This is a genomic window from Colwellia sp. PAMC 21821, from assembly GCF_002077175.1.
Taxonomy (GTDB): domain Bacteria; phylum Pseudomonadota; class Gammaproteobacteria; order Enterobacterales; family Alteromonadaceae; genus Cognaticolwellia.
Map to the genome: position 1 here is coordinate 1787812 of NZ_CP014943.1, position 461373 is coordinate 2249184.

A 461373-nucleotide genomic window follows, 5' to 3' on the forward strand; every position below is an offset into this window, starting at 1 on the left:
AACATCTTCAAAAAAACCCATGGTGGTATGTTTATAAGTATGGGTATCAAAGGCTTCTTTGCGCACTGCTGCGAGTAATTTTCGTGTTGGGCTGGCATTATTTTTTAAGTATTCACCCTTTACCGTCAAGGCTTCAGTTTTAAACTGAGCTTCGGTGTAAGTCAGGTTTTTAAAGTGATCGGCTTGAATCTCTAATACTTTATCTAAGTGGCCTTTAGAAAAGTCTAAATGGTAGTTGGTGTAATCGTTGGTGGTATATGCGCCGTTATCAACACCGGCATTTTTAAATAAGTCAGCATAAACGGCTTGAGGATATTTCTCAGAGCCTTTGAACATCATGTGCTCAAAAAAATGAGCGAAACCTGTTTTACCCACTTCATTTTCATCACGAGCACCCACTGACACAGGAATTTGCACAGAAACTAGATCGGGGTAATCGGTTTTCACAATCAATACACGCAAGCCATTTGCTAACTCTTTAAAAACGTAGTTTTGGCTGAATACCTTGTTATTATTAGTTTCAACCGCTGCATTTTGAGCTGTTGAACTTTGATTAGTTTGAGTAACCATGCAAGCGGAGAGTGTGAAGCTGGCGACAATGACTGCCGCTAAATATTTTATTTTCATTATCGAGCCTTTTGTTGTTATGCTGCTATATTATGAAATTGTTAATGTTTTTTCACTACTTTAACATATTATTTACAAAAAACTCTGTAATAAAATCCATACTTCCTCAGACCCAACAAGCGCTACATCGAAGCAAAGATAAGAGAAAATACGATGAATAATGATTTTAAAAATAAAACGGTCATCATTACGGGCGCCTCTGCTGGTGTTGGTGCGGCAACAGCAAGAACTTTTGCGCATTTAGGTGCAAATTTAGTCTTAGTGGCTCGCGGGCAAGCAGCGTTAGATATAATTACCGAAGAACTTGCCTCATTAACATCGGTCATCAATATTGCCATGGATATTAATGATGCAACTGCCAATGAGAATTTATTAATTAAAGCCGCCCAGACATTCGGCTCAGTGGATGTTTTGGTTAACAATGCAGGCTTTCATCAACGTGGAGAAGTAGAGAGAAACCAAGCGAATGACTTAGCGAAAATGGTTGATGTTAACTTACGTGCACCAATCCAATTATCGTGTTTAATGCTGCCATATTTACGCAAAGCCGGTGGTGGTGCCATTGTTAATGTCGGTTCACTCGCGGGTAGAACGCCGTTACAAGGCGCCGCAACTTACGCGGCGACAAAAGCCGGTTTGCGAGCATTTACTTACTCTTTAGCTGATGAATTACAAGGCACTGGGATTTATGTTGGCGTAGTTTCACCAGGGCCTATTGATACCGGCTTTATTATGTCAGAAATAGATAAAGTAGAAGATATTGTATTTTCACAACCCATGAGCAGTGCCCAACAAGTTGCCGATGCTATTGTGAGTGTGGCGCGCGGCGAAGCAATTGAAATATCATTACCAAGAGCCATTGGTTGGCTAACCACCGTTTCTTACTTATTTCCAAAACTTAGAAGAGCATTACGGCCAGCACTTTATCGCAAAGGCCGCAAAGCAAAAGAACAATACAAACAACGCAATGCTAAGCCTTAATCATTATTCAAGCCTAGTCAGTTTTATAGCTTTTACAGTTTGAGCTTACTTAGTAAAGTTATTAGCTTCCTTATTAGCTAGCAAGCGTGTCAACACTGGCGTCTGGCAGACATCAAGCACAGGTGGTGGTTGCTTAAAAAAGAAGGCATTATCGCGTTTTATACGCTCAGCTAATTTAGTGGCAAATAATTTGCTTTCGGTATTTGTCACTTGTAGATGAATCTGCTCATCCTCGGGAACGTCGACCATCATTTGCATCGACAGTATTGCGGTATGAGCAGTACTAGGAACTTCGGCATCTCCCTCGATAGTTGCCGTTCGAGTTATCGCTTGCACATGATTCATACCATAAATAACCCGACCAAATATGCTCATAATACGATCTAGATACCTAGGCGCTTGGCCATTAGTAATATAAAAATGGCTAGAGCCTGAATCTGCATCGTTGCCACGCGCCATAGCAATAATGCCAGGACAATGTGTTAACCATGCTCGGTTTTCACTTGGGTTGTGCGCGACAGCGAAGCCATCTTTAAAACCTGTTTGTTCGGCAAATAAGTCCTTATTTTGGACTAAAGTAAACGACCAGTCTTTATCTGTAGGCCATTCTCCTTCAAGCGCTAATAAAGCGACTGAACTATCGGCAACGCTGTCTTCTTCGGGCCCCGCCTGTGCGACAAAGCCATCAATAACCCGATAAAATTTATTGCCATCGTAATGGCCACTTTTGGTTAAGCGCAAGAACTGTTCAACATGCTTTGGAGAAAATTGTGGTGCTAATTCAATAACAACTTTACCGTGGAGTAAGGTTAATAACACTAGGTTCTCAATGGCAACCGTTCGCCATTCATTTTCTTTATTAACGCTTTGAGCTGCTATTTTTGTTGTGATTTTCTTTTCAACATTTTGCTCGGCATTTACCGAAGTGCTTAACGATATGATTAAGCAGCCACAAACTATTATCTGGCTTAAAAAATTATTCCGATGCTTCATGAGATCCCTACATTATTATTTTTATATAGCTAGGTTACCAATTGTTCAATATTCCATCAAAAATAGCAAACGAGAAGATTTTTTTTCTGCTCTCACTGCATGTAACATAATATCTGACAAATGAAATATTGGCGCAATCGCAGGCAATTGATACCATAAGTAAAATTAAACTAAAATCACTACCCTTAACATTGACGGAGTTTTTGTGAATAAGAGTTTTATCACCAATTTTTTGGCCCTAATTGCTATTGTTATTGGCTATATTGTTGCGAATAATATTATTTTCACCATAGGTTTATTTGCCTTATCTGGCGCGATAACCAATTGGCTTGCCATACACATGCTGTTCGAGCGCGTGCCTTTTTTATATGGCTCAGGCGTTATTCCCGCACGCTTTGAAGATTTTAAAATTGCCATTCGTGCGTTAATGATGGAGCAATTTTTTACCGAAGAAAACATTGACCGATTCTTAGCTGGCAGCGATAACCCCGCTACGGTCATTGATCTTGCACCTGTTATTAATAAAGTCGACTTATCGCCGGCCTTTGACAATTTAGTCAGCGTAGTTGAGCAGTCTTCTTTCGGTGGCATGCTAGCCATGGTGGGCGGCACTGAAGCCTTACAACCTATGCGTGAACCCTTTATAGAGAAAATGCGCGCTTCGGTTATTGAAATCAGTCAAAGTGAAGAGTTCAATGCCATTCTTCGTGAAGAATTAGAACAGCCGAGCATCATGGCAGGCATGCGCGATAAAGTCAGCGATATTATTGAAAAGCGGCTAAATGAATTAACCCCACAACTGGTGAAAGAAATTGTGCAAAAAATGATTCACGAGCACCTAGGCTGGTTAGTAGTTTGGGGCGGTGTTTTCGGTGGTGTTATCGGCTTTATCGCAGCAATTACCACTAAATTTTAATTACTGTTATCCAAAGGTCGTTAGTCATAAGTTACTGACGACCTTGTACAAACCTCCTGATTAAAGCGCTAACTCTTCTGCAACGTTGACGAATTACGCGAAGTAAATACCCACTTTGTCGATGAGTCGGCCTAATTGTAGAATACAAAAATGACTAAAACTTCCATTATGTGAAATTCAACTGACGTTCAACTTAAGTATGGCAAGGTAAACATAGAAGTCTAAAATTTAGTAATTTCAACTTATTCAATATCCTAACTGCATTTGCTTATTCATTAAGCGACTATAACTAGGAGTTATCATCTAGATTTTTTTAGGCTATTTACTATGGAATATTTTGATTTTTGTGCTTTAATTTTAGCCTGATAGCCGTTATGCTTATGCTTTAATAACAGGGTTTAATGCAGCGACTCCAAGCTCGGAGTTTATTCGCTCAACTCCCTCTCTTCGTCAATAAGGTATACCCAAAATGTTTGGTAGTTTATCAGCGTTGCCTGCGGATCCTATTTTAGGCTTGTCGGCTAAATATCGTGCAAATACAAATCCTAAAAAAATCGACTTAGGTGTCGGTGTCTATAAAAATGAAGCTGGGCACACCGCTGTGCTCAATTGTGTTAAAGCCGCTGAAAAACATCGACTTGATACCGAAGATACTAAAGTTTATATCGGCCCAACAGGTTCATCACTTTTTAACGAAGAAATGGCTAAGTTAATTTTCGGTCATCATAAAGTGTTGCTTGAAAACCGTGCTCGTACTGTTTCGACTCCAGGTGGCACAGGCGCATTACGTGTCGCTGCTGAATTTATTAATTCTTGTAAAGCAGGCGCTACTATTTGGATAAGCAATCCAACATGGACAAATCATATTGGTGTATTTGAAGCCGCAGGATTAAATGTTAAAACTTATCCTTATTATGACTATGAAAACAAAAGCCTTGATTTTGACGGTATGCTTGCGGCTTTAAAAGAAGTTAAAGCCGATGATGCTGTGCTACTTCACGCTTGTTGTCATAACCCTAGTGGTATGGATTTAACAAAAGAACAATGGCAGCAAATTGCCGAAGTAGCTAAAAATGTTGGTTTCTTACCTCTAATTGATATGGCATATCAAGGTTTTGGTGAAGGTCTAGAAGAAGACGCTTACGGTTTACGCTTAATGGCTGATTCCGTTAAAGAGATGATCGTTTGTAGTTCTTGCTCAAAAAACTTTGGCTTGTATCGTGAGCGTATTGGCGCATGTTCAATTATCGCACAAAACACGCACAGTGCTGACATTGCAAATTCAGTGATGCTCAAAGTTGTTCGTTGTATTTATTCAATGCCGCCAGCCCATGGTGCAGCGATAGTAGAAACCATTTTGCTTTCAGACGAGTTACGTGCGCAATGGTACACTGAGCTGCAAGAAATGCGCGATCGCATTAACAGTAATCGTACACTATTAGTTGATAAGATTGCGGCGGCTGGTGTCACTCGTGACTTTAGCTTTATTGCTCGTCAAAAAGGCATGTTCTCTTTCTTAGGACTAACGCCTGAGCAAGTACAACAATTACAAGATGAATACAGCATTTATATGGTAGGTTCAAGCCGTATGAGCATTGCTGGCATTGCACAAAGTAATGTCGATTACTTAGCGCAATCAATCGCGAAAGTACTCTAAAATCACTACAATATATTGTAAATAGTGCTATGTATTAACCTAATACATAGCACATTCAGCAATATGCACTAATGACTTATATCCCTATTTATACAAGGTATTACTATTGTGGTGTAAGTCATTAAATTAACTTATCAATAGAAATCACCAGAAACACCGTTATTCTACGTACTTAAGTATTCACTAAAAGAGTGTCAATATGCTCTGACCTACGTTGCTTGACCACAAAAAATAACTTCATCTTTAAAAACACTTGCCTAAATATTTATAAAAATTTGCCGCGATACTGCTAGCTAAAAGTTGACTCAGTTTCAATTATCAGAATATGTGCTACACATTAATGAATGAAATGGGTATGAGTTACTTTAGTCAAACAACGAGTCAGGTTGGTGTTATATCACTCAAGTGTTATTTTTAAGTTATTGGTTATACTTGTTAAAAGTGTATTATTAACTTATTAACTGGTTACCTGTATTACAACGGAGAGGTCGATGTCAGAGAATAAGTTTGAACAAGAATTTACTGAAAATAGCTTTTGGGATAAAACTAAAAATTTTGCTAAAGTTGCGGGGGAAATTGTTTTAGAGCCGGCATTAAAGCTTTATTATTCTGCTCAAGATGCTGATACGCCAAAGTGGGCGAAAAGGACTGTTTACGGCTCTCTTGGTTACTTTATTTCACCAATAGATGCTATTCCAGATATTACCCCTATTGTTGGATATTCTGATGATCTAGGTGTACTAGTCGCCGCGACAGCAGCTGTAGCCGTGTATATTAAGAAAGAGCATGGAGACAAAGCAAAGGAAACCCTGAAGCAATGGTTTGGTTGAACAGAACATATGCTTTAAATCCGAACGCTATTATCTTGTCGAAATAAGTCCAAGGAATATATTGATGATAAAACCCAAAGCAATCGATCATATCGTATTACGCACAGCACAATATCAAGCGCTTATAAATTTCTACTGTGATGTTTTAGGCTGTGTAGTTGAACGCCAATTACCCGATGATATTGGCTTAACTCAGCTCAGAGCAGGATCCTCACTTATCGATATTGTCGATGTAATAAATGGTGAACTTGGTAAAGTTGGTGGTCCTGCACCTAAAAACACTGGCAATAACGTTGATCATTTCTGCCTACAAATAGAAGCATTTGACGAAACAGAGTTAAAGTCCTACCTGAAAGGCAAAGGGGTCGAAGTGGGTGAATTTGAAGAAAGATATGGTGCTCAAGGTATGGGACGCTCACTCTATTTAAAAGATATTGCCGGCAATAACATCGAGCTACGTGCCACTGTTTAACAGACCTATCGCTTAATGCGCTAAGCAATCATCTTATAAGGGGTTGATATAGTTGCTTTTTCGTTAATTGCGCTATCAATTTCAACGACAGTACTTATCGCTACAATGTTGTATTGCCTCTAAAGATCAAAGATCTACGCTCTGTATAAATACACACAAAACCCAAATGGTACGAATAAAGCTTAAGTTTAAATTTGTGCTTTACTTAAAGTAATATAAACATATATGCTAATTAACAAGCGCAACTGAGAATCCACTCACAGATGATTTGACGTGGTCTAATTGATTCGACTACCTCAGTTAAGACATAATTGACTTAACTGGAGATATAAATGAAAAACCGTAAAACTTATTCAAAAGAATTCAAACTAGATGCAATCACCCTCGTTAGGGATCAAAACTATCCTGTAGCTGAAGCTGCTAGAAATCTAGACGTCAGTGCGCAAGTGCTTGGCCGATGGATCAAAGAAGCTGAAAATGATGATGGTCATGCTTTTAGAGGAAATGGAAAGCTTACGCCAGAGCAAGATGAAATCCGTAAACTTAAAGCCCAAGTCAAGCGCCTAGAAATGGAGCGTGAAATATTAAAAAAAGCGACGGTCTTCTTTGCAAAGGAAACGAAGTAATATATTCGTTTGTTGCCCAACATAAGAAGATCTGGCCCGTGATACTGATGTGTCGCGTATTGGGTGTAAGAAGTAACAACTATTATAGTTATCAAAAAAGAAAGGCTCAAAAGCCCATTGATACAACGCATCAAGAGATGTTGGAATGGGTAAAAGACATCGCTAAGTTTAGCGACAATACTTATGGCGCAAGACGTATTCAAAAATCCTTAAATGCACTTAGTTACCCTGTTAGCCGCAGAAAAACAGCGCAGTTAATGAAAGAGGCGAATGTTTGGGTGCGTTATAAGAAAAAATATAAAGCAACGACAAATAGCGAACACAACAAGCCCATTTATGCGAACGAACTTGAGCAAAACTTTGATGTTCAACAACCTGATCAAGCGTGGGTGCAAGATATTACCTACATCTGGACTTCAGAAGGCTGGCTATATTTGGCGATAGTAATCGACCTATACTCGCGTAAAGTTGTTGGTTGGAGCATGGGCACACGGATGAAAGCTCAACTTGTTTGTGATGCGCTCACGATGGCAATGTGGCAACGAAAACCTAAGGCAGGATTGATAGTACATTCAGATCAAGGCGTTCAATATGCGAGTCATCAATATAGGCGAATACTCAGGTTACATGGCTTTGTGGGCAGCATGAGTAAGAAAGGTTGCTGCTGGGATAATGCGGTAGCAGAGAGCTTCTTTGGTAGCTTAAAACAAGAGCGCGTACATTGGCGTAACTATCAAACCCGTTATGACGCTCAACAAGATGTGATGAACTACATAACGATGTGGTACAACAGCAACCGATTGCACTCATATCTGGGCTACCAAAGTCCAAATGTGTATGAAGGCAAAGAAAGAGAATTGAAAAAGGTAGCTTAACGAACTTAACTGGGGTGTCTGAATTTAGTTGACCAGGTCAATTATGCGCAGCTAGCTGCTCTAATAACTTGTTTAAAACGGTTTCAATACTAAACATAAATAACGATCAGAAGTGCAGTACATATCATTTTTTGATGTGGTTCTAAACTGGGAGGTTAATATGGATAGACACGGAAGAATTACGTTTACTTGGGAGGATAATCTTTTCATCTCAAAAGTTGAAGGGCCATTCAATGAGCTTGGTTTAACATACTACTCTTCAGAGATAAAACAATCTGTAATATCAAAAGGCTTTAAACAATGGAGAAGGATTGAAGTTTGGGATGAAGAATCAATAGCTTCCCCAGAAACCTTAGACATTGGTAAAGAGCTATATGACTGGTGCAAAAGTAACGGCTGTGTTTTGGAAGCCATTGTTATAAGTAACCATATACAAAAGCATATAGTTAAAGATATTTTCAAAAGTAAAATTCAAATATTTCATAGTATTACAGAAGCTAAAGCTTGGTTGTCTGCACAAACAGGTAAATCCGTTACGCAGAACTAAATCCAACATAATTTATAGATATGCCATTTAATAACCATATAGCAAAAAACTATACGGTGAACACGATATTATGGCGCGATATAGCATGGAAATTTTTCAATTCAACTGTACATTGAATAGGGTGGTGCTAAGCTAATTAATACCGATAGAATTAAATGAGTTATCTATTATCGATGATAATAAATATCAGGACTTAAGGCGTGTAATTACACCTTACATTTCCAAGCCAGTAAATCGATACCGGTGTGTAGCAAGCAAGTATGATTGCGCACAATGACGACGTTTATTATGTTGACCATTTAAGATAATCACTACATGAATCTATACGGAAAAAGTAATTGTTTGAACATTTACTTCCTTAGCTCTTCAAACGATAAGTAAAAGTCATGATGATAAAACTCGTTATTGGGTTTATCTCAAATCAGCAACATTTGAATAAGACATAAATTTAGTAAGGTTGTGATTACCGATGGTAAATTTTCAAGGCTACACCTTTGTAAAGGAGCAGCAAGACATTTCAAGCTCAGTAGAAATATTGATTGTAAAAAATGATAAAGAGCAAAGCTTCTTAATTAAACGCCTAAAAAAAACTAACAATTACCAAACACTAGTTCGCTTTAAAAAGTTTTTATCATTACATAGTCAATTGTCTATCAAGCAACTAGTTGTGCCGATTGAGGTTTATGACGATCCGGAATATTGTTATGCATTATTTCCATTTTCCCCGCAAACTCAATCCCTGTCTGAGCTGTCGTCAACTGCCCTTTCATTAGACAGTAAATTACAAATTGCGATTAATATTTGCCAGCTCTACGCCCAATTACATCAACTCGGTTTTATTGTTAACAATATTTGTCCAGTTCATATTTATATCGACGAAAATTTTCAGCCACGACTTTATGATTTAAGTTTTGCGACAAAAATTTCAGCACTACATAAAAAAACCGCCAATATTAGTGTTGAACGGCAATATTTAGCGACCTTAGCGCCTGAAGCCAGTGGCCGAATGAATCGTGCTATTGAGGTTTACTCTGATATTTACTCTATTGGTGCCTGTTTATTCAACTTATTTACGGGTCGATTACCTTTTATTTATGCTGATGAAATGGAACTCGTTCATGCCCATATTGCTAGAAAACCCGAGCGCGCCACCGAATATAATTCCGACTTACCAGAAGTCATAGCCAATATCCTTGCACAACTATTAGAAAAAGAACCATCGCAACGCTATCAATCGGCTAAAGGGATTAAAGCTGACCTTGTTCATTGTGCAATTGATTTAAAAAATTCAGCGAAGATTCGACCGTTTACACTCGGTAAAAAAGACTTTAATAATAAGCTCATTTTTTCTGCTGAAATTTTTGGACGTAAGCAAGAACAAGATACTTTATTAGATGCTTTTCATTATGTTGAGCAACATAAAAGTAGTCAAATCTGTGTGATCAGTGGCTACTCTGGCACTGGGAAGTCACGTCTTATTAAAGAGTTATACCGGCCCATTATTGCCAAGCATGGATATTTTATTCAAGGTAAATATGAGCAGTATAAAAAAAACACCCCCTATTTCGCGTTAATTCAGGCGATTACCGAGCTTGTTGAACAACTGTTAGGGGAAAGTGAAAAAAGCCTTTCTAGCTGGAAAAATATCTTTCAAACCGCATTGCAGGGTAATGGTCAATTGTTGATAGAGCTAGTGCCCGAATTAGCACTAATTATTGGTGCACAACCGACACTCACTGAGTTGCCAGCCGAGGAGGCACGCAATCGTTTTAACTCAACAATCGGTAATTTTTTACAATCATTTGGTCAGCAAAATAGCATTTTGACTATTTTTATTGATGACTTGCAATGGGCTGACATCGGCAGTATTCAATTATTACAACATTTAGTTGAGGCTAGCTACAGTACGCATTTATTTATGATCACTGCTTTTCGTGATAATGGAATATTGGCTTCGCACCCATTAAATCAACTATTAGCAGAAATTAAGAAAACCAAAGCTTTTAATACCCATATTAAATTACTGCCACTAGATGCCTGCGCAATCGGTCAATTTATGGCATCAACACTTTCACTATCAGTTGCATCCATTCAGCCCTTAGTTAATATCGTGTTTGAGAAAACTGATGGTAATCCATTTTTCATTAGAGAATTTATTAAGTCTTTAAACGCACAAGAAATATTAACAAAAGATAAAAATAATCAGTGGCAATGGGATGAACAACTAACTCACAAACTCGCAGCAACAGATAATGTAATTGAATTAATGACCTTGCGGCTAACCCATATTTCAAGCGCCGGTCAAAATATATTACATCACGCGGCATGCATCGGTAGTTCAGTGCCTATTGATTTATTAATACAAGTGGTTGGCATCTCTGAGGAAGAAATTGAGCGAGAGTTAAGCCCGTTAATTACTGATGGTTTATTAATTGCCTATTCCCAAAAGCAGCAAATGGAAGCATTAGAGCAAATAAACTTTTCGCATAATAAAATACAACAAGCCGCTTATTTGCTAGCCAACCCATTACCAAAGTCGCTTATTCATTACAAAATTTCACAGTATTTTATAGCGGATATAAACTCGACCACACTAGAAAACTCATCAACTGAAGATAATATTTTTGATTACATAGAGCATGTTAACTTAGCTTCTGCTTTGTATATTGAGCAAGGAAATGAAAAATTACTCGCTCACTTTAATAAAATTGCCGGTGAAAAATCTTTAGAGGTAAATGACTACGATAGTGCGCTCTATTACTTTGAGCAGGCTGAAGCCTATTTAAGCAATCAACATTGGCAAGATGAATATAATTTAAGCTTTAGCATCGCATTAGGCAAAGCAAATGTGCTGTACTTTATACAAGACTACAACCAAGGTAATTTGCATTTTAAGCAGCAAATATCCTTTATTACCAACCTTATTGACCGGGCTAATTTCACAAAAACTCACGTGTTATCACTTGTCGCACAAAACGAGATGCAAACAGCCTTAGATCTAGGTATTGCGACATTAAAAGCGATTGCTATTGTTCTCCCTCACACGGACGATAAGCTGAATTATTTAGCTATAGAACAATATTACCAACTTGACAGCATTGCCGAACTGGCAAATTTACCCATCATGACTGACAAGCGTCAATTATTAGCCTTGGAGATTCTAAACGCTATTCAAACGCCAGCATACTTATTAAACACGTCAGATTATATGCGTATTGCTTACACGTCGCTTGAGTTATGCTTGACTGCTGGGCTTTCGGCGCTCAGTGCAAAAGTGTTTGTCACCCATGGGTTATTACTCTGTGGTGTATTTAGTCGTTTTAACGAGGCTTCAGCCTTTGCCGCTTTAGCCGTAAAGGTGAATCAAAAATACCCCTCTGAGCCTATCTATATAGAAGTAGAGTTTACCCAAAAGTCCTCAATTTCTCATTGGACATCTCCCCTGAGTCAGACGTTAAAACCTTTAGAGAAAAACTTCTACCAAGGCATTGAATGTGGCAGCATTGCCTATGCTTTTCACTCCGCATTAATTCATAGTATGCATAGTTTATTCAGTGGTGAGAGCCTGATTGAATGTCAAAAAATAATGGCTCGATATGCAGTATTAATGAAAAGCAAAAAACAGCCTTATCAGCTAATGATAATGCAAATTTGGCAGCAGTTAACAAATAACTTGCAAGTGGAAAACGCCCAAGTCAACAATTTGCAGGGCAAGCACTTTGATGAGACATTACAACTGCCTCAGCTGATGAAAAGTCAAAATGTCACTACGCTATTCGCTTACCATTTAGCGCGTATGATTCAAGCTTATTTATTTAATAATATTACTCAGGCTCATGTGCAAATGTTACACGCACAGACTTATAAAAATTCAGTTGTTTCTTTATATCACTTTGGTGAATTTCATTTTTATGCAGCGCTAATTCGTGCTCAATTTTGCCGTAAGAAAATATCGGATCAACAAAGTGCCAGTTACCTTGAAAATTTCGCACAAATAAATGCCAACCTTGACTTAATTGTACAATGGGCCGAGAACAGCCCAGCAAACTATCGTCATAAAGAAAAACTGATCCGTGCTGAATTACAGTTTTTGGCCGATGACAGCAACGCATGGCAAAGCTATGATCAAGCCATTGAACTGGCAAAACAACATTCTGCGCCCCATCACTTTGCACTGGCAAATGAACTTGCTGGTAATTATTGGTTAGCTGCCAATAAAAAATCAATGGCAACAGACTATTACCAACAAGCTTTTGACAGTTATCAAATGTGGGGTGCCAATAATAAAGCCCAACAATTATTAACTTTACATCAATCACTTTTAACAGTGCAAAGTCATCGTCGAGATAATCTGCCAAATTATCAACAACATAAAAACAGCCAGGTCCTTGATCTTACCTCTGTACTTAAAGCCTCTGAAACCTTAAGTGGTGAAATTGATTTAGCGGCCTATTTGCATCGCATGATGGTCATTATCATCGAAAACGCAGGTGCTCAAAATGGTGCTTTATTATTACAAAGTGAAGGCATTTTAAAGCTCGAAATCGCCTTGTCGAGTGATGGCATTGCCAACACGACACAGCAGATGCTGCCTTACTCTATTATAAATCTTGTTTCTCGCACATTAAAAGCACAAGTATTAACCCATAATAATGTTCAAGAGCATTTTTTATCTGATCCTTATTTTGAAGAGCGTCAGCCAAAATCAATTCTCTGTTTTCCCAGCATCGTCAAAGGCAATTTACAAGGTGTTGTCTATCTCGAACATTACGATGTCGAAGGTGTATTTAGCGATGAGCGGGTGAATGTTTTGCAATTTCTTGCCGATCAAACGGCTATCTCGTTTGATAATGCAAAGCTTTACCAACTCATACTAAATTACAGTCGCAATCTCGAAAATCAAATTTACGATCGTACAAAAGAATTAGCCGAAGAAAAAATTAAAGCGGAGCAGGCAAGCCAAGCTAAATCTAATTTCTTAGCGAATATGAGCCACGAAATTAGAACGCCAATGAATGCCGTTATAGGCTTAAGTCAATTAGCTCTGCGTACTGAGCTATCAATTAATCAACAAGATTATTTAGAAAAAATACAAGACTCTTCAAAATCACTATTAGTCTTAATTAATGATATTTTAGATTTTTCAAAAATAGAGGCTGAAAAACTAACACTAGAGTGTATCGAGTTTTCTCTTTATGAAATGCTACAACGCGTGGTGAATGTTTGTTCCTTTAAAGTGCATGAAAAGGGTTTAGAATTTGTAATTGATATAGCGCCTGACGTACCAAAAAGATTAGTAGGTGACCCGCTGCGTTTACAACAAGTTATTGTCAACTTGGCAAACAACGCTTTAAAATTTACACATGCCGGTTCAATTCATATCTGCATTGAAAAATACCGTGAAGACAGGCTAACAAATTACCTAAAATTTTCAGTGCATGATACGGGTATAGGCATGAGTAAAAAACAGCAACAAGGGTTGTTTCAATCATTTACCCAAGCCGACGATTCAGTGACCCGCAAATACGGTGGTACTGGTTTAGGCTTAGCAATAAGCAAGCAATTGACCGAGCTGATGAATGGAGAGATATCGCTAAAAAGCGAACTTAACGTAGGCTCAACATTCAGCTTTACTGCGGCATTTGAGCATGCAGAAAACATAGCTGAAAATATCCCAGCCGTTAATCGTCACATGCTAACCAACTTAAAGGTTTTAGTTGCTGATGATAATGATATTGCCAGAAAAGTATTAATTGAAGCTTTATCTTATATTGAAATTTCTGCCGATGGCGTAGAAAATGGTGCACAGGCTTTAGATGCCGTGTTATCGGCGGAAAAAAATGGTGCGCCCTATGATATTGTAATGATGGATTGGAAAATGCCTAAAATGGACGGCATTGAAGCAACTAAAAAAATACACGCACAAGCGAAAACAAAGCTTCCTCATATATTAATGGTTTCTGCCTACGATAAAAACGAAGCAAAAGCTTCAGCCATTAACGTGGGTATTGATGATTTTATTGAAAAACCTATTAATCAATCGGTGTTAGCTGACGCTATTATTGCATTATTAAATAAAGAAGGTGAGCGTATTACCGTGGAAAACGTCCATTTAGAAATGTTTGCGCCTAATTTAAGCGCTTATACCGTATTGTTGGTTGAAGATAATATGATCAACCAACAAGTGGCGAAAGAGTTTTTAGCCGATACAAAAATTACCGTTGAATGCGCAGAAAACGGCCTTATTGCCCTAGAAAAAATAGCTTCTCAAACATTCGACTTAGTCTTGATGGATATTCAAATGCCTGAAATGGACGGGTTAACGGCGACTCAAGAGATTCGTCAAACTTTACAATTACCAGATTTGCCCATTATTGCCATGACCGCACATGCGATGAAAGGTGATATAGAAAAAAGTCTAGCTGCAGGTATGAACCTGCATCTAACCAAGCCTATTGACCCTGAATTATTATACAAAACCCTGAGTCAGTATTTGATTAAGCCCAAAAGCGCCCTACAAAAGAAGCCAGATAACAGGGTAAAATCGAGCGAAACAAAAGCAATATTAACCAAACTTCGCCTAGAAACCATTTTAGCGGTTGATGAAGCTGTTAAAAAAATTCAGGGCAAAGAAGACCTTTATACTGAAATTATTCATGACTTTTGGTTAAATTATCAAGTGCAGTCACAAGCAATGGTGCAATGTTATAAATCGGCGCAAATGGACATACTTTATCGTAGTGCGCACTCGTTAAAATCAGCAGCACAATATATAGGTGCTTTTGAGTTAGCGACCTGTGCGAACGCTCTCGAAAACGAAATTCATCATCAAGGCTTACATATTGAACTTAAACTTAACAAAGTTATCAAACATTTAGACTTTATTATTAGCCAATTAAATCCTATTTATAATCACGCTACCCTTGCAAAAACTGATCAAGCATTTGATATCAAAGCAGCTAAAAAAATTATAGAAAAATTAAAACCTTGTTTAATATCTGCTAATATTGAAGCAGAAGATATTACGAAAGAGTTAATGGCTATTGGCCATGAAACACTTTACCACCAGTACATAGATAACATCCTAAAACTGGTCAATAACTTTGACTTTGATGAAGCTTCAGCGGCATTATCAGTCTTGGAGCAAAAAATAAGCGACGTAAAGTAGCTTGGGTATGGAGGTAGTAAACAATGCCGCAGTTCAACATGGAAGAACGCCGTAGAGCAAATGAACAACGTTACACTATATTGTGTATAGACGATGAAAGCGTAAACTTAAAAGTGCTAGCATCTATTTTCAAAGACCATTATAACGTTGTGGCATGTAAGAGTGCTAAACAGGGGTTTCAGCACGCTTTACAAGAAAATCCTGATATTATTTTATTGGATATTCTCATGCCTGATGAAGACGGCTTTGAGCTAATGATAAAACTAAAACTACACCCGAAATTGACCAATATTCCCGTGATTTTCATTACCGGTTTACAAGACGTGAAAAATGAAGAAAAAGGTTTAAAGCTGGGTGCTTGTGACTATATTCAAAAACCTTTTACTTCTAGCATTGTTCGGGCACGGGTTAATACTCATCTAGAAATCATTCGCCAACGTAACTTATTGAAAAAATTTGCATTATTCGACAGCTTAACCGAATTGCCTAATCGACGAAAATGGCTACAAGATAGTACGGAAGGTTGGTTACTCGCTCAACAAGCACAAAGTGCTATGGTGTATGGCATTATCGATGTAGACCACTTTAAGAAATATAATGACCATTATGGACATCATCAAGGTGATTTGGTGCTGCGCAAAATTGCCAATACCATTAAACGGCAGCTATATGATTATGATGGCGCTATTTTTCGCTGCGGCGGAGAGGAATTTTATTTTTACTTCCCAATGACAAAAAACTATACAGCGTCAACCGTATTGTCGGCTTGCCTTAATAGTATAACTGATCTCGCTATTCCGCATCACGCGATTAATAATACTTGCCAAGTTTCGGTAAGTATTGGCGCAGTGCAATTAATTCCAAATAAAAATATCAGTATTGATCAAGTTCTTAAACAAGCTGATGAACGGCTATATGCAGTAAAAAATGACTCACGAAATGCCTTCAACTTATTAGCGCTTGATCAACACAATCAGCAAATTTCTCTCGACACGGCCTAGATAAATTGAAAACCACTCGGCTTCGCGAAGACAAATTAATGGGAAAAACTACAAATTTTAGGTATAGTGCGCGCCATTAATATTGACTATATCAATTGAAAAAATGCTCAGTTAAGTCGTATCTAAGACCAAATTGATTAATTAAGTGATTTACTTTTTCATGAGGAAAAATGAAAACTAGTGAATCAACTTGGTATCATAGTGACTCAAAAAAGCTATGTAAAATAAGGCCACATGGATGTTACAGTGGAACGACTCTGGAGATGTCGCCGAGCAGAAGCCTGTTTAACGCAGTGTCCTGATTCTAAGCCCTTTTTTAAAACGCTAAGCTGACCGATACATTATTTCAATTGGTATTACTATTAGCTGTTATTTACTCAGCAGCAAGGATAAATTGTGACAACTAAAGGTAATCTTTTCATTCTATCTGCCCCAAGTGGTGCAGGTAAGTCGAGTTTAATCTCCGCCTTACTAAAACAAACATCGCCTAGACCCATGCAAGTTTCTGTTTCACACACAACTCGTGCACCTCGTCCCGGTGAAGTTGATGGCCAACATTATCACTTTGTCAGCAAAGACCAATTTAAACAATCGATTGCTGATAAACACTTTTACGAGTATGCGGAAGTGTTTGGTAATTTTTACGGCACAAGCGAAGTAGCTATAGATCAGCAACTTGCACTAGGTGTCGATGTTTTTCTTGATATTGACTGGCAAGGGGCACAGCAAGTTAGAATAAAAAAACCCGACGTAACAACTATTTTTATTAGCCCACCATCGAAACAAGAATTAGTAAACCGATTACGTGGTAGAGGCCAAGACAGTGAAGACGTTATTCAAGCCCGAATGGCCGAAGCACAAGCGCAATGTTCACATTATCAAGAGTTTGATTATATTATTGTCAACGATGATTTTGAGCAGGCATTAACAGATTTAACTACTGTGGTGAACAACCAACGCTTAAAGCGCAGTCAGCAAGCCTGCGAACACCAAAGTTTATTTGACGAATTATTAACGTAGAGTGCTTGCTTACTTGCCTGTGGATCAAGTAAACTACGCGACTATTTTATAAATTTAATTGTTGGAGTGACCAAATGGCTCGCGTAACTGTTGAAGATGCCGTAGAAAAAGTCGGTAATCGTTTTGACTTGGTGTTAATCGCATCTCGTCGTGCTCGTCAAATTGCTACGGGCGGTAAAGAACCATTGGTAGACCCTGAAAATGACAAACCAACAGTAATTGCTTTACGTGAAATCGAAGCAGGACTAATTACTACTGAAGTAATGGACCGTTCTGATAAGCATGAGCAAGTACAACAAGATTCTGCTGAATTAGCAGCTGTTGCAGCAATTGTTGGTGGAAACCAATAATTATTACTAACCTTTAACGTTAGTCGTAACATTCAAAACGCGTAAATTACATCACTGTGATTTACGCGTTTTTTATTATCTCGCTTATTTTATGGCAAAATATCACGCAAGTGCGCTAAAACATTGGCATAGCCGTAAAATAAACGTATTCTAATCTATCATAGCGAAAGTCATCATAAAGGAAATGTTGGGTGTACCTTTTTGAACCACTAAAAGAACACGTATCAAGTTATCTGTCAAAAGTACAAATTGACCTGTTGAAACAGGCCTATATTGTTGCGCGTGAGGCTCACGATGGCCAAATGCGTTCTAGTGGTGAGCCATACATTACCCATCCGGTAGCTGTTGCACTAAATCTAGCCAAAATGCATTTAGATCACGAAACGCTAATGGCGGCTTTACTGCACGACGTGATCGAAGATACACCGGTAACTAAAGATCAATTAGCTGAACTCTTTGGTCATACGGTAGCCGAGTTGGTTGAAGGTGTTAGCAAACTTGATAAGTTAAAATTCGATAATAAAGAAGAAATGCAAGCGGAAAACTTTCGCAAAATGATCTTAGCCATGGTGCAAGATATTCGCGTTATTTTGATTAAGCTTGCCGATCGCACTCATAATATGCGGACCTTAGGTGCATTACGACCAGATAAGCGTCGACGCATTGCCCGTGAAACATTAGATATTTATGCGCCAATCGCCAATCGCCTCGGTATTCACGATGTTAAAAACGAGCTAGAAGAATTAGGTTTTGAAGCGCTCTACCCCATGCGTTCTCGCGCCTTAAAATCAGCGATTAAACAAGCGCGTGGCAATCGCAAAGAAATTATCAATAATATCCAAGAAGAAATAACCAACCGGTTAGCGGAAAACGGCATTAAAGCACAAGTGCTCGGCCGAGAAAAACACCTTTACTCTATCTATCGGAAAATGCGCAACAAAGAACTCATGTTCAATGAAGTCATGGACATTTATGCCTTTAGAATTATCGTTGGTGATAAAATAGATGACTGCTATCGCGCTTTAGGTGCCGCCCATAATTTATATAAACCGATTGAATCACGATTTAAAGATTATATCGCCATTCCAAAAACCAATGGCTATCAATCACTGCATACGTCCTTAATTGGCCCTCATGGTATTCCCGTAGAAATTCAAATTCGTACCAACGACATGGACCAAATGGCAGATAAAGGTGTTGCGGCGCACTGGTTATACAAACAAGATAACGAAGATACTGGCACGACGGCACAGATGAAAGCACGCCGTTGGATGCAAAGCTTATTAGAATTACAGCAAAGCGCTGGCAGTTCATTTGAATTTATCGAAAATGTAAAATCGGATCTGTTCCCAGAAGAAATTTATGTTTTTACACCCGACGGGCGTATTGTTGAATTACCGATGGGGGCAACTGCAGTCGATTTTGCTTATGCCGTGCATACCGATGTGGGTAATTCATGCGTTGGCGTAAAAGTTGAGCGTAAACCTTTTCCATTAAGCCAACCATTAGATTCAGGCCAGACCATTGAAGTAGTTACTTCTTCCGCTGCAAGACCTAACGCTACTTGGCTTAATTTTGTTGTTACCGCAAAAGCACGCTTGCAAATTCGCACCTACTTACGTTCGCAAGAAAAAACAGAATCGCTTGCCTTGGGCAAACGCTTACTGAGTCATGCCTTAGGTGCAACAAAACTAGTCGATATTGACCAAGCAAAGCTGGCTCAAGTGGTTAAAGATACAGGCAATAAATCCACTGAAGAATTACTGATCAATATTGGACTCGGCAATGCGCTTAGCATAGGTATAGCTAAACGTTTAAAAGACGAATTTACCGAAGAGTCAGAGCTAAAACCCACCATGATGACTAAAAACAAAATGCCCATTAAAGGCACCGAAGGTATGATGGTGAGTTATGGTAAGTGTTGCCGACCTATTCCTGGTGACTCTATTCTGGCTTATTTAAGTCCAGGCAAAGGCTTGATGGTGCATCAACAGGGTTGCAGAAATAATAAAGGTCATGAGCAAGGTAGTTTGTTCCCTGTTAGGTGGGACACCGATATCGATCGCGACTTTATTGCCAAATTACGTATCGACATTCTCAACCATAAAGGAGCGCTTGCTGCATTAACGAATGTAGTGGCACGCTGTGGTTCTAATGTACATACGCTCAATTCAGGTGAAAAAGATTCTGGACTATATCTCATTGATATGGAAATTACTTGTCGAAATAGGGTTCACCTTGCCGACATCATTCGAAAAATTAAAGTCATGGACTATGTTCAACGCGTTGTGCGTAACAAATAGCAATAGGAAAAACGATGAAAACAATTATTAATACAGATTTAGCGCCTAGCGCAATAGGGACATACAGCCAAGCGGTAAAAGTGAATAATACCGTCTATCTTTCAGGCCAAATTCCTTTAGTACCTGAAACCATGGAAATTGTTTCAGACGACTTTGCCGAGCAGACACAGCAGGTATTTAAAAATATTGTTGCAGTATGTGAAGCGGCTGGTGGCAATATAAATGACATGGTAAAAGTGAATATATTTTTACAAGATCTGGCCAATTTCGCTACAGTTAACGAAATTATGAGCCAATATTTTCAACAACCTTACCCGGCACGTGCGGCAGTTCAAGTTGCTAGGTTGCCAAAAGACGTGGCAATCGAAATTGACGGCATTATGGAATTACCAAATTACAGTTAATGCTTAGCACCATATTTTACCGGCAAGCTAGATTGATAAAAGCTTGCCAACATTTAACACAACTTTAGAACAAGTATATGACACCGGATAGACTACAAAGAATCAACAGCATGTTAGATCAACGCCAGCCTGACTTAACCGTATGTATGGAAGGCGTGCACAAAACCCATAACTTAGCCGCTGTCGTTCGTACAGCAGACGCCATTGGTATCAGCGATGTTCATGCCGTATGGAAAAATGAAACCATGCGCCTTTCTGGTGGCAGTGCTGCAGGTAGTCAAAACTGGATAGATGTACATGATTACAGTAAGACCGAAGATGCAATCAACGAATTAAAAAAACAAGGCATGCAGGTATTGGTCACTAACTTATCAGATACTGCGGTCGACTTTCGTGAAATTGACTATACCAAACCAACAGCTATTATTCTTGGACAAGAAAAATTTGGCGCCTCGGCAAAAGCACTTGAAATGGCCGATCAAGATATCGTTATTCCAATGGTGGGTATGGTGCAGTCATTAAATGTCTCTGTTGCGTGTTCTGTCGTGTTATACGAAGCCCAACGCCAACGTCAAGCGGCGGGGTTATATCAACAACCAAGAATAAGCCATCAACGTCGTCAACGGATATTATTTGAAGGTGGCCATCCAATTTTTGCAACGGCCTGTCAGCGCAAAGGCTTACCTTATCCTGAAATCGATGAGGATGGACAAATTGTTGCATCAGAGCAATGGTGGCAGCAAATGCAAATGACCCAAGATGCTTGGGAAAAAATCGACGACGAATAATCCATAAATTTACAGCAAGGGAGCCTGCGGTGTCTCGCCAAACGGAAGCGTTATCTAATTTAGCCCAAATTCCAGTCACCACCTTAAAAGGCGTTGGCCCTGGTATGGCAGCTAAGCTAGAAAAAGTAGGTTTAGTCTCACTACAAGACTTACTATTTCATTTACCGCTTCGCTACGAAGACCGCACACGTGTTACTGCTGTTCGTGATCTCATGCCCGGTATATTCACCAATATTATTGGTGAGGTCACGCAAAACGAAATCATACAAGGCAAGCGTAGAATGATGCTAGTGACTATCAATGATGGTACAGGCAGCATCAATCTACGTTTTTTTCATTTTTCAGCTAGCCAAAAAAACAGCTTAGCTATTGGGCTTAATATTCGCTGTTATGGTGAAGTTAATCGCGGTATGCGTGGTTTCGAAATGGTGCATCCAGAATATAAAGCGCTAGATCAAGATCAACCTTTAACGCCGACAGAAGAAACGCTGACCCCAGTATATTCAACTACCGACGGTTTACGGCAACTATCTTTGCGTAATTTAACCGAGCAAGCATTAATCCGCCTACAACGTGGCCATGTAGAAGAATTATTACCTGCAGAAATTAGCCATCAACAATACTCTTTAGCTGAAGCATTAGCCTTAATTCATCGGCCTCCGCCAGACACCTCCGTTATTTTAATGGAAGAAGGCAAACATCCGGCGCAGCTTAGACTGATCAAAGAAGAGCTGTTAGCCCATAACCTCAGTATGTTGAAGTTAAGAGCCGCTAATGATCATCATCCCGCTGTAGTTTTGGCAACAGATACACAGCTAGAGAAAAGCTTTTTAGCGTCATTACCATTTACACCCACAGGGGCACAAGCAAGAGTTACTGCAGAAATACGTACTGACTTACTAAAACCCGTACCTATGATGCGTTTAGTGCAAGGTGATGTTGGTTCAGGCAAAACACTGGTTGCAGCATTAGCCGCGTTAACCGCTATTGGTCAAGGCTTTCAAGTTGCCTTAATGGCACCAACAGAGATACTGGCTGAACAACATGCGATTAATTTTCAAAAATGGTTTGAGCCACTTAGCATTTCCGTCGGTTGGCTGGTCGGTAAAACCAAAGCGAAAGCAAGACGCAATGCCTTAGAGCACATTGAAAATGGCAATATGCAAATGGTTATTGGTACCCATGCCTTGTTCCAAGAGCAAGTAATATTCAACAAACTCGCACTGGTTATTATTGATGAGCAACATAAGTTTGGTGTCCATCAGCGTCTATCATTACGTGAAAAAGGTGCATGGCAAGGTAATTATCCACACCAGTTAATTATGACTGCAACACCTATTCCTCGCACTTTAGCCATGACAGCTTATGCAGATTTAGACACCTCAGTAATTGATGAATTACCCCCTGGGCGAACACCTATAACCACGATAGCATTGCCAGATAATCGTCGAGATGATGTTATTGAACGTATTCGTCAAGGTTGTACAAACGACAACCGTCAAGCTTACTGGGTGTGTACCTTAATTGAAGAGTCTGAGGTTCTGCAATGCCAAGCTGCTGAAGATACTGCTGTGCACTTGCAAGAGCAGTTATCCGAGTTAAAAATAGGTTTAGTACACGGTCGAATGAAAGCCGATGAAAAACAAGCCGTAATGGAGCGCTTTAAACTTGGCGAACTCGATGTGCTAGTAGCCACAACCGTAATAGAAGTTGGCGTTGATGTGCCCAACGCCAGCCTAATGGTTATTGAGAATCCAGAACGATTAGGTTTAGCACAACTTCATCAATTGCGTGGCCGCGTAGGTCGTGGTTCAGTGGCGTCTCATTGTGTCTTAATGTACAAAGCTCCGCTGACTAAAACCGCGACCAAACGCTTGAATGTGCTCAGAGAAAGCAACGATGGCTTTGTTATCGCGCAAAAAGATCTCGAAATTCGCGGGCCTGGCGAATTGCTCGGTACCAAGCAAACGGGTTTAGCTGATTTAAGAATTGCAGACCTACAGCGAGACGCTCACTTAATACCTGAAGTGCAGCAGCAAGCTCACTTGATATGGCGACAGTACCCAGAAAAGGCCAACGCACTGATCAATCGTTGGCTAGCAAATCGTGAAAAATATTCTAACGCTTAAAGCTGGCAACGTTAGCGATTATACCCAGTTGATTAATTAGCCCATGAGAGAGTAAGTATCAGGCGATAAAAAACAACAAAAACAGCCCTAAATATCACGTGTTAACAACCTTTATTAAACCTGAGTTACGTTTAATATCTACCACCTTGATCTGAAGTGTTAATTAATCTAAAAAAATGCGGTAAACTAGCAGTAATTTTAGTTTATAGCGAAACCATGATGTCTGCACACGATCAAAATCATCCAATTAACAACGACAATAGTGAAGAAGCTACTACTCACTTTGGTTTTCAAACCGTCGAAAAAAATGAAAAAGAGTCGAAAGTTGCCAGCGTATTTCATTCTGTTGCCCAGCAATACGATGTAATGAACGATTTGATGTCATTTGGTATTCATCGCTTATGGAAACGTTTTACCATCGACGCCAGTGGCGTACGTCCAGGTAACAAAGTATTAGACTTAGCCGGTGGTACCGGTGATTTAACGGCAAAATTTTCCCAACTTGTTGGCCGTGAAGGTAAAGTTATACTTGCTGATATTAATAGCTCAATGCTGAATGTTGGTCGCGATAAATTACGTGATCGCGGCTTAGTACAAAATATTGAATACGTGCAAGCAAACGCTCAATATTTACCGTTTGAAGATAATACTTTTGATGTTATCACCATAGCGTTTGGTTTGCGCAATGTTACCGATAAAGATATGGCACTGCGTTCTATGTACCGTGTACTTAAGCCTGGTGGACGTTTATTAGTACTAGAGTTCTCTAAACCTGAACATGAATTAGTGAATAAAGCCTACGATTTTTATTCTTTTAATATCTTGCCTAAAATGGGTGAGTTAGTGGCAAAAGACGGTGACAGCTATCAATATTTAGCAGAATCTATCCGCATGCATCCTGATCAAGAAACACTGAAAAACATGATGGATGATGCAGGTTTTGAACAAACCAGTTACAAAAATTTAACTGGCGGTGTTGTCGCGCTGCATAAAGGTTATAAATTTTAATCGTATGCGTCAGACTATCAGTCAGCAACTTATGTTTGCTCAGGCCTTAAGCGCACTGCTAGAAACCGTTATTAATCAGTTTCTGCGCTATAACTTACACGGCACAAAGGCATTAAAACCTTTATCTGGGAAAACACTGACGGTAAAACTTGCAGAATTACCGTTTCCATTAAGCTTTACCATTAGCCATGAAAAAATACATGTAACGACCAGTGATGAACATAATGACTGCTGCATCATTACCAGTATCAGCACGTTAATTGAACTCAATAAAGAGCAGCAACTTACTGATTTAATCAAAAACGATAAACTCGATATTCAAGGTGATCTAAAAGTAGCTCAGCGTTTTTCCGAGATTGCACAAACACTTGATATTGATTGGCAAAGTGAGTTAGCCAAACGCATTGGTGATATTCCTGCCTACAAGTTAGGCGAGCTGGGTCGCCAGTTAGTAAAAAAATTAAACTTTGCGTCTCAACAAATACAAGCCGATGCCAGCGAATGGCTAGTACACGAAAAACGACTGATGGTAACAGCAGCTGAAATATCTTATTTTAGTGATGATGTTGAACAGTTAGCGCAAAAAGCTCATGTTTTAAGTCAACGAATTGAGCAATTAATCAATCAACAAAGCAAAAAATCATAAGGTCCTGCGGTGAGTAGTAAGCGTTTATACAAAATAGTAAAAACATTTCTTCAGTATGGGCTAGATGAGCTTGTGCCGAAAAAGTACCTGCCGTGGTACATAAAAGTTGCACGCGGCTCATTGTTTTGGCTTAGAAACAAACACAAAGATAAAACCAAGGCTCAGCGTGTTCGACTCGCTATCGAGTCACTAGGTCCCGTATTTGTTAAGTTTGGTCAAATGCTATCAACCCGCCGAGATTTATTACCCGACGACTTCGCGCGAGAACTGACGCTATTACAAGATAAAGTGCCGGCATTTTCTGGCGAGGCTGCTCAGAAGATAATCATAACGGCGATTGGCGCGGAAATATTTGCTGAACAGTTTAAAGATTTCGACTTAACCCCGTTAGCATCGGCTTCTATTGCCCAAGTACACACGGCGACCCTACTACAAAAAGATGGTGAGCAAGAAGTGGTGCTGAAGGTGCTACGACCTAATATCGAAGAAACTATTTTAGCTGACATCAACGTCATGTCACTGTTTGCCAAAATTGTTGCCCGTTGGTTTCCCGATGGGAAGCGTTTACGCCCCGTTGAAGTCGTAGCAGAATATAAAAAAACCATTATAGAAGAGTTAGATTTAAATCGCGAAGCGGGAAATGCCATTCAATTAAAACGCAATTTCAGCCAAGGACGAGCCAGTGACAAAGTGCTTTACGTCCCTGAAATATATAGTGAGTACAGTTCTAAAAACGTCATGGTAATGGAGCGAATTTACGGTATTGGTGTCGGTGAAGTCGAGACTTTACAAGCAAAAAATATTGACATGAAACTGCTTGCTGAGCGCGGTGTTGAAGTGTTTTTCACACAAGTATTCCGTGACAGCTTTTTTCATGCTGACATGCATCCAGGTAATGTTTTTGTCGATGCTACAAAGCCACAAGATCCTACTTGGATTGCGATTGATTACGGCATAGTCGGTACCTTAAATCGCGAAGATAAGCGTTATTTAGCAGAGAATTTTGTCGCATTTTTTAACCGTGACTATCGTAAAGTAGCACAATTACATGTTGATTCAGGCTGGGTACCCAGTGAGACCAGTGTTGACGAATTTGAATTTGCTATTCGCACAGTTTGCGAGCCAATATTTAATAAACCCTTATCTGAAATATCGTTTGGTCAGGTTTTAGTTAATCTTTTTAATACCGCTCGCCGCTTTAATATGGAAGTACAACCTCAGCTTGTGTTACTTCAAAAAACACTGCTCTATATTGAAGGTTTGGGCCGTCAGCTCTACCCTGCTTTAGATCTTTGGCAAACAGCCAAACCATTTTTAGAAAACTGGGTAAAAGAACAAATGGGTATTAAAGCCGTTTATAAAAAGGTCAAAGAGAACTTACCTTTTTGGAATGAAAAACTGCCAGAAATTCCTGATTTGGTCTACGATTACTTAAAAACTAATCGCGAAGCTCAGCGTCAGCAATTAATGTCACTGAAGCAAATTCAGCTACAGCAGCAACAACACAGCAAGCAAATGACAAAACTGGTCGTTATAGCCACACTCGCCATTTGTTTGACCATTAGCTTTACTTAAATAGTTAGCAACTTGCTATCTATAGCGCCAATACTTAATACTTAGCGATAAGCCTAAGTGCTAAAATAGATTAATTAAACAGGAAAAAACATGACTAACAACGAAGTTTTACATCATATTCGTTATATATTTACCCTAAGCAACGAAAAAATATCAGCTATTTTTCAACATGCTGAGTGTCCGAAAACCGAAGCAGAAATTAGCAATTTTTTCCGTAAAAACGGTGAGCCATCTTTTACGCGTATCGCTGATAACCATTTAGCGAGCTTTCTTGATGGTCTAATAATAGAGTATCGTGGAGCAAAAGAGGGTGCGCAAGCGCAGTTGGATCAGTCAGTAAATAACAATATTGTTTTTAATAAAGTAAAAATTGCTTTAGCGTTAAAAGCTGAAGATATTATCGCTTTACTCGACTCTGCTGAGTTAACCTTGAGTAAGCATGAGCTGAGTGCTTTTTTCCGCAAACCTGAGCATAAGCACTTCCGCACATGTAACGATGACACATTACTGAAATTTTTTAATGGTTTACATTTACAAAACCGACAAGCTATTTTAGCAATCAAAGAATAAAATAATTACCGTAGGGCTAGGTTTTCACAGACCTAGCTTCCATGCTCTTCAACTGACTTAGCTGCAATCGCTTCCTTGGTCACTTCGGTCTCTGCAACCACACGATTTCGGCCACTATCTTTTGCGACATATAGCGCAGCGTCTGCTCGGCTAATCCAAGCTTCTGCCGTCTCGCCAGCGCGATATTGAGCAACGCCGATAGAAGCAGTTGCAGAGATATTTTCAGCAAAAGTAGATTTTTCGATAATAATCCGTAATTTTTCAGCTATCTGTTTAGCTTCAGACAAGTCGACTTTCAACGGTAGAATAATAAATTCTTCACCACCATAACGATAGATATCATCTAGAGATCTCGTATGTTGTTTAATTAAGTCGACTAACTCCACCAGCACAATATCGCCATTAGCATGACCATAGTTATCATTAATTTTCTTAAAATGATCTAAATCTAATAACAGTAACGATACTTTCGAGGGTTCTCTTTTTTGATCCGCTAGAATTTTTTCAAGTTGTCTATCTAAAGCTCGACGGTTACCTGACGAGGTTAACGGGTCAATGCTGGCTAGCAGTGCTAATTTTTCATTTGTTTTATTATAATTATTAAAAATAACATAAGAAAATAGAGCCGTTAAAAACAGTGTAAACGTAATAGTTAAGAATTCTAAAACCCTAGAAACGGGAAATAATATGATGGCAATGAGCAAAATAGCAATGAAGCATATTATGCCGGCCGGCCGAGCAGGTAAGATATAGTAAAAAGCGATCATACAAGGGTACAACCAAAATAAATGTGACTCGCCGCGAATAGCAACAATAGTCACAATAGCGACAGCAAAGAAACTAGAAAGCCAAGCTTTGGCGGTATCAACTCTCCTAGTACGATAAACAAAAAGAAAAAAAGCAGTCGTCACAATCACAAGTGAGGCATCAATAGCCGCCATGACCATGTCACCATCAATCCAACGTAAATACACAAATGGTGAAATGGTAATAACCGCAAACGCACTGAGTATCAGTAACATTTTTTCTGTTGTTGATCGTTTTGTCATCGAATCTTCCTAATAAGCGGACCTTTCCTAAGATTGATTAATACCTATTGATATAACTCACAAGGTAAATATAGAAAAATCTAGCTTGAAATTCAAATAGATAATATGACGCTAATGGCAGTTTATATTATTTCTTATGCTTTAGCATCTCACGTAAATTTGCGACTCCCATCTTGGCTGTTTCTTGCTTTTTCTCTATGCTCTGTTTGGTTTGTGTCAGTTCCCAGCTTAAATCATCTTGTGGTAGCTCATGTAAAAATCGACTCGCTTCAGTGCGAGACACTTCACCAAACTGTCTGCGCTCTCTTGCATAAGTAAAGATTAACTCTCGTTGTGCACGGGTAATACCTACATAAGCTAAACGGCGCTCTTCCTCTACATTCCCCTCATCCATACTGGTTTGATGCGGCAATAAACCTTCTTCCATGCCAATTAAAAATACATAAGGAAACTCGAGACCTTTAGAGGCATGCAGTGTCATTAATTGTACTTGATCAGTATCTTCTTCATCTTCATTTCGCTCCATCATGTCGCGTAAGGTAAGTCGTGTAACCACTTGCGCCAAAGTCATTGGCTCTTCATCGTCTTCACCTTCGAGCATCTGTGTGACCCAACTAAACAATTGTGTGACGTTCTTCATACGCATTTCTGCCGCCTTTGCGCTCGGTGAAGTGTCGTACAGCCAATCTTCGTAGTTTATTTCGCGCACCATTGAGCGTAATACAGCTGATGTTTCACCGCGCTCGGCATGATCAGCTGTCTCTACCAACCAACGTGTAAACCGTTGCACACTGATCAATCCGCGACCCGTTAAGTGTTGCTCTAGCCCTAACTCGAAACTGGCTGCAAACATACTAATTTGTCGCATATTGGCATAACTGCCCAATTTTTCTAGCGTTGTTGGACCAATTTCTCGTCGTGGTACGTTCACAATACGCAAAAAAGCGTTGTCATCATCAGGGTTCACCAACACGCGTAAAAACGCCATCATATCTTTTATTTCAGCGCGCGAGAAAAACGAGGTACCGCCATTAATTTTATAAGGTATTCTGTTGGTCATTAACGCTTTTTCAAGCAAACGTGATTGATGATTACCACGATACAAAATTGCGTAATCTTTGAATTTACTTTTGTTTAAAAAGCGATGTCCAATTAATTCACCGACCACTCGCTCTACCTCATGATCTTCATTCTTAGTTTGCAATACACGTAATTCAACACCGTAATTAAGCTCGCTGAACAACGCTTTATCATAAACATGCGGGTTATTGGCAATTAAGGTATTGGCACACTTTAGAATACGCCCGCTAGAGCGATAGTTTTGCTCAAGTTTAATCAACTTAAGATTAGGGTAGTCTTCACCTAATAACACTAAATTTTGCGGTTTAGCACCACGCCATGAGTATATTGATTGGTCATCGTCACCCACAACCGTTAATAAACCTTGCTCGCCGGTTATTTGCTTCACTAATTCATATTGGCTAGCATTTGTGTCTTGGTATTCATCAACCAGCATATACTTGATTTTTTGCTGCCAGCGCGTACGCACTTCTGGATAATTGCGCATTAATAGCGTTGGAATTAAAATTAAGTCATCGAAATCTAGCGCGTTGTAGGCCTTCATATGCTTTTGATACATGGCATAAAACTCAGCATATTGCAGGGCATCTGCATCACTGGCTTGTTTAATGGCGGCATCGGGCAGTAACAATTCATTCTTCCAATTTGAAATCATCATTTGCAGCTTGCTGATTAAGTCTTTATCACCATCAAGCTGCTCTTGGGTGAGCTCTTTCAATAACGCTAAGCTGTCTTGGTCATCAAATAGGGTAAAGCCGGGTTTATAGCCTAAAGTTTTTAATTCTCGGCGAATAATGTCTAAACCCAAAGAGTGAAACGTACATACCGTTAACCCCCTTGTTTGCGACTTATCCATCATTTTAACTACACGCTCTTTCATTTCACGTGCCGCTTTATTGGTAAAGGTTACCGCAGCGATATTCTTCGCTTTATACCCACAATTTTGAATTAAGTACGCAATTTTCTGACAAATAACCCCAGTTTTTCCACTGCCCGCTCCCGCTAATACTAAGCATGGACCTTCAACATATTTTTTTGCTTCATTCTGACCTGGGTTTAATTTCATTGCGGTGTTGTAACTCAATTGATGGATAAAATAATCGGGGGGAGATTTTACCTGTTTTTATAGCAAGACAACATCAACTTTCACCTAGGGGAGGTAATTTTTACAAGCTTTACTAGAGATATTATTATCAATATTACTGATATTGGTTACAATAACGCTATAGTTTACCAATTAAGAAGCGGCAGATGATAAACGCAAAAAAAATAGAAGAAATAGCCAAACAAGTCACTGATTCAATTCCTGCGGGATTAAAAGATTTTGCTAACGAGATGGAAGATAAAACTAAAGTGGTTTTGCAGCGTAAACTATCTCAACTTGACGTTGTTACGCGTGAAGAGTTTGATGTACAAACGCAGGTGCTAATCAAAACACGCGCTAAGTTAACTGATCTTGAAGCGAAAGTTGCCGCATTAGAAGCCAAGCTAACCGCACCATAACTCCATTGCTTAAGGCCTTAAATAAAAGGCCTTAAACTTTAGTTATCTCATCTAATACGCATAGTTTGTAGTTTTTTATAAGACAAGCAACGCCATAGCCATTCCAATGGACCAAAAGCATAGTTATTTAACCACCAACGTGAAAATAACAACTGGAAGATAATAATAGCGAACACTATCAACATTTGTGGCGCGCGAGAGATCTCACCAAAATAGCCACCTGCATAGCCATAAAATAGGGTCGTTAAAATGACTGAATGCATAATGTAATTGCTTAATGCCATTCTCCCCAATGGGGTAAATATCGCTAAACGTCTTTGCCACTTTTCGTGAGTGAGCAAACGCATGATCAAGCCAAAATAGCCCACGGTCATCACAAACTGGCCAATAAAGAATAACATTTGGCCAACCCCTTGTAATAACATTACTTGATTCGCAACCGGATGTTGCGCCACTAAAAGCCCTCCGGTTTCCAGTACTGCACCTAGCCCAACGCCAACATAGGCCATAACTTTAAAAGACGCAGCGTGCTGCTGATAATTTTTCATAATACCACTGGAGACTAACCAATAGCCTAAAATAAATATCGGCAGCAACATAGTAAAAGAAAAAGGCAGCGTAAACATCAGCATAAATAAAGCAAAGTCCAAGCGAAACTCAGTAGCCTGCCAATAACTACTTGCTGTCAAAGCCGTAATTTCTTTATCTACTTCATGTTGCATTTCAGCTTGCTGATCGACAATCGCTTGCGCCTGCTGTTCGATTAATCCTTCAGCAGTCAGCTCGCCTGATTCTATCACTAAGCCATCATTATCCATTTCCATTGACTCAGCGTTTTCTTCTGCCATCACTGCACTGACATCATCCGCTTGTACAACTTTTATTGCAGACATTACTGATTCTTCAACCAGTAATTCAGTTGCTGTTGCCTCAGCTAAGGCTTCACTCTTTTGTTGTGATAATGTTTCATTTGCTAACTTTATTGCCTCAACACGTTCTGCTACTAGAATTTCATCTTGCCACTGAGTCGTTAAATCGTCCGTATCGTTAATGAGTCCAAACCCTATACCGGCCAATACCGATATCACAAGAGGGAGAGATAACCAAACTACGGAAAGTTTGAAAAATGATTTAGGATTATCATATTTTTTGAAGCGCGGCTTTTGAAGCAGTGTTAACCAGCCTAAAAGTAACAGGCCTGCAATACCATAATCATGCAGAATATCGCCACTCCATAAAAACACCATGTGCAATAAACCCAAGGCGGTTAAAGCCAACATGCGGCGTGTAAACCAAACACCAAAAGGCCGTTCGGCCTCTTTCGCCCTGATCAGCATCACCGCAAAGCCCATGCCAAACAACAAAGCGAATAGCTTATAAAATTTACCTTCGACAAAACATCGAATCAGCCAACCAACGGCATGATCTAAACCGGTTAAACTGACATCTTGACTACCTAAGCTTGTCATAGCGCGATTAAACCACTCAATATTCATCAAAAGAATACCAATAAGTGCTAAGCCGCGAAGTATATCCATTGCATCAATACGCTCGGCGATTGTAATCGGTGCAAAGTTTTCTAAGCTAGGTTTCGGTACCGAGTTTGGTTCTGCTGTATCAGCATAAGCATCTGACATTTAACGTCCCTTTTTTTATTATTTTTTATCTTTAGCAATATAGATTATTTCATATAAAAAAAGCAGGTTTAATCCGAGATTAAAGCTGCTTTATGTAACAAAAAATTATAAATTACAGATAATTAAGTAAGAAAGGTTTGATAAGCCTTGTTATCTGTTTCTTCCTGCCACTCATAATCTAGTGCTTTTAAGTGGGAAAAGAAGTTAATTTCCAGCGCTTTTTTCACTTCAAAGCCGGCTAACACTTGGCCAAATGCGGCACCATGGTTTCGATAATGAAACAAGGTAATATTATAATGCTCACCAAGCGTATCTAAAAACTTCTCTAGTGCGCCTGGGTATTCAGGAAATTGAAAACGAAAAATCCGTTCTTTTGCCGACAATTCATTTTTACCGCCAATCATGTATCTAACATGTAATTTGGCTAATTCATTTTCTGTAAAATCAGCTAAATCATAACCTTGTTGCTGCAAGCTTTCGGTTAATTTCTCTCTGTCATTAACTTCACCTCCCAGACGCACGCCAACAAAAATATTGGCATTTTGTGCTTGGTTTGAAGCATCAGGCTTGTCAGCATAGCGATAATTGAATTCAGTGATCACTCGTCCTGAAAGCGCCTTACAAAAATTTCTAAAGCTGCCTTTTTCTTCCGGTATTTTAACCGCAAATATCGCTTCTTTCTGCTCGCCTAATTCACAGCGCTCAGAAATGTAGCGCAAAGTATGAAAGTTCATATTAGCGCCAGAAAGTATCGCCACTAGCGACTCATCACCTTGACTGGTTTGGCAATATTTTTGCAACCCCGCTAAAGATAACGCGCCCGCCGGTTCAGAAATAACCCGCGTTTGCTCAAAAATATCTTTTATTGAGGCACAAATTTCATCGGTAGAGACTGTGATCACGTCATCACAGTAATGCTTAATCAAATTAAACGTATGCTCACCGATACGCTTAACCGCAACGCCGTCGGCAAATAAGCCAACTTGCGATAAATCGACGGGTTCACCAGCCGCTAAAGCCGCTTTTAAACAAGCTGAATCTTCTGCTTCGACACCAATCACTTTAATATTAGGTTGTAATTGTTTTAGGTAAACCGCCATACCTGCCAACAAACCGCCACCGCCCACGGGAATAAACACTACATCGGTGTTTGGGTGTTGCTGTAACAGCTCTTTAGCTACGGTACCTTGGCCTGCAATAACATCGCTATCATCAAACGGATGGATCACGGTTTTATTTTCTGCTTGTGCATATTCCATTGAGGCTTGTTGCGCCTCGTTAAAGCTCTTGCCAACTAAACGCACTTCTGCGCCATAACGTCTAACGTTATCCACCTTAATATCAGGTGTCGTAATGGGCATAACAATAGTCGCTTTAATGCCCAACTTGTGCGCTGCTAAGGCTAAGCCTTGCGCGTGATTACCCGCAGAAGCGGCAATAACGCCATGCAAGCATTGCTGCTCAGACAAGTTGATTAATTTGTTGTAAGCGCCACGCAATTTAAACGAATGTACTGGCTGTTGATCTTCACGCTTCAGAAATATTTGATTCCCTAAACGTGATGACAACTTAGTTAATGGTGTTAATGCCGTTTCAACCGCAACATCATAAACTGGCGCCAGTAGAATTCTACGCAAATAGTCTAAACCTTGCGTTTGAATAGCCTGCGCTTGCATTAATGCTGTTTGTTCAGCATCAGTCATTGCTATCACCATTGTAATTGCCGTCTAGTAATTCACGATTACGTACAGCACCTTTATCGGCACTGGTGGCTAACATGGCGTAGTTTTTCAAGGCGTAGCTGATTGGACGAACACGACCAACGGGTTTCCAAGCGTCTTTACCTTTAGCGTTCATGGCATCGCGACGTTGGGTTAGCTCTTCTTCACTTACCTGTAACTCTATAGAGCGGTTAGGAATATCAATATGAATAATGTCGCCCTGCTCTACTAATGCAATAGTGCCGCCACTACCTGCTTCCGGAGAAACATGGCCGATAGATAAACCTGAAGTACCACCCGAGAAACGACCATCGGTTAACAACGCACAAGCTTTACCTAAGCCCATTGATTTTAAATAAGTGGTTGGATACAACATTTCTTGCATGCCTGGGCCACCTTTAGGGCCTTCATAACGAATAACAACCACTTCGCCTGCCACTACTTTTTTATCTAAAATACCCGCTACAGCAGCGTCTTGGCTTTCAAATACGTGTGCAGGACCAGTAAAGACTAGGTTATCGTCACTAACCCCTGCAGTTTTAACCACACAACCGTCAACCGCAATATTACCGGCAAGAACCGCTAAACCACCTTCTAACGAAAAAGCGTTTTCAATGCTACGAATACAACCATTCTCGCGGTCGTCATCTAAGGTGTCCCAACGGCAATCTTGACTAAACGCTTTAGTGGTACGAATACCTGCAGGTCCTGCACGGTAAAACTTTTTAACGGCTTCGTCGTCAGTGACTTTAATATCATATTTAGCGATAACATCAGCGAGTGTTGTACCTAAAACATTCGGCACATCAGTTTTTAATAAATTAGCGCGTGATAGTTCACCTAAAATGGCAATTACACCGCCAGCGCGATGCACATCTTCCATGTGATATTCTGGCGTTGAAGGAGCAACTTTACATAATTGCGGCACAATGCGTGATAACTTATCCATGTCTTCCATGGTGTAATCAATTTCCGCTTCTTGTGCTGTTGCTAGTAAATGTAAGATGGTATTTGTTGAACCGCCCATGGCAATATCTAAACACATGGCATTGTGTAGCGCATCTTTACTGGCAATATTACGCGGTAAGGCTGACTCGTCATTGTCTTGATAATAACGCTTGGTTAGCTTAACAATTTCTTTACCAGCACTTAAGAATAACTGTTCACGATCGGCATGTGTCGCTAGCATAGAACCGTTACCCGGTAATGCTAAACCTAACGCTTCGGCTAAACAGTTCATTGAGTTCGCGGTAAACATACCAGAACATGAACCACACGTTGGACAGGCTGAACGCTCAACTTGGTCACTTTGTTCGTCAGACACTTTAGGGTCAGCGCCTTGGATCATGGCGTCAACTAAATCAAGTTTAATAATTTGGTCTGACAGCTTAGTTTTACCGGCTTCCATCGGGCCACCAGAAACAAAAATTACCGGTATGTTTAAGCGCATAGCCGCCATTAACATGCCTGGGGTAATTTTGTCACAGTTTGAAATACACACCATGGCATCTGCACAATGGGCATTCACCATGTATTCAACCGAGTCAGCAATTAAATCACGTGACGGTAAGCTATAAAGCATGCCGCTATGACCCATAGCGATACCATCATCTACCGCAATAGTATTAAATTCTTTCGCGACACCACCAGCTTCTTCAATAGCGCCAGCGACCAATTGTCCCATATCTTTTAAATGCACATGACCCGGTACAAATTGGGTAAATGAGTTAACGACAGCAATAATAGGTTTGCCGAAATCACCATCTGTCATACCCGTTGCACGCCACAGTGCTCGAGCGCCAGCCATATTACGGCCTTGAGTAGAAGTTGCTGATCTTAATTTTGGCATGACCTTAGTCCCTATATATTTATGTATTTCGCTTTCAGTTAGCGTGAGAAGTATTAAAATTTATTTTATAAGTTCACTGACCAGTGAACTTATAAAATAACATTTAAGTCGTGGTAATTACTGCTTGCTAATTGGCAAGAGCTACAGCTAGTTCGGCTCAATTTCAAGGCTGAAAGTGTGCAACTTATCGATAAAGGTGCGTTACCTAGCAAAGAAATTGAGTGAACTAGCCATAAAGCCGTACGATTAAACTTCGTCTAACCAGCCTTCAGGTACTTCAGTAGTGCCATCAAACATACCAAAGAAGGCGTCTTGAAGTGCTTTAGTAATAGGTCCACGAGAGCCATCACCAACAGCAATGCCGTCAACTGATTTCACCGGTACCACTTCAGTTGCGGTGCCACACATGAAAAATTCATCTGCAAGGTATAACGATTCACGAGAAATAGATTCTTCACGCACTTCGTAGCCTAATTGCTTAGCAAGGAAAAACACCGTATCACGTGTTAAGCCTTGTAAGATTGAAGCCGTACCCGGTGGTGTATAAAGCACACCTTTTTTGATTAAAAATAAGTTTTGGCCTGCGCCTTCACTTACCATGTTATTAATGTCTAACGCAACACCTTCTGCATAGCCATGACGAGCAGCTTCTGTCGAAATTAACTGTGAAGACAAGTAGTTACCACCAGCCTTCGCTGCCGTTGGCATAGTGTTAGGAGCAAGGCGATTCCAACTTGAAACTCCCACTTCTACACCATTTTCAATAGCATCAGCACCTAAATAGGCTTCCCAGCTAAACGCCGCAATCATAACGTCTGCAACTGCGTCGATTGGTGGACGAAGGCCCATGCCAATATCACCTAAAAATACTAACGGACGTAAATAGGCTGATTTTAAATTATTCTTTGCTACCGCATCTTTACACGCCTGAACAATTTGCTCTTCGGTAAAAGGAATGTTCATACGGTATATTTTTGCTGAATCGAATAAGCGCTTAATGTGCTCTTCTAAACGGAAAATACACGTACCTTTATGGGTATTATAAGCACGAATACCTTCAAATACTGACGAGCCGTAATGTAGAGCATGACTCATTACGTGAACCGTAGCATTTTGCCACGGCATGAGTTCACCATTAAACCAAATTAGTTCTGCGTTAACTTTTGCCATTTTCTTTTCCTAAATTTTATTTCGTATTAATCAGTCAGCTTTAAAAACAACTTAACTGATTAAGTATTATTAATTTTCGTCGTTGGTTTCAATCCAGCATTACGCAATGCGCTGCTGCGATACGCTATTGTCTACCTTGACCTCTTTGATGTCGATCAGTTTATTAATTTGATCGACCAAAAGTTCAATCGGACGTTCACTTCTAACCATTAATTCAATAATGCCTAGATTCGTACCGGTATTTACTTTGGCATTCATGCCACTGATTAAAAAGCCACGATAGCGAGTCACTTGTAAAATTCTTTCAAGCACCACCTGCTTATCATCCGCTGTTATCGTTAGTTGATAATTATTCATTTAGGTACTCTCCATCATTTTATCGTTAGCGGTATTCGGTGGCACAAGTGGCCATACGTTGTCTTGTGCGTCAATTTTAACTTGTAACAAATAAGGTCCGTCATGCTCGAGCATTTCTTCAATGGCAGCGCTCACTTCTGACTTTTTAGTGATCATTTTCGCTTTAATATCAAATGCATTGGCTAACATAATAAAATCAGGATTATCCGCTAAATCTGTTTCACTTAATCGGCCATTGAAAAATAGGTCTTGCCATTGACGTACCATACCTAGTTTGGCGTTATCAATTAGCACTATTTTAACCGGTAATTGAAAGCGCTTAATGGTTGATAGCTCTTGTACGTTCATCATAAAAGAGCCATCACCTGAAACAGCAATAATACAATCTGTTGGCCGACTCACTTGAGCACCAACGGCTGCCGGTATACCAAAGCCCATTGTGCCCATACCAGCACTGGTCAAAAAGTTACTTGGATCATCAAAAACCATGTGTTGTGCAGCCCACATTTGATGTTGACCAACATCAGTAGTTACACAACTATTTTTTGGCATTTTGTCGCTAATTTCTTTTAACACTGCTGGAGCAAAAATGGTCTCACCTGGGTGGTTATAGTCCCAAGCAAAATCTTCATTCATCTGCAGACAAACCTTTCTCCAAGGTTCGATAGATAGCGGAATGGCTAACGCAGGTAAGTTGACCTTTAAGTCCCCTAATATTGATGCATCGGCGATTCTGCGTTTGTTAATTTCTGCGGTATCAATATCAAAATGAATTACTTTAGCATTGGGGGCAAATTCATTTAACTTACCGGTAACACGGTCATCAAAACGCGCACCTACGGCGATTAATAAATCACATTCTTGCACGGCTATATTGGATGCTTTGGTACCATGCATGCCCAACATACCCATATAGTATTTGTCTTCTGGGTCAATGGCGCCTAGCCCTTTTAAGGTTGAAACGCATGGTAAGCCTGTTACCTTGGCAAAATCGCGTAATTCATCAATAGCATTGGCCATACCAACACCACCACCAACATATAAAACGGGCTTCTTAGCTTGGTTTAATAGCGCAATCGCACTACCCACATTCGCTGGCGGTAGCTTAACTTTATTTTGTAAATTCACTAAATCATCAACACAACCATTAACGGCTGCAATTTGAATATCTTTTGGAATATCAACCAGTACAGGTCCTTGTCTACCTTCTAATGCAATGGCAAAGGCTTGGTGTAATACGTCGGCTAAATCATTAATATCGGTTACTTGAAAAGAGTGCTTAGTACACGCTAATGATAAACCAAAAATATCAATTTCTTGGAATGCATCTGAACCCATAGCCGCCGTAGCGACTTGACCAGTAATAGCAACAACTGGAATTGAATCAGCCAAGGCATCAGCAAGGCCAGTGATCAAATTCGTAGCGCCCGGTCCTGATGTAGCTAAACAAACACCAACCTTACCTGAAGCTCTTGCATAACCAACGGCAGAAAATGCAGCGCCTTGTTCATGACGACACAAAAAGTGTTCTACATCACTGTCGTAAAGTGCATCGTAGATAGGCATGATGGCACCACCTGGATAGCCAAACACATGTTCAACTCCATGCTGTTCTAGCACGTTAAATAATAAGCTCGCGCCGGTTAATTTCTTTTCAGTCGCCATGTGTTTGTTTAACTTTTTAATAACATTTTATTCATAAACCATTCACTTACATGAAACGCATAAATTTATTGTAATTAACAAGTATTCTCCAAGGTTAATAATGTTAGTGCGAAACGCGCTGTTTAATATTTTAATAACGACAAACCCCCCGGTCCTTGCGAAGCGGGGGGCTTGTTATTTTAAGATTTTTTTACTTTTCTTTAGCTCAACAAGACCCCCGCGACGATTTATGAATCACCACGATGAGGACGTTAATAATGACTAAGATATAATTTTGCATATTTATTTATATTATCTGTAATGTTATTAATTTGAGTACTAAGAATTTTCAGCCTATTTAAATTAGTACCATAGCTCTAATGTTAAGCGCAAGTGGTTTATTAGTGTTTTTTTAGTAAAAATAAATTCTCAGTTATAATGACAACTTGCTCTATCAGATATTAGTCACTTTATTTTTCGCACAATACTGTTTATTTAACTACACTTGCGTAAATAAATATGAAAATAAAAATGGATTTTTATGACATTAGCCTGTGTTTTTAGTCGCGCTCGGGTCGGACTCGAATCGCCCTTAGTTACGGTAGAAGTGCATTTAGCCAACGGATTGCCTGCATTTAATATTGTCGGCCTGCCTGAAACCTCGGTTCGGGAAGCAAAAGATCGCGTACGCAGTGCTATTCTCAATTGCGGATATGAATTTCCAGCCAAACGCATCACGGTTAATTTAGCACCTGCTGATTTGCCAAAAGAAGGAGGCCGTTTCGACCTACCAATTGCCTTAGGCATTCTAGCCGCAGCTGCACAGCTGCCTAACGCGGATTTGAATCAATATGAATTTGCCGGAGAATTAGCCTTGTCTGGTGAGCTGCGCGCTATTATTGGTGAAATCCCCATGGCAATGGCATGCAAACAAAGTGGCCGAACACTGGTAATACCGAGTGAAAATGCCGAACAGGCTAGCTGGGTACCGCACGTGAAAATATTAAGCCTGTCACATTTAAACCAGCTCTTTCCTCATTTTTTAAAACAACAAAGCTTGCCATTAGTTCAAGCAAGAGCCCTACAAGAATATAAAACTGAGAGTGTGAATGATATTGCCGATGTTGTCGGCCAACCTCTAGCCAAGCGGGCACTAGAACTTGCTGCAAGTGGCGGCCACAATTTACTGTTTATTGGGCCTCCAGGTACAGGTAAAACCATGCTTGCCAGTAGATTACCCGGCATTTTACCTCCAATGACCGAACAAGAAGCCCTTTCAAGTGCCGCTATTCAATCTATCTGTCACAAAAATATCAATCCTGAGTCATGGCTAACTCGACCATTTCGCGCCCCACATCACACAGCATCGTCTGCCGCACTTGTTGGCGGCGGCAGTCATCCACAGCCAGGTGAAATTTCTTTAGCCCATAACGGTGTGCTTTTTCTCGACGAGTTACCCGAATTTGAGCGTAAAGTGCTCGACGTATTACGTGAACCAATGGAGTCTGGTGAAGTCACCATTTCACGCGCCCTAATCAAACAAACCTTTCCTGCACAGTTTCAATTGGTCGCGGCGATGAACCCAAGTCCCACAGGATTTTACAATGACAAGCGCAGTACACCTGAGCAGGTTTTACGTTATCTCAATCGCCTTTCAGGACCATTTTTAGATCGAATTGATATTCAAATAGAGGTTACAAGATTACCGCGTGGGATGTGGGCTAACGATGAAGGTAAAGGCGAGTCAAGCAGTACGATCCAAAAACGGGTCAGTATATGTCACCAAAAACAAATTTTACGCCAAGGCAAGCCTAACGCACAGCTTGGCAGCGCTGAAGTAAGAACGTTCTGCCAACTCTCAGCTGATGATAACGAATTTTTAGAACTCGCCATTGAAAAACTAAACTTATCAACCAGAGCACATCATAAAATACTTAAAATTTCCAGAACACTCGCTGACATGGAAGCCTTAGAGCATATTGAACACAAGCACTTAATTGAAGCGTTATCGTATCGCGCTATGGATAGAATATTACGCCATTTGACCGACGCTATTTCGCTGTAATTTAGGGTGTCACCGGATTTATTGATCCGATTGATATGACTTGATTGCCTCAAAAAACGCCTGAATCAAAGGTTTATCCCTGCTCTGGTTCAAACAGCAAACCCCGAGGTCAATAGGTTCAATTTCTCCAAAATTATCTAAATACTGCACGCGGTCTTTCACTGGACTATTTTCAACCACGACTTGCGGCACAATGCCAACTCCACATCCCAAAGCCACCATACTGACTAGTGCTTCATGACCTGACACTGTTGCGTAAATTTGGGCTTTACCTTGTTGTTTCTTTCGAAACCAATATTCAAACCTTTTACGCGCGGGGCCGTGCTCTGGCAAAATAATGGGTATGTCAGACCAAATAAAGTCTTGCTGTATTTGCTGCTGTACACGGCATACCATCGTTGGCGCAATAATTGACACCGGTATGGTAGCCAGATGATGGAAGGTAAAAATACGTGAAAGTTGTTCCGGCTTAGCGGCAATAGCAAAGTCTACCGCTTGCTTTTCCACTTGCTCAAGTGCATCGGCAGCATCGCCAGTTGTTAACATAATTTCAACCAACGGATGTTGTTGTCTAAAACGCTCAAGCAACGGTGGCAAATGACTATAAGCTGCGGTAACCGAACAATAAATATGTAATTTACCTTGTAGCTCAGCTTGTTTTTGATTCAGCGAAAGTTGCAACAGTTGCCACTGTTCAAGTTGTTGCTCTGCAAAATTATAAAACTGTTTTCCTGCCTCACTCAACACCACTGTACGGTTATCTCGATGCAATAATGGATTGCCTAATTCAAGTTCTAGCCTTTGGATCACTCGACTTAAGGTTGAGGGGCTAACATGGTGAAGCTCAGCAGTTTTGCCAAAATGTAATGATTTAGCTAAATCAACAAACATCCGCAATGACTTTAATTCCATAGTAATCGCTTAAAAGTAAACAGTGACTAGAAACTGTATTGCATATTTTGCAACACTGCAATGCAAATATATCATTTTAAGCAATGACATATTTTCGCTATGATAGCTTCAAGGTCAACAAACTGACCAAACAACTAATTTCCTTGGTCAATAGCCAAGTTCAGGAGAGCAAAATGTCTAACTATTTCAATACATTAAGTTTACGCGAAAAATTAGCGCAATTGGGTAAATGTCGCTTCATGCAACGCGAAGAGTTTAGTGATGGTTGTAATTTCATTAAAGATTGGAATATTGTTATTGTTGGTTGTGGCGCACAAGGCCTGAACCAAGGCTTAAACATGCGTGACTCTGGTTTAAATATCTCTTATGCACTTCGTGATGCTGCTATTGCTGAAAAACGTCAATCTTATCAGTGGGCGACAGAAAATGGTTTTACGGTAGGTAATTACCAAGAATTAATTCCACAAGCTGATTTGGTATTAAACTTAACACCTGATAAGCAACATACTTCTGCGGTTAATGCCGTTATGCCACTAATGAAGGAAGGCTCTACTTTAGCTTATTCTCATGGTTTCAACATTGTTGAAGAAGGCATGCAAATTCGTTCAGACATCACCGTTGTTATGGTTGCGCCTAAATGTCCAGGCACTGAAGTTCGAGAAGAATACAAACGTGGTTTTGGTGTACCAACACTTATCGCTGTTCACCCAGAGAACGATCCACAAGGTAACGGTTGGGCCATCGCAAAAGCATACGCGTCAGCAACTGGTGGTGATCGCGCTGGTGTTTTAGCTTCATCATTCATCGCAGAAGTTAAGTCAGACTTAATGGGCGAGCAAACTATCCTTTGTGGTATGTTGCAAACTGCCGCTATCTTAGGTCACAAGCAATTGTTGGCTCAAGGTGTTGAAGCTGGCTATGCACGTAAATTATTACAGTACGGTATCGAAGGTGTTACTGAAGGCTTAAAGTATGGCGGCATCACTAACATGATGGACCGTTTATCAAACCCTGCAAAAATCAAAGCATTTGATATGTCACTGGAGTTAAAAGAAATTTTACGTCCTTTATTTCAAAAGCACATGGATGACATCATCGAAGGTCGCTTCTCTGCAGGCATGATGGCAGATTGGGACAATGGCGATGCTAACCTATTAAAATGGCGTGAAGAAACTGCTGAAACATCTTTCGAAAAAGCACCAACATGTGACACGGAAATTTCTGAGCAAGAGTATTACGATAAAGGTATTTTCGTTGTAGCTATGGTTAAAGCCGGTGTTGAATTAGCCTTTGATGCCATGGTAGATTCAGGCATCATTAATGCTTCAGCTTATTACGAGTCGTTACATGAAACGCCGTTAATTGCTAATACTATTGCACGTAACATGTTGTACGAAATGAACGTTGTTATTTCTGATACGGCTGAATACGGTAACTACTTATTCTCGCACGCTGCGGTTCCTTTATTAGAAGAATTTACCAGCAAACTAACCTTAGAAGAATTAGGCGAAGGCTTAAAATCTACATCTAACGGTGTTGATAATGCGCGTTTAATCGAAGTTAACGAAGCTATACGTAGCCATGGTGTTGAATCTATTGGTAAAGAATTACGCGGTTACATGACTGATATGAAACGTATTGTGGAAGCTAACGCTTAATAGCTAAAACTGAACAATTTATTACAAGCGGTGTTGGCACATTTAGCTGGTACCGCTTTTTTTATGTCGCACGTTTTATCGCGCACAAATTGATTAAGTAAAAAGGAAAACTCATGACAGAATTTAATAACGTCACTATCTCAACCGTAGCAAGTATTTATTTTGATGGTCAAGTGACTAGCAGAAAAGTGACTTTTGCCGATGGTTCGTTTAAAACCTTAGGTATTATGATGCCGGGTGAATATACCTTTGCAACGGCTGAAAAAGAATTGATGGAATTTCAACAAGGGATTGTTAGCGTATTATTGCCTGGCAGTGATACTTGGCAAACCATTACCGCTAATCAATCTTTTAATGTTCCAGCTAATGCATCATTTGATATTAAAGTCATTGAATTGGCCGATTATTGCTGTACTTATATTGCCGAGTAATCCCCTTACTTGCAGGTACAGATAATATCAACCGTATAAATGAACACTAAATTATTGCGCTAATCGGCTCTTTTTAAGATCGGTTAGCGCAGTTTATATATCCTTTTCCCTTTTTGTCCGTGCACTGCGAATACTTTCCCAAGTAAAAGTAAAAATCAATTCAACTCATCTGATATAGATTATAAAACTGAAGCGCTGACATTGTTTTCCTGCAGTTTTTAGCCTATCAATAGTACTACAGGGCATATTTACCAAGAGTATTAAATAAAAGTTATAGTTAATATGTATTTTTTGTGACTTTTTAAGCTTACCTGTCGTCTATATCTACAAACGTCATAATTGCCTTTCTTGAAAGGAAATCGTAATCATTTATTTAAAGGACACTAAAATGAAAAAAACACTAATTGCCAGTGCACTGACTCTAGTATTAATTACAGGTTGTGCCTCTAATGCTACATTATCTGAAAGTGAAATGATGAAGCAATTTCCAACATTAAATCAAGCCAGCCAACTTTTAGTAAAAGCTGAGCAAGACGATTTAGCCTTTTATGCACCAGAACAAATAAAAGCAGCACAACGCGCCTATGATGATGCGTTGAAACAAGCTAAAACAGGCAAAAACTCAACGGATATTACCGCAAAAGAAACCGTTGATAGAGTGAACGCCGCGATAGCACAAACCAACAAAGCGAAATACGTCTTTGAAGAAGCATTTAATGCCCGCAAAAAAGCACTTAGCGTTAATGCTGACAAGTTGGTACCTGAACGTTTTAATGATGCAGAAAAACAGTTTAAGAAAATGCTTGCTTGGTTTGAGTTAGGCGAAGATGAGCGTGCTAAGCGTGATATCAATGAATTAAAAAATCAATATTTAGCCATTGAACTTACTGCGCTAAAAACTAACATGTTAAGTGTGGCTAAAAACACGATCAGTTCAGCAGCTAAGCAAGACTTAGATGATGTTGCTCCTATATTATTTGCTCAAGCGCAAGATGAGTACCAACTTGCTTTGAACACTTTAGAAGCCGATAGATCTAACACGCAAAAAGCCAATGTGCATTCTAATCGAGCCATTTGGCTAGTTCAGCGAGCTCAAGGTATTGCTGAAATGAACAAGTACTTCAAAGACGCTAAGTTTACTGAAGAGCAAAAACTAATTTGGTATCAAGAACAACTTGAATATGCATTGTCTCCAATTGCGACAAGCTTACCTTTTAATCTGTCTAATAAAGAAGTTGTTGCTTACGCACATAAAACATTAACACAAACTAGCCAGCGTACTGATAATCTCAACAGTGAGTTAGTTACCTTGGAAGCTCGCGAAGCCCGCTTGGCTCGAGATAAAGACCAAGCCATTTTGTCTGCACAAATGGAGCTTGAGCAAGAACAAAAAGCAAAACGTGAAGACAATGCAAGATTTGCAGGCGTACAGTCATTGTTTAATGAGGAGGAAGCAACGGTATACAGACAGTTAGATAATGTATTAATTCGTGCACAAGGTTTTGCGTTCAAGCCAGGTGGCAGTGAAATTGAATCATCTAACTTTCCTTTATTAAATAAAATTAATGATGCTATTAGCCGATTCCCTAATTCTAAAATAGTAGTTTCTGGACACACAGATTCAACCGGTAGCGCAGAGCTCAATCTTGCACTCTCTAAAAATAGAGCGCAAACCGTCGCAAACTTTATGAGTCAAGTCGGCAATATCGATGTTAACCGCATTGAGTCAACAGGCTTTGGTAAAGGAAAACCTGTTGCCAGTAATGAAACGGTTGAAGGTCGTGCGCAAAATAGACGCGTAGAAATTTTAATCATTAACTAGTTGGCGAACGGGATGTTGTTTTCATTAACAGCATCCCGTTTACTTTTTGGAGAACATAAATGAGTTTTGACGAAGACAAATTGAGAGCAATGTGGCAAGAAGACACACCTCAATCTGACGAAGATGAAGCATTAAAAAAAGTATTGTCGACGTCGTCAAACATAACGGCAGTGAAAGATGTAACAGGTCTTTTTGTTGGCTGGATTTGGGTAGTATTTCTAGGGTTTGGTGCCTCAATGTACTCGGCAAAACGCAAACTTGAACTTCACAACCAGCAAAAACAAAAATTATTAAATAGAAAGTCACCCGAAAACAATAATAATACCGGAGAAATATAATGAACTTAGATGCTTGGAGCCAATCATTCAGTAATGCACTGTCTGGCTTTTGGACTGAAATAGCGGGTTTTTTACCTAATCTTATCGCGACTATAATTGTTATATTTATAGGCTTGTTCATTTCTAAGGTGATTACAAAGTGGGTGGCTAAAATTTTAGAAAAACTTGGTTTTAATACCCTTTGCCAACAACTAAGTATCGACAAAGCCCTTAAAACACTCGGGCTAAAATTAACTCCTTCAGAAATGATTGGCAGATTACTGCATGTCTTTTTTGTATTAATCATACTTGTAGCCGGTGCAGATACCCTAGGACTAGATAGATTTTCAGCCATCCTCGATGAATTTGTTCTGTACTTGCCAAAACTTTTGGGTGCGGTTGTTATTACACTTATCGGACTGTTTATCGCCAACTTAGTGAAAACACAAGTTGAAAGTTCGCTTGATAGTTTAGGTGTTGAATATGGTGCTGCAGCAGGTCGTGTACTTCAACTACTGGTGTTATTTATTACTTTTTCACTGGTGACAGGCCAACTAGAACTAGAAATGGCCTTACTTAATACTATCTTTACTGTACTCATTGCCAGTTTAGGTGTCGCATTGGCCTTGGCTTTAGGCTTAGGCACTAAAACCATAGCGAACAGTATTGTTTCGGGCATTTATGCTAGAGAGCAATTATCGCCAGGTGACGAAGTAGAGTTTGATGGTTTTATCGGCAACGTGGTAGCTGTTTCAACGGTAAATACCTTGATTGAAAATAAAGCCGGCAAACGTTTGAGTATTCCGAATCAGGATTTACTGACACAAAAATATCTCACGACACAAATGAGTGAGCCAGTTATTGCAACTAAAGCGGCTAAACCAAGTAAAACAGCTAAGCTAAGTAAAACAACTAACGAAAAGTGAGTTATTAATGACCAAATCAGAGGGCGACAATATTCGTGTCTCTGATCGTTTGTCTCAAAAAGATGATGTTGAGCTTGTTCGTATTGCACGCTTGCAACTTCCTTATGTGACAACGGCCTATGAAGTGCTTTTTCATCGTTATCATCACAAGCTTATAAAAGTCTGTTATCGGTATTTGGGCTCGACACAAGAAGCGGAAGAGGCTGTTAATGACACTATGCTTAATGTGTTTAACAATCTTGCTAAATTTGAAGACAGAGCCAGCTTTAAAACTTGGGTTTATCGGATTGCACATAACCAAGCTTTAACAAGGCTTAGGAAGAAGCAGCTCGATTTAGTCGGGCTCGATGAAGCTGAACATGTCGTCATGGATGACACACCAGGTAGCTTAACAGAAGGCAATGAAAGCATTGAACATCTGTTAGCTCAATTGAGCATAGAAGAACGCTCAATTGTGGTGTTTCGAATTGCTGGCGATCTTGATTTTAGTGATATAGCTTTGGTGGTTGAGGAAAAACTAAGCACGGTAAAAATGCGCTATAAACGTGCGTTAGAGAAAATGGCTGTCAGTGCTCGCTCTGAGGATCAAGAGATATAAAATGCTTTAATCAACTTGGTATTAAAGCGCCAAATTATGTGATTTTCTATACCGGTAAAATTGAGCGTCGTATTTAAAAAAAAGGGAAATTACGACGACGATGGTATAATAAAAAATTTCAAATAAACCTTAGGTTAGAGCATGAAAAATAAGTTCAAATTGAAAACATCCGCTATATTTTTTAGTACACTTTTTACGCTTGTGCTCATAGATAGTGTTATCACGGGTGATACTTCAGGGGTATTGATACCAAAGGTTGAAGCAAAAGTGAATGCAAGCATGAAAAGCTTGCCTGATTTTTCCAAAATTGTAGACGTGAGAGAAAAAAAAGAAGCTTTCTTTGCAACATTGTATCCAATTATTCAAGCAGAAAATAATCACGTATTACAGTTAAGAAAACTCATCAACATGTTAAGAAGTATTCCTATAGCCAAACTAAGTGCTAAACAGCAAGTTTGGTTACTTAGTATTTCTAAAAACTATAAATTAGCAAGTGAGTACATTGATAACGACACGTTTGATGAGCTACTCAAAAGAGTCGACTATGTACCGCCATCTTTGGCCCTAACTCAAGCAGCCATAGAATCTGGTTGGGGAACATCAAGATTTGCTAAACAAGGTAATAATTTATTTGGTCAATGGTGTTTTTCAGAAGGCTGTGGCATGGTGCCATCGTCAAGAGAATCAGGCAAAGGTCACGAGGTTGCCAAGTTCGCCTCTATTAACCTGTCTGTTCGTAGCTATATCCTCAACTTAAACACCCATGACTCATATAGTGAGCTCAGACAAAACCGGGCATTTTTACGTCAACAAGAGGCGTCATTTACTGGTGTTACGTTAGCAAAAACACTGACAGAATATTCCGAAGAGGGTAAGCAATATGTGGCGAAAGTAACGGAATTTATCAAGCAAAATAAACTTCAACGCTTTACTGCAGCATTTGAAAGCTCGCTTGAAATAACGATGGACTAATAGCTACGAAATAAAAGTGAAATTAACTGCATTCAAACGGTGACTTTTATCGATATTATCGCATCTATATGATTAAGAGTTAGTACCCTCACCCCATTGACTTATCTCCTTGGTATAAATGCATTAGAGGTTGCTATAAATCGGTATGAGTTAAATTTTAAGCCCTGATATTAGGAGAGAAACATGAGTAAACTAAATAGATACTTGATTTTAGTATTATCGATTTTATGTCTGGTTATTGTGCTTCAGAATATGGAAACTGTCAGCATTTCATTTCTATTCTGGGAGTTTTCAATGCCTCGAGCTATTCTCATTGGTATGATGTTAGTGATAGGACTGCTTATTGGTCTAATTTTAAAAAGTAATCGTAAGTAATATTCAAATAGGTAGAAAGTAATGATAAAGAAAATATCTGTATTGGTTTTCATCTGTGTTGTATTTAGCCAGCAAGTACTCGCTTTAGGCTTAACCATGTCAGAGCGTCAGCTCAATAGTATTTTAGATTTAAGGTTTCCCATAACGCAAACTTACATGGAGTATTATTTAGAGGCCACTGAACCTTATTTAGCACTATACGCTACAACTCAATCTGTTGCGATTACGGCCAAAATAAATGTCATAAATAATGGCAACCGTCTTATTGCCAACACGACATTTAAAGGTCAAATTTTCTTTGATAAAGCTTCGAATTCGTTGAAAGTGAGTAACCCTTTAATTACTAAATTTGAAATTATTGAAAATACCTTTCCAAAATCTGAAGCATCGATTAACGCTATCAAAAATACTATTGGACAACACTTGCCTATATCAGTGTTAATTGACTTTGATCACATTAGTAATGAACTATTTCAATTTTCACCCAGCAGTTTACGCATAGTAGCAGAGGGTTTAAGAGTAGAGTTTTAGTGCTGAGTTTTACCGCGTGATACTTTTTACTCAACGTGCGTTATGACTTTATTTCGCGTTACGGTGACACATATTTAGTATGAAAATCAGTAGTGTTATTACTATTAGTTTGATTAATTAAGTGATCTACTTTTCATGAGGAAAAATGGATAATGACAAGGCTTAAAATATAGTTAGTCGTTACGGTACTTATAAATTTTATAACGCCTTAGTTATTCATTTTAATCATTAAAAATAAGCGGCTAATTAATCAACTTGGTATAACTTTATACTTAGTTAATACTGCGCCATTATTCTAGTTACTACAACATCACCATATCGTCACGATGAATAACCACTTTACTTGGACAACAACCAAGCAGAGCCGATATCTCGTCACTTTTACTGCCTTTAATTCGCTTAAGATCTCGAGCATTATATTGGCTGATACCTTTTGCTATATATTGACCGCTTTTAGCATCGTAAATATCGATACAATCGCCAACATCAAAGTCTCCAGTGATATCTGTCACTCCTGATGGTAACAATGACGCACCTTTATTTTTTAACGCACTCACAGCGCCAGCATCTAATAACACGGTGCCATTGCTTTTTAAGGTGTGTTTTAGCCAATGTTTGCGTGCCCGTGTTGCACTTTCTTTCGCAACAAAGTGGGTACCAGGGTTTTCACCACGTAATATTTGTTCAAATACCTCACCACGACTGCCATTTAAGATATAGGTTTCAATACCATTTTCTACCGCTTTGTCTGCCGCTTGAATTTTGGTTTTCATCCCTCCGGTTGCAATATGATTATTGGTAGCGCCAGCCATGGCATAAATAGATTCGTCTATTTTAGCGATAATTGGAATTAACTTAGCTTGTGGATTTATACGAGGGTCTTCTTCAAAAACACCATCAACATCACTAAGAATAAATAAACTATCGGCTTCACTAACCACGGCCACCAATGCCGCTAAATTATCATTATCGCCGACTTTTAGTTCTTCCGTTGCTACCGTATCGTTTTCGTTAACAATAGGAATAACGCCATTTTCTAATAATATTCTTAAGGTGTTTCTAATACTAATATATCGTTGACGATCTTTTAAATCACCATGAGTTATCAATAACTGACTACAAGGTACATCAAAAAAACGCTGCCAATTCGCCATCATCTTCATTTGCCCTACCGCAGCCATTGCCTGCTTTGTGGGAATTGATGGGTTAGGAGAGCCATGCGCAATTAAACCTCTACCAGCAGCAACACTGCCAGACGAGACCAAAATAACTTCTTTGCCTGCTTGTTGGCATTGCGTAATAAAGCGCGCAATGGCAAGTATGTACTTACCACTACAACCTTTGGCATCAGGTGAAACCAATGCACTGCCAACTTTTATTACCACACGATTAAATTGCATCACGAACCCTCTATTTTATATCTGTTTAGCTTGCCTCGAAATGCAGTAGTTTTGCAATCAACTTTTACAATTTTCTCATGTTTTATAGAATTAGTGTGCTTAAACCACTATTTTACTAAGTTAAAATTACAATTTATGCATTAAAAACACCTAGTAATAAATTTATGATGCGTTTTTATCCAACTTACTATCCCCCTGCAAAGACACAAGGGTTTTGAACTTGCACTGTTTATTATTAGGAAAAACAGAATTTAAATTAGGCTTTCATAGCTTTCGTGACAATTGAACCCTGCACTATAAAAAAATCTCAGCTAAATTTCTTATCAACTGTCAGCCAAATTTTTATCGATTTTTGCTGAAAATAAGCTAAAAACCCATTAATATTATAGCCAGTAATTATCGTCTTGATATTTTTGGTTGTTTATATGCTACATTTTTTACCTGGTCCCATTATTGCCTTCTTCTCTGTTATTTTATATTTCGCCAACACCATTTTATGGTTGGTACCCATATTGGTTTTTTCGCTGTTAAAAGCCTTAGGTCCAATCGCTTTGTGGCAAAAGTTCTTTAGCTATTTGCTTGATCAAATGGCCAGTAACTGGGTGTTATTAAATACGTTCATTCAAAAGTTATTCACTAAAACCAAAATTAATGCCTCGGGTTTAGAAAAGTTAAAAATGAAAGACTGGTATTTAGTGATCAGTAATCATCAAAGCTGGACCGACATTTTAATACTTCAACGAGTTTTTCACGGTAAAATTCCATTTTTAAAGTTTTTTCTTAAAAGAGAGCTAATTTATGTACCGCTACTGGGTTTAGCATGGTGGGCACTCGACTTTCCGTTTATGAAACGATATAGCCAGCATTTTTTAAAGAGAAATCCACATTTAAAAGGCAAAGATATCGAAACGACAAAAAAGGCTTGTGAAAAGTTTAAATACAAGCCTGTCAGCGTAATGAACTTTATTGAAGGCACTCGCTTTACACCACAAAAGCATAAAAAACAGAACTCTCCTTTTCAAAAATTATTAAAACCCAAAGCTGGCGGTATTGGCTTTGTACTGGAAGCAATGAAAGGCAATCTTAGTAAAGTCGTAAACGTAACTATTTACTATCCTGATGGTAAACCGAATTTTCTCGACTTTCTTTCTGGAAAGATAAAACAAGTATATATTGCCATTGAAACTCAAGAGATTGGCGAATCCCTCAAAGGCGATTATGTTAATGACCGTGCTTATAAAATACAGTTTCAGAAGTGGGTTAATCAGCTTTGGCTCGATAAAGATAAAAAAATGCTAGAGCTTGAAGAGCAGTCAAACAAGGATATTTCATGCAGGTAATAATCACCTCATGGTTAACTGAGCAAGGCGTTCATGCATCATATATCGCATTAAGTGAAACCATTATTGCCTGTCTATTAATTTTTCTCTTATGCAGCATTAGTTTCTATATTGCGAAAAACTATGTGCTTGTACTCATTCATAAACTGACCACTGCCTCAAAAAACACATGGGATGATGTTTTATTTGACCAGCAAGTTTTTTCGCGCATGTCGCTGTTAGTTCCTTTTATATTATTGTTATTACTTACCCCACATTTACTAGCAACAGATACCTTACTCGCCACCGTACTAATAACTTTTGCTAAAATAGGCCTATGCTTTCAGATAGCACGCAGTATTAGCTCAGTACTTAATGTTATTAATAATCTGTATAGGCAAACAGCTACTGATCGTCATCTGCCACTAAATTCAACCTTACAAGTCATTAAACTTGTTGTGTATTTAGTGGCAACGATATTGGCAATATCGCAAATATTAGACCGTTCACCACTCTACTTACTTAGTGGCTTAGGTGCTTTAACTGCAGTATTGATTTTAGTTTTTCAAGATACCATTAAAGGCTTAGTTGCTAGTATTCAAATATCTGCTAATAAAATGGTTGCCCCTGGAGATTGGATTGAATTACCTAAATATGGCGCTGATGGCGATGTTATCGAGATTGGGCTAAATACCGTAAAAGTTAAAAACTTTGATAATACTATCACCACAGTACCCACTTATGCCTTAACCAGTGGCTCATTTAAAAACTGGCGGGGCATGCTAAGTTCAGGTGGTAGAAGGGTCAAACGCGCGATTGTTATTGATGTCGGTAGTATTCGTTTCTACAATCAAGCGCAACTAGAAGCACTGACATCAGTGCAATTGATTAGCGATTACCTAGCTGTAAAAAAAGCTGAAATTCTAAAGCAAAGCAGTGAAGTGATCGTCAATAGTGCGATAACAGCCTCAACCATTAACACCCGGCAATTGACCAATATTGGTACCTTTAGAGCTTATATAAGTGCTTATTTAAAACAACATCCCAAAGTTCATCATGAGATGACCTGCATGGTAAGACAACTACCTGCAACAGAGGTAGGTTTGCCGCTAGAATTATATTTTTTCAGTAACGACCAAAACTGGGTTAATTATGAAGCAATACAAGCAGATATTTTTGACCATTTATATGCAGCAGCGCCACTTTTTGGCTTAAGAGTATTTCAACACCCCAGTGGCTACGACTGGCAAGGTGCAAAAGCTAACGCTGACGCATAACCCCTTCTTGCATGGTAGAGGCAACTAACAAACCTGCTCGGTTATATATTTGGCCTTTTACGAGGCCTCGACCGCTGCTCGCTGACGGGCTATCAATACAGTAAAGTAGCCATTCATCTATACGAAATGGTCGATGAAACCACATAGAATGATCAATGGTTGCTAACTGAAAATTTGGCTGCCAAAAGCTAACGCCATGAGGAAACAAAGCGGTTGGCAAAAAAGAAAAATCTGAAATGTAAGCTAATAAATAGGTATGAATACGAAGATCATTAGGCAAACTGCCATTAGACTTTATCCACATTTGACACTTAGCTTCCGTTTTTTCTGGTTTTAGCCAGTTATACTGCTCTACTGGTCTCATATCTATCGGTTTTTCAGATAAAAATTTGCCACGAATCTCTTCAGGAATAAATGCTTGGTTATCAAAAATGAAATCTGTATATGACTTTAACCCTTCCGGTCCAGGTACTGATGGCATAATATCTTGATGATCAAAACCCTTCTCCAGTTGCTGAAATGAGGCCGTCATATAAAAAATTGCCTGGCCATTTTGAATGGCATTTACCCGTCGAGTATTAAAACTGCGACCATCACGAATGTTTTCAACCTGATAAACAACGGGCTTAGTAGCATCACCTGGTCTTAAAAAATAGGAGTGTAATGAGTGTACGTTATGGGTTACTGCCACAGTTTCTTGTGCTGCCGACAGTGCCTGCCCCATGACTTGACCACCAAATAGGGCTCTAAAGCCTAAATCTTGACTTTCACCACGGTAAATACCTTCTTCTATGACTTCTAGTTTTAACAACGCGGAAAGATCTTTTAATACCTGACTCATACCAAACTTTACTCTACTTAATCGTAACGAATTAACATTATTATAGCCTGCTATGATATCAAAAATAACGCTATAAATCTTTTTAAGCCGTTATTTCAGAAGGATTCTCACTATTAAACTGGCCGACCAGAAAATTAAAATATGACATAATACTCTTTTAATTGTTGATATTAGCAAAGATCTAAGCTATGTTGCTGCCATCAGACGTATAATATGGACATGAAATACGCACTATTAACGTTGAAAAAGAGGCCATTGTGCACGCAGTTCTTGAACGAGAAATATTACTAGAAAGACGCCAATATACCGCAGAGCAATCTAATCTGTGGGATAAACTGTCACTTGCGCAGAAATTTGCAACTAGCAGTTTGACACAGTTCGGTTATGATCTTTCTTTTATCCGTAGCAGCAAATCTGGCAATATTGCGGTTTTGTTATGTGATAGTAATGCAGCAACAATTTCTGATGATGGTGAAATTAATACCTCGCCAAATATTATCGTCAGACTTTAATTCAAGCCGTTATCCAGATATCGAAAGCCGCTAATCATAGCGGCTTTTTTCATTGCCATTGAAAATGGTCTTCTATTCTACCAATTGAACAATTGAAATTTACCAACTACGTTAATTAAGCAACTTTATACGCAAGACAGCGCTCAAATATCAGCTGCATATTTTATAATTATTCAATAACCCTTAGTAGATTGCTTTGTGTAAAAACCATGATAAGAAAATGAGTGATACTATGACTGATTCGATACGCAATGATATATAGCATCGATGTACCCTATTCCAAGCAGTTAATATTTAATTGCACTGATTAATTATACCGAACAATTGGACTGAATAATTGAACTGGATAGACATTTTATTGAATAACTTACCTAGTACCTAGCGATTATTATACCTTCTGTTGCTATTCCTTATCAGCATTACATTGACTTAACCGAGAGAGAAAAACATAAGGATCAATATCTTGAATATTGGGCGAATCAATCGCAAAAATCACTTTAACCGAATAATTCCCTAAATTAGCAAAAAAACGGGTTTTTATTGCCTGCTGTATCCTAGTAAATTTCACATGAATTTGCTCAGGGGTTTGATGTGGGCACAAGAATAGGTACTCACCTTCAATGATAACACCGGCATAATCTTCCTCATCAATATTTTCATTGATAATAACGGCAAGCACTTGACTGACATCGGTTAAAATTTTACGGTTAAAGTGAAAGCTAAGCTCCTGCCAGTTTTCAACCTTCAAATAGGCCACAGAAATATTATATTGATACTTTCTTGCCATTTTATATTGCTGTTGATACCAGCGCTTCGTTTGAACCGGTTGTGCTAAATGATTTTGAGGTAATTCTATTTCATCATAGCTACGATTCAGTTTCTGACGGCGCACTTGAAAACGGCAGAAACCTATGAAAATAACACTACAACTTAGTAATGAAGCGAGTAAAATAATCAGCATCTTTTGTTGATCATATTTTTCACTGAACTCCAAACTCAGCTCACTTTGTTCCGCTAAATTTAACGCTAATATTTTTGCTTTATTACTGGCAGATTTAGCGGCATTGGCAAATGAGTTATTATCACTCACGTTCGGATATAGCGTTTGATATAAAGTTAAATAATGCTTTTGTGCTTCGATTGCTTGCTCAAATTTTTTCTGTCTGCTGTAGTAATCTGTCAGCAATAAATACAGTTCTATTTGTTGTGGGGCAAGCACTAAACTTTTAGCCAAAGACTGAGCTGAAAGCAGCATGGCATCGGCGGCTTCAGATTGCTCCAAGGCATACATAACTTTGACTAAACTAATTTGAGTTGATAACTTCACGCGCACCAAATTGTACTCAGTAAAAACCGCTTGGGCTTTAAGCAAGCGCACTTTTGCCAGCGTAAACTGCTGTTGTTGATAAAGAACTTGCCCTAACCCCAGCTCTGCGTAGGCTTCACGTATATTCAATTTGTGTTGCTGTGCAAATTGCAATGACTGCCAAAAAGCATTATAAGCGTCATCATATTGTTGTAACTGATAATAGGCCTTTGCCACTAAATGGTAGCTTTGGGCAATACCTTCTGTTCTCGACATATCTGTACGCAATTTTATTGCGCGGCCAAGTAGCTCGACAACATTGTCATATTCAGATAAATAAAAATGCGCTTCGGCAATAATTTCTAATAAGGTGATCTGATCTACATTTTGCATGTTTTGACTAAGTAAGCTTTCAACCTTACTCAATTCTTTGACCGCCAAGGCATAATCAGCACTTAGCGCATAAGCTACAACCGAATAAGCCAGTGCCTGCAAATGATAATTCATATTATTTGCTTGCACAGCTAATCGAGCGGCCTTTTGTGAGGTCTCTTTTAACTGAATATAATTACCTTGAGCATAATAACCACGCGCAATTTTCAACCGTAAATCTAGTTGAATATCGACATCAATATTTTCGATTTCGCAACCATATTGTGCAAATTGAAAGGCCACAAAAAAGTTCCCGCGATTAAATGCAACATCCGACAATATAGAAAAAGCTTTCGCCACCTTATTATCACCATACTGATTTCGATTGCTTACTATAGCTTGTGCAACGTCAACAACATCTTGAGCAATCAATAACTCTTTATCTTGGATATAATAAGCATCAAGCAACTGACGATAGTTTTTATCGCTATTGAGCGATTCGGCTTGTCCGTTTAGCATTATGCAAAAACTGATTAAAATACCTAGCAGCAAGTGCTTCATTGAATATTAGCTTCCATCTTATGTATTAAGGATTGTTGATATTTCATAGAGATACTAAGTAAATTAAATTGCAAAAAGCTTTGCCATTCTAGCTCGTTTTACTCTTTCTCGGCTTACTGGCAACTATGCTGTCGAATTTTAAAACACCTAGTTGCGTGGCTAAACACTAAGTAAACTACTGTAAAAGTGATTTAAGAACAACATCTGCAATAAATAAATTTCTTAATATTTAGTATGTTAACGTAAATAACTCTTAGGGATATTAAAAATGGTTTACAAATAGAATACTTTGCCTATAATCGGAGTTGAGCTGCTAAAGCTCGACAAGGGCAAATCCAATGAAAATTGGAGACGCAAAGTTACCGATCTAAGGGGAAACCTATGATAGCGGAACTGCCAAATTTAGATATAGTGGGGGCTTATCTTAATTTATCGGTTAGTCATCATAATCTCTGGTAGCTTTGCGTGCCATCCTTTGTTTCTGCACTAATTTACTTCTGATAACACTTTCTGTTTAGCCTTTTGTTCTGCAACATAATTATTAATCACGGTTTCTAACATTGATAACGGCATTGAACCGTTTTTCAACACTTGGTCATGAAAATCTCTCAAATCAAAGCTTTCACCTAACGTTTGCTCCGCCATTTTACGGAGCTTTTTAATCGTTAATTCACCCATTTTATAAGACAAAGCTTGGCCGGGCCAAGAAATATAGCGGTCAATTTCAGTTTTAACATTGTGCAGTGACAATGCCGTGTTATCGGCTAAATAGTGCATTGCCTGCTCACGACTCCAGCCTTTTGCGTGCATACCTGTATCAACCACAAGTCGACAAGCGCGCCACATTTCATAAGTTAGTCGCCCAAAGTCACTATAAGGATTTTGATAAAATCCGGCTTCTAAGCCCAAATACTCTGAATATAGCCCCCAACCTTCGCCAAATGCCGAAATATAAGTATTATTCCTAAACTTAGGTACGTTCTCCATTTCTCGTGCAATGGAACTTTGTAAATGATGACCCGGTACGGCTTCATGCAAAGTTAACGCTTCTAACACATATAACGGTCGGCGATCTAAACGATAGGTATTAACCCAATAGTTGCCGGCTTGGTCGTCTCGTGCAGGGCCAGAATAACGTCCTGTGGTGTATTTAGGCGCTATATTGGCTGGTACTTCAATCACGCCATATGGCGTTCGTGGCAGAGTTTTAAATAACTTAGGTAATTGCGCATCCATTTTTTTAGCAATAAATGAGGCTTCTTTGAGTAATCCTTCAGGAGTGGTTGCGTAAAATTGTTTATCGGTACGCAAAAAATGCACAAAATCAGCAAAAGTTCCGGTAAAACCTGATTGCTTAATAATGGCCTCCATCTCAAGCTTTATTCGCTTCACTTCTTCTAAACCAGTGTTGTGTACTTCCTCTACTGAAATCGGCAAAGTCGTATAATGCTGCAACCGGTTTATATAATAATCTTGGCCATTAGGTAAAGAACTCGCAGCAATATTTGTTCGCGCGTTAGGTTGATAACGATGCACCATATAATCAAAGTATTTTTGATAGCTTGGGATTACAACATTCACTATGGTTTCAGAAGCTTGTGCCTGTAGTGTCGACTTAAGTTCTTGACTGAAATATTCAGGCATTGTTAAAAATGGCTGATAATAAGTGCTTGAGCTAGCCTCTGTTTTTATAAAAGCTTTAATCGATTCTTCAAAACCTTTTAAGACAATTTTCGGTTGAGTTATGCCTTCTTCGATTCCTTTATCCATCCAGTAAATTTGTTGAGTGAAATATTCAGGTAAAGCGTTTAATCGAGCCAGATAATCGCGATAATCTTGTTCAGTTTTAAAGCTGGCTTGGCTTTTAATGCGACTGATCCAAACGTGGAAACCTGATTCAGCAGTAAGTGGCATGTAATGCTCTTTGTTACTATAGCTATCCAGTTGATTTTTCATTGTATACGACAACACCGCATGATTAATTGCATCTGCTTGATCAAGACTTTTGATGTTAACCTGCTCTAAGCGATGATATATAGCGCGCAAAGCTTGATGTTGTTGCTTGAGCTTATTCGGGGATAAATCAGGTAATTGGCTGTTAGTTTCACCTACAATATCCTGGTTTAATGGACTTTGATGATCTTTGTAGTGTTGATAATCTATAATAACCTGCTCAAGGTTCTCGCTCTCTGACACTGAAGGAAATTTAGCCGACTGACAAGCCATAACAAAAAATAGAACAAATACCGTGATTGAAAATACCTTCATGACAAAATCTCAAATATTAATTTAAATAGCTAACTTTTAAATACCATAACAAAACTTAAATTTTTATAAAGAAAATTTTGCTTTATCTTGGCTATTTTCGGATTGCGCTCAAATGGTTAACTTGAGCTTTATGATTAATACATTTTATGATGGCACTATGACTCGAATTACTAGAGAATAGCTTACCCGCTATTTTAGTTAATCCCCTAGGTTAAAGGTTGGAATATTGAAGTATCATGATTCCATAGCACAAGCTGAACAAAAAATGCACGCCGCCATAAAACAATTGCAGTTATGGCATATAGCCGCGACGCCAATTAATTACGCGGTAAGTTACGAATATCTCAATAAACAATCAAAAACACTGAATGCCGCGATTGAAAAACAATTAGCTAGCGGGAAAAAGCTTGATAACTTTTTTTTAGAAGAAATATATCGTCAGTATGTTTTAGGACAAAGCGCCTTTCGGGGTGAGCTGATAGACGATCTTGATGAGGTTTTAGTCGATCTACAAAGTAACAGTAAACAATCGTCACTGAGTACAAACCTCCTAGTAACTCAATTGGATGAAAATATTGCCAGCTTAAAATCTACTGATAAGCGTGAAATAATTAACGCTATTAAACAAATACGACAAACGACTCAGAAATTTAAGCTCGAACAAGAAAAACTGGCTGAGCAACTGCTCGTATCTCAAAAATCCACTCAAGCATTACGCTCAGAATTGGATGATGTAAAAAAAGAAATTTATTTTGACGCTTTAACAGGGCTTTATAACCGTAAAGCCATGACAAAACATTTAGATCTTTGGTTATCTACTGATCCAAATCAACATGTCGCGGCAATTGTTATTAATATTGATCAGTTTTCTCAAATGAATGAAAATTTAGGCCCTATGCTCAGTGATGTATTGTTAACAAAAATTGCTAAAAAAGTAAGCGGTTATGTTGGTGAAAGTGGCTTACCGGTAAGGTCTGCAGGCGATGAATTCTTAATTTTACTGCCTGATGTTAAAAGAATGATAGCTGGTGAGGTTGCTGAAAAAATTAGGCAGAGTGTAGAAAAGTTACGCTTTATCAGCAGTAAATCAGGTACTCGATTACCACAAATGACGCTCAGTATTGGCGTTAGCGATTACAACGTCGCGACAAGTGCGAATGACATCATAAACCAAACTCGTGCACTGATTAACGATAATACTCATATCCATACAAATCACGTTAATATTGCTAAAAATTAGTTAACTAACGGTCAGCTCATCAATTAAAGCCTGTAAGTTATTTTCTGAAAATACTTTTATGCCGTTTGCTCTCAATATTGCCGTAGTAACGCCTTGCCCTGCTATTTTCTGTTGACTAAACTCACCATTATATATACTTGTACTGCCGCATGAGGGACTTGATTCTTTCAACAATGCATAGCGTATATTATGTTTTTGACAGAGTATTAACGCCTGATTAGCGCCGTGTTCAAAAGCATATGTAACATCTTGACCCGTAATGGTTTTAACAATAATTGTTTCGCCGGTAACTTGAATCTCTGCAGGTGCTCTTGGCGTATTTAACCCTCCCGCTAATTCCGGACAAATAACCACTAAGCGATTATCTTCTTTCCAACGCTTAAGCGTGGTATTTGTTAATAAATTGTCACCACCGTCATACCTGACTTTATTACCTAAAAAACAGCTACTAATGAGTATTTTTTCCAAGAGGTTGTCCTAATTTATTCATCGCAAGCCAATGTATCACTAACTAATGTATCGCTAACTAATGTATCGCTAACTAATTTTTCGCTAAACCAAACAAGTCTTTTATAGAGAAAGCCATATAAGACGGCGTTAATGATGACTTAAATAATCCAATTGTTATCATTTATTTATCGCTGCGGTAACTTCAGACTCATTTAGATAGAAGCAGCTTAATTTCCTGCAATCCGTCAATGTCTTGATCGGTAATACACTCGAGCCAGCAGGCATGACTGTATTCTTCAAAGTTTAATAAAAATTCACCGGCACCATATTTTATTCTTAAACAATACAGATCAGCTCCTTCTGCAACTTCTAGCGTTTTTGCCGATGTTACGCTTAAGACATGATCAATAATTGCCGTTTTATCATCCATTGTCCACTCCACATTAAATCGCAATTGTAGTGTGGTTGAGTTTATTTCCTCGAGATTAATAATTTCTATATTATCTTTTATCTGCATACCGTTTCTTCTTAGTTTGAATAAATGAAATTAATTGTTTAAAACTTAGGCTAGCTCAGAAAAATATTAGATAAAATATCATCGGAGTAAGATCCTAAAAAAAGCAACGACAACAGTTTACTTTTTACATATAATCAATTGAGGATACTTTAAAATTATTTACCAAAGAGAGATTATATCTATGAAAAAACTTACTTTAGCCGTTGCTGCTACTCTTATGATGGCTTCACCTGCATTCGCTGGCGACGCAGCTGCCGGTAAATCTAAAACTGCCATGTGTTCAGCCTGTCACGGTGCTGCTGGTATTTCCGCTGTTCCTATGTACCCTAATCTTGCTGGTCAAAAAGAAGCTTACCTTGCCAAGCAATTAAAAGATTTTAAATCGGGCAACCGTAAAGATCCAGTAATGGCACCAATGGCTATGGCATTATCTGACGAAGATGTTGCTAACATTGCAGCATACTACGCTAGCCTTAAGTAACATTAAGTTATGATAAAAAAAAGCGCTGTTAGGCGCTTTTTTTGTCTGTAAAATTTGTTATTTCATTTCAGTTCAGCTTTGATGCTGCTTAATTAACGATAAAAATGGTTCGCCATAACGGGCAAGTTTGGTATCGCCAATACCACTGACATTAAGCATTTGTCTTGAGGTTAATGGTTTTACTCGTGCTAATTCAGCTAAGGTAGCATCGTTAAAAACAATAAACGGCGCTATATCTTCAAGGCTGGCGATTTCTTTTCGTAATGATCTTAATTTCGAAAACAGTATCCTGTCATAAACTTTTTCACGTTTATTACGTTGCCAATAACTCGCTTTTTGTAAGCGAGGAGCGGCCAGCATTAATGGCTCTTGTCCTTTCAAAACAGCACCTGCCGCCTGTGTTAAACATAAGTTTGACTGGGCTGCGATATCTTGTTGTAAATAGCCTAAGTGAATTAATTGCCGCACTATTGAAAACCAATAGCCAGGCGTTTTATCTCTACCAATACCAAAAGTCGATACTTTATCATGAGCCAGTTGGATAATTTTATCATTGAGTTCGGCTCGTAAAACCGCCACAACATGCTCAACATCACCATTTCCTTCGATACGATATACACAAGACAGCACTTTTTGCGCCGCCTCTGTGGCATCGAATTGACTCGGGGGATCTAAGCAAATATCACAATTACCACAGCTTTTTTCGGTAAACTCCGCAAAGTAATTTAAGACCACTCTACGCCGGCAAGTTTGAGCATCAATAAAGCCACGCATCGCCTGAAAACGCTGTAATTCTACATTGACTCGCTGCTCGTTTTCACCTTCACCAATACGCTTACTTATGCGCTCAGCGTCTTTCTCATCATAAAGAAAAAGTGCTTCTGCCGGTAAGCCATCTCGGCCTGCTCGACCTATTTCTTGATAGTAAGACTCTAATGTTCGTGGTGGCTCATAATGTATAACAAATCGCACATTAGACTTATTAATACCCAAACCAAAAGCCACCGTAGCCACTACAATTTGCACATCATCTTTGGCAAATTTATCTTGGATAATATTGCGAATTTCAGACTCTAGCCCAGCATGATAAGCCGAACAATTAATGCCTGTTTCTGCTAATCGTTTTGCTAGTTTTTCAACTTGCCAGCGACTATTACAATAAATAATCCCGCACTCATCTTTTCGCTTTTTGATATAACCAATAACTTGTTGCTCACCCTGATATTTCTCTGCCAAAGTAAAACGAATATTGGGCCGATCAAAGCTATCAAGGTGTATATAGGGGTCATGTAAAGCTAATTGTTGCAGAATATCTCGACGAGTGGTGACATCAGCCGTTGCGGTTAATGCCATTACAGGTACATGGGGAAATTTTTGTTTTAGCTGATGTAATTGCGTGTATGCAGGGCGAAAATCATGGCCCCATTGCGATATACAATGCGCTTCATCAATAGCAAAAAGACTGATTGTTAATTGAGATAACCCTTGGATAAAATAATAATTCTTTAATCGCTCTGGTGCGACATAAAGTAGCTTTATTTCGCCTTGACCTAAACGCCTAAAAATATCGTTGATGGTCTCGGTATCTAGAGACGAATTAACATAAGCAGCTGAAATACCTTGCCGAACTAAACCATCAACTTGATCTTTCATTAATGCTATTAATGGTGAAACAACAATGGTAACACCAGGCATCAAGGTTGCTGGCAATTGAAAGCACATTGACTTTCCGCCGCCTGTTGGCATTAACACTAAGCTGTCGCGGCCTTGAAGTGCATGATTGATAATTTCTTCTTGGCCAGGGCGAAACGCCTGATAACCAAAATGATGTTTCAGGGATTCAGTTAATGTTGTAGGGGAAATGGCTTGCAACAGACAATCTTTATTAAATGAAATCAACCGACATTTTAACGTAGTAAAGGCTTTGTGCGGAGATTTATTTTCAATATAATAGTAATTATTATGAGTTTCGCTTACATCGCTAAAAGGACATTTATGATACACGAAGAATATTTTAAACAGCTTGCTCAATATTGGAGCCAAGAAATGCCGTTTAATAAGTTATTAGGGCTAGAGGTCACGCAGTTTAATAGCCAAGAGTCAACGGTCAGTATTAAGTGGCACGACAAGCTTATCGGTAATCCAGAACAAAGAATTCTTCATGGTGGCGTAACCGCCTCAGCGCTCGATCTTGCCGGTGGCGTTGTCGCTGCAGCAAATATACTTTCTCAACTACCCGAATTATCGCCCAAAATAATCTCACAAAGTTTAAGTCGCTTAAGCACCATTGATTTACGTACCGACTTTATAAGGCCCGGGAGAGGTGAGATATTTATTGCCACAGCAAAAATTATTCGAAGTGGCAGTAAAGTAGCGGTAGCTCGCATGGAGATGCACAACGAAAACGGCGTTCATATTGCCTTTGGTACTGGCACATACATGGTCGGATAGTATAGATATTCACGATATTAATATGCCATTAGGTGATTAATGTTATTATCTCGCTTTAAAACCAAACAAAACTGTAAATTTATTCCATGCCAACATCTGAAAAATCCGCCTTTCGTGGTGGTATTATCTTCGCTATTAGTGCCTATACTATGTGGGGTATTGCTCCGTTATATTTTAGACTGATAGATCATATTAACGCGGAAGAAATTCTTATCCATCGCGTGGTTTGGTCGACGGTTTTATTAATGCTAATTGTTTTACTGACCAAAAGGTGGGGCAATTTTATTGAGACCATTTCTCAGCCAAAAATAGTGCTGCAACTGACCATATCAGCGACTTTTTTAGCGGTAAATTGGTTTCTTTTCATTTGGGCAGTGAATAATGATCATTTGCTTGATGCCAGCTTAGGCTATTATATTAATCCACTTTTCAGTGTTGCATTAGGCGTTATATTTTTAGGTGAACGTTTACGCCCCTGGCAGCTATTCGCCGTTGGTCTGGCATTTATTGGCGTAATGATTCAGCTCATTATGGTTGGGTCGTTACCGATAATTTCATTAACCTTAGCCGCCACTTTTGGCACTTATGGCTTATTACGTAAAAAAATGCCTTTAGATTCATTTGTCGGCTTACTGATAGAGTCACTTATGATGCTACCAATAGCGTTAATTTATTGGTTAATGTTTTTAAAAACCAGCACGACCAACATGTTTGATAATGCCATGTCATTAAATATGCTCTTGATTTGCACTGGTATTGTCACCACTGCTCCATTGCTCTGTTTTTCCGCAGCGACAAAACGTATGACGTTAACTGCTTTAGGATTTTTTCAATACATTGGCCCAAGCATCATGTTTATTTTGGCGACATACTATTATCAAGAACCACTATATTTTGCTAAATTAATCACCTTTGCTTGTATTTGGACCGCACTAGCAATATTTAGTTTTGATTCAGTAAAAGCCAGAAGACATGCAGGAAAGGCAGCAATTACGCCGCGTTAGTGGAGTGTTCAAAGCGTGTCATACACGACACGCTTTGTTTTTGTACTTTATTGTTTTGCCATCTTCGCCATTACTTCCTGTATGACCTGCATAACTTACGTCCATGTAAGAGAATTTATCACGACATTAATATCCATTAGCCTTGGAAACTATTTACAGTGTTTCCAAGTTAGCATAAGAAACCACTAACCATTTACAACCGACATCAGCAAAGTTAACTTGAATGCGACTTTGTGGGCCACTGCCTTCGTAGTTTAAAACCACACCATCACCAAACTTTTTGTGGCGAACATTTTGGCCCAATTTAAACCCCGAATTACCAAAGGTTTCTAAGGTTAGAGCTGATGAGAACTTCCCTGTTGTTATTGGCTTTTTCACCTGACTTTGTAAGCGAATTTCTTCTGTACAGGCTTCTGGTAACTCTCTCAAAAAGCGACTCGCTTTATGATTTTTTTCCTGGCCATACAGTCGACGGCTTTCGGCGTGGCATAAATATAATTTTTGCATTGCCCGAGTCATACCGACATAACATAATCGGCGCTCCTCTTCTAAGCGGCTAATATCTTCAACCGACTGCTGCGAGGGGAACATACCTTCTTCTAAGCCCGCAATAAACACTAATGGAAATTCTAAACCTTTAGCCGAGTGCATAGTCATTAATTGCACCGCTGGTTCATGATCGTCGGCTTGTGACTCACCCGACTCAAGCGCAGCATGGGTTAAAAATGAGGTTAATGGGCTTTGTTCTTCTTCAAGCTCAGGATCTACTTCAAATGTTTGACAAGCCGTGACTAGCTCATTTAAGTTTTCTATACGGGCTTCAGCACGTTCACCTTTTTCCGCTTGATACATAGCTTTCAAACCTGAATGCTGAATAACATGGTTTGCTTGTTGGTCAAGATTCAAATGACTTGAATCGTCTTCTAATTGATCAATAACATTAATAAATTGCTGTATAACCTTGGCACTGCGACCTTTAAGTTCCTTATTCTGAACCATATGCTGACATGCTTGCCACAAAGTACATTCCAAACTTCTAGCACCATCGCGTACTAAACTCAGCGTTTGATTGCCAATACCACGTGTTGGGGTATTAATTACTCGCTCAAATGCCGCGTCGTCATCACGGTTATTCAGTAAACGTAAGTAAGCAAGCGCATCTTTGATTTCTTGACGTTCAAAAAATCGTAAACCGCCATAAATTCGGTAAGGCAATTTCGCTTGAATCAACGCTTCTTCCATTAAGCGTGATTGTGCATTGCTGCGATATAAAATAGCGACATCATCAAGTGAGCCATTTTTATTTTTCCAGTCGGTGATCCGACCCGCAATAAAACGTGCTTCATCTATTTCATTGAATGCAGTATAGATAGATATTTTTTCGCCCGCATCATCTTCGGTCCATAAGTCTTTACCGAGGCGATTACTATTGTTAGCAATCAGTTGATTAGCCGCATTTAGAATGTTGGCAGTTGAGCGATAGTTTTGCTCAAGTTTGATCGTTTTTGCACCGTCAAAATCTTGTAAGAAACGCTGAATATTTTCAATTTTTGCGCCACGCCAGCCATAAATAGATTGGTCATCGTCACCAACAATCATGATATTACCGCTTTTTTTACCTAACAAGTTTAACCAAGCATATTGAATAGCGTTAGTATCTTGAAACTCATCTACTAACACATGCGCAAAGCGTTGTTGATAATGCGCTAATAACTCAGGATTATTTAACCAAAGCTCATGAGCTCGAAGTAATAACTCAGCGAAGTCGACTAAACCTGCGCGATCACAAGTATCTTGATAGACGCGATAAACTTTAACAAAAGTTTCTTCGGTAACATCATGTTGGCTATCAATATGATGTGGCCGTAAACCTTCATCTTTTTTACCATTGATATACCAAAGAAATTGCTTGGGTGGCCAACGTTTTTCATCCAACTCTAACGAGCGAACAATGCGTTTAACCATGCGAAGTTGATCATCAGAATCGAGTACTTGAAAGCTTTGCGGCAATTTAGCTTCTTGGAAATGCATGCGTAATAACCGATGCGCTAAACCATGGAAAGTACCTACCCACATACCATGCACATTGCCATCAACGGTTTGTTCAACGCGTGCACGCATTTCGGCCGCGGCTTTATTGGTAAAAGTAACCGCTAAAATACTATGAGGTGATGCCTGTTCAACCTTCATTAGCCAAGCAATACGCTGTACTAAAACTCGCGTTTTACCGCTTCCAGCGCCTGCAAGCACCAACATATTTTGTAGTGGCGCAGCAACAACATCTCGTTGTTTATCGTTCAACGATTCAAGTAATTCAGAAACATCCATAGCAAGGTAAAATCAAAAGCAAAAATATGTCGCTATCATAGCAAGTTAAGCACTATTTTGATAACGCTATCCTTATTACAAGTAAGCAATTAAATTATATCAAGGCTATATGTGTCAAATTTTGACAGCTAATTTTGAGTTTAAATAAACAAAGACAAAAATTTATGGCAATATTTTTGTCAGCTGTTCAATATGTTCAAGGGCAAGGGTAGGCAATATTTTCAAGGGTTTACCGACTTGGTATGGGTTTAACCAAGCAGTTTGGCAGCCAGCATTAATAGCACCAAATACATCATTTTTACCACAGTCGCCAACATGGAGTAATTGCGCATGAGGAATCTTCAGCGCGGCACAAGCTTTATCAAACATATCGCTGTCAGGTTTTAATTTATTATCAGTAGAAGCATTAAAATGTTCACTAAAGTACTTAGCGATACCAATTTTATTGGTATCAACATTGCCGTTAGTAATCGCCACCAAAGGTACTCTGCGCTTTAAGTAGCTTAAAAAATCGTGCGTTTGTTGCGGCAAAGTAAAATTACTGCGCTGCTCAACAAAATAATCTAACGCCATTCCTGCAACTGACCGTGCCTCAGCATCAGTTAAACCTAATGAAAGTGCGCCGAGGTAATAGCTTTTTTCTCGCAACAAGCCAATATCGTGCACAAGCGCAGGAGATTGTTCAAGAACTTGATGACGAAAAGACCACCAAAAACGAAAATCAAAGCTATGTAAGTTACTATCAAGACCATAATCGCCGAATATACGCTTAAAATAGGCGATCATCTTGGTATCGGTCGCCAACATGACCGGTTGGTTACTATACAAGGTGTCATCCAAGTCAAAGCTGATCGCATGAAAAGGTTGTAAACGGCGATAAAATCTCAAAATATATTTACCTAATAAAGATGCTGATGTAAAAGTTTTGCGACCAGTTTTTTAAATTGGCTCAACAACAAAGTATCCATACGGGGATCAAAATGCTCAGCATCTTGGCTGCTAATAGCTAAAAAGCCAATATCTTCTTGATTATGCGTAAGTCGCACTAACACGACAGATCCTGCGCTTGGCTCAGAGAAAATCAATTCTTGTTCACTTTGTTGCAAGCGACCAAAATAATATTCGTCTTTACTTAATCGGCTTTCAATAATTTCAGCACAATCATTGTTAACTAATGAACTGTGATTAATTGCTGTTGGCTTTACTAGCCATAACTTTAATGCATCTAACGACAACAATTGAGTGGTCGCCTGGTGCAAACAATCAAGTAACTCTGCTGCTGTTGTACAATCGAGTAGACGTAAATATAGGTCGCTATACAAGGTAAACAATTGCTCATTTTGGTTTGCTATCACCATTAACTGGGTGATTTCTTCTTCCAAATTATGAATTTTTAAGCGCTGTTGAGATAATTGACGTTCGACTAAAGAAATAGTGCCACGTTGGTGATCGGGTAGCCTTAAGCTGGTAACAAACTCCCCCTGACGATTAAAAAACTCAGGGTGCTCTTGCAGGTAACTAACGATTAACTCATCGGTTAGCTTTATTTCGTCATCTGACATTAGGTTTTGATCACTTGATTGCATAGATTTATTATTGTCTTGATTCATAAGTTTATTTGCCCATCGAACACATGCACGGCGGGACCTGTCATTTTTACTGAATTCCCGGGGCCTTTCCAAAAAATCTTCAATTGCCCTCCGGGTAAATCCACTAATACTTGTCTATTTAGTTTCTTTTGCATTTGCCCAACGACTACGGCAGCACATGCGCCACTGCCACAAGCTAATGTTTCAGCTGCACCACGTTCATAAACACGTAGTTTGATATATTCGGGTGACACGACCTCCATAAAACTAATATTGGCTTGTTGAGGAAAACGCTCATGTAGCGACAGCGCTTCACCCAATATAGCTACCGGCGCTTCTTTAACATTATCTACGGTTAAAACGCAGTGCGGATTACCCATTGAAACAACACCACAAAGTACGGTTTCATCTTCACTGCGAAGAATATAAGTACCTTCTGCTTTTTGCGCAGTAAATGGAATTTTTGCCGGTTCAAATTGGGGCACTGGCATATTGACCGAAACGTTGCCGTCACGCTCAATAAACAAAGTCATTTTTCCTGATTGCGTTGAAACCTTAATTTTATGTTTATTAGTTAAACCTTTTAAACGCACAAACTTTGCGAAGCATCTTGCACCATTGCCACATTGCCCTACTTCACTGCCATCGGCATTAAATATGCGGTAGTGAAAATCTAAATCAGGATCATACGGCGGTTCAACAACTAGCACTTGATCAAAGCCAACACCAAAATTTCTATCGGCGAGTTGCTTAATTTGCTCACTGGACAAAAAAACATTTTGTGTCACATTATCGAGCACGAGGAAATCGTTACCTAAACCGTGCATTTTAGAAAAATTTACTAACATCGACACTTAATCTCACACTATAAAGGTAACAAGCTTTCACCTTGCCACAACTGGCTTAAGGTTTCGCGTTTTCTGACTAAATAGCTTTCGCTGCCGTCAACCATAACTTCAGCCGCACGTGGCCGACTATTGTAATTTGAACTCATGGTAAAACCATAAGCACCGGCACTGCGTATGGCAAGTAAATCGCCTGCTTTAATTGCCAACGCTCGGTCTTTACCTAAAAAATCACCGGTTTCACATATAGGACCAACCACATCGTATTGTGCACTCGCTACATCATCACGTCGTTCAACTGGAATAATGGCTTGCCAAGCTTGATATAAAGCTGGTCTTATTAAATCATTCATTGCCGCATCAACAATGGCAAAATTGCGGTCTTCACTTACTTTGATATATTCAACTTCAGTCACCAAAATACCTGCATTGGCCATTACAGCCCTGCCTGGTTCATAAATAAGTGTTAAATCACGACCGGTTAACTTTTGCGCAATAGCTTCAGCGTATTCTTTAGGGTGAGGCGGTTGTTCGTCATCGTAACAAACACCTAAACCACCACCGACATCAATATGCGATAGCGCAATACCTTGCTCGGCTAGTTCATCAACTAACTTTAATACCCGATCAAGTGCATCTAAAAACGGTAAAATTTCGGTTAGCTGTGAACCTATATGGCAGTCAACGCCTTGAATATTAATATGCGATAATGTCGAAGCGTATTGATATAGCTGAGGAGCTTGCTCAATACTAATACCAAATTTATTTTCTTTTAAACCGGTTGAAATATAAGGATGAGTGCCTGCATCCACATCGGGGTTTACCCGTAATGAAATAGGTGCAACTTTATTCAGGCCTTGCGCAACAGATTGTATGCGATCTAATTCAGCAGCTGACTCAACATTAAAACAGTAAATACCAAGGTTTAGCGCGAATGTAATTTCATCTGAGGTTTTCCCTACACCTGAAAACACCACTTTTTTCGGATCGCCACCCGCTTCAATCACTCGCATCAACTCGCCTTTAGAGACAATGTCAAAGCCAGATCCTAAGCGTGCCATTACATTTAATACCGCTATATTGCTGTTTGCCTTAACAGCATAACAAACAAGGTGCGGTCGCTCTCCAGCCGCTTGATCAAAAGCATGCCAATGGCGTTCAATGGTAGCGCGTGAATATATATAAAGCGGCGTGCCGTATTGCTTTGCTAGCTCAGCGACCGGACATTGCTCAGCGAATAATGCATGTTGTTTACGATTAAAAAAGTCCAATGTCGTTATTCCTAATGCTCTAAATTGGTTATATCACTGTTTTTATCAATTTCTTGGCTTGTTTTTGGTAAGTTCTCTTGCTGTTGCTCAGGAGTTTGGTATAAAGGGCCTTTAATGCCGCAGCCTGTTATGGTTACTAAACTAAGCAAACTGAAGAAAATAATTGCAATTTGTTTACGCATAATTGATTTATTCGATTTTTTTCCCATGATAGACGTTTTATAATCCCTTGACCAATAATTACCAAGCAAAGATTAAACAATCTTAAAGCGTAGGTAAAAAGGAACAGTTAATGAATGATAGTCAATACAATTTAGCCGCAGAAAATATCTTACTTGCGGTAGAAGAAGCCATCGAAAATTGCGGTTACGATATCGATTATGAAGGGGTTGGCGGGATGTTAACCCTGACATTTAAAAATGCCAGTAAAATCATTATAAACAAGCAAGCACCTTTACATGAAATTTGGGTAGCAACGAAATTTAACGGCCACCACTTTCATTTCGAAAATGACCAGTGGTTCGATAAACGCGGTAGCGATGAACTATGGCAGTTTTTATCTAGTGCGGTCAGTAAACAAGCAGAAGAAAACATCGTACTTTCTGCGCAATAAATATTAATTAAGGTAAATTACATGACGCAACAAACCGTACGAATTGCAACACGAAAAAGCGCACTCGCACTGTGGCAGGCAGAATATGTTAAGGCGAAACTTGAGCATTTTCATCCAGGTATACAAGTTGAATTAGTACCGATGACCACCAAAGGTGACATTATTCTCGATACACCACTCGCAAAAGTCGGTGGCAAAGGCTTGTTTGTAAAAGAGCTTGAAGTGGCCATGTTAGAAAATCGTGCTGATATTGCCGTGCATTCAATGAAAGATGTCCCTGTAGAATTTCCAGAAGGCTTAGGTTTAGAAATTATTTGCCCACGTGAAGACCCGCGTGACGCATTTGTGTCGAATAACATTGCTAGTTTAGCTGAGTTGCCACAAGGCGCCGTGGTTGGAACTTCAAGTTTACGTCGTCAATGTCAAATAAAAGCATTACGTCCAGATTTAGATATTCGCGATCTCCGTGGTAACGTAAACACGCGTCTTAAGAAACTTGATAATGGTGAATATGACGCCATTATTTTAGCAGCAGCGGGGTTAATTCGCTTAGAAATGCCAGAGCGTATTCGTGAATATATTGCCCCAGAAGTTATGTTACCGGCAAATGGCCAAGGCGCTGTTGGCATAGAGTGTCGGGTTGATGATGCAGTCATTAAAACTTTGTTAGCACCACTTGGCTGTGAAGAAACACGCATTCGTGTTCTGGCTGAGCGGGCAATGAATCGTGCGCTTGAAGGCGGTTGTCAGGTACCCATTGGTAGTTATGCCGTGCTAGAAAATGAACAGATTTACCTACGCGGATTAGTAGGTGCGGTCGACGGCAGTGTAATATTAACCAGCGAAGTGCGAGGCAATATGAGTGAAGCCGAGCAATTAGGGGATCAGTTAGCTGAGAACTTATTGGCTAAAGGTGCCGACAAAATACTACGTCAGGTGTATGACCAAGCATAAGCTTCTTTGATGAATATCGCGCCCAGAATATGCTGGGCGAAACGGTACAAAAATGTTTGAAGCAAGGTGGTTATCAAAGCTACTTTCATTCATGTTTTGATGTTAAAACAATGCCACCTTGAGCAAACTCATACTCCAAGAAATAAACCAACTCACCCTATTTATAGCGCTTATAAGTGTCAAAGCAGTAAATTTTCCATAAGCTAATATCTCATGTTCTAAACATTAAATTTATCTGAGTATTAACTGAGTATTAACTGACTAAAAATGCGGCTGAGTAAGAAAAGAGTGATAGCGTCTTAGTACATAGTTTCACTCTTTTGAAAGTTATTCGCGTGGTTAGAAAAATTATTCATATAATACCAACCTCAGTTATTATCTGAATATTTATACGGGTTAAAACGACCCACTACTGCGTTATTGATTTAATCATTATCGCTGCATGGATACAGTTTATTAGATAATGCAGGAGCATATTGTCCTGAACAACTCGTGATTAAAATAAATGCCTTGTATTGGGCCATTTTTCCTACGTATAAAAGAGATCACCTAATTAATGAAAATGGTATAAGATTATCAAAGCATGGCATCAACAGCAGATAAATTGTATCTTAATCACTAGTAACGTTTTATTAGAATTCATAGTAAACTTAATTTAGGTACAAAATAGGCACTGGCAAGCACAATATCTGTGGACGTTGGCAAGTAAGATAAGTGCTCTAAAGCAAAATAATGGGCATCAGTCGAATGATAAATGCCAAAATGCCAGTTCCAAGCAATCATTAATGCACTTGTCAGTGAGTAAAGATTAAGCAACATCGAGTCATATAAACAACTTACTTTACCTAATAAATTGAGTGTGCGTAGCGCCAACATGTAAGATAGGATCAGTTCATGAGCGATAAAAAACAACCCAAGCAATCGAAACCTGATAAAACGTCAGCTGACAGCAGTCATCCTGAAAGTCAGACAGGTTTAACGGCTTCAATCGATATGAGTTCATCGCAGGAAGCGTTACCGAACCAACCTGCCTCCGTTGATAGTGCTGAAAAACCTTCAGAAAAGCCTAAAAATAAACCGCTTGATAATGCCCCTGACAAAACCAAGCTGACTGCCGATGAAAGCATAAGCCAGAAGCCATCATCGAACAATACTAATGAAAAGAGCGCCTCACCAGTGAAAAACACCGCCTCCAACACATCAAAAAAATCGACAACAGTCAGTTCTGAATCGTCACCAGAAAAAAGTGCAGCGAGTAAAAATAAGAAACGTAAAATATCTAAAATAGCTGTAGTCGCATTAATTATCGCGCTAATAGCTATTCTCGCCAGTGTTGGGCACTATTATTGGAGTGAGCAGCAAAAAGCCCAATATAGCCTGAAACTTAATGATATTGTCGAGGATAAGCTTGGTGCCAATCAGCAGGAAATAGCCCAGCAGCTGACACGAAACGCTCAAAATATTACCCAAAATATCACCCAACTGCTTTCACAAAGTAAACAAGCAAATGCTAGTGAATTAAACGCCTTGCGCAATAAGCTTGAGCAAGGTAATCGCCTTGAACAGCGCAATCAAGATACTATCGCACAATTACAGCAAAAAATTGCCAGTTTAGGCCAAAATCAGCCCAGTGACTGGTTATTACAAGAAGCCGAATATCTTATTCGCGTTGCTTCTAGAAGCTTATGGTTAGAAAAAGAACCTGGCACCGCTATTAGCTTACTAAAAGATGCAGACTTGCGCATTCAAGAGCTAAATGACCCACAATTTTTAGCTCTTCGTCAAACCATTCAGCAAGATATTGCCAAACTACAATTGCTCCCTAAATTAGCAACCGATGATGTTATTTTAAAACTGATGGTACTTGACCAGCAAATCAAACAATTGCCATTAGCACTCTTTGAGATTCCAGAGATAAACCAAAGTGAAACTACACTTGAATTAACTGATAACGCCACTGACTGGCGTGAGAACTTGGCTAAGACATGGCGCAAGTTTACTGATGAGTTTTTCACAGTTACCCGCAGAACAGGTAATATTGAGCCGTTAATGTCGCCACAATTTCAACAAAACTTACGTGAAAATTTAAGTCTAAAATTACAAACGGCTATTTGGGCGGCAAGTAAATCAAAAGGTAATATTTACCAGCAATCACTTAACGATATGCAGCGTTGGATTGGTGAATATTTTGACATGACAAAACTTGAAAATAAAATTTTCCTCGACACTATCGATTCGTTAAAAACAGCCACTATTACCGCTAGCTACCCAAATAAGCTTGCCTCGTTGCAAGCTATTCGACAATTACTGTCAGACCAAGAAACCTCAATAAGCACTTTAGAGAGCAACAATAACGCTGCATCACCACAAGCATCTAAAGACGAGCCCGCAAGCGCCGAGCTAAGTGAGGACTTATAATGAAACGACTATTATTATTGCTGATTTTATTTCTTGGGGTAATCGTTATAACACCAATGTTAATTGGTGAAAAAGGCTATATTCTGATCTCAATTGGAGATTCAGCCATTGAGACAACGGTTATTACCGCCATAATCACGCTAGCGCTGTGCTTCTTTGCATTAGCACTTATCATTAAATTTTTCCGTGGCGGGCTAAGTTTTAGCTTTAAAGCTTGGAACAAAATTGCTTTTGCCAGTCGCCGACGAGCACTTAAAGACTTCAACAAAGGTATCGCTGCCTATGTTTTAGGTGATTATAAACAAGCAGAGCATTTATTGGCTAAATCTGCTGATGCCTCAAATTTTGAACATATAGCTTATCTTGTTGCGGCCGATGCTGCACAAAAACAAGCATTAAAACCAAACACAGATCATTATTTAGGCTTGCTTGAACAGACAACTAGCACTTTTAAAGACGCTGGATTAGAAGCGGTGTTAATTAAAATAAAATTATTGATCGGTCAGCAAAATTACCAACAAGCACGCACTGTGATTGATGAACACCATAAGCATATTGGACATGACGTTCGACTGCTTAGATTAGAAATAGAGCTAAGTTTAATTGAGCAACGTTTTGATCATGTTATCAAAAAACTTCATGCGGCTCAGAAACAAAAATCGATTAGCGCACAAACGATCACTTTATGGCAGCAGCAGGCGTTTTACGGCGTTTTTAATCAACAAATTAAACAGCACGATAGTCATCCTTTGCTGGAATATTGGCAGCAACTTCCGAAGAAAATTAAACAAACAGAAACGGTCGTACTGGCTTATTGTCAGGTGTTAGCAGAAAACCAAGTTAACGAACCCTTAGCAAAGTTATTATTACCGATAATAAAGAAAGGCAATGCGATTAGCTTATTAAAAGCGGTCAGAACATTACCCATTACGCAAGACGATAGTCTTATGGCAGCAGCGCAAAAACATTTACATAACGAGCCACACAATGCTACTTGGTTGTCTTTGGTAGCTCATTTTGCTACGGCTTCTCAACAATGGCAGCTAGCAGAAAAAGCATTTAATAGTTTAGTTAATCTTGAAGATAAACAATACGATAAAACTGACTTACTGGTTTTTTCACAAGTACTTGAGCACCAAGGCCATCTAGACAAAGCGAATCAAGTACTTAGAAAAATTCACGCTTAGCGCTGAAGTTAATAAAGCTAAAAGCCCTATTTAATAATGGTTATATCCTAATGGATTAAACCGCCATTAAATAGGACTCTTGTCCTTTATGCTTTTGAGTTCTTTGATAAGCACCCTTACCTTTTTTAGCGATAATTATTTGCTGCTTAAACAACGTTGACGTTACCACTGCCGCTAAGAAATTATCTTTAATTACGCCTCGACCCAATTCACAAGCACCTTGATTTTTATGGTGTTTTTTAACTTTATTCTTAGTCATATTATCCTACCTTTTATTTCGTTCGTTAAGTTAAATTGCTACAAAACTATTGCTTCGTAGCGAAAACGCGCAGAGTATATACTAATCAAAAAAATATGCACAAATATTAAATATAATTAACAATTTCTTTTTGGAACCGTCAGTATTTAAAGTAAAAATCTATGACAAAAAGCAATAAAACAATAAAAATTAAAGCAATTGCCCGCCATCATGGTTTATTCATTACTTTAACCGGCTTTATAGCTTTGTTCATTGTAGCTTGGCTGTGCAGTTATTACTGGCAACAGGCCCGTTTCCCTTTACTCTTTATGGTGCTCACTTGCGTAGTGACTATTTTTATCGGTTTACTAAAATTAGCTGAACCGGCTTACAGCTTAATAGTGACACCTGAAGCATTAACTTTTCATCATCGTCACGGCCAATGGCAATTTAACTGGCGGCAAATTCGCAATATTCATAGCGTGACAAATACAGTCGGTATAACGCGTGAAGAACTGAATTACGTCGGTATCAAACTAACTTCAATAGAAGCGATAGCGAACAGCATATCATTACGCTTAGCAAACCGAATGATACACGAGCAAAAACCCCTTATTCAATACTGCATTAAGCAGCAATTAATCACCTTTGAAGAAGGTATTTTAAATTTTGAACCTTACGTTTTAAAAGATGGTACAGTCATAAAAGGGCCATTGGCCGCTTTTCTGCATCATAGTGAGATATTGCACCAAGCACTTGGCGGTCATCTATTTATCTCCGCGAGTAACTTAAATGGTTCAATTGATGACTTTGTATTTTTGGCAAATACTTATTTAGCTAGTGCAAAAGAAGCCTATTATTAACTTTTAGCTTGGATTTAGAGCGAATAAAATTACATTCCAAAATGGTCACTAATACCACATTCGAGACATTGAATTGATAGTAAATATGCGTCTAAAAAGGACAGCTATCTACCAAACAGTAGGCTAAATTAAAGAGTGCGAACATGCTTGCTTGGTGAGCTTTACTGGTATTTTAGCGCTTTCTTGTTTGACCGATTCAGATAAAATTTAAAGCTATAGTAAAGTGCAGCGCTCATTTTCAAAAGGCCGCACTTATGCTTAACTTAATCTTGTTTTACTTCTTTGTTATCAATGTTTTTTTTTCGCCGGGTCGTATTTAGCGAACCAGCCCATAATATTATCGGTTTTAGCGATCAAACGGCTAGGACGTGAGGCGATATAATGTGGGGCATTTGGCACTCGAATAAGTGCCGTATCCACACCTAACATTTTAAGCGCAGTATAGAATTGTTCAGCTTCCCATGCCGGAGTTCTATAATCTTCTTCTCCCACCATCAGCAACGTTGGGGTTTGTACTTTATCCACATAACGAATGGGCGAAAATTTTAAGAAGGCTTCAGGGTTAGACCAAGGGTCTTCACGTATCCAGTGCCGTCTTACATAAGGTGCTATATCGCCAGCTAATGCCATTGTCATCCAGTTTATCACTGGCTTTATAGAGGCCGCAGCAGCGAAACGTTTAGTTTTGGTAACTATCCAAGCAGTTAAAATTCCTCCGCCAGAGCCTCCTGTAACAAATAAGCGTTTATCGTCTACATATTTACGTGCAATCATTTCATCTACCACACTCATTAAATCGTGATAGTCATTACCTGGATAAGCACGGTCGATTTCAAGTGCAAAGTCTTCACCATAACCTGTTGAACCTCGTGGGTTAGACCAAACCGTTACATAACCTTCAGCCGCGTAACGCTGCATCTCACTTGCAAAGTAAGGGCCGTACATGGTGTATGGGCCTCCATGTATCTCAAGTATCATAGGAAAACTACCATCAGCTTTAAAATTAGGAGGGAAAGCCACCCAAGCTTCAATTTCTTTACCATCATGACTAGATTTTACTTTGATCTCTTCAACTTTTGCCATTTCAAGATAAGGCAGCAAATCATCGTTCAATTTGGTTAATATTCGCTGTTTTTTACCTTTATAATCGCTCAGCCCAACTTCAGCTGGTCGATCAGAAAAACCTGCCATATAGGCAATTTTTGCTTTTGAATGACGACTTATAGAGAAACTGCCATTCGCATAAGGTCTACCAATGGAGCCACCACCTATTCCTGTAAGAATTTTTGACACTCGACCTTTTAAATTAACACGATACAAACTAATAAGCCCATAATCTTCAGACGAAAATATGAGTGATTTACTATTAGATTCCCATTTAACTTGACCTATGCTGCCTTTAAAATTAGTGGCTAACTCTCGTTGATTAGTTCCATCAGCATTCATTATGTACAGGTCGTTTTGTTGATAGGACAATACCTTGTCATCATAACCAATGTAGGCGATATTTTTACCATTCGGTGAAACCGTCGCACCGCTATCTGGGCCATCACGGCTAGTTAACGCCGTAATCGATAAGTCACTCAATTGGATGGCATATATCTCGCTTTCAATGAAATCCATATCGCGATCAGCTGAGGTATTGCCTGTGACTAAAACCGTATCATTATCTAACCAAGTCGATGTGTTCATATCCGCATCGCCATGGGTTAACTGACGAGGAGATCCGCCCTCAACAGGTAGAGTAAACACTTGGTTAGTACCTTCAGGTAAATAACCTGCACCATCAAATCGAAAGGTGAGATCGTCAAATACTTTAACTGCATCATTCCACTTTGCACCTTCGGGTTTGGTAACCGGCGTTGAAAAACTAGGTTTTTTACCTTCTATAAACATATTAAAAGCAATGTGCTTACCATCAGGTGACCAAGTGGCGCGTGAAGGAGCACTGATAAATTGGGCTAAGCCAATACTTCGGTCTGATTTAAAATAATATAGCCTTAATTCAGGCTTACCTTGTGGAGCAGTAACGAAAAGTAAGCTTTTTCCATCCGGGGACCATCGAGGTGAATGAGAGGGAGCTTCTCCATCAACGAGTGGAAGGTGCATTCCATCATCAATATTAATCAGCCATATTTGGCCTTTGTCTTTGTCTTTCATTCGATCCATAGAATGACGGACATAGGTAATTATTTTACCATCGGGTGAAATCTGAGGATCCGTTGCATATTCCATATCAAACACCCGCATTGCGCTAAAGCGTTTAGATTTAGTGTCGTTTTCGGTAGCGAAGCTATTCGTTATTACCAGCAGTGAGGATAAAACAATTAATACTATATGACTGTATCGCATTTTGAATGTCCTAGTTGTTATATGGATGCGTAATGCATACCTATAACTATAATATCTAAGAATAGATTTGTAGCTAGTAAAATATCAAATGGGGTCTATGTAATAAACTCACATCGCCCATGATAGTGGCTATGACTATAATGCTAAAATTAGGGTTCGCTTACATAAAGGTCGTGAATATATCGTTCGAACACGGTTATATTTTACTGAGTATCAAGGTTCTGGTTCTATTATGATTTATTAAATAGCCAAACTAAAATACTAAAGATGATGGAAAATTAAACACATATTAATGTGGAAAAAGTAAACAAGTGGATGAACTATCATAGAACAGTTCAGCTTCCTTCTAAGAGGCTGAACTTCTATTATACCCGTTCCACCTCAAGATGCAGATTTCAGCAAGTCGAGAAAGGGCTAGGTACAAGGCATGGATTGAAGAGAATAGTTGTTCTATTGTCGAAATCCATAACGCCGGAGATGACCCTTTATCGGCTTGCCCGTAGGGAGTTAAGCTAGAAAACCAGTCCTGCGTTGCAATACTTGATAAGGGAATAACCATTATCTTCGTATCGCGCCTTGTTCTAATTTCCTAGCTTAACTCTGAAACTGCACCTTGAAGTGGAGCGGGTATATGTAAACATTTTGATTTTAGAGAGAATGTAAGCTTGCTATAAAGCGTGTGCTTTTTTATCTTAACCATTAAAATCAGTAGGAAATTAACTAACTTTGTATCGCATTAGATAAACGCAAAAGCATCCGCATACATATGTTCAATTAATGCGCCTTGCTTAACAAAGTCGCCACGAACGGCTGCAACCATTTCAAAACGACCAGCTAAATAAATGTCATAATCTGCTAAGTTGTTAACTTCTGCCATGACTACCTTATGGACCATGCCCGAGCGACCTTGCCAATCAACATGCGGTGCTTCAATCACCGGGATAAATTTCCCGTTAGCTAATTTAGTAATCATCGCGGCTGTTTCTTCTAGTTCATAGCATGCACTAGGCTCGCGTAAGCCCCAATAGACTAAAACTTCACGTTGAGACTGCTGCAAGGCTAAATGTTCAAACATAGATTTAATGTATGAAAAACCTGTACCACCAGCAATAAGCAGTAGCGGGCGTTCACTTTTTTCGCGTAAATGCGCATTACCAAAGGGCATCTCGATAGTCACTTCAGTGTTGGCTTTTATGTGCTCAATCACTTGCATCGGATAACTATCTGAACCAAAAGCCCCTATTTGCAACTCAATTAATTCAGCGCCTGGAGCACTTGCAATTGAAAAAGGTCGCTTGTCTTCGTCACTCATCACAAAATTTAAGTATTGTCCGGCAGAGAAATCAACAGGTGTACTCGGCTTTAACAGTGCCTTATAAACATGCTCCGTTAATGGCGTTAACGACGCTACCTGACATGTAATCACTTTCATTTATCTTTTACCTTATTCTGCATGCTCGCTATTTGGCCGCAGTATTATCAATTTGAATTATTAACGTCGTTTGATATATTGAGCTCATCCCAAATATCATCAACATGGTCTTTAATCGCTTGGGTCATTTCAATAGGTTCGCCCCATTCACGATTAGTTTCACCTGGCCATTTATTTGTGGCGTCCATACCCATTTTTGAACCTAAGCCTGACACAGGTGAGGCAAAATCTAAATAGTCTATCGGTGTGTTTTCAATTAACACCGTATCGCGACTCGGATCCATACGCGTGGTCATAGCCCAAATAACGTCTTTCCAGTCACGGGCATTAATATCATCGTCACAAACAATCACAAACTTGGTATACATAAATTGGCGTAAGAATGACCAAACCCCCATCATGACGCGTTTAGCATGACCCGCATATTGCTTTTTAATGGTCACTACCGCTAAACGATAAGAACAACCTTCTGGTGGTAAGTAAAAATCTTGGATTTCGGGAAACTGCTTTTGCAAAATAGGCACAAACACTTCATTGAGTGCTACACCCAATATTGCTGGTTCATCTGGCGGACGTCCGGTATAAGTGCTGTGATAGATTGGATCTTTTCGATGGGTAATATGCGTTACCGTCATGACGGGAAAGTCATCAACCTCATTATAATAGCCAGTATGATCGCCATAAGGTCCTTCTGGTGCTACTTCATCCGGGTCAATATAACCTTCAAGTACAATTTCGGCGCTCGCAGGTACTTCTAAATCATGACTAATACACTTAGCTACTTCGGTTTTACTACCGCGCAATAGGCCGGCGAAAGCATATTCTGACAAGGTATCTGGCACGGGTGTAACCGCACCTAAAATGGTGGCAGGATCGGCACCTAAGGCAACAGCAACGGGATATTTTTCACCTGGAAAAGCTTTTTTAAACTCTTGAAAATCTAGCGCGCCGCCTCGGTGAGATAACCAACGCATGATCACTTTATTGCGACCTAATAATTGATTGCGATAAATACCAAGATTTTGACGTTCTTTATGTGGGCCTTTAGTCACGGTTAACCCCCAAGTAATCAAAGGGGCAACATCACCTGGCCAACATTTTTGGATTGGAAGCTGAGTTAGATCAACCGCATCGCCTTCAAATACAACCTGCTGACATAATGGTTTTTTAATCACCTTAACCGGCATGTTTAGCACTTGCTTATACAGCGGTATTTTACTCATGGCATCGCGAAAACCTTTCGGAGGCTCAGGTTCTTTTAAGGCTGCTAACAGTGTACCAACATCGCGTAAGGCTTTGACATTATCTTGCCCCATTGCCAAAGCTACACGCTCTGGTGTACCAAACAAGTTGGTCAATACTGGCATACCGTGTGGTGTGCCATTTTCGTCGGTTGGATTTTCAAATAATAATGCCGGACCGCCTTGCCGTAAGGTGCGGTCGCTAATCTCTGTCATGGTTAAATCAGTAGAAATTGGCTGACTAATGCGCTTAAGTTGGCCTAATTTCTCTAATTGAGAGATGAAATCTCTTAAATCACTATATTTCATATTAGAATTTGATGAAAAATTTGTCGTACATTATAACGGTAGAAAGCCTAAAGTCCCTAATTGATAGCAATATCATCTTAATTATTATGCTTTATACCAAATGTAATAAGTTATTGACCAATTTTAAGCGAGGATAAATTGTTCAAGAATACATGTTTATTGTTCCAGACTAAACATAAGTACCTGCATCCCTGCAGGCAAGGCGTTTGATTGATTAGGGCATGGATGCCCGTAAGTAGAACAATGCAGGAGCAATTGTCGAGTAATAGCGGGCGTGTGTGATTGAAAACAAAGCAGTTATTGACGATTTAAACCGCCTTAAAATGATCGATTATTTATTTCAATTGGTATTATATGCTTTCAAGCACCATCCGATAGTAGCTACAAGAAAATAACGTTGTACCCAATATAAAAAATGCCAGCAATTGCTGGCATTTTTAGACAATATTTAAATATGCATTACTGACGTTTCATTGAATCAAAAAATTCATCATTAGTTTTGGTCATGGCCAATTTATCGATCATGAACTCCATTGCGTCGATTTCACCCATTTCATGGACGATTTTACGTAATATCCACATTTTTTGTAATTCGTCAGGCTTAGTTAAAAGCTCTTCGCGACGCGTACCACTGCGGTTGAAATGAATAGCTGGGAAAACACGCTTTTCAGCAATTTTACGAGAAAGGTGTAATTCCATGTTACCTGTACCTTTAAACTCTTCGTAGATAACTTCATCCATTTTAGAGCCGGTATCAACAAGCGCTGTCGCTATAATGGTTAAACTACCACCTTCTTCAATATTACGTGCTGCACCGAAAAAACGTTTTGGACGATGCAAAGCATTAGCATCAACACCACCGGTTAATATTTTACCTGATGATGGAATAACAGTGTTGTAAGCACGTGCAAGTCGAGTAATTGAATCAAGTAAAATGACTACGTCTTTTTTATGCTCAACTAAGCGTTTTGCTTTTTCAATAACCATTTCGGCTACTTGTACATGACGATTCGCCGGCTCATCAAAAGTTGAAGCAATAACTTCACCTTTAACCAAGCGTTGCATTTCTGTTACTTCTTCTGGGCGCTCGTCAATAAGTAATACCATCAACTCAGCGTCAGGATGATTATGGGCAATACTTTGAGCGATATTTTGTAGTAATAATGTTTTACCCGCTTTAGGCGGAGCCACGATCAAACCACGTTGACCTTTACCAATCGGTGAAGCTAAATCTAATACACGTGCGGTAATATCTTCAGTTGAACCATTACCACGCTCCATAATCATTCGATCGGTTGGATGAATAGGCGTTAAATTTTCAAAAAGTATTTTATTACGAGAGTTTTCAGGACGGTCAAAGTTAACTTCATTAACTTTTAATAGTGCAAAGTAACGTTCGCCGTCTTTTGGTGGGCGAATTTTACCGGTAATGGTATCGCCTGTTCGCATACTAAATCGACGTATTTGGCTTGGTGACACATAAATATCATCAGGGCCCGCTAAATAGGAAGAATCCGCTGAGCGTAAAAAGCCAAAGCCATCTTGTAGAATTTCTAAAACACCGCTACCAAAAATATCTTCACCACTTTTAGCGTGGGCTTTTAAAATAGCAAAAATAATGTCTTGTTTACGGTTACGAGCCAAATGCTCCAATTTCATTGATTCTGCGAGCTGTACCAGTTCGCTGATCGACTTTTCTTTAAGTTCGTTAAGATTCATAGTGGGGGTTTCTTAGACTATTTAGGTTGTTATGCTGTGCCGCTTGGCTATTTAGGATGTTTGAGTATGGTTTTTTTGAAATGTTTTTTCTTTAAGCGTTAAATTTAGCATTAAAAAGTAAAGCAGTAAAGGATCACTTAATTGATCTTAAGCTAAATAACAAAAAGGCCCGATAAATCGGACCTTTTTTTATAAATTGTTATCAATAAACTCTTTCAATTGAGTTTTTGATAATGCGCCAACTTTCGTATCAGCGACAACACCATCTTTAAATAGTAACAGTGTAGGAATACCACGGATACCATATTTAGGTGGGGTGTTAGAATTTTGATCAATGTTTAATTTACCGATAGTTAATTTACCAGCATATTCTTCAGCCACGTCGTTTAACAACGGCGCGATCATTTTACATGGACCACACCATTCAGCCCAAAAATCAACAAGGACTAGACCCGATGCATTGATTACATCAGTGTCAAAACTATCATCAGTTAACTGAACAATTTTATCGCTCATTTATATCTCCATTAAAGGTGGCCTATCGCCAATTAGTTAAGATTATACCTTCATCACAATGAATTACCAACATTCATATATAACAGTTATGGGTATTTAATTTAATTCATATATAACAGTTATGGGCATTTAATTTAAAATTCAACTAAACCCATCATTTTATTGTCGCTTTTACGTTAATCTAATTTTTATTGATAGCGTAACCTGTTAAGCTATCGGTATGAAAAAAACACACTTAACAGAAATAAAGTTCTCTGAACTTAAACTCGAGCCTACCGTAGTTAGCGGCCTCGAAACTATGGGCTTTGAATATTGTACTGAAATTCAAGCAAAGTCTCTTCCTATACTCATGACAGGCAAAGATATTGCCGGTCAAGCACAAACTGGTGAAGGTAAAACCATTGCCTTTTTAGCCGCAACCTTTCATCATTTATTACAGAAAAAAGATGTTAGCCACAACCAACCGCGTGCCTTAATTATGGCACCAACTCGTGAGCTTGCTATCCAAATTCATCGCGATGCCATTGAAATGGCAAAAAGTACCGGCTTACGTCTTGGTTGTGTTTATGGTGGTGAAGGTTACGAAAGCCAACGTTTAGAACTTGAACAAGGTGTCGATATTTTAATCGGCACTTGTGGTCGCTTACTCGATTACTTAAAACAAGGTATTTATAACCTCAGTAATATTGAAGTTGTGGTACTTGATGAAGCTGACCGCATGTTCGATTTAGGCTTTATAAAAGACATTCGTTATATGTTTGGCAAAATGCCGGCAGCAACTGAACGTTTAAGCATGCTATTTTCTGCCACGTTATCATTTCGTGTTAAAGAATTAGCTTTTGAACACATGAACGACCCTGACAGTGTTGAAGTAGAACCTGACCAGAAAACTAACATTCGTATATCTGAAGAATTATTTTACCCATCTAACGAAGATAAAATGTCTTTGCTACAAACGCTAATTGAAGAAGACTGGCCAGATAAAGCCATTATTTTTGCCAATACTAAACATGTTTGTGAAAAAATACATGCTCACCTTGAAGCTGATAACATTCGTGTTGGCATGCTTACTGGCGATGTTATTCAAAAGAAACGTTTGAAAATTTTAGAGCAATTTACCGATGGCCAACTAGATGTTTTAGTGGCTACCGATGTTGCAGCCCGTGGTTTACATATTCCAGCAGTAACTCATGTTTTTAACTATGACTTACCGGATGACTGTGAAGATTATGTTCATCGTATTGGTCGTACAGGCCGAGCCGGTGCTACTGGCCATGCCATTAGCTTAGCATGTGAGCAATATGTTTTTAACTTACCAGCCATTGAAAGCTACATCGAACATGATTTACCCGTGAGTAAATATGATCATGAAGCGCTATTAACCGATTTGCCTAAGCCGAAGCCACGTCCACGTCGTCATAAGCCTCATAATGGTGGCCAAAATCGTAGCCGAAGTACCAGCAATAGGCCTCAAAGGAACAGTTAGTTCATGACGACCACTTCAATGGAGACTTTATCACCTCTGTATGCCGTGGTCGATTTAGGCTCTAACAGTTTTCATATGTTGATCACTCGACAACTTGCCGATAGCGTGCAAGTTGTTGACAAAGTAAAGCGTAAAGTACGTCTTGCTGCTGGCTTGAGTGAAGAAAACATATTGTCTGAGCAAGCCATGGCAAAAGGCTTAGAATGTTTAAGCTTTTTTGCCGAGCGCTTGCAAGATATCCCCGAACAAAACATTCGAATTGTCGCCACCGCCACTTTAAGACTCGCTAAAAATCGCGCAGATTTTATTGTCAAAGCTGAGGCAGTTCTAAACCATAAAGTAACTTTATTAAGTGGTATTTCTGAAGCTGAGCATATATACCTTGGCGTAGCCCATACCAGTGTTAGTGCCAATAAACGCTTAGTTTTAGATATAGGCGGTGCCAGCACTGAGCTGATCGTTGGTCGAGGCTTTAACGTTAAAAAAGCCCATAGCCTTAACTTAGGTTGCGTCACCTATAATCAACAGTATTTTTCCGACGGCACACTCTCCGATGAAAATTTTTCTCGAGCAATATCTGCGGCTGAGCATGCTATTGCACCAATCAAAACAGATTTTTGTGATATTGGTTGGCAATGCGTACTTGGTGGCTCAGGTACCATGCAAGCCTTAGCCGAAATGTTAATTTATCAGCATAAGCCCAGTGTAATTACGTTAGACTTTCTTTATAAAGTACAAAAGCAGCTGCAAAACTTTGATAATATTAACCGTATAGATTTACCTGGGTTATCCACGGAAAGAAGTCCAGTTATTGCCAGTGGGTTGGCCATTTTAATTGCTTTATTTCAGCAACTTTCTATCAAAGAATTAATACTTTCAAGTGGTGCATTGCGTGAAGGGCTGTTATACGAAATGTTGCCCAATAATCGCACGACTAACATACGCCAACGTACTATCCGCGCTTTAAGCCAACGCTTTCATATTGATCAACAACATGCCGAAAGTGTTAAACGTCAAATTAATACTATATTTAGCCAACTCAAATCATCTTGGGATTTACCTGACGGTAATGCATTAGCGCTATTATTGGCTAGCGGAGATTTGCATGAAATAGGCTTGTTATTGGAATATAAATATCATCAGCAACACAGTGCCTATATTCTTACTCATGCCGATTTAGCCGGTTTTAATCAATCAGATAGGCAATTGTTGGTCAGTTTTGTTTCACTCTATAAGGGTGATATCAATTTATCACTTATTGAACAACAATCAGCTGTAGATGATGCAAGTGCTAAAAAACTATTAATTATCTTGCGCTTAGCAATAAAGTTGTGTCGTCGTCGTAAAGACGATGAATTACCAAACTATCGTATACGGTTAAAAGATAAAGCCTTAAACCTATATTTACCAGAAGCTTGGCTAATGCAACATGCGCTTATTCATGATGAATTAAAACAAGAAAATGACCATATTTCTCGACTAGGTTATAGCTTGCATATTGAATGTGAAAAGTAATAGTTCGACTGAATCACAAGACCTTAAAAAAATCATCTAATACCAAATGTAATAAGTTATTGACCAATTTTAAGCGAGGATAAATTGTTCAAGAATAAGGCGTTTGATTGAGTAATAGCGGGCTATTGGAATTGAAAACAACGCAGTTATTGACGATTTAAACCGCCTTAAAATGCTCGATTATTTATTTCAATTGGTATAACTATTGACTAAATTTGATGCCTTGTATTTATTCATTTGTTTTCATAAAAAAGTAGACACTCAATTAGTTAAATGGGTATAACGGTACTCATTTTTAAAGTGCTTAATATAAAAAGGCCGCGATATTCAACGCGGCCATTAGATGAAGAGATTTTCCAAGTTTCTAAGTACTTATGTTTCTGTTTAAGCGCTTTGCTCTTCTTTTAACCAACGGGCTACCTGCTTAGCAAAGTAGGTTAGAATGCCATCAGCACCTGCTCGTTTAAACGCTAATAAACCTTCCATTACACAAGGTTTTTCGGCTAACCAGCCATTTTGAATTGCCGCCATATGCATAGCATATTCACCACTGACTTGGTAAGCATATGTCGGTACTTGAAAGTTATCTTTTACCCGGCGAACAACATCTAAATATGGCATACCCGGTTTGATCATCACCATGTCCGCACCTTCCTGAATATCTTGTGCGACTTCATGTAATGCTTCATTGCTGTTGGCGGGATCCATTTGATAAGAGAATTTATTGCCGCCTTTAATATTACCTGCTGAACCTACCGCATCACGAAAAGGGCCATAGTAGCTGGAAGCATACTTGGCAGAATAAGCCAGTATTTTGGTATTAACAAGATGATGATGTTCCAGTTCTTTACGTATTGCACCTATACGCCCATCCATCATATCCGAAGGGGCAACGATGTCAGCACCGGCTTGTGCATGTGATAAAGCTTGTTTGACCAAAATATCCTTAGTCACATCATTTAGCACATAACCATTGTCATCAATAATACCATCTTGCCCATGAGTGGTGAATGGATCCAAGGCAACGTCGGTGATCACCCCTAAACTTGGGAATTTTGCCTTTACTGCACGAACTGCACGCTGAGCTAAACCGTCAATGTTATAAGCTTCTTCAGCCAGCAATGACTTTTTATCTGTTGGTGTAACAGGAAAAATGGCAATGGCAGGTACGCCTAATTCAACTAGCTCCTGACATTCTTCTAATAACAAATCGATACTTTTGCGTTCTACTCCAGGCATAGACTCAATAGCTTCGCACTGGTTTTCACCCTCTAAAACAAAAACTGGATAAATTAGGTCATTAACCGTCAGTTGATGTTCTGACATTAAACGTCGTGAAAAGTCATCAGAGCGCATACGACGCATGCGGCGTGCTGGGTATTGTCCAAAGACGTTATTCATACTCATTTCCTATAATAATTTAATGTAAATCATACCAATTGAATTAATGCATGCTTGCTTGCTACTGAAGCGCTAAGTTACGACTTCAACATCTTAATTGGCATTACTTGTACTTGATCTCGACCAGCTTGCTTGGCTTTATAAAGTGCTTTATCAACACATTCAAAAATAATTTCAGGCGTCACATCTTTCTCTTGCTGATATGTTGTAACACCACAACTTACGGTTAATCTAATAATCTTTTCATTATTATAAATGTTTTTCTGTCGGATACTTTGACAGATTTCTTCTGCTAAGGCTAAAGCCCCTTTTTCATCTGTTTCAGGTAAAATTAAGCAAAATTCCTCGCCACCATATCGACAACCAACATCAGAACTACGGCGCAGTAATGACTTAATCATACTAGCGACTTCCACAATACATTTATCACCGACCAAGTGACCAAAACTGTCATTAACGTTTTTGAAATGGTCAATATCAACCAAAATAAGGCTTAATGGTGTTAAGTTACGACGACTCCGTCTAAACTCTGCCAATATTTTTTGATCATAGTAGCGACGATTATAAAGTCCCGATAATTCATCAAGCGTATTTTTTTCTTTCAGCTCTTGATTGACTGCCTCTAATTCTTGTAAGGCAATATTCAGTTCTAACGTTCTTTCTTGTACTCTACTTTCAAGTTGTTCTTGGCTTTCGTCTTGCAAGGCGGACAACTCTTGCTGTGCCAGATTAGAGGCTTGGGCACTCGCTGTCGCCTGCTGTTGAGCAAGCTTTTCATCACGTAAATGGCAATAGTATCTATGTCCCATCAAATAAGTCACCATAATCGCCATAACCCAAAAACTTAACATATCCAGGCAATTAATCGCTTGCGTAGAAAAACTAAGGTAATAAAGTAAATAAGCGATAGTATTGAAGCTTAATTGCACAATAATGATCAACGAGAATATTTTAGATAAGGCTTCGTCGTCTACTTTAATAGTTTTGCTGACATACAGTAACGCAAGCAAGCTCATACTGATGGGTATTTGCGTTAATAGCCAAGTATAGCTGTGGCTAAATACAAAACTTAAGGGCACCGTAAACATCATAATAATTGCTAAGCGCAGCAGTAATTGATAACTGTTTTTTTCACGCTTTTTTAAGGTGAATAATTTAACCGTAAAAATAAAAAACAACATGTTAGACAAGTTGCTCAGTAGCACGCCTTCAGCATTGAGTAGATGAATACTATGAGTAAATAATGCTAGCAGTGAAATTCCACCCGCAACCAAAATACCTAATGATTTTATGGTAAAAAATAAGGCTAAAATTGCCATACTGTAGCTGCGTAAGGCCTTAGCCCAGGCAAAGCACATAAGAGATAAGATCAGACTACTACCAATAAATATATGCTGTAAATGTAATTGTAATATCAAAATGGGTTGTTCGAGCCCAGCTATACCTTCGGCACTAGCCATTGCCGACATTAACAAGGGTATAAAAAGCCAAATACTGGCACTAAATAAGTTACGCATTGCTGACACTTAAATTAAAAACTTTGACACTATTGAGACTAGTTTGTTTGATGATTTCCTGCTCGCTGTAGCCCAACAATTCGGCTAATACAGTGACAATATAAGGTAAATAGCTCGGTTCATTACGGCTACTTTTAGGTTTTGGACGAATGTTTCTTGGTGTTAAATAAGGAGCGTCTGTCTCAATCATCAGCCGATCTAGTGGAATTAACGATACAATATCGCGTAACGACTGACCGCGACGCTCGTCGCAAAGCCAACCCGTAATACCGATATACATATCAGCGGCTAAACATTGCTCTAATTCACTCTGGTTGCCGGTAAAGCAATGTGAAACCATAGCGGGTACAGTCGCTAAGTGAGGTTTTAAAATTTCAAACCAAGGCTCAAATGCATCTCGTTGATGTAAAAACAACGGTAATTGAAGTTGCTCTGCCAATAACACTTGCTGAGTAAAAACAGCTTTCTGGTTTACTTCACTAGAGAAATTTCGATTAAAGTCTAATCCACATTCACCAATCGCTTTAACACAGCTATTTTTCGCCAAGTCGGCTAATTGTGCTGTAAAGTTTGTTGCTGCATTATCAGCGTCATGCGGGTGAATGCCTACAGTACTGTATAAATAATCTGGGTAGTGCTGGCAAAGTGCAATCGCTTGCTTACTTTCTTCAACATTAGTTCCGGTCACTAACATGGCATTAATATTAGTTTGCTTAGCTCGGGCTAAAACCTCTGAACGGTCTTTTTCAAAACGCGTATTGGTTAAGTTAACACCTATATCAATCAAGGAATTATAGACTCATTATTTCAGGCGTTTAACGCGAATTTTTTTACTTGAATTGGGTAAGTTCTTCTTCAAATATACCGCATTCATAAAACCTTTTTTAAGTACGACATCATCACCCACTGTCAGCTTAAGGAATGCACTGTCTGTTTGCTTCCATTGTTGACCATTTTTAAAAGTAAAATTCCATCGACCATAAGGATCTTTACTTAACTTCTCAATCATAAAAACTACTTGAAGATCTTCTTCAGCGACGGGAGGTTTTTTTAAATGCTCAGCACCAAAGTCTGCTGCTTTTAACGCTGCAGGAGCCATCAGGGCTTTAGCTTTAGCCGTTGGTACACTCTTGCTAGGTTTAGTCACTACAGATTCTAGGATTTCAGCTGTGGGCGTTACAACTTTGGGAGTTACAGCTTGTGCAGCTAAGTTGTCAAAACAGATTAAGCGCGCAGAGCTTTCTTGAATATTTGCGCATTCAGCTAAGCTGGTATTTAGCGTTTCTGCTTGTGTAGCAAATGAAAACAAAGTCAAAATGGCTAGCGATATCAGATAATTATTTTTCATTATTGCTCTTCCTTTGGTGCAGTTTCTTCATCATCATTTTCTTTATAATAAAATGAAGCGATAATAATACCTAGCTCAAATAATAACAGCATAGGCACAGCTAACATGGTTTGAGAAATAATATCGGGTGGCGTTAACATCATACCAACAACAAATGCGCCAACCACTATATAAGGTCGCTTAGCACGTAAACTATCAGGGCTTGTCACGCCGGTCCAGCATAGCAATATAATCGCAATAGGTATTTCAAACGCCGCACCGAAGGCAAAAAAGAGCTTTAAAACGAAATCAAGATAACTACTAATGTCAGTTGCAATGGTAACGCCTTCTGGCGCTACAGATGAAAAGAATGCGAAAGCAACCGGAAATACCACATAGTACGCAAATGCAATTCCACCATAAAACAATAACGTACTACCAAACATTAGCGGTGCAATTAAACGTTTTTCATTTTTATACAAACCAGGTGCAATAAACGACCACAGTTGATACAAAATATAGGGCATAGCAATAAATATAGATAAGACAATGGTGAGTTTAAAAGGCGTAAAAAAGGGTGACGCTACATCGGTAGCGATCATTTGTGTCCCTTCAGGCATAACAGCCAAAAGTGGTTGCGCAACATATTGGTAAATATCTTGTGCAAAGTAAATCAACGAACAAAAAACAACTAACACACCTAACACTGCATGTAATAACCGTGTTCTGAGCTCTAATAAATGATCAAATAATGTGTAGTTTTGCTTAGCGGCTGAACTCATTTAATTTGCTTTTCATCTTTATTATCAATTGGCGGTTCAATTTTCTCAGAAGAACTGATTGATTGATCGGCTGTTTGATAAGGGTTATTTACCATTTCGGCTGCTTCTTTAAGCGATTTCACTGAAGCTTCAATTTCTGGCGACAGATCTTTCATGCCTGATTGTTCAGCTTTCTTTAAATTAGCGTGCAACTCTTGAATACGCAGTTCTTCAGTAAGTTCGTTTTTAACGCCCTCACTAAAGCTGCGCATACTGGTTATCCAGCCACGTACAGTACGAATTGCAACGGGCAATCGCTCGGGCCCTAATACGACTAAGCCAATAATAGCGATCAATAGTAGTTCCCAAAAGCCTATATCAAACATTAGACTTTATCTTTTTCTTTTTCAGCCGTATTGCTCTTTTCTGCTGTTTTATCACCTAAACTGTCATTATGAGCTGAATTTTCTTCTGTAGCTTCATCTTTTTTTGCCGGCTCATCAGATACAGCGCCTTTAAAACCTTTGATTGCGGAACCTAAGTCAGTACCTAAATTACGTAATTTCTTAGTCCCAAATAACAACACAACAATCACTGCAATAATTAATAATTGCCAAATACTTATACCGCCCATAAAAAACCCCTATAATTTAATTGATTTCATTATAAAGTTTATAGAAAAAAAATCACCAACTGATATGCTAAATGATGAGGTAAAACAAAATTTGATCAAAATGTATTGTAAAAATCAGTGTTATTGGCATTTTTGCCTAATGTTATTTTACTTTGCATTTGCAAATTCAGCACAAGCCTATACTTCACAAGAAGTAAAAGAGCCTGTTGAACAAAAAGAAGATCACTGGATGCAAGGATTGCATGAAACGGTTTCTGACTCCGTTTATCTATCTGCGCAATGGTTTGATAGTTTTTTTATCGCAAATGAGAGTGAACAACAAAGTCCAAAAACAACCGCAAAAATTAGTTTTGCTTGGTTGCCGAAAAGTCGTGACTGGAGTGAGGTCAAACCGCGCTTTCGTGTGCGAGTTAAATTGCCTCACTTTCAAGATAGAGTCAGTGTGGTATTCTCTGATGAAACAGATGACGAACTTAATAATCTCCCATTAGAATCGGTAAATACTAAGTCTCGGCTTGAAGAAGAAAAGTTTTCTTTAGCACTAAACTATACCCAAGAAAAAAGAGATGACCGCTTAATGAACTATCGCTTGGGTATTTCAGGTGGTGATATTTTTGTTCGAGCAAAACATAAACGTCGTTTCGATATTGGTGCAAAGCAGGGTTTCTTATTTGAGCCGTCATTGTATTATTATCTAGATGAAGGCCTTGGTGCTAAATTATTACTAGAATACGATTATCAATTAAGCAAAAAATCACAATTTCGTGTTAATTATAGTATTCGAGGCTCAGCAGACTTTAGTGGTATTCGTTGGAAACATGGTTTTTATAAGTTACATCAAATCAATGAAACCACAGCATCAGTGCTAAGCTTGCAAGTTGAAGGTGAACGTAATGGTGAACGAGGCTTCGTTGTTGATAAGTATACTTTAGGCTATCGATATCGCTTTAATGCCTTGCGAGATTGGTTGTTTTTTGAAATCGAGCCTTTTTTAGAGTTTCCAGAAGAGGAAAATTACAGCACAACGCCAGGTATTGCCTTACGTATTGAAGGTTTCTTTCACAAAGGCTAGTGTTATTGTTAACGGTCTCAAAAAGTCGCCTAAGCCCGATGCATTGCTACAACATTACTTATGCTCTTAGCTTGGACTATTTTTGCGGGCCGGCTAATATGGTAACCCTGACCAAATTCACAACCGACAGTTTGTAGCTTCTGCAGCATGGCTTCAGACTCAATACCTTCGGCGACTAATCTATAGCCAAATTTTGTCCCCAATTCATGCAAAGCTTTTACCAAAGATAGATTTTTATCATTGTTATTTAAAGTGCGAATAAAACTACGATCGAGTTTAATAAATTCAAACGGGTAGTTATGTAAGAAATTAAAAGACGATAAGCCGACTCCGTAATCATCTAGAGCGAGTTTAACGCCAAATTCTTTCAATTTACGTAAGCCTTTAAGTGCTAACTCAGTATGTCGAGCAAAAGCTGATTCATTAAATTCCAGAATAAGTCGCTCAGGCTCAACTGTGTTAACACTGATCAATCCCATCAATTTAGTTAATTGATTAGCTTGAATTAAATGCCGTCCTGATAGGTTGACGCCTATATAAGCGTTTTCATATTCTTTGGATTTTTTCCAGAGTTTTAATTGTAAACAAACTTCTTCAATTACCCAGGTTTCTATATCCAAAATCATACCGGTTTCTTCTGCCATAAAAAGAAACTCGCTTGGTGTTAATAGCCCTTTAGTTGGATGCTGCCAACGTAAAAGCACTTCAAAGCCTAGGGTTTTAGTGGAGGTTAAATCTGAAATTTTTTGATAGTGTAATTCAAACTGTTTGCTTTTAATGGCTTGTCTTAATTCTTGTTCAAGCGTCATACTAGCAATGATTTTTTCCCGCATACTATCATCAAAGAAAACATATCGCCCGCGTCCTAAACTTTTTGCTTGATACATGGCCGCATCAGCATCGCGCAGTATTTCATTAGCATCTTTATAAGTAATACGACTTTGAGCAATACCAATACTGGCATTTGAATACAAGGTATGACCATCTAGCTCAAAGGGTTGTGCAATAGATGTAATGATACGAGACGCTATTTCTTCAATATCGTCAGGTGACTGTAATGAGTCGAGTAACACGACAAACTCATCTCCACCTAGTCGGGCTAAAATATCATTATCACGAACGCAATCGCGCAGGCGGTGCGATATTTCAATTAAGAATTGATCACCCGCATGATGGCCTAACGTATCATTAATCATTTTAAAACGATCTAAATCAATAAATAATACCGCAAATCTATGGTTAGGATGGCGCTTTAAATGCCGCATAGCGTAAGTTAAACGGTCTGAAAACATAGCTCTATTAGGTAGCTGGGTTAAAGCATCATGATGAGCTTCATGATATAAACGTGCTTCTGCTTTTCGACGTTCTTCAATTTGCATACGTAAATTAAGATTGGTCGCTTGGAGCTCTTGAGTGCGTTTATTTATTATTTTTTCCAGTGCCTCATGGCTTTGTAACGCTTGAAGTTGCACTTTTTGTCGTAAAATCTCGATCGCTATATGATGGCTAACAAAGCGCATAAGTTCGAGATCTTTAGTCTGGTAAGCATTTTCATCTTGGTAATGCTGAATAGCAATAACACCAAAAACTTCACCATGGTCAGTGAGCGGCGCAGCGAGCCAAGCCCGCGGTAATTCATGCTCAGGATAATGTTTAGTAAAGGCGCATTGTGTAACGTCGCCTTGTGCCTCTAACGTGTAAACCATGCTATCGCGTAACAGTATTGGTTTACCGGCTTTTATGGTCATTTCCGATAAGCCGTCGCTAAGCGCATGTGTTTCCGGTTGTGCTAGTTTTTCATCACAATAATATGGAAACTCTAATTCGCTTTTATCATCAGATAACAAGGCAATATAAAAGTTTTCTGCAGGCAGTAATTTAGTTACTTCATGGTGCAGCGCTTGATAAAACTTATCTATTGCTTGGGATTTTGCTGTTAACTCAGAAATATTAAGTAATACTTGATGGGCCTTAACCGCTAGCTGCCTTTCAGCACTTTCACGCTGTAATTGTTGGTTGGCTTCGGTTAATTTAACTGTCCGCTGACTAATCTTAGATTCTAATAACTCTCTATTACGAACACGATCGATTGCCTTCATTAATTGCTCAGCTATTAAGACTAAAATTTCACTGTCACTTTTAGCAAAACTCAGCTTTACATCGAAACTTTGCAAGGCAATAACACCAACAACCTGTTCGCCTCGCTTTAACGGTACGCCCAACCAATCTATACATGCTGGGTCAGATAAAAATATCTCATCGGCTTCAGCAAGCTGCATTATTTTACGGGCCGAATAATGTGCCATTTTTTGGCTGAGTAAGACTATACCGGTTAAACTTTTGCGCCAGTTTGATAAATCAACCGACTGATGACTCGCGACTTCACCCAGGTTTTGGCCATAGGCTAATTGTAATTCGTCAGATGGATTTAATAGTGCGATATGAAAGCTATCAGTTGCAAATAAAGTTTTGATGACGGGTTTTAGGGCACAATAAAACGCATCCATATCGGTAACTGAACTGGCTAATTCTGACAGTTGCAATAAACCCGATTGCATGGTTTTAAGTTGTCGGTACTTTTTCAGTAAAGACTTTAACTTAGGAAGTTGGCGTATCGCTTGACTAGTTTCCGTCGCCCTCGATCCCATTTTGGAATTCCGTTTTTATTATTAGTATTATTTTTATACGACTAGTCTAACAAAATAAATTTGAGAAGCTAGGTCTTAGCCCAACTTATTCAGTCTAATTATGTAAAAAAACTCTATTTGGCAGAAAATATAAATAAAAAAGCGATGACATTGCCATCGCTTTTTGTAGATACCTCAAGCAATTAACTTGAGTTTTAAGTTATTTAAAAGTTATATGAAGCACTAATGAACAAGTTACGTCCTATCACATCATAAATACTTGGCACTGTTCCCATGTCATTACCACCTAACACTTCTTCAGGCTCAGTATCAAAAACGTTTTTCACACCGCCATTAACTACCCATTGATCGTTAACATGGTAAGAGGCAGAAACGTTATGATAAATTACATTGTCAGTAGAGAATTGCTCTCCGTAATATTCACCGTCCATACCACGAATAAATTGAGCACTATAAAGTACGGTTAAATCTTCGGTTACGTAACCGTAAACTGATAAGTTAGACTTAATGTCAGAATAACCACCAATATTGCCATCAATAGTGCCGGTATAATCGGTATCGTCTTGCTCAAATTCGATTAAGAATGTGGTATCAAAAACAACTTTGAACAGGTCATGGCTATAGCTAACGTTCCAATCAACACCTGACGTTTTTTGCGAGCCAATATTAGTTAATTGAGCGCTTAGATTAGATAAATCACCACCAGAAGTAATGTTGACCGCTGTACATGACGCTTGAATACCGCTAAAACAGGCATCTAATTCTTGTTGAACATCTACGCGACTAATCGCATTGGTAATATCAAATGCCCAATAATCTACTGTCGTAGAAAGGTTATCAGCTAACTCCCAGACAACACCAAAAGTAAATGACTCACTTTCTTCAGGCTGTAAGTCTTCATCACTGGTGTAATTAACTTTAATTTGTGCATCTAGCTCATTACCCCACGGATCACTTAAATAGTCGTAAGAACCGCTGTCACCACCATAAAGCTCACTTACACTTGGCGCTCTAAAACCTGTAGCAGCTACTGAGCGAACCATAAATGAGTCATTCACACGATAAGTAGCACCAAGCTTCCACGTTATTTCACCACCAAACGTTGAGTATTGGTCGTAACGTGAAGCAGCTTCAAATGTTAACGCTTCAGTTACAGGTACTGATACTTCACCATAAACTGACTGAACAGAATAGTTACCGTCTGTTGCAAACTGTTGTGCTGCAGTACTCTCACCTTTTTGAGTCACTTCATCAGGGGTGTAATAACCACTTTCATGACGAGTTTCGAAACCAAGGGCATAACCAATATCGCCTTCAGTTACGCCACTATAGCCAGCGGCTAGTGTAAATTGCTCATTGCCGCCTTCATTCTCTTCATTATAGATAATGCCTTCTGACGCTAATGTGCTTTTATCAAAACCTTCACCACTGAACCAAGCGCTTTGGTCTTTGTAGATACTGGCTTCCATATTGCCCGCATGAATTGAGTTCTGAACGCTATCTTTAGAGTCATTTCGACCGTATGTTGCAGAAATATCCCACATAGCGTCATTTTCTAAATAACCTTTTAGGCCAATCGATGCGCGATAAGTATCAGTTTCTTGTGAATAGATGCGTGGACCTGCATCATTCATACGACGACGGTAATTTACTTTGTCACCAATGACAAGATGATCATCTGCGTCAGCTATCTTTGAGTTGATTTCATCATATGCAGCTTGAATGTTGTCAAGATGAATAGTGTTCAACTTATTAGTAACTAAATCTAAATTCGCTGGTTGTGGTGCTAATTGCTGGTTAGATTCTCGGCGTGTATACATAAAATCAACGCTAAGTTCAGTATCTGAATCTATTTCAGTATTATAAGCACTAAAAACGCTTAGTAATTCATTTGGCGTTTGCGCATAGCTATCAACAGTGTAATCGTATGATGTATCTCTAGCCATCAAACCACCTGATGCGTCTGATGGATCTACGACTAAACCACCGATAGAACCTGTTGGAATAAATGAAGATGCACCCGGCTCAACAAAATCACGGTCTGACTGTATAATCTCACCACGATCAGAATACTGTAAGCCTAAAACTAAATTACCGCTAGCAAGCTCTAAACCATGTAAAATACTGAGACCTTTACTGGTACCGTCACCCTTATCGGTTTGGCTACCATCAACGGTTACTTCTGTACCAACAAAGTCTTTTTTAGTAATAATATTGACTACACCAGCAATAGCATCAGAGCCATAAACGGCAGACGCACCGTCTTTAAGAATTTCAATATTTTTGATCATAGCCACAGGAATTGTGTTTAGGTCTACGGCTGAATCAGCACCTGTTCCTGATGACACCATACGGCGACCATTTAATAAGACCAACGTGCGTTGCACGCCCATTCCACGAAGGTTAACTGTTGCTGTGCCGCCTGAACCGTTATTGCTGGTAGCGCCTAAGTTCATGCCTGCAGCAGTAGGTTGTGCAGATAAAATTTCTTCTACTGAACTGTAACCACTTTGTGCAATAAATTCTGATGATATTACTGTTACTGGGCTTGCTGTTTCAACATCAGTACGATTGATGCGTGAACCCGTTACTTCTATCCGTTCAACACTGACTTCTTTCTCTTCAGCAGCACTTACCTGACCAGCAGCAACTAAAGTGCTTGCTGTGCCTACGAATAAAGCAACGCGAATGGCATTACTTAAAAAATTTTCTGAATACATTTAATTCTCCGAACATCAATTATTAACTTTTTTATAAGCTGGCTTTATATCGCCTTATTCCATCTTGCGACAAAAGTTCAGTGAGGTTTGTTATTTAATGTTGGAGAGTTGTTACCTTTACTCTAATGTTGTTAATCTAGGTAAAATCGTTACACTTAATTTACATTTAATCGACTGTTTTATAACCTGTTTTTGATTTTATAACTGCGATTTGATAGGATTTTTTTAGTCAGTAGGTCTATTTTATACGGAGGGAACTGTCAAATATAAGGTATTTTTAAATAATACCCTGTTGATTAATGAACTACATAACGCCGTAGGGGTTACTTTAAGCCGTATAAATGATCAGCTAATGATGTTAAGTAGGCATAAGCTAAAATTGTAAAATTTATCTATCGAGTAGGGTGAGGCATTACTGACTCATCCCTCTCACAGAACCGTACATACGGACCTCGTATACGGCTCCTGCATACTTCACATCACTATAATTTGTGACACAATATTAATGTGAAAGCTAATATCATGCGCTATATGGGGATAATTCAAATCTAACGTGGTGGTAACATTCAATGCAGGTCTTGGCGTTCTAGCTCACTGGCAATCTACCAAAATTATCTACAAATACTTCCCGTATACAAGCATATTCATCAGTTAACACTATTCCTAGCCCACCGAACATACGACTCCTGTTGATCAGACAGCTTGTGTATCCACGAAATAGATAAATCATTCATTACAGTCTTAAAGCATGCTTCCCCCCTTCGCAATCCATTCTAGCTTTTGACTAGAATTGATCCTATCAAACACAATGCTGATAGTCGGCTTGGTTTTATCCTCCACACCATTACTGGCTTTCATCGGCCTAGCCTTACTCACTACTACGGGGTCATCTGCCACCTCACACTCGCAATACTCTTAAGTCGCCTCTTGAATAATACGTCCAACCATTCTTGAAATGAATCATCTTTGATTGGATACAATGCCAGGCTTCCCCTGTTACTGCACTGACTCCCTGATAGAAATCCCACCCTCAAGCACAGCATTGGTCTGACTAAGTATAGGGCTTCGCGCTATTATGGACGCTTACCCACCAATACCGCCGAAACAGGTTACGGTTAGTTGTGTACCTCTATCTTCCTATGGCTTCCTTCAGACCCCACCGTTAGCCAGTGACGCCCTTGCCATTCGGATTATCTTCCCCTTAGTCGGGGTGATAAGGCTTCTTTCAGCCTATCGGGTTTGCCAGCTTCGCTGGGCAAACATAAAAAAACCGGCAGAAGCCGGTTTTAAATAAATTGTTTTGAAAGCTATGCAGCCATTGCGCCTTTTAACTTGGCTAGCGCATTTTTTTCTAGCTGACGAACACGCTCGGCTGATATTTCATACTTATTTGCCAACTCTTGTAAAGTTGTTTTATCGTCATGTAACCAACGAGTACGAATAATATCTTGGCTACGGTCATCTAAACCTACCAAAGCATTACTTAGCCTTTTATTAGCATGTTGCTCCCAATTCGAATCTTCTACTTCAGTAGCAAGATCGGATTGTTTATCTTCTAAATATTGCGCAGGTGAATAAGTACTAGCACTCGCATTATCGTCATCATCAGTTGATAATTCAAATGCTTGGTCTTGGTTACTCATGCGAGATTCCATTTCCAGGACATCTTTAGTCGTAACACCTAGTGTTTCGGCAACATTATTTACTTCTTCATGACTAAACCAACCTAAACGCTTTTTATTTTTACGTAGGTTAAAAAATAATTTGCGTTGTGCTTTAGTCGTCGCAACTTTAACGATGCGCCAATTTTTAAGCACAAATTCATGAATTTCCGCTTTAATCCAGTGTACTGCAAAAGATACTAGACGAACGCCGACTTCTGGGTTGAAGCGCTTAACCGCTTTCATTAAACCGATATTACCTTCCTGAATTAAATCAGCTTGCGGTAAACCATAGCCTGCATAACCTTTAGCAACATGGATAACAAAACGAAGATGCGACATAATTAATTCTTGCGCCGCTTTTAAATCATTTTCAGAATATAAACGAGTTGCTAGCTCTTGCTCTTTTTCAGCTGTCAACATTGGAATACTATACGCTGACTGCACGTATGCCTCAATGCTGCCACTTTTAGGAACAGTTAACGCCATTGATTGCATTGATTCACTCATTTAATAACTCCTCTATCTAATCTAGCTCGTGATAATAGCATATTTACCCAAACCACCTCAACATACACATTTAAGCGATAAATAAAAATAATGCAGAATGGGGGGGACTAATGACCGATCATCACGATTTTAATAAAACAACATTAGCTTAGAAGACAGAGGTAAACAACACTCTCTTTCAATTTTTTTGTCAATAATTTGTTAAACTTTGTCACCGAGATTGAAATTTTCATTAATTACAAGGTGATAGAGCAAAGGCAGCGTTTACATAAACGCTAAGAACTAATCTGCTGTTGGCTCAATGGCACGAATATGTTGCCTTACAGAAATAAAGCTGCCTAATAGACCCAAACCAACTGCCGTCGACTGTAGTATTAATAATTCATTAAATGATAAGCCCATCAAAACGAATTGGCTTTGATAAAGGTCTGTTAACTGACGTAATGCTCCAGAAAGGTAGTTGGCTAAAATAGCGACACAAATACTTGCTACAAAACCACCGAGCACGCCGTACCATACTCCAGCATATAAAAAGGGTCGCTGAATAAAACTGTCTGTTGCCCCCACCAACTTCATCACCGCAATCGCATCTTTTTGATTAAGTATTGCCAGGCGAATGGTGTTACCAATAATTAATACCACAGATAAACACAATAATATCGCTATACCGATCACTACATCTTCAATTAACGCCGCCATTGCTTGTAATCGCGTTAACCATTCCAGATCTAGTTTTCCTTGGTCAACGCCACGTTCTTGCTCTAACTTAAGCAATAATTCACGTGCGGCCTGGGCTTGACTAAAACGCTGGGTAGGCGTGACCAATAAGGTTGCTGGTAACGGGTTTTCATCTAAATATTCTAATGCCTGGCCAAAGCCAGAGTTCACTTTAAATTCGGCTAACGCTTGTTCAGCAGAAATATATACAACATTAGCCACTTCAGGATAAAGTTGAATACGTTGTACGAGATTTTGTGCCGCTTTGTCAGGTGTTGATAGTTGTAAAAACAAGGTAATTTCTGAGGCAGAATCCCACTGTTCGGTAACCGTTTGCGTATTTTTTACAAACAAATGTAAGGTGGCAGGCAAAGTTAAGCTTATACCTAAAACCAGTACGGTCATTACCGACGTAAACGGTGTGCGCCATAAATCACCTAGGCTGCCTATCGCTTGCTGAAGATGTCGAAGTACTCTAGCCGTAAAGCGCCCAGTCCAATTTAACTGTTGCCTATTATTGCGTGTATCATTAGCTGCCATTACGTTCACCCATTGATTGTAAGCCATCAACAATACCATCGGTGATCATATGACCTTGTTTTAAAGTCAATGTGCGATACTTCATACGTGCAATAAGCCCTAAATCGTGGGTAGCAATCAAGACACTAACGCCCATTTCATTAAACTCTTCAAATAAACGAAGAATATCCAATGACAACTTAGGGTCTAAATTACCGGTAGGTTCATCTGCTAATAATATCGGCGGTTTATTAACAATTGCCCGAGCAATACCAACACGTTGCTGTTCACCACCTGAAAGCATATTCGGAAAACACTTTAATTTACTGGTTAAGTGCACTTTATCAAGCGCGGCTTCAACTCGTTTACGGGTTTCTTTATGACTATAGCCTTCAATAATCAGCGGCAGTGCCACATTTTCAAATACGGTTCTGTCCGCTAATAAATTATGATTCTGGAAAATCATCCCTATACCACGACGAACATAAGGTATTTGTGCGTATTTAATGGTAGATAATTCAGTGCCATTAATTTCAATACTGCCTGCACTCGGCTTTTCCATCATACTCATGAGCTTAAGCAAAGTACTCTTACCTGCACCAGAGTGACCCGTTAAAAACGTCATTTCGCCAGGGGCAATAGTAAAACTCACTTTTTTCAGTGCGAGAAAACCTCCTGGATAAGTTTTACTTACGTTATTAAATCGGATCATAACAAATCTTATTTTTCTTTTGCTTCGTGAGTAAACAATGCATCAATAAAGTCATTGCCATTGAATGGTCTTAAATCATCAATGCCTTCACCAACCCCTAGATAGCGAATTGGAATGGCATGCTTATCTGCCACAGCAAAAACAACGCCACCTTTTGCGGTACCATCAAGTTTGGTAAGGGTTAAACCCGTTAAACCAACGGCTTCGTTGAAAAGTTTTGTTTGGCTAAGCGCGTTTTGTCCGGTGCCAGCATCAAGCGTTAACATCACTTCATGAGGCGCATTAACATCCAGCTTTTTCATCACTCGAACCACTTTTTTAAGTTCTTCCATCAAGTGACTTTTATTTTGTAAGCGTCCAGCAGTATCAGCAATTAATACATCAACACCACGTGCTTTTGCAGCACTGATGGCATCAAATATTACCGAAGCACTATCAGCGCCGGTATGTTGGGCAACAACCGGAATATCATTGCGTTCACCCCAAACTTGCAATTGCTCAACGGCCGCTGCACGGAAGGTATCACCCGCCGCCAACATAACTGACTTACCTTCGGCTTGAAATTGCTTAGCTAGTTTACCTATGGTCGTTGTTTTACCCACACCATTAACACCAACCATCAAAATAACAAAAGGACCGTTATCAGATTTAATCACCAGAGGTTGGCTAACGGGTTCTATAATTTTTTTCAGTTCGGCTTTCAACAAGTCATATAAAGCCTCCGCATCTTTTAAATCTCGACGCGACGCAGACTCGGTTAAAGAATCAATAATTTTCGTGGTAGTTTCTACGCCCACATCGGCGAGTAATAAATGTGTTTCGAGTTCTTCAAATAATTCTTCATCAATTTTTTTACCGCTAAATAAACTGATAAGACCGCCGCCTAAATTTTGGCGGGTTTTTGATAGACCTTGCTTTAAGCGCGCAAAAAAACCGACTTTGGGCTCTGGCTCTGGCTCTGGCTCTGGCTCTGGCTCTGGCTCTGGCTCTGGCTCTGGCTCTGGCTCTGCAGGTAATTCTTCAATAACAGCACCATCAAGTGCAACCACTTCTGCCATCGAAGGTGAATTAATTTCCTCGATAACATCTTCTTCTTGATGAGTTGAGTCTGATGTTAATTCCGTTTCAGGATCAGCAGCTTGCTCAACTTCTTCAATTGCGTTATCAACAACATCCTCAACAGCTGAGGCCGCGTCTTCTTGTTGCTTTTTACCCAGACCTAACCAGGAAAACATACCTTTTTTCTTTGACATAAATGTATTTACAATCTTAATGGGATGAATACGTTTACTACTAAAATCATCTGACTAGGATTCGCTCTAAGTAGAACAATTCATTAGATCAAATTGGTATTCATGAGTAAACAAGGATAAAATTGTCGATATAGTATCACCTAACCTGCCGACAAAAAACAAAAGCTGTTTAAGTTATGAGCAAAGTCAAAAAACAATCTGATAAAAATGTGCCAAAAGGCCAAATTCGCATCATCGCAGGTCAATATCGCGGTCGAAAATTACCGGTATTAATGGCCGATGGTTTACGCCCAACAACAGATCGTGTTAAAGAAACAGTCTTCAATTGGCTGATGCCCTATATTCAAGACTCTATTTGCTTAGATTGCTTTGCCGGCTCTGGTGGACTAGGTTTTGAAGCCATGTCGCGCGGTGCGAGTACTGTTACCTTAGTAGAGTTGAATAAATCTGCAGCACAGCAGCTAAAAGACAATAAGACACTCCTCAAAGCAGATAGTATTCAAGTGGTTCAGAAAAATGCCTTAGATTTTTTGCAAAGTAACCAACAAAATTACTCGTTAGTGTTTATTGACCCGCCTTTTAGAAAAGGTTTAGCTCAACAAGCCGCGCAATTATTAAGCGATAAAGGCTTAACTGACGATGCTTTGATCTATGTAGAAATGGAAACTGACCACAATCAACAAATCATGCCAAGCCATTGGCAGTTACTAAAAGAAAAGATTGCCGGACAGGTTGTCTACCGACTTTATCAAAATAGCCCCGTCTAGGAGCTAAAATAATAATGCATTAGAAAGAGGCCGCAGCTTCTTTTATAATCATGCTATTGGGATACAGGCTTGGGTCGTAATGTTAAATCATGAAAATCAAAACTAAAATCTGTCGCCCAAGACACTGCCTTCATGGTGACAAAATTGATACTACCATCAGGGTTTAAATTAAAGTTCACATAAGCATCAGCTTCTAAAGTGCGATCATGCCAGCGGACGATAAAGGTATTGTGTTGATAATGCTCTAATACGCCACGCAACGCAGGGGTGTTAGAAAACTGCATCACTAAATCTTCATTTATGAAGCTAATGGCGACTTCACCATACCAATTATCCACATAATTTTGCGCATAACTTGCTAATGGCAAAGAAGGTGTTGAGTTTTTATCGACTTTGGCCGCCACTTTAGCCAAATGAGATTTTTTCTTGGCGATATTTTTTTCCTGCAATAGCGCATAATGCTCAACCCAATCTTTGGCTGGTAACTCAAGGTATTCGGTCAAAATTTGTTGAGATAACGCATTAAAAGCAAAGCCTGATTGTTGATTGGTTAAAATCACCATGGCTAAGTTTTCTTCTGGCACCATCACCACTTTTGACACCATGCCTAATATGCCGCCGGTATGTCTTACCACTTTTACGCCGTGATAATCTTTAACAAACCAACCTAAAGCGTAGGCATTAAAGTGTGTTTTATCTTGATCAGTCACTTGTTGTGAAACAGGTAACAACGTACGTGCTTGCCACATCTCACGACTTTGTTGTTCGCTAAAAAGTCTTAATGCTTTATTACCATCAACGCCATATTGTCCGCTATTTAGCTGTGTTTTAAGCCATAACGACATATCATTAACGCTTGATGCAACCGAACCCGCAGAGGAAAACTTCTCTAAGAAGTTGCCACCAACAACATGTAACTCACCTTCTAATGGCACATGGGCACGCGCCACGTTTTTATTGCTTGGGGGAATTAAAGAAAATTTAGCATAGGTATTGTTCATGCCTAAAGGATCAAAAATTCGTGCTTGAATCACCGCTTGCCAAGGTTGGCCCGTAAGCTTTGCTATGATCTCACCAGCAATAACATACATGAGATTATCGTAAGCAAACTCACTTCGAAAACTCGACACTTGTGGTAAATGCTTCAAGCCTTTAATCACATCTTTATTGGTGAGTGTGGTTTCTGGCCAGATCATTAAATCGCCAGCACCTAAACCTAAGCCACTGTTATGCGATAGTAAATCGATTATAGTAAATTCTCGTGTTACATAAGCATCGGGCAGTTGAAACTCTGGAATAATATCAATAACTTTGGTTTGCCAGGTCAGCTTGCCTTCATCCACTAAGCCGGCCAGTAGTGCAGAGGTCATGGCTTTAGTATTTGACGCTATGCCAAACAAGGTGTCTGCATTAACTTTTTCTTTACTGCCATGCTTAAGCACCCCAAAGCCTTTGCTTAGTAGCACTTCGTTATCTTTAATAATTGCAACGGCTATGCCGGGCACTTTAAAGGCCGCCATCGCTTTATTGACAGAGATTTCAATGCGTTCAATTTTATGACTTACATTTATCTCTTGTGCACTTACGCAGCTCAGCATTGAAAGGGCTATTACAGCAACATTGAATTTGATATATCCAAACTTCATCTGACTTCCTCTATTCTTTTTTGTTTTTATTAAGGTTGAAGCATCTTGTTTTATAACTACTGAATAACCTAAAGCGCGTGACGCTGCCCTTTAATATCGAGCAACTCAGCGGAGCTGAAAGAGGTTTGCGGTAGAATATAGTTAGCAAAACTCACTAAACTATTATTACTTAAATGTTGTTGAAAAAGTGACTTACTAATGTACGATTTTGGAATGTACTGCTTTGCTAACTCACTAAATTCAAGCTCATTAAAGCTCAATAGATCAATCGACTTGGGCGCTAAAATACGCAAAAACTCTGGCGCTAGCGAAATTAAGTTAATATTGGCTTGAATACTGACATAACTGCTATTCGCTTGCGGCGTAATATGAATAGTTAAATATTGCAGGCCTTTAATAGCATTAATGGAATAACCAAAGGGTTCGAAGACAAAATCATCCAATATAAACCCCGCTAAAAGTCGATCTAATTGTAAAAATGCCCTAATTTCATGAGAATTCAAACCAACCGTGGTAAGTTTTTTAGATGCTTTTTGGCAAATTTGATAAGCGATTAGCTCGTATGTCTTATCTTCTTTGCTCACTTGAAAGCTATTATCTTGATGAAAAATATAATTATGATGACCGTCTAATTCACCAAAGCGAAACGCTTTACCTTCAACATATTTCCCCAACAAGGTAATATCATCGCCAAAACTACTTAACTGAGCATGAGCAAAATATTCATTTTTTCTTTGATAAGTTATCTGCTGGATTTTATTCATACCAAGTTGCTGAATAAAATATTCCACCGAATGTACTAAGCGGGTATTGCCACAGGTCAGTATTAATAAGCGATCATGCCAAACAAATAAACTCGATTCTGACAACAGAAACGCTTTACAGTCATCATTTTTAATCGTCGATAGTATTTTCGCATTGCAACACTGTACAAGGGCTAGCCAAAAGTCATCAGCTAAGTCATCTAATAATGAAACCTGCTTTGCATCGATGATAATTTCAGCTTTTTTTTCTGAGCCTTCAAAAAACAATGAATATATCCTTGTTAAAATACAACTTATGACGAGTAAATATATCCACTACATAACGCCAAACCACAAAAATTTACATTAACATTGGAATAATATTTTTTGGTATTAAGCGTTAATTTCAATACCTAAATTTGATAAGCCTTCTTCAAGCACCATAGCTTTTGCTTTTACACAACTCGCTTTGTTCTCACTGGCAGAGGATAAGAAGTCAAATAGCTCATTTTGCGTGGCAACTTCCCATTGCATTAAAGGGTGTTCAGCAATTTGTTGTGGCTCAATCACTATTTCATCTTCTTCAGGCGTGATTTCGTCAATTTGCTGGGCTAAGCTCAGCTCAACATAATAGCTAACGCTGTTTTCTGACAATTTACTGACGTTAATAAAGCCATCACTTTCGGGGTCTTGCATCGCTTGAAACAATGACATCAATGCCATAGCACTATCAAGCGCAGGAAAAACGCCTAAAAAGTCAAAAGCATCTGGATCAGGTACTTGCTCTTCAAGTTTAGTTATTTGGGCATCGTAATTAATTTTGCAACGATTCGCTTTATCTAGCCATTGCCAAATAAGGTCTAGTTGATTTCTCAATACCTTATAATCACCAAACTCGACATGCTCAGCGAACATTTGATAATTAGGTAACATGCGCTCAAGTAACGCCGCACAAAATGCCACCTGTTGCCATTGACTTAATTTATTTAAAGGTAGGTGAATCGCCACGTATAGTCTCATTATCAATGATAAAAAATAGAGAGGTATTATATACCCAAGTGACTTAAAGATGCGAGTTTCATAGTCTTAAAGCGTTATGCTCTGGGTATATTTTAATTGAGGGTGTTATCTAACAAACAGAGACATCAAGGGGCATATTCCCCCCCCAGAGGTGTTTATTACTACCATATACAACAATCCGACAAAGCTAGCCGTTTACTTGCTTATTTTAGCCAACTGCTTTTGTGCATATTCAAAGCGCAAACGGTACTCAGTTAATTTATCTTCTAGCTCATTAACTTGTTGTACAAGCTTGCGATTTAGCTCAGTATTTTCATCACGAAGATACTTAATTGTTTCGCGTGCTTTGTTGTATTCTACTTCTTGTTTTCCTTTACTTTCTTGATGCAAAAGCCTATTTTTCGCCGTTCTTGCTCTGTCAGCGGCTAATTCGGCTTCCACAGCCGTTAGTAGCTGCTGCTTTTCATTTAAACCATGCTCAATTTTAGCTAAATTTTCTGTAACGGTTGCATGTGCAAGCTGTAACTCAGAGAGTTTAGTTGATTCAGTCGCTAATAAAGCAATTTTGCTTTCAAGTTGATGAGTTAACTCTGTCGCCGTTTTATCAACTTGTCGCTGCAATTCAGAAAGCGCGGCATTGTTATCGGCTAAAGCTTTCTGATGCCCGGTCACTATTTGATTATGGTTTTCATTTTGTTTTTCAATAGCTTGTTTAAATTTAAGCTGTTCATTTTCAACCTGTTGTTCAAGCCTACTAATTTGTTCAACTTGCGCTTGGGTTGTCTGATCCAGATTTGTTATGCTTTGTTGAGCACTCTTATGCTCAATGGCAATGGTTGCCAACTCGTTTGTTAACTCTGTAATTTTCTGTTTTTGCTGCCCATAGGTATTATTATACTCATATTCAGCTTGCACAAGCGCTTCTTCTAGCGAGGTTTTTTCTTCACTAAGTTTAGATGTTATTGCTTGCTCTTTTTCTACTTGTATCTCTAATGTCTTAACCGTATCAAGCACTTGTAATTGCTGCTTATTAACTGCTTTGAGCTCGCCTTTAACATCGCTAAGCTCATTCTCAAGGGTCTGCTTGTGACGCTCAGCATCATGCATTTGTTTAATTATTTGCTCATTATCATCAGACGATTGTTTTAAAATTTGCGTATTTTTTTCTTGTTCATTAAGCCACTTATCATTAATTTTCTGTTTTTGCGTTTCATACTGTTGTTGAGCAACAATGCCATTTTGCTCTATTTGTGCAATAGTTTGCTCTAAATGCTTATTTTTTGCTGTTAGGTCAGTATTTTCGTGTTCTTTGTGGGTTATATTTTCTTGCTGCTGATCTAATAATGTTTGCTTGGCTTCAATGTCTGCTTGTAAATCCGAAACTTTTGCATTCAATAGTCCAGCCTGTTGCTGCTCATGCGTCAACTGCTCATTACTTGATAATAATTTATGCTCTTGCTCAGCTTTTAAATACTCAAGTTCGCTCGACACTTGGTCAAATTTAAGCTGTAAATCTGAATATTGTTGATTTTGAACCGCTAAGGTGGCCGCTTTTGCCTTGTCGTTCTTGGCTAAAGCTTCTTTTTCTGTTGCTAAATCTTTGAGTTGTTTAGTCGCATTTTCTGCTTCAAAACCCACTTCTTTTAATAATTGTTGCTGTTGGCTGTTTTCTTGATTAAGCGTTGAGACTTGTTTCGATAGCTGCGAATTTTCAGCAAGCTTATCTTTGAGAACTTGTTCTGAGTCGGTTAATTTTGCACTATTAAGATTTTCTGCGTTGGAGAGATCTTCTTGAAGTTTTGCTAATTGGCTTTGCTGAGATATTTGTTCTGCTTTTAGCGCGGCTAGCTCAGCATTATTGTCTTCGAGGCTTTTATTAGCTTGCGACTGTTCAGATTTATGTTGTTCTTTAAGTGCAGTAAAGAGTGGATGTGTGGTAATAATTTCAGGGGTAATTTCAATATTATCGCTGTAACTGGTCAAAAGTGCTGTGATTTTATCTTCAATTTGTAAATAAATATCACCCGCTAAGTTTTGGATGTTTTCTTCAATATCACTTGGTAATTTTTTCTGAACAGTCATACGGTATATATCCCTAACCCTACATCAATTAAACAACGTCAGCCAAAATCATCCTAGCAGACGTTTAATTTATATTCATCAATTAATACCGATCGGATCAAATATTATACAAAAAGTCATAAAATACTAAATTTAAGACAAAAAAAAGGACCTACCGGTCCTTTTTAAATATCAGTTACTTAACCATTATTTTTCGGCTTCAGCAGTTACAGGTGCAAAACGAATAGCGCTTACTTTTGCCGCAGATTCACTTTGATTACGTAATTGTGCTAAACGATTTACTTGGCCTATAGAGCCTAACATTGCGTGAATTGGAATAAATAAACCACGCTTGTGGAAATCAAGCACTTGTTCGTCACTTAATGCTTGAACTTTTTTCTCGTCAACGCTGTATAAGCCAACAAGCTTCTTAGTTTCACCTGAAGCAAAATTAACATTTAGTTCAAGCTCTAACAATAAATCGTTATCAAGTAATTCTTTTATGAATTTTTCGTTCATAACTTCATTATCGTATAAACGACCTAAAGAATCTTGTACACCTTTAAAGAATTCTGTGTCATTGCCTTCGGCGTCAAACAACTCATGCTCTTTATCTTCACCAACAAATTTGCTGTCTAGATCAACACATGCGGTTAATGTCTTTTCTTTTTCAGGGTCTAAACCTAAAGAAAAAGGAGACATTGAAATACTTTGCGGAACATATACTGCTTGCCAAGAGTCTTCTTTATGGTATAAATTTTCACCAGCTTCTAAACCTAGCATAACAACACTACGGTAACGCTCTGTGCCTTGGTCTTTAACAAGTACAATAGGGTAACTTGTTGCCGCTTGAGAATACTCAGGCGCGGTAATTGGTGCAATATGCTGATTAGATACGTTTGATAAATCACGCTTAGCGGCGATTTTAACTTTCTGATGAGTTTCTTTTTTAATCGGGGTAATGTTAGCCATGAATAAGGTCTCTTTTTACTGCGTCTTTAATCGTTGTCGTTTTCGACACATGTTGTGTTGTGATAATAGTAATGGAGACGTGTGTTGAAGCTTTCAATGGTATAATTAAAATTATCTTCAGATAATTTTAATTATACTCAAGCTATTTCATCATGATCATGAGTTAAATTCATTTAATAACAGAAAGTTAACATATGAAAATTACAAAGTATCTTTACGCTACAGTAATTATTATTAGCCCGGTTATTTGGGCTTCACCAAAAATAGCCGTGACTTTTGGCGAGTCAAATGGTTTTGTCCGTGTACAAATTAAAAACGAAACATTTGAACCCTTAGCCTGTTATGTCGCGATTGATGGTCATAAAGTTAAATTTCAGCTTCAAGTGAAGTCAACCTCCCGCTGGATTAGCGCTACTGACAAACGCTTTAACTACCAAAACTTTAGCACTTGGTGTGACTATCTAGAAATTCATCCTAAATATAAAGCTTATCAAGTGTATTGAGTTTTATTCTCAATACACTTGAGCGATCACGGTTCAACATAACTATTGACTAATTTCGGAACAGTAAAAGCGGCTACATTTGATTTCCTGCCTCAGTCAACGAAGATATTATCAACAATTGAAGCTGTCAATTTACTGCCATCTGACTGTTCAACTTAGTCATTTTCGATGTGCTGGAATATACACCTGCATGGGGATTATCCTTTTCTTAATTTAATTACCCTCGTTTTAAATACAACAGTGAAAATTAAATAAATTTATGATGCTTCAGTTATTTGTTATGATCTATTTACTATGAATAAACGTAGTATGGATTACGTTTGCAAAGGAAAAAAATATGCTACAAGTACTGTTGGTTGATGACGACTCTGAATTTACTGAAGTCGCATGCCAGATAATAGAATTTCTTGGTCATGATGTTTGTGTAGCATCGAATCTTAAAGAAGCTGAAGAATGGCTTAATCAACAGAAATTTGATCATGTTTTACTCGACTTTATGTTGCCCGACGGTAGTGGTCTACACCTTATCGATTTTTTGAAACAAAATCACCTCAGCCCCCATGTTACCTTGATTACTGGCCATCCTTCCGTTAAAGGCATGCTTGCAGGGTTGTGTGGCCCTAAAGTTAGCTACATTGTTAAACCATTACAACGTGAAGATATAGAAGCTACACTTAATATAAACAGTAAAAAACCAAAGAATAACAATAGTAAAATGCCAACACTGCATTTTGGTTGCCTCGTCGGTGAGTCAAAGCCTATGCAAGAGCTATACACTATGATTGAACGCGTTGCTAAAACATCGGCTAATGTTATGTTAATGGGTGAAAGTGGCGTCGGCAAAGAAGTCGTAGCCAACGCGATACACGCATCTACTGGCGCAACTGACCCTATTATTGCGACCAACTGTGGTGCTTTATCAAAAGATTTGATTAGTAGTGAACTCTTCGGTCACGAAAAAGGTGCTTTCACAGGCGCTGTAGCGCGTAAAGAAGGAGTGTTTGTTCGAGCTGGCAGCGGTACACTTTTTCTTGATGAGATAACCGAAATGCCGATCGATATGCAGCCAAATTTATTGCGGGTGCTAGAAAATAAGCGCGTTATTCCTGTTGGCGGCACGCAAGAGATTGAAGTTAATTGCCGAGTGGTATCTGCCACGAACAGAACAATGGCAGAGCTAGCCGAGGGTAAAGTGATTCGTGAAGATGTTTACTACCGCTTAGCGGTTTTTCCAATCAATATTCCACCTCTTAGCGAAAGAAAAGAAGATATTCCACTACTGGCAGAAGTATTTTTACAACAGCTTAACAATGAAAACAACGCCACGTTTAAGTGGACACAAGAGCAACTAGATATTTTGAAAAACAATAGTTGGCCAGGTAATATTAGGGAACTTAGACACGCTATTCATCGTGCATTTATCATGAGTGACCCAACAAACCAAAGCATTCAATTACCCACTAATTTTATCTCGCCGTTTGCCTCAGCGGCTAACACGTCATCAGCCGTAGCTGCCGGACAAACTATTGAAGATCTTGAAAAAGAGCTCATTCGTGTCACCCTTGATAAAGTCGATGGTAACAAAACTCAAGCGGCTGAAATGCTGGGCATTAGCACCAAAACACTGTACAACAGGTTACATGCTTATGGTGACTTTTCCGCTTAACTCCAGAGCAAGTAAAATAGCTTTTATCGACTAAATTCTCATGAGGAAGTGAAAATGAATCAGAAAGAAAGTGATATTAATCAATTAATACATGATACCCGAGCTCCTCTGAATAGAATTTCTATGCAAGCAGAATTGATCAAAATGGTAATTGAAAACGATATGCCTAAAGAAAAAGCACTCGCGGCTGTTAATAAAATTATTGTGGCTTGTCAAGATTGTAGTAATAGTCTGCAAGACGTTGCTGATTTTGCTCAGCGATAATGAAAAGTATTCTAATGCAAGCTCTGAATAAATTGACTTTGGCGGTATTGCCTAACCGAAAAGCCAAAGTTATGCCCATTAAAATACTTTTTGAAAACTCTGTGTTTAGTTGGGTCGTCATTACAACCATCATTGTTTTCATAATAATAATCAACGGCTTTTTAGCAATGAAAACCATTGAAGACTTATCAGCTACGCAAAGCAGTTTATATAATACCAGCGACGTTATTGGTGAATTAGACGATTTACATAATGTGGTGTTAATGGCTGAAACCGGCCAACGTGGATATTTACTTACCGAAATACCAGAGTATTTAACCCCGTACGAAAATGCATTAGATCGTTTAAGTGAGCAACTTAATGACATAGAAAAATTAGACTCTGAAGTCCCAGGGCAAAAAAAGCGAATAGAATCTCTCATCGTACTTGTTGAGCAAAAAATAATAGAATTAATACACACCGTTGAATTAGCGCAAGCGAATGAAGAAAAACATGCACTAAAACAGGTAATGTCAGGTAGAGGTCGCAATTTATACAAAGAGTTGAGAGCACAACTAGAAAATATAAAATTGCTTGAAATAAACTACCGTAACACTTTGTTTGCTATACTTGCCACGGTAGAACGTGAAGCAAAAGTCACTTTTGGTATTTCAGGCATCACTAGCACTTTACTACTACTAGGTTTGGCATTTTTCGCTCGATTGAATTCCAAAGGTGAAGTAAAATATCGCCTGCAACTTGAGCAGCAAAATGATATATTAGCGGAAAAAGTCGCCATGCGTACCAAAGAACTCACACTGTATTCAGATGAACTATCGCGCAGTAACCGTGAGTTAGAAGACTTTGCTTTTGTTGCCTCGCACGACTTACAAGAACCCTTGCGAAAAATTCGCGCTTTTGGTGATCGACTGCAAACAAATTACGCGCAATTATTAGATGAAAAAGGCGCTGACTACATTAACAGAATGAAAAATGCAGCAGAACGGATGTCGAACCTGATCAACGATTTACTCGAATTCTCTCGCATTTCAACTCGTGGAAAGCCCTTTACAAACGTGCATTTACAGCAGGTTATTACAAGCACTATTGAAGATCTCGAAATCAGTATAGAAGAATCTGATGCACAAATACAACTAGCTGACTTACCTGTAATTAATGCTGATTCAAGCCAAATGAATCACCTTTTCATTAACTTAATATCTAATGCTATTAAGTTTCGCCGAGCCGATGTTAAGCCATTAATTGACATAAACTATTGCCAAGAGCAAATAGCACTAGAGCAATGGCATATTATTACCGTGAAAGACAATGGTATTGGCTTCGAACAGGAGTTTGCCGACAAAATATTTGTCCCATTTCAGCGATTGCATGCCAGAACAGAATATAAAGGTACTGGTATTGGTTTAGCAATCTGCAGAAGAATAGTAGAACGACATGGTGGTAATATTTCAGCAACCAGTGTATTGGGTGAAGGAACACGATTCAGGATAGAAATTCCTGTTAATAACACACTAATTAACTTAATCAGAGATAATACTAATGCTCAGCAATAAAGCTAAACCTTTCACCATTTTGATGGCTGATGACGATGAAGATGATCGTATGCTGACCCAAGATGCCCTACAAGAAAGTAAAGTACGTAACACGTTATATTGTGTAAAAGACGGTGTAGAGTTACTTGAATACCTTAGAAGAGAAGGGAAATACACGGATCCAGCATGCTCACCAAGACCTGGGTTAATTCTCCTTGATTTAAACATGCCAAGAAAAGACGGTCGAGAAGCACTGAAAGAAATTAAGGCAGATGCAGAATTACATAATATACCCGTAGTTATACTCACCACCTCAGGGCAAGAAGAAGATAAAATTAAAGGCTATAATTTAGGTGCAGCTTCTTACATCACTAAACCAGTTAATTTTGAAGGATTAGTTGAACTCATGAAAGCACTGGGAAAGTATTGGATAGAGTTTGTTGAATTACCCCATGAATAATTCACTACACCGATAATTAGCATGGATAATATGTCTAAAAAATTCGCCCGAGTATTGCTTGTTGAAGATGACGAGGATGACTATATTCTTACTAGTGATCACCTCAGTCAGCTAGAATCGCATAGCTTTGAAATTGACTGGGTAACCAACCCCAATGAAGCACTTGAGCAACTCAATCTTGGCAAGCATGATATTTGTCTCCTCGATTATCAGCTCGGTGCTTACAATGGTCTAACCGTGTTAGAAAAAGCTTCAAAAAGCGGCTGTATAATTCCAATTATTATGCTGACAGGGCAATCAGACGACACTCTCGATCAGTCTGCACTTGCTGCTGGCGCAGTTGATTATCTTGTAAAAGGAGATATTACTACATCAAGATTTGCCCGTGCGATAAGATATGCTTTAGCACGACAAGAGATTGAAAATGAACGGGTTGAACGGATAAACGCCGAAACACAAAATCAATCAAAAGACAGATTTCTCGCTCATCTCAGCCATGAACTTCGCACACCTTTAACTTCAATACTTGGCTATACCGAAATATTACTCAACGGCAATAAAGCACCAAATGCAGAATCTGAACTCAATATAATTTTAAATAATGGCCAACATTTGCTTGGCCTGCTTAACAATGTACTCGATTTATCAAAAATAGCGGTTGGTAAACTCGAATATAACTTTTGCAAAATTAACTTAGATAGTTTTATTGCTGATATTTTTTGCTTGATGCAAGTACATGCTGCAGATAAAGCGCTAAAATTAGTCATGCGAGGACAAGACCCACTGCCGTTGGTAATACACTCAGATCCTTTACGCCTTCGCCAAGTGCTAATTAACTTAATTCATAATGGCATTAAATTTACCGAGCAAGGTCAAGTCGAATTAACCCTTTGGACTGAATTAATTGATAATAAAGAAATACTAAGTTTTAAAGTCTCAGATAACGGCCAAGGTATTCCCGAGGATATGTTAGATAATATATTTAAACCTTTTGAGCAGGTTGAAGATTATATATCACGAAAAGAGCAAGGAGCTGGTTTGGGTTTATCAATTTGTGCTGAATTGATTAAACATATGGGTGGTACGATTCAAGTTCAATCTCTATTGAACAAAGGCAGTGACTTTACCTTTTCCATAGACCCCGGCAATATTGCTGGTCAAGAACGAGCTTTACTTGATTTTGAGCAAGAGCACTCATTAAGTGAAAACCTTTCACTTGCAAAGTTGCGGGGGCACGTATTAGTTGTTGACGATATTGATGATATTCGTCTGCTGATAGGTCGTATCTGTCAATCTTTTGGCCTAAAAGTTACCTATGCTTCTAATGGTATACAAGCAATCGAAAAATTCAAATTGGCGAGTTCCCAAGGCTGGTGCTTCGATCTCGCTCTTATGGATATACACATGCCAAAATTGGATGGTAAACGAGCGATAAAAGAACTGAAAGCTTTAGGTTTTGACCAACCAATTCTGGCGGTGACGGCTGCAACGATGAAAGGTGTAAAGCAAGAATTGTTAACCCTTGGTTTTAATCAGATAGTTGCTAAACCAATAAACAAAACCGAACTACACCAAAACTTGGCAAACTATCTCAAGCTTGAAAATCCAGCTAAAGCAACACTAGCACAACCAAGTTTAATAACTGACAACAAACTCAACTCAAAAGAGCAAAGCACGCAACGAATTATTGTAGTAGAAGATGATGCAGACGCCGCTGATGTTACTGTTCTATTGCTTAAATCTCTAGGGATTGAAGCAGTAAAAGCCCAAACAGCAAAGCAATGCCAAGATTTGCTCAAAAATGAGCGTAATTGGACTAAAATATTACTAGATCTGCACCTACCTGACGCCAACGGCCTAGATTTAGCCTCTAGCATTAAACAATCTCATCCTGATATAACCTTAATATTGGTAAGTGGTGCAACCGTAACGGAACAGAAGTTAAGACAAGCAGGAATAGATAAAGCCATATTAAAACCGATTAATATCGAGATCCTTAAGAGTCTAAGATAGCTCTTCGATTTTACTCCCTTTGTTACCCGCTATACCCTAAAATAATTACTCGGTAACGTGTAATTATTTCTATCAGCTAAAAAACCTCAATTGACCTCATTATCACATAGAAAATTAAACACTAAAAAACAACAGCTTAAAAAAATTTGAATATTGGTATGCATCTAGCTTATATATAACTAACTAATTCAGAACTGATCGAATAATGCATTAACAAGGTAAAGTTACTAATTTGTAAAACCGCTTGTTTATCCAATAAATTTTTTATTATCGACAAGTGATCTATTCAATAACTTTATAAGTATATGTAATTGTGAGAACGATCAGTTAAAAGAGGTACTACTATGGATATTTTTGCCGCGTTAAGCAGTGATCATGAAAAACAACGATTATTAATGAAACTGTTAGTTGACACTTCTGGCGATTCAGCAAGTCGTCGAGATTTCTTTATCGATTTAAAATTTCAGCTGAAACAACATTCGATTGCCGAAGAGCGTCATTTTTACATGCCTTTAATGAGACTTGATGCAACTATAGAGCTTGCAAGACATGCAATTGCTGAACATCACGACATTGACGAATTTATTGCCAAGTTAGAAGAAACAGATATGGACTCGCCTGTTTGGTTAAAAACAATGAAAGCATTACAGCATAAAGTACTGCATCATTTGGCAGAAGAAGAAAGAGAATTTTTTCAGCTCGCTGGGAAAAAATTGACTGCTACACAAAAAACAGAATTAGCAACACAATACCAAGCAGAGATGGCCCGTTGATTAAAAAATTTAAAGGAATTACGTCTTGTCTACCTATTAAAGAGCAACAAGGCAAAAGTGGCATAGCAAATTTAATACAGGTTTTTTCTAATAACCTAAATCTGAAAACTATGCTGACTCGGTCAAAAAAACTACTGATATCAAGTGCTTTTATTGTCAGTTTTAACATCAGTGCAGAGCCTGAAAATACAAGTTCAGTCCTTACGTCGATATTCGACCAACGGTCAGACTCTGTTAGTCAGGCCATGTCTAACCCCTTTGCTTTCTCTCAACATAGATTAAACTATATATTACCATTTACCTATGTAAGTGATCCTAATACGCTCAGTGCCAGCGGATTAAATACTGAAAACGTTGATCACCTTGAAGCTAAATACCAAATTAGCGTTAAATTACCGATATACCAAAAAGATAACAGTACGTCGGGCTTATATTTCGGTTTTACCGCTGTTTCATACTGGCAAGTATACAATAGTGAAGCATCGAAACCGTTTAGAGAGACCAACTACGAACCTGAGTTATTCTATTCTTGGAGAAATGAACTTACCTTAGCTGGTTTTAAATTCAATCAAATACGTGTTGGCATGAGTCATCAGTCGAATGGACAAAGTGATTTGCGCTCGCGAAGTTGGAATAGACTATTTGCATCCGCTATGTTTAGCGATAGAGATTCGTTTTACCACATTAAAGCTTGGTACCGAATTAAAGAAGATGAAAAAACTGATCCCTTTGATTCAACGGGTGACGATAACCCAGATATCACCACATTTATGGGCCATACTGAATTTGGTTATGGTACAAAACTTGGCGAATTCAATGTCATGGCACTAGTCAGAAATAACCTAAAAACCAGTGATAACAAAGGTAGCGTTGAGTTAAATCTTTCTTACCCAGTCAGTGCAAGATATGACATTTTACTGCAATACTTTAATGGCTACGGTGATTCCTTAGTAGATTATAACCGTCATCAGCAACGTATCGGTTTTGGCATTCAATTAAAATTTATCTAATGAAAACGAGTTGATTAACTAACTCAACTCAATAAACAATCGAAAATAGGAGTAGTCCATGTTTATCGTTAAATATTATCTTGGCGCAGCCATGTTATCTTTTGCGGCAATATTACTCAGTAACGATATATATTTTAACGTCATTTTTGCTTGGATTGGATTATCTTTATCCTTAGTAAGCCTAGCTTATATTTTCGATTTACCTTGGATTTTTAGAAAAAAAACTAATGGCACTATTCCTTTTTATATCCGATGGATTTTTATTCCTTTTCTATTGGGAACTCAACTTTACAACGCTTGGGCCCGAAAACATGACAAGGTTCCTGCTATTCAAAAAATTGAGCAAAACCTGTTTTTAGCGTGCCGGTTATTTCCGTCAGACATAGATTACTTAAGAACAGTAGGCGTATCGGCTATATTAGACGTAACAGCTGAATTTGATGGCCTTGATTGGACTGCTGAAAATGAAGAACTAGATTATTTTAATTTACCGGTTTTAGATCATAAAAGCCCAAAGTCTCACGATCTACTCAAAGCCATTAATTGGATCGAAAATCATATTTCAAAATCTAATGCAGTGGTTATTCATTGTGCTTTAGGTCGAGGCAGATCGGTGTTGGTTATGGCAGCTTATTTGTTGAGTAAAAATAAATCACTCACCGTTGCCCAAGCATTAGAAAAAATACAGGGCATACGCTCTACCGCTGGGTTAAATAAAGCCCAATTGCGATCGCTTGTACAATTTAAAAAAGACGATTTATTTAACTTACAGCAACCGATATGGATCATTGCTAATCCGGTCTCTGGCGGAGGGAAATGGCCCGAGCATAAAGCAGAAGTTATTGAACGCTTATCACCCTATTTTGTTATACATATTTTAGAGACTTCAAAAGAAGTTTCCGCAGCTGATTTAACGCAGAAAGCCATAAAAAATAACGCTAAAACCATTATCGCCTGTGGTGGTGATGGTACATTGACTGAAGTGGCAGGTGAACTAGTACAAACTGAAATAATTATGGGGATTTTACCTATGGGTACAGCTAATGCGCTGGCACATGTACTTTTTGGTTTCAGTACCAAATTAATACCTCTTAGCATAGCTTGTGATGCAATTATTGAGGGAAAAGCTACAAAAATTGATAGTGCGAAGTGCAACGATAACTTAATGCTACTGCTAGCGGGGTTAGGTTTTGAAAACAAAATGATCACCAGTGCAGACAGAGCACAGAAAGATGTCGGTGGTCAATTCGCCTACCTACAAGCATTGTGGCAAGCGATTAATAAAAATGAAATATTAACGTTAGAAATTCAAATTGATGATTTGCCGGTTAAAACTATTGAAACAACGAGTCTAGTTATTGCAAATGCCGCTCCTTTTACCACTATATTAGCGCAAGGTGGAGGTGAGCCAAATATTAAAGATGGCTTACTCGATGTTACTTGGATACCGCCTCAACCGGATATGACCGATAGTGTGCTTAGCTTGGCAGAATTAGCCATTTCAGGTCTATCTGAAGAAGCTAGCCCGATGCAGAGTGAACACATACGCGCTAAGAAAATAGCCATAAATGCTAAGCATGAACTTGAGTATGTTATCGATGGTGAAGTTTTCTCTGCAAGTAGTTTACACATTGAAATTATGCCGAAGTCATTAAATATTCTCAGCAACTAACGTACCCGTAACATCATGCTTCTGATTTGCGTTTAAATTTACTTCGGACAAAGACAATATTGCAGTCATGACATATGACTCTGTAATATTTACATGCTTCAGTAACAAGTACTGCCACAAAAAAATACAAGCAATTGTTTTAAAACGGCTTTATTGGTGGCACAACTCTTGATTGTAGTTTTGTACTAGTTTAACAATTACATCACATTAAAACAGGTAACCAATGAATAATATCATGATACCAATTGAATCAGACGATGATGACATTCAATAAGATGTTATTAGTATGCATAAATTACTTAAGGCCAATTGAAGTAACTACAGCTAAAAACGTAAACCAAGATATATAAGGATAAAAGTGAAGTTAATAGAATTAGATAAATTTTGGCCACTAATTAATGAAAAACTGCAAACCTGGTTTGAAGCAGGGATTCAACATCTTCCTAATATAGTTGTGGCCATTTTCATCGCGATTGTATTTTCTATTCTCGCGAGAATTGTCGGAAAAGTTACGCAAAGAGTATTACGTAAAGCTCTAGATTCTAAGCAAATAGCTGATTTGCTGTCATCGATTATAAAAGTTTTAGTGTTACTCTCAGGTATATTCGTCGCATTAGATTTTCTCGGTTTACAAGGCACAGTAACTTCACTATTAGCCGGTGCCGGTATTATAGGTCTCGCCATAGGCTTTGCATTCCAAGACATGACCGAAAATCTGATTGCAGGCATTGCCATGGGCATCAGAAAACCATTTCAAATAGGTGATATTGTTAAAGCAGAAGATATTTTTGGTACCGTAAAAACCATTAATTTACGTAATACGCTAGTAGAGACATTTTTCGGTCAATTAGAAGTTATTCCTAACAAAATACTCTTTAGGAATGTATTAACCAATTACACAATTAATGGCATCAGACGGTTAGAAATTCCGGTAGGTATCTCTTATGCGGATGATCCTGAGGTAGCCGCTGAAGTTATTGTAGCAGCGCTTAACCAATGCGACTTTATTATCAAACAAGAAGAAACTGCCGTTTTCGCTGAAAGTTTTGCAGAGAGTAGTATCAATTTACTAGTTTGGTTTTGGATAGAATATCCTGGAGAAACAGGGTTTATGAAAGCTAGGCATGAAGCGATAGTAAAAATTAAATCATCTTTAGAGCAGGCTGACATATTAATACCATTTCCGATTAGAACGTTGGACTTTGGTGCTAAAGGTGGTGAGAAACTAAATACTATGCTGAGCCAAAAAGATGTTCAAAAGAGCAGTGCAAAAACTGCTGATGATAACAGCGGTGAAAGTTCAACTGATAACAATAGTAAAAGTGCTTAATTGCGCCATACTCTACTAAAGATAAAAGAACGCTACTATAATATTTTTTAATCACGACAAGTTAACAACCCAAAAAGGAACGCAAAATGAAAGCTAAAACATACTATGCAAACATAAAATCAATATTAACTGTATTGTTACTCAGCACCGCTTTAGGTGCCTGTGCCACGATTGAAGGCGCTGGAGAAGATATCGAAAGTGCAGGTGATGCCGTACAGGATGCTGCTGATGGCTAAAGCTAGACTCAACAAAACTACTTAACTGAAATTACAGCGCCAATTAATCACTGGCGCTTTTAGTTTACTAGTTTCCAATTTAGCTGAAACTTTGACTATCAATGTAGGTCTACTCGATTAGGTCTTTCAACAGTTACTTTTATATCAACCTGCTCGCGTTAAGTAACTGTATCGCACTTTACTATAATCTAAGATATACGTAGCAATTTATCCAAGGAAATTGAATATGAATGATAAGAAAAGCACGGGTGGTAAATGCCCTGTAATGCACGGTGGTGCTACTGAAAGCTCGATGACAAACATGGAATGGTGGCCGAAAGCTTTAAACCTAGATATTCTTCATCAGCATGACCGTAAAACTAACCCGATGGATGCGGATTTTGATTACCGAGAAGCAGTTAAAAGTCTCGACATAGCTGCACTCAACAAAGATTTACACGAACTAATGACTAATAGCCAAGACTGGTGGCCTGCTGATTGGGGGCATTATGGCGGCTTGATGATCCGATTGAGTTGGCATGCAGCAGGTACCTATCGAACCGCTGATGGTCGAGGTGGTGCAGCAACCGGTAATCAACGTTTTACACCAATAAACTCTTGGCCTGACAATGCAAATTTAGACAAAGCACGCCGCTTACTTTGGCCGATCAAAAAGAAATATGGCAACCAACTAAGCTGGGCAGATTTGATTTCGTATGCCGGCACCATCGCATATGCATCTATGGGCTTAAAAACTTTTGGTTTCGCATTTGGCCGTGAAGATATTTGGCATCCAGAAAAAGACACTTACTGGGGTTCTGAAAAAGAATGGCTGGCGCCAAGCGACAGCGAAAACAGCCGTTATTCTGGTGAACGCGATTTAGAAAATCCATTAGCCTCAGTAATGATGGGATTGATTTACGTTAACCCTGAAGGCGTAGATGGTAAGCCCGACCCACTTAAAACTGCTTACGACATACGTGTTACCTTTGAGCGTATGGCGATGAACGATGAAGAAACAGTTGCGCTAACAGCAGGTGGTCACACAGTAGGTAAATGTCATGGTAACGGCGATGCGTCGAAACTCGGCAGAGAACCAGCCGCCGCAGATATTTCAGAACAAGGTACCGGTTGGAATAACAAAACTGAACGTGGTATTGGTCGTGATACGGTAACAAGTGGTATTGAAGGTGCATGGACAACTTATCCTACTCAATGGGATAACGGTTATTTCTCTATGCTACTTAAACACGAGTGGGAACTGAAAAAGAGTCCTGCAGGTGCTTGGCAGTGGCAACCCGTTGACATTAAAGAGGAAGACAAACCTGTTGATGTTGAAGACCCGTCAATTCGTACCACGCCAATAATGACTGATGCGGATATGGCCATGAAAATGGACCCTGCTTATCGTGAGATTTCTGAACGATTCTTTAATGATCCAGCATATTTTTCCGATGTTTTCGCACGAGCATGGTTTAAATTAACCCATCGCGATATGGGGCCAAAAGCCCGCTACATTGGTTCAGATGTACCGCAAGAAGATCTTATTTGGCAAGATCCAGTCCCCGCAGGTATGACTGATTATAATGTTCAATCAGTAAAAAATAAAATAGTTGCCAGTGGTCTAAGTATCAGCGATATGGTTGCCACAGCTTGGGACAGCGCTAGAACTTATCGCCATTCCGATAAACGTGGTGGTGCTAACGGCGCTCGAATTCGCCTTGCGCCGCAGAAAGATTGGCAAGGCAACGAACCTGCTCGCTTGAATAAAGTACTATCAACACTTGAGGGTATTGCACACACCAGTGGTGTAAGCATTGCTGATGTTATCGTATTAGCGGGTAATATTGGCATTGAGCAGGCAGCAAAAGCTGCAGGCGTTGAAGTAGTAGTTCCTTTTTCCCCAGGACGAGGAGATACGACTGATGAGTTAACTGATGTTGACTCTTTCGAAGTACTCGAACCACAACATGATGCTTATCGTAACTGGCTCAAAGCTGATTATAAAGTTAGCGCTGAAGAGTTAATGTTAGACCGCACACAGTTAATGGGCTTAACCGCTCATGAAATGACCGTGTTAATTGGTGGTATGCGTATGTTGGATACTAACTACAATGGCACTAAGCATGGGGTATTCACAGATAGTGAAGGTGTATTGTCGAACGACTATTTTGTGAACTTAACTGACATGAACTATAAGTGGGTGCCTGTGGGCGATAACTTATATGAAATTCGTGAACGAAAGTCAGATCAAGTCAAATGGACAGCGACACGCGTTGATCTTGTTTTTGGTTCAAACTCTATTCTTCGTGCTTACAGCGAAGTTTATGCGCAAGATGATAACAAAGAAAAGTTTGTTCACGATTTTGTCGCCGCATGGGCGAAAGTTATGAACGCTGATCGTTTCGATTTAGCATAGTTTTTTACTAGCATTGAAGTCTAATAACCTTTGCGTCGCCGTAACATCGACGCAGGGGTTTTATACCAATATCACTAATAATCAAATCATTTATTCAGATATGAAAACACTCTTTCCTTTGACATACCCTCTATATAAAAACCATTAATCCATTGATCTTTAATGCACAATTACCGAACCTCACTATCTAAAGTTAACTAAAACTAACTAAAATGTATCTTAAACACTAAACCAATTTAGTATTGTGGGTAATTTTATTTATTCGGCGCAATAACTCAGTGTTATCTTCATCGCTCAATGATTGTTTAGCTTGTTGTTGCTCAATCATTCTTGTCTGCGCTTGCACAAAACTATGATGTTCTGCTGTTTTAGCTTGAGTTTCGAGAACATGTAAGGAATCTAGCATCTGGATAGTAACCGCGAGGTTCGTTTCACACTCCTGCCTTATTTGGTCAAAGGCCGCATCTGCTATATCAGTAAAAGTTAACGATTTACATACCAATCGCGGTACGCCATCAATAAAAATATTGGTATAAGGAAATGTTTTACCCGCTAAACTACACAACACTGAGCTGAGTTTGTCGATGCAGGTTATTGCGGTATATGGGTCATTAATACCTGGTGACAATGCTCTTAAGGCAATTTCTACTAATTGGTGTACCGCAAATTCAGGATCTTGCACCGGTGTTCTGCAGGCTCCAAAAACAATATGCTTGATAATGCTTTCACTTATATCTTGTTTAACCTTATCACTGCCATAAACCGTGGCAATAGTTGAATTTTTAACAACAAAATCACCTGCTGAATAATGCAGCTGAATAGTACAGTGCGATTTCGAAGCTAAAGTAAGTAAACTTTCTTTATCGATAAGTTGTAGGTAACCACTTGAAGGTGCCGAAACTTCAAGCTGTTGCGTGCCTCTATTTTTCTCAAATGCTAAAACACCTTCACGGGTTAAATTTTCATTCGAAATTTCTGGAAATAATTTCCCTATAATTTCTTGTAATTCACAATACACACCATCAATAACCACATCTGCCTGAATAGATTGGGCAACATGATGAATAAAGTAAATCAGGATCCAAACACTAAAACAGGTCATAGCAATAGCAACAGCTAGTGTTATTCCGGGTTGAAAGGCATAAGGCGCTTTAAAGCTGATGGCACAAAATATAGCGATACAAAAGAGAAAAGTGGCAATAAAGCTACCCAGGACAAACTGCGTGCCTTTGTCCATCATAAAGTTGCGCATTAAGCGCGGCCCAAATTGTGAAGAAGCTAGCGTTAATGAAACTATGGTGATTGAAAAGGCAATGCTGGTTACCGTGATCATAGCGCCCGCTATAGTCCCTAATAATGAGCGAACGGCCGTTACATCTGTAGTATATAAGAACGATAAAGCCCCCTGTTTATCCTGCATGTGAGTTACGTCTATGTATATGGTGCCAGCAGCTAATAATAGAGAGAAAATCATCATTAAACTTGGTATAAACCAAAAGCTGGATTGAATTTTTTCAAACAAAGGGGCTAATTTAATATTCATATTTAATACCTGTTTCCATGGTGAATAGTTATCAGCCAAAATCGTTTTACTACCATACGTTGACCACTATTTTTTTGTTATTGAGAATATACCCAGTTTAGCCCGACCGATAAACATTTAATAATAAAAACATATTTTACAAAATGTTTTAACTTGCCTAGATTTTAATACTAAAAAATTTATTATCTCATACTGCTCTCTACATCAGTTTATCCAAGCGAACGTCTATCTTCTCTTCAAGTGTAAGTATTAGCATGATAAAACAATACGCCTACTTATTCTCTGGAGGGTAATGCATTTCACAAAGCAATAGTTCAGCTCATATGTAACACATGCATTATATTAAAAAAAATGAATGTTAATTTTGAATCAAACATTCATTGGTTACATTCATTAATTTCAATTACGACGAGTCATTTATTTCACATTTAAATTAAATCCTATTAAAACAACAAGTTAAATTCTGGCACGACCATTGCTATATCATCGTTAGTGTTAATACGTGACTGGGTAATCTTTAGCATAAGAACACTACCTGGGAAAACATACAAATTTAGGTAATTTATATATGATAAAGAGATTTAACAAAAAGCATGCAATATTGTTGACGAGCTTGTTGAGCATATCAACATTGCCATTTGCAGCACATAGTGCTGGAAGTCTATTAGCTGGTATTTTAGACCCTGTAGTTGAAGTACTAGCGCCAGTTATCGAGCGTAATAACGAAGTTATCATTCAAGGTGATAATGTATTAGGCCTTAAAAAAATTATTGGTGACGTAGGTGGGCTTATAACGCATGAATTATCATTAATAAACGGGATTGCTGTAAAAGTTAGTGATACAGAGTTAGCCGCCTTAAATTTACTTAATGGCGTAATTACTATAACTAAAAACGAAGCTGTTTTTAGCGCCAGTGCGCTTGATAACTGTAAAGTTTACGGTAGTCATGTAGTTGAAATGTCGGCGAATAAAATTCGTTGGAATATCTATAATGCTAAAGAACAACAAGTAAACTTTAACCAAATGACCTTCAATTGGCCATTAGCATTAGGCAATATACGCACCGTTAAAATCAACGGCACCGCTGTATTTGCTAATGTTACTGCAGAGCAAAATGGTGAATTAGTGCTTGATGCAGCAGATATCCCTGCCACTGCGTTTTTAGGTTCTTATGAAGATGCTACCGTTGAATTGGCATTTACCAATAATGGTACTGATAGTTACAAACAAAACGACTTCTCTATGGGTGTAGGTTTTGCTGAAAATTGTGACCGTAAACTTGTAAAAGGCTACGAAACACAAAGCATTGATGGTGATAGTAACACTTATTACGTAAATTCTATCGGCGCCGATGCTTTGCACAATCAGGGCATTACCGGTAAAAATGTTACTGTAGCGGTAATCGACAGTGGACTTTGGGCTGCCAACAGTGCATTAAGCCGTAATACCTCTAATAAATCTCGAATCAAAGCAGCATACGACGCTATAAACGATACTGAAGTACAACCTAGTAAAATGACTGATGAAAATATTCACGGTACTCACGTTACTGGCATAATTGCCAACAGTAAAAGAGCCGTTGAACATGGACAAACGAGTAGCCACTACCAAGGTGTAGCGCCTGACGCTAACTTAGTGGTTGTAAAAGCTATTTATGAAGACGGTCACAGTACATACGCTGACGCTATTCGTGGCTTACAGTACATTGCGGATAATCACAAAGCGTTAAATATTCGCGTAGTCAACCTGTCATTTGGCGCACAACCGCGTTCAAGCTACTGGGAAGATCCACTTAACCAAGCAGTAATGGCATTATGGGAAAAAGACATTGTTGTCGTTACATCGGTAGGTAATACCGGTCCAAGTGCAATGACGGTAGGCGTACCAGCTAATGTACCTTATGTTATTAGTGTAGGTGGAATCAGTGATAACAATACTTTAGACACTAGTGATGACAAAATGCTTTCATTTTCATCGCAAGGTCCAACGCATGACGCTTTTATCAAACCAGATTTAGTTGCGCCAGGTGGTCATATGTTTAGTTTAGGTAATTCAGAGATGTATACCGCCGCTAAATTTCCACAGTATTTAATGGCTAAAGATCGCTATATGATGTCAGGAACTTCACAATCTTCAGGTGTGGTAACAGGTATAGTTGCATTAATGCTGCAGAACAACCCAAACCTTAGTGCTAATGATGTTAAGTGTAGACTTATCACTAGTACTACTATGGCCCAATTGGAAGACGGTAAGCTTGCATATAGTCCATTTCAACAAGGTGCTGGTAGCGTTAATGCGGTAAAAGCGGTTGAGTCAACACAAACGGGTTGCGCTAATAACGGAATGAACATAACAGCTGATTTGAGTGGTGACCAACACTACATGGGAGCAGCTCGCGAAGACACTGATGGTAACTACTATATTGAAGGCTACGACTTTGAAGTTTGGGAAGAAGGCTTTATCTGGCGTGAAGGCTTTATCTGGCGTGAAGGTTTTATCTGGCGTGAAGGTTTTATCTGGCGTGAAGCGTTAAATACTGAAGGCTTCATATGGCGTGAAGGTACGACTTGGAGCGAAAATTTCGTTGAAAACGAAGGATTTATTTGGCGAGAAGCACAAATTGTTCAAGAAAGCTTTTCGATTCAAGAATAAATAATAACGTAAAAATATGACCCCGCTTCACTTAAAGTTGTAGCGGGTTTTTTATTTCAAGCGTGTATATCCTTGAAATGACTTTCCATACATTAACTTCCCCCCTCGTAAATAGTTAATACTTACTACAAACTCATAGGTAATTCTCTAAGTAAGTCTAAAGTTTGGAGTTTTACACGCTTTGAGTTAGTCTATTTACAGATTAAAATATATGTAATTAAAGTATGCTCAAAACCACTGTTTGCTCCCTACTATTCTTTTTTGTTCTTTGTTTTAAGCTGCACGCTGAAACCAAGGCAAATTTCATCTTTTCTTCTGCAACACTTAATCAGCAACTTTCTCAAAAAACTATTCGGCAAGTATTTCAAGATAGTACTGGCTATTTATGGGTAGTAACCCAAGAAGGCGTAGCTCGATACGATGGTTATGAACTGATTAAATTTGTTCATGATCCTCGCAAGTACAACTCCATAAGCTCAGATAATGTTCGTGCGATAATTGAAGATAACAAAAATCGTTTATGGATAGCCACGGACGGTGGTGGATTAAACCTATTTGATGCAGCAACGCAAAGTTTTACTGCCTGGCAAAGCAATACTACTTCTCAAGCCTTACCTTTATCTAATCGTATAATGAGTATGATGTTAGATGAAAATGGCGATATTTGGCTAGGTTACAATAGCGGTAATTTTAGCCGCTTTCAGCCCGACACCATGACTTTTGAACATTTCAACACACAAGACTTAATCCCAGAACTCAATAAAGAAGCATTTATAACCTCTTTTGTAGAAGAAACCAACTTCATCTGGCTCGCCACTGATGGCAATGGATTGTTAAAACTAAATAAAAAAAATAAGCAATTAGTACGCATGCATACTGGCTCTGTTTCACCCTTTTTTAGCGATCGCTTAAGTAGTCTATTTATAGATGTGCAACAAAGGCTTTGGGTAACTAGCGTAGACGCAGGTGTGGCAGTAGCCGATCCACAAAGGTTAAGGTTTACATCTTGGCAACATCAAGAAAATCAGAAGTCTAGCGTCCCTGCTAATCACGTTTACACCGTATTTCAAGATAAGCAACAACGCATTTGGATAGGCACTGAACAAGGCGTGGCTATTTGGAACGGCAGAAACAATTTTGATACATTTAATACTGATAATGGCCTAAGCAATAATTTGGTTTTATCAATATTACAAGACCCATCTGGGTTAATGTGGTTTGGCACTTATAATGGTTTAAGCAAAAGCTCTGAGGTGCCTTTTAAACATATAGATTCTGGATTAGCGAATAATACTATTTTAGGCTTTGCTGAAACAAAATCCTCAAGTGGGGAAGTAGCAATTTGGGTAGCAACTTATGGTGGTTTAACGCGCTTAAACAGCGATGGCAATGTACAACAAATTATTAACAAAGACAGTGTTCCGGCATTAAGCGATGCACGGGTGATGACCGTGCGAGGTGATGGTAATACGCTATGGTTTGGTACTCGAGGGGGAGGGCTAAGTAAGCTAGATGTTGACACACAGCAAATCACTAATTATATAAATGACCCTGACAATCCCCACAGTTTAAGCTTTAACAGCGTAATTAGTATATTCCAAGACGAAGCCGGCAACATATGGATCGGCACATTTGGTGGAGGTTTGAATTACTTGCCTGTGGGCAGTGATAAATTTATCCACTACCGTAATGATGAAAATAACCCACGAAGCATCAATAGTGATTATGTGCTTGCAGTATATCAACTGCTCAACGGAAAAATCGTTGTTGGTACTACCGTTGGAATTAATCTGCTCGATCCTGTTAACTTAGACTTTGACCACATTGAGCATCAACCAGATAACGTTGATAGTTTATCTGCACCAATGGCATGGGCTTTTTATCAAGACTCTATGGCCCAGTTGTGGGTCGGAACTCAAGGTGGAGGGCTAAATAAATGGCTGCCAAAGGACTTTAATGCACTAAACAATAGTTTCACACACTTCGATAGCTTAAGTGGATTGCCTAGCAGCCATATTTACTCTATTCAGGACGATGATAATGGCAACCTTTGGTTGAGTAGCACCGCAGGATTAACAAGATTTAACAAACAATCAGGAAAATTAAGGCATTTTGATAGCTACCAAGGCTTAAAGGAAAGTGATTTCAACTTTGGCGCAGGTTTCAAAGATAGTAACGGGAATATGTACTTTGGCGGCAATGCTGGCGTAGTGCGTTTTCATCCTAACGATATTAAAGATAACCAAGTTGTACCACCGGTAGTGTTAGTTCGAGTAAAAAAACTCAACGAACAAGTATGGTTCGATGTACCGTATGACGACCTTAAAGCTTTAGAACTAGATTACAAAGACTACTTTATTTCTTTCGAATTCGCTGCCCTCGATTATAACGCCCCTGGTTTAAATCAATATCGGTACAAATTAGATGGGCTAGATTCAGATTGGATCGAATTAGAGAATAGGCGTTTAGCAACATTTACTAACTTACCTTCGGGCGACTTTACCCTTAGAGCACAAGCCAGCAATAACCAAGGTTTATGGAATACTACCGGTATTTCACTGCCCATTACGGTATTGCCGCCACCATGGAAAACCGTTTGGGCATATAGTTTGTATACCCTTGTAGTCATTTTAATTTTGCTCTATTTCATTTGGCGATATAGACAAAAACGCTTACTTGAGTTGCAACAACTCATCAAATTAGAAGCAACCGTAGAAGAACGCACTAAAGACCTTCGACTTGCTAACGTTCAGCTTGAAATCAGCATGCAAGAAACTGAAAAAGCCCGACAAATTGCCGAACAAGCGAGTAAAGAAAAAAGCGATTTCTTAGCGATCATGAGTCATGAAATTCGAACACCGATGAACGGTGTGTTAGGTATGACAGAAGTGTTACTTAGCTCAGACCTTAAACCTAAACAACAACATTTTGCACAATTGGTTTATCGTTCAGGTCGTTTATTACTAGATTTACTCAATAACATTTTAGATTTTTCTAAATTAGAAGCTGGTAAAGCAACATTAGAGTCAGTGCCAACCGACCTAGAAGCACTCGTTGAAGAAGTGTGTGATTTATTTAGTGAGTCTGCATTTAACAAGGGCATTCATGTTAATGCTATTTTATCGCCCGAACCATTACCTCTCGTTTATGCTGACCCGGCTAGATTACGCCAAATTATTGCAAACTTAACCAGTAATGCGATTAAGTTTACTGAGCGTGGTGAAGTTAATGTCAGTGTTAAGCGCGTTGTATGCTATCAACCGCATGAAACTCAGCTAAGCGACACAGCACAATACAATGGCTTTGAAATCAGTATAAAAGATACCGGTATTGGTATGGCGCCAGATCGCCAACAAAAAGTATTTGAAATGTTTACCCAAGCTGATGCATCTACCACCAGAAAATATGGCGGTACAGGGTTGGGTTTAGCTATTTGTAGACAGTTAACAACATTAATGGGTGGTAACATTGGCGTGCAATCGAATTTAGGCGAGGGCAGCCGCTTTAGTCTCGAAGTCGATTTACCCATTGTAGGAAACCCAGTTATTGAACATGAACCCATGGCTGATTGCCCAACAGTGCACTTAGTAAGCCTTAACGGTGGTTTAGGTACAGCAGTTGCTAATATGTTGCTCAAGTTAGGAATAAAAGCAGTTCATGTACAACGGGTAAATGCACAGTTAGCCTCAGCCAAAAATGGTTTGTGGATCAGCCTATCAGAGCACGAAGCTGCAATTAAACATGCGAGCATTCCCCTTGAGCGCTGGATTTGCTTGTTACCTTCATCACAATGGCAAGAGAACGACCAACGTAATATCTTGCCATTGCCGGTGCATTTTAGTGGTTTACGCAATAGTTTATATGGCGCCTTAGGAATTGAAAGCGCTGAACAAAAATCAGGTACCGACGATCACCGTAACCATCAAACATTTAACGCTAATATTTTAGTGGCAGAAGACAGCCTAACGAATCAAGAAGTGGCAAAAAGCATGTTAGGTATGTTGGGTTGTGAAGCTTGGTTAGCTGACAACGGTGCGGAAGCGGTTGAGCAAGTAAACTTAAAACAGCCTGATCTGGTGTTAATGGATTGCCAAATGCCTATTATGGACGGATACAAAGCAACAGCAGAGATAAGAAAAAACTGGCCAGATATTCCTATTGTTGCACTGACAGCTGGCATGGGCGACGACCTGCGCCAACAGTGTCTTGAATCAGGCATGAATGGCGTTATGACTAAGCCGTTTTCGTTACGAGAACTTGAGCAAACACTCCTAAAATACTTAGCCGTGTCGAGCCTCCCTTTAGCCAATGACCATGATAATACAGCTGATCCGAGGATAGAAATAGAGCCTACTCCAAAAGCTAACGCTGGTGTTAGCGAGCTAATAAGCGCTGAAGATATTGAAAGTGATGAAGACGAAACTGTGTTAATTGACATGGCAGCTGTCGATACGCTTTTGAGAATTAGTAAAGGTACCGGCAACCCTGTATTTAATCGTGTATTAGACGGGTTTATCCAGGAGGCTAATAAGTTAATTCAACAGTTACTAGCAGAGACAGAAAGTGCTGAGGTAGATTTACATCAAATAGCAGAAATTGCCCATGCGCTTAGTTCAATGTCTGGAAACTCTGGCGCTATAGCGTTATATAAATTATGCAAAGATTTAGAAACATCAATAAAACAAAATCAAGCGAAAGATATAGTGAGCATAGCGCAAACCATACAAGCGACTTATCTAACGAGTTGTGCGGAATTAGAGGCATTTAGAATAGCTTAACTGATGCTAATTATTCATTAACTGCACTGTTTATAAGCAAGAAAATCGGCAAATAGTGCAGTAGTCTACAGCTTTAATCTTTGGCAATGTCGAATATTAGTTGTTGATATAGATTAGTCGTTAACTTCAGCGCAAGGAGCTTAATCCCTGGGCTGAAGTATACAACTAGACGAGGAAGTAGTTGGCAAAAAAAGTTAAGTTAAACTCGAATCTGTTGCAAAATTTTGCGCAATGTTGGTTGGGTTACATTAAGTAACTGTGCTTTTTGTTGTTGGCTAATCTCTTGTTTCATAACAATTTCATGCAATGTAACTTCAATGGTTGACCAAAGTGTAGTATTGCAATGTGCGGTTAACAGTTGCTGTAACATATTATCGCATTCACTTTCTAGCTCACCTAGCGGCGCTAAACTGAGATCTAAGCCTTTAAGTTTAGTATAGCGACGACGCAAAGTAGATTCTGACTGGTCTAATTGCAGAGCTACTTGATACAAGCTTCCCCATTTAGCTAAACATACACTTAACCACTGTAATTCTAACCAAGCACTTACCGGAAATAAGCGTACTTGCTGCAAGGCGATAGCGATTAACTGATTAATTAAATTAGCTATATCGGGCTGATTCATGAAGCTAGCATCTGATTCATTAACACTAACCAAATGACTGGCTGAACCTAAATGGCTACCTGTCTCTGTAAGATATTCTTGTTCTTGAATATTTAAATGAGCGACATCAACTAATTGTTTATCACAAAGAATAGCCGCACGCATGATAATGTTTCTTAACTCTCGAACATTGCCGGGCCATGAATATGCTTGCAATATTTTTATTGCCGCTGGGGTAAAGTCGATAATCTCTTTACTGTATTGTTGGCTGAATTTGACTAAAAAATGACGACAAAGTAACAAGGCGTCATTTCCTCTTTTATGTAATGGAGGTAAATTAACGGTAAACACATTAATACGATAGTAGAGGTCGGATCGAAATCGCCCCATGGCCACTTCATCTAATAAATTTCGGTTAGTCGCTAATACGAGTCGAACATCAACTTTGCGCACACGTTGATCACCCACAGCCACATAAGTTTTTTCTTGTACAAAACGTAAAAGTTTTGATTGAATATCGAGTGGTAATTCTCCGACCTCATCTAAAAAAAGAGTGCCACCATCGGCTTGTGCGATCATGCCAGGTTGGTCACTTGTTGCGCCTGTAAACGCGCCTTTTCTATGGCCAAATAATTCACTTTCAATTAAATGTTCAACAATAGTACTACAATCTAAGGTTATAAAAGGCTTTTCTAGCAAAGCACTATGATTATGTATTTGTCGCGCAATAATTTCTTTACCGGTACCTGACTCGCCAATGATCAGCACTGATGCATCAGTGGGCGCAACTAACTGCACTTGCTGCATAACGTTACGCATTGCTGCAGATTCAAAGAGCAATTCATGTTGATCGCCCATAGTTTTATGAGCAATAACCGATCTGCGTTGGTCATTTTCAAGCAGAATAATGCGATCAATAGCGGTGGCTAAGTTGGGTGTAACTTGCTGTAATTGTGCATTGTACTTTTCAGCGTTGCTTTGCTCGCTCAGTGGCCATCGTAATAATATCATCCCCAAACATTGATTACGGGTAAACAATGGCACGATAGCTTGGCAAAATAATCCAATGGGCTGCAGCGGCGCATCTATTAAGTTCTTCAAACTATCGACGTTAATGTTTGTATTGACCCAGTGATGTACGCTTTCCACATCTATATTTTTCTGAGCTGTACTGCAAGATGAGTTAATTAATTTCTGGTTTTTAACTTGGTATAGCCCAGCATATTCGCAGTGCATTCCTGCCGTTAGTGTTTGGCAAATTTGCTTTGAAAAAGTTTCGAGTGAATGGGTATTACCAATTAATCGAATTAAATCCCACTGTAAGGAAAGTAATCTAAAATCATCTTCAGGCGCTTCTGAAAACTTGCCACTCATACGGTCTAAATTAGCAATGATATTGGCGTCAAATTTTGGTTCCCAAGCCACCAACTTGCCGCCACCAATACTACGAGCGGCTTGCAAAGCGGTATTGGCTCGTCGAAACAGCTCTAAAGGTGATTGTTCTCCCAGCTGCTCTTCTGAATTAAGTGTTGCTAAGCCAAAACTAAAATCTACATTCAGCTTTTTCTGAGTAAATGACTTATTAACCAACATTTGCCTTACTCTAGCTGCTAGTGCTTGACCTTGCTGTTCATTGGTCTCAGGCAAATTTGCCGCAAAAACTACACCGCTATAACGACTAACAAAATCAGCTGTGCGTAATAAGTCAGTTAAACTAAGCATAATTTCACTCAGTACTTGGTCACCTAACTCACGACCATACTGTTGATTAAATTTAGCTAAATCATCAGGATTAATAAGTAACAAAGTGACTGGTTCATTATGTACTGCGAGCTGCTCTAACCATTCTTGACTCTGCCACGTTGCTACTTGCCGCATAATGAGTAAATTTTCATTATTGCGCAATGAACCAACAAACCCATCAACTATTATCACGGTATTTTCCAACTGAATTGGAAAAGGCGGCAATCTAGTCATCGCGCCAGAACGCTCGAGGTCAGCAAAAATATTTTTCATACGCTTTTTGGCGGTATCTGACGGTATTTGTAGGTAAGAAAGTAGGTCTTTACCTATTGCAGAAGTACAAGAGTCACCCATTAATGCCGACAGTTCAGCATTAATTTCAGTTATGCTTCCTGCTGAACTTAATGTAATCACTAATTCGCCTAAACATTCAGACAGTAAGGCAAACTTATGCTCTGTATGTTGTTTAGCCCGAAAAATGTCATCCTGCCGTACTAGTAAAGATAAAATAGGCAGTAAAGCTTGTTCATTTCGCCAATCGATAAACCAATGTTCTTTTAATGATAGCGTTTGGTCGTGCTGCTGCGGGTTCTCTGCTAGCCAAAATACTTGCTGGTCTTGTAGGTTAAATCGTTTAATAAGCCTGTCAGCATGTGAATTATTTTGGCATACGACTAATATTGATGACCCAATGTTATTATTTTTCGACAACGACAACTTTTGCAACTGCATGCCTGAACTAGTAATGTGCTGTTGTAATTCATTTAACATGTCGGTGTATTCACGACTTATCTCAAGGTCACTATCAACATAAAGCACAATATTATTTTTATCATGAGTTAAAGCGTTGGTGTTTGGCAGTTTATTCATTATTTATTTTGCATAAGATGAGTAAAGTTTTGCTTTAACAGCGGTGTCACTTTTTCAGCATTCAAAGGACGAGAAAACAAATACCCTTGCAACAATAAATGTTGAGTGTTTTTCAATATTTCTAATTGTGCCGGCTCTTCTATACCTTCGGCAATTACCCCAAGATTCAAACTTTTAGCTAAGGCTAAAATTGCTTCTACAATAGCAATATCATCGGGTGCGGAATTAACATCACACATAAAAGAACGATCGATTTTGAGAATATCTATCGGGAATTTTTTCAAATAACTCAACGAAGAGTAGCCGGTACCAAAATCATCAACCGCCAAAGTTACACCTAAATCTTTTAGCTCTATTAAGCGGTTAATATTTTCTTCAGCGTCACTCATAATTACCGACTCGGTCAACTCTAACTCGAGTAAATGCGGAGGTAAGTTATATATATTGAGTGTTTGCGCGACAATTTGAGTAAAGTTTGCTTGCCTAAACTGGTGACCCGATACATTAACGGCGACTCGCACTTCGTTACCGTTGTCTAGCCATTGTTTAGCTTGCTTACAACTCTGTTGAAGTACTAAGAGCCCTAGTTCATTAATTAAGCCGGTTTCTTCTGCAATTGGAATAAACTCATCGGGTGGAATTATGCCTCCGGCTACGGGTAACCATCTTACAAGCGCTTCAACACTAACAATATTGCCTGTTTTTGCACAAATTTGCGGTTGATAAAAAGGAAGTATTTCACCTGATTTAAGTGCCATACGCAGATCTTGTTCGAGCTGTAAAAGCGCGGCCGCGGTTGCATTCATTGAGTCACAGTAAAACTTAAAACAACTGCGCCCAGCTTCTTTGGCGGAATACATTGCTGTGTCAGCATTTTTTAGTAATAGTTCGGCAGTATCACCATCGTTGGGAAACATCGAAATACCAATGCTGGGGGTGATCACTACTTCATATTGCTCTAACTTAAATGGTTTAACAAAACTTTGAATAACACGTTCAGCAACCAGCATAGCTTCATTGGCATTGCTCAACTTACTTAAAAAAATGGTAAACTCATCACCGCCAAAACTCGACAACTGACCGTTGCTCATAAGTTCTTCATCACCAATTTGGGAAAAAACATCACTATCTCTCATGTTTTCTTGTAGCCGATGAGCAACTTTGCGCAGTAACTTATCACCAATACTATGCCCCATGGTATCGTTGATTCGCTTAAACCTATCTAAATCTATGTATAACATAGCCGCCTGATAGTTGTTGCGACGAGCCATGGCTAAAAAGCGTTGTAGATCTTTTAATAACAAGAGCCTATTAGGCAATCCTGTTAACGCATCGTAAAAAGCGAGTTTATGTAGTTCTTTTTGTTGTGACATTTGGTCAGCGAAGGCTTGGCTTGCGCGTAGTATGTACTTTACTCGCTCACCTAGTATTTCCCATTTAATCGGTTTCGCAATAAAGTCTGTTGCGCCAACGGAATAGGATCTATGAATTGAATCTAAATCGTCCGACCCGGTCACCATAATAATGGGAACATGCTTTCCACTTTCAAGGGCACGTATGTGCTCACACACTTCAAAGCCGTTCTTAAGTGGCATAGATACGTCTAGTAAAATTAGGGCAGGCAGGTGTTTTTCGAATTGCTCAATAGCGCGTTGGCCATTTTCAGCTTCAATAACCTCTATGCTGTCGCTGGCAAGTGTTTCTTGCATGATAATTCGAGCAGTGAGGTCGTCATCACTGACTAATATTTTAATTTTCGAATTATTTTGCAACTTAAACACCTCGAATATCTAACAAATAATAATTTATATTGTTTGCATTTCCAGCTATAAAATTAGGTGTTTAACCTAACGTCTGTTTTTACAATAGTATTAGGAGCTTTCGCACTATGGTCATCCAATGCGGTTTACCGTGTAATTATACTTTGCAGAATATTAAAAAATGTAAGAAACATTGTTAATTTCAATATATTTCAGAAAGTTATTAGATCAAAAATAGCATAATAAGCTATTTATAACATCCACTTTTGTAGAGCAGATTTGCAATAATGTGACATATTCATATTATATGATTAAAGAAGTGGTGCTTATTGAGGTTAACGATTGCTTCGAATATGACATCAGCATGAATTTCGAAGAGTTATTAAAGTTTTTTGAACACAATATATTATCGTTCAAATAAAATTTATTAAGCTCATACTTTAGTTAAGTTCACAACAAGTACTATGCAATTTCAACCTGAATTATACTTATGATATATAAAAAATAAAAAGCCCCTGTATTAACAAGGGCTTTTAGTCAAATTGGATTATAGCTTAATTGAAACTATAAATTAGCAATCTTCATCTTCTGCATTTAGACTTTCTTTTGCTTCTTCACAAGCATCTTCAATAGCGTTGCCAGCATCTTTTTTAATGCCACCAAACTTGTTGCTGATACTATTTCTCATATCACTGACTTTTTCGCCGGCATCTTCCATCATATTGCCTGCGTCAGCTTTTAATTCAGTAACTTTCTCGCCAGCATTCTCTTTCATTTCACTGACTTTTTCGCCGGCATTATCCATTACCTTACCAGCGTTTTTTTTGATTTCAGTTACTTTTTCGCCAGCGGCTTCAAGAGCATTACCGGCATCTTCCTTTATTTTACTGACTTTATTACCTGCATCTTTAACTACTTTTTCAACTTTATCTCCGGCTTCTTCTGCTTCTTTTTCACTACAAGCAGTTAAGCCAAATGTTGCTACAAATATAATAAGTGTATTTGATAGCTTTTTAACAAAAGACATCTGTTTTCCCTAAATTTATGGTGATTTACCACGAATTGCATTGGCGAGTAATGAAATAACCAACAATACAACGAAAATAAAAAATATAATTTTGGCAATACCAGCCGCTGCACCAGCTATACCACCAAAACCAAATATTGCTGCGATAATCGCAATAACAAAAAAAGTAAGAGCCCAGCTTAACATAATATATTCTCCATTTATTAAATTATAAACTACTACTGATCTAGTAAGCGATTTTCGCGCCAAGTAAGAACATAAACATAACCAATTGAAAATTAAACACTAACCATAAGGCTGTTTATATTTTACATCATTAATAGAAAGTTAAATGTAATATTTACAGACTAAGCCTAAATAGCTTACATCAAAAAAATATCGCACATGAATCAGCTAGATACATAATTAACTATATTTAATTATGTCAAATAATCAACATTTATCTAAGTTTATCAACAAGCTCATTATATTTTATCCAGTTACTTTAAAGTCCTCGTTTATTCATATTCATAATACACTGATTTTATTTGATTTAATAAAAAGTACGTAAAACCTGGGCATTTACGTCTACAATTTAAAAATTAGGATAAAACAATAGCTGACCTCAAAATATTTAATGTAAGGAATTAGTGAAATGATAACAAATCCTGTGGGTTGGTTTGAAATCTACGTTAACGACTTAGTTCGAGCTAAATTCTTTTATGAGTCTGTGCTCAACACGAGTTTGGAGTCCTTGGGGAACATCACTAATGAAGATATTGAAATGTTAGCTTTCCCATCAAATTTTGATGTTTATGGCGCTGGAGGTGCTCTCGTAAAAATATCTGGTATTAAAGCTGGTGGTAATAGTACGCTTATTTATTTTTCCTGTGATGATTGTGCCGTCGAAGAGTCCCGACTTTTATCGTCTGGCGGAAAAATTCAACGATCAAAAATGTCCATTGGTGACTATGGTTTTATCACACTTGGCATTGATACTGAAGGTAATATATTTGGCCTACATTCACTGAAATAGCATTGATATATAACCACGAATACTCATAATTTTTTTTAATAGTGCTATTTTAAATGAAAAATCAGCATAAGAGCGATAGCAATAAAGACAGCCTATCTAGATAGGTTTAATATAAAAAAGCGCTCAACTTTTATTGAACGCTTTACTTATATCTACTTACTAAACACTTTCTTTACTTTGATGTTGAACGATTAATCATTATAGATTTAACGTTAACAAATTCTTTTAAACCAAAGCCACCATGTTCTCGGCCATAGCCACTATTCTTGACCCCGCCAAACGGGAGATTAGGGCGCGCCAAACCATAACCATTAATGTTAACCATACCGGTATTAAAGTGCTTCACCGCAAGTTCTATAGCGTGTTCCTCGTTTTGAGAGAAAATACCACCGCCTAAGCCATAGCGAGAATCATTAGCAATTCTCATAGCATCTTCATCATCATTGGCCTTGATAAGCGCAGCAACTGGACCAAACAATTCGTCATCGTATGCTGGCATATTCGGGCTCACATTTTCTAAAATAGATGCAGGATAAAAGAAGCCTTTTCCTTCAGGAATTTCACAACCACAAATTACAGTTGCACCACATTTAATAGATTCGCTCACTTGCTCGTGTAATTTTTCACGTAAATCTTTTCTTGCCATAGGCCCTAAGTCTGTATCATCTGCTTTAGGATCACCTAATTTGAGTTGCATCATGGCTTGTTTAAAGCCCTGTTTAAATTTATCATAATTTTTTTCGGTAATGATAAAACGCTTTGCAGAAACACATGTTTCTCCGTTATTAATAACTCGCCCTTTGACACAAGCTTCTATCGCTAAGGGTATATCAGCATCGTCTAAAACCATATAAGCATCGTTGCTACCTAGTTCTAATACTGTCTTTTTACTATGTTTAGCTGCTTCTTCTGCTACTAACTTACCAATTTCATCGCTGCCAGTAAAAGTAACGCCCTTAATATCATCATGACTGATTAGCTTATTGGCTGTTTCGCCATTAATAAGCAACGACTGGTATGCATACTTTGGAAATCCGGCTTGTTCGTAAAGCGATTGAATTTTTTGTGCCATACCAAAAACGTTTGACGCATGTTTCATCACTGTCGTGTTACCGGCAACTACATTAGTAATGCTATATCTTATTACCTGATACAGCGGAAAATTCCATGGTTGAATTCCTAAGATCACGCCTATTGGCTGATAAGTTACTAGCGCTTTCCCCTGTTCATAATCACGCTCTTCATTAGCTAAAGCTTTCTCCGCGATGCTCGCCGTATATTTGCAAATTTCAACGCAAAGCGCCACCTCTTGCTCACCTTGGGATTGAACTTTACCCATTTCGTCAACCATCAGTTGAACTAACTCTTTCTCATTATCTTTTATAACTCGTGCTAGTGAATTAGCTAATTTTACCCTTTCTGCAACGTCGACAAGTTTCCATTTGTTGAAGCATTCGTTAGCATTTTCTACAGCTCCCTTAGCCTCGTCATGCGTCATCAAGGTATATTCTTTTATCTTTTTCTCAGTAAAAGGATTGATCGTTTCTATTGAATTACTCATTAGTTTTCTGACCTCTTATTTGCGTTTGTTAAACAAAGTATTGCAAGGCTAAAGCCACTTTTGCATAACAGTAACTAATTGAATACATTACAAATAAATCAAACACCATTCACGTTATTATATAGTTAGATGAATAATCATGAAAAATATTCATTATTAATTGTGAAATTTACAGGTCGGGATTTCGTAGTAGATATGAAGTAGGGCTAATGATTCTGTATTTTATAAGTTAGTTGTCCAATTGTGATTTAATCTAAAAATTTATAGCGCTTGTTGTCATCAAATTAAATTGACTATTATTTAAATTTTTAAACATGAGCATCAGTTCAAACGTTAGCCCTTGATATAATTAACGCGCACAGAAGTTCGCGTTAATTATATATTTTCATTTCAATTAAGGTTTAACGTGATATTTATATGTATCAATTAACAAGAACTCAAGCTTTAAACTATTATTTGAATGTCTCACTAATGTTTTTACTCCCATTAAAGAGCTCAGTTAAAGTGTTTTCTTTAGACGGATTATTAACAATAAATAACAGTGCTTTCGCTACGTCTTCACGTGTTACTGTAGCATCGCCTTTTTGTGCGGGCCTTTCTGTTGTGAATTTACCTTTAGCATCATCATTGGTTAATGTGCCAGGGCGAACAATGGAGTAATGTAGCCCACTGCGCATCAAATGTTCATCAGCCACATGTTTGGCAATTAAGTAAGGCTGTATACTTTCAGGTCCTGTTGACGGTGCGTCAGCGCCTATTGAACTAACCAATATAAAGTGCTTCACCGCATTTTCTTTTGCATAATCTGCTGATCGGCAAGCCGCCCATAAATCGATCAATATCGTTTTATCTGCCCCTGTTTCACCACCGGATCCAGCAACAAATACTACATTGGTACACTGCTTAAAAGCGTGCCCGAAATTCCCAGTAAGATCAGCTTCAATAACATGTAAATTTTTATCTGTGATATCTGATAATTTACTTTTATCACGAACAAGCGCAACCACATCATTACCATCATTTAGCATAAGTTGAGTAAGTTTTTTTCCAATTTGACCACTTGCACCAATAATTAATGTTTTTTTCATTTTATTTCCTTGCGTTATGTATCTACGACATCTATTTACCACTTAAATTTAAATAACGTCGTGATTTAATAAAACTTAATAATGCATTAACCTTAGTCCAATCAATACCAACATAATTACATTGGCAATGACACCCATTAAGAAGAAGTAACTGCGAGGGCTCGGATTTTTTTCGGTTGCAATAGCATAGTACAACACCATATGGATAATTCTCGAGGCAACATAAACCCATACGCATATCGCAAAAATGGGGCTTTGAAAGTTAAGAACAAAGGCGAAAAGCACGGTACTTACGAATAGTGTACTGTTCTCTAGTGTGTTGTGATATGTACGATGGGCTCTAAATATAAAGCTATCGTGAGATAAGTTTTCGTCCATTTTCCCAGGGATGGCATTTGGTTGCTTTGCCTTGCTATAGGTAGCCACCGCCCACTGAACAAGCACCATCACTAAGTATAGGTAAAACCCCAAATATGCCGAATTACTCACTGCAATCATTATCTTTCCTTATTATCTATTTGTGAATATTAAAAAGCAATTATCATACCGAACATAACTAACTGATATTAACATATATATAGTTCTATCATTATTAATGTCATATAGAAAATACAATCACAGTTGTAAAAAATACTTGCATACTTTGGTACAAATAATTACTCCTTAAACTCCAATTTTCTATCTTAGACTTTCAATATAATTCAAGTAAGGACCCTATTTATAAGCACCATGTTATTCTACAAAATTAATTATTATGCTAGGTAAGCAGTAAAATTTGGAATAATAGTTATCAAATTAACGATAACATTGATTATAGTCGGTTAGGTATTCTAAAAGCAGTCGTACAATCTAAGCTATCTATTTTATGCTGGGAATGGAACTCTCATCGTTTACTCAATGAATAAAATTTGTTCAACAGTTAGCAATAAAAAAAGGCCTGTAAGGCCTTTTTATTTTTTAAAACTGACTAGCTAATAACTAACAATCAGTGTCTTTAGCATTTACGCCTTCTTTTGCGTCTTCACAAGCATCTTCAATGGCATTACCAGCATCCGTTGCCATGTCACCGACTTTATCGCCTGCGTCTTCAACGGCGTTACCAGCGTCATGTACCATTTTATCTACTTTTTCACCGGCTGTTTCAGCTTTGTCGTCACTACATGCAGCTAATCCAAATACTGCTACGAATGTGATAAGTGTTGTTGATAATTTTTTAATAAAAGTCATATTTATTTCCCTAAATTTTTGGTGATTTACCACGAATGGCATTGGCGATTAATGAGATAACCAACAACACAACGAAGATGAAAAATATAATTTTGGCAATACCTGCTGCTGCTCCTGCTATACCACCAAAACCAAATATCGCTGCAATGATCGCAACGACTAAAAATGTAAGTGCCCAGTTCAACATAGTATTCTCCTTTGATTTGTTTAGTTACAAACTACCACTAACTTAATGCTTTATTCGTGCCAACTATATAAAAAATATAAGTCATTGATAAAAATGAAATATAATTAATACCACGTCATTAATACATAATGCAATTTTTAGTTCATTGAAATATTTACAGACTAAGTCTGTATAACTTTCAGCAAAGAACAGTCACAAATGAACATCACAGAAAGATATTAAACAATTGAACTTATAAGTTCTTTTAGACAATATTAGCCAACTATCGAAATAAAAGTAAACTTAAACTAATATCTATATTACTTGATCTCAAGCTATTTGAAATTTTCAAAAAGAACGCTCAATTGAGCGTTCTTTTTGTCAACACAGATACTACTTCAAAACCTGGTCAGTACTTATCTCAATTTACACTGTGAACAGCATCATTTTCTATCTTCCTTATTATCAAACACGATAATAACTTCAACTTTATCATCGGTCTTGAATTTTTTTTCTAATAGCTTTTACTACTGAAAACAAAAAAATGTCTGGTTAATTTAATTCTCTGAGCCAACAAGTTTGAATTTAATACCATCTGCAACATATGCAAAATAAGACAAAAAGCCAATCCAGAGTAAGGTTGTACCCAGCATTTCTAAGAACTCTTCTACTACTTTAAATGTATGTGATACAAAATAGGCGCGCTCTATTTCAAAGTAGTCTTGAACTAATTTGTAGTAAGTGTCTACTTCATCTAGGCCTTCAACAAAATCAAGACTTTGAGCTACTATCCAACAACCAAACCCTAAAAAAAGATATCTAAACAGGTTTAATTTCCAAAACTCCATCCATAAAAATAAGGCTATAGCTAAACCGCACAATGCGAATATAGGGGCAATAAAGGTATGCCAAGAAAAAGAAGGGTTTTGCAATAAAAGGCCTACCACGTCGCCTTGCTCGCTATTACCACTTTTGGCCATTCGTTCTAATACACCACCCAACTTTTCATGGATTGCAGCAAAATCATCTATACCGATGAAGAGAAAAAACAAACCGATCAATATCCAGCCGCAAGTTTTAAAGGTAGAAATATGACGTTTTTGAACTGCAGCGATTAATAATACTGTTACTCCTAACAGTTGCGCTTGAATAGACGAAAACCAAGTAGGAATAGAATTTTCTCTAGCAACATTCCATATACGACGAAATTGTTTGTCACCCAAGACATCCATATAATTAAAAATATAGTCTAAAGCGACCAGGGTAAATTCAGAAAACAGACAAAACGTAAAAACAATTTTAATCCATTTTTGCATATTTATTTCTTTGATATTATCTTCGGTCATGATCTCTGTCAGCCCTTAATTGTTATAAAAATACAAGCCATCAAGTGTCGATTGATTGTAATCTAAGTTCTTCTTTTGTCAAATAAAACACTTATAAAACAAAAAAAAAGAGTACTCATTTGAGCACTCTTTTTACAACCAAAAAACAACTTTAATACTTCAGATGTTTTTCATCTGTTGCTTATTATTTACTTAACGCTTGTACCTACAACCACTCCGGTATTAGGTAATTTACAGCTAAATGAACCCTTAGTACCGCTCATGCCGTTTAATAACCAGCTATTGTTTAGGTTAGATTTATTATCATCTTTGCTGTTTGATGAACTGTCATCATCATCTTTAGATGAACTGTCATCATCATCTTTAGATGAACTGTCGTCATCATCTTTAGATGAACTGTCGTCATCATCTTTAGATGAACTGTCGTCATCATCTTTAGATGAACTGTCGTCATCATCTTTTGATGAACTATCGTCGTCATCTTTAGATGAACTGTCGTCGTCATCATTGTTCACTTTACAACTATCAACATCAGCTTTAGATGAACTGTCGTCATCATCTTTTGATGAACTATCGTCGTCATCTTTTGATGAACTATCGTCATCATCTTTTGATGAACTATCGTCGTCATCTTTTGATGAACTGTCGTCATCATCTTTTGATGAACTATCGTCGTCATCTTTAGATGAACTGTCGTCGTCATCTTTTGATGAACTGTCGTCGTCATCTAAGTTAACGTCACAACTTTCTACTTCATCTGGTTCGCTTTCGCCTTTGTTATTACCTTGTGGTGTACCACAATCGTCAGAGCCATTCATCGACTCATCTGAACACGATAAGTGAAACTCTGAAGTACCAGAAGTACCACCGCTAAGTGTAACGACAAAGTTATTGCCGTAAGCATCTCGGTCAACTGTGAAGTTGATCAAATTACCTTTCTGCAAGTTTTCAAAAACTTGACCTGCAGCTGTCGTTACCGTTGTGCCATTTTCACCATTCCAAACCATTGATAATTCGGTTAATGGCTTTATGTCACTACAACTAACAACTTGGCCTGGCAATGTTGGTGTTTCACGTACTTCTACCGTTAAAGGTACAGTATCTTGAGCACTACAAGCTATGCCAGAAGGCATAAGGTTACCGGTTACCATTAACGTGTTGTTAAATACATTATCTACACCAGGTAAAACAAACTGAGTTCGAGTTAATTCAGCACTTCCACCTTGGGCTGCTAGATCAAGCTTTCCTAAAGGTCCAAAGCTATCTGATGCATCATCAACAAAACGTTCAGTACTGTTGTTTACAATGGTGTAGTTATACAGCATTTCAACACCAGCAGAGATCGATTGACCACTTTTGGTATCCATGGCAACTAAGTCAACTGCACCATACTGGTCACCTAAACTTAACGGTAATGAACATGAAGTATGCATAGCTACTTTTTGTACTAAGTTACCCGTAGCGCTAAAGATTTCAATAATGGTATTTGAATCAAAATCGTTTTCATTAGCTGCTGCAGACGTTGCAGTAACAACATCACCGATAGTTACGTTGGCCTGAACAGTATCAAGGAATACTTTAGCCTTGCTACCTGTTTTACCGTTGCTAACTTTGATACGAACGTTGTCACCGGCTGTACCACCGACGATACATTCAGCTTTACCACCTTGTGTATTGCTAATAACACAATCACCACCAAGGTAACGTAAACTCACGTTAACAGGCTTGCTATCACAAGAAGCATTAGTTGGCATTTCGTAAGCACAAGTTTCTGCAGTCGCGATAGGGTTTGTTGGTGAGTTACATACTAACGCAACACCATTTTCACCCGCTAAACCGTCCAGTAACCAGCTATTTAAAAGACCTGCTTCATTATTTTTACTATTACCTTGCGGCGCACCACAGTCTTCAGGGCCATTCATACCAGAATCAGAACATGACATATGAAAACGTGAAGTACCTAAGCTATCACCGTTAGCGTTGAAAACTTCCCAATCAATGTCATTACCAGCACCGGCAAAGCCGCTAATAGTAACCACATCGCCATTATTAATATTACTACGGGTCGTTAATTCTGAATCATCAGTTTTTCCGTAATAAGCAACAATGTTTACGTTATCTTGACCATCCCAAACCATTGATAATGTGTCTAGTGGCTTAGCGTCACTACAAACAAAGTTAACAGGTTGAAGTGTTGGTATGATTGCACAAGTAGCATTAATATCTAAGCTACACTGCGCTAGAGGAGCAACAAAACCTGCATCTACATCTATATTTTGCTCACCAGATCCTAGCGTGATACAACTTGTTGTACCCATATCACCGTCAAAGTTCTCTGCATCACTGTCTATGGTTTCATCAATACCTACATTAGCATTAGTAAAACTTAAACCTGATGGAGCAGTAAATTTAACTCTATAATTGCCTGGGACTAAATCAGTAAAATTGTACATACCTGTTGAATTGGTATAAACAGACGTTACTTCATTACCAAAGATATTAAAGACAGTGTTGTTGCTGCAGTCAAATAACTCAACCATTACAGCATCTAAACCATTTTCGTTGTTTAGAACACCATTGCCATCGCTATCAAGCCATACTTGGTCACCCAAACTAGCCGGTAAATAAGCGCCTGCATCCAATGTAAGATTTTGGTCGCGTACACCTAAGTCGATACACTCACTAGCACCAGTATTTGGGTTAGCATCACTATCTACTTCAGTGTTCATACCGGTAAAACGTGGACTAACTATGTATCCTGCTTGAGTCAAATAAGCTATATCAAATTGAACCGCATAGCTTCCCGCAGAAAGACCTTCAAAGAAGTACAAGCCACTCGCGTTGGTATTAGTAGTCATACCGGTTGAAGTCAATATGTTGTTTGCATCACACATCATCAGTTCAACAGGTACACCTGCTATACCATTGCCTAATTCGTTAATATCTTGAATACCGTTGGCATTAGTATCATTCCAAACTAAGTCGCCAATACGTGATTCATTAACTGAACGTATGCCAGCATCAATATTCGTGTTGTTTTCACCTGAGGCTAAAGTAATACAACGTGTTGTACCCATAGTGCCATCTTGGTTGAAGTGTTCTGCATCACTATCAATTCCATCAGGACCAACAACAGCAGTAGTAAACTCAAGGCCAGCACTGGTAGTGAACTTAATCGTATACTCACCTGGTTTTAGGTTATCAAAGTTATATAAACCATTACTGTCAGTAACCGTTGGGATTACCAAGTTACCATTAATGTCAGTAACCGGACTGTTACTACAACTTAATAATTCGACTTGAATGCCTGCAGCACCAATTTCATTTTCAAATAAGCCATTACGGTCAGTATCATTCCAGACTAAATCACCTAAAGAGGCTGGAGCAATTACACCGGCATCAACAGATAAGTTAGCTTGATTAGTTAGCACATCTACGTTGGCTGTTCTACCTGATATCGCATCTGCATCACTATCAAAGGTAGTATCAACACCTTGATTTTGAAGCGTATATACATAACCGTTAGGTAGCGTATATTCTACACAGTAGTTACCCGCAATAAGGTCTGAGAAAAGATAAAAGCCATTACCGTCAGTAGTGGTTGTTGTTATTTCAAATTCATCACCTGAAGTACAACTTGCATCACCATCAATATTTTGAATTAACGCAACGCTAACACCTGCAATACCAGCACTACACTCAGCACCCATATCACCAGCATCGCCTACAACACCATTACCGTTAGTATCAGCACATTCCTGAATACCATTACCGTTAAGGTCTTGCCATACGCGGTCACCTAATGAGGCCATTGAGCTTACAAGCCCTGCATCAATAGTTAGGTCATTGTTACCCGCTACAACTTCTATTGGGTTTTGGTTTGCATCTACGGTTTGACAAGTGCCATCAAGTTGATCAACCACATCGCTATCGGCAGCATCGTCACCACCCATGTTGTCTGCGGTACATTCATAGCCTGCTGGTTTAACTACAGCGATACAATAATTACCCGGGGTAATATCATCAAATAAGTAAAAACCATTGCTGTCTGTAGTTTTTGACGTAACAAGCATTTCATTGCCTGTACCACAAACACCGTCAGAGCCAGTAGATAATAAGTTTACGGTTACACCAGCAATACCTGAATTACATTCTGCGCCAGAATCGCCAGCATTACCTAAAATGCCATCTGCAGGGAAGCTAGCATTGTTAGCACCACCATCAGTACAGTTTTGAATACCGTCTAAATTAAGGTCATTCCAAACACGGTCACCAAGTGCTGCTTGTAAGCGCACTAAACCTGCATCAATAGAAAGGTTATTTTCACCTGCTAAAAGATCAATAGGGTTTTGATTATCATCAAGGGCTTGACAGCTACCATCACCTTGGTCGACAAAGTCGCTATCAGCAAAATCGTTACCACCCATGTTATCTAAAGTACATGCGTAACCAGCAGGGGTAACTATTGATACACAATAAGCACCAGGATCAGCATTTTCAAATAAATAAAAGCCATTAGCATCGGTAGTTTCAGTAGCAACTACCATTTCGTCACCCGAACCACAGTAACCGTCAGAGCCAGTTGATAATAGATTTACCGTAACGTTAGCAAGACCAGAACCACATTCTGCGCCTTCATCGCCTGCATTACCTAGAATGCCATCGGCAGGGAAATTAGTATCGTTAGCGCCGCCATCAAAACAGTTTTGAATACCGTCGGCATTAATGTCTGACCATACACGGTCGCCAAGTGATGCACTTGAACCAATTAAGCCAGCATCAAATGAAAGGTCTTTGTCACCAGCGGCAACTATAATAGGATTTTGATCAGCATCAACGGTCTGACAAGTGCCATCTCCTTGATCAACAAAATCGCTATCCGCTAAATTGTTACCACCCATGTTGTCGATAGTACATTCAGTGCCAGCAGGTTTAACTATTGATACACAATAGGCTCCAGGCTCAACACTATTAAATTTGTAAAAACCATTAGCATCGGTAGTTTGAGTAGCAACAAACGCTTCGTCGCCTGTCCCACAGTTGCCATCAAAACCAGGTTCTAATAGATTAACAGTAACATTAGCAACACCAGCATCACATTCTGCACCAAAATCGCCTGCGTTACCGATTATGCCATCGGCAGGGAAGTTAGCATCGTTTGCGCCACCATCCGTACAGTTTTGAATACCATCAGCATTAAGGTCAGACCATACACGATCGCCGATCATAGCGGTTGTTGCCGGGATTGAGCCTAAAGTTCCTTTTGACTCTCCTTCAAAATCAACAGTAAAGTCACCAGTAAAGTTGGAGCTTTCAATAAGATGTTCAACCGCTACCACTCCAGAAGGATAAAAGTCTTGCAGTAAACCGCCAGTAACATTAAAGGTAAAATCAAAGTTATCATTGTTAGTTGATGAATTATAAAAGCCAAAAGCGCTTACTTCGCCGGTCAGTAACTCACCAGTAACAGTACCTAAACCTGGCACAAAAACTTCACCATTAATGATTAGATCATGGCCTGGAATACCACCAATAAGTGCACCAGTTTCATCAACTCTGATATTAATCGTAAAGTTTTCATCTCCGCCAGGAACAGGAGTAATAGGTACTGATGGAGGAGCCGTGAATAAAATAGATACCGGGAATGAATTGATACTGAATAAATTATTTGTTTCGAAATAAGTAGTACTGACTGTCTGAGCGTTATAGCTCATAAGTGGCTGTTCAAGAGAATTATTCAATAATTCAGCTGTTGATATAACGGGTACCGCTAACGACATCAACACCACACTATTGGTAAACCATTGGCAATGTTTTTTTCGTAAATTGATCATGTGTAACTCCAAAAAATGGCTCAAAATAAAATATTTTCAATCTATTATTTCAAATAAAATTGCTAACAGTAACTTAACTAATACTTGGTAAGCTTAGTGAAAGGATTGAATAATACTTGAATCGAGAAATAGATGAGGGAGATTACAGTTAGATAAATACTGCTTATACTCTCCCCCTATTAAAGTTTATTTATTTTGCTTACGACGAGCAAAACCAGCTAAGCCGATAAGGCCAGAGCCAAGTAACCACATGCTAGTAGGTTCTGGAACAGAAACTGATGTTTTAGGAACTCCTGTATCTGCCTTAGCTGTATAACCCATACCAGTGCCAAAGTCATTAGACCAATCACCATCAAAACCTGTGTCAGACATAATAATACCACCGACACTACCGAATAGATCTTTAGCATCACCACCTGTCACATCAAATAGAAACTCTAAAGGGCCTCCACCACTTAAATTATCAGTAAAACCTAGCATAGTAAGGTTACCAGTCAACATAGTATTGCTAGAAAAGCCTAAGCTTGTAATAATACCTCCAATAGTGAATATACCGTCATCACCAAGCACACCAGTATTAGAAATAGAAGTAGTTAAAGTAAATGAATTCTCTTCTATAATAAAAGTATTCCCTGTGAACAGTTGATCAGCAGTACCAATTGCGGTGAAAATTCTAGTTGATGCATCATAGTTTATTTTTAAGAAACTTGACAAAATATCTGGATTTTCTTCTAAATCCAGACCAATCAAGCTAGCTTGGCTCGACACACTCATACCTATCAGCATAGCGCCCAATACAACACGATTCCATATACTATTTTTTACTTTTTGAACAACGCTTTTATTATTATACATTATCAGTCTACCTAATTTAAATTTTAAATTTAACAGCTATTGAAATCCAAAAATTCAGTAAATATTTTGTAAAATTACTCTTTACTTACTTTACTCAGTATTTCAACAAGCTCTTAATCCACTACTAGTAGAGATAATGCACAAAGCATACCAGTTACAAAAAATGACAATTAGAGCTTACAATTCAACAACTTAACAAGCGCACATCAATACTAACCTCTAATATTCGATAAATGTGTAAAGTTTTCTGACAGGTACTCTAATTTTGTTAACTCCGCTAAATTGTAGTGTTTGTAATTTATAAACACAGTAATTCCATCCTATTATTCTACTATTCTCAAAGGTTTTGGCTGTTCTAAAAGTAACTCCTGATGATTATTGCTAATAAATACCTAATAACATAATTTCAATACACTTTATTAACCATTAACTTCGATTAATTATATATTGTTAGTCAATAGTGTCAGGTTTTTTTGCAACTTGTTTATAGCCTATAGCATATTAACTTGTTATGTTTTTAGTGTGTTAATTACGAGCAATAAAAAAGCAGCCTAATATAAGGCTGCTTTTTTTTGTTTTTACTCTATTGCCAAGTATATATGGCTTTGAACACTATTAACTTTTAATTATTAGCCAAAAAATTTAAGTTCTGAAGAGAGTAATAAAGATTCTAACCTTGGGGTGATCGCTTCACCCTTTATTACTCACCGACAAATTCCGCTCAATAAAGCGTTGCTCTATTCAACGGTCACGCTTTTCGCTAAATTACGAGGTTGATCAACATCAGTACCTTTAATGATGGCAACGTAGTAAGACAATAACTGTAATGGCAAGGTGTAAACAATAGGGGCTATTAAGTCGTCACACACAGGTACGTTAATAACCTTCATGGTGTCGTCGCTACTAAAGTTCGCACTGGCATCGGCAAATACATACATTAAACCACCGCGAGCACGTACTTCTTCAACATTAGATTTTAGTTTTTCAATTAAATCGTTTTTCGGTGCTACAACAATAACGGGCATTTCTGCGTCGATTAACGCTAATGGACCATGTTTAAGTTCACCAGCAGCATAGGCTTCAGCATGAATGTATGAAATTTCTTTCAGCTTCAACGCGCCTTCCATGGCGATAGGATATTGGTCGCCACGACCTAAAAATAAGGCATGTTGTTTATCAGCAAAATCTTCGGCTAAATCTTCAATTGACCCTGCTAGTGCTAACACTTCTTCTAATTTATTAGGTAATGTCATTAACGAGTGAGCAATTTCGTTTTGCTTTTCTTGTGACATTCCGTGATGTTGACCAATAGCTAAGGTCATCATTAATAAACCAACAAGTTGTGTGGTAAAGGCTTTCGTTGAAGCCACACCTATTTCAGCGCCTGCTTTAGTCATAAAGGCTAAGTCAGATTCGCGAACTAATGAAGAACCAGCAACATTACAAATAGTTAAGCTAGCGCGGTAACCTATTTGTTTCGCTAAGCGCAGCGCTGCCAAAGTATCAGCAGTTTCGCCTGACTGTGAAATAGTCACTAATAAAGCATTTTTAGGTACATGAGATTGACGATATCTAAATTCACTGGCAATTTCGATATTACATGAGACACCCGCCAGGGCTTCTAACCAATAGCGCGCCACCATACCTGAATGGTAACTGGTACCACAGGCGATGATTTGTACATGCTCAATTTCTTGAAAAATAGCATCAGCACCTTCGCCAAAGGTTTGGATATCTAACACATTACCCAATAAACGACCTTCTAAGGTGTTACGAATAGCCGTAGGCTGTTCATAAGTTTCTTTTAGCATGTAGTGGCGGTATTCACCTTTGTCGCCAACATCGTGGCTAACTTCAGATTCTTTAGCTTCACGCACTGCTGGCTTGCCGTCAGTATCAAAAATGTTGACTTCAAAACGGGTAACTTCAGCAACATCACCTTCTTCTAAAAATGAAAATTTACGGGTAACCGGTAATAGTGCCAGCATATCTGAAGCGATAAAGTTTTCGCCAACGCCGTAACCTATCACTAATGGGCTACCAGAACGTGCAACTACAACACGGTCTTTGTCACGTGTATCAACCACAACAGTACCGTAAGCGCCTTCTAATTGCTTAACAGTAATTTGAACCGCACTTAACAAGCTATCGGTAGACTTTAATTCATGGTGAACTAAGTGAGCGATAACTTCAGTGTCAGTTTCAGAGGTAAATGTATAGCCTAAACCCTGTAAACGAGTGCGTAAAACATCATGATTTTCAATAATACCATTGTGTACCACCGCAATAGTTTCTGACGAAACATGCGGATGCGCATTCGCTTCACTTGGTGCACCATGAGTTGCCCAACGTGTATGCGCAATACCAGTGCCGCCCGCTATTGGGTTAGCATGCAATGCATCAGCAAGTTCTTGTACCTTACCTAAACGGCGCGCGCGCTTAAGTTGGTTATTATTATCAATTATGGCTACACCAGCAGAGTCATAACCACGGTATTCTAGGCGTTTTAAGCCTTCTACTAAAATGTCTGCTACATCACGTTGTGCGACAGCACCAACAATTCCACACATACTCTTTGTCCTTATTTTAACTTGCGATAACGAGGTTAACGCCTTGTTTAATTATTTCACTTCGCACGTCTTCAGGCATGTCTGCATCTGTTATCAACGTGTGAATTTTCCCCCAAGGTAATTCTAAATTGGGAATTTTTCGATTAAGTTTTTCTGAATCTAACATCACAATAACTTCACGTGACAATTCAGCCATTACACGGCTTAAGCCTAAAAGTTCATTGAATGTTGTTGTACCGCGCGCTAAATCAATACCGTCGGCACCAATAAATAGCTGATCAAAATCATAAGAGCGTAATACACTTTCTGCCACTTGGCCTTGGAAAGATTCCGAGTGCGGGTCCCAAGTACCACCGGTCATCAATAATGTCGGTTCATTTTCAAGCGCATGCAAATCAGACGCAATAGCGAGTGAGTTTGTCATAACCACTAGACCTTGTTTAGCACTTAATTCACGAACTAAAGCCGAAGTGGTGCTACCGCTGTCTAAAATAATGCGATTGTGATCGCGGATCAGCGATGCCGCCGTTTTTGCGATCATTATCTTTCGTTTCGAAACTTTTTCTGTTTTTGGCTGGGTAATTTCATGCGGCAAAGGCACGGCACCACCATATCTACGCAGTAGTAAACCACTGTTTTCTAGAACCGCCAAATCCTTACGGATAGTAACTTCTGAGGTTTCAAACATTTTTGCAAGGCTATCAACACTTACTTCACCTAAATTACTTAACTCTGCAATTATGGTATGACGACGCTGCTGTGTATTTCGTTTTGACATTGCTTTCGTTTTACTCTTAAAAGTTTCGTTTTAAAACTTATCTATTAGAACAAAAGCTGAAAATAAAAACAATATTTATCTAAACACTACTTTTTTATTAATGCTTTAAAGGCCAAATAATATTGGTAATTAGGGTCTGTTTGTAACTTATTTGCCGCTAAGTTAAGTTTTTCTAGCGTGCCAGTGTCTGTATTGATATTCGCAGCAATGTAACTTTCTCGGCGAGTTTCAGGCAAAACATGTACAGAGATTAGCGCTTCGGCATTTTGCTTCTGCTCTGTAAAATAGTCGGTTAAAATATTTGGCTCGGTATATATTAGGTCTACTTTTCCTGATAAGAAAAGTGCTATCCCGTGTTTTAATGACGAGACCACGTAAAGGTTAGTTTTTTCGCTAAAACCTAAATTCATTAAGGAGTTATGACCATAGCTATCTCGTATTACAATGATAGTTTTTGATTTCGCGTCACTAATCGTTCGAATGCTGTTTTCAGGCTTACTTTTCAGTGATATAAAACCACGTACCAGTTCACTTACTTTAATCAGCCAATGAAACTTATCTTCTCGCGCTTGTGTGCGAACCATACTGACTATAAGGGTGTTTTTGCGGTTTAATACCGTTTGATAAGCTCTAGACCAAGGAAAAAAATCAAGTGGGGCTTCTAGTTGACTAGTCTGCAGCAGTAATTTAAGAATTTCTGCACTGGGACCTTTTATTTCATCATTTTCTTGATATTGCAGCAAAGGGTGCTCAGCTGCAACAGCAATTAAATCTGGTTCAGCACGAACACTACTCATAAATAAAATATTTATGAGTAGAATGCCAAGTGAAAATAGCTCGATAAAAGGCCTTTTTATCATGCTATTGTCTACTTTTTAGTCGGTCGTTTCCAACCCGTAATATTACGCTGCTTACCACGCGCAACACTGAGTTCATGATCATCAACATTTTGAACAATAACCGAACCAGCAGCGGTTGTTGCCATTGCACCAATAGTAACGGGTGCGACTAACGAGGCATTTGAGCCTATAAACGCACCTGCGCCAATAATAGTTTTAGCTTTATTCACACCATCGTAGTTACAGGTAATAGTACCGGCACCAATGTTAGCGTTAGCGCCTATTTCTGCATCGCCCAAATAACTTAAATGCCCAGCTTTTGCCCCTTCACCTAAGGTGGTTTTTTTCATTTCAACAAAATTACCAACATGGGCATCACGCTTTAATACAGAGCCAGGGCGAATGCGAGCAAACGGTCCAACTGAGGCCAATTCGCCAATAATAGCACCTTCAATCATAGTGTTTGGTTTAACTTCTGCACCTTGGCCAATAGTACAGTTTTTCAAAATACAATTAGCACCAATAATCGCATTATCTGCAATATCAACATTACCTTCGAAAATACAGTTCACGTCGATCACCACTTCTTGGCCAACAGTAACGTTACCACGAATATCAACACGGCTAGGGTCACGTAAAGTCGCGCCAGCAATCATTAACTCTTCTGCTTTTCTTCTTTGATAAGCGCGCTCTAAACCGGCAAGTTGCACACGGTTATTTGCGCCTTCTACTTCAATTTCGCTATCAGGATGAGCCGTAGCTATTAATTTACCTTCTTGATGACAGGCAGCGATAATATCCGTTAAGTAATATTCGCCTTGGGCATTATCGCTTGATAAATTCGCTAACCAGCGTTTTAAGTCACCGCCATTAGCTAATAAAATACCGGTGTTAGCTTCATTCACTAATAGTTGCTCGGCTGTGGCATCTTTTTGTTCAACAATGCCAACTACTGTGCCTGAACTATCGCGCATAATACGACCATAGCCTGCAGGGTTAGCTAAATGTACCGTTAATAACGCCATGCCATTGTCAGGCTTAGCGGCAATTAAACGTTGTAATGTACTAACTTTAGTTAAAGGTACATCGCCATAAAGCACTAGCACATCTTCATCGTCAGATAAAAAGGGTGACGCCATATCAACCGCGTGGCCTGTGCCTAATTGCTCTTTCTGTTCAACAAAGGTTAAATCGTCACCGGTAACTTTAGCTTTAAGTACTTCGCCACCAAAACCGTAAACTAGATAGATATTTTCACTATCTACTTGGCGCGCTGCGTCAATTACATGAGATACCATTGGCTTTTCAGCAACGGGATGAAGAACTTTAGGTAAAGCAGAGCGCATGCGAGTGCCTTTACCCGCAGCTAAGATAACAACAGAGAGAGCCATAATATTTCCGGTTTTGTGTATAAAGTTACTTATATCAACTTGATGAATGAGCATAACCCCATAAAATTGATAACGTATACGAACATTGTAACGTTAAATTAAATGCTTCTCTATTAAAATTATCTTAGCAGCTACCTCGAATGATTACTTTCTTATGTACAATAAAAAACCTTTGTGGGTATATCGCACCTCGTCAGTAATTGGGTGTATAATGAGGCCAACAAAAATACGACTTTTGATTGATCTAGGATCCTATATAAATGACACCCATTGCTGAGCAAATAGCCAAAGAAATCGATGTAAAAACCAGCCAAATAAATGCTGCTATAAACTTATTAGATGAAGGTGCAACGGTTCCTTTTATTGCTCGTTATAGAAAAGAAGCTACCCAAGGGCTTGATGACAATCATTTACGCCACCTTGCGCAACGCTTAGTGTATTTACGCGATTTAGCCGATCGTCGAAAAGTTATTATCAGCAATATTGAACAGCAAGGTAAATTAACGCCAGCCTTAGCCGCCGAGCTTAATAATGCCGACAACAAAACCCGTTTAGAAGATCTCTATTTACCCTATAAGCCAAAAAGAAAAACCAAAGGACAAATTGCCATTACCGCGGGTTTAGAGCCGTTAGCCAATAAAATTTATAATAATTGGCAGCTTAACCCTGAGCAAGAAGCCAAAGCCTTTATCAATAAAGAGCAGGGGTTTAGTGACGAAAGTTCAGTACTTGAAGGCGCACTTTACATTCTGGTTGAACGTTTTGCTGAAGACGCTAACTTGATCCAAAAATTACGTCGACATTTACTTAAGCAAGCTCACTTGTGCAGTAAGTTGATAAAAGGTAAAGAAAAAGAAGCGGCAAAATACCGCGATTATTTTAAGCATTCAGAATTACTAAAATCGGTGCCGTCGCACCGCATGTTAGCGATGTTGCGTGGTCGTAATGAAAAACTATTATCGTTAAGTATTGATACAGACCCAGGGCAAGAAGGCGCATTTTCTAGCGCACAACAACTGATCACCGAACATTTTAATTTACGCTTAACGGGCCAAGCCGCCGCAGAGTTTTTAACTAAAGTGGTGCTAACCACATGGAAAATAAAACTCAGCCAAAGTTTAGAAACAGAATTATTAGGCCAATTACGGGAACAAGCAGAAATTGAAGCGATTAAGGTGTTTTCGCGCAATTTAAGCGACTTAATGATGGCAGCGCCAGCCGGTGCTAAAACCACGTTAGGTTTAGATCCCGGCCTAAGAACTGGCTGTAAATTAGCTATTGTTGATGCCACGGGTAAATTATTACAAACGGCGACTATATTTCCGCATGCACCGCAAAATCATTGGGATAAATCGGTACGTACTTTAGTGAATTTATGTCAGCAACATAAAGTAGAGTTAGTGGCGATAGGTAACGGCACGGCGTCGCGCGAAAGTGACAAACTTATCGCAGATGTTATAGCTAAGCTAGAAAACAACAAGCCAACCAAAGTGATTGTGAGTGAAGCTGGCGCATCGGTATATTCTGCCTCAGAATTTGCTGCAAAAGAATTTCCTGACTTAGATGTGTCAATTCGTGGTGCAGTATCGATTGCTCGCCGCTTACAAGACCCACTAGCAGAGCTAGTTAAAATAGACCCTAAAGCCATAGGGGTTGGGCAATATCAACACGATGTTAGCCAAAGCCAACTTAGTCAAACCTTAGACAATGTTATTGAAGATTGTGTAAACGCGGTCGGTGTTGACTTAAATAGTGCTTCTGCGGCTTTATTATCGCGAGTTTCGGGTTTAAACAAAACCATGGCAAATAACGTGGTGAGTTTTCGCGATGAACATGGTCGATTTAACAATCGAAATGAATTAAAAAAAGTCGCGCGTTTAGGGCCAAAAGCCTTCGAACAAGCGGCTGGATTTTTACGGATACATAATGGTAATAATCCGTTAGATTTCTCAGGAGTTCACCCTGAAACCTATAGTTTAGTAGAACAGCTGTTAAAACAACTTAACACTGACATCAGTCATGTTATCGGTAATAAAGCTGAGTTAGAAAAAATTAATGTTGAAGCGTTAATGAGCGATGCTTTTGGTGAGCTAACGGTTAAAGACATTATTAGTGAGCTAGAAAAGCCCGGCCGTGATCCGCGTCCAGAATTCAAAACGGCAACTTTTCAAGAAGGAGTTAATACCATTAACGACCTTAAAGTTGGCATGATACTCGAAGGCGTTATCTCTAACGTGGCGAATTTTGGCGCTTTTGTCGATGTGGGCGTTCATCAAGATGGTTTAGTGCATATTTCATCACTAACCGATAAGTTTGTTAGTGACCCACATGAAATTGTCAAAGCTGGTGAAGTGGTTAAAGTTAAAGTTACGGAAGTCGACCCACAGCGTAAGCGCATTAGCTTAACCATGCGTTTAGATGAAGCAACACCTCAAGTTAAAAGCCAACCGTCAGAAAAGTCGCAGAAAACGCAACACAATGACAAGAACGCTAAGCCTCTACATAACAAAAATAAAGCTAGAACTTCGCAACCTAAAGTAGACAATAATGCTGCTATGGGTAACGCCTTTGCAGATGCTTTTGCTAAGTTAAAGAAATAAGCTAGTGATTTAGCTGTCAGTTTTAAGTTGCGGGCTGACGGTAATGCAGGAGCAATTACCGAGATGTACTAATGCCGTGAAGCCAAGGATGGCTAGGAACGGCCTGAACATAAAAAAGGGGAAGCTAAAAGCTTCCCCAAAAAAACCTCGGTTGGGAGGTTAACTAACGCAAAATTGTAAACTAAAGTACGTATTTAGCTGAAAATTGTACATAGTCTGAATCAGCATTTTGATCTGCAGATTCAAAGTTACCCACTTCTAAACCAAATGATAAATCTTTGGTATAGTTTTTAAAGATGTTTACGCCCCAATGTCTTCTATCTGAGTCTGAAACTTCTGTCGTAGTTTTACCGAAAAATGCGGTACTACGAATATCATCATTCCAGAAATGACGGTAAGCGACCATATATGACGTAGTTTCTTCTACTTCTTCACCCACCAAATCGCGAGCAGCGACTACACCGACATAACGTCCGGTTTCACCACCATGTAATTGAAAACGAATGTCATCTTTACCAAAAGTATTAATTTTACCCGCAATACCATAACCAAATGCTGACTCAGAGTTACCACCAACCGTATTCAACTGGCGAGCTAAACCGGCAACAGAAACATTACCCCAATCACCTTTAAAGGTATATTTAGCAATAACATCAGGTATTTTATCTTGGGTTGGATCACCTTTATCTGACTCAGGGTTTTCTATCGCAACTTGGAAGTTACCTTGAGTATAACGAACTTGACCTTGTCGAATAAACGCGGCGGCATTTAACGGGCCTGCAAAATCAGCCGCTTCAGCTAAAGCACTGGTATTGACAAATGTTGACCATGTTTGACCAACTAGAATATTTTTATATTTAATAAACGCATGACGTAATCTTGGGTTTGCTGAATTCGATACGATTTCATTACCGCCACCACCATGAAAATCCATTTCGATAAAGCCAGTTATATCACCATGAACATATTTCATGTTAAAACGAGACTCTGTTGCACGAAAACTAGTTTGAGATATATCGCCTACCGTGCCCGCACCAACCCAATAATCTTTAGTAATACTGTTAATATTACCGTCAACATAGCGCGTATCTAATTTGATATAACCACCAAAAGTAATGGTGTCTTTATCAGACAATTTCATTTCATAACCGGCGCTTGCGCTGCCAGCCATAGCTAAAAGACCTGTTGCTAATAAAAGCTTTTTCTTGTTAAACATTTTACTTTCCCCGTGTGTTATTAACCTTAGAGCAACAACAACTATGCCCTGGCGGTGTTTTTATCGATTAAGTATTAAATAGCGTATTTATTATTTGTAATGACAATAAACCGATATCATTTTTTTTATATTTTTATGCTGCGTAATTCATTGTAATAATTTGTGATTTTAATATTTTTCTAGAAATTTCTTTATTTTGATTGACTGGAAATTTATCGACAAATTTAATCATGTCTGCACGCGCAAATTCACCTAAACAGCCTGCAAGCTTGGCATTAATGGCGTTTGATAATGTTGCCAGTTCAATGGTCGAATTACTTAATTCAACGTAGACGTTAATAGCATTACCTTTATCTTCGTGAGGCACACCAAAAACAATAGCCTGTTCAACACCTGCTAATTGCTCAATAAAATGTTCAATTGTTTGGTGAGCTATACGATAACCACTGACTTTATGAGTAGCAGAAGCCTGAGATACTAACCAAATATAATCCTGAGCAATTACCGGTACGGCAGCTTCGTTAACTAAATTTTTATCAACAAAATACAACCAATCGCCGTTGTTAGATTGCAACCAAGATAATTGCGCTTGTTCTTCACTATGATTCAGCATATTGGTCATATCACTCTCTACTTTCTCTCGTTGTTCGAATATTGATCAACGCTTTTTATGATGCCATTAACACTAGAGAGTCATGGATGATTTAGAAATTAGACCTAAGTCTAAAATGAGCAATAAATGCGGTAGACTTTAGTCTATATAAATTAAAATTAGAGAATTAACGAAGCTTAGCCGTTAGTTATCGCAATGAATATCCTGCTGGTCGATAATTTTGATAGGAAAGAATGTAGAGATGGTAGAATATTAATAATCCTATTTTTATAGCTATTAAAGACAAGGTTATTCATGGTTTCAAAAATAAAATCTATATCTTCAAGTGCAGTTTTAGCCTGCTTAGCTTTTAATGCTAGTGCCGAGTCACTCAACATTGAAAAATATCAACAGGCTGAACGCCAGTTAGAGAAACACACCGAAAAATTAGTTTTTGGTACAGTAGAACGTCCAAGCTGGACTGAAAATAATACGCTAATTTATCGCAGCCAAACCGAGCATGGTAAGCAATTTTTTCTGATTGATGTAGAAACAAAAGCCAAGCGCTTAGCCTTTGATCATCAAAAGCTTGCTAGCGCATTAGCCCGTATTACCGAACAAGAAGTTAATCAGGAAACGCTGCCTTTTAATCGCTTTGATATTATCGCCGATAAACTTATTTCATTTAAAGTAAAAAGCGAGTCATACCAATGTAATATAGAAAATTATTTATGTAAATTGAGTAAAAATGCCATTAAGAGTAATGAACTAGTTGCGCCAGATGGTATGCAGGCGGTTTTTATTCGTGAACATAATTTATGGCTTCGTAACCTTAACGATAATAGCGAAAAACAGTTAACGACTGACGGCATAGAAAACTTTGGCTATGCAACAAATAATGCCGGTTGGGTTCGGGGTAAAAAACCGGTAGTAAAATGGTCTCCAGATTCTAAGAAACTAACCACTTTCAAACATGACAGTCGCAACGTTGGTGAAATGGGCATAGTGTCTACCGCTGTAGGCCACCCTAAAATAGATGTTTGGAAATACCCATTACCGGGTGATGAAAATATCTTCAAAATTCAGCGAGTGGTAATAAATATTGAGCAAGCGAGCGTTGTTGTGCTCGATATGCCTGCAGATGACCACAGATCGACCATAACCGATCATGTTGCTGGCCGAGATGGCAGCTTACTCGATATTGACTGGTCGAGTGATAGCAGCCACTTTGCCTTTGTTTCTTCAACTCGTGACCACAAAACTGCAACACTAAAAATAGCTGATGCTATTACGGGTAAAGTTCGTACTGTTTTTACTGAAACGGCGCAAAGTTTTTTCGAGTCAGGTGTTAGTAGCATTAGCTGGAAATACCTAGATAAAAGTAATGAATTTATTTGGTTTTCACAGCGCTCAAACTGGGGACATTTATACTTAATTAATGCTGAATCTGGCGAGATTAAAAATCAGATAACAAAAGGTGATTGGACCGTATTAGCCTTGCTCAATGTTAATCAAGAAACCGGCAAGTTGATTTTCTCAGGCGCAGGAAAAGAAGGTGGAGATCCTTATTTTCATTATCTTTACAGCATTAATAAAGATGGTTCAGATTTAACGCTATTAACCCCAGAGAAAAAGCACCATCGTATTACCTTAAGTCATGATGCTGAATACTTTTTAGACCAAGTATCGACACCAAATCAACCAGAAACCAGTTTTATTCGCAGTACTAGCCGTAATTCTGGTTTTATCGTCGAACAAATGGATATTAACAAGCTTACCGCTACAGGTTGGCAAGCACCAACTTCATTTATTGTTAAAGACCGTAATAATGAACATAACATCTACGGGTTAATGTATAAGCCTAGTGATTTTGACGCCAGCAAATCTTACCCTGTAGTGAATTACTTATACCCTGGACCTCAAGTAGGTAGTATTCGTGGCCGTCACTTTAGATCGGCTAGAGGCGATAACCAAGCCATCGCTGAACTAGGCTTTATTGTTATCGAAATTGACGCGTTGGGTACACCTGGACGTTCAAAAAGCTTTCACGATTTTTATTATGAAAATATGGGCGATAGTGGCATTCCTGATCAAGTAAGCGCGATTAAACAGTTAGCAAAAAAATATCATTGGATAGACAGCACACGCGTAGGTATTTGGGGGCATTCAGGCGGTGGTTTTGCTTCAACACGCGCTTTATTAACTTATCCTGACTTTTATTCAGTCGCTGTTTCACAAGCCGGTAATCATGATAATAGAAACTATGCTGATGAGTGGGGTGAGAAGTATCATGGCGTATTAGTGAAAAATGAAGATGGCACCACTAACTACGACAGCCAAGCAAATCAATTAGTGGTTGATAATCTTAAAGGCAAGTTACTTATCGCTCATGGCACAACAGATACCAATGTACCGCCATATAACACCTTAATCGTCGTTGAAGCCTTAATTGCTGCGAATAAGGACTTCGATATGCTGATGCTACCAAATCGAGGTCATGGCTTTGCTAGAGAGCCTTACATGATGCGCAAGCGTTGGGACTACTTCGTACAACACCTAATGGCCTTAACACCACCAAAAGAGTTTACTTTTCGTGAATAATGACTCGGTTTAACGGCACTTATAAATAAACCGATATTGTAATGATACCGGTTTATTAGTTTACACATCTACCGTTGTCTTCGAGTACAAATATCTTCTAAATTAATTTTTTAGGCATAAAAAAAGGGCATAAAGCCCTTTTTTAAATATTGATGGTTTTTTATTGGCGAATGCCTTCAATATGTAATATCAAATCTACTTTGCCAAAATCTTTTTTAAAGCCAAACTCACCCATAGTAATAGTTGATGTGCCGCTAAAGCCAGCACGGTAACCGCCCCATGGATCTTTACCTTCACCTATTGTAACAGCGTCAATAACTAAAGGTTTAGAAACGCCATGCATGGTAAAAGTACCTGTAATGGCAAGTTTACCGTTACCTTTATCTTCAACTTTGTTGCTAACGAATGTTGCTTCAGCAAATTTACTAACATCTAAAAAGTCATCTGAACGTACATGCTTATCACGTTTAGCATGATTTGAATCAAAACTTGAAGTATCAATCGTTACGTTTACTTTAGACGCTGATATATTTTCTTTGTCATAAGAAAAGTTACCTGAAAAGTCGTTAAATCGACCAGCAAGTACACTAAAGCCTAAATGGCTTGCTTCAAAATTAATTGAGGCATGTGCCCCTTCTGTGTCAATGACATAATCAGCTGCTGAAGCAGGCATAAATACTGCAGAAGTTAATAGAGCGCTAGCGAGTAATATTTTTTTCATATCTATTCCTTTAATTAATTGTTTACCTAAATACTATATTTTAGTCATACGTTTAAGCGTGTTATCTTTGTCAATAAAATGGTGTTTTAAGGCTGCCAATGCATGTAACAAAGCAAAAATTATCATGGCGTATGCACCGTAATAATGTACTAGCCCTGAAATGTCTTCTTGATTTTTAATTGCTAATACAATGGGTGACACGTTAAACCAGTCAAAAACAGCAATGGCTTTTTCATTGGCACTGGTGATTAAAAAACCTGAAAGCAAAACAGTGAATAGTGTGACGTACAATACAAATATCATTGAAGCCGACGCTTTTTTCTCAATAGCAGTATGCGTTAATATGCCCGAAGGAGAGCCTGCCAAACGACGCCAAAAGAGTCTAAAAAGCGTAAAAGCTATTAATAATATACCAACACTTTCATGCCAATGCGGTACTACTTGATACCATTGGCTGCTGTAATCTAGATCTACCATCCAATAACCTGAAGCAAATAATACAATCACCGTTAATGCCGAAAGCCAGTGTAATAATTTACTTAATAAGCCATATTGCTGCGGACTATTCTTCCACAATAATTTATTGCGAATCATTGTTTCTCTTAAGAGTGACTGTTTTATTCAGTTTAGCCACTCTCTTATAATATACCTAGTCATTTTGGCGCATTAAAGTGCATTTGGTCGCAAAGTTGTACCTTTCATGTAACATGACTGGCATTACGCACGATTAGTAGTAGCTATGGCGTAGTTTATTAAGATATTTAGGGCAGACTTATTACAAACTATTAAAAATAACATCATTGAGGTTTTAGGTACAGTACTGAGCTTACTTTTTAGCAGGAACTAATCAACAGGAGATATACCTAATAACTTTATTAGGTATATTCTTATCTCAGAATTTTACGTTTATTGGTAACAATTAACCTTCAGATAAATATCATACATTGACAATATTCAGACAATAAAAAAGCGACTATTTACCGAAGTAAAAGTCGCTTATTTGATCACTAAAACTTAGTGTTAGCTAGTTATCTGCTTGAAGCTTGTATGACACGTAATTGTGCGACAGCGCGAGCTAATTCAGTAGCAGCTTCAGCATAATCGACGTCGCCGCCATGATCATTTAAGTGCTTCTCTGCTCGCTCTTTTGCTTCTAGTGCTTGTTGTTCATCTAAATCGGCAACACGTATTGCAACATCTGCTAGTACGGTAACGTTATTAGGTTGAACTTCGAGCATACCGCCAGAAAGATAGATAATTTCTTCTACTCCATCTTCCTTAACGATTCTTGCCATACCAGGTTTTAGTGAGGTCAGTAAAGGTGCATGACCAGGCATAATGCCTAACTCACCTTCACTACCTGTGATCTGTAATGAAGAAATGCTACCAGAGAATAATTCCTCTTCTGCACTTACAACATTTAGATTAACAGTTGGTATTGCCATTTTGACCTCCTAATTGGTGACTACATTACTTATTCAGTAACAAGCCACCAGCCTTCATTACATGTTTTTAGCTTTTTCAGCTGCTTCTTCAATAGAACCAACCATGTAGAAAGCTTGCTCAGGTAAATCATCGTACTCGCCTGCAAGTAATCCTTTAAAGCCACTGATAGTGTCTTTAAGTGATACATACTTACCAGGAGAACCGGTGAATACTTCAGCAACGAAGAACGGTTGAGATAAGAAACGTTGAATCTTACGTGCGCGATTCACTGCTAATTTATCTTCTTCAGATAACTCATCCATACCTAGTATGGCGATGATATCTTTAAGTTCTTTGTAACGTTGTAATGTTGATTGAACACCACGGGCAGTTTCATAATGCTCGATACCGACCACTAATGGATCAAGTTGACGAGAAGTAGAATCTAATGGGTCAATAGCAGGGTAAATACCTTGCGAAGCAATATCACGACTCAATACAACAGTTGCATCTAAGTGAGCAAAGGTTGTAGCTGGAGATGGATCGGTCAAATCATCTGCTGGTACGTATACCGCTTGGATTGAAGTGATTGAACCTTTCTTCGTTGAGGTAATACGCTCTTGAAGTACACCCATTTCTTCAGCAAGTGTTGGTTGGTAACCAACAGCTGATGGCATACGACCTAACAATGCAGATACTTCAGTACCAGCAAGTGTATAACGGTAGATGTTATCTACGAAAAATAATACGTCACGACCTTCGTCACGGAATTTTTCAGCCATAGTCAAACCAGTAAACGCAACGCGTAAACGGTTTCCTGGAGGCTCGTTCATTTGGCCGTAAACAAGCGATACTTTATCAAGTACGTTTGAATCGTTCATTTCATGGTAGAAATCGTTACCTTCACGAGTACGCTCACCTACACCAGCAAAAACTGAGTAGCCGCTATGCTCGATCGCGATGTTACGAATAAGTTCCATCATGTTAACGGTTTTACCAACACCAGCACCACCGAATAAACCAACTTTACCACCCTTAGCGAATGGACATACTAAATCGATTACTTTGATACCAGTTTCAAGTAGTTCATTAGACATCGCTTGGTCAGCATAAGCTGGCGCTGCACGGTGAATTGACCACTTTTCTTCTTCGCCGATTGGGCCAGCTTCATCGATAGGCTCACCCAATACGTTCATAATGCGACCCAAAGTACATGTACCTACTGGTACTTGGATGTTATTACCTGTGTTTTCTACGTTCAGACCACGACGCAAACCGTCTGATGAACCCATAGCGATAGCACGAACTACACCACCACCTAATTGCTGTTGTACTTCTAGTACTAAGCCTGAAAGGTCACCTTCAGTTATGTTTAACGCGTCATATACCTGAGGTACAGCATCTTGTGGGAATTCTACATCCACAACTGCGCCAATGATTTGGACGACTTTACCTGTACTCATGTTTAATCCTCTAATCTTGTGCTCTTATTTACTAAAAAATAAACAAAGAACCTTTGCTTATACCGCTGCTGCACCAGCACAAATCTCACCCAATTCTTGAGTAATACTTGCTTGACGCGCTTTGTTGTATACCAATTGTAAATCATCAATTAAGTCACCCGCGTTATCAGTTGCAGATTTCATTGCAACCATACGAGCGGCTTGTTCACATGCGAGGTTTTCAACCACACCTTGATATACTTGAGATTCAGTATAACGAACCAATAAATGTTCAAGTATTGCTTGAGCATCTGGTTCGTATATGTAATCCCAGCGATGCTTAATAGCGTCATCATCTGACTTAGGCAAAGGTAAAAGTTGATCGATTGTCGGTTTTTGCGTCATCGTATTAACAAATTTGTTATACACGATGAACAATCTATCTATCTCACCATTGTCATAGGCATTTAACATCACCTTTACACTACCAACTAAGTCAGTAAGTGAAGGGTTGTCACCTAATCCCGAAATTTGTGAAACGACTTTAGCGCCCATATTGTTGAAAAATGAAGTAGCTTTAGAACCCACTACAGCAAATTCAACTTCAGCGCCTGCTGATTGTTGTTTACCAGCATCAGCAAGTACTTGTTTAAACAAGTTAATGTTTAAACCACCACACAAACCACGGTCTGTTGAGACTACGATATAACCTACACGCTTGGCTTCACGTTCTTCCATATATGGATGACGATATTCTAGATTACCAAGCGCGATGTGACCGATCACATTTCGCATATTTTCAGCGTATGGACGTGAGGCAGCCATGCTATCTTGCGCTTTACGCATTTTGCTAGCTGCAACCATTTCCATTGCGCTGGTGATCTTCTGTGTATTTTTTACACTTCCGATCTTCGATTTTATCTCTTTACCACCGGCCATGACTATTCTCCGAAAAGGTTAACTAAATTACCAAGTTTGAGTAGCTTTGAAAGCTTCAATCGCTTTCGCTAAACCAGACTCGATATCTTTGTTATAGTCGCCTTTTTCATTGATTGTAGCCATCAACTCAGCGTGTTCATTGTTTACGTATGAACGCAATGCATCTTCAAAATCAACGACTTTGTTGATTGCGATATCATTTAAGAAGCCTTTTTCTGCGGCAAATAATGATACAGCTGTTTCAGCAACTGACAATGGGCTGTATTGCTTTTGCTTCATTAATTCAGTAACACGTTGACCATGCTCTAATTGAGCACGTGTAGCGTCATCTAAATCTGAGGCAAATTGAGCAAACGCTGCCAATTCGGCATATTGTGCTAATGCTAAACGAATACCACCACCTAATTTCTTGATGATTTTAGTTTGAGCAGCACCACCAACACGTGATACAGAAATACCAGCATTAACAGCAGGACGAATACCTGAGTTAAATAGGTTAGATTCTAAGAAAATCTGACCATCGGTAATTGAGATTACGTTAGTTGGTACGAATGCAGATACATCACCCGCTTGCGTTTCAATGATAGGTAATGCTGTTAAAGAACCTGTTTTGCCTTTAACTGCGCCTTTCGTGAAACGTTCAACGTATGCTTCGTTTACACGAGCAGCACGTTCAAGTAAACGACTGTGAAGATAGAAAACGTCACCTGGGTAAGCTTCACGACCTGGCGGACGACGTAAAAGTAATGAAATTTGACGGTAAGCAACTGCTTGCTTAGACAAATCATCATATACGATTAATGCATCTTCACCACGATCTCGGAAGTATTCACCCATAGTACAGCCAGAATATGCTGACAAGTACTGTAGTGCAGCTGCTTCAGAAGCACCAGCAACAACAACGATAGTATTATCTAACGCGCCGTGCTCTTCTAAAGAGCGTACTAAGTTAGCAACGGTAGAGGCCTTTTGACCAATAGCTACGTATACACACTTAATACCGGTGTTTTTCTGATTGATGATTGCATCTAATGCGATAGCAGATTTACCAATTTGACGGTCACCAATGATAAGTTCACGTTGACCACGGCCGATTGGAATCATTGCATCGATTGATTTAATACCTGTTTGAACAGGCTCATCAACAGACTTACGATCGATTACGCCTGGCGCCATCATTTCAACTGGAGCAAAACCATCGTTTTCGATAGGTCCTTTACCGTCAATAGGTTCACCAAGTGTATTAACAACGCGGCCTAATAAGCCACGTCCTACTGGTACTTCTAAAATACGACCAGTACATTTTACTTTAACGCCTTCAGCTAGATCCGCATAAGGACCCATAACTACCGCACCGACCGAATCACGGTCAAGGTTTAACGCGATAGCAAAGCGATTGCCAGGAAGTTCAATCATCTCACCTTGCATTACATCTGCAAGGCCATGAATACGAATGATACCATCTGTTACAGAAACGATAGTACCTTCATTTCGAGCTTCACTAACTACGTCAAACTGTTCAATACGACTCTTGATCAGTTCAGCGATTTCAGTGGAATTCAGTTGCATACTCTGTTCCCCGTTAGGATTGCATTATTGTTGCTAAGCGGCTCAATTTACCTCGTAATGAACCATCTATTACCATGTCACCAGCTTTTATTACTAAGCCAGAGACTACGTTTGCATCAATCTTACAATTAAGTTTTACTTTTCGAGCCAAACGCTTTTCAAGCGCAGCGCATAATGTAGTTTCTTGTTCAGCTGTTAATTTAACAGCTGAAGTTACATCCACAGACAATGTTTTCTCATGTTCCGCTTTTAATTCGAGGAACTGAGCAACAACCTGTGGTAGCACCAATAAACGTTGATTTTCAGCCATTACTTTAATTAAGTTTTGGCCATTGCTATCGAGTTGAACATCACAGACTTTCAAAAATATGTCTTGTGCTTGTTCTACCGACGCGCCACCAGAAAGATATTCTTTAATGGTGGCATCGTTAGCAACTTCTGCAGCAAAAACTAGCATTTCTAACCAGCTTTCTATTGCATTTGCTTCGATAGCAAAATCAAACGCCGCTTTAGCGTAGGGACGAGCGATGGTTGTCAATTCAGACATAAGCTCATTTCCCTCTAAAGTTCAGCTACAAGTTTATCTAAAATGTCGCTATGTACAGCGGCATCAATTGAACGCTCAAGAATTTTCTCGGCACCAGCAATCGCAAGAATAGCCACTTGTTGGCGCAGTTCTTCTTTTGCTTGGTTACGTTCAGTATCAATTTCTGCATGACCAGAAGCTAAGATTTTTTCTTTCTCAGCTTGTGCTTTAACTGCAGCTTCTTCAATTATTTGAGCTTCACGCTTTTTAGCAGCTTCTACAATGCCAGCTGCTTGCGCTTTAGCGTCTTTTAATTGTGCTGAAGCTTTCTCTTGAGCAAGCTCAAGATCTTTAGCGGCACGGTCAGAAGCAGCAAGACCATCAGCAATAATTGCTTGACGAGCTTCGATGGCACCAATAATTGGTGGCCATACATACTTCATACAAAAAATTACGAATACGATAAATGCGATTAATTCACCAACTAAGGTCATATTAAGATTCATTTATGTATCTCCTATTCAAATTCGCGTTTAAATTAAGCTGGAACACCAACTGCGAATAATAGGTATAAGCCAATAGCAACACCGATCATTGCGATAGCATCGATAAGACCCGCTACGATGAACATTTTAACTTGAAGTTGAGGTGCTAATTCAGGTTGACGCGCAGCAGACTCTAGGAATTTGCCACCAAGTAAACCAAAACCAATCGCAGTACCAAGAGCACCTAGACCGATTAATAAAGCAACAGCGATATATAACATATTTATCTCCGATTATTTAAGTAAAGTTATAAAGTTAAAAAACTAAGGTTGAAACTGTTATTCATGCCCTTGTTACCTTGTGAGTAACAAGGGCAAAAAATTTAATTTTTCAGGCATCCTGCCTTAAACCCCGAGGGGCCGAATAAATTCGTGCTAATTTGTTTCCTACAAATTAGTGATCTTCGTGCGCTAGACTCAAATATAGAATCGTTAGCATCATAAAGATAAACGCTTGTAATGGGATAATTAACAAGTGAAAAGCAGCCCATAAAAAGTGTACTGGCAACTGGAACACACCAATTGTCGCAATTAACAAGAATATTAATTCACCAGCGTACATGTTACCAAACAAACGAAGTGCTAGTGATAACGGACGAGCTAGTAAAGTAACCATCTCTAAAATAAAGTTAACTGGGTAAAGCGACCAATGACCAAAAGGTTGAGTCGTTAACTCTTTAATAAATCCACCGATACCTTTTACTTTAATTGAGTAGTAAAGGATAAGAACGAATACACCTAATGCTAAAGCAAAAGTCATATTAGGATCAGTTGTAGGTACTGCTTTCATGTAATGCACACCAAACAACTCAAAAATACGCGGTATTAAATCTACCGGTACCCAATCCATTGCGTTCATTAACAGTACCCAAACAAAAATGGTTAATGCTAATGGCGCGATAACAGGGTTTTTACCATGAAAGGTACTTTTAACACTGTCATCTACAAACTCAACGACCATTTCAACTGCACATTGCAACTTACCGGGCACACCGGTACTTGCTTTTTTGGCAACTGAACGAAACAACATGATAAATACCAAACCTAAAAACACCGACCAACCAAGTGTATCTATGTGAACGGTCATGAAACCTTCACCGACAGACAAATTGGTTAAATGGTGTTTAATATATTCTTGGCTGGTAATTTCCGCACCTGAAGACATATTAATTATCCCAATGATTAAAGTTTAAACAAAAATGGTGTTAATAACGGCAAAGCCACTACTAAACAAAAACTGCTGAAAAAAGCTATTGGCTCTATCGCTAAAAATTTGAAGGCTAGCGCAAACAAAACGGCCGTTAATACTATTTTCAATTTTTCGCCACTATAAAAAGAATCTAAGACCTTTTCTGACGATCTTGCTCCGGCATATTTAAATGCTTTATGAGCAAAGATAAAATTAGGGATTATACTTATTGCTCCACCCGCTAATACTGAGTGTGCAAAAGATAATCCCCAAATAAAATATGTTGCTACACTGCAGGCCAAAACGATGATTATCGAAATCAATATTTGCTTAAAGGCAAACTTTCTTCCTGGTTTAGCTAACTCATTGTGAATAAATAAACTCACCAGAAACTCCATACGACATTTTTCGTAATGCTTACAGTTTTTTGAAGAACAATATTCATCTTCAAAAAGCCGACGCAAGTATACTTAATTACAGGATGAATGCAACAAAATAGGGCAATGATTGTCGTCATTATCTGCTATTTAATACCACTAAATGAATAAATTACGACTAAGGTATGATGCATTACAAAAACTTTCGCATTGAATATATTTAGTGGTTATAAAAACAGCAATAAAATTTGTCATTTTAATGTCAGCAAAATTTAATCTTTAAAAGTACGCTATGGCAAGTTATCTAAAAAGAATTAAAACGAGAAACAATACCGTCAAGTTCAGATAAATCACTGTATGAAATAACTAACTTACCTTTACCTTTTTTATTATGATTTATTGCAACGTGCGAGCCTAATTTTTCAGATAAACTTTGCTCTAGCGCTTTAGTATTCGGATCTACCGGTTTTTCTTCAATTTCTTTGGCCGGCTGTTGTACTTTTTTAATCAACGCTTCTGTTTCACGAACGTTTAATTCTTTCGCCACAACAATCCGAGCGGTATTGGTTTGAAGGTCATTATCTAATGCTAATAAAGCACGCGCATGACCCATTTCAATATCGCCATGCTCAAGTAAGGTTTTAACTTCACTGTTAAGATTATTTAAGCGCAGTAAATTAGTTACTGTGGTTCTTGACTTGCCTACTGCGTCAGCCACTTCTTGGTGTGTTAACTCAAATTCAATTAACAAACGCTCTAGTGCTATGGCTTCTTCCATGGCATTTAAGTCTTCACGCTGTATATTTTCGATTAAAGCAATAGCAACCGCTGCTTCATCAGGTACATGTTTTATTATGCAAGGGACGGTATCAAGCTCAGCAATTTGAGCTGCACGCCAACGACGCTCACCGGCAATAATTTCGTAACTATGTTCACTCACAGGACGCACAATAATAGGTTGAATAATACCTTGAGATTTTATCGAGTTAGCTAAGTCGTCTAAGGCTTCTGCCGACATATCTTTGCGAGGTTGGTATTTGCCTGGGTGTAATTGTTCTATTGGTAAGTTCTGTAATTCAGCATTTTTATTTGCCGATTCAGATTTATCATTATTATCTGCTGAATCATCTGATGGTTTAGTTAATAAGGCATCAAGACCGCGACCTAGACCTCTACGTTTAGTTTGACTCATGATATTCCTTATTACTACTCAGTAGTTGCTTGCGGTGTAGGTTGTTTTTTTTGTTCAGCACGGCGTAAAATTTCTCCGGCTAAGGCAAGATACGCTTTAGCGCCCGTAGAAGATTTATCGTAATACATTACCGGCGCGCCAAAGCTTGGTGCTTCTGCTAAACGCACATTACGTGGAATAACCGTACGATAGACTTTATCGCCAAAATGACGCTTTAATTGCTCAGAAACATCGTTAGCTAAACGATTACGAGGATCGTACATCGTACGTAAAATACCTTCAATATGCAGTTTACTATTCACGACAGTGGTTAACTGCGAAATAGTATCCATTAATGCCGTTAACCCTTCTAGTGCATAATATTCACATTGCATTGGCACTAGAACAGAATCTGCAGCGGTCATGGCATTAACCGTTAACATGTTTAAAGAGGGTGGACAGTCTATAATTATATAGTCGTAGTCTTTTCGAACTTTTGATAAAGCATTCTTCAAGCGATGTTCGCGAGAATAAACTTCCATCAGTTTAATTTCAGCAGCCGTTACATCACTATTAGCGGCAATAAGATCATAAACACCAGCCGTATTTCTACAGACCACATCATCGAACGGACGTTCTTCAATCAGTAATTCATAACATGTTGCTGGGACTTCATATTTATCAATACCGCTACCCATAGTAGCATTACCCTGTGGGTCAAGATCGATCAATAAAACTTTACGTTTTGTTGCCGCAAGAGAAGCAGCCAGATTGACCGAAGTTGTCGTTTTACCGACACCACCTTTTTGATTTGCAACCGCGATTATTTTTCCCACAAGATCCTCAATTACTTCTCTGGTCAAAAGCTTATTATTATTTATGATTTAACTAATTCAATTAAATGGCGTTTGCCTTCTAATTGAGGAACGACAATAACATAACTGTTTGTTACCGATATATTACTGGGTAATGCTGATATTTCATCACTTGGATAAATACCTTTTAATGCTAAAAATCGACCATGTTCAACACTGACTAAATGCTCACACCAAGTGACCATATCAATTAACGATGAGAATGCGCGACTTAGTACGCCATCAAATGGCTGTTCAGGATGATATTCTTCAACTCGAGATTTAACCGGTGTAACATTTTCGAGTTTTAATTGAAAAACAACTTGTCTTAAAAAGGTAATTCTTTTACCCAAACTGTCTAATAATACAAAATTACGCTCAGGATACAAGATAGCCAGTGGGATGCCAGGTAAACCTGGCCCTGTTCCAACATCAATAAATGATTGCCCTTTAAGTAACGGGCCAACCATTAAGCTATCCATAATATGTTTTATGATCATATCTTTAGGATCGCGTATTGAGGTTAGATTATATGCCTTATTCCATTTATTTAATAATTCAACATACTGGATAAGTAATGAAATTTGCTCTGTTGAAACCTCTAGCGAGGTTTCTTTGATCAGAGCAACGAGCTGTTCAGATAATGTCATAAGGTGAAATCTTTCATTTATGCTGACTCTTTAAGCAATTTTGCGTAATAAGCCATGTTTTTTCAGATAAACCAATAATAACGAAATTGCTGCTGGAGTAATACCAGAAATACGCGATGCTTTACCGATAGTTTCAGGACGGGCATCAGAAAGCTTAGCAACCACCTCATTTGATAAGCCCGATATTTGGGTAAAATCAAAATCAATTGGGATCAAAGTATTCTCATGGCGTTTCTTTTTAGCTATTTCATCCAGTTGTCTATCGATATAACCCGCATATTTTATTTGTATTTCAATTTGTTCCGCTGCTTGCTTGTCAGCAAGTTTAGGTCCTAGTCCTTCAATTGACACTAAATCGTCATAACGAACTTCTGGGCGGCGAACAAGATCTTCTAAACTATTCTCACGGCTTAATGGTGTTTTCAATAATTTATTCACTTGCTCTACAGCAGGGTGATCCTTCTGCAACCAAGTTGAACGTAAACGTTGACGTTCTAATTCAACATTTTCCATTTTTTCGTTAAATCGTTGCCAGCGCTGATCATCAACTAATCCAAGATCTCGACCTTTCTCTGTCAGGCGAATATCAGCATTATCTTCACGAAGTAATAAACGATATTCTGCACGAGAGGTAAACATGCGGTAAGGTTCTTTTGTTCCTAATGTTGCTAGATCATCAATAAGAACGCCCATGTAAGCTTGATCTCTGGTTAATATCAGCTCTTCCTTGCCTTGTACTCTTGCAGCCGCATTGGTAGCTGCTACTAGCCCTTGTGCTCCAGCTTCTTCATAACCGGTAGTACCATTGATTTGTCCAGCAAAATATAGGTTTTCAACGAATTTACTTTCAAGTGTCTGCTTTAAATCGCGAGGATCAAAGAAGTCATATTCAATTGCATAACCAGGGCGAGTTATGTGGGCATTTTCAAAACCTTTGATCGATCTAACAAGATCCATCTGAACGTCAAATGGCAAGCTTGTAGAAATACCGTTAGGATAGATCTCATGGGTATTTAAGCCTTCAGGTTCAACAAATATCTGATGACTATCTTTTTCAGCAAAGCGATGTATTTTATCTTCTATTGATGGACAATAACGTGGCCCTATACCTTCAATAACACCAGTATACATAGGCGATCGATCTAAACCGCTTTTAATTATTTCATGTGTTTTTGCGTTGGTATGCGTGATAAAACATGACACTTGTGCTGGATGATCGTTAGCTGAACCCATATACGAAAATACTGGACGAGGATCATCACCTGGCTGTTCTGCCATCACTGAGAAGTCAAGTGATCTAGCGTCTAAGCGTGGTGGTGTCCCGGTTTTTAAACGATCTATTCGAAACGGCATATCACGTAATCGAGCAGCAAGGTTTACACTGGCTGGATCGCCCGCTCTACCGCCTTGGTAATTATTCAGGCCAATGTGGATCTGGCCTGCTAGGAAAGTACCTACGGTTAAAACAACGCTTTTAGCTTTAAATTTCAAACCCATTTGGGTTGATACACCAACGATCTTATTATTTTCTAAAATTAGATCATCACAAGGCTGTTGGAATATTGTTAAATTTTCTTGGTTTTCTAAATAGTTACGAACAAAATTACGATACAAGTTTCGATCCGCTTGTACACGAGTAGCTCGCACTGCTGGACCTTTGCTTGCATTCAATGTTCTAAATTGGATCGCTGCGTGATCGGCTGCTGTCGCCATTAATCCACCAAGCGCATCAATTTCTTTTACCAAATGTCCTTTACCAATGCCACCTATGGCAGGGTTGCATGACATTTGTCCCAACGTATCAATGTTGTGGGTCAACAATAAAGTTTTACATCCCATGCGTGCTGCTGCCAGTGACGCTTCTGTTCCAGCATGTCCACCACCAACAACAATTACGTCATAAGACTCTTGATACCACATAAATTAATGACCTTAGATTATTTCTATTTAAAAATTAAGAGCGATATTTTACCGTTTTTTTTAGCTCAGGGGAATGATCTAATTTAGGAAAAGATCTAAGTACGATCCTTAAATAATATATAAAGATCTATTTAAAGATCTTATTATTATTACTTATTAGGATCCTTGTTTTCTGTTGATAAGTCACTTTTACAATTATAAAACATATACTTACTAGTGGTCTATTGTTGTGATCAAACCTTGATCAACTCCGTTATAACCTATGATCAAAACAGCTACTTATCCACAAGGAAATTAAAGTTGAATTCTATACACTGAATAATAATAGAAAATTAATAGGTTTTACCCATAGTTATCCACAGTAGGCGTTTTTATAGGTAGTTATTGTGAATAACTTATGGGTAAGTACGTTATAAATGATCTTTGTTTTCATTTAACCACATTTGAGATCGCTCTTCTGGATCTATATCTTCGCTCATATCTAATGTGATCAACGGTAAAACCTCGGTACAACCCTTTGATAATAATAATTTATTTATATTTTTTGCAGCAAAACAAAAGGTATCATAATTCGAATCACCGATGCCGATCGTTAGAAATCTCACTGAGGATAGATCTTGATCACTATTTTCAAGATCTCTAGCAAAAGCTTGAATATTGTCGGGGTAGTCGCCAGCACCATGAGTCGAGGTACAAATTAGCCAAGTTTGTTTTTCGCTCAATATTTGTGCAAAGTCAGGTTGAAAATGTAGTTCTACTTGATGGCCAAGGGCTGTTAATGTTTCTTCACAAGCTTCAGCAACATATTCTGAACCCCCTAACATACTGCCAACAATTACTTGAAATGAGCTCATTTATTGTTCCTATTACTAAATTTAAACGCTGTAAAAATCATCGATTAGTGCTATTTACCGATACAAAACGATGAAAATATTTCGCTTAACAAGTCATCATTGGTGAATTCACCGGTAATTTTATTAAGTTCTTGTTGGCAAAATCTTAGCTCTTCTGCGAGTATTTCACCGGCCACATAAGATTCAAGCTGTTCTAAACCTATTTCTAAGTGTTGATGAGCTTGTTCAAGAGCAACTAAATGACGTCTTCTCGCCATAAAACCACCTTCAGTGCTACCTTGATAACCCATGATATGTTTAAGGTGCTCAGTTAGCTCTGTAATGCCTGCGCCTGTTTTTGCTGACAAGGTTACCGTAGGTATAGCATTTAACTCACTGAAGCCGGTTTTAGCTTGGCTAATGTCAGCTTTATTTCTAATAACGGTTAACCCTATATTACTGGGTAGTTTTTCAAAAAATTCTGGCCAAACCGCTTTTGGATCGTCTGTTTCGTCGTTTGTAGAGTCAATCATTAATAAAACACGGTCTGCTTGTTTGATCTCTTGCCAAGCGCGTTCAATACCTATTTGCTCTACTTTATCGGTACTTTCTCTTAACCCCGCGGTATCAATTATATGTAATGGCATCCCATCAATATGAATTTGTTCAGTTAACACATCTCGTGTAGTGCCTTCAATGTCAGTAACTATTGCGCTTTCTTTACCGCTAAGTGCATTTAGCAAACTCGATTTTCCTGCATTAGGGCGACCCGCAATGACCACGCGCATACCTTCACGAATTATACTGCCTTGCTGGGCTTTATTTTTTACTTCTGCAACTTGCGCTATGATCGCTTTTAAATCGTTTACGACTTTTTCATCAGCAAGAAAATCGATTTCTTCTTCAGGAAAGTCTATAGCGGCCTCAACATACATACGCAGGTGTATGGTGTCGTTTACCATTTGATGTACGAGTTTAGAGAAGTCACCTTGTAGTGAATGCAAAGCACAACGTGCTGCTTGTTCTGAACTTGAGTTGATTAAATCGGCAATGGCTTCTGCTTGGGTTAAATCGAGTTTATCATTAAGGAAAGCTTGCTCACTAAACTCCCCAGGGCCTGCCATACGCACTTTAGGTAGTGCTAGAACCTCTTTTAGCAACATATCTAAAATCACTGGGCCGCCATGGCCTTGTAGTTCTAGAATATCTTCACCGGTAAATGAATTTGGTCCTTTGAAGTAGAGCGCGATACCTTGGTCTAAGGCTTGGCCCTTATGATCTTTAAAGGTTAAGTATTCAGCTTTTCTTAATTCAGGCACTTTACCTAAAATAGCTTCAGCGACATTTTTAACTTCAGGCCCAGAAACTCTGATGATACCAACCCCGCCTCTGCCAGGAGCTGTTGCTTGTGCTGCGATGGTTTCTTTATGGCTTGTTGAAAAAGCTAGGTCTGACATGACATATTCTCAGTAAACGTTAAATTCTTTAATTGCCGATATTATAAACCGTTAATTACTTGCATGTAATGCGCACTGAGTTTTTGTTTGATTTTTTCAGTAGTACTCAGCTGATAAAGATACTAAACCATTGAATTTTGCTTATAAAAAAAGGCAGCCTAAGCTACCTTTTTGGAGATACAAATAATGTTATTTCGCTTTAGTCTTTTCTTTTTCTTTTTTCTTTTCGATGCCCGAGAATATTATCTTCATTTGTACAATTGAAATAATATTACTGACTAACCAGTAAAGTACTAGTCCTGATGGGAACCAGAAAAAGAATACCGTAAACATTACCGGCATATATTGCATTATTTTCTGTTGCATTGGATCTTGCACAGTCATAGGCTGCATTTTTTGCATAATGAACATACTAACGCCCATTAATACTGGCAAAATGTAGAATGGGTCTTGTGCTGATAGATCTTGTATCCACAACATAAATGGCGCATGACGTAATTCAACACTTTCCAAAAATACCCAATATAACGCTAGGAATATTGGCATTTGAACAATTAACGGTAAACAACCACCCGCCGGATTTACTTTTTCTTTACGATAAAGCTCCATCATGGCTTGTGACATTTTCTGCTTATCATCACCAAAACGTTCTTTTAGTTGAGTCATTTTAGGTTGCAAGGCACGCATTTTAGCCATTGAGGTATATTGCGCTTTCGTTAATGGATACATACCACCTTTAACGATAAGGGTAATAATGATTATTGCTACACCCCAGTTAGTCACAATTGACTGAATTTTAATAAGTAACCAGAATAATGGTTGGCTGATCATGAACAAAAATCCGTAATCAATAGTCAGATCAAGGTTTTCTTCGATGCTTTCCAGTACATCTTGATCTTTTGGACCAACATAAAAAATTGCAGACGTTGTAGCTGTGCTGTTTGGCTCAATTGTGATTGCCGGAGCTTTAAAACCAATTACTGCATCTCTGTTACTTGAGTAGCTAGTATATAATTGATTATCAGCTGATTTTTCAGGTACCCAAGATGAAACAAAGTAGTGTTGCAACATAGCAACCCAGCCACCTTGAGTTGTTACATTTAAGTTTGCTTCTTCAATATCAGAAAAATCGTATTTTTCGTATACGTCTTCAGTTGTCGAGTAAGCAGCACCTTTGTAAGTCGGAATTAAGCCGCTACCCGTGTCAATCAAGGTTGTTTGCTTAAGTTGCGCATACATTTGCACACTTGCCGGTGTGTTAGCATTATTTTGAATTAAGTATTCAACATTAATGGCATAACTGTCGTAGTTAAGCGTAAAACGCTTAGTTACCGACAAGCCTGCATTATCAACATACTTTAAATCAATCACTAGTGGTTCATTAGCATTCGCTTGATATGAAACAGCTGATGTTTGATAAATAGGTCGACCTGGAATGATTCGGTCTAAACCTTGTGCACCGGTTAAACCACTTTGTGCCACATAACGGTCACGGTCGTTGCGTAAGATAGTAAACGGGATACCATTACCTTGTTCAGTATCGAACTTAAGTAATTTAGCTTCGACAATGTCGCCACCGTTAGTATCAATTTTGAGGGATAAAACATCATTTTTTACGGTAATTAGTGTCGCACTAACTACTTTTGTTTCATTGCTGATAGACGTTGCTGTAGCTGATGATTCAGGAACAAATTCGCCGTTATTATTGCTTGGTATTGTTTGTTGAGTTACTGCTGGTTGCTCAATAACTGGAGCATTGTCCGTTTGCCATTGGGTAAATAGCAAATAGGTAACAACCATAAGCGCAATAAAAAGAAAACTGCGTTGGGATTCCATAATGTCTTATTTCTCTTTTTTTGATAGTGGCACGGGATCATGTCCTCCCGCATTGAGTGGATGGCATTTTAGTATACGTTTGCCTGCTAACCAACAACCTTTTATCACACCAAAGCGATTAATTGCTTCTATAGCGTAAAAAGAGCATGTTGGATCAAATCTACAATGGGGTCCGAGCAATGGGCTAAGCCAGCGCTGGTAAGCTTTTACTAATGTAACAGCTATTTTTTGTGGCGTTGAATTACTTTGCGCCATATTTTTTCCAATTGCTGATTAATTTCTTTGTTTTCGAGCTTGTCAGTACCAGATTTCACCATAACGACTATATCTATATGGGGGAGGTTATGTTGATTTAAACGGAAGCTCTCACGAATTTGTCGTTTTATACGATTTCGTTGTACAGCTAATTTAACCCGTTTTTTAGCAATGGCAAGGCCAAGACGGTTATTATTATCAGAATTTGGAGTGACGAGAATTGTGATGTGGCTAGAACCAAAACGCAGAGGTTTTGAAAACACAGCTTGAAATTGACCGGGAGTCAACAGGCGTGACTCCCGATTAAATTCATAAGTAACCATAGCGGTTACTATTCCTTTAACTTAAGTTGCAAGTTAAAAGATTAAGCACTTAAGCTTGCACGGCCTTTAGCACGACGACGTGAAATTACTGCACGTCCGTTTTTTGTTGCCATACGAGCACGGAAGCCATGGTTACGCTTACGTTTTAATACACTAGGTTGAAATGTTCTTTTCATTACGCTAATCCGTCTGTTGTTGTTGCCCTGGCAAAACAGCCTTCATGAGCACACTGGGTCTAAAAATGAGGCGAAATTCTATATAGAGAACGATACTTTGTCAATGGTTATTAATCAGCTATTTTCAAAAGATCGTTTGCGGATCGTCCTGATCTAAAAAATATCCACAGTTTTATAACAATTTTACTTTTTCCCATCTAATAACCTTGTTAATTTTAAGTAATAATTAAATAGTATATTGAAATATTTTTAGCATTATTTTGCTATTAAAAATAAGCAAGAAGCCTTGTTTTATTGAGTATTATAAAAATAATTTCAAATAAAAGCCATTTATTGAAAAGTCAATATTGATGTTGTGGATAACTATAGTGATAATAGGGTAATTATATAAATTAATTTATTTACTCTTCTTTTTTTTATCGTGCTTATTTTCACGTTATTAAATAAATTAAAGATACTATTTATCAGGAGTCGGTTGTTGGATCATACACTTTGGCAAAAATGTTTGTCTGTTCTTCAAGAAGAATTACCCGCACAACAATTCAGTATGTGGATTCGTCCACTACAGTGCGTGATTACAGACAATATTATGACGTTATATGCGCCAAATAGATTTGTCCTAGACTGGGTTAGAGATAAGTATGTAAATCGCATTAATGAGCTGGTAGGGATGCAAGACAGCGCAAATCCTCCACTATTGCGTTTTGATGTTGGTAGTATTCCAGCACAAACGACTAATATTCAAAATAGTATTAGTCAATTACAACCTAATATTCGCCCTAGTAATAAAGACACCGCAGTACCAGAAAGTAATTTGCCAAAAACTACCAATGTCAGAGTTAAGTATACCTTTGATAATTTCGTTGAAGGTAAATCTAACCAATTGGCTCGCGCAGCGGCATCCCAAGTAGCAGATAATCCTGGTGCAGCATATAATCCATTATTTATTTATGGTGGTACAGGTTTAGGTAAAACGCATTTATTGCACGCCGTGGGTAATGGAATTTTACTTAATAAGCCTAATGCCAAAATTGCTTACATGCATTCTGAACGTTTCGTGCAAGACATGGTGCGAGCGTTGCAAAATAATGCCATGGAAAAATTTAAACAATATTATCGTTCAGTTGATGCCTTGCTCATTGATGATATTCAATTTTTCGCAGGAAAAGACCGTACACAAGAAGAATTCTTTCATACTTTCAATGCTTTACTTGAAGGTAATCAGCAAATAATTTTAACCAGTGATCGTTACCCTAAAGAAGTAGACGTTGAAGATCGTTTAAAATCACGATTCGGTTGGGGTTTAACTATTGCCATTGAACCACCAGAGCTAGAAACACGTGTCGCGATCTTAAAGCGTAAAGCACAAGAAAGTCATATCAATCTCGCTGACGAAGTGGCATTTTTTATTGCCAAACGTTTACGCTCAAACGTGCGTGAATTAGAAGGCGCCTTGAATAGAGTGATAGCAAATGCTAATTTTACTGGCAGGGCTATTACTATTGATTTTGTTAGAGAAGCGCTACGAGATTTACTAGCTTTACAAGACAAGCTAGTCACTATTGATAATATTCAACGTACCGTGGCAGAATATTATAAAATTAAGGTTGCTGATTTACTTTCTAAACGAAGAAATCGCTCAGTTGCTAGACCTCGACAAATTGCAATGGCATTATCTAAAGAGTTAACTAACCACAGTTTACCTGAAATTGGTGATGCTTTTGGCGGTCGTGATCATACGACTGTATTACATGCTTGTCGTAAGGTAAAATCTTTACGTGAAGAATCTCACGATATTAAAGAAGATTATTCAAATTTAACAAGAACATTGTCATCATAATAATAAGTAAGTTAAAAGTGAGTCAGAAATGAAATTTTCATTGAACAGAGAATTACTATTGAAACCATTATTATTGGTTTCAGGTGCTGTAGAACGAAAAAGTACATTACCCATTTTAGGTAATATTCTCTTTGACGTAAGTGGGCAATCACTTACGTTGACAGCTACTGATTTAGAGTTGGAGATGGTGGCTTATGCGACTGTAGACAATCATTCAGATGACGGGAAAGTCACTATTCCTGCTCGTAAGTTACTTGATATTTGTAAAAGCTTACCTGATGACTCTATGCTAACTTTTGAAACTGATAATGATGTTATAAAAATCAGTACGGGTCGCAGTAAATATTCACTCTCGACCTTACCATCTGATGACTTTCCCAATATTGAAGAATGGAAAGGCGATGTAGAATTTAAACTATTAAAGTCTGAATTATTACGTTTAATAGAAAGTACGCATTTTTCGATGGCGAACCAAGATGTTCGTTATTATTTAAATGGTATGTCGATAGAAACAGAAGGTCATGAAATACGTTCTGTTGCTACTGATGGACATCGTTTAGCTATTTGTAAAATTTCAAATCCAGATCTTGAATTGCCTGCTCGACAAGTCATTGTGCCACGTAAAGGTATACTCGAAATTATTCGTTTATTAGATCCTGTTGACGAACCGGTACAGGTTTTTCTTGGCTCGAATCATATTCGAATTATTGATAGTGAATTTTCATTCACCAGCAAACTTGTTGACGGCCGCTTTCCTGATTATCGTCGAGTTTTACCACGTAATGGCGATAAAATTCTTAATGCCAATAAAGATGTACTTAGACAAGTACTGTCACGCGCTTCTATTTTATCTAACGAAAAATTTAAAGGTGTTCGTCTTAATTTTGGTAGTACAGAGCTAAAGATAACGGCAAATAATCCTGAGCAAGAACAAGCTGAAGAAGTGATTGAAATTGATTTTCCTTACGAGGAAGTCGAAATTGGTTTCAATGTAAGCTATGTATTAGACGTACTAAATGCTATTAAAGAAACAGATGTAAAATTCACCTTAGCCGATGCTAACAGTAGTGTCGTTATTGAAGGTGGAGAATCTGGAGAAGCTTTGTATGTAGTAATGCCAATGCGCTTGTAAGAATGAGTATTGGTAAATTAATCATTCAAGATTTACGTAATATAGAAAGTGTATCGGTAGAATTGCATTCAGATTTAAATTTTATTATTGGTGATAATGGCAGTGGAAAAAGTAGTTTACTAGAAGCCATTTTTTACTTAGGTCACGGAAAATCTTTTCGTAGCTCAAAAGTAGAAAATTTGCTTCAACATAATAAGACCAGCTTTACTGTTAGTGCAAAAACAAACAAAGATTGTCAGATGGGGGTTCGTAAGATTTTCCATGGACATAGTGCAGCAAATACTGAAATTAGAATTAATGGTGAAAAGCAGACCAAGTTTTCTGTATTAGCAAAAAATATAGCTGTGCAAGTTATTACACCCGAGAGTTTTAAAATATTTTTCGGCGGGCCTAAGCAGAGAAGAAGGTTTGTAGATTTAGGATTGTTTCACGTGAAACATTCATTTTCAGATCACTGGAAAGAATTTTCACGAATACTTAAACAACGTAATGCGTGCTTAAGAAGTAAAACAGCAGGAAGCACTTTAAATTATTGGACAGATGTTTTTATTGACAGCTCTCAAGTAATTGCAGATCTTCGTGCTGGTTATGTAGCAGAGTTGACTAATGAGTTAAGTTATTGGCTTAAAATAATGTTACCTTCAGTATCTGATGAAATTGTTATTCAATACTTACAAGGGTGGAATAGTAAGAAAAGTTTGTTTGATGTTTTACAGCAATACAAAGATAAAGAACTAAGCTACGGCTACAGCTTATTTGGAGCACAAAAATTTGATGTACGTTTTTTATTAAATGGGGCATCAATCGATAATCAATTATCAAGAGGCCAACAGAAGTTGTTTTTACTGGCGTTAACTTTTGCACAAGCAAAACTAATAGAAAGAGTTAACCTAGTAAAACCAATTTTATTAATTGATGATGTTGGTGCAGAACTCGATATTCACTCTAGAGCATTATTAAATAATGCAATAGCAGAAATTGAGTGTCAGGTTATTGTAACCGCAATTGATAAAACAGCAGTGGAACAACTCGTTCCACAGAAAGAAAACTATAAAATGTTTCACGTGAAACATGGCAAACTATCAGTAATGAGTGAGTAGGCTAGAAGCTATGACAATAGAAAATGAATATGACTCGGCAAGTATAAAAGTACTTAAAGGCTTAGATGCAGTTCGCAAAAGACCAGGGATGTATATAGGTGATACCGATGATGGCACAGGTCTTCATCATATGGTATTTGAGGTGTTGGATAACTCAATTGATGAAGCTCTTGCAGGTCACTGTAGTGATATTGTTGTTAAAATTCACTTAGACGGTTCGGTATCTGTAAAAGATGACGGTCGTGGAATACCTACAGAATTACATCCAGAAGAAGGTATTTCAGCAGCTGAAGTTATCATGACAGTACTTCATGCTGGTGGTAAATTCGGTGGTGAAGACTCTGGCTATAAAGTTTCAGGTGGTTTACATGGTGTGGGTATTTCAGTAGTAAATGCGCTGAGTAGTAAATTGAAACTGAATATTCGCCGAGATGGTAAATTATTTGAACAGTTTTATCATCATGGTATTCCTCAAGAGCCTTTAAAAGTTGTTGGCGAAAGTGATAAAAATGGTACTGAAGTAAGATTCTGGCCAAGTGAAGATACATTTACAGATGTATTATTTCACTATGACTTACTTGTTAAAAGAATTCGTGAACTATCATTCTTAAACTCAGGTGTTTCAATTAGACTTATTGATGAGCGCGAAGCTGGAAAATCAGATCACTTTAAATTTGATGGTGGTATTCAAGCATTTGTTGATTATTTAAATACTAATAAAACGCCAGTGAATGAAGAAATATTCTACTTTGATTTAGAAAGAGAAGACGGCATCATTGTTGAAGTGGCGATGCAATGGAATGATGGCTTCCAAGAAAGCATTCATTGTTTTACTAATAATATTCCTCAACGCGATGGTGGTACTCACTTAAGTGGCTTCCGCACAGCATTAACACGTACGCTTAATAGCTACATGGTTAAAGAAGGTTTAAATAAAACGAAGAAAGGTGGCAGTACTGAAACCAGTGCTTCTGGTGATGATGCTCGTGAAGGTTTAACTGCGGTAATTTCAGTTAAAGTACCTGACCCTAAATTCTCTTCTCAAACTAAAGATAAACTTGTTTCTTCAGAAGTGAAAACTGCAGTAGAACAAGCAATGGGCGAGAAATTAGGTGAATACCTATTAGAAAAACCTTCTGTCGCTCGTACTATTATTATGAAAATTGTTGATGCTGCTCGCGCACGTGAAGCAGCTCGCAAGGCAAGAGAGATGACACGCCGTAAAGGTGTATTAGATATCGCAGGTTTACCGGGCAAGTTGGCTGATTGTCAGGAAAAAGATCCAGCACTATCTGAACTCTATATTGTGGAAGGGGACTCTGCTGGCGGATCAGCCAAGCAGGGACGTAACCGTAAAAACCAAGCAATATTGCCATTGAAAGGTAAAATTCTTAACGTTGAAAAAGCACGTTTTGATAAAATGATATCTTCTCAAGAAGTCGGTACATTAATCACAGCGTTAGGTTGTGGTATTGGCCGCGATGAATATAACCCAGAAAAATTACGTTACCATAGCATCATCATCATGACCGATGCCGATGTCGATGGTTCTCACATTCGTACATTATTACTGACATTTTTCTATCGTCAAATGCCTGAAATAATGGAACGTGGTTATATTTATATTGCTCAACCACCACTTTATAAAGTGAAAAAAGGTAAGCAAGAGCGTTATATAAAAGATGAGAACGGTTTAACTGAATATTTAACAACGCTTGCTTTAGAGAATGCAGAAATACATGTAAATGAATCTGCACCGGCGTTATCAGGCTTACCTTTAGAGAATTTAGTAAAACAGTTCCGTAAAACACACGAAACTATTAAGCGTGTTTCTCGTTTGATTCCTGCTGATATTCTAGAGAAAATGATCTACGGTGACGTTATTGCTACAGAAGACTTTAACAATAAAGACAAAGTTGAATCTTGGACAGCAAACTTACTTAAGCAGTTATCTGACCAAGACGGCAATGGTTCAATTTATACCGTTGAAGTTAAGCAAGACCCAGAGCGTAATGTTTTCTACCCAAGCTTTAATGTGCGTAAGCATGGTATTGATACAGTATATGACTGTGACTATGAATTCTTTGATTCTAAAGAGTTTGCATCAATTCAAAGTTTAAACAAAGCAGTTAATGGCTTAATGGAAGAAGGTGCTTACGTTAAACGTGGCGAAAAAATTAAGCAAATTACTGAGTTTGAAGAAGCGTTAAACTGGTTAATGGCTGAGTCAAAACGTGGCCAATACATTCAACGTTATAAAGGTCTAGGTGAAATGAACCCAAGTCAATTATGGGAAACCACCATGGATCCAGAATCACGCAGAATGCTACAAGTAACAATTGAAGACGCTATTGCAGCTGACCAATTATTTACTACCCTAATGGGTGACCATGTAGAACCGCGTAGACACTTCATTGAAGAGAACGCACTTAAAGTAGCTAACTTAGATGTCTAGCCTTTAAAATTGTATAGATAAAAATGCCCGATCATCAGATCGGGCATTTTTTGTTTCTAACCTTGTATATTTGAGTAAATAAATTCAAAACATCTAAGCAAGGACACTAGGCTAATAAAGCGACAAACGGTATAATTAGCCTTATTTAATACACTATAACCATAGATTCGGAATGTTATGAGTACCTTTAATGTAAAGACCTTTCAAGGACTAATATTGCAACTGCAAGATTATTGGTCGCGCCAGGGCTGTGTCATAGTTCAGCCATTAGATTTAGAAGTAGGGGCAGGCACATTTCACCCGATGACATTTTTACGTTCTATTGGTCCTGAGCCAATGAGTAGTGCTTATGTGCAACCATGTCGCCGTCCAACCGATGGTCGCTATGGTGAAAACCCAAATAGATTACAGCACTATTATCAATTTCAAGTCATGCTAAAGCCGTCTCCAGACAATATCCAAGAGCTATACCTTGATTCGTTAAAAGAGATGGGTATTGATCCACTTGTGCACGATATTCGTTTTGTTGAAGACAACTGGGAATCGCCAACTTTAGGTGCTTGGGGTTTAGGCTGGGAGATTTGGCTAAATGGTATGGAAGTTTCGCAATTTACTTATTTCCAACAAGTTGGCGGTTTAGAGTGTGCTCCCGTTACCGGTGAAATTACTTACGGCTTAGAACGTTTAGCTATGTATATTCAAAACGTAGATAGTATTTATGACCTTGTATGGGCTGATGGTCCTATGGGTAAAGTACTTTATGGTGATGTATTTCATCAAAATGAAGTTGAGCAATCAACTTACAATTTTGAACATGCTGACGTTGACGCATTATTTAAAACGTTTGACCAGTGTGAAAAAGACAGCCAAAAATTGATCGAAGCTGGCTTAGCATTGCCCGCTTATGAGCAAGTGATGAAAGCCTCTCATGCTTTTAACTTACTTGATGCTCGTCATGCAATATCTGTAACTGAACGACAACGTTATATATTACGAGTAAGAACCTTATCTAAAGCTTGTGCTCAAGCTTATTATGCAAAACGTGAAGAACTTGGATTTCCGCTTTGTAAAAACAATTCAGCAAATGGTAACACGACTAAGGAACAATCATAATGACTACAGAAACACTACTGATTGAACTAGGTACTGAAGAGTTACCACCGAAATCATTAAGAACCTTAGCAACGACATTCTTCGATCAGATTAAGTTGCAGTTGGACGATGCTAAACTTACTTATTCTGATATCCATTGGTATGCAACGCCAAGACGTTTAGCGGTAAAGGTTGATAACTTAATCGCTAACCAGGCTGACAAAGCCATAGAGAAGCGTGGACCAGCGGTTAACGTAGCATTTGACGCTGAAGGTAACGCGAGTAAAGCTGCAGAAGGTTGGGCGCGCTCAAATGGTATTACCGTTGCAGAAGCAGAGCGTTTGGTAACAGATAAAGGTGAATGGCTACTTTATAAAACTATTGAGCAAGGCAAGCACGTTGAACAGTTAATTCCTACTATGGTTAACAATGCCATTGCAAAATTACCTGTACCTAAACCTATGCGTTGGGGCTCAGGTAGGACTCAATTTATTAGACCAGTACATACTTTAACTTTGATGTACGGTTCAAGTATTATTCCGGGTGAGTCTTTAAACATTCGCTCTAATAACTTGGTGACAGGTCACCGCTTTCATCATCACGGCGTTGTGGCATTAAGTCATGCGAATGATTATGAAAGTGCCTTAAAAGCAGCACATGTTGTAGTTGACTACGAAGCACGTAAAGAAACTATCCAACAACAAATTAATGCAGCAGCAACAGAAATTGGCGGTATCGTTTTACCTGACGACGAGTTACTAGAAGAAGTAACTTCATTAGTTGAATGGCCAGTTGTATTAACCGGTAGCTTCGATGAAGATTTTTTGAATGTACCTGCAGAGCCATTAATTTATTCGATGAAAGATCATCAAAAATACTTTCCAGTGACTGATACTGAAGGTAACTTGTTGAATAAATTCATCTTTGTGTCAAATATAGACAGTAAAGACCCAAGCCAAGTTATTAAGGGAAACGAGAAGGTAATTCGACCAAGATTAGCTGATGCTGAGTTTTTCTTTAAAACAGATAAAAAACAATCACTTGAGTCAAGATTAGAGAGTTTGGAGTCTGTATTGTTCCAAAAACAACTGGGAACGGTAAAAGCTAAGTCTGAACGCATTGCTAGCTTAAGTGAATTTGTTGCCAATGTAATTGGTGATGATACAGCTATGGCTCATCGCGCCGGTTTACTCAGTAAAACTGATTTAATGTCAGATATGGTACTTGAGTTTCCACAAGTGCAAGGCACCATGGGTAAATATTATGCTCAGCATGATGGTGAACCAGCAGCGGTTGCCCAAGCACTTGAAGATCAGTATCGTCCTCGTTTCGCGGGTGACACACTGCCAGAACAAACCATAGGTTGCGCTGTAGCGATTGCTGATAAAGTAGATACCTTAGTCGGTATATTTGGTATTAACCAAGCACCCAAAGGCGATAAAGACCCATTTGCTTTACGTCGTGCGGCTATTGGTTTAATCCGTATTATCATCGAGAAAGACCTTAATTTAGATATTGCTGATTTAGTGGCGAAAAGTGTCGAGCTTTATCAAGACAAGCTAACCAACCAAGACGTTACTAAACAGGTGCTTGATTTTGTTTTTGGTCGCTACCGTGCTTATTATCAAGATCAAAATATTAGTGTTGATGTTATACAAGCCGTTTTAGCGAATGCACCATCAGCGCCATTAGATTTTAATAAGCGTATTCATGCCGTAACACACTTTAAAACGTTATCGGAAGCAGCAACATTAGCGGCTGCTAATAAACGTGTTGGTAATATTTTAGTCAAATTTAAGGGCGAGTTGTTTGAATCGTTTAATCAAGATTTAGCCTCTGAAACTGCTGAAATTGAGCTAGCTACAGCATTTTCAGTCGTAAAAGCTAAAATAGAACCATTAATGCTTGCAAAAGATTATCAAGGAGCATTAACTGAGCTATCAGCGTTGAAGCAAACGATTGATAACTTTTTTGATAATGTTATGGTAATGGCTGATGACGAACAGGTTAAAACCAACCGTTTGACGTTACTAAACGAAATAAGAAATAGCTTCTTTGCAATTGCGGATATTTCATTATTACAGTAATTAACTGTGATAAATTAGGAGTAAGTTACTTGAAAAATTTTAATTTTAAATTTGTTTCACCAATTATATTTTCGTTATTATTATCTGCATGCGGAGGAGGAGGAAGTTCAACTCCAGCCGACACCACTCCGAATAAGGCACCGATAGTGAACGCTGGCGGAGATGTAACAGTGGATGAAAATACCAGTGTTACTTTAGCAGGAACGGCCACAGATGCAGATGGTTCAATAGCAACATATAGCTGGTCGCAAGCATCTGGAACTGAAGTAGGGTTAATAAACGCAGATAAAGCTACAGCATCTTTTATGGCCCCTGATATCAATGAAAGTGAAACCTTAACTTTCACGCTAACGGCTACTGATAACGACGGCGCAAGTGCCAGTGATACGATTTCTATTATTGTAACTAGGGTTAATAATGCTCCAACAGTAAACGCAGGCGAAGACTTAACAAAAGATGAAAATACTAATGTTACTTTAGCTGGAACTGCTATAGATACTGATGGTTCAATAGCAACATACAGCTGGAGTCAAGCATCTGGAACCGAAGTAAGTTTAACAAGTACAGATACGACTTCAACCTCGTTTATGGCTCCTGATATCAATGAAAGTGAAACGTTAACTTTCACGTTCACGGCTATTGATAACGATGGAGCAAGCACCAGCGATACCATTTCTGTTAGTGTGATTAAGGTTAATAAGGCACCGATAGTTGATGCAGGTGAAGATGTAACTGTTGCTGAAAATACCAGTGTTACTTTAGCGGGAACAGCTACAGATACAGATGGCTCAATAGCAACATATAGCTGGTCGCAAACATCAGGAACCGAAGTTAGTTTAACAACTACAAATACGGCTTCAACATCGTTTATAGCCCCTGATATAAATGAAAGTGAAACGTTAACTTTCATTTTCATAGCTACTGACAATGATGGCGCAAATACCAGTGATGTCATTTCTATTAGTGTCACTAAGGTTAATAAGGCACCGATAGTAAACGCAGGCGAAGACTTAACAGTGGATGAAAATACGAATGTTACTTTAGCAGGCACGGCTACAGATACAGACGGCACAATTACAAAATATAGCTGGGCACAGACATCAGGTACTGTAGTTACCTTAACAAGTACAGATAACGCTTCAACCTCATTTATAGCGCCTGAGAACAATGAGACTGAAGTGTTGACTTTTAGCTTAACGGCTACTGATAGTGACGGTGATACGGCATCAGACTCAATCAGTATTGAAGTGTTAAATATAGCTCCTGGGGTTTCGGGGCAGGTTACTTTTGAAAGAATAAAACACTGGGAACGCAAAGAAAGTGAGACTTCAACTCTCTTTGGATTAGATCCAGATAATGCAGAAAATCAACCAGTTAGGGCTGTTGTTGTTAACCTTAAAGATTTTGAGAATAATACACTGTCAACCGCAATAACTGATGATAGCGGGAATTACTTATTTTCCTTGCTAGAAAGTGATAAAGATAAATGGTTTTCAATCGAGGTGGTTTCTCAACTTGAACCTGACGGTAAATTTAACAATGGCTTTTCCATTTCTGTTAAAGACCCATCGACGGGGGTAAATATAGAAAATCAAACAAGCTATATTTATGCAACAGAGCAATTTCAATACGTAGATAAAAGACATTATCAGGACGTACTTCTTTCTGCTGGTTGGAATGCAGTCGAAAATAAATTTGAAGTAGGAAAGGTTGACGCACAGCCCTTTGCAATTTTAGATAGTGTGTTTAAGGGGCTACGTTATTTAGAGTCTTTCGGGGTTGAATTTAACGAACCACTGTCCCCACTCAACATAACTTGGACTATGGATGATTGGGATGACCTTGTGCTCGAGAATTTTTTTGATGCAGTTGATGATGGTTATATCTCTATATCTGCGCCATACAGCGAGCAAGTTATTATTCATCTTTTCACTCACTTTTTTGAAGTTAAGGTTTTGGACCGTGGCGACACTCTAGGAGGTGGATATTCAGTAGGGCATATCGTCAATTTTTCTACAGCTTTCTCAGAAGGGTTCGCAGCAGTAGCAGTTCCTGCTGCCGTGCTTGATGACTGGAACCTTAAAGCGGCAAACAACAAGGCATATGATTCCATTTTGGAGATTGAACCTATATATGAAATAGCGAAAGAAACCTATCAATTTGATAGTTTATTTAGCAGCACCGACCTAAATGGTAGGGAATACACTTATGAGAAGTATAAAGTTATTTCTCCATACGAACACTCCTCGGTAGCTTTATACATGCTTTCTTTCCTTTCTGATAGACCAAGTACTGAACGCACGATCAACCTGTATAAAGAAATAGGCCCTCAAGGACTGTTGAATGCTTTGAACAATATTTCGACTCAACCCGCGTTGTTATCTCTTTATAGCCTGTCCACTGAACTAAAAGCGTTATATCCTGATTTCAATTTAGAAATAAACAATTTGGAGGAAAAACTCGCCTTTTCAGCGGCAGATATGTGGGGCTCAAATCGTACAGCTGTTGATGAGCAATTTAAAATGTATGCTTATAACAACGACCTGTTACCAAGCGAAACATACTTACCCATTTACCAGCCAATGGAGTTAAATAATATTAGTACTCTTTGTTTCAATGGCGGATTTGCACCTAACAACCAATATCGTCCTGGTACGATTAGGCATGCTAAGTTTACATCCTCGAGTGGTGGAACGTTTACTATAAATATAGATAAAGCAGTTGATATAAAAGGGAACTCACACCTTTATTCTATTGTGGTTAAGGAAAATGGTAATGATATTCCGGGCACTACTATTCTGTATAGTAATAGCGGAAGCAGTATAGAATTTGCAGCAACTGCAGGGCAAACGTACGTCATTCAAGTTTATGGTAATAACTATTCACAGAACGTGTTCAATATCAATGAAACCCTCTGCACAGATATAGAAATAACAACTAGCATTAACTGATACTTTGGAGACTGGCTCGCTTAGAAAATTGAGCGAGCTAGTCATTATTACAACAGCAACGCTTACCCAAAAGTTAAAGCCGTATGAAACTAAATGTGTGTTCATTAATCAAAAGTCATCTCTAGAGCACAGTGTAAATTCTTACCTCCCATGACCATAAATGTATTAAATACGAGTAACAAACTATTGATGTTAAAATTTTATTAAAATTAATATTATCTTTTTGTCTCAAAGTAAGTCATTAGCAAAAATGCTGCTCATTAGAAAATTATTTTATAACATCACTTGCTGTTAACAAATTTTAATTTTTGACGGAAAAATCGTTCGCTAGCTCAAGTGAATTCGAGATTATATCTTTCTATCTAAATATTAAATAATGGTTTTAGGGAGTGTTTGAATGATAATAAACAACTACTTTTCATAGCTAGATAAGCAAGTTATACCAATCTGCACAAAGATGTGATCTAATGCTATTTATTTTTGAAGCAGATACCACGTTTTGGAACAACTCACCTCAGTAGATTTACTCAAGTTATCACGAAAGGAACAAAATGGGCGAAAGCGTATGCGTTTGCTTGCTGTCTCATACTTTTTAGATGGTCTGAGCAGAACCGATATATCAACGACATTAAAAGTCGCTCGTTCAAGTGTTAATCGTTGGGTCACTGCATATTTGTCAAAAGGCTTGTCGGGCCTTGATAGTGTTAGCCCGAAAGGAAGACCGTCCATGCTTTCTCCAAAGCAACTCAGCCAACTTGCTCAATACGTTGAAAATCAGAGTTGCTCAGCTGAGGGAGGTCGACTTATGGGGCAAGACTTTTGTACCTTTATCAAAAAAGAATTCGACATAGATTATCATCGAGATCATGTATATAAAATACTGAAGAAACTAGGATACTCCTGGATAACAAGCCGCTCCAAGCATCCTAAGCAATCACAAAGCGTCCAGGACGTTTTTAAAAAGCTTCCAGATGGAAACGATCCTTAACATCCCCTTTAATATTAGCTTAGATAAAGTTGATGTTTGGTTTCAAGATGAAGCACGATTCGGCCAGCAAAATACAACAACAAGGTTATGGGCGAAAACGGGTAGTAGACCTAGAGCAGTAAGACAACAACAGTTCGAATATGCATACATGTTCGGGGCTGTTTGTCCTTCGACAGGCGCTACAGAGGCATTGATCTCACCTGTAATGAATAAAGACGTTATGAAAAAGCATTTAGAACAAATATCACAGGCGACACCCGAAGGTAGATATGCTGTTGTAGTAATGGATGGCGCTGGTTGGCATACGGAAGACACATTTGAAGATTTAAAAAATCTAACCATGATCAAGTTACCCCCTTATTCCCCAGAGTTAAACCCAATTGAGCAAGTGTGGCAATGGCTAAGACAAAACTGCTTGGCCAATAGATGTTTTAATGGCTATGAAAATATAGTTGATGAATGCAGCAATGCTTGGAATATCTTCAGAAGTGACATAAAAAGAGTAATGTCGTTATGCAATCGTGACTGGATTAATCTGATTTAATGCTTATGCAGATTGGTATAAGACAACAACAGTTCGAATATGCATACATGTTCGGGGCTGTTTGTCCTTCGACAGGCGCTACAGAGGCATTGATCTCACCTGTAATGAATAAAGACGTTATGAAAAAGCATTTAGAACAAATATCACAGGCGACACCCGAAGGTAGATATGCTGTTGTAGTAATGGATGGCGCTGGTTGGCATACGGAAGACACATTTGAAGATTTAAAAAATCTAACCATGATCAAGTTACCCCCTTATTCCCCAGAGTTAAACCCAATTGAGCAAGTGTGGCAATGGCTAAGACAAAACTGCTTGGCCAATAGATGTTTTAATGGCTATGAAAATATAGTTGATGAATGCAGCAATGCTTGGAATATCTTCAGAAGTGACATAAAAAGAGTAATGTCGTTATGCAATCGTGACTGGATTAATCTGATTTAATGCTTATGCAGATTGGTATTAGACATAAAATCGCCAGCCAAATACCCAATTAAACAAGTTTGTATCACAACCCTTTTTTAATAATATATTGAAAAGGTATCACTTTAACTTGTTGATAAATTAGTTGATGTTCCATGAATCGGCAGAAGCTAGGGATATCCCTTGATGTTGATGGATCGTCAGCATTCACCAATAGGGTTTCACCGGTGGACATTTTACGGATTTTTAAACGAAGCATCATCACAGGTTCTGGACAACGAAGCCCAACCGCTTCTAATTTGTGGTCTGTATCTGGTAAAGGGCTATTGATCATTTTTCACATTGCTAATAAATAATGTTTGGCGCTAATTTTAAAGCCTATTTGTAATGAAGCAACTATAAATTAAGCTAATTATTTACGTTACTTTTTATATTTAACCTGAAACCTATGATAGCAAGTTCAAATATGGATAATTAAGTTGATAATTTTGCTGAATAGACTTGCTTTGTAATGTAAGGAGTGAATAATTGATCTACTGTTATTTTTCCAAGGTCATCAAATGCCGTCAGGTTGCTTCCGATTTATCAAAACCATCATATTAACGAGTCTATTTGCTAGTATTTCAACATTTGCAAATGATGAAAACCTACAGCGTAAGACTTTTCTGCAAGCCGATAAGCAAGTTTGGAACGACAGTTCTGCCACTTATCAAAATTTATATAATCAACTGCACTATTACCCGCTACAACCTTATTTAGATCAAAAGCGGTTAATGGCTAAAATGAAGTTGTCTTCAGCGTCTGAAATCAATGACTTCCTAACAAAATATGAAGGTACACCGCTTGATTGGCCGCTCAGAAAAAAATGGCTAACTTATTTAGCTAAGCGTAATAAGCCGGTACTTTTTCAAACATTTTTCAAACCCACGAGTAATGTCGAGCTAACGTGCCAATATTATAGTTTTGAATTACAAACGGGTGTCGCGGCCAGCCGAGTTTTACCGAAAGTTAGCTCACTTTGGATGGTGGGTAAGTCACAACCTAAAGTTTGTGATCCCTTGTTTAAAAAATGGCAACTAGCGGGATACCGAACCAATGACATGATTTGGCAACGTATTGTTTTATCGGCTGATGGTGGCAAGCATAGCTTAATCCCATATTTAACTAAGTTATTACCTGAAAAAGACCAGGCTATGGCAAAGCTATGGCATAAGGTACGTCGCGATCCTGCATACATTAGTGAATTGTCTAGGTTTAGCCATAAAACAGAACGTGAAGCTGAGATAGTCACTTATGGATTGAAACGTCTTATATGGCGTTCACCTGAACAAGCACTTGATACTTATGCTTTGGCGAAATCACTTTTGCCATTTACCCAGCAGCAACATCAACAAATTACCTTGAAGTTCGCCTTGGCGTTAGCCAGTAAAAACCATGCTGATGCTGCTAATTGGTTAGAGCAAGTTGATGAGAAGTTATTCAGCAGTAACTTAACGCAATGGTATATAACCGATGCGCTGCGTGATCAAAATTGGCAGCATATAAAAGATAAACTATTAAAATTACCCAAAACAGTGCAGCAGAGCTTACAGTGGCGTTATTGGTATAGCAGAAGTTTGTTGGCTACCGATGACTTAGTACAAGGGACTAAGCTGTTAAATGAACTTGCACAAAGTCGACATTACTATGGTTTTTTAGCCGCTAGTTACTTAAATAAAGCCTCTAATTTCCAAAATATGCCACTGGTTGTCAGTGCTGATGAAAAAGCTTTAATTGTTAAAAGTCCAGAAGCAAAAAGAGCGTTCGAACTTTTTGCCATTGGCCGTTTTCATCACGCTCGATTAGAGTGGAATTACTGGTTGTCCAAATTAAACAAACGCGAAAAATTAGTTGCCTCTAAAGTCGCTAATGAACTGCAATGGTTCGACCGGGCAATATTTACCTTAGCCAAGGTCGGTTATCTTAATGATGTAAATTTACGTTTTCCGCTTGGCTTTGAAACCGACATTAAACACTATGCGGATAATGAAAAAATTAATCCGGCATGGGCATTTGCCATTGCGCGGCGTGAAAGCTCGTTTATGTCTGATGCGAACTCGCCAGCAGGCGCTAAAGGCTTAATGCAAATAATGCCAGGTACGGCAAAACAACTTGCTCGCAAGAAGGTCTCTAATCAATATTTATTTAAAGCTAAGAATAATATCAAATTAGGCACGAAATATTTACGGGACTTACTCGACAAACATCACGGTAATCAGGTACTTGCTACTGCTGCATATAACGCAGGACCTTATCGAGTAAAAAGTTGGTTAAAAGACGCAAAGCCTTTACCAGCAGACGTTTGGATAGAAACAATACCGTTTAAAGAAACCCGAGAATACGTTAAAAGTGTTTTAGCTTATCAGCAAATTTATCAACACAAAGTAGGGCAGACAGGGTCTTTATTTGACCAAATTATCGCGATGAACATAAACGAGTAGCGTCGAGCTAAGCATTATAATATTGCGCTAAACACGGTATAATTAAAATCAAAGAAATTTAGAGAGTTACCAGATGAATATACTAGCAAACCAATACCCAGCTCACGTTGCTGAGTTACAAAAACGCACTAAAGCCGTCTTGAAGAGAGAAAATCTTGAAGGCTTAGTTATTCATTCTGGTCAAGAAATTAAAGCGTTCTTAGACGATAACAGCTATCCATTTCGTGTTAACCCTCACTTTAAAGCTTGGCTCCCCTTGGTTGATGTTACTAATTGCTGGTTACTGGTAAATGGCACAGAAAAACCGACGTTAATTTATTATCAACCGGTTGATTTTTGGCATAAAGTTATTGGCCTAGCGGATGACTATTGGAATGAGTTTTTCGATATAAAGATATTATCTAAAGCCAGTGAAGTCGATAAGTTACTACCTTATGATAAAAAAGCCTTTGCTTATATTGGTGCGCATATTGAAGTTGCTAAAGCATTAGGGTTTGAACATATTAATCCTGAGCCGCTGATTAATTATCTGCATTTTCATCGCGCCTATAAAACTTCATACGAGCAAGAATGTATGCGCCGCTCTAGTGCCATTGCAGTTAAGGGACATAAAGCAGCAAAGGCCGCTTTTTTTGATGGCGCCTCAGAATACGATATTCAACACGCTTATTTAAAAGCTACACAACATGTTGAAAGCGAAACACCTTACGGCAATATTGTTGCGCTAAATGAAAACACGGCAATTTTACATTACACCGCTTTAGATCGTGGTGTACCACAAGCACACCGTTCTTTTTTGCTTGATGCTGGCGCTAATTTTAATGGTTATGCTTCAGATATTACGCGCACTTATTCTTTTAAACGTGATCGCTTTGCTGAGTTAATTGCTCGCATGGATAGTTTAATGCTAAATGCTGTTGATGCGTTAAAACCAGGGCTAAGTTATGTTGATTTGCATATCGCAACATATCGCGAAATAGGTAAGGTCTTAAAAGAGTTTAACTATATAAATGTTGATGTAGATACCGCAGTGGAAACGGGCATTATTTCAACCTTCTTCCCACATGGCTTAGGGCATCATCTAGGTTTACAAGTTCATGATGTTGGTGGTTTTATGGCAGACGAACGTGGTACCCATGTTAATAGTCCAGAACCTCATGCCTTTTTACGTACTTCACGCGTGATAGAAACTAATCAGGTTTTTACTATTGAGCCGGGTTTATACTTTATCGACTCATTGCTTGCTGACTTAAAGCAATCTGCTCATGGCAAAATGGTGAACTGGCAGGAAGTTGATGCTATGCGTCCATTTGGCGGTATTAGAATAGAAGATAATATTATTGTGCATCAATCACACAATGAAAATATGACGCGTGATTTTGACTTAAACTAAGTTATATACGTGTCTAAGCCATACCAAGTAGCGGCACAAGAGATTATTGATGAAACAATAGTCACGCGTAGTCGCTTTATTTGCTACCTTCAACCTTGTGCTAGTACTGCAGAAGCTAAGGCTTTTATTAAAAGCTTACAAGTGTTGCACCCACAAGCTAATCACCACTGTTATGCCTTTATTGCCGGTCGCCCTGAAAACAGCCAATTGTATGGTTTTTCTGATGATGGGGAGCCGTCAGGCACTGCGGGTAAGCCTATGTTGACTATGTTGATGGGCAGTAATATCGGTGAAATTTGTGCCGTTGTTGTACGTTATTTTGGAGGCACCAAACTTGGCCCCGGCGGATTGCAACGGGCGTATGGCGGCAGTGTAAAGCAAGCATTGGCGATTTTACCGACAAAATTGAAAATTCCTATGGTACGCAAAACACTAGCGTGTCAATATACACAACTGAATGATGTTTTGTATTTTATTGGTCAAATTGGTGGTGAAGTTCTCCAGCAAGACTACAATGAAAATGTAGTGCTTACTCTCGCATTACCTGATGAAAAACTTGAGCTTTTCCAACAGCAAATACAAACAATGTCTGCTGGGCAGTTAACGCTTCAACCCATAACTAAAAAGCAATAATAAACTACTGTGCAATTTAAAAATATCATCCGAATACTAGGGTTATTAGTCGCGTTACTGAGCGTAACTATGCTGCCGCCTGCATTTATCTCTCTGCTCTATCGAGATGGTGGTGGTGTCTCATTTTTAATGTCATTTATTTTTTGTTTAGTTGCGGGTTTGCTGTTTTGGTATCCTTACCGTGCCGAAAAAAGCGATTTAAGAGCGCGAGAAGGCTTTTTAATTGTCGTACTTTTTTGGGCTGTTCTGGCGAGCTTTTCGGCGGTGCCGTTATTGTTATTAGAGCAACCCAACCTTTCCGTTGCCGATGCCTTCTTTGAATCTTTTTCTGGCCTCACCACCACAGGGGCAACCATATTAACCAAAATTGACGGCCTACCGCACGCGGTGCTTTGGTATCGACAACAACTGCAATGGTTAGGCGGTATGGGTATTATTGTACTGGCGGTGGCTATTTTACCTATGTTGGGTATAGGGGGAATGCAGTTATATCGTGCTGAAACTCCTGGCCCTGTGAAAGATTCTAAAATGACCCCGCGCATCGCTGATACCGCAAAGCATTTGTGGCTAATCTATGTGACATTAACCATAGCTTGCGCGATGAGTTATTGGGCGGCAGGGATGAATTTATTTGACGCTATTTGTCACTCATTTTCTACTATCGCTATTGGTGGTTTCTCTACACATGATTTAAGCATGGGCTATTTTGATAGCCCTTTAATTAACTTTATTTGTGTGTTTTTCTTGCTGGTTGCTGGCGTAAACTTTGCGCTGCATTTTGCGGTGGTTAATAGTCGTTCGTTACGTAGCTATTTTTATGATTCAGAATTTAAAGCATTTTTGAGTATTCAAATAGTACTTATTTTAGTGTGTTTTATTGTGCTGACGAGCTTTAATGTTTACCAATCAGGTTTTGATAATTTCGAACAGGCGCTTTTTCATGCTGTTTCAATTAGTACAACAGCAGGTTTTTCGGCAACATCTTCAGGCGAAGTGACATTTTCTAACTGGCCGACGTTATTACCTATTTTACTTATTTTCTCTAGCTTTATTGGTGGATGTGCTGGTAGCACAGGTGGCGGCATGAAAGTCATTCGGGTAGTACTGCTTTATTTACAAGGGGTGCGAGAGCTAAATAAATTAGTGCACCCGAAAGCGGTTTTTACCATTAAATTAGGTAAAAAAGCCTTGCCCAATAGAGTTGTAGAAGCCATTTGGGGTTTCTTTTCAGCTTATGCGGCTGTTTTTGTTATTTGTATGCTATTGCTCTTAGCGGCAGGAATGGACGAGTCTTCAGCATTTACTGCGGTTGCGGCATGTTTGAATAACCTTGGCCCTGGTTTAGGGCAGGTTGCGGCAAACTTTGCTGATATAAATGATTTTAGTAAATGGGTGTTGATTGCTGCTATGTTGTTTGGGCGCCTAGAAATTTTCACTTTGCTGGTATTATTCACACCAGCATTTTGGAAAACCTGATTTATATTTCCTTCATCTTAAAAGCAGCAAATGTCGCTTAGAAAAATGTTATAGCATCGAGTTGGAACAAAGTTTCAACGTCATTAATATAGCGCTTGTTCACTAAAAATAGCACTACATGGTCTTCTGCTTGTATTCTGGTGTCTGAATGGGCAATTAACACTTCGTCGTCGCGCACGATGGCACCAATGGTGGTGCCGGGCGGCAATTTAATCTGTTGAATAGTTTTACCCACTACTTTAGATGACTTTTCATCGCCTTTAGCCACTATCTCTATCGCTTCAGCCGCACCACCTCGTAAACTATATACATTATCAATATTACCACGGCGTACATGGGTTAATAAGGCTGAAATGGTCGCGTGCTGCGGCGAAACCGCAATATCAATATTACTGCCGTGTACTAAATCTATGTAAGCGCTGCGCTGGATCAATACCATGGCTTTGCGTACACCTAAACGTTTAGCTAATAATGATGACATAATATTTGCTTCGTCATCATTCGTTACGGCAATAAATACGTCAAACTGATCAATATGTTCTTCCATCAGCAATTCTTGATCAGACGAGTCACCGGTAAATACTAAGGTGTCGTTGAGCTCTGAGGCTAAATATGCTGCACGTTTAGGGGAATGTTCAATTAACTTAACTTGATGGTTTTTCTCTAATAAACGGGCCAACCCTGAGCCAATATTACCACCACCGGCGATCATGATTTTTTTATAGGGTGCTTCTAATTTTTGCAGTTCGTTCATTACCGCGCGAATATGAATTGATGCAGCAATAAAGAATACTTCGTCATCGGCTTCGATAACTGTAGTGCCTAATGGGCGAATAGGTTTACCGTTTCGATAAATTGCTGCCACCCGGGTATCAATATTAGGTATATGCTCACGCAATGTTGATAAGGCATGGCCGACCAATAAACCACCGTAATAAGCTTTAACCGCCACTAAACTTACTTTACCTTCAGCAAACTCTAAAACTTGCAGTGCGCCAGGGTAGTCAATAAGTCGAGCGATATCACGTGTCACTAATTGCTCAGGGGCTATTACATGATCAACAGGGATGTTTTTATTTTGAAAAAGTTCTTTTTGATATTTAAGAATTTTACTTGAGCGAATTCTGGCTATTTTATTCGCCGTATTAAATAAAGAGTAACAAATTTGGCAAGCAATCATGTTGGTAGCATCATCATTGGTCACTGCAACAACGAGCTCAGCATCTTCAGCGCCAGCTTGTTTTAGTACATCAGGATGAGACCCGTGACCAACAACAACGCGCAAATCCATTTTGTCTTGTAATTCACGCAAGGTTTCACTGTTGGTATCTATTAGCGTAATGTCGTTTTTTTCACCGACAAGGTTTTCTGCTAATGTTCCACCAACTTGCCCAGCACCAATAATTATAATTTTCATTTAAGATTGCTTTTATTGTTGTTTTTTAACCAATTTGGCGTAGTAAAAACCGTCCATCGAGTTTTCGTTGGTCAATATCTGCCAACCAATATCATTTACATTGCTGGTTATCGATACATGTTCAGCATCAGAGTTTTCATCAACAAATCTTTGAACTTGTTCACTATTTTCTTCTGGTAATACACTACATGTTGCATACAGCAAAGTACCACCGGGTTTCAGTAAAGACCATACATTTTTTAAGATATCTTGTTGTAAGTCAGTTAATACTGCAATGTCTTGGCTTTTACGTAACCATTTAATATCAGGGTGGCGGCGAATTACACCGGTACCAGAACATGGAGCATCAAGTAATATTCGATCAAAGAGTTGGCCATCCCACCATTTTTCAGGTGTAGCGGCATCACCGGCAATCACATTTGCTTGCAGGTTTAAGCGCTGCAAATTTTCATGTACACGCAACAATCGAGACTCTTCAATATCAAGTGCCGTCATCGCTTTAATTTTTGGGCTAAATTCAAGGATATGGCAGGTTTTACCGCCAGGGGCAGCGCAACAATCCAGTACATTGTCATTAGGCTGACAATCCAGTAAAAGCGCAGCTTGTTGTGCAGCACCATCTTGAATTGATACCCAACCTAGTTGAAACCCCGGTAGTTTGTTCACGTCGACGGCTTCAACTAATCGAATAGCCGATGACTTTTCATCAATATAGGCATGTTCAATTTCTGCATCAGCTAATAGCGTTAAGTATTGTTCAACACTGTTATGCAGCGTATTAACGCGCAACCACATGGGGGGTCTGTCCATATTTGCGATGAGGATATCTTGCCAACTATCAGGGTAGCCAGTTTGTAATTTCTTAATAAACCAAGAAGGGTGGTTATATGCGATAGCGGCAGGGAGCTTGCTAATGTCGGGCTGAATATTTTGCGCTACTAATTGTGCTTGCTGGCGTTGAAAATTTCTTAATACGCCGTTAATAACACCTTTCAAATGCTCACACTTTAAGGGTTTGCAGGCAGAAACTGTTTCGTTAAATGCGGCGTGGTCTGGTATACGGGTATATTTAATTTGATACACCCCAACCAATAATAAAAAGTGACCCACACGTTGTTTGCCGATAAATGGCTTTTTAATGAAATCACGAACATCATTTTCAAGCTCAGGCAGGTGTCTTAATACGCCATAGCAAAGTTCTTGTAGAAGGCCTTTGTCTTTAATATCTATTTTTGCGATTTGTTGAGGCAGTTCGTCAGACAAACTTCGCCCTTTATCAACAACGGCAAAAGTACAGCGAGCGGCGAGTGCTCTAAGGTTAGCGGCCATAATTAAGTTAACTCTTGTTGAGGTTGTATAGGCCCATTGATCGATTGGCCTTTAGCAAACCAGTCGGCTTTGCCATTAAGTATGTCAGCTACGGCTAACGCTTTTTTGCCTGGAAGTTGTAATATTTCAAGCCGTAAAGCATTTGTTGTTGTCGCAACCACAATGCCTTGCTTGTCACAGCTTATAATCGTGCCGGGTTTTTGATTATGCTCAAGCTCAATAACACTGGCTTGCCACACTCGAATACGATGCTCTTTACTGTTTTCATTAAAAGTAAATTGCGCGACAGGCCATGGGATATAAGCTCTGATTTTACGATCAAGTACAGTAGCAGGCTGCTGCCAGTTTAATTCTGCATCAGCTTTATCAAGCTTGGCCGCGTGTGTTGCTTGCGCATTGTCTTGAGGCTGACGTTTATATTCACCTGAAGCCATCAATGTTATTGTTTCTAATAACGCTATTGGGCCTAGCTCAGCTAACTTATCGTACAAACTTGCGCTAGTGTCTTGCGCTGTAATGTCGCAAGTTGCGGTTAAAATCATATCACCGGTATCGAGACCTTTATCCATTTGCATAATGGTAACGCCCGTTTGTGGGTCTCCTGCTTCTAAAGCACGTTGAATAGGAGCTGCACCTCGCCATTTAGGTAAAATGGAACCATGAACGTTAATACAGCCTAATTTGGGTGTCTCTAAAATAACGGTTGGCAGCAGTAATCCATAAGCAACCACGACCATAACATCTGCTTGATAGCTTGCTACGGTTAGTTGTGACTCTAACGTTTTAAAGTTCTCAGGCTGCTGTACGGGAATATTATTTTCTAAGGCTAATAGTTTAGTTGCACAAGCTGTGAGCTTTTTACCACGTCCTGCTGGTTTGTCAGGCGGGCAATAAACCGCGACAATATTATGCTCTGATTGCAACAGTGCCGCTAAGTGTTGAGCGGCAAAGTCAGGGGTACCAGCAAAAATGATGTTTAAAGGTTTCGTTACGGCGTTGGGCAAAGGTATTTCCAAAATGCAATTAAGTTATATTGTTATTCGAGCAAAAAATTAAGCGTTGGCTTTGTCTAAGCGCGCTTCTTTTTCTAATTTCTTTTTGATGCGCTGACGTTTAAGTGGCGATAGGTAATCCACAAATAGTATGCCGTCAAGATGATCCAGCTCATGCTGAATACAAATAGCTAATAGTTCTTCACCATCTAAGGAAAATTCTTTGCCATTTTCATCAAGGGCGGTCACCGTAACATCAACACTACGGTCAACCTTTGCATAGCAACCAGGTACAGATAAACAACCTTCTTCATTAATAAGTTTGTCATCGCTTTTGCGAGTGATAACAGGATTTATTAACACGTAAGGGTGTTCTTTATTTTCTGAAACATCCATAACGACAATTCTTTGGTGAATATCAACTTGGGTTGCTGCCAAACCGACACCATTTTCGTCATACATAGTTTCAAACATGTTACTGATAATAGTGCGAATTTCATCGTTAACTTCAGTTACAGGTTGTGCTTTTGTTCTTAATCTCTCATCAGGAAATCGTAATACAGGTAAAATAGCCATAATTTATCAAAAGAGTTCGCGAAAGTTCGCATAGAGTGTTATGTTTCAATTTTAGCCATTAATTATAATTAATCATAGTGGTTTAGGATAAAACCTACTAATAATAGGCAGATTAACATGCTAATAAGAATATTTTCGTTGGTACTTGGCGTTGTTATGTCAGTATCTTTACTGGCTGATGAGCTAACCATTAAGCCAGATGCTCCTAAATCTTACATCGTTAAGAAAGGAGATACCTTGTGGGATATATCAGGTATATTTCTCAATCAACCTTGGTTATGGCCTAAGTTATGGCGCCTTAACCCTGAAATTAACAACCCGCATTTAATTTATCCGGGTGATGAACTTCGTCTAGTTTTTGACGCACAAGGCCAACCTATGTTGGTTAAAGGTAAGCCTGAACTTAAATGGTCACCTAAAGTGCGCAAACAATTAAAAGATCAAAACCCGGTCAGTACTTTACCTTTAAACACCATTGCACCTTATATTCGCTACGATAGTGTGAAAAGTTTAGCTGAGTTAGAAGGCCTACCTAAAATTATTGGCAGCGATGGAGGGTATAAGTCGAGTATAGACGGCTTTAAAGTTTATATTAACAGTGACCTTATCGTTGGCCAAAGTTATGGCATTTACCATAAAGGGGAAGCTATTGTTGACCCAGAAACGAATGAAAATTTAGGTTATAACATTAGACTTGTTGGTACCGGCAAAGCATCACAAAGTGGCGACATGAGCAAGAAACAGCCAAGTACTGTTTTTGTTGATGGTGCAAAACGTGAAATTCGCTCTGGTGCCTTTGTTATACCGGTAAATGAAGGTCAAAAGTATCCTTCAATATTTACTATGCGAGCTGCCACACAAGAAACAAAAGGCCTTATCGTTAGCTCCGCAACTAAACTACGTGAATTTGCTAAATTTGATGTGGTGATGATTAATAAAGGCAATAGCCAAGCGGTTCAGGTTGGCGATGTGTTAATGGTAAACAGGAAAAGCCCAGCGGTTGTCGAAACAGATGATGGTCCGCAATATACCAAAGATACTTCTCGTTGGAACAAACTCGCCAATAGCAACTATTCAGATTACGATATGCCGTCTGAAATTATTGGCCAAGTAATGGTATTTAAAGTTTATGACAAGGTCAGTATGGCGTTAATTCTTCATTCTGAAAAACCATTACGTGTGCTTGATGGAGTCGCCGCACCGTAACCTTAGAGTTGGCCACTCTTAAGGAGAAGCAAGTGGCAAATAATATAAATAGCAGCGAAAAAAAGGATTTAACGTCTGCACATTACTGGCTAGCAGTGAAAGCAATTCCACGACTGGCCAGTCATAAAAAAATTGCTTTAGTCGAAAAATATGGACTAACCGCTCTATTTTCTTCAACTGCTGAATTAACTCAGTCAGGTTTAACAAGTCCTCAGCGACTTGCTATTTCTTCACCTGACTGGGAACTCTTCTCGAAAATTATTTCTGATTCACAGCTCTGTCAAAGTCAAATTGTGCCTTTTGATGACCCAGTATACCCTCAATTATTAAAAGAAATTTATGATCCACCGATAGTGCTTTTTGTGCGCGGTAATATCGATTTGTTGTTATTACCTAAGATGGCGATTGTGGGGAGTCGTAACGCTACAATTTCAGGCCGAGAAATAGCCCATAAACTGGCAGGGCAATTAACAGAAAAATTTGTTGTCACCAGCGGTATGGCATTAGGTATTGATGCACAAGCACATTTAGGTGCTTTGCATAATCAAGGATTTACCATCGCTGTAGTCGCAACAGGGCTAGATTTAACTTACCCGTCTCGACATAGAGAACTACAAAAAAATATTATTGAACATAACGGTCTCATTATTAGTGAATTTGCGCCAGGTGTGGCCCCTAAGCAAGGGCATTTCCCAAAACGAAATCGTTTGATCAGTGGCTTAAGTTTGGGCGTAGTGGTGGTTGAGGCGTCATTGAAAAGTGGTTCTTTAATTTCAGCGCGTTGTGCATTAGAACAAGGTAGAGAAGTATTTGCCGTGCCAAGTTCTATTTATAACGTGCAGGCAAAAGGTTGTCACTGGTTAATTAAACAAGGAGCTAAACTTGTTGAGGACATTGCCGATATAGAGGAAGAGTTCGAAGATATTGTAAAAGATGGTCTAAACTTAAATAGAAACAAAGAGAAAGATAATTCAACAACAAAAAGTACTAAACAGGACTTGTGTAAAGATCCAATGTTAGCTAGTGTGGGATATGAAATCACGCCTGTAGATTTAGTGGTTTCTCGTAGTAAACTACCCATAGATGTAGTGCTAACTCGTTTAACAGTACTTGAGCTCAAAGGTCTGGTATCTGCGGTGCCAGGGGGCTATATTAAATTAAATAGGGGCTAGTTATGTTTGATATCTTGATGTATCTTTTTGAAAACTATATTCATAGTGAAGCCGAGGTTATGGTTGATCATGAATTACTCACCGACGAATTAACGCGTGCTGGTTTTCACCAAGATGAAATATACAAAGCGCTTGCTTGGCTAGAGAAACTCGCCGCCTTGCAAGACACTGAGACTTATCCTTATTTAACTCGAGTAGGTAATCAATCTATTCGAATTTATACATTACAAGAAAGCCAAATTCTTGATGTAGAATGTCGTGGTTTTTTAATGTTTTTAGAGCAGGTTAATCTATTAGATTTTACCACCCGTGAAATGGTGATTGACCGAGTGATGGAACTCGATACAAAATTCTTCTGTATCGATGATTTAAAGTGGGTGGTGTTGATGGTGCTATTCAATGTGCCTGGTAAAGAAAATGCCTACTCTCAAATGGAAGACCTGATTTTTGATGAGCAAGAAGGTCCTTTACACTAGCGCTTTTCATACGCGTAACTTGCCCGAAAATTACGCTACAGTTCATCCGATAAAATATGACATAATAGCCATCTAATTTTTTAGGTGTCTATTATGTCAAATCCGGAAAAACCACTATTTTCACGTCATGAACATGCCTTAGAAAAAGCCAATGAAGTATGTCCAGATTGCGGTGCGAAGCTTGTCATCAAACACAGTAAGTCAGGTTCTTTTTTTGGCTGTGTTACTTACCCTGTTTGCCTACACACTAGAGCCGTTGTTGAACATGAGCGAGTTGACGACAAAATATTGGACGGCAGCGAATGTCCTGAATGTAGTCATGAGCTGGCGGTAAAACAAGGTCGATATGGCATGTTTATTGGCTGTACAAACTATCCTGAATGTCATTATATTGTTGCGCAAGACAACAATGAACTTGAGCAAAAAAATATTACTTGTCCACAATGTAAAAAAGGCAACTTACAGTCAAAAGTGAGTCGTTTTGGTAAAACATTTTATTCTTGTGATCACTATCCAAAATGTAAATTTGTCGTTAATCATGAGCCAGCCATTGGCGAATGTGAAAAATGTGGTTTTGGTTTATTGTTGAAAAGACAGATGGCGGCAGGTGAAAAACTACAGTGTGCATCTAAACCGTGTAGTCACTTTCAGAAAAACTCATCCGATTGATATAAAAAAACCAGCAATGCGCTGGTTTTTTTACCGATATCATAAAGCTTTAATTTAATTTGCTTTGGTATGCAGCTACATAAGGTTTAAGTTCATCGAATACTGCTATTGGCAGAATGTCAGCTAATAACGTTAATCGCTCAGCTAATTGTTTTTCAGAATTACCCGAGACATTAATATGGCCCATTTTACGGCCGGCGCGTTTGCTTTTGCCATACCAATGTAAAGTGGTACTTGCCACATTTAAGATTTCATTAGGTACTTCATCTTCACCCAGTATATTGATCATGGCTGATGGACGAATGAGCTCAGTACTACCAAGTGGTAAATCACATACAGCGCGTAAATGGTTTTCGAACTGGCAGGTATCAGCACCTTGCTGAGTCCAGTGACCAGAGTTGTGTACGCGAGGAGCAATTTCATTGACCAGTAATTGATCACCAATCTGGAAAAACTCAATGGCTAACACACCAATGTAATTTAACTCTGTTGCTATGCTATCAAACACTTTCTTGGCTTGTGCTTGCAGGACTTCATCTACCTTGGTGGCAATCGAGACACTTAAAACACCAGTAGTGTGATGGTTTTCGGTTAATGGATAAACGACTGTGTTTCCTTGGCTATCACGAGCACCCACTAAAGAGACTTCACGATCAAAAGGCACCATTTGTTCAGCAACTACAGCATGTTTAACACCTTGTTCACCGCCATCAAAAAACGCTTTAATATCAAGCCAAACTGCTTCCGCGTTTGTTTTATCTTTTAATCGCCACTGACCTTTACCATCATAACCAGCCAAAGCACTTTTTAAAATTAGCGGGAAAGATAAGTTATTTAATGCTTGGTCAAAGTCTGCTTTTGTTTCGATTATTTTATGCTTAGCATTTGCTACATCACATTTTACTAATAGGTCTTTTTCTAATCTTCTATCGCCGCCAACTTTAATCGCTTGGCTTGACGGACGCAGCTTTCCAGACGCCTGACAAAGGGCAAGAGTTTGATGGTCAATATGCTCAAATTCAGCGGTGATAAAATCTGCGAACTCAATACCTTGTGATAAGTTACCAAAAGTCATGTTGGTTGAAAGCGGGTCAACAACATTACCAGAGCCAACATCAAAAGCTCGTATATTGATATTTAACGGCTTAACAGCCAATGCCATCATACGAGCAAGTTGTCCTGCACCTAATACTAAAACATTCATCTCGCTAGCCTTATTCTGCAGGATTTGGATTATCAAGAATTGTTTGTGTCTGCTCTGTTCTAAATTTTTCAACAGCGGCTTGTACTGTAGGGTCGAAAGTACCAATAATCTGGGCAGCCAACAAACCAGCATTCGCTGCGCCTGCTGTGCCAATGGCTAAGGTACCAACTGCAATGCCTTTTGGCATTTGTACTATTGAAAGTAACGAGTCTTGGCCATTTAATGCTTTTGACTGAACAGGAACACCTAACACAGGTAAACTCGTGTAAGCGGCTGTCATACCCGGTAAATGTGCTGCTCCACCGGCACCACCAATAATAACGGTAATACCTCTATCTCTCGCACTTTCTGCATATTCAGCAAGCAAATGAGGTGTTCTATGTGCTGAAACAACTTTTGTTTCATACGGAACATTAAATAAGTCTAACATTTCAGCAGCATGCTGCATGGTGGGCCAGTCTGACTTTGAACCCATGATAATCCCAACTTTCATACGCTTAGTGCCTTTTGATAATGTGATTTGAAACCTACGTTATAGCTAGCGGACTGACTTAACGATTAGGTGAAATATAATTTGAGATTATAACGTGTTTATAAATATTCTGAAACGAGAAATCTGTCACGTGATCTTTTGAATGAAAAATACTTTACTAAGATATAGACCAAAGGATAATTTTTTAATTGTATTTTTGGCGTATGATAATTTTTATTTATAAACGCCGAATGTAGCTAAAATGTGATGTGATAAAAACGGATCAATCATTTAGTCCGCTTGTTATTAAAGGTCATTGCGCTAAACAGAAGAGGAAGGTCATGAGTAATATATATAACCAAGGCTTGGATAAAGTCGCGGCGAATAGTCAGCCACTTACGCCAATTAACTTTTTAAATCGTACCGCGGATGTCTATCCAGACAAAGTTGCGATTATTCACGGCAAGCAACAGATTACTTATCAGCAATACCGTAAAAATGTTCGTCGCTTGGCGTCGGGACTTATTAAATTTGGTGTTAAACCAGGACAAACAGTTAGTATTATGGCGGCTAACATTCCCCAATTTCTCGATGCACATTTCGCTGTACCACAAATAGGCGCGGTACTTAATGCTATCAATATTCGACTTGATGCAGCGAATATTGCTTTTATATTAGATCATGGCGAATGTGATGTATTGCTAACGGATACGGCATTTTCATGTGTTATTGAAGAAGCACTTGCGCTTTCATCGCGTAAACCTCTAGTCATAGATATTGATGATATTGAAGGCCCTGGCGGCGATAGGCTTGGGTCGATGGAATATAACGAATTACTTGCTCAAGGTGATGAGAATTTTAGCCAATCTTTCGTACAGGATGAATGGCAAGCATTGGCATTAAATTATACTTCGGGCACTACAGGTAATCCCAAAGGCGTGGTTTATTCGCATCGTGGCGCTTACTTGAACTCTATCGGGCATAATTTTATTTGGCCAACAAACAACAAAACAAATTACCTATGGACCTTACCCATGTTCCACTGTAATGGTTGGTGTTTTCCTTGGACCATAGTGGCTGTTGGAGGTACGCAAGTCTGTTTGAGACAAGTAGAGGTAGAGGCTGTTGTTAATGCCATGATAGATCATAAAGTTACTCACTTTTGTGGTGCGCCTATAGTACTTAATATGATTTTAAATGCAGATGAAGAATTGCTAACTAAGTTACCTAAAAATATTAAAGCCATGACTGCCGGCGCACCACCACCAGCGGCCGTGATTAAAGGCATTGAAAGCCTTGGTATTGAAATCACACAAAGTTATGGCTTAACTGAAGTTTATGGTCCCTGTGTCGTTAGCGAATGGAAAGATGAATGGAATGACAAAAGTGATGATGAACGAGCAGCGTTAAAAGCCCGTCAAGGTGTTCGTTACCCAACACAAGAAGATGTTGATGTGCTTGACCCTAGCACTATGGAGCCAGTACCTGCTGATGGCGAAACTATGGGAGAAATAATGTTTCGTGGCAATACCACCATGAAAGGGTATTTGAAAAACGAAAAAACGACAGAAGAAGCTTTTGCTGATGGTTGGTTTCACTCAGGAGACTTAGCGGTTAAGCACCCTGATGGCTATATTGAGATCCGCGACCGTTCTAAAGATATTATCATTTCGGGGGGGAAAATATTTCATCAGTTGAAATAGAAGGTGTACTTTATATGCACCCTGCTATTTTAGAAGCGGCAGTTGTCGCCAAAAAAGATGACAAATGGGGTGAAACACCCTGTGCCTTTGTCGGTTTAAAGAACGGACAAAGCATTACAGAACAAGAGGTTATACAGCATTGTCGTGATCATATGGCAGGCTTTAAAGTACCAAAAACCATTGTTTTTAGTGAGTTGCCTAAAACCTCAACTGGCAAGGTACAGAAGTTTGTATTACGTCAGAAGGTTAAAGACTTGTTTGAATCTACGTAAAAATCGATATTTAAAAGGCTAACATTTGTTAGCCTTTTAAATGAGTAAGTTATCAATAACGAATTATTTTAAGTGCTCATCTAAGAAGTGTAAAACCTTCCTCATGTAAGCTTTTTGGTTATCTGGGTTATAAAAACCGTGACCTTCTTTATCAACGACGAACCATTCATAATTTTTATTGTTTTTGTCTAACGCTTCACGTAAACGTTCAGCATGCTCGAATGGTGCACGTTCATCATCTTCACCATGTGCTAACAATAGTGGGATCTCTATTTTTTCTACATAGTTAACAGGTGACATACTTTTTAACTTTTCACTATCAGTACCTAGTGCCATTTTTAAATAGCTTAGTCCTGATCTTCTATCTTTAATATCACCTTCCTCAAACATAAGCTCTAAATCATAAATGCCGGCATTTGCGATAGCGCATTTATACGTTTTTGGGTAAAGTGCAGCACTTTGAATCGCAGAGTAAGCCCCAAAGCTTGCACCCATAATACATGCGCTATTTTCGCTAGCTTTATTGTTTTTTATTAACCATTGGTAAGCATCGTAAATATCTTGTTGGATTAACGTTCCCCAAGCTTGATGACCCGAAATTTCAAAGTTGCGACCATACCCCCCCGATCCGCGGTAGTTTACTTGTAACACAGAATAACCGTTTAATGCTAAATACTGCACGGTGCTTGAAAATCCCCAATAGTCACGAACACCATGTGGACCGCCATGGACCATAACAACTAATGGCGCTGGCTGGTCTGTTTTTGATGTCTTAGCTGCAGTAAAATAACCGCTTATAGTTGTGCCATCAGTAGCCGTTAACTTAATGGGTTCCATTGTTTGTAAATCTTTGCTTTGAATATCAGATGAATATTTAAAAAGTAAGCGAGCCGTATTTTTATTTTTATCGAATAGATAAAGGCTACCTGGATCTATATCCGAAGATACAGAGACAATATAGAAGCTATTATCTCGAGTGCGGCTAGTGATGTTAACTTTACTATAAGGAAATGACTGTAATAGCATTTTGAATGTGATCGCTTCTTCATTTTTTTTGTTAAGCATAATGTAAGCAGGATAGTCTTCGTCGACTCTTATAGCGTATGCCGTTTGTTCATCCGTAGACATTTCTATATCTGTTATATCAACAGCCTTGTCAGTAAAAATACTGGTATAGGAATAATTTTCTAAATTGAGTTTAAAAACGCCATGGCGCTCTTGTCGATAGTTATCGATAGTGTACAAATACTTACCAGATTCACTAATCGATAAAGGGGTTACTTTATCGCCTACTGTGCCCTCAGGTAGTATTTTCCAGCCATCTTTCTCTTTTAAATAAATTTTAATGTCGTTGTTTTTGTCTAGACCTGAGACGATTACTGGTTTGTCATCGCTATTAGCTAAAAACGTAGCAAACGATATGGGAGCTTTACCGTAATTTTTTTTAACAATACCGTTATAAACATTAAGTTTTAGTGCTGAAGCCATTCGCTCTCCTGTATTACTCATAGGAGTTGAACTGACTAATATATGTTTATCATCATCGGGAAGAGTATCAATAATCGTTCCCCAGCTTAATGTGGCTTCTTTCTTTCTAAGGCCTCTAGCGGTTTGACTATCGCCTGCTTGCATACCAAATATCATCTCACCTTTGTTTCCATCAAGGTTCACCGCATACAACTCGCCATAAGATACGGGTAATTCCCTTGAATAAATACGCTTAACTAACTGAATAACTACACGCTCATTATTTACCCAATAAAATTTGCCGGGTTCATAGTTAGCTCGAAAAGAGACTGTCCCAACAGTCTTCATCGTTTCACGCTCTAAAAATAGCAGAATTACACGGTCTTCATGACGTACAGATAGTGCTAGGTGCTCACCATCAGGAGATATTTTGGCATTATTATATTGAGAATGATCAAATAGGTTTTCCCAATTATTGGCTGATAATGTCGGATTAATTAAAAATCCTAAAAGAATTAACAAAAAATATTGTGCTAACTTCATGGTAATTTATTCCCTTGTCTTACATAAGTTGTTTCGAAAGAAGTAGGAAATATAGCCAAATAAATATTATTCATTGAGATAAGTCCATTTTGTATTTATACCGTTCCTTCGAGATAAAGATTGTGAAAAATTTGAATTATATTTTTTAATAATCATAAAACTATTAATTAAAACAAACAAGTAGCGAGTATTAATCGTGATTTTTTTCAAATTAAATACAGAACCTGTAAAAAAACGTATAATCACCCTCTAATTATTTTCATTCATTGGCATTAGCTACACGTTATGACTACAGCGTTAGAAACATTTCAACAGGGCGGTATTTTAGCTTACCCAACAGAAGCCGTATTTGGCTTGGGCTGTGATCCTGATAATGATGAGGCGATTAACAAACTATTGTCGATCAAATCAAGACCAGCAGATAAGGGCTTAATATTACTTGCGGGTAACTACTCACAGCTTTTACCTTATATAGATGACAGTAAAATACCTCAAGATAAACGCTTTGCCGTGTTATCACGCTGGCCTGATGGCATTACGCAAATTGTGGCTAAAAATCCAGACACCTCTAATTTATTGACTGGCCGTTTTGACACTATTGCAGTTCGTGTTACTAGTCAACCAGACGTAGTTGCCCTTTGTTTAGCAACTAATAAACCTATTGTTTCTACCAGTGCTAACTTAAGTGGCAAACCCCCAGCAAAAACTTGGCAAGAAATTCCTAACGAACTTGCTGATAAAATTGATTTTATTATTAAAGGTAAAACCCTAGGCTTTGATCAGCCTTCTACTATTATTGATGCACTATCTGGAGATGTTATTCGCTCATGAGCACTATAAATATCGATGTTGTTGTAGAATTTTTAAAAGCGTTGCAAGATCAAATTTGTTCTGCGCTCGAAGCCGCTGACGGTAGTGGCAAATTTATTGAAGATAATTGGGTGCGCGCAGAAGGTGGTGGTGGTAGAACTCGCGTGTTAACCAATGGGAGTGTTATTGAACAAGGAGGGGTGAATTTTTCTGTAGTGTCTGGAGATAAATTACCACCATCTGCAACCGCACACCGCCCAGAATTGGCGGGTCGAAAATGGCAAGCTTGTGGTGTTTCATTAGTTATTCATCCGAAAAACCCTTTTATTCCTACTTCTCATGCCAACGTAAGATTTTTTATTGCTGAAAAAGAAGGTGAAGCACCGGTATGGTGGTTTGGTGGCGGTTTTGACCTCACACCATTTTATCCTTTTAAAGAAGATGTTGTACATTGGCATCAAACCGCAAAAGATATCTGCCAACCTTTTGGTGATGATGTTTACCCTGAATATAAAAAGTGGTGTGATGATTATTTCTACTTAAAGCATCGCAATGAAACACGTGGTGTGGGTGGTTTGTTTTTTGATGATCTTAATAAATGGGGTTTTGAACAATGCTTTGATTATATCAAAGCAGTAGGTACTGGTTTTATTGACGCATACGTACCTTTGATGGAAAAGCGAAAAGATACCCCATTTGATGATAATAACCGTCAATTTCAATTATATCGTCGCGGCCGTTACGTTGAATTTAACTTAGTTTTCGACCGTGGCACTTTATTTGGTTTGCAATCAGGCGGCAGAACAGAATCAATTCTAATGTCGATGCCACCATTGGCTCGTTGGGAGTATAACTTTCAAGCTGAGCCTAATAGTGCTGAAGATAAACTTCAAGACTACTTAGTGCCACAAGACTGGGTATAGACTGCTGTCAGCTTGAGCCTAGAGCCTACATTATATGTACACTGTTTGTGACGTAAACCATTAGCCAGACATAATTGCTATATAAAGCAGTAACTCCGTTACTGCTTTTTTGTTTGCATTGTTTAACAACTACGTTAATCTAACGCTAAACACTTAAGCTAGTAACCTCATGGATCAATATCGCGTATTTGGTAATCCAATTGCCCAATCAAAATCTCCTTTTATACATCAGCAATTTGCTGCGCAATCAAAACAACTTATGAACTACCAAAGTGAGCTGGTTGCATTAGATCAATTCGATGTAACCGTACAAAAACTCATAGCCAACAATGGTAAAGGCGCTAATGTCACCGCGCCATTTAAAGAACAAGCATTTGCACTTTGCGATAAACTAAGTGAGCGGGCTAAACTTGCAGGCGCTGTTAACACCTTGATTTTTTCACAAGGCAGTATATATGGTGATACAACCGATGGTATTGGCCTGGTAAGTGACTTATTGCGACATCAAGTTCAACTGCAAGACAGTAAAATTTTATTATTGGGTGCTGGTGGTGCTGCAAAAGGTGTTGTGCAATCTCTATTGGAGCAGTCTCCTAAATCGTTAACTATTGCTAATCGTACATTAAGTAAAGCCCAAGCTATTGCTCAGCAATATCCGAATGATACTATTCAGGCGATTACTTTCGCTGATACTGAACAAGCTACATTTGATATTATTATCAATGCGACTTCGGCAGGGTTGTCTGGCGATAGCCTGCCAATTTCTGATCAAACCATTAAACGCTCAAATACTTGTTACGACATGGTCTATGGCAAAGACCCAACCGCGTTCTTAAAGCAAGCGCAGCAACTTGGCGTTGTACACATTATCGATGGTTTAGGTATGTTAGTAGGGCAGGCGGCAGCAAGTTTTCAGTTATGGACCGGCATTAACCCAGATGTTGACCCCATACTTCAATCGTTAAGAGCACAATTAACATAACCAGTTAAGAGTATAAGCAGATGAACCAAGCCATTTTATTTAACGATGATTTACATTTTAATAAGCAGCATGATGCTTGGTCTTTTACGGGGCAGGTGTCTGGGCAGAAGATAACGATCTATTTTCATTCTATGCAGTTAAAGCAATTAGCGGAAATTGATAATTGCACTAAATATGATTTAGAAGAAGTAACAGAGCTCTGGCTCGAGAAAAACGAGCCAGAAGATAACGAAATACATATAGATATGCGGTAGTCGGTATTGTTAGCTATATATCAGCCAAGTACTCTTCTTTTAATTCAACATAGTTTATCGCTGACTGTTTGAGAAAGTTTGCTTCACTTTCTTTTAACACTCTGGCTTGCTTGACTGGGTTACCTACATATAAATAACCGCTTTTCAGTGTCTTGTTAGGAGGCACTAAACTACCCGCACCAATAAAAACATCATCTTCAACAATAGCACCATCCATAATAATAGCGCCCATACCCACTAATATTCGATCGCCCAAAGCACAGCCATGTAGCATACACTTATGACCGACAGTAACATCATCGCCTATAACTAGTGGATTACCATCTGGGTTACTTGCGCTTTTTCGAGTGACATGTAAAACAGTACCATCTTGGATATTGGTTCTAGCACCAATGGTAATTTTGTTTACATCGCCTCTTGCAGCAACTAAAGGCCAAATACTTGTATCATCACCTAAGGTAATGTCACCAACAAGCACGGCAGTTTCATCTACATAAACAGCATTACCTAATATAGGCGTAATGCCACGATAGCTTCGAAAATTATTTTTATGCATAAATAAAAGATTTTAAAATGATTGATGCAGATATATTAGCAAAAATTAGCCATTAAATAGTGTTCTTCAGATAATAGTTTAATTCTAATCTACTAAAGCAAGACTAATGGGATGAGTAGAAGCAGATAAAACCGTGCGATTAATCAGCGTATTGAACATTAAAAACTCAATCACAGTAAGGCTTGTACAAATAAAAAGCAAACAAACATCTTTTCGCAATTTAATTGCATTTAGGTGTTGACGTGAGGCGAGAAATCTCTAAAATGCGCTCCAGTTCCAAGGGGTAACCCCAACGGGCTGTTTTAATAAGTTATCTAACGCGGTTTAGGCCAAATTGGTTAACGTAATGTTTTAAAAGGTTGGTTTTGAAAGTTTTAAAAACTTTTAAAATAAATTCAAATAAAACGTTGACATTAAAACTGAGTTGCGTAGAATGCGCATCTCGCTTCAGGCAAGGCCTGCAGCAACGAAGCAAAGCGAATGAGATTTTGTTTCGGTTAGTTTTTTACTTCGAGTTTAAACTAACGTTCTTTAACAATTAGTTATCATGCAATTTGTGTGGACACTCACATTAACGTTGATTTTACATAGTTACCTTCGGGTAACAAAAAAACAGCTTAATATGATGTCACACAAAAATAAGTATCATTTAGGTCTTCGGATTTAAATAATACGTTTTATGTAGTTTTTACCTTCTTTAGTCGGATAGGTAAGAACACGACAGAATTCATTGAGCAGATGTCTTTTCTTGGTTCACTTCGGTGAGTTAAGGTGAGCATCACAAACGATTTTTAATTGAAGAGTTTGATCATGGCTCAGATTGAACGCTGGCGGCAGGCTTAACACATGCAAGTCGAGCGGTAACAGAGATAGCTTGCTATCTGCTGACGAGCGGCGGACGGGTGAGTAATGCTTGGGAATATGCCTTTGAGTGGGGGACAACAGTTGGAAACGACTGCTAATACCGCATAACGTCTACGGACCAAAGGGGGGGACGCTTCGGCACCTCTCGCTCATTGATTAGCCCAAGTGAGATTAGCTAGTTGGTAAGGTAATGGCTTACCAAGGCGACGATCTCTAGCTGGTTTGAGAGGATGATCAGCCACACTGGGACTGAGACACGGCCCAGACTCCTACGGGAGGCAGCAGTGGGGAATATTGCACAATGGGCGAAAGCCTGATGCAGCCATGCCGCGTGTGTGAAGAAGGCCTTCGGGTTGTAAAGCACTTTCAGCGAGGAGGAAAGGTTAGTAGTTAATAACTGCTAGCTGTGACGTTACTCGCAGAAGAAGCACCGGCTAACTTCGTGCCAGCAGCCGCGGTAATACGAGGGGTGCAAGCGTTAATCGGAATTACTGGGCGTAAAGCGTGCGTAGGTGGTTTGTTAAGCAAGATGTGAAAGCCCTGGGCTCAACCTGGGAACTGCATTTTGAACTGGCAAGCTAGAGTTTTGTAGAGGGTAGTGGAATTTCCAGTGTAGCGGTGAAATGCGTAGAGATTGGAAGGAACATCAGTGGCGAAGGCGGCTACCTGGACAAAGACTGACACTGAGGCACGAAAGCGTGGGGAGCAAACAGGATTAGATACCCTGGTAGTCCACGCCGTAAACGATGTCAACTAGCCGTCTGTAGACTTGATCTGTGGGTGGCGTAGCTAACGCGCTAAGTTGACCGCCTGGGGAGTACGGCCGCAAGGTTAAAACTCAAATGAATTGACGGGGGCCCGCACAAGCGGTGGAGCATGTGGTTTAATTCGATGCAACGCGAAGAACCTTACCATCCCTTGACATCCAGAGAAGAGACTAGAGATAGACTTGTGCCTTCGGGAACTCTGTGACAGGTGCTGCATGGCTGTCGTCAGCTCGTGTTGTGAAATGTTGGGTTAAGTCCCGCAACGAGCGCAACCCCTATCCTTATTTGCCAGCGAGTTATGTCGGGAACTCTAAGGAGACTGCCGGTGATAAACCGGAGGAAGGTGGGGACGACGTCAAGTCATCATGGCCCTTACGGGATGGGCTACACACGTGCTACAATGGCAAGTACAGAGGGCAGCAATACCGCGAGGTGGAGCGAATCCCACAAAGCTTGTCGTAGTCCGGATTGGAGTCTGCAACTCGACTCCATGAAGTCGGAATCGCTAGTAATCGTAGATCAGAATGCTACGGTGAATACGTTCCCGGGCCTTGTACACACCGCCCGTCACACCATGGGAGTGGGTTGCAAAAGAAGTGGCTAGTTTAACCCTTCGGGGAGGACGGTCACCACTTTGTGATTCATGACTGGGGTGAAGTCGTAACAAGGTAACCCTAGGGGAACCTGGGGTTGGATCACCTCCTTATCTTGAAGTAAAACAGCTTAATGAGAACCTCGGTTCTACGAGTGTCTACACAAATTACATGATAACGAATTAGAAGAAGAAAACGTAAACCCTAGTATAATAAGGGGCTATAGCTCAGCTGGGAGAGCGCCTGCCTTGCACGCAGGAGGTCAGCAGTTCGATCCTGCTTAGCTCCACCACTTATTATACAAGTATCGATGTTTGATACGATGCAGGTCTGTAGCTCAGCTGGTTAGAGCGCACCCCTGATAAGGGTGAGGTCGGCAGTTCAAGTCTGCCCAGACCTACCAATTCTTCGTTACTCTGCGTTAGTTCGCAGCTCGTGTAGAAAACCTACACGTCGCTACCAACTGCCTTGATTAACAAAGAATACATTTACTTCTTCAAAAGAATTGAATGACCAAACTTAAACTATCAAAGTTGATAAGTTAAGTTTGGTTTTTTAAACCAAGATTTATACCGAATGCGCGTATAAGTTTAGTTCTTTAACAATCTGGAAAGCTGATATAAATACCGGTATTTATATGATGAACACGGTGTCGCGCTGTTGTTCATAAATTATAAATACCAAGCTGTTATTAATGGGAATATCGCCTGTTAATGATGGTGATTACGGGTCCTCCTCGGAAACGTAATCAACCCGGTAGTAAATTTACTTTTACGAGTTAAATTTATTACCACTCTTATTCAAGACACACTTTGTGTGCGTGAAAATGTCAGACTTTACAATTGCTGTGGATTAGTCTCCGCGGTGTACCAAATAGGAAACTACTTGGGGTTGTATGGTTAAGTGACTAAGCGTATGTGGTGGATGCCTTGGCAGTTAGAGGCGATGAAGGACGTGTTAATCTGCGAAAAGCTTTGGTGAGGTGATAAAAACCGTTATAGCCAAAGATATCCGAATGGGGAAACCCACCCGTCGTAAGGCGGGTATCATTAAGTGAATACATAGCTTAATGAGGCGAACCGGGAGAACTGAAACATCTAAGTACCCCGAGGAAAAGAAATCAACCGAGATTTCCTTAGTAGCGGCGAGCGAACGGGAATTAGCCCTTAAGTGGTTTGTAAGTTAGTGGAATCTACTGGAAAGTAGAGCGATACAGGGTGATAGCCCCGTACACGAAAATAAACTTATCATGAAATCGAGTAGGTCGGCACACGTGAAACGTTGACTGAACATGGGGGACCATCCTCCAAGGCTAAATACTCCTAACTGACCGATAGTGAACCAGTACCGTGAGGGAAAGGCGAAAAGAACCCCTGTGAGGGGAGTGAAATAGAACCTGAAACCGCATACGTACAAGCAGTGAGAGCTAGATTTAGTCTAGTGATTGCGTACCTTTTGTATAATGGGTCAGCGACTTATATTCTGTAGCAAGGTTAACCGAATAGGGGAGCCGTAGCGAAAGCGAGTGTTAACTGCGCGTTTAGTTGCAGGGTATAGACCCGAAACCCGGCGATCTACCCATGGGCAGGTTGAAGGTTGAGTAACATCAACTGGAGGACCGAACACACGTATGTTGAAAAATGCGGTGATGACTTGTGGGTCGGAGTGAAAGGCTAATCAAGCCGGGAGATAGCTGGTTCTCCCCGAAATCTATTTAGGTAGAGCCTCGCACGAACACCATTGGGGGTAGAGCACTGTTAAGGCTAGGGGGTCATCCCGACTTACCAACCCTTTGCAAACTCCGAATACCAATGAGTGATATGCGGGAGACACACTACGGGTGCTAACGTCCGTTGTGAAGAGGGAAACAACCCAGACCGCCAGCTAAGGTCCCAAAGTACTAGTTAAGTGGGAAACGATGTGGAAAGGCATAGACAGCTAGGAGGTTGGCTTAGAAGCAGCCATCCTTTAAAGAAAGCGTAATAGCTCACTAGTCGAGTCGGTCTGCGCGGAAGATGTAACGGGGCTAAACTAGTCACCGAAGCTGCGGATTTGAACTTAGGTTCAAGTGGTAGGGGAGCGTTCTGTAAGCCGTTGAAGGTGAGTTGTAAAGCTTGCTGGAGGTATCAGAAGTGCGAATGCTGACATGAGTAACGATAAGGGGAGTGAAAAACTCCCCCGCCGAAAGACCAAGGTTTCCTGTCCCATGTTAATCAGGGCAGGGTAAGTCGGCCCCTAAGGCGAGGCGGAAACGCGTAGTCGATGGGAAACAGATTAATATTTCTGTACTTCTATATATTGCGAAGGAGGGACGGAGTAGGCTAGGTGAGCACGGCGTTGGTAGTCCGTGTGAAAGTATGTAGGCGGTTATCTTAGGTAAATCCGGGATTTCATTTAAACGCTGAGATACGAGACGAGACTCTACGGAGTTGAAGTCATTGATGCCATGCTTCCAGGAAAAGCTTCTAAGCTTCAGATATATAGGAACCGTACCCCAAACCGACACAGGTGGTTAGGTAGAGAATACTAAGGCGCTTGAGAGAACTCGGGTGAAGGAACTAGGCAAAATAGTACCGTAACTTCGGGAGAAGGTACGCTCTCTAATGTGAAGCCCTTGCGGCGTAAGCATCGGAGAGTCGAAGTAACCAGGTGGCTGGAACTGTTTATTAAAAACACAGCACTGTGCAAAATCGAAAGATGACGTATACGGTGTGACGCCTGCCCGGTGCCGGAAGGTTAATTGATTGGGTTATCTTCGGAGAAGCTCATGATCGAAGCCCCGGTAAACGGCGGCCGTAACTATAACGGTCCTAAGGTAGCGAAATTCCTTGTCGGGTAAGTTCCGACCTGCACGAATGGCGTAATCATGGCCACACTGTCTCCACCCGAGACTCAGTGAAATTGAAATTGCGGTTAAGATGCCGTATACCCGCGGCTAGACGGAAAGACCCCGTGAACCTTTACTATAGCTTGACAGTGAACATTGCTCCTACATGTGTAGGATAGGTGGGAGGCGTTGAAACTTTGTCGCTAGATGAAGTGGAGCCAACCTTGAAATACCACCCTTGTATGCGTGATGTTCTAACCTAGGGCCCTTATCGGGCTTGGGGACACTGTCTGGTGGGTAGTTTGACTGGGGCGGTCTCCTCCTAAAGAGTAACGGAGGAGCACGAAGGTTGGCTAAGTACGGTCGGACATCGTACGGTTAGTGCAATGGCATAAGCCAGCTTAACTGCGAGACAGACACGTCGAGCAGGTACGAAAGTAGGTCATAGTGATCCGGTGGTTCTGTATGGAAGGGCCATCGCTCAACGGATAAAAGGTACTCCGGGGATAACAGGCTGATACCGCCCAAGAGTTCATATCGACGGCGGTGTTTGGCACCTCGATGTCGGCTCATCACATCCTGGGGCTGAAGTCGGTCCCAAGGGTATGGCTGTTCGCCATTTAAAGTGGTACGCGAGCTGGGTTTAGAACGTCGTGAGACAGTTCGGTCCCTATCTGCCGTGGGCGTTTGAGAATTGAAGAGGGCTGCTCCTAGTACGAGAGGACCGGAGTGGACGAACCGCTGGTGTTCGGGTTGTTATGCCAATAGCATTGCCCGGTAGCTACGTTCGGAACTGATAACCGCTGAAAGCATCTAAGCGGGAAGCAGGCTTTGAGATGAGTTCTCACTGGAGCTTTAAGCTCCCTAAAGGGTCGTTGGAGACTACAACGTTGATAGGTTGGGTGTGGAAGTGCTGCGAGGCATTGAGCTAACCAATACTAATTACCCGTGAGGCTTAACCATACAACACCCAAGTGGTTTTAAGTTGTATGAAGTTTGACAAAGTGTAGGAATACACACATCACGCATAACAATTGTGTGAATAAGAGATTAAGAACAACAAACGGTATTTACAGCTTTCTAAGATTATTAATTGTTAATCACTTGCGCAGGTAAGTGACGAATTGACAAAGCCGCAAATGAGCGTGACACGGAGTTGAGTTTACTCAATGAGTATCTAAGCGATTGCAGCAATGCCTTCAATTTGGTAATTAACAAGCAAGTTTTTGTCTAGCGACAATAGCGACATGGCCCCACCTGATCCCATTCCGAACTCAGAAGTGAAACGTGTTAGCGCCGATGGTAGTGTGGGAGTTCCCATGTGAGAGTAGGACATTGCTAGGCTTCTTTTCAGAATACCCAGCTTCGGCTGGGTTTTCGACCCTGTGGAGGGGTTCCCGAGTGGCCAAAGGGATCAGACTGTAAATCTGACGGCTCAGCCTTCGGTGGTTCGAATCCACCTCCCTCCACCATCATTCTAAAAACCCGTAACGAAAGTTACGGGTTTTTTTTCGTTTGTTTTTTCGTTTTTATAACTAATACCAATTGAAATAAATAATCGATCATTTTAAGGCGGTTTAAATCGTCAATAACTGCGTTGTTTTCAATCACACACGCCCGCTATTACTCGACAATTGCTCCTGCATTGTTCTACTTACGGGCATCCATGCCCTAATCAATCAAACGCCTTGCCTGCAGGGATGCAGGTACTTATGTTTAGTCTGGAACAATAAACATGTATTCTTGAACAATTTATCCTCGCTTAAAATTGGTCAATAACTTATTACATTTGGTATAAGTTTTTAGTTTATATAACGAGTTTCAACCCCTACAGTCCTTTTGCTTTCCTTTTTCTATAAGGTCTTTTAGGTAGATTAGTTTTTAAAAGTTCCCCCCACCTAACCACAGCGAGTTTTACTTAGAAATTAAATTCTTACTATTAAAAACGGCAGATATTTAATCAACTTGGTATATGCACTACCATTGCACAAAAGCCGTCTATACTGTATTCTGCACCGCCGTTTGACATTGGCTCAAACCACCAGCGAGAAGAGTATATTCTATGAGTTTTACCGAGTTAGGTTTATCTGCCCCCATTCAAAAAGCGATTGCGGAAAAAGGTTACGATACGCCTTCACCTATTCAAGCCCAAGCTATTCCTGCTGTGCTTGCTGGTAAAGACGTTATGGCTGCTGCACAAACGGGAACAGGTAAAACTGCAGGTTTTACTTTACCAATTCTTGAATTACTTTCTCGCGGCGATAAAGTGCGACCAAACCAAGCGCGAACTCTTATTATTACGCCAACTCGTGAACTTGCGGCACAAATTGCAGAAAACGTAGAAATGTACGGTAAGCACTTACCTTTAAAATCAACCGTAGTTTTTGGTGGTGTTAAAATTAACCCTCAAATGCAACGTTTACGTGAAGGCGTTGATATTTTAGTTGCTACACCGGGCCGACTATTAGATCTCTATAATCAAAATGCTGTTCGCTTTAATCAATTAGAAATTTTAGTTCTTGATGAAGCTGACAGAATGTTAGATATGGGCTTTCTTCGTGATATTAAGAAAATTTTATCATTGCTACCAAAAACGCGCCAAACGCTACTTTTCTCAGCAACGTTTTCTCCTGATATTCGTGAGCTTGCAAAGCGCATGGTTAATGATCCTGTAGAAATTTCAATTAGCCCAAAAACTACTACGGCTGAAAGAGTTGAGCAATCGATCTACTCGGTTGATAAAAACAGAAAAGCAGCGTTGTTAACACATTTAATTCTAGAAAATGACTGGAAACAAGTTATCGTGTTTATGAAAACTAAACATGGTGCAAATAAATTAACTAAACAGTTAGATGCTGCAGGTATTCAAGCCGCTGCTATTCATGGCAATAAAAGCCAAGGCGCCAGGACTAAAGCGTTAGCACAATTTAAAGAAGGCAAAATTAGCGTGCTAGTGGCAACTGATATTGCCGCTCGCGGTATCGATATTGACCAATTACCACAAGTGGTCAATTTTGAATTACCTAATGTGCCTGAAGATTACGTTCACCGTATTGGTCGTACAGGCCGAGCAGGTTCTAGTGGTCATGCCGTATCATTAGTCTGTGCGGATGAAATAGATTTACTTAATGACGTTGAACATGTGATACAAACACACATTCCAAGAGAAATTGTAGCAGGATTTGAACCTGTACACGCCTTACCTGAATCACGTAATTTACGTGCTTTAAAACCTAAAAAACCAAAGAAATTTAAATCGGAAGGTTCTGAGCATAAAGATGGTCAACGCTCTGGTGATAATGCTCGAGGTAATAAGCCTACCGGAAAAAATCGTCGTCATATAGGTAATAGCTCAGCAAGTAACCCTTATGGTAATAGTGATGGCAATGGTGGCGGTCGCCGTCGTATTAATCCAACTAAGTAACAATTGAAACAACGGCTAAATTTAATTTAGCCGTTGTTATTTGCATGGGCGCTTTATTTTTGCGCTAACAGTTTATCGAGATTGTTAGCAAATGCTTGTCGATCACCCTGGCTGATAGGTGGTGCTCCACCTGTTTCTATACCGCTAGAGCGCAGTGTATCCATAAAATCACGCATGTTAAGCCGTTGACGGATATTTGCCTCAGTGTAGAGTTCACCTCTAGGATTCAGTGCTAAACAACCTTTTTCAACCACTTCTGCAGCTAAAGGTATGTCTGCCGTTATGACTAAATCATTGGCTTCGGCGCGTTTAACAATTTCATCATCGGCTACATCAAAGCCAGCGGTAACTTGCACAAAGTTAATCACCTTTGAAGGTGGCACTTTTAAATAATGATTTGCCAATAATGTCGTGGGTGTTTGTGTGCGCTCTGCTGCTCGAAACAAGATCTCTTTAATGACTACCGGACAAGAGTCGGCATCAACCCAAATTTTCATGCTTTACCTTTAAATACTAACAATAATATAACTAGTGGTAATGTAACGCTAAATATCGTGTAATGTAAGCTCTGTTAAGCGCTAATTACCCATAAGTACACATACTCTAACTAGGACGAACAATGAACCAACCACAACGCGATATAACCTTAAGATTTTTAGCTGAGCCACAAGACGTAAACTTTGGCGGTAAAGTCCATGGTGGTGCGGTAATGAAATGGATCGATTTAGCAGCTTACGCCTGTGCAGCAGGTTGGAGTGGCCGTTATTGTGTGACCGCATATGCCGGTGGCATTCGTTTTATAGCGCCGATTCATGTCGGCAGTTTAGTTGAAGTTGAAGCTAAGGTTATTTATACCGGAAACTCTTCCATGCATATAGCATTGGAAGTTAATGCTTGTGATCCTAAGTCGTTAAATCGTCGGTTAACTACACACTGTATCGTGATCATGGTTGCTGTTGATCAAAACGGGCAGTCTGAACGTATCCCTGAATGGATACCAAAAACAGATGCAGATATAAAGCAGCATGAAAGTGCAAAAAAATTAATGGAAATGCGTAAACAGATCGGCGAAGAGATGCAAATTTTTGTAGAATAGCGTTACTCAATAAACTTGTTCAGGATTTCATGTGTTAGAGCCAGATAAAATTAAACAAATATTGCAAATGGATGATGCACAACGAGCCGCTTACTTCCTCAATGAGGCAGTAAGCCAAAGCGAGTTATGGATTTTAACCGATGAGCACGGCTGTGTAATGCTCAACACGGAAGATGAAGATTGTGTGCCCGTTTGGCCTAATAAAGAGTTTGCTCAAGCTTGGGCTACTGATGGTTGGGAAGCTTGCCAACCTGAGGCTATCTCTTTAAATAAATGGTTTAGTCGTTGGACTCATGGTTTAACTGATGATGAACTCGCTATTGTGGTATTTCCAAGCCAAGACGAGCAAGGGTTAATCTTTTACCCTGACGAACTTGAGCATGAACTTAAACAAAAACAACACTCGATTAATAAGCGATAAATAAGCATGAGTTTTTCGTCCCTAGCATTAGATAAATCATTAACTGATGCTGTTAAAGCCTTAGGCTATGATCAGCCAACGCCTATTCAGCTGCAGGCCATTCCTGCTATTTTAGCCAATAAAGACATTATGGCGGGAGCACAAACTGGCACAGGTAAAACCGCTGCGTTTGCTTTACCTATTCTGCAACGCTTAGGCGAGAATATTCCTGCTGCAAGACCTATAAGAGCACTTGTATTAACCCCGACACGTGAGCTGGCTCAGCAAGTGTATAAAAGCTTTGTTAGTTATGCTGAAAACACCGAGCTTAATATTGCCGTTGCGTATGGCGGCGTTAGTATTAAGCCGCAAATTGAAGCCATAGAGAAAGGTGCTGACATACTCATCGCCACGCCTGGCCGTTTGTTAGATCATATAGTTACAGGCAGTGTGTTATTGATTCATCTCGAAACTATTGTGTTTGATGAAGCCGACCGCATGTTAGATATGGGCTTTAAAGATGAAATAGACCGAATTTTAAATCGGCTACCGCCCAAGCGTCAGACATTACTGTTTTCAGCCACTTTTGATGATGCTATTTTCAAACTCAGCAAAACTTTACTTAATGATCCTGAGCTTATTGAAGTTAGTGAACGTAATACCGCAGCTACAAAAGTCGAACAAATTGTTTATACCGTGGACAGCGATCGCAAACGCGAGCTAACGTCATTTCTAATTGGTTCTAAAAACTGGCAACAAGTGCTTATTTTTACTCGTACAAAAATTGGCGCTGATGAACTCGCGAAAGAAATGTCTAAAGACGGCATTAAAACTCAATCGATACATGGTGATAAATCACAAGGTGCGCGTGATAAAGCCTTGGCTGAGTTTAAAGCGGGTAAAACTAGGGCGTTGGTCGCCACAGATGTTGCCGCACGAGGTATCGACATTAGTGATTTACGTTATGTTATTAATTACGAACTTCCCTATATTGCTGAAGACTACATTCACCGTATTGGCCGAACAGGACGAGCAGGTAATGAAGGTTTAGCTATTTCTTTAATGAGCCCGTCAGAAACGTGGTTGTTGGAAGCGGTAGAAAAAGTATTAGACACACGTTTAATGCAACAATGGCTACCAGGCTACGAACCCGATCTAACCAAAAAAGACGCCCCCGCGAGAAAGAATACGTTAGGGCAACAAAAGAAACACGGCCGACAAAAAGCCTTTGGTGATAAAAACAAGGCTAAGCCTAATAAGCCACGTCGTCGTTAATATAAAACGTGAGAAAATTTAAAAGTCGAATTAAAAAAATTCGGCTTTTTATGTTCAGGCCTCTCTCAGACATCCTGTCTTTCGAGGCATTAGTTCATCTCGGTAATTGCTCCTGCATTACTCTAATGACTTACTTCCCTGTAAGAACATGCACGTCGAAGAACGGTATGTCACGATCACATGGCCGTTCCTAGTCATCCATGACTCCACGGCATTAGTACATCCATGTACGTCGATGTGAAAGAGTGACGAAAACGTTAAAGGGTAAATAAATAAGCGACCAATTCGTTATATTCTGCAAAAAAATTACTACGATCTAATGATTTACTATCAATTAAATACTTACCGTTAACCACCATGGTTGGCACGCTGGTCAGTAATAAGAGAAATATTCAGTTAACTCAGGTGTTGAAGTTTTCTTTTCCGCCACTACGCGATAGTGTTTCCCTGCTTCGAAGGTGGTAGAAAAACTCGTAAAACTGGTAGCGAATAAAAGCGTTATTGCACATGTACCGATGGTTTTTATTAAGTTAGTCATACCTTTCCTTAACAATCTCATAGGTAGACGCAACATAAACCAGAATGTTCTCAGAAAATGTAAAAAATAGTGTCAATAGCTTGTTATTGCAGGCTTATTGAATATTGTTAGCTTATTTTTAATGACTTTATTGGTGACATAGTGTCTTAATAGAACAAGGACATGCAAAAATAAGTATCAGGCAATGAAATTACCAATTTTTACTATCATCCTTCTACTCTTTACTTGTTTCAATACTTCGGCAAGTGAAGCCGCAACTGCGACAATTTCACTGACGGAACATTGGGTTGGATATGCTGCTATTGCTATCTTCGTTGTTGCTTATATTGTCGTAATTTTTGAAGAACAACTGCACATGCGAAAATCAAAACCTATGCTGTTAGCGGCGGGCGTTATTTGGTTCTTAGTGGCTATTGTTTACCAACAAATGGGAGATAATCATTCCGCTGCCGTCGCAATTAGGCATAACTTTCTTGAATACGCTGAGTTATTTTTCTTTCTACTAGTGGCGATGACCTATATCAACTCCATGCTTGAACGTGAGGTTTTTGATGCCTTGCGAGACAGACTCATTATTAAAGGTTTAAGTTATCGTAAGTTATTTTGGTTAACGGGGATGTTGGCATTTTTTATTTCTCCTGTTGCCGATAATTTAACAACAGCACTGATCATGTGCGCGGTTATCTTAGCGGTTGGAAAAGATCAGCCTAAATTTATTGCTATTGGCTGTGTCAATATTGTTATAGCAGCAAATGCTGGCGGCGCCTTTAGTCCGTTCGGCGACATAACAACCTTGATGGTTTGGCAGAAAGGTCTGGTCGAGTTTGGAGATTTCTTCAAATTATTCCTGCCTTCATTAGTCAACTACTTAGTGCCAGCATTTATTATGCAATTTGCTTTGCCTTTAGGTAGGCCTGCAGCAATATCATCAGCGCCAGTACAAATCAAAAAAGGTGGCCTAGTTATTGTTGGCTTATTTTTGCTGACCATTATTACTGCCGTTAGTTTTCATAATTTTCTAAATATTCCGCCAGTATTTGGCATGATGACCGGACTAGCATATTTAAAATTATATGCTTATTACTTGCGTGAATTTAACAATACTCATATTGATAAATCAGACTTACCGACCAGTCATTCTGTCGAAGATGATTTTGATATTTTTGATAAAATTGCCAAAGCAGAGTGGGATACCTTGTTCTTTTTCTACGGTGTGATTTTAGCGGTAGGCGGTTTAGGGTTTATTGGTTATTTAACGTTAACATCGAATTTTATTTACGGTGAGTTAGGGGCAACTACCGCAAATATTCTCGTGGGGCTATTGTCAGCCATTGTTGATAATATTCCAGTAATGTTTGCTGTATTGTCAATGCAACCGGATATGAGCCAATGGCAGTGGTTACTGGTGACATTAACGGCTGGGGTAGGTGGTAGCTTGCTGTCTATCGGCTCAGCAGCTGGTGTGGCGTTAATGGGGCAAGCACGGGGGCAATATACTTTCTTTAGCCATCTTAAGTGGACACCGGTTATCGCTTTAGGCTACGTCGCCAGCATTGGCATGCACTTTTGGCTTAACGGCTAGTTTATGCTTGATAACTCAATACTAAACAGTGATATTAAAGCTGCTTAGTATTGAAATAAATAGGCCTATGTTAAGCACCAAATTTGTGCTGACTGATGAGCCCTTTTACGCGTGCTATCGTTGTTGTCGGTATCATCGATACTTTGTCTTATATCCTCATTAACCGTGGCCCATAAATAATAACTATGTTCAGTGATGCCACAAACAATATTGGAACAATTGAGTTGATTTATCTTATTATGTAACTGCAGGGGTCTCGCGGGACCATTGTGGCCTAACCTATCTATATTTCCTTTGGTGTAGTCAGAAATACACATTGCCAAATCGCCATTGTTATAATAAACCGTGACTTGTCTTGCTAATCGATGCAAGTTTTCCATTGGCTGGTCAAGCTCAAAAATATTATCATCAACATCAGGAGCACACATAAATATGTGATGAAATAATTGAGGTAAGTTTTTCTGATTATTCACCTCATGTAATGAATTTACAGCATGTTGTAAAACATAATTACCCATTGAATGACACAGTAAATGTAGTTGTTGACCACATTCCTTTTTTTCGGGGTCTTTATCTTTAGGTCTAAGAGTCATGAGAAAGTCACGCAACTTAAGAAATCCACGAGCCACCGCTATGCCAGAATCTTCAGCATCGCTGCGGTCAGATAAATAAGCTTTGTTTTTCATCATCTTACCATTTGATGGCCAGGTAAAAAGAAACACGCTGGTATCTTTTAAGTCTTCAATATCTTGTGAATGGCGGTTTAACATTAATTCTAACGCCATAGCAGAGGCTAACGCTTCAAACCAATCAACATTAAAACCATGAATGAAAACGACCATATCTCGCTTTAATTCCATTTGTTTTTTAAGCGCAATAAATGCCTTGGTAGAAGCAAGTACAGCATTTGTATCTAGTGAGGAGTCTTCTGGTTCTTTAAAAGCGCAGGTAGTATGTTTTTTTCTTAATTTATCTTCAATATAGCTAGATAAAGCCTCGCCATCGCCACTGCGCTTATGAACTTTATTACTCAGGAAGTGTTTTATCTTATTGAGGCTAACATCGACCGAAACTCGGCCAAAGCGTAAATTATTTGATCGATCTGAGCTAAAGTCTTGTCCGTAACTGTCGGGAGACCAACGATCACCAATATGGTTTCTGTTAGTGGCATAATATAACGTTAATGTAAGCATAGGAGCATCCTGCAGAATTGAACTTAACTACGATAATTGTAGCGAAGTTTTTTTTGCTAACAAGTAAACAGGATGTTTATCTAGATTTTATGCGATGAATAACTTTCGTTATCAGGCTTGCTTTGCCCAGTTCTAGTGCAGCATCATCATAATTACTATTTAATATTTTAATGCGCATAGAATAAGTTGCACCATGGCCCCAAGGCCACCAAATAACAGCTAGTGCGGGTGTTTCTTCAGTCGCTGGCTTGGTAAAAATCAGTTGTTCTTTGTTAAGATTAGCTAACTCTCCAAGTTCAGCTTTTAGTGATTCTGGCGCTTTTCTAATGTTTTTTTTATGCCACTCTTCACTCAATAACCGACGTAAAATAGTTAATATACGGTCTTTTTTTTCCCATGAAAATTCAGCTAGTAAAGCCGATTGTTTTTCTTCCCAACGCCAGGTAAGTTCATCACCTAAAGGTGTGGTTATTGTACTGAATATAGTGTCTTGTTGGTTTTTATTATATGACACAAAAATTCCTTTGCTATTGAGTGGTTTAAGTAGTTTTATTGAAAATATATTAGCACATTATTGCTACTTGTTAAGACCTGTCGATAATATTATCAAGGTTAAACTTGTCGATGCATTTTTTACAAATACATGACTTTCCCGCTAGTTGTTGCGGTACTTGCGCCAGTAATTCGTGCTTAATTTCACTTTTTACACACCAACAAGGTGTACTGCTGTCTACAGCGCATAAGTTATCTTTTTGGCACAAAGGGCATTGGCTGGTATTAATGTCAGGCATTGGCATTATTTTTCCGTTATTTTATTATCCTTGAAAGTAGCATAACTTCACGAACAGTAAAATATTTAGCTGTATTATCAGGTGTAATGCTAGGTTGAATGTATAAATAAATAGTTTCAAGTGTTAGTGCCACAGTTTGAAATTGTAAAACCAAAGTATAAAGTACAACCCAAAAGTAGTTTTTTAGTATCAACAGGTGGTGGATTAAATATAAAAAACACTAAAAAACTGCTTTCAGCGCTACCACTGTCCATATCTGATAGTCAGGTAATAGTCATAATCGCGTCTCGTATTAATCGTGATATCGAGCATATTAAGTTATTTGCAAAAAATAGACTGGGGGAGCTAGTTTCCCACTGGAAGCGCAATAAAGTATTTATTAATGAAAGAGTGGTAAGAAATTGTCCAGCCTGTAACTCTGAATCCTGTGCGCCTGTTGGGAGTGATAATTTACCAAATATAGTGGCTACATTTGAATACTATAAATGGAGCAAACCCTTAGATAACTGCCCAATGACGCTTCTGGATCCAGTGGATTTCTTAGTTCGGGGATATTAAGCTTGGTTACTCTTAAAGTTTATAGAGCGATACTCCTTACCTTAATTTTTAAGTATGGAGTATCACTAACTTTATCTTAGACGTTGCAATTATCAATGTTAAATTGACTGCTATGACAGCTTGTCGCTAATAAGATTATCGATTGCCACTTTGCCTGCGCCTGAAAAACCTAGTGACACACTAGCAGCAAGCAAAGCTAGGCCAAACTCATAGCCATTATTAGCCATAAATAAACCATTTGCGAAGTGGACTGAAAAAATTGCCACAACCATCGTACCTGCTAATGCCATAGCGGCAGGTCTAGTAAGAAGCCCTAGAAGTAAGAACAAACCACCAAAGAACTCAGCGCTGCCTGCTAATAAAGCCATTATAAATCCTGGCGCTAAACCTATTGACTCCATCCATTGCCCTGTTCCTTCAAGTCCATATCCACCAAATGCACCAAATAATTTTTGCGCGCCGTGGGCTATAAAGATAATACCAACGGGAATACGTAGTACCAGTGCGCTAAACCCAGCTTGAGACGTAACAAGTTTTTTTAGTAATGCTGTCATGATGTGCTTCCTTTTTTCAATATATAGTAATTAGTTAATTAGGATCTTCTTTCGAAGAAGTTGAGCCTATTATTCATTACGGGGCTGAAAGATGAAATTTGTTAATTTAGTATGGAGCATTCTATAAAAGCGAACAAATATGATAGTGGGTGATTTGAGGTGTAAAATTCACAACCTCATTCTGATTTAACGAATGACTTGTTATTATTTTTGCTATGTCTATTCAGGTATAAGAGTGCTATTTTTTCCATACGACTAGTTTAAAACAATAGGAACAAAAATTATGGCGAAAGTATTAAACGGTGTAGAACATGATCTTGGTGGCTTATTTGTAAAACGAGTATTACCTAATAAAGAGAAAAAGATGGTAGGCCCTTTTATTTTCTTTGACCAGATGGGACCAAGTGACTTTCCTGCAGGAAAGGGGATCAATGTAAGACCCCATCCACATATTGGCTTGAGTACACTGACTTATCTGTTCGAAGGAGGTATTTTACACCGCGATTCACTCGGGAATAACTTAGAAATACACCCCGGTGATGTTAATTGGATGACAGCAGGTAAAGGTATTACGCATTCAGAGCGTGAAACCTTCGAAGTACGAGCAAATGCGCATAGAATTAATGGGTTGCAGTGCTGGATTGCACTGCCTGAGCATATGGCTGAGATTGAACCTTCATTTACGCATGTTAAAAAGAATGAGTTACCACATTTTATGCATGAAGGCGTAATGATGCGACTCATTGTCGGCGAGGCCTATGGTATGAGCTCTCCTATAAAAAATTATTCACCGATGTTTTACATCGATATTGCAGCAAGTGAAGGTAGTCAAATTGAAAAACCACACCCGACACAAGAAACCGCGATATTTCCTATAAGCGGTAAAGTAGAAGTGGGCGGTGTTACATACGGTGAAGGCGAATTTGTATTATTAGATGAAAGTGACACTGTTATCAACGTAGTTGAATGTGGTCGCTTTATTATGCTTGGCGGGGATAAGTTTGATCCTGTTCCACACTTATTCTGGAACTTTGTTTCATTTAGCGAAGCACGTATTGAGCAAGCGAAGAGTGACTGGGAAAATGGTCATTTTCCAACAGTGCCAGGTGATAACAAAGAGTATATACCTTTGAAAACTAGAGTTCCTACATCGTAATCATGCAGAGCAAGTATGTCACATGAAAGGTAGCGCTATTGTATATATGTATATATTTAGCGCTACTTTATAAATCTTAACGTATTCTTACCTATGTACAAATTATCACGTAAATTTCAAGAGCAGCTTATTTTAGCTGAGCTGGTTATCCCACCTAAAATTAGTAGCCCCTGCTAAAGATAAGCCCCTGCCTGTAAATTGATAGAATAAGCACGCAGATATGGCCTGCAATTCCACGAACCGACTATACACTTCTACGATTTTTAGCTACACATGATGGAATAATAAAAGTCATATCGCTACAGCTTCATAGTTCATTAAAAATTGAAACTATGCTCTTATAAATATTGCTAATAAACATCCACTATAAACGTGTAATATTGAGGGTAAATTATCTGCTTAGTTAGTTGTTGGATGTAAATATACAACGGAAAGGAAAGTTAAAATGCTACGAATAACCTTAGAGCAATGGCGTATGTTTCAAGCGGTGGTGGAATACGGTGGCTTTAATCAAGCATCGCAGGGCGTATTTAAAAGTCAATCAAGCATTCACACTGCGGTAGGTAAAATAGAAGAATCATTAGGGGTAAAGCTCTTTTCAGTGGAGGGCCGAAAAACAGTGCTCACTGAGGCTGGAAAAATGATTCTACGCCGCTCAAATTACCTGATTGAGGAGGCTAAAAAGGTTGAAGCCATAGGTGTAACTTTAAGTCGAGGTATTGAAAGTCATTTAAAAGTTGCGGTTGATGAAATTTTTCCTCGTGGTCTGCTCTATAAAGCTCTAGAAACCGTGTCGGAGCAATTTCCACTAGTTCAAATAGAGCTACTAGAGTCTATTTTAGGTGGTGCTAACGAAATGCTAACTAACGATGATGCGGAAATAGCTATAGCACCAAGTTCTTTGGGGGCAGGAGTGAGCGAAAGTTTATGCCATATAGAGTTTTGTGCGGTGGCAAGCCCCGAGCACCCTCTGCATACTATTAATAGAACGCTTACCCTAGAAGACTTAAAAAGCTATCGGCAAATTGTGGTTAGAGACTCATCTCGCTTAAATGAGAAGAATAAAGCGAACGAAGGTTGGCTTGAGGCTAATCAGCGCTGGACTGTTAGTCATATGCAAAGCTCGATTGACATGATCATTAAGGGGATGGGATTTGCTTGGTTACCACTGAGCTTAATTACGGAGCACATAAATGATGGCCGCTTAAAGCACTTAGCATTTGATAAAAATAACGAGCGTACTGCCCAACTTTATCTCTCATATAAAGATATAGACAGCCTAGGCCCTGTGGCTCATTATTTTTTAGAAGCGCTAAGAAGACTTTGCGATAGTTCGGTTCAAAAATAGCAAAGATACTGAATCAATTTAGGTTGATTAAATTTATATAAGTTCTTTTAAATAGAACGATAAGTGCTGAATTAAGAAATTTCAATCGTTTAAATGAAAATATAAAATGGTCTTCATCAACTAGATAGGAGACCTAATTATGAAATATATTAGAAAAGCAGAAGATAGAGGCGTTGCAAACTTTGGTTGGCTAGAGAGTAAGCATAGTTTTTCTTTTGGTAATTATTACGATGCTAAACATATGGGGATCTCGGTACTTCGCGTTATCAATGACGATATGGTTATGCCAGGACAAGGCTTCGGTAAACACGGCCATCAAGATATGGAAATTCTCTCTTATGTAATGGAGGGCGCGCTTAAACACGACGATAGCACTGGCAATAGCTATGTAGTTCCCGCTGGAGATGTTCAGCGCATGAGCGCAGGGCGTGGTGTGATGCACTCTGAATTTAATGCATCTGATACCGAGAGAGTTAAATTTCTTCAAATTTGGATACAACCAAATATTAAAGGGATTGAGCCTAGCTATGAGCAGAAAAGCTTGCCGCAAAAAGGTAAGCTGACTTCGCTAGTGAGTCCTAATGGTGAAGATGGTTCTTTATCGATAAATCAAGATGCTAGTATATCTCGTTTAGTCTTGGATAAAGGTGAGGATATTGATTTACAAACTGCAAACCGAATTGGTTACTTACACATTGTTAAAGGACAACTAACCGCTGAAAATAAACCTTTTCAGCAGGGAGATGCATTTGCTGTTGGAACCGATTACACAATTAACGTAAAAGCGGATGAGCCACTTGAAGCTTTATGGTTTAATTTGCCTAATGTATAAGCTTTTTACAAAGGTTGTGGGCAGTTTAAACCAGAGCTAGGATCTATGGAGCGAATATAGTGGAACTATCAGTATTATTACTCATCGCGTTTGTTGTGCTGCTGATAGGTATATCTAAATCGGCATTTGCTGGGGCACTTGGTGTTTTTGCAGTGCCTCTGCTCATGCTCCAGCTGCCCGTTAGCCAAGCTATAGCTATTATGCTTCCTTTACTTATTATTGCAGATGCGATGAGTATAAGGAGCTTTTGGCTTAAGTGGGATGTATCGTTGTTAAAACGATTAATACCTGGCGCTATAGTAGGCATCACCTTCGCTAATTTAATTATTGACTCAATTAACCCAAGCTATTTGCGCAATATTATTGCGATACTTTGTATTGTTTTTGCCTTGAAAAACATTATATTCAAAAATATTGAATTAGCATTTCTCAAAAGTACATTTGGTGCTTATTTAATGTCAGCAAGTTCAGGGATTAGTAGCACGCTTGTCCATGCAGGCGGCCCACCTCTAATCATGTACTTTACCGCTATAAAATTACCACAAGCTAAATTTGTAGCGACTGCTACCGCATTTTTTGCAATTATGAATATTGGTAAGTTAATTGGGGCGTTAAGCTTTGGGTTACTAAGTCTAGACATTACCTTAACTGCCTTGGCATTTGCACCTCTGGCATTTTTAGGGAATTGGATAGGGGTACATATTAACAAGGGGCTCAATAAAAAACTTTTTTTCAAAATTATGAATTACATACTATTGTTATTAGGCCTGTGGTTAATAATCAATTGAGTAAAAAATATAAATGGGGTAGTCAATGAAGCATATTTTTATAAGTATTCTTTGCTGCTTTGCCGTTCTTTCATGCACAAGCAAAACAGATGATATTAATACTAGTGAAGCAACTCAAAATATTACTTTTAGTTGTGACCAAGGTGGAATCATTAAAGCGCTATATTCAGCAGATGGTAGTGAAGCTATCTTAGACATCAAATTGGTAGCGCAGCAGATCGATGTCAAAAATATACCTCTTAACCAAACTATATCAGGCTCTGGCGCTCGTTATATTAATAAAAAAAATAGCGTTGTAGCGTATGAGTGGCACACTAAAGCGGATTTTGCATTATTGAGTATCACCTTGAGCCCTGATAGAACAATAAGTGTATCATGCGACCAAAATTAAATTATTATATAGAAAATTGCCAATAAATTTACGGCTGCTAAAAGCACTAGTAAAATTAATACTATAAGAGAAATTCTTCTGTCTCAAAAGATACGATTATTTGTTACCTTGATGATCTGCACTTTATTTGTGGGGTGTTCAAACTCGCGTTTTGTTCATCAAGTTAGTCCTTCTGTAAATATAATAAAAGGATACAATGCCTTAATTTTACAGTCGTTTACTTCATTGAATACTGCAACCGTTGAAGAGTATTGCCGCTCGCTAAGCGATGATACTGACTATTACTTAGTTGATCGTTTGCACTGTGCAAATGAACTTCTAAGTAGAAGGGATTTGTCATCGAAGCAGCAACAGTTTGCGCTATTTTCATACAATGACAGTTTACATAAAATAATAAGAGCTCAGCATTCTGGTTTATTACAAAGTAAAAAAATAACAATTAGTTACCATACCTTTGAACAGTTTACATTTGCACAAGACATCACTGCACTTGATATCCGCTTAACTCCCACTATTTTCGGCGAAATTGGCATACCAGTAACTATTCAGCGTGATAATACCAGTAACTATTCAGCGTGATAATACCAAAACGGGGTTAGATAAATATTTACCACTTGAAGGTATTTTAGAAAGTGCCAGTATTACATTATCTAATATTGAAACTTTTGAAGATAAAAAGTCGCTTCATATAACACTTCAAATCAACCATGACTTTAGCAAAAACCAAATAATACTTGGTAATAATAACTACACTATTCGACGCTCGCCAAGCAGTGCTTATCTCTCATTAATTGAACAAGCCGACATTGATGAATATAGCTGGTTGGGCTTTGTATCTGCTGCTAAAGCAGAAAAACGTAGAGGTATATTTGCAATCAACGGGCTTTCTGACACAAAGATACCGGTGATCATGATCCACGGATTAAATTCAGACCCGCTGATTTGGCGACACCTCACTATAGCAATGTTGAATGATCCAGCGTTAGTTGCAAAGTATCAAATTTGGCATGTGTATTACCCATCAGGACCGCCTCCTTTTTATAACGCAGCACGTCTTCGTAATAACATTCGAGAATTGTTACACAATATAGGTAACCCAGAACTTAATAAGCAAGCCGCAGTCATTGGACATAGTATGGGCGGTTTAGTGGCCAATTTACTGACAACAAAAACTAATTATGAGTTATGGGACGCCACATTTAAGCAACGGCCTGAATATGTTGTTAGTAAGCAAGATACTATTGTGAAAGATATTTTCACTTTCAATCCTATTTTTGAAAAAAATACCGTGTTTTTCTTAGATACGCCTTTTAAGGGATCTGATGTTGCTAATTCATTTATTGGACAAGTGGGATCATTTCTTATTTCACTACCACAAGATTTTACACAAATTTTTAAACGCTTCTTTGACCGAGTTGGGCCAGACATCCTTACTGAAAAAATGAGACCTTTTCTCATTAATTACGGACCAAGTAGCGTGCACGTCCTTCGACCGGGACATCCATTAATGGACGCACTATATAAATTACCGATAAGCGGTGAAGCATACGCAATAATTGGTTCTAATAGTGGGGTATTAGATTGTGACCAAAACAATGGCTGTAGAAATATTTCAGATGGTGTGGTGAATTATGACTCTGCTAATTATTTACATGCGAAAGAACGCATCATTGTAGAGTCATCGCATGACTCATTTAAAAGTGCTCAAGCGATTGAATTTATTTTGAGTAAGTTGAGGACTAAATGAGTTACATGTGCGTTTGTCTCAAATAGACCTCAATTAACTTTTTACTGATAACTACAAATTATTTTTTGTAGTAGGGCATTTGTTTTGTATAAGTTTAAGCTCTAATACCTTCACCTAACTTATCCAAATACCTTTAAACGTTTTTCAATAGGTTCAAATGTTTTTTCACCTGCGGGAGCATCAATACCACCAAATACCATCTGAGCAATGAGCTTCCAATTTTTATCTATACTCCATTCATCGGCAACTTTTTTGTCAATTACTGGGTTATAGTGCTGTAAGTTTGCTCCTACATTTATGCTAGCCAACGCTGTCCAAATAGCATATTGGTGCATACCACTACTATGATCAGACCACTGTGGAAATTTATCAGCGTAAGGCGCAAATTGCTCCTGTAAATGCTTAACCACGGTTTCATCTTCATAAAATAATATGGTGCCTGCACCTGCTTTAAAGCCATCAATCTTTTGTTTAGTAGGCGTAAACTTTTCTTCGTCATTCACTATGTCACGAAGTACATCTTCGGTAATTTGCCAAAGTTTATTGTGCTCTTCACCGAACAATATAATGACACGAGCTGACTGCGAGTTAAATGAAGATGGTGTATGTAAAACGGCGTGTTCAACTAGTTTCTCAATTTCTTCCTTTGAGACGGGTAAATCTTTATTTAAACCGTAAATCGAACGACGAGTTTCTGCTAATGTTTGTAGTGTTTGTAGATTTGACATTATATTTTGTCTCCTTCGTTTATTAATTAATGGGCTATATTTACTGCTTGTTACTGACTTGGATTTATTAATTTATATCTTAAAGGCATTTAGCTAAGGTGAAAATTAGTAATATAAGGATTAATAGTTCTATTAAATAGAATGAAAGTGGTAGAACTAACACTCAGGTATTATTTGGCACGTGATAAAAGTGCAAAGTTATTAGAAAAAATACAAGCAGTTAAAAACAATTGTAGCGACTTATGCTGAAATATAATTAAGCGAGCAGATCTCAGTATTAAAAGTAGGCTCTGGAATGATAGTAAAGTTAGTGCGCATCTCGCAATTATTCCGACAGCAAGAAATAAAGCAACAGAACGTTTCTCAACTGATGAGAAAAACATTAATGCGTTAGTTGCATGGCAATATATCGCTCAATTTCATCCAGCTTTCGAGATTATTGATAAACCAATCCATACAGCAATATCAGCCGAGCTATTCATTAATAAACAAAAAGATATTGTCACAAATGGCATTGGCTGATACTAGTGTCAGGCATTGGCATTATTTTTCCGTTGTTTTATTACCCTTGAAAGTAGCATAACTTCACAAACAGTAAAATATTTAGCTGTAATATCAGGTGTAATGCTAGGTTAACTGTATAAATAAACAGTTTTAAGTGCTAGGCTATCTAGAACATCAACAGCCCTTGCTATACAAATAAGCATTCATCTTGAAATTATATATCGCCGAAAAGCCAAGCTTAGGTCGTGCAATTGCCGCCGCACTGCCGAAACCTCAAAAAAATCACCAAGGCTATATCGCACTTGCTAATGGCGACGTAGTGAGTTGGTGCATTGGTCATATTCTCGAACAAGCCAATCCCGAAAACTACGACCCCGCATTTAAAAAGTGGCAAATGGCCCACTTACCGATTGTACCTGAGCAGTGGCAACTAAAGCCTAAGGCACAAACTCGCGCGCAACTTACCGTTTTACGTTCGCTGGTTAAGCAAGCCGATGAGATTATTCATGCTGGCGATCCTGACCGAGAAGGGCAATTACTGGTAGATGAAGTTATTGACTTTTTTAAGGTTTCAGCGAAAAAGAAACAAAATATTAAGCGCCTGTTAATCAGTGACTTAAATTTGCCCGCAGTGCAAAGGTCGTTGGCTAACTTACAAAGTAATCAATTATTTATGCCGTTATCTATCTCTGCTTTAGCGCGTTCTCGGGCTGATTGGTTATATGGCATAAATATGACTCGGGCTTATACCTTGCAAGGGCAAAAAGCGGGTTTTAACAGCGTATTATCTGTCGGCAGGGTACAAACACCGCTTTTAGGTTTAGTGGTGCGGCGCCAACAAGAAATAGACAGCTTTGTCGCGAAAGACTTTTATGATGTGCACGCGCATTTGCAAACTAATAATCAAGAACAATTTATCGCTAAATGGCAACCCAGTGAAGCTTGTCAGCCTCATATGGATGAAGAAGGACGGGTACTTAATCGTGCGTTAGCTGAAAACGTCGTTCGACGTATTGGTCAGCAAACCGCTGAAGTTAGCGCCGTTGACGAGCAACAGAAAAAACAGGCAGCCCCTTTACCCTATAATTTATCGTCATTACAAATCGACGCGGCAAAAATATATTCTCTAAACGCGAAGTTGGTGCTAGATGTTTGTCAGGCCTTGTATGAAAAGCATAAGCTGATCACCTATCCCCGTTCAGATTGTCGCTATTTACCAAAAGAGCATCACGATCAGGCTAAAGGTATTATTGCCATGCTAGCCAATGCAGACGAAACCTATGCTAAGTTTGCGCAAGGTGCTAATAGTTCGTTAAAAAGTAAAGCATGGAATAACGCTAAAGTAACCGCGCATCATGCTATTATTCCGACTGAAAAATCGTCAAATAAATTAACCTTAAATCCATTTGAAAAGAAAATATATTTTCTCATCGTTAGGCAATATTTAGCGCAGTTTTATCCGGTGTATCAATATAACCAATCTAAGATAGAAGTAATGATTGCCGGTGGGAAATTTTGTGCTAATGCTAAAACACCTCTTGCCCAAGGTTGGAAAGTACTATTTCAGCGTGCGAAAAATAAGCCAGATAAAGTCGAGCAAGAAAGGGGCGAGCAAAGTGAAGATAACTTTGAGCGCCAGTTAACGCATCAATCATTACCTAAATTAGTAAAAGGTGAGCAACTACTCTGCCAACATGGCGAACTAATCAGCCGCATGACACAAGCGCCGAAACATTTTACCGATGCTAGCCTGCTAAGTGCCATGACCGGTATTGCTCGGTTTGTTAGTGATGTTGAGATAAAAAAACTGTTACGAGAAAACGACGGTTTAGGGACAGAAGCTACCCGTGCTGGCATTATCGATTTATTATTTAAACGAGACTACTTACAGCGTCAAGGTAAAAATATCCACGCGACAGTTATTGGTACATCGCTAATTAACGCCTTACCTATTGCCGCGACCATGCCAGATATGACCGCGCATTGGGAAGCCACTCTAACCAATATTAGTGAGAAAAAAAGTCGCTATGAAGATTTAATCAGTCCTTTAACATCAACGATAGCCGAGATGATCAAGCAGTCTGATCAGCAATCTTTTGCACAGTTACCCAAAGTGGCTTTTAAGCGAAAATCGAAAGCTAAAAAGTCCACAACGTGGAAAAAAAAGCCAGCGAAGTAATAACTACAAAACGTCTAATATAAGCGCCTAACAACTGTGACTAGCAATGAATAAATAACGACTTCATAAAATCATAAAACACGTCAGTTTTTCGTGTTGTTAAACTATTTTGCGGGCGTAAAAACCATACTGGGGCATCACTCTGCGCCATCACTTTAGGCATAATTTCAATTAAAGAACCGTCATTTAACTCATCATTAATCGCTATTCTTGATTTGATAGCAATACCATGACCTGCTATTGCGGCTTGCGTCATATTGTCTGAATTTGAAATAGTAAAACGTACTTTTGCATTAAAGCTCTTTATCTTGCCTTGCTTATCAAATAACTTTAATTGCCTTTGCCACGGTAAACACACCCAATAATGCTCGCCTAGTTGGGTTAAATTATTGGGCATACCGTGTTTTTCAATATAGCTTGGCGCGGCACAAAGTATACGAGTGTTATTAACTAACTTACGCGAAAGTAAGCCTGAGTCATTTAGTTGCCCAACTCTTATGGCAACATCTTGAGCGTCATCAACGACATTAACAAAGTGATCTGTGATTAAAAAATCAAGTTTTAGATCAGGAAAAGCATCTTCAAACTGCGTCAGTTTTGGCATAACGTATTTGGAAAAAACCCAAGGCGGCATCGTTACTCTTAATAAACCATTCACAGCTGAACCGCGAGCGCCAATACTGTGCTCGGCATCATGTAGTGCTTCAATAATAGCACCTACTCGAGTATAAAAAACTTCACCAGCTGGCGATAAACGCACTCTGCGGCTATCTCTAAATACTAAAACGGTTGAGAGTTCGCGTTCTAATTTACTTAATCGATGGCTGACTGTCGCGGGCGATAAACGTTGTTCACGCGCGGCGGCCAAAACACCTTTATTTTCTACTACGGCAATAAAAGTTTCTAAATCGCTTATGTTATACATCACAGCGCCATTATGTGTTTTTCAATGTTTAATATTTTCGAATGAAGCTTTCAGTTTTGCAATGTTTATTTAAATAACTAAAACACTATAATGATGGAAAAGTTTAATTACCCAGGTTTTATCATGAGTTTAAAAGCACAAATAGACGCTTATAACGTGCAAAAAGAGGCCAAATTACCGGCTGAAGTTTTAGCATTAATGAACACCACTAACGAAGAACTTATTGCCCTGCATGTTAAGGATAACGCCTTACAAGTTGGCCAAAAAGTTGAGAATTTCAGCCTCGTTAATCACCGTGGCGATACCGTAGAGTTAAGTAAGTTATTGGCCAATGGCCCGGTAATAATAAGCTTTTATCGAGGTGCTTGGTGCCCATACTGTAATTTAGAGTTAAAAGCATTGAATGATTATTTACCGCAATTTAAAACGCAGAATGCTCAGTTAGTTGCTATTTCACCACAGTTGCCTGATGAAACATTATCAACCGCACAAAAGAATGAACTGGAATTTGATGTACTGTCAGATGTCAGCAATACCATCGCGAACCAGTTTGGCTTGTTATTTACGTTAGATGAGCGTATTCAAAGTTTATACAGCGGATTTGGTATTGATTTTGAAAAATATTACGGTGACAAAAGCTTTAAATTACCGCTGCCGGCGACTTATGTAATCAATCAAAACGGCATTATCACCTACGCATTTGTCAGTGAAGATTATACTTTACGTGCAGAACCTGAAGATGTACTCACTAGCCTAAAATTGGAAAATATTTAATGTCAGCTTTACAATCACTCAAAATCCTTACGCTTTCACTGTTAGTAGGTGCAAGCCTTTTATCTGGAGTTACTATGGCTAATGAAACACCAAGTAAACCTAAAGTGCTCATTTTTGATGTAAATGAAACTCTGCTTGATTTGACCTCAATGCGAACCTCTATTGGTAAAGCGCTTGGCGGACGTGAAGATTTACTGCCACTTTGGTTTTCTACTATGTTACATCACTCGCTAGTTTCTACCGTAATGAATGATTACCACGATTTTGGTCAAATTGGTGTGGCTTCATTATTAATGGTGGCGCAAAACAACAATATTGAGATCACCAGCGAGCAAGCTAAAACAGCGATTGTAACGCCACTTTTAACGCTACCACCGCATGGTGATGTAAAAGATGCTTTAGCGAAATTAAAAGCACAAGGTTATAAGTTAGTCAGCCTAACCAATTCTTCAAATAAAGGTGTAAAAGCACAGTTTGAAAGTGCAGGTTTAACGTCGTATTTTGACCAGCGCTATAGCATTGAAGATATAAAAATTTACAAGCCAGATCTACGCGCTTATGAATGGGTATTGAAAAAGCTTAATGTAAAACCTGAAGAGGCGATGATGATAGCTGCACATGGCTGGGATGTAGCTGGCGCAAAAGAAGCAGGTCTGCAAACCACCTTTATTGCTCGCCCAGGTAAAGCGCTTTATCCATTGGCGAAAAAGCCTGACCACGTTGTGAAAGACTTAACTGAATTAGTCACTCTACTTAAGTAATCAGGACTATAATGTAAAGCGAAGCAGCCAATGTCAGAATAATATTGGCTGCTTTTTTAACTTATCTCAATGCCGTATTTTCTATGATGCTGAACAGAGATTTAGGATCATATAGTCGTTCACACCATCCATGGTTTCACGACATTCACACTTCTATATATCTATTTATATCTATCTATATCTCGATGCGCAAGCGTGATGACCTTTGTAAAAAAATCCAACGGGTACTAGAGTGTTTTGGGGCTAGCCATAAATACCTTAAAGGGTAATGGAGCCTCTAAAGCGCTATCGTCAATGGCTAAATGAGTGAAACCTGAATGCTCGAAAAAAGCACTTAATTGCTCGTTATTTAACTCATCTTCGGCTAAATTCATTGCTTGATAATAAGCTTTATTTTCTTCTGTTTCGCAATCTTGTGCATCCACAAACAAACTCATTGGCATACTAAGCACTGAGATTGATTGAACTTTACTGTAATGCTCGGCAATTTCTTTCAGTAAAAACTTAGCAACACCTTGCTTGCGAAATGCAGGCAAAACACTAATCGCTTCAATTAATATATGATCTTTGGCTTTAGCATCTACTTTTACTTGTAATTTTTCGACTAAATCAGCAGCAATATTTTGTTTTTTGAAAAACAAGTTTAAAGGTACTTCCCAATCAGTAGCATCTTGCTGACTAAGTAATTCGTAGCTTTCGTCAGCGCCACGGTGCTTATTTAAAGTCATTATTTCAATTTCTGCTTTGGCAATAACTTGGTCATCGTCATTCTTGACATTAATTTCTTGTATTAATTGCCAATCAAAAGCACTTTTAATTTCTGGTTTACTAAATTCTATCGTTAAGTTCATGGTATTTCAGTGCTTGTTTAACGGTGAAGTATTACACCTTAACAAGCGACTGCCTTAAGTTGTTGGTGCAGTAAAGTTAACTTAAAGCTATCGTTATTACTGCCAGTTTTCATTGTGGTGCGTTTATACCATTAGGATGGCCTTCATGCCAGAATTTGATGTATATCGGGGATTAATCTTTACCCTGTGTTCAGTAAATTAAAGAACATACTTACTAGGGAAGTCATATATTTTGATAGCCGTTATTAACTAATCTATATTTAGAGGGAGTGTTATAGCGCCATAAAACGTTACTGTTAGTCACTATAATCTATACAATGAAAGCTAAGGTGTTCTACATTTATCATAATTATGCCTTAGGTAAGTTACTTACCTTTAAATATAAAGGGGTTAACTATATATGGCTGTTTATCCATATATGCTAATATTTAAATCATTAATTTCGTGGCATATTTATCATCATGAATGAGTTGAGCAGTGCAGGTAAAATAATGGAAAAAAATAAAATCCTTATTGTCGAAGATGATGCAGAAATATCGCGTTTAACTGCCATGTATCTAGAAGTTGAAGGTTTCGATACCCTGGTTATCGGTGATGGCGCTGCGGCTATATCGGCAATACAAAGCTATATACCAGACTTGATTGTCCTAGATTTGATGCTGCCGAACTTGTCTGGCATCGAGATTTGTAAGCAAGCAAGGATTTTTTATGACGGCCCTATTTTGGTGTTAACCGCCTGTGATGATGATGTTAGTGAAGTCAGTTTACTTAAATTAGGCGCCGATGACTTCTTAACGAAGCCATTAAAACCGCACGTATTAGTGGCCAGAATAGAAGCGTTATTACGCAGAGTTAAGCCGCAACCGGTCCCAATGAACAATAAACATAGTCGGCTTGGTATTGATGTTGATAGTCAAACGGTAACCTTAGACGGGAGCGAGCTGACTTTAACCAGTGCAGAATATGAAATGCTAGTTATATTGGAAAAAAATATAGGTATGCCAGTTTCCAGGGATGATTGTTGTCATATGTTAAGAGGTATTGATTACGATTTTAGTAATAGATCAATAGATATGCGTATTAGTGGTTTACGGAAAAAATTTCACGATGATAAGTTGCCATATAAATTCATTATTACTGTAAGAAACAAAGGTTATATGTTACTCAATGGTTAAATTTACCTCCCTCTCAATTTTTACCCGCTTATATTTAATCATTGCAATAGCCATGGTTTTTAGTGGCACTGTATCAGTGTTAATCATTGAAAAAATTCATGTGCAAGGTGCTATTGATGACTATGTGAAGTTTACTGATAAAATTTATGCTGATTTATTAAAAGAAAAAAAGATTGATCATAATACCTCTTTGCAAAAGCTAAATAAGGACGTGCATAAGGTTGAAGGCTATTTAATTAGTTGGAAAATAACACTTAACAAGGATACACCTTGTCATGATTGTGAGTATGTCGCTCACTCTGGCGATGTAGAGGTTCATAAAAACAATGAAAATCAATGGTTCGCAGTATATAAGTTGCCAGATGTAGCAGCGTGGTTAGTTATTTTTGAAAATAATATATTTAATTTTGAATCGGACGATGATAGTGAAGAAAAAAACTTTTTTAGCGAATTAACCTTTCACGATATCGAAGATATGACACAGCTGATGATAGTATTCTTTACTATCGCAATGGCAATTTATTGGCCTGTTAGAGCCATAAAACGTCAAATTGAAAGCTTGATTAACATACATCATCAATTCGGTGCAGGCAATCTGCAAGCTAGAGCCAACGTCAAATTAACCAAACCATTAAATGAATTGGCGAACAGTTTTAATATGATGGCAAGTGCCATTAACGATACGGTTAATGAAAACCAGGTATTTGCCCAAGCAGTGCCTCATGAAATGCGCACACCTTTAAGTAGGATCCAACTAGCGGTCGGCCTATTAAGTCAAAACAATGAAAATAAACAACAAGTGGCACTATTAGACAATATCGATACTTATATTGAAGATATGAGTGTGCTAATAGATCAAGTTGTGTCTTTTTCTAAATTAAATACCTTAAAAGAATTTGATGAAGCTTCTTTATATCAAAATATTGCCTTGGGTGAATTTATTAAAGCAAGAATTGAAGCGGTAGAATGTACCCAAAAACTTAACGTGACTTGTGAGCTTAATGACACTCTGCATATTACAACGAACCCTGCTTATTTGAGGTTATTAGTTGATAATCTTTTAAAAAATGCCTGTATTCATGCGAAACAAAATATGATCGTAAGCTTGGATGAATCCAATGGTCATATTGAATTGAGTGTTGCAGATGATGGTGATGGCATCCCTGAAGAGTTTCTTGAAACCATATTTGTCCCATTTTATCGATTAGATGTAAGTCGAAGTCGTAAAACCGGCGGTTTAGGGTTAGGGCTAGCGATATCAAAAGCAGCTTGTACGCGTATGGATTGTAAAATAACCGTTGAGAACATCCCCACTGCAGGAGCTAAATTTACTTGCCGGTTTAGCTAGTAAAACAAAGTATACATAAATAATAGCGCTTATTTCTACCATATTCACGATATGGATAGTTGATAAAATAAGGCTATTTTAAAATCTGCACCCCTTCGCTTACAAATGCTTACAAACCCACTTTTTGCCTTACACGCCCTTACTTTGTTCATGTTATCAAACGGGTATTATACCGTTAACTAATTTTTTTAAAAAAAGCTGTCTTTAACAAGTCACTAAGTGACTGCTGGCTTTTATTTTAATTTACCGAACTGAAAAGCTACAAAAAATATAGTGTGGAAGTCGGTTTTTTAGTGATGGAATTTAAGTTAATACATTTGATAATTGATTGTCAAGAACAAGAAAATACAACTTTGGATTGAATGGTTAATTCACAAGTTAGTTATTTATATCATTGTGTTACCAGCTTATTTTACTTTCACTTTACTAATCACCTCCGCTTTATACCCAATATTTTAAAAATGGAGTTATACAATGTTAAATATAAAAGTTACCCAAACGCTAAGGAGCAAAAAAATGAAATATAATTGTTTAGCAGCCTTAATGCTGACAACACTTATCAGTGGTTGTGGCAGCGATAGTAAATCAGCACCAACACCCGTAATACCTGAAGTGCCGGTATTGGAAGGTAAAGTGAGTTTTGTACTTGCATCGGTTGACGGTGGTTCATGTACGTTACTTGACCCCGCACAAAATATGACACAATTGGCAGGTCCATCAATTACGGCTGAAGGTGTTGCTTTGTTTGAAGATATTGCACCTGATACGGGTTTAGTCATGGTTGAATGTACTGGTGGCTCGTATGAAGACGAAGCAACAGGCGATATCAAGACCCCAGGCGTGCTGCGCTCATATGTTAATATTACCTCTTCAGAGTTTACGGCAACAGTTTCGCCACTTACTGAAGTAGTAGCAAGAATTGTTGACCATTACGAATTAGATTACACGGATTACGCTACAGTATCGACAAATGTTGCATTCGCTTTTGGTTTGCAAGACGTTGACTTATCTACCTTAGCGCCATTAGATACTAACACGAAAGATTTGGATGGAAGTCCTAGTAGCCACTATGGTTTAGTGCTGGCGGCAATATCTCAGTTACAAGTTGATCTTGAGCTTGATACTGCTGAAGAAGTCATACAAGAGCTAGCATCTGGTCTGGCAAATAACGGCTTATTTACAAAAGCCAATATACGAGGATTGTATTTTAGTGCCATTGAAAATACCTTCAACAACCCAAGAATTGATCGAAATGACAGTGATGATGAGTTATTACATAAGTTTTTTTATAGTGTTGCGTTAGCGCCAATAGCTTCACAAGTAGAATATGTACATGCTGATCACCCTGATAGTGTTAGCTTTGAAGCTAATTCGATGATAAATGCATTTGAACCTGCATTGTTTGATATTGTTGGTACGCATTTAACATTGCACATGCGAGCTACGTTAGGCGGAGAAGATTGTCGTCTACGTGATGTTCAACCTATAGTTGAAACTAGCAAAGATACTGATTCTTTTATCATGTATGCAGAATGTCCAGAGCAAGCGGCAGGTGAGGCAGATTTTCAAATTTTTGATCATGACGGTCGATTAGAAAATACTACCACGATAACGGTAGTTAATGCAGCGGATACTGATGCCATAGCTTCTTATAATGCTAAAAATCGATTTAAAACAGCAAGTAATAGCAGTGTGTCAGCTACACCGACTGGCAGTAGCTTTATACTTGGTACCGTTACGGGTCAAGCACCGCTAATTAACGCGAGTGTTGGCTCAGCGCATAATTACAACAGTGCTTCACTGGTTACCTTTCCAATTGAGGGCGTTACCGTACAATTAGTTGACGCGGCGAATCAAGTGATAACATCTACTGTCACTACGGAAGGTGGTAATTACCAATTTAACAATGCCCCTGACAATACCAGTGTAAGCATTGTGGTATTAGCCGAAATAAAGAAAGCTAGAACTATAGCAAATGTTGGCGCTGAATATAATTTTGCCGTACGCGACAATACCAGCACGACAAGCCCTAAAAAATTGTACCAAATAGCAACACCGCTTTTCACCACGCAATCTTTTCTTTTTAAAGACCTCGTTGCTAAAGTTGGCTTCACAGATAGTGGCCAAGCGATCAGCAACGAAGCTCGAGAGTCTGCGCCTTTCGCAATTCTTAGGTCAGTTAATACAGCGGTTAATTCACTAGAAAAATTAGATGCAAACGTTAGTATGCCAGACCTTAATATTTATTGGTCAGCTAATAATGTTGGTGCCAACGGTGATGAAAACTTAGGACAAATTGGTACCTCACATTACCAAAAAAGTGGTTTGCAGCCTGGCTTATTTATATTAGGTAAAGCTGATTCTGATACTGATGAATTTGATGCTGGTGTATTAGGTCATGAATTTGGTCACTACTTACAAGACAAATTATCTTATGCAGATAACCCTGGTGGCTCTCATAGAGGTAATGAATATAAAGATGCTAGCTTAGCGTACGGTGAAGGTTACGGTACGGCTGTTGGTGTACTTTTATCAGGTGATCAATATTACTGTGATGTAGCCGGAAATTCTCAAACAGGCGGTTTTTGCTGGGATTTAAAAGATAAAAATCTAGCTGGTGATGTTAAGGGTTTTTATTCAGAGAAATCAATCATAACGCTTATGTATCATATTGGTTTGATTGAAGGCAAAGGTGTTGATGCCTTTTTTGCGGCCATGACCGCAATGAAAACCACTATGCATTCTGCAACGATATTTAATTTCTTACATCATTATTTAACAGCAAACCCAGATGTTAGCGCGCAAGTGAACACGCTAATGGCTGAAAATAATATTAAAACTAGCGATATTTTTGGTAACTTATCGCCAAATGCACTGCATGACCCAGCTATATCGGCATCAGTCAATAAAGGAAATTCAACAACAGGTGCTAATGATCTAGAAGTTTTATACCTAGAATTGCCTTTAATCGCGGTTAATAAGCCATTACGCACAGAAGCACCAGTACTGTTAACACCTAATGCTCCTACTTTTTGTGTAAACAGAAACTTGCCGGGCGCTAATATTCATAACGGACTTGGTATGCGTCAACGATTTACCTTTACCTCAAATTTTGACGGCTGGGTAACATTACGCGCTGAAAACCATTTAGGCCATATGATAAGCCCACAAGTAAGCTATTTCGATATGCGTGAAGAGGGTGGCTTAGCATTACCTAACTATACCTACACTGAAGTAGGTGCTGCTAATTATCATGGAATAGTACAAGTTAAAACCGGTAAAAAATATTCACTTACACATAAAATGTTTAACCCAAGTGGTATTTTAAATGGTAGCGAGTGTGGATTTAAAGTTACGTTATCAGCATCATTTTACTAAATCATGATGAAGCTAATAACGATTAGAAATAAAGCCTCTATGTGCATTTGCACATATGGGCTTATTCCTGTTTATTCCGCCTTATTGGCGATGACGTTATTAACTGGATGTGAAAAACCAGATAATAACGTCGTGTCTGTAAGCCAGAAAGTTGAAGAAGTGCCTGCAAAGCTAAGTAAAGCGTTGGTAAAAACTTCAATTATAATGGATCATGCAAATAAAATTGAAGTTTTTGCACCCACCGTTGAAAATGAACGGCACGGTAAATGGCTTGGTGGTATTGCACCCCATAATAAACGCGCGTCTAAAGTCGATACTTACTATCGTATCAAGGCAGCAGATAAGCCAAATCATTTAACAATGACCTTGCGTTTTGAAGGGATATTTGCCGATGATGCAAAAATAGCTTTTAGGCCTATTGATGGTGCAAAATTTAAATTACCTGATCAGCAATCTGTTTGGCGATTGAAGCCAGGTACTGCATCAGAAATAACATTTACTTTAGTGGTGCCTGATAGTGCAAGTTATCTTACACTTGATACCATGCAGAATAATCAAGGGGCGGCCAGAGCATTTGTGTTAAAACTGCCTTAGCCGCAAGCGTATTTTTATTATTTACATGACTTTTACACTATGCCTGTAAAGTGTAAAAGTCATTAATAAAGTAACGCTTCCTAGAATCAGTATGGGGTTGACGTTTTAGAAGAAGGAGTGGATCAAGTATAGTAAAAATCATCTTTTCTTAAAAAATTATTAGTCTGCAGAATATGCATTATAATTAATATTTCTTTCGATATTAGGATGAAACAAATGCAAAAAATATCTACTTGCCTTTTTGTAACGATAATTTTTAGCGCTTTATTTTTCACCTCAGTCGTTATTGCTAAAGCTAAACCTTCAACATTGTATTTTGACTTGGGAGAAAATAATGGCTGGGTTCCTTACCGAGCAGGAAAAAGAATTGACCAAGAAGGTATTTTATCTGAGTTAGTACTACTAATAGAGGCATACTCAGGTATTAATTTTGAATCGGTTAATTGGCCTATGAAAAGGGCAGAGTTTGCACTTAAAAAAGGCATTGTTGATTTTGACTTTGTTTGTACGGCATGGTTTGAAGGTGGCATTTATGGCAATCAATTTGTTATTAGCGAACCGTTATTTGAAATACATCAGTATGTGATAACACTCAAAGGTAATAAGCATTTATACCCAACAATAAATAGTACCCACACAAAGACAATTGGCACTATTGCAGGTTACTTTTATTTCGATGATGATGAGTTTGTTCGTGCGGATTTTCGTGATGAAAAAAGTCTAGTCTTAGCGCTAAAACATCAGCGTATTCAAGCGATTATTCTAGAATATGAAAGTGCGAAGTACTGGGCTGAAATTCAAAAAATAGATGTTGATTTCGCTACAAAACATACTACCGGTAAGCTAGTCATTCGACTTAATAAAGCCAAGCAGGCACAACTTCCAGCGATTAATCTTGCGATAGAAAAAATAAAAAAAACAGGTCAATTACAAACAATTCTGAATAAGTATGGCGTTGAAGCACAAGTGTTTTAATATTTAATCGTATTAAAGTCTCAGTAATAAGGTTGATTAATACACTAGGGTTGGCCTAGCTACTTTGCCTTTTTTGCGACGAGTATTTATGCAACTTGGTAGCAAACGAGAAATTCAATGTTAAATCGGCTATCTGTCTGTGATTTATATTCGTTTAGCTCAAAGTAATACCAAATGTAATAAGTTATTGACCAATTTTAAGCGAGGATAAATTGTTCAAGAATAAGGCGTTTGATTGAGTAATAGCGGGCTATTGGGATTGAAAACAACGCAGTTATTGACGATTTAAACCGCCTTAAAATGATCGATTATTTATTTCAATTGGTATAAGTTTAATGATTCTACGGGAGTAATTCATGGTAAATTCCATCGAATAATAAACAGTTTAGCTAAAGTACAGTCGGTTATTACAGCTCTAAATCTGTTTAATTTGTCAAATAATACCAAACTGTCCTAAACTTTATCTTAGAACTCGAAAAGAGCATTTTATATGAAAGATTTTTACGGTCTTAATCTAAAAAACTTATTGGAGAAAGCGCCTGTTGGAGTCATTATTCATCGGTGGAATACTTGTATCGTTTATGCAAACCCTACGGCCTTGCGTTTATTTGGCCTGACTATTGATCAAATTATTGGTAAGGATACTTTCGATCCTAAATGGAGTTTTGTGGATGATGCAGGAAAGCAGCTTCAGCTTGAAGATTATCCTGTTAACAAAATAAAACGAACTCAAGAACCGATACAAAATGAGATCATAGGTGTTGTGTCTAGCACACAAGAACAACCGCGTTGGCTGATGGTAAATGCCTATATGGAAGGCGATCTTAACAGTGACAATCGCTCAATTATTGTCTCTTTTAATGACATATCAGATTTCAAGCAACTCTATTTTTTCTCAGACATAGTCGAGAATACGCAAGACATTGTTATTGTGTGCGAAGCCGATAATATAAAATACCCGACGGGGCCGAAAATAATATATGTCAATAAAGCGTTTGAGACATTAACCGGCTATAAAAAAGACGAAGTTATCGGTGAAACACCACGTATTTTACAAGGTGATTTAACCGATAAAGAAGCAATGTCGCGCATTAAAATAGCATTGACAAATAATCAAGCAGTCACGGAAACGCTATTAAATTATGATATTAATGGTCGCCCATATTGGATTGAAATGAACATAATCCCGTTAAAAAACAAGTACGGGGAAGTCACTCATTTTGGCGCAATCGAGCGAGATGTCTCAGAGCGAAAATTTCATTTAGAGCAATTACAATTTAGAAACCAAGAATTAAAAGCACTAAAAAGTGAGCTTGAACAACTTGTACAAGAAAGAACCGTAGAGTTGCAAAAAGCTAAAGAAAAATTAGAAAAAATTGCCTTTTTAGATCCATTAACTAATATCCCTAATCGACGATTTTTTATTGACCAAACTCATCGACTTATTAAGTCTTGCAACCGAAGACAGTTGTCGATTGCTTTTGGTCTGCTGGACATAGATGACTTTAAATTAGTCAATGACACACATGGCCATGATGCTGGCGATTTAATTTTAAAGGAATTAGCAAATTACTTGCGTGTTTTTTTTAGGGCTGACGAAGCCTATTGCCGATACGGCGGAGAAGAATTTGCTTTTACAGTAGTCATTGAAAGAGCTGCTGATCTAGAGATCATAACCGCTAGACTAATTAACGGGATTCGTGACCTTAAAGTGTCAGTTAATGGCCATGATCTATCGGTAACGGCCAGTGCTGGCTTTAAGCTGTGTCATCCCAGTTATGGTGTTGATTTTGAAAAGGAAATGAAACAGGCTGATGTTGCGCTTTATCAGTCGAAGAAAAACGGTAAAAATAGAGCCACAATTTTAAAGTAGTTTGTTCATTACTAAAGTAATAACTAGATCAGATGATTCTACTTTGCGTTTGGTATGAGCCAGTTAAACAGCTGACTTTGACCTTGTCCTAGGCTCAGCATAGTTTTAGCATAGGAGAGCATTCCTCTTTCATTAGTAAACTAGCGTATATTAACGAATTGAAAACGCTTCTATCTAGCGAAAAAGGCGTAGTCAGCGCTATTTGTCGTTAATGTCGTTGCATCTTGAACCGACATTATCTACTATTTATTGTTACACTACGCTGAATTTTATAAGGCTTCACTTTTCCTTTTCTTAGACAGGTGATAAACCAAAAACCTATAAATCAATGTCTGTTGAATAGACTAAATAGGTGGTTTATGCTTCTTTTCTCATCATAATATTTGCAGTAGGTTTATGAATGCTAAAACAATTTGTCCGTGCGTCTTTAAGTTTAAGTTTAATTTTATTAATTAGCATTACGCAGAGTGGGCTAATATCCAGCGCTGAAGCCCAAGAGTCAAATCTTGAAAGTGATATTGAAACTGCCATAGAACGTGTGCAGCAAACCACTGATTTAGATGAGAAACAACGAAAAAATACGTTGATCAAGCTTGAAGACGCACAAGACATGCTTGCTAGTGCAAAAGAGCAACAGCGCTTGACTCTAGATTATGAAGACCGGGCGGCGAGCGCATCCCAAAAAATAATCAGTATTCGACAAAGTAACCAAGCACTGCGTGAACAGGTCGTGCAAATAGATAAAAGCCAGTCGGCTGAAAAACTCGCAAATCAATTGCTTTTACAAAGAGCAGAGCAAAAAAGTCGGCTGTCGCTACTTTCTGAAAAGCAAAGTGAGCAAACTATACTTAGCTTGCGAGCTAATAAAATTGCAGAGCAATTAAGTGCTGCGCGGGCTGACGAAACGGCGATAAATCAAGCGATAGCAAAGCAACCAGCTGAGAATATAAGTCTTGATGCAAGGGCTAACTATCTTGAAAAACACGCCAATGCACAAAAGCTCGCAGCGACTATTAAAGCACTTGAAAGCGAAATAGCGACCATTCCCGCTAGGCAGTCGTTAGTAGAGGCAGAATTAAGCCAGCTTAGAACCCAAAGTACATTTTATGAAAAACAAATTGCCTTACTGCAAGCTTACCTAGCCGATAATCGAAAGAGTGAAGTACAAAAGACAGTAGAGCGAAGCAGTGCCGTGTTAGCTAAGTTGAAACAACAACCAGCCCTTGAATCCCTCGCCAGTGAAAATTTAGTATTGGCCAATCAACTGCAAAAATTGCAAAGCCTTGCGCCAGAAAGTGAAACCAATGTGGCAATTTTGCAAAGGCAACTCGTTGAGGTTCAGCAATCTTCTGAAACGGTTGATAGAGTTTTAGCGACGGGTCGTGTAACCGATGAATTGGGGGAGTTGCTGCGAAGACTACGGGCTAGCCTACCTGTGGCAACAGTCCTTGAACAACGTAATGAAAAGCTTGAAGAGTTAACTATACGCCAACAGCTTGATGTAATTTTGTGGCAAGATCGGTTGAGAAGTCTAGCTCATATTCCTGATGCAGCAGAGCGTTTACTGCTTGAAAGTAGCCCTCAGTTGATTAAAAAAAATCAGCGCAATAAAAATACTGATCCTAATTTATTCACCGCGCTTGAGCTTGAAAAAGCAGAAGAATTGACAACATCTAGACGTGATTTAATACGTAATTTAATTGACGCATCAAACACGCAAGCTGATCGAACTACTGATGAAAAACTTGCTATTAACAAGCTACTCATTGAAAGTTCAACACTTAGTGCGCTTCTCGAACGGCGATTAATTTGGCTACCGTCGTCTAGCTCAGGCATTGCCGGTAACTTTGGTGTCAATATTTTAATCGGCCTTGAGTGGTTCTTTTCACCTACAGCATGGTGGAACTTAGTCAACGACCTCTATAATGGTGCTATATCGTCACTTTTTTTATTGTTGCTATTTGTCACTATACCGCTATTAATATTAGCGAGCCGTCGCGCTATTAAACGGGCTTTATGGTCGTTATTTGAAAAGGTGGGTGATGTAGACCATGACACTTATTATAGTACGCCCTTAGCGTTAATCTTAACTTTCGCGCTAGCTTTACCCTTACCCGTTTGTTTGTTCGCTGTCGCGGGCATGATCTCAGAAGGTGCTCAACCATTGAGCTTCTCTATCGCTATTGCTACTGGACTAGCTGCTGCGTCATCTTTAAGCCTAATACTGTTGTCTTTTCGCTCAATGTGTCGTGAAAACGGCATGTTTGAGAAACACTTTGGTTGGAGTGCCAAAGCACGGCTCAAATTGCGCGCAATGCTTTCATGGTTTGTCTGGCTAGAGTCGATTACCGGCTTTATATTTGCTACGGCTATTGCAAGCGGCGAAACTGAACTGAGATACGGCATCGCAATTTTAGCATTTATTATCAGCTCTATCGGTATTGCGGTATTCAGTTATCAATTTTTTCAACCTAAGAGTGGCGTGGCTACCAGCATCGCGGGCGAAACCCCGGCAAACATACTCACTATTATTGCCTTTCCCATCGCGGTGATAGCACCTTTTGCAATAGGTTTAATGCCACTGTTTGGCTATTTTGATACCGCGGTGGAATTGCAGTCTAAGGTCTTCATGTCAGGGACCGTTTTGGTCATGTCCGCAGTAATTTACGGTATTATATTGCGCGTTTTTCTGGTGACATTTCGCCGATACATGGTTCGAAAAGAGCAAAAGGAAGCCGAAGATTTGGCGATAAAAAATGCCGAGCCAGAAGTAGAGTCAAGCGTGGAAGCAATAGCTATGCCTGAGGAAAGTAAGAGCATTGATGAGGACGAAGTAAAACGCCAAAGTCAATCAGCCATCCGATGGTTCACTGGTTTGTTATTGTTAGCTGGGCTCTGGTTTATCTGGATGCCGCTGCTACCAGCACTTGGGATTGTTGATGACATTATAGTCTGGCAACAAGTAAAAATAGTCGACGGTGTAGAGCTCTCAAGTGGCGTTACCCTGTGGAATATTATTTTGTCATTGGCGTTTGTAGTCGGTGGCTTTTTAGCGGCTAAAAATATACGCGGCGTAATGGAAATAGGCTTTTTTGAGCGTTTTGAAATGGACGATGGTGCGCGCTATGCCATTATGTCTATTTTGGGTTATGTCATTGTAGGTAGCGGCATAGTAATTGGCTTTTCGCAGCTTGGAATTGATTGGTCAAAGTTACAGTGGATCATAGCCGCGCTTGGTGTTGGCTTAGGTTTTGGCTTGCAAGAGATTGTGGCAAACTTTGTTTCTGGTTTAATTATCTTATTTGAACGCCCCATTCGTGTGGGCGACTTCGTCACCATAGGTAATTTAAGTGGTACTGTCAGTAATATTAAAATTCGCGCCACGACAGTAACCGACTTTGATAACCGTGAAGTGCTATTGCCAAACAAATCTATTATTACCGAAAATGTCACGAACTGGACATTAAAAGACGCGGTTACCCGTATTGTGGTTAAGGTTGGCGTGGCTTATGGAACTGACATCGAAAAGGTCACCGACATACTCATGCAAGCAGTAAAAGATCAAAAAGACGTGCTGGAACTACCATCTCCGCAGGTATTCTTTTTAGAGCATGGCGATAGCTCGTTAAATTTCGAAATTCGTGCTTTTGTAAGTCAACCAACAAATCGTTTGCCGCTGACACATTTAATCAACATAGCCATCAACAAAGCACTGGCAGAAAATGAAATTGCCATCCCGTTTCCACAACGTGACTTACATCTGGTTTCGGGCAAGCTGATTGAAAAAACTGAAACCGATTAAATGTTTAGCTATTGATCGGTTGATTAATATATCTCGAATTAACAGTTAGCTTTAGATATTAGTGCAATCACTGGACTTGGAGGATAGTGCTTTAGTTCAGTGAATTTAAGCTTGGGATACTTATTCTAATATTTCTTAAAGCCAAACTTCGAAATTTTATCAGGCAAAGATAGAACCAGAAGCCTTCAAATATAACTTTGTCTGCTTCTCATTTGTATTGTTATGTGTTCGAAACCTTAAAACTAAAACTAAAACTAAAACTAAAACTAAAACTAAAACTAAACCGCCTGCCCACAAGCCACACCACTGCTCCACGCGAACTGAAAATTAAAGCCCCCGAGCCAGCCGGTTACGTCAATTGCTTCACCAATAAAATATAAGCCTTTGGCTTTTTTTGCTTCAAAGGTTTTAGATGAAATTTCGTCGGTGTCAACGCCGCCTAAAGTTACTTCGGCTGTTCTATAACCCTCGGTGCCATTGGGTTTTATCTGCCAGTTATGGAGGTATTGACCTAGGTAGGTAATTTCGTCGTTACTTATTTGGTTGATGGCTTTATCGGTTATATCTTTTTGTTTTACTAACGCTTCAATAAAACGTTTAGGTAATACGGTTGCTAGCATATTTTTTAATGATTTTTGTCCGCTGGTTTCACGCCATTCATTGATTAATGCATCGATGGGGGTTTCAGGCAGTAAGTTAATCGTTACGGCTTGTCCTGAGCGCCAAAATGATGAAATTTGCAATATCGCGGGGCCAGATAAGCCACGGTGAGTAAATAATATGTTTTCTTTAAAAGTAGTGCCGTCTTCACTGGTTACTTCGGTGGCAATGCTGATGCCAGATAATCCATCAAATTTTTGTTTGTCGTGATCGTGCAAAGTAAATGGCACTAATGCGGCCATTGTCGGTAAAACCTTTAAACCAAATTGCTCAGCTACTTTATAACCTATTGGGCTGGCGCCTAATTTCGGCATGGTTAAACCGCCAGAGGCAATAACTAATGATTCACATTGATAACTTTCACCTGCGGTAACCACTTCATAACCGGAATCATTTTTGTTGACTGATATGACTTCGCTGCGCATTGCTACATCAACACCGGCCCATTCACATTCGGTCATCAAAATGTCAACAATGTCTTGTGCACTGTTATCACAAAATAATTGCCCTAAGGTTTTATGGTGATAATTAAGGCCATGACGGTCTACTAGTTCGATAAAATCTTGCGCGCTATAGCGGCTAAGGGCTGATTTAGCAAAATGAGGGTTTTGGCATAAGTAGTTTTCAGGGCTGGCGTTTTCATTAGTGAAATTACAACGACCACCGCCAGAAATTAATATTTTTCGGCCAGGTTTTTTACCCATATCAACAACGGTAACACTTCGACCACGATAGCCCGCGGTTGCTGCTGCCATTAAGCCTGCTGCGCCAGCGCCAATAATAACTACATCTGAAAATATCAATGAAATAACCTAGTTTATGCTTTTAATGGCGGCATTATACTTGAGTTAGCAAAGTAGGGCGATAAGTTAAAGTTAGCGATAATATTTTGAACTAAAACGCTCATAAATTGAAAGTTATGTAAGGAAAGGTAGGGTTAAGTAAAGAAGTGCAAAGATACTGTGAATCGCCGAACTTAACCCTAAAATACCGCTCTACAAAGTGCTTTTTTAGCTAATTTTAAGCTATAAGCATCAATTAACTGGCAGTAGATCTCTGCTCAGTAGTAGCAATTAACTTTATTGGAAAAATATATGCGCTTTACATCCAACCTCTTTTCAACTATTTCACCTTCAAAGGTACTGCTACTTTCATCAGCGTTAGCCCTTGCTGCTTGTGGCGGTAGTAGCGACAGCTCAAATGTCGGTTATGTTAAATTTTATAACAGCTCGAAAAATGCTCCTGATATTATTCTCACGCTTGATCAAGATCTTGAATCAGACGATGACGATGATGCAGATAATTTTGAAGTAACCTTTAATGGCGTTGCTTATACTGAAGCTTTAAGCGTGTTCGAAATTGACACAGACAGCTATTTTTACGAAATGGGTTGGCAAGATGAAGACAGTAGCGACCGTGATGACCTGGAGATAGTGGCAGAAGGGCAAATTAAAGTTTCCACAGATACGATTCAATTATTAGTACTAACTGATGATATTACAGCGCCACAAGTTGAGACCTACAGCATTGAAGTGCTTGACGATGATGAAGACGAAGATAATGATTTATTCAACTTACGTGTGTTGAATTTACACCCTGATTCGGCTGGCGTTGATTTTTACATGTCAGAGTCAGATGAAACCTTTAATGAAGCAACATTAGTAGGCCAATTTAATTACAGACAGCTATCAGAAAATCTAAAATTTGATCAAGATGAATATATTTTCTATATCACTAAATCGGGCACGCAAGAGGTATTGTTTACCTCAGACGACATCGATTACGCATACCCTGCACAATATGTGATGATAGTACGTGAAAACACCGGCTCAGGTACGTCGCCATATGCTATGGATAGAATGTCTAACTCGTCAATTACCGAATATTTAGACACAGACTCTGAAGCACAGTTTAGAGCTTATAACGCGATTAGAGAACACGAATTAATCCCTAATTACACTGGCACATTAGATATTTATATTAATGGTGTTGATGATGAAGCGGAAATTTCAGCGCTTGAAATTGGTAGCTTCAGCGAGACTAAAATTCAGCATAAAGGCGATTACAGTTTAGATTTATTAATTCCGGGTACTACTGAACGCCTTTTAAGTAATCATTTATTGAGCTTGGCTGAAAACACCAATAAAACCGTATTCTTTTACTTAAATGAAGAAGATGTTGATTTAGATGGCGACGGTAATGTTGATGAAAACAATGACGGTATTGTTGATGAAATTGAAATAACTATTAAATCGCTTGTTGTTGCAAACAGTACGCGGGAAAGTATCTACGATCATCAAATTACCATGATAGATTTAGTCGATAGTGATGACTTTAACTTTGTTAAATTCTATTTTGTTCGTAATAATGAAACTATAGAAACTGCTTTGTATAACCGCAGTGCAGTATACACTCAGCCGGAGTCAATTTACTTACAAAACAATACTTATCAAGTGTTTGCTATTGCCGAAGTTGATAGCAGTGAGGTTATTTTATCAAGCTTTCAATTAACCCTTGATGAAGACTCACATGAACTATTTTTAATTGTTGAGGCTGATGACGATTCGCCAACAGGCTATCGCATTGAAATGATAAAGCAAACTGAGGGTGAATAACTTACCTCAAGTGATTAAGCGTTAACTAATTTGATTAATTAAGTGATCGACTCTTTCATTTTTAATCAACAAAATAAAGAAGGGAGCCAATGGCTCCCTTCTTTGATAAACAACGGTTAACTACATTGTTTAAAGTCGTTTGATAATTGTTTCTGCATTACTTACTTCAAATTTTTGCGGCTGCTCAACATTTAATGTTGTAACAACGCCGTTTTCAATAACCATAGCGTAGCGTTGTGAACGCAAACCACCAAAAGCTGCTGTGTCCATTTCAAGACCTAAGGCTTTTGTGTAGCTACCATCGCCATCAGCAAGCATCATTAGGTTTTCAGCATTTTGTGCTTTGCCCCAAGATGACATAACAAATGCGTCATTTACCGCGACACAAATAATCGCGTCAACGCCTTTGGCTTTAAACTCGTCAGCTAATACCACGTAACCTGGTAAATGTGTTTCCGAACAGGTTGGTGTAAACGCACCTGGTACAGCGAACATAACGACTTTTTTGTTAGCGAACAATTCAGACGTTTTGTGGGTGACCATATCACCATCTTTTAATTCTTGTAGTTGCCCGTCAGGCATATTTGCATTTAATGAGATCATAATATTTCCATTGTCATTGGGGTTAATAGGATGCCGGTATTTACCGGTTTCGGGTAATGCTTATCATGTATACACCAGCTAAATAACGCTGATTATTAGTCTAGAATAAACTTAGTCTTAGCGCACGTTAATGCTGAATAAAGTCTTTAATTTTTTAGCAAATGTTGCCCTGAAATTATTGGCATAACGTGATCAGTTGTTTTTCGGAATCGCTTGATTTACATAAACATCAAAGCGATTTTTTTTCATATTAATGCTAGTTGATGGTGTTTTACCTGCAAGTGGCGGCGCATAGCTTGGGCGTTTAACTACAACGCGATATTTTGCGAGGGCAATCGCTGGCGCGAGTAAGTTGTCGGCATCAAGATCTTCACCCACTAATGACTGAAACACACGCATTTCTTTTTTAACAGCCGCAGACTTTTCTCGATGCGGGTACATAGGATCGAGATAGATTACATCTGGCTGCTGCGCTAAGTCGATATTTTCAATCAATGATGAGCTAATTAAGCTCATGCGATCGGTTATATCATTAATTTCAGTGCTTAGTTTCGCGCGCTCTAAGCCGTCTTCAAGTAAAGCAGCAACAATTGGCATACGTTCCATCATGGTAACGTTACAGCCTAAGGTGGCTAATACAAAGGCGTCACGACCTAAGCCTGCGGTAGCATCAAGCACATTGGGCGTAAAACCATGTTTTAAGCCAACGGCTTTGGCAATGTCTTGGCCTCGGCCACCACCAAATTTACGGCGATGCGCGGTAGCACCATCAACAAAATCGACACAAATAGCGCCGAGTTTTGGCTCATCAAGTTTACTCAGTTCTAGGCGCTGCAAGTTAACTTGTAAAGCAAACAGCAACTTTGGATAGTTTTTTATCGCGGCAATATCACCGATATAATCCAGCTGCCATTTTTTAGCAATTTTTTTCGCTTTGTCGACGTCAACCGCATCAACATAGGCAACGGCCACTTTATTCAGCATCGGCTATTTCTTCTAAATGAACATGGTTATCGCCAGTCGCATAAGCAATTAAACGACTTAACTGACCTAAGGATAAGTCGCCTTGTTGTTGCCAACTATTAAAGCTTGCTTGAATTGCGCTTAAGCTTGATTTTGTTTGAATGCCGCCGGTAATAATGTCATGTGCGCGAAAATAAGCTTCTACATCTCGGCTCAGTAAAAAAGTATCTTTGCCTAAAGCACGTAAAGCATAAGGTCCGGTGTTACCGCCTAAGCGCTGGCCGTGTTTTTTCAAATACGCCCATAAGCCGGTAATATCGTCGCTTGGCCATTTTGCAATAAACTCAGCAAAGCTATGACCTTGTTGTTGCTGTTCAAAAATCATTTCGGCGTTGGCTTTAATGGTTTTTACTTTATTAAAGTTACGAATGATTTTTGGATCTGCAGCTTTTCGCTCCATCATTTCTTCTGGCATCATTAAGACTTTTTCGATATTAAAATTGAAAAAGCTTTCTTCAAAGTTTGGCCATTTATTTTGCACAACGCGCCAAACAAACCCCGATTGAAAAACCTTTTTACTGAACTCAGATAAAAATCGGTCGTCGGGTATCGCTGCCAACAAGTGATCTTGTTTACCTGGGCCTAGCAATATATTGAGTTTAGCCGCGCCACCTTTTCGGGCAGCGGCGCGTTGATAAATATCGTCAAGTTTTTCTAATGCCATTGTTATTAACCTGTGATGCCGCTATGACGTAATAATGCGTCAATTTTAGGCTCACGGCCACGGAAGGCTTTAAATAGTTCGCTTGGCTCTTTTGAACCGCCCATTTCTAGCACATTGGTTAAAAAGTCATGGCCAACACTTTGGTTGAATATGCCTTCGTCTTCAAAGCGAGAAAAAGCGTCACTTGATAAAACTTCTGCCCATTTATAACTGTAATAACCAGCGGCATAACCACCACCAAAAATATGGCCGAAGCTATGTTGAAAGCGGTTAAACTCTGGCGCTTTAATTACCGCGTAGTCTTCACGCACTTGATTTAAAACCTGCTGAATCTCATCACCTTTTTCAGGAGAGTATTGTGCATGCATTTTAAAATCAAATAAGCTGAATTCAAGTTGACGGATCATTTGCATGGCCGATTGAAAGTTTTTCGCCGCTAACATTTTGTCGAGCATGTCTTGTGGTAAGGGCTCATTGGTTTGGTAGTGACCAGAAATAAAGGCCAGTGCCTCTGGCTGCCAGCACCAGTTTTCTAAAAATTGACTCGGAAGCTCAACGGCATCCCATGGCACACCGTTAATACCAGATACACCGGCTGCGTTAATTTGCGTCAGCATATGGTGAATACCATGGCCAAATTCGTGGAATAAAGTCACCACTTCGTCATGGGTAAACAAAGCGGGTTTATCACCAACCGGGCCATTAAAATTACAGGTTAGGTAAGCCACTGGGTATTGAATATCACCATTGGCTAATTCACGACGGCCAACACAGTCGTCCATCCATGCGCCGCCACGTTTTTTCGAACGGGCGTATAAGTCTAGATAAAAACTACCACGAAGTTGTTGTTTGCTGTCTATAACATCAAAAAATTTCACATCTTTATGCCAAGTATCAACGTCTTTACGTTCAGTGACATTTAAACCAAATAAGCGATGTACAACTTCAAATAAACCAGCAACCACTTTGCTTTCAGGGAAGTAAGGACGCAGTTCTTCATCAGAAATAGCGTAACGCTCTTGTTTCAGCTTTTCACTGTAATAGGGTAAATCCCAGGCTTGTAAATTACTTTGGTCAAAGTTTTGTTTCGCAAAAGCAGTTACTTCCACTAAGTCCTGCTCACCTTGGGCTTTTGACTTAACCGCTAGGTCTTCTAAAAAGCCAATGACTTCACCGGTATTATTGGCCATTTTTGTCGCCAATGATTTATCGGCAAAACTGTCAAAACCTAATAAGTTAGACAGTTCATGACGTAAAGAAAGTAATTCAGACATAATAGGGCTGTTGTCGTATTCACCGCCATTAGGCCCAATTTCAGACGCGCGGCTAACATAGGCGCGATACATTGTTTCGCGTAACGCTTGATTGTCACAGTAGGTCATTACCGGTAAGTAGCTTGGAATATCTAAGGTAAATAACCAACCAGACTTTTCTTGTGACTCGGCTAATGCTTGTGCTGCTTCTTTTGCACTTTCAGGTAAACCGGCAAGTTCTGCTTCGTCAGTAATATTAACGCTAAAGGCTTGTGTAGCATCAAGAATATTATTACCAAAGGTAGAACTTAGCTCAGATAGGCGCGTAGAAATTTCACCGTAGCGCTTTTTGTCTTGTTCATTTAGGGCAATACCCGAAAGTTTAAAATCTCTTAAAGCGTTGTTGATCACTTTTTGTTGCGCGGCATTAAGGTCTTTAAATGCATCGCTTTCGCTTAATTGTTGATAGGCGGCGAACAAACCTGCGTGCTGACCAACAAAAGTACCGTATGCAGATAAAAGCGGTAAGCAAGACTCGTAAGCTTCGCGCAATTTCTCGCTACTCACGACCGAATTCATATGTGATATGGGTGACCATAATTTACCTAAAACATCGTCTACTTCATCAACGGGCGCTACTAGATTAGCCCAAGTGAACTCTGTATTGTTCGCTAACACATCGGCAATCGTTGCTTTACAATTGTCGATGGCTTGCTCAACCGCAGGTTTAATGTGTTCTGGCTTAATTTTAGAGAATTGCGGCAGTGATGTAGTTTGTAATAATGGATTGGTCATAAAATTCGCATGTTTGCTAGATGATGGTGTAGATGTAATGGCAGATCAGTCGATAATCAAGGTTTAGCGGTCACTATTTGACTGTTGATGTACAAAATTGAAATTTAATTGCTAAATATCGTGTCACTTGTTATTGCAAGTCGCATGCTAAAATCCACTATGTTGGCAGTTACGCTTGAATTTTGGGTTTTTAAGTCCAATATAATGAAAGATAATCACACAGGAAAAAAAATATGACACAACATTTTGACTACATTTCAATTGGCGCTGGTAGTGGCGGTATTGCTTCGGCAAACAGAGCAGCTCGTTTAGGTAAAAAAGCGGCAGTTATCGAGGCTAAGCATATTGGTGGTACCTGTGTGAATGTGGGTTGTGTCCCGAAAAAAGCCATGTGGTATGCCGGACAAATTGCTGATGCTTTGCATTACGCCAATGATTACGGTTTTAAAGCGCCATTACAAAGCTTTAACTGGTCAAAGCTAGTTGAAAACAGAGAAGCTTATATTGAACGCATTCATGCCGCTTATGCACGTGGTTTTGCCAGTAACGACGTTACTGTGATCAATGGTTTTGCAAAGTTTGTTGATAAAAATACCGTAGAAGTTGATGGCGTGTTATATACCGCTGACCATATTACGATTGCCACCGGTGGACGCCCAAGTCGCCCAAGTATTGAAGGTGCAGAACATGGTATTGATTCAGATGGCTTTTTTGCGCTAACAGAACAGCCTGAAAAAGTTGCAGTTGTTGGTGCTGGTTATATTGCCGTAGAGCTTGCTGGTGTGTTGCATGCTTTGGGTAGCGAGTCACATTTACTGGTGCGTAAAGAGAAGCCGTTACGCGGTTTTGATGAAATGCTAAGCGACACATTAGTCGAGCAAATGGCCAAGCATGGCCCAACATTACATACCATGAGTGTACCAACGCGTGTTGAAAAACATAGCGATGGTAAATTAACCATTCATTTAGAGAATGGCAAATCTATTGGCCCGGTCGATTCTTTAATCTGGGCAATTGGCCGTGAACCAGCCACTGATAATATTAATATAGAATCTACCGGTATTAAGCTCGATGAACGTGGTTTTATTCCGACTGACAAGTATCAAAACACCAATGTAGATGGCATTTATGCCGTGGGTGATAACACTGGCCGTGCTCAGTTAACGCCTGTTGCTGTTGCTGCAGGTCGTCGTTTATGTGAACGTTTATTTAATAATAAACCAAACGAGCATTTAGATTATTCCAACATAGCAACGGTTGTATTTAGTCACCCGGTTATTGGTACGGTTGGCTTGTCAGAAAAAGAAGCTATTGCAGAGCATGGTGAAGACCAAGTTAAGGTCTATAACTCTCAATTTACGGCACTGTATCAAGCGATCACTGAAGATTACCGTGACCCAACAAGAATGAAATTAGTTTGTGTAGGTAAAGAAGAGAAAATAGTCGGTATACATAGTATTGGTTTTGGTAGCGATGAATTACTCCAAGGTTTTGCAGTCGCCATGAAAATGGGCGCAACTAAGGCTGACTTTGATAACACTGTTGCTATTCACCCAACGTCTGCCGAAGAATTCGTCACTATGTAGGCTTTAAGTATGTAGGCTTTAAGTCTGTAGACGTTTAACTATGTAGTTATCTGGCAAGTCAGCGTGAGATAATAAATATTTGAAAGCCACCCGCTTAATTTTATTCGTTAGTTAGAATAGAAATTATCGGGTGGATTTTTTTATGCGGTTAATTGCCTAATTTATGTTTATGGCGCATTAAAGAAAACTTTAAAACAGGTATTATCATCATCTGAAGTGACTGTTACTTTGCCATGGTTTGCCTCGGTCATAGCTTTCACAATGGCTAAGCCTAAACCGGCGCCTTCACTGTGCCGTTGCCTTGACTTATCAGGTCGATAAAAACGGTCAAACAAATAGGGTAAATGATCTGAGTGGATTTTATCGCCAGGGTTGCAGATTGAGATACAAACCTGGCCACTGTCAGTTTTTTGAGTATTGACTACTATCGATAACCCTTTTGCTGTGTATCGAATAGCGTTTGAAAGCAGGTTTGATAACAATTGGCGAAAATGCAGCTTGTCACAATAAAAATTTAGCTCGTCGCCTTGCTTTACAAAGGTAATATCGGCCTCTTCAGCAAGGGCATCAAAATACTCAAATAAGGCCTCTATTTCAGACTGGCTATTCAGTATTTGTTGTTTTGGCTTTATTAAGCCATTTTGAGTTTTAGCTAACCACAACATATCTCGCACCATGTTGGTTAACCTATCAAGCTCTTCTAAGTTAGAAAATAGCAGCTCTTGATATTCTTCTGACGCTCTAGGCTTTGACAACCCAACTTGAGTTTGCGTGATAATGTTAGTTAACGGTGTTCTTAATTCATGGGCAATATCGGTAGAAAAATTCGATAATCGTAAAAACTCACTTTGCAGCCTATCCAGCATTAAATTAAAAGACCGCACCATATTAAATAATTCGATAGGGACGTTAGTTTCGTCTAATCTAATTTCAAAATTGTTGGTTTGAATATCATGCATTTTTTTACTCAAACCGCGTAAGGGATTTAATCCTTGATAAACCGCGAACCATCCGGCAAGTAATACCAGCAAGCTAGCGCCGAGCATAATTACCCCTAAACTTTGTCTAAATTGCGTTAAAAAGTGGCTATGAAAACTCATATCAATGGCGACAGTCGCATTATAAATTGCTTGAGGCGTGTTATAAGTTGTCACTAAGACGCGATACGAAAATTTGCCCACTTGTTGCTGAGTAACATTTTCAATATCAAAACCGATTTCCGACGGATTTGTATTACTGAAATTACTAAAGTCTCGCGTTGAATTTGCATATATAAAGTCGCCTTGTTGGGCGTTAACTTGATAATAAACCCCGTGATGACCTACTACCGCTTTAGATAAAGCATCGACTAACTGCTCGTCACTTCTGTGACTTTGCGATAATGCACCTTCGATGGAGGCAGATATAACTTTGAGCTCATTAACATCTTGCTGAACAAAATGATGGCGAATAGCGCTGTCTATAAGCACACCGAGAAAGCTCAAGCTGAAAATTGTGGTTACGGCAACAAATAAAACCACTCTAAAGGTCAGTGATAGAGGCCTTTTGTTAACTTTCATTAACTTGAACCTCCAACTTATAACCCATGCCTCTTACCGTGTGAATGAGTTTAATGTCGAAACCTTCGTCAACTTTTCCTCGTAATCTGCGAATGGCAACATCAATAACATTGGTATCGCTGTCAAAGTTCATATCCCACACTTGAGATGCAATTAAAGAGCGCGGTAGAACTTCACCCTCGCGGCGAACCATTAATTCGAGCAGGCTAAATTCTTTATTACTTAATAATATATTTTTACCGGCTCGTTTTACTTTGTGCTTTAAAATATCGATTTCTAAATCAGCGATTTGTAGCGTGTTTTCAATTTTTGGTACACCGCCTCGGCGAATAAGTGTTCTTACTCGGGCTAATACTTCTGAAAATGCAAAGGGCTTAATAAGGTAGTCATCGGCACCCAGTTCAAGGCCTTTTACTCTGTCATCGACGCTATCGCGAGCCGATAAAAACAGCACAGGGCTTTGGTTACTTGCTTCTCTAAGCGATTGTAAAATCCGCCAGCCTGAAACGTCAGGTAGCATTACATCTAATATTATGACGTCAAATGCTTCAGTCATCGCTAAATGATGACCGTCTAAACCATTACGTGCTAATGACACCTGAAACCCGGCTTCGGTTAAGCCTTGTTTCAAATAGTCACCTGTTTTTTGTTCGTCTTCTACAACCAGTAATCGCATGAAGTTTTCCTAAATCATAAATATTTATACATTATGGCGTAACTGCGTAATCAGCAACATGACATAAAGATTACAACTTTGTAATGTTTGAGTCATGTTATTGACAGGTATCATCTTTATACTGCACCTATATTCTGAATAAGAGGAGTCCGTTAATGGGCGACATTAATAAAATACAGTCATCTTTGATGCCCCGTCGCAGATTTGTCCAAGGACTTGTCGCAGGGGGAGTGCTAGCGGCGTTTCCGAGTATTATTCATGCGGCTTCATCGTTATTTACAGATACCAATACCGGAAGTCCACCAGAGCTTAGCGGAAAAGTTATTGAGTTGGTTATTGGCGAATCACCGGTTAATTTTACCGGTGTTGTTCGCATGGCCACCACTATTAATGGCTCAATACCGGCTCCTACTCTGCGACTTAGAGAAGGTGATGACGTTACTATTAAAGTAACGAATAAATTATTAGTGCCTAGCTCTATTCATTGGCACGGCATCATTTTACCTTATCAAATGGATGGCGTACCGGGTATTAGTTTTAAAGGCATTATGCCTGGCGAAACTTTTGTTTATAAGTTTAAACTACAGCAAAGTGGCACATATTGGTATCACTCCCATAGTGGCTTCCAAGAAATGACCGGTATGTACGGCGCACTTATTATAGAACCAAGAGAAACCGACATTATTAGCTCAGATAATCAGCATGTTATTCAATTGTCTGATTGGACTGATGATGACCCAATGGCATTGTTTCGTAAATTAAAAATACAAAGTGATGTGTTTAATTTCAGCCAACCTACGGTACCTGAATTTTTTGCTGATGTGTCAAATACCGGTGTAGCTAATGCCTTGCAGCGTAGAAAAATGTGGCATGAAATGCGAATGAACCCAACCGATTTGGCCGATTTATCCGCATCTGCGATGACCTTTCTTATGAACGGTAGTACGCCGATGGCTAATTGGCGGGGGCTGTTTAAAGCTGGCGAGAAGCTTAGATTAAGATTTATTAACGGTTCTAGTAATAGCTTTTTTGATGTCAGAATACCCGAGCTAAAATTAACCGTTGTGCAAGCTGATGGTCAAAATGTTGAACCGGTAACTGTTGACGAATTCCGTTTCGGCCCCGGTGAAACGTACGATGTAATTGTTGAGCCTAAAAACGATGCTTATACTATTTTCGCTCAAAGTATGGACCGTTCAGGCTATGCAAAAGGCACCTTATCTATAGCGCAAGGTATTGATGCACCGACACCGGCATTAGATCCAGTTGAATGGTTAACGATGACTGACATGATGGGCAACATGGGTAATATGGATCATGGCGCTATGGCAGGTATGGACCATGGTGCTATGGCCAATATGAAGCAGTCAGGTATGGATCATGGCGCAATGAAAATGGATCATAGTCAACATGGCGCAATGGCAATGGACCATAGTAAGCATAATATGTCTGGTAACCCGCTTAGCGTTGCGAGTTCGAAAGTGCGTCATGCCAAAACAGAATATGGCGCATCAGTGGATATGCGTGTTGATATGCCCAGAACAAATTTAGACGACCCAGGTATTGGGTTGCGTAAAAATGGTCGCCGTGTACTCACGTTGGCTGATCTACATTCATTGGATGGAATTGCGAATCATCAAGAGCCAGAAGCTGAAATTGAGCTGCATTTAACCGGTAATATGGAACGTTATAGTTGGTCTTTTGACGGCTTAGAATTTGGTAAAAGTACGCCGGTACATATGCAACACAATAAACGTATACGGGTTATTTTACAAAACGATACCATGATGACACACCCGATGCATTTACACGGCATGTGGAGCGATTTAGAGAATGAGAAGGGTGATGTGCAAGTGCGTCGTCATACTATTCCCGTGCAACCGGCACAGCGGATTAGCTTTTTAACCACACCACATGATGTGGGGCGTTGGGCGTGGCATTGTCATTTATTATTCCACATGGATGCAGGTATGTTTAGAGAGGTGGTTGTATCATGAGAAATTTAACATCGTTTAAAGCTTTTATCAGCGCGCTGCTGTTTTGCCTACCTTTAGTAAGCGTGCAAACATTTGCCCAAAATGAAATGTCGGATATGGCTGGCGCGGATGGTGAAAAGCCGCAACCACAAAGCGGAGACGCGCCCAAAGATGCTAGAGATCCACATGCATACTCGGCAGGTACAACGTTAACTGAAGGCCCTTATGCTTTAGGTGAGGAGCATAGGTTAACATTGGCCGATGAACATAGCTTTTATACACTCTTAGGCAACAGGCTTGAATATAATGAGCAAGCTAATGCTGGCGTATTCGATTTTCAAGCTTGGTACGGCACCACATTTGATCGATTAGTGATTAAAACTGAAGGTGATATTTCAGAGGGTGAGTTGGAAGAAAATCAAACCGATATATTATGGGGGCATGCCCTTACTGGATATTGGGATACGCAATTAGGTATTCGCGTTGACTACTATAAAGAAGGCAAAAATCGTCAATGGCTAGCGTTTGGTGTACAAGGATTAGCGCCTTATTGGTTTGAAATTGATATGACAGCTTACCTAGGCGAAGGCGGTAATACAGCATTGACCTTTGAAGCAGAGTACGAGCTGTTACTGACACAAAAATTGGTTGTACAGCCGCGTGCCGAACTGACCCTGTATGGTAAAAGTGATGTTGAAAATGGTTTAGGCAGTGGTTTATCAAGTAGTGCGATTGGTTTTCGAGTACGTTATGAATTCACTCGTCAGTTTGCACCTTATGTTGGCGTAGAGTGGACTAATACTTACGGAACTACAGCAGACTATGCAGAACAAAACGGGCAAAGCAGCAGTGAAACAGAATTTGTTGCTGGCGTAAAATTTTGGTTTTAATTTTTTAATAAATAGAGGTAGTAATGAAATTATTTAATACAGTAGCGGCTTTTTTAAGCCTAGCATTAGCATTTACAGCATCGGCACATGTGTCAATGACACTGTCATCACCTGAGAATGAGGCTATGTTGATGCAAAGCCCTGAAGAGCTTGTTTTGACCTTTAGTGGTGACGTTAGATTAGCTAAAGTTTTACTTACAGATGCAAGTAATAAAACAGTAGATTTTAACTTTAAGCCAAGTGCACAAGCGAGTAAGCAGTTTAATTACAAATTACCGACCTTAAGCGAAGGACAATACACGGCTAAGTGGATAGTCTTAGGTGGTGATGGCCATAAAATGACCGGTACTTTTACCTTTATGATTGGTGGACATGGTATGCATCAAGAAATGAAAAAAGAAATGCCAGCTTCGCACAGCCATAATCACTAGGACGCTAATCAATGGAAATAAGTTACTGGTCAGTATTATTACTCTTATTAAAGTTAGTAATTTATGTTGCGAGCGCAGCATTGGCCGGTACCTTAGTTTTACGTTTACTTAATCGAAACAGTAAAGCTAGCGCCGATAACGTTGCGAATTTCAATACCTATTTAAAGCGTGGAGCCTTAGTTTGTTTAAGCTTAGCGTTAATTGCTTCTATATTACAGGTGCCAATTGAGGCAGGGGCAATGGCTGAATCAGGTATATCTGGTATGACTGATGCCTTTATGTTGGAAATAGTTTGGCAGTCAGTAATTGGCGAGCAAGCTTTGTTAAGAATACCTGCTTTTTTGCTCGCTATAGTTGCGGTGAGTACTTGGGGTAAATATAACCCCTTATTTAATACGTTTAATGTTTTGATGACATTAGCGGTACTGCTTGCCATTATTTATAGTTTTACATTTACTGGCCACAGTGCTGAAAAAAGTCTTTGGATAAAAAGTATATTAGTGCTGCATGTCTTCGCAATTACTTGTTGGGTTGGTTCATTATTACCACTTTATAAAAGTTGCCAGTTACTAGCAACTACTGACGTAAAGCGTTTAATGCATCAATTTGGCCAGCTTGCCATTATTATTATCGCATTACTTTTAGCGTCAGGCATTACCCTAATTTTACAATACTTAGATACAGTGGCAGAGTTGTTCACCTCAAATTATGGGCAATTAATCTTACTTAAATTATTATTAGTCAGTGCAATGCTTATGTTAGGTGCGTGGCATAAGTTATCGTTGGTACCTCAGATCACCGAAGCACATCATGTGCTCACATTAAAGCGTTCTATTTCAATTGAAATATTAATCGCACTCACTGTATTAATCATTACCAGTATATTTACTACGCTAGTTGGACCACCAATGTAGAAAATAAGATCTTAAAGCACACAACCTAAGTCACTTTAAGCTACCTAACACGTTAGCCTAAAGTGACTTTTTTATTTGCTTAAGCTTATATGCCATTCATTTAGTTATTAACGCACATTGGCGTTACTCACATTCATTAATAACGACTGTTGAGTTTTTATTCATCTCGGATTGATTAGCAATTAAAAACTATATTTTTAAGAAAAATATATTCATCGAATTCAGCTAGCCCTTGCCAAATATAGCTTATGTTTTTTTGTTATTTCTAGGTGTCATATTAGGGTGAAAATAGTTTAATAATTGTCTGGTAATGGTGCGGTTTTCTGGTAATCTCTTAGCTCGCTTATTTCCATTGTTCGTTAATTGAACAAGTAAATCTAAGCTTGGACATTTATTTATCCACATAATATAAAAATAATAATAAATATGTGAAAAGGATTTATGACTTACCTTTTTCCCTATAATACAAGCAGTTAAAATACACTTGCCGTAAAGTTCGCCAGATCTTTAGGGTCTTTTCCTATGCTTTTCAACATACTTATCCACAATTTTCGCTATTTTTGTGACTAAATATAATGAATAGCTAGAGAGAATTTGCCGATTATGGCATGCTTAGCCCATCTTTCTCCCAGTTATAAAATTATCATGCCAACTTCTGACCAATCACCGCTTATTTTAGTCGATGGTTCATCTTATTTATTCCGCGCATATCACGTGCCATATTTGCAAGCTTTATCAACATCAGACGGTCAACCTACAGGAGCTATTACTGGCGTCTTGAATATGATCAGAAGTTTGAAAAAAGATTATCCCAACGGCAATATTATCGCGATATTTGACGCTAAAGGAAAAACCTTTCGCAATGACATGTATGCTGACTACAAAGCAAATCGTCCACCAATGCCAGATGATTTACGCACCCAAATTGCGCCAATACATGACATTATCACAGCCATGGGTTTACCACTTTTAGTGATTGATGGTGTTGAGGCGGACGATGTTATTGGTACGTTATCGCATCAAGCAACAGCATTGGGTATTGAGACGGTGATCTCTACCGGTGATAAAGATATGGCACAGTTAGTTAACCCGCATGTGCGCTTAATTAACACCATGACCAATGTAGAAATGGATGAAGCTGGCGTTATTGAAAAGTTTGGCGTTCGCCCAGATCAGATCATCGACTATCTTGCCTTAATGGGCGATAAAGTTGACAACATTCCGGGTGTTGATAAATGTGGCCCTAAAACTGCCGTAAAATGGTTAACTGCTTATCCAACCTTGAAAGAAGTAATGGAACATGCCGATGAAGTTAAAGGTAAGGTCGGTGAGAACCTTCGAACGGCTTTAGCTCACTTACCACTTTCTTATGAACTAGCGACGATTAAGCTTGATGTAGTACTTGAGCAAAATGCTGCTGAATTAAAACCAAGCGCACCTGATACAGATACATTAAGAACCTTGTATCAAAAATACGAACTTAAGCGTTTGTTAGCTGATTTAGATGCCGGCGATAAAAAAACTGAACCGTCAGATACTGTGAATAACGATGCAGTTGCAGACTTGCCAGCGGCTATTGAGAGTGAATATGACATTATTCTGGATAAAGCCAGCTTTAATGTTTGGCTTGAAAAGTTAAAATCGGCTGAGCTATTTGCTTTTGATACTGAAACCACCAGCGTTGATTATATGAAGGCTAAGCTAGTGGGCTTATCATTTTGTATTGAAGTAGGTAAAGCTGCGTATGTACCATTAACACATGACTATATTGATGCTCCTGAGCAGTTAGCGCTTGATTGGGTACTTGAGCAACTAAAACCTTTATTAGAAAGTGATACGTTATTTAAAGTAGGGCAAAATTTAAAATACGATGCCAATGTGTTAGCGCATTACAATATTGCTATGCAAGGCATTAAATTTGACACCATGCTGGAATCGTATTGCTTAAATAGTGTGGCTACTCGCCATAATATGGATGCGCTAGCGGATAAATATTTAGGTTATAAAACCGTACATTTTGAAGATATTGCAGGCAAGGGCGCTAAACAGCTAACCTTTAATCAAATTGAGATTGAAAAGGCAGGGCATTATGCCGCTGAAGATGCTGATATTACCCTACGTTTGCATGAAGCCATTTATCCACAATTAGCAAAAATAACTTCGCAGCTGTCGGTTTTTGCTGATATTGAAATGCCTTTATTACCGGTACTTGCACGCATGGAACAGCATGGTGTGTTAATTGATTGCGATATGCTAGCAGAGCAAAGCCAATCTATTGGTGCGCGTTTAGCTGAGTTAGAAATTGAAGCACATAACTTGGCCGGCAAAAGCTTTAACTTGAGCTCTCCTAAGCAGTTACAAGTTATTTTGTTTGAAGAGTTAAAAATTCCTGTTATTAAAAAAACGCCTAAAGGTGCGCCTTCAACGGCTGAAGAAGTACTGCAAGAATTAGCCTTAGATTATCCATTACCTAAAGTAATTTTAGAAAACAGAGGGCTAAGTAAATTAAAGTCTACTTATACTGATAAATTACCGTTATTGGTTGGTGCTAAAACTAATCGTGTTCATACCTCTTATCATCAAGCGGTAACCGCAACAGGGCGTTTATCTTCAACCGATCCAAACCTACAAAACATTCCAATTAGAAGTGAAGAAGGGCGTAAAATTCGCTTGGCTTTTATCGCGCCGCCTGAGCATAAAATTGTCGCGATAGATTACTCGCAAATTGAATTACGCATTATGGCGCATTTATCGGACGACCCAGGCTTAGTTAAAGCGTTTTCAGAAGGTAAAGACGTACATAAGGCGACAGCCGCTGAAATATTCGCTGTGCCGTTAGATGAAGTAACTACCGATCAACGCCGAAGCGCGAAAGCGGTTAACTTTGGTTTAATTTATGGCATGTCGGCATTTGGTTTAGCAAAACAATTAAACGTTCCTCGCCATACAGCGCAAGCTTATATGGATAAATACTTTGAGCGTTATCCTAATGTTTCTCAATACATGGAAGATACCCGTCAAAAAGCGACCGAAACAGGTTATGTGGAAACCTTATTTGGCCGCCGACTTTATTTACCTGATATTAACGCAAAAAATGGTATGCGCAAAAAAGCCGCTGAACGTGCTGCTATTAATGCACCAATGCAGGGAACTGCAGCTGATATTATTAAAAAAGCGATGTTAGATGTTGATGCTTGGATACAAGAGAAAAACGACCCAAGAATCAAAATGACCATGCAAGTACACGATGAATTAATATTTGAAATCCACCAAGACATTGTTGAAGCAACAACAGCGACCTTGGTTGAGATAATGAATAATGCCATTACCATGAGTGTGCCGCTCATTGCAGAAGCCGGCATTGGAGATAACTGGGAACAAGCGCATTAGATATTAGTTTTAAATCAATTTTTGAAATTAATATCGTCGTCGTACGTTCTTATTAAATAACACCGAATGATCCCTTCATGGTGTGTTGTTTTTTAGGCCTCTACCCAGAGGCCTTTTTTTTGGCTGAATATAGAGTTAGCAGCTTATATTCTTAGGCATTTGGTGCTGTGGCACTAGTAAAACTATACTTATGTTATAAATTTACCAAATTATGTAAAAAAACTACATAATTAGCTTTACATGCTTAGAGTCGTTACTCTATAATGACCTTGTTCCCAAATTGAACACTTGTTGTGATAATTTGTATTTTAAGCTTCCCCATATAGCTTTTGAGTCGATAATTTATTTTTTCGGCTCTTTTTTTTGCCTGAAATAATGTTTTTAAATGCTCACGGGAATAAGTTGGTTTTGCTTGAAATGTACATTTTGTAATTATATTACAACGTGGCTGTGTTAATGTGTGTTAGGCATTGGTACTGAACGTTATTATTTACTTATTTTTATGTGAAAGCATCGTTAAGCATAAGTTTAAATGTTCAACTAATGCAGCGCAGTGATCAAAATCAATCAACGAAATTTCTTTATCACTATGAAAGATCTGAGCGGTAATAACCCCAATCGGTGTTTGTCCAACTTTTAAAGGGCAGATTAATACCGAACCTTCGACGATGAACTCGGCTATTTCTCCAGTAATATATTGATACCACTGCTTTTCCTGCCGATCTTTTATTAATATTGCTTGGTTATTATCCATGGCATAACTAAAGACATTATTACTGCGAGAAAGAGAAAATCTTACGTTTTTATCTATAAGCTGACTAGCGATGTCGTAAGTAAAGCGAGACTTTATGGCCTTTTTATCATCAATAACTAAGAGAAAACTACAGTGTTCAAAAGCAAAGATTTTTGCCATAGATTTTAGTGTCAATCGGATAAATTCTGTTAGATCGGTTGATGTTTTAAGTAATTTGTTGAGCTGTATATATACACTGAGAATGTCACTGTCTTTATGTGGGTTAGGCTTTAAAACTTGATACTTATTACCTTTAAAGTCACTTACCTTTGGTAGCGGATTAATATGTTTTATTAATGCCGATGCACCATAAGACGTAAGTAATTTAGTCGCTCTTTCGCGCAGATGTTCTATTTTTAGTACTAATTGCCGAACGTTTAAACCGGTTAATTTCGCAATATCAGCTAAAAGTTGCTGAAACTCCTCTGCGCTGCCAGTAGGGTTTGCGATGGAATTACTCAATTTGTCGGCAAAATATATTATTTGAATTTCAATAGTTCTGCTTTTAGGTTTATCCATTGCTTTTAGGAGTAGGTCACTCAAGCTCCAAGTTTTTACAAGCTCTGTACTCAATTGGGAAAAATCACAGCCAATTTCACTTAGGCACTTTTGGCGAAAATTTTCAGAAGTCATATCTCCGTGTGATATTAACTTTTCAGCCGACTTACCACCAACAATCCAAAAAGCTGTTTCACCAATTCGATAAAGCATCGCTGCTAAATAAAGCTCTTCTTGGGTGTCTTCTGCATACTGTGGCGCCATCATTTTCGCTAATAATCCGGCATAAAATGAATTGGCCATTGATTGTGTTAATTGATGATAAACATCGGCATTAAGCTCTTTATTTGCCAGTAACCCTTCAACTAACTTAGAAGTCAGACAGATGTTTTTAACCGCCCGAATACCTAAAACTACTGATGCTCGAGATACAGTATTTACTTTGTTAATACTCAAGTGCTGAACGCTGTTGGCAACTTTAAGTAAGCAAGATGCAAGCGCCTGATCGTGTAAAATAGCTTTACTTAACTTAGGCAAAGACGACTTATCGTCATTATTAAACTTATCCAGCATTCTGGCTGTTGAAGTGATGGCAGGTAATTCACTTTTTGCGATTATATCAACCCAGTGTTGAATTGAAATCTGCGGTGCGTCTTTCATCTCTTTGCTCCGAGTGGATAAATCATGTTTTATTTTTAGCCATTTTATCGAGCGTAACACATATTTTTATAAAATTATTGTTAACAGATCTGGGATTTTATAATCGTATCTTTTGATGTACGTAAAAGTAATCGCACTTTTATCGTGTAACGATGTCCGACACTTCATGATAATTTTGTGTTGTAAATTGCCAAGCTTGAACCGTTAAATAGATGTGCTTTGGCATGAAAAGTAAAATTCGTGATCTTGTACTATTTGTAATAGCATCATTTTTAATACAATATCAATGCTAATCTATTGTACTTATTGTCTATTTAGTTAGTATTGAACTAGCTAAACATAATCGATTTAAATAAAAGGGGAAGGTTTTGAATAAATGGATGCTACCGGTGTTATTAACGTGTTTAACGGCATGTGAAAATACTACAAAATCAGAAAAACAGATGTCTGCTACAACGGTTGCAGGGATAAACTTTGTAGAAAGTGTGGGTACGAAAAAAGGTAAAACGGTCATTCCTTATCAAAAATATGTGCTTGATAATGGTTTAACCTTAGTGCTGCATCAAGATAAGTCTGACCCTCTTGTACACGTCGATATGACCTACCATGTAGGCTCTGGTCGAGAAGATATTGGTAAGTCTGGCTTTGCACATTTCTTTGAGCATATGATGTTTCAAGGCTCAGAAAACGTCGCGGATGATGAACACTTTAAAATAGTCACCGAATCTGGCGGTACCATGAATGGTACGACTAATAGTGACCGGACAAATTATTTTCAAACCGTGCCAGCGAACCAACTGGAAAAAATGTTGTGGCTCGAAGCTGACCGCATGGGATTTTTAGTTGACGCGGTAACCCAAGAAAAATTTGAAATACAACGTGAAACGGTAAAAAACGAACGTGGCCAAAGCTACGAAAATCGACCTTATGGATTATTACGTGAGCGGGTTTCTGAAGCTATGTATCCTTTAGGGCACCCTTATTCGTGGCAAACAATAGGTTATATTGACGACTTAAATCGCGTGAATGTTAACGATTTAAAAGCCTTTTTCTTGCGCTGGTATGGTCCTAACAATGCAACATTAACCATAGGCGGTGATCTTGATGTTGTTGAAACTTTAGCCATGGTTAACAAGTACTTCGGGAGTATTCCTCGTGGTCCTGAAGTAAAAATGCCGATAAAGCCAAGCTTTACTATTGAGGCTGATCGCTATATTTCGATGGAAGACAATGTGCACTTACCTTTAGTGTATATGTCGTATCCAACCGTAAGTGTTAGACATAAAGACGAAGCCGCGCTGGATTTATTGTCTAGTATTTTGGGTGGTGGAAAAACCTCATTACTTTATAAAAACTTAGTTAAAAATCAGTTAGCTGTTCAGGCTTCAGTAAGTCATCCTTGTGCAGAGCTTGCTTGTACTTTCAATATGTTAGCTCTACCACATCCAGCTTCGGGTAAAACATTGGCAGATATGGAAATAGTTATTCGTGATAGCTTGCTTGAATTTGAAACTCGTGGCGTTGAAGACGACGACTTAATCAAAGCCAAAGCTGAAATGGAAGCCGGTTTTGTATTTGGTTTGCAAAGTGTAGCGGGTAAAGTAAGCCAATTAGCGGCTAATGAAACCTTTAAAGGTAATCCGAATTATATCGAACAAGATATTGCTCGTTATGCCAATGTTACCAAAGCTGATGTGATGCGTGTTTATAAAAAATATATTAAAAATAAACATGGTGTGATCATGAGCATAGTGCCGAAGGGGCAAACAGCGCTGGTTGCAGCACAAGATAACTTTAGTCCTGAAGCTCGCGTTATCCCCGAACTTGCTTCTACCTCTGAGGACGATTTACAGGTTCGAAAAGCTAAGGATAATTTTGATCGCAGCATAATGCCAGTAGCAGGGGCAAATAAAGCCGTTGATGTACCTGAAATGTGGCGAGAAACGTTTAATAACGGTATTAAAATACTAGCAACACAAAGTAGTGAAACACCAACCACTTCAATATTAATAAAAATTCCAGCAGGGCATTACTTTGAGAGTAAAGACAAGGCAGGTACAGCCGCGCTTTTAGCCGCAATGTTAAATGAGTCTACGACTAAACGTAGCGCTGAAGACATGAGTAAGGCACTGCAGAAGTTAGGTTCCTCTGTTGGTATTGCTGCCGGAAACGACTATTTAGCGATCAATATAAATGCGCTAACCAAGCATATAGATGCCACGTTAGACCTTGTGTATGAAAAAATCACTGAGCCAGCATTTTTACCCAGTGAGTTTGACCGCAATAAAAGCAACGCGATTCAAGGGGCGATTAATGGTAAAAAAGATGCTGGTTATTTAGCATCGAATGCTTATCGTCAATTACTGCATGCAGATAATATTGCCGCAACCTCGAGTGCGGGCTCAGAAGCATCATTAGCTAATATCCAATTAGCCGATATTAAAGCGCTGTATCAACAGCAAATTAAAGCCAAGGGCAGTGAAATAATATTAGTTTCTGATTTAGACAAAGTAAAAGTGTTGAAGTCACTCAGTATATTTAAGGCACTGACTGGCGAAGGCAAAGAGCTGATATTAAACCTCCCTGAATCGAATGCTAAACGTGGCGTTATTTATTTAGTTAACAAAGACAATGCTGCGCAGTCTGCTATTCGTATTGGTAAGCGTTCACTTACTCAGGATGTTACTGGTGAGTACTATCGTGCTTACTTAATGAACTTCCCGTTAGGTGGTGCATTTAATAGCCGTATCAACTTAAACTTACGTGAAGATAAAGGCTATACCTATGGCGCACGTTCGTATTTTTATGGTGATAAATTCTCTGGTACTTATACCGCTAGCGCAGAAGTTCGTGCAGACGTAACCGACAAGTCTATTGTTGAGTTTGTAGAAGAAATTAAGCGCTACGCTGAGCAAGGAATAACGGATGAGGAGTTGGCCTTTATGCGTAATGCTATCAACCAAAAAGATGCATTAAAGTATGAAACCCCCGGCCGTAAATTAGGCTTTTTAGCGCAAATTTTAGAGCATAATTTAACGGCTGATTTTGTCAAAGAGCGCAATGACATTGTGGCGAATATTAGTAAAGCAGAAATTAATGCCTTAGCGAAAAAACACTTAAACTTAAGTGAAATGTTAATGGTAGTGGTTGGCGATGCTAAAACCTTGAAACCGCAATTACAGGCACTAGGTTACCAAGTTATTAATTACGAAATTTAACGTTAAGCAACGAAATTGAAGGCTGCCAATCGGCGGCCTTTTTATTTTTTGTCGCGCTTTTATGATTAATGTTTTTGTACTTCACAGTTCTTCGATGGTAAATTTTCCTATTTAAAAAATTTCACCACCGAGACACAGAGGCGATGCCCGCTTCACCGAGAAGTGATTTCAATAGCAAAAGTCAATTGTACTTGTGATGTGTTACCTCCTGCAGTTCTCATTATTTTCTCCCTGTGAATGATTACTTTTTTTACCGAGCGGAAATAATGAGGCAGTTATTGAGGTATTTAAGATCGGGAACATTTGGCTTTAAGCATAAAAATTGCTTTATATTTGCCATATTTTACAAAAAAAGTGAATAAGCCGAACGGTTTTATAAACGCTAAAGAGAATAACGCTGCCAGTGTATATGCCCTGACAGCGCTTATTTATGTACTAAAATATAGTCTACACTATGGCTTACTTTGATATTTTGCCGGTGTGGTTTTATTCGGTAAAGTCGCTTTGATAAACTCACGAATATCTTGGTTAGATGCTTCTAAGTCTTGGTAGCGAAGATACATCATATGGCCACTTTTATAGCCTTTAAATGACAATCTATCTTTCATTTTTCCACTTGGGTCAAGTTGCGATAAGGTATATTTAGCATCAAAATAATTAGTCGCACCGTCGTAGTAACCCGATTGAATCATCACGTTTAAATACGGATTTTGTGCCATGGCTAAACGTAAGTTTTTACCTGTGTTGTTATTGGTTCTATCCCACGGATGCACGTTACCAAACATATTATATTTAAGATCAGTTTTGTAATTAAGCTCTTCACGTAAATAGTAATTTATGGCGGGCGTAAAGCTGTGTAACCAAGACGTTAGCTCGGCGTTGTAATCGGGGCGGCTGCCAGTCACTTTTTCATCAATACCTAAATAACGCGAGTCTAAGCGACCCACGGTTTGTTCGCGGTTACGCAGTATTTCTTTCCAAAAGTAAGACGCTTCAATATCTAAATTATTACGCAGTACTTCTTGCACCGATAAACCAGAATATCGTGCCACTTGTTTAGCGATGCGCTGTTTTTCATCTTCAGCAATAAAGCCACCTTTGGCTAGTGCGGGTAGATATTGCTCAAGGGTGAACTTTTCAATTTCTGGCAATATTTCTAATAAATCTTGGTTTTGTAAATCGGCAGACAGTGCTTTGTGATACCAAGCCGTTGCTGCGAAATATGGTAAGCGATTAGCTGCTTTTACCGGACCGTCACGTTTGATACCTATGTCGGTAGGAGACACTAAAATTACACCGTTTAGGTACATCCATTGGCGAGATTGTAATTCTAACGCTAAGCCTGAAACTCGCGTGGTGCCATAACTTTCTCCAATAAGATATTTTGGTGATTGCCAACGATTATTGCGCGTAACAAAAGTGTTAACCCAATCAGCCAAGTATTTAACGTCAGCATTTACACCAAAGAACATGTTCTTTTGTTCTTCTTTTGACGGCATATTACCTTCTTTATCCGGTAAAACGCGCGAATAACCGGTGTTGACAGGATTCACAAATACAATATCAGCGGTGTCTAAAATTGAAAATTCATTGGTTTTTACGCCGTATGGCTGAAGAGGAAAACCCTCGCTATCAACATTGAGTACTTTCGGGCCGGTATAAGCTACGTGCATCCAAACTGAAGCCGAACCTGGACCGCCATTAAATGATATGAGTAAAGGGCGTGCGGCGTTATTTTTTACTTTCGAACGTTGGTAATAAGTATAAAAAAGGCTGGCGATTGGGTTGCCATCTTCGTCCCAAACGGGTTGTGTGCCAGTGGTGGCCGTGTAATCAAATTTTTTGCCGTTAACTTTAGTACTATGACTACTGGTTTTGCTTTCATCGATAGCAATTTTGCGTTCAAATTCTGCATTTGCTAAGGGCGATAACAATAAGAGTAGACTTGATAAGGTTAAAAGATGTCGAAATGTCATCACAATGTTCTCAGTGTTAGGGAATTTTTTAGTTGTGTATCTAGCGTACGACAGCATGAAGACAAAGTCATATTTAAAAGTTAGAACGAGTATATATAGCGATTAATGACCTAGCGACTAATAAAACAAGGTATGTTAAATCGAACCACCTTAGTACTGTTTCTTTAAAACATGGGTTATCGAGTGCGTCTACTGCCTTATCCCCTAGAATTAGGCTGCATCTTCAAGGGGAGAGAATTTTTCAGTAGGCCTTTACAACAAAAATGATTAAATAACATTTAGCTTAATGGAATGCAGCCCAAGCTAAATGTAGCCTAAGGGAAATGTCGCTATGTGCAATGGTTTAGATAAACAATAATCAGATGTTCACCTGTTATGGATGAATGGTTTTTTGCTAAATCGGTTATTTTTACTAAATGCTGGGCAGGTAAGGTGAGCGTTTTTTGTGTGTTGTGGTCGGTAAGTTCGGCATCTTTGAATAAACTATAGATAAAACATAAGTCGCTATTTTCAAGTGGATGATTTTTCGTGCTTGTCTGGCAGTCTAGCTTGGTATTAAAGGCTGAAGTGCGGGCAATAATATTAAAGTCGGTTATTTCATTACTGTACAAGTTGCCAACGGTTTTGTTTCCGCCATCAAAAGTCGCAAAATCAAGCAGTTTGGTTAATCGATCAATTTTACTGTCATTGTGTTGTAGATTAATGCCATCGCCTTCAATTAAAATTAGGTTACGGGTGTAATCAGTGAAATTAGAAAATATACCGTCTTCAACCACACTTGCCATACTTAAACGCCAGTTGAAATTATCTAAGGTTCCACCAGGATTTATTGCCATTTCGACCGTCTCGCCTTTGCCGTTTTTCCATGGCACGGTTTTAAATTGTGTTGGTTGAATAATTTCGATCATGTTAGGTATTCCAAATAAATAGGCGCATTTTATAAAGTGTGTAAATCATAGCGCGAAATAACTTAATATGCCTGCGTTAGTCATGTTTAATTAGTCGTTTTTATACGCTAAAGACATAACTTGTTACGTATTTTAACCATTTGTTATAACAAAGTAATTGCCTAACAAAAATTGCATTGATAGCATGCGCACTTTCCTGATCTCATTGTACCAAGTTGACTAATTAACTTGGTATTACGCTCTATTTAATAAAAGGATATTATTGTGTTTAAAAAATCTTTAATTGCACTTTCTCTACTGGCATTACCTTTAACTGCCGCTGCAAACTGGTCAGCTGGCGCGGGTTATGCCAACATCTCTGACGATGACCTTTCATTAGGTGTTATCTATGGTGCTGTTGCTTATGAATTTGCTAAAGAAGGCAGTAAGTTTTCTTTAGTGCCTGAATTGCGTCTTGGTACCGGTATATCTGATGACAATATCAGTGGAGCTAAATTAGAAGTTGAAAGCTTCACCGCACTTTCTGTTCGTGGACAATACAACTACGATAATGGCTTTTATGCCTATGTTATGCCGTCATATGCAAACTTAGATGTTAAAGCAAGTTTTCGTGGTGCGTCTTTTAGCGACGATGAATGGAATTTTGGTTTTGGTGCTGGTGTTGGTAAAAAACTGAACGATAAAACTAGCGTTGAAGCCTCTTTTGAAAATTACGACGGAACTGATGTAATTACCGTTGGTTTTAAATACGCTTTTTAAGCGTTTGGTTTTTTTGTATTACTTAAAAGGGAAGCCAATGTGCTTCCCTTTTACATTAAACAACACTAAACAATACAATTGCAGGCTAGCTTAATCACCCAACAAATTCAAGGTACTGATATAGAAATTAGCATCGACCTTAAATTTCAGTTTCACTGTTTCATGGTTATCTTTAGTTCGTTGTTCATCAATGCTCATTTTTTCCCATTTAGTCGAAGGCGATAACCACATGGCTTTGCCGTCAATAAATACCCGTACCGGCATATTAAAGCCCTCGATAACATTACTCCAACGATATTGCATTTGGTTATTTTTAATAAAATACTCTAGGGTTGGAATGCGAATGTCACGTAGGTATTGGTCAAACACCTTGCTTAAATCTTTGCCCGATTGATCACTGATATAACTTTCAACTTGCGCTGTTTCTACCACACCATGATAAAACGTTTGGTTTAATCCGCGTAAAATACTACGCCAAGTTTCATCATTATTGATGATTTGGCGAATAGTGTGCAACATGCTGCCACCTTTGTCATACATGTCACCTGAGCCTTCTTGATGTAAGCCATATTGGCCTATAATCGGGCTTTTATTCTGAATGTTTAAGCGCTTGCCTCGAATATATTCAAAGGCTTTTTCTTTATCATAGTGATACTCCAAGAATAAACTTTCTGAGTAACTGGTAAAGCTTTCGTGTATCCACATATCGGCAATGTCATTGTGGGTAATGTTATTCGCAAACCATTCATGACCCGACTCGTGCACAATAATAAAGTCAAATAGCATCCCCGCGCCTGTTTGGCTGCGATCACGGCCTAAATAGCCATTTTGATAACCATTGCCATAGGTTACAGAGCTTTGATGTTCCATGCCCAAATAAGGCGCTTCAACAAGCTTAAAGCTGTCTTGGTAGAATGGATAAGGGCCAAACCAATATTCGAATGCTTGAATAGTCCGCTTAGCATCTTTGAACTGTTTTTTGGCTTTGTCGATATGGTCGCGTAAAACATAATAATCCATGTCGAGCTGACCTAACTCTCCTTGATATTGCTCACCAAAATGCACGTAATCACCGATGTTAATGTTGATACCATAATTATTAATTGGGTTGACAACTTGCCAGTGAAAGGTTTTGGTTTTGCGAAATTTATTATGCTGAACGTTAACTAAGCGACCGTTCGATACATTCATTAAATGCTCAGGTACTTCAACACTGATCATTGCTCCTTGATCTGGTTCGTCGTAGGCGTGATCTTTATTTGGCCACCAGATACTGGCGCCTAAACCTTGGCATGACGAAGCAATGAAGTCATTACCGTTATCATCTTTGCTCCAGGTGATACCGCCGTCCCAAGGTGCGCGAACAGCTTCATGAGGCATGCCTGAAAAGTGCATCGTTAGTTGGTACTCTTTGCCAACTTCTTGTGCTTGGTTAATGCTAATAAAATACGAGTAACCTAATTGTTCTACCGCTAATAAAGTACCGTTTTGCTCCACTTTTGTGAGCTGCATTGGTGCCTGTAATTCAATTTGTAGACGCTTCTTCTCTGACAGCACGGTGTACTTCATGGTGTTGGTGCCAGAAATACTTTTGTTTAAAGGGTCTACACTAATATCTAACTCATAATGGCTTAAATCCCACCATGCTCTTTCAGGCGTTATGGTGCCACGAAGGATATTTTGATGGTGATCATCGATTACACGTTTAGGAAATAAATCAGCCGTAGCTTGGTTGCCTGTTATTAGGCTAAGCAGCAGTAGTATTGAAACAATAATTTTGAGGTACATAGGCGATAATTGGCAGTAGTTGGTAATAGCAAGCATGAATATAAAAAGCAGCGATTAACGCTGCTTTTTTACATAATAAACTTTACGCGCTAATTAAATAGCGAGCGTTATTATTTTAAAGATGACATGTATTGCGACAGCGCGGCAATTTCATCGTCAGTTAAATTAGCCGCAACACCTTGCATCATGCCATTAAGGTCATTATTACGTGAACCGTTACGAAATTTTTCTAATTGAATTTTTAAGTATTCAGCATTTTGGCTAGCAAGGGCAGGGAAACCTGCACTAGGCATGCCCTTACCGTTAATACCATGACAAGCAACACATGCGGTAACTTCCATTTCAGCGTTACCGCCTAAATAAAGTTTTTTGCCTAAAGCGTCAGCGTTGCCCGTACCAGCGGTTATTTTTTGGCTGGCATAAAATGCGGCAACGTCAGCCATGTCTTGTTCGCTAAGTGCCATAGACATGCCACCCATAACAGGGTCAACACGGCCTGATTTACCACCCGATGTCATGCCTAATTTGAATTCGGTAAGCTGTTTAACTAAGTAACTAGCACTTTGCCCAGCCAATTTAGGGTACATAGGCACAAGGCTATTACCGTCAGCGCCATGACAAGCAGCACACATAGCTGATTTGCCTTTACCTGCTTCGGCATTACCTTCAGCTGCATTGGCTGTAGCGATAGCACTTAATCCTAATAAAACAGTAATGATAAATTTTTTCATTGGTTTAGTCTCTGCTTGTCGTAAACACGATAAATGGTTTACTTCTAAAATTTGTTAACTAGATTGCTTTGCATTCTACACGATTTTAGTGATTGTGAAATAATGACGTTAAGAAAATCAAACAATTGTTTAGTTGTTCGGCATGAGTTCGTAATGCAAATACAAGAAGGGCAGCGATATTCGCTGCCCTTCACATTAATTTATAACGTTATAAATTTTCAATAAATTTATTTCATTGATGCCATATATTTGGCTAACTCGTCCATGTCGCTAACAGAAAGCTTTGAAGCAACACTTTGCATCATGGTGTTGTAATCGTTATTACGCTCACCTTTTTTAAAGCTCATTAACTGTGCTTTTATGTAGGCTTCGTTTTGGCCAGCAATGGTTGGAAATCCTGCTTTGTTCATGCCTTTACCGCTCACACCATGACAAGCAACACAAGCCGTGATTTTACGCTTAACGTTACCACCAAAATAAAGCTTTTTGCCAATATCAGAGCCGGCTAATTCTGCAACAGCAACTTTTTGTGTGGCATAAAAGCTCGCAATTTCTAACATGTCTTGTTCACTTAATGCTGCAGCCATAGGTCCCATAACTGGATTCTGGCGAGTACCTGCTTTAAATTCTTGCAACTGTTTTATGATGTAATCAGCACTTTGACCCGCAAGTTTCGGATAAATAGCTACAGGGCTGTTGCCATCGGCGCCGTGACAAGCTGCACATGTAGCCGATTTTGCTTTACCAGCAATTACTTCAGCCGTTACAGGAGCTGCAGGCATCACTCTACGCGATACCACGTTTGCAACCGCGGCAGGGTCGGCAAAGTAAGCCGCCATATCAGCAATGTCATCTTCAGTCATGTTGCCAGCAAATTGGTTCATGGCGTAGTTAACACGATCTTTATGTTTGAAATTCATTAACTGTTTAGCAATGTATTCAGCGTGTTGATTAGCTAAATTAGGATAAATTAAAACTTCACTGTTACCTTCGCGACCATGACAACCGATACATGAGGCAATGTTACGTGAAGCATCACCTAATTCGTATAAACTTTTGCCCGCTGCTGGGTTTGGTACGTAGGCCACTGGTGCTGCACTACCTGAAGCACCAGCGTCTGCTGAACCTGCATCTTGGCTGCCACCGTCATGTGGTAAATCAGCAAAATATGCGGCAAGGTCAGCCATATCTTGTTCAGATAACGGTGCTGCCATTGGACCCATTAATGGGTTTTTACGATCTCCAGATTTAAATGCTTTTAACTGTTTGACAATATAATCAGCATGTTGACCGGCTAAGTTAGGGAATGTATCGCTAGCGCCAATGCCATTTGAGCCATGACATGCCGCACAAGTCGCTGCCTTAGTTTTACCAGCGTCAACATCGCCCGACGCAGCTACAGCAATATTAATACTTAATAGTGTTAAAAATAACGAAGTTAAAATATGTTTCATAACAAAACTCTCAACATGCTTTTGTGTTTATTATTGAATGCATTCAATAAGCTTAAAAATCGGCAACATCATACACCATTAAAGCACTTTAGAGGGATTTTTAGCTAATTTTTTTACCAAAAATTGAATACAATTGCATCTTTAATGTGAAAAAACGATATAATGCGGTTTTTATTTATATTGTTGGATCTAAATCTTGTCATCTACAGCCATTCATCTTAGCAAAGCGACTTTTACCCTTAGCGCACCCGATATCCGTCGTTTACCCGCAGATAGTGGTATTGAAGTTGCTTTTGCAGGTCGCTCTAACGCCGGTAAATCAAGTGCGTTAAACACATTAACTAATCAAAGAAGCCTTGCGCGTACCAGTAAAACACCGGGACGAACTCAGCTTATTAACATTTTTGAAATTGCCGAAAACAAGCGTTTAGTCGATTTACCTGGCTATGGTTTTGCTAAAGTGCCAATGGAAATGAAGAAAAAATGGCAAAAAGCACTTGGCGAATACCTAGAAAAGCGCGAGTGCTTGAAAGGCTTAGTCATATTAATGGATATACGCCACCCACTAAAAGATCTTGATATGGATCTTATTCAATGGGCTGCAGACGGCGAATTACCCGTTTTAGCGCTATTAACAAAAAGCGATAAGCTGTCTCAAGGTAAAGTGAGTGCGCAAGTACACTTCGTTAAAAAAGAATTAGCAGCACTAAACGCTGATATTAAGGTACAGGCGTTTTCGTCGTTAAAACGCACAGGCTCAGAGCAGGCTGATAAAGTGATTTGCGACTGGTTCCAAGATGAGAACATTCAAGCGTTAAATGAATCAGACGAAGCGCCTTTAATCGAAGAGTAATTGCAATATAATTGCAACATGAATGCATTCAAAAACGCCTCGAATTATCGGGGCGTTTTTATATTCAGCATACCAGCCAAAGCGTGTAACTACCTTGTTATACTCATAAACTAATTGCTCGTGACGTCGATACCTGCAGTGACTAACTTTTCATAATTCACATGTTTGTTAAAACGCTGCATTAACAGTTGTAATTTTGGGTGAATATATCGTTGGCAAAAAGGTCGACTCGGTGCGGAGTATAGGTAATCGGTTAACGCGACTTTATTGGCTTTAAAGTCTTGAAAGGGTAATACTTTAGTAATTACCTTTTCGTCAAAGTCAGATTGTAATTCACGCAAAATATCATTGCTTTTTTCTGCTTGTTCAACACTATATGTATAAATAGCAGAGCGATATTTGTTACGCATTGAGTGAACAGCAGTACAAGCATGTGTATGTAAATGAATGCTGATCAAATCGACTAATGAAATAACATTTGGCTCAAAATATACTTCAATGGCTTCAGAAAATTGCGTATTTGTACCAGTAGAGCTTATCCACCCTTGATTGATTTTTACAATCCCATTTAATGATGCAAATACGCCTTCGGTACACCAATGACATCCGCCACCTAACCCAACTTTGCTTGTTGTCACTGGCAGGTTATTTTTCAGGTAGCACCCAGTCGGCGCGTGGAAAATGGCAAGTGTAGCCATTGGGCACACGCTGTAAATAATCTTGATGCTCAACCTCAGCTTGCCAAAAATCGCCAACAGGCTCTACTTCAGTAACCACTTTTCCTGGCCACAAACCAGAAGCATTAACATCTGCTATGGTTTTGTCAGCGATAGATTTTTGCGCTGGGCTAGTGTAATAAATTGCTGAGCGATATTCGCTACCAAGATCGTTACCTTGTCTATTTTCTGTTGTAGGATCATGTATTTGAAAGAATAGTTCTAAAATTTTTCGATACCCGATCACAGTATTATCAAAATACACTTCAAGGCCTTCGGCATGATTACCGTGGTTTCGGTAAGTCGCATTTTTAACATCGCCACCAGTATAACCAGCAGACGTTTTAGTAATGCCTGGTAACTTACGTATTAAATCTTGCATGCCCCAAAAGCAACCACCGGCTAGAACAGCTCGTTCAATGGTCATATTTTATCCCTCTACTTGTGGTAAATAGGCTTCATACCCTTCAGCGATCATATTGTCACGATGAATAAATTTTAGCGAAGCCGAATTAATACAATAACGTAAGCCGCCTTGTGCCACAGGACCATCGTTAAATACATGGCCTAAGTGACTATCGCCATGAGTTGAACGAACTTCTGTACGCACCATGCCATGAGTATCATCAGTAAGCTCATTTACATTTGTGCTTTCAATGGGCTTACTAAAACTCGGCCAACCACAGCCAGCATCAAACTTGTCAGCAGAGGCAAACAAAGGCTCGCCTGAAACAACATCGACATAAATACCAGGTGCAGTATTTTCTAATAGTTCGCCAGTCCAAGGGCGTTCGGTGCCGCTTTCTTGGGTTACACGATATTGTTCAGCGGTTAACGCAGCAACAGCATCGTTTGATTTTGTATATTGTGACATAAGCACTCCTGAGTAGCTTGATGGCGATTAATGACTTATTAATGCAATAAATAAATGAAATATTATCCTGATCAATACTGCTTAACAATAGACCGGAAAGTTAAGGATTAATTCACTAATGTATTGAATCTATATTGAGCAATAATTCGATATAACAAGGTTTAGGTGAGGTAAACCGGCCTAAAAGCACAAACCTGCTATATTTAATAGGCGATTATCGCAAACTCGAGTTTACTTAGAAGTGAGTTGTTTCGTAGGCCTTGTCGAACTTTCAACAAGGAACATAAAATGAACTTCAAATTAACTATAGTATTACTAGCCACTATTGCTTGTTTTAACGCAAATGCCGAAAATTGGAATAAACAACAAACTGAAGTATGGAATATTGTCTTGGCTTCATATGAAGATATCGACAAACGAGATATCAATTGGACCGATAAATGGGTAACCCAAGATGCCATGGTATGGGGCAGCAGTACGCCAATGCCTCGTAGTCGCAGTGCGATAAAACGTTGGGAAAAATTCAGCTTTGAAGATGGAACAATTAACAACGTTGCAGAATACAGCCCGACCGCAATTGTTGTTCATGGCGACACAGCGGTTACTCATTATTACTATTCTAATGGCACTACGTCTAAAAAAGGAGACCAAAAAGTTACTCATGGTCGTTGTAGTGATGTCTTAGTTAGAGATAACAAAGCGTGGAAATTTGTCGCTTGGCATTGCGCAGAGGAACCGAAAAAGCATTAATTGATTAAGTAATGGAATCAAAATTAATTTTCGGTAAGAGGGGGTTACGACGAATTTCAGACATAAAAAAACCGATGGCTAAAGGGGCCATCGGTATAGAAGCTTGGGGAAGCTAAATTCAAAATTAATACAACAGGTGTTCTAACGAGAACAAGTTCATTATAGAGCAAGAACTCTAAAAGTAAAGCCTTTACTCTAAAATAATTAATTTTATTCAGGATTACGCAAATTTTGGTGTGTAGTGCGTCATAATGAACTATTCGTTATTTATGACGGGAATTTGAAGCATAATCTACAATGATTACGGGAAATTTTATCAGGTATTATAAATCAAGAGCTTTAATTTATTGATCATAATTTATCTATAAATAAGAAAATAAATGAATAAGAGTTTCACTTTTTTTAAAGATTAACAGGTCTAATAACTGTCAGGTATTTTTACAATACAACACTCTTTAGAAAACAGGCTTTTTGTAAATATAATCATTTTCAAGCGCTTATCAGAGCTGGTATCAATTATGCTTTATACACATAACTGATGAATATTCTGCTGTTAAGAATAGTAGCAATTTAATTAAGAGGTATAAGTTGCTTAGATAATTCCCTTTGTCTGAGGATCTATAATGAAATATACAAAAATATTAACGGTGTTAGGTTTAGCCCTAAGCCTTAACAGCCAGGCAGCGCTAATTGATCTGACTGGTCAGGGTTATGTCACTTATGGTGATTTCAACTCTTATTCACTACCTATTGCCGGAATAAATGTTCCTTCTTCACCTGGTCAAATTTCTAACTTAGTTGTAGTGGCTACTGGCTCTAACGGTAATCCAATTAATACTAATTTTTCTGGTATGGACAACGCGTATTCAACCCCTTCAGGCGTTAGTGGTTCTAATTTTTTTTCCACGGGCGGAACATCAGACCCTTCTCAGGTGAGTTCTTTTTTTGGTGACAATGCTGCTACATGGGACACTTCTCTTATCGCACTTGAGGCTTTTCTGGCCGGGGAAGACATGGTGTTTTTTTTCAACAATAACAACTTAAACGGGGCGAATTTACAAAGCCTAGCCGGTTGGGCACAAGTGAAGTTAACCGACAATAATGGTGATGAGATAGGGGTGTTTGATTTTACTAATAACAATGGAGCATATGGCCTAGTGAGTGAGGGAGGTGGTGGAACCTTTTTCGGTGATCCGGCTGATTACACATCAGATGGCTCTGGTCCAATTATAGGCAACAATGCTGGAACCGACTATGTCCTATCAGGAGGACCGATATGTATTGATACAGGTACAACTCCGCCAACACCAGTATCTTGTAATAGTCCTCTTGCTGATGAGGGTCCTATCAATCATAATTTAGGAGCCGATAACGCTGCATACGCAATAGTTGCACCAGAACTAAATTCTTTATTAAAAGGGTTATTTGATAGCGCTTTGAACTTAAATGACTTCACTATGAGTATTGACCTTCGCTTGGGTTGTGACCCCGGTTTTGGGAACCCTAACGGTAACGTTGGAGATGAAATTTGTACTGGAGCAGTAAGTGGGTTTGGCAAAAACATTAATAATGGTTTTGAGCAATTATTTATCGCCTCAGCCACGTTCGAGTCGCCTAATACACAAATCCCAGAACCTGGTACATTATTATTGCTAGGTGGAGGTTTATTACTGCTTTGGCGACATAAATTAATATCTTAAAGGCTAGATTTTCAACCAAGAGGTAAAAATACAAGTAAACTGGCGTCAGGTTTATTCTAAGGGATTACACCCTTGGTTATTGCTAGGCGTCAGCTTATGTCAAAAAAGACCAAACAGTAATCTGTGGTTAGGAATAGACGTTTCAATAATTAAGTGTTTTCTGCATCGATAGTAAATTCGGATTAAAAAATAATCATCCTTGAGAATTCATAGTTGCTTATTCATTCTCATCAATACCAAATTCAGTTATTGCTTGTTGCCACTCAACTGATGCTTTGAATAGGCCTACTTGCTCTTCTATAAACGCACTTAATTTCGGGTTTGTTATTGGTACAGAAACCGAGCGATCGAAGGTAATAGTTTTATATTTACTTAAATGAACTTGGTCTTGAATTTTCTGCTTATGGACTAAATAGTGCAGCGGAATTTTACCGGATACGATAAAATCTATTCGCTTGCGTGCGACCATACCGACACTTTTTTCTAGTGATAAAGTATTGAATGCTACTACTGTTTTTTCACTTATTAATGCTTCTACTTGATCGTCAAAAAAACCAATAACTTGGCTAGTTTTCATACCTGACACTCGTTCTTTTGCAATACTTTCTAATTTATATTCTTTAGAAGATAAGATGACATTAGCACCCTTAAAGACGGGTTGACTCCAGTAAAAAAACTGCTTATTAGGATCAAACCATTTGTGTGATACAAAAGGCACAATACAATGATTGCTTAAGCGCAACTCAAGTAATAAGCGAGCTCGAGGTAATATTAAAACCTCAAAGCTATATTTCCCTTGTGCTTGTTTATTTAAGAAATCAGTAAAGGTATATACCAAACCCACTCGGTTTTTTTCGTCTATGATGAAGGGGCCAGAATGATATGCAGAGCACACGTACAATTTATTAGCAAACGTGCTGTGGCTAAATGTCGAGAATAAGACTAAAAGTAGGGCTAATTTTAATCCCCGCAGCCTAGTATTTAATTCTATATACCTGCGATAAATCATGAGAAAGCGTTCCTTATTTACTCAATGAATACAGTTAATAATTTTTTATAAATTGATTAAATCTTTGATAAAGATAGCTCCTCCATTCAGCAACTGTCAAATTTTCCCTTTTTTAAGATACTTTCAAATGTTTAATTATTTCTTGATTAATTCTAGGTTCTATGGAAGATCCACTTGAGTAGTCGTCTTGATTTTAGTGCGATAGTCGTTGAGTTACTTGTGATGTTAATGTGAATTTTATTTTTTTAGATACAATGCAGCGCATGATTTTTTCTAGTACTCGATACAATTACTCGTTAACATAGCTTTAAATAATAAAATATCTCAATCAATACCTCAATTGGTATAATTACCCAAAGTTAATTTATGTATAAACTTTTCATTTGTTTTACATTTCTCACGCTGCTTTCGTTTTCCTTTTTAACAAAGGCTGATAATGCTGAGAGATGGCAATGGCACGATCAAATATTTAAAAACTATACGGTGGATGAAGGGCAACCTCACGGCGCTATTGTCACTATTTGTGAAGACAAAATGGGTTTTATTTGGTTGGTGACAATTCAAGGTTTAGTCCGCTTTGACGGAACAAATTTTGAGAGTGTACCAACCATAGTTAACGACAATGAATTTAGCATCAGAGGTATGGTCGCTGACGCAGAAGGTATGATGTGGTTGTCGACAAGTTTAGGGCTAATTCGTTTTAATCCTTACTCTAGAGCATTCAAATTATTTCGTATATTTCCTAATCAGATACCTGCTGTAGGAACAATTTCTATAGAAAAAAACACCAATACTTTGCTACTTTGGATAGCGAGCGAGCATAGTATTTTTAAATTTAATACGAAAACATTGGTCAGTGAGGTATTTCTAGAACCGATATTTTTAGCGATACCCAACTTAAGAGTTTTTAGCATTATTAATGCTAAAAACAACACCGTGTGGGTCGGTACGAGTCACGGGCTATATTATAAAAAATCGACTGAAGATACATTTTCACCGTTTGATTTATCGACATTTTTACCAGAAAGTCTGCGTATTTCTGCACTATTACAAACCAGTGACGATAGCATTTTGGTGGCAACACCCCAAAACGGACTTTTAAACATTGATACTGAATTTACGGTAACAAGTTCCTACGCCACCAAAGAGTGGTTGTATTCGCTTGCTGAAGTATCCCCAGGGGTAATTTGGCTTGGCAGTTACGGTAAAGGTGTTATTGAATTAGATATTGCTAATAATAACAGTAAAAGAATACGCCATAATCGTTTGCTTGATACCAGTTTAGCGAATGATGAAATATGGCAAATATACCGCGCAAGCAATGGCTTAATATGGCTTGCAACCAACAAAGGCTTAAGTTTATATAACCCTAAGCAAAGTGCTATTAAAACAATATATGGTGATATTGGACGTGATAACGGAATTTCTGATGTCAATATAAATTCACTTGCTGAAGATAGCGAAGGCAATGTATGGCTTGGCCTTCGTGAAAAAGGTGTTGATATTGTCAACCCTAAATCTGGGCTTATAGATCATATTGCGGTTAAGCCTGAAAAGCCCGATAGCTTTTTACCTGCTGGGGCGGTTGAAACACTAACAGTGCAACCATCAGGCTATAATTTTATTGGTAGCAACTGGGGTATTTATCAATATTGGCAGTCTACATTACAACGATTAGATACCGGCAAACGAAATAGTAAGGTCTACACAGGGACACTATTTATTGATAATGCTTATTTATGGGCTGGCGGAACTGATGGTTTATGGCGTTTTTCCCTAGATAAAAAGGGTCTAACGCAAGCAAAAGAGATCAGTACAGCCGATAACAAGTTGACCGATCAACGTATTACCATTATTGGTAAAACACCTGCAAAAGAAGTTTTAGTGGGTACATGGCGTGGTTTAAATTGGCTTGATGAAAACGGTAACATTACTCATCAGCTTCCTCAAGCTAATCAAGCAACACCTACATTTGATCATTATATATCTTCGTTTTTTTATGATAAAAATGGCCGATTATGGGTGGGTACTGAAGGCGCTGGTATTTATGTAGCGGAAGAAAAAAATTACCCTGTGCACTTTACACGTATTGATAAAAAACAAGGACTTTCAAGCAATGTTGTGCGTGCAATGCAGCCAGATAAATATGGCAGAGTATGGGTTAGTAGCATTGCAGGTATAGATGTAATTGACCTTGAAAGTTTTACGGTAACACCGCTATCAGCACATGATGGGAAACTGCTTGCACCATACTATCGCCAAGCGGCGATTCAAACCTCGTCATCTGAAATTATGTTTGGTGGCAGTGGCGGCATAACTATCATTGAGCCCAGTCTTTGGCAGCAAGATAATAGCTTTTCACCTTTAGTGATCATAAATAGCATCATAGGTGAACAGATATACACAGATCCCTTGTTACTGCAAAGTAGCAAGCAGCCATTGTTAGTACCTGCCGATAAAAACAAAATATATATTGAATTTACGACTCTTGATTTTATCAATAGTAAATCAATCAAGTACCGTTATCGTTTATTGGGCTTAAGCAATGAATGGAATATCACAGACTCAGCACATGGTGTAGCGGCGTATACCACTTTACCGCCTGGGAGTTATCAGCTAGAAATCCAAAACTCTAATCACTTAGGGCTTTGGAGTACTAAATCAAAGTTTTTACATTTTGAAGTTTTACCCTTTTGGTTTCAGACATTTATAGCTAAATCACTGTTTATATTTCTCACTTTGACACTTATTATATTTATTATTCGTTTACGTACTTCAAGACTTAATCGACGAAAATTATTTCTTGAGGAGCAAGTTAAGCGACGCACATTAAGCCTGGAACAAACCACTAAAGCGTTAGAGAAGAAATCAGCAGCACTTGAAAAAGTCAGTGTGACAGACCCACTAACGGGCATTAATAATCGTCGGTTTTTAGAACGTAATATGCCGGGAGAAATAGCATTAACTCTCCGGAAATATCACGATTTAGCCACCGAAAAGTTATCAATTGATGGTGCGGATTTGATCTTCTTTTTAATAGACATTGACCACTTTAAAAAAGTTAACGACCAGTATGGCCATCAAGCAGGAGATATTGTTTTAATTGAATTTACGCATCGCTTGAAAAAAATAGCTCGCGAAAGTGACTACCTTATCCGCTGGGGCGGAGAGGAATTTTTATTTGTGGTAAGAGAAACATCGCGTGATTTGGCCGCAAAGTTGGCAGAACGTATTTGTCAGCAAATTAAGCAAAATCCTTTTGTTATTAATCAACATATTGAATTTTCATTAACCTGTTCAGTGGGCTTTGTACCCTTTCCTTTTTGTTGCCATAACCCGGAGGAAGTTACTTGGTCAGATTGTATTGATATTGCAGACAAAGCGCTTTATACCGCAAAACACGCAGGCAGAAACGCTTGGGTTGGTACTAAGTTAAAGCAGCCTTTGTCGGCAAAAAATATCGATATTAATGTCTTAAATTTACCGTTAAATATTGTCGATTTAGAAAGTAACTTAGCGCAATCACATGTAAATTCTACATGGCAAAAAATACAAAACTTTAAGCCGTAGTAAGCTGCTTCAGCGAGTTAATAATTATATAAGATGGGCAGTAAATATTAATGACATTCAAGTTTAGTCATTTGATGAGCGTTAAGCGTGAGCCGATTTGATTCAAGATAATTTACCTTGTTCAAAACGGCTCACACTGACTTTTTAACGTTTTATTATTACTAAAGCTCTATAGATTTTGCTGTAATAATACCTTGTTGGTCTATAGTGCCTTTAATTTCAAGCTGATCATCAATTGCAACTACAGACCAAAATAGTTCAGCTGAAACCCTTTCATCGTCTACTTTAAATTTAGTGGTTTGACTCGTTAAGACCTGATGACCTGAAACGATCAGTGTGTCTTCATTTATAGCTTCAACAATACCTTTAAACTCCGTGCGGTTATTTTCACTATCACTACTGTCATCATCGTCGTCATGTTCTTCTATTTCAACCTTTTGGGCGACATAAATACCGTCTATCAACTGACCTTCTGCTTCGACTAACATGTCATTTTCGAGTTGTTCGAAAAATGTTGCTTGGCTTACGTCATCACCACTTGTTCCTTCAAACTTTGTATTTGCGTCGGTAGTAACCGTCACACCAACAAGGCTAAAGCTAAAGTTTTCAATGTTACTTACTTTACCCTTTAGCTCAACTTCAGCGTTTTCATCTGCATTTTCACGCTGCACTTTAGTGGCTATATTTTTTCCTTCACTATCTACAAAACCTTTCAGCTCTACAAAGTCACCAATGGCCAAATCGACTAAATCAAAGAAACGTTCGTCGTCATCTGACTCATCTTTCATTTTGGTTTGGTTGTTTATTTCAAACTCGACACCTAATACCGTTACTGTACTTAAATCTAAGTTAATGGCTTCAATAGCGCCTTCAACCTTTAAATTTGTTTTGTTTTCGATACGAATCTTCTTCGCGACTAAAGCACCATCGGCGTTGAATTCACCTTTAATTTTAACGCTAACATTTACCTTTAAAGCACTGGCATCGCCATATTTAAATTCGGTATTGTCATCAATAATAATCGCGATGCCATCAACTTTGAAGCTACTCGAAGATTCAAAATCTGTGATAAAACCTTCTACATGTCGGTTATCGCCTTCATCATGGCTTTCATTTTTATCTTTAAGCTTTATTTCACTGATCACTAATACGCCAGCGGTTAAGGCTGAATAATCACCTTTAACACGAACTTGTTGTCCATCAGCTAAATCTGCTTCAACAAAGTCTTTAAATATTGCAGCGCTATAATCGATAGTTAAGCCCTTTAACTCGAATGTTTTATTAACGGTATCTAAAGCAGTAATACGTGCTTGGATTTTTAATCGAGTTTGTTCGGTTTCTTTTTCTATACGTGTGGCGTATAGGTCGCCATCGGCATTGAAGTAACCACTAATTTCCAGAATGTCTCCAGGATTAAGGTCTGCCAATACAAGGTTTTCAAAACTTGTTAAGTCATCAAACACAATGGTTTGGCCGAGTATTGTTATGGTGTTTGCAAATAAATCGATACTCTCCACAGGGCCTTTTAATTGTTCGTCATAATGAATAGCGCTGGCATTACCTGTGCTGCCATCTTCATTTACTTCGCCGGAGAGTGTTACAACCATACCTACCTGTAAATCGGTTTCACTTGCACCATCGTTATCATCTGTAGTGATCGTGGTTGCATCCGTTTCGTATTCAACCCCATTTACAAAGACACTACCAAACCCGGTTATAACACCTGTAGTTGCCGTTGTCGTTGTAGTAGATTGCGGTGGTGTTGGTGTTGGCGCTGGAGTTTCTGCTGCGGAGTCACTTGTTGATGAACCACCACAGCCGGTTAATACAGCTGCTGTAATTAATGATAAAATGAAACGGTTTGACATGTTGTAATCCTCAGAAAATTAATCATATAAAAAGCGGTTGATAGCTTTAGTTAGATTGATAATTTAACGTAGGAAGATGACTATGATATGAGTGTTTTATCCTTTATAAACAGCATGATAGACTTTCTTCTAGAAAATAGGTACTGATTGAAAATCAATAACTACGATTGTTTTATCTTCAAGTCAGTGAACGACGAGTAAGTAAAAACAATTTATCAATGTGAGGAAAGGTTAACAGGGACCATAGAATATAGCCATAAAAAGCACATAAAAATTGCAGGTTTTATGTACGTTTTATGGGGATTCGATCATGAATGTAAGCGTGAAATCATGCTTAACTATCCTTCGTTTTGTCTTTATCAGCATCTTTGGGGAGATATTTATAGCCATTGAACATTGCAGAAACTAATGCTGTTTTTTCGCGACGTTCAGCAACAATTACGCCAATAATATGCAGGGGAATTAGCAATAATAGGCAATAAAAAACATAGACATGCGCGGTAATAAACGGTTTTCGTATCTCGCGCATGGTTTGATAAGACGCTTCATCTACATTCACTTTTGAATAAGGTTTTATCGCGGCTAAATTGTCTTTATCAATAGCGATACTTTCAACAAAATAGTTGCCAAAAGGAGGATAGTAAATATCTGTACCTGCGATTACCAAGCCTGAAATCATTTGCACAGTCATTAACGACAACAGTGCTAATACCATTAACTTACCGGCAGGGTTGTGACCTTTGTACGCCAGCTTCTTACCTTGCTTAAACTCTTCTAAATCAGCTTTAAAGCCTTTGTTAAAGGGTAAGATCTTATTCCAGCGTTCATAATTTTTTCCAACAAATCCAATAATCAATCGAAAGATTAAGTTGCTGGCAAACACATAGCCGACAAACACATGGATTGTTTTCAACAACACTTTACCGTCAGTGCTAATGCCAAACATTTTGCCATTTAAGATAATAGTACCGATAGCGATGAGCAATAAAATGGCGACTACATTTATCCAATGGAAAAGCCTGATTTTTCTACTCCAGACGAAAACCTGCTCTCTGGTAATATTCATATTAACTCCTTTTATCTAATGGGCTTATGTGATCATATTATAACGTGGGTTATGCCTTTAATGTAACTTGGTGACACAGAAAAAAGTTGTTCTATGTCATTAAAAGTTCAACTACTTCAGCGGGATTTATCACATTATTTAATAAATTCATTAATTATCAATCGTACTTTACGACCATTATATATTCACATTCCAATATGTAACAATTTACCTTACACTCTAACTATCTGACATTACTTGATATTGTGCTATGGCTGCTGACCGGTTTATACCTTATAGAAAACAAGACATTGTTGAAATGTGTTTGCGGGAACTCAAACTCGATGATTCAGCATTATCATTTCGACAATTTTGTGACTTGTTGTCGAATTCGCTTCATGTTGAATATCATCAAACGTTAGAGTCGCTAAAAAACGACTATGCACCATTTGATCCCAATGCGGATACTAAGCAACTTGAACCTTATACACCTGAGCAAAAAGCCCAGTGCCAGGCACGCTTTGCAGAAAATTTTTCCAACGTTTTAAATGCAGCCAATTTTGAAAAAATTACTGAGCAAGATTTACAAGATGCCTTGACCGAAGAGTCTTTATTTAAAGTTAGATTGGAAGTTGAGTTTGATGACTTCGAACAAGTGGTTTTCTATCGTCGAGGCGAGTCGCAATTAACTGAAACCATTACTTCGCTGTTTGGCCTGCGTAAACAAACCCTTAACTTTACTAACTATGACCGCGTTGCCATATATATAACCTTTAAAGATAAAGCGCATTTTGACGCGAAGAAAAAAGCCTTGTTTGGCTTTGAGCCCGGTTCAACCATAGTTAAGCTTTTTCAGAATGTACCCAAAGCCGATTTAGAAATGCTATTCCCGAATAGCGAAGTACGAATGCGGCCTATTGATAAAGCGTTTATTGGCGCTTCTGCTGTTGTGGGTGGTGCAGTAGTGTTGGTGACTAAACTAGGTGCTTCAATTTTGTTATTGGCGGCATTAATGGGGTTTTGGATAGGTTGGCACAAAGAAGCGGTAGAGATGACCCAGCAACATTTTATTTCTTTTGCGATTGGGCTAGGGGTTTTTGCCGGCTTTATTTTTAAAGAATGGAGTAAATTTAAAAATAGAAAAATTAAGTTTATGAAGGCGCTATCTGACAACTTATATTTTAAAAATCTTGATAATAATGCCGGCGTATTTCATACCCTGATTGACGCCGCGGAAGAAGAAGATTTTAAAGAAGCCATATTGGCTTATAGTTTTTTACTTAATTGCCAAAATGGTTTAACGGCAGAGGCGTTAGACGAACAAATAGAAAACTGGTTTAAAGAAAAGTATCAATGTGAGTTAGATTTTGAAATTGCGGATGCGTTAGGCAAGCTTGAGCGAATGCACTTAGTTGAATTAACCCAGGATGTGTATACCGCCATCGCTTTAGATGAAGCTAAAATAATATTAGATACCCATTGGGATAATATTTTTAACTACGCTTAGTTTCATCTTTTTAAGTAATGCAATTTGATTGATATTAGGGGCCTGTTAAAGGAGTGTCGGGCAAGGCGAATTCTAGTGTTCAGTGCCATGCATTCCTTGTCATAAAGTTTACAACGGCTTTATCTCAGGTTTACTGGTTAGCACCTGCGCATAATATTCCAGTAACAGCGCACGTAGTCTTAATAGTCCTTTACCTTTATTCACGGTTTTCCACGCTAGAAACAAGTCGATACTTTGCTGCTGGTTTTGGGTTTTCAATGCCACCAGTTGTCCTGAATCTATATAGTCCACAACTCTTGCTTTTGGCAAGAAACCCACGCCAATACCCGCAACAATAGCTTGAATTTTTTGTTCAACACTCGCGACATAAAAATGTCGACTTTGGTCAATTAAATTAGCTGACCACGGCACGGAACTTTTCGATGAGTCATGTACAATCACCGTACGATAATCGGCAATATCGCTATGGGTGATCGGCAGCGTAAAGTGGCTTAATTCATGATGTTTGGCCGCGACTAATAGACTATCCAATTCGCATATTTTTAACGCCCTAATGCCTGCTTGGTTCGGCACTGGCGAAGGCACGCCAATAAGTAAGTCGACTTTATCTTCTATTAACGCTTCCCAAGTGCCATTCATGACTTGCTCGCATATATCTATTTCAACGTTAGGGTGCTCATGCAAAAATTGCTGTAAGCATTGCATGATTGGCGCTACAGCAATAATGGAGTCGAAAGCTATTCTAATTTTTGGCTCCCAGCCATGTGCCAGCGTTTGTGTTTGTTCTGTCACTTTACTAACAGCCGCTAAAATTTTTCTCCCTTCTAGCAATAAATGCTTACCCGCGGGCGTAAGCACAGAACGCCGTCCTTGCCTGACAAATAAAGTAACTGATAATTGCTCTTCAAGTTTTTGCACTATATATGACAGTGCAGAAGGCACTTTATTTAATTGCTCAGCTGCAGACGCAAAACTGCCTCGATTATCAATAGCGTCAAGTACGAGGAGTGCTTCTAAAGAGAGTGGTGAACTATTCATTATTTTGTCTTTTTAGTATTGTTCAAAAAATTTGAATGAATTGAACAAATTTCAGGGGTTATTCAACAATAACTCAACTTGTAGAATAATCACATCTAAAACATATAGCGAAAGCGAGAACATGATGAACAATTCAATTATTAAGAACATATTAAAGACAGATAACAGTGTTTCAACCTTACCCCTGCGTATTATTGCTGGAATAATTTTTGCCGCACATGGCGCACAAAAATTATTTGCGTGGTTTGGTGGTTACGGGTTAGACGGCACAGGGCAATGGATGGAATCAATAGGTTTAGGGCCCGGCTACTTAATGGCGCTAACGGTAGGCAGTGTAGAGTTTTTTGGTGGTATATTACTGATCTTAGGCTTATTAACCAGACCAACCAGCGCAGTGCTGGCAATAACTATGGTGGTTGCCATTATTAAAGTACATTTAGCGAATGGCTTATTTATGGCGAATAATGGTTATGAGTTTGCTTTAGCGTTGTTAGCAATGAGTGTCGCTTTAGCTATTCATGGTGCGGGTAAATACTCGGTTGATCAGACGTTCAGTCAAAAGCTTTAAACAATTTAACAAGAAACACCCGTAACATCATTATTTTACGGGTGTCTGCAAACAATAAAGAATGTAGGAAAACTCGTGATTAAACATTATCCATTTCAGCAGCTTGGTACAGCTAAATATAGTTGGTTGAAAACCCATCATCATTTCAGCTTTGCACACTATTACAACCCAAGAAGAATGGGCTTTGGTTGCTTACGTGTTATCAACGATGATTGGATAGCACCTAATACTGGCTTTCCAGAGCATCCACATAAGAACATGGAAATTATTAGCTTTATTCGCACGGGCGCTATTTCACATCAAGATAGTCGAGGTAATCAAGGCGTAACTTCTGCAGGCGAAGTGCAAGTAATGAGTGCAGGTAAGGGCATATTGCATTCAGAGTATAATCGCAGCGAAAAACCGACGACTATGTTTCAAATTTGGATAGAGCCGAATAAACAAAATATAGCGCCGCGATGGGATAGCATGGCTTTTCCTAAAGCTGTAAATAACACAAGCTTGCCTATGGTTGTCTCGGGTTATGAGGATGATCGTCAGCACGCTTTATTTATTCAGCAACAAGCACGTATTTTTGCTGGGAAAGTAAAGCAAGGTAGCGAGCTAACTCATGAGATAAAGCATCAAGTCTATGTTATTGCCTCGCGAGGTAAATTTTCGGTGGTAGACAAAAAGCAAAGCGTTAATATGTCAAAAGGCGATGGTGCAGAAATCACCCAAACAAAGTTAATAACGATCCGCGCAATAACAGATTGTGAAATCATTATTATTGATGCGCCATAGTGCCAAACTACGATCGTGATTCAGTTTATGCCAATACATCGCTTGTTAAAATGCCCTTATTTACCAATTGCTGCAAAATTGCATGGCATTTTGTACGAAAGGTATCACGTAATAAGCGTACTGCTGGTGTTATTGATTGTCGGCTTGGACAAATAATCCATAACTCAGTGGCTGTGGGGTGAAAGTCAGGTAAAACATTGACTAGTTCCCCCGAGAGTAGGTGACTGGCAACGTCTAATGACGACTTCGTCGCGAGACCATGTCCAGCAACACACCAACGTCTTACAAGGTCACCATCGTTACCCGCACGATTACCTCTCATTTTAACTTTAAACTTTTCGTCATTATGACTAAAGTGCCAAACATCGTGAATTATGTCGCTAATTTGATAGAAAAGCCCGTGATATGTCACTAAGTCATGTGGGTGTTTCGGTATACCTTGTCGTGCTAAATAATCCGGACTCGCACACAACAAGCGTGGGACATTACAAACTTTAAAGCCATACATATTTGAGTCGGTGGGCGAACCGTAGCGTAACGCGATATCGATTGAATCGCGATAGAAGTCGATATTGCTATCACTGAGGTTAACTTTCAAGCTGACCGCGCTGTGGTTTTGCATAAACTCATCCAGCCAGGGAATGACAACATTACGGCCTAAATCAGACGATATGCCAATACGTAGTTCGCCATCAACAATATCAAGGTCATCTTTAACGTGCTGTTTTGCTTTATTAAGCATGTCTAAGGCTTGCTGACAATGCGGAATATAACGTTCTCCAGCGCTACTTAAACGTAAGCTACGCGTGGTGCGGATAAACAAGTCAGCACCTAGCGCCCGTTCTACTCGTTTAATCGCGGCACTTGCTGTAGCGGTTTGCATGTTCAAACTTGCTGCAGCGTCTGTAATACTGCGAAATTTTGCTACTTTAAGAATAACCTGAAGGTCAGCTAACTGCATATTGTCAAATTTATATTGATAATGATTCAATAATTATGCTGTTTATCTACAGTAAATCAAGCGCTATTATGTACCCAAGTTAAAGCGTATGTACGCACACAGATAATAAATAAGACAATAAACAAGCCAATAAATAAGCGAGAAAATGATGAAAGCAATTGGATATACTCAATCGTTACCGGTAAATAACGTAGCGTCGTTAATGGATATAGAAATACCACAACCGGTTGCTAGCGGCCGTGATTTATTAGTGAAAGTATCAGCAATAGCGGTTAATCCGGTCGATTACAAAGTGCGCCTAAAAGCACAACCCGATAAAGGCGAATATAAAGTATTAGGTTGGGATGCTGTGGGCGAGGTGGTTGCTGTGGGTGAAGATGTTACTGAATTTTCGCCGGGTGACGCCGTTTATTATGCCGGTGATATTACTCGCCAAGGCAGTAACGCAGAGTACCAATTAGTTGATGAACGAATTGTCGGTAAAAAACCAAAAAGTTTATCTGTTGCAGAAGCTGCAGCATTGCCATTAACGGCGATCACCGCATGGGAAATGTTATTTGAGCATTTAACGATTAAGCAACAAGCGCCAACAAGTACTGATAAGTCTAACGAAGTACTCTTAGTCGTTGGTGCTGCAGGTGGTGTGGGATCTATTTTAGTGCAATTGGCGAAAGCAATTACCGGTGCAACCATTATTGCCACGGCATCTCGCGAAAGCTCTCAAGCGTGGGTCAAGGAATTGGGTGCCGATTTTGTTGTTGATCACAGTAAGCCGCTAAAGCCTCAAATTGATGCTTTAGTTGACAATGGGGTTATCGGGCAGGTAACACATGTCGCCAGTTTGAATAGTACCGCGGCATATTTTGATACTTACATTGAATTGTTAGTCCCGTTTGGAAAAATAGCGATGATTGACGATCCTGAAACACCATTAGATATTATGAAAATGAAACCTAAAAGCTTATCGTTTCATATCGAATTTATGTTTGCTCGTTCAATGTTTAATGCCGCTGATATTCAAGAGCAAGGTCGCTTGTTAAATCGTGTCGCTGCGCTTATTGAACAAGGTTATATTCAAACCACAATAGGTAAAAACTTAGGCACCATTAATGCGGAAAACTTAAGAGCAGCGCACCAAGAGTTAGAGTCTGGTAAATCAATAGGTAAGTTGGTTCTAGAAGGCTTTTAAAGCAGCTATAGTTGAGACGAACAAAGCTTATTAACAGCTTCCAAATGTTAAATTTATACTTTTTAGCGGGTTAGTTAATTTAGAATCACAGGTGAAATTAATCCATCACCTGTGATTTAAGCGAGGGTTGGCTCGATTCAAATTTAGTACAGTTTATTACAGTCTAGAAACTAAAAGGGCAATAGGTCATTAATCTCACGATATTGTGTACAAATTTTCGTCTGAAGCATTGAAAAACACCAACAACAGCATTACTGGTAGCACGATACTTTCTTACATTGTGATATGCTATTTATAAGTTAAATACAAACTCATAGAGATGGACGACCTACGTGACTTTACTTTTTATTTATTTAGCCATTGCTATTGGAGTGTCTTTTTTGTGCTCGATACTAGAGGCGGTTTTATTATCGATAACGCCTAGTTTTGTAGAGCAAATCCAAACCATTAAGCCAAAGCATGGCGCAGTTTTAGCAAAAGTTAAAACGCGTTTAGAAGAGTCTCTTGCCAGTATATTAATTCTTAATACGTTTGCTCATACTATGGGCGCTGCAGGTGTTGGTGCACAAGCCATTGGCATATTTGGCGAAAAGTGGGAAACCCTAATTGCGGTGCTGCTAACCTTGGTTATTTTGTATTTTTCAGAAATTATTCCTAAAACGTTAGGGGCAACATTTTGGCGTAATTTGGCCATACCTTCTGCTTTTGTAATTACTTGGTTAGTAAGAATTGTTTACCCACTTGTTTGGTTATCAACGCGGTTAACACGTTCGTTCCATAAAGGTAAAGACAACGAAATTACCCGAGAAGAAATTATAGCCTTAGCGTCACTAAGCTATAAAGATGGCAGTTTGTTCTCGCAAGAAAATGAATATTTATCAAACATACTAAATTTACGCGAATTACACACCGGAGATGTGTTCACACCTCGCACTGTAGTGCACATGTTACATCAAGACATAACCGTAACCACTGCATTAAATCATGAAAAAACGAGTCAATTTACTCGTATACCTGTTTACGGAAATACTATCGATGATATTACCGGCAAAGTAATCAAAGGTGATTTGTATGAAGCTGAGCGCAGCGGGCACGGCGATGAAGCCATTAGTAAGTTTGTTATTCCGCTAACTGCGGTATCTGAAAAACTACCTGTTCAGCAATTATTAGATATGTTCATTAAAAACCATATCCACATCTACTCAGTTGAAGATGAATATGGTCAAACATCAGGCATTGTTACCTTAGAGGACGCCATTGAAACGCTGTTAGGGCGTGAAATAGTTGACGAAAGCGATGCCGTAACTGACATGCAAGCATTAGCGCGTGATAAATATCGCGAACGATTAAGAGAACTTAAGCAGAACAATAGTGATTAATCCTATATAAACGCCTATTTTTCGATAGTTCAAAGACCTTGACGACTATTACTATGATCTCGTTTGAATATTAATGGCTATTTTTAGGTTATCTGCCGTATCGCTAGATGATTATTTATTTATTGTGTGAACCAAAAGAAAAACGCTTACGTATTATTTCTCAAGATATTAAGGAGAAGTATACAATGCGCACAATAATTTACATATTTGGATTACTGTTATTAACGGGTTGTAGCAGCCAATATCCGAATAAAGATATTACCGGACAAATCTTCCCAGCCGTTGTTGGTTCTACATTAGAAAAAACATCACTGTCTATTCCAAGCGATTTAACTGATGACTTAACACTGCTGTTGATTGGTTACGTGCAGAATTCACAATTTGATATTGACCGTTGGTTAATTGCATTAGATGTGACGGAAACCAATGTAAAAGTTTATGAAGTACCGACTATTCAAGGGTTATTTCCTGAAATGTTTAGCACCGTAATTGATAATGGAATGCGTGCGGGTATCCCAAAGCCGTTATGGCAAGGGGTAGTGACTATTTACGATGATGGTGAAAAAATTCAGGCATTTACCGGTAACGAAAATGCTGCCAATACCAGAGTTGTGTTGTTAAATAGTGAAGGTGAAATATTATATTTTTATGATCAAGGTTTCGCGGTAGACGCACTGAACAAGTTAAGGTCGGCATTAATTGCTAACAAGTAATAGCGAAAATAAAAACCTATCCTCTTTACGTAAGCATTTAACCTAGCTTATGCAGAGGACTTGGTTTGTTTGTAGATACCGTTTGTAATGGATAAAATTAAGTTACATTTGTGATGACTACTGATAGGTAAAAGTAACTTTATCCATTTTAGCTATTAAACCTTGCTGTGAAGGTATAAAGGTTACGCGATCTGTTTTCGCAACAGCGTTGTTGAGAATAATTTCAACATCGCCTTCCATCACGGTTTTTCCGTTTTGAAACGAGGCATGGCTCGATTTAGTTGATAAATTACCCTTAGCGAAGGCAATTCTAACATTGCCTGTGTATATGTGGCGCTTACTGTCGGGCGATATTTCTTGTGATTTTGCAGTGATTTGCATTTCATTTGCAGACGCGAAGCCCGATAAAGCACTTAGAAATACAGCGGTTGAAAGCGTTACTTTTTTAATTAATTTCATCTTGATTCTCCTACCTAGATTCATTAAATACTGCTTAAGCTCACAGACACCTTACTAAATTTTTAACGGATTAACATGGTTAATTTTCAACATTCATAATAACTTCACAATCGAAATTTGGCTGATTAACTTGCAGCGCTTGTTTTAAAAGAGTTAGCGGTAGCCTCCATCGTTTCACTTATCGATGAAGCATCAATATAACCACATTAATGCGTACTAGTTGGTTTGATGGGGTCGTTGCGTAGCATCATTTAAAGTCATTGCTATTGCCAATGATACTTTAGCTTTGCAGGAGTATTTTTATCGCTAATATACGTTTTTCAGCAAAATGTTGTAATGGCTAATGCTCAAACTTACCTTGCTTAAGGTAATTAATAACTTGCTCGATAACTGCGTCATTTCGCATCATAAATACATGAGTGGTTGGCATTTCAATGTGATCATTCATGCCCTCAACTTTAGTGCTTTCGACAGATACTTTACCATCATCAGTATCTGGAATAAGTGAAGATAACAGTAAGTTTATGCTTTGAGTGCCGGCGATAATACCGACATCAAAATTAGCTTTACCTAATTGATTAGGCACGCTTAGTGCTCCAGTACCTAATTGCATACCCGCATCGCCATTCACCAAATGAAAACCGGGCATATTGCCAAGCTTGTCGACAATTTCAGTACCTTTGTTTGGTGGTCCTAACATCACCACTTTATTGAGGCTTTTGATGCTATGGTTGCTCAGAAACTGCCGCACTAAAATACCGCCCATAGAATGAGTAACAAAGCTTACGGGCATGCCTTCGCATTTGGTTAGCGCTTCTGCAATAGTTTTTTCAGCTAGCTGTTCTATAGGGTAAGCACGCGAAGGATAGTCGATGTTTAACACTTTATAGCCTTGCTCAGTTAAGCGCTCTGCCATTTTGTCCATTGAATGTGCTGAACGTGCTAAACCGTGCAATAAAATAACACATTCTGTTGTTGGCATATTCATATCTTTCATTTGTCATTCCAACGGTTGAAGCTAGTTTTTTACGAAAATTAACGAGGTTTCAGACTCGATAGCTTAATAAAATAAACATCAATTTTAATGTTAAAGCATGAAGTTATAAAGCCCAATATATGAATCTTATTTTGGGCTTTATAAATAGCTTACAAAACTAATTCTACCGAAATAGGGCAGTGGTCGCTAAGTTTTTGACTAAGTTCACGAGTATATTTTGGTTCGAAAACTAACTGGTCAAATGAATTCTCGACATACCGTGCTTTTGCTTTTGGATCAAAAATTATATGGTCGATATAGTCTTTGTAATAACCGCCCCAACATTTAGACTCTGCTTTAATTGTTGGAGCCCAAAGTGCTTCTGCACCCTCGTCATCAATGGTTTGCCATAAGCCTTGTACTTCACTGTAATTTAATGAAATATCTTTTACAAAACGACGATTAAAGTCACCTAATAATATAAAAGGGACGCCTTCTTTCGCACGTGCATCAACCCAAGCTTCTAGTGGTTTAGCTTGCTTAGCAAGTTCAGCACAGGCCGTTTTTGCATAGGCTTCTTTTTCATTCGTGTTGGGCATTTTAGCTATGCTAGTTTGGTCAAGTGCTTTATCAAAACAGCCTGATTTCATGTGTACAGCTAATAAACGCACACTTTTACCGTCTTTAGTTAAGGTAACGTCCATGCCTCGGCGTGCAAGGCCTTGATCAAGTTCACGATATTCAACCGCTGTGGCTTTATAGCCGCTGCTTTTTCTTACCGCTACGCCAACACGTTGTACCCAGTCTTTGGTTGTGAAGAAATAGTCGTATTCATCACCAAAAACTTTTGCTGCCCATTTTGCACTTTCCACCTCTTGCAAGGCAATGACGTCAGCGTCTAATTCTCGCGCATAACGCGCTAATTTTTGATAATCAACATCTTTGCGCTGATTATATTCATGAGAGCCCAACCAGGCGATATTCCATGAAGCGACTTTTAAGGTTTCAGCAAAAGCTGATGTGCTTAAAAGTGTTAGTGCGATGATAATAAAACTAATAAATTTTGTCATGACGTTATTCTAGATTGTTCATTGGGCAGCTATAGTAACCGCTGTTAAAGCAAATTCAAGTAAAGTGTGTAGTTTTTAGGAGCTAGCAATACTGCTGTATTTGATTTTGTATTGATATTTATCGGTGCTTTTAGTTAACGTTATTTTACGATTTAAATTATAAAGGGGTTAGTAGCCCCTTATTTTGAGAAACAGCAATTTAAGTCATTTAATCGTAGCCTGAAAAATTAAAGCTGACTAAATTTGTCGAACTAGCTTATGACCATCATGTTCACACCTAAGCCTAACGTTGGCTTAACTAAACTTATGATCTTTTATCATGCTATTATTTTTTTAAACGATAACTACCTTTGCGCAACATATGTATGGTCCAAATCAAACCCGTGAGGGTTAGCCAAAGTGTAATAAAAGCAAAAATTATAATTTGAATAGTGTTGAAGTTACCTACGCTGCCATAATCCATAAAGTGTAACATGAAGAAAAAATCGGCGAAGCGTTTGTCGCTATTGCTGTGTCCTACAATCTGCCCTGAGCCTTGTTCAACATAAACACTAGTTTCTAAGCTATCATCGAAATTAATTTGCCAACTGGGGTTTTTATGTTTAAGAAAGTCTGCAATGGGAGGTGCGATTAATGTGACTGAATCAATGCTACCTGGACCAGTATAACTTGCTTGGGCAATAGCAGTGGCGAGCGGTTTATCAATGAAGGTTAGCTCGCCTGTGATGGCATTAACGATATGATAACTATTGGTTAAATGACGATATAGTCCTTGTTGTTGCGTTAACAAATAATAAGGCTGAGAGAGAATATTAGTTTGATTAAGCTCAACAGTGTCAGGATACTTTTTCAGTATATTTTCAACGGGTAACAAGTCTTTGTTTGCGGTGGCTGGCTGCGTTGATATTATCGTTTGGCGATAAGCATTACCGCGTGCTTTTTCATGATCAATAACATTGAATGTTAAGCCACTAATTACCCATATAATTACCTGTAAACCGATAAGTAACGAAGCCCATTTATGAATTTTTCTGACCCAAATAATCATGACTTATCACCGACAGATAAATTTGCATCTTGATGGGGTTTGTTAGCGGTATTTCTGCGTTTATTACCGCGTTTCTTTCCAGAATTTATTATCGGTTTTATCACTTTAAAATAAGTCAGCACTAAGCCACTTAGCGCTGCAAATAATGCGAATGAAGCTATGAAAAATAATAACCAATTACTGGCATCTTCGTCGTCGCCATAATCCATAATATGAAAGCGGAACATCCAATCAAATATATACCAAAATTGGTGACGTTTGTTGACCACTTTGCCGTTATTCGCCGAAATATAAAACGTTGGTGAAGAGAAATGATCAAAATCTACCTGCCATACCGGCAAATGTCGTGCACTTAACGCAAAGGGTGGAGTTGATGAAATTAGTTCAGCATTGATAACGTCATCATCGCCAGAATAAAGGTGCTTTGCTAAGGCAATTGCCGTAGTTTTATTTAATGGCGATAACACTTCCCCACTGCGAGCATCGACGATAAATTGCTGCTTATCAATGCGAAATCGATAGACTTCTCGGTCGATCAGTACGCCAACACTTAAATTTTTCGCACGTGGATATTGTTGAAATAATTGTTGTGAGGTGTAGGTTAAATTCTCTGGTTTAATTTTACTTTGATGGGTTATTACCAGGCTATCACCATGAATATAGTCAATATCAAAAAATACCATGTAAGCACCAGTGACAGACCAAATAATAAACTGCGCACCAATAAATAACATCAGCCATTTATGAAGTTTATGGCTAAGGTTAAATAGCTTGAAAGGCTTTTTTATTATTGTTCTAGTGCGAGCACTTTTTGAATTAATGGTACGGTTCTCCAAAATAAACATTGGTTGGCATAGGTCTGTAGCGTTTAGCTGTAGTACTAAACATGTAATCTAGCGCTGAATTTAATGACTTATTGACCTTGTATCTTTACTATATAATATCGACACTAGACTAGTAATAGCAACTTAATCACGTAACAAATATTTTACAAAGTTAGGTATGATATTGATATAGTTGCTGTAGCATTTCCAGAAAAAACACATAACAGTCGTCATACGGATCAATCAACCATAAATAAACCGTAAATTAGTTATCATAAAAGCGAGCAACATCATGGATATTATGACTGAAACCCTGCCAATTGCTATTCAAGTTAGTGATGCTTTAGTTGCCGAAATAGAAAATATTGCCTCAGTTAGCAATAAACTTGAAGCTCAGTTGAATTTTCATACCATGACAGCTAATTGGTATAGTGATGAAGCTAATATTTTAATGATTAATTTTTATCTTATATCTATTTCTGAACTTAAAAATGTAACCACGCATGTCGGTAGCGTAGATTTAGAATCGCTTGCTGATGATGTACTATTACATTCAAAAAATAGTTTACTAGACTGTCATGTTGCCATTACACCAGCAGAGTCTGTATTGATAGAGCAACAACCAAAACTATTATCGGGTTACCTCGCTAAAAAGCTTACTAAAGTGCTGAATTTAATTGCTGACAGACAGAAATTTGTACATATTTAAAATTATTAAATACTATTTTCTATCTTGTAGGTCATTAAAATTAAGCCTCTGTGATAAAAATTGTTATTAATAGCGTTAATTTTTAAATAAAATTGAACTAACCTCGAATAACACGCTCTTACTTAGCAAGAGATTCTCCCCTCGATTTTGTTTTTATTATTGTTTCTATTAGTGTTTATATATTGTTATACGCTCCTCACTTGAGGGGCGTTTTTTTTGCCTAATAAAAAGTGACGTACTTTTAGCAAGGTTTTCGCGAGTTTAACTATAAGATGAAATTATTTTTAATTAATAAAGTTAATAAAGCCAATAAAATTAGTGGCTTAAATAACAATATACCAAGGTAAGATAATACTGTTCAATTTTATTTAAAATTAAAATGAACTAAACACGAATATGCTGCTCTTACTTAGCAAGAGATTCTCCCCTCGGTTTTGTTTTTATTATTGTTTTATATTAGTGTTTTTATATTGTTATACGCTCCTCACTTGAGGGGCGTTTTTTTTGCTTTAATTTTCAATCAAAGCCACCTAATCGACATAAAGTCTTTTGATAAAAACCATCTTTTTAATACACAAATAACAAACTGCAAATATTTATGCTTTAACAACCCTGAAAATATAGTGCCTTCAGCTATCACAACAATCGTCCTTATTTACATTGATAGTTTTAACCTATCGATATGATAAATTCAAACGATTGTTCCTATGTAAAATGTCAACGTATCATTCTCCCAACTTAACAAGCACTCATATTTTTAAACAAGTGGAGATACACATGTACAAATCAATTATCAATTCAACTATTCAACCATTTAACGCAACAGCATTTAGTAAAGGCGAATTCGTCGAAGTATCAGAAGCAGATGTTGCAGGCAAATGGGCGGTATTTTTCTTTTACCCTGCTGACTTTACTTTTGTATGTCCGACAGAGTTAGGCGATATGGCTGACCATTACGCACAGTTGCAAGAAATGGGCGTTGAAGTTTACTCAGTATCAACTGATACACACTTTACTCATAAAGCATGGCACGGCAGTTCAGATACTATCGGCAAAATTCAATACCCAATGATTGGTGACCCAACAGGTAAAATTACTCGTAACTTTGGTGTCATGATCGAAGACGATGGCTTAGCACTACGTGGTACGTTTGTTGTTAACCCTGAAGGCGAAATTAAAATTGCTGAAATACATGACCTAGGCATAGGCCGTTCAGCGAAAGAATTAGTGCGAAAAATTCAAGCGGCACAATATGTAGCAGAACATGACGGTGAAGTTTGTCCAGCAGCATGGCAGCCAGGTGCAGAAACATTAACACCATCTTTAGACTTAGTTGGCAAAATCTAAGTTAAGAAAAATTGCCGCGATATTACAATCAATATCGCGGCACACGCTAAATAAAAAAATCAAACAAACCTTAAATCTTATTCATCATTGTTCTTGAGGGAATAAACCATGTTAGATACAAACTTAAAACAACAATTAACTACCTATTTGCAAAATTTAACATCGGCTGTTGAATTGTCAGTATTTTTAGGTGACGACGTAAAATCAAAAGAATTAAATACCTTGGTGGCAGAAATCGCTGAGATGTCAGCGTTAGTAACGATTGTTGAAGCAGATGCAAGCAACGAACGCGTACCATCAATGTTAGTAAAATCAGTTAAAACCGGCGGTGAAATGCGCTTTGCGGGTGTGCCCATGGGGCATGAGTTTACCTCACTGGTATTAGCCTTATTGCATAGCGGTGGACACCCAATAAAACTTGATAAAGCGGTAATCGAGCAAGTGGCAGCATTAGAAGGTGACTATAGCTTTGAAACCTACATTTCTTTAAGTTGTCAGAATTGCCCAGACGTAGTGCAAGCTTTAAATATGATGGCAGCAATTAATCCACAAATTACACATGTGATGGTGGATGGCGCTTTATTTCAAGAAGAAGTATACAAGCGCGATATTTTATCAGTACCTGCGGTTTATCTTAATGGTAAAGCGTTTGGACAAGGCAGAATGACAGTAACCGAGATTTTAAATAAAGTAGATACCAATGCAGGCGCGAGACAAGCTAAAGCCATAAACAACAAAGAAGCCTTTGACTTATTAGTTATTGGTGGTGGTCCTGCTGGCGCAGCGTCAGCTATATATAGTGCTCGTAAAGGTATTCGCACCGGAATAGTTGCTGACAAATTTGGCGGTCAGCTTCAAGACACCATAGCCATTGAAAATTTTATCTCCGTCAGTGCGACACAAGGCCCTAAATTAGTCGCTAGTTTAGAAGCGCATGTGAATGACTACGATGTTGATATTATGAATAATCAACGGGTGAAAAACATTATAAAAAGTGATGTTGAAGGTGGCTTAATTACCGTTGAGTTAGAAAATGGTGCCACCTTACAAACACGCTCAACCATAATCGCAACAGGTGCCAGATGGCGAGAAATGAACGTCACTGGTGAGCAAGAATATCGTGGTAAAGGTGTGGCTTATTGCCCACATTGTGATGGACCTTTATTTAAAGGAAAATCAGTGGCCGTAATTGGCGGTGGCAATTCAGGTATTGAAGCGGCGATTGATTTAGCCGGCATTGTTGAACATGTTACTGTGTTGGAGTTCGACTCAGTATTACGAGCAGATGCGGTATTGCAAAATAAAGCTCGCTCGTTACCGAATATCGATATTATTGTGAATGCACAAACCACAGAGGTGTTAGGTAATGGTAAGCATGTAACTGGGCTTAATTACCTTAATCGTGCAACCAACAAGCAAGAAAACGTCGAACTTGCCGGTATATTTGTACAAATTGGCTTATTGCCAAATTCACAATTTTTGCAAGGAACCGTTGATTTAACTGATCGAGGTGAGGTTATTATTAATCAAAAAGGTGAAACCAATATTGCTGGGGTTTATGCCGCCGGAGATGTAACAAATACGCCTTTTAAGCAAATAATTATCGCCATGGGTGGCGGTGCAGCAGCAGCTTTAGGGGCATTTGATTATTTAATCAGAACACCAAATCCACTTGAAAATCGTGAAAATATTGAAAGTATGAGCGAAGTTGCCGCTTAATTTTTGAGAAATAATTTGTGCGTTAAAAACGCTATTGTGCATAACAGTAGCGTTTTTTTATAAGCAATTTTTTGTAAACAGAAGAATAAGTTGTATTAAATTTATTAGCTTATTAGCTTATTAGCTTATTAGCTTATTAGCTTAAAACAAGGCTAATCGAATAAGCCCTTTACCGCTTGGCGAATTTCATTAACAACGGCGCTAACACTTTCCATTCGAGCATAACCTGTACGGCAGAGTAATGCTATTTCACGATTTGGTTGTGGGCTTTCAAAAGGAATATAGTGAATATGCTTTTGCGGGGCATAGTTAATCGTTGCCAACTGCGGCAATAGTGTAATACCCATATTACTTGCCACCATATAACGTAAAGTTTCAAGGCTGGTGGCTCGAAAGCTATGATCTTCCTCAGCACCGGCGCTAAAACAATAACCCATAGCTTGATCTCTTAAACAATGACCATCTTCTAAGGTGAGAATTTTTTGATTATGCAGATCATCAAAAGTCACTGTCGATCTGTTAGCAAGTGCATGTGATGGAGACGTTGCCATCACCAAAGGCTCAGTGAATAAATCATATCGTTCAAAGCGCGCCATTTCGGGTAGCCAAGGCAGAATTAAAATATCGAGTTTGCCTGTTTCCAACTGTTGCAGTAAATCTTGAGTTCTATTCTCATGTAAATAGAAGTTTATTTTCGTTAGATTGCTGTTCAGCGTTGGCATAATATGCGGCAGTATATAAGGCGCTAACGTGGGGATTAAGCCGATATGCAAGTCACCCGACAGTGGATCAAGCAGGGCTTTAGCTGCTTCTTCAAAATTATTTGCCGCGTTCAATACTTGTTGGGCTTGTTGAACTAGCTTTTCACCAGCGGGCGTTAGCATTACATTGCGAGGCTGCCGCTCAATTAATGTTAATTTAAGTCGCTGCTCTAACTTCTGAATTTGCCCACTCAACGTTGGTTGACTAACAAAACAGGCATCAGCAGCATGGCCAAAATGTTTATATTGGGCAATGGCCGTAAGATATTCTAAGTCACGTATTTTTATCATAGTTAAAATCTATGGTTGTTAGGGGTTTAATAGTTAAATTATTTTATCTTAAAAGATGAAATTCAGCCACTGTGCTCTATTATGCTAATTAATAACTTAATGGTATTAAATACAACAAGGTAACAACACTGCAAAAATATACTTGTGAAAATAGAAGTAGTAAGTTTAAAGTTTGTTTATTTATTTTGATATTTTATTTATTTTACAAGCCAATTGGATTTATACCCATAGATCATTTTGAGCGGTTAGATCACTGTTCGCATCACCAGTATTCACTACGCCTTTTGGCTCCACAATCATAATTTTACATTCAGCCTTAGCGACGGGTTTATGTTCAACACCTTTAGGGATCACAAACATTTCGCCAGGCGATAAGGTGACAAGTCCATCTCGAAATTCAATAGTAAGAACGCCATCAATGACAATAAAAACCTCATCTGTTTCTGGATGGTCATGCCACACAAATTCACCTGCTACTTTCACTAATTTAAATTGATAATCATTCATTTCAGCGATAACACGCGGTGACCAATGCTCAGAAAATTGGCTAAACTTATCTTTAAAGTTGATTACTTTTGACTTCATCTTAGCTCCTAGGGCTTAATTTAAGCTTTTAATATTACATAATTCTCACGTTTGATAAACTACAAATTTTTCACTTAAATAAGAAAAGCTATTGTTTTAAAAGTGTTTTTAATTATTTGAAGTAAAATAAACAGAAAGTTATTATTAAAATTCACATTTAAATTTACAAAACTGCTCAATCTCTCCGCAATAATTTCTTGCGTTTCCATAAAGCCTGTATAGAATAACAGTAATACTGTGTAAAAACACAGGCTTACTCTTCAGTCGCTTAAGGAATAAAAATGCGCCCTTTAACACCTAGACAACAGCAGATATTTGATCTGATCAGAGCAAAAATTTCGGATACGGGTATGCCGCCAACTCGTGCCGAAATAGCGACTAACTTTGGGTTTAAATCGGCCAATGCAGCAGAAGAACATTTAAAAGCGCTAGCTAAGAAAGGCTATATTGAGATGTTACCTGGTACTTCTCGTGGCATTCGTCTTGCAGAAGAGTTTATTGAAGAAGATGGTTTACCCCTTATCGGCCGAGTCGCGGCAGGTGAGCCAATTTTGGCACAAGAACATGTTGAGCAGCATTATAAAATTGATGGCAGTTTATTTCATCCTCCGGCAGATTATTTATTGCGCGTTAATGGCGAGAGTATGAAAGATATCGGCATTTTAGATGGCGATTTGCTCGCTGTTCATCAAACCACTGACGTACAAAATGGCCAAGTTATTGTTGCTCGTGTTGAAGACGATGTTACGGTTAAGCGTTTTAAACGTGAAGGTAATGTGGTTTATTTACATGCTGAAAATGAAGATTTTTCGCCAATCAAAGTCGATTTAAAGTCACAACAATTTAACATTGAAGGCCTAGCTGTAGGGGTTATTCGCGCAGCAGATTGGATGTAAATAACCATGCGCCCACGGTAGATTTTTTGCGATTCACCTAATCCATATCACGCAGATTTAATGAGTGTTTTTTTTAAATAGCTTGTTTAAATCTGCATGTTCCTTTCGTTTAATCGTTTTTCTAGCACCAGATGTATTTTTGTCCTGAACAATTCTATTATTAGCCAATAAATAACGCTAGTAGCCTGTTTTTTATACAACTAATTCTGTGGTTGAATATTTATTATTCAGCACAACAAACACCCTCTGAACAAAAAATAAACATTGGATTAACCCCAGTGAAAATGGACGTATCACTCTGTTTAGGGTTATTACTCTATTGTATTTATTGGTTTTTATTTTACATGCTTTTGAAATTTTAAATTGACCCCGATCAAGTTTTAAGTAATTCTAGTCTAGAAAACGTACAAACATAACAATAGGGCGCAATTGACAGTAGTTGAATAATGCGTCACTTAAATAATAATAAATGTATGCGCAAAATAGTCGGCCTTCATCGTGAAGTCGTGTTGTTTTGCCTTAAAAGGGTGAAGGAGATGTCGAGTGAAAAGACGTAACCTAGGTTTGCTGTTGCTAGGGGGCTTGTTGTCGAGTTCGGTATGGGCAGATATGTCGCTGAACTTAACCAAAGGTGTTACGGAAGTTAGTAGAGACGTATACGATTTACATATGTTGGTTCTCTATATCTGTACAGCTATTGGTGTTGTGGTATTTGGTGCTATGTTTTGGTCTATGGTGTTTCACCGTAAATCAAAAGGCTTTAAACCAGCAACCTTCCATGAAAGCACAAAAGTAGAAATTCTCTGGACGGCTATTCCTGTCGTCATTCTAATCGCTATGGCTGTTCCTGCCACTACCACGCTCATTGATATGGAAAATAACGATGATGCAGATATAACTATTCAGGTAACCGGCTCTCAGTGGAAATGGCATTATAAATACTTTGATCAAGACCTTGAGTTTTATTCGGTACTTTCTACGCCACGTGACCAATACGAAAACCAAGATGGTACTTCAGCAGAGAAAGGTGAAAACTACCTGCTAGAAGTTGACCGTCCTTTAGTTATTCCAACCAATAAAAAAGTACGTTTTGTTATTACCTCTGATGATGTTATCCATGCTTGGTGGGTTCCAGCATTTGCTGTAAAACAAGATGCTAACCCTGGTTTTATTAACGAAGCTTGGACTAAGGTAGATGACCCTGGTGTTTATCGCGGCCAATGTGCTGAGCTATGTGGTAAAGATCATGGTTTTATGCCGATAGTTGTCGAAGTGAAATCTGAAGCTGATTACGCCATTTGGCTTAATGAACAGAAAGAGTTGAAGGCTAACGCGGCAGCTGCAGAAGCGGCATCGTTAAATGCTTCAGTTCCTTTAGAAGAATTGATGCAACTAGGTGAAACAACTTACACCGCATATTGTGCAGCGTGTCACCAAGTTAGTGGCCAAGGCTTACCACCAGCATTTCCAGCGCTTAAAGGTAGTGCTGTTGCGACAACAGGTCCTGCTAGCGAGCACATAGATATTGTTTTCAATGGTAAAGCTGGCACCGGCATGCAAGGTTATGGCAAGCAACTGAGCTTAAAAGAAATCGCAGCTGTTGTGACTTATGAGCGTAATGCTTGGGGTAATAATACCGGTGAAGCTGTTCAAGCTGCCGATGTTCAAGCAGCTTCTGGTAGTGCAGCGGCAGGTATTATAGATACTGTTGAAGCAGCGGTTGAAAATGTTACTGAGACAGTTACAGAAGTTGTGGCTGATATTATCCCTGCAGAAGATTTATCAAAGGTTTATAGCCAAGATGAATTGATGACGATGGGTGAAGAAGTCTACATGACTGCTTGTGCTGCTTGTCATCAAGCAAGTGGTGAAGGCATGGCACCAGTATTCCCTGGGCTTAAAGGTAGTGCTATTGCCACAGGTGATGTTGCAGTGCATTTGGATATGGTGCTTAACGGTAGCAAGAAAAATCCAGCGATGGCGGCTTTTGCTAGCCAATTAACTAAAACGCAAATTGCTGCGGTTGTCACTTACGAGCGTAATGCTTGGGGTAACAACACCGGTGATTTAGTCCAGCCAGCAGATGTTGCTGCTAGCGCGAAGTAGGGAGGCGTTAAAATGACTACAGATGTAATTAATGATCAATCCGAACATGATTCACATGACGGTGAGCACCATGATCATAAAATGACCGGCCTGAAACGCTGGTTATATACTACTAACCACAAAGACATCGGTTCGATGTACTTATGGTTCTCATTTATCATGTTTTTAACTGGTGGCGTTATGGCGCTGGTTATTCGTGCTGAGTTATTTCAGCCAGGATTACAGATAGTTGAGCCTGACTTCTTTAACCAAATGACCACCGTTCATGGTCTTATTATGGTCTTCGGCGCGATCATGCCGGCCTTTACTGGCTTGGCTAACTGGATGCTACCTATGATGGTAGGTGCGCCAGATATGGCATTGCCACGATTGAATAACTGGAGCTTTTGGATTCTACCCTTTGCTTTTGCTATTTTATTGTCGACTTTCTTTTTAGAAAGTGGCGCGCCAAACTTTGGTTGGACCTTCTACGCACCATTATCAACAACTTACAGTAACGGCAGCACAGCGTTCTTCGTTTTTGCGGTACATATTATGGGGATTTCCTCAATTATGGGCGCAATAAACATTGTTGTAACCATTATGAATATGCGTGCTCCAGGTATGACTTACATGAAAATGCCATTGTTTGTATGGACATTTTTCATCACGGCGTACTTGTTAATAGCGGTAATGCCGGTGCTCGCGGGTACCGTCACTATGGTGTTAACCGATACCTATTTTGGCACCAGTTTCTTTGATGCCGCCGGTGGTGGTGACCCTGTAATGTTCCAGCATATTTTCTGGTTCTTTGGTCATCCTGAAGTTTACATCATGATCTTGCCTGCATTTGGTATTGTGTCTACTACCATTCCAGCATTTTCACGTAAACCTCTCTTTGGTTACAGTTCAATGGTTTACGCAACTGCATCAATTGCATTTTTGTCGTTCATCGTTTGGGCGCATCACATGTTTACCACGGGTATGCCGCTCTTTGGCGAATTATTCTTTATGTATTGCACCATGTTAATTGCGGTGCCAACAGGCGTTAAAGTCTTTAACTGGGCAGCGACCATGTGGCGCGGTTCAATTAGCTTTGAAACGCCAATGTTGTTCTCTATTGCTTTCGTGATTTTGTTCACTATTGGTGGTTTCTCTGGCTTGATGCTAGCGATGACTCCGGTTGATTTTCAATATCATGATACTTACTTTGTTGTTGCTCATTTCCACTATGTATTGGTTACTGGCGCGCTATTTTCTATTTTTGCTGGCGCTTATTACTGGTTACCGAAATGGACGGGTTACATGTACAACGATACGTTAAGTAAGTGGCATTTTTGGTGTTCACTTATCTCAGTAAACTTATTGTTTTTCCCAATGCACTTTTTAGGTTTAGCAGGTATGCCTCGTCGTATTCCTGATTACGCTTTGCAGTTTGCGGATTTTAATAAGTGGGTGAGTATTGGCGGTTTTGCCTTTGGTATTTCGCAGTTAATCTTCTTGGTATTGGTTATCAAGTGTATTAAGGGTGGCGAAAAAGCGCCAGCGAAACCATGGGATGGAGCTGAAGGTTTGGAATGGACAGTGCCTAGCCCTGCGCCATACCATACATTCGAAACACCACCAAAAATTGATTAATTGGAACTAAAATGACTAACGGTGACTCGCAAAATAATTTATCAAAGCAAGCGCAATCTAAAACGCATGATGCTTCAGTGAATAAAACAGTAAAAAAACTGATGTTGATTGTTTTCGGAATGTTTGGCTTTGGTTTTGCGATGGTGCCGTTATATGACGTGTTTTGCGATATCACTGGGTTAAACGGAAAAACATCGAACGTTGCAGCAAGTTATAACGCTGTAACTATAGATACCGAACGTACGATTACCGTGCAATTTTTGACTCGAACCGCCAAAGGTATTCCTTGGCGGTTTGAGCCAATGATTAATGAAATAAAAGTGCATCCAGGTGAGCGCAAAACCGTTAAATTTTACGCCAAAAATGAGTCTGTAAGCGATATTGTCGGGCAAGCTGTGCCGTCAGTATCACCAGGGCGGGCAGCGGTCTATTTTCAAAAGATAGAATGCTTTTGCTTTAATAACCAACCGCTAAAAGCCAGTGAAGATGTTGAAATGGGATTGCAGTTCTATGTTGATTTAGACCTACCCGATGATGTATCTACCATAACCCTATCTTACACCTTGTACGATATTACAAGCTCAGTTGATTCTTAAGTGCTTGGCACTTAAATGAGGGGAACAACAATGACGACAAAAGAATACGAAAGTTATTACGTACCAGCACAAAGCAAATGGCCAATAGTGGGTGCAGTTGCGCTGTTTTTAATTGCAGTAGGTGCTGGCAATTATGTAGCAAATTTAAATAATCCTGAAAGTGTTGGCGGCGGCTGGGTTCTACTAGCGGGTATCGCACTGATTATTTATATGGTTTTTGGCTGGTTCAATAATGTTATTACCGAGTCAATGGCTGGAAAATATAGTCGACAAATGGACAATTCATTCCGCCAAGGCATGAGCTGGTTTATTTTTTCAGAAGTCATGTTTTTCGCTGCTTTCTTCGGTGCTTTACTTTACGCACGTACTTTTTCAGTACCTTGGCTTGACGGCGCAGGTAACAATGCCGCAACAGCGGCAATTTTATGGCCTGACTTTACCGCAACTTGGCCATTGATAAAAACACCAGATGGCACTGAAACAACCGCAATGGGTTGGTACGGTTTACCGTTAATTAATACTATTTTACTGTTAACCTCCTCAATTACGGCACATTTTGCTCATGTTTCACTAGAGCAAGAAAAACGCGGTTTATTGAAGTTTTGGCTGGGGCTAACCGTGGTTTTAGGTGTGGTGTTTTTGTTTTGCCAAGGCCTAGAGTATGCACATGGTTATGCTGATGAAATGAAACTGTATTTAGACAGTGGCATATACGGCAATACCTTTTATCTACTGACTGGCTTTCACGGTATGCATGTGACCTTAGGGACAATTATGCTACTGGTTATGCTTATTCGGGTATTTAAAGGCCATTTCACACCGAAAAACCACTTTGCATTCCAAGCCGCAAGTTGGTATTGGCATTTTGTTGATGTAGTGTGGGTAATACTGTTTGTTTTTGTTTATATTATCTAACGATAAACAGAATTAAGTCAGTTATTTAAGGTACGGTATTATAAATATCGTACCTTTTGATTATTTAGAACGGACGTGGATTAGGTGTGATCACCCCAGTGAATATACCGATAACAAGTAATAAGATAATAACCACCGATGTTATTACCCGACGACCGATAAATTTAGACATAGGTGGTTTATCCGGGTCATTTTTATTCATAATGAATAGCGCCCGAAACAGGTTATAAATCATAAAGGCTAATAAGCCGACAACAATAATTTTAATTAACACAACATTCTCTCTTTTATAGTCTGTTTTTAGTTAGTGAACATGCGGTAGTCTATGAATTCGGTATCACTTCAGCACAAGTTAAAACAACTTAATTGGCCAATGGTTATATTTACCATGCTAGTATTTTCAACATTAATCAAGCTTGGATTTTGGCAAATTGACCGCGCACTTGAAAAAGAGCAACGTCAACATCGTATTAATGAATTAAGCCAACGCGATGCATTATCTTTAGCGCAAGTATTAACGCTTCAAGGTTTGCAAGACGGCATCAACGATTTACCTATTCAACTAACGGGCAACTTTATTGGAGATAAAGTATTCCTCCTCGACAATCAACCAGACAAAGGACGTTTTGGCTATCGTGTATATCAAATTATTGAAAGTAATGATGCCGCCATACTCGTTAATCTGGGCTGGGTTCAAGGGGCAATTGATCGAAATATACTGCCTGAAATTACACCTGTTATTGGGCAGCATACTCTTACGGGCCATGTCCGCGAAGTGGAAGTGGGTATTCAATTACAAGCACAGAATTTAACCAATCCATCATGGCCATTAAGAGTTCAGCAAATAGAATTAGATAAGTTTTCACAATTAATTGGCAAGAAACTGTTGCCCTTTGTCGTTTACTTAGATAAAAAAGAGACTATTGGATATAAAAAAAATTGGCAGCCCATTGTAATGCCACCAGAAAAACATCGGGCATATGCCTTTCAATGGTTTAGTTTAGCATTGGCTTGGATCAGTTTAATGATTTGGGCAGCAATAAAAATGAGTAAAAATGAATCGTCAGAATAAGTAGCAATAATCTGAAATAAGTAGATTAGAAAAATACCGAAACCGAATAATAAGAATAAAAGGCTGAGTTGTATGAGTTCTTCAGAGTTAAATAAATCGCGCCGCAGTATGCTAATTCTCCTAGCGGTATTTATCATTCCCATTGTGCTTGCTAAATTGGCATTGAATCAACAATGGTTCAATTATGGTGTTACCAACCAAGGGCAACTTATCGAGAATGAATTAACCTTAGCTAAACTTGGGCTCAATGTTGATGACTATGATCATCAATGGATAATGCTATACACCTTGCCAGAAAATTGTGATCAACAATGTGAAAAAACCTTAATGAGTGTTAACAATACTTATATTGCTCTAGGTAAAGAAATGCCGCGAGTTAAGCTTGTTGCGTTAACTCAGCAAGATTTACGCGCAGAACAAACAGATAAAATTCAAATTAAGAAGTGGCATATTCAACCAATGCCCACTTTAGCAAAAACAGTAATATCGCAGTCTCAAGTGCTGATAGTTGACCCTTTAGGTAATGTAATTCTCAGCCATGTGCCACCAGAAAACACCGAACAATTGTCTCAATTTGGCAAGTCTATATTGGCCGATTTTAAAAAGCTGTTGAAATATTCAAGGATTGGCTAAATGAAAACTCAAAGCTCTTCCGACATTAGAAAGCTTGTTTTTGTTAGCATTTTATTAGCCATAGTGGTGGTGAGTTTAGGTGCTTATACCCGTTTAACACATGCTGGTTTGGGGTGCCCAGACTGGCCAGGTTGTTATGGCTTACTTGACGTACCACAAACTAGTGAACAAATTATTGCTGCTGAGCAAGCCTTTCCTGATCGGCCAGTAGAGCCTCATAAAGCCTGGAATGAAATGATCCATCGCTATTTCGCTGGCTCATTAGGTATATTGATCTTAATTATTGCCTTAATGTCGCTTAAGCGCCGTTCGCAGGGTGGTCCCGTTGGTTTGCCTATTTTTCTTTTGTTGGTAGTGACCTTTCAAGCCGCGCTTGGTATGTGGACGGTTACCATGAAGTTGATGCCTGTGGTGGTAATGGGGCACTTACTTGGCGGGTTTACCACCTTATGTTTACTGCTATTACTGTATTTACGCTTAAGTGATTACCGGGTGCCCGGTGGCGACCTCGCCTTGAAAAAATATGCAAAATTTGCCGTATTAGGTATTTTTATTTTGGCTGGACAAATAGCCTTAGGCGGTTGGACATCATCCAACTATGCTGCGCTGACTTGTACCGAACTGCCCATATGCCAAGCAGGATGGGCAGATCAGATGAATTTTGAACATGCCTTTGATTTGATCCCTCCAGAGAAAGACAGTTATGAATTTGGCCATCTTGATCACGCATCACGTGTGACAATTCATGTAATGCATCGCTTAGGTGCTATAGTAACTACGCTATATTTATTATGGTTGGTTATTAGCATTTATCGTAAGGCACAATCACCATTTTTTAAGAACGCAGCATTGAGCTTAGGCTTTATTCTTAGCGTACAAGTTGGTTTAGGTATTAGTAATATTTGGTTCTCACTACCACTGAGTGTAGCGGTGAGTCACAACGTGGTAGCGGCCATGTTAATGATGTCATTAATTACCATGACATATAGTTTAAAACGGAAAATTTAGGGGCATATTATGAGTCAGAGCAACACAGTAGAAGCGAGTCATAGCGCACCTAGTACGCCTATTTGGCGAGACTATTATGAAATTACCAAACCACGAGTAGTCGCTTTATTAGTATTAACCGCTCTAGTGGGTATGTGTTTATCTGTACCAGGCGTTATACCTTGGCATGTTTTGGTGCCTTCGATGATAGGTATTGGCTTTTTGTCATCGGCAGCTGCTGCGATTAATCACATTGTTGATGAGCGTATAGATAAGGAAATGGGGCGCACTTATAATCGACCATTACCCAATGGCAGGCTTACCGCACGCAGTGCTACGATTTTTGCTATTAGCCTAGCGGTAACAGGCTTTATAGTTTTATACACGTTAGTTAACCCGTTAACGGCTTGGCTAACGTTTTCCGGTCTAGTCGGTTACAGCTTTGTTTATACCATGTATTTAAAGCGAGCTACGCCGCAAAATATTACTATTGGCGGATTAGCCGGTGCTATTCCTCCTTTGTTGGGCTGGACCGCAATGACCAATGAAGTGCATCCGAATGCGTTGTTATTAGTATTACTGATATTTACTTGGACACCGCCTCATTTTTGGGCATTGGCGATACATCGTAAAGACGAGTACGCTAAGGTCAATATTCCAATGCTACCCGTAACGCATGGCGTAAGCTTTACCAAAACGCAGATTTTACTTTATACCGTTTTACTGTTTGTCGTGGGTTTACTGCCATATTTAGTCGGCATGAGTAATTGGTTATATTTGATTGGCGCGGTGGTGTTAAATTTAGTGTTTTTTGCCTACGCTTGGAAATTAAAATTTAATGCTGATGAAGAAACCGCAATGGATACCTTCAAGTTTTCTATTGTGCATTTAATGGCATTATTTATTATTCTTTTACTCGACCATTATCTTTTACCGGTAACAGGCTAATGAATAAAATTGTTACGCTGATTGTGGCATTAGGTGCGCTTGCAGCAGGTGTGATGTTATTTAGTCAGCTAAGTCAAAAAGCACCGGTTGAATTTGCCTTACACTATCAACAAGCAAGAGATATTAAAGCGTTTGAATTAACCGATCATCTTGGCGAAAAATTTAACAATGAGTCACTAAAAGGTCAGTGGAATTGGGTGTTTTTTGGTTATACATCGTGCCCAGATGTTTGCCCAACAACACTGCAAGAAATGAACTTTATCTATGATGATTTAAAAGCGATAGCCCCAAACAACCAAGTTTTATTGGTTTCTGTTGATCCAAAACGTGATACACAAGAAAAGCTCGCCAGTTATATTGGCTATTTTAATCCTGAGTTTAAGGCATTACATGGTGACCATGGTGCGTTATTTCCATTCGCGCGTAACTTAGGTTTAATGTATGCGATAACTGAACCTGATATAGCGCAGCAATCGAATAGTGATGCTATAGATAATCACGGAGCAACGGTGACCAACTACTTGGTTGATCACAGTGCTTCATTAGTCTTGATTAATCCTGCTGGCAAGGTAGAAGCTATTTTCAAACCAAAACAGGCGCTGGGTGAAGTTCCTGTGATTGAAGGTGATAGGCTCGTTAGTGATTTTGAAAAAATAGTCGCTTTGTATTGAGTTAAAGGTTAAGTGATAGAAAGATGATAGGTCTGCAGTACGTTAATATAGGCGAATGTTAACGCCTAAATGATGGTATAAATGACGTCCTACCATCTTAAATTAACGTACCGACTTATACCAAACAGACTACTGTATTGATCACCTTAAAATGGTCTACCTATTCAATTTCTGCGTTGTGTTCAATCCCAATAGCCTGCTATTAACCAATTATACGCCTTGAACTTTAAAAGTGATCTTCATTGAATGAAGATCAAAAATTCTCTTTGGTATTAATTATAGCGGATACCATTCACGATTTTCTTTGAGAATAAACCAAGGCTTTGAAAACCAATAATAGCGTCCAGGCTCACTAATGCTCGGTGCAGTGCAATTACATCTTACCCGGCCAGACGGTAGGGGTGCGCTAAAATCTATGGTAAACAAGTCATCACTTTGCCATTGAATTTTCTGACGGCCTAAGCCAGAGATATAACAATGCAATTGATCAGGCTCAAAGTCGTCAACAACAATATTAATACTGAATGAAGTAGACTCGCCTTGCTCAAAGATGGTTTGTTGATTTTTACCTTCAAGATGAATATTAAAGGGCAATGAATCGAGCTTATCTCGCAGGCTTGATAATTGGTCGTATGGTTGCGATGCAGGGAAACGCGGGATACTGGTTAGATCTGTATTTAAGCCAACAGGCCCTGATTGTTGTGAGAATGCGACAAAGTTATTTTCAAGTACCCACTGCTGAACTTCAGGACTAAATTCACCATAGGGGTAAGCGAAATATCGCCAGCTTTGGCCTGTTTCTGCTTCAATTATCTTTTCTGCTCGTAATAAAGACTCAGAGTTTTTAGCCAACCAAGCTTGGGTGGTCATACCCAAAGGTGTGCGTGCTAATGAATCATGGTGCATACCGTGATTAGCGATAATTACCCCGTCGTCTGCCATGGCTTTTAATTGCTGCCATGATAAAAAGTGTGACGTATTTTGCCCCACCATGCCCGGGTTTATAAAAATCGTAAAGGGAAAGCCGTGTTTATCTAAAATAGGCTTACCTTGAGTTAAAATGTCTATATAGGCATCGTCAAAGGTAATAACTACTGTTTTATCAGGTAAAGATTTCTTTTCCTTAATGGCATCCACTAACGTTGATAAAGCAATAACCTTAAAGTTGTTGTCTTGCAGAAACTGCATATGCTTATCAAATTGCTTGGGAGCAATACTGGTACTGGCCGGAGTGTCTTCGCTAACGTGATGGTACTGTAATATAACAGTGGAAAAACTGGTGAAATGTAGGCAATAGCACAATGCTGCCAACAGGCGATATTTCATGGTAATCTTCCTGCAAAATAGTAGACTTTAAACGCCTGCGTAAAATAACGTTTTTTCTTCTATAGATACAGTGCATTTACCCATAAAGGTCAGATTTTTTGAAATTTAATGATATAGAACGTCATAAGCAGCTATTTATACTGGCTTTGCCGATGATTTTATCCAATATTACTGCACCATTATTGGGTTTAGTTGATACCGCCGTTATTGGACATCTAGAATATTCCTATTATTTAGGCGGCAGCACGGTTGGGGCCATGATCATCACGGTCATCACTTGGCTGTGTGGGTTTTTACGCATGTCGACCACTGGGTTATCAGCGCAGGCATTTGGTCAAAGTAATAATGAGCTCAGTTTTTTAATTTTACTGCGCGGGATGATAGTTGCGTTCAGCGTAGGCTTAGTCGTTATTTTATTTCAAAATTTCTACCTGGATCTTGCGCTTTCTTTAGCGGGTGGGTCAGAACAAGTACAATTTTATGCCCGAGAGTATAGTGCTATTCGAGTTTGGGGCTTACCAGCAGCATTAGCTAATTTAGTGATTATGGGCTGGTTACTGGGTAATCATAAAGCGAAAGTGGTGATGTGGTTAATTATTGCCACCAACTTGATTAACTTAGGATTGGATTTACTGTTCGTTATTGGCTTTGCATGGCAAGTTAAGGGTGTAGCTATGGCGACGCTAATAGCAGAATACAGTGGCTTAGTCATCGGATTAGGTTTTGTATATAAAAACTTTAAGCAAAAGTTTATGGGGTTGTTCTCAGGCGTACAACAAATGTTTGATGCTGTGTTAGAGCGAGCAGCCTTATTAAGCTATTTTAAACTGAATCGAGATATCTTAATAAGAACGTTATGTTTAGAAATATGCTTTGTTTTTATGACCTTTCAAGGGGCGCGACTCGGTGATGATGTGATTGCTGCCAATGCCATATTAATGAATTTTTTAATGTTAATATCGTTCGGTTTAGATGGTATTGCCAATGCCGCAGAAGTGATGGTGGGTAAAGCAAAAGGAGAAAACAATCAAAAAAATATGTTTGTTAGTGTCAATATAGCGCTATTTTGGACAGGAATATTCGCACTCGCTTACAGCTTACTGTTTTATTTCGCGGGCAACTATTTCATTCTAACTATCTCGAATATAACCGCCGTAGTTGACTACGCGCAAAAATATCTTTTTTGGATTGTAGCGCTGCCGTTACTGGCCTGTTGGTGTTACTTATATGACGGTGTTTATGTAGGGTTGATGCAGGCACATATTATGAGAAACAGCATGCTTATTGCGACATTTGGCTGTTTTTTTCCAGTGTGGTGGTTATTACAAGACTATGGTAATCATGGTTTGTGGGCTGCATTTTCTGTATTTATGCTTGCGCGTGGGGTTACGTTAGCTTGGCACTATCAACGAAATAAACATGCTTTTTAAGGGGGTTAAGGTTTTTTGAGGTTTGTCTATTAAGGTTTAGTACGATTAAAAATATGGTACAAACGATTGGCAAATAATCCGACGTAACCATAAATAGCAAACAAGCCGCCTATTGCAAGAAATACAATGCCAATAATCTGCCAAATATGGCTTTGATAAAGTCCTAAAAATATAAAGCAGGCACCGATAGAAAAAAGGCCAAGTCCTCTGAGAAAACGCTGCATACTGCGTTGAGGATCTTGGCCAAGTTTTTCTAATAATGACATTGCTAACTTACGCTAAATTTAGCTTAGTAATATGAGTGCTCACCACGTTCGTGTTCAGTCATATCTTTAACACCTTTAATTTCATCGCCCATCATGTCGATTAATTGCTTTTCAATGCCGTCTTTAACCGTTACATCAATTTGTGCACAACCGTTACAGCCGCCACCGAATTGTAATACAGCATAACCGTCTTCAGTGATTTCCATTAGCGTACATTCGCCGCCATGGCCAGCAAGTTGTGGGTTTACTTCAGCTTTTAAGAAGTAATCAACACGCTCAAATAATGGCGCGTCATCACCAACTTTACGTAACTTCGCGTTTGGTGCTTTTAGCGTTAACTGTGAACCCATTTGGTCAGTGGTAAAATCAATTTCCGCTTCTTCTAAATACATTTTACTGTCAGCATCGATGTAAGCCGAAAAATTTTCGAACTTTAGTTCAATGTCATCAGCTTCTACAGCGTCAGCTGGACAGTACGATACACCACATTCTGCGCTTGCTGTACCCGGGTTTACAACAAATACGCGGATACTAGTACCTTCAGCTTGACCAGAAAGTAGTTTTACAAAATGTTCTTGTGCAGTTTCTGAAATGTTAACCATCATACTATTTTACTCTCAATACTGGTGTTGAATTTTCTACTGGGATTGAATATTTCAATACCCGACTATTTTACTCAAGTATAACCATTTTACTCTTCTCTGTCATTTGGTGCTAGTACTAGATGGCATAATTTATATACACATAATATGAAAAGCTAAAAACTGAGCAGATAAATTGCTTATTGTGGCAAGATAACTAGTTCAAATGCCATAATTTTGTTATTTTATCAGATAATCAAATAAGGAAAGCTTGTATGTTGTTATCGCTGTATCGAATTGTAATATTTTGTTTAATAAGTGCCTCGTTTACTGTTTTAGGCGCTAATGTCAGCACATATTTACCTAATGGTAGCGTTTATAATAAGCAAGTACCGACGCCAGAATCTACATTGGGTTTTGGCATAGGAGAACGTCATCCTCGTCATGACCAAGTACTAAATTACTTACAGCAAGTAGCGGCGTCTTCAACTCGCGTTAACATTGAAGAAATGGGACGAACAACACAATTTCGCTCGCAAGTTTTACTTACCATCTCGAGCCCTGAGAACCTTAAAAATATTGATGAAATATTATCACGACGCTCAGATATAAACACTTCAGCTAAAGATCCGATTGTGGTGTGGTTAGGCTATAGTGTTCATGGTGACGAAATTAGTGGTACCAATGCCGCTATGGTGGTTGCCTACCATTTAGCTGCCTCGCAAGACAAAGCCGTTACCGACCTGCTCAACGATACCATTATTGTGATCGAGCCGAGTATTAATCCTGATGGCATGGATAGGTTTGTAAATTGGGTGACGACTCATCGCGGCATCTCTGAAAATTCAGATCCAAACCATATTGAACATCATCAACAATGGCGCACCGGTCGCACTAACCATTTTGGTTTTGACTTAAATCGCGATTGGCTACTATTGTCGCAAAAAGAGAGTCAAAATCGCCTGCCTTATTTTCATCAATATCAACCTAATGTATTAGGTGACTTCCATGAAATGGGTGCAAACGGTAGTTATTTTTTTCAGCCAGGCATACCCACGCGCACTCATCCTTTGACTCCGGCTAAAAACACTGAATTAACGAAGTTATTAGCAACCTATCATGCCAAAGCGCTTGATGCTAAAGATCGCTTATATTACAGCGAAGAAAGTTTCGATGACTTTTATTATGGTAAAGGTTCAACCTACCCAGATATTAATGGTGGTATTGGTGTGTTGTTTGAACAAGCGAGCAGTCGCGGCCTTCAACAAGATACTATTAATGGTTTATTAACGTTTGAGTATGGAATTCAAAACCATGTATTAACGTCTTTATCAACCATTGAGGGAGCGTGGAAAAACCAAGATAAATTCAAAAACTATCGGAAAGACTTCTTTAAACAAGCTGAAAAACAAGCCAGTGATGAAAACTTTAACGGTTATATTTTTACTGAAGTTGCAGATAATTATCGCCTACAAGTTTTCTTAAGTAAGTTGCAGCAACATCAAATTAAAGTATACCCACTTAAGCAAGATTACAAGATTCATGAGCGAAAATATATTGCCAAGCACAGTTATTATATTCCGTTAGCGCAGCCGCAATATCGCTTGATTAAAGCACTATTTAATCAACAAAAAAACTTTCAAGATAATACATTTTATGATGTCTCAGGTTGGACATTACCACTGGCAATGAATATAAAATTTGCTCAGGTTGGCAGCACTTGGGGATTGAAAACTCAGGATGAACCTTGGCAACCAAATACAGAAGCAATCACCGAAGTAAGTGATACGGCTTACGCCTACGCATTTGAGTGGCATGACTTTTTAGCGCCTAAACTGTTAAACAAAATAACCAAAGCTGAGATCAAAGCAAAAGTAGCCACTAAAGTCTTTTCAGCGACAGTAAATGGCGAAGTTAAAACTTTTAATCAAGGTACTATCATTGTACCTGCGGGTATTCAAACGCAAGATAACTGGCGAAGTATCCTGACTGAGTTGGCCGCTAAGAACCAAATACCGCTGAACGCGCTAGATACTGGCTTAACCGCAAAAGGCATTGATATTGGCAGTAACTCATTCCGCTTGGTTTCAGCACCTAAAGTATTATTAGTTGGTGGCAAGGGCGTATCACAATATGAAGCAGGAGAAATGCTTTACTACCTTGATAACCTGCTAGAAATACCTGTTAGCGTAATTGAAATGCAAAGGTTAGCGGCAATTGATTTAGCAGACTACAGTCATATTATTATGGTTGATGGTAAGTATGCTGCGCTAAATACTGAGGTACTGGGTAAATTTAAATCATGGTTAGTCAATGGTGGGGTAATCTTTGGTCAAAAACGCGCGGCTCAATGGTTATCAGCAAATGAATTACTAAAAATTGATTTTGTTAGAAAAGATCATATTGACCAACTGTTTGATACCGTGAAATTAACTTACGCTGATAAAGAGCAACTCTCCGCTAGAAAACGTATCGCAGGCGCTATTTTTCAAGCTGAATTAGATATTAGTCACCCACTTGCTTATGGTTACCAGCAAATTGAATTGCCGGTATTTCGCAATAGCACTGTGATTATGGAGCAAACAGTGAAACCATTTATTACTGTAGCGAAATACAGCCAAGCACCTTTGCTCAGTGGTTATGCAGATCAAAATTTGGTTAATCGTTTAGCGAACAACCCAACGCTTGTTGCGCATAATGTTGGTAAAGGTCGCGTTATTGCTAGCACTGACGATTTAGTGTTTCGAGGTTACTTTTTAGGCAGTATGAAAGTCATTGCTAACAGCCTATTTTTTGCTAAAGCATTTAGCGCCAATTTAGCTGAATAGCTGAATAGCTCGATAGTTATTAGTTGGGAATAGCCAAACAAATACTGAGGAGTGTAATGCTTTGCACTCCGTTTTTTTTCAATAGTTTACAAATTTCATTTGCGGTTGTGCCTGTGGTGACAACGTCATCAATCAAAATAACATTGGCTGGAAACTTTATCGCTGAATTTATGTTGAGACTAAAGGCATTATTCAAATTTTTCCGGCGCTCAATACCAGACTTTCCTACCTGACTTTCAGTCAATTTTTCACGAGTGACAAGCTCTGTTTGATATTCATACTGAAAATATTGAGCGAATTTTCGTGCAATAAGGTGCGCCTGATTAAACCCCCGCGTTTGCCACTTTTTTAAATGTAAGGGCACAGCCACGATAGAGGTGTTATCGGACGTAAAATTGACTATGTCGGCACTAAGATATTGCTGCCAATGATTAATCAGTAAATAACTGAGTAACTCAGCCAATTCTGTTTTATGTTGATATTTTAATTGGCTAATCCAAGTATCGAAAGGCCAAATATAGGGGGCGATGGCTAATAGATGATCAAAATGTTTTATCGGAATAAGTTTTGTAATGGCAGGCCAAGACAATAAATCATAAGGCACGTGTTGGTAATTAAAATAGGGTAAATCTGCTTGGCAGAATTGACAAAGCAATGGATGATTTTGGCAACTGCTGCCACATAAGCTACAGCAGCTTACTTTTAGTTGGATATTTTTAAACTGTTGGCGAAAAATTTGTTGTAAAGATAACATTATCTCGCGGTTGATCTTGCTGCTAAATTCCATTTTCAGCACCCTTTAGTTAAACTATGCGCATATCCGTTATCGAGCAAACGAAGCATGACAGAAAGCATGGCAGAAAGAATGAAAATAGCGAGCCAAGGTCAAGGCATACCCTTAGTATTTATTCATGGCTGGGGCCTCAACTCAGCTGTTTGGCAGCCTTGCTTAGCGCAATTACAAACTGATTTTGAAGTTATTACCGTTGATTTACCCGGCTTTGCTACAAATAACTTAGTTCAACTAGCACAATATTCGTTAGTCGAAATAGCGGACGCTATTATCGATGCGGTTGGTAAACCTGCGGTTTATATCGGTTGGTCTTTAGGCGGATTAGTCGCTAGCCAAATAGCCATTAAGCATCCAGAGCACGTGTTAGGGTTAATTACTGTCGCGAGTACGCCACAATTTATTGAACGAGATAATTGGCCGGGCATAAAAGCAAGTGTTTTGGCATTATTTCACCAGCAACTTGCTAAAGACACGACAAAAACCATCAGTAACTTCTTGAAAATACAGGCGATGGGCAGTCCGCATATTCGCCAAGATATTAAGACCATTCGTGACCTAGTGATGCAGCATGAACAACCCACGCGGCAAGTATTAGACGATTCATTAAGTTTATTAGAAACATCGAATCTGACTGAACAATTATCCGGTATTAATCTGCCATTTTTCAGACTTTACGGTAAATTGGATGGTTTAGTACCCAAGCAAGTTATTGCATTAATTGATGAGCTAGCACCCAACAGTCAGCGTTATGTATTTGAACAAGCGTCACATGCACCTTTTATATCTCATCAGGCAGAATTTTTAACTATAGTGAATCATTGGCTGACGGAACATGTGAACTAAAGAGTAAAGGTTTACTTTTTAGTGTTTTTGGTTAATAATTGAACAGGTAAATGCAAGTAACAGATTAGGAGAGTTTTATGGAAATTCAATCCGCTTTTAATGCTGGTGTTCAAGGTTTTCAAAAAGCCAGTGAGGATGCATATAAAGCTGCTGAAAATATAGCAACTAGTGTAGGCATAACTCCTGAGTCGTACGGTATCGGTCAAGATAATAATAATCAAATTTTGAATTCGGCGACACAGAATCCAGAGAACGCAGTAAACCTGACACAATCAGTGGTTGATTTACGGGTAGCAGAGTTTCAAGCAAAAGCGTCTGCGAACGTTATTGAATCTGCTGACGAAAATTTAGGTACACTATTGGACGTTCGAGTCTAGCCGTTATGAATATCACGCCACAAAGCAATCAGCTACCCGTACAAACTGCCGTAAATCTGCAGACCGATAGCTTGCGCCGCGATAATCAGCAAAGAGAAATCATTACAAAGCCAGAGCCGTCCAGTCAATCAGCTGCTGAAAAAGGCGTTGCCTCTGACAAAGAGCGTGGTCGTACGCCAGCACAAAATAATCAGCAAGTAGATTTCGCCAGTTTACGCAAGCAAGCGGAACTAGCAAATAATGTTATTGGCAACGGTACTGGTAATGGTACTGGCAATAATGAACGTTCAGGCCAAGGCTCTGAACAAGAAGCCAATAACCAAAATAGTGATGGCTCTGCTGAGTCAAAACAGGGACAAGAAGCGTCAAGTCGTACACAACAATCTACTAATGAAGAATTTGCAGAAAAACAAATTATTCGAAGTTTAGAAAGTCGTGATAAAGAAGTGCGTAATCATGAAAGAGCCCATGCATCCGTTGGTGGCTCACTTACCGGCGCACCGACTTATGCTTATGAAACGGGTCCAAATGGTAAAAAGTATGCCGTTGAAGGTGAAGTCTCTGTTGACTTAACCCCTGTACCTGGCGATCCACAAGAAACCATTGCGAAAATGAACAAAGTTCAGGCTGCTGCGTTAGCTCCTGCCAACCCATCATCACAAGATATACGGGTTGCTGCTACGGCGTCTAGCATTATCTTAGAGGCCCAAGCCGAGTTAGTTAATGCCAGTGTTGAAAATGAAGAGTCTAAACCTAAGCTAGGTAATTTATTTCGTGATAAAGAAGTGCTACTGCAAAGTGATGAGAGCCTTGAAAATAATGAAAGTAGCAAGGCTTTTGACCGTCAAATTGCACAAACCTTATCAGCACAGGAAGCGGTTGCTCCCAGTAGGCCGATAACGGTTGATCAAAGGGCTGGACGTATTGAACAATTTTATTCAAATATCAATCAAGCCTATGAAAAATCAGCAAGGCATCAATTTGAATTAACCGCTTAGCTTAATCAGTACATCAATAACTAAAAAGCCTGCAATTGCAGGCTTTTTTACTTTCAGAACAAAACGGGGTATTTAATTGTTATAATTAAATGCCGTAGTTTTCACGATATTTTTTAATGCTTGCTAAGCTATCAGCCATAGCAGGCTGCTCTTCCAAGTAACTAATCAAGTCAGCTAAGGTTACGATAGAAATCACTTTAGTATTAAAGTCGCGCTCTACTTCTTGAATAGCCGAAAGTTCAGCTTGGCCTTTCTCTTGTCGGTCTAACGCTATAAGTACGCCTGATAACTCAGCACCATGGGCTTGAATAATTTCCATCGACTCACGAATCGCCGTACCTGCGGTGATCACGTCATCAACCAGCATCACTTTACCTTCAAGTGCTGAACCGACTAAGCTGCCACCTTCACCGTGTTTTTTAGCTTCTTTACGGTTAAAGCAATAAGGCATATCAATATCGTAACTATCGGCAAGGGCAACTGCCGTCGTTGTGGCAATTGGAATACCTTTGTAAGCCGGGCCGAACAACAAGTTGTAGTCAATTTTTGAATCTTGTAATGCTGCGGCGTAAAAACGGCCTAAACGGGCTAAATCACGACCGGTATTGAATAAACCTGCATTGAAAAAGTAAGGACTGGTTCGGCCTGATTTTAACGTAAATTCGCCAAAACGTAATACTTGTTTAGCTAAGGCAAACTCGATAAATTCGCGTTGATAATCTTTCATTATTAGCTCCTGTCAGGCTTAGTTTAAAGCGGCTTTTTGTATATCAAATAGTTCGTTAATGCTGTTTTTAGCCAAGGCTAGCATTTCTTGCATTTCGTCGAAGCTAAAAGGTTCTTCTTCTGCTGTACCTTGCACTTCAATTAACTTACCCGTTTCTGTCATGACGACATTCATGTCAGTATCTGCAGCTGAATCTTCAACATAGTCCAAATCAGAAACTGCTTCACCTTTGTAGATGCCAACAGACACAGCAGCAATCATGTGTTTAAGTGGATTATTGTTGATAATACCTTTAGCACGCATATGGTTTAACGCATCGACTAACGCCACACAAGCACCAGTAATTGACGCAGTACGTGTGCCGCCGTCAGCTTGAATTACATCACAATCAACCGTAATGGTGTTTTCACCCAAAGCCACTAAATCAACCGCTGCACGTAATGAACGAGCAATTAAACGAGAAATTTCTAACGTACGACCACTTTGTTTGCCATTGGCAGCTTCGCGACGCATACGAGTATGAGTTGAACGCGGTAACATGCCATACTCAGCTGTTATCCAGCCTTTGCCTTGGCCTTTGAGAAAACGGGGTACGCCAGTTTCAACCGTTGCGGTACAAATAACTTTGGTGTCACCAAACTCAATAAGTACTGAGCCTTCTGCATGAGCTGTAAATTGACGAGTAATAGTTACAGGACGAATTTGCCCTAAAGTTCTGCCGCTTGGACGCATGTTGAATTTCCTATCGTAGTATAATTGCTGCGCATTATAATCGTTCGACTGGCAATTTGACATAATGACCTCACAAGTATTTTGAAATATAGTTAATTAAACTAAGGTCATACTACTATGCGTTTGTTGTTAATTGCCTTTGAATGTTATCGAAATTGAGAGGATTTATGAAATTTCAGCTATTTATTGTTTTGTTTTTATCAAGTGTATTTATGTCTAGTCAAGCAAAGGCCCAAGAGTTTGCGAGTAACGCTGCTATCGTACTAGTCAATAACTTACCGCTTTACAGTAAAGTTTATGATAATAAGCGCGACCCGTTTAAAGACGCACAAGCAGCCATTACTTTGGCGCAAAAAACTGATCGTAATGTGTTAATTGAAATTGGCGGAAACTGGTGTACTTGGTGTCATAAAATGGATGCCTTTTTAGAAAAAAACCCGAAAATATATCAAGCCCTGCATGATAATTATGTGCTGCTTAAAATCAGCGTTAGTGACAGTAATGAAAATGAAGCTTTCATGAAATCATTGCCACCAGTACAAGGCTATCCTCATATGTATGTGTCAACGAGTACTGGCCAAATGTTGTTATCAAAAGATACCGCTGAACTATTAGATGATTTGGAGTACTCTGCTGAATACTGGCTGACATTTTTAAGAAAATGGCAGGTAAAAAATAATAAGGAACATGCCCATGATACAAGTGCAAAAGGCTAAAACCGTGACTCGAAAGAAGACGGTTCGCAAGACAGTATCGCAAGTTACATCGTTTTTTGATGAAAATTTTCGTACCCCATCCTGGTTACAAAAAAAAGTATCGCGACGTAACGCGTTAAAGTCAGCTGCTGGCGCAACTATGGTTGCCGCTATGCCATTAAAGGCTTGGTCTGCGTTGGCTGGCGATGAATTCTCCCGTGTTTTACAAACTGACCCTTGGTTAACGCTTGATGCCGTACTCGCGCATTTATTACCCGCATCACCAACCGGCCCAAGTGCAAAAGAAATTCAAGTCACTCAGTATTTATATAATGTTGTGTATCAGCAACCCACCGATAGCGCAGAAATTGAATTTATTTATAAAGGTGTTGGTTGGCTAAATGGTTTTAGTCAGAGCCAATTACAGAAAAATTTTGTCGGTCTGACGCTTGATGAAAAAGAAAAAACACTACGAGCAATAAGTAACTCACGGGCGGGTGAAAATTGGCTAAGTAATTTAGTCAGTTATATTTTTGAAGCGATGCTTTCACCACCAAGTTATGGTGGTAACCCTAATGGTATTGGTTGGCAATGGTTAGATCACCAAGCAGGATTTCCGTTACCTCCAACGGGCAAGCGATATTACGAATTACCCGGCAAGCAACCTATTGTGATGAGTAACAAGACCGCGCGGGCAAATAAAACAACTACTCAGGTGGTTAGTCACCAGCAATATACTCGCTCGCAAATAGGAACTAAAAAAGCATGAAATATGATATTTGTATCGTGGGCAGTGGCGCCGGCGCATCACCAGTAGCCTATACCTTAGCTAACGCTGGCGCTAAAGTATTAGTGTTAGAAAAAGGCGCTTGGTTAACCGAAAAAGAGTTCTACAAAGATGAACTCGCGATTAGTTTGCGTGATGCTTACAACCCCAAGCTTGAAGACGAACAACATGTTATTGAAGAAGAATATGAAAACGAAGCGGGTGAAAGTTACTGGCAAGGCGAGGCAACAAGTGAGTCAGGTTGGAGCTTTTGGAACGGCACCGTAGTCGGCGGTTCATCAAATTTTATGAGCGGTTATTTTCATCGCTTAAAACCGGTAGATTTTCGTTTAAAAACTGAATTTGGCGCGATTGAAGGCGCCAATATAGAAGATTGGCCGATCAGTTATGACGAGCTTGAACCTTATTACGCGATGGTTGAAAAGGTGGTTGGCGTATCAGGCAGAGTTACTGAACATCCGCATCAAGAGCCTAGATCGACAGACTTTCCTTATCCTCCGGTAGCTGAACACGCTATCTCATCGTGGATAGATGAAAGCGCGGAAAAAATTGGTTATCACACAGTACCTGTGCCACGAGCGATATTGTCACAACCGGCGATGGGCCGAAATAGCTGTGAATATTCAGGCTATTGCAGCAGTTACGGTTGCTCGTCTGGGGCAAAAGGCAGTGGCCGAGCGGCGCTATTAAATCATGCGGTTGCTACAGGCAATTGCACCATTACACCGCATGCGAAAGTTTATAATATTGCTACAGATAGCCAAGGCGAAATATCGGGTGTGCATTATTACGACAAAGCAGGGCGTAAAAAAGTGGTTCAGGCTAAGTATTACGTTGTTGCTTGCCAAGCTGTAGAAACGTCTCGTTTGTTACTGGCATCGAAAGGTGAAAAATTTCCTAACGGTTTAGCTAATAACGCGGGGCATGTCGGTAAAAATTTAATTTTTAGCGGCGGTGGCACTGGCCGTGGTGACTTTTTTTACAAAGACTTAACGGCAGAAAAAAAAGCGCAATTAACCCAAGTAGGTCCATTTATAAACCGCGCATTGCAAGACTGGTATCAAATTGACGATAAAGCCTTTAACGGTATAAATCGTAATGGCAAAGCCAAAGGCGGCACGATAGATTTCTTATTCTACCAAAACCCGATATCACGCGCGCATGGTACGCAATGGCAATATGATGAAAGCCAAGACAGCGAAAAACTACTTTGGGGTGAAGAACTTAAGCAGAGTATGAAAGCTGAATTTACCACCTACAAAACCCTACGTTTTGAAGTGTTTAATGACTGGCTACCAACCGATAATTGTTTTGTAGATTTAGACGATGAAATTACCGATAAATGGGGTGATAAAGTTGCGAAGATACGTATTGGCGCACATAACCACGACTTAGATGTTGGCGAGTACTTGGCTGAAAAAGCAGAAAAATTACTGGGTGAAATGGGCGCAACAAACATTTCATCATCGGTCAGTAGCGCCCCGGCATCAAACTTAATGGCTGGAGGTTGTCGTTTTGGCAACGATCCTAAAACCTCAGTGCTGAATAAAAACTGCCAAGCACACGAGGTAGATAACCTATTTGTTACTGATGCCTCGTTTATGCCAACCGGTGGTAGCGTGCCTTATACGTTTACCATTTACGCAAATTCATTTCGTGTTGCTGATCATATTAAAGCACGTTGGCAAGAAAATATAAGTTAAGCTCGAGCTATAAATTCAATTCGATAAGGTTGGTTTTATAGCTAGTTTCATTTAATCGAAACCACTTACTTAATAGCCACTTTTCCCCTGAAATTACCGGTAAGCTTTGATGCAAGGATAGGGGCAAAGGAGCTAATTGCTTACTGACATTGTCAAATACAATCAGTTGCCCTACATGGCCATTTATTTTTTCGTCAATACGCGGGAAATAAGTTTCGCCGCCTTCTGTCGCCGGTGATAAATAACAAAGCACCGTTCTGACTCTCTGCCCACCGTCTTGCATGGCTAATTCAGAGCCAGGATCTTTGGGATGAAAAAAATCATAATGTGCTTTATATTCATTACCTTCCTGATAATAAAGCATATTACTGATTTCACCATGGGACATGGGTAAGCCAATGAGTGTCGCAATGCGCTGTTCAATATCTAGCAATACCCAATCGCTCAATGTTGGGACCAGTTGACTGAATTGATTCGTTCTAACAGGGCTTTGTATTTTATCTCCGGTTGCTGCATTCACCACCATCGAAGGCTCGAGTGATGCTTTCGATCTACATTTAAGCCATGCGCATTCAAAGGCATTGAGAAAATTGTCACTAGTTGCTAATGATATGTCGGCATTGAGATAATCTAAATGATGCTGGCTATGATCCGCGCGTTTAAATGCCTGATAATCTGGCTTGATATGCGGGTTTTTTTTATTACCTACACCTACAACTAAACCCAGCTCACCTAATAATGCCCTAATTTCGTCAACTTCTGCATGTGCGAGTAATAAACTTTGCGCAACTTCAGGGCGTTTATTTGCATAAGCTAAATAAACGCAGGTGATTATCGCGGGTAATTCTTGCTCTTTATAGGCCTGCTCTAAATAAGTATTAAAGTCTAAAGTTAACTCCGGATGAAAATATAACAGCATCGCCATCTTGTAATTGGCTAAAGGAATGATCTCGCCAGCTAACTGTAATAAAAAACCAATGCCTTTATTGGCATCTTGCTGCATGAGGAAATCGACTTTTGTCAGCAGGGCTTCGGGGACTTTTTTATCTAATAGCGGTAAAAAAATTTCATTTAATTTACTAAACTCACCAGCAGCAAAGTATAAGCGGCATTGTTGCAATTGCTTGGAATGATCTGAATTTTCGATATGCATATTTACAAGGTAGCCTTAAACGTTAAATATCTTTAAAAATGAGTCATTATCATCATAGCTTTTCAATCGCAGTAATTCATCGAATTTATAAATGTAAGTGATTATTTATACGATTTTGGCTTCATTAAGCACAGGCGAGTTTGCCGCTTATAAAGGAGTAAAATGGATATTTATCAGAGTAAATGCCAATTGATAAGGTATTCACATGAATAAATGACCGGATAGTAGATACCTCATCTCAGCTAGGGCATAATCCATCACATTGTTAATTTTAAATATTTAGGAAATTCTATGATACATAGTATGACAGCATTCTCACGTCATGAAATAAAAGGCGATTGGGGTAATGCCGTATGGGAAATTCGTTCTGTTAATCAACGATTTCTTGAAACATATTTTCGACTTCCTGAGCAATTTCGCAGTATAGAACCGGTATTGCGTGAACGATTTCGCAAACAACTAAATCGCGGAAAAGTTGAATGTAACTTACGTTTTAATGCTAATCCTTCAGCAAAAAGTAACGTAACATTAAACGCAGAGTTAGCCGCAGAATTAATGAAGCATGCTAATACTATTGCCGCTTTATCAGATAACTCAACTGTAAATCCCGTAGAAATTATGCGTTGGCCTGGTGTTATGGAAGCTGAAGAAGCAGACATGAGCACTATACAAGCCGAAATATTAGCGGGCTTTGACCAAGCATTAAAAGACTTTATTACTTCTCGTACCGATGAAGGTGAAAACCTTAAAGTCCTTATTGAACAGCGATTAGACGGCATTATCGAGCAAGCAGATATTGTAAAAGGCCACATGCCAGAAATTATTCAATGGCAACGTAAACGCATTACCGACAAGTTCGCTGATGCTAACATTGAACTTGAATCAACACGCGTTGAACAAGAGTTGGTATTACTCGCGCAAAAAATGGATGTCGATGAAGAAATTGACCGTCTATTTAGCCATGTAAAAGAAACTCGCAGCATTTTGAAAAAGGGCGGCGCACAAGGCCGTCGTTTAGACTTTATGATGCAAGAATTTAATCGCGAAGCGAATACCTTAGGCTCTAAATCTATTAATGCTGACATTACTAATTCAGCGGTAGAGTTAAAGGTTTTAATCGAACAAATGCGCGAGCAGATTCAGAATATTGAATAGTGTTTTTGTGTATTCATGAATGTACTGATAAGTAATTAAAGCCTCGTTATTCGGGGCTTTTTTGTATCTGGTTGTTTTCATTTGTGCATGTAAGTTGTAACATTGTTGGTGGGCAATACGGTGGGCATAATAAAGTGCTAATAACTTACATGGTGGGCAAATGTCTAAATCAATAACAGCTAAGCAAATTCAAAGTTTTATAAAAGGTGGGCCCAAGCGCCATCCAATTGGCGGTGGTTTATATTTGGTCGTGAGAAACTCTGCGACACCTTATTGGATGCTTCGTTATACGGCTTACGGCAAGCGAAAAGAAATGACGCTAGGAAAATATCCAGATTTATCACTTGCCGATGCTAAAGCCGATGCAGCAATTAAAAAACGTGAAATTAATCTAGGTACGGATCCTCTGATTACTCGACAACGCATAAAAGAGCAATCGATAAAGTTAGTAGATGATTTATTTGAAGATTGGTATATAAACGACATCGCTAAGCGACTTAAACATCCAAATATCCCAAAACGTGTTTATACAAAGGATGTAAAACCATACATAGGTAATCACCCTTTAGATCAAATTAAACCACTTAAAATTCGTGAGATTATTCAGAGCATATCAGACGCAAGACCTACTGTTGCTAATGATGCGTTAATGTATCTAAAACAACTTTTTAGGCACGGTATTAAATTAGGGCTAATTGAGCATAACCCTGCTGGCGCTTTTACAGTATCTGATGCTGGAGGAGTAGAGCAAAGTAGAGATAGGTACTTAACAATCCCTGAAATTACTAAGGTTTTTCAGGTTTTTAAAGAGAATATTACGAAGTTTAATCGAGATAATTATTTAGCTTGTGCTTTATTAATCACATTAGGCGTAAGGAAAAGTGAACTTTGCTGTGCTAAATGGGATGAATTTGAATTAGATAAAGCGCTTTGGCACTTACCTGAAGGCCGAAGTAAAACAGGGGCACCAATTACCATACCACTGCCAATACAGGTTCTTGATTGGTTACATGAATTAAAAGTACGCGCTTGTGGTTCAGATTATATATTTCCAGCCCGTCGATCATCTAAAAAACCGCATATGGGAAATGATACCCTAAATAGAGCTATCTCATCATTATTTGGTCATGAAGCCGGTCGTAAAGTACAGCCTGCTAATCTAATGGGCGATATAAAACCATTCTCACCTCATGATCTACGCCGAACATTTCGAAGTTTAGCGCCAGCTCTAGGTATTCCAGGGGATATTGCTGAGCGTTGTCTTAACCATAAGTTGAAAGGAGTTGAAGGTATTTATGACCGCTATGATTATTTAGAGGAACGATTAGCTGCGCATACTAAAATAGCTTTTTTACTTGAAGACATAATAAATGGTAGTGCGAAATGATGATTAATTTAGAGGATGAACTTACGTATTTAGATTGGTTTTCTCTAAAGAATTACGAAGTATTGAGAGAATTAAATCTTAAGGATTTCTTTAATGAGCTGTCCTTTCGATTAAAATTATTCGAAAGCTTATATGATGACTTTTCGTCTATAAATATTTTCCCTAATTGTCCTGAGTGGCAAAGTATTTTAGCTGGAAATATCCTGGTAACTAAACAATATGATGAAGATCCTAAATGTAAGTGCATTAAAAGTACCTATGGGATCTCTGTAGTTTCCAAAGAAGATCTTGAAATGTATTCTTCCACCATTGAACTGAGCCAAGAGCTGGCAGAACCTAAAGAAGACCCCTTTATTCCTCATAAGTGTCATGTATGTGAAGATTTCAGCCTCAATTTTTATGATTCAGAAACTGTGTTTGATGAATTATTATTGAAAGTCGATTTACGTTCAAATACGGACAAAGAAATCCATGCAGGCCTTGATTTAATTATCCGTGAATTTAGAAGGAAAATGCATACTCTGGAGCCTGATAATAAAGTTACAGGAGTAAGCGAAGCTTATATTAAAACGGCGATTGTTAATAACTTGATACCGTATATTGATCTTCGTTTATGGGCTGTTTATTGTAGTTCGCTAGGGAAGCCCATGGTATTTTCGGGTGCAGATACAAAGGACTTCATCCCGTCATTATTAATTGACGTTGAATCTAAAAAAGTCAAAAAGGTTAGTATATCTTCAATAAAAAAAATGCTGTTTCCAACTGATGTTGGCTATGAAGAGAAGTCAGATAAATATGTCACTAGTGAACTTCCTGATTTATTAAATCGTTATTTAGATGACGGCCATTACCGAAAGGCGAAATATTATATTCATAGTAATGATTTTACCAACCACATGATAGTTAAGGATCTTTTTTAATTTATTTTTGTTTTTAGTATGCCCGAAATTATTTTTTTAAATATCGGGCATACTGATAATATAGCAAACATTAATATTGCCCCACTAAAACAGATGAACCTATGTGGGAACAACATGAACCAACTACTCCATTCCAAGCAAACCAATACTTCTTTAAATTCTGATTTATGTTACGACAGAATTGTGAAAGAAGCCGAGCGTGAAAAAATTACTGCTATTAGCAGATCTCAAGCATTTCAACTTGAACGAAAAGGTCAATTTCCAAAGCGGGTTAAGCTTTCTTCTCATTCGGTGGGTTGGCGCCTAAGCTCGCTACTTGATTGGGTTAGTTCAAGAGAAGCCGTTTAGGAGGGGTCATGTCTAATTTTAAAATATGCAGTTTGATAGCTGAAAGACATCCGGTTGATAGATTAATACGTTACAAAGAAATGATACATCGTACTGGCTTCAGTCGAATTACATTGTATAGATGGTCTAACTCAATCAGAAATAAAAAATCATTTATACCACCAGTAAGGAAGAATGGTCGAATTATCGGCTGGCGAGAAAGTGATTATCAAAATTGGCTTAAACAAGAGTTGAAATAATAAACAAGGGCAGTTACCTGTCCTTTTTTACAACCTGTAATGTAACACTTTGAAACAATACAGGTGATTTTGTCTATCAAAAAATGAATTAAATAAAATGAAAATCACAGTAAATACAGCTTATACAGAGAATTTCATTAGATCTTTAGCAGCAGGATATTATTAATATTATGGCTTATTACTTTCGGGTTAAAGATTTTATTTACCAAGAACAGATATGGAAGGTAATGCATTTCAAACAAGGTGCCAACGATACAATAACTGAAAAAGGATGTAATCAACTAAATCAAATGTTAAGCAAATATTCAAAAGTATTTGTTAGCCGATTTGATGTAAGAATATGTTTAGAAATTAAAAATAATGAGCTTATCAGTAAATTAATAAAAAAGCTTAGAAGCCAAGTCAAAACAAAGTACAGATGCTTAATGGGATTTATATGGGTCAGAGAGCAAACTGATAGTTGTGAAACACCGCATTATCATTGCGCTATTTTTCTTAATGGCCATAAAGCATGGAAACCTTTTGGGCTTGGGGAAATTATAGATCGTATTTGTGACTCACTACTTTATCTCAGTCCATTTTACCCTAAAAATAATGGTTACATGGTAAAACGAAATAATAGTAAATCTATACAGAGAGTTATTTACCGAATTAGTTACTTAGCTAAAAATGAATCTAAAGGTAATAAACCTGCAGGCATTAGTGATTATCAAACAAGTCGTTTGAAAGTTTAAATAAATTAAGGATATTTTACATGCCAAGAGGTGGTAAACGAGAAGGCGCTGGAGCTCCTAAAGGCAATCAGAATGCTTTGAAGCATGGGGGACGTTCAAGAGTTTTGTATGGAGTACCATTAAATAAACATTTAACAGAGTTTGAATATAAGGCTCTTTGTATGATGCAACTTTGCAATTTAAAAGAAATTGATGAACTCAATGGTGGTTGGATATCACCAATATATCAAAACCATAAAATACGGTATCAAGGAGCCGTTATCTTTAGAGAAACGCGAAGTAAAACTAAATGCATACAAACGATTGAACTACGTAATTTTTTACGCTTAACCAAAAATATTAATAAATTATATAAGAAGTAATCATATGAATAAATTAAATAGAGAGTTAGTACCCAATAAGCAGGTACTTTCTTTTGGTGAATATCACTCTTCAACTGATGGGCGTTTTATAAGCGTTACTAGGGGGCTTGCAACTCAAAAACAAAAACAACAATGCTATAGAAAATTCAAAAAAGAATTAGATAATAGAGAAGAGAGCTTAAATTATATTCCATTTAAACAGAGTAATAGCTATGAGTTGTGGTATAAAAATGAACTGATAGGACTATGTCAAAACTCATCAATTATTAGGGATTGGATCTCTGAAGCTACAATGGATGAAGATGAATTACCTCAAAAGAAAAATAGTAAAACGTTATTCTTATTTTGTCACTTAGAAGCTGTCTTTATCTTAAAGCAGCATAGAAGTCATGATCAGGCTGAATATTTTGCTGGTTGTATAAGAGAAGCTGAACAAAATAACTTATTTGCTTTGCTTACTCATCAAAAGCCTAACCAGCTAGAAGTTGAAACTATCGATATTTGTTTTCATTCTGAATATACAACTAAAGGTGGAGCTAATTTTCATAATCAGTTATTCATGAATTATGATGGTCCATATATGGAACTGACCTTTGAAGATCTAGGGTATAAGATACAATTAAGTATTGATGCCAGCTTTTAGCTATTGTTCGATTGATAACCTCCTGATCAACATAACTTATTTAAATAAAAACAAAAAGTTAAGTGCTAACCAAATAATCAAACAAAGAGGGTTAGGCACTTATGATGTTATTTTTCAATTGCTTAAGTCGTTGATCATGTTTGTGATCAGTTTTCTGATCATAAACATGATCAATAGTGTTATTTACAATTAAACATATGGAAAATAGCGATTTATTGCTTATAAGAAGAGAATATAAATTATTGCTTTTAAAGAATTAAAGCTGTAAATTCTTGCCGCCTAGGAAGAATAACTATCAGGAAGATAAATTGAAAAAGCTATTATTTATAATATTTATATTTTGTTCACCAGTACATGCAAGCCTCATCACTTATAATTTTTCCGGACAGATAGATGACACTAGAAATTTAATCGCTGGGATTAGTGATGGAGATACTTATCAAGGTGAGTTAACTTTTGATAGTAATGCGCTACCCTCATATTACGATGGAAACTATGCAGAATATATAGTACTTACCCAAGCAACCTTTCAAGTAGGAGTGCACTCTTTTGATATGGCACCTACAGCAAAAGTAGAGCCGAATTATTACGGTCCTAAAAGATCAATTCAAATATTTAATGATGTTAGTCATGACCGTATATATTTCACTTCTGGAATTGATTTCGAACATGGTGTGAGTTTTGGATCTGGAAATACAGGTATATCATTTAGATTAAATATGTATGACTGGAGCGGTGTTGCATTAAATAACATTAATATCGATACTCTGCCCGCTTTTTCTCTAGACCAGTTTAATTCTAACTTTCTCGAAATAATCGCAGAAGACTTTTCAAATCAGTCGAATGACTTCATTGTCAGAGCCACCTTAGAAAACTTACAAGTAACATCAGTGCCAGAACCATCAACAATTTGGCTTTTGATAAGTACTTTTTTGGGTTTGATTATATTTAAGAGCAAGAAAACTGAAGTATTATTAACTAAGCTGTGATTCTAAAATCGTTTTAGCTTAGCTTAGCTTAGCTTGGTTAAGTTTGGATGTTCCATTAGTATTTTTAGGCTTTCTATTAACTAGCCTTTACGACTAAAGTGACTTAATTAAGAAAAACGAAACGAATTTAGCTATGTTGATGTAATAAACATGAAATCAAAACGTGTCGATATAAGTTGATTTATTCGACATATAACCTTTACGTGTCGATCCTATCAACATATACTATTTTCATGTCGAAACAGTAAGGATGTATAAACATGTCATGGCAAGCTGAAGTTCCGTTTAACAATATGCCATTGTTACCACCAGCCAGAGATAATGTTGAATCTATTAATATTCTTAAAGCGTGTATTCCTGCTCGTGCTGCACTTGCAGAGTTAAAACAAGCTGGCGAGTTATTGCCAAACCAAAGCTTATTAATAAACTTACTGCCATTGTTAGAAGCTAAAGACAGCTCTGAAATAGAGAACATATTCACTACAACAGATAAGCTCTTTCAGTTCTCACAAGAAGATAATTTAGCTGACCCTGCTACAAAAGAAGCGTTAAGTTATAGAACTGCGCTTTATGAAGGTTATATAAACCTAAAAAAACGTCCTCTGTGCACCAATACCGCCATTGAAATTTGTTGTACGCTAAAAGCTGCAGCTATGGATATTCGCAAAGTTCCAGGCACTGTAAATAGTAATCAAAATACCCAAGAAATTGTTTATACCCCACCAATCGGTGAAACAGCTATACGAGACTTATTAACCAATTGGGAAAACTTTCTTCATGCAGAAGATGATATAGACCCATTAGTTAAAATGGCTGTTAGCCACTATCAATTTGAAGCTATTCATCCGTTTCACGACGGTAATGGTAGAACAGGGCGAATAATCAATATTCTTTACTTGTTAGAGCAAGAGTTGCTAACCCTGCCTATTTTGTACTTAAGCCGGTATATCGTGCAGCATAAAGCTGACTATTACCGCTTACTCACCAGTGTTACATCGGATGCTAATTGGGAAGAGTGGATTATTTTTATTCTTAATGGCGTAACAGAGATGGCGCGTTGGACAACCAAAAAAATAGCGGCTATTCGCACACTGATTGAAGATACAAGTAAGTATATTCAAGAGAAGCTGCCCAAAATATACAGTTATGAATTGGTACAGGTTATTTTTGAACAGCCTTACTGTCGTATTAATAACTTAGTTGATCGCGACATTGCTAAACGACAAACTGCCTCTGTGTACTTAAAGCAGTTAGCGGAAATAGGCGTGCTAGAAGAAATGCAGCTTGGCAAAGAAAAGCTATTTTTTCATCCTAAATTAATGCGCTTAATGTCCCAAGACGATAATAACTTTCAGCCTTACGCTTAAAAGCTAGATAACGAATTTAATAAAGAGATATTTAATGAACCAAACTCCTAACAATCTAGCGACTTTTTGCTGGTCTATTGCTGACCTACTTCGTGGCGATTTCAAGCAATCTCAGTATGGCCGTATTATTTTGCCCTTTACGTTATTACGCCGTCTTGAAGGTGTATTAGAAGCAAGTAAAGAAGCCTTGTTGGCTGAGAATGAAAAAATTCAAAAAATGAATTTGCCAGAAGAAGCGCAAGAACAATTACTGTTAAGAGCAACAGGAGGTTTGAGCTTTTTCAATACTTCAAAAATGGACATGTCGAAGCTTGGTGAAGCCGATATTAAAGCTAATCTTGAAAGTTATATTCAAGCTTTTTCAAAAGACGCTCGCGAAATTTTTGAATATTTCAACTTTGCTGAATTTATTGCCCAACTTAATGACGCAGATTTACTCTGGAAGGTTGTACAAAAAGTTCGTTCTACAGATCTAAGCCCAAAGGCTATTTCAAACCACGACATGGGTTTAACCTTTGAAGAGTTAATACGCCGTTTTGCAGAAGGCTCTAATGAAACAGCCGGCGAACACTTTACTCCTCGCGATATCGTACGTTTAACCACTTCATTAGTATTTATGGAAGATGATGACGCCTTAACTAAACCTGGCATTATCCGCACCATTTATGATCCAACCGCAGGTACCGGCGGCTTTCTATCATCTGGTATGGAATACGTGCATGAATTGAACCCGCAAGCGGTTATGCGTGCTTATGGCCAAGAGCTTAACCCAGAAAGTTACGCTATTTGTAAAGCCGATATGCTGATTAAAGGCCAAGATGTTACCAATATAAAGCTCGGTAATACTTTATCGAATGATCAGTTGTATGCTGACAAGTTTGATTACATGTTATCTAACCCACCTTTTGGCGTTGATTGGAAAAAAATAGAAACAACCATTAAAGATGAAAATACGCTAAAAGGCTTTGATGGTCGCTTTGGTGCAGGCTTACCCAGAGTGTCTGACGGTTCACTATTATTTTTAATGCATCTTCTAAGTAAACTAAGAGATAGTAGTGATGGCGGCGGACGGATTGGTATTATTCTTAATGGCTCCCCGTTGTTTACTGGTGGCGCAGGCTCAGGTGAATCTGAAATCCGTCGCTATATCCTTGAAGCTGATTTACTCGAAACTATAGTCGCACTACCTACCGATATGTTTTACAACACAGGTATCGCTACATATGTGTGGGTATTAAGTAATAAAAAATCAGCTGAACGTAAAGGCAAAGTACAGCTGATTAACGGTGTAAACCTTTGTGGAAAAATGCGTAAATCGTTAGGCTCTAAACGTAATGAAATGAGTGCCGATGACATTGCTACTATCACACGCAGCTTTGGTGCTTTTGAGGTGGTTGATGCCATTACCCTTGATGAATTAGGGCTAAATAAGCCGGCGGAAGTCAAAAGCAATCGTGGCCGTCAATCAGCCAATCCAAAAACCGAAGCCCCTAAAACCTTCGCGAGTAAAATATTCGACACACACGAATTTGGTTATCGACGCATCACTATCGAACGCCCATTACGTGAAAGCTTCCAATTTAGTGACGAACGTTTAGCCGAGTTACGCTTTGCCGCTAAACCTTTATACGCGCCAATGAAATGGCTTTATGAAACGTATGGCAATGCTTGGTCTGATAGCGAAGCTTGTTCGCAAGCGCCTGCGGCTGATAAAAGTAAAGAGTACGGAGTATTAACTGAGCATGAAACAGATATTCGTAAACACTTAAAAGCACATTTCAGTGATGTAAAAGAAGCGAAAATAAAAGAATTATTAGACCAAAAACTATGGAACTCGCAGCTACTTGTTTTATTAACTGCGCGCCAATTACAAGTGCAAATAGGCACAAAACAGTGTGACGACATGAATACCTTTGACGCTGTACTAAGCAAAGCATGTAAAAATGAGTCTATTAAATTAGACCCAAAAGCGAAAAAACAAATTACTATGGCAGTAAGTTGGAAAAATCCTGAAGCAGAAAAAGTGGTTAAAAAAGTTCACAGCAATGCTGCCGCCAGCCCTTTTTATGGTTTATTTGCAGAAAGTGGCGGCGCAGGCAATGGGAAAAAAGTTGTTGAATACAAAGCCGATGGTGATTTGCGTGACAACGAAAACGTAGCGCTTGACCAATTACAATCGGTTAACGACCTCAACGAAGCCTACTTCACCAAAGAAGTACAACCCCATGTGCCTGATGCTTGGATAGATGCCAATAAAAAAGACGAGAAAGATCAAGAGATAGGCATTGTTGGTTATGAAATTCCTTTTAATCGTCACTTTTATCAATACCAGCCTCCGCGTGACTTAATCGCTATTGATTCTGATTTAGATGCGGTTTCAGCTGAAATTATGAATTTGCTGCAAGAGGTGCATTCGTAATGCTAGGGAAGTACCAGGCATACTCTGAATACCAAAACTCTGGCGTTAGATGGTTTGGTTTAGTTCCTAATGAGTGGATATCATCCCGACTTAAGTTTGAATCTTCCATAAATATGGGACAATCACCTAATTCTGTTGATTGTAATCAAGACGGATTAGGTTTGCCCTTTTTACAAGGTAATGCGGAATTTGGTATTAAGTCCCCAACTCCTAAACAGTATTGTGATGTTTCTAGAAAGGTAGCTCAAAAAGGTAATTTACTATTCTCTGTTCGTGCCCCTGTTGGTGCGTTAAACCTTGCTGATCAAACATATGGAATTGGTCGGGGTTTATGCGCTATTTCAAATAATGAAAGTCTAACTCCAGACTTTTTATGGTGGCTTATTCCTGTAGTTCGATCGGAATTAGATTCTGTTTCTACAGGTAGTACATTTGAAGCAGTAAGCGCTGAGCAAGTCGAAAATGTTGTAATTTATAAGCCTTCTATCTTTGAGCAAGAAAAAATAGCCAGCTTCCTCAACCACGAAACAGCCAAAATAGACACCCTGATTGAAAAACAACAACAGCTAATTAAATTGCTAAAAGAAAAACGACAGGCTGTGATCAGCCATGCCGTCACTAAAGGAATCAACCCTAAAGCCCCCATTCGGGACTCAGGTGTTGAGTGGTTAGGAGGGGTGCCAGAGCATTGGAAAGTGTGTCGTATAAAACAAATAGCTAAATTAGCGAGTGGGCATACTCCAGATAAAAAGAAAGAAGAATATTGGGTTAACTGTGAAATACCATGGGTATCTCTAAATGATTCGACACAGCTTAAGCAAGTTGATTACATTACCGATACATCTTTCTATTTAAATGAAAAAGGTCTTGAAAACTCCTCAGCTAAAAAGCTACCTAAACGATGTGTTGTATTTACGAGAGATGCGAGCATAGGTTTAGCCGCAATTACCACGAGAATTATGGCTGTTTCCCAACATGTGATAGCTTGGGTTTGTAATGAGAGTGAGACATATCCTGAATACTTATTATTAGTATTTTATGCAATGAAAGATGAATTAGATAGGTATACCGCTGGCGCGACACTGAAAACTATTGGAATGCCTGATGTAAATAAGTTGACTGGAGCATTCCCTCAAATAGAAGAGCAAAAAGAAATTGCAGAATATACATTTAAGCAAATGAATAAATTTGATCTTTTAATTTCAAAATCAGAAAAAGCTATAGAACTTATCAAAGAGCGACGCACAGCTCTAATCTCTGCAGCCGTCACGGGAAAAATTGACGTTAGGCACTTTGTCTCAAAGAAAGGGCAAAGACTTAAATCATCAAGTCAAGGATCTATCAATGTCAGATAATCCGGTGCAAGCATCAATAGTCACGCCTATTCCAGCCGCTGCTGTTGAGCCCCCTAAGCAATTAACGCTAACTCAGCGTATTGACGCTGATGAAGGCTTAAAGGCTAAACGTAAATTACTTACCGTGGTTTCCCTTATCTTATTAGCAATTACTTTTTCAGGCGCAAAGGTAGTTGATGCGAACACCTTTATCATGAAGATTAGCTTCACTAATCAAAGCGGCATTGCTTACTTACTGCTTTTATCTATAGCTTTTCTCATGATCCGTTACTACAACTACGCCCGCCCATATCATGATGAATTATATAAAACATGGACGGAACGAATGCTCAATGATCGATATTTTTATTTGTATCATGATGAAGCAAACGAAAGTGAGGGGTTAATTACAAAGTTGTATCCTGAAAATTTAATAAAAGATATTGATCAACAAGATTGCCGTGGAATAAAGACAAAATATCGTTGCTCTGCTTTCTTTGGCAGAAACCTTGAATACACTTGGTTTAGTGGTGATGGCCCAGGTTATGAAAGTTGGGCAACAGTTAATTTAATGCGCATTAAAAGTGACGAGATTAAGAAAAAAGATAAACAAGAAGATAAAAAGGTTACCAAAAACAGAGTCAACCTCAAACCATATTTTAAGGTTTTATCTTATGAACTTCGCTATCGTGCCGCAAGGTTTTTCACGCACCGTGAAAACTTAGATATTATATCGCCATATTTTTTAGGCTGCTTTTCAATATTAAGTTTTATTTTCAATAAAGAGATTATAGAAATTTTAAAAGGATTTAGTTCGTGAACACTGACAAATGGAAATCAATTTTAGGCTTCGTCGCTTTAGATAAATACCCTAATTTACCCTGCCCTTATTGCCATCAAGAAACGTTAAATATAGATGAAAGTAGTCTAGTTAGTCGTGAAGTATCTGAAAAATACAAGCAAATGGCCTCACGCCACTTTAACTTAGAGAATGATAAGCAAAAAGTAAAAGGCATAGCACAAGAGAAGCTCATTGGGAAAATGCTGGAAAGTAACTCCCTATTAGGTGTGTGTGGTGCTATTGGTTACGCAATATATCAAGTGGCAAAACCAAGTTATCACTTTTGTAAGTTTACAGCCTTCATGGCTTGTGCCAGCTGTAATGACAATGTTGCAGTAACAGGCTTGTCTCAAGAGCATACAAAGAAAACCACTAATGAAACACAATTACCTGCGCTGTATAAAGTAGAGCAGTTTTCAATACCTGTGCCCATGTTTGAGATTAGCCTTGAAGTTCCAGTATCAATACAGTTTGAACTCTTGGGAGCGTTTAGTTATTTTCATATTGATACCAATCTATCTGCCAGTAAATTAAGACGAGGAATAGAAAAATACTGTAGTGAATTAGGTATGAAGCCGAATACTCTTGCTCGGCAAATAAAAGAACTGGAAACAAAATACCCAATAGAAGCTAATTTTTTAAACACATTACGTTTAGTGGGTAACGAAGGTACACATTCTGATGGAGTAGATGAAGATGATTTACTGCAAGCATTTAATATTGTTGAAGAGATACTCGCTATATTTCCTCGTTTAGCTAAATTAGAACGTTTAAAAGAACCACAGGCACACTTAGAGGAAAAGTTTGATAAGAAGAAAGCCCGAACTGAAACCAAAACATTAGAGCATGAGAAATAACGGAGCCCGCTATGACTGATAATTTAATACCCGAAGCACCTAACGGTGAGTTTATATTATTTAATAGTGCAGATGGCGGCACTAAGGTTGAATGTCGTTTCGAGTCTGACAGTTTATGGCTTACACAAGCATTGATTGCAGAGCTATATCAAAAGGGTGTGCCTACTATTAATGAGCATTTATCTAATATTTATAGTGATGGAGAAATTGAACAAAACGCAACCATTCGGAAATTCCGAATAGTTCGCCAAGAAGGATCTAGGCAAGTAACAAGAGAGATTGAGCACTACAGTTTAGAAGCTATTTTGGCTGTAGGATATCGCGTTAGATCAAAAGAAGGTGTGCAATTTAGGCAATGGGCGACCAAAACCTTACAAGAGTATTTAGTCAAAGGTTTTGTGATGGATGACGAGCGTTTAAAGCAGCCAGAATCTAGTCCATATTTTGAAGAATTACTTAATCGTATTCGCGATATTAGGTCATCAGAAAAGCTTTTTTGGCGCAAAGTATGCGACATTTATGCAACAAGTATTGACTACAACGGCAAAACCCAGCAAAGCGTGAACTTTTTTGCTCAAGTACAAAATAAAATGCATTGGGCCGCACATGGCCACACAGCAGCAGAAATAGCTTACCAGCGTATTGATGCCGATAAACCGCACTTAGGTTTAACAAACTATGCAGGTAAAGATAAAGGCAGAGAGCCGACCCGTAAAGAGGCGATAATAGGTAAAAACTTCTTATCGGAGGTAGAGCTTGAAACATTAAATCGTTTAGTAACGTCTTATCTTGAGTTTGCTGAGCTGCAGGCGCGTAATGGCAAGTTAATGAAGATGGCTGATTGGGCAAGTAAGTTAAATGATTTTCTTAAATTAAGCGATTTTGATGTATTGACCCATGCAGGTAAAATATCGGCAGAGCAGGTAAAACAAAAAGCTAAGCAAGAATACGATAAGTTTCGACGAGTCATTGACTTAAAGCCAACTCAAGTTGATAAAGACTTAGCTGATGCTGTGAAAAGCTTAACGGATACAAAAAAGTCAAATCCTGAGCTAAAATGAGCCAATAAAGATAAGGCTAAATATGTGATATCGTAAAGACTATATAACTTTAAAATTCACTGAAATAATTGATGGAGCAAGGAATGTTCAAAAATTTAATTATCTTAATATTTTTCTCGTTTTGTTGTCTTGGAAAAGAGCCGGTTAATGCTATCGCTTTGACTGATGAAAAAATTATTCTTAACGTGCCTACGCCGCTTATAGGAGTGACGGCTGTTGATGACTTCTCTTCTGCAATTGAAGAGCCGAATGCCAGTGCTGGCGGTGCAATGGAGATGCAACGATATTTTACCGTTACCGTATTGGCTAAACTAAAAAATTGCCAAGCGAACACTCGAACGGTATTTCAAACATGGTATACGGGCCATGGCCTTATACCATCTCAAGAAAAAATTGATGAATATTCTATGGTCATTAGAATTTGGGACAAAGACAAAAACGGTATTTTTGAAGCTAAATATGAGTTGAATCAAGCTGAATCTTATGTACGGTCCTCCTTAGATTATTATCAGAAAAGTGGTAAAAAACTACCAATAGAAACTATTACGGAGATGATTGAACATTATCAGTTATCACTGTTGTGGCAGACGTTATCGGAGGCGATGTCATGCGATTAGCCTTTTTTATTTTCTTTACTCTCACTTTATTAAGTTCGTATACATTACAAGCGAAAGAGTGGCGTTTAGCAGTGTGCTACGGTAAAAACGCGACTGAAATTGATAAAAAGTACCGTAAAGTGATTAGTGATACGGCAGCAAGAGTTTTTGCAACAGTTGACGATGATGCTGAACTCGCATTTATGGCGAGAGGGTGTGAAAAAGAGCCGAACTTAGCCTGTTATGCAGATAGCAGTGCTATATATTGTCGAGAAGAGCCATTAGCACTTATTACTAGAGTGTCTGCGTGGCTAGCCGCTGAAGCTGCATTTATGTATTTATCTAATGATAAAAAAGTAACTGTATTAAGTGAGGTACCCAAATTGAGTTGGGTAGATGCACTGTTGTTGGCTGATGCTGAAAAATACGATGATGATAAGGTATTTACCCACAGGGAAGAGTCTATTATCGCTCGTAGAGATTTAAGTGCAGATGATTTAAATTCAATTTACTCCTTAGTTGTTGATATATATTCACACGTAAATAATGCTATTAAGCCAGACGCAAAAAACATTATATTATCAACGGCTATAGATATTTATAATGAAATAAATGATTATGCATTTTCATTTATATTAGGGCATGAAGGCTATCATTTTAATGGTAATATTTGTCCGGTAATGAGTAAGTCTGTTATTGAAACTAAAAACGTATGGGCTGAAATATACAAATTACAACTAAAACCAGGCTTATTCGATAGTAAGGTAACGTTAGATAAGCATGAGTTAAATGCTGATTTATGTGGCTTTAAATGGTTGGGGATGCAGGACGGAAATTCAGGAAAGGCAAATGAATATGTTTTGTCAGCGTTAATTAAGAGAGTCGCAATTGATTTGTTAGCTGCGCCAATATTGACGGGGTCATTGAATGATTTTGATGTTAATGAATTAGGCGATGATGCTCCTAAAGTCAAATTAGTAGACGGTTATCTTTATCCACAATCTAGACTTTTATTGGCTTCTGCAACATTGAATTTGCCTGAAAAAAAATATCCGGCTGTAGTTAAAATATGTAATGACACAGCGAAAGCGATCGTTACTATGATTCAGCATTCGGTTCAAAACTATCCTAAAACAACCGGTGATATTCCAGACTCAGTTTTGACACAACTGCCCATAGGTGTAGAAAAGGCTTGGAATGGCGGCGAGTGGACTGATGAAAGTTATTTGTGCAATGTTGGAGGTGAGGAATGAGTGTTTTAGGATTCTCAGCGAGTGATCTTATCAATATTTTACAGCTTGGAATATCTGGTGTTGCATTTGTTTTTTTAGCGATGAGCTACACCTTGTTACGCAAAGAGCAAGAAAGAGAACAAGAACCAAGAGATAAGATGTTAAGTTCAATTCGGCAGTTTTCAATATTGAGCTTTGCGTTTGCAATACTTGTTGCGGGTATTGGTGTTTATGACAATAAAACTCAAGCATCCGATTCAATAACTGTTTCATGTCAAAACGCCTTAGATAGAGCTGAAGTATTATCAGCGACTAAAAGTGACTATAATTTAGATACTCTTCATGAGTTATTAACAAATACTATATCGAGCTGTAAGTAATTAATGTTAGTTATTAAGCTGTAATAGATAAAAGGATTTACATGACCAAAAAAACTTTAGAAGCACACGAATATTCATTAAAAGGTGTTTTTTGTGATGATTACTCCTTTGAGATACCAGGATACCAGCGTCCGTATTCATGGGAAGTTGAGCAAGCGGAAACATTAGTTGATGACTTATTACAATTTTTGGCTGAACAACCGAAAAATATTAAAGAGGCCTCTCCATATTTTTTAGGTAGTATTGTACTGATTAAGCCTGATGGCGCTTTGTCACAAGTGGTTGATGGGCAGCAGCGCTTAACTACCTTAACTATTTTATTGTCAGTAATTCGTAGCTTAGTTTCATCTAAATATAGCGCCGGCTTGGAGAACGCTATATTTCAAAAAGGTGACCCAATACTGCTCACAGAAGACAAACCTCGTTTAAAAACAAGACCAAAAGATCAACAGTTTTTTTTAAAATACTTACAAGAAGCTGGTGGATTAGCAGACTTATTTGCAACAAACATTACTATGAATGATAGCCAAAAAAATATGCGTAAAAATGCTATGGCGATGCATTCACAATTAAAAGGCCTTGAAGAAGAAGCTTTAATTAGATTAACTCAATTTTTAATGCTTGGATGCTTTGTTGTATTGGTTACTACTCCTGACGTGGATTCCGCTTATCGCATTTTCTCAGTGATGAACGATAGAGGTTTAGATTTAAGTGCAACAGATATTCTAAAATCTTTAATCACCGGAGCTATTCCTGAAAGTAATGATAAACAAAGTTTTTATACCAATAAATGGGAAGACTTAGAAGAGAATATAGGTCGCGATAGGTTTAACGCATTATTTTCTCACATAAGGATGATTGAGCTACGTGCAAAATCTCGTTCCAATATGGTTTCTGATTTCAAAGCACATATAAAGCCAGAGCAGGATTCTATAAGCTTTATTGATAATAAGTTAGCGCCATATACACAAATTTATAGTGAAATTTTAGATCAAAACTTTAGTAGTCACAGTTTTGAAGCAGAGATTAATCGCAGCCTATTTTGGTTAAGGCGCATAGACAATAGCGATTGGGTCCCTGCAGCGATTTACTATATGGCTAAATATCGAAGTGAGCCAGAACGATTGGCTATCTTTTTAGATAGTTTGGAAAAATTAACCTCAGTGTTGATGATAAATCGCATTAGCATTAACTACCGTATCGCACGTTATACTGATATTTTGAATGCTATTGACAGTGATAACGAGTTTAGCGCTGATTCTAAACTCTTTTTAACCGTCGATGAAAAGCAAGACGCGATAAAACAGTTGAGTGGTCCAATTTATAAGTTGAGCAAAATTAGAGTTATGGTGCTTTTAAGGCTTGACTCCGAACTAAGCGATAATATGGCTCAGTACAATCATTCCAAGATAACTGTTGAACATGTTATGCCACAAAATCCAACTATGGATAGCTTATGGAAGCAGTGGTGTCCAAGTGATGAGGAGCATCAAGAGCTTGTTCATTGTTTAGGTAATTTGGCCTTACTTTCAAGAAATAAGAATAGTGCGGCTAGTAACTATGAATTTGATAAGAAAAAAACGGCCTATTTTAATCCAGTAAATGGTCATACTTCGTTTGTTCTGACTAATCAAATAATTAAGGAACTTGATTGGAAGCCTAAACTGATTAGGGAGAGGCAATCAATGTTGGTAGAAAAGCTGATATTGGCTTGGGACCTGAGAAGTGAAAGTTTACAGGACGTGGTTAATGGATAAGGGTAACGAGCATACATTCCAAAACGATATGATTCGCCAGCTAGTATCCAATGGCTGGTTGCTTGGAAAACCCGAAAACTATAACCGCGAGCTGGCGCTTTACGAAGAAGATGTATTGGGTTTTGTAAAAGATACTCAGGACGCTCAGTGGCAAAAGTTTTGTGCACTTTATCCTGCTAAGCCTGGTAATAAAAAATATCCAGAGCAAAAATTTTTAGAACGGGTGGCCTCGCAATTAAATAAGGCTGATCCTAATGCTGCTAATAAAGAAATGCGTACTTTTGGTACCTTAGGTATTTTACGGCACGAAATTCGTGACCGTGGTACGCGTTTTAGTTTATGTCAGTTTAAACCAGAGCATGACTTAAACCCTGACACTTTGGCTAACTATCAAAAGAATCGTTTACGTGTAGTGCCTGAGTTGGTTTATTCCCCTTGGGCAACTGACGAGCATGAAGCTGAAAACGGTGTAAAAGCGAAAAAATGGCGCATTGATTTAGTATTATTTGTAAACGGTATACCTGTAGTTACACTAGAGCTGAAATCAGAATTTAAACAAGCTGTACAAAATGCGATTAAGCAATACAAAACTACTCGGTTTGCGATAGATCCGGTTACTAAAAAGTCAGAGCCTTTATTAACTTTTAAACGTGGTGCTTTAGTGCATTTTGCTGTTAGCCAATATGAAGTATATATGGCTACGCGTTTAGAGGGTGATGATACTTTTTTCCTGCCATTTAATAAGGGTACTAGTGAAGGCGCTGCTGGTAACGATGTACCAGAAAACATCAATCAATATGCGACTGACTATTTATGGAACGAAGTATTACTACCAGATAATTTATTAAATATTCTTGCTCGTTTTGTACATCTAGAAATTGAAGAGAAAGAAGACTGGGAAGGGCGAAAATATAAGAAAGAAACACTGATTTTTCCTCGCTACCATCAATGGGATGTTGTCAGTAAGTTAGTTAATGCTGCTCGCAATGAAGGCCCTGGACAAAAGTACTTAATTCAACACAGTGCAGGCTCAGGGAAATCTAATTCTATTGCTTGGTCGGCTCATCAATTATCGGCTATTCATACCGCTGAAGGTAACAAGCTATTTGACTCTATAATAGTTGTTACCGATAGAACAGTACTTGATGATCAGTTGCAAGAAACCATCTCACAATTTACGTCTGTTGAAGGCATGGTAGGTAGAATAAATCGCAATGAAGGTGATGGCTCTAAATCAGAAAAGCTTGCCGGCGCTCTAGAAAGTTCACAGCCGATAATTGTAGTAACTATTCAGACCTTTCCTTTTGTTCTAAAAGCCATTGAGAACAGCGTTAGCTTAAAAGAACGTAATTATGTGGTAATTGCTGATGAAGCCCACAGTTCACAAACAGGCAGTACGGCTCGTCAGTTAAAAGAAGTATTGATGATTGATGGCTCTTTGGGAGAGTTGGAAGGTGATGAAGAGCTCACCACCGAAGATATTTTAGATGCCACAGTCGCTTCACGCCGTGCTTCAAAAAACTTAAGCTATTTAGCGTTTACCGCAACGCCTAAGCCCAAAACACTAGAATTATTTGGCCGTTTACCTAAACCTGATGAAGCCCCCTCAAAGAGCAATAAGCCGGAAGCCTATCATGTTTATAGTATGCGCCAAGCGATTGAAGAGGGCTTTATTCTCGATGTGTTAAAAAACTACACTAACTATAAAATCGCTTATAACCTAGCCATGAAAATGGCTGATACTGATTCAGAAGTTGAAAGTAAAAAAGCCAAAGTAAAACTTAATCAATGGGTACGCTTGCATGACTATAATATTAGTCAAAAAGTACAAGTGATTGTTGAGCACTTTAAAAACAACGTGATGGGGCTATTAGGTGGCCAAGCAAAAGCTATGGTAGTGACCAGCTCTCGTAAAGAGGCAGTGCGTTATAAGCAAGGCTTTGATAAATATATTGTTGAAAATGGATATGAAAAAATTCATGCAATGGTCGCGTTTTCTGGTGAAGTAGAATTCACTGATAAAGACCCTGGCTGCGAAGCGCTTGTAGATCTTAAGTTTACTGAAAAGAACATGAACAATAGTCTCAAAGGCCGAGATATGCGTAAGGCCTTTGATAGCAGTGATTACCAAGTGATGATAGTTGCTAATAAATTTCAAACAGGTTTTGATCAGCCAAAACTCTGCGCTATGTATGTTGATAAAAAATTGGGTGGAGTTGACTGTGTACAAACATTATCTCGTTTAAATCGCACTTTCCCTGGTAAAGCTGAAACGGGTACTTATGTCTTAGATTTCGTCAATGAACCTGATGATATTCTTGCTGCATTCCAACCTTATTATAAGACAGCTGAATTAGCCGATGTATCTGATCCTGATTTGATATTCGACCTACAGGATAAGTTAAAAGCTGCAGGTATTTTCCAATGGCAAGAAGTTGAACAGTTCTGTGATGCTTTTTTTGTTAAGAGCAAAAGCAACGCAGCTATAGCTAATATTTGTAAACCCGCTGTTGAACGCTGGCAAAAGCGCTATAAATCTGCAATTGAAGCGTATAAACAAGCGAAAAAAATGTTCGAGCGCACTAAGAAAACTGGTGATACAGTGTTAATAGCGAATGCTGAAAATACCTTTAAAGACTGTAAGCAAGAAAAGGACGCTTTAGACATATTTAAAAAAGATTTGGGTACCTTTGTACGTTTCTATGAGTTTATGTCTCAAATTGTTGATTACGATGACAAGGCGCTAGAAAAACTATGCCTTTATGCCCGTAACCTCAGACCTATGCTACGAGATGTAGCGCCTGAAGAAAACGATATTGATTTAAGTAATGTGGTGATGAGTCATTACCGTTTATCAAAAATTCGCCAGCAAGACATAACACTTAAACAAGACTCACCAGATTACAAATTAGAAACAGGGGATGCTCTAGGAACGGCAAAAGCAAAAGATCCTAAAGCAGAGTTTCTATCGCAAATAATAGCCCGATTAAACGAGTTATTTATCACTGATATGCTGACCGATAAAGACATGGTGAATTATTTATACACCATTAAAGATAAGGTTAGAGAGAATACATCAGTGATGAAACAGATAGACAATAATACAGCTGAACAAGCAATGCTTGGCGACTTCCCTAAAGCGTTAATGGACGCCATTATGGATAGCGGTGAAGCACATGAAAACCAAATGATGCAGTTGTTATCTAACCCGGATAAGGCTAATGGCTTTTCTAGGTTGGTTTTTGATTTGTTGAATGCACCTCAAAATAAAAGTGATGAAACGTTGCATCACAAACTTAAATTAACTTAAATCATTAATATTATGATTTTTAATTATTATTAGGCTCTACTCTAAGAGTGAATAGGAATTGATATGGATTGGAATACAGTATTAACAGCGATAATGGCTGGTGGAATCGTTGGACAATTATTAACGCTTTTTTGGGGGAATAAGTTAACGATTCATCGTGAGTTCAGTCGCTGGATAGAGACCGAAAGACTTAAAGCTTATTCGGAGTTATTGACTATAGTAACTCTCATACCAAAAAGTGGCCCTGAATTAGATATTTGGACATATCAAATAAGGGATGTGTCGCAACGAATTCACCTATTATTTGATGGAGGTGTGGCTCCTCGAGAATTTAAGCGTGCATTAGAATTAATATTTAAGTTTTCTCAAGAAAAGAAGGACGACAAAGCTAGTGAAAATTGGTCCGAAGAATTTAGAGTTGCAGTAAGAGATTTAAGAAAAGAAATGTCATCGAATATTAAGAAATAAACTATTTAATTGGTATTATCATGATTGCAAACCAAAAGTTAGACCGTGAAGCATTTAACGATATCTTTGAATTAATTAAGGAAAGAAGTTGGGTCAATGATCTTCAAGAAGAGTTGATGAATCTATGGGACTTTTGTGAATCAAAAGTACAAAGAGCGCTACTGAAAGAATTAATTTTAGAAATTTATGTTTTAGATAACCAAAACGAGAAGTTGGCATGCCAAGCAATTAATGAACAGTTTGTTGAGTGGGGGCTTAAAGCTGAACGTACACTTATCGTAGGTGTTGCCGATGTTGGAAAGCCAGATGGTTCCTCAGTAGGAATACAACAATTAAAATTAAAAATAAAGCCAACAGATGAGTGGGGTAACAGGTATATCACACATATCCCTGAAGCTGTTGGCAAAGTTAAAAATGGAGATTCGATAATTATCTTTGATGACTTCATAGGAAGTGGCGAAAAAATGATAAAAAAATATCAATGGTTATGTGATGTACTTTCGAGTGACCTCGTTGGTATTGATTACTTATCATTGGACTTTTATTTTGTCGCTTTTTCAGGTATGAAATTTGGTTTGAAAAATTTGAGTGATACTCTAAAAAAACCAATATTTACATACAAATCTTTAGATAAGGGGATCAGTGAAAAAAATAATAAGATGGAAAGTAAGGCTAAAATAGAGGAAATGTTGTTACTTGAAACAAAACTAAATGAAAAATATCAGAATAGATTAATAGGTGATTATTCTCTTGGATATAATAAAAGTGAATCATTATATTATTGGGAAAACTATAGTTGCCCTAACAATGTATTCCCAATTTTTTGGTGGCCAAAATTAAAAGATGATAAAACTCATCATACTCTCTTTGAAAGGGTGGATTAGTGTGGATAATCAAGAAAGAATAGCAATTAAAAATTGCATTAATTTGCTTTTAGATCTCAAGTGGCATTATATTTACGAATTTCATGAAAAATATCGTTTACTACCAGGAACAATTATTAAGGCTGTAAGTTTTTTGGAAAGTAATGGATTAGGAGAGGTTAAGGGAGATAGAGTAAAGCTTTCTTCAAAACTCAGTAATGAAAAAATATTTATTCTTAATCAAATTCAAAAAACAAAAAAGCCTGATTGTTTAATTAATCATAGTCTTAGTGTTTGATTTATGGTAAAAATATTCTGTTGAGGTTTTGCTCTAGCAATATAAGGTGTATTCGCCTTTTTCGATTAGGGGTTGTTTAACCACTAATAGGTCTGATCACTTAAGAACGAATAAAAGACACTATTCGCTCTTAAGTGATGAGAATTATCACTACGTGACAATGTCTCAAAGTGAAAATTTTATAGTAGAGCAGGACCTCAATATTTATGCATTATAACAATGACTTTTCAATTTTCATTCAAAATTTAGGCTTAGAAGCTAGTCATGAGACACGAGCTATTGTCTCTAGTATTATTCATGCATCAGAGAACCACTATAGAAGCTTTAATATTCCAAAGCGTAAAGGTGGGTATCGAAAAATTGATTCGCCTTATCCTACACTGAAGCATCTACATGGCGTGATTTTGGATGTTTTTCAAGACAAGCTTAAATGTCACAAAAATAGCTTTGCATTCATGAAAGGGAATAGCGCTATTGGTCATGCAAAGCATCATCTTGACTGTGAAGAGTTATTAACTGTTGATATAGAAAACTTCTTTCCAAGCATTTCCAGACAAATGATTTTTGAAGTACTGCACTCTGTGGGGATGAAAACGAATGATTCAAATTATATTTCATATATTTGCACATTAAGGAACAGTTTGCCGCAAGGTGCGAGCACAAGCCCTATCTTAAGTAATGCTGTATTTTATCCTATTGACATAATATTAGAGCAGATTGCTTTAAAGTTTGATTTAAAATATTCAAGGTATGCGGATGACCTAGCATTTTCGGGAATAAATATTCCAAGAAACCTTCCCTCCTTGATTGAAAAAATATTAATGAATCGAGGATTTAATTTAAACAAAAGTAAAACTAAATTAAAAATTAAAGGGGCCCGGAAGATAATTACAGGTATCTCAATATCTAGTGGGAAGCTTAAAGTCCCTAGGTCCTTCAAAAGAGATTTAAGGGCTAATGTGTTTGAACTTGAAAAGTTTAAACATAACTTATTCGAAATGAATAATTTTGATCCGTTAATATATGAAAGAACTATCGGGAAACTAAATTATTTACTGCAAGTTGAACCTGAAAGTAAATATGCAAAAATAAAAATAAAGCTCTTATTAGAGTCTTATAAAGATTTTCAACTGAGTTGACAGTATAAATTAGTTTTAATAGTTATCAATTGGTGGGCTATTTGGTGGGCTGTAAATGTGTTTGTTTTATGCTTTCTCTTTAAGTTGTTGATTTTAATTGGTTAAGTGTCTGTGCTCTACATTCAAATACAAAACATAGAATAATGTTTTAGCACGTTCCATTTTTATAAGTAATTCATTGTAAAGTCTCACTTTTGTGGGGCTTTTTGTTTTTAATAACTTTCATTTTTTAGCACGCCTAGTCATCTAATATTTATTCAAACTTGATGTTAATGTCGATTTCATAAACATGTTCGGTCGACGTGTCGAAATTATACGATTATCTATACATGAGTTTATTACATGTATAGATAATTAGATTTTCTATACACAATGATGACAATATTGAACGTCGAAAACGCTCTACGCTATTAATTCTCGATGATCGCATGCAGTAATATTTAGCAAAAATCTCAAGAGAGTTTGAACCACTTTTGTATACTAACGCATATATAACAATGAGTTCAGGCTTCACCTGTTGAGCATATCTTTGCAGCACTATCTATTACTAAAACTACAAGTGGTTTTGCTGTCAGTATGAACTTTAATTCATCACTACTAGTGAATAATGGTTGAATGACTACCAGTAGGAAGTATATTCACTAATAGTAGTGAATATTTCTTGCTAATGTTTAATACACCAATATAATCACTATTAATGGTGAATAATTAGGTGCTATTAGTATGGCTAATCGAGTTAAAGTTTCAGACATGCCTAACTCTGTATATATAGAAGATGCAGATGTACTAGGTAAGCTAGTTAAAGCAAAACGAACAAAGTTGAATATGAAACTGGCAGACTGTGCAGCTCTATGTGGAGTCGGCATAAATACGTTATCGCGTATTGAAAACGGAAATGCTAATTGCACTTTGTCCGCAGTATTTTCGGTCTTACAAGGGTTAGGCATAAAACTAACGACAAGAGAGCTACTCACTCCTGAGTCTAATTCTTTAGCTGATAACGAATGGGTTTAACTGATGAATGATAAATTTACAGCCTACAGCCTACAGGTAAAATTTGCAGATAAAGTTATCGGTAAACTATCACTGAACAAAGAAATAGGTTTGCCCAAACTAGAATACAATAATGATTGGCAACAACGTGGTTTTTGGTCATTACTTTGCCAATATCGACAATACAATTGGCTACTGATTAGTGAAAAATAGTGTTTGTTAGATCTAATGAGTTTTTTTAATAATTTTTATTTTCTGTTTGTTTAACTTTTATATACTATTTAGAGTCAAACAGGCATAACGTTTGATGACTAAGTGGAAAACGGAGTAAACATGAAAGTTATATTCTCACATGGCAAAGAAAGTGGCCCATGGGGCAGTAAAATAACCCAACTTGCTAACATAGCCAAAGCGGCAGGTTGTAGTGTCGATAGCATTGACTACAGCAATATAGCAAGCCCCGATGATCGGGTAATTAAGTTGAATACTTATTTAGCAAACGAGCTCGAACCTTATATTTTAGTCGGCTCAAGCATGGGCGGTTACGTTTCATTAGTCGCATCAGCAAGTAACCAACCACTGGGCGTATTTTTATTGGCGCCAGCTTTGTATATGCAGGGTTATCAGCAGCAAAACTATAATACTACGCTTAGCAATATTGAGATTGTACATGGTTGGTCTGACGATATTGTGCCTGTAGCCAGTTCTATAAAATATGCTCAGCAGACGCAGTGTACCTTACACCTTATTGATGGAGATCACCGTTTAAATTCATCTATTACACAAGTTATAGCGTTATTCGAGTCGTTTTTATTAGCAACTAAAACTCACCATGGTTAGTTCTATAAGTTGCTTGCGCATGCTTATCAAACTCAGATGAAAAGACACACGCGCCATCATTCTTTTGAAAGCCTAAACGAACCCCGCCAATACCGGCAAACAGATCAATAAATTTAAAGCTACTATCTTTGCTTGGTTTCAAGGTAAGGTTTTCAAAACTAAATCGTAAAAATTTTCTCGGTTGGTAAAAAGCTGCTTAGCGCTGAGCAAGTCGATAATTTGAGTTTTTAATTCATTAGCGGGTGCTAAATCGGCATTACAAAAAAATTGACTGTCAGTGGCAATGGCATGTATCCACTGATCAACTACAGCAATGCATTCAGTGCCTTCAGGTTTATGTAAATCGGCAATGGGGGGATAATAACTCTTCAACTTCTAACAACAATTTACTGTACATGTATTCCAACTAAGATCTAATTTATATTAATACTATTTCTTTAAACGCAACCTAAAAACAGTCTATTGATTATCATCAATAAGCTTTCTTTTTTGACTGGTTGCTCTGTTTTTTAGTGCTTAGCTGAGAGAGTATGGCAAAACAGTGGAAGCAGCAATACTTTTCATTATTTGTCTATTAATGAGATCTGTTATTTGGGGGAACTTTACAAAGTTTACTTAATGTAGAGTGTAGTAAAAGTAACGATGTAAAGCATTGTGGATAACGTTCAACCTTTCACTTAAAAAGCTGACTCACAATCGCTTTTGCACTACGACTTATTATTTAGCTACAATATCTTTATCACTAAGCCAACAAAAATATTGTCATGAGCGATTTCATTCCCGAGTTAAGTAAGTTCAGCGCTGAAAATGAAAATAATAAACCGACAAGTGCGCTGTCTGCTTTGTGGATAAAAATAGAAAAACATCAGAAGCGTAATGCTAATTTCACTAAAAAAAGAACAAAATTGTTTGAACAATTTAAACAGGAAGCACAGCCTTCTGAACAAAAATTAGCTGATGCTATTACTGCGCAAGTTGAGCATTTAATACATTTTCTCTCAAAAAAATCATTAACCGATAAGCAAAGAAATGAGTTGTTAGAGTGGATTTCATCTGATATCGATTATTTAGCTACACATCCTTTCTCTGAAGGTATTGATGTTGCTGATTTACGCGAAAAAATAAATATAGAGTTGACGCTATTAGCTGAAACTTTAGACCAAACGGTAGATGAAGAAAGTATTGCCGAATTAGCTAACATGTTAGATGAAATGTTTGACGGTGAAATGCAGTTTGATCGAGAGGAGTTAATTGAGCTGATTAAAAACCCGGCTTTGATTCAAGAGCATGTTCAACGTTTTCATGAAAAAATGCATGAAGAAGCAGCGGCAGATGATGATGAATATAATGCAGAGTTTAATGAAGAATTTGATGAAGACTTCTTTGAAGATTTTGACTATCAGCACTATAGCGATTTTTCAGAGAGAGAAAATAAGCATGAGCTAGGCATCCTCGAAAAATTATTTAAAGGCAGTCAATTAAATAAAATGTATAAGCGCCTTGCATCTAAGCTACATCCAGATAAAGAAAGTGATGCAACTAAGAAAGCGATTAAGCATGATTTAATGCAGCAGCTTGCTAGTGCAAGAGAAAATAAAGATGTGTTTACACTACTAACGCTTTACCACGAACACATTGACGACGACTCTTTCAATTTTGATGCTGAAACACTGACAGCAATTGAAGCTTTGCTATCGAAGAAGGTGAGTGAATTAAATACTGAGCTTAGGGAGTTAAAATCAGCGGATACACCTGAAGCTATTGTTTGGGAACACTTTAATGGTGGGAGCAATAAAATAACCACAGAGAATATTGCGATACATACCGATCGAATAGAAGATGAAGTGGTGTCTATTAACCAGTTTATTGTCAGCACTACAACGTTAAAAGCGCTGAAAACAGAGTTGAATTCTCGTATTAAAGATCGTGAAGCGTCATCGTTTTTTAATTTTAATGGTGATTTAGCATCAATGCTAGGCGTGCCATTTTAGGCTACTTAGCTGAAATGTTTGTTTTGCTAAAAATAGCGAACTAGCTAGCTTTCTTTTTACTAGCTTTTGAGCTGTGCATTAAAAACAAAAAAACCAGCTGAGTGCTGGTTTTGAGTATCTATACTAGATAAAACTATTGCGCGATTTTTACGCGAATTTTATTATTTGCAACTTTAGTTTCATGCAGATTTTTTAAAGCGTCTTTAGCTGCTTTTTCATCTGGCATGACAACAAAGCCAAAACCTTTTGATTTCGCCGTTGCTTGGTCTAAAACTAAATTACATTCAGTGACAGTGCCATGAGCAGAAAATAAAATACGGAGTTCTTGTTCGGTTGTTGAACGAGAAAGGTTGCGAACTAAAAGTTTCATAATGGACCATTAATGTGTGATTGCGAGCACAATTATCTCATAGTTTTGCAATAGACCAAGTTATTTTCTGCATTTGAGGAAAATAAGTGTATTAGGCCGCTATAAAATTAATTGCTGTAGTGACATATCTTCATTGCGTTCGCTAATTTGAGCTAACAGTAATTCTGCGGTTGCAATCGCGTCATTTAACGCATTATGGGCATAGTGATTGGGCAATCCGTACTTTGCTCGCAGCGCGGTAAGCCTCAACTCTGAAGGGTCGTAAGCAACATCGCGTTTATCTAATCTTTTTTTAGCGACAACTAACGTGTCTATCATCGGAAAAGGTGGTGCCATACCATAGAGTTCTAAACACGCTTGTTGTAAAAACTGTCGTTCAATACGAGAAAAATGCACTAACATGACTTTGCCGGCGAGTCTTTTTAGTAAGTTTTCAACTACGTCGGCTAATGGTTTGCCTTGATCTTTTTGGTCATCAGTTATTTGATGAATAGTAACGTTATCGGCCTTTAAACTGCCTTGAGTTTGAATAATTTGGTGATAACTCGTCCCCAGTATAATTTGACAATGATTTAACTCCACACAGCCGACACTGAGCAATTTATCTTGTATAGCGTCTAACCCTGTTGTCTCGAAATCTACCGCTAATATCGATGTTTGTTCAAAAGGGGTACAAAGCGCAGGAAAAGGGACCTTAAGAAAATCATACAACGGGCCCGCAGGTGCTCGCTTGAGCATACGTTTTCGTTGTGCTTCGTAGCCGACTAGCCAGCGAGTTAATAAATGATGGTTTAACATGATAAATGGCTATCGCTAATAAGTAGATTGACGGCTGTCTTGCATGGTTTTTATCACTTTAAAGGCATCTTTTAAGTGTTCACGCTCGAGTTTTGAAATATCTTTTGGTGATAAGTAGTTATTGGGCTGTTGCCCTAGTTGCATTTTTTTCGCTTGATGCATCATACGTAGCATGCTTAAAAATTCATAGGCGTCAATGAGGTTTGCTGCCGATGATTTTGTTAATGAAGGGCTTCCTGCTGCTTGCTTAAGACGTTCTATAGTATTAACGGATGAAATTCCCTCAGACAATGCATAAATACGGGCGAGATCAACGATGGGGGCAATACCGTTATGCTTTAAATCTAGCGTGGCTTTATTTTCACCATTTTGGATTAAAACAAAATCACGGAAAAACCCCAATGGTGGCCTTAAATTTAAAGCATTGCGTGATAGGTGTGCGATGAATAACGTGCTACGTTGCGTGGTTTTTAACATTTTTACTCGCACTTGTTCCAGTAAGCGACTATCGCCATAAACCGTGGTTAAGTCGAAAAAAATGCTGCAGTGCATTAATGCTTTTGGTTCAGGGGTGTTAATCCATTGGGCAAAATATTGTGACCATTGTTTTTGTGTTTGGCACCATTTAGGGTTAGTGGCCATGACATTCCCAGGACAGTAAATAAAACCACATGCGGCTAAGCCATCAGAAACAAAAGTGGCAAGGTCTTTAAACCAGTAATTGTGTTGAGGTTGCATGTCGTTAGAGATGATCAGGGCATTGTCTTGATCTGAGTGGGCAAACTGCTCTTGCCGGGCTTGCGAACCGGCGGCTAACCATGCGTAAGGTACAGGTGGCGGGCCTAATAATTTTTCTGCCATTTCAATTAATCGAATGGTGAATGCCATGGTAATCGCACTAATGCTTTTACCAACATGATCCGCGGTAGTGCCCAATTTTGCCATACGTATTTGCAATTTAGGTATCATGCTACTAATTTCGGTTAATTCGCTGACTGACTTTGCCTTATGAATAACACTGGCAATATTTACGGCATTCTGACCTTCATTGTTCATTAAGTCAGTAACGGTGACCATGCCCTTTAGTTGATTATTGGCGGTAACAGGCAAATGATGAATATGCCTTTGTGTCATCATCATTAAGGCGTCATAAGCGGTACTTTTAATGTCAATGGTTGTCATGTCATCGGTCATGATGGTACTAACGGGCTGGTCAATACCTAAACCTTGCGCGACACAGCGACGGCGAATATCTTTATCGGTTACTATGCCTAATAATTTGTCCTTTTCTACAATCACTAAACACGAAAATCCCTTGTCGGTCATCAATATTGCAGCTTGTTGAATGGTGGTGTTAGGACCTATGGTGACAGCAGGGCTGTGATAAAAATTTGCAATTGAGCTATTGAGTAATGAAGAATTAAGAATAGCGTCTTCATTCACTTTCAGCATTTTCTTATTGAGCCTTTGCTCAGAAGTTTGCTGAAAAAATGCAATGACATCAGGGTATGCTTTGACTAATTGCTGAAAGCTTTTGTAATTGATGCTATAGAGTAAAGTATCTTCATCGGAGATGACGTTGTTGCTGATATGTTCATCATTACTAAAGCAAAAAACTGTGCAGATATCTCCTTCACCGTATTTAGCCAATAACTTATCGTCTTTGCTAAAGTAACTTAGCGCCCCCTTGCGCAAGATATAGATATTTTCTTCTGTGACCCCTTGCGGTTGAAGCGATTGACCACGACGCACGTAACTTATGCTAACTTCTTTAACTACTTGTTCGATGATTTCACTCGGCAGTAAGTCCATAGGTGGAATCGCTTGAATAAATTCGCTGATTTCGCTTAATGCTGAGTCCATAACAATATCTCAAGTAAGTACATTCACTATATTTAGGGGATTTGTGCTACTTAAGTCAACTGTTTCACCTGTGTTCTAGACTAAAGTTTAATATGAGCGCCGAAATAATATTGCTAGTGTGTAGCCTAGAGTAGGTTAAGTATTCATTTATCCAACGTTGGCTTTGTCAACTGGTCGAATTAATAGTCAACCTCTCTTAAACAACAGGTGATACCAATTGGAAGAATAATCTATTTGGTATATAGCGTATAAAAATCATAAAACGCTGTGCTTATTAAGCTAATTAGGTTTAATAGGAATAATTGCTAGGAGAGAATGATGGAAGGTAATGCAACATATTGGTCAGAGAATCTGCGCCTAATATTTATAAGTCTTGCTATCTGGTTCGTGGTTTCATTTGGATTTGGTTTGCTTCTTGTCGAGCCATTAAATGAAATTCGATTAGGCGGCTATAAACTAGGTTTCTGGTTTGCACAACAGGGCTCAATTTACACATTTGTCGGTTTAGTTTTTTGGTATACCAAGAAAATGAACGACCTTGATAAAAAATATAACGTGGAGGAATCATAATGGAAGAGCTTAAACTCTATACATATATAGCTGTATTCGGTTCTTTCGCCGTTTATTTTGGTATCGCTTGGTGGGCTCGTGCGGGTTCAACTAGTGACTTTTATGTTGCTGGTGGTGGTGTTACACCCATGCAAAATGGTATGGCGATTGGTGCCGATTGGATGAGTGCTGCGTCATTTATTTCAATGGCAGGTATGATCTCATTCTTAGGTTACGGGGGCTCTGTATTCCTAATGGGTTGGACCGGTGGTTATGTATTATTAGCCATGCTACTTGCACCTTACATGCGTAAGCACGGTAAATTTACTGTACCTGAATTTATTTATGACCGTTATTATTCAAAAACTGCGCGTATCGTGGCAGTCGTTTGTTTAATTATCGCCTCATTAACTTATATCATTGGTCAAATGAAGGGTGTGGGTGTTGCTTTCTCTCGCTTCTTAGAAGTTGATTATGACTTAGGCCTTTACATCGGTATGTTCGTTGTTTGGGTTTATGCTGTACTAGGTGGCATGAAAGGTATTACATACACGCAAATCGCGCAGTACTGTGTATTAATATTCGCTTATACCATTCCTGCTGTGTTTATCTCGCTACAATTAACTGGTAACCCAATTCCACAATTAGGCTTAGGTTCTACATTAGCTGATGGTAGCGGTGTTTACTTACTTGATAAGCTAGATATGGTTGTAACTGACCTTGGTTTTAAAGAATACACCACAGATAACATGGGCGGCACAGTAAACATGTTCGCTTATACTTTATCATTGATGATTGGTACTGCTGGCTTACCTCACGTTATTATGCGCTTCTTCACGGTTCCTTCAGTTAAAGCAGCACGTCAATCAGCAGGTTATGCATTAGTATTTATCGCGTTGTTATACACAGTTGCTCCAGCAGTTGGCGCTATGGCTCGTTTAAACTTAATGAATACTATTGAACCAGCAGCCGGTCAAAATATGGAATATGCTGAGCGTCCTCAGTGGTTCAAAGACTGGGAAAAAACCGGTTTATTACAATTTGAAGATAAAAACGGTGACGGTAAAGTACAGTACAATGCAGATGCAGCAACCAATGAAATGATTAAAGTTGACCGTGACATTATGGTATTGGCTAACCCTGCAATCGCTAACTTACCAAACTGGGTAATTGCTTTAGTTGCCGCGGGTGGTTTAGCTGCCGCGCTATCGACTGCTGCTGGCTTACTGTTAGCTATTTCATCCTCTATTTCTCATGATTTAATGAAAGGTATTTTAACGCCGGACTTAACTGAGAAGAATGAGTTGTTAGCAGGTCGTGTTGTGATGACAATATCGGTTCTGGTGGCTGGTTGGCTTGGTTTAAATCCGCCTGGCTTTGCCGCAGGAACGGTGGCGCTAGCCTTTGGTTTAGCAGCATCTTCGATCTTCCCAGCGTTAATGATGGGTATATTCGCTAAGAAAATGAGTGGCACTGCAGCAGTTTGGGGTATGTGTTCAGGTATCGGTGTAACTATGCTTTACGTGTTCCAACACAAAGGCCTTATGTTTATCCCTGGTACGTCTTTCTTAGGTGATATGGGTCCAAACTGGTTCTTCGGTATTTCACCAAATGCCTTTGGTTCAGTTGGCGCATTTGTTAACTTTGCCGTAGCATTTACGGTATTAAGATTTACAGGTCCAGCGCCTGCTCATATCCAACAATTGGTTGAAAACTTCCGTACGCCACATGGTGGTGTTTCGGCTGCACATGACCATTAAGTAGGTAGTGAAGGTATTTTATACCTATTGCATAAAGGCTCCACTTTGGAGCCTTTAGTTTTTCTCATTAAGCACAGATTTTAAAACGAATAAACTTTGTAGTAACTGCACCAATGCAGTGTTGTAGAATAACGTTTACATTTGAATACTAAAGAGGATGATCATGAACCGTCATACAAAAGTAGCTTTAATGGTGGCACCGTTTCTTATTCTAGGTGGCTACATAGCGTCAGATTTTTACCTTGAAAATAAAGCCGATCAAGAAAGAGTGTTTAATATGGTGCCCTTTGGCCATTGTGATGTTATTAATCAAAAATGTATTTTGAAATCAGGTAAATTTGAAGTCAATATTTATGATGAAGCAGGCACTACAACATTAAACTCTACTTTTCCGCTTGATAGCGCAACATTTTTTTTAGTTGATAGTAACAATCAAGCCAGTGCTTATCCTATGGGCATGATTGACAGCCCTTATTATTGGAAAAGCCCAACACCCTTACGTAATAACATCAGCAATAAAGGCGATAAGCAAAAGTTACGGGTAATTGCGCACATTAAAGGTGGGCAATATATTGCTGAATTTCATAGTCAAACGGTCAAGTAATATGGCTTTTTGATGAGATAAAAGACAATTGATGACATGTGTGAATAAATGCATATAATCATTTAATTAATAAAGTTATAGAGAAATTAGATGTTTCCAAATTGGCAATTAGCAGGCTTAAGTTTTGCTTATATAGGTTTGCTGTTTTTTATTGCCTATGTTGGAGACAAATATCGACATAAATTATTGCGCAAAAGCCAAGCGGTAATTTATGCACTCACCCTAGGAGTTTATTGCACGTCTTGGAGTTTCTTAGGTACGCCGGGACAAGCATCAACTAATTTCATTTCTCATATCCCTATTTATCTAGGACCTATATTACTGTTCATATTTGCGTGGCCATTTATTCAGCGCATTATTCGGGTTAGTTTAAAATTAAACCTGACATCAATCGCCGATTTATTAGCCGCACGTTTTGGTAAATCACACAATTTAGCCATTTTAGTCACCATAGTGGCACTCATTGGCACCATGCCTTATATCGCCCTGCAATTAAAAGCCATTGTTTATACCTTCCAACAGTTACAAGCAGAGCAAAGCTTAGCCAATTGGCATTTTGGCCTTGTGGTTAGTTTGGTATTAGCAGGCTTTACCATTGTGTTTGGTGTCCGTAATATCGATGTTACTGAGCGTCATCCAGGGGTTATGCTAGCTATTGCTTTTGAATCGCTAGTTAAGCTATTTGCGTTTATCGCTGTGGGTATTTTTGTTACCTATGTCTTGTTCGATTCGCCGATGGAAATTTGGCGACGTTCATCTGCAAGCCTGCAACTTGATCAACAACTTAACTTTCCTAATGTTATGTCAATGTTTGCCATGCTAGTGATAACAATGGCGGCATTTTTATCTTTACCACGACAATTTCAAGTCATGGTCGTTGAACTAAAAGATGAAAAAGATACTTGGCTTAGTCGCCGTATTTTCCCACTTTATTTATTAGTATTTGCAGTTTTTGCTGTACCACTAGGCTTAGCGGGAGATTTATTACTCGGCGATACAGTGCCATCGGATGCTTATGTATTATTTTTACCTTGGTATCAACAACAGCCTTGGCTAACCTTATTTACCTTTTTGGGCGCAATATCTGCTGCTAGCTCTATGGTGATTATTTCTTCTATTGCCTTGAGCACTATGCTCAGTAATGAAATTGTTTTTCCTTGGTTATATCGGGCTAATAAAAATCATGACACTGATTATGACAAGTTTCGTTTACGCTTGTTAACTATTCGTAAAGTATTAGTTTTATTCGTTATTTTATTAGGTTATGGCGTGTTTTTAATGGCGTCGCCAGATACATTAAGCTCTTTAGGTGAAATAGCCTTTGGTGCTTTTGCTCAATTAACCCCAGCATTAATCGCCGCATTTTATTGGCGAAGAGCAACTTTAACGGCCGTTTATGGTGGCATTGTTATCGGTTTTTCTGCCTGGCTGTTTCTGAACTTTATTCCACAGTTCGGTGTTTATCCTCATCCGTTTGAAGGAGGGTTCCTACCCGCTAATTCAATGGCAAGCTTACTGTCTTTATCGGCTAATATTATCGCGATGTGGCTGCTTTCCCACGTAAGTCGTCAAAGTGTGCAAGAGCGCATGCAAGCGTCATTATTTATGGAATATCAAGCACCAAAAGCTTTACAACTACAGCGCAATAAACAAATTAATTATCAAGAACTTGAATTATTAGTTTCGCGATTTGTTGGTGAGAAAAAAACCATCACTAGCTTTAAACAATTTCAGCGCTCAACAGACAAGGCTCAAATGAGTAATGTTGCGTATAACCAGAAGTTATTGCAACACACAGAAAATACCTTAGCGAGTGTGATGGGGGCATCGTCAGCCCGCTTAGTTTTATCATCGGCATTAGAAGGGCGAGATATTGCTTTAGACGAAATTGCCGTACTGGTGGAGGAAGCTTCAAGCCAACGCCAGCAATATAGCCAAGATTTATTACAAAGCGCGATAGAAAATGCCAGTGAAGGTATTTCCATCGTAGATAGCGATTTAAACCTTGTTGCCTGGAACATAAAGTATGTTGATTTATTCTCTTATCCAAGCGAGTTAATCTTCCAAGGTAGCCCGGTTAGCGATTTAATTCGCTTTAACGTGGTACGTGGTTTATGTGGTGTTGGCAAGATTGAAGAGCAAGTGAGTAAACGCCTAGCGCATTTACGTAATGGCAGCCCGCATAGCTCTGAGCGAGAGCATAGTGATGGTCGAGTGATACGTATTGAAGGTAACCCGCTGCCTGGTGGTGGGTTTGTTATGTTGTTTTCAGACATAACCGCTTTCCGACAAGCTGAAAGAGGTTTGAAAGAAGCGAATGTTGATTTGGAAACTCGAGTACTTGAGCGGACAAAAAAACTCGAACAAACCAATGACGCTTTGGCTTTAGCACGTGAAAAAGCTGAGCAAGCTCATGTCAAAAAAAGTTTATATTTAAAAGCGTGTAGCCATGACTTAATGCAACCTTTAGAAGCCGCACGTTTATTTACTTCGGCTTTATCCAGCCAAGGTAATTTAACGGCCACCCAACAACGACAAGTCGATAATATCGATCACTCTTTAAAAGTTGCTAATGATCTAGTCGCTGATTTAGCCGAAATTGCCCGTATAGAAAGTGGCAATATTAGGCCGAATATAAGCAATTTTTCAGTGCAGTCTTTATTTGATGATCTTGCCAAAGAATTTTCTGCCAGTGCTGTAGACCTTGAAATTGAATTTCGTGTGCATTGTAATTCTAAGTGGCTGCGCTCAGACCGAAATTTACTGCGCCGCATATTACAAAACTTAATCGGTAATGCTTTTCGTTATGCCAGTCCAGGCAAGGTGTTATTAGGCACGCGCGTGAAAGGCGATACTATTGATATTCAAGTGCTGGATAATGGTCCTGGCATCCCCGCGGATAAGCAAGTTATGGTCTTTGAACAATTTATTCAATTAGATAATCAACGAAGTTCATCTGCGGGTGGACTAGGTTTAGGCTTGAATATTACCCAAAGCTTAGCTCAACTGTTAGGTCACCCTTTAGCGCTTAACTCGATACTAGGTAAGGGTTGTAAGTTTTCTGTTGAAGTAGAAAGAACTCAGGCTCAGCAAGAAGTGCTTGCGGTAAAATCTGCCGTTAATATAGGGTTAAGCGATGTGACAGTGATGTGCATTGATAACGACCCAGATGTGTTGAGTGGTATGGTTGAACTGTTATCAGCATGGGGTTGTAACGTATTGGCCGCTGATTCTTACCAACAAGCACTTTCAGTTTATGACATGCATAAGAATGATATTGAAATATTGTTGGTTGATTATCAACTTGATGCCAATTTTAACGGCATTACGTTAACTAAGAAACTAAGAAAGTTAAGTCGACACCATGTGCCTGCAATTCTAATTACCGCCACAACGGACAGCGATTTAGAAGAAAAAACCTTAGCAGCCGATATCGGCTTTATGCGAAAATTAATTAAACCTGCCGCGCTTCGAGCGATGATGAGTGCCATGTTGACGAAGAAGCTGCAAGCCAAATATTTGCAATAACAATGAATTAAGTAACACTGTTTTTGCCAAATTGTTTGTTGACGAATTATTTGTTGCCGAATTATTGGATGAAAACGAGTATTAACTGTCTTGTAATTGCATATCGCTAAGATCAAGCTGACCAATAACGATAACCGCTTGTGTACGGTTGCGCACATCTAACTTACGAAATATAGCGGTGGCATGTGCTTTAATCGTTGCTTCTGATACATGTAAATCATAAGCAATTTGCTTATTTAGCATACCTTGAGCAAACATCATTAAAATTCGATATTGCTGTTGCGTTAAGCTCGCAACGCGCTCAGCAATGTCGTTATTGTCTTGCATAGGCGCCGATTCATTATAAGCTGCTGGCGTCCAAATATTACCTAACAATACTTGTTGAATAGCATTATAAATATCTTCAACGGGCGTAGATTTGGGAATAAAGCCTGAAGCGCCGTAGCCCATCGATTTATGAATAGTTTCGTGATCTTCATGAGCCGATACCACTACAACCGGTATTTGAGGAAAATGATTACGCACATGTATTAGGGTATTAAAGCCATGAGCACCAGGGATATGTAAATCGAGCAATAGTAGGTCGCTGTCGGGAGTATCTCTAAGGTGTTGTTCTAGCTCAGCGATAGTTTGTGCTTCTAACCATTGTGTTTGGGTTAATTTTAACTTTAATGTACCCAATAATGCTTGTCTAAATAATGGGTGATCGTCAGCTATTATAATTTTTTCTGGCTGAATCATGTTATTGTTTCCTTAAAATACCCAAGTCTACTTTAGACCCAAAAAATCCCATGCTAGTCTAGTGCGTTCAGCGTTAGATTCTTATTAGACTTTAGCCTAATAAGAATAATACTAAGTTGATTAATTAGCTGCTCATTTTTCCACATGAAAAGTAGATCGCTTAATTAATCCGGTTGGTATAATACCCGTTTACTTTTAAAAAATGTTTAAACTGATATTAATCATAGCCTATTTCAGCCAAAATAATATTGCTGTATTAGCGTGACATCGATATATCACGCTAGCTATTATTTAAGACTTTTCTGGAATATTAGCTAATACAGCGAGTAATAACTGCCAATATTGCTCAACGGTAGCTATTTGCACCTTTTCATCAGGTGAGTGTGGAAACTTGATGGTTGGTCCAAATGACACCATATCCCAATCTGGATAAGCGGTTTTGAATAAACCACATTCAAGACCCGCATGAATAACCATGATTTCAGGCACTTTATCAAATAATGCCTGATAAGTGTCACGCACTGTTTGCATTAAAGCTGAGCTAGTATCAGGTTTCCAGCCCGGATAAGCACCAGAAAATTTAATATGCGCGCCAGCGAGTTCAAACACAGATTGCACCATAGTTTGCGCATCTAAGCGCCCATCGTCATGCAAGCTACGAATCAGGGTCATAGCGACAAACTTATTGCCCTTACTGCGCATAACACCTAAGTTTAATGAGGTTTCAACTATGCCTTCAATATCATCACTCATGCGTAAAACGCCGTTAGGACAGGCGTTAAGCGCACGTAAAATGATGTTTTGGGTGTCTAGTGTCCAGCATTCATCAAAAGTTTCAGGCGAAATCAAAAGCATATCGATATCGGTTTCGATAGCAGCTAAAGCGTGACGCACGGTCGCTAAATATTCAGCTAGTTTGGCTTTTAAAGCGACAACCTTTGAGCGACTGATCACAAAGCTCGCATCAGCTTCACGCGGTATAGCATTGCGTAAACTGCCGCCATTTAATTCTGTTAAACGTAAGCCTAACTCGTTGCTGGCGTCGAGTAAAAAGCGCACCAGTAATTTATTAGCATTGGCGCGACCGGTATGAATATCTACACCAGAGTGACCGCCTTTTAGGCCTGAAATTGATAAGTTAAATGACTCAACATCATCATTAACTTCTTCATTGGTAATTGCAAAAGTCGCTTCACCATCAATACCACCAGCGCAACCCATGTAGACTTCGCCTTCCTGCTCGGAGTCAGTATTGATCAGTAAATCGCCTTCTAACCAACCAGCTTCGAGGCCAAAAGCGCCGGTCATGCCAGCTTCTTCGTCAATGGTAACCAGTACTTCTAGCGGACCATGAGCAATATCATTACTGGCTAATACCGCTAGCGCAGAAGATAAACCAATGCCGTTATCTGCACCTAAAGTAGTGCCTTTAGCCGTTACCCAGTCGCCATCAGCTTCGGTAATAATATATGGTTTGATAGGGTCGGTAAGAAAGTCATGCTCAGTATTGGCATTTTTCTGCGGTACCATATCCATATGAGCCTGTAGTATTACGCCCTTTCTGTTTTCCATGCCGGCAGTGGCTGGTTTTTTAATAATTAAATTGCCAACGGCATCTTCTTTAACACTTAGCCCCAGTTCTGTTGCCCCAGACTGTATCCAAAGTGATATTTCTTGTTCGTGTTTTGAAGGGTGTGGAATGCTACAAATTTTATCAAATATGTGCCATAACTTTTGCGGTTGTAGTTGTGCTAAGGTGCTCAATGCAGATCCTTTATATTTTAGCCTGAAGTAAATCTAAGAGGTTTATATCGTGGTGACTTTATTTATCGGCCATTAAAAATTGCCATTGCTCATTAAAATCGCTGCTAGGTTTCTTAGTGAAGTCAGAGCGAACATATTGATTAATTTTACCTTCAGCGTAGGCCATTAAAATATTAGCTAAAGCCAATTCTGAAATAGTAAAACCTTTGCCTTCTCGGAGCTTTCGTTCACGTAAAACTTGTTTGAATTGTGATTCAAGTTTCTCAAAAAATTGATTAACCCGTGCACGTAAACGTTCGTTTTCACCCATTAAAGCATCACCGGCAAGAATTCGGCACATACCAGGATTGCGTTCAGCAAAAATGAGTAGTACATGCAAAATATGATGGCAACGAATAAGCGCTTCTTTGTGATCGCTTAATATGAGATTTACACGAGAAAAAATTGATTCTTCAATAAATTCTATTAAACCTTCAAACATCCGTGCTTTTGACGGAAAGTGACGATAAAGTGCCGCTTCGGAAACGCCTACTTCAGCGGCAAGCTTTGCTGTTGTGATCCTTTGTCCTGCACTGGTTTCTAGCATATGCGCAAGACATTCTAAAATTTGTTGTTTGCGATTTGGTTTTTGAGTCGCCGGCATAAAACTGATTCTCTATTTTTATTATATTTTCAGCAGTCAAAACAATTGGAGGAATGAATTATTCCAATTGTTTTGGCGACTAAAAGATTATCGTGATTGTATAGCGTTACTTAGCTGATGTTCAACAATGAAATCAGCCGTTCCTAAATTATTTTTTTAATCGCGCACTTTGTAATGTGTCATGAATATGTTGCACTAATTGTTTGGCAAGTTCACTTTTACTCATCAAAGGCAAAACCTTTTCATCGTAGGCCGTAAAAACGGTTAAAGCGTTATCGTCACTATTAAAGCCTTGGCCTGCTTCTGCAACGTTGTTTGCCGCGATCATATCGAGTTTCTTACGCGCTAATTTTCCCTTTGCATAATGTTCTACATCTTGCGTTTCAGCAGCAAACCCAACGGTAAAGGGTTTGTTTGCAAGCGCCGCAACATCAGCCACTATATCTGGGTTCTTGATAAGATTAAGCTGCATAGTGTCTTGTGATTTTTTTATTTTTTCACTGGCGATATTATCAATACGATAGTCAGCTACCGCAGCACAGGCGACAAAAACATCAGAATTAGGAGCATGTGCTAAAGCTTGTTGATGCATTTCTACTGCACTTGTAACCGCTATTTTTTGACAATTATTCGGTGTGGTTAAGTTCACGGGGCCAGAAATTATTGTCACTTCTGCGCCTAGACTTTGCGCCGCACTGGCTATAGCAAAGCCCATTTTCCCTGAACTATGATTGGAAATATAACGCACAGGGTCGATAGCTTCGCGTGTTGGCCCTGCGGTAATTAACCATTTTTGCCCGCTTAAAGGCTTTGGCTCAGCTGGCTTAATGCGACTCACATTAATATTTTCTATGGATTGGCAAGTTAAGGCGACTAACTCAGGCACGTCTACCATTCGACCTAAGCCAATATCGCCACAAGCTTGTTCACCCGCACCAGGCCCAAATATGCTGTATTGCCACGTTGTTAAGGTTTTAATATTGTTTTGCGTTGCTTGGTTATGCCACATTTGTTGGTTCATCGCCGGTGCAACGGCAATCGGCGCTGCTGTCGCTAAACAAAGTGTGGTTAATAAGTCATTAGCCATACCTGCCGCAATTTTGGCAATAACATCAGCGGTTGCTGGTGCAATTAAAATAAAATCAGCCCATTTCGCCAACTCAATATGGCCCATCGCTAATTCTGCTTGGGTATCTAATAAGCTGTCAGAAACTGCATTCGCAGAAACTGCTTGTAACGTTAATGGCGTGATAAAAGCTTTAGCGCCCTCGGTCATTACAACACGCACATCAGCACCTTTTTCTTTTAATCGGCGCACTAACTCAGGCGTTTTATAAGCAGCAATACCGCCACTTATGCCCAATAGAATTTTTTTACCCTGAAGAATCTGCATAAACTGCTAATCTTAATAACCACAATGAGCGATAAGATAGCATTATTCGCGCTTTTTTTAAAATCACTTTGCAAGGATGCACTTATGTTAAAAGACTGGCCAGACGGCGAAAAACCCAGAGAGAAGTTATTACACCATGGTGCTAAAAGCTTAAGTGATGCTGAATTACTGGCGATATTTTTGCGAACCGGCGTAAAAGGCTGTCATGTAGTAGACCTAGCGAGAAATTTATTGAAAACTTTTGGCAGTATTTCGCAAATATATCAAGCCGAATTGAATGACTTTTGTCAGCACCATGGTTTAGGGGTTGCAAAGTACGTGCAATTACAAGCATGTTTAGAAATGTCGACCCGTTATTTGGCCGAACAAATGAATATGGGTCAGTCGTTAACGTCGTCACTCAGTACGCAAAACTTCTTAAAATCTGAGTTGCGTCATGAAACGCGAGAGATATTTGCGGTACTATTTTTGAATACCCAGCATCAAGTCATAAAGTTTGAACGACTCTTTCAGGGCACTATTAATGCGGCGGCAGTTTACCCGCGAATTGTTGTAGAGGCGGCAATAAAGTATCAAGCGGGAGCGGTTATTCTGGCGCATAATCACCCTTCGGGTATCGCAGAACCCAGCATGGCAGACAATCAGATCACCAGTAGATTAGAGCAAGCTCTTGCTTTAATTGATATAAAAGTACTTGATCATATAATAGTTGCGGGTTGCCATTGTTATTCGTATGCTGAACATGGTCGAATGATTGAACAATGAATTAGTTAAGTGTTGTAAATAAGGAGTCACTATGAGCGATATTGACAAAATACAAGATAGCGAAGAAAACGAACGTCGGCGATCTTTCCGTCTAGATATGGAAAAAGAATTAATTGATATTGTTTGGACTGACGACAATGGCGATGAAAAAAGTAAAAAAATAGTATGCTTAGATTTTTCTCGCGGTGGCTTGAAGGTAGATTGTGATTGCGAAATAGCGGCCAATACCCAAGTAATGATTATATTTAAAGCAGCGAATCCGAATAGCCAAAAACTGTATGGCAAAGTTATCCGTTGTATCAAACAAGACAATGGCTGGTTTGAAGTTGCGATGCAGCTGACAGATCTTGCTTAAGCTAGCCCTTAATTATTGAACTATAATAAAGTGGTTGTTGTATTTTAAGTAGTAAACAAGGAATTACCAAAATGATGATTTTAGTAGGCGGGGAAAAAGGCGGTAGCGGTAAAAGCTGTCTAGCACAGAACTTAGCTGTGTATTTTGCCCGCGAGAAAAAAGCTATTGTATTGATGGTTGATTGTGATCCGCAGCGCACTACGTCTGATTGGATACAAGCAAGAAATTCTGATCCGTCACTACCTGCGATCAATTGCATTCAGCTGTATGGTAAAATTCGCAACGATTTATTAAGTCTTAATCAACATTACGATTATGTCGTTGTTGATTGTGGTGGCCAAGATAATTTAGCGTTAAGGGCAGCGATGTCAGTGGCAGATCATGTGATTATTCCATTAAGACCAAAGCGTCGTGACTTAAAGACAGTGCCGCATATGGAAGACATGCTTAGCACCTGTAAAATGGTCAATCCTAAAATGTTAGCGTCATTTGTTATTACCCAATGTCCTTCGTTACCTAATCAAGCAGGTCGCATTTTAGAAGCTAAAGAAGTGTGTAGCTCATTCGGCATCAATGTTTTAAATGCCGTAACTTACAGTCGTAATATTTATGATGACAGTGAAGAAATGGGTTCATCAGTGCTGGAAATTGAACCTGATAGTAAAGCGGCGATAGAAATGATCGCAATAGCGGAAGAGCTATTAGCGATGAAACCGGACAATTCCCATGAGTTTAAGTGATTTAAAAAAATCCAAGGACGGTCCCAAGAAAAAGAAACAGTTCACGGTTGATGAATTTATTGCCGACGCTGAAAATTATGCTCAAGGTCAGCCAAAGATAGTCAGTCGGGAACACGATGAATTGACCTTACAGCAAGCTGTTTTGGCCGCTAAGGAACACGTTGCCCGAAAAACACAAAGTGGCAGTGAAGTGGGGCGTCGTTTTCGTCCTGCAACATTCACTTTGAGTGAAGCGGCCATCGAGCAACTACAAGAATTGGCTATTGATACACAATTAGCCAAGTCCCATATTATTCGCATTTTAATTGATGAATTGTGTAATAAAGATCAAAAAGAAAAATTACGAAAATTATTAGACTCTAAAATAGGCTAAAAATGCGGGATTATTATTCGACTAGGATGATAATACTGCATGAAACGCTACATTTATGTTAATTTTACCAGTTAAGCTATTGAATTATAGTTATTTTCAAAACTATTCACTTTTAAGGTGATTAATACTGGAATTCATTTTTCACTTTCACTATAATATGCCACCTTTTTCAGGATCCCGAGGCGACGGTCTTGGGGAAATACAGCACGACCTGAAATTAATTTTGGAGTACTCATTATGTCTAAAGTTTGCCAAGTAACAGGCAAAAAGCCAATGGTTGGAAACAACCGTTCGCACGCAAGAAACGCGACTCGTCGTCGTTTTTTACCTAACCTTCAAACTCACCGTTTTTGGGTTGAGAGTGAAAATAGTTTCGTTAAATTACGTTTAACTCCGAAAGGAATGCGTATTATCGATAAAAAAGGTATTGATGCAGTTTTAACTGATATCCGTGCCCGTGGCGAAAAAGTTTAAGGAATTGCAATGCGCGATAAAATTCGTTTAGTTTCTAGTGCTGGCACTGGCCATTTTTACACTACAGACAAGAACAAAAAAACTATGCCTGAAAAAATGGAGATCAAAAAGTTTGATCCTCGCATTCGTCAGCATGTTATGTACAAAGAAGCTAAAATCAAGTAATTGATAGACGCTTATTTAAAAGCCCGGTTTATACCGGGTTTTTTATTGCCTAAAGAAAAGTTATCAGCTGTATTTGGTTTAATGTTTATGGCGAGTAGAACTACGTTATATGTTCATGTTTAGCTAGGCTTAGCTGAGCATTTTAGTCAGATAAAAAGCAAGGTATATAATAAAAAAGAGAAACCGCTTAATGTGGTTTCTCTTTTAGTTTTTAGACGCATGAATGAAATGGGTCTAATTATGTCTGCTGTTGTTTAATCCAATCCATCGTTAATTCTTCTAGCAATGCCATAGGTAAGCTGCCATTTTTTAACATTTGATGATGAAACGCTCTGATATCAAACTTATTACCAAGCGCTTTTTCCGCCTTAGCGCGTAGTTGACGAATTTTAATTTCGCCAATTTTGTACGATAACGCCTGTGCTGGCCAGGTGATATATCGGTCAATTTGGCCAACAACATCAGCCATGCTTAAAGCGGTATTCTCGGCTAAATAATCAATCGCTTGTTGGCGAGTCCAACCTTTAGAATGAATGCCTGTGTCGACCACTAAGCGACAAGCACGCCATGCTTCATAGGTTAAACGGCCAAAATCACTATATGGGCTTTGGTAGAAGCCCATTTCTTTAGCTAAACGCTCAGAGTATAAGCCCCAGCCTTCACCAAAGGCCGAGTGATATAAGGTTTTACGAAATTCTGCCATCTCAACTTCTTGGGCAATAGCGCTTTGAAAATGATGACCGGGTTCAGCCTCATGAAAAGTTAATGCCTCTAAGGTGTATAGCGGTTGGCTTTTTAAGCCTTTTGTTTCTATATAGTAAACGCCGGGTGTAGTGCCACTACCATCAGAGGCAACATAGTAGGCACCGCCGTCTGGGCTCGGTCTTATATCAAAAGTTGAGCGGGGTAATACCGAAAACCACTGAGGTAATTTAGCTGCCATTTTACGAGTGATATAACTCGCTTTCTCCATCATATCCATGGCACTTGTAGTATAAAATTGCTCGTCGGTCCGTAAAAACTCAATAAAATCTTTAAATTCTCCCTTAAAGCCTACGGCGTTAATAATTTCCTGCATTTCTTGCCGAATACGCTTAACTTCAGCTAACCCTGTTTGATGAATTTCATCAGCTGATAAATTAGTGGTGGTGTAATACTCGATTAAGTATTGGTAGTAATCATCGCCGCCTTCAACACTACTAATACCGGCAGTGGTCCGACAGTTGGTCATATACTCTTGGGTAAAAAAGTCATAAAAGGCTTGGTACTCAGGCACTACAGTATCTTTAATCAAGGTTTTTACTTGTTGGCGATATTGCGCTTGTTGCTTGGGTGATATTGCTTTTGGCATATTTAACATGGGGGCGTAAAAAACACTGTCTTCAGCATGGGTCACTAAATGCTTACTAATTGATTTATCGTAGTTTTTAAAGCTCTCACAGTAATGTGTATGGCCTTGAGCGACGGCCTGCTTAAGATCAACAATGTGTTCTTGGTTGTAACGAGGGTAATCTGCCAGACTGATCAGGTAGTCACGATAGTCTTGTTCGGTTAAGAACGACATGTTGGCTGGAGCACCAGCAAAATAACTATGAAAGCCAGCATAGTAGGTTAACGGATAAAGGTGATCTTGAAATTGATAACTTTTCGCTTCCGCTTCACGTTCATATTTGAATAAACGATAGGTCACCTGATCCGCTGATGTCAGTTTATTCACGTTGATGCTGTTAACACGCACTAACAATTCATTATTGTATTTTGACCGACGATCACGACCATTTTTTGATACATCAGGCAACTTACCGTTCAAACGAAATGCGTCAGGATCTTTTCGAAAGAAAATTTGTTCTTTATTGGCGCTTTGCCAATGGTCATCGAGCAACTGTTGAAATTGCTCACTTGCTTGGTTGGCAAATGTGCTGGTGGCACTGAATAAGCCACTGAGCACTAACGCGGTTATACTTAATTGTTTTAGTTTCATAAAAAGCCTTGATTTTGGAAAGCTGATATTGGATTCATTATTATTTGTTAATAGTGTAAAGCTATGTACTAATAAGCTCAATTTTTTCGTATCATGCAGATAGTTGAAAGTAGGGAGGCCTATCATGGTGAAATTATCAAAAACGGGTTGGAATAATGTCATCATCTTTGTTGTTATGGGCTTTATTTTATTGATTAACGTCACTAATAAAAAGATCTATTCGTCAGATGAAAGTAGCAATCAAGATATAGCGCTAGTCGGAACACAAAATATTATTTTAACGCTAAACATTAATAATATTGTCGCTATTGAGCGCATAGGTCGCACTTGGCGGGCAACGCCGACCAGTATCTCTGGACAAGCATTAGCACAAATGATGATGTCTTGGCAGGAAAGTAGTGGTCAGGGAATGGCGCAAGCACCAGAAGTTGATCGCCAATTTTCCCTTGACGTTTTGCTTGATATTGCTGGAAAAACACAACCATTACAGTTAAGTTTCTATGCCACAGAACAACAATTATTAATATTTAATCACACATCACAACAGTGGCTTGTCATGCCAATCGCTATGTACGGGCAATTATTTCCTCAAGAAATTTTTGTCAATTAACTAACGTAGCCATGTTCATCGAAAACCCTGAAGTAGAGGTAATAAATTTATGAGAAAATGCGCAATTTTATCCATGGACAGTTTAGCTGATTTTGAAGCTTACGATTGTTTAATTGACGAGCCTATGTTGGCTTTAGGATGGCAAACTGAACTGGTTTCATGGCGTTGTGCTAACGTAAATTGGTCAGATTATGAAGCGGTTATTATTCGAAGCCCTTGGGATTATCAAGACGATATGGAAAGCTTTCTGAGCGTATTGTCAACTATTGAGCAATCAACCGCGCGGCTAGAAAACAGCTTGAATGTGGTTGAGTGGAATATTAATAAAAGTTATTTAAAAAGCCTAGCTGCAGACAACGTAACTATAGTACCGACGTTATGGCCAGAGACTTTTGATTCTAAAAATATAGCAGAATATTTCAGCCATTTTGCGACCGAGCAAATCGTATTAAAGCCGCGGGTAAGTGCCAATGCCGATAATACTTTTTGGCTAACAACAGATAATTATCAAGATAAAATGGCTGATTTAAGTCAAGCGTTTGCTAGTCGAGAATTGATGGTGCAACCTTTTATGGCAGCAATCTGCCAAGAGGGGGAATTTTCATTGTTTTATTTTAATGGCAAGTACAGCCACACAATATTAAAAACCCCAGCACAAGGTGATTTTCGTGTACAAGAAGAGCATGGTGGTGGGTTATTAACGGTAACACCTGAGCCGTCACTATTGGTTGCAGCAAATAACACAATGCAAGCCATCAGTAAGCTACATGGTGAGTTGCTTTATGCTCGTATTGATTTTGTACGCCATCAAGACACCTTTGCTCTGATGGAGGCTGAATTAATTGAGCCATCGCTTTATTTTAATATGGATGAAGCCGCGCCACAGCGCTTTGTCGATGCTTTCGTAACACGCATGGCATTAGGTGAGCCTAAATTAATAAACGCTGAATCCGACGCTGAAAATTCATCTCGAGGAAAATCTTAATATGCCTGAATTACCTGAGGTAGAAGTTTGTCGATTAGGCATTACACCCCATATAGCTGGCCAGAAAGTTAGCCAGGTTATTGTACGTAATGCCAAACTTCGCTGGCCTATCCCAGATGAAGTGCATAGTGTGGTCGGTAAAACTTTAGAAAAAATAGAGCGGCGTTCAAAGTATTTATTGTTAAGGTTTTCAAGCGGTACGCTATTATTACATTTAGGGATGTCGGGCTCAGTGCGTATTCTTGAGGAGCACATACCTGCGGCTAAGCATGACCATTTTGAAATGCTTTTTGATAACGACAAAATGTTAAGGTTGAACGACCCACGCCGTTTTGGTGCGGTATTGTGGTTTCCTGAACATCATGATTTACAAGGGTTATTAACAAAATTAGGACCAGAACCGCTCACGGAAGATTTTACTTATGGGCACTTATTTTCCAAGGCCGGTAATCGTAAAGTACCGGTTAAAACCTTTTTAATGGATAACCATGTGGTGGTAGGCGTAGGTAATATTTACGCTAATGAAGCATTGTTTATCGCGAGTATTCATCCTGCTACTTTAGTTAATAGTATTAGCGAAGAAAAGTTTAATGAGTTAACCGATATTATTAAACAAGTATTAGCAGCCGCTATTGAGCAAGGTGGCACGACCTTAAAAGACTTTACACAGGCTGACGGTAAGCCGGGCTATTTTGCCCAAAAGCTTTTTGTTTACGGACGCGCAGGTGAAAAATGTGACGGTTGCCAAACGGTACTTGAAGAAATTCGTCAGTCTAATCGCAGCTCAGTATTTTGCCCACAATGCCAAATACAAGTAATACCGAAAAAAGTAGCAAAAAAAGCAGTAAAACAAAAAGTAAAAACTGTCATAAAGAAAGCGACAGTTAAAAAGGTAGCTAAAAAAGTCGTTAAAAATAAATAATGCTAATTTTACTCACCATGACATCTACTTTTACTTTATACGCAATAAAAAACGGTTTTAGCCAGTAGAAATGATCAGTTGCTGCGTGATATCGGCATAATGAGACTACTGAAAGTACTTCGACAATAGCTAGGCTTATAAATTGAAGAGATTTAATACTTAGCGCTTTATTGAATGGTTGGCTGGGTTAGCTATTTTGTTATTTTGTATAGGTAAACAGGCGACTTATAAAAGTCATCAAGCATGATCACAGTATCAGGCTGAAATGTTGGTAAGGCAAAATTATTACTGATAAGAAAGTCAATTTTTGGTTGCTCTAAAAGTAATTTAGCCTGAATTTTTATCATGGCTTGCGGGTATAAATAACACACTATCACCGATGCAGCAGGCAGACTTGCGTGATAAAAATTTTCTCGATGCAAGGTTAGATTACTTAAACCAAATATCTGCTTAAGGACTAATGAGATAAGCCATGGCAGTATAGACATTTCATAACCAATGACTTGTCTTTGTCGATTGTTTTTGGCTATGGGTATAACGAAATTCCCCCAGCCACTGCCTAAATCAATAATTGCTCCAGTACCTGTTTTATCGACCAAGTCGCTCATCACTTTATAGGCCTTTCTTGAGCTTGGCATAGGTGAAATACCTAGCTTAACGCTACTGTATATTAGTGATCCCGTAATAAACATTGCAGCTAGTAAGAGTAAAATATCAAAGATTATCAAGGTATAATTCCGAAACCAATGGTGTATACCAAACGAATGAATAAATGCTACGGATCAACGTTGGCTCGATATTTAGTACGTTAACTGCAATTTTTAGTAAAGTCGACAGACGAATAAACATTCCAACTTTACGCTCGGGAATTAACTTTTAATCTTTTAGTCGGTTATTTATTTCAACCCTCTGTATTTAAAGATTTAAATATCAATTGGCGTTGCGGTTTTCTCCAAATAAAAGCTGATATATTTTACTCTGTTTGGCAATATATACAGCGTTTAACAAAGTATCGGTGCGCTAAAGCTATTTACTCACTTTCATTCACTGTACAATGATGTTTTACGTATAACGGTTATACTGAATTGCGACAGCTATAAAGTGAGCGCAATAAATAAGATCAGATAACCCTATAAGAGTTAAATAGTTTGATGAAACCTTACGAAAGCATTGCCGAATTAGTTGCCAATCTAGAATTAGAAATTAAAGCAATTAACGACGAAATTACTACCCTGAAAACTGAGCCTCAAAGCTTTAATGAACAAGTTATTTTTAAATATATTGAAACGGGTAGTACCGGTAAAACAAAAGACTTTGTGCGTTCATTAGGCGTAAAGTCTGAGCGTGGTTCGTTATTCTCCTCGGGTGATGTTAGCAAGCTAATAAAAGCTGGCAGCGATGATATTTCGTCAGAGTTACTTGCTATAGCCCGAAAGGTCGCTAATATGAAGAATAAGAATGGCAAGTTGCGTTAATCAGTTATAATGCACTTGGCTTAAAGTAGCCAACTAAATTCAAATTCTGATTTGTAATGGTGATAGCAAGTCAGAATTATATTTTTCACCGAAGATAAAGAGAATAATATGAGCAAAGGTATAGTTAAGTGGTTTAATGCAGACAAAGGTTTCGGTTTTATTACTCCAGAAGATGGCAGCAAAGATTTATTTGTTCATCATTCAGAGATCCAATCTGGTGGTGAATACGCAACTTTGGCTGACGGCCAAGCAGTTGAGTTTGAAGTAGGCCAAGGACAAAAAGGTCCATGTGCAAATAAAGTAGTTGCTGTTTAAGCGCTAATCCATAAGTAAGCGAGTGCGTTAACGCATTCGTTTACTTATACTTTATCGATAGAAAAATCTGAACATCCCCTCTTATCCGAAATAATCATAACAGCTATATATATGTTTGCTGTTTTAGTTCTTCGAGCACTTAGCTTAACACTCAATTCAACACTCAATTAATCATTTAATTAAACATTTAAAAGTATCGGCTAATACCCCGTTGCTCAATTACTTAACGCAGGTATTATACTAAACAGATTCATTTATTGATCACCTTCAAATGGTCTACTATTCAATTTCAGCGTTGTGTTCAATCCCAATACCCCGCTATTGCTCGGCAATATGCTCCTGCATTGTGCTACTGGCTTACATCGATGTAAGAATCTATCACACGCCTTGAACTTGAAAAGTTATCTTCATTGAATGAAGATTAAAAATTTAATCCGTTTGGTATTATTTAGTTTTACGCATACTCTTATCAAGTGCTTGTTTCACAATAGGGTGAACAAACTGGCCAACATCGCCGTTATGCAAAGCTACTTCTTTAACTAAGGTCGAAGAGATAAAAGAATTTTTTTCCGCGGGCGTTAAAAATACAGACTCTAAATCGGGCGCTAAACGTCGATTCATATTAGCCAATTGAAATTCATAATCAAAGTCAGAAACGGCACGTAAACCACGAATGAGTACTTTTGCTTGATGTTCTTCGGCAAAATCTATCAATAAACCTGTAAAGCCTACTATAGTCACGTTCGGTAAATGTTTTGTCACTGCTTCTAGTAAAGCTACTCGTTGAGCTAGATCGAAGTGCGGTTGTTTACTTGGACTAGCGGCGATACCAACCACTACCTCACTAAATAAGCGGCTTGCGCGTTCTATTAAATCGGCATGACCGTTAGTCACAGGATCAAAGGTACCTGGGTAAATTGCTTTAACTGACATAAATATAGCTGACTTCAAAAGAGTAAAAATCTATTGTAATTGTTGAAGCGGCTAAATTCAAAGTAATCAAATAATTTAGCTTACACTCTGCTGTTTTAGTTTCTTTAACATGGCCGTCATTTGGTCATTAACCATATTTAATCCTTGGTAAGGGCGGATCATTACTTTGAATTCAGTTATTTCCCCGTGCTCATTCCAGGTGATCATATCAATACCGTTAATGTCGATGCCATTCATATGTAATGAAAATTCTAATACGGCTGAGTTATCACCCAAAAATTCTCGATGGTATTTAAAGGTACCATTTAAAAAAGTATGAAAGGCTGCCGTTAGGTACATGCTGACCATTTTCTTCCCTTTTATAGGAGTATGGATCACCGGTGAAAATAGGGTAGCGTCATCAGCAAGCAGAGTTGACACTTGATCAACGGCTTTATTTTTTATCAATTCATGCCAATTATTAAGCATTTTAGCGTCCTTTTTGATTGGTTTTTATGCATGCAAAGTTAAGATGCAATTAAATCTAACAGGTGTCAATATCAAACTTACTTAAAGTATTTACTCGAAATGCTTTAATGTTGGCTGATTTTGATAGTATGATAGAAAAATATCTGTCCACAAATACAAGAAGTAGTATTCATGAAAACTAGGGATAAAATAATTCAAGCCAGTATTGTATTATTTAATGAACAGGGTGAGCGAAATGTTACCACCAATCACATTGCCGCTGATCTTGGTATTAGTCCCGGTAATCTTTACTACCACTTTCGTAATAAAGAAGACATTATACTTTCAATCTATGAAGAGTATGCGCGTAATCTTTTAATCGAAACCATGCCGGAAGTAAGCCCTGACGTAAAACCTCTTGATGCCATTATTTTATATATGGATGTGGTCTTTCAGGCGATGATGAAGTTTCGTTTCTTCTACAGTAACTTACCTGTATTACTCGCGAAAAATCCTTTATTGCATGACAAGTATGTTGAAGTACAAAGCTTTATTGCCCAACGCGTCAGTGAGTTATTACTTTCGCTGCGTGAAGCTAAAATGATGGAGTTTTCCGACGAAGACTTACCCGATATTGTCAGTATTCTGCGTTTAGTAAATACCTTTTGGTTAAGTTTCTATCAAACACAAAATAATGATAACGAAATTAACGACGCGGTATTCTATCAGGGCGTGTTGAAAATATTAGTCATTATTCATCCATACATAAGCGAAGGGGCTAAGAGTGAGTTTTTAGAGGCTCGTGCCATGTACCGCCAACGCTGCCAAGATAGTTTAAATGTGGCATAAGTTGCTGATCAATAACGAGTAGCAATAGTAACAGCAATGCATTAACTTTAAGACTGGTAACCGTTTAACAACGCTTGCCAGTTTTTTTCGCGCCATTGAAAATCAGTTATTTTATGACTTTCTTTACGAAATGATCTCAGTAATCTAGCCATGTTTTTTTCTGGCCATTTAATTTGATTATTTCGCTGTTCGCCTTGGTCAAAGTCAATTAACCAAACTTTATCTTTATCATCAATTAAAATGTTATGTGCATTTAAGTCATGATGATAAATACCTTGTTGATGAAAAGTTTTAATGACCTGGCCAATTTTCTGCCAAAGCTGTTCATCAATTTCCTGCTTACTGAGTATACCCACCAGATCAGTAGCGTTTTGAATGCGTGATGACAGTAAATCGGCACGATAAAATAAGCCATGTTTACTAACACGAAATGCGATCGGTTTAGGCGCAGGTAAGTCTAATGCTCGCATCGTTTTAAGTAGATCAAACTCGCGTGCAGATCGGGTCTTTTCTATGCCAGTATAGATATAGTGGTCGTTTACAACTTTGCCAATTAAACCGCCACGATAGTAATGACGCAAGACCCAATTTTGTAAAATGCCAGCGGCGTTTTCAGTGGCAATAAACCAAGTTGTACCGCGGCCTTGAGCACTACCTACGATGGCATTTTTGGCTTGCCAATAATCGCCGTTAAGCATTTCAGGGGCAAAAACGCTAACGTCATCGCTGTCATATCGACAATAAACATTGCCTTGTTGAAAAGTTTTTTCATTACAGGGTTTTACAATTGCGGGCTTGTTCAAGATAATAGGCCTATATTATAGTTCTGCTCCTATTGTGGTGAATCCTTTATGCTGGGTCAAATATCTGCTCCGAAAAATTTATGTTTATTGCGATTATCAGCCATCGGAGACGTATGTCATGCCGTTGCGATGGTGCAAAATATTCAGCAACAGTGGCCAGACACCAAAATTACGTGGGTGATAGGTAAAATTGAAGCGAGTTTATTGCAGGGATTATATGGCGTTGAATTTGTTATTTTTGATAAACGCGCAGGATTAAAAGGTTACCGTGACTTAAGGCAAAACCTTAAAGGCCGTAAGTTTGATGTTTTACTGCACATGCAAGTGGCGTTAAGGGCGAGTATTGCCAGTTTATGTATTTCAGCGAAAGTAAAAATTGGTTTTGATACCCAGCGCGCGAAAGAAGGGCAATGGTTATTTAGCAATAAAAAAATAGCAAAGCAAAAACAGCCGCATGTGCTCGATGGCTTTATGGGTTTTGCAAAAGCACTCGGTTTAGACGCTGCTCCGCCGATGTGGAAAATGCCTTTAGCGGATAGCGACCAGTTATGGGCCAGTGAAAAACTCAGTGCCGCTAATGAAACGGGTAAACCGATTGCGGTTATTTGTCCAGCCGCAAGTAAAGCTGAGCGTAATTGGCATGCTGAAGGTTATTCACAAGCAGCTGAATATTTAATTACACGTGGTTTTAAAGTCGTAATATGTGGTGGCCCAACGACCATGGAAAAACTACTTGCTGAGGCGATTATTAGTCGAAGCAAGCTGAGCCAAGGCGAAAACGAAATACAAAACTTGGTGGGTAAAACGAGCTTAAAACAGTTATTGGCGGTATTAAAATTAGCGCATTTAGTGGTTGCACCTGATACAGGTCCTGCTCATATGGCGGTTACCGTTGAAACACCTGTTGTGGGTTTGTATGCTCACAGCAATCCAAAGCGAACAGGCCCCTATTTATATCCCCAATATGTTGTAAGTGCATATGCTTCAGCGATACAGCGACAATATAAGCAAAGTATTGAGCAATTACCTTGGGGCACTCGTGCTAAAGGTAAAGATCTAATGATGCAAATCAGCATTGCTGAGGTAAAGAAAACGATTGATCGGCTTATACACGATAACTATCCCGAATTACTGTAGATCACAGCAAGAAATGAGTGTGAAAAAGTATGTTACCGGCTTTTTATTTTCACAAGACGCTAGCCATGTGGTGCTAATTGAAAAAATTAATCCGCTATGGCAGCGTGGATTATTTAATGGTATTGGCGGTAAAATTGAAGCTAATGAGCGTTCAGTCGATGCCATGGTTAGAGAGTTTATTGAAGAGACAGGCGTGATAACAGATACCGTAGATTGGACCTGCTATGCGAAAGTATATCGACCCAACTCATATGATGTAGACATGTATTTTGCATTTTCCGATCTCGCTTTTAATGCTAGAACGGCTGAGCAAGAACAAGTACATATTATTAAGCTGAGTGAGTTGCCAGAAAATATTATTCCGAACTTACATTGGCTAATACCTTTAGCTTTAGACAAACAAGCTGATTTCACCACGCCGGTGTTATTAAAAGAAATGAATGAAGAGCGCATTAAAGCGTGATTGTCTTTTTACGAACGTTTTACAATCATGCTGAATTTATCAAGACTTATGTTTAATAAAAACAGCATCAAAAAATAAAAATAAAATCAAATGAAGAAAACAGCGATAAAAAGTAGAAAACTGCACAAACTCATTGGCCTTACTTTAGTGCTACCTATGGTGGGGTGGACACTGACCGGTTTAGTTTTTTTTATTAAACCCGGATATCAAGGTGCCTATGAACAATTATCAGTAAAAAAATATCCTCTGGGTCAATCGCTGACAATAACACCTCAGGAAAACTGGCAAGAAATTAAGCTAGTTCAAACAGTGTTAGGTCAGCACCTTTTAGTGAAAGCTAATAATAAAAGTGAGCATTTAGATCCGGTGTCAATGCTTGTTAAGCCCGAACCAACCACATTAGAGTTTACAACACTGCTAAACGATGCCTTTGCTAGTAATAAAGTGCGCTATGGCGAAATAGTAAGTACCAATGGCTTGTCAGCACACACAAGTACAGGCGTCGATGTAGCACTTAATTGGAAAAGCCTTCGATTAAGCCAAACAGGGCAAGATACTCAGTTAATTAATTTACTTTATCAAATACACTATTTGCAATGGACTCCCTTCAAAGCGCTAAACCAAGTGTTAGGGATAGTCGGATTAGTGTTACTGATTTCATTAACGTTTTTAGGTGTTAGGATCTATATTAAGCCGCGCTCTTAACCCTCAGCATTTATGACTTAAGTAAGGCTAGCAGTGTCGTGATAGATTTTGTGGTCGCTCCTTGATTCGCTTGCACAACTTTATAGCTATTACTGCCTAATATTTGTGCGCTGGTTTCATCCGTAAATAAACGCAGTACTTCGGAAGCTAAGGCTTTTGACATATCTTCATTTTCAACAAGTTGTACTATGCCCTGTGCAGATATTAGTTGTAGCAAAATCTCTTTAAAGTTACTCATATTTGGGCCGACGATAACGGGTTTTTGAAATAATGCTGGCTCTAAAGGGTTATGGCCACCAATATCGCTAAAACTTCCCCCCATAGTGACCACATCAGCTAAAGAGCAGGCTGAAAGTAGTTCACCTAAAGTATCGATGATCCATACCTGGGTATTAAGTGAAACTCGCTGATTCTGGCTGCGTTTTAGTACATGATTACCAGCGTCTTGTGCGAGTTTAGTGACTTGTTCAAAGCGTTCAGGGTGTCGAGGCACAATAATCAACAAGGCTTCACTGTCTTGTTGTTTTACATGTGAAAATGCTTTTAATGCTAGTGCTTCATCGCCGGGGTGTGTACTAGCGATTAGCCAAACTTTTCTTTTTTCGGTCATTAAGCTATTTAATTCACGCTGTTTAGCGACAACATCATTATTTAACGAAACATCGAATTTTAAGTTACCTGATAACTTACACATTTCAGGGGTTGCCCCCATCGCTACATAATTATCTTGGTTAACTTGGCTTTGGGTTAATATTCTGTCAAAGCTTTGTATTGCAGGGGTGATCAACCAAGCGAGCTTTTTATAACTACGCATTGATTTATCGGATAACCGGCCATTAACTAACAGCAGTTTAATCTGCTTATTTTTACACTGTGCGATTAAATTTGGCCATAATTCCGTTTCCATAAAAATCATAGCTTTGGGCTTTAAGCGTTTTAAAAACAACGTAGTGGAAATAATATTGTCTAGTGGCAGATAACAATGCTGTACTTTATCGGCAAATAATTTTTGTACTTGTGCTGAGCCGGTTGGCGTAAAAGTCGTTACTGTGATTGGCAGATCAGGATTACAGATGAGCAGTTGCGAAATAAAAGGTTTTAAAGCAATAATTTCACCAACACTGGCCGCATGCACTACAATACCTTTGGGTTCGAGATTTTTTTCAAGTATACCCAAACGCTCAAGTAGCCGTTGTCTATAGGCTGGATGATTAATTGAACGTAGTAGTAACACGACTAAAAGTAGCGGTGTTAACAGTAAAAAGAATAATCGGTATAAAACTAAAGCGAGAGTAAAACGCACTTAATGAGCTCAAATATCAATACAGTATGCTTAATAGTATACCTAAAATCTTGCTTAAAAAAATCAAGCAAGCTATAAAATAACTAGGCTAAGTGTTTTGTTTCGATAATTATTTTACTTAGCGAGTGACGTCACTAATAGTAAGTTCAGATGTGCAAAGGTCTTTAGGTTAATTTATGAAATTTTTTCGACAAAATGGATATAAAAGCATTAAACATTCAGTATTGAAATTTATTTTCTTTCTATTATCGTTTAGCGTTACTCAGCAAGTAGTCGCTCAGTCAACCCTGGTCAAAGCAGAGGAAAATTTAGCGCAAACGATAGCCATAACAGCGCCTGATAAGTTTACATTATCTGCTCAGCTTATAACGGGTTCAGCGATGGCGGGTGGTGTATTGGTGTTGCATGATTGCCAAAACTCGGTCAAAGATTTTCAGTCTTTGTACTCGGCCATAGCAGAACAAGGTTTTTTCGTTTTAGCACTCGATTTACGCGGTTTTGGTGCCAGTGAAAGTGAGGTTTATTCGCATAAAAATATACGACAGCAAGCTGATGATATTGTCAGTTATCAAGGTCAATTAGCCGCGTTGATGCTGCATTGGCAAAAGGATGTTTATAAGGCTTACCAGTATTTACAAACCAAGATGAATAATCATCAACCGATTAGTATTGTGACCAGTGGTTGCAGTAGTAACCAAGCGATTTATTTAGCGGAAAAAGCGCCGGTAAAAAGTTTGGTGATGTTAGCGCCAGAACTTAGTTATGCAGATAAAGAGCAATTTAAACATTTAGCTGATATGCCAATTTATCTGCTCAGTGCTAAACATTTAACCGAAGCCATGCTTAATGCCCAAGAGCTATTCGAGTGGAGTGGTGATAGGCATTCTGTTTTACAAATATTTAAAGGTAACGGCTCAAGTTATAATTTATTAAAACATCAGTCTTATCTGAATGAAAATATTGCCACTTGGTTGCAAAGTACCTTAAAAGCTAATTAGCGTTTGAAAATAGTATCGAGAATAATCGATGAGTTTGTTCTCGCTACGCCTTCAAGTGAACACACCATGTTGAGCACCTCACTTAATTTTTCTAAGGTGCTGGCTTGTATGGTTACCAATAAGTCGTATTCACCACTGATCGAATAAATATGACTAATTTGATGGACTTTTCTTAAGGCTAAACAGATTGTTTTTCGCAAGTTTGGATTTACTTTTAATGACACATTTGAAGAAATTAACCCGCTAGTATATTCACTTCCTAACACCACGCTGTATGCTTCAATAACATTATTGTTCTCAAGCTTATTGAGTCGATTTTGTATGGCCGTTCTTGAAACGCCTGTCGCTCTAGCCATGTCAGAAACACTAGCACGGGCATTTAGTCGCAATATGGATAATAGCTCTTCATCTTTTTCAGTTAACAATGGGTGTACCTAGCGGCAGAAAGCAAAAAATAGCCTTACATATTACACTTTGACATGTCCATATGTCAATTTGACTATAAAAAATGACGATTTATCACGTAATGTCACTTTGCTTACGAAGTCGTCTAGGCTGATAATACGACTATTGAAAGACAATAACTTTTTAAGGAATTACCGTGACCGATTCTGCTAACACAAATAATTTTTATGCTCATTTAACTTCACAAATAAACCAAGTAAAAGAAGACGGTTTATATAAAGCTGAACGTGTAATCACTACAGCGCAACAACCACAAATGGCGGTTAATACTGGCGAAAATGTAGTAAATTTTTGTGCTAACAACTATTTAGGTTTAGCGAATCATCCGTCATTAATCGCGGCCGCTAAACAAGGGTTAGATGAACACGGTTTTGGTATGGCCTCGGTACGTTTTATTTGTGGTACTCAAGACATCCATAAAACCTTAGAACAAAAGCTAAGTACCTTTTTAGGCATGGAAGATACTATTTTGTATTCGTCTTGTTTTGACGCTAATGCCGGTTTGTTTGAAACATTATTAGGCCCAGAAGACGCTATTATTAGTGACTCACTTAACCATGCCTCAATTATCGATGGTGTGCGCTTATGTAAAGCCAAGCGCTTTCGTTATGCAAATAATGACGCCGCAGAACTTGAAGCACGCTTGATTGAAGCGGATGAAGCCGGTGCGCGATTTAAGTTAATTGCCACTGATGGTGTGTTTTCTATGGACGGGGTTATTGCTAACTTGAAAGCAGTTTGCGACTTAGCCGACAAATACAATGCCATGGTCATGGTTGATGACTCTCATGCCGTTGGTTTTGTTGGTGAACAAGGCCGTGGTAGCCATGAATATTGTGACGTAATGGGTCGTGTTGATATTATCACGGGTACATTAGGTAAAGCGATGGGTGGTGCCTCAGGGGGTTACACAGCCGCGAAAAAAGAAGTGGTTGAATGGTTACGTCAACGTTCTCGTCCTTACTTGTTCTCTAATTCATTAGCCCCAGCGATTGTTAATGCTTCAATTACCGTAATTGACTTACTAGCTGAAGGTGGCGAATTACGTAAAACACTAAAAGACAACGCGGCGTATTTTAGAACGCAAATGGAAGCAGCAGGTTTTACCTGTGCTGGCGCAGATCATGCGATTATTCCTGTTATGTTAGGTGATGCCAAAGTAGCCAGTGCTATGGCGGATCGTTTATTAGCCGAGGGTATTTATGTTATTGGCTTCTCATTCCCTGTTGTCCCTAAAGGTCAAGCACGTATTCGTACCCAAATTTCTGCCGCACATACCAAAGCTGAATTGGATAAAGCCATTGAAGCCTTTATTCGCATTGGCAAAGAAATGAAAGTGATTGAGGGCTAAACATGAAATCATTAGCAAAATTAAAAGCTGAACCAGGCATTTGGATGACAGATTCGCCTAAGCCAGAAATTGGCCATAACGATCTGTTAATTAAAATTAAGAAAACCGCTATTTGTGGTACCGACATTCACATTTACAACTGGGACGAATGGTCACAAAAAACCATTCCTGTGCCTATGGTTGTTGGTCATGAATACGCTGGTGAAGTGGTGGGTATTGGCCAAGAAGTGAAAGGCTTTGCGCTAGGCGATCGCGTGTCAGGTGAAGGCCATATTACCTGTGGTCATTGTCGTAACTGTCGAGGTGGTCGTACTCATTTATGTCGCAATACCGTGGGTGTTGGTGTCAATCGTGCGGGCTCTTTTGCTGAATACCTAGTGATCCCTGCTTTTAACGCGTTTAAATTACCGGATGAAATTTCAGATGATTTAGCGGCTATTTTTGACCCGTTTGGTAATGCTGTTCATACGGCTTTGTCGTTTGATTTAGTCGGTGAAGATGTGTTGATCACCGGTGCTGGCCCAATCGGCATTATGGCAGCGGCAGTGGCAAAACATGTCGGTGCTCGTCATGTTGTTGTTACCGACGTTAATGAATACCGTTTAGACTTAGCGCGTAAAATGGGCGCAACACGTGCGGTTGACGTAACGAAAGAAAAACTGGCCGATGTGATGGCTGATTTAGGTATGACCGAAGGTTTCGACGTTGGCATGGAAATGTCAGGCGTACCAATGGCATTTACTGATATGTTAGCCAATATGAACAATGGTGGTAAAATTGCCATGTTAGGTATTCCTGGTGAAGATATGGCGATTGACTGGAGCAAAATTATTTTTAAAGGTTTAACCATTAAAGGTATTTACGGTCGCGAAATGTTCGAAACTTGGTATAAAATGGCCAGTTTGATTCAATCTGGCCTAGATTTAACACCAATTATCACTCATCACTTTAATATTGATGATTTTCAGCAAGGTTTTGATATCATGCGTTCAGGACAATCGGGTAAAGTAATTTTAAACTGGGAAAAATAATGGCTAATAGCGAAGAAAATTTTAAACATATGCAAATCAGTGAACTGCATAAAGTGTTAACTGATGAAACACATGTGGTGGTTGATATTCGCGATCCAGCCTCGTTTCAATCGGGGCATATTCCTAACGCTATACATTTAAGTAATGACAGCTTGCCTGATTTTTTGCGTAGCGCTGATTTTGACGCTCCTGTTGTGGTGTGTTGTTATCACGGCATTTCAAGTCAACAAGCGGCGCAGTTTCTGATTAGCCAAGACTTTACCGAAGTGTATTCTTTGGATGGTGGTTTTACTGATTGGCAATTACAACATCCGGATGTTGTTGAACGCTGATGTTGGAACAAGAACTGCGACCATTGGTGAAAGTAACGCAACATAATATTGCGTTACTTTTTTGCAATTATCTGCAAACAATTCAGGTTCAAGCGCAGGTTAAAAGTGAAGATGCTGGTTTTGTTATTTATTGCCAGCTCGATAAGCATGACTTTGCTCAACAAGAATTTGAGCAATTCATCGCTGAGCCTTATCAGGCGAAATATCAGCAAGCGGCATGGCAAAACGGCGATGTAACTGCGGTTAATTCGACTTCGCCCGCATTATTAAGTAGTTTTAAAAGCCAGTTTTTTTCTCACGCGGGTATCGTAACCTTAGTGGTATTCACTTTATGTTGGCTGGTTTTTATTGCGAGTAGCTTAGGTTGGGGCAATGCCGTATTTCATCATTTACAATTCTATCCGCAGCTAAGTGTCGATGCAGTTTTACAAGCACCTCATCGATTAATAGGCCCCGCTTTTTTTCACTTCTCGTGGCTACATATTGTTTTTAATACCATGTGGTGGTGGCAATTGGGTGGTTCGATAGAACAAGTCATGGGGAAATTCAGTTTAATCAACTTATTGGTTATATCTGCGTTAGTTTCTAATGTCGGGCAATTTTTTGTTGATGGTCCTAACTTTGGTGGCTTGTCGGGTGTGGTATATGCACTTGTTGGTTATGTTTGGTGGGTAGGCTGGTTGTTGCCTGAAAAAGGCCTGTCACTGTCGAAGCCTATTATCGGCTTTATGCTGTTTTGGTTATTATTGGGTTATACCAGTTTAATGCCGATTAATGTTGCGAACACGGCACATTTATTAGGTTTAGTCAGTGGTTGTATACTTGCTTATATTCAAGTTTTAAAAGCAAAGAATACATAAAGTAAACGTAGTAAATTTGTTTTAGTTTTACAGCAATTGAAGTTAATATTTCAGTTGCTGTTGGCTAAGCAGAGTTTAGTTATCTAACCATTGAGTAAATAAAAGCTTTTTAATTAAAGGCTTGCCAGTTTCTTTTTCTAGTAATTCTTTTACTTTATCTTCACATAAACGCTGAATTTCATGACGACCATTTATTGATTTTACTTTTGACTCAGGTTGCTGACCAATAATATTAATAATGGCATCTCGCAGCAGCGGAGCATGGTGTTCAACAATCTCGTAATTTGACGCGTCTTCGATCATCAGTTCAACTGTTAAGCGAACATAGCCCATTTTTTTCTTAACGGCGACGTAGTTAGTAACGATAGAGGGTTCAAAGCCAAAGTAAGCGTAATCTGCCGCTTTAGCAAAAGTCGAACTTAGCAGTACTAGTATTAATATAATTGATGTTTTCATACACTAAAACTCAAATTAGAAAATAAGTTAACTATTTATGATCAGAATTTAAATAGATTGATTGCTATTAAATGATAACGCGAATTTTGATCATGCGCTGATTTATTTAGCTATTTTTTATCAGGTTCATACGCTTAGCATAATAATTCCTTGTATCAACAGCTGATTTGAAAGCAAGGAGTAAGCTGTATTTTTGCCATGCTAAACGCTATCATACGTCGCTTTTCGTTAAATAGTTACGATGTTGGTTTATACAGATATTTCATGTTTCGTAATTAGCACCGACAATCTAAAAAGAGCTACGCGTAGATTATTAATAATTTACATGTTTTTGAATGTAGTACATTCATTTACCCGAGTTGAGGTTAAATAGTTTTCAGGTATGACAACAGAACATTCACTATTCCCTGTGCAAATGAACGCAAATTGGCAGGCGCCAGAAAGCGTTAAGCTTACGAATCGCTTACGCGATTGGTTGCTCGATCCTAGTTCATTAACCGCTCGTCTCAAGTCTCATAGTCAGCATTTTCGTGTGGAAGTCCTCGGGCAAAAAATTGAAGCTTGTAGCGCAGCTGAAGCTAATACTGACATTATCACCGGTGAACAGGTATTAGTGAGAGAAGTGCTGCTGTACTGTGACGAAATTGCACAGGTATTTGCGCGAAGCTTATTACCGTTAAGTTCATTAACGGGTGCTCAACAGCAGTTAGCACATTTGGGTACGCAGTCTTTAGGGCAAGTATTGTTTAATCATCCCGACTTGCAGCGTAAAAAAATTGAAATAGCTGCATTTGAACAAGACTCTAGTGTTGCTAACCTGGCTAGTTATTTAGCGCTTCAAACCAGTGAAGAAACATTATGGGGTCGTCGTTCGGTTTTTGTACTTGATAAAAAGCCGTTAATGGTGGCAGAAGTATTTTTACCAGGCGCCGTTGCATATCAAAAATAAAAGGGTATTACATTGAGTGAGTTTACGCAAAAGCTAACGGCGATAAAGCAAATTACCCGTATGGATAAACCTATAGGTACATATTTATTGCTTTGGCCCACTTACTGGGCATTGTGGATTGCCTCCGATGGTTGGCCGTCGTTGCATATGTTAGTGATATTTAGCTTAGGTGTGTTTTTTATGCGCAGTGCTGGCTGTGTTATTAATGATTATGCTGACCGCAAAGTTGATGGTGAGGTTAAGCGTACTCAAAATCGTCCGTTAGTTACAGGTGCGCTGTCGGGGAGTGAGGCTTTACAACTATTTGCTACCTTCCTTCTGCTTTCCTTTGCTTTAGTACTGACCTTAAGTGATTACACCATAATGCTTTCTGTTGTTGCTGTTTTCTTAGCAGCCAGTTATCCGTTTATGAAGCGAATTACGCATTTTCCCCAAGTGGTATTGGGAGCCGCGTTCAGTTGGGGGATGATCATGGCTTTTGCACAAGAGCAAGGGCAGATACCTAATGTGGCATGGCTATTGTTCTTTGCTAACGTTATATGGACTGTCGCATACGACACTATGTATGCCATGGTCGATCGAGATGATGATTTAAGAATTGGTATTAAGTCAACCGCGGTTATTTTTGGTGAAAATGATAAACGCATTATTTTATTTTTGCAGTTAATGACCTTAGCATTATTATTTACCGTTGGTGATATTCTAGCCTTTGGCTGGCCGTATCAGCTGTCACTTGTTATTGCTGCGGGTTTTTTCTGTTATCAACAAATATTAATTTCCGAACGTGATCGTGACCGTTGTTTTCAGGCATTTTTAAATAATCATTATGTCGGTTTAGTGGTATTTATTGGCGTGACGGTGGAATACTTATAATAAAGGTCAACTCGTTTATCTTTATTAAGTTGATGTAAAAAAGCGTATATCGACGGTTAGCTCGCTCACTTCATCTTTAATTGTAGATTAACAGTCTGATCTGATATCTGATGAAAAGTCACCCGTTTACTATTGATATTTAAGACGAGTTTTTACAATACCCGAAAAAGGTGTCGGCTGCGTGGCATTTATTTTTAATCGTTATATAGCTATTATTACAACCCATCTTAGACCATTTTTTTAATTGTATGTGCTTTAACGAAATGATCTAACTTATAGGTTTGTATTCCCTAGGTGAAGCTTCCATAAGTAGCACGGGATTATCATTTTGGCTATGCCATGCATTGCAACGGCAGACAAAAGACGTTTGGCGATTTTTAGGCAACAAAAAAGGATGCCGAAGCATCCTTTTATAAAAATACTAAAAGTAAGGGAATTACTTTTTAGCTTTAGCTTTAGCTGCTTGCATTTCTTTTACTTCAGCAATAACTGTTTCTGCTACGTTGTTTGGACATGGAGAGTAGTGAGAGAATTCCATAGAGAATTGACCACGACCTGATGTCATTGTACGTAATGTTCCGATGTAACCGAACATTTCTGAAAGTGGTACATCAGCTTTAATACGAACACCTGAAACACCCGCCTCTTGACCAGCGATCATGCCACGACGACGGTTTAAATCACCAATAACATCACCAACGTGATCATCAGGCGTAAACACATCAACTTTCATGATAGGTTCGATTAACTGAGCACCAGCTTTTGGAATTGACTGACGGAAAGCACCACGAGCAGCGAGTTCAAATGCAACAGCAGATGAATCGACAGCATGGAAACCACCATCGTATAATTCAACTTCAACGTCAAGTACAGGGAAACCAGCAAGAACACCAGTATCCATCATGCCTTTGAAGCCTTTTTCAATAGCTGGGAAGAATTCTTTTGGTACATTACCACCAACAACTTTTGATGAGAATGTAAAACCAGAGTTTGGCTCACCTGGACGGATGATATAATCAATTTTACCAAATTGACCAGAACCACCAGATTGTTTCTTATGCGTGTAGCTATCATCAATTTCTTGAGTAATAGTTTCACGATAAGCAACTTGTGGTTTACCAACAGCTAATTCAACACCGTAAGTACGCTTAAGAATATCTACTTTGATATCTAAGTGAAGCTCACCCATACCAGATAAGATTGTTTCACCTGAATCTATGTCAGTTTCAACTTGGAATGTTGGATCTTCAGCAACCATTTTACCGATAGCAATACCCATTTTTTCCGTTGAACCTTTATCTTTTGGTGTTACAGAGATAGAGATTACCGGCTTAGGGAATACCATAGCTTCTAGGATGATTGGGTGTTTAGGATCACATAGAGTATGACCTGTTTGAACGTTACTCTTCATACCAACAATCGCGATGATATCACCGGCTTGTGCTGAAGTAAGTTCGTTACGGTCATCGGCTTGCATTTCACACATACGGCCAACACGTTCAGTTTTACCTGTTGCAGCATTAAGAATCGTATCGCCTTTCTTCAATGTACCCGAGTAGATACGTACGAAAGTTAAGGTACCAAAACGGTCATCAGTGATTTTAAATGCTAACGCTTTAAATGTTTCATCAGCAGAAACTATAGCGTACTCACCATTTGCATTACCTTCTTCATCAGTAAGAGGTTGTGGATCAACATCTGTAGGAGACGGTAAGTAATCAACAACGGCATCAAGTAATAATTGCATGCCTTTGTTTTTGAATGCAGAACCACAGTATGTTGGGAAGAACATGATGTCACGAGTACCTTTACGGATACAGGCTTTAATTTGTTCTTCAGTAGGTGTTAATTCACCTTCTAAGTAATCCATTAATAAATCTTCATCTGCTTCTAGTGCAGTTTCGATCATTTGCTCACGATACATAGCTGCATCATCAACCATATGAGCTGGAATATCTTCAACTGTGTAGTTTTCTGGAAGACCTGTTTCATCCCAGATGTAAGCTTTTTGAGTTAAAACGTCTACAACACCTACAAAATCATCTTCTTCACCAATTGGTAAAGTCATAATAAGTGGGTGAGCACCTAGTACTTTTTTAACTTGATCTGTTACACGGTAAAAGTTAGCACCTAAACGGTCTAATTTGTTAACGAAGATTAAACGAGATACTTTAGAGTCATTCGCATAGCGCCAGTTTGTTTCTGATTGTGGTTCAACACCACCAGAACCACAGAATACACCAATACCACCATCAAGTACTTTAAGTGAACGGTAAACTTCAACGGTGAAATCAACGTGACCAGGAGTATCGATAACGTTGAAACGGTGATCTTTCCAAAAACAGCTTACCGCAGCAGACTGTATGGTAATACCGCGCTCAGCTTCTTGTTCCATGAAGTCAGTTGTTGACTCACCGTCATGAACTTCACCTGTTTTATGGATCTGACCGGTTAATTTAAGGATACGTTCAGTTGTCGTTGTTTTACCAGCATCAACGTGAGCGAAGATACCAATATTTCTGTATTTAGCTAAATCTGCCATTACGTTACTCTATTTATGAAAATGAATTGTTGAAAATTTGCGCGCGAGTATAACATTACTTAACTAAAATCGACATAAAAAATTTTTAAGTTTGTAAATTTTAACTAAACAAGGTGTCTAATTAAGGTTCAGATATCTGTTTTGTCATTTATAGTTAAATATGCCTAAAACATGAAATGTTTCTCTGCTTATATATAGGTATTTTTTTATAGGTATTTTCTGCTTATATATAGGCAGTAAAGTCGACCTTCAAACTAAGTTGTAAAACAGACAATAATTAATGAATATAAAGTTAATTAAGCCGCTATTTATAACGATGCTCTAACACCAAATGCAAACCATAATAAAACCTTAAAATAAACAGTTGAAATTACCGCCAGTCTCTGTATAATTCGCCTCCACGTTGAGCTCGTCTCTTCGTGTTTTAGTTAATGTATTCGCTTTTATAGCGAATAATTAACATACAGCAGCTCCGATATGGAGTTGAATGGTAAATATAGCGATACTCCCCCCTTTTATATAAAAAGGTGATGGGCAGTATTTTGTTGTTCTTTAAAATGGGGATTTGTCTTAATGTCAAATCAAAGAATTCGCATTCGTTTGAAAGCGTTCGATCATCGTTTGATTGATCAATCAACAGCTGAAATCGTTGATACTGCTAAACGTACTGGCGCACAGGTTCGTGGTCCAATTCCACTTCCTACACGCAAAGAACGTTTCACTATCTTGACTTCACCACACGTTAACAAAGATGCACGTGATCAGTACGAAATTCGTACTCACAAACGCATGATTGATATCGTAGAACCAACTGAGAAGACTGTAGACGCATTAATGCGTTTAGATCTTGCAGCTGGTGTTGACGTTCAAATCAGCTTGGGTTAATAGGAGTTTTAACATGACTATAGGTCTAGTTGGACGTAAAGTGGGTATGACTCGCATCTTCTCTGAAGATGGCGTATCTACTCCTGTAACCGTCCTAGAAGTTGAAGCGAACCGTGTTGCTCAGGTTAAAACTGTTGACAACGATGGTTATTCAGCGCTTCAAGTTACTACGGGAAGCAAAAAAGCTAACCGTGTTAACAAGCCAACAGCCGGTCACTTTGCGAAAGCTGGTATCGAAGCAGGTCGCGGCCTGTGGGAATTCCGCTTAAATGCGAATGAAGGCGAAGGTCTTGTAACTGGCAGTGAAATCACTGTTGAGTTATTTAACGACACGAAATTAGTAGATGTAACTGGCACCTCAAAAGGTAAAGGTTTCCAAGGTGGTATTAAGCGTTGGAATTTCTCAATGCAAGATGCAACTCATGGTAACTCACTATCTCACCGTTCAAACGGTTCGATAGGTATGTGTCAAACACCAGGTCGTGTTTTCAAAGGCAAAAAAATGTCTGGTCACATGGGTGCTGCGAAAGTAACTACGCAAAACCTTGAATTGGTTCGTGTTGATGCAGAACGTAACTTGCTCCTTATTAAAGGTGCGGTTCCGGGTGCAATCAACGGTAGCGTAATCATCAAACCAGCTGTTAAAGCCTAGTCCAGGAGATTTGTGATGGAATTAGCATTAAAAGACGCTTCAGGCGCTCTTGAAGTTTCTGAAACAACTTTTGGACTTGAGTTTAATGAAGCTCTTGTACACCAAGTAGTAGTTGCTTACGCAGCTGGTGCTCGTGCTGGTACTCGTGCTCAGAAGACTCGTTCAGAAGTTAGTGGCGGTGGCGCAAAACCATGGCGTCAAAAAGGTACTGGCCGTGCACGTGCTGGTACTAGTCGTGGTCCAATCTGGCGTACAGGTGGCGTAACATTCGCTGCTAAGCCACAGGATCACAGCCAAAAAGTTAACCGTAAAATGTACCGTGGTGCGATTAAAAGTATCCTTTCTGAGTTAGTTCGTCAAGAACGCTTAGTCGTGGTAGAAAATTTTGCAGTTGAAACACCAAAAACTAAAGAATTAGTAGCTAAACTAAACGCTTTGGAGTTAAAAGACGTATTAATCGTTACTCCAGAAGTTGATGAGAACTTGTTCTTATCTGCACGCAACTTATATAAAGTTGACGTTCGTGATGTAGACGGTATTGACCCAGTTAGTTTAGTTGGTTTCGAAAAAGTTTTGATGACTGCATCTGCAGTTAAGCAACTTGAGGAGATGTTAGGATGATAAACGAAGAACGTTTACTGAAGGTGCTTTTAGCACCAAACATTTCTGAGAAAAGCACAATGGCGGCTGAAGCAAACAACACAGTTGTTTTCAAAGTTGTTACTACTGCTACTAAAGCTGAAATCAAAGCTGCTGTTGAGAAACTTTTCGAAGTTTCAGTTGATGGTGTTCGCACATTAAATGTCAAAGGTAAAGTTAAACGTACTGGTGCTCGTTTTGGTCGCAGAAGCGATTGGAAAAAAGCATACGTTACACTTGCTGAAGGCAGCGACATCGACTTCGTCGGCGCGGAATCATAGGAGTTTACGAAAATGGCTATAGTTAAATGTAAACCTACTTCTCCGGGTCGTCGCCACGTTGTTAAAGTGGTCAACACGGAGTTGCATAAAGGTAAGCCTTACGCACCATTATTAGACACTAAGTCTAAGTCTGGTGGTCGTAACAATAATGGTCGCATTACTGTTCGTCACATTGGTGGTGGACATAAGCAGCATTACCGTATTGTCGACTTTAAGCGTAATAAAGATGGTATCCCTGCCAAAGTAGAACGTTTGGAATATGATCCAAACCGTAGTGCAAACATTGCACTAGTACTTTACGCAGATGGTGAACGTCGTTACATCTTAGCCCCTAAAGGCTTAAAAGCTGGAGATTCAATCCAGTCTGGTGTCGATGCTCCTATTAAAGCGGGTAACACTTTACCACTTCGCAACACGCCATTAGGTAGTGTTGTACACGCAATCGAACTTAAGCCAGGTAAAGGTGCTCAAATCGCACGTGCTGCTGGTACTTATGCTCAGTTAGTTGCGAAAGACGGTGCTTATGTCACTTTACGTCTTCGTTCTGGCGAAATGCGTAAAATTGAGTCAGATTGTCGTGCTACTTTAGGTGAAATCGGCAACGCTGAACACATGCTTCGCTCTTTGGGTAAAGCTGGTGCTTCACGCTGGCGTGGTGTTCGCCCAACTGTTCGTGGTGTTGCCATGAACCCAGTTGACCATCCACACGGTGGTGGTGAAGGTAAAACATCAGGCGGTCGTCACCCGGTATCACCTTGGGGTGTACCAACTAAAGGTTACAAGACTCGTTCTAACAAGCGTACCGATAAATTTATCGTACGTCGTCGTACTAAGTAATAGTACTTATTAAATAAGAGGAATCACCATGCCACGTTCTCTCAAGAAAGGTCCATTTATTGACCTACACTTGTTGACGAAGGTAGAGACAGCGGTGGAAAGCGGGAATAAAAAGCCAATTAAGACTTGGTCCCGTCGTTCAATGATCATCCCTACGATGATCGGATTGACCATTGCCGTCCATAATGGCCGTCAACACGTACCTGTATTTGTAACTGATGAAATGATCGGACACAAATTAGGTGAATTTGCACCAACTCGTACTTACCGTGGCCATGTCGCGGATAAGAAAGCGAAGAGATAGGGGAAATAAGATGGAAGCTATTGCTACACATAAATTTGCCCGTGGCTCTGCACAAAAAGCACGTTTAGTTGTGGATCAAATCCGCGGCTTGCATGTTGAAAAAGCACTTGAAATCTTAACATTTAGCAATAAATCTGCTGCTGTTTTGGTTAAAAAAGTACTTGATTCAGCTATTGCTAATGCAGAACACAATGAAGGTGCAGACATTGATGAGCTTATCGTTAAAACTATTATGGTTGACGATGGCCCAACAATGAAACGTATTAAGCCTCGTGCGAAAGGTCGCGCGGATAGAATCCTTAAGCGTACAAGTCACATTACTGTGATTGTATCTGATAACTAGGAGATATTAGAATGGGTCAAAAAGTCCATCCAAATGGTATTCGCTTAGGTATCACGAAACCTTTCGCGTCTACTTGGTTTGCAAGTAACAAAGATTTCGCAGCTAATTTACACGGTGACCATTTGGTTCGTGAATATTTAACTGAAAAGCTTAAGCGTGCTTCATTATCAAAAATTGTAATTGAACGTCCAGCTAAATCTATCCGCGTTACAATCCACACGGCTCGTCCGGGTGTTGTAATCGGTAAGAAAGGCGAAGATGTTGAGAAACTACGTTTAGCGGTTTCTAAAATTGCTGGTGTTCCTGCTCAAATCAACATTGCTGAAGTGCGTAAACCAGAAATGGATTCGCAGCTTGTTGCTGACAGTATTGCTAGTCAATTAGAACGCCGTGTAATGTTCCGTCGTGCGATGAAACGTGCTGTACAAAATGCTATGCGTCTAGGCGCAAAAGGTATTAAAGTACAAGTAAGTGGTCGTTTAGGCGGTGCAGATATTGCACGAGCTGAATGGTATCGTGAAGGTCGTGTTCCATTACACACTTTACGAGCTGACATTGATTACTCAATTGCGCGTGCTGATACCACTTACGGTGTTATCGGTATTAAAGTATGGATCTTTAAAGGCGAAGTAATTGGCAACATGCCATTACAAGCAGAGCAACCAGCTGCTAAGCCTAAAAGAAAACCTAACCGCAAGACCAGTAAGTAGGGGAATAAGTAATGTTACAACCAAAACGTACTAAGTTCCGTAAGCAATTTAAAATGCGTAACCGCGGTCTTGCACAAGTAGGTAGTTCAGTAAGCTTCGGTACTTTCGGGTTAAAATCAATGGAACGTGGTCGTATGACTGCGCGTCAAATTGAAGCGGCTCGTCGAGCAATGACTCGTCACGTGAAGCGTCAAGGTAAAATCTGGATCCGTGTATTCCCTGATAAGCCAATTACTAAAAAACCTCTTGAGGTTCGTATGGGTAAAGGTAAAGGTTCAGTGGAATATTGGGTATGCCAAATTCTTCCTGGTCGTGTTCTTTATGAAATGGAAGGTGTTTCGGAAGAGATTGCACGCGAAGCGTTTGCTTTAGCGGCAGCCAAACTTCCGTTCAAAACAACTTTCGTAACTAGAACGGTGATGTAATGAAAGCTAGTGAATTGAAAGAAAAAAGCATTGAAGAGCTAAACGCTGAATTGCTTGAGTTGTTACGCGAACAGTTTAACTATCGCATGCAAGCAAGCACAGGCCAATTAGCACAAACTCATTTGCTAAGAACTGTACGCCGTAATATCGCGCGTGTGAAGACTATCATAACTGAGAAGGCAGGTAAGTAATGAGCGAAGCAAAAATTCGTACACTACAAGGTCGTGTCGTCAGTGACAAAATGGATAAGTCTATCACTGTCCTGATCGAACGACGTGTTAAACACCCAATGTACGGTAAGTACATGACGCGTTCAACTAAGTTGAAAGCGCATGATGAAACTAACCAATGTGCACCTGGTGATTTAGTAAGTATCCGTGAATGTGCACCAATTTCTAAGTCTAAATCTTGGACATTGGTAAGCGTATTAGAAAAAGCTTAATCGCTTAATCTAAATTACGATACTACTTTGAAAAGGCTCTGCTTCGGCAGGGCCTTTTTTATGTCCGCAACAAAATAAATTCACGCTAGTTCTATACCTTATATAAGGTTAATTTTGCATTGATATTAAATAGGGAAATCGCGCTAAGATAACCGTCCGATATAGATTGCTTGTTTATTGACCATCCAGTTTCTAGTGAAGTGGTTATTTTTTAGCTAAATAAAGTATCACTTTTAAATGACTGGTGTTATAATCTCGCGCCCGCTCGTTGTGAGGGGGATTTAGAAGGCAGTGACGGGTCAAATTTCTGGCCTTGAATTTAATCTTTTATAAGATAATTTAGCGGAGACATATTAAATGATCCAAATGCAATCACAACTGAACGTAGCTGATAACAGCGGCGCTCGACGTGTACAATGTATAAAGGTTCTTGGTGGTTCGCACCGTCGCTACGCACGCATTGGTGACATCATTAAAATTGCAGTGAAGGAATCAAATCCTCGCGGCAAAGTTAAAAAAGGTGATGTCCTTACTGCAGTAGTGGTGCGCACTAAGAAAGGTGTTCGTCGTTCAGATGGTTCTACCATCCGTTTCGATGAAAATGCGGCTGTAATGTTAAATGCTAACTTACAACCAATTGGTACTCGTATTTTCGGTCCTGTGACTCGTGAACTTCGTAATGAAAAATTCATGAAAATTGTTTCACTTGCACCAGAAGTACTATAAGGAGTCACGATAATGGCATCTAAGATTCGTCGTGATGATGAAGTAATCGTACTTGCAGGCAAAGACAAGGGCAAAACTGGTAAAGTTACCAAAGTTCTTGTTGAAGACAGCAAAGTATTTGTTGAAGGTATTAACTTAATCAAGAAGCACACTAAGCCTGTACCACAGTTACAGCAGCCTGGTGGGATTGTTGAAAAAGAAGCACCTTTAAATGTATCCAACGTTGCGATTGTTAACCCAGCTACTGGCAAAGCAGATCGTGTTGGTTTTAGAGATGAAGACGGCAAAAAAGTTCGTTTCTTCAAATCTAACAACGAATTAATTTAATTGGAGTAAACGATGGCGAAACTGCATGATTTTTACAAAGATACAATTGTAGCCGAATTGCAAAAGCAATTTGACTATAAAAGTGTCATGCAAGTCCCTCGGATTGAAAAGATCACCCTTAACATGGGTGTTGGTGAAGCTATTGCTGATAAAAAAGTACTAGAGCACGCCACAAATGATCTTACTGCAATCTCAGGTCAAAAACCTGTCACGACAGTAGCACGCAAATCAGTTGCGGGCTTCAAAATTCGTGAAGGCTACCCTATTGGCACAAAAGTAACTCTACGTGGCGAACGTATGTGGGAATTTTTAGAGCGTTTAATCTCTATTTCTATTCCTCGTATCCGTGATTTCCGTGGCTTGAATCCTAAGTCATTCGATGGTCGTGGTAACTACAGCATGGGCGTACGTGAGCAAATCATTTTCCCTGAAATCGAGTACGATAAAATCGATAAAATTCGCGGAATGGATATCACTATCACTACAAGTGCGAAGGACAACGAAGAAGGCCATGCATTATTGGCTGCCTTTAACTTCCCATTTAAGAAGAAGGTGTAGAGTTATGGCTAAAACGTCAATGAAAGCTCGTGAAGCTAAAAGAACCAAGTTAGTTGCACAATATGCTGAAAAGCGTAGTGCACTAAAAGCTATCATCTCTGGTGTTGATTCTTCTGAAGAAGAACGTTGGGATGCAGTATTGAAACTTCAAAGTTTACCTCGTGATTCGAGCAGTAGTCGTCAACGTAACCGTTGTAACATTACTGGCCGTCCGCATGGTTTCTTACGTAAATTCGGTTTAAGCCGTATTAAATTACGTGAAACTATGATGCGCGGTGAAGTTCCAGGTCTTAAGAAAGCTAGTTGGTAATTCACGGGAGTAAATGGTTATGATGACTGATCCTATCGCGGACATGTTTACACGCATCCGCAACGGTCAATCTGCAGCAAAGACTGCAGTAAAAATGCCATCTTCTAAGGTAAAAGTTGCACTTGCCAACTTACTTAAAGAAGAAGGTTACATTTCAGAATTTTCAGTTTCAGGTGATGCAAAACCTGAGTTAACTGTTGAATTGAAATATTTCGAAGGTAAAGAAGTAATTGAAGTGATCAAACGTGTTTCACGTCCAGGTCTTCGCGTATACAAAGGAGCTCAAGAGCTTCCTAAAGTATTAGCAGGCATGGGTATCGCTATTATTTCTACTTCTAAAGGTCTAATGACTGATCGCGCCGCTCGCAATGCGGGTCTTGGCGGTGAAGTTCTTGGTTTCGTAGAGTAAAGGAGCAGAATATGTCTCGTGTTGCAAAAGCACATGTCGCAGTCCCTGCAGGCGTTACTATTACGTTATCAGGTCAAGACATTACAGTTAAAGGTCCAATGGGCGAGTTGTCGCATACGATCCATAGCGATGTAGTTGTTTCTCAAGAAGAGAGCAATATCATCACTAATATCGTTGCTGAAGCTAAAGGCGCTTGGGCTCAAGCCGGTACTGTACGCTCTTTAATCAATAATATGGTTGAAGGTGTAAGTAAAGGTTTTGAAAAGAAATTATTGTTAAACGGTGTTGGTTACCGTGCTAAAGCTGCAGGTAAGAACTTAAACTTATCTTTAGGCTTTTCACATCCGGTTGACCACGCAATTCCTGAAGGAATTACTGTTGAAACTCCTAGCCAAACTGAAATCATACTGAAAGGTGCTGATAAACAGTTGGTCGGTCAAACTGCAGCGAACATTCGCGCATACCGTAAACCTGAGCCTTATAAAGGTAAAGGGATTCGTTATAGCGATGAGAATGTACGTCGTAAAGAAGCTAAGAAGAAGTAGGGTAATACTATGGATAAGAAAACATCTCGTTTGCGCAGAGCTAAACGCTCTCGTGCAAAAATTAGCGAGTTGGGTGCGAATCGTTTAGTTGTATTCCGTACTCCTCGTCATATTTACGCGCAATTGATCGCACCAACAGGTTCTGAAGTAATCGCAGCAGCGTCTACTTTAGACAAAGAAGTTAGTGCTCAGTTAGAAAAAACAGGCAACGTTGAAGCAGCTACGGCTGTAGGTAAGGCAATTGCAGAACGTGCAGTAGCTAAAGGCATCACTAGTGTTGCTTTTGACCGTTCAGGTTTCCGTTACCATGGTCGCGTGAAAGCGTTAGCAGATGCAGCTCGCGAAGCTGGTCTTCAGTTTTAGGGGTTGATAATGGCTAATCATAATCAAGAAAACTCACAACAAAGTGATATGGCTGAAAAGCTAATCGCAGTTAACCGTGTATCAAAAGTGGTTAAAGGTGGTCGTATTTTCAGTTTCACAGCACTTACCGTAGTTGGTGATGGCGCTGGTCGCGTTGGTTTTGGTTACGGTAAGGCGCGTGAAGTGCCTGCTGCAATCCAAAAAGCAATGGAAAAAGCACGTCGTAACTTAGTAACCGTTGATTTGAAGGGTACTACTCTTCAGCATGTCGTTATCGGCAAGCACTCTGGTTCAAAAGTTTACATGCAACCAGCTTCTGAAGGTACAGGCATAATCGCCGGTGGCGCTATGCGTGCAGTACTTGAAGTTGCAGGCGTACAGAACGTATTGTCAAAAGCATACGGTTCTACTAACCCAATAAACGTAGTTCGCGCTACTGTTTCTGCTCTTGCGAATATGCATTCGCCTGAAGCTGTTGCAGCAAAGCGTGGCAAAAGCGTTTCAGATATTCTGGGGTAATTGAGCATGGCTAAAACAGTTAAAATAACTCAGTTAAAAAGTTCTATCGGTCGTTTACCGAAGCATAGAGCTACATTAAAGGGTCTTGGTTTACGTCGTATCCGTCATACAGTAGAGTTAGAAGATACTCCATCTGTACGCGGTATGATTAATCAAGTATCTTATATGATTAAGGTGGAGGATTAATAATGCATTTAAATACTTTATCTCCTGCACCAGGGTCTAAGAAAGCCAAGAAACGCTGTGGGCGTGGTATTGGTTCTGGCATAGGTAAAACAGGCGGTCGTGGTCACAAAGGTCAGAAATCTCGTTCTGGCGGTAGTGTACGTCCTGGTTTCGAAGGTGGTCAAATGCCATTGAAACAACGTTTACCTAAGTTTGGTTTCACGTCACGTAAATCTTTAGTTCGCGCTGAAGTACGTTTACATGAACTAAACAACATCACAGGTGATGTTGTCGATATCTTTGCCCTTAAAGATGCTAACTTAATAACACGTAATATTGTCGCAGTGAAAATCATGCTTTCTGGTGAAATCACTCGTCCAATTACTGTACGTGGTTTAGGTGTTACTAAAGGCGCTCGTGCAGCTATTGAAGCTGCAGGCGGAAAAATCGAGGAATAGTACAGGTTATGGCTACACCAGGAATTGATAATAAAGCAAAGGGCGGATTGTCTGAGCTTAAACAAAGATTGTGGTTTGTATTCGGTGCACTTATTGTGCTTCGTTTGGGAACATTTGTGCCAATCCCTGGTATTGACGCCGCTGTATTAGCTCAGTTGTTCGAACAACAAAAGGGCACCATTGTAGAGATGTTTAACATGTTCTCTGGTGGTGCACTTGAGCGAGCCTCTGTATTGGCACTTGGTATTATGCCGTACATCTCAGCTTCAATCATTATGCAATTGCTTACGGTTATGCACCCGGCAATGGCAGAATTGAAAAAAGAAGGTGAAGCTGGACGACGTAAGATCAGCCAATACACCCGCTACGGCACTTTAGTTCTAGCGACTGTACAATCAATTGCAATAGCAAGAAGTTTACCGGGGATGATGCCAGGTCTAGTAATGGACGCAGGTTTCGGATTCTACTTTGCTGCGGTAGTAAGTTTGGTTACTGGTACCATGTTTTTAATGTGGTTAGGTGAGCAAATTACTGAACGTGGTATTGGTAACGGTATCTCTATCTTGATATTCGCAGGTATAGTAGCTGGTATGCCGTCAGCTGTTGGTCAAACAGCAGAAGCGGCGCGTCAAGGTGAATTGCACTTATTAGTATTGTTGCTAATTGGCGTAATTATATTTGCTACGACTTTCTTTGTAGTATTTGTGGAACGTGGTCAACGACGTATTGTTGTTAACTATGCTAAACGTCAGCAAGGCCGTAAGGTTTTCGCTGCCCAAAGCACGCATTTACCACTGAAAGTTAATATGGCAGGTGTTATTCCACCAATTTTCGCTTCAAGTATTATCTTGTTTCCAGGCACGCTTGCGAGCTGGTTTGGTCAAGGTGAAGGTATGGTTGCTGATTTCCTACAAGAAGTATCTATTGCTATTTCTCCAGGACAGCCGCTATATGTAATGTTACTTGCAGCAGCGATAATATTTTTCTGTTTCTTTTACACGGCTCTTGTTTTCAATCCGCGTGAAACAGCAGATAACCTGAAAAAATCCGGTGCGTTTATTCCTGGGATCCGTCCTGGTGAGCAAACGTCAAAATATATAGATAAAGTGATGACTCGCTTAACCTTAGCTGGTGCGATGTATATTACCTTTATCTGTTTGGTACCTCAGTTTATTATCATGGCATGGGACGTTAATTTTTACTTTGGCGGAACATCACTACTTATTATTGTAGTTGTGATAATGGACTTTATGGCACAAGTACAGACCCATTTGATGTCTCATCAATATGACAATGTACTTAAGAAAGCAAACCTTAAGGGCTATGGTCGTTAGACTGAGTCATTAGGTAACGGAGTATATAAAATGAAAGTACGTGCATCCGTAAAAAAGATTTGTCGTAATTGTAAAGTTGTTAAACGTGCTGGTGTTGTTCGTGTAATTTGCGAAGAGCCAAAGCATAAGCAACGTCAAGGCTAAATCTTTAAGCAGTAGCATTATGCAGATAAGTCTGTATAATGCCGCTTCGATTTGCAAAGAAATGCGGCTGGTTGAGTATCCTAACGGGCTTTTCAACTGGTAAATTTTAATTTAAAAATAGGAGATGTGTTTAGTGGCCCGTATCGCTGGCATTAACATCCCTGATCGTAAGCATGCAGTAATCGCCATTACTGCGATCTTCGGTATCGGAGCAACACGTGCGAAAGCAATTTGTGTTGCAACTGGTATTGCAGAGTCAACTAAGATCAGTGAATTGGACGAAGCTCAAATTGATTTGCTTCGTGCAGAAGTGGATAAATACACCGTAGAAGGTGATTTACGCCGTGAAGTTTCAATGAACATTAAACGTCTTATGGATTTAGGTTGTTACCGTGGCATTCGCCACCGTCGCAGTCTTCCATTACGTGGTCAACGCACTAAAACTAATGCGCGCACCCGTAAAGGTCCTCGTAAGCCAATTAAGAAGTAGAGGAACTAAACAATGGCTAAAACACCTGTACGTACGCGTAAACGCGTAAAAAAACAAGTTGCTGATGGCATGGCTCATATCCATGCTTCTTTCAACAACACAATCGTAACTCTTACAGATCGTCAAGGTAACGCCTTATCATGGGCGACTGCTGGTGGTTCAGGTTTCCGTGGTTCACGTAAATCTACTCCATTTGCTGCGCAAGTAGCTGCAGATCGTGCTGGTAAAGCTGCACAAGAGTTTGGCTTGAAGAATATTGAAGTGTTCGTTAAAGGTCCGGGTCCAGGTCGTGAATCTGCTATCCGTGCTTTAAATGCTGCTGGTTTTAAAATCACCAACATTACTGACGTTACACCTATTCCTCATAATGGTTGTCGTCCTCCTAAGAAACGTCGCGTTTAATCGTACTTTTTTTAGGATAGTTGGAGAAAGAAAATGGCTAGATATTTAGGTCCTAAGTTAAAGCTTAGTCGCCGCGAAGGTACAGATTTGTTCCTTAAAAGCGGTGTTAGAGCAATTGACACTAAATGTAAAATCGAAACAATACCAGGTCAACATGGCGCCCGTCGCGGTCGTTTATCTGACTACGGTATTCAACTTCGTGAAAAACAAAAAGTTCGTCGTATATATGGCGTACTAGAAAAACAATTCCGCAACTACTATAAAGAAGCGGCTCGTCTAAAAGGCAATACAGGTGAAAACTTGTTGCAACTTTTAGAGAAACGTCTTGATAACGTAGTATACCGTATGGGCTATGCAAGCACTCGTGCTGAAGCTCGTCAACTAGTTAGCCATAAAGCTATCGTAGTTAACGGTGTTGTTGTTAATATTCCATCTTTCACTGTTAAAGCCGAAGATGCAGTTTCTGTACGTGAAAAGTCTAAAACTCAAGCGCGTATTATCGCTGCTTTAGAATTAGCTGAACAACGTGAGAAGCCAGTTTGGGTTGAAGTAGATAACAAGAAACTTGAAGGCGTTTTCAAACGTGTTCCTGATCGTTCTGACCTGTCTGCCGAAATTAATGAACAGTTGATTGTTGAACTTTACTCTAAGTAAAGTTGCACTTTAAGAGAGGACATAATGCAGGGTTCTGTAACCGAATTCCTTAGACCACGATTGGTTGATATCGAAACTGTTAGCGCTACTCGTGCTAAAGTAACTTTAGAACCATTAGAGCGTGGTTTTGGTCACACTTTAGGTAATGCGTTACGCCGCATTCTTTTATCTTCAATGCCAGGTTGTGCTGTAACTGAAGTTGAAATTGACGGTGTACTTCATGAGTACAGCAGTAAAGAAGGTGTGCAAGAAGACATCATCGAAATACTGTTAAACCTTAAAGGACTAGCTATAAAGTTAGAAGGCAAAAATGAAGCTGTTCTTACCTTAACTAAGTCCGGTGAAGGCCCTGTAACGGCTGCCGATATCCAACATGATGGTGATGTAGAAATTGCAAACCCAACTCATGTAATCTGTCATTTGACAGGTGATGGTTCTATCAGTATGCGTATAAAGGTTGAAATGGGACGTGGTTACGTTCCAGCTTCTGCCCGACGCGATGCCGAGGAAGAAGATCGTGCAATTGGACGTTTGTTAGTTGATGCTTCATTCAGTCCCGTTGTAAGAATTGCCTATGATGTTGATTCTGCACGTGTTGAACAGCGTACAGATTTGGACAAACTGGTCTTAGACATGGAAACTAACGGTACGTTAGATCCTGAAGAAGCAATTCGTCGCGCTTCAACAATTTTAGCTGAACAGCTAGATGCGTTTGTAGAGCTTCGTGATGTAACTGAAGTTGAACCAAAAGAGGAAAAACCACTGTTTGATCCTATTTTGCTTCGTCCTGTTGATGACCTTGAACTTACTGTTCGTTCAGCAAACTGCCTAAAAGCAGAAGCAATTCAATATATTGGCGATTTAGTACAGCGTGCTGAAGTTGAGCTTCTTAAAACACCTAATTTAGGTAAGAAGTCTTTAACTGAAATCAAAGACGTTTTGGCGTCTCGTGGTTTGTCTCTAGGTATGCGCCTAGAAAACTGGCCACCTGAAAGCATAGCTGATAACGACTAAGTCGATCATCGTTTTTTTAATAGTTGAGAGAAGGATTAACTTATGCGCCATCGTAAAAGCGGTCGCCAGTTAAACCGTAATAGCAGTCATCGTAAAGCGATGTTCCGCAATATGGCAAGCTCTTTAGTAAAGCACGGTTTGATTAAAACGACTGTAGCTAAAGCTAAAGAACTACGTATGGTCGTAGAGCCATTGATTACATTGGCTAAGACCGACAGTGTTGCAAATCGCCGTTTAGCGTTTGCTCGTACACAAGATAAAGAAGTAGTAGGTATTTTATTTAACGAACTTGGTGCACGTTACCAAGAACGCCCAGGTGGATATACTCGCATTTTAAAATGTGGTTTCCGTACTGGTGATAAAGCGCCTATGGCTTACGTTGAACTTGTAGACCGCCCAGCAGTTGAAGAAGCCGCTGAAGTAGTTGAAGAAGTTAACGCAGAAGCATAATTTAGTACTCGTACTAAATTTATTCTGACGGAATTGAAAGCGGAGCCTAGGCTCCGCTTTTTTGTTTCTATTATGTCACTTTATGGCATAACAACATCAGCTAAAAGTTTGACCCGTCAAGTAATACCAATTGAAATAAATAATCGATCATTTTAAGGCGGTTTAAATCGTCAATAACTGCGTTGTTTTCAATCCCAATAGCCCGCTATTACTCAATCAAACGCCTTATTCTTGAACAATTTATCCTCGCTTAAAATTGGTCAATAACTTATTACATTTGGTATAATACCCATTTGATAAATTAAATGTTCGACTTTTTCATGATCAAAAATGGATAATGATAAGGCATGAAGTTTAGTCAGTAGTTCTTCTACTTATGAATTTTATAACGCCGTAGTTATTTAATATCACCATTAAAAATGAGCAGCTATTTAATCAACTTGGTATAATATCGCGTATAACAATTGTCCATCTTTAATAAGGCTGAATCATTATGTCGTCACGCAATCCTATTATCGCTGTTACTGGTTCATCCGGTGCAGGCACTTCTACGACAACAGAATCGTTTGAACATATCTTTCGAACCCTGGGGATTACTTCCGCTACGGTAGAGGGAGACAGCTTTCATCGCTACTCACGTCAAGAAATGGATATGGAAAAGCGTAAAGCAAAAGAGCAACAACTTAAAATAAGCTATTTTGGTGATGCAGCTAATGACTTCGACGCCTTAGAGAAACTATTTAAAGACTACTCGGAAACAGGCAAAGGTAAGATGCGACGTTATTTGCATACATTTGATGAAGCTGTTCCTTATAATCAAATGCCTGGGACTTTTACACCGTGGGAGGAGTTAGGCGATGGCACTGATTTGTTGTTCTATGAGGGACTACACGGCGGCGTTGTAACCGAAAAAAATGATGTTGCTAAGCATGTTGACTTACTTATAGGCATGGTGCCGATTGTAAACTTAGAATGGATACAAAAAATAATACGTGACACCGACAAACGGGGTCATAGTCGAGAAGCTGTGACGCAAAGTATTGTGAGAAGTATGGAAGATTATATTTCTTTTATCACGCCCCAATTTTCACGTACGCACATCAACTTTCAACGCGTTCCGACCGTTGATACGTCTAACCCTTTCAGTGCTAAAGCGATACCGACGTTAGACGAAAGTTTTGTTGTTATTCGTTGTAGAGAATCAAGTCAATTAGATTTCCCTTATTATCTAAGTATGATTGATGGCTCATTTATGTCTAGAATGAACACCTTAGTAGTGCCTGGCGGTAAAATGGGTTTGGCGATGGAGTTATTGCTTACGCCGTTGATTAAAGACTTAATGCTAAGAAAAAATGAAGCGAACAAACAACTAGACTGGATGAGTGATTTGTAGCTGTAGATGACCAATGTCATAGTTATTAAATTGTCACTTCTCCTATCGTCCTCTTTCATTTCTCCCTGTGAAATATAATCTTATTTAGTTACAGGGAGAACATACCAAGTCAAGAATGAGGGGGGATTTTAAAAATTGCATTGGAGTGGATATAAAAGTAAATTGATGCGCCAGTGAATAAGCGTCATTATTTGAGGTTTTCTGCTTAAATGCCGTTAGGGTAAACAGCACGTTACCCTAACAGCAGAATGACTGAAAAATAGTTATATCTCAATAATCTCGAAATCGTGAGTAATATTAACCGACTTATTAAGCATCAATGCTACAGAGCAATATTTATCAGCAGATAAACTTACCGCACGTTCGACATGTTTTGCGCTTATTTCTTTACCTTCAATTACAAAATGCAGATGTATATCAGAAAATAATTTAGGCACTGAATCAACACGTTTAGCTTCAATTTCAACTTTGCAGCCTTTAATGTTTTGGCGAGCTTTTTCCAAAATACTGACCACATCAACTGAAGAACAGCCCCCTAAAGATATCAATACACTTTCAAGGGGACTAGGTGCTAAAGCACCAGCGTTTGCATCTAATACAATCGTGTGGCCACTTTCAGATGTGCCCAAAAACATTTCTTCGCCGATCCATTTTACCTGAGCTTTCATTAATACTTTCCTGTGTTCGAAATTAAAGTCAATTTTAGCCATATATAATGACATTAGCTAGTAGTCAAAATGAAGCTTTCTGTTCAGCAAAAAAATTGCTTTCAGCTAACAGCTATTTCATTAAATAAGTCGTCTGCATAAAAGGAAAAATTAGCTAATTTTACGGTATATATTTACTCAATATTATTCAGGACAATACTTTCCTTACTTTCTATTACGCTCAACCACTACTGAGATAATGCTTAAATGAAACATTGTAGATAACTATTCTAATTGGCGTAAATGTTTCGATAATTAATGAGATTGTAAAAGCACATTAATCAGCTTAGAAAAGAAAAAGTTTATCGTTTATTATTTGTCAATAAAAGTATGGAAAATGTTTATATTTCACTGTAAATTTATCGCAACAATAATTATTTTAATATTTCAAAATCAAAGGTGAAAAAGTTGCGTCTCAATAAATATTTCCGATTACACACTCTAGCTATCGCTATTAGCACAACAATTCCTTGCGTATCAACATTTGCAGCTGACGCAGAGGTTGTTGATGAAAATATAGAGTCAATTGCCATACTTGGCTCTCGTGTCTCAAGTCGAACGGCAACTGAATCAAGCTCACCTGTTGATATTATTTCTAGCGAGTCATTAACTAAAGGTGGCTTTAGTGAATTAGGTCAAAGCCTGCAAGCGATGGCACCGTCATTTAATTTCAGCAGAACACAAGTTTCTGATGGCTCTGATTTATTTAGACCTGCCACTCTGCGTGGTTTACAACCTGATCAGACGCTTGTGTTAGTAAATGGTAAACGTCGACACAATCAAGCGATATTTGGCTTAAATGGAACAGTTGGTGCTGGTGCTGCGGGTACTGATATGAACTCTATCCCAATGTCAGCGCTTAAAAATGTACAAATATTACGTGACGGTGCTGCTGCGCAATACGGCTCAGATGCTATCGCGGGTGTTATTAACCTTGAACTTAAAGATACTACCAATGTTACCTCAGGTTTTATTCAAACAGGCGCTACGGGAGAAGGCGATGGTGACGTTTTAGCGGCAGGCTTGAATACGGGTTTTGATTTAGGTAACGATGGCGGCTTTATTAATTTAACGGCTGAGTACAGAGATTACGACGGCACCAATCGTGCTCAAAGAGATACAGGTGGCGGATCAAACACAGCACCAGGCACATTATCTGACAATGTTCGATGGGGTCAAGGAAACGCTGAATCTACATTTAAATCATTCTTTTATAACGCAATGATACCACTAGAAGGCATGGAACTTTACGCTTTTGGTGGTTATTCAAATCGAACCGCATTAGGCAATGGTTTTTACCGTAGTTTTAATGAAGCTGAAAAGAATGTGCCGCAAGTATACCCTGACGGTTTCTTACCGCAAATCGATAATGAAGCTCAAGATATATCTACAGCTGTAGGCCTTAGGGGAGAAATTAATAACGACTGGGGTTTTGATGTATCTGCCACCTATGGTGAAAATGAATATGACTTCTATTCTCAAAATACCATTAACGCTTCATATGCTGCAGAGTATCTAGCAAATAATTCTTCTGCAAGTGAGCAAGATATTGCCGCTAATGCTGGCCCGATAGCAGGGTATTCTGGAGGGTTTAGATACGATCAATTAACTTTCAATGCCGATATCTCAGGTTCAATTGATATTGATCACGGCGATAACCTGTACGTTTCGTTTGGTGCTGAATATCGTCTAGAGAACTACGAAATAGTTGCTGGTGAAGAAGCTTCTTATGCCTGTGGCGCAAGCAATAGTGCAACGTCATTCCCATCTGTCATTGACAGTAATGTTTTCGCGGGCTGTGGTTTCCAAGCGTATCCTGGTTTACGACCAAACGCTGCAAACGAAGCTGATCGAAACAGTTATGCTTTGTACCTTGATCTTGAAAAGCAAATTACTGAACAATGGAACTTAGGTGCTGCATTGCGCTTCGAAGACTTCTCAGATGCAGGCAGTAAATTAATTGGTAAATTATCATCTCGTTATGAGCTTACTGACAGTTTAGCTATAAGAGGGGCACTTTCTACAGGCTTTAGAGCGCCGTCTCTCCAGCAAAGTGCTTATACTGCATATACAACTAACTTAGGTGAAGGGGGCGTTTTACTATCGTCATTCACTGCAACCGCAGGCTCAGCATTTCCAGCAGCGCTAGGGGTACAGGGATTGAACCTTGAAACCTCAAAAAATATAAGCCTAGGTTTGGTTTATGACGTTAACAGTGCGCTGTCAGTTTCTTTAGATGCTTACCGCGTAAAAATTGATGATCGAATTACACTCGGCAGCTTACAAAATGCCGATGACGTCTCATTTAACCCTGAAGCAGTAGCTGCGCTAAACGCTACAGGTGCGGTTCAAGGTAACTATTTCTCAAACGCAGTTAACTCAACTACACAAGGGTTAGATGTTGTTATTACCTATCAAACAGAGCTACTAGCGGGTAATTTAGACGTAACGCTTGCGGGTAATTTAAATGAGACAGAAATTGATAGTGTAAACTCACCTGACGGTATTCCAGAAAGTGTCGCGCTAGATGACTTACAACGTAGTTTCCTAACAGACGGACAACCGAAACAACGTGCTACGTTAACTTTTGACTATACAAGAGAAGCATGGAGTGGGGTAGTCAGAGCTAACTATTATGGCGAAACTGACATTATCTATTTTGGTAATGATCATATTGGGTTACCAGGGTTTTTATCACCAACGGGCAGTTTTAAACCAACCAGTGTTGTCGAGTCAGCGGTTCTGATAGACGTTAATTTAGCGTATCAACTTTCAGATAATTTACAATTATCTGCCGGCATCAATAACCTGTTTGATAAAACACCTGATGAGCTTGGTGAAGATGAAGCGTTAGACTTTATTACCAATGGTGCTTTTAAATATCCGGTAAGAGCGCTACCTTATGGCTTTGATGGCATGACTTATTACGCGCGAGTCAACTTTAGTTTTTAATCTCTAAATCTATAATTTATTAATCTTAAAGCACTACTTGGTAGTGCTTTTTTTGTTTAAAAAGTACAAAAGGGCTTAGCAAAGGGCTTAAGAAAAGAGGTTAGAAATAAATAAATTGATATGCGTTTGTCAGAGGTACATTGTGTAAATATGATGAAGAAAGTGGCCCACCCGACAGGACTTGAACCTGTGACCTCACGCTTCGGAGGCGTGAACTCTATCCAGCTGAGCTACGGGTGGTCATTGTCTTGGGACTTGTTATTGCGCACTAGTAAGTTGTAATTTCTTAATATTAATATTCCAATACTTGCAAAATAACACCAAATAGTAGCATGCCTATGTTTTCTATCCTTGTAGAATCTCCGCTATCGCTAGCTGAACTATACACAAAAATTGAAAAGATTTAAGCGCGGCAAATACTATAGATTATCGCTGTTTATGTCTAGAAGATTACTGAATTTATTACGTAAAGAATTAACTTGTTAATAAATTTATTAAATTAGCTAAAAAAACAGTATTAATCTCTTGGTATAACAATGAGTTTGGAGGGTTATTCTAGTGTAACAACAAGCTAGGAGTAATCATTTATTGTTACCTCAATTAGGGAAAAAGATGTACTTTCGTCATGAAGATGCCTAAAGTAAAGGATATAATATCTTTTATCTCAATACCCTATAAGTAAACACTTGGCTATGAAATTATTCGCACTTGTATTCACCTTTCTACTTATCTCAATGTCTAAACTAGCATTGGCTCAGTCATACGATACAGAGGTTGTCAGCGCTGAACTATATATCGACACGATAGAAAGAACCGGTAAGCTGGATTATAAACGAAGCTTGGGTCTTGCTTTTAAAAGTAGCGGCTACTTAACGTTATTAAGTGTAGATGAGGGACAGAAGTTTAAAAAAGGTCAATTGTTAGCATCGCTAGATATTACAGAATTGAAAGAGAGAAAAAATTCACTTTATGCACAATTGACACAAGCAAAGCGAGAAGTGAAACGCATAACTCAATTAATGGATAAAAAGTTAGCGTCGGAACGTGAAATGGATACCGCTATTACGCGAGTTGAAATTGCTCAAGCTGATTATCAAGTATCATCTTATAATTTAAAAAAAGCCCAAATATATGCACCATTCTCTGGTGTGGTTTTGTCACGTAATACAGAGCTTGGTGAATTACAAAGCCCAGGGGAAGAAGCTTTGAAGATAGCTAAGCTTGAGTGGATAGTGAAAGTTGCCTTAACAGGTCAAGAAGTTAGCGAAGTACGATTAAATCAAAAAGTCAGCGTATCGCTAAGTCATATGGGTATTGTTGAAGGTGTTATTAGTAAAATACCTGCTATGGCTAGTGCTAGCAGTAACTTATTTATTATTGAGGTTTTACTGCCGAAATCTAACATCACTGCGGGCATGATTGCAGGCCAACTTGCCGGTGTAAGTATTGCTTCTGAAAGTGACAAGTATGTTTATCGTCTTCCCATAGCTGCACTTGTTGCTGTTGATGATTCAGGTAAAGCCATTGTTATTGCTCAATCACAAGATAATAATTCCGGTTATAAACAACACAGTTTTGAGGTGTTTCAGATAGACAATGACTATGTTTACTTGAAAGCTGATCGCAATGACCAACCATTGAAAATAATCACTAAAGGTTGGCAAAACTATTCAGTGGGTGGGAATTAGTCATTATGCATCTCCCTCGCATCGCAATAAAAAATGCCCAGTTTACCTTTACTATTGTTGTACTTTTAGTACTTGTTGGCATCGTTTCATATTTTCATATGCCTCGTTCTGAAGATCCTCAATTTGATATTCCAATTACTTTACTCGAAATTATATATCCAGGTGCTTCACCTACAGATATTGAAACATTAGTGGTTGACCCTCTCGAAGAAGAGTTTGCCGAGATTGAAGGGATTAAAAAAGTTGAATCACAAATTAAAAATGGTGGTGCCCGCATTGAGGTCACCTTTTTATATGGTAGCAATCCCAATGCTGCTTACAACGAAGTTAAGCAGGCAGTATCAACGGTAAAACCAACCTTGCCTGAAGGTGTGCAAGATGTCTTGGTATTAAAAGCGACCCCAACGAGTGTTGCTATTATTCAGTTGGCACTTTGGAGTGAAACAACTGACTATAAAAGTATGGAGTTTTATGCGAAACAACTCGAAAAACGCCTGGAAGCTATTGAAGCAGTAAAAAAATCTGATATTTGGGGTTATCCAACCCAAGTGGTCGCCGTAGATCTAAACCTCGCGATGTTGAAACATTATGGTATTAGCATCGCAACCGTTAATGGCTTACTGCAAAAACGTGCTGTTAACATCACACCAGGCTTTGTTGACGCTAATATTCGCAGATTTAATGTTAAAACCAGTGGTAACTTTCAAGATATTGACGAGCTTAACAATACAGTGGTCTTTGCTAACGAAAATGCCGTTATTCGTTTAAAAGATGTTGCGCAGGTGAGTTTTTCTAACAGAGAACCTAGCTATTTAGCCTACTACGATGGCAAGGCGGTTATATTTTTGACGGTTGAGCAAAGATCGAATACCAATATATTTGCGCTTACTGAAGCCATTGACACAGAAATTTCAGCGTTTAAACAGACGCTGCCAGACAGCATTAAAATAGCGACACTTTTTAAACAATCAGACGGAGTTGAAAACCGCGTTAACGGCTTTTTTGATAATTTGTGGCAAGGTTTAGTGCTCGTGGGCATAATGTCGCTTATATTCCTTGGAGTACGGGAAGCTATTGTTGTTATTATTGCAATTCCCCTTTCTTTCTTAGTCGCTATTGGTTGGTTAGACTTTGCCGGCTTTGGCTTACAACAAATGTCTATTGTTGGTTTAATTATCGCTTTAGGATTATTAGTTGATAATGCCATTGTTGTTACAGAGAGTATTCATCGAGAGAAGAAAAACACCGCTAACTTGGCTGAAGCTGCTGCCTCAGGCACCAGCAAAGTGGGTTGGGCTATTACCAGTGGTACAGTCACCACCATGCTAGCTTTTTTACCTATGTTGATGTTAGCGAGCGACACGGGTGATTTTGTACGCTCTATGCCAGTAACCGTTGTATTGGTGCTGCTGGCATCTTTATTGATCGCATTAACATTAACGCCATTACTCGCCAGTAAATTTTTCACTCAAAAACCCAGCAAAGTTAAAGCACTGCAACATTATGCCAATATATTTGCAGAGCGACACTATGTGCGTTGGCTAGGTCGCTTAATGACGGCAAAAATTATCATGTTAGTGATTGCCTTTATCGCCTTATTTGCTATGGCTTCTCTCTTTGGGCAGGTAGGCGTAAGTTTATTCCCTAAAGCCGAGAAAGCCATGCTGTTAATTGACGTAGAAACGCCGGCTAATTCATCATTAGATTATACGCATGATGTTATGCACTCGATGACAGCATTTATTGAAACTCAACCCTATGTTGAAAAAATTGCACTTAACGTGGGCAACTCTAATCCTCGCATTTATTACAACGAAATCCCTAAACGTGGTGTATCAAGTTATGGTCAATTGCTGTTGGTATTAAAAGACTATGATGAAAAAGAGGTTAATACTTTAGTTACTGACTTACGAACAGAGTTTTCAAACTGGCATCAAGCAAAAATTACGGTAAAAGAGTTTACGCAAGGCCCAGTAACAGACCAACCTATCACTGTTAGATTGATCAGCGAGTCGTTGTCAGATCTTGAGCGTGTGGCGGGTGATTTACAAACTCAAATGTTATCAATACCAGGGATTATTAATTTAGATAATCCTATTGGTGTAGCCAATACTGAACTAGCATTAGCGATAGATTATGATAAAGCTGCGTTGTCAGGCATTGACATAAATCAGTTAGATAATAGTATTCAAACGGCACTTTCAGGAACATTCGTTGGTCAATTTAATGATAGTAATGGTGAAAACTATCCTATTCTAGTGCGTCGACCTAAAAGTGATTTATCTAGTCTTTCCGATATCACTATTGTTAATCAACAAGGTGAGAATATTCCTTTAGGTCAATTTGTAGAGATAAAATTACAAAAAGGACGGACAGGTTTCTTCCATTATCAAAAGCTACGAATGGCAAGGGTGTCGGCGGATGCTGGCCAGGGTTATTCTGTGCAAGCAATAACTAGCGAGGTAGTCAATTACCTTGATAACTACTCATTGCCAACAGGCATGTATTACATTTTAGGTGGTGAGGAAGAGTCTAGACAAGAATCTTTTGCCGGTTTGTCGCAAATCATGCTGATAACAGCGATTGGTATTTTTGCGATTTTAGTTTTGCAATTTAAATCATTCTTGCAGCCATTAATCATTTTTACCTCGATACCTTTCGCCATGGCAGGCGCTGTTTTTGGCTTGTTTTTGACAGGCTTATCATTTTCTATGATGGCTTTTATTGGTTTAATCAGTCTATTTGGCATTGTGGTAAATAACGCCATTATTTTAATCGATACGACTAATAGAAACTTATCGACAGGGCTAGATAAAAAACAAGCAATATTAACTGCCAGTTCAACGCGCTTCACACCGATATTATTGACAACCATTACAACTATTGGTGGCTTACTACCATTAACACTTTTTGGTGGTAGCTTGTGGCAGCCTTTAGGTGTAGTTATTATTTCTGGTTTATGTATATCGGCTATCGCGAGTTTTATTATTGTGCCAATACTTACTGAACTATTTACAAAAACAGATACATCAGTAGACGTAAAAGAATAAACCATGGATTTTATTGGCTTAATAGGTTTTTCTTTAGCAGTTGCAGTATATACCTTATTTGCATTACTTATTATTGCTGCCCGTAACCGAAGCTTGGTTGCTCGCGCGGTATTATTTTGTACCTTGGTAACCTTAACCAGCAATTTAATCGCTGCGCTGCAAATTAACTTTGGTTTTAGTCTGCAATGGGTAATGTTAGCAGATGGCTTTAAAGTTGCTTGTTGGTCGCTTTTAATTATTCTCTTTAATACCGAGCATCGCAATATAAAAGCGCTGGTGGGTAATTACTATGTTCGCCAGTATGTCGGTGTTTGGTCACTGCTGATGCTAGGCTGTTGGTTAGCAAGTTACTGGTTAGACTCCGCCTACGAATATATATTCCTGCTGTTTATCGTGCTTAATTTATGGATGCTGGTATTACTTGAACAACTTTATCGCAATGCCGACCTGCAGGTGCGTTGGGCTATTTGGCCCTTAGTCGTCGCGCTTGCAAGTGTCGCTATTTTTGACTTTGTACTCTATGCACAAGCAACTATGGTCGATGGCATTGATTTTGACTTTTGGTTTAGCCGCGGTTATTTAGCTTTATTCGTAGCACCACTTTTATTGATCAGCATTCGCCGCGTTAAAAATGGCGAAGTACGTATATTTGTATCTCGTAACGTCGTATTTTACAGCTCAATGTTGATGATAGCAGGCGCTTACTTACTTCTTATGTCATTTACTGGCTATGTTATTAATTATCTAGGTGGAGAGTGGGGAGACTTAGTTAGCATTGGTTTTTTAATGCTCAGTGGCATAGTACTTGTTGTTTTACTTATTACAGAATCTTTGCGCCGTAAGGTTAAAGTCTTTATTGCAAAAAACTTTTTTGCCAATAAATATGAATATCGTGATGAGTGGTTAAACCTAATTGAAAAAATTGAAACCACCAGCGGTGAAAGTCACTACCAAATGGCAACTCAAATTATGATGTCTAAAGTTGAAGCCTCTCGTGGTGCAATAGTTAAAAAGTTTTCTAATCAACATTATCAGCTCCAATATAGCAAGGGCCTTGAGATCCATGAAGAGTTGGAAGAACACTTGTTAGACGTAGGGCAGTTTTGCCATCGTAAGGGTTGGATTGTTGATGTTAATGAATACGAAAGCTTTCCTTTACTCTATCCTGATTTGGCGTTAAATATTGGATTATGCCGAGCGAAACACATTCAAATTATTGTGCCAATATTTATTGGGAAAGCATTTTACGGATTATTCTTACTTGCTGATGAAAACGAGCTCAAACGATTAAACTGGGAAGACAGAGATTTACTATTTGCCATATCTAAACAGCTAGGTAACTTTATTTCTCTATATGAAGCTACTGATAAGTTAAGTGAGTCAAAGCAGTTTGACGCATTTAATCGTATGTCAGCTTTTTTGGTACACGATTTAAAAAATGTTCAGGCGCAATTAGCATTAATTACCGCCAATGCCGAAAAGCATCGTAATAACCCTGAATTTATTGATGATGTTTTTGAAACGGTTGAATCAGCAACTCAAAGGCTTGAAAAAGTATTATCTCAACTGAGACAAAAACAAGTTGAACAGTCCGCTCATAGCGAAACAGACTTAGCTTTAATTATTAAAAAAGTCGTCGAACAGTGCAATTTAAGGTTGCCAGCGATTGAGTTTGAGCAACAAGGTAGTTGTGTTACTTTAATTGATAGCGAATCTTTTCAATCGGTAATACACCACTTAATACAAAATGCACAAGAAGCAACAGCCAGCGATGGCTTGATAAAAGTGTCTATTATTGAGAAAAAACGTGCGATTAGAATAACTATTGCAGATAACGGCTGTGGCATGGATGAAGAATTTATCAAATATCGACTATTTCGCCCTTTTGATACTACCAAGGGCAATGCTGGTATGGGGATTGGGGTATTCGAAGCCAAGCAGTTTTTCGAAAACATGGCAGGTATAATTAAAGTTGCAAGTACGCCTAAGCAAGGTACAGTTTTTACTATAGATCTGCCATTAAGAAAAGCAGGCGCAATAAGCGGTCAAGATTTACTATAAGGGTTCAATAAATATGGAAAAGCTGTTAATCGTAGATGACGATAAGGGTATCCAAAAGCAATTAAAATGGAGTTTATCTGATTACGACGTTGCACTTGCAGGTGATCGTGAAAGTGCGGTAGCTGCTGTTCGTCGCTACGAGCCTAAAGTGATTACCTTAGATTTAGGGTTACCACCAGACGAAGCAAATGCCTCTGAAGGGTTAGCCGCTCTGCAGGAAATATTAACGATTGCACCACATACAAAAGTGATTGTGATAACTGGTAATGATGACCGCACAAACGCGCTGGCGGCAATTGATGCTGGAGCATATGATTTTTATCAAAAACCAATTGAGACAGACGTTATAAATGTCATTGTCGCAAGAGCATTTAGTGTCGCAGCCATAGAAGAAGAAAATCGTAAAATGCGCGCTGTTACCGGCAGCGATATTGGTATTATTGGTAACAGTGAAAGTATAGAACGCCTGCGAATGATGGTAAAGCGTATTGCGCCAACGGGGATTACAGCGCTTCTATTAGGGGAAAGTGGTACAGGTAAAGAAGTAACGGCTAATGCTGTACATTTAGCTAGCGATCGAAAAAACAAACCCTTTATTGCGATAAACTGTGCATCTATTCCTGAAACATTATTAGAAAGTGAGTTATTTGGATTCGAGAAGGGCGCTTTTACCGGCGCGCATCGTACTACCAAAGGAAAAATTGAATGTGCAGAAGGCGGCACATTGTTTCTAGATGAAATAGGCGACATGCCTTATAGCTTACAAGCTAAATTGTTACGTTTCTTACAAGAAAAAAGCATCGAACGACTTGGCGGGCGACAAGAGATTCTAGTCGACGTGAGAGTTGTCTGCGCGACGAACCAAAATTTAGAACAAATGGTAGCGGATAAAACCTTCCGTGAAGACTTATTTTACCGTGTCAGTGAAATAACCTTAAATATTCCACCATTGCGCGATCGAGACGAAGACGTGATAATCCTTTCACAGTACTTTCTACAACATTATGCTACAGAGTATAAGCGTAATGTTAAAAGCTTCTCTGAAGATGCTTTAAGCGCTATTAAAGGCCATAAGTGGCCAGGTAATATACGTGAATTACAAAACAAAGTGAAAAGTTCGGTTATTATGACCACAGGCACACAGGTAACTGCAATAGACTTAGGCTTCTTAGATCATCAAGATAAAAGCTTTGAATTGTCCTTAAATTTACGCGTAGTGCGCGAGCAAGCCGAATCAATTGCTATTCAAAAAGCCTATGCGCTATCAGAAGGTAATATGTCAAAAGCAGCTGATTTACTGGGCGTAACCAGACCTACACTTTATTCATTAATAGAAAAGTATGAATTAAAAATTAACGCATAAATATTAATCCGCAAACATTAAGCTTATTTGGATCTAAAACATAAAAACCGCCGTAATGGCGGTTTTTGCTTTTATGTAGGTCGGACTTTAGTCCGTCACCTAATAAGCGAGTGATCAACCATATAAGCAAAAAATATTATCATGGTCTTATGTTTCGAGCGTGCATTTATGCAGTAGATGGTTAAATTTCATTTAACTTGATGGACTAAAGTCCAACCTACAAAGGGCCTGCGGGTGATCGTATTGTAGGTCGGACTTTAGTCCGTCAACCTATAAACGAGTGATCAACCATATAAGCAAAAAATATTATCATGGTCTTATGTTTCGAGCGTACATTTATGCAGTAGACGGTTAAATTTCATTTAACTTGATGGACTTAAGTCCAACCTACAATGGGCCTGCGGGTGATCGTATTGTAGGTCGGACTTTAGTCCGTCAACCTATAAACGAGTGATCAACCATATAAGCAAAAAATATTATCATGGTCTTATGTTTCGAGCGTACATTTATGCAGTAGACGGTTAAATTTCATTTAACTTGATGGACTTAAGTCCAACCTACAATGGGCCTGCGGGTGATCGTTTTGTAGGTCGGACTTTAGTCCGTCAACCTATAAACGAGTGACCAACCATAGAGGTAAAAATAATATCATGGTCTTATGTTTTGAGCGTGTATTTATGCAGTAGCCGGTTAAATTTCATTTAACTTGATGGACTAAAGTCCAACCTACATGGAGCCTGTGGGTGATCGTATTGTAGGTCGGACTTTAGTCCGTCAACCTATAAACGAGTGACCAACCGTAGAGGTAAAAAATATTATCATGGTCTTATGTTTCGATCGTGTATTTATGAAGTAGCCGGTTAAATTTCATTTAACTTGATGGACTTAAGTCCAACCTACAATGGGCCTGCGGGTGATCGTATTGTAGGTCGGACTTTAGTCCGTCAACCTATAAACGAGTGATCAACCATAGAGGTAAAAAATAATATCATGGTCTTATGTTTTAAGCGTGTATTTATGCAATAGACGGTTAAATTTCATTTAACTTGATGGACTTAAGTCCAACCTACAATGGGCCTGCGGGTGATCGTTTTGTAGGTCGGTATTTATGCCGTCATCTTGAAGGCTATAACTTTACCTATACTGTAATCTGTGCAGGAAAAGTTATAACAATAGGGAATGCTATTTTTTGGTATTCTGATTTGTATCTGTATAGATACGGCTTTTATGTTTCAGCATTTTATCAACATAACGGACCATTTTTATTTTTTGTTTAATATTACTTTCCAGTACTTCCTCTACTTCTCGTAATATTTCTTTAATGCTTTCTACTTTTTCTGACGAATTTACCACCACTTGGTTCGGCTCAGTGCTAGACAATTCCGCAGCATTTAACGAGCCAGTAAGCTCAACTTCCATCTCTATTGCTACTTCATTAATAGCATCAGTATCAATGCTTTCTAGTTCTTCTAAAAAACCAAACAAAAGTAACCTGTCGACAAAAATATTTATTTTACGGGGTACACCTAATGTTTTGTCATAGATCAGTTCAAATGCAGAATTTGAAAATAAATCGTCTTTAATACGTCCTGCCTGATGTAACCTGTGATTTATATATTCTTTAACTTCTTCTTTTGACAACGGTTTTAAATGTGCAGAAGCGATAATGCGTTGTCGAAATTGCTCCATATTAGGCGCTTGTATAATTCCTTTAAGCTCTTCTTGTCCAAGCAAGAAACTTTGAATTAACGGTTTGTTATCCAACTGGAAGTTAGAAAGCATACGTAATTCTTCAACCGTTTCACTCGGCAAATTTTGCGCTTCATCAACAATCAGTAACGCTCTTTTTCCTTGTTGATGTAGATGAATAAGAAACTTTTCAATACCTTGTAGTAAATCTGCTTTGCTATTGCCTTCAACGGTAATACTAAACTCTGATACGACTAACTCAAGTAATTCTTGTGGGTTAAGTTTAGTGGTAACAAGCTGCGCTGCTACAATACTTTTATCCCCTAAGTTATTTAGTAAATTGCGGGCGATAGTAGTTTTTCCAGTACCTATTGGTCCTGTGACTACTATAAACCCTTCACCTTGATCTAAGCCGTATTGAAGGTAAGACAAAGCTCTTTGGTGATGGCTTGATGCAAAAAAGAATCTTGGGTCGGGACTTAATTGGAAAGGTCTTTCTTTAAAACCATAGTAATTTTCATACATACTGCTAAAAGCCTTTGGTGATTTTGGCGCTTACGCGACCTTCTTCATAATTGAGTGTGAAATTATCAGAGCTTCTATTTAGAAAGCTCAATGCTAAATTAAAAGACAATGCGCTATTTATCGATCTATCGTAGCCTACTTGGTATCGTCGATAGCGATCTGTTCGCTCGAATTCAGTATCAATTTGTAAACTCGTTTCTGTATAAGATACATCAAAACTCACACTTGAGCGCCCACTAACTTTCCGCTTTACATTCAAGCTTGCGCCACTTAATTGATCCTCGATACGACTGTCGAGATTCTGACGATTTTGCTGATTCGTATTAAAACTAATCGTGGTGCGAGGTAGCGCAAGTGTAGAGCTCCAGCTAAAAGTTTTATTAAGTGAATAAACGTTGTCTTCAATTAAAGTAAAAATTTGAATTGGAGATACCTGAAAGTCTTGATTATCGGGGTCAATAACCTCGCCAGGAACTATGTTAACATCATCCTTTAGTACACAATCCTCGATAGAAGTAAGAGTAATATTAGGGCACAAATAAAACCCAGCGATGCTTGATACAAAATTATTTCGGGTAAAAGTCTGAATATCTTCAACATAGCTAATTGTGTTTGTTAAACGTCTATTTCTATGAGTTAAGTTTAGCCCATAGCTAGTGCCGTAAAAACGCTCAGAAATATTTGCTGTTAAATTAGTACGAATAGATGGTTGCCATTGAACCGCAACATTCACATATTCTTTCTGCTCATCACCATCAAGATCTTGCTTATGACTAATGGGCTTATTATATGAAGCATCTACACGAAGTCGTGGTGTGATTAACCCGCGTACACCTAATCCGTATGAGTTTGACTCGATTGAAGTATTTGAATTACTTAAATCCCCGCTATTATCTTCGTTATAATAACGAACAAAGGGGTTAACTTTATAATCAGTAATTAAACCTATTATAGCTTCACTTTTACTTTGATTTCCATTCTGGTTGTTATTTTCTAACTCTTGATAATTATGCGTTATTTCCCAGAACGTATGCCGTGCTCCAGTGCCATTTGTACTACTAAGCCTAAAAACCAAACCTTCTCTATTGCCAATATTATCTTCCGAAATAGTTTGGTTATATTCAACAGACGAATTTACAACGAAAGCACTATTGTTAATATTATACTCAATACCACCATTATATCTCTCCACTTGCACTGTGTCGGCAGACACGATATCAGCTAAGGCATTTTGACTAAGGCTCCGAGATTGATTTGAGATATTTATCCCCCGAAGAGCACAATACCATTAGGCCATAGTTGTACCCGCAGATCACTTGTTACAGCGTGATAGTCTTTATCAAGATCATGGTCATGGCTGTAAAGTGCATAATTACTTTGCGATGAAAAATTTAGTTCCGCATTCTGAGCTTTATAACTAGATTGTAAATTAAGCCCAGTTTGAGTTACCAAACTGGACTGTTCATTGTTTGCAGACAAACCAACATTATCTGAGTATGTTTCATTAATAGTAATGCTGGGATCAAATTGCCAATCACCCGCAAAGGTGACGTAAGGGCAAGCTAATGCGAAAAAAACAACACTAAGTTTAATTTTCGTTACCATACCCATAGCCGTAATAGCCATACAAATCCTTATGAGATCTTATTGCTTTATTAAGTACTAGCCCCAAAGCTAAATCTTCATTGAGGTGTTCAGTTGCTGCCTTTATATCAGCAATAGAAGTCTGAGACTCCTCAACAACAATGAGCGCTTGCCCCATTAAATTTGCTAATACCAGCGTTTCTGTTACGCCAATTAATGGCGGGCAATCAAAAATAACGATACGGTCAGGGTAACGATTTGCCAATTCATTGGCAAATGTTGCCATCTTTTCACTGGCTAATAATTCGTTAGATAAATGATGTAATGTACCTGCGGGTATTAATTTCAGCTTATCAATATCTGTGTCGTAAATTATATCGCTAACTTTATCTGACTTTCCTAATAAATAATCAATAATACCAGGATGTTCATCAATCCCTAATTCACGTGAAATACTCGGACGTAGCACATCAGCGTCGATAAGCAGAACTGTTTTATCTTGCTCCAGTGCGATACTCAGCGCTAAGTTTATTGCAACAAAGGTTTTACCTTCATTTGGTTTCGCACTACTTACCATAATTAAATTACTGTGGTGAAGTGTTTTAGAAGCATTACCAAAAGCATTGTGCAATAGCTTACGCTTAATTTGACGGAATTCGTCTTTTATACTTTTTCGAGTACCGTTATCTATTAAGTAGCCGCGGCTGGCTAAACTTATTTTATCAAGTGTTAATATATCCTTAGGGCGAGAGTTAACGGTATTGTTGTTAATCTCATCTTGTAGTGAAGGTTGTCCAGCCTTAATTAAAGATTCGGTATTTTTCTGCTGTTGCTTTGCTAGCGCTTTTTCGATGATACTCATAAATTATAAAATCCCTCTAATCGGCGCTAATATGACATTTGGCGCTATGGCATAAAGCATAAAAAATGCCAATAATATGAATAACAGACTGTTAGAAATGATGAATAATATTGTTTTTCTTCTGTGCCAACGCTGCAATCCAAGGTTCTCTGTCGCTGATACAATACCAAAAACAGGAATACCAGTAATTTTTGATACCTGACTACTAGAAGTCACCACTGGGTTAATTTGACTAAATAATAGCGATAAAGCACCACCAACGCCAAAAGCAAATACAGTAGAGCCAACTAAAAATAGAATACGTTTTGGTCCTACAGGTTCAGTAGATGCTCTTGGAGGATCAATAACCCTAAATTGTATTGGGTTGGTTGTTTCATCCGCTTGCTGTGCTAATTGTGCTGTTTCTTGGCGATTAAGTAACTCTTCATATTTATTTTTAGTAATTTCATAACCGCGATTCAATGAGGTTAATTCAGCTTCAATTTCAGGTAATATATGAATTTTACTTGCAAGCTCTTTAACTTGCTGGCGGTAATCATTCGCTCGTACAGTAGTAGATGCCACTAGACTTTCTAGTTGATTTACTTGAATTTGTAATTGTTGAATAACAGGATTCTGGCTTGATGCAAGTTTATTACTATCGCCATTGTTAGCGGCATTTAAATATTCATCAATTTCCTTAGAACGTTGATTATTTAAGTGGTCAAGCCTGCGCTTAATTTCTTTGATATCCGGGTGCATCTCTGTATAACGCAATTGTAGCGAATCCAAACTAGCTGCTAATTCAGAAATACGGCCATCGTAAGTAGTTTGAATACTATTAGAGTTCATAATGTTATTTTGCGCATTATCGTTACTAGACGGGGAAGAAGTCAATTGTGACCTTGCTGATTTTAATCGGGTTTCTTGTTCAAGTAAATTCAACTCTGTTATTTTTAGTTGCTCTTTTACAGTATTCAGCTTTTGATAAAACCCGCCATATTGGTTAGGTAAAACCCCACTATATCTTTGCTTGAAATCAGTTAATCTAGACTCAGCCGCTAATAGTCTATTTTCATAATCTTTGATTTGCGTGCCAATAAATTTTTGCGCAGAATTTGAATCACTTCGATTTTCACCTAAGGTATTCTCAATAAAGACTGTTATGGCCGAGTTTACGACATTTTTCGCCATTTCGGGGTTTTTATGTTTGTATGTAATAGTAAATATATTATCGTGCCTACCGCCGGTTTTTCTAATAATTATATTAGACTTTAATTCATCAATTAAAGACTCATATGCAGCAGGTGTAGCAGCTTGTACATCCAAGTCTGTCATACGTGTAATTCGCTCTAGGTTTGGACGACTTAAAAGTGTTTTAACCATCAAACGAATTTGTACTTGGGGGTTTGTCTTAACTGTTAACCCTTTTAACAACGGACCAAGTACCGATTGAGTATCAACATATATTCGGGCATCCGACTCATACACATTATCAAGTTGTGAAATATAAATCCAAGCAAGCGGGCAAATCAGCCAAGTTGACACAATAATAAAGCGACGCTTAAGCCAAATCCCTTTAAGATAATCTACAATTTGTTCTATAATTTCTTGCATTCCTGACCTCTAAAACAGGTAAATAAATTTATTACTCTTAAAACCATGTTTCAGGTATCACAATAATATCGCCAGGTAAAACATCAACGTTAGCCAATATTTCACCATTTTTAATTAAGTCTTCAATAAATATGTTGTATTGTTTTTGTAGACCATTCTCTATTCTAACTAATATTGCGCCGTTACCATTGGCAAACTCGGTTAAACCACCAACACGGATCATAACGTCTAATAACGTCATGTGTTGGATATAATTTACCGACTGAGGCTGAGAAGCTTCACCAATAATACGAATTTGTTCACTAAAGGGGCCAACAAAATTATTTACAGTTACCGTAACTACTGGCTCACGTAGATAGGTCCCTAGTATTTCTTCAATTGAGCGAGCAAGTTCTGTCGGTGTTTTACCTGAAACGGGTATGTCTTCTACCAGAGAGGTAGTAATCATACCATCAGGGCGAACTACAAACGTGCCCGAAACCTCTGGGTTGCGCCAAACAAAGATATTGACCACATCGCCAGCACCTATTAAATATTTGTATGAGTCAACATCAACAGTATTTGACTGATGGAGTTTAGCAGTGGGTAAGGTAGATGTACTACATCCAGTTACAATATAACCCAGTGCAAGAAATAAAATCGCTTTAAATGTAGTAGTCATGCGTTTTTCCATGGTAATAACCTTTTTATTTACAACCGTTTTTTGTATAAGCAATCAGATTGTATTTGATTTTGACATCCGATGCACATTATTTAATTTATGTAATTGGATTGTAATTGTAGTATTTTAAATAGTCTAATCTTTACATTTAGCAGTGAATCAATTCTAATACACAACTTAAAAAATAAAAGTAACTAATACTGGTCTATTTTTGTCACCAGAAAGGAATTTTCTAACCCTATGTCTAGCCCTAAATTTCGCGATTTATCTGCGGGTAGCAAGTCTCTAGTCTTAATCGAATTTGTCTGCTTTGCTGGCGCACTTCTGCTTAGCATGTATTTTAATAGTGTATTCCATTTTGTGGAACACAATATTAATAATATCGCAACAAATGTTTTGTTTATCCAAGCAGTAGTTTTTGCGTTAATTGTTCAGCTATCTTGTTTAGCAATGGGACTTTATGACTCAAAATTAAGAGAAAACTTACGCGGGGTAATGAGAAGATTACTAGTATCAGTAGCCATTGGTTTTTTTATTGTTTCTTTGCTTAACCCCTTTTATGGGTCTGATGCTTTAGCTATTGAGTTACTCGCTGCAGCATCCTTAATTAGTTTGTTCATAGTAAGTGGTGTTCGCTATTTAACTTTACAAATTGACTTTTTTGGTTTCAATAAACGCATTATTTTAGTCTTAGGTGCAGGAGAGCGGGCTTCAATTATAGAGAAACGTATGCGCCGTGATGTCGACCGTCAAGGTTTTTTTATGCACGGATTTGTTGTTATGAATGGCGATGCCGACCATGGTATTGTCAACGAAAATAGAATCAATTTAGACAGCTCACTTGTCAATTATGCTTTAGAACATCAAATTGATGAAATTGTTGTAGCCAATGACGAACGTCGTGAAAACTTGCCAGTAGATGAGCTTTTTGCCTGTAAAATTAGAGGCGTTGAAATCACTGAAATTCTTGACTTTATTGAGCGTGAAACTGGCCAGATAGCGGTCAATTTAATTTATCCAAGTTGGGTTATATATTCTAATGGTTTTGCATCAGCTAACCATTTACGTAACACTTTAGATTGGGTTTTTAATGCCAGTATGGGCTTTTTCTTATTTCTTTTTACTTGGCCTATCATGCTTATTACTGCACTTTTGATCAAGCTTGAAGATGGTTTAAAAGCGCCGATTTTCTATTCTCAAGAGCGTGTTGGTCTAGATGGCCAAGCCTTCAATATTGTTAAATTCAGAAGCATGCGAATTGACGCTGAGAAAAATGGTGCACAAATGGCCTCGAAAGACGACGATAGAACAACACGAATTGGTAAGGCCATTCGTAAATATCGTATAGATGAATTACCACAAATATATAATGTAATGATAGGTGATATGGGATTTGTTGGCCCTCGACCTGAACGCCCACAGTTTGTTCAAGAGTTAATCAAGAATATTCCATATTATAATGAACGTCATAACGTTAAACCTGGTTTAACGGGCTGGGCACAGCTGAAGTATCCATATGGTGCAACAGAAAAAGATTCTTTAGAAAAGCTAAAATATGACCTGTATTACATTAAACATCGTAGCTTTTTATTGGATTTACTTATATTGATTAGAACAGTTGAAATAGTTTTGTTCGGCAAAGGTCGTTAGTACTATCACAGTCATGATTTTAAGTTCAAGTACATTCACTTGAACTTAAAATTTTATACCACTTCTACCAAGTTCAGTGATTATCGATTCTTTCTCATGAAAAGGTATATCACCTAATTAATCCCATCGATATTAATCCTCTGAATTACTTTAAATTAATTAGTTTAAAATCATAGTAATACCAAATGTAATAAGTTATTGACCAATTTTAAGCGAGGATAAATTGTTCAAGAATACATGTTTATTGTTCCAGACTAAACATAAGTACCTGCATATATGGACCCACTCCGTTTGCAAGACATTTAATCGTTATGTAAGAGAAAATCATTGCTCTCATATATCCGGCCTGTTTATGAAGGATTTTTACCTTCTGGCCCCGATGGTTGTTTGCGCTCACACTCCTCATCATCCCTCCGGCTTTTTTATTAGCCAATGCAGGTACCAGGTTTTGTGCAAGCCAGTCTGACTATCTTACCATCCGATTAATTTATCTTTTGCAACTGAAGTAAAAGGGTTTTACTGTTATCTCATCACTGAAACCAATCTAACTTGCTTCAGTTTTGAGCTTTATTTATATAGCCGGGCGATAACTTTCCCCCTTCGCCATTATTACCCAAGCCATTCTTGCTATTTTATTCGCCACAGCAACGCATGCTTTGTTGTGTCCTCGTCGGGATTTTAACGCTTGTGCCCACAAACTAAATCGGTCAGTTTTGTTTTCACTGTGCCTTAATACTGCCCGGGCCCCGTGGATGTATAGTGTTCTTAAATAACTATTACCGCGTTTACTTATACCGAGTAAGGTGGCCTTTCCACCCGTTGAATGCTGCCCAGGAACAAGCCCAAGCCATGCCGAAAAATGTCGACCATTTACAAAGTCTTTTCCATCTCCTGCAGCTGCATAAGTAGCGCTAGCTGTGATTGCTCCAATACCTAATATTTCATCTAAGCGAACACATATTTCATTTTCTTTATTCATCGTGTTTAAGCGAACTTCACACGCTTTAAACTTCACTTCTGTGACTTGAAATTCAAGCCATAACTCATTAAATATCTCCCGACTTAAATACGTTAACTCATTTGTCGCATCCTCTAAAATATCCGGCAGTTCATTGCGAATTGCAGAAATACCTTTATTGATGACAATGCCATATTCTCCTAACAAGCCTCGTACCTGACTTGCTAATGCTTTACGTTCTTTCTTTATGCGTTCACGTTGTCGATGGAAGTTTTGAATATCTTGTTGTTCTATCGATTTAATTGGCACAAACCTCATGGTCGGGCGTTGCGCTGCCTCTGCAATACCTTCGGCATCGTTATAATCATTTTTATTGCCTTTAACGAAGGGTTTTACATATTGAGGCGCAATAAGTTTTACTTGGTGCCCCAATTCAATAAATTTTCTAGCCCAGTAGTTCGCACTGCCACAAGCTTCCATTACAATTAGGCAAGGCTCTAATGTAGCCATGAAACTCAACACTTGTTTTCTTCTTAATTGTTTCTTTTTTACAAATCGCCCATTTTTATTCACAGCGAACATGTGAAAAATTGATTTTGCAATGTCTAAACCGATTGTAGTAATCTTCATGTTGATCCACTCCGCTTTTATAAATGATTGTTGTCACTTTCATTTTGGCCCTAAAGAGGCCGGAAATAAAGTTGGAGTGGGTCCATACCATTATCCCTGCAGGCAAGGCGTTTGATTGATTAGGGCATGGATGCCCGTAAGTAGAACAATGCAGGAGCAATTGTCGAGTAATAGCAGGCGTGTGTGATTGAAAACAACGCAGTTATTGACGATTTAAACCGCCTTAAAATGATCGATTATTTATTTCAATTGGTATAAGCTAATTAGAGTCTTTATTACCAAGGGCTTTAAACTGATACATGTCTGTTAAGTAAAAAGTGCGAGTACATCGTAACTCGTATCAATACCACCTTAACTAAAGAGTGGGGGCGTTAATGCATAGTTCCATAAATTTAATTTCATCAAATGGCTCTGATACAGAAAATCGCCCTAATTGAAACTTGTTAGCGCTTAATTGTTGATTGATAAAATAGCGGAATGTAAAGGCAAGTTGATAACCTTGACGATCGATTTCATCAAACATGTATCTGCTATAAGTTGATGCGTTACCTACAGGATAAGAAATAGAAAGTACTTTGTTGGTCAAGTTTTCCTCTAACAGCATTTTTGCATGAAATAATTCATGCGAGAGTTCTTCGGCACTTAAACTAGAAAAAATTCGATGTGAATGCGAGTGAGCGCCAATGGTCATACCTGCAGACTCCATTTCAGCTAAATTTGCCCAACTCATAAATTCACTTTCATAATTCTCTAAAGTTAAGCCAGTAATGTGACGTAATTCTACTAACTGCTCTTCTATAGACGTTGATGTAGACTTGAACTGACTCAGCACTACTCGAATGTTTTTATTTATCGTTGCTTCAGATAATGCGATTGTTTTATCCCATGAAGGCAACCTAAGCTCATCTAAATTACATTGTTTTATATGCCAAGAAATCTCATCCCACCACGGGACCACTTTAGACTCTATTAGCCCTGTTGCGACAAAGAAGGTTGCAGGAACACTCATTGCCCGTAAAATAGGGAAAGCCAACTCGTAGTTATCT

407 protein-coding genes, 4 tRNA genes, 3 rRNA genes, 1 pseudogene and 1 riboswitch (2 of these 416 cut by a window edge) are annotated in these 461373 nt (G+C 38.8%); of the genes and pseudogenes, 244 read left to right on the top strand and 171 right to left on the bottom strand.

The window, feature by feature from the left end:
- On the bottom strand, positions 1–627 hold the start of the coding sequence (locus A3Q33_RS07565) for a M16 family metallopeptidase (RefSeq protein ID WP_081179418.1). It extends 2262 nt beyond the left edge of the window; the window shows 627 of its 2889 coding nt (coding positions 1–627); it begins with the start codon at positions 625–627; its stop codon lies off the left edge, out of view.
- A gap of 153 nt (positions 628–780) precedes the next feature.
- Here A3Q33_RS07565 and A3Q33_RS07570 point away from each other — a divergent pair, with 153 nt between their 5' ends.
- A complete protein-coding gene (locus A3Q33_RS07570; protein WP_081179419.1) occupies positions 781–1608 on the top strand; it encodes an SDR family NAD(P)-dependent oxidoreductase in 828 nt (275 codons plus the stop codon).
- Between the two features lie 45 nt (positions 1609–1653).
- Here A3Q33_RS07570 and A3Q33_RS07575 read toward each other — a convergent pair whose 3' ends face one another.
- A complete protein-coding gene (locus A3Q33_RS07575; RefSeq protein ID WP_081179420.1) occupies positions 1654–2601 on the bottom strand; it encodes a peptidylprolyl isomerase in 948 nt (315 codons plus the stop codon).
- A gap of 205 nt (positions 2602–2806) precedes the next feature.
- Between A3Q33_RS07575 and A3Q33_RS07580 the strand changes: the two genes are divergently transcribed.
- From A3Q33_RS07580 to A3Q33_RS07665, 18 genes are all read left to right on the top strand, one after another.
- On the top strand, positions 2807–3517 hold the full coding sequence (locus A3Q33_RS07580) for a DUF445 domain-containing protein (RefSeq protein WP_081179421.1): 711 nt from the start codon (positions 2807–2809) through the stop codon (positions 3515–3517).
- Positions 3518–3986: 469 nt separating this feature from the next.
- Positions 3987–5174 carry an amino acid aminotransferase gene (locus A3Q33_RS07585; protein ID WP_081179422.1) on the top strand — a complete coding sequence of 396 codons (1188 nt, stop codon included), beginning with the start codon at positions 3987–3989 and terminating at the stop codon, positions 5172–5174.
- A 491-nt stretch (positions 5175–5665) separates the two neighbouring features.
- Entirely contained in the window at positions 5666–6004 is a 339-nt protein-coding gene (locus tag A3Q33_RS07590) for a YkvA family protein (RefSeq protein ID WP_081179423.1), read from the top strand.
- 64 nt (positions 6005–6068) lie between these two features.
- Positions 6069–6476 carry a VOC family protein gene (locus A3Q33_RS07595; RefSeq protein ID WP_081179424.1) on the top strand — a complete coding sequence of 136 codons (408 nt, stop codon included), beginning with the start codon at positions 6069–6071 and terminating at the stop codon, positions 6474–6476.
- A 332-nt stretch (positions 6477–6808) separates the two neighbouring features.
- Positions 6809–7977 (top strand): IS3 family transposase gene (locus A3Q33_RS07600; protein ID WP_155866728.1). Its coding sequence is split into 2 segments (ribosomal slippage): positions 6809–7055 and positions 7055–7977, totalling 1170 coding nucleotides; the frame shifts between segments, so codons are not numbered across the junction.
- Between the two features lie 160 nt (positions 7978–8137).
- On the top strand, positions 8138–8524 hold the full coding sequence (locus A3Q33_RS07605) for a hypothetical protein (RefSeq protein WP_081179425.1): 387 nt from the start codon (positions 8138–8140) through the stop codon (positions 8522–8524).
- 469 nt (positions 8525–8993) lie between these two features.
- Complete coding sequence (locus A3Q33_RS07610; RefSeq protein ID WP_081179426.1) at positions 8994–15692, top strand: response regulator; 6699 nt, start codon at positions 8994–8996, stop codon at positions 15690–15692.
- 23 nt (positions 15693–15715) lie between these two features.
- Positions 15716–16693 carry a diguanylate cyclase domain-containing protein gene (locus tag A3Q33_RS07615; RefSeq protein ID WP_081179427.1) on the top strand — a complete coding sequence of 326 codons (978 nt, stop codon included), beginning with the start codon at positions 15716–15718 and terminating at the stop codon, positions 16691–16693.
- A gap of 396 nt (positions 16694–17089) precedes the next feature.
- A complete protein-coding gene (gene gmk / locus A3Q33_RS07620; protein ID WP_081179428.1) occupies positions 17090–17713 on the top strand; it encodes a guanylate kinase in 624 nt (207 codons plus the stop codon).
- A 74-nt stretch (positions 17714–17787) separates the two neighbouring features.
- Positions 17788–18063, top strand: coding sequence for a DNA-directed RNA polymerase subunit omega (gene rpoZ / locus A3Q33_RS07625; RefSeq protein WP_081150885.1), 276 nt, complete (start codon positions 17788–17790; stop codon positions 18061–18063).
- A 191-nt stretch (positions 18064–18254) separates the two neighbouring features.
- The gene (gene spoT / locus A3Q33_RS07630) at positions 18255–20366 is read left to right on the top strand and encodes a bifunctional GTP diphosphokinase/guanosine-3',5'-bis pyrophosphate 3'-pyrophosphohydrolase (protein WP_081179429.1); all 2112 of its coding nucleotides are present in this window, start codon (positions 18255–18257) and stop codon (positions 20364–20366) included.
- 14 nt (positions 20367–20380) lie between these two features.
- Entirely contained in the window at positions 20381–20770 is a 390-nt protein-coding gene (gene ridA / locus A3Q33_RS07635) for a deaminase RidA (RefSeq protein ID WP_081179430.1), read from the top strand.
- Between the two features lie 77 nt (positions 20771–20847).
- A complete protein-coding gene (gene trmH, locus A3Q33_RS07640; RefSeq protein ID WP_081182399.1) occupies positions 20848–21558 on the top strand; it encodes a tRNA (guanosine(18)-2'-O)-methyltransferase TrmH in 711 nt (236 codons plus the stop codon).
- A gap of 29 nt (positions 21559–21587) precedes the next feature.
- Positions 21588–23687, top strand: a complete 2100-nt coding sequence (gene recG / locus A3Q33_RS07645) for an ATP-dependent DNA helicase RecG (RefSeq protein WP_231295803.1) — start codon at positions 21588–21590, stop codon at positions 23685–23687.
- 219 nt (positions 23688–23906) lie between these two features.
- Positions 23907–24695 carry a bifunctional demethylmenaquinone methyltransferase/2-methoxy-6-polyprenyl-1,4-benzoquinol methylase UbiE gene (gene ubiE, locus A3Q33_RS07650; RefSeq protein WP_081182402.1) on the top strand — a complete coding sequence of 263 codons (789 nt, stop codon included), beginning with the start codon at positions 23907–23909 and terminating at the stop codon, positions 24693–24695.
- Between the two features lie 4 nt (positions 24696–24699).
- A complete protein-coding gene (locus A3Q33_RS07655; RefSeq protein ID WP_081179432.1) occupies positions 24700–25341 on the top strand; it encodes a ubiquinone biosynthesis accessory factor UbiJ in 642 nt (213 codons plus the stop codon).
- A 9-nt stretch (positions 25342–25350) separates the two neighbouring features.
- On the top strand, positions 25351–26916 hold the full coding sequence (ubiB, locus tag A3Q33_RS07660; protein ID WP_081179433.1) for a ubiquinone biosynthesis regulatory protein kinase UbiB: 1566 nt from the start codon (positions 25351–25353) through the stop codon (positions 26914–26916).
- 90 nt (positions 26917–27006) lie between these two features.
- On the top strand, positions 27007–27486 hold the full coding sequence (locus A3Q33_RS07665; RefSeq protein WP_081179434.1) for a YehS family protein: 480 nt from the start codon (positions 27007–27009) through the stop codon (positions 27484–27486).
- Between the two features lie 32 nt (positions 27487–27518).
- Here A3Q33_RS07665 and A3Q33_RS07670 read toward each other — a convergent pair whose 3' ends face one another.
- Both A3Q33_RS07670 and rep read right to left on the bottom strand, forming a co-directional pair.
- Positions 27519–28535 (bottom strand): GGDEF domain-containing protein, encoded by a 1017-nt coding sequence (locus A3Q33_RS07670; protein WP_081179435.1) that lies wholly within the window; start codon positions 28533–28535, stop codon positions 27519–27521.
- A 127-nt stretch (positions 28536–28662) separates the two neighbouring features.
- Positions 28663–30681 (bottom strand): DNA helicase Rep, encoded by a 2019-nt coding sequence (rep, locus tag A3Q33_RS07675; RefSeq protein ID WP_081179436.1) that lies wholly within the window; start codon positions 30679–30681, stop codon positions 28663–28665.
- A 185-nt stretch (positions 30682–30866) separates the two neighbouring features.
- On the opposite strand from rep, the gene ubiK reads away from it, so the two are divergent.
- Positions 30867–31118, top strand: coding sequence for a ubiquinone biosynthesis accessory factor UbiK (ubiK, locus tag A3Q33_RS07680; RefSeq protein WP_081179437.1), 252 nt, complete (start codon positions 30867–30869; stop codon positions 31116–31118).
- A gap of 47 nt (positions 31119–31165) precedes the next feature.
- Here the strand turns inward: ubiK and A3Q33_RS20815 are convergent, their stop codons facing one another.
- From A3Q33_RS20815 to ilvG, 6 genes are all read right to left on the bottom strand, one after another.
- The gene (locus A3Q33_RS20815; protein ID WP_231295804.1) at positions 31166–32755 is read right to left on the bottom strand and encodes a DUF418 domain-containing protein; all 1590 of its coding nucleotides are present in this window, start codon (positions 32753–32755) and stop codon (positions 31166–31168) included.
- A 122-nt stretch (positions 32756–32877) separates the two neighbouring features.
- Positions 32878–34431, bottom strand: coding sequence for a threonine ammonia-lyase, biosynthetic (ilvA, locus tag A3Q33_RS07690; RefSeq protein ID WP_231295847.1), 1554 nt, complete (start codon positions 34429–34431; stop codon positions 32878–32880).
- Positions 34432–34450: 19 nt separating this feature from the next.
- Entirely contained in the window at positions 34451–36325 is a 1875-nt protein-coding gene (gene ilvD, locus A3Q33_RS07695) for a dihydroxy-acid dehydratase (RefSeq protein ID WP_081179439.1), read from the bottom strand.
- Between the two features lie 246 nt (positions 36326–36571).
- On the bottom strand, positions 36572–37495 hold the full coding sequence (locus A3Q33_RS07700) for a branched-chain amino acid transaminase (RefSeq protein WP_081179440.1): 924 nt from the start codon (positions 37493–37495) through the stop codon (positions 36572–36574).
- A gap of 99 nt (positions 37496–37594) precedes the next feature.
- Entirely contained in the window at positions 37595–37852 is a 258-nt protein-coding gene (ilvM, locus tag A3Q33_RS07705; RefSeq protein ID WP_081179441.1) for an acetolactate synthase 2 small subunit, read from the bottom strand.
- Entirely contained in the window at positions 37853–39517 is a 1665-nt protein-coding gene (ilvG, locus tag A3Q33_RS07710; protein WP_081179442.1) for an acetolactate synthase 2 catalytic subunit, read from the bottom strand.
- A gap of 520 nt (positions 39518–40037) precedes the next feature.
- Between ilvG and A3Q33_RS07715 the strand changes: the two genes are divergently transcribed.
- Positions 40038–41561, top strand: a complete 1524-nt coding sequence (locus A3Q33_RS07715; RefSeq protein ID WP_081179443.1) for a YifB family Mg chelatase-like AAA ATPase — start codon at positions 40038–40040, stop codon at positions 41559–41561.
- Between the two features lie 18 nt (positions 41562–41579).
- On the opposite strand, the gene ilvY is transcribed toward A3Q33_RS07715, so the two are convergent.
- Positions 41580–42473 carry an HTH-type transcriptional activator IlvY gene (gene ilvY, locus A3Q33_RS07720; RefSeq protein WP_081179444.1) on the bottom strand — a complete coding sequence of 298 codons (894 nt, stop codon included), beginning with the start codon at positions 42471–42473 and terminating at the stop codon, positions 41580–41582.
- Between the two features lie 173 nt (positions 42474–42646).
- Here ilvY and ilvC point away from each other — a divergent pair, with 173 nt between their 5' ends.
- The 9 genes from ilvC (at position 42647) to A3Q33_RS07765 (ending at position 50103) form a co-directional block, all read left to right on the top strand.
- A complete protein-coding gene (gene ilvC / locus A3Q33_RS07725) occupies positions 42647–44131 on the top strand; it encodes a ketol-acid reductoisomerase (protein ID WP_081179445.1) in 1485 nt (494 codons plus the stop codon).
- A 113-nt stretch (positions 44132–44244) separates the two neighbouring features.
- Positions 44245–44562, top strand: coding sequence for a pyrimidine/purine nucleoside phosphorylase (gene ppnP / locus A3Q33_RS07730; RefSeq protein ID WP_081179446.1), 318 nt, complete (start codon positions 44245–44247; stop codon positions 44560–44562).
- A gap of 388 nt (positions 44563–44950) precedes the next feature.
- Positions 44951–46384, top strand: coding sequence for an OmpA family protein (locus A3Q33_RS07735; RefSeq protein ID WP_081179447.1), 1434 nt, complete (start codon positions 44951–44953; stop codon positions 46382–46384).
- Between the two features lie 59 nt (positions 46385–46443).
- The gene (locus A3Q33_RS07740; protein WP_081179448.1) at positions 46444–46722 is read left to right on the top strand and encodes a hypothetical protein; all 279 of its coding nucleotides are present in this window, start codon (positions 46444–46446) and stop codon (positions 46720–46722) included.
- Positions 46722–47627 (top strand): mechanosensitive ion channel family protein, encoded by a 906-nt coding sequence (locus tag A3Q33_RS07745; RefSeq protein ID WP_081179449.1) that lies wholly within the window; start codon positions 46722–46724, stop codon positions 47625–47627. Before A3Q33_RS07740 ends, A3Q33_RS07745 begins: the two co-directional genes overlap by 1 nt.
- Positions 47628–47634: 7 nt before the next feature.
- The gene (locus tag A3Q33_RS07750; protein WP_081179450.1) at positions 47635–48225 is read left to right on the top strand and encodes a sigma-70 family RNA polymerase sigma factor; all 591 of its coding nucleotides are present in this window, start codon (positions 47635–47637) and stop codon (positions 48223–48225) included.
- Positions 48226–48366: 141 nt separating this feature from the next.
- Positions 48367–49197, top strand: a complete 831-nt coding sequence (locus tag A3Q33_RS07755; protein WP_081179451.1) for a glucosaminidase domain-containing protein — start codon at positions 48367–48369, stop codon at positions 49195–49197.
- 252 nt (positions 49198–49449) lie between these two features.
- Entirely contained in the window at positions 49450–49572 is a 123-nt protein-coding gene (locus A3Q33_RS21020) for a LapA family protein (RefSeq protein ID WP_353615524.1), read from the top strand.
- 21 nt (positions 49573–49593) lie between these two features.
- Positions 49594–50103: a hypothetical protein gene (locus tag A3Q33_RS07765; RefSeq protein ID WP_081179453.1), complete on the top strand. Its 510-nt coding sequence runs from the start codon at positions 49594–49596 to the stop codon at positions 50101–50103.
- A 302-nt stretch (positions 50104–50405) separates the two neighbouring features.
- On the opposite strand, the gene proB is transcribed toward A3Q33_RS07765, so the two are convergent.
- The gene (proB, locus tag A3Q33_RS07770; RefSeq protein WP_081179454.1) at positions 50406–51503 is read right to left on the bottom strand and encodes a glutamate 5-kinase; all 1098 of its coding nucleotides are present in this window, start codon (positions 51501–51503) and stop codon (positions 50406–50408) included.
- Between the two features lie 425 nt (positions 51504–51928).
- On the opposite strand from proB, the gene yihG reads away from it, so the two are divergent.
- Entirely contained in the window at positions 51929–52843 is a 915-nt protein-coding gene (gene yihG, locus A3Q33_RS07775; protein ID WP_081179455.1) for a 1-acylglycerol-3-phosphate O-acyltransferase, YihG family, read from the top strand.
- Positions 52834–54099: a mechanosensitive ion channel family protein gene (locus A3Q33_RS07780; RefSeq protein WP_081179456.1), complete on the top strand. Its 1266-nt coding sequence runs from the start codon at positions 52834–52836 to the stop codon at positions 54097–54099. The genes yihG and A3Q33_RS07780 overlap by 10 nt, the downstream gene beginning before the upstream one ends.
- Here the strand turns inward: A3Q33_RS07780 and tesB are convergent.
- Entirely contained in the window at positions 54083–54940 is an 858-nt protein-coding gene (gene tesB, locus A3Q33_RS07785) for an acyl-CoA thioesterase II (RefSeq protein WP_081179457.1), read from the bottom strand. The two genes, A3Q33_RS07780 and tesB, sit on opposite strands and share 17 nt — an antisense overlap.
- Before the next feature lie 257 nt (positions 54941–55197).
- Here tesB and A3Q33_RS07790 point away from each other — a divergent pair, with 257 nt between their 5' ends.
- The gene (locus A3Q33_RS07790) at positions 55198–55452 is read left to right on the top strand and encodes a hypothetical protein (RefSeq protein WP_081179458.1); all 255 of its coding nucleotides are present in this window, start codon (positions 55198–55200) and stop codon (positions 55450–55452) included.
- 403 nt (positions 55453–55855) lie between these two features.
- Here A3Q33_RS07790 and A3Q33_RS07795 read toward each other — a convergent pair whose 3' ends face one another.
- Both A3Q33_RS07795 and A3Q33_RS07800 read right to left on the bottom strand, forming a co-directional pair.
- Positions 55856–57691 (bottom strand): hypothetical protein, encoded by a 1836-nt coding sequence (locus A3Q33_RS07795; RefSeq protein WP_081179459.1) that lies wholly within the window; start codon positions 57689–57691, stop codon positions 55856–55858.
- 318 nt (positions 57692–58009) lie between these two features.
- Positions 58010–58092: riboswitch (cyclic di-GMP riboswitch) on the top strand.
- An 85-nt stretch (positions 58093–58177) separates the two neighbouring features.
- Positions 58178–59959, bottom strand: coding sequence for a DUF885 domain-containing protein (locus tag A3Q33_RS07800; protein ID WP_081179460.1), 1782 nt, complete (start codon positions 59957–59959; stop codon positions 58178–58180).
- A gap of 226 nt (positions 59960–60185) precedes the next feature.
- On the opposite strand from A3Q33_RS07800, the gene A3Q33_RS07805 reads away from it, so the two are divergent.
- Positions 60186–61199, top strand: coding sequence for a GGDEF domain-containing protein (locus A3Q33_RS07805; protein ID WP_081179461.1), 1014 nt, complete (start codon positions 60186–60188; stop codon positions 61197–61199).
- Here A3Q33_RS07805 and A3Q33_RS07810 read toward each other — a convergent pair whose 3' ends face one another.
- Both A3Q33_RS07810 and A3Q33_RS07815 read right to left on the bottom strand, forming a co-directional pair.
- Entirely contained in the window at positions 61200–61667 is a 468-nt protein-coding gene (locus A3Q33_RS07810) for a 2-thiouracil desulfurase family protein (protein ID WP_081179462.1), read from the bottom strand.
- 190 nt (positions 61668–61857) lie between these two features.
- Positions 61858–62079 carry a DUF3630 family protein gene (locus tag A3Q33_RS07815; protein ID WP_231295805.1) on the bottom strand — a complete coding sequence of 74 codons (222 nt, stop codon included), beginning with the start codon at positions 62077–62079 and terminating at the stop codon, positions 61858–61860.
- A gap of 268 nt (positions 62080–62347) precedes the next feature.
- Between A3Q33_RS07815 and A3Q33_RS07820 the strand changes: the two genes are divergently transcribed.
- Positions 62348–62647 (top strand): c-type cytochrome, encoded by a 300-nt coding sequence (locus A3Q33_RS07820; RefSeq protein WP_081179464.1) that lies wholly within the window; start codon positions 62348–62350, stop codon positions 62645–62647.
- A gap of 72 nt (positions 62648–62719) precedes the next feature.
- Here the strand turns inward: A3Q33_RS07820 and recQ are convergent, their stop codons facing one another.
- On the bottom strand, positions 62720–64519 hold the full coding sequence (gene recQ / locus A3Q33_RS07825; protein WP_155866730.1) for a DNA helicase RecQ: 1800 nt from the start codon (positions 64517–64519) through the stop codon (positions 62720–62722).
- A 123-nt stretch (positions 64520–64642) separates the two neighbouring features.
- Here recQ and A3Q33_RS07830 point away from each other — a divergent pair, with 123 nt between their 5' ends.
- Together A3Q33_RS07830 and rarD are read left to right on the top strand one after the other, a co-directional pair.
- Entirely contained in the window at positions 64643–65098 is a 456-nt protein-coding gene (locus A3Q33_RS07830) for a thioesterase family protein (RefSeq protein ID WP_081179465.1), read from the top strand.
- An 86-nt stretch (positions 65099–65184) separates the two neighbouring features.
- Entirely contained in the window at positions 65185–66102 is a 918-nt protein-coding gene (gene rarD, locus A3Q33_RS07835) for an EamA family transporter RarD (protein WP_081179466.1), read from the top strand.
- A gap of 153 nt (positions 66103–66255) precedes the next feature.
- Here the strand turns inward: rarD and uvrD are convergent, their stop codons facing one another.
- From uvrD to lptM, 6 genes are all read right to left on the bottom strand, one after another.
- Entirely contained in the window at positions 66256–68430 is a 2175-nt protein-coding gene (gene uvrD, locus A3Q33_RS07840; RefSeq protein WP_081179467.1) for a DNA helicase II, read from the bottom strand.
- Positions 68431–68592: 162 nt separating this feature from the next.
- The gene (locus tag A3Q33_RS07845) at positions 68593–69318 is read right to left on the bottom strand and encodes an HAD-IA family hydrolase (protein WP_196798068.1); all 726 of its coding nucleotides are present in this window, start codon (positions 69316–69318) and stop codon (positions 68593–68595) included.
- A gap of 11 nt (positions 69319–69329) precedes the next feature.
- Positions 69330–70040, bottom strand: a complete 711-nt coding sequence (locus A3Q33_RS07850) for a DUF484 family protein (protein ID WP_231295806.1) — start codon at positions 70038–70040, stop codon at positions 69330–69332.
- Positions 70037–70867, bottom strand: coding sequence for a diaminopimelate epimerase (dapF, locus tag A3Q33_RS07855; RefSeq protein WP_081150801.1), 831 nt, complete (start codon positions 70865–70867; stop codon positions 70037–70039). The genes A3Q33_RS07850 and dapF overlap by 4 nt, the downstream gene beginning before the upstream one ends.
- 17 nt (positions 70868–70884) lie before the next feature.
- The gene (gene lysA / locus A3Q33_RS07860) at positions 70885–72135 is read right to left on the bottom strand and encodes a diaminopimelate decarboxylase (protein ID WP_081179469.1); all 1251 of its coding nucleotides are present in this window, start codon (positions 72133–72135) and stop codon (positions 70885–70887) included.
- 11 nt (positions 72136–72146) lie between these two features.
- Entirely contained in the window at positions 72147–72317 is a 171-nt protein-coding gene (lptM, locus tag A3Q33_RS07865; protein WP_155866731.1) for an LPS translocon maturation chaperone LptM, read from the bottom strand.
- 110 nt (positions 72318–72427) lie between these two features.
- On the opposite strand from lptM, the gene cyaY reads away from it, so the two are divergent.
- Positions 72428–72748 carry an iron donor protein CyaY gene (gene cyaY, locus A3Q33_RS07870; RefSeq protein ID WP_081179470.1) on the top strand — a complete coding sequence of 107 codons (321 nt, stop codon included), beginning with the start codon at positions 72428–72430 and terminating at the stop codon, positions 72746–72748.
- Between the two features lie 21 nt (positions 72749–72769).
- Positions 72770–73702, top strand: coding sequence for a hydroxymethylbilane synthase (gene hemC / locus A3Q33_RS07875; RefSeq protein WP_081179471.1), 933 nt, complete (start codon positions 72770–72772; stop codon positions 73700–73702).
- Between the two features lie 639 nt (positions 73703–74341).
- On the opposite strand, the gene A3Q33_RS20585 is transcribed toward hemC, so the two are convergent.
- Positions 74342–74485 carry a hypothetical protein gene (locus A3Q33_RS20585; protein ID WP_155866732.1) on the bottom strand — a complete coding sequence of 48 codons (144 nt, stop codon included), beginning with the start codon at positions 74483–74485 and terminating at the stop codon, positions 74342–74344.
- Positions 74486–74596: 111 nt separating this feature from the next.
- Between A3Q33_RS20585 and A3Q33_RS07885 the strand changes: the two genes are divergently transcribed.
- The gene (locus tag A3Q33_RS07885; RefSeq protein ID WP_081179473.1) at positions 74597–76120 is read left to right on the top strand and encodes a uroporphyrinogen-III C-methyltransferase; all 1524 of its coding nucleotides are present in this window, start codon (positions 74597–74599) and stop codon (positions 76118–76120) included.
- Positions 76120–77307, top strand: coding sequence for a heme biosynthesis HemY N-terminal domain-containing protein (locus A3Q33_RS07890; protein ID WP_081179474.1), 1188 nt, complete (start codon positions 76120–76122; stop codon positions 77305–77307). Before A3Q33_RS07885 ends, A3Q33_RS07890 begins: the two co-directional genes overlap by 1 nt.
- Before the next feature lie 55 nt (positions 77308–77362).
- Here the strand turns inward: A3Q33_RS07890 and arfA are convergent, their stop codons facing one another.
- Positions 77363–77566 carry a ribosome alternative rescue factor ArfA gene (arfA, locus tag A3Q33_RS07895; protein WP_081179475.1) on the bottom strand — a complete coding sequence of 68 codons (204 nt, stop codon included), beginning with the start codon at positions 77564–77566 and terminating at the stop codon, positions 77363–77365.
- A 161-nt stretch (positions 77567–77727) separates the two neighbouring features.
- On the opposite strand from arfA, the gene A3Q33_RS07900 reads away from it, so the two are divergent.
- The gene (locus A3Q33_RS07900; protein WP_081179476.1) at positions 77728–78408 is read left to right on the top strand and encodes a DUF2982 domain-containing protein; all 681 of its coding nucleotides are present in this window, start codon (positions 77728–77730) and stop codon (positions 78406–78408) included.
- A 288-nt stretch (positions 78409–78696) separates the two neighbouring features.
- On the opposite strand, the gene A3Q33_RS07905 is transcribed toward A3Q33_RS07900, so the two are convergent.
- The 5 genes from A3Q33_RS07905 to trxA form a co-directional block, all read right to left on the bottom strand.
- On the bottom strand, positions 78697–80760 hold the full coding sequence (locus A3Q33_RS07905; RefSeq protein WP_081179477.1) for an alpha/beta hydrolase family protein: 2064 nt from the start codon (positions 80758–80760) through the stop codon (positions 78697–78699).
- Between the two features lie 736 nt (positions 80761–81496).
- Positions 81497–82192 (bottom strand): NAD(P)H-flavin reductase, encoded by a 696-nt coding sequence (gene fre / locus A3Q33_RS07910; protein ID WP_081179478.1) that lies wholly within the window; start codon positions 82190–82192, stop codon positions 81497–81499.
- A gap of 47 nt (positions 82193–82239) precedes the next feature.
- Positions 82240–83742: a 4-hydroxy-3-polyprenylbenzoate decarboxylase gene (gene ubiD / locus A3Q33_RS07915; protein ID WP_081179479.1), complete on the bottom strand. Its 1503-nt coding sequence runs from the start codon at positions 83740–83742 to the stop codon at positions 82240–82242.
- A 459-nt stretch (positions 83743–84201) separates the two neighbouring features.
- A complete protein-coding gene (rho, locus tag A3Q33_RS07920; RefSeq protein ID WP_081179480.1) occupies positions 84202–85461 on the bottom strand; it encodes a transcription termination factor Rho in 1260 nt (419 codons plus the stop codon).
- 189 nt (positions 85462–85650) lie between these two features.
- On the bottom strand, positions 85651–85977 hold the full coding sequence (gene trxA, locus A3Q33_RS07925) for a thioredoxin TrxA (protein WP_081150780.1): 327 nt from the start codon (positions 85975–85977) through the stop codon (positions 85651–85653).
- A gap of 220 nt (positions 85978–86197) precedes the next feature.
- Here trxA and rhlB point away from each other — a divergent pair, with 220 nt between their 5' ends.
- Both rhlB and A3Q33_RS07935 read left to right on the top strand, forming a co-directional pair.
- Positions 86198–87463 carry an ATP-dependent RNA helicase RhlB gene (rhlB, locus tag A3Q33_RS07930; RefSeq protein ID WP_081179481.1) on the top strand — a complete coding sequence of 422 codons (1266 nt, stop codon included), beginning with the start codon at positions 86198–86200 and terminating at the stop codon, positions 87461–87463.
- A gap of 3 nt (positions 87464–87466) precedes the next feature.
- Positions 87467–88978, top strand: coding sequence for a Ppx/GppA phosphatase family protein (locus A3Q33_RS07935; protein WP_231295807.1), 1512 nt, complete (start codon positions 87467–87469; stop codon positions 88976–88978).
- A 384-nt stretch (positions 88979–89362) separates the two neighbouring features.
- Here the strand turns inward: A3Q33_RS07935 and hemB are convergent, their stop codons facing one another.
- From hemB to tatA, 7 genes are all read right to left on the bottom strand, one after another.
- Entirely contained in the window at positions 89363–90379 is a 1017-nt protein-coding gene (gene hemB / locus A3Q33_RS07940) for a porphobilinogen synthase (protein WP_081179482.1), read from the bottom strand.
- 77 nt (positions 90380–90456) lie between these two features.
- Positions 90457–91896: a sensor domain-containing diguanylate cyclase gene (locus tag A3Q33_RS20820; RefSeq protein ID WP_231295808.1), complete on the bottom strand. Its 1440-nt coding sequence runs from the start codon at positions 91894–91896 to the stop codon at positions 90457–90459.
- Positions 91889–92683, bottom strand: coding sequence for a TatD family hydrolase (locus A3Q33_RS07950; protein ID WP_081179483.1), 795 nt, complete (start codon positions 92681–92683; stop codon positions 91889–91891). Before A3Q33_RS07950 ends, A3Q33_RS20820 begins: the two co-directional genes overlap by 8 nt.
- A 15-nt stretch (positions 92684–92698) precedes the next feature.
- On the bottom strand, positions 92699–93244 hold the full coding sequence (locus A3Q33_RS07955; protein WP_081179484.1) for a hypothetical protein: 546 nt from the start codon (positions 93242–93244) through the stop codon (positions 92699–92701).
- Complete coding sequence (gene tatC / locus A3Q33_RS07960) at positions 93244–94005, bottom strand: twin-arginine translocase subunit TatC (protein ID WP_081179485.1); 762 nt, start codon at positions 94003–94005, stop codon at positions 93244–93246. The genes A3Q33_RS07955 and tatC overlap by 1 nt, the downstream gene beginning before the upstream one ends.
- Positions 94002–94370 (bottom strand): Sec-independent protein translocase protein TatB, encoded by a 369-nt coding sequence (tatB, locus tag A3Q33_RS07965; RefSeq protein ID WP_081179486.1) that lies wholly within the window; start codon positions 94368–94370, stop codon positions 94002–94004. The genes tatC and tatB overlap by 4 nt, the downstream gene beginning before the upstream one ends.
- Entirely contained in the window at positions 94370–94618 is a 249-nt protein-coding gene (gene tatA, locus A3Q33_RS07970; protein ID WP_081179487.1) for a Sec-independent protein translocase subunit TatA, read from the bottom strand. Before tatA ends, tatB begins: the two co-directional genes overlap by 1 nt.
- Positions 94619–94757: 139 nt before the next feature.
- Between tatA and A3Q33_RS07975 the strand changes: the two genes are divergently transcribed.
- Entirely contained in the window at positions 94758–95690 is a 933-nt protein-coding gene (locus A3Q33_RS07975) for a hypothetical protein (protein ID WP_081179488.1), read from the top strand.
- Positions 95691–95719: 29 nt separating this feature from the next.
- On the opposite strand, the gene A3Q33_RS07980 is transcribed toward A3Q33_RS07975, so the two are convergent.
- From A3Q33_RS07980 to ftsY, 6 genes are all read right to left on the bottom strand, one after another.
- The gene (locus A3Q33_RS07980) at positions 95720–98338 is read right to left on the bottom strand and encodes a sensor domain-containing diguanylate cyclase (RefSeq protein ID WP_081179489.1); all 2619 of its coding nucleotides are present in this window, start codon (positions 98336–98338) and stop codon (positions 95720–95722) included.
- A gap of 203 nt (positions 98339–98541) precedes the next feature.
- Positions 98542–101058 (bottom strand): TonB-dependent receptor plug domain-containing protein, encoded by a 2517-nt coding sequence (locus A3Q33_RS07985; RefSeq protein WP_081179490.1) that lies wholly within the window; start codon positions 101056–101058, stop codon positions 98542–98544.
- A gap of 1307 nt (positions 101059–102365) precedes the next feature.
- A complete protein-coding gene (rpoH, locus tag A3Q33_RS07995) occupies positions 102366–103229 on the bottom strand; it encodes an RNA polymerase sigma factor RpoH (protein ID WP_081179491.1) in 864 nt (287 codons plus the stop codon).
- A gap of 282 nt (positions 103230–103511) precedes the next feature.
- Complete coding sequence (gene ftsX / locus A3Q33_RS08000; RefSeq protein WP_081179492.1) at positions 103512–104486, bottom strand: permease-like cell division protein FtsX; 975 nt, start codon at positions 104484–104486, stop codon at positions 103512–103514.
- Complete coding sequence (ftsE, locus tag A3Q33_RS08005; RefSeq protein ID WP_081179493.1) at positions 104476–105177, bottom strand: cell division ATP-binding protein FtsE; 702 nt, start codon at positions 105175–105177, stop codon at positions 104476–104478. Before ftsE ends, ftsX begins: the two co-directional genes overlap by 11 nt.
- Positions 105178–105185: 8 nt before the next feature.
- Positions 105186–106430, bottom strand: coding sequence for a signal recognition particle-docking protein FtsY (gene ftsY, locus A3Q33_RS08010; RefSeq protein ID WP_081179494.1), 1245 nt, complete (start codon positions 106428–106430; stop codon positions 105186–105188).
- A gap of 176 nt (positions 106431–106606) precedes the next feature.
- Between ftsY and rsmD the strand changes: the two genes are divergently transcribed.
- Entirely contained in the window at positions 106607–107197 is a 591-nt protein-coding gene (rsmD, locus tag A3Q33_RS08015; protein WP_081179495.1) for a 16S rRNA (guanine(966)-N(2))-methyltransferase RsmD, read from the top strand.
- Positions 107198–107250: 53 nt separating this feature from the next.
- On the opposite strand, the gene A3Q33_RS08020 is transcribed toward rsmD, so the two are convergent.
- From A3Q33_RS08020 to A3Q33_RS08040, 5 genes are all read right to left on the bottom strand, one after another.
- Positions 107251–108843: a serine hydrolase gene (locus A3Q33_RS08020; protein WP_081179496.1), complete on the bottom strand. Its 1593-nt coding sequence runs from the start codon at positions 108841–108843 to the stop codon at positions 107251–107253.
- 68 nt (positions 108844–108911) lie between these two features.
- Complete coding sequence (locus tag A3Q33_RS08025; RefSeq protein ID WP_196798069.1) at positions 108912–109874, bottom strand: adenosylmethionine decarboxylase; 963 nt, start codon at positions 109872–109874, stop codon at positions 108912–108914.
- A 105-nt stretch (positions 109875–109979) separates the two neighbouring features.
- A complete protein-coding gene (locus A3Q33_RS08030; RefSeq protein WP_081179498.1) occupies positions 109980–110594 on the bottom strand; it encodes a YjaG family protein in 615 nt (204 codons plus the stop codon).
- Positions 110595–110801: 207 nt separating this feature from the next.
- Positions 110802–112688 (bottom strand): coiled-coil domain-containing protein, encoded by a 1887-nt coding sequence (locus A3Q33_RS08035; RefSeq protein WP_081179499.1) that lies wholly within the window; start codon positions 112686–112688, stop codon positions 110802–110804.
- A gap of 186 nt (positions 112689–112874) precedes the next feature.
- A complete protein-coding gene (locus tag A3Q33_RS08040) occupies positions 112875–113639 on the bottom strand; it encodes a SapC family protein (RefSeq protein ID WP_081179500.1) in 765 nt (254 codons plus the stop codon).
- A 194-nt stretch (positions 113640–113833) separates the two neighbouring features.
- On the opposite strand from A3Q33_RS08040, the gene A3Q33_RS08045 reads away from it, so the two are divergent.
- The 12 genes from A3Q33_RS08045 (at position 113834) to katG (ending at position 127496) form a co-directional block, all read left to right on the top strand.
- Positions 113834–114142, top strand: coding sequence for a hypothetical protein (locus tag A3Q33_RS08045; RefSeq protein WP_081179501.1), 309 nt, complete (start codon positions 113834–113836; stop codon positions 114140–114142).
- Between the two features lie 337 nt (positions 114143–114479).
- Positions 114480–115808 carry a sigma-54-dependent transcriptional regulator gene (locus tag A3Q33_RS08050; protein WP_081179502.1) on the top strand — a complete coding sequence of 443 codons (1329 nt, stop codon included), beginning with the start codon at positions 114480–114482 and terminating at the stop codon, positions 115806–115808.
- Positions 115809–115862: 54 nt separating this feature from the next.
- Positions 115863–116072 (top strand): histidine kinase, encoded by a 210-nt coding sequence (locus A3Q33_RS08055; protein ID WP_081179503.1) that lies wholly within the window; start codon positions 115863–115865, stop codon positions 116070–116072.
- A gap of 71 nt (positions 116073–116143) precedes the next feature.
- Positions 116144–117625, top strand: a complete 1482-nt coding sequence (locus A3Q33_RS08060) for a sensor histidine kinase (protein ID WP_081182417.1) — start codon at positions 116144–116146, stop codon at positions 117623–117625.
- Positions 117612–118064, top strand: coding sequence for a response regulator (locus A3Q33_RS08065; protein WP_081179504.1), 453 nt, complete (start codon positions 117612–117614; stop codon positions 118062–118064). The genes A3Q33_RS08060 and A3Q33_RS08065 overlap by 14 nt, the downstream gene beginning before the upstream one ends.
- Before the next feature lie 30 nt (positions 118065–118094).
- Entirely contained in the window at positions 118095–120077 is a 1983-nt protein-coding gene (locus A3Q33_RS08070) for an ATP-binding response regulator (RefSeq protein ID WP_081179505.1), read from the top strand.
- A 344-nt stretch (positions 120078–120421) separates the two neighbouring features.
- On the top strand, positions 120422–120850 hold the full coding sequence (locus A3Q33_RS08075; protein WP_081179506.1) for a hemerythrin domain-containing protein: 429 nt from the start codon (positions 120422–120424) through the stop codon (positions 120848–120850).
- 110 nt (positions 120851–120960) lie between these two features.
- Complete coding sequence (locus A3Q33_RS08080; RefSeq protein WP_081182420.1) at positions 120961–121860, top strand: phospholipase A; 900 nt, start codon at positions 120961–120963, stop codon at positions 121858–121860.
- A 58-nt stretch (positions 121861–121918) separates the two neighbouring features.
- Entirely contained in the window at positions 121919–123532 is a 1614-nt protein-coding gene (locus A3Q33_RS08085; protein WP_081179507.1) for a diacylglycerol kinase family protein, read from the top strand.
- A gap of 358 nt (positions 123533–123890) precedes the next feature.
- Positions 123891–124862 carry a mechanosensitive ion channel family protein gene (locus A3Q33_RS08090; RefSeq protein WP_081179508.1) on the top strand — a complete coding sequence of 324 codons (972 nt, stop codon included), beginning with the start codon at positions 123891–123893 and terminating at the stop codon, positions 124860–124862.
- Between the two features lie 86 nt (positions 124863–124948).
- A complete protein-coding gene (locus tag A3Q33_RS08095) occupies positions 124949–125098 on the top strand; it encodes an entericidin A/B family lipoprotein (RefSeq protein ID WP_081179509.1) in 150 nt (49 codons plus the stop codon).
- Between the two features lie 226 nt (positions 125099–125324).
- On the top strand, positions 125325–127496 hold the full coding sequence (gene katG, locus A3Q33_RS08100; RefSeq protein ID WP_081179510.1) for a catalase/peroxidase HPI: 2172 nt from the start codon (positions 125325–125327) through the stop codon (positions 127494–127496).
- A 226-nt stretch (positions 127497–127722) separates the two neighbouring features.
- On the opposite strand, the gene A3Q33_RS08105 is transcribed toward katG, so the two are convergent.
- On the bottom strand, positions 127723–129039 hold the full coding sequence (locus A3Q33_RS08105; RefSeq protein WP_081179511.1) for a DUF2254 domain-containing protein: 1317 nt from the start codon (positions 129037–129039) through the stop codon (positions 127723–127725).
- Between the two features lie 568 nt (positions 129040–129607).
- On the opposite strand from A3Q33_RS08105, the gene A3Q33_RS08110 reads away from it, so the two are divergent.
- Both A3Q33_RS08110 and A3Q33_RS08115 read left to right on the top strand, forming a co-directional pair.
- The gene (locus A3Q33_RS08110; RefSeq protein WP_081179512.1) at positions 129608–131692 is read left to right on the top strand and encodes a S8 family peptidase; all 2085 of its coding nucleotides are present in this window, start codon (positions 129608–129610) and stop codon (positions 131690–131692) included.
- Between the two features lie 224 nt (positions 131693–131916).
- Complete coding sequence (locus A3Q33_RS08115) at positions 131917–136470, top strand: hybrid sensor histidine kinase/response regulator (RefSeq protein WP_081179513.1); 4554 nt, start codon at positions 131917–131919, stop codon at positions 136468–136470.
- A 199-nt stretch (positions 136471–136669) separates the two neighbouring features.
- Here A3Q33_RS08115 and A3Q33_RS08120 read toward each other — a convergent pair whose 3' ends face one another.
- From A3Q33_RS08120 to A3Q33_RS08135, 4 genes are all read right to left on the bottom strand, one after another.
- A complete protein-coding gene (locus A3Q33_RS08120) occupies positions 136670–139687 on the bottom strand; it encodes a sigma 54-interacting transcriptional regulator (RefSeq protein ID WP_081179514.1) in 3018 nt (1005 codons plus the stop codon).
- The gene (locus A3Q33_RS08125; RefSeq protein ID WP_081179515.1) at positions 139687–141459 is read right to left on the bottom strand and encodes a putative bifunctional diguanylate cyclase/phosphodiesterase; all 1773 of its coding nucleotides are present in this window, start codon (positions 141457–141459) and stop codon (positions 139687–139689) included. Before A3Q33_RS08125 ends, A3Q33_RS08120 begins: the two co-directional genes overlap by 1 nt.
- 559 nt (positions 141460–142018) lie before the next feature.
- A complete protein-coding gene (locus A3Q33_RS21135; protein ID WP_502687243.1) occupies positions 142019–142222 on the bottom strand; it encodes a hypothetical protein in 204 nt (67 codons plus the stop codon).
- A gap of 267 nt (positions 142223–142489) precedes the next feature.
- The gene (locus A3Q33_RS08135) at positions 142490–142660 is read right to left on the bottom strand and encodes a DUF1328 family protein (protein WP_081179517.1); all 171 of its coding nucleotides are present in this window, start codon (positions 142658–142660) and stop codon (positions 142490–142492) included.
- Positions 142661–143108: 448 nt separating this feature from the next.
- Here A3Q33_RS08135 and A3Q33_RS08140 point away from each other — a divergent pair, with 448 nt between their 5' ends.
- Positions 143109–143489 carry a VOC family protein gene (locus A3Q33_RS08140; RefSeq protein ID WP_081179518.1) on the top strand — a complete coding sequence of 127 codons (381 nt, stop codon included), beginning with the start codon at positions 143109–143111 and terminating at the stop codon, positions 143487–143489.
- A gap of 172 nt (positions 143490–143661) precedes the next feature.
- Here the strand turns inward: A3Q33_RS08140 and A3Q33_RS08145 are convergent, their stop codons facing one another.
- The 12 genes from A3Q33_RS08145 to glmU form a co-directional block, all read right to left on the bottom strand.
- The gene (locus tag A3Q33_RS08145; protein ID WP_081179519.1) at positions 143662–145050 is read right to left on the bottom strand and encodes an NAD-dependent succinate-semialdehyde dehydrogenase; all 1389 of its coding nucleotides are present in this window, start codon (positions 145048–145050) and stop codon (positions 143662–143664) included.
- Between the two features lie 452 nt (positions 145051–145502).
- Positions 145503–146138, bottom strand: coding sequence for an SDR family oxidoreductase (locus A3Q33_RS08150; RefSeq protein ID WP_081179520.1), 636 nt, complete (start codon positions 146136–146138; stop codon positions 145503–145505).
- A 75-nt stretch (positions 146139–146213) separates the two neighbouring features.
- Positions 146214–146636 carry an MAPEG family protein gene (locus tag A3Q33_RS08155; protein WP_081179521.1) on the bottom strand — a complete coding sequence of 141 codons (423 nt, stop codon included), beginning with the start codon at positions 146634–146636 and terminating at the stop codon, positions 146214–146216.
- A 480-nt stretch (positions 146637–147116) separates the two neighbouring features.
- Positions 147117–147365: a hypothetical protein gene (locus A3Q33_RS08160; RefSeq protein ID WP_081179522.1), complete on the bottom strand. Its 249-nt coding sequence runs from the start codon at positions 147363–147365 to the stop codon at positions 147117–147119.
- Between the two features lie 10 nt (positions 147366–147375).
- The gene (locus A3Q33_RS08165) at positions 147376–147552 is read right to left on the bottom strand and encodes a DUF1328 family protein (RefSeq protein ID WP_081179523.1); all 177 of its coding nucleotides are present in this window, start codon (positions 147550–147552) and stop codon (positions 147376–147378) included.
- 536 nt (positions 147553–148088) lie between these two features.
- Entirely contained in the window at positions 148089–148877 is a 789-nt protein-coding gene (locus tag A3Q33_RS08170; protein WP_081179524.1) for a DUF8692 domain-containing protein, read from the bottom strand.
- Positions 148878–149065: 188 nt separating this feature from the next.
- Positions 149066–154711, bottom strand: coding sequence for an SdrD B-like domain-containing protein (locus A3Q33_RS08175; protein ID WP_081179525.1), 5646 nt, complete (start codon positions 154709–154711; stop codon positions 149066–149068).
- A 186-nt stretch (positions 154712–154897) separates the two neighbouring features.
- Positions 154898–155566, bottom strand: a complete 669-nt coding sequence (locus A3Q33_RS08180; protein WP_081179526.1) for a PEP-CTERM sorting domain-containing protein — start codon at positions 155564–155566, stop codon at positions 154898–154900.
- 737 nt (positions 155567–156303) lie between these two features.
- Positions 156304–158136 (bottom strand): glutamine--fructose-6-phosphate transaminase (isomerizing), encoded by a 1833-nt coding sequence (gene glmS / locus A3Q33_RS08185; RefSeq protein ID WP_081150683.1) that lies wholly within the window; start codon positions 158134–158136, stop codon positions 156304–156306.
- Between the two features lie 16 nt (positions 158137–158152).
- Positions 158153–158914 (bottom strand): DeoR/GlpR family DNA-binding transcription regulator, encoded by a 762-nt coding sequence (locus A3Q33_RS08190; protein ID WP_081179527.1) that lies wholly within the window; start codon positions 158912–158914, stop codon positions 158153–158155.
- Between the two features lie 86 nt (positions 158915–159000).
- The gene (locus A3Q33_RS08195; protein ID WP_081179528.1) at positions 159001–159774 is read right to left on the bottom strand and encodes a substrate-binding periplasmic protein; all 774 of its coding nucleotides are present in this window, start codon (positions 159772–159774) and stop codon (positions 159001–159003) included.
- Positions 159775–159782: 8 nt separating this feature from the next.
- Positions 159783–161144, bottom strand: coding sequence for a bifunctional UDP-N-acetylglucosamine diphosphorylase/glucosamine-1-phosphate N-acetyltransferase GlmU (glmU, locus tag A3Q33_RS08200; RefSeq protein WP_081182422.1), 1362 nt, complete (start codon positions 161142–161144; stop codon positions 159783–159785).
- Positions 161145–161404: 260 nt separating this feature from the next.
- Between glmU and A3Q33_RS08205 the strand changes: the two genes are divergently transcribed.
- Positions 161405–163744: a Tex family protein gene (locus A3Q33_RS08205; protein ID WP_081179529.1), complete on the top strand. Its 2340-nt coding sequence runs from the start codon at positions 161405–161407 to the stop codon at positions 163742–163744.
- Between the two features lie 181 nt (positions 163745–163925).
- Here the strand turns inward: A3Q33_RS08205 and A3Q33_RS08210 are convergent, their stop codons facing one another.
- Both A3Q33_RS08210 and A3Q33_RS08215 read right to left on the bottom strand, forming a co-directional pair.
- Positions 163926–164960, bottom strand: coding sequence for a DcaP family trimeric outer membrane transporter (locus A3Q33_RS08210; protein WP_081179530.1), 1035 nt, complete (start codon positions 164958–164960; stop codon positions 163926–163928).
- A gap of 133 nt (positions 164961–165093) precedes the next feature.
- On the bottom strand, positions 165094–165582 hold the full coding sequence (locus tag A3Q33_RS08215; RefSeq protein WP_081179531.1) for an AMP-binding enzyme: 489 nt from the start codon (positions 165580–165582) through the stop codon (positions 165094–165096).
- Positions 165583–165867: 285 nt separating this feature from the next.
- On the opposite strand from A3Q33_RS08215, the gene A3Q33_RS08220 reads away from it, so the two are divergent.
- Positions 165868–168153 (top strand): S9 family peptidase, encoded by a 2286-nt coding sequence (locus A3Q33_RS08220; protein ID WP_081179532.1) that lies wholly within the window; start codon positions 165868–165870, stop codon positions 168151–168153.
- Positions 168154–168313: 160 nt separating this feature from the next.
- Here A3Q33_RS08220 and A3Q33_RS08225 read toward each other — a convergent pair whose 3' ends face one another.
- From A3Q33_RS08225 to rpmH, 21 genes are all read right to left on the bottom strand, one after another.
- On the bottom strand, positions 168314–168874 hold the full coding sequence (locus A3Q33_RS08225) for a YceI family protein (RefSeq protein ID WP_081179533.1): 561 nt from the start codon (positions 168872–168874) through the stop codon (positions 168314–168316).
- 33 nt (positions 168875–168907) lie between these two features.
- On the bottom strand, positions 168908–169468 hold the full coding sequence (locus A3Q33_RS08230) for a cytochrome b (protein WP_081179534.1): 561 nt from the start codon (positions 169466–169468) through the stop codon (positions 168908–168910).
- Between the two features lie 434 nt (positions 169469–169902).
- Positions 169903–170319: a F0F1 ATP synthase subunit epsilon gene (locus A3Q33_RS08235; protein WP_081179535.1), complete on the bottom strand. Its 417-nt coding sequence runs from the start codon at positions 170317–170319 to the stop codon at positions 169903–169905.
- A gap of 57 nt (positions 170320–170376) precedes the next feature.
- Positions 170377–171762 (bottom strand): F0F1 ATP synthase subunit beta, encoded by a 1386-nt coding sequence (atpD, locus tag A3Q33_RS08240; protein WP_081179536.1) that lies wholly within the window; start codon positions 171760–171762, stop codon positions 170377–170379.
- Between the two features lie 57 nt (positions 171763–171819).
- Positions 171820–172680 carry a F0F1 ATP synthase subunit gamma gene (gene atpG, locus A3Q33_RS08245; RefSeq protein ID WP_081179537.1) on the bottom strand — a complete coding sequence of 287 codons (861 nt, stop codon included), beginning with the start codon at positions 172678–172680 and terminating at the stop codon, positions 171820–171822.
- A gap of 27 nt (positions 172681–172707) precedes the next feature.
- Positions 172708–174249, bottom strand: coding sequence for a F0F1 ATP synthase subunit alpha (gene atpA, locus A3Q33_RS08250; RefSeq protein WP_081150659.1), 1542 nt, complete (start codon positions 174247–174249; stop codon positions 172708–172710).
- 13 nt (positions 174250–174262) lie between these two features.
- Positions 174263–174796: a F0F1 ATP synthase subunit delta gene (gene atpH, locus A3Q33_RS08255; protein ID WP_081179538.1), complete on the bottom strand. Its 534-nt coding sequence runs from the start codon at positions 174794–174796 to the stop codon at positions 174263–174265.
- Between the two features lie 14 nt (positions 174797–174810).
- Positions 174811–175281: a F0F1 ATP synthase subunit B gene (gene atpF / locus A3Q33_RS08260; protein WP_081179539.1), complete on the bottom strand. Its 471-nt coding sequence runs from the start codon at positions 175279–175281 to the stop codon at positions 174811–174813.
- Positions 175282–175313: 32 nt separating this feature from the next.
- Positions 175314–175541 (bottom strand): F0F1 ATP synthase subunit C, encoded by a 228-nt coding sequence (gene atpE, locus A3Q33_RS08265; RefSeq protein WP_077284459.1) that lies wholly within the window; start codon positions 175539–175541, stop codon positions 175314–175316.
- Positions 175542–175713: 172 nt separating this feature from the next.
- Positions 175714–176484 (bottom strand): F0F1 ATP synthase subunit A, encoded by a 771-nt coding sequence (atpB, locus tag A3Q33_RS08270; RefSeq protein WP_081179540.1) that lies wholly within the window; start codon positions 176482–176484, stop codon positions 175714–175716.
- 17 nt (positions 176485–176501) lie between these two features.
- Positions 176502–176894: an ATP synthase subunit I gene (locus tag A3Q33_RS08275; RefSeq protein WP_231295809.1), complete on the bottom strand. Its 393-nt coding sequence runs from the start codon at positions 176892–176894 to the stop codon at positions 176502–176504.
- A gap of 295 nt (positions 176895–177189) precedes the next feature.
- Entirely contained in the window at positions 177190–178077 is an 888-nt protein-coding gene (locus A3Q33_RS08280) for a ParB/RepB/Spo0J family partition protein (RefSeq protein WP_081179541.1), read from the bottom strand.
- Between the two features lie 14 nt (positions 178078–178091).
- Entirely contained in the window at positions 178092–178892 is an 801-nt protein-coding gene (locus A3Q33_RS08285; protein WP_081150651.1) for a ParA family protein, read from the bottom strand.
- Positions 178893–178933: 41 nt separating this feature from the next.
- Positions 178934–179560: a 16S rRNA (guanine(527)-N(7))-methyltransferase RsmG gene (gene rsmG, locus A3Q33_RS08290; RefSeq protein ID WP_081179542.1), complete on the bottom strand. Its 627-nt coding sequence runs from the start codon at positions 179558–179560 to the stop codon at positions 178934–178936.
- Positions 179561–179590: 30 nt separating this feature from the next.
- Positions 179591–181480 carry a tRNA uridine-5-carboxymethylaminomethyl(34) synthesis enzyme MnmG gene (gene mnmG, locus A3Q33_RS08295; RefSeq protein WP_081179543.1) on the bottom strand — a complete coding sequence of 630 codons (1890 nt, stop codon included), beginning with the start codon at positions 181478–181480 and terminating at the stop codon, positions 179591–179593.
- 410 nt (positions 181481–181890) lie between these two features.
- Complete coding sequence (mioC, locus tag A3Q33_RS08300) at positions 181891–182334, bottom strand: FMN-binding protein MioC (protein ID WP_081179544.1); 444 nt, start codon at positions 182332–182334, stop codon at positions 181891–181893.
- A 50-nt stretch (positions 182335–182384) separates the two neighbouring features.
- On the bottom strand, positions 182385–183770 hold the full coding sequence (gene mnmE / locus A3Q33_RS08305) for a tRNA uridine-5-carboxymethylaminomethyl(34) synthesis GTPase MnmE (RefSeq protein WP_081179545.1): 1386 nt from the start codon (positions 183768–183770) through the stop codon (positions 182385–182387).
- A 189-nt stretch (positions 183771–183959) separates the two neighbouring features.
- Entirely contained in the window at positions 183960–185606 is a 1647-nt protein-coding gene (yidC, locus tag A3Q33_RS08310; RefSeq protein ID WP_081179546.1) for a membrane protein insertase YidC, read from the bottom strand.
- A gap of 6 nt (positions 185607–185612) precedes the next feature.
- A complete protein-coding gene (gene yidD / locus A3Q33_RS08315; protein WP_081179547.1) occupies positions 185613–185861 on the bottom strand; it encodes a membrane protein insertion efficiency factor YidD in 249 nt (82 codons plus the stop codon).
- On the bottom strand, positions 185828–186184 hold the full coding sequence (gene rnpA / locus A3Q33_RS08320) for a ribonuclease P protein component (RefSeq protein WP_081179548.1): 357 nt from the start codon (positions 186182–186184) through the stop codon (positions 185828–185830). The genes yidD and rnpA overlap by 34 nt, the downstream gene beginning before the upstream one ends.
- Positions 186185–186225: 41 nt before the next feature.
- Positions 186226–186360 (bottom strand): 50S ribosomal protein L34, encoded by a 135-nt coding sequence (gene rpmH, locus A3Q33_RS08325; RefSeq protein WP_081150635.1) that lies wholly within the window; start codon positions 186358–186360, stop codon positions 186226–186228.
- A 478-nt stretch (positions 186361–186838) separates the two neighbouring features.
- Between rpmH and dnaA the strand changes: the two genes are divergently transcribed.
- From dnaA to A3Q33_RS08370, 9 genes and pseudogenes are all read left to right on the top strand, one after another.
- Positions 186839–188200 (top strand): chromosomal replication initiator protein DnaA, encoded by a 1362-nt coding sequence (gene dnaA / locus A3Q33_RS08330; RefSeq protein ID WP_081179549.1) that lies wholly within the window; start codon positions 186839–186841, stop codon positions 188198–188200.
- Positions 188201–188228: 28 nt separating this feature from the next.
- Positions 188229–189332 carry a DNA polymerase III subunit beta gene (dnaN, locus tag A3Q33_RS08335; RefSeq protein ID WP_081179550.1) on the top strand — a complete coding sequence of 368 codons (1104 nt, stop codon included), beginning with the start codon at positions 188229–188231 and terminating at the stop codon, positions 189330–189332.
- Positions 189333–189334: 2 nt separating this feature from the next.
- Positions 189335–190432, top strand: a complete 1098-nt coding sequence (gene recF, locus A3Q33_RS08340; protein WP_081179551.1) for a DNA replication/repair protein RecF — start codon at positions 189335–189337, stop codon at positions 190430–190432.
- Positions 190433–190442: 10 nt separating this feature from the next.
- Positions 190443–192887 (top strand): DNA topoisomerase (ATP-hydrolyzing) subunit B, encoded by a 2445-nt coding sequence (gene gyrB, locus A3Q33_RS08345; protein ID WP_081179552.1) that lies wholly within the window; start codon positions 190443–190445, stop codon positions 192885–192887.
- Between the two features lie 177 nt (positions 192888–193064).
- On the top strand, positions 193065–194000 hold the full coding sequence (gene glyQ / locus A3Q33_RS08350) for a glycine--tRNA ligase subunit alpha (RefSeq protein WP_081179553.1): 936 nt from the start codon (positions 193065–193067) through the stop codon (positions 193998–194000).
- Entirely contained in the window at positions 194000–196066 is a 2067-nt protein-coding gene (gene glyS / locus A3Q33_RS08355; protein ID WP_081179554.1) for a glycine--tRNA ligase subunit beta, read from the top strand. The genes glyQ and glyS overlap by 1 nt, the downstream gene beginning before the upstream one ends.
- 29 nt (positions 196067–196095) lie before the next feature.
- Positions 196096–199017, top strand: a complete 2922-nt coding sequence (locus A3Q33_RS08360; RefSeq protein WP_155866733.1) for a PKD domain-containing protein — start codon at positions 196096–196098, stop codon at positions 199015–199017.
- A gap of 565 nt (positions 199018–199582) precedes the next feature.
- Positions 199583–200549 (top strand): IS630 family transposase gene (locus A3Q33_RS08365; protein WP_196798102.1). Its coding sequence is split into 2 segments (ribosomal slippage): positions 199583–199983 and positions 199982–200549, totalling 969 coding nucleotides; the frame shifts between segments, so codons are not numbered across the junction.
- A gap of 17 nt (positions 200550–200566) precedes the next feature.
- Positions 200567–200992, top strand: a pseudogene (locus tag A3Q33_RS08370) (IS630 family transposase); the annotation flags it as partial.
- A 64-nt stretch (positions 200993–201056) separates the two neighbouring features.
- On the opposite strand, the gene tusA reads toward A3Q33_RS08370, so the two are convergent.
- Positions 201057–201305, bottom strand: coding sequence for a sulfurtransferase TusA (gene tusA, locus A3Q33_RS08375; protein ID WP_081179557.1), 249 nt, complete (start codon positions 201303–201305; stop codon positions 201057–201059).
- A gap of 226 nt (positions 201306–201531) precedes the next feature.
- Here tusA and A3Q33_RS08380 point away from each other — a divergent pair, with 226 nt between their 5' ends.
- The 4 genes from A3Q33_RS08380 (at position 201532) to A3Q33_RS08395 (ending at position 206953) form a co-directional block, all read left to right on the top strand.
- Positions 201532–203451: a transglycosylase SLT domain-containing protein gene (locus tag A3Q33_RS08380; protein WP_081179558.1), complete on the top strand. Its 1920-nt coding sequence runs from the start codon at positions 201532–201534 to the stop codon at positions 203449–203451.
- 73 nt (positions 203452–203524) lie between these two features.
- Positions 203525–204844, top strand: coding sequence for a Xaa-Pro dipeptidase (gene pepQ / locus A3Q33_RS08385; protein WP_081179559.1), 1320 nt, complete (start codon positions 203525–203527; stop codon positions 204842–204844).
- A gap of 9 nt (positions 204845–204853) precedes the next feature.
- The gene (locus A3Q33_RS08390) at positions 204854–205477 is read left to right on the top strand and encodes a YigZ family protein (RefSeq protein WP_081179560.1); all 624 of its coding nucleotides are present in this window, start codon (positions 204854–204856) and stop codon (positions 205475–205477) included.
- 9 nt (positions 205478–205486) lie between these two features.
- Positions 205487–206953 (top strand): TrkH family potassium uptake protein, encoded by a 1467-nt coding sequence (locus A3Q33_RS08395; RefSeq protein WP_081179561.1) that lies wholly within the window; start codon positions 205487–205489, stop codon positions 206951–206953.
- Positions 206954–206990: 37 nt separating this feature from the next.
- Here the strand turns inward: A3Q33_RS08395 and trkA are convergent, their stop codons facing one another.
- Genes trkA through def form a run of 4 tightly spaced genes read right to left on the bottom strand, consistent with a single transcriptional unit; the run spans position 206991 to position 211267 of the window.
- Positions 206991–208370: a Trk system potassium transporter TrkA gene (gene trkA / locus A3Q33_RS08400; protein WP_081179562.1), complete on the bottom strand. Its 1380-nt coding sequence runs from the start codon at positions 208368–208370 to the stop codon at positions 206991–206993.
- A 12-nt stretch (positions 208371–208382) separates the two neighbouring features.
- Complete coding sequence (rsmB, locus tag A3Q33_RS08405; RefSeq protein WP_081179563.1) at positions 208383–209699, bottom strand: 16S rRNA (cytosine(967)-C(5))-methyltransferase RsmB; 1317 nt, start codon at positions 209697–209699, stop codon at positions 208383–208385.
- 2 nt (positions 209700–209701) lie between these two features.
- Positions 209702–210703 (bottom strand): methionyl-tRNA formyltransferase, encoded by a 1002-nt coding sequence (gene fmt, locus A3Q33_RS08410; protein ID WP_081179564.1) that lies wholly within the window; start codon positions 210701–210703, stop codon positions 209702–209704.
- Between the two features lie 48 nt (positions 210704–210751).
- A complete protein-coding gene (gene def, locus A3Q33_RS08415; RefSeq protein ID WP_081179565.1) occupies positions 210752–211267 on the bottom strand; it encodes a peptide deformylase in 516 nt (171 codons plus the stop codon).
- Positions 211268–211384: 117 nt separating this feature from the next.
- Here def and A3Q33_RS08420 point away from each other — a divergent pair, with 117 nt between their 5' ends.
- From A3Q33_RS08420 to A3Q33_RS08435, 4 genes are all read left to right on the top strand, one after another.
- Positions 211385–212473, top strand: coding sequence for a LysM peptidoglycan-binding domain-containing protein (locus tag A3Q33_RS08420; RefSeq protein ID WP_081179566.1), 1089 nt, complete (start codon positions 211385–211387; stop codon positions 212471–212473).
- A 32-nt stretch (positions 212474–212505) separates the two neighbouring features.
- Positions 212506–213645: a DNA-processing protein DprA gene (gene dprA / locus A3Q33_RS08425; RefSeq protein WP_231295810.1), complete on the top strand. Its 1140-nt coding sequence runs from the start codon at positions 212506–212508 to the stop codon at positions 213643–213645.
- A 2-nt stretch (positions 213646–213647) separates the two neighbouring features.
- The gene (locus A3Q33_RS08430) at positions 213648–214121 is read left to right on the top strand and encodes a DUF494 family protein (RefSeq protein ID WP_081179567.1); all 474 of its coding nucleotides are present in this window, start codon (positions 213648–213650) and stop codon (positions 214119–214121) included.
- Positions 214122–214214: 93 nt separating this feature from the next.
- On the top strand, positions 214215–214790 hold the full coding sequence (locus tag A3Q33_RS08435) for a DNA topoisomerase family protein (RefSeq protein ID WP_081179568.1): 576 nt from the start codon (positions 214215–214217) through the stop codon (positions 214788–214790).
- A gap of 49 nt (positions 214791–214839) precedes the next feature.
- On the opposite strand, the gene A3Q33_RS08440 is transcribed toward A3Q33_RS08435, so the two are convergent.
- Positions 214840–215994 carry a 5-(carboxyamino)imidazole ribonucleotide synthase gene (locus A3Q33_RS08440; RefSeq protein WP_081179569.1) on the bottom strand — a complete coding sequence of 385 codons (1155 nt, stop codon included), beginning with the start codon at positions 215992–215994 and terminating at the stop codon, positions 214840–214842.
- A 10-nt stretch (positions 215995–216004) separates the two neighbouring features.
- On the bottom strand, positions 216005–216487 hold the full coding sequence (gene purE / locus A3Q33_RS08445) for a 5-(carboxyamino)imidazole ribonucleotide mutase (protein WP_081150594.1): 483 nt from the start codon (positions 216485–216487) through the stop codon (positions 216005–216007).
- A gap of 320 nt (positions 216488–216807) precedes the next feature.
- On the opposite strand from purE, the gene A3Q33_RS08450 reads away from it, so the two are divergent.
- Together A3Q33_RS08450 and A3Q33_RS20825 are read left to right on the top strand one after the other, a co-directional pair.
- Positions 216808–218169, top strand: a complete 1362-nt coding sequence (locus A3Q33_RS08450) for an AMP-binding protein (protein ID WP_231295811.1) — start codon at positions 216808–216810, stop codon at positions 218167–218169.
- Between the two features lie 14 nt (positions 218170–218183).
- Positions 218184–218441, top strand: coding sequence for an AMP-binding enzyme (locus tag A3Q33_RS20825; protein WP_231295812.1), 258 nt, complete (start codon positions 218184–218186; stop codon positions 218439–218441).
- A gap of 63 nt (positions 218442–218504) precedes the next feature.
- Here the strand turns inward: A3Q33_RS20825 and A3Q33_RS08455 are convergent, their stop codons facing one another.
- Positions 218505–220451, bottom strand: a complete 1947-nt coding sequence (locus tag A3Q33_RS08455; RefSeq protein ID WP_081179570.1) for an alpha/beta hydrolase family protein — start codon at positions 220449–220451, stop codon at positions 218505–218507.
- 285 nt (positions 220452–220736) lie between these two features.
- Between A3Q33_RS08455 and tsaC the strand changes: the two genes are divergently transcribed.
- The 4 genes from tsaC to A3Q33_RS08475 all read left to right on the top strand — a co-directional run bounded on the left by tsaC (position 220737) and on the right by A3Q33_RS08475 (position 223420).
- Positions 220737–221282, top strand: coding sequence for an L-threonylcarbamoyladenylate synthase type 1 TsaC (gene tsaC / locus A3Q33_RS08460; RefSeq protein ID WP_081179571.1), 546 nt, complete (start codon positions 220737–220739; stop codon positions 221280–221282).
- A complete protein-coding gene (gene hemF, locus A3Q33_RS08465; RefSeq protein ID WP_081179572.1) occupies positions 221279–222184 on the top strand; it encodes an oxygen-dependent coproporphyrinogen oxidase in 906 nt (301 codons plus the stop codon). The genes tsaC and hemF overlap by 4 nt, the downstream gene beginning before the upstream one ends.
- Before the next feature lie 169 nt (positions 222185–222353).
- A complete protein-coding gene (aroE, locus tag A3Q33_RS08470; protein WP_081179573.1) occupies positions 222354–223166 on the top strand; it encodes a shikimate dehydrogenase in 813 nt (270 codons plus the stop codon).
- Between the two features lie 20 nt (positions 223167–223186).
- Positions 223187–223420: a hypothetical protein gene (locus A3Q33_RS08475; protein WP_081179574.1), complete on the top strand. Its 234-nt coding sequence runs from the start codon at positions 223187–223189 to the stop codon at positions 223418–223420.
- Between the two features lie 13 nt (positions 223421–223433).
- On the opposite strand, the gene A3Q33_RS08480 is transcribed toward A3Q33_RS08475, so the two are convergent.
- A complete protein-coding gene (locus A3Q33_RS08480; protein ID WP_081179575.1) occupies positions 223434–223976 on the bottom strand; it encodes a gamma carbonic anhydrase family protein in 543 nt (180 codons plus the stop codon).
- Between the two features lie 792 nt (positions 223977–224768).
- On the opposite strand from A3Q33_RS08480, the gene A3Q33_RS08485 reads away from it, so the two are divergent.
- From A3Q33_RS08485 to A3Q33_RS08515, 7 genes are all read left to right on the top strand, one after another.
- Positions 224769–226313 (top strand): 16S ribosomal RNA (locus tag A3Q33_RS08485).
- A gap of 103 nt (positions 226314–226416) precedes the next feature.
- Positions 226417–226492 (top strand) — tRNA-Ala (locus A3Q33_RS08490).
- 34 nt (positions 226493–226526) lie between these two features.
- A tRNA-Ile gene (locus A3Q33_RS08495) sits at positions 226527–226603 on the top strand.
- A 494-nt stretch (positions 226604–227097) separates the two neighbouring features.
- Positions 227098–229990, top strand: a 23S ribosomal RNA gene (locus A3Q33_RS08500).
- 266 nt (positions 229991–230256) lie between these two features.
- Positions 230257–230371: ribosomal RNA gene (rrf, locus tag A3Q33_RS08505) — 5S ribosomal RNA — on the top strand.
- Together the 16S, 23S and 5S rRNA genes with 3 tRNA genes alongside form the textbook arrangement of a ribosomal RNA operon.
- Before the next feature lie 43 nt (positions 230372–230414).
- Positions 230415–230499: transfer RNA gene (locus tag A3Q33_RS08510), tRNA-Tyr, on the top strand.
- 590 nt (positions 230500–231089) lie between these two features.
- Complete coding sequence (locus A3Q33_RS08515; protein ID WP_081179576.1) at positions 231090–232451, top strand: DEAD/DEAH box helicase; 1362 nt, start codon at positions 231090–231092, stop codon at positions 232449–232451.
- Between the two features lie 53 nt (positions 232452–232504).
- On the opposite strand, the gene A3Q33_RS08520 is transcribed toward A3Q33_RS08515, so the two are convergent.
- Positions 232505–232948 carry a YaiI/YqxD family protein gene (locus tag A3Q33_RS08520; protein ID WP_081150578.1) on the bottom strand — a complete coding sequence of 148 codons (444 nt, stop codon included), beginning with the start codon at positions 232946–232948 and terminating at the stop codon, positions 232505–232507.
- A gap of 122 nt (positions 232949–233070) precedes the next feature.
- On the opposite strand from A3Q33_RS08520, the gene A3Q33_RS08525 reads away from it, so the two are divergent.
- From A3Q33_RS08525 to A3Q33_RS08535, 3 genes are all read left to right on the top strand, one after another.
- Positions 233071–233547 (top strand): acyl-CoA thioesterase, encoded by a 477-nt coding sequence (locus A3Q33_RS08525; protein WP_081150576.1) that lies wholly within the window; start codon positions 233071–233073, stop codon positions 233545–233547.
- 67 nt (positions 233548–233614) lie between these two features.
- The gene (locus A3Q33_RS08530) at positions 233615–233968 is read left to right on the top strand and encodes a DUF2750 domain-containing protein (RefSeq protein WP_081182430.1); all 354 of its coding nucleotides are present in this window, start codon (positions 233615–233617) and stop codon (positions 233966–233968) included.
- 6 nt (positions 233969–233974) lie between these two features.
- Complete coding sequence (locus A3Q33_RS08535; RefSeq protein ID WP_081179577.1) at positions 233975–235222, top strand: DEAD/DEAH box helicase; 1248 nt, start codon at positions 233975–233977, stop codon at positions 235220–235222.
- A gap of 373 nt (positions 235223–235595) precedes the next feature.
- On the opposite strand, the gene A3Q33_RS20590 is transcribed toward A3Q33_RS08535, so the two are convergent.
- Positions 235596–235760 carry a hypothetical protein gene (locus A3Q33_RS20590; RefSeq protein WP_155866734.1) on the bottom strand — a complete coding sequence of 55 codons (165 nt, stop codon included), beginning with the start codon at positions 235758–235760 and terminating at the stop codon, positions 235596–235598.
- Between the two features lie 184 nt (positions 235761–235944).
- Here A3Q33_RS20590 and nhaD point away from each other — a divergent pair, with 184 nt between their 5' ends.
- Positions 235945–237342 (top strand): sodium:proton antiporter NhaD, encoded by a 1398-nt coding sequence (nhaD, locus tag A3Q33_RS08540; protein ID WP_081179578.1) that lies wholly within the window; start codon positions 235945–235947, stop codon positions 237340–237342.
- A 65-nt stretch (positions 237343–237407) separates the two neighbouring features.
- Here nhaD and A3Q33_RS08545 read toward each other — a convergent pair whose 3' ends face one another.
- The 3 genes from A3Q33_RS08545 to A3Q33_RS08555 form a co-directional block, all read right to left on the bottom strand.
- Entirely contained in the window at positions 237408–238535 is a 1128-nt protein-coding gene (locus tag A3Q33_RS08545) for an alpha/beta hydrolase (RefSeq protein ID WP_081179579.1), read from the bottom strand.
- Between the two features lie 76 nt (positions 238536–238611).
- Positions 238612–239049, bottom strand: a complete 438-nt coding sequence (locus A3Q33_RS08550) for a hypothetical protein (RefSeq protein WP_081179580.1) — start codon at positions 239047–239049, stop codon at positions 238612–238614.
- Positions 239050–239119: 70 nt separating this feature from the next.
- Positions 239120–239332 carry a cysteine-rich CWC family protein gene (locus tag A3Q33_RS08555; RefSeq protein WP_081179581.1) on the bottom strand — a complete coding sequence of 71 codons (213 nt, stop codon included), beginning with the start codon at positions 239330–239332 and terminating at the stop codon, positions 239120–239122.
- Positions 239333–239446: 114 nt separating this feature from the next.
- On the opposite strand from A3Q33_RS08555, the gene A3Q33_RS08560 reads away from it, so the two are divergent.
- Positions 239447–239884 carry a hypothetical protein gene (locus tag A3Q33_RS08560; protein ID WP_155866735.1) on the top strand — a complete coding sequence of 146 codons (438 nt, stop codon included), beginning with the start codon at positions 239447–239449 and terminating at the stop codon, positions 239882–239884.
- A 110-nt stretch (positions 239885–239994) separates the two neighbouring features.
- On the opposite strand, the gene A3Q33_RS08565 is transcribed toward A3Q33_RS08560, so the two are convergent.
- Positions 239995–240438, bottom strand: coding sequence for a DoxX family protein (locus tag A3Q33_RS08565; RefSeq protein WP_081179583.1), 444 nt, complete (start codon positions 240436–240438; stop codon positions 239995–239997).
- 283 nt (positions 240439–240721) lie between these two features.
- Here A3Q33_RS08565 and A3Q33_RS08570 point away from each other — a divergent pair, with 283 nt between their 5' ends.
- The 7 genes from A3Q33_RS08570 to A3Q33_RS08600 all read left to right on the top strand — a co-directional run bounded on the left by A3Q33_RS08570 (position 240722) and on the right by A3Q33_RS08600 (position 246700).
- Positions 240722–241594 carry a pirin family protein gene (locus A3Q33_RS08570; RefSeq protein WP_081179584.1) on the top strand — a complete coding sequence of 291 codons (873 nt, stop codon included), beginning with the start codon at positions 240722–240724 and terminating at the stop codon, positions 241592–241594.
- A 445-nt stretch (positions 241595–242039) separates the two neighbouring features.
- Positions 242040–242942 carry a LysR family transcriptional regulator gene (locus A3Q33_RS08575; protein WP_081179585.1) on the top strand — a complete coding sequence of 301 codons (903 nt, stop codon included), beginning with the start codon at positions 242040–242042 and terminating at the stop codon, positions 242940–242942.
- Positions 242943–243081: 139 nt separating this feature from the next.
- On the top strand, positions 243082–243774 hold the full coding sequence (locus A3Q33_RS08580) for a pirin family protein (RefSeq protein WP_081179586.1): 693 nt from the start codon (positions 243082–243084) through the stop codon (positions 243772–243774).
- Between the two features lie 59 nt (positions 243775–243833).
- The gene (locus A3Q33_RS08585; RefSeq protein WP_081179587.1) at positions 243834–244562 is read left to right on the top strand and encodes a sulfite exporter TauE/SafE family protein; all 729 of its coding nucleotides are present in this window, start codon (positions 243834–243836) and stop codon (positions 244560–244562) included.
- 25 nt (positions 244563–244587) lie between these two features.
- On the top strand, positions 244588–244953 hold the full coding sequence (locus A3Q33_RS08590) for an MliC family protein (protein ID WP_081179588.1): 366 nt from the start codon (positions 244588–244590) through the stop codon (positions 244951–244953).
- Between the two features lie 225 nt (positions 244954–245178).
- Positions 245179–245532, top strand: coding sequence for a hypothetical protein (locus tag A3Q33_RS08595; RefSeq protein WP_081179589.1), 354 nt, complete (start codon positions 245179–245181; stop codon positions 245530–245532).
- The gene (locus tag A3Q33_RS08600) at positions 245504–246700 is read left to right on the top strand and encodes an esterase/lipase family protein (protein ID WP_081179590.1); all 1197 of its coding nucleotides are present in this window, start codon (positions 245504–245506) and stop codon (positions 246698–246700) included. Before A3Q33_RS08595 ends, A3Q33_RS08600 begins: the two co-directional genes overlap by 29 nt.
- A 119-nt stretch (positions 246701–246819) precedes the next feature.
- Here A3Q33_RS08600 and A3Q33_RS08605 read toward each other — a convergent pair whose 3' ends face one another.
- On the bottom strand, positions 246820–247428 hold the full coding sequence (locus tag A3Q33_RS08605; RefSeq protein WP_081179591.1) for a nitroreductase family protein: 609 nt from the start codon (positions 247426–247428) through the stop codon (positions 246820–246822).
- Positions 247429–248140: 712 nt separating this feature from the next.
- Between A3Q33_RS08605 and A3Q33_RS08610 the strand changes: the two genes are divergently transcribed.
- The gene (locus A3Q33_RS08610; RefSeq protein ID WP_081179592.1) at positions 248141–250111 is read left to right on the top strand and encodes a DNA topoisomerase III; all 1971 of its coding nucleotides are present in this window, start codon (positions 248141–248143) and stop codon (positions 250109–250111) included.
- Between the two features lie 40 nt (positions 250112–250151).
- Here A3Q33_RS08610 and A3Q33_RS08615 read toward each other — a convergent pair whose 3' ends face one another.
- Complete coding sequence (locus A3Q33_RS08615; RefSeq protein WP_081179593.1) at positions 250152–251036, bottom strand: LysR family transcriptional regulator; 885 nt, start codon at positions 251034–251036, stop codon at positions 250152–250154.
- A 123-nt stretch (positions 251037–251159) separates the two neighbouring features.
- On the opposite strand from A3Q33_RS08615, the gene A3Q33_RS08620 reads away from it, so the two are divergent.
- Positions 251160–251810, top strand: a complete 651-nt coding sequence (locus A3Q33_RS08620) for a peroxiredoxin-like family protein (protein ID WP_081182433.1) — start codon at positions 251160–251162, stop codon at positions 251808–251810.
- Positions 251810–252571, top strand: coding sequence for a haloacid dehalogenase type II (locus A3Q33_RS08625; protein WP_081179594.1), 762 nt, complete (start codon positions 251810–251812; stop codon positions 252569–252571). Before A3Q33_RS08620 ends, A3Q33_RS08625 begins: the two co-directional genes overlap by 1 nt.
- Positions 252572–252798: 227 nt before the next feature.
- On the opposite strand, the gene A3Q33_RS08630 is transcribed toward A3Q33_RS08625, so the two are convergent.
- Complete coding sequence (locus A3Q33_RS08630; RefSeq protein WP_081179595.1) at positions 252799–253422, bottom strand: GNAT family N-acetyltransferase; 624 nt, start codon at positions 253420–253422, stop codon at positions 252799–252801.
- A 491-nt stretch (positions 253423–253913) separates the two neighbouring features.
- Between A3Q33_RS08630 and A3Q33_RS08635 the strand changes: the two genes are divergently transcribed.
- From A3Q33_RS08635 to A3Q33_RS08665, 7 genes are all read left to right on the top strand, one after another.
- Positions 253914–254597 (top strand): response regulator transcription factor, encoded by a 684-nt coding sequence (locus A3Q33_RS08635; RefSeq protein WP_081179596.1) that lies wholly within the window; start codon positions 253914–253916, stop codon positions 254595–254597.
- A gap of 661 nt (positions 254598–255258) precedes the next feature.
- A complete protein-coding gene (locus A3Q33_RS21140) occupies positions 255259–255945 on the top strand; it encodes a sensor histidine kinase (protein ID WP_502687244.1) in 687 nt (228 codons plus the stop codon).
- Between the two features lie 516 nt (positions 255946–256461).
- A complete protein-coding gene (locus A3Q33_RS08645) occupies positions 256462–259323 on the top strand; it encodes a hypothetical protein (protein WP_081179598.1) in 2862 nt (953 codons plus the stop codon).
- A gap of 39 nt (positions 259324–259362) precedes the next feature.
- Positions 259363–259917, top strand: coding sequence for a hypothetical protein (locus tag A3Q33_RS08650; protein WP_155866736.1), 555 nt, complete (start codon positions 259363–259365; stop codon positions 259915–259917).
- A gap of 216 nt (positions 259918–260133) precedes the next feature.
- The gene (locus A3Q33_RS08655) at positions 260134–260892 is read left to right on the top strand and encodes a substrate-binding periplasmic protein (protein ID WP_196798070.1); all 759 of its coding nucleotides are present in this window, start codon (positions 260134–260136) and stop codon (positions 260890–260892) included.
- A 490-nt stretch (positions 260893–261382) separates the two neighbouring features.
- Entirely contained in the window at positions 261383–262765 is a 1383-nt protein-coding gene (locus A3Q33_RS08660; RefSeq protein WP_081179601.1) for a sensor domain-containing diguanylate cyclase, read from the top strand.
- A gap of 400 nt (positions 262766–263165) precedes the next feature.
- Entirely contained in the window at positions 263166–266567 is a 3402-nt protein-coding gene (locus tag A3Q33_RS08665) for a mechanosensitive ion channel domain-containing protein (RefSeq protein ID WP_081179602.1), read from the top strand.
- Between the two features lie 278 nt (positions 266568–266845).
- Here the strand turns inward: A3Q33_RS08665 and A3Q33_RS08670 are convergent, their stop codons facing one another.
- Complete coding sequence (locus A3Q33_RS08670) at positions 266846–267982, bottom strand: BaiN/RdsA family NAD(P)/FAD-dependent oxidoreductase (protein ID WP_502687245.1); 1137 nt, start codon at positions 267980–267982, stop codon at positions 266846–266848.
- 339 nt (positions 267983–268321) lie between these two features.
- Between A3Q33_RS08670 and A3Q33_RS08675 the strand changes: the two genes are divergently transcribed.
- Complete coding sequence (locus tag A3Q33_RS08675) at positions 268322–269842, top strand: DUF4397 domain-containing protein (RefSeq protein WP_081179604.1); 1521 nt, start codon at positions 268322–268324, stop codon at positions 269840–269842.
- Positions 269843–269971: 129 nt separating this feature from the next.
- Here the strand turns inward: A3Q33_RS08675 and A3Q33_RS08680 are convergent, their stop codons facing one another.
- The 4 genes from A3Q33_RS08680 to prlC form a co-directional block, all read right to left on the bottom strand.
- Positions 269972–270445, bottom strand: a complete 474-nt coding sequence (locus A3Q33_RS08680; protein ID WP_081179605.1) for a peroxiredoxin — start codon at positions 270443–270445, stop codon at positions 269972–269974.
- A 192-nt stretch (positions 270446–270637) separates the two neighbouring features.
- Positions 270638–271429, bottom strand: a complete 792-nt coding sequence (locus tag A3Q33_RS08685; RefSeq protein ID WP_081179606.1) for a class I SAM-dependent methyltransferase — start codon at positions 271427–271429, stop codon at positions 270638–270640.
- Positions 271419–272132 (bottom strand): DNA-3-methyladenine glycosylase I, encoded by a 714-nt coding sequence (locus A3Q33_RS08690; protein WP_081179607.1) that lies wholly within the window; start codon positions 272130–272132, stop codon positions 271419–271421. The genes A3Q33_RS08685 and A3Q33_RS08690 overlap by 11 nt, the downstream gene beginning before the upstream one ends.
- Before the next feature lie 5 nt (positions 272133–272137).
- Positions 272138–274180, bottom strand: a complete 2043-nt coding sequence (prlC, locus tag A3Q33_RS08695; protein ID WP_081179608.1) for an oligopeptidase A — start codon at positions 274178–274180, stop codon at positions 272138–272140.
- 233 nt (positions 274181–274413) lie between these two features.
- On the opposite strand from prlC, the gene gorA reads away from it, so the two are divergent.
- Positions 274414–275766, top strand: coding sequence for a glutathione-disulfide reductase (gene gorA, locus A3Q33_RS08700; protein ID WP_081179609.1), 1353 nt, complete (start codon positions 274414–274416; stop codon positions 275764–275766).
- Positions 275767–275933: 167 nt separating this feature from the next.
- On the opposite strand, the gene A3Q33_RS08705 is transcribed toward gorA, so the two are convergent.
- Both A3Q33_RS08705 and A3Q33_RS08710 read right to left on the bottom strand, forming a co-directional pair.
- The gene (locus tag A3Q33_RS08705) at positions 275934–277325 is read right to left on the bottom strand and encodes a heavy metal sensor histidine kinase (protein WP_081179610.1); all 1392 of its coding nucleotides are present in this window, start codon (positions 277323–277325) and stop codon (positions 275934–275936) included.
- Positions 277315–278001, bottom strand: a complete 687-nt coding sequence (locus tag A3Q33_RS08710; protein ID WP_081179611.1) for a heavy metal response regulator transcription factor — start codon at positions 277999–278001, stop codon at positions 277315–277317. Before A3Q33_RS08710 ends, A3Q33_RS08705 begins: the two co-directional genes overlap by 11 nt.
- A gap of 155 nt (positions 278002–278156) precedes the next feature.
- On the opposite strand from A3Q33_RS08710, the gene A3Q33_RS08715 reads away from it, so the two are divergent.
- The 5 genes from A3Q33_RS08715 to polA all read left to right on the top strand — a co-directional run bounded on the left by A3Q33_RS08715 (position 278157) and on the right by polA (position 285602).
- The gene (locus A3Q33_RS08715) at positions 278157–279998 is read left to right on the top strand and encodes a copper resistance system multicopper oxidase (protein ID WP_081179612.1); all 1842 of its coding nucleotides are present in this window, start codon (positions 278157–278159) and stop codon (positions 279996–279998) included.
- Positions 279995–280867, top strand: coding sequence for a copper resistance protein B (locus tag A3Q33_RS08720; RefSeq protein ID WP_081179613.1), 873 nt, complete (start codon positions 279995–279997; stop codon positions 280865–280867). Before A3Q33_RS08715 ends, A3Q33_RS08720 begins: the two co-directional genes overlap by 4 nt.
- Positions 280868–280890: 23 nt before the next feature.
- Positions 280891–281298 (top strand): copper resistance CopC family protein, encoded by a 408-nt coding sequence (locus A3Q33_RS08725; protein WP_081179614.1) that lies wholly within the window; start codon positions 280891–280893, stop codon positions 281296–281298.
- Between the two features lie 11 nt (positions 281299–281309).
- On the top strand, positions 281310–282212 hold the full coding sequence (locus tag A3Q33_RS08730) for a CopD family protein (RefSeq protein ID WP_081179615.1): 903 nt from the start codon (positions 281310–281312) through the stop codon (positions 282210–282212).
- A 645-nt stretch (positions 282213–282857) separates the two neighbouring features.
- Positions 282858–285602 (top strand): DNA polymerase I, encoded by a 2745-nt coding sequence (gene polA / locus A3Q33_RS08735; RefSeq protein WP_081182435.1) that lies wholly within the window; start codon positions 282858–282860, stop codon positions 285600–285602.
- Between the two features lie 490 nt (positions 285603–286092).
- Here polA and A3Q33_RS08740 read toward each other — a convergent pair whose 3' ends face one another.
- Positions 286093–287553, bottom strand: coding sequence for an HDOD domain-containing protein (locus tag A3Q33_RS08740; protein ID WP_081179616.1), 1461 nt, complete (start codon positions 287551–287553; stop codon positions 286093–286095).
- 380 nt (positions 287554–287933) lie between these two features.
- On the opposite strand from A3Q33_RS08740, the gene A3Q33_RS08745 reads away from it, so the two are divergent.
- On the top strand, positions 287934–290771 hold the full coding sequence (locus A3Q33_RS08745; protein ID WP_081182438.1) for a M16 family metallopeptidase: 2838 nt from the start codon (positions 287934–287936) through the stop codon (positions 290769–290771).
- A gap of 452 nt (positions 290772–291223) precedes the next feature.
- Here A3Q33_RS08745 and A3Q33_RS08750 read toward each other — a convergent pair whose 3' ends face one another.
- Positions 291224–292747: a S10 family peptidase gene (locus tag A3Q33_RS08750; RefSeq protein ID WP_081179617.1), complete on the bottom strand. Its 1524-nt coding sequence runs from the start codon at positions 292745–292747 to the stop codon at positions 291224–291226.
- Positions 292748–293076: 329 nt separating this feature from the next.
- Complete coding sequence (locus A3Q33_RS08755) at positions 293077–293655, bottom strand: HutD/Ves family protein (RefSeq protein WP_081179618.1); 579 nt, start codon at positions 293653–293655, stop codon at positions 293077–293079.
- Between the two features lie 264 nt (positions 293656–293919).
- On the opposite strand from A3Q33_RS08755, the gene A3Q33_RS08760 reads away from it, so the two are divergent.
- Entirely contained in the window at positions 293920–294414 is a 495-nt protein-coding gene (locus tag A3Q33_RS08760; RefSeq protein WP_196798071.1) for an outer membrane beta-barrel protein, read from the top strand.
- Positions 294415–294504: 90 nt separating this feature from the next.
- Here the strand turns inward: A3Q33_RS08760 and A3Q33_RS08765 are convergent, their stop codons facing one another.
- The 3 genes from A3Q33_RS08765 to A3Q33_RS20730 all read right to left on the bottom strand — a co-directional run bounded on the left by A3Q33_RS08765 (position 294505) and on the right by A3Q33_RS20730 (position 298387).
- The gene (locus tag A3Q33_RS08765; RefSeq protein WP_196798072.1) at positions 294505–296238 is read right to left on the bottom strand and encodes a M1 family metallopeptidase; all 1734 of its coding nucleotides are present in this window, start codon (positions 296236–296238) and stop codon (positions 294505–294507) included.
- Positions 296239–296312: 74 nt separating this feature from the next.
- Positions 296313–296933 carry a c-type cytochrome gene (locus A3Q33_RS08770; RefSeq protein ID WP_081179620.1) on the bottom strand — a complete coding sequence of 207 codons (621 nt, stop codon included), beginning with the start codon at positions 296931–296933 and terminating at the stop codon, positions 296313–296315.
- A 227-nt stretch (positions 296934–297160) separates the two neighbouring features.
- Entirely contained in the window at positions 297161–298387 is a 1227-nt protein-coding gene (locus tag A3Q33_RS20730; protein WP_196798073.1) for a c-type cytochrome, read from the bottom strand.
- Positions 298388–298583: 196 nt separating this feature from the next.
- Between A3Q33_RS20730 and yihA the strand changes: the two genes are divergently transcribed.
- On the top strand, positions 298584–299240 hold the full coding sequence (gene yihA, locus A3Q33_RS08785; RefSeq protein ID WP_081179621.1) for a ribosome biogenesis GTP-binding protein YihA/YsxC: 657 nt from the start codon (positions 298584–298586) through the stop codon (positions 299238–299240).
- 110 nt (positions 299241–299350) lie between these two features.
- On the opposite strand, the gene A3Q33_RS08790 is transcribed toward yihA, so the two are convergent.
- The 3 genes from A3Q33_RS08790 to msrB are packed head-to-tail and all read right to left on the bottom strand — an operon-like array spanning position 299351 to position 300830.
- Positions 299351–299878, bottom strand: coding sequence for a peptide-methionine (S)-S-oxide reductase (locus A3Q33_RS08790; protein WP_231295814.1), 528 nt, complete (start codon positions 299876–299878; stop codon positions 299351–299353).
- A gap of 7 nt (positions 299879–299885) precedes the next feature.
- A complete protein-coding gene (gene msrA, locus A3Q33_RS08795; RefSeq protein WP_081179623.1) occupies positions 299886–300383 on the bottom strand; it encodes a peptide-methionine (S)-S-oxide reductase MsrA in 498 nt (165 codons plus the stop codon).
- Between the two features lie 3 nt (positions 300384–300386).
- A complete protein-coding gene (msrB, locus tag A3Q33_RS08800) occupies positions 300387–300830 on the bottom strand; it encodes a peptide-methionine (R)-S-oxide reductase MsrB (protein ID WP_081179624.1) in 444 nt (147 codons plus the stop codon).
- A 288-nt stretch (positions 300831–301118) separates the two neighbouring features.
- On the opposite strand from msrB, the gene A3Q33_RS08805 reads away from it, so the two are divergent.
- Both A3Q33_RS08805 and A3Q33_RS08810 read left to right on the top strand, forming a co-directional pair.
- Complete coding sequence (locus tag A3Q33_RS08805; protein ID WP_081179625.1) at positions 301119–301580, top strand: DUF4440 domain-containing protein; 462 nt, start codon at positions 301119–301121, stop codon at positions 301578–301580.
- 623 nt (positions 301581–302203) lie between these two features.
- Positions 302204–303280: a PEP-CTERM sorting domain-containing protein gene (locus tag A3Q33_RS08810; RefSeq protein WP_081179626.1), complete on the top strand. Its 1077-nt coding sequence runs from the start codon at positions 302204–302206 to the stop codon at positions 303278–303280.
- A gap of 217 nt (positions 303281–303497) precedes the next feature.
- On the opposite strand, the gene A3Q33_RS08815 is transcribed toward A3Q33_RS08810, so the two are convergent.
- Positions 303498–304175, bottom strand: a complete 678-nt coding sequence (locus A3Q33_RS08815) for a hypothetical protein (RefSeq protein ID WP_155866737.1) — start codon at positions 304173–304175, stop codon at positions 303498–303500.
- A gap of 480 nt (positions 304176–304655) precedes the next feature.
- Between A3Q33_RS08815 and A3Q33_RS08820 the strand changes: the two genes are divergently transcribed.
- A complete protein-coding gene (locus tag A3Q33_RS08820; protein ID WP_081179628.1) occupies positions 304656–307859 on the top strand; it encodes a ligand-binding sensor domain-containing diguanylate cyclase in 3204 nt (1067 codons plus the stop codon).
- A gap of 161 nt (positions 307860–308020) precedes the next feature.
- Here A3Q33_RS08820 and A3Q33_RS08825 read toward each other — a convergent pair whose 3' ends face one another.
- A complete protein-coding gene (locus A3Q33_RS08825) occupies positions 308021–309727 on the bottom strand; it encodes a DUF5666 domain-containing protein (RefSeq protein WP_081179629.1) in 1707 nt (568 codons plus the stop codon).
- A 334-nt stretch (positions 309728–310061) separates the two neighbouring features.
- The gene (locus A3Q33_RS08830; protein WP_081179630.1) at positions 310062–310793 is read right to left on the bottom strand and encodes a cytochrome b/b6 domain-containing protein; all 732 of its coding nucleotides are present in this window, start codon (positions 310791–310793) and stop codon (positions 310062–310064) included.
- Positions 310794–311043: 250 nt separating this feature from the next.
- Here A3Q33_RS08830 and A3Q33_RS08835 point away from each other — a divergent pair, with 250 nt between their 5' ends.
- Entirely contained in the window at positions 311044–312279 is a 1236-nt protein-coding gene (locus A3Q33_RS08835; protein ID WP_081179631.1) for a TMEM143 family protein, read from the top strand.
- Between the two features lie 108 nt (positions 312280–312387).
- On the opposite strand, the gene A3Q33_RS08840 is transcribed toward A3Q33_RS08835, so the two are convergent.
- The gene (locus A3Q33_RS08840) at positions 312388–313317 is read right to left on the bottom strand and encodes a LysR substrate-binding domain-containing protein (RefSeq protein ID WP_081179632.1); all 930 of its coding nucleotides are present in this window, start codon (positions 313315–313317) and stop codon (positions 312388–312390) included.
- Between the two features lie 124 nt (positions 313318–313441).
- On the opposite strand from A3Q33_RS08840, the gene A3Q33_RS08845 reads away from it, so the two are divergent.
- Both A3Q33_RS08845 and A3Q33_RS08850 read left to right on the top strand, forming a co-directional pair.
- Positions 313442–313885, top strand: coding sequence for a DoxX family protein (locus A3Q33_RS08845; protein WP_155866843.1), 444 nt, complete (start codon positions 313442–313444; stop codon positions 313883–313885).
- Positions 313886–313960: 75 nt separating this feature from the next.
- A complete protein-coding gene (locus A3Q33_RS08850) occupies positions 313961–314668 on the top strand; it encodes a pirin family protein (protein ID WP_081179634.1) in 708 nt (235 codons plus the stop codon).
- 25 nt (positions 314669–314693) lie between these two features.
- Here A3Q33_RS08850 and A3Q33_RS08855 read toward each other — a convergent pair whose 3' ends face one another.
- Positions 314694–315629 carry a LysR family transcriptional regulator gene (locus tag A3Q33_RS08855; protein WP_081182445.1) on the bottom strand — a complete coding sequence of 312 codons (936 nt, stop codon included), beginning with the start codon at positions 315627–315629 and terminating at the stop codon, positions 314694–314696.
- A 148-nt stretch (positions 315630–315777) separates the two neighbouring features.
- On the opposite strand from A3Q33_RS08855, the gene A3Q33_RS08860 reads away from it, so the two are divergent.
- The 3 genes from A3Q33_RS08860 (at position 315778) to A3Q33_RS08870 (ending at position 318910) form a co-directional block, all read left to right on the top strand.
- Positions 315778–316818, top strand: coding sequence for a zinc-binding alcohol dehydrogenase family protein (locus tag A3Q33_RS08860; RefSeq protein ID WP_081182448.1), 1041 nt, complete (start codon positions 315778–315780; stop codon positions 316816–316818).
- A 332-nt stretch (positions 316819–317150) separates the two neighbouring features.
- The gene (locus tag A3Q33_RS08865) at positions 317151–318197 is read left to right on the top strand and encodes a CNNM domain-containing protein (RefSeq protein ID WP_081179635.1); all 1047 of its coding nucleotides are present in this window, start codon (positions 317151–317153) and stop codon (positions 318195–318197) included.
- Between the two features lie 185 nt (positions 318198–318382).
- Positions 318383–318910, top strand: a complete 528-nt coding sequence (locus A3Q33_RS08870) for a hypothetical protein (RefSeq protein ID WP_081182452.1) — start codon at positions 318383–318385, stop codon at positions 318908–318910.
- Between the two features lie 117 nt (positions 318911–319027).
- Here the strand turns inward: A3Q33_RS08870 and A3Q33_RS08875 are convergent, their stop codons facing one another.
- The 5 genes from A3Q33_RS08875 to A3Q33_RS08895 form a co-directional block, all read right to left on the bottom strand.
- A complete protein-coding gene (locus A3Q33_RS08875) occupies positions 319028–319369 on the bottom strand; it encodes a hypothetical protein (protein ID WP_081179636.1) in 342 nt (113 codons plus the stop codon).
- Positions 319370–319709: 340 nt separating this feature from the next.
- Positions 319710–320366: an esterase/lipase family protein gene (locus A3Q33_RS08880; RefSeq protein WP_081179637.1), complete on the bottom strand. Its 657-nt coding sequence runs from the start codon at positions 320364–320366 to the stop codon at positions 319710–319712.
- Positions 320367–320515: 149 nt separating this feature from the next.
- A complete protein-coding gene (locus tag A3Q33_RS08885) occupies positions 320516–321415 on the bottom strand; it encodes an endonuclease/exonuclease/phosphatase family protein (RefSeq protein WP_081179638.1) in 900 nt (299 codons plus the stop codon).
- A 325-nt stretch (positions 321416–321740) separates the two neighbouring features.
- Positions 321741–322463 carry a PepSY domain-containing protein gene (locus A3Q33_RS08890; protein WP_081179639.1) on the bottom strand — a complete coding sequence of 241 codons (723 nt, stop codon included), beginning with the start codon at positions 322461–322463 and terminating at the stop codon, positions 321741–321743.
- A complete protein-coding gene (locus A3Q33_RS08895) occupies positions 322460–323197 on the bottom strand; it encodes a PepSY domain-containing protein (protein ID WP_231295815.1) in 738 nt (245 codons plus the stop codon). Before A3Q33_RS08895 ends, A3Q33_RS08890 begins: the two co-directional genes overlap by 4 nt.
- Positions 323198–323579: 382 nt before the next feature.
- On the opposite strand from A3Q33_RS08895, the gene A3Q33_RS08900 reads away from it, so the two are divergent.
- From A3Q33_RS08900 to ahpF, 3 genes are all read left to right on the top strand, one after another.
- Complete coding sequence (locus A3Q33_RS08900) at positions 323580–323996, top strand: hypothetical protein (protein WP_081179641.1); 417 nt, start codon at positions 323580–323582, stop codon at positions 323994–323996.
- A gap of 777 nt (positions 323997–324773) precedes the next feature.
- Positions 324774–325343: an alkyl hydroperoxide reductase subunit C gene (ahpC, locus tag A3Q33_RS08905; protein WP_081150466.1), complete on the top strand. Its 570-nt coding sequence runs from the start codon at positions 324774–324776 to the stop codon at positions 325341–325343.
- 108 nt (positions 325344–325451) lie between these two features.
- Complete coding sequence (gene ahpF / locus A3Q33_RS08910; RefSeq protein ID WP_081179642.1) at positions 325452–327062, top strand: alkyl hydroperoxide reductase subunit F; 1611 nt, start codon at positions 325452–325454, stop codon at positions 327060–327062.
- A 152-nt stretch (positions 327063–327214) separates the two neighbouring features.
- On the opposite strand, the gene oxyR is transcribed toward ahpF, so the two are convergent.
- Together oxyR and A3Q33_RS08920 are read right to left on the bottom strand one after the other, a co-directional pair.
- On the bottom strand, positions 327215–328114 hold the full coding sequence (gene oxyR / locus A3Q33_RS08915) for a DNA-binding transcriptional regulator OxyR (protein ID WP_081179643.1): 900 nt from the start codon (positions 328112–328114) through the stop codon (positions 327215–327217).
- A 219-nt stretch (positions 328115–328333) separates the two neighbouring features.
- Positions 328334–328699, bottom strand: a complete 366-nt coding sequence (locus A3Q33_RS08920; RefSeq protein WP_081179644.1) for a cupin domain-containing protein — start codon at positions 328697–328699, stop codon at positions 328334–328336.
- A 281-nt stretch (positions 328700–328980) separates the two neighbouring features.
- On the opposite strand from A3Q33_RS08920, the gene lexA reads away from it, so the two are divergent.
- From lexA to A3Q33_RS08945, 5 genes are all read left to right on the top strand, one after another.
- Entirely contained in the window at positions 328981–329595 is a 615-nt protein-coding gene (gene lexA / locus A3Q33_RS08925; protein ID WP_081179645.1) for a transcriptional repressor LexA, read from the top strand.
- Between the two features lie 543 nt (positions 329596–330138).
- Positions 330139–331701 carry a cytochrome c oxidase subunit II gene (gene coxB, locus A3Q33_RS08930; protein ID WP_502687232.1) on the top strand — a complete coding sequence of 521 codons (1563 nt, stop codon included), beginning with the start codon at positions 330139–330141 and terminating at the stop codon, positions 331699–331701.
- 12 nt (positions 331702–331713) lie between these two features.
- Positions 331714–333318: a cytochrome c oxidase subunit I gene (gene ctaD, locus A3Q33_RS08935; protein WP_081179646.1), complete on the top strand. Its 1605-nt coding sequence runs from the start codon at positions 331714–331716 to the stop codon at positions 333316–333318.
- 11 nt (positions 333319–333329) lie between these two features.
- Positions 333330–333914, top strand: coding sequence for a cytochrome c oxidase assembly protein (locus A3Q33_RS08940; RefSeq protein WP_081179647.1), 585 nt, complete (start codon positions 333330–333332; stop codon positions 333912–333914).
- 30 nt (positions 333915–333944) lie between these two features.
- Positions 333945–334829: a cytochrome c oxidase subunit 3 gene (locus A3Q33_RS08945; protein WP_081179648.1), complete on the top strand. Its 885-nt coding sequence runs from the start codon at positions 333945–333947 to the stop codon at positions 334827–334829.
- Positions 334830–334893: 64 nt separating this feature from the next.
- On the opposite strand, the gene A3Q33_RS08950 is transcribed toward A3Q33_RS08945, so the two are convergent.
- Entirely contained in the window at positions 334894–335103 is a 210-nt protein-coding gene (locus A3Q33_RS08950) for a DUF2909 domain-containing protein (RefSeq protein WP_081150449.1), read from the bottom strand.
- Between the two features lie 51 nt (positions 335104–335154).
- On the opposite strand from A3Q33_RS08950, the gene A3Q33_RS08955 reads away from it, so the two are divergent.
- The 5 genes from A3Q33_RS08955 to A3Q33_RS08975 all read left to right on the top strand — a co-directional run bounded on the left by A3Q33_RS08955 (position 335155) and on the right by A3Q33_RS08975 (position 339140).
- Positions 335155–335901 carry an SURF1 family protein gene (locus A3Q33_RS08955; RefSeq protein ID WP_081179649.1) on the top strand — a complete coding sequence of 249 codons (747 nt, stop codon included), beginning with the start codon at positions 335155–335157 and terminating at the stop codon, positions 335899–335901.
- Positions 335902–335973: 72 nt separating this feature from the next.
- Positions 335974–336534 carry a redox-active disulfide-containing membrane protein gene (locus A3Q33_RS08960; RefSeq protein ID WP_081179650.1) on the top strand — a complete coding sequence of 187 codons (561 nt, stop codon included), beginning with the start codon at positions 335974–335976 and terminating at the stop codon, positions 336532–336534.
- Positions 336535–337542, top strand: a complete 1008-nt coding sequence (locus A3Q33_RS08965; protein ID WP_231295816.1) for a COX15/CtaA family protein — start codon at positions 336535–336537, stop codon at positions 337540–337542. It begins immediately after the preceding gene.
- Positions 337543–337551: 9 nt separating this feature from the next.
- Complete coding sequence (gene cyoE / locus A3Q33_RS08970) at positions 337552–338469, top strand: heme o synthase (RefSeq protein WP_081179651.1); 918 nt, start codon at positions 337552–337554, stop codon at positions 338467–338469.
- Complete coding sequence (locus tag A3Q33_RS08975) at positions 338469–339140, top strand: SCO family protein (protein WP_081179652.1); 672 nt, start codon at positions 338469–338471, stop codon at positions 339138–339140. The genes cyoE and A3Q33_RS08975 overlap by 1 nt, the downstream gene beginning before the upstream one ends.
- A gap of 276 nt (positions 339141–339416) precedes the next feature.
- Here A3Q33_RS08975 and A3Q33_RS08980 read toward each other — a convergent pair whose 3' ends face one another.
- Positions 339417–340466: a polysaccharide deacetylase family protein gene (locus tag A3Q33_RS08980; protein WP_081179653.1), complete on the bottom strand. Its 1050-nt coding sequence runs from the start codon at positions 340464–340466 to the stop codon at positions 339417–339419.
- A 98-nt stretch (positions 340467–340564) separates the two neighbouring features.
- Here A3Q33_RS08980 and A3Q33_RS08985 point away from each other — a divergent pair, with 98 nt between their 5' ends.
- Positions 340565–341896 (top strand): MATE family efflux transporter, encoded by a 1332-nt coding sequence (locus A3Q33_RS08985; RefSeq protein WP_231295817.1) that lies wholly within the window; start codon positions 340565–340567, stop codon positions 341894–341896.
- A 29-nt stretch (positions 341897–341925) separates the two neighbouring features.
- Here the strand turns inward: A3Q33_RS08985 and A3Q33_RS08990 are convergent, their stop codons facing one another.
- Both A3Q33_RS08990 and nfuA read right to left on the bottom strand, forming a co-directional pair.
- The gene (locus A3Q33_RS08990) at positions 341926–342162 is read right to left on the bottom strand and encodes a hypothetical protein (protein ID WP_081179654.1); all 237 of its coding nucleotides are present in this window, start codon (positions 342160–342162) and stop codon (positions 341926–341928) included.
- 23 nt (positions 342163–342185) lie between these two features.
- Positions 342186–342764, bottom strand: a complete 579-nt coding sequence (gene nfuA / locus A3Q33_RS08995; protein WP_081182463.1) for a Fe-S biogenesis protein NfuA — start codon at positions 342762–342764, stop codon at positions 342186–342188.
- Between the two features lie 254 nt (positions 342765–343018).
- Between nfuA and A3Q33_RS09000 the strand changes: the two genes are divergently transcribed.
- Positions 343019–345571 carry a M14 family zinc carboxypeptidase gene (locus tag A3Q33_RS09000; RefSeq protein ID WP_081179655.1) on the top strand — a complete coding sequence of 851 codons (2553 nt, stop codon included), beginning with the start codon at positions 343019–343021 and terminating at the stop codon, positions 345569–345571.
- Between the two features lie 19 nt (positions 345572–345590).
- Here A3Q33_RS09000 and A3Q33_RS09005 read toward each other — a convergent pair whose 3' ends face one another.
- Positions 345591–346358 (bottom strand): ComF family protein, encoded by a 768-nt coding sequence (locus A3Q33_RS09005; RefSeq protein ID WP_081179656.1) that lies wholly within the window; start codon positions 346356–346358, stop codon positions 345591–345593.
- A gap of 54 nt (positions 346359–346412) precedes the next feature.
- Here A3Q33_RS09005 and bioH point away from each other — a divergent pair, with 54 nt between their 5' ends.
- The 3 genes from bioH (at position 346413) to A3Q33_RS09020 (ending at position 348582) form a co-directional block, all read left to right on the top strand.
- On the top strand, positions 346413–347207 hold the full coding sequence (bioH, locus tag A3Q33_RS09010; RefSeq protein WP_155866738.1) for a pimeloyl-ACP methyl ester esterase BioH: 795 nt from the start codon (positions 346413–346415) through the stop codon (positions 347205–347207).
- A 77-nt stretch (positions 347208–347284) separates the two neighbouring features.
- Positions 347285–347584 carry a hypothetical protein gene (locus tag A3Q33_RS09015; protein WP_081179657.1) on the top strand — a complete coding sequence of 100 codons (300 nt, stop codon included), beginning with the start codon at positions 347285–347287 and terminating at the stop codon, positions 347582–347584.
- A gap of 5 nt (positions 347585–347589) precedes the next feature.
- The gene (locus A3Q33_RS09020; protein WP_081179658.1) at positions 347590–348582 is read left to right on the top strand and encodes a putative metalloprotease CJM1_0395 family protein; all 993 of its coding nucleotides are present in this window, start codon (positions 347590–347592) and stop codon (positions 348580–348582) included.
- 85 nt (positions 348583–348667) lie between these two features.
- Here the strand turns inward: A3Q33_RS09020 and pyrE are convergent, their stop codons facing one another.
- The gene (gene pyrE / locus A3Q33_RS09025; RefSeq protein ID WP_081179659.1) at positions 348668–349309 is read right to left on the bottom strand and encodes an orotate phosphoribosyltransferase; all 642 of its coding nucleotides are present in this window, start codon (positions 349307–349309) and stop codon (positions 348668–348670) included.
- 18 nt (positions 349310–349327) lie between these two features.
- On the bottom strand, positions 349328–350041 hold the full coding sequence (gene rph / locus A3Q33_RS09030; protein WP_081179660.1) for a ribonuclease PH: 714 nt from the start codon (positions 350039–350041) through the stop codon (positions 349328–349330).
- Positions 350042–350208: 167 nt separating this feature from the next.
- Here rph and A3Q33_RS09035 point away from each other — a divergent pair, with 167 nt between their 5' ends.
- From A3Q33_RS09035 to A3Q33_RS09045, 3 genes are read left to right on the top strand one after another with little or no spacing between them, the layout of a single operon-like run.
- Entirely contained in the window at positions 350209–350757 is a 549-nt protein-coding gene (locus A3Q33_RS09035; RefSeq protein WP_231295818.1) for a thioredoxin family protein, read from the top strand.
- On the top strand, positions 350735–351505 hold the full coding sequence (locus A3Q33_RS09040) for a gluconate 2-dehydrogenase subunit 3 family protein (protein ID WP_081179661.1): 771 nt from the start codon (positions 350735–350737) through the stop codon (positions 351503–351505). Before A3Q33_RS09035 ends, A3Q33_RS09040 begins: the two co-directional genes overlap by 23 nt.
- Complete coding sequence (locus A3Q33_RS09045) at positions 351502–353226, top strand: GMC family oxidoreductase (protein ID WP_081179662.1); 1725 nt, start codon at positions 351502–351504, stop codon at positions 353224–353226. The genes A3Q33_RS09040 and A3Q33_RS09045 overlap by 4 nt, the downstream gene beginning before the upstream one ends.
- 7 nt (positions 353227–353233) lie before the next feature.
- Here A3Q33_RS09045 and A3Q33_RS09050 read toward each other — a convergent pair whose 3' ends face one another.
- A complete protein-coding gene (locus tag A3Q33_RS09050) occupies positions 353234–354379 on the bottom strand; it encodes a 2OG-Fe(II) oxygenase (protein ID WP_081179663.1) in 1146 nt (381 codons plus the stop codon).
- Positions 354380–354670: 291 nt separating this feature from the next.
- On the opposite strand from A3Q33_RS09050, the gene A3Q33_RS09055 reads away from it, so the two are divergent.
- From A3Q33_RS09055 to A3Q33_RS09185, 27 genes are all read left to right on the top strand, one after another.
- Positions 354671–355534 (top strand): YicC/YloC family endoribonuclease, encoded by an 864-nt coding sequence (locus A3Q33_RS09055; RefSeq protein WP_081179664.1) that lies wholly within the window; start codon positions 354671–354673, stop codon positions 355532–355534.
- A 160-nt stretch (positions 355535–355694) separates the two neighbouring features.
- Positions 355695–356921, top strand: coding sequence for a tyrosine-type recombinase/integrase (locus A3Q33_RS09060; protein ID WP_081179665.1), 1227 nt, complete (start codon positions 355695–355697; stop codon positions 356919–356921).
- A complete protein-coding gene (locus A3Q33_RS09065; RefSeq protein WP_081179666.1) occupies positions 356918–357841 on the top strand; it encodes a DUF6387 family protein in 924 nt (307 codons plus the stop codon). The genes A3Q33_RS09060 and A3Q33_RS09065 overlap by 4 nt, the downstream gene beginning before the upstream one ends.
- 114 nt (positions 357842–357955) lie before the next feature.
- A complete protein-coding gene (locus tag A3Q33_RS09070; RefSeq protein WP_081182470.1) occupies positions 357956–358189 on the top strand; it encodes an AlpA family phage regulatory protein in 234 nt (77 codons plus the stop codon).
- A gap of 8 nt (positions 358190–358197) precedes the next feature.
- Positions 358198–358428 carry a helix-turn-helix transcriptional regulator gene (locus A3Q33_RS09075; protein WP_081179667.1) on the top strand — a complete coding sequence of 77 codons (231 nt, stop codon included), beginning with the start codon at positions 358198–358200 and terminating at the stop codon, positions 358426–358428.
- Between the two features lie 227 nt (positions 358429–358655).
- The gene (locus A3Q33_RS09080; protein WP_196798074.1) at positions 358656–359162 is read left to right on the top strand and encodes a YagK/YfjJ domain-containing protein; all 507 of its coding nucleotides are present in this window, start codon (positions 358656–358658) and stop codon (positions 359160–359162) included.
- Positions 359163–359182: 20 nt separating this feature from the next.
- Entirely contained in the window at positions 359183–359524 is a 342-nt protein-coding gene (locus A3Q33_RS09085) for a hypothetical protein (protein WP_081179669.1), read from the top strand.
- A 4-nt stretch (positions 359525–359528) separates the two neighbouring features.
- Positions 359529–360167, top strand: a complete 639-nt coding sequence (locus A3Q33_RS09090; protein ID WP_081179670.1) for a hypothetical protein — start codon at positions 359529–359531, stop codon at positions 360165–360167.
- 308 nt (positions 360168–360475) lie between these two features.
- On the top strand, positions 360476–361156 hold the full coding sequence (locus tag A3Q33_RS09095; RefSeq protein WP_155866740.1) for a PEP-CTERM sorting domain-containing protein: 681 nt from the start codon (positions 360476–360478) through the stop codon (positions 361154–361156).
- 260 nt (positions 361157–361416) lie between these two features.
- Positions 361417–362523 carry a protein adenylyltransferase Fic gene (gene fic / locus A3Q33_RS09100; RefSeq protein WP_081179672.1) on the top strand — a complete coding sequence of 369 codons (1107 nt, stop codon included), beginning with the start codon at positions 361417–361419 and terminating at the stop codon, positions 362521–362523.
- A gap of 34 nt (positions 362524–362557) precedes the next feature.
- Positions 362558–364942: a type I restriction-modification system subunit M gene (locus tag A3Q33_RS09105; RefSeq protein ID WP_081179673.1), complete on the top strand. Its 2385-nt coding sequence runs from the start codon at positions 362558–362560 to the stop codon at positions 364940–364942.
- The gene (locus A3Q33_RS09110) at positions 364942–366297 is read left to right on the top strand and encodes a restriction endonuclease subunit S (RefSeq protein WP_081179674.1); all 1356 of its coding nucleotides are present in this window, start codon (positions 364942–364944) and stop codon (positions 366295–366297) included. The genes A3Q33_RS09105 and A3Q33_RS09110 overlap by 1 nt, the downstream gene beginning before the upstream one ends.
- Positions 366287–367096 (top strand): hypothetical protein, encoded by an 810-nt coding sequence (locus A3Q33_RS09115; RefSeq protein ID WP_081179675.1) that lies wholly within the window; start codon positions 366287–366289, stop codon positions 367094–367096. The genes A3Q33_RS09110 and A3Q33_RS09115 overlap by 11 nt, the downstream gene beginning before the upstream one ends.
- Positions 367093–367974 carry a DUF4145 domain-containing protein gene (locus A3Q33_RS09120; RefSeq protein WP_081179676.1) on the top strand — a complete coding sequence of 294 codons (882 nt, stop codon included), beginning with the start codon at positions 367093–367095 and terminating at the stop codon, positions 367972–367974. Before A3Q33_RS09115 ends, A3Q33_RS09120 begins: the two co-directional genes overlap by 4 nt.
- Before the next feature lie 11 nt (positions 367975–367985).
- On the top strand, positions 367986–369035 hold the full coding sequence (locus A3Q33_RS09125) for a virulence RhuM family protein (RefSeq protein ID WP_081179677.1): 1050 nt from the start codon (positions 367986–367988) through the stop codon (positions 369033–369035).
- Positions 369036–369118: 83 nt separating this feature from the next.
- Complete coding sequence (locus tag A3Q33_RS09130; protein ID WP_081179678.1) at positions 369119–369652, top strand: hypothetical protein; 534 nt, start codon at positions 369119–369121, stop codon at positions 369650–369652.
- The gene (locus tag A3Q33_RS09135; protein WP_081179679.1) at positions 369643–370884 is read left to right on the top strand and encodes a hypothetical protein; all 1242 of its coding nucleotides are present in this window, start codon (positions 369643–369645) and stop codon (positions 370882–370884) included. Before A3Q33_RS09130 ends, A3Q33_RS09135 begins: the two co-directional genes overlap by 10 nt.
- A complete protein-coding gene (locus A3Q33_RS09140; protein WP_081179680.1) occupies positions 370881–371243 on the top strand; it encodes a hypothetical protein in 363 nt (120 codons plus the stop codon). Before A3Q33_RS09135 ends, A3Q33_RS09140 begins: the two co-directional genes overlap by 4 nt.
- 41 nt (positions 371244–371284) lie before the next feature.
- Positions 371285–373000: a DUF262 domain-containing protein gene (locus A3Q33_RS09145; protein WP_081179681.1), complete on the top strand. Its 1716-nt coding sequence runs from the start codon at positions 371285–371287 to the stop codon at positions 372998–373000.
- Entirely contained in the window at positions 372993–376310 is a 3318-nt protein-coding gene (locus A3Q33_RS09150; RefSeq protein WP_081179682.1) for a type I restriction endonuclease subunit R, read from the top strand. Before A3Q33_RS09145 ends, A3Q33_RS09150 begins: the two co-directional genes overlap by 8 nt.
- Positions 376311–376373: 63 nt before the next feature.
- A complete protein-coding gene (locus A3Q33_RS09155) occupies positions 376374–376778 on the top strand; it encodes a hypothetical protein (RefSeq protein WP_081179683.1) in 405 nt (134 codons plus the stop codon).
- Between the two features lie 20 nt (positions 376779–376798).
- Positions 376799–377662, top strand: coding sequence for a phosphoribosyltransferase-like protein (locus tag A3Q33_RS09160; RefSeq protein ID WP_081179684.1), 864 nt, complete (start codon positions 376799–376801; stop codon positions 377660–377662).
- A 1-nt stretch (position 377663) separates the two neighbouring features.
- The gene (locus A3Q33_RS09165; protein WP_081179685.1) at positions 377664–377939 is read left to right on the top strand and encodes a hypothetical protein; all 276 of its coding nucleotides are present in this window, start codon (positions 377664–377666) and stop codon (positions 377937–377939) included.
- Between the two features lie 206 nt (positions 377940–378145).
- On the top strand, positions 378146–379078 hold the full coding sequence (locus tag A3Q33_RS09170) for a reverse transcriptase family protein (protein ID WP_081179686.1): 933 nt from the start codon (positions 378146–378148) through the stop codon (positions 379076–379078).
- Between the two features lie 723 nt (positions 379079–379801).
- Positions 379802–380092, top strand: coding sequence for a helix-turn-helix domain-containing protein (locus A3Q33_RS09175; protein WP_081179687.1), 291 nt, complete (start codon positions 379802–379804; stop codon positions 380090–380092).
- Positions 380093–380095: 3 nt separating this feature from the next.
- On the top strand, positions 380096–380284 hold the full coding sequence (locus A3Q33_RS09180) for a hypothetical protein (protein ID WP_081179688.1): 189 nt from the start codon (positions 380096–380098) through the stop codon (positions 380282–380284).
- 120 nt (positions 380285–380404) lie between these two features.
- The gene (locus A3Q33_RS09185) at positions 380405–380911 is read left to right on the top strand and encodes an alpha/beta hydrolase (protein ID WP_081179689.1); all 507 of its coding nucleotides are present in this window, start codon (positions 380405–380407) and stop codon (positions 380909–380911) included.
- Here A3Q33_RS09185 and A3Q33_RS09190 read toward each other — a convergent pair.
- Positions 380892–381053 carry a DNA cytosine methyltransferase gene (locus tag A3Q33_RS09190; protein WP_081179690.1) on the bottom strand — a complete coding sequence of 54 codons (162 nt, stop codon included), beginning with the start codon at positions 381051–381053 and terminating at the stop codon, positions 380892–380894. The two genes, A3Q33_RS09185 and A3Q33_RS09190, sit on opposite strands and share 20 nt — an antisense overlap.
- The gene (locus A3Q33_RS09195; protein ID WP_081179691.1) at positions 381050–381283 is read right to left on the bottom strand and encodes a hypothetical protein; all 234 of its coding nucleotides are present in this window, start codon (positions 381281–381283) and stop codon (positions 381050–381052) included. The genes A3Q33_RS09190 and A3Q33_RS09195 overlap by 4 nt, the downstream gene beginning before the upstream one ends.
- Before the next feature lie 392 nt (positions 381284–381675).
- On the opposite strand from A3Q33_RS09195, the gene A3Q33_RS09200 reads away from it, so the two are divergent.
- Positions 381676–382902, top strand: coding sequence for a hypothetical protein (locus tag A3Q33_RS09200; RefSeq protein ID WP_081179692.1), 1227 nt, complete (start codon positions 381676–381678; stop codon positions 382900–382902).
- A gap of 133 nt (positions 382903–383035) precedes the next feature.
- Here A3Q33_RS09200 and A3Q33_RS09205 read toward each other — a convergent pair whose 3' ends face one another.
- The 3 genes from A3Q33_RS09205 to A3Q33_RS09215 form a co-directional block, all read right to left on the bottom strand.
- On the bottom strand, positions 383036–383272 hold the full coding sequence (locus tag A3Q33_RS09205) for an RNA recognition motif domain-containing protein (protein ID WP_081179693.1): 237 nt from the start codon (positions 383270–383272) through the stop codon (positions 383036–383038).
- 99 nt (positions 383273–383371) lie between these two features.
- Entirely contained in the window at positions 383372–384070 is a 699-nt protein-coding gene (locus tag A3Q33_RS09210) for an exonuclease domain-containing protein (protein ID WP_081179694.1), read from the bottom strand.
- A 15-nt stretch (positions 384071–384085) separates the two neighbouring features.
- Positions 384086–385933: a putative nucleotidyltransferase substrate binding domain-containing protein gene (locus A3Q33_RS09215; protein WP_081179695.1), complete on the bottom strand. Its 1848-nt coding sequence runs from the start codon at positions 385931–385933 to the stop codon at positions 384086–384088.
- Between the two features lie 318 nt (positions 385934–386251).
- Between A3Q33_RS09215 and A3Q33_RS09220 the strand changes: the two genes are divergently transcribed.
- The 4 genes from A3Q33_RS09220 (at position 386252) to A3Q33_RS09235 (ending at position 392374) form a co-directional block, all read left to right on the top strand.
- On the top strand, positions 386252–386503 hold the full coding sequence (locus tag A3Q33_RS09220; RefSeq protein WP_081179696.1) for a DUF4212 domain-containing protein: 252 nt from the start codon (positions 386252–386254) through the stop codon (positions 386501–386503).
- Positions 386503–388242, top strand: a complete 1740-nt coding sequence (locus A3Q33_RS09225; RefSeq protein WP_081179697.1) for a sodium:solute symporter family protein — start codon at positions 386503–386505, stop codon at positions 388240–388242. Before A3Q33_RS09220 ends, A3Q33_RS09225 begins: the two co-directional genes overlap by 1 nt.
- A 163-nt stretch (positions 388243–388405) precedes the next feature.
- Positions 388406–388846 carry a hypothetical protein gene (locus tag A3Q33_RS09230; protein ID WP_081179698.1) on the top strand — a complete coding sequence of 147 codons (441 nt, stop codon included), beginning with the start codon at positions 388406–388408 and terminating at the stop codon, positions 388844–388846.
- 90 nt (positions 388847–388936) lie between these two features.
- On the top strand, positions 388937–392374 hold the full coding sequence (locus A3Q33_RS09235; RefSeq protein WP_081179699.1) for a hybrid sensor histidine kinase/response regulator: 3438 nt from the start codon (positions 388937–388939) through the stop codon (positions 392372–392374).
- Positions 392375–392455: 81 nt separating this feature from the next.
- Here the strand turns inward: A3Q33_RS09235 and A3Q33_RS09240 are convergent, their stop codons facing one another.
- The 4 genes from A3Q33_RS09240 to coaBC form a co-directional block, all read right to left on the bottom strand.
- Positions 392456–393115, bottom strand: coding sequence for a response regulator (locus A3Q33_RS09240; protein ID WP_081179700.1), 660 nt, complete (start codon positions 393113–393115; stop codon positions 392456–392458).
- Between the two features lie 291 nt (positions 393116–393406).
- A complete protein-coding gene (locus A3Q33_RS09245; RefSeq protein ID WP_081179701.1) occupies positions 393407–394879 on the bottom strand; it encodes an aminoacyl-histidine dipeptidase in 1473 nt (490 codons plus the stop codon).
- A gap of 58 nt (positions 394880–394937) precedes the next feature.
- Positions 394938–395522, bottom strand: a complete 585-nt coding sequence (gene slmA / locus A3Q33_RS09250) for a nucleoid occlusion factor SlmA (RefSeq protein WP_081179702.1) — start codon at positions 395520–395522, stop codon at positions 394938–394940.
- 148 nt (positions 395523–395670) lie between these two features.
- Positions 395671–396915 (bottom strand): bifunctional phosphopantothenoylcysteine decarboxylase/phosphopantothenate--cysteine ligase CoaBC, encoded by a 1245-nt coding sequence (coaBC, locus tag A3Q33_RS09255; RefSeq protein WP_081179703.1) that lies wholly within the window; start codon positions 396913–396915, stop codon positions 395671–395673.
- Between the two features lie 84 nt (positions 396916–396999).
- Between coaBC and radC the strand changes: the two genes are divergently transcribed.
- From radC to rpmG, 6 genes are all read left to right on the top strand, one after another.
- Positions 397000–397680: a RadC family protein gene (radC, locus tag A3Q33_RS09260; protein WP_196798075.1), complete on the top strand. Its 681-nt coding sequence runs from the start codon at positions 397000–397002 to the stop codon at positions 397678–397680.
- A gap of 31 nt (positions 397681–397711) precedes the next feature.
- The gene (locus tag A3Q33_RS09265) at positions 397712–398035 is read left to right on the top strand and encodes a PilZ domain-containing protein (RefSeq protein ID WP_081179705.1); all 324 of its coding nucleotides are present in this window, start codon (positions 397712–397714) and stop codon (positions 398033–398035) included.
- A gap of 71 nt (positions 398036–398106) precedes the next feature.
- The gene (locus A3Q33_RS09270; protein WP_081179706.1) at positions 398107–398775 is read left to right on the top strand and encodes an AAA family ATPase; all 669 of its coding nucleotides are present in this window, start codon (positions 398107–398109) and stop codon (positions 398773–398775) included.
- Entirely contained in the window at positions 398762–399148 is a 387-nt protein-coding gene (locus A3Q33_RS09275; protein WP_081179707.1) for a hypothetical protein, read from the top strand. Before A3Q33_RS09270 ends, A3Q33_RS09275 begins: the two co-directional genes overlap by 14 nt.
- A gap of 237 nt (positions 399149–399385) precedes the next feature.
- Positions 399386–399622 carry a 50S ribosomal protein L28 gene (gene rpmB / locus A3Q33_RS09280; protein WP_077284236.1) on the top strand — a complete coding sequence of 79 codons (237 nt, stop codon included), beginning with the start codon at positions 399386–399388 and terminating at the stop codon, positions 399620–399622.
- A 9-nt stretch (positions 399623–399631) separates the two neighbouring features.
- Positions 399632–399787 (top strand): 50S ribosomal protein L33, encoded by a 156-nt coding sequence (gene rpmG / locus A3Q33_RS09285; RefSeq protein ID WP_070375415.1) that lies wholly within the window; start codon positions 399632–399634, stop codon positions 399785–399787.
- A gap of 238 nt (positions 399788–400025) precedes the next feature.
- Here rpmG and A3Q33_RS09290 read toward each other — a convergent pair whose 3' ends face one another.
- Positions 400026–401768, bottom strand: a complete 1743-nt coding sequence (locus A3Q33_RS09290) for a DUF885 domain-containing protein (RefSeq protein WP_081179708.1) — start codon at positions 401766–401768, stop codon at positions 400026–400028.
- A gap of 124 nt (positions 401769–401892) precedes the next feature.
- Here A3Q33_RS09290 and A3Q33_RS09295 point away from each other — a divergent pair, with 124 nt between their 5' ends.
- The 3 genes from A3Q33_RS09295 to mutM are packed head-to-tail and all read left to right on the top strand — an operon-like array spanning position 401893 to position 404285.
- Positions 401893–402378 (top strand): hypothetical protein, encoded by a 486-nt coding sequence (locus A3Q33_RS09295; RefSeq protein WP_081179709.1) that lies wholly within the window; start codon positions 401893–401895, stop codon positions 402376–402378.
- Positions 402379–402427: 49 nt separating this feature from the next.
- Complete coding sequence (locus A3Q33_RS09300; protein WP_081179710.1) at positions 402428–403363, top strand: ATP-grasp domain-containing protein; 936 nt, start codon at positions 402428–402430, stop codon at positions 403361–403363.
- A 1-nt stretch (position 403364) separates the two neighbouring features.
- Positions 403365–404285 (top strand): bifunctional DNA-formamidopyrimidine glycosylase/DNA-(apurinic or apyrimidinic site) lyase, encoded by a 921-nt coding sequence (gene mutM, locus A3Q33_RS09305; protein ID WP_081179711.1) that lies wholly within the window; start codon positions 403365–403367, stop codon positions 404283–404285.
- Between the two features lie 191 nt (positions 404286–404476).
- On the opposite strand, the gene A3Q33_RS09310 is transcribed toward mutM, so the two are convergent.
- Positions 404477–405013 (bottom strand): class I SAM-dependent methyltransferase, encoded by a 537-nt coding sequence (locus A3Q33_RS09310; RefSeq protein WP_081179712.1) that lies wholly within the window; start codon positions 405011–405013, stop codon positions 404477–404479.
- 423 nt (positions 405014–405436) lie between these two features.
- On the opposite strand from A3Q33_RS09310, the gene A3Q33_RS09315 reads away from it, so the two are divergent.
- On the top strand, positions 405437–405760 hold the full coding sequence (locus tag A3Q33_RS09315) for a hypothetical protein (RefSeq protein WP_081150367.1): 324 nt from the start codon (positions 405437–405439) through the stop codon (positions 405758–405760).
- A gap of 108 nt (positions 405761–405868) precedes the next feature.
- Positions 405869–406075: a cold-shock protein gene (locus tag A3Q33_RS09320; protein WP_081150364.1), complete on the top strand. Its 207-nt coding sequence runs from the start codon at positions 405869–405871 to the stop codon at positions 406073–406075.
- A 444-nt stretch (positions 406076–406519) separates the two neighbouring features.
- Here the strand turns inward: A3Q33_RS09320 and coaD are convergent, their stop codons facing one another.
- Together coaD and A3Q33_RS09330 are read right to left on the bottom strand one after the other, a co-directional pair.
- Positions 406520–407008 (bottom strand): pantetheine-phosphate adenylyltransferase, encoded by a 489-nt coding sequence (gene coaD / locus A3Q33_RS09325; protein WP_081179713.1) that lies wholly within the window; start codon positions 407006–407008, stop codon positions 406520–406522.
- A gap of 75 nt (positions 407009–407083) precedes the next feature.
- Positions 407084–407476: a nuclear transport factor 2 family protein gene (locus tag A3Q33_RS09330; RefSeq protein ID WP_081179714.1), complete on the bottom strand. Its 393-nt coding sequence runs from the start codon at positions 407474–407476 to the stop codon at positions 407084–407086.
- A 171-nt stretch (positions 407477–407647) separates the two neighbouring features.
- On the opposite strand from A3Q33_RS09330, the gene A3Q33_RS09335 reads away from it, so the two are divergent.
- Positions 407648–408304 (top strand): TetR/AcrR family transcriptional regulator, encoded by a 657-nt coding sequence (locus A3Q33_RS09335; RefSeq protein WP_081150356.1) that lies wholly within the window; start codon positions 407648–407650, stop codon positions 408302–408304.
- Between the two features lie 47 nt (positions 408305–408351).
- On the opposite strand, the gene A3Q33_RS09340 is transcribed toward A3Q33_RS09335, so the two are convergent.
- Positions 408352–409107, bottom strand: a complete 756-nt coding sequence (locus tag A3Q33_RS09340) for a 3-deoxy-D-manno-octulosonic acid kinase (protein ID WP_231295819.1) — start codon at positions 409105–409107, stop codon at positions 408352–408354.
- A 48-nt stretch (positions 409108–409155) separates the two neighbouring features.
- On the opposite strand from A3Q33_RS09340, the gene A3Q33_RS09345 reads away from it, so the two are divergent.
- The 3 genes from A3Q33_RS09345 (at position 409156) to A3Q33_RS09355 (ending at position 411412) form a co-directional block, all read left to right on the top strand.
- Entirely contained in the window at positions 409156–410244 is a 1089-nt protein-coding gene (locus A3Q33_RS09345) for a glycosyltransferase family 9 protein (protein ID WP_155866741.1), read from the top strand.
- A gap of 19 nt (positions 410245–410263) precedes the next feature.
- The gene (locus tag A3Q33_RS09350; protein WP_155866742.1) at positions 410264–410707 is read left to right on the top strand and encodes an NUDIX hydrolase; all 444 of its coding nucleotides are present in this window, start codon (positions 410264–410266) and stop codon (positions 410705–410707) included.
- Between the two features lie 90 nt (positions 410708–410797).
- Positions 410798–411412: a PepSY domain-containing protein gene (locus A3Q33_RS09355; RefSeq protein WP_081179716.1), complete on the top strand. Its 615-nt coding sequence runs from the start codon at positions 410798–410800 to the stop codon at positions 411410–411412.
- Positions 411413–411422: 10 nt separating this feature from the next.
- Here A3Q33_RS09355 and waaA read toward each other — a convergent pair whose 3' ends face one another.
- The gene (waaA, locus tag A3Q33_RS09360) at positions 411423–412715 is read right to left on the bottom strand and encodes a lipid IV(A) 3-deoxy-D-manno-octulosonic acid transferase (RefSeq protein ID WP_081179717.1); all 1293 of its coding nucleotides are present in this window, start codon (positions 412713–412715) and stop codon (positions 411423–411425) included.
- 176 nt (positions 412716–412891) lie between these two features.
- Between waaA and A3Q33_RS09365 the strand changes: the two genes are divergently transcribed.
- The gene (locus A3Q33_RS09365; RefSeq protein WP_081179718.1) at positions 412892–413713 is read left to right on the top strand and encodes an alpha/beta hydrolase; all 822 of its coding nucleotides are present in this window, start codon (positions 412892–412894) and stop codon (positions 413711–413713) included.
- Here A3Q33_RS09365 and A3Q33_RS09370 read toward each other — a convergent pair.
- The gene (locus A3Q33_RS09370; RefSeq protein ID WP_081179719.1) at positions 413710–414138 is read right to left on the bottom strand and encodes an Lrp/AsnC family transcriptional regulator; all 429 of its coding nucleotides are present in this window, start codon (positions 414136–414138) and stop codon (positions 413710–413712) included. The genes A3Q33_RS09365 and A3Q33_RS09370 overlap by 4 nt on opposite strands.
- Positions 414139–414314: 176 nt before the next feature.
- Between A3Q33_RS09370 and A3Q33_RS09375 the strand changes: the two genes are divergently transcribed.
- The 4 genes from A3Q33_RS09375 to glpG are packed head-to-tail and all read left to right on the top strand — an operon-like array spanning position 414315 to position 417752.
- Entirely contained in the window at positions 414315–415529 is a 1215-nt protein-coding gene (locus tag A3Q33_RS09375) for a glycine C-acetyltransferase (protein ID WP_081179720.1), read from the top strand.
- A 2-nt stretch (positions 415530–415531) separates the two neighbouring features.
- Complete coding sequence (gene tdh / locus A3Q33_RS09380) at positions 415532–416560, top strand: L-threonine 3-dehydrogenase (RefSeq protein WP_081179721.1); 1029 nt, start codon at positions 415532–415534, stop codon at positions 416558–416560.
- Positions 416560–416892 (top strand): thiosulfate sulfurtransferase GlpE, encoded by a 333-nt coding sequence (glpE, locus tag A3Q33_RS09385; protein WP_081179722.1) that lies wholly within the window; start codon positions 416560–416562, stop codon positions 416890–416892. Before tdh ends, glpE begins: the two co-directional genes overlap by 1 nt.
- Positions 416892–417752, top strand: coding sequence for a rhomboid family intramembrane serine protease GlpG (glpG, locus tag A3Q33_RS09390; protein WP_081179723.1), 861 nt, complete (start codon positions 416892–416894; stop codon positions 417750–417752). Before glpE ends, glpG begins: the two co-directional genes overlap by 1 nt.
- 75 nt (positions 417753–417827) lie before the next feature.
- On the opposite strand, the gene A3Q33_RS09395 is transcribed toward glpG, so the two are convergent.
- Positions 417828–418208 carry a flagellar basal body-associated protein FliL gene (locus tag A3Q33_RS09395; protein ID WP_081179724.1) on the bottom strand — a complete coding sequence of 127 codons (381 nt, stop codon included), beginning with the start codon at positions 418206–418208 and terminating at the stop codon, positions 417828–417830.
- A 382-nt stretch (positions 418209–418590) separates the two neighbouring features.
- Between A3Q33_RS09395 and A3Q33_RS09400 the strand changes: the two genes are divergently transcribed.
- Positions 418591–419157: a chorismate--pyruvate lyase family protein gene (locus tag A3Q33_RS09400; RefSeq protein ID WP_231295820.1), complete on the top strand. Its 567-nt coding sequence runs from the start codon at positions 418591–418593 to the stop codon at positions 419155–419157.
- Positions 419158–419169: 12 nt separating this feature from the next.
- Positions 419170–420030, top strand: a complete 861-nt coding sequence (ubiA, locus tag A3Q33_RS09405; protein WP_155866743.1) for a 4-hydroxybenzoate octaprenyltransferase — start codon at positions 419170–419172, stop codon at positions 420028–420030.
- A gap of 436 nt (positions 420031–420466) precedes the next feature.
- Here ubiA and fusA read toward each other — a convergent pair whose 3' ends face one another.
- The gene (gene fusA / locus A3Q33_RS09410; RefSeq protein ID WP_081179726.1) at positions 420467–422572 is read right to left on the bottom strand and encodes an elongation factor G; all 2106 of its coding nucleotides are present in this window, start codon (positions 422570–422572) and stop codon (positions 420467–420469) included.
- Between the two features lie 573 nt (positions 422573–423145).
- On the opposite strand from fusA, the gene rpsJ reads away from it, so the two are divergent.
- From rpsJ to A3Q33_RS09555, 29 genes are all read left to right on the top strand, one after another.
- Positions 423146–423457, top strand: coding sequence for a 30S ribosomal protein S10 (gene rpsJ, locus A3Q33_RS09415; RefSeq protein ID WP_070375080.1), 312 nt, complete (start codon positions 423146–423148; stop codon positions 423455–423457).
- Between the two features lie 13 nt (positions 423458–423470).
- Complete coding sequence (rplC, locus tag A3Q33_RS09420; RefSeq protein ID WP_081151037.1) at positions 423471–424109, top strand: 50S ribosomal protein L3; 639 nt, start codon at positions 423471–423473, stop codon at positions 424107–424109.
- A 15-nt stretch (positions 424110–424124) separates the two neighbouring features.
- Complete coding sequence (rplD, locus tag A3Q33_RS09425) at positions 424125–424730, top strand: 50S ribosomal protein L4 (protein ID WP_081151039.1); 606 nt, start codon at positions 424125–424127, stop codon at positions 424728–424730.
- Positions 424727–425029, top strand: a complete 303-nt coding sequence (gene rplW / locus A3Q33_RS09430) for a 50S ribosomal protein L23 (protein ID WP_081179727.1) — start codon at positions 424727–424729, stop codon at positions 425027–425029. The genes rplD and rplW overlap by 4 nt, the downstream gene beginning before the upstream one ends.
- 12 nt (positions 425030–425041) lie before the next feature.
- The gene (gene rplB, locus A3Q33_RS09435) at positions 425042–425866 is read left to right on the top strand and encodes a 50S ribosomal protein L2 (protein ID WP_081151042.1); all 825 of its coding nucleotides are present in this window, start codon (positions 425042–425044) and stop codon (positions 425864–425866) included.
- A 28-nt stretch (positions 425867–425894) separates the two neighbouring features.
- Entirely contained in the window at positions 425895–426170 is a 276-nt protein-coding gene (rpsS, locus tag A3Q33_RS09440; protein WP_081151044.1) for a 30S ribosomal protein S19, read from the top strand.
- 10 nt (positions 426171–426180) lie between these two features.
- Complete coding sequence (gene rplV, locus A3Q33_RS09445; protein WP_081151045.1) at positions 426181–426513, top strand: 50S ribosomal protein L22; 333 nt, start codon at positions 426181–426183, stop codon at positions 426511–426513.
- Positions 426514–426524: 11 nt separating this feature from the next.
- Positions 426525–427223 carry a 30S ribosomal protein S3 gene (gene rpsC, locus A3Q33_RS09450; RefSeq protein ID WP_081151047.1) on the top strand — a complete coding sequence of 233 codons (699 nt, stop codon included), beginning with the start codon at positions 426525–426527 and terminating at the stop codon, positions 427221–427223.
- Positions 427224–427234: 11 nt separating this feature from the next.
- Positions 427235–427648 (top strand): 50S ribosomal protein L16, encoded by a 414-nt coding sequence (gene rplP / locus A3Q33_RS09455; protein ID WP_081151048.1) that lies wholly within the window; start codon positions 427235–427237, stop codon positions 427646–427648.
- The gene (gene rpmC / locus A3Q33_RS09460; RefSeq protein ID WP_077287489.1) at positions 427648–427839 is read left to right on the top strand and encodes a 50S ribosomal protein L29; all 192 of its coding nucleotides are present in this window, start codon (positions 427648–427650) and stop codon (positions 427837–427839) included. The genes rplP and rpmC overlap by 1 nt, the downstream gene beginning before the upstream one ends.
- Positions 427839–428090 carry a 30S ribosomal protein S17 gene (rpsQ, locus tag A3Q33_RS09465; protein WP_081151049.1) on the top strand — a complete coding sequence of 84 codons (252 nt, stop codon included), beginning with the start codon at positions 427839–427841 and terminating at the stop codon, positions 428088–428090. Before rpmC ends, rpsQ begins: the two co-directional genes overlap by 1 nt.
- A 357-nt stretch (positions 428091–428447) precedes the next feature.
- On the top strand, positions 428448–428816 hold the full coding sequence (rplN, locus tag A3Q33_RS09470) for a 50S ribosomal protein L14 (protein WP_070375069.1): 369 nt from the start codon (positions 428448–428450) through the stop codon (positions 428814–428816).
- 12 nt (positions 428817–428828) lie between these two features.
- The gene (gene rplX, locus A3Q33_RS09475; protein WP_081151050.1) at positions 428829–429143 is read left to right on the top strand and encodes a 50S ribosomal protein L24; all 315 of its coding nucleotides are present in this window, start codon (positions 428829–428831) and stop codon (positions 429141–429143) included.
- Positions 429144–429155: 12 nt separating this feature from the next.
- A complete protein-coding gene (gene rplE, locus A3Q33_RS09480; protein WP_081179728.1) occupies positions 429156–429701 on the top strand; it encodes a 50S ribosomal protein L5 in 546 nt (181 codons plus the stop codon).
- 4 nt (positions 429702–429705) lie between these two features.
- Complete coding sequence (gene rpsN / locus A3Q33_RS09485; protein ID WP_081151052.1) at positions 429706–430011, top strand: 30S ribosomal protein S14; 306 nt, start codon at positions 429706–429708, stop codon at positions 430009–430011.
- A gap of 19 nt (positions 430012–430030) precedes the next feature.
- Entirely contained in the window at positions 430031–430420 is a 390-nt protein-coding gene (gene rpsH, locus A3Q33_RS09490; RefSeq protein WP_126667316.1) for a 30S ribosomal protein S8, read from the top strand.
- Between the two features lie 11 nt (positions 430421–430431).
- On the top strand, positions 430432–430965 hold the full coding sequence (rplF, locus tag A3Q33_RS09495; protein WP_081151054.1) for a 50S ribosomal protein L6: 534 nt from the start codon (positions 430432–430434) through the stop codon (positions 430963–430965).
- 9 nt (positions 430966–430974) lie between these two features.
- Positions 430975–431328, top strand: a complete 354-nt coding sequence (gene rplR / locus A3Q33_RS09500) for a 50S ribosomal protein L18 (RefSeq protein WP_081151055.1) — start codon at positions 430975–430977, stop codon at positions 431326–431328.
- A gap of 9 nt (positions 431329–431337) precedes the next feature.
- Complete coding sequence (rpsE, locus tag A3Q33_RS09505; protein WP_081151056.1) at positions 431338–431847, top strand: 30S ribosomal protein S5; 510 nt, start codon at positions 431338–431340, stop codon at positions 431845–431847.
- A gap of 6 nt (positions 431848–431853) precedes the next feature.
- Positions 431854–432033, top strand: coding sequence for a 50S ribosomal protein L30 (rpmD, locus tag A3Q33_RS09510; RefSeq protein ID WP_081151057.1), 180 nt, complete (start codon positions 431854–431856; stop codon positions 432031–432033).
- Between the two features lie 2 nt (positions 432034–432035).
- Entirely contained in the window at positions 432036–432470 is a 435-nt protein-coding gene (gene rplO, locus A3Q33_RS09515) for a 50S ribosomal protein L15 (RefSeq protein ID WP_081151058.1), read from the top strand.
- An 8-nt stretch (positions 432471–432478) separates the two neighbouring features.
- Entirely contained in the window at positions 432479–433804 is a 1326-nt protein-coding gene (gene secY, locus A3Q33_RS09520) for a preprotein translocase subunit SecY (protein WP_081179730.1), read from the top strand.
- 30 nt (positions 433805–433834) lie between these two features.
- Positions 433835–433948, top strand: a complete 114-nt coding sequence (rpmJ, locus tag A3Q33_RS09525) for a 50S ribosomal protein L36 (RefSeq protein WP_077287462.1) — start codon at positions 433835–433837, stop codon at positions 433946–433948.
- A 133-nt stretch (positions 433949–434081) separates the two neighbouring features.
- Positions 434082–434438, top strand: coding sequence for a 30S ribosomal protein S13 (gene rpsM, locus A3Q33_RS09530; RefSeq protein WP_081151060.1), 357 nt, complete (start codon positions 434082–434084; stop codon positions 434436–434438).
- Positions 434439–434450: 12 nt separating this feature from the next.
- Positions 434451–434840 carry a 30S ribosomal protein S11 gene (gene rpsK, locus A3Q33_RS09535; protein WP_076420861.1) on the top strand — a complete coding sequence of 130 codons (390 nt, stop codon included), beginning with the start codon at positions 434451–434453 and terminating at the stop codon, positions 434838–434840.
- 33 nt (positions 434841–434873) lie between these two features.
- Positions 434874–435494: a 30S ribosomal protein S4 gene (rpsD, locus tag A3Q33_RS09540; protein ID WP_081179731.1), complete on the top strand. Its 621-nt coding sequence runs from the start codon at positions 434874–434876 to the stop codon at positions 435492–435494.
- Between the two features lie 24 nt (positions 435495–435518).
- Positions 435519–436508, top strand: a complete 990-nt coding sequence (locus tag A3Q33_RS09545) for a DNA-directed RNA polymerase subunit alpha (RefSeq protein WP_081179732.1) — start codon at positions 435519–435521, stop codon at positions 436506–436508.
- A 42-nt stretch (positions 436509–436550) separates the two neighbouring features.
- Positions 436551–436958 carry a 50S ribosomal protein L17 gene (rplQ, locus tag A3Q33_RS09550; RefSeq protein ID WP_081151062.1) on the top strand — a complete coding sequence of 136 codons (408 nt, stop codon included), beginning with the start codon at positions 436551–436553 and terminating at the stop codon, positions 436956–436958.
- Between the two features lie 493 nt (positions 436959–437451).
- On the top strand, positions 437452–438351 hold the full coding sequence (locus A3Q33_RS09555; RefSeq protein WP_081179733.1) for a phosphoribulokinase: 900 nt from the start codon (positions 437452–437454) through the stop codon (positions 438349–438351).
- Between the two features lie 263 nt (positions 438352–438614).
- Here A3Q33_RS09555 and A3Q33_RS09560 read toward each other — a convergent pair whose 3' ends face one another.
- Positions 438615–439019 (bottom strand): OsmC family protein, encoded by a 405-nt coding sequence (locus tag A3Q33_RS09560; protein WP_081179734.1) that lies wholly within the window; start codon positions 439017–439019, stop codon positions 438615–438617.
- Between the two features lie 447 nt (positions 439020–439466).
- Between A3Q33_RS09560 and A3Q33_RS09565 the strand changes: the two genes are divergently transcribed.
- Positions 439467–442010, top strand: a complete 2544-nt coding sequence (locus tag A3Q33_RS09565; RefSeq protein WP_081179735.1) for a TonB-dependent receptor plug domain-containing protein — start codon at positions 439467–439469, stop codon at positions 442008–442010.
- A gap of 163 nt (positions 442011–442173) precedes the next feature.
- Here the strand turns inward: A3Q33_RS09565 and A3Q33_RS09570 are convergent.
- Positions 442174–442250, bottom strand: a tRNA-Arg gene (locus A3Q33_RS09570).
- A gap of 452 nt (positions 442251–442702) precedes the next feature.
- Here A3Q33_RS09570 and A3Q33_RS09575 point away from each other — a divergent pair.
- The 4 genes from A3Q33_RS09575 to prsR are packed head-to-tail and all read left to right on the top strand — an operon-like array spanning position 442703 to position 450172.
- Positions 442703–443698 carry an efflux RND transporter periplasmic adaptor subunit gene (locus tag A3Q33_RS09575; protein ID WP_081182481.1) on the top strand — a complete coding sequence of 332 codons (996 nt, stop codon included), beginning with the start codon at positions 442703–442705 and terminating at the stop codon, positions 443696–443698.
- 5 nt (positions 443699–443703) lie between these two features.
- Positions 443704–446748: an efflux RND transporter permease subunit gene (locus A3Q33_RS09580; RefSeq protein ID WP_081179736.1), complete on the top strand. Its 3045-nt coding sequence runs from the start codon at positions 443704–443706 to the stop codon at positions 446746–446748.
- A gap of 3 nt (positions 446749–446751) precedes the next feature.
- Positions 446752–448809, top strand: coding sequence for an XrtA/PEP-CTERM system histidine kinase PrsK (gene prsK, locus A3Q33_RS09585; RefSeq protein WP_081179737.1), 2058 nt, complete (start codon positions 446752–446754; stop codon positions 448807–448809).
- Between the two features lie 13 nt (positions 448810–448822).
- Positions 448823–450172, top strand: a complete 1350-nt coding sequence (gene prsR, locus A3Q33_RS09590; protein WP_081179738.1) for a PEP-CTERM-box response regulator transcription factor — start codon at positions 448823–448825, stop codon at positions 450170–450172.
- A 1182-nt stretch (positions 450173–451354) separates the two neighbouring features.
- Here prsR and A3Q33_RS09595 read toward each other — a convergent pair.
- From A3Q33_RS09595 to A3Q33_RS09620, 6 genes are read right to left on the bottom strand one after another with little or no spacing between them, the layout of a single operon-like run.
- Entirely contained in the window at positions 451355–452386 is a 1032-nt protein-coding gene (locus tag A3Q33_RS09595) for an XrtA/PEP-CTERM system-associated ATPase (protein WP_081179739.1), read from the bottom strand.
- A gap of 4 nt (positions 452387–452390) precedes the next feature.
- A complete protein-coding gene (locus A3Q33_RS09600) occupies positions 452391–453599 on the bottom strand; it encodes a TIGR03016 family PEP-CTERM system-associated outer membrane protein (RefSeq protein ID WP_231295821.1) in 1209 nt (402 codons plus the stop codon).
- Between the two features lie 50 nt (positions 453600–453649).
- Positions 453650–454012, bottom strand: coding sequence for an outer membrane beta-barrel protein (locus A3Q33_RS09605; RefSeq protein ID WP_081179741.1), 363 nt, complete (start codon positions 454010–454012; stop codon positions 453650–453652).
- Entirely contained in the window at positions 453975–454832 is an 858-nt protein-coding gene (locus tag A3Q33_RS09610; protein ID WP_081179742.1) for an XrtA-associated tyrosine autokinase, read from the bottom strand. Before A3Q33_RS09610 ends, A3Q33_RS09605 begins: the two co-directional genes overlap by 38 nt.
- A 3-nt stretch (positions 454833–454835) precedes the next feature.
- Positions 454836–456428 carry an XrtA system polysaccharide chain length determinant gene (locus A3Q33_RS09615; RefSeq protein ID WP_081179743.1) on the bottom strand — a complete coding sequence of 531 codons (1593 nt, stop codon included), beginning with the start codon at positions 456426–456428 and terminating at the stop codon, positions 454836–454838.
- 37 nt (positions 456429–456465) lie between these two features.
- Entirely contained in the window at positions 456466–457089 is a 624-nt protein-coding gene (locus A3Q33_RS09620; protein WP_196798076.1) for an XrtA/PEP-CTERM system exopolysaccharide export protein, read from the bottom strand.
- A gap of 240 nt (positions 457090–457329) precedes the next feature.
- Here A3Q33_RS09620 and A3Q33_RS09625 point away from each other — a divergent pair, with 240 nt between their 5' ends.
- A complete protein-coding gene (locus A3Q33_RS09625) occupies positions 457330–458739 on the top strand; it encodes a TIGR03013 family XrtA/PEP-CTERM system glycosyltransferase (protein WP_081179745.1) in 1410 nt (469 codons plus the stop codon).
- A gap of 571 nt (positions 458740–459310) precedes the next feature.
- Here A3Q33_RS09625 and A3Q33_RS09635 read toward each other — a convergent pair.
- Positions 459311–460327 carry an IS110 family RNA-guided transposase gene (locus tag A3Q33_RS09635; RefSeq protein WP_081178271.1) on the bottom strand — a complete coding sequence of 339 codons (1017 nt, stop codon included), beginning with the start codon at positions 460325–460327 and terminating at the stop codon, positions 459311–459313.
- A gap of 355 nt (positions 460328–460682) precedes the next feature.
- Positions 460683–461373, bottom strand: partial view of a polysaccharide deacetylase family protein gene (locus A3Q33_RS09640; protein ID WP_081179746.1) — the 3' portion only. It continues 296 nt past the right edge of the window; 691 of the gene's 987 nt are visible here — the last part of the coding sequence; its start codon lies beyond the right edge, outside the window; its stop codon occupies positions 460683–460685.

Coding starts and splice junctions, on each gene's coding strand:
- A3Q33_RS07570 (WP_081179419.1), top strand. CDS start 781: ATGAATAATGATTTTAAAAATAAAACGGTCATCATTACGGGCGCCTCT.
- A3Q33_RS07575 (WP_081179420.1), bottom strand. CDS start 2,601: ATGAAGCATCGGAATAATTTTTTAAGCCAGATAATAGTTTGTGGCTGC.
- A3Q33_RS07585 (WP_081179422.1), top strand. CDS start 3,987: ATGTTTGGTAGTTTATCAGCGTTGCCTGCGGATCCTATTTTAGGCTTG.
- A3Q33_RS07590 (WP_081179423.1), top strand. CDS start 5,666: ATGTCAGAGAATAAGTTTGAACAAGAATTTACTGAAAATAGCTTTTGG.
- A3Q33_RS07595 (WP_081179424.1), top strand. CDS start 6,069: ATGATAAAACCCAAAGCAATCGATCATATCGTATTACGCACAGCACAA.
- A3Q33_RS07605 (WP_081179425.1), top strand. CDS start 8,138: ATGGATAGACACGGAAGAATTACGTTTACTTGGGAGGATAATCTTTTC.
- A3Q33_RS07610 (WP_081179426.1), top strand. CDS start 8,994: ATGGTAAATTTTCAAGGCTACACCTTTGTAAAGGAGCAGCAAGACATT.
- A3Q33_RS07615 (WP_081179427.1), top strand. CDS start 15,716: ATGCCGCAGTTCAACATGGAAGAACGCCGTAGAGCAAATGAACAACGT.
- rpoZ (WP_081150885.1), top strand. CDS start 17,788: ATGGCTCGCGTAACTGTTGAAGATGCCGTAGAAAAAGTCGGTAATCGT.
- ridA (WP_081179430.1), top strand. CDS start 20,381: ATGAAAACAATTATTAATACAGATTTAGCGCCTAGCGCAATAGGGACA.
- trmH (WP_081182399.1), top strand. CDS start 20,848: ATGACACCGGATAGACTACAAAGAATCAACAGCATGTTAGATCAACGC.
- ubiE (WP_081182402.1), top strand. CDS start 23,907: ATGTCTGCACACGATCAAAATCATCCAATTAACAACGACAATAGTGAA.
- A3Q33_RS07655 (WP_081179432.1), top strand. CDS start 24,700: ATGCGTCAGACTATCAGTCAGCAACTTATGTTTGCTCAGGCCTTAAGC.
- A3Q33_RS07665 (WP_081179434.1), top strand. CDS start 27,007: ATGACTAACAACGAAGTTTTACATCATATTCGTTATATATTTACCCTA.
- A3Q33_RS07670 (WP_081179435.1), bottom strand. CDS start 28,535: ATGACAAAACGATCAACAACAGAAAAAATGTTACTGATACTCAGTGCG.
- rep (WP_081179436.1), bottom strand. CDS start 30,681: ATGAAATTAAACCCAGGTCAGAATGAAGCAAAAAAATATGTTGAAGGT.
- ubiK (WP_081179437.1), top strand. CDS start 30,867: ATGATAAACGCAAAAAAAATAGAAGAAATAGCCAAACAAGTCACTGAT.
- A3Q33_RS20815 (WP_231295804.1), bottom strand. CDS start 32,755: ATGTCAGATGCTTATGCTGATACAGCAGAACCAAACTCGGTACCGAAA.
- ilvA (WP_231295847.1), bottom strand. CDS start 34,431: ATGCAAGCGCAGGCTATTCAAACGCAAGGTTTAGACTATTTGCGTAGA.
- ilvD (WP_081179439.1), bottom strand. CDS start 36,325: ATGCCAAAATTAAGATCAGCAACTTCTACTCAAGGCCGTAATATGGCT.
- A3Q33_RS07700 (WP_081179440.1), bottom strand. CDS start 37,495: ATGGCAAAAGTTAACGCAGAACTAATTTGGTTTAATGGTGAACTCATG.
- ilvM (WP_081179441.1), bottom strand. CDS start 37,852: ATGAATAATTATCAACTAACGATAACAGCGGATGATAAGCAGGTGGTG.
- ilvG (WP_081179442.1), bottom strand. CDS start 39,517: ATGGCGACTGAAAAGAAATTAACCGGCGCGAGCTTATTATTTAACGTG.
- A3Q33_RS07715 (WP_081179443.1), top strand. CDS start 40,038: ATGACATTAGCCTGTGTTTTTAGTCGCGCTCGGGTCGGACTCGAATCG.
- ilvY (WP_081179444.1), bottom strand. CDS start 42,473: ATGGAATTAAAGTCATTGCGGATGTTTGTTGATTTAGCTAAATCATTA.
- ilvC (WP_081179445.1), top strand. CDS start 42,647: ATGTCTAACTATTTCAATACATTAAGTTTACGCGAAAAATTAGCGCAA.
- ppnP (WP_081179446.1), top strand. CDS start 44,245: ATGACAGAATTTAATAACGTCACTATCTCAACCGTAGCAAGTATTTAT.
- A3Q33_RS07735 (WP_081179447.1), top strand. CDS start 44,951: ATGAAAAAAACACTAATTGCCAGTGCACTGACTCTAGTATTAATTACA.
- A3Q33_RS07740 (WP_081179448.1), top strand. CDS start 46,444: ATGAGTTTTGACGAAGACAAATTGAGAGCAATGTGGCAAGAAGACACA.
- A3Q33_RS07745 (WP_081179449.1), top strand. CDS start 46,722: ATGAACTTAGATGCTTGGAGCCAATCATTCAGTAATGCACTGTCTGGC.
- A3Q33_RS07750 (WP_081179450.1), top strand. CDS start 47,635: ATGACCAAATCAGAGGGCGACAATATTCGTGTCTCTGATCGTTTGTCT.
- A3Q33_RS07755 (WP_081179451.1), top strand. CDS start 48,367: ATGAAAAATAAGTTCAAATTGAAAACATCCGCTATATTTTTTAGTACA.
- A3Q33_RS21020 (WP_353615524.1), top strand. CDS start 49,450: ATGGAAACTGTCAGCATTTCATTTCTATTCTGGGAGTTTTCAATGCCT.
- A3Q33_RS07765 (WP_081179453.1), top strand. CDS start 49,594: ATGATAAAGAAAATATCTGTATTGGTTTTCATCTGTGTTGTATTTAGC.
- proB (WP_081179454.1), bottom strand. CDS start 51,503: ATGCAATTTAATCGTGTGGTAATAAAAGTTGGCAGTGCATTGGTTTCA.
- yihG (WP_081179455.1), top strand. CDS start 51,929: ATGCTACATTTTTTACCTGGTCCCATTATTGCCTTCTTCTCTGTTATT.
- A3Q33_RS07780 (WP_081179456.1), top strand. CDS start 52,834: ATGCAGGTAATAATCACCTCATGGTTAACTGAGCAAGGCGTTCATGCA.
- tesB (WP_081179457.1), bottom strand. CDS start 54,940: ATGAGTCAGGTATTAAAAGATCTTTCCGCGTTGTTAAAACTAGAAGTC.
- A3Q33_RS07795 (WP_081179459.1), bottom strand. CDS start 57,691: ATGAAGCACTTGCTGCTAGGTATTTTAATCAGTTTTTGCATAATGCTA.
- A3Q33_RS07800 (WP_081179460.1), bottom strand. CDS start 59,959: ATGAAGGTATTTTCAATCACGGTATTTGTTCTATTTTTTGTTATGGCT.
- A3Q33_RS07815 (WP_231295805.1), bottom strand. CDS start 62,079: ATGGATGATAAAACGGCAATTATTGATCATGTCTTAAGCGTAACATCG.
- A3Q33_RS07820 (WP_081179464.1), top strand. CDS start 62,348: ATGAAAAAACTTACTTTAGCCGTTGCTGCTACTCTTATGATGGCTTCA.
- A3Q33_RS07830 (WP_081179465.1), top strand. CDS start 64,643: ATGATACACGAAGAATATTTTAAACAGCTTGCTCAATATTGGAGCCAA.
- rarD (WP_081179466.1), top strand. CDS start 65,185: ATGCCAACATCTGAAAAATCCGCCTTTCGTGGTGGTATTATCTTCGCT.
- uvrD (WP_081179467.1), bottom strand. CDS start 68,430: ATGGATGTTTCTGAATTACTTGAATCGTTGAACGATAAACAACGAGAT.
- A3Q33_RS07850 (WP_231295806.1), bottom strand. CDS start 70,040: ATGAATCAAGACAATAATAAATCTATGCAATCAAGTGATCAAAACCTA.
- dapF (WP_081150801.1), bottom strand. CDS start 70,867: ATGTTAGTAAATTTTTCTAAAATGCACGGTTTAGGTAACGATTTCCTC.
- lptM (WP_155866731.1), bottom strand. CDS start 72,317: ATGCGTAAACAAATTGCAATTATTTTCTTCAGTTTGCTTAGTTTAGTA.
- cyaY (WP_081179470.1), top strand. CDS start 72,428: ATGAATGATAGTCAATACAATTTAGCCGCAGAAAATATCTTACTTGCG.
- hemC (WP_081179471.1), top strand. CDS start 72,770: ATGACGCAACAAACCGTACGAATTGCAACACGAAAAAGCGCACTCGCA.
- A3Q33_RS20585 (WP_155866732.1), bottom strand. CDS start 74,485: ATGATTGCTTGGAACTGGCATTTTGGCATTTATCATTCGACTGATGCC.
- A3Q33_RS07885 (WP_081179473.1), top strand. CDS start 74,597: ATGAGCGATAAAAAACAACCCAAGCAATCGAAACCTGATAAAACGTCA.
- A3Q33_RS07890 (WP_081179474.1), top strand. CDS start 76,120: ATGAAACGACTATTATTATTGCTGATTTTATTTCTTGGGGTAATCGTT.
- arfA (WP_081179475.1), bottom strand. CDS start 77,566: ATGACTAAGAATAAAGTTAAAAAACACCATAAAAATCAAGGTGCTTGT.
- A3Q33_RS07900 (WP_081179476.1), top strand. CDS start 77,728: ATGACAAAAAGCAATAAAACAATAAAAATTAAAGCAATTGCCCGCCAT.
- A3Q33_RS07905 (WP_081179477.1), bottom strand. CDS start 80,760: ATGCGATACAGTCATATAGTATTAATTGTTTTATCCTCACTGCTGGTA.
- fre (WP_081179478.1), bottom strand. CDS start 82,192: ATGAAAGTGATTACATGTCAGGTAGCGTCGTTAACGCCATTAACGGAG.
- ubiD (WP_081179479.1), bottom strand. CDS start 83,742: ATGAAATATAGTGATTTAAGAGATTTCATCTCTCAATTAGAGAAATTA.
- rho (WP_081179480.1), bottom strand. CDS start 85,461: ATGAATCTTAACGAACTTAAAGAAAAGTCGATCAGCGAACTGGTACAG.
- trxA (WP_081150780.1), bottom strand. CDS start 85,977: ATGAGCGATAAAATTGTTCAGTTAACTGATGATAGTTTTGACACTGAT.
- rhlB (WP_081179481.1), top strand. CDS start 86,198: ATGAAAAAAACACACTTAACAGAAATAAAGTTCTCTGAACTTAAACTC.
- A3Q33_RS07935 (WP_231295807.1), top strand. CDS start 87,467: ATGACGACCACTTCAATGGAGACTTTATCACCTCTGTATGCCGTGGTC.
- hemB (WP_081179482.1), bottom strand. CDS start 90,379: ATGAATAACGTCTTTGGACAATACCCAGCACGCCGCATGCGTCGTATG.
- A3Q33_RS20820 (WP_231295808.1), bottom strand. CDS start 91,896: ATGCGTAACTTATTTAGTGCCAGTATTTGGCTTTTTATACCCTTGTTA.
- A3Q33_RS07955 (WP_081179484.1), bottom strand. CDS start 93,244: ATGAAAAATAATTATCTGATATCGCTAGCCATTTTGACTTTGTTTTCA.
- tatC (WP_081179485.1), bottom strand. CDS start 94,005: ATGAGTTCAGCCGCTAAGCAAAACTACACATTATTTGATCATTTATTA.
- tatB (WP_081179486.1), bottom strand. CDS start 94,370: ATGTTTGATATAGGCTTTTGGGAACTACTATTGATCGCTATTATTGGC.
- tatA (WP_081179487.1), bottom strand. CDS start 94,618: ATGGGCGGTATAAGTATTTGGCAATTATTAATTATTGCAGTGATTGTT.
- A3Q33_RS07975 (WP_081179488.1), top strand. CDS start 94,758: ATGTTATTTTACTTTGCATTTGCAAATTCAGCACAAGCCTATACTTCA.
- A3Q33_RS07980 (WP_081179489.1), bottom strand. CDS start 98,338: ATGGGATCGAGGGCGACGGAAACTAGTCAAGCGATACGCCAACTTCCT.
- A3Q33_RS07985 (WP_081179490.1), bottom strand. CDS start 101,058: ATGTATTCAGAAAATTTTTTAAGTAATGCCATTCGCGTTGCTTTATTC.
- rpoH (WP_081179491.1), bottom strand. CDS start 103,229: ATGAGTGAATCAATGCAATCAATGGCGTTAACTGTTCCTAAAAGTGGC.
- ftsX (WP_081179492.1), bottom strand. CDS start 104,486: ATGGCAGCTAATGATACACGCAATAATAGGCAACAGTTAAATTGGACT.
- ftsE (WP_081179493.1), bottom strand. CDS start 105,177: ATGATCCGATTTAATAACGTAAGTAAAACTTATCCAGGAGGTTTTCTC.
- ftsY (WP_081179494.1), bottom strand. CDS start 106,430: ATGTCAAAGAAAAAAGGTATGTTTTCCTGGTTAGGTCTGGGTAAAAAG.
- rsmD (WP_081179495.1), top strand. CDS start 106,607: ATGAGCAAAGTCAAAAAACAATCTGATAAAAATGTGCCAAAAGGCCAA.
- A3Q33_RS08020 (WP_081179496.1), bottom strand. CDS start 108,843: ATGAAGTTTGGATATATCAAATTCAATGTTGCTGTAATAGCCCTTTCA.
- A3Q33_RS08035 (WP_081179499.1), bottom strand. CDS start 112,688: ATGACTGTTCAGAAAAAATTACCAAGTGATATTGAAGAAAACATCCAA.
- A3Q33_RS08040 (WP_081179500.1), bottom strand. CDS start 113,639: ATGGCTAACATTACCCCGATTAAAAAAGAAACTCATCAGAAAGTTAAA.
- A3Q33_RS08045 (WP_081179501.1), top strand. CDS start 113,834: ATGAAAATTACAAAGTATCTTTACGCTACAGTAATTATTATTAGCCCG.
- A3Q33_RS08050 (WP_081179502.1), top strand. CDS start 114,480: ATGCTACAAGTACTGTTGGTTGATGACGACTCTGAATTTACTGAAGTC.
- A3Q33_RS08055 (WP_081179503.1), top strand. CDS start 115,863: ATGAATCAGAAAGAAAGTGATATTAATCAATTAATACATGATACCCGA.
- A3Q33_RS08060 (WP_081182417.1), top strand. CDS start 116,144: ATGCCCATTAAAATACTTTTTGAAAACTCTGTGTTTAGTTGGGTCGTC.
- A3Q33_RS08065 (WP_081179504.1), top strand. CDS start 117,612: ATGCTCAGCAATAAAGCTAAACCTTTCACCATTTTGATGGCTGATGAC.
- A3Q33_RS08070 (WP_081179505.1), top strand. CDS start 118,095: ATGTCTAAAAAATTCGCCCGAGTATTGCTTGTTGAAGATGACGAGGAT.
- A3Q33_RS08075 (WP_081179506.1), top strand. CDS start 120,422: ATGGATATTTTTGCCGCGTTAAGCAGTGATCATGAAAAACAACGATTA.
- A3Q33_RS08080 (WP_081182420.1), top strand. CDS start 120,961: ATGCTGACTCGGTCAAAAAAACTACTGATATCAAGTGCTTTTATTGTC.
- A3Q33_RS08085 (WP_081179507.1), top strand. CDS start 121,919: ATGTTTATCGTTAAATATTATCTTGGCGCAGCCATGTTATCTTTTGCG.
- A3Q33_RS08095 (WP_081179509.1), top strand. CDS start 124,949: ATGAAAGCTAAAACATACTATGCAAACATAAAATCAATATTAACTGTA.
- katG (WP_081179510.1), top strand. CDS start 125,325: ATGAATGATAAGAAAAGCACGGGTGGTAAATGCCCTGTAATGCACGGT.
- A3Q33_RS08105 (WP_081179511.1), bottom strand. CDS start 129,039: ATGAATATTAAATTAGCCCCTTTGTTTGAAAAAATTCAATCCAGCTTT.
- A3Q33_RS08110 (WP_081179512.1), top strand. CDS start 129,608: ATGATAAAGAGATTTAACAAAAAGCATGCAATATTGTTGACGAGCTTG.
- A3Q33_RS08115 (WP_081179513.1), top strand. CDS start 131,917: ATGCTCAAAACCACTGTTTGCTCCCTACTATTCTTTTTTGTTCTTTGT.
- A3Q33_RS08120 (WP_081179514.1), bottom strand. CDS start 139,687: ATGAATAAACTGCCAAACACCAACGCTTTAACTCATGATAAAAATAAT.
- A3Q33_RS21135 (WP_502687243.1), bottom strand. CDS start 142,222: ATGAAAGAGAATGCTGGCGAGAAAGTTACTGAATTAAAAGCTGACGCA.
- A3Q33_RS08135 (WP_081179517.1), bottom strand. CDS start 142,660: ATGTTAAGCTGGGCTCTTACTTTTTTTGTTATTGCGATTATCGCAGCA.
- A3Q33_RS08140 (WP_081179518.1), top strand. CDS start 143,109: ATGATAACAAATCCTGTGGGTTGGTTTGAAATCTACGTTAACGACTTA.
- A3Q33_RS08145 (WP_081179519.1), bottom strand. CDS start 145,050: ATGAGTAATTCAATAGAAACGATCAATCCTTTTACTGAGAAAAAGATA.
- A3Q33_RS08150 (WP_081179520.1), bottom strand. CDS start 146,138: ATGAAAAAAACATTAATTATTGGTGCAAGTGGTCAAATTGGAAAAAAA.
- A3Q33_RS08155 (WP_081179521.1), bottom strand. CDS start 146,636: ATGATTGCAGTGAGTAATTCGGCATATTTGGGGTTTTACCTATACTTA.
- A3Q33_RS08160 (WP_081179522.1), bottom strand. CDS start 147,365: ATGACTTTTATTAAAAAATTATCAACAACACTTATCACATTCGTAGCA.
- A3Q33_RS08165 (WP_081179523.1), bottom strand. CDS start 147,552: ATGTTGAACTGGGCACTTACATTTTTAGTCGTTGCGATCATTGCAGCG.
- A3Q33_RS08170 (WP_081179524.1), bottom strand. CDS start 148,877: ATGACCGAAGATAATATCAAAGAAATAAATATGCAAAAATGGATTAAA.
- A3Q33_RS08175 (WP_081179525.1), bottom strand. CDS start 154,711: ATGATCAATTTACGAAAAAAACATTGCCAATGGTTTACCAATAGTGTG.
- A3Q33_RS08180 (WP_081179526.1), bottom strand. CDS start 155,566: ATGTATAATAATAAAAGCGTTGTTCAAAAAGTAAAAAATAGTATATGG.
- glmS (WP_081150683.1), bottom strand. CDS start 158,136: ATGTGTGGAATTGTTGGTGCTGTCGCACAACGTGATGTAGCAGACATT.
- A3Q33_RS08190 (WP_081179527.1), bottom strand. CDS start 158,914: ATGTCAAAACGAAATACACAGCAGCGTCGTCATACCATAATTGCAGAG.
- A3Q33_RS08195 (WP_081179528.1), bottom strand. CDS start 159,774: ATGATAAAAAGGCCTTTTATCGAGCTATTTTCACTTGGCATTCTACTC.
- glmU (WP_081182422.1), bottom strand. CDS start 161,144: ATGGCTCTCTCTGTTGTTATCTTAGCTGCGGGTAAAGGCACTCGCATG.
- A3Q33_RS08205 (WP_081179529.1), top strand. CDS start 161,405: ATGACACCCATTGCTGAGCAAATAGCCAAAGAAATCGATGTAAAAACC.
- A3Q33_RS08210 (WP_081179530.1), bottom strand. CDS start 164,960: ATGTTTAACAAGAAAAAGCTTTTATTAGCAACAGGTCTTTTAGCTATG.
- A3Q33_RS08215 (WP_081179531.1), bottom strand. CDS start 165,582: ATGACCAATATGCTGAATCATAGTGAAGAACAAGCGCAATTATCTTGG.
- A3Q33_RS08220 (WP_081179532.1), top strand. CDS start 165,868: ATGGTTTCAAAAATAAAATCTATATCTTCAAGTGCAGTTTTAGCCTGC.
- A3Q33_RS08225 (WP_081179533.1), bottom strand. CDS start 168,874: ATGAAAAAAATATTACTCGCTAGCGCTCTATTAACTTCTGCAGTATTT.
- A3Q33_RS08230 (WP_081179534.1), bottom strand. CDS start 169,468: ATGATTCGCAATAAATTATTGTGGAAGAATAGTCCGCAGCAATATGGC.
- A3Q33_RS08235 (WP_081179535.1), bottom strand. CDS start 170,319: ATGGCAATACCAACTGTTAATCTAAATGTTGTAAGTGCAGAAGAGGAA.
- atpD (WP_081179536.1), bottom strand. CDS start 171,762: ATGAGTACAGGTAAAGTCGTCCAAATCATTGGCGCAGTTGTGGATGTA.
- atpG (WP_081179537.1), bottom strand. CDS start 172,680: ATGGCCGGTGGTAAAGAGATAAAATCGAAGATCGGAAGTGTAAAAAAT.
- atpA (WP_081150659.1), bottom strand. CDS start 174,249: ATGCAACTGAATTCCACTGAAATCGCTGAACTGATCAAGAGTCGTATT.
- atpH (WP_081179538.1), bottom strand. CDS start 174,796: ATGTCTGAATTGACAACCATCGCTCGTCCCTACGCTAAAGCGGCGTTT.
- atpF (WP_081179539.1), bottom strand. CDS start 175,281: ATGAATCTTAATATGACCTTAGTTGGTGAATTAATCGCATTTATCGTA.
- atpE (WP_077284459.1), bottom strand. CDS start 175,541: ATGTTATATATCGCTGTTGCTTTATTAATCGGTCTAGGTGCTCTTGGT.
- atpB (WP_081179540.1), bottom strand. CDS start 176,484: ATGTCTTCAGGTGCGGAAATTACCAGCCAAGAATATATTAAACACCAT.
- A3Q33_RS08280 (WP_081179541.1), bottom strand. CDS start 178,077: ATGAGTCAAACTAAACGTAGAGGTCTAGGTCGCGGTCTTGATGCCTTA.
- rsmG (WP_081179542.1), bottom strand. CDS start 179,560: ATGACATTATCTGAACAGCTCGTTGCTCTGATCAAAGAAACCTCGCTA.
- mnmG (WP_081179543.1), bottom strand. CDS start 181,480: ATGTGGTATCAAGAGTCTTATGACGTAATTGTTGTTGGTGGTGGACAT.
- mioC (WP_081179544.1), bottom strand. CDS start 182,334: ATGAGCTCATTTCAAGTAATTGTTGGCAGTATGTTAGGGGGTTCAGAA.
- mnmE (WP_081179545.1), bottom strand. CDS start 183,770: ATGTCAGACCTAGCTTTTTCAACAAGCCATAAAGAAACCATCGCAGCA.
- yidC (WP_081179546.1), bottom strand. CDS start 185,606: ATGGAATCCCAACGCAGTTTTCTTTTTATTGCGCTTATGGTTGTTACC.
- yidD (WP_081179547.1), bottom strand. CDS start 185,861: ATGGCGCAAAGTAATTCAACGCCACAAAAAATAGCTGTTACATTAGTA.
- rnpA (WP_081179548.1), bottom strand. CDS start 186,184: ATGGTTACTTATGAATTTAATCGGGAGTCACGCCTGTTGACTCCCGGT.
- rpmH (WP_081150635.1), bottom strand. CDS start 186,360: ATGAAAAGAACATTTCAACCTAGTGTATTAAAACGTAAGCGTAACCAT.
- dnaN (WP_081179550.1), top strand. CDS start 188,229: ATGAAATTTTCATTGAACAGAGAATTACTATTGAAACCATTATTATTG.
- recF (WP_081179551.1), top strand. CDS start 189,335: ATGAGTATTGGTAAATTAATCATTCAAGATTTACGTAATATAGAAAGT.
- gyrB (WP_081179552.1), top strand. CDS start 190,443: ATGACAATAGAAAATGAATATGACTCGGCAAGTATAAAAGTACTTAAA.
- glyQ (WP_081179553.1), top strand. CDS start 193,065: ATGAGTACCTTTAATGTAAAGACCTTTCAAGGACTAATATTGCAACTG.
- glyS (WP_081179554.1), top strand. CDS start 194,000: ATGACTACAGAAACACTACTGATTGAACTAGGTACTGAAGAGTTACCA.
- tusA (WP_081179557.1), bottom strand. CDS start 201,305: ATGATCAATAGCCCTTTACCAGATACAGACCACAAATTAGAAGCGGTT.
- A3Q33_RS08380 (WP_081179558.1), top strand. CDS start 201,532: ATGCCGTCAGGTTGCTTCCGATTTATCAAAACCATCATATTAACGAGT.
- pepQ (WP_081179559.1), top strand. CDS start 203,525: ATGAATATACTAGCAAACCAATACCCAGCTCACGTTGCTGAGTTACAA.
- trkA (WP_081179562.1), bottom strand. CDS start 208,370: ATGAAAATTATAATTATTGGTGCTGGGCAAGTTGGTGGAACATTAGCA.
- rsmB (WP_081179563.1), bottom strand. CDS start 209,699: ATGGCCGCTAACCTTAGAGCACTCGCCGCTCGCTGTACTTTTGCCGTT.
- def (WP_081179565.1), bottom strand. CDS start 211,267: ATGGCTATTTTACCTGTATTACGATTTCCTGATGAGAGATTAAGAACA.
- A3Q33_RS08420 (WP_081179566.1), top strand. CDS start 211,385: ATGCTAATAAGAATATTTTCGTTGGTACTTGGCGTTGTTATGTCAGTA.
- A3Q33_RS08430 (WP_081179567.1), top strand. CDS start 213,648: ATGTTTGATATCTTGATGTATCTTTTTGAAAACTATATTCATAGTGAA.
- A3Q33_RS08435 (WP_081179568.1), top strand. CDS start 214,215: ATGTCAAATCCGGAAAAACCACTATTTTCACGTCATGAACATGCCTTA.
- A3Q33_RS08440 (WP_081179569.1), bottom strand. CDS start 215,994: ATGAATGTTTTAGTATTAGGTGCAGGACAACTTGCTCGTATGATGGCA.
- purE (WP_081150594.1), bottom strand. CDS start 216,487: ATGAAAGTTGGGATTATCATGGGTTCAAAGTCAGACTGGCCCACCATG.
- A3Q33_RS08450 (WP_231295811.1), top strand. CDS start 216,808: ATGAGTAATATATATAACCAAGGCTTGGATAAAGTCGCGGCGAATAGT.
- A3Q33_RS20825 (WP_231295812.1), top strand. CDS start 218,184: ATGCACCCTGCTATTTTAGAAGCGGCAGTTGTCGCCAAAAAAGATGAC.
- A3Q33_RS08455 (WP_081179570.1), bottom strand. CDS start 220,451: ATGAAGTTAGCACAATATTTTTTGTTAATTCTTTTAGGATTTTTAATT.
- tsaC (WP_081179571.1), top strand. CDS start 220,737: ATGACTACAGCGTTAGAAACATTTCAACAGGGCGGTATTTTAGCTTAC.
- hemF (WP_081179572.1), top strand. CDS start 221,279: ATGAGCACTATAAATATCGATGTTGTTGTAGAATTTTTAAAAGCGTTG.
- aroE (WP_081179573.1), top strand. CDS start 222,354: ATGGATCAATATCGCGTATTTGGTAATCCAATTGCCCAATCAAAATCT.
- A3Q33_RS08475 (WP_081179574.1), top strand. CDS start 223,187: ATGAACCAAGCCATTTTATTTAACGATGATTTACATTTTAATAAGCAG.
- A3Q33_RS08480 (WP_081179575.1), bottom strand. CDS start 223,976: ATGCATAAAAATAATTTTCGAAGCTATCGTGGCATTACGCCTATATTA.
- A3Q33_RS08515 (WP_081179576.1), top strand. CDS start 231,090: ATGAGTTTTACCGAGTTAGGTTTATCTGCCCCCATTCAAAAAGCGATT.
- A3Q33_RS08520 (WP_081150578.1), bottom strand. CDS start 232,948: ATGAAAATTTGGGTTGATGCCGACTCTTGTCCGGTAGTCATTAAAGAG.
- A3Q33_RS08525 (WP_081150576.1), top strand. CDS start 233,071: ATGAACCAACCACAACGCGATATAACCTTAAGATTTTTAGCTGAGCCA.
- A3Q33_RS08530 (WP_081182430.1), top strand. CDS start 233,615: ATGGATGATGCACAACGAGCCGCTTACTTCCTCAATGAGGCAGTAAGC.
- A3Q33_RS08535 (WP_081179577.1), top strand. CDS start 233,975: ATGAGTTTTTCGTCCCTAGCATTAGATAAATCATTAACTGATGCTGTT.
- A3Q33_RS20590 (WP_155866734.1), bottom strand. CDS start 235,760: ATGACTAACTTAATAAAAACCATCGGTACATGTGCAATAACGCTTTTA.
- nhaD (WP_081179578.1), top strand. CDS start 235,945: ATGAAATTACCAATTTTTACTATCATCCTTCTACTCTTTACTTGTTTC.
- A3Q33_RS08545 (WP_081179579.1), bottom strand. CDS start 238,535: ATGCTTACATTAACGTTATATTATGCCACTAACAGAAACCATATTGGT.
- A3Q33_RS08555 (WP_081179581.1), bottom strand. CDS start 239,332: ATGCCAATGCCTGACATTAATACCAGCCAATGCCCTTTGTGCCAAAAA.
- A3Q33_RS08565 (WP_081179583.1), bottom strand. CDS start 240,438: ATGACAGCATTACTAAAAAAACTTGTTACGTCTCAAGCTGGGTTTAGC.
- A3Q33_RS08570 (WP_081179584.1), top strand. CDS start 240,722: ATGGCGAAAGTATTAAACGGTGTAGAACATGATCTTGGTGGCTTATTT.
- A3Q33_RS08575 (WP_081179585.1), top strand. CDS start 242,040: ATGCTACGAATAACCTTAGAGCAATGGCGTATGTTTCAAGCGGTGGTG.
- A3Q33_RS08580 (WP_081179586.1), top strand. CDS start 243,082: ATGAAATATATTAGAAAAGCAGAAGATAGAGGCGTTGCAAACTTTGGT.
- A3Q33_RS08590 (WP_081179588.1), top strand. CDS start 244,588: ATGAAGCATATTTTTATAAGTATTCTTTGCTGCTTTGCCGTTCTTTCA.
- A3Q33_RS08605 (WP_081179591.1), bottom strand. CDS start 247,428: ATGTCAAATCTACAAACACTACAAACATTAGCAGAAACTCGTCGTTCG.
- A3Q33_RS08615 (WP_081179593.1), bottom strand. CDS start 251,036: ATGTATAACATAAGCGATTTAGAAACTTTTATTGCCGTAGTAGAAAAT.
- A3Q33_RS08620 (WP_081182433.1), top strand. CDS start 251,160: ATGAGTTTAAAAGCACAAATAGACGCTTATAACGTGCAAAAAGAGGCC.
- A3Q33_RS08625 (WP_081179594.1), top strand. CDS start 251,810: ATGTCAGCTTTACAATCACTCAAAATCCTTACGCTTTCACTGTTAGTA.
- A3Q33_RS08630 (WP_081179595.1), bottom strand. CDS start 253,422: ATGAACTTAACGATAGAATTTAGTAAACCAGAAATTAAAAGTGCTTTT.
- A3Q33_RS08635 (WP_081179596.1), top strand. CDS start 253,914: ATGGAAAAAAATAAAATCCTTATTGTCGAAGATGATGCAGAAATATCG.
- A3Q33_RS21140 (WP_502687244.1), top strand. CDS start 255,259: ATGGCAAGTGCCATTAACGATACGGTTAATGAAAACCAGGTATTTGCC.
- A3Q33_RS08645 (WP_081179598.1), top strand. CDS start 256,462: ATGAAATATAATTGTTTAGCAGCCTTAATGCTGACAACACTTATCAGT.
- A3Q33_RS08650 (WP_155866736.1), top strand. CDS start 259,363: ATGTGCATTTGCACATATGGGCTTATTCCTGTTTATTCCGCCTTATTG.
- A3Q33_RS08655 (WP_196798070.1), top strand. CDS start 260,134: ATGCAAAAAATATCTACTTGCCTTTTTGTAACGATAATTTTTAGCGCT.
- A3Q33_RS08660 (WP_081179601.1), top strand. CDS start 261,383: ATGAAAGATTTTTACGGTCTTAATCTAAAAAACTTATTGGAGAAAGCG.
- A3Q33_RS08665 (WP_081179602.1), top strand. CDS start 263,166: ATGCTAAAACAATTTGTCCGTGCGTCTTTAAGTTTAAGTTTAATTTTA.
- A3Q33_RS08670 (WP_502687245.1), bottom strand. CDS start 267,982: ATGGCAGCAGCAACCGCGGGCTATCGTGGTCGAAGTGTTACCGTTGTT.
- A3Q33_RS08675 (WP_081179604.1), top strand. CDS start 268,322: ATGCGCTTTACATCCAACCTCTTTTCAACTATTTCACCTTCAAAGGTA.
- A3Q33_RS08680 (WP_081179605.1), bottom strand. CDS start 270,445: ATGATCTCATTAAATGCAAATATGCCTGACGGGCAACTACAAGAATTA.
- A3Q33_RS08685 (WP_081179606.1), bottom strand. CDS start 271,429: ATGCTGAATAAAGTGGCCGTTGCCTATGTTGATGCGGTTGACGTCGAC.
- A3Q33_RS08690 (WP_081179607.1), bottom strand. CDS start 272,132: ATGGCATTAGAAAAACTTGACGATATTTATCAACGCGCCGCTGCCCGA.
- prlC (WP_081179608.1), bottom strand. CDS start 274,180: ATGACCAATCCATTATTACAAACTACATCACTGCCGCAATTCTCTAAA.
- gorA (WP_081179609.1), top strand. CDS start 274,414: ATGACACAACATTTTGACTACATTTCAATTGGCGCTGGTAGTGGCGGT.
- A3Q33_RS08705 (WP_081179610.1), bottom strand. CDS start 277,325: ATGAAAGTTAACAAAAGGCCTCTATCACTGACCTTTAGAGTGGTTTTA.
- A3Q33_RS08710 (WP_081179611.1), bottom strand. CDS start 278,001: ATGCGATTACTGGTTGTAGAAGACGAACAAAAAACAGGTGACTATTTG.
- A3Q33_RS08715 (WP_081179612.1), top strand. CDS start 278,157: ATGGGCGACATTAATAAAATACAGTCATCTTTGATGCCCCGTCGCAGA.
- A3Q33_RS08720 (WP_081179613.1), top strand. CDS start 279,995: ATGAGAAATTTAACATCGTTTAAAGCTTTTATCAGCGCGCTGCTGTTT.
- A3Q33_RS08725 (WP_081179614.1), top strand. CDS start 280,891: ATGAAATTATTTAATACAGTAGCGGCTTTTTTAAGCCTAGCATTAGCA.
- A3Q33_RS08730 (WP_081179615.1), top strand. CDS start 281,310: ATGGAAATAAGTTACTGGTCAGTATTATTACTCTTATTAAAGTTAGTA.
- polA (WP_081182435.1), top strand. CDS start 282,858: ATGCCAACTTCTGACCAATCACCGCTTATTTTAGTCGATGGTTCATCT.
- A3Q33_RS08740 (WP_081179616.1), bottom strand. CDS start 287,553: ATGAAAGACGCACCGCAGATTTCAATTCAACACTGGGTTGATATAATC.
- A3Q33_RS08745 (WP_081182438.1), top strand. CDS start 287,934: ATGCTACCGGTGTTATTAACGTGTTTAACGGCATGTGAAAATACTACA.
- A3Q33_RS08750 (WP_081179617.1), bottom strand. CDS start 292,747: ATGACATTTCGACATCTTTTAACCTTATCAAGTCTACTCTTATTGTTA.
- A3Q33_RS08755 (WP_081179618.1), bottom strand. CDS start 293,655: ATGATCGAAATTATTCAACCAACACAATTTAAAACCGTGCCATGGAAA.
- A3Q33_RS08765 (WP_196798072.1), bottom strand. CDS start 296,238: ATGCTTGCTATTACCAACTACTGCCAATTATCGCCTATGTACCTCAAA.
- A3Q33_RS08770 (WP_081179620.1), bottom strand. CDS start 296,933: ATGAAAAAATTTATCATTACTGTTTTATTAGGATTAAGTGCTATCGCT.
- A3Q33_RS20730 (WP_196798073.1), bottom strand. CDS start 298,387: ATGAAACATATTTTAACTTCGTTATTTTTAACACTATTAAGTATTAAT.
- msrA (WP_081179623.1), bottom strand. CDS start 300,383: ATGACCATTGAACGAGCTGTTCTAGCCGGTGGTTGCTTTTGGGGCATG.
- msrB (WP_081179624.1), bottom strand. CDS start 300,830: ATGTCACAATATACAAAATCAAACGATGCTGTTGCTGCGTTAACCGCT.
- A3Q33_RS08805 (WP_081179625.1), top strand. CDS start 301,119: ATGAACTTCAAATTAACTATAGTATTACTAGCCACTATTGCTTGTTTT.
- A3Q33_RS08810 (WP_081179626.1), top strand. CDS start 302,204: ATGAAATATACAAAAATATTAACGGTGTTAGGTTTAGCCCTAAGCCTT.
- A3Q33_RS08820 (WP_081179628.1), top strand. CDS start 304,656: ATGTATAAACTTTTCATTTGTTTTACATTTCTCACGCTGCTTTCGTTT.
- A3Q33_RS08825 (WP_081179629.1), bottom strand. CDS start 309,727: ATGTCAAACCGTTTCATTTTATCATTAATTACAGCAGCTGTATTAACC.
- A3Q33_RS08830 (WP_081179630.1), bottom strand. CDS start 310,793: ATGAATATTACCAGAGAGCAGGTTTTCGTCTGGAGTAGAAAAATCAGG.
- A3Q33_RS08835 (WP_081179631.1), top strand. CDS start 311,044: ATGGCTGCTGACCGGTTTATACCTTATAGAAAACAAGACATTGTTGAA.
- A3Q33_RS08840 (WP_081179632.1), bottom strand. CDS start 313,317: ATGAATAGTTCACCACTCTCTTTAGAAGCACTCCTCGTACTTGACGCT.
- A3Q33_RS08845 (WP_155866843.1), top strand. CDS start 313,442: ATGAACAATTCAATTATTAAGAACATATTAAAGACAGATAACAGTGTT.
- A3Q33_RS08855 (WP_081182445.1), bottom strand. CDS start 315,629: ATGCAGTTAGCTGACCTTCAGGTTATTCTTAAAGTAGCAAAATTTCGC.
- A3Q33_RS08860 (WP_081182448.1), top strand. CDS start 315,778: ATGAAAGCAATTGGATATACTCAATCGTTACCGGTAAATAACGTAGCG.
- A3Q33_RS08870 (WP_081182452.1), top strand. CDS start 318,383: ATGCGCACAATAATTTACATATTTGGATTACTGTTATTAACGGGTTGT.
- A3Q33_RS08875 (WP_081179636.1), bottom strand. CDS start 319,369: ATGAAATTAATTAAAAAAGTAACGCTTTCAACCGCTGTATTTCTAAGT.
- A3Q33_RS08880 (WP_081179637.1), bottom strand. CDS start 320,366: ATGAAAGATATGAATATGCCAACAACAGAATGTGTTATTTTATTGCAC.
- A3Q33_RS08885 (WP_081179638.1), bottom strand. CDS start 321,415: ATGACAAAATTTATTAGTTTTATTATCATCGCACTAACACTTTTAAGC.
- A3Q33_RS08890 (WP_081179639.1), bottom strand. CDS start 322,463: ATGATTATTTGGGTCAGAAAAATTCATAAATGGGCTTCGTTACTTATC.
- A3Q33_RS08895 (WP_231295815.1), bottom strand. CDS start 323,197: ATGTTATTTATTGGTGCGCAGTTTATTATTTGGTCTGTCACTGGTGCT.
- A3Q33_RS08900 (WP_081179641.1), top strand. CDS start 323,580: ATGGATATTATGACTGAAACCCTGCCAATTGCTATTCAAGTTAGTGAT.
- ahpC (WP_081150466.1), top strand. CDS start 324,774: ATGTACAAATCAATTATCAATTCAACTATTCAACCATTTAACGCAACA.
- ahpF (WP_081179642.1), top strand. CDS start 325,452: ATGTTAGATACAAACTTAAAACAACAATTAACTACCTATTTGCAAAAT.
- oxyR (WP_081179643.1), bottom strand. CDS start 328,114: ATGATAAAAATACGTGACTTAGAATATCTTACGGCCATTGCCCAATAT.
- A3Q33_RS08920 (WP_081179644.1), bottom strand. CDS start 328,699: ATGAAGTCAAAAGTAATCAACTTTAAAGATAAGTTTAGCCAATTTTCT.
- lexA (WP_081179645.1), top strand. CDS start 328,981: ATGCGCCCTTTAACACCTAGACAACAGCAGATATTTGATCTGATCAGA.
- ctaD (WP_081179646.1), top strand. CDS start 331,714: ATGACTACAGATGTAATTAATGATCAATCCGAACATGATTCACATGAC.
- A3Q33_RS08940 (WP_081179647.1), top strand. CDS start 333,330: ATGACTAACGGTGACTCGCAAAATAATTTATCAAAGCAAGCGCAATCT.
- A3Q33_RS08945 (WP_081179648.1), top strand. CDS start 333,945: ATGACGACAAAAGAATACGAAAGTTATTACGTACCAGCACAAAGCAAA.
- A3Q33_RS08955 (WP_081179649.1), top strand. CDS start 335,155: ATGAATTCGGTATCACTTCAGCACAAGTTAAAACAACTTAATTGGCCA.
- A3Q33_RS08960 (WP_081179650.1), top strand. CDS start 335,974: ATGAGTTCTTCAGAGTTAAATAAATCGCGCCGCAGTATGCTAATTCTC.
- A3Q33_RS08965 (WP_231295816.1), top strand. CDS start 336,535: ATGAAAACTCAAAGCTCTTCCGACATTAGAAAGCTTGTTTTTGTTAGC.
- cyoE (WP_081179651.1), top strand. CDS start 337,552: ATGAGTCAGAGCAACACAGTAGAAGCGAGTCATAGCGCACCTAGTACG.
- A3Q33_RS08975 (WP_081179652.1), top strand. CDS start 338,469: ATGAATAAAATTGTTACGCTGATTGTGGCATTAGGTGCGCTTGCAGCA.
- A3Q33_RS08980 (WP_081179653.1), bottom strand. CDS start 340,466: ATGAAATATCGCCTGTTGGCAGCATTGTGCTATTGCCTACATTTCACC.
- A3Q33_RS08990 (WP_081179654.1), bottom strand. CDS start 342,162: ATGTCATTATTAGAAAAACTTGGCCAAGATCCTCAACGCAGTATGCAG.
- nfuA (WP_081182463.1), bottom strand. CDS start 342,764: ATGGTTAACATTTCAGAAACTGCACAAGAACATTTTGTAAAACTACTT.
- A3Q33_RS09000 (WP_081179655.1), top strand. CDS start 343,019: ATGTTGTTATCGCTGTATCGAATTGTAATATTTTGTTTAATAAGTGCC.
- A3Q33_RS09005 (WP_081179656.1), bottom strand. CDS start 346,358: ATGGAATTTAGCAGCAAGATCAACCGCGAGATAATGTTATCTTTACAA.
- bioH (WP_155866738.1), top strand. CDS start 346,413: ATGACAGAAAGCATGGCAGAAAGAATGAAAATAGCGAGCCAAGGTCAA.
- A3Q33_RS09015 (WP_081179657.1), top strand. CDS start 347,285: ATGGAAATTCAATCCGCTTTTAATGCTGGTGTTCAAGGTTTTCAAAAA.
- A3Q33_RS09020 (WP_081179658.1), top strand. CDS start 347,590: ATGAATATCACGCCACAAAGCAATCAGCTACCCGTACAAACTGCCGTA.
- pyrE (WP_081179659.1), bottom strand. CDS start 349,309: ATGAAAGATTATCAACGCGAATTTATCGAGTTTGCCTTAGCTAAACAA.
- rph (WP_081179660.1), bottom strand. CDS start 350,041: ATGCGTCCAAGCGGCAGAACTTTAGGGCAAATTCGTCCTGTAACTATT.
- A3Q33_RS09035 (WP_231295818.1), top strand. CDS start 350,209: ATGAAATTTCAGCTATTTATTGTTTTGTTTTTATCAAGTGTATTTATG.
- A3Q33_RS09040 (WP_081179661.1), top strand. CDS start 350,735: ATGATACAAGTGCAAAAGGCTAAAACCGTGACTCGAAAGAAGACGGTT.
- A3Q33_RS09045 (WP_081179662.1), top strand. CDS start 351,502: ATGAAATATGATATTTGTATCGTGGGCAGTGGCGCCGGCGCATCACCA.
- A3Q33_RS09050 (WP_081179663.1), bottom strand. CDS start 354,379: ATGCATATCGAAAATTCAGATCATTCCAAGCAATTGCAACAATGCCGC.
- A3Q33_RS09055 (WP_081179664.1), top strand. CDS start 354,671: ATGATACATAGTATGACAGCATTCTCACGTCATGAAATAAAAGGCGAT.
- A3Q33_RS09060 (WP_081179665.1), top strand. CDS start 355,695: ATGTCTAAATCAATAACAGCTAAGCAAATTCAAAGTTTTATAAAAGGT.
- A3Q33_RS09065 (WP_081179666.1), top strand. CDS start 356,918: ATGATGATTAATTTAGAGGATGAACTTACGTATTTAGATTGGTTTTCT.
- A3Q33_RS09070 (WP_081182470.1), top strand. CDS start 357,956: ATGAACCAACTACTCCATTCCAAGCAAACCAATACTTCTTTAAATTCT.
- A3Q33_RS09075 (WP_081179667.1), top strand. CDS start 358,198: ATGTCTAATTTTAAAATATGCAGTTTGATAGCTGAAAGACATCCGGTT.
- A3Q33_RS09080 (WP_196798074.1), top strand. CDS start 358,656: ATGCATTTCAAACAAGGTGCCAACGATACAATAACTGAAAAAGGATGT.
- A3Q33_RS09085 (WP_081179669.1), top strand. CDS start 359,183: ATGCCAAGAGGTGGTAAACGAGAAGGCGCTGGAGCTCCTAAAGGCAAT.
- A3Q33_RS09090 (WP_081179670.1), top strand. CDS start 359,529: ATGAATAAATTAAATAGAGAGTTAGTACCCAATAAGCAGGTACTTTCT.
- fic (WP_081179672.1), top strand. CDS start 361,417: ATGTCATGGCAAGCTGAAGTTCCGTTTAACAATATGCCATTGTTACCA.
- A3Q33_RS09105 (WP_081179673.1), top strand. CDS start 362,558: ATGAACCAAACTCCTAACAATCTAGCGACTTTTTGCTGGTCTATTGCT.
- A3Q33_RS09110 (WP_081179674.1), top strand. CDS start 364,942: ATGCTAGGGAAGTACCAGGCATACTCTGAATACCAAAACTCTGGCGTT.
- A3Q33_RS09115 (WP_081179675.1), top strand. CDS start 366,287: ATGTCAGATAATCCGGTGCAAGCATCAATAGTCACGCCTATTCCAGCC.
- A3Q33_RS09125 (WP_081179677.1), top strand. CDS start 367,986: ATGACTGATAATTTAATACCCGAAGCACCTAACGGTGAGTTTATATTA.
- A3Q33_RS09130 (WP_081179678.1), top strand. CDS start 369,119: ATGTTCAAAAATTTAATTATCTTAATATTTTTCTCGTTTTGTTGTCTT.
- A3Q33_RS09135 (WP_081179679.1), top strand. CDS start 369,643: ATGCGATTAGCCTTTTTTATTTTCTTTACTCTCACTTTATTAAGTTCG.
- A3Q33_RS09140 (WP_081179680.1), top strand. CDS start 370,881: ATGAGTGTTTTAGGATTCTCAGCGAGTGATCTTATCAATATTTTACAG.
- A3Q33_RS09145 (WP_081179681.1), top strand. CDS start 371,285: ATGACCAAAAAAACTTTAGAAGCACACGAATATTCATTAAAAGGTGTT.
- A3Q33_RS09150 (WP_081179682.1), top strand. CDS start 372,993: ATGGATAAGGGTAACGAGCATACATTCCAAAACGATATGATTCGCCAG.
- A3Q33_RS09155 (WP_081179683.1), top strand. CDS start 376,374: ATGGATTGGAATACAGTATTAACAGCGATAATGGCTGGTGGAATCGTT.
- A3Q33_RS09160 (WP_081179684.1), top strand. CDS start 376,799: ATGATTGCAAACCAAAAGTTAGACCGTGAAGCATTTAACGATATCTTT.
- A3Q33_RS09170 (WP_081179686.1), top strand. CDS start 378,146: ATGCATTATAACAATGACTTTTCAATTTTCATTCAAAATTTAGGCTTA.
- A3Q33_RS09175 (WP_081179687.1), top strand. CDS start 379,802: ATGGCTAATCGAGTTAAAGTTTCAGACATGCCTAACTCTGTATATATA.
- A3Q33_RS09180 (WP_081179688.1), top strand. CDS start 380,096: ATGAATGATAAATTTACAGCCTACAGCCTACAGGTAAAATTTGCAGAT.
- A3Q33_RS09185 (WP_081179689.1), top strand. CDS start 380,405: ATGAAAGTTATATTCTCACATGGCAAAGAAAGTGGCCCATGGGGCAGT.
- A3Q33_RS09200 (WP_081179692.1), top strand. CDS start 381,676: ATGAGCGATTTCATTCCCGAGTTAAGTAAGTTCAGCGCTGAAAATGAA.
- A3Q33_RS09205 (WP_081179693.1), bottom strand. CDS start 383,272: ATGAAACTTTTAGTTCGCAACCTTTCTCGTTCAACAACCGAACAAGAA.
- A3Q33_RS09210 (WP_081179694.1), bottom strand. CDS start 384,070: ATGTTAAACCATCATTTATTAACTCGCTGGCTAGTCGGCTACGAAGCA.
- A3Q33_RS09215 (WP_081179695.1), bottom strand. CDS start 385,933: ATGGACTCAGCATTAAGCGAAATCAGCGAATTTATTCAAGCGATTCCA.
- A3Q33_RS09220 (WP_081179696.1), top strand. CDS start 386,252: ATGGAAGGTAATGCAACATATTGGTCAGAGAATCTGCGCCTAATATTT.
- A3Q33_RS09225 (WP_081179697.1), top strand. CDS start 386,503: ATGGAAGAGCTTAAACTCTATACATATATAGCTGTATTCGGTTCTTTC.
- A3Q33_RS09230 (WP_081179698.1), top strand. CDS start 388,406: ATGAACCGTCATACAAAAGTAGCTTTAATGGTGGCACCGTTTCTTATT.
- A3Q33_RS09235 (WP_081179699.1), top strand. CDS start 388,937: ATGTTTCCAAATTGGCAATTAGCAGGCTTAAGTTTTGCTTATATAGGT.
- A3Q33_RS09240 (WP_081179700.1), bottom strand. CDS start 393,115: ATGATTCAGCCAGAAAAAATTATAATAGCTGACGATCACCCATTATTT.
- slmA (WP_081179702.1), bottom strand. CDS start 395,522: ATGCCGGCGACTCAAAAACCAAATCGCAAACAACAAATTTTAGAATGT.
- coaBC (WP_081179703.1), bottom strand. CDS start 396,915: ATGCAGATTCTTCAGGGTAAAAAAATTCTATTGGGCATAAGTGGCGGT.
- radC (WP_196798075.1), top strand. CDS start 397,000: ATGTTAAAAGACTGGCCAGACGGCGAAAAACCCAGAGAGAAGTTATTA.
- A3Q33_RS09265 (WP_081179705.1), top strand. CDS start 397,712: ATGAGCGATATTGACAAAATACAAGATAGCGAAGAAAACGAACGTCGG.
- A3Q33_RS09270 (WP_081179706.1), top strand. CDS start 398,107: ATGATGATTTTAGTAGGCGGGGAAAAAGGCGGTAGCGGTAAAAGCTGT.
- A3Q33_RS09275 (WP_081179707.1), top strand. CDS start 398,762: ATGAGTTTAAGTGATTTAAAAAAATCCAAGGACGGTCCCAAGAAAAAG.
- rpmB (WP_077284236.1), top strand. CDS start 399,386: ATGTCTAAAGTTTGCCAAGTAACAGGCAAAAAGCCAATGGTTGGAAAC.
- rpmG (WP_070375415.1), top strand. CDS start 399,632: ATGCGCGATAAAATTCGTTTAGTTTCTAGTGCTGGCACTGGCCATTTT.
- A3Q33_RS09290 (WP_081179708.1), bottom strand. CDS start 401,768: ATGAAACTAAAACAATTAAGTATAACCGCGTTAGTGCTCAGTGGCTTA.
- A3Q33_RS09295 (WP_081179709.1), top strand. CDS start 401,893: ATGGTGAAATTATCAAAAACGGGTTGGAATAATGTCATCATCTTTGTT.
- A3Q33_RS09300 (WP_081179710.1), top strand. CDS start 402,428: ATGAGAAAATGCGCAATTTTATCCATGGACAGTTTAGCTGATTTTGAA.
- mutM (WP_081179711.1), top strand. CDS start 403,365: ATGCCTGAATTACCTGAGGTAGAAGTTTGTCGATTAGGCATTACACCC.
- A3Q33_RS09315 (WP_081150367.1), top strand. CDS start 405,437: ATGAAACCTTACGAAAGCATTGCCGAATTAGTTGCCAATCTAGAATTA.
- A3Q33_RS09320 (WP_081150364.1), top strand. CDS start 405,869: ATGAGCAAAGGTATAGTTAAGTGGTTTAATGCAGACAAAGGTTTCGGT.
- coaD (WP_081179713.1), bottom strand. CDS start 407,008: ATGTCAGTTAAAGCAATTTACCCAGGTACCTTTGATCCTGTGACTAAC.
- A3Q33_RS09330 (WP_081179714.1), bottom strand. CDS start 407,476: ATGCTTAATAATTGGCATGAATTGATAAAAAATAAAGCCGTTGATCAA.
- A3Q33_RS09335 (WP_081150356.1), top strand. CDS start 407,648: ATGAAAACTAGGGATAAAATAATTCAAGCCAGTATTGTATTATTTAAT.
- A3Q33_RS09345 (WP_155866741.1), top strand. CDS start 409,156: ATGCTGGGTCAAATATCTGCTCCGAAAAATTTATGTTTATTGCGATTA.
- A3Q33_RS09355 (WP_081179716.1), top strand. CDS start 410,798: ATGAAGAAAACAGCGATAAAAAGTAGAAAACTGCACAAACTCATTGGC.
- A3Q33_RS09365 (WP_081179718.1), top strand. CDS start 412,892: ATGAAATTTTTTCGACAAAATGGATATAAAAGCATTAAACATTCAGTA.
- tdh (WP_081179721.1), top strand. CDS start 415,532: ATGAAATCATTAGCAAAATTAAAAGCTGAACCAGGCATTTGGATGACA.
- glpE (WP_081179722.1), top strand. CDS start 416,560: ATGGCTAATAGCGAAGAAAATTTTAAACATATGCAAATCAGTGAACTG.
- glpG (WP_081179723.1), top strand. CDS start 416,892: ATGTTGGAACAAGAACTGCGACCATTGGTGAAAGTAACGCAACATAAT.
- A3Q33_RS09395 (WP_081179724.1), bottom strand. CDS start 418,208: ATGAAAACATCAATTATATTAATACTAGTACTGCTAAGTTCGACTTTT.
- A3Q33_RS09400 (WP_231295820.1), top strand. CDS start 418,591: ATGACAACAGAACATTCACTATTCCCTGTGCAAATGAACGCAAATTGG.
- fusA (WP_081179726.1), bottom strand. CDS start 422,572: ATGGCAGATTTAGCTAAATACAGAAATATTGGTATCTTCGCTCACGTT.
- rpsJ (WP_070375080.1), top strand. CDS start 423,146: ATGTCAAATCAAAGAATTCGCATTCGTTTGAAAGCGTTCGATCATCGT.
- rplC (WP_081151037.1), top strand. CDS start 423,471: ATGACTATAGGTCTAGTTGGACGTAAAGTGGGTATGACTCGCATCTTC.
- rplD (WP_081151039.1), top strand. CDS start 424,125: ATGGAATTAGCATTAAAAGACGCTTCAGGCGCTCTTGAAGTTTCTGAA.
- rplW (WP_081179727.1), top strand. CDS start 424,727: ATGATAAACGAAGAACGTTTACTGAAGGTGCTTTTAGCACCAAACATT.
- rplB (WP_081151042.1), top strand. CDS start 425,042: ATGGCTATAGTTAAATGTAAACCTACTTCTCCGGGTCGTCGCCACGTT.
- rpsS (WP_081151044.1), top strand. CDS start 425,895: ATGCCACGTTCTCTCAAGAAAGGTCCATTTATTGACCTACACTTGTTG.
- rplV (WP_081151045.1), top strand. CDS start 426,181: ATGGAAGCTATTGCTACACATAAATTTGCCCGTGGCTCTGCACAAAAA.
- rpsC (WP_081151047.1), top strand. CDS start 426,525: ATGGGTCAAAAAGTCCATCCAAATGGTATTCGCTTAGGTATCACGAAA.
- rplP (WP_081151048.1), top strand. CDS start 427,235: ATGTTACAACCAAAACGTACTAAGTTCCGTAAGCAATTTAAAATGCGT.
- rpmC (WP_077287489.1), top strand. CDS start 427,648: ATGAAAGCTAGTGAATTGAAAGAAAAAAGCATTGAAGAGCTAAACGCT.
- rpsQ (WP_081151049.1), top strand. CDS start 427,839: ATGAGCGAAGCAAAAATTCGTACACTACAAGGTCGTGTCGTCAGTGAC.
- rplN (WP_070375069.1), top strand. CDS start 428,448: ATGATCCAAATGCAATCACAACTGAACGTAGCTGATAACAGCGGCGCT.
- rplX (WP_081151050.1), top strand. CDS start 428,829: ATGGCATCTAAGATTCGTCGTGATGATGAAGTAATCGTACTTGCAGGC.
- rplE (WP_081179728.1), top strand. CDS start 429,156: ATGGCGAAACTGCATGATTTTTACAAAGATACAATTGTAGCCGAATTG.
- rpsN (WP_081151052.1), top strand. CDS start 429,706: ATGGCTAAAACGTCAATGAAAGCTCGTGAAGCTAAAAGAACCAAGTTA.
- rpsH (WP_126667316.1), top strand. CDS start 430,031: ATGATGACTGATCCTATCGCGGACATGTTTACACGCATCCGCAACGGT.
- rplF (WP_081151054.1), top strand. CDS start 430,432: ATGTCTCGTGTTGCAAAAGCACATGTCGCAGTCCCTGCAGGCGTTACT.
- rplR (WP_081151055.1), top strand. CDS start 430,975: ATGGATAAGAAAACATCTCGTTTGCGCAGAGCTAAACGCTCTCGTGCA.
- rpsE (WP_081151056.1), top strand. CDS start 431,338: ATGGCTAATCATAATCAAGAAAACTCACAACAAAGTGATATGGCTGAA.
- rpmD (WP_081151057.1), top strand. CDS start 431,854: ATGGCTAAAACAGTTAAAATAACTCAGTTAAAAAGTTCTATCGGTCGT.
- rplO (WP_081151058.1), top strand. CDS start 432,036: ATGCATTTAAATACTTTATCTCCTGCACCAGGGTCTAAGAAAGCCAAG.
- secY (WP_081179730.1), top strand. CDS start 432,479: ATGGCTACACCAGGAATTGATAATAAAGCAAAGGGCGGATTGTCTGAG.
- rpmJ (WP_077287462.1), top strand. CDS start 433,835: ATGAAAGTACGTGCATCCGTAAAAAAGATTTGTCGTAATTGTAAAGTT.
- rpsK (WP_076420861.1), top strand. CDS start 434,451: ATGGCTAAAACACCTGTACGTACGCGTAAACGCGTAAAAAAACAAGTT.
- rpsD (WP_081179731.1), top strand. CDS start 434,874: ATGGCTAGATATTTAGGTCCTAAGTTAAAGCTTAGTCGCCGCGAAGGT.
- A3Q33_RS09545 (WP_081179732.1), top strand. CDS start 435,519: ATGCAGGGTTCTGTAACCGAATTCCTTAGACCACGATTGGTTGATATC.
- rplQ (WP_081151062.1), top strand. CDS start 436,551: ATGCGCCATCGTAAAAGCGGTCGCCAGTTAAACCGTAATAGCAGTCAT.
- A3Q33_RS09555 (WP_081179733.1), top strand. CDS start 437,452: ATGTCGTCACGCAATCCTATTATCGCTGTTACTGGTTCATCCGGTGCA.
- A3Q33_RS09560 (WP_081179734.1), bottom strand. CDS start 439,019: ATGAAAGCTCAGGTAAAATGGATCGGCGAAGAAATGTTTTTGGGCACA.
- A3Q33_RS09575 (WP_081182481.1), top strand. CDS start 442,703: ATGAAATTATTCGCACTTGTATTCACCTTTCTACTTATCTCAATGTCT.
- A3Q33_RS09580 (WP_081179736.1), top strand. CDS start 443,704: ATGCATCTCCCTCGCATCGCAATAAAAAATGCCCAGTTTACCTTTACT.
- prsK (WP_081179737.1), top strand. CDS start 446,752: ATGGATTTTATTGGCTTAATAGGTTTTTCTTTAGCAGTTGCAGTATAT.
- prsR (WP_081179738.1), top strand. CDS start 448,823: ATGGAAAAGCTGTTAATCGTAGATGACGATAAGGGTATCCAAAAGCAA.
- A3Q33_RS09595 (WP_081179739.1), bottom strand. CDS start 452,386: ATGTATGAAAATTACTATGGTTTTAAAGAAAGACCTTTCCAATTAAGT.
- A3Q33_RS09605 (WP_081179741.1), bottom strand. CDS start 454,012: ATGGCTATTACGGCTATGGGTATGGTAACGAAAATTAAACTTAGTGTT.
- A3Q33_RS09610 (WP_081179742.1), bottom strand. CDS start 454,832: ATGAGTATCATCGAAAAAGCGCTAGCAAAGCAACAGCAGAAAAATACC.
- A3Q33_RS09615 (WP_081179743.1), bottom strand. CDS start 456,428: ATGCAAGAAATTATAGAACAAATTGTAGATTATCTTAAAGGGATTTGG.
- A3Q33_RS09620 (WP_196798076.1), bottom strand. CDS start 457,089: ATGACTACTACATTTAAAGCGATTTTATTTCTTGCACTGGGTTATATT.
- A3Q33_RS09625 (WP_081179745.1), top strand. CDS start 457,330: ATGTCTAGCCCTAAATTTCGCGATTTATCTGCGGGTAGCAAGTCTCTA.
- A3Q33_RS09635 (WP_081178271.1), bottom strand. CDS start 460,327: ATGAAGATTACTACAATCGGTTTAGACATTGCAAAATCAATTTTTCAC.